This is a genomic window from Cupriavidus sp. UGS-1 (assembly GCF_021213615.1).
Taxonomy (GTDB): domain Bacteria; phylum Pseudomonadota; class Gammaproteobacteria; order Burkholderiales; family Burkholderiaceae; genus Cupriavidus.
The window spans coordinates 1-428,476 of sequence record NZ_JAJQJF010000004.1 but is presented as its reverse complement, the minus strand read 5'-3'; the positions used below and the strand labels follow the sequence as shown (position 1 = coordinate 428,476).

Below are 428,476 nucleotides of genomic sequence, written 5' to 3'. Positions count from 1 at the left end.
GTGCGGGCGGTACCAGCGGCGTGGGCAACGGTGCGACCGGCGGCGCCGGTGGCGCTGGCGGCGCGGCGCTGGCCGATGCAGGCACGTTCAACATGTCCAACGCGATGAGCAGCGTCGGGCAGTCGGCGGCCGGCATCATGATCGCCAACCAGAACAGCGGCCTCGGCTCGCTGGTGCAACAAGCCGTCACGGTCCAGGCCAACCTGGCTGTAGGCAGGTAAGACGCTGCGCGGGCGCGCATGCCGGCGCGTGGATGGCGCGCCGGCATCGCGCCTTGCGCGGTGTTGCTCTGCAGGAGTGGGCGTACCGGCCTGTGCCGGGACGCCCGTTCGACGGAACGTCCGGCCTCCCGCCATGCGGAGACGGGACACAAGGAGGCACCATCATGCGAGCGGTCCGCACCGCTGTCGGCGCTTTGACGACAGCATTCCTGCTCTGGCCCGGCCTGCCTGCCGCGGCGGAGCCGTCCGCCGCGCCAGACGCGGTGGGCCCGATGGCCGCGATGCCGCCTACCGCCGGCATGCCGGAAGAGAGCGGCAAGGACACCACGACAGCTACAGCACCGCAGTCAACCGTCGACAACTCGGCGCCAGGCCAGACGGGCACCGTGCTCGCCGGCTTCGGCAGGCCGGTCGACACAGCGGCGCTCAACGAGATCCGCGGCGGCGCCGAAGTGGTGGTCAACGATATGCGCCTGGCCGGCGTGGTCGCAGACAACACCGCCAACCGGGTGATTACCGGCAGCAACGCGATTTCGGATGGGGCGTTCGCCAATGCCAGCGGCTTGCCCACGGTGATACAGAACACCGGCGCCAACACGCTGATCCAGAACGCGACGATCCTGAACGTGCGATTTGGACCATGAAGCGGGCCATGAAGCTGCCACGGCTCGCCGCAGTGGCGGCGCTCGCCTGGGCGTCGGCCATGCTGCCGGCGCACGCCGCCGATACGGTGGTGCTTCAGCCGGCGGGCAGTGACTACAAGGTCCGGACGGTGAGCCTGAAGGAGGCACGCTTCAAGACCACCATCCGGCAGCAATACGACTTCAGCTGCGGCTCGGCCGCAGTGGCGACCCTGCTTACCTATCAGTACGGCCATCCGGTCACGGAAGCCGAAGTGTTCCAGCAGATGTACCTGACCGGCGATCGCGCCAAGATCCAGCGCGAGGGCTTCTCGCTGCTGGACATGAAGCGCTTCCTCGAATCGCGCGGCTTCATGGCCGATGGCTTCGAACTGCCGCTGTCCAAGCTCGAGGAGACCCAGGTCCCGGCGATCGTGCTGGTGGTCGAGAACGGCTACCACCATTTCGTCGTGGTCAAGGGGGTACGCGGCAATCGGGTGTTGGTTGGCGATCCCGCGCTCGGTACCCGAGCGTTGTCTCGCGAACACTTCGAACGGATCTGGGACAGTAGTCTTCTGTTCGTGATCCACAACCGCACCGATCTCGCGCGCTTCAACCAGCCTGCGGACTGGCGCGTCGCACCCAGTGGGCCGTACTGGATGGGGGTCAATCGGGACAGTCTGTTCTTTACCGTCATGCCTAAGCATGGCGTTGGAGACTTCTAGGGACCCGTCATCATGTATCGACAAGCTTTGACTACGCGGCCGGCACGCCGCGGCGCAGCCCGTGGCGCTGCCAGCTCGGCCGCGGCCGCGATGCTGCTCGGGGCGGGGCTGGCCTGCGCCGGCCAGGCCTGGGGCACGCAGGCCGCGCGCGATGGCGGACTGGACGCCGGCCTGGCGTCGCACCCCGCCGCGGATCCGCATCACGGCGCCATCGCTGCCGCGCGCAGCGGCATGGCCGGCTGGACACCGGTCGCATCGGCTCGACTGGAAGAACTGCGGGGCGGCTTCGAGACCGGCGGCCTGCAGGTCTCGTTCGGCATCGAACGCGCCGTCTATATCAACGGCAACCTGGTGGTATCGACCAGCCTCGTCATTCCGGACGTCAGCCGTATCACGTCCGAACAGGCAGGGCGGCTCGCGGCGGCGCTGCAGAGCGCCGCCAATGCAGGCTCGGTCGCGGCCAACGCGCTCGGCCAGGCGGGGCAGGGCACGTCGACGCCGGGTAGCGGCAGCGCCAGTTCGTCGGCCAGCGCTGGGCAGCCCGGCACGGCGACGTCAACGCCGGGCACCGCCACCGTGGCGGCGCCATCGCCCGCACCACCTTCCGGGGCGACCACGATGCCGGCGCCGGCGGTGATCGCCACCGCGACCGGTTCGGTCACCACCAACGGCCTGCTCAATCTGATCCAGAACGGGCCGGGCAACAGCTTCAACGCGGGGGCGCTGGCAGGTACGCCGGCGACCGTGATCCAGAACTCGCTCAACAACCAGTCGATCCAGAGCCTGTTGACCATCGATGCGGGCGTGAACACCTTGCAGGCGTTCCGCGCGGGGGTCGCCGGCGCGGCATTGAACAGCGCCCTGCAACGGGCGGCGAGCATGCGGTAGAGCCAGGTCGCATACGGGACCACACGGACCACTCGAGACCACACGAAGACCACATCGAAGCAGGCAGAGGCAACGGATGCACGCGGTCGCATCCGGAAACACAGGGGTGCATCGCAACAACGCAAAGCAGGCCGCGGACTCCTGAACCAGTCCGCCATCCGGGGGGAGGAGAGTCATGAGAAAAAGGTCGATGCAGGGCATCCGGCAGGCGGGATGCTCGACCTTGCTTTTGCTGGGGGGATTGGCGCACGCGCAGAACCTGCCCGACAACGGACCGACGGCTGCCCAGCTCGAGGCCCTGAAACGCGAGGTCGCCGAACAGGCCGCCGTGCTCGACGCGATGAAACGCTCGATGGCCCAGCAAGAGGCCACGATCCGCGAGCTGCGCAGCATCGTCGGCGTGGATGCGCTCGCCAACAAGCGCGGCGGACAGCGCGGCGGCGTGACCGGCGGTGACATTGCCACCGGGGCGGCGACGGCGCCCGCGGCGGCCAGCGGCAATACCGGCCTGCCGAATACGCGCAACGTGCCGGTCAATCAGGCACAGGCACAGGCCCCGGCACAGGCTCCCGCCAACGGCAGCACCACGGTCGCGCAGGCGCAGGAGCCGGTCGGCCGGCCACCGGAGCGCGACACGCGTCCGCCGGAAATCGCGCCGATCTTCGATCAGCCCGGCGTGCTGACGCCGCCCGGCCGGCTGGTGGTCGAGCCGGCGTTCCAGTACGGCTACTCGTCGAACAACCGGGTGGCGCTGGTCGGCTATACGGTGATTCCGGCGATCCTGATCGGCCTGATCGATGTGCGCGAGGTCAAGACCTCGACCTATGTCGCCTCGGTCGCGTTCCGCTACGGCATCACCAAGCGGCTCGAAATCGAAGCCAAGGTTCCGTACGTGCATAGCTCGGGTTCGACCATCAGCCGGGAAGTCTTTACCGGCACCGCGGTCGACAACGTCTTCAATTCGAGCGGCAGCGGGCTCGGCGATGTCGAGGCGACGCTGCGCTATCAGCTGAACTACGGCAACGACCGCATGCCGTATTTCGTCGGCTGGCTGCGCTACAAGTCCAATACCGGCAAGAGCCCGTTCGACGTGGTCACCGATTGCGTGCAGCGCTGCATCGGCAATACCACGGGTACCGGGCTGCCGCTGGGCATGCCGACCGGCACCGGCTTCCACGCGATCCAGCCGGGCATCACGTGGCTGCTGCCGACCGATCCGGCGGTGTTCTTCGGCACCTTCAGCTATCTGCACAACTTCGGCCGCGACAACGTCAGCCGTACCGTGCTGAACGGCCAGAAGGAGCCCTTGGGCAAGATCGAGCCGGGCGATATCTTCGGCTTCAACTTCGGCATGGGCCTGGCGCTGAACGAACGCGCGTCCTTCAGCATCGGCTACGACCAGAGCATCATCTGGCCGACCAAGCAGAACGGCCAGACCGTGCCCGGCTCGGTGCGGATCACGCAGGGCTCGTTGCTGGTCGGCTATTCGTACCGCTTCAGCGACCGCTATACGCTCAATATCTCGGTCGGCGCGGGGCTGACGCGCGATACGCCCGACCTGCAGGTCAACGTGCGGCTGCCGATCACGTTCTGAGCGGTTTCCATCCCGGCGTCATCGCCGTCACGTCGGACAGCCGCCCGCGTGACGGCTACGTGGCGCCGCGCCGGCACGGTGCGGTGCATCCCACGAGCGCGCTTGCGATTCCCTGCCTGGTGGCGTACAAAAGTAAAACCCGCCCAGCTGGCGGATTCTGCCGCCACCTGCCAGCCTCGGCAGCCCACGGACGGGACCTCGCTCGGAGGAATCCGTCATGCGCAAACGCATCTACTGGTTATTGCCCGACGTGGTCAGCGCTCGGCGCACCATGGACGATTTGCTGATCAATCGCGTCGAACACCGGCACATCCACTTCGTTGCCCGCGACGGCATGGACATGACCGGCCTGCATGAGGCCAATCTGTTCCAGACCTCCGATATCGTTCACGCCGCCGAGATGGGTTTGATGATCGGCGGCGCGGTCGGCGTGGTCGCCGGCGTGGTGGTGGCGATGTTCCCGATCGTCGGCGATACCCCGCAATGGGGTCTGGTTGGCGTGCTGGCCGTGCTCGGCGCGGTGTTCGGTGCCTGGGCCTCCAGCATGATCGGCAGCTCGGCGCCCAACAGCCGGCTCAAGCCCTTCGAGGCCGATATCGCCGAAGGCAAGATCCTGCTGATCGTCGATGTGCCGCGCGGCCGTTGCGAGGAAATCGAAACCCTGCTGCGCAGCTCGCATCCGGAAGCCCGCTTCGCGGGGATGGACCCGGCGGTGCCGGCGTTCCCCTGATTCCGGCGCGCTGCATCGCATCGACGATCTGACGGTACGTGGTGCACCGGGGGCGCTGGTGCACCACGTTCCCTCCGCGCGCCAGTCCGGCGCGATTCCCTGTGCATTGACCCCCCGCCGGGAAACCGGTAGCTTCCGTGCGACCCTTCCATCTCGCCTGAAGATCGATGAATCGCATGCTGCCGGGCACGCGCGCCCTCCGGACCTTTGAAGCGGCGGCGCGGCACCTGAATTTCACGCGCGCGGCCGACGAGGTCGGCCTGACCCCCGCGGCGGTCAGCTACCAGATCAAGGAAATCGAGGAACAGCTCGGCATCACGCTGTTCACGCGCACCAGCCGCAGCATCCAGCTGACGCCGGCCGGCGCGGTCCTTTACGAGGCGACCGCCGAGGCGCTCGACAACCTGCGCCGCGCCACCGCGCGCGCCCGGCGCATGGCGCGAGGCGCTGCGCATCTGCGGATATCGCTGGAGGCGCGCTTCGCTTCCAACTGGTTGCTGCCCCGGCTGCCGCAATTCCGCGCGGCCAATCCCGGCCTGGAGCTGACCTTCGATATCAGCGAGCAGGTCCGCGATTTCGAGGCCGACGACATCGACGTCGCGATCCGTTTCGGCGCCGGCCGATATGAAGGTGCACGCGCCGAGCGCCTGTTCGGCACAGTGGTGGTACCGATCTGCAGCCCGGGCCTGCTGGAATCGGGCCCGCCGCTGCGCGAGCCACGCGATCTGCTGCACCACACGCTGTGCCACGTCGACTGCCGCACCGATGGCATCGTCTGGCCCGACTGGCCGATGTGGATGGCGGCGGCCGGCATCGACGACTTCGACGACAGCCGCTGCATGGCCTTCGCCGATTCCACGCACGTCGTGCAGGCCGTGCTGGACAGCGGCGCGGTCGGCCTCGTCGAACTGCCGATGATCGCCAACGACCTCGCCGCGGGCCGGCTGGTCAGGCTGTTCGATATCGGGGTCAGCGTGGCGCAGGACTATGGCTACCACCTGGTCTATCCGGAAAGCAGCAGCGAAGATCCGCGGCTGGTAGCGTTTCGCGACTGGCTGATCGAACAAACCAGACAGGCGCCCCAGCGATAAGCCGGGCGCCCTGCGGTATATTCCCCCGCATGTCCGCGCATACCTCTTCCCATCCCTTCTCACACTCCTTCTCCCTGACCAGCCGCGTGGCGCTCGTCACCGGTGGCGCGCAGGGCCTTGGATTGGCCATTGCAAAAGGCCTGATCGATGCCGGTGCCACCGTGCTGGTCGTTGCGCGCAGTGCGCAGCGTGTCGAGCAGGCCGTGGCCGCGCTCGGAGCGGGCGCGCATCCGCTGGTGCTCGACATCACCGACGAGGCCTCGGTCGCGCAGGCGTTCGACCGCATCGACGCGCAATACGGCCGGCTCGACATCCTGGTAAACAACGCCGGCGCGCGCAATCGGCAGACCATGGCCGAGCTCGATACCGGCGACCTGCGCGCCATGATGGAGACCAACCTGGTCGCGCCGTACAACCTGTGCCGGCATGCCGCGATGCGCATGCGCCGCGGCGGTTATGGGCGCATCATCAATGTCAGCTCGATCGCGGGGCAGGTCGCGCGCGGCGACGACGTGCTGTACCCCGCGACCAAGGGCGCGCTCGATGCGCTGACGCGCTCGCTATCCGCGGACCTGGGGCGCGATGGCATCACCGTCAACGCGATTGCGCCGGGGTTCTTCGCTACCGAGCCGAACCAGCCGATGGTCGGCGATGCCGGCGTCAAGGACTGGCTGCAGCGCCGTACCTCGCTGGGCCGCTGGGGGCAGCCGGACGAAATCGCGGGCGCCGCGGTGTTCCTCGCCTCGCCGGCGGCGTCCTATATCACCGGCCACGTCCTTGCCGTCGACGGCGGCTATCTCGCTCACTTCTGACGCGTCCGCCGCTCGGCATCCTGGGCGCCGCGCCGCTTGCGGAAGTGCGCGTACACGTAGTCGAGCATCGCGCTGGCCGCGGCCGAATCGCCGCGATCGCGCAGCCGTACCAGGCAGATGTCGCGCACCAGCGATTCGAGCCGCAGCGGCCGGATCGCCAGATTGGGCAGCTGGAACTGGAACAGGGCGAGCGACGGCACCACGGTGACGCCCAGCCCGGCGGCCACCAGCCCTGCCACGGTGGCCAGGTGCTCGACCTCCATCACGCCATTGAGCCGCGTCGGATGCAGCGCGGCGTCCAGATGCTGCCGCACGCTGCTGGTCCGCGACAGATGGATGAACGGCAGGCCGGCCAGCGCCGAAGGCGCGATGCTCCGGCGCGACGCCAGCGGATGATCCGCCGGGCAGACTACGTGAAAGGAGTCCGCCACCAGCGGCTCGATCTTCAGATCGGCATCCTGGCCGGGCGCCGGCGCCAGCGCGAAGTCGACGCGGCCGCGCCGTACCAGATCGATGCAGCCGTCGGCCAGCACATCGTGCAGCGCCAGCGCGATGCCCGGATAGCGTGCGCGGAACGCGGCGAGCACCGGCGGCAGGTCGCCCGCGGCGATCGACGGCAACGCGGCGATTGCGACCCGTCCCTTGCGGCGTTCGGCATGGTCGCGCAGGTCGGCAAAGGCGTCCTCGAAATCCCCCAGCAGCCGCTCGGCCACCTCCTCGAAGCGGCGGCCCTCGGCACTGAGCTCGACAAACCGCGTGGTGCGCTCGAACAAGCGGGCGCCCGCCTGCTCCTCCAGCGTGCGGATCAGCGCGCTGAAGGCCGACTGCGACAGATGGCAGGCCTGCGCCGCGCGCGTGAAATTGCGCTGCTGGGCCAGCGCGACGAAGGCGCGCAGATGCTTGACGGACAGGTTCATGGCGGCGGGCGGGATCGGAAATGCGCGGGATGGCGACCTGGATTGATCGAACAGACCGCTAGATTAATCCAAATAATCCGTTTTTCCGAATTTGAGGTCATGCCTAGAATGCCGTGACGGCTGCGCGCAAGCGCTGTCCCCTTTATTGACTGTCGTCCTGCTGATATCGCGCCCGCCATGGTTTCTCCGCTCTCGATCGGCTCCGGTGCCGGCTTCTCCGGCGATCGCATCGACGCCGCGCTGCCCGTGGTGCGCACGCTGATCGCCGACGGCGGCCCCGCCGCGCTGATCTTCGAGACGCTGGCCGAGCGCACGCTGGCGCTGGCCCATCTGGCCCGGCGCGCCGACCCCGGGCGGGGTTACGAGCCGCTGCTCGACGCGCTGCTGAGCCCGGTACTGGGCCTGTGCGTGGCGCACGGCATTCCGATCATCGGCAATTTCGGTGCGGCCAATCCGCACGGCGCCGCGCGCCGCGTGCAGGCGCTGGCGGCCGAACTGGGACTGCCGAGGCCGCGCGTCGCCGTGGTCGAGGGCGACGATCTGTCGGGCGAAGCCGGCCGTACGCTGCTGTCCGGCATTCTTGGCGAGGCCTTTCCCGAGCGCCGCTTCGTCTGCGCCAACGCCTATATCGGCGCGCAAGGCATCGCCGATGCGCTGGCCGCCGGCGCGCAGGTGGTGGTGTGCGGCCGCGTCGCCGACCCGGCGCTGGCGGTCGGCCCGGCGATGGCGCATTTCAACTGGTCCTGGCAGGACTGGGACCGCCTCGCGCGCGCGACCATGGCCGGCCATCTGCTGGAATGCGGGGCGCAGGTGACCGGCGGCTACTTTGCCGATCCCGGCATCAAGGATGTGCCCGACGTCCATGCGCTGGGCTATCCGATCGTGCGGCTGGACAGCGATGGCGGCATCGAGGTAGGCAAGGCGGCCGGCACCGGCGGCTGCGTCGATCTGCGGACCGTCAAGGAGCAGCTGCTGTACGAGGTGCACGATCCCGCCGCCTATCTGACGCCCGACGTGGTCGCCGACATCGGCGCGGTTACCGTCGAGCAGCTGGGCCCTGACCGCGTGGCGGTGCGCAATATCCGCGGCCATGCGCGTCCCGAGCAACTGAAGGCCAACCTGTTCCACGAGGGCGGCTGGATCGCCGAAGGGGAGATCTCCTACGCCGGTCCGAACGCCGCGGCGCGCGCGCGGCTGGCCGGTGACATCGTGCGCAAGCGGATGGCGATGCTCGGCCACGCTGTGCCGGTGCGGCTCGACCTGATCGGCGTGCTCAGCGTGCTGGCCGACGATGGCGGCGCATGGCTCGCCGCATCGCAACCGAACGAAACGCATAGCCAGGACGTGCGGCTGCGCGCCGCGCTGGCGCACGAGGACAAGGCCGTTGCCGAGGCGCTGCTGCGCGAGGTCAACGCGCTGTACTGCTGCGGGCCTGCCGGCGGCGGCGGCGTGCGCACGGCGCTGCGTCCGCGGCTGAACGCGATGTCCTGCCTGGTGCCGCGCGAAGCGGTGTCGCCGCGCTACACGATGATCGAAGGCTGACCATGACCATGCCCGACACCATTGCGCTCTATCGACTGGCCCACGCCCGCACCGGCGACAAGGGCGACCGCTCGAACATCAGCGTGATCGCCTACGACGAGCGCGATTTCCCGCATCTGCTGCAGCACGTGACCGAGGACGCGGTGCGCGAGCTGTTTCGCCATCGCGATCCCGCCGCGGTGACGCGCTACGTCGTGCCATCGCTGCACGCGATGAACTTCGTGCTCGACGGCGTGCTGGACGGCGGCGTCAACGATGCGCTGAATCTGGACGCGCACGGCAAGGCGCTGTCCTTCCTGCTGCTGCAGCTGGAGATTCCGTTGCCGCCGCGCCTGCATGCCGGCGGCTGACCGGCGCCGCGCATCGGCGCATTCCAACCTCATAAAACACCCAGAGGAGACCACACCATGCCATTCCGATTCCGGCCCACCGCGGCGCGAACGCAGCCAATGCCGCGCCTGAAGACGCTGCTGCCGGCGCTGGCCGCACTGACGGCATTCGCCGCACTGGCGCTGCCGTCCGCACCGGCGCGCGCCGAATTCCCCGACAAGCCGGTCCGCTTCGTCGTGCCGTTCGCGGCCGGCAGCGCCACCGACCAACTGGCCCGCGCGATCGGCCAGGCCATGACCACCGACGCCAAGGTCACCGTGGTGGTCGACAACAAGCCCGGCGCCAACGGCTTCATCGCGGCCTCCGACGTCGCCAAGGCCGCGCCCGACGGCTATACGGTGCTGATCACGACCAACACCACGCACGCGGCCAACGAGCATCTGTTCAAGAAGCTGCCCTACGATCCGGTCAAGGACTTCACGCCGATCACCGCGCTGGGCAAGGGCGGGCAGATCATGGTCGTCAATCCGCAATTGCCGGTGAAGACCGTGGGCGAGTTCATCGCGCTGGCCAGGCAGCAGCCGGGCAAGCTGAGCTTCGGCAGCGGCAGCTCGTCGTCGCGCATCGCCGGCGAACTGTTCCAGCAGATGGCGAACGTCCAGCTGCTGCACGTGCCCTACAAGAGCAATCCGCTGGCGGTGACCGACCTGCTCGGCAACCAGATCCAGATGATGATCACCGATACCGCGACCGGCCTGCCGCAGGTCAAGAGCGGCAAGCTCCGGGCGCTCGGCGTGTCGGGCAAGACCCGCTCGCCGCTGGCCCCGGACGTGCCGACCATCGACGAAGCCGGCGTCAAGGGCTACGAGATGAGCTACTGGTTCGCGGCGTACACCCCGGCCGGCACCCCGCAGCCGGTGGTGGCGAAGCTGAACGACTTGCTGGTCAAGGCGGCGCGCAGCCAGACCGCGAGCAACTTCTATCGCAGCACCGGCACCGAGATCTTCACCAGCACGCCGGCCGAACTGGCGGCCTTCCAGCAGCAGGAATCCGCCAAATGGGGGCGCATCATTCGCGCCGCCAACATCCAGCCGGAGTGAGCACGGGTAGTCGTCCCCGCGCAAGCGGGGACCCAGCGTCTTGCAAAAGACGCTAAGATTCCCGCATTCGCGGGAACGACGTGGCGACCGTTTCCCGAGTAGCCAGTACGGTCGTGTGCCGGGCCCGTGCGGGCCGGAGTATGATCGTCGCCATGCAAGCCTCGATCTTCTCTTCCGCCCATCCGGCCGACCAGCTGGCCGAGTTTACGGACCCCGAAGCCGCGCTGGCGCGCATCGGCGAGATCTACGACAACGCGGTCGGCGCGGTACGCGCGCGATTCGATGCCTTCGCCCGCGGCGAGCCGCTGCCTTCGGCGGCCCATGCCTGTTATCCCTATCTGGGCATCTCGGTCAATATCGAGACGATGGTCACCGACAGCCGGCCGTCGTGGGGCACGGTGGCGTATCCCGGCGTTTATGGCACCACCGTGACACGGCCGGATCTGTTTGCGGACTACTACCGCGACCAGATCGAACGGCTGATGCGCTATCACCGCGTGCCGGTGGTGGTGGGCACCAGCCGGCGGCCGATTCCGCTGCCCTTCGTGATCGAGGCCTCGACCACCGACATCAGCTACACGCAGGCGCGCGAGCTCGAGGCCTCGTTCGTGCTGCCCGAGCTGAGCCGCATCGATGACGGGATTGCGAATGGCACCTACGAGCCGGTGCCCGGCGAGGCCTGGCCGCTGTCGCTGTTTCCCGCCGAGCGCGTCGATCTGGCGCTGCAGCGGCTGTACCACTACACCGGCACGGCGCCGCAGCACTTCCAGCGCTTCGTGCTGTTCACCAATTACCAGCGCTATGTCGACGAATTCGTCGCGCTCGGCCGCTCGCTGATGAGCGGCGCCGATGGCGACGAGTACGTCCGCTTCGTCGAGCCGGGCGACATCGTGCAGAACCACGGCGAGGCCGAGCCCGATCTCGCGCTGTATCCGCGCGCGCTGCCGCAGATGCCGGCCTATCACCTGGTGCGCGAGGACCGGCTTGGGGTCACGTTGGTCAATATCGGCGTCGGCCCGTCCAACGCCAAGACGATGACCGACCACCTGGCGGTGCTCCGCCCGCATTGCTGGCTGATGGTGGGGCATTGCGGTGGCCTGCGCCGCTCGCAGCAGCTTGGCGACTACGTGCTGGCGCACGCCTATGTGCGCGACGACCACGTGCTGGACCAGGACCTGCCGCCCTGGGTACCGGTGCCGCCGATCGCCGAGATCCAGGTCGCGCTGCAGGAAGCGGTGGCGCGCGTGACCGGGCTGTCCGGTAACGAGATGAAGACGCGGATGCGCACCGGCACCGTGGTCTCGACCGATGACCGTAACTGGGAGCTGAAATCCAAGACGCTGTACGCGCGCTTCAACCAGTCGCGCGCGATCGCGATCGACATGGAAAGCGCGACGGTGGCGGCCAACGGCTTTCGGCTGCGCGTGCCCTACGGCACGCTGCTGTGCGTCTCGGACAAGCCGCTGCATGGCGAACTGAAGCTGCGCGGCATGGCCAACGCCTTCTATCGCCAGCGCGTCAGCCAGCATATGACGATCGGTCTCGAAGCGATCCGCATCCTGCGCGAGAACGGCGTCGAGGCGTTGCACTCGCGCAAGCTGCGCAGCTTCGACGAGCCGGCGTTCCGGTAAACCGCGACAACACTGGTCAACCGAGTGTTTCCCCTCTCCCGCAAACGGGAGAGGGGCGCAGACCAACGGTGTCGCAAAGGCCAAAGCGTACGTCAAGCCGCCTGCTGCTGCGAACCCCGCTGCGCCGCCTCCGCCCGCAAATGCCGGTTGACACCGGACACCACCGCCTTCAGCGACGCCGTCACCAGGTTCGCATCGATGCCCGCACCGAAGCCGGTCGCCGATTCTCCCACCCGTACCTCGACATAGCAGGCCGCACGCGCATCGGCGCCGGACGATTGCGCATGCTCGTGATAGTCCATCACGCGCACCGGCATGCCGAGCGCGCGCACGAAGGCGTCGATCGGACCGTTGCCCTTGCCGCGCACCACGCGCGTGGCGCCATCCTGCACCAGCGTCGCCTCCACCTCGACCTGATCGTCCTGGCCCGACATCATTCGATGCGACACATAGCGCAGCGGCGCATCGGCCTCCAGATACTCGCGGCGGAACAGCGCGAACAGATCGTCGGCGCTGGCCTCGGCCCCGGTCTCGTCGGTCATGCGCTGCACCGCGCGGCTGAATTCGATCTGCAGCCGGCGCGGCAGATACAGCCCATGCACCTGTTCGAGCAGATACGCCATGCCCCCCTTGCCGGACTGGCTGTTGACGCGGATCACCGCGTCGTAGCTGCGGCCCAGGTCCGCGGGATCGATCGGCAGATACGGCACCTCCCAGATCGCGTCCGCTTTCTGCTGCGCGAAGCCCTTGCGGATCGCGTCCTGGTGCGATCCGGAGAACGCGGTGAATACCAGGTCGCCCGCATAGGGATGGCGCGGGTGCACCGGCAGCTGGTTGCAATGCTCGACGCACTGGCGCACCTCGTCGATATCGGAGAAGTCGAGCTGCGGATCGACGCCCTGCGTATAGAGGTTCAACGCCAGCGTGACCAGGTCGACGTTGCCGGTGCGCTCGCCGTTGCCGAACAGGCAGCCCTCGACGCGATCGGCGCCGGCCATCACCGCCAGTTCGGCCGCCGCCACCGCGGTGCCGCGATCGTTATGCGGATGGACCGACAGCACGATGTCGGCACGGCGCGCGAGATGGCGATGCATCCATTCGATCTGGTCGGCGAACACATTGGGCGTGCTGCACTCCACGGTGCTCGGCAGGTTCAGGATCATCGGCCGCGCCGCGCTCGGTTCCCAGATATCGGCGACCGCGTCGCTGACCTCGAGCGCGAAGTCGAGCTCGGTCATGCTGAAGGTCTCCGGCGAATACTCGTAGGTCCAGGCGGTGCCGGGAATCGCGTCGGTCAGTTCACGAATCAGCCGCGTGCCGGCCAACGCGATCTGCTTGACCTCGTCGCGGCTCGCACCGAACACGATGCGGCGAAACGCCGGCGCGATCGGGTTGTACAGATGCACGACCGCGCGCGGTGCGCCGCGCAGCGATTCGATCGTGCGGCGGATCAGGTCGTCGCGCGCCTGCGTCAGCACGACGATCGTCACATCATCGGGAATGCGGTCCTGCTCGATCAGCATGCGCACGAAGTCGAAATCGGTCTGCGATGCCGATGGGAACGCGACCTCGATCTGCTTCAGGCCGATCTTCACCAGCTGCTCGAAGAAGCGCAGCTTGCTCGCCACGCTCATCGGTTCGATCAGCGCCTGGTTGCCATCGCGCAGATCGGTGCTCATCCAGATCGGCGCGCGCGTGATGCGCTGGTTGGGCCAGCTGCGATCCGGCAGATCGACGGTGGCGGCGGGACGGTATTTGACGGCGGGGTTGCGCAGCATGAACGGGTCCTCCTCGCGAGGAATTCGCGATAGCAAGGGGAAAACGGGGCCGCATGGCGAGCGGACGGTCGGACGATCGGACGATCGGAGGGCCGAATACCGATCAGGACCGCAATCGGAATCGATAGCGGCGTGCCAATGCGAACGGAAAGGTGGCGACAGGCTGCCGAACTGCCACGGGGCGCTAGGCCCGGCAACCGATCGGTAGGTCTAGTTGTAGCGAGGAGAGCGCGCGGACGAGCGCGGGGACCGAGCCGAAGCCGTCGATGGCGATCGCACGACGCACGCGCGCCGACGCGGCGATGCACAGGGCATCGGCGGCTTGGCGGTGGACGGTCGGCGCAACGGACATCGTGCTGGCTGGTGTGAGAGTGTCGAGAGTCGACGGTGTGGAAACGCGTGTAGCAGCGACAAAGCGTAGTGCATCGAGCGTCGACTCGTCAAGCGTGCATCCGTGCTTCCGCCGTGCGTCGTCACGCGGTGGCCTCGGCCAAATGAATGAGATCGCCAGCGCGACCTCGTACCTGAACGCGTGCTGCCACACGCAAACCGCGGCGGTGGTCCACCGCCTGGCCGGTACAGCGTGAGTTGCGTCGCGCCTAGCCTGAAGGGGGACATTGTCCCAGCCAACGGGGAGACATCATGATCGGAACGGGAACGGGATCGAAGCCGCTCGCCTGGGTCGCGGCGGCGCTGACGGCAATGGTATTGGCCGCGTGCGGTGGAGGCGGGGGCGGCGATGGTGCGGGGGCGAATCCGAGTTCAGGCTCGGGCTCCGGCAGCTCGTCAGGTCCAGACTCCAACGGATCACCGACGACGGTCAGCTATACCGTGACACTCGGACAATCGGCGGGACAGGTCGGCGTGGGCCGCACGCTGACCCTTGCGGCCGTCGTCGTCGACAGCAACGGCAGGGACGTCACCGCCCAGGGCAGCTACGCGTGGACCTCGTCCGATCCCGCGGTCGCCACGGTGACACCAAGCGCCAACGTCGCCGGCGCCGCGGTCGTGACCGGCATCGCCGCGGGTACCGTCACCGTGCAGGTCGCCGCGACCATCAACGGTGCCGACGGCAAGGCGATCGCGCTGCCGGTGCAGACCGCCACGATCACGGTCGCGGCCAGCCACAACTACAGCCTCGCGGTGTCGCATCCGCTACTGACCTTGGCCAATGGCGAAACGCGGCAGATCCGCGCCACGCTGCTCGATGGCGACGGCATCGATGTGTCCGCCGCCGTGCACGACTGGGCCTGGGCGAGTTCGGCTGCCGGCATCCAGCTGAGTGCAGATCGCGAGCGCGCGACGCTGCACGGCGTCAATCCGTCGACCAGCAGCACGGTCGAGGGCACGGTCACGATCGGCGTGACGGCGCCTAATGGCGCCGCGTTGGCCGCCCGAATCGCGGTCGTCGTGCTGAAGAACGGCAGCTACGGCTACACGCTCGAGCTGCTGCGCAACGGCACGCCGATCGATGCGATCTCGATCCTGAACGGCTATCCGGCAACGCTGTCGGCGCGCGTGATGCGCAGCGACGGCACCGATGCGACCGCGCAGTTCGACGGCCAATGGTCGTACGCGAGCACCTCGCCGTCGCTGTCGGTCGTACCAACCGCAAGCGGGCGCGGCTTCACGTTGAATACCAGCCGTCCCAATGGCGCCGATCCGCTGCAGAGCCTGTTGAAAATCACCGCCACCAGCAAACAGCTCGATGCCACGCCGAGCGCCGGCCTGACGGTGACCGAGCAGCCGACCTGGGCGCTGGTCTACGATGGCCCGCAGCCGCTGCGTATCGCGACGATGCCGCCGCTGCCGATTCCGGTCACCGCGACCGTCAGGCATCGCGGCACCGCGCTGACCTTCGTCGAATGCGAGGCATGGGACTGGCAACAGTCAGGCAATATCGCCGTGACCCCGGCCACGCATCCGGGCCAGGTCGGCGTGACGCCGCTGACCCCTGGCGAGTTCTCGCTGACCGCGAGCTGCAGCGTCAGGCAAAGCGGGCAGCGATTGTCGGTGACGATCAACGGCAGCGCGATCTGAACACGTCGTTCCCGTGCAAGCGGCCCCAGCGCTTTTCAAAGCCACTGGGTCCCCGCCTGCGCGGGGACGACGTTGAGGTGTTCGGATACGCAGCGTACCCATTTCTGCGTGACCGCAGTCCGCCGCTCAGAACCGGTATCCGAGGCCAACGCTGAACAGCCACGGGTCGAGCTTGACCTCCGACACCTTGGCGCCGGCCGCCTTCACATCGCTGGACAGCCACACCTTCTTGATGTCCGCATTCAGGAACCAGTTGCGCGTCAGCCGGTAGTCCATGCCGATCTGCAGCGCGGGCGCGATGCTCCAGCGGTCCAGCGACAGCGTATTGCCGGCGATATCGGCGTCCCAGATCCGCGTGAAGTTCAACCCCGCGCCGACATAGGGCCGCAACGTGGCGTGCGGGCGGAAGTGATACTGCAGCAGCAGCGTCGGCGGCAGATGCTTGAACGATCCGATCCGGTTGCCGTCGAGATAGACGTCCTGCTTCTGCGGAACGGTCAGCACCAGTTCCGCGGCGAGGTGCGGCGTGAAGAAGTAGGTGACATCCAGCTCGGGGATCCACTTGTTGTTGACGCCGATCCGGTCCGAGGCACCGGCGCCGCCGACGGGGTCGGACTTCTGTGCAAAGTCGAGATAGGTGCCGCGCAGGCGGACCATCCAGTTGCCTTCGGGTTCGGTGCCGGATGGGTGGGCGGCGGCATCTGCCGCGCCGGCGTGCAGCGGGGTAAAGGCCATCATCGCGGCCGCCACGGCGGCCATTGCCAATCGGGTACGAGGAGATTGCATCGGGCTCATGTTGTTATCGACAGGACTGGGAAAGACCCCATGCCGAGTGTGCCGTTGCCGGCCTCTGACCCGTTTGACCTAAAGCAAAGGTCCATGCCGTCGTTCCCGCGCAGGCGGGAACCCAGCGTCTTTGAAAGCCACTGGGTCCCCGCATACGCGGGGACGACAAAGTGCCGGGCAAGAAAAAAGCCGGCAAAGCCGGCTTCGTCGAACTGCGGTGCCTGAGGCAGGATCGCGCCTAGCCCTTGCCCTGCGGTTTGCGCACGATGCGGATCGGTTTCTCCTGCGCGGCGGGCGCGGAGTTGGTCGTATTGCTCGACGTATTGCTGTCGCAGCTGTTGCAGCCGCCGCTGTCGCAGCCGGTGGCGCAACCCGATGCCACCGCCTGCGGCGCCAGCCGTGCCACCAGCCGCGCGCGCCATCCGCGTGCTTGCGCGCCGCCGAGGCTTGCCGCCAGCGCCGCCTTGACGCGCTCGCGCGTGCGCGGCATGTAGCGCGCCGCCACCGACAGCGCGCACACCAGCACGATCAGCGGCACCAGCACGGATTCGACGACGTGATAGAGCGACATGATGGCTTCCGAATGCCTCAGCTGAACAGCAGCGCCACGCGGTAGGTCACGAATGCCGCCAGATAGCCCAGGCCCGCCAGATACAGCGTGGAGGCCGCCATTACCTTCCACGAGTTCGTTTCACGGCGGATCACGGCCAGCGTCGAGATGCACTGCGGGGCGAACACGAACCACGCCAGCAGCGCGAGCGCGGTGGCCAGCGACCATTGCGCGGCGATCATCGGCGCGAGCTGCGCGGCCACGGTGTCCTCGCTGCCCGACAGCGCGTAGACGGTCGCCAGCGCGCCGACCGCGACCTCGCGCGCGGCCAGGCCCGGCACCAGCGCGATACAGATCTGCCAGTTGAAGCCGACCGGCGCGAACACCTTCTCCAGCGCATGGCCGATCATGCCGGCGAAGCTGTAGTCGATCGGCGGCAGCGTCGCGCCTTCGGGCGGGGACGGGAAGGTCGCCAGGAACCACAGCAGCACGGTGAGCGTCAGGATCACCTTGCCGACGCGCGACAGGAAGATGCGGGCGCGTTCCCACAAGCCGATCAGCACATCGCGCGGATTCGGAATGCGGTAGGCCGGCAGCTCCATCAGCAGCGGATGCTCGGTGCGGTCGCGGCGGAAGAACTTCAGCGCATAGGCGACCACCAGCGCGCTGACGATGCCGGCCACATAGAGCGCGAACAGCACCAGCCCCTGCAGGTTGAACACGCCCATCACCGTGTCCGCCGGAATGAAGGCGCCGATCAGCAGCGCATAGACCGGCAGCCGCGCCGAGCAGGTCATCAGCGGCGCGACCAGGATCGTGGTCAGCCGGTCGCGCGGGTCCTGGATCGTGCGGGTCGCCATGATGCCGGGAATCGCACAGGCGAAGCTCGACAGCAGCGGGATGAACGAGCGGCCCGACAGCCCCGCGCCCATCATCAGCCGATCGAGCAGGAAGGCCGCGCGCGGCAGATAGCCCGATTCTTCCAGCGTCAGGATGAACAGGAACAGGATCAGGATCTGCGGCAGGAACACCACCACGCTGCCCAGGCCGGCGATCAGGCCGTCGACGATCAGGCTGCGCAGCAGTCCATCGGGCAGCAGGCCGCCGACCAGTTCGCCGGCATAGGCCACGCCGCCCTCGATGCCTTCCATGATCGGCTCGGCCCACGAGAACACCGCCTGGAACATCAGGAACAGCAGCACGGCGAGGATCGCCAGGCCGAACACCGGATGCAGCACCACACGGTCGATACGGTCTTCGAGGCTGGCCGACGCGGTCGGCATCGCCACCGCGGCGTCGAGCAGCCGCTTGACCTCGGCATGGGTATCGAAATCGTCGGCCGGGGCCGGCGGAGGCGGCGGGGCCGACGGCAGCGCGCCGTCGAGCACCGACAGCAGCGCGGCGGCGCCGCCGCGCCGCACGGCAACCGTCTGCACCACCGGCACGCCCAACGCTGCCGCGAGCTTGTCGCGGTCGATGCGGATGCCGCGGCGTTCGGCCGCGTCGCTCATATTGAGCACCACCACCATCGGCAGGCCGAGGCGGCGCAGCTCCAGCACGAAGCGCAGGTGCAACCGCAGATTGGTGGCGTCGACGACGGACACCAGCAGATCGGGCCGTGCCTCGCCGGGGCGGTTGCCCATGCAGACGTCGCGCGTGATGGCTTCGTCCAGACTGGTCGCGTGCAGGCTGTACGCCCCGGGCAGATCGAGGATGCGCACCTGCCGGCCCGACGGCGCGACGAAATAGCCTTCCTTGCGCTCGACCGTGACACCGGCGTAGTTGGCCACCTTCTGGCGGCTGCCGGTCAGCCGGTTGAACAGCGCGGTCTTGCCGCAATTGGGGTTGCCGACCAGCGCGACGCGCAGCGGCGCCTGCGCGGTGGCGGCGGAAGCGGGAGTGGCGGGAGAAGTAGCGACGGACATGGCGTAATTCGAATCGGTCCGCTTCACGCGGTACTGGCTTGATTGACTGCGTCGGCCGTCTTGCCGGTGCGCGCGCCCTCGGGCTGCACCGTCACGCGGGCGGCTTCGGCGCGGCGCAGCGCGAAGCGCGTGCTGCCGACCTGGGCGACGAGCGGGTCCTTGCCGAACGGGCCGTAGGTGATGATCTGCACGGCCTCGCCGGGCACGAAGCCGAGCTCGCGCAGGCGTCGGGCGATGGGATCGTTCGGGGTGCTGTCGTCGACCGACAGTACGATGGCCGCGGTGCGCCGCGGCAAGTCTGACAAGCGCATGAGCTTTGGTCCCGCGGCGGGTTTGCCGGCGTGGCGCCGGTACTACCTGACCGCTTGCTTAGTGATGAATCAGCGAGCGTAGATGAGAATCGTTTGCATTGTACTGCATATGATCACGCTCGATGTGCCGTACTGGCGTGGGGTGCCGCCTGGCGTGCCGCAAGCAAAGCGGCCCGGCCACCACCGCCCGGGGCGGACGGCGGTGGCCGGGCCGGTGCGTCGCCGCCCTTGCTTTCGCCTCAGCCGCCCAGATACGCGTTGCGCACCTGGTCGTTGGCCAGCAGGTTCGCGCCGGTATCGGCCAGCACCACCTTGCCGGTTTCCAGCACATAGCCGCGGTCGGCCACCTGCAGCGCCTTGTTGGCGTTCTGCTCGACCAGGAACACCGTCACGCCTTCCTCGCGGATGGTGCGGATGATGTCGAAGATCTGCGCGATGATCATCGGCGCCAGGCCCAGGGTCGGCTCGTCGAGCAGCAGCAGGCGCGGGCGGCTCATCAGCGCGCGGCCGATCGCCAGCATCTGCTGCTCGCCGCCGGACATGGTGCCGGCGCGCTGCGAGGCGCGCTGCTCCAGCCGGGGGAACAGCTTGAACACATGCTCGATGCCCGCCTCGATTTCGTCTCGCTTCGCGAAGAAGGCGCCCATCTTCAGGTTCTCCAGCACGGTCAGGCTGGGAAACACGCGCCGGCCCTCGGGCGAGATCGCCATGCCCATGCGCATGATCTCGTGCGTCGAGCAGCCGGTGATGTCGCGGCCCTCGAACAGCACGCGGCCGCTGGAGGCGCGCGGGCTGCCGCAGATCGTCATCATCAGCGTGGTCTTGCCCGCGCCGTTGCTGCCGATCAGCGTGACGATCTCACCCTGGTTGACCTCGATCGATACGCCACACAACGCCTCGACGGCGCCGTAATGGGTATGGACCTGTTCCAGCTTCAGCATCAGTCCTCTCCCAGGTATGCCTTGATCACGCGCGGGTCGTTGCGCACGTCCTCGGGTTTGCCGATGGTGATCGGGCGGCCGTGCTCCATCACCAGGATGCGGTCGGACACGCCCATCACCAGGCTCATGTCATGCTCGATCAGCAGCACGGCGATGCCGAACTCGCGCCGCAGCTGGTCGATCAGCATCTTCAGTTCGACCTTTTCCTGCGGATTCAGGCCTGCGGCCGGCTCGTCCAGCATCAGCAGCCGCGGCTGCGTGATCATGCAGCGCGCGATCTCCAGCCGGCGCTGGTGGCCGTACGACAGTGTGCCGGCCTCGCGGTTGGCCACCGCGCGCAGCCCCATGCGATCGAGCCATTCGGCGGCGCGGCCCAGCGCCTCGCGCTCGGCGCGGCGGTAGGCGGGGGTGGCGAAGAGCCCGTGCAGCAGTCCCGATTTGACGCGGCGATGCTGGGCCACCATCAGGTTCTCGACCACCGTCAGGTTCTTGAACAGACGGATGTTCTGGAACGTGCGGACCAGGCCCTGGCGCGCGACCATATGGCTCGGCAGGCCGGCGATCGGGCGGTCGTCCAGCATCACCTCGCCGGCGGTCGGCTTGTAGAAACCGCCGACGCAGTTGAACACCGTGGTCTTGCCCGCGCCGTTCGGCCCGATGATCGCGAACACCTCGTCGTTGCGGACGCTGAAATCGATGCCGTCGACTGCCAGCAGGCCGCCGAAGCGCATCTGCAGGCCGGATACTTTCAACAGTTCTGCGCTCTGTGCACTCATTGCGGCAACTCCACGTGCGGGCGGCTGGCGGGCAACAGGCCCTGCGGGCGCCACATCATCATCAGCACCATCACCAGGCCGAACAGCAGCATCCGGTATTCGGCGAAGCCGCGCGCGACCTCGGGCAGCACCGTCAGCAGGATCGCGGCGATGATCACGCCCAGCTGCGAGCCCATGCCGCCCAGCACCACCACGGCCAGGATCAGCGCCGATTCGATGAAGGTGAACGATTCGGGATTGACCAGGCCCTGGCGCGCGGCGAAGAACGCGCCGGCCAGGCCCGCGAAGGTCGCGCCCAGCGTGAAGGCCGACAGCTTGATCCGCGTGGGATTCAGGCCCAGCGAGCGGCAGGCAATCTCGTCCTCGCGCAGCGCCTCCCAGGCGCGGCCCATCGGCATGCGGATCAGCCGGCTGGTGACGAACAGCGTCACGCCGACCAGCAGCAGCGCCAGCAGGTACAGGAAGATCACCATGTGCTCGCCGCTGTAGTCCAGGCCGATCAGGTCGTGGAAGGTGCGGGCACCGTCCTCGCCGGCGCTGCGGGTCATCGGGATGCCGAACACCGTGGGCTTCGGGATGCCGTAGATGCCGTCCGGCCCGCCGGTCAGGCTGGTCAGGTTGTTCAGCAGCTGTCGGATGATCTCGCCGAAGCCCAGCGTCACGATCGCCAGGTAGTCACCGCGCAGCCGCAGCACCGGGAAGCCCAGCAGGAAGCCGAACAGCGCCGCCATGCCGGCCGAGATCGGCAGGCACTCCCAGAACGACAGGCCGAAGGCCTGGTTCAGCAGCGCATAGGTGTAGCCGCCGACCGCGTAGAAGCCGACATAGCCGAGGTCGAGCAGGCCGGCGAAACCGACCACGATGTTCAGGCCCAGGCCCAGCATCACGTAGATCAGCGCCAGCGTGGCGACGTCGACCGCGCCGCGCGAGCCGAAGAACGGCCAGATCAGACCGACCGCCAGCAGCACCCAGACCGCGGCGCGCTGCTGCCCCGGCGCGAGCGTGGGCAGCGCCGGCAGCTTGACCGTGGAGGTCGTGCGGTGGATCAGCGGCTTGAACAGCTGGAACAGGAACACCGCCGCCACCGCGATCCACACCGGCCGCCAGTGCGGTTCGAGCACCACGCGATAGCCCTCGAGCTTGAGCTGCAGGCCGAGGATGGGGATCGTCAGGATGGCGGTCAGCACCGCCGCCGAGACGGCGTTCTTCAGCGATTGCGTCATCGAAATGGAGGAATTCATGGCGCGGTCCTCAGACTTTTTCCACGTCCGGCTTGCCGAGCAGGCCGGTGGGACGGAACAGCAGGATCAGCACCAGCAGGCCGAAGGCGACCACGTCCTTGTATTCGGCCGGCATGTAGCCCGAGGCGAACGTCTCGGCCAGCCCCAGCAGCACGCCGCCGAGCATCGCGCCCGGAATGCTGCCGATGCCGCCCAGCACCGCGGCCGTGAAGGCCTTGATGCCGGCGACGAAGCCGATGAAGGGGTTCAGCTTGCCGATCGTCAGCCCGATCAGCACGCCCCCCGCGGCGGCCAGCATCGCGCCCAGCACGAAGGTGAAGGAGATCACCCGGTTGGTATCGATGCCGAGCAGGTTGGCCATGCGCATGTCCTCGGCGCAGGCGCGGCAGGCGCGGCCCATGCGCGAGTGGCCGATGAACAGCGTCAGCGCGATCATCAGCACCAGCGTCACGCCGACGATCAGCAGGCGCGAATACGGCACGGTCACCGTGAAATCGCCGCCCATCTCGAGTTCAAGCGCGCCGCTGATCAGCACCGGCACCGACACGTCGCGCGCGCCCTGGCCGATCTGCACGTAGTTCTGCAGGAAGATCGACATGCCGATTGCGGAAATTAGCGGCACCAGCCGCGGCCCGCCGCGCAGCGGCCGGTAGGCGACCCGCTCGACCGCGAAGCCGTACAGGCCGGTGACGATCACCGACACCAGCAGCGCGGCGCCGAGCACCAGCGGCAGCGGATAGCCGGCCGCCACGCCGATCGCGGTCAGTGTCACCAGGCCGACATAGGCGCCGATCATGTAGATCTCGCCGTGGGCGAAATTGATCATGCCGATGATGCCGTAGACCATCGTGTAGCCGATGGCGATCAGCGCATAGATCGCACCCAGCGTCAGGCCGTTGACCAGCTGCTGGGTGAATTGAGGTAGGAATTCGTTCATGAGGTACGTCCCGTCTGTACTGCACGTCGGCCGGGGGGCGAGCCTGTCGGCGCCGCATCGGTGAAGCCGGCGTGCCTGTCGCGGCGGGCCCTTCCCGCGCGGGGAGGGGCGCGATCGAAGCGGCCCGGCATATCAAAACGCCCCGTTCGGTGACGAACGGGGCGTTGGCACGGACCGCGCCGGCGATCAGTTGGCGGCCGTCTTGGTGGCGTCCTTGTGCCAGGTGAAGACGACGAACTTGAACGACTTCAGGTCGCCTTGCGCGTCGTATTCCACCTTGCCGATCGGGGTCTGGAAGGCGTTCTTGTGCATGTACGCCGCGACCTTGGTCGGATCGGTGCTCTTGGCGCCTGCGATCGCGTCGGCGATGATCTTGACGCCCGCGTAGGCCGGCATCTGGAACGGACCGTTCGGATCGCGCTTCTTGTCGGCGAAGGCCTTGACCAGCGCCGCGTTGGCCGGGTCGGCCGAGAAGTCGGCCGGCAGCGTGACCAGCATGCCTTCCGAAGCCGGGCCCGCGATCGCGGTGACGTCCTTGTTGCCGACGCCTTCCGGTCCCATGAACGTCGCCTTGACGCCTTGCTCGCGCGCCTGGCGCAGCAGCAGGCCCATCTCGGGGTGATAGCCGCCGAAGTAGACGAAGTCCACGCCCTGCGACTTCAGCTTGGTGATCACGGCCGAGTAGTCCGAATCGCCGGCGTTGATGCCTTCGAACAGCACCACGGGGATCTTGGCCGCTTCGAGGTCCTTGCGCACCGAGGCGGCGATGCCCTGGCCGTACGACTGCTTGTCGTGCAGCACGGCGACCTTCTTGGGCTTGACCTTGCCGATGATGTACTGCGCGGCGGCCGGACCTTGCTGGTCGTCGCGGCCGATCGTGCGGAAGATCATCTTGCGCTTCTTGCCTTCGGTCAGCTGCGGCGCGGTGGCCGACGGCGTCACCATCACGACGCCTTCGTTCTCGTAGATGTCGGCGGCCGGAATGGTCGAGCCCGAGCAGACGTGGCCGATCACATAGCGGATGTTCTGGCTGACGATCTTGTTGGCGACGGCCACGGCCTGCTTCGGCTCGCAGGCATCGTCCATCAGCACGACTTCGAGCTTGTTGCCGCCGGCGCCGCCGGCAGCGTTGATCTGCTCGATGGCGGTCAGCGCGCCCGCCTTGACCATGTCGCCGTACTGCGCGACCGAGCCGCTCATCGGGCCGGCGATAGCGATCTTGACGGTTTCCGCTTGTGCGACGGCACCGAAGGTGACCAGCGCGGCGGCGAGAGAAAGGGAGGTAAGACGGGAATGCTTCATTGGGAGCTCCTCGATCGTGTTTGTTCGAATCATCCAGGCGCGGGCCTTGGACGTGCGCAAAATCGAAGAACTCCCCGGCGACTTTGACAGGCTGGTCGGGGCGCGCATGCACGACCGCGGCTCAGGCCTGAAAGGGCACTACATGACCACGTTCTTGTTATTGCGCAGGCCAATCGCCCGCCTGCCCTCCGCACCGGTGAGAACTGGGTAAGTCCGTTCGATGTCGGCCAGGTGGCGGCATTATAAGGTGAATCTTGGAGCGGCCTATGCGCGCTGCACCAATCGGGCGCGGTTGTGGCTTCCGCGGAACACTCGTTGCCGCCGACCGGCTCGCCGCGCCCCGCCGATGGGGGGTAAACCCCCGGGAAAACCCGTGTAAAGCCCCTGTAAAGCCCCGGTAAAGCCCTGTCGCGCGGCGCCTCAGTGGCCCGCCGCGACCATGCCCCGAGTGGCCAGCGCGAGCGCGCTGTGCCGGGTGCCGCCGCGCAGGCTCGATGAAATCTCGGCGGCCGCATGCTGGACCATTTCGGCAAAGGTGCGCACCTTCTGCGGCTTGAAGCGCTCCGCCGGCCCGGACAGGCCGACCGCGGCGAACACCTGGCCGTGTCCGTCGACGATCGGCGCGGCGACCCCATGGACCGACTCGCGCCATTCGCCGCGGTTGACCGCATAGCCTTGGCGGCGCACCTTGTCCATCTCCTGCAGGAAGCGCTCCGGTTCGACGATCGAATGGGCGGTGGCGCCCTCCAGCGTGGTCGACATCCGTTGCAGCACGGCCGGCGGCTGGAACGCCAGCATCGCCTTGCCGGTCGCCACGCAGTGCGCCAGCGCACGTCCGCCGATCTGGGTATAGGCGCGGACCGGGTTTGGGCTGTCGATCTTGTGCACGTAGACGACCTCGCCGCGATCGAGCACCGACAGGTGGACGCTTTCGCCGCTGTCTTGCATCAGCCGTTCCATCCAGCCCTCGGCATGGCGGCGCAGGTCGAGCCGGCCCAGCACCGCGGAGCCCAGCTCCCACAGCTTGATCGACGCGCTGTAGGTCGCGGTGCCCTCGTCGCGAATCACATAGCGCAACTCGGTGAGCGCCTGCAGCAGCCGATGGACATTGCTCTTGGCCATGCCGAGCCGGTTCGCGATCTCGGTCAGCCCGAGCGGCCGGTCACTATGGGCCAGCAGCTCGACGATGCCGAGGCCTTTGATCAGGGTGTTGTTCATGGGTTTGGTATTGCTCGGGCTTTCACGCGGGTTTGCCCTCTTCCCCACCCCTCTCCCACAAGTGGAGAGGGGAGCCGACTGCCAACGTCATCGCCCTTGGTTTTCGCGCCCCTCTCCCGCTCGCGGGAGAGGGGCGGGGGAGAGGCAGCGCCACGCCTCCGGTACGCTGTTCTCAAATACGGAACCATTGTCCCGTATTCCGGCACGTCCATATAATGCCCCGCATGCACCGGCGCCCGCAACCCGGCCGCCGGCGCGCCTTCCCGCCAACCGGCGCCATCCCACTGCTGCCATCGTCATGCCCGATCTGAACGAGAAGGATCTGCCGCTCGCCGGCGTCAAGGTATTGGAGTTCTGCACCGTCGCCGCCGGACCGTTCTGCGGCATGCTGCTGGCCGACATGGGCGCCGACGTCGTCAAGATCGAGCCACCCGATGGCGATACGCTGCGGCAATGGCCGCCGATCTCGGCCGGCTTCTCGGAAAACTTCGCCTCGCTGAACCGCAACAAGCGCTCGGTCGTGCTGAACCTGAAGCAGCCGGAAGACGTCGCGCTGGCGCGCAAGCTGATGCGCGAGGCCGACGTGGTCGTCGAGAACAACCGGCCCGGCGTGATGGACCGCCTGGGGCTGGGCTATGCGAGCCTGCGCGAGGACCATCCGCGCCTCGTCTACTGCTCGGTGTCGGCCTATGGCCAAAGCGGTCCGCGCGCCACCGAGGGCGGCTTCGACCTGACGATCCAGGCCGCCGCGGGCGTGATGAGCGTGACCGGCGAGCCCGACGGTGCGCCGGTCAAATGCGGCGTGCCGCTGGCCGATTTCGCTTCGGGCCTGTACGGGGCGTTCGCGATCGCCAGCGCGCTGGCTCGCGTGCGCGCCGGCGGCGCCGGCATGCATATCGATGTGCCGATGTATGGCTGCACACTGGGCATCGCCGCGCTGCAGACCAGCGAGTATTTCGGCACCGGCCGCAGCCCGGCCAAGCTCGGCTCGGCGCATCCGCGCAACGCGCCGTACCAGGCGTTCCGCGCCGCCGATGGCTACTTCGCGATCGCGGCCGGCAACCAGAAGCTGTGGCTCGAGGTCGTGCGCGTGGTGCAGATGCCGGAGCTGGCTGACGATCCCCGCTTTGCCACCACGCGCGATCGCGCCGCCAACCAGAGCGCGTTGAAGGAACTGCTGGAGCAGCGCTTTGCCGGCGCCGGCGTCGATCACTGGATCTCGGCCTTCCAGGCCGCCGGCGTGCCGCACGCGCGGATCAACGACTATGCCGCCGCGCTGCAGGACCCGCAGGTCGAACACATGGAATGGGTGCGCCCGCTGACGCTGCCAAGCGGCGTGGCGACGCGGACCTTTGTCTCGCCGCTGCGGCTCGATGGCATGGGTTTGCCGGTGCGCCGGCCTCCGCCGGCGCTCGGCGAGCATACCGAATCGATTCGCGACGCCGATGCCAAGGGCGTCGGGCAAGGGCGAACGCAGCAACAAACGCAGCAACAAACGCAGGAGCAAACGCAGGAGCAAACGCCATGACCCGTACCATCGAACCGCTGCGGACATTCGTTGCCGGCGTCACGTCGCTGATGGAAGGACCCAACCGCGACGAGGCCGCCTTGCTCGACGGCACCCGCCCCTTGTTGCAGGCGCTGGTCGCGCGCGACGACTGGCTTCCGGACGAACTGGCGCAGCCGCATCCGACCTATTACCAGCAATACCTGCTGTACGGCGATCCGCTGGATCGCTTCTCGGTGGTCAGCTTCGTCTGGGGCCCCGGACAGCAGACGCCGGTGCACGACCACACGGTGTGGGGCTGGATCGGCGTGCTGCGCGGCGCGGAAATCGACATCCGTTATCGGCGCGACGATCGGGGCATCCATCAGGATGGCGAGGAAACCCGGCTCGAGGCCGGCCAGGTCGCGGCGGTATCGCCGTCGCTCGGCGACATCCACCGCGTGCGCAACGCCTTCGACGACCGGGTCTCGGTCAGCGTCCACCTGTACGGCGGCAATATCGGCCGCATTCGCCGCCATGTCTTCGACCCGGCAACTGGCGCGCCGAAGGAATTCGTCTCGGGCTATGCCAACCGCTTCGCGCCGAATCTGTGGGCGGCCGCGGATGTCTGACGGCGCGCCGACCGTCGCCGGCACGGCCGAGCCGGTGCTGCTGATCGACCGGCAAGGCGATATCACGCGGCTGACGCTGAACCGCCCACAACGGGGCAATGCCTTGTCGGCCGAGCTGGTGCAGGCGTTGCACGACGCCGTGCTCGCCTGCCATCGCGACGGCACGCGGCTGCTGCTGATCGAAGGGGCGGGAAAACACTTCTGCACGGGTTTTGACCTCGGCGACCTCGACAGCGAAACCGACGACACGCTGCTGGCGCGCTTCATCCGCGTCGAGCTGATGCTGCAGGCCATCTACACGGCGCCGTTCACCACCGTCGCGCGGGTCCATGGCCGCGCCATGGGCGCCGGCGCCGATCTGGCTGCGGCGTGCGAACAATGCTGGGTGGCCGACGACGGCCGCTTCGCCTTCCCCGGCGCGGCCTTCGGGCTGGTCTTGGGCACCGCGCGGCTTGCCGGCCGCGTCGGCCCGGCGCTGGCGCGCCAATGGATCGGCGCCGGCGCAACGATCGATGCCGATACCGCGCTCGCTGCCGGACTCGCGACACGCTCCTTCTTGGCGGACGAGCACGGCAAGCCCGACACCGCACTGGAGGCGCTGGCCCGTCAGGCGCGCCGGCTCGACGGCGATACGCAGGCGGCCATCCATGCCGCGTCGCGTGCCGACGGCGGCGAACTTGCCAGGCAGCTCGCCGCGCTGGTCCACTCGGCCGCGCGGCCGGGGCTGCGCGAGCGCATCCGCGCGTATCGCGAGGCGTCGGCGCGCTAGGCCTGCGCCGAACGCTGCCGCGCGGCCGGCGCCGCAAAGATGCCGACGAAGCGATCGCGGGCGGGATGGTCCGGCGCCGCCTTCCACACGCAATAGACTTCCGACGGCACGGTGCTGTGCTTCAGCGGCCGGAACGCCGCGCCGGCGAGCGCCGAATGCCGCAAGGCCGCCGGCACCACCGCCACGCCCATCCCCTGCGACACGAGCGACACGACCGACAGCCAGTGCCGGACCTCGTGGCGGATCTGCGGATAGAAGCCCTCGGCCGCGCACATGTCGACGATCCGCGCGTAGTAGTCGGGCGATGCGTTGCGCGAGAACAGCACGAACGTCTCGCCGCGCAGCTCGGTCAGCGCGATGGTGCGTCGGCTCGCGAGCCGATGGGCGGACGGCATGCAGCAGACGAAGGGCTCGCTGTGGATCAGCCGGGTGGCCAGCTCGTCCGGCACGCGGCTCGTGTGGATGAAGCCGACGTCGAGCTGCCCGTGCAGCAGCGCCTCGATCTGTTCCTGCGAGTTGAGCTCGGTCAGCGCGATCTGGATGCCGGGCTGGTCGGCCTCGAACTGCTGCAGCTTCTGGGGCAGCCCGCGGTACAGCATCGACCCGACAAAGCCCACGCGCAGCCTGCCCACCGCACCGGCTTCGATCTGCCGCGCCAGCAACCGCGCCTCCTCTGCCTGCGCCAGCAGCGCGGTCGCCGATTCGCGAAAGGCCCGCCCGGCCGCGGTCAGGCGCACGCCCTTGCTGTCGCGCTCGAACAGCCGGGCGCCGACCGACGCCTCGAGCTGCTGGATATTCAGCGACAGCGGCGGCTGCGAGATCGACAGCCGGCGCGCGGCGCGGCCGAAATGCAGCTCGTCGGCCAGCACGAGGAAATAGCGCAGATGGCGAAACTCCATGACAGGGGCGGCGTTCGATGACGCTTCGATGAAGGTGGGAGGGGGCGCAAACGAGCCTCGGAAACGGGCCTCATTCTATGCCTACAGTTTCCGCCCGGCATGCCGTTATCCCTTCGATGTGCCGGCTGAACAGGTAGCGCGCCCGCTGCAATGCCGGTTGCGCCAACGGCGAACACAAGGCCCCCGTGACGCACCATGACCACTACCAGACCCTAGGCGTTGCCCCGACGGCCACGGCGGACGAGATCCGGCAGGCGTATCGGCGGCTGGCCATGCGCTGGCATCCGGACCGCAATCCGGACGATCCGCGGGCCGCGGAAGAGCGGTTCAAGCGATTGCAGCATGCGTTCGCGGTGCTCAAGGACGCCGGCCGCCGGATGGCCTACGACGCCGAGCGCGCGGCGCCGCGCGGCGGCTCCGGTCACGGCGGGGGCAATGGCGCAGGCAGTGGCGCCGCCAACGGCCGCGGCGCGCATGGCCCACGCCCGGCGCGCGAAGCCTGGCCGCATGGCGGCCCGCGGCGCAACGCGCCGGGCAAGGCCGGCGTCGACTATCTGTGCGAGACCAGCATCGCGCTGGAAACGGCGGTGCTCGGCGGCATGGCATCGACGCGGGTCAGGATGACGGTCGACTGCCTGCACTGCGATGCGCGCGGCATCCGCATGATGGCCTGCAAACCATGCGGGGGCACGGGCCAGGTGCGGCGCGGCCTGTTCAACGCGTATGGCGCCTGCGAGCGCTGCGCCGGGCGCGGCGTCGAGCCGGCGGCTTGCGATGCCTGCGGCGGCACCGGCAAGGTCCGCGTCGACAAGGCGCTGCGCGTGCAGATCAAGCCGGGCGTGATCGACGGCACCGTGCTGCGCGCCCGCGGCATGGGCGGCCCCGGCATCGACGGCGGCCCCAACGGCAACCTGATGTGCAAGGTGCGGGTGCGCAAGGACCGCGTGTTCGGCGTCGATGGGCTGGACCTGACGCGCGAGCTGAAGATCGACTTCGTGCTGGCCTGCCTCGGCGGCCGCGTGCCGGTGGTGCGCTTTCGCAAGACGGTAATGGCCGAGATTCCGGCGATGACGCGCAGCGGCACCGTGATCCGCGTGCGCGGCATGGGCCTGCACGATCGTGCCAGGCAAAAGACAGGCGACCTGCTGCTGACGGTCGCCATCGACCTGCCGTCGCGGCTGCGCACGCTGACCGAGCCGCAGCAGACGCTGCTGCGCGAACTCGGCCGCGGTGCGGGCGAATGAACCGCAATGAACCGCGAATGAACCGCCAATGAACCGGCAATGAACCTTATTGGTTCTTCATCGCCTCGGCCAACCGCTGGATGATCGCACCCTCGGTTTTGAAGGCCTTCTGCGCATAAGCGGTGTACTGCTCGGGGCCCATGTAGTTGGTCGACATGCCGTACTGCTGCGTCACCGCCAGCAGCTTCGGATCCTTCAGCGCATTGCGGAACGCGGTGTCGAGCTTCTTCACGACGTCGGGCTTCATGCCGGCGGGACCGACGATGCCGAACGGCGAATTGGACCAGACCGGATAGCCGATCTCCTTGAGCGTCGGCGCATCGGGGAAGTCCGGTGCCCGCTTTTCCGACAGCACCGCCAGCACGCGCAACTGGCCGTTCTTCACATACGGCAGCAGCGTGTTGGTCAGCATCGCCACGTCGCACTGGCCGCCGAGCAGCGAGGTGATGGCCTCGGCGTCGCCCTTGTAGGGAACATGCGTCCAGTTCGATTGCGTGATGCGCGCCAGTTCCGAGATCGTCAGATGCTGGCTGCCGTAGATGCCGGTGGTGCCGTAGGTGATGCCGCGGCTCGACGCCTTGGCCTCGGCCACCAGCTCCTGCATGGTCTTCCACTTGGCATCGGTGCGCACCGCGACCGCGAAGTTGTAGTCCGCGATCATCGAGATATAGGTCAGGTCCTTCAGCGGGTCATAGCGCATCTTCTGCACGTGCGGCAGACGGAAGATCACGACCGGCGCCATCGTCAGCGTGTAGCCGTCCGGCTCGCTGGTGGCCATCTGCGTCGCGCCCAGCGTGCCGCTGACCCCGGGCTTGTTCTCGACGATGATCGATTGGCCCAGCTCGCGCCCCGCCGCGTCGGCCAGCGCGCGCCCGATCTGGTCGGTGATGCCGCCGGCGCCATAGGGCACGATCAGCTTGAGGGGGCGGGTGGGAAATTCGTCGGCGCCGTAGGCGCGGAAAGCCAGGGCCGGACCGAGCGCGGCGACCGTGGAGGCGGCGGCGAGCCGCAGGATATCGCGTCGTTGCATCGTGTCTCCTTCGTATGAGCGCGGCGCACGGCCGGGTCTGTGCCGCCCGGCTTGGCTGTCGCCGCGGTCGGAAGTATGCGGTCAGTCGCGGCCGGTGTGGGCCTGGCCGCGGGTATTTCTCTACCGCGCGGCCCACGCATGCGCGCGCCGAAATGGTTTCAAACTTGGTACAACGCGCCGGGACGGCCCCAACGTGCTCACCCGCTAAACCTGCTGCATACCTGTCATGCATGCTTTTCATCGAGGCCGGCATGCGGCTCCTTTTCTTTGCCGATGCGATGACCTAGCCTTCACGCAGGCGGCAAATGCGGGCAAGCCGCGCACGCCGGACCGTACCGGCCAGACAACCAGATGCCCGCGGCTTCGCGATTCGAACACTGGCCGGGGGGAAAGAGGGTGTCCCCATGGCCGCCATTTCGCTGACCCCGTCGCTGCGCGCGGACTACGAGCGCTTGTTCGACACATGCATCACGCAGGCCGGCCGCCGGGCCGAGGTCGAGGCGCTGACGGCAGCGCTGCTCAGGAACAAGGGCCGCTATGCGGCGGCGTCGCAATTGTCCGGCGTGCCATGGCATTTCATCGCCGTCGTGCACAACATGGAATGCAGTCAGCGCATGGACGCCCATCTGCACAATGGCGATCCCTTGAGCCGGCGAACCTTCCACGTTCCGGCGGGCCGTCCCCGTACCGGATCTCCGCCATTCCGCTGGGAAGAGAGCGCGGCCGATGCGCTGGCGCTCAAGGGGCTGAACGATGGCACCGACTGGAGCCTGGCCGGCACGCTGTACCAGCTGGAGCGATACAACGGGTTTGGCTACCGGCGCTTCCACCCAGAGGTACTGAGCCCGTATCTGTGGAGCTTTTCCGGCCACTACGAGCGCGGCAAGTACGTCGCCGACGGAACCTGGTCCGATCGCGCGGTGTCGCGCCAGTGCGGCGCTGCCGTGCTGCTGCGGCGGCTGGCCGAAATCGGCGAGCTCGAGTTCGGCGCGCGCGCGACGGCGGCCGCCGACGATGGGCCGCTGATCGCCCGCTACGCCGCCCGTCCCCCAACCGAGCCCGCCGCGCGCCAAACCACCGAGACGTTGCAGCGCTGGCTCAACACCTTTGACGGAGTCTTCGTCCGGATCGACGGTCATCCGGGCAAACGGACGTCGGCCGCGTATCGCCGCGTCACGGGACACTACCTGCCGGGCGATCCGCGCGAGCCGCGCGAGTCGCGCCAGCCGCGCTAGGCCGACAGGCAATCCGACGAGCGCTCCAATGGCCCACCGCTACGCCGAACTCGAGATTCTGATCAGTGCCGGCTCGCGTGGGTACGAAGTCGAAGCCCGGCGCCGCATGCCGACCGGCGACGTGATCACGCCGCGCGTGGCGCTGGCCCTGGCGCCCGCCAACCCGGCATTTCGCGATGCCGACCCGGAGGTCTGCGGCCGCGCGCTGGCCGCCACGCTGTTCGCCCCGGCCGAGGTCCGCGATGCCTTTGTGGCGGCGCAGACGGCGGCGCAGGAGGCGGCGGTCGACCTGCGGCTGCGCCTGCGGGTCGGCGTCGATGCCACCGAACTTCACGTGCTGCCGTGGGAGACGTTGTACGATCCGGCCGGACAGGCCGCGTTGTGCGTTTCGCAGCGTTGCTTCTTTTCGCGCTACCTGTTCTCGCGGGAAATGCGGCTGCCGCGGCTGCGGCCGCGCAGCGGCGTGTCGGCGCTGGTGGCGGTGGCCAATCCGCCGGGCCTTGCCGACGACCTGGCCGCGATCGATGCGAAGGCCGAGGCGCAGCGCATCGGCGCCGCGCTCGCGCCGATTCCGGTCGCCACGCTGGCCGAGCCGGGCCAGGCCACCATGGAGCGGATCTTCGCGGCGCTGCGCGAGGGCGTCGAGGTGTTCTACCTGGTGTGCCACGGCGCGATGATCGATGACGAACCGATGCTGTGGCTCGAACGCGCCGATGGGTCGCGTGACCTGGTGGCCGGCCGGATGCTGGTGAACCGCATCGGCATGCTCGAGCGTCCCCCCAGCCTGGTGGTGCTGTGCTCGTGCCAGAGCGCGGGAACCGGCCCGGCGCGTGGCGGCGACATGATGAAGGCTCTCGGTCCGCTGCTGGCGCAGGCCGGCGTGCCGGCCGTGCTGGCGATGCAAGGCAATGTCGGCATGGACAGCATGGGCACGTTCATGCCGCTGTTTTTCGCCGAACTGCGCGAGCATGGCGAGGTGGACCGGGCCGCCGGCGTGGCGCGCGCGGCAATCGCCAGCCAGCCGGACTGGTGGATGCCCGCGGTGTTCACCCGGCTCGAAAGCGCGCGCATCTTCTACCCGCCTGGCTTCGGCGGCGGCGCCGTGCCGGAGTCGGGCGACGATCCGTGGCGCGCGGTGATCGACAATATCCGCCATGGCGAGACCACGCCGATCCTGGGCCCCGGCGTCGGCGAGCCGCTATTTGGCTCGCGGCTGCAGATGGCGCAGACCTGGGCCGAAACCTTCCATTTTCCGATGGCCGCCCACGAGCGCGATGAACTGCCGCAGGTCGCGCAGTATCTGTCCGCTTCGCAGCAGCCCGTCACGCCGCGGCGGCTGTTCTACCGCTTCCTGTACCAGCAGCTGTGCGAGCAATACCGCGAGGCGATCCCGCCGGGGCTGCTCGGACTGCCCGAGGAGGACATCGTCGCGCAACTCGGCGACGTGATTGCCGCCGTGGCGGGGGTCCGTCTTGCGGTGCCCGACGACCCGCATCGCGTGCTGGCCGAACTGCGCCTGCCGATCTATATCACCACCGACCCGAGCGACTTGCTGGTGCATGCGCTGCGGGCCCGCGATCCCGAAGTCCGGCCATTCGTGCGGCTGTGCCGCTGGAATGCGGCGGCCGAAGCGTGCGACGACGCGCTGACGGTCGATCATCGGGACGCCCGGCCCAGCGCGCGCACGCCGATCGTGTTCAAGATGTTCGGCGACCTGCGCGAGCCCCGCTCGCTGGTGCTGACCGAGGACCAGTATTTCGACTATCTGATCAGCGTGTCGAAGAACCTGGACGCGATCATTCCGCTGCAGATCCGCGCGCGCCTGAACGACAGCGCGTTGCTGATCATCGGCTTCGACGTGCAATCGTGGGACTTTCGCGTGCTGTTCCGCACCATCCTGAATCAGGAAGGCGCCGACCTGCGCAGCGAGTATCTGCATATGTCCGCCCAACTCGATCCCAACAGCATTCTCGACCCGGTCAGCGCGCGGCGTTATCTGGAGCGCTATTTTCAGGACAAGGCCAGGATGAAGCTGTACTGGGGCGATGTGGCGATGTTTGTGGCAGAACTGCAGCGGCGGCTGCGGCCCTAGCGAGGCACCATGGCATCCATCGCACCCGCGGCACCGGCGACCTCGACGTCCTCGACATCCTCGACGTCCCATTGCCCCTATATCGGACCGTCGCCGCTGACGGAACAGTCGCCGATCTTCGGGCGCGACCGCGAGATCGAGGAACTGGGCTACCGCCTCGTCGCGGATCGCATCGTGGTGCTGTATTCGCCGTCGGGTGCCGGCAAGAGTTCGCTGATCGAAGCGGGCTTGCGGCCGCGCTTGCGCGACCGCTTCGACGTGCTGCCGACCGCGCGGGTCGGCGGCGAAGCGCCGGGCGACGGCGAGCCCGTCAACCGCTATGTGTGGAGCGTGCTGCAGTGCTGGGCCGCGGCCGGCGCCGTGCCACCGAGCCCTGACGATACGCTGCTGTCGTACCTGTCGCGCGTGCGCGAGCCGGCCGGTGGACGGTCGCGCCGGATGCTGCTGATCTTCGACCAGTTCGAGGAGATCTTCACCGCCGACGCCAACGATACCGGGGACAAGCTGGCCTTTTTCACGCAGTTGGGCGATCTGCTGGGCCAGGGCGGCAGCCATGTCTGGGCGCTGTTCTCTATGCGCGAGGAGTTCTTTTCGTGGCTGGACCCCTATCGGGACCGGGTCCCCACGCGGCTGATCAACACGATGCGCATCGACCTGCTGTCGCGCGAGCAGGCGGTGCAGGCACTGATCGGGCCGGCGAACGCGGCCGGCGTGACCTTCGACGAGAACGCCGCCCGGCATCTGGCTCGCGATCTGGCGAAGGTCCGTGTGCCGGGTCCCAACCAGCCGGCCTACCGCGATGGCCGCTATGTCGAACCCGTGCAATTGCAGGTTATCGGCATGAATCTGTGGCTGGCCTGCTTTGGCGACAGCGCACCGCCAGCCGGCGCCCGTATCCGATTGGAGGACGTCGAGCATCTGGATGCCGGCGCGGCGCTCGAAGCCTATTACAACGCCACGCTGGAGCGCACGGCGGCGACTGCCCCGCGCGAGCGCGTGTTGCGCGACTGGATCGAGGACAAGCTGATCACGGCGTCGAACCTGCGCTCGCTGGTGATGTTCGACAGCGGTGCGAAATCCGCTCCCACCGCCGAAGAACTGGCGATGCTGCAGCGCCTGTATCTGGTCCGCGCCCAGAGCCGCCAGGACGCGCAGTGGTTCGAGTTGGCGCATGACCGGCTGGTGGGACCGGTGCGCGAGAGTAACGGGCGATGGCGCGAGCGGCATTTGCCGCATTGGAAGAACCTGGTGCGCGCGTGGACGATGGCCAACGAGAATCCGGCCTTGCTGCGCAACGCGGTACCCGAGGAAATCGAGGCGGCGTTGCACGAGCCGCCGCAGCAGCACAGCGATGCGGAGAACCGCTTCCTGTCCGACTACCGACGCGACGCGATCGAACGCAAGCGGGCGCGCCGGCTGCGGCAGATCGGCTACGGCGCCGCCCTGTCGATGGTCGTGCTGACCGTGGTGGCGCTGCTGCTGGCGTTCAAGCTCAATCGGCAGAACATGCTGTTGTCCGTCGTCAGCACCCGGCCCGCGCCGGACGTGGCGTTGCTGGCGGCCGTCGAAGGCATGGATGGGCACAGCCTGTTTCGGCCGCCCGGCGGCTTTGACTTTCGCCGGACGCTGGTCAGCGCGATGGAGCGCGCTCGGCATATCGAACGCTATCTGCTGCGGGCCGACGGCCGGACGCTGACGGTGCAGGCCAATGCGCACTACCGGGTGCTGGGGCGGCTCCATCCCGGACGGGCCGAGATCGAAGTCGTCCCACTGCAAGGCGGCCCGCCGGTGCGGCTGTCGACGGGCATGCTGGCAGCGTGGCACCCCGGCGGCGTGCGCGCGTTTGCGCTGGCCGGGCCGGCCATGCTGGCGATCGGCGGGCAGGATGGCAGCGTCACGCTGTGGGATCTGACCGGCGCCCCGGCGCCGGTCGCGCTGACGATGCCCGACACCGGCATGCAGCGCGGGCTGGGCGGCGTCGCCTCGCTGCACAGCGACGGCAACCGGCTTGCGGCCGGCTACGACAGCGGCCGCATCGCGGTATGGGATCTGAATCCTTCCCGCCCCCCGGCGGAGCGGGTGACGCCGATTGCTGCGATCCAAGGCCATCGCTCGCGGGTGACCGACGTCGCGCTGTTCGATCGGGGGACGCGTCTGGCGACATCCGGCTGGGATAGTGCCGCCTATCTTTGGCAGCTGCCGGAGTCGCCGGCACAGGGCAATGCGCGCGTGCGTCCGGAGAAGCCCGCCCAGGCATTGCTGGTTCCCCCTGATGCCAAAGACTGGTACCCGGGTCTGCACAGCATTGCCGTGAGTCCCGACGGCAAGCTGGCCGCGGCAGGCTCGCGCTCCGGCCGCATCACGGTCTGGCGCACGTCGGACGGCGGTCGGTGGCCCCGCCCGCTGCTGGGGCACGACGACGCGGTGGTGCGGATGCTGTTCCAGAACGATGGCGTGTTGCTGTCGGCGGGCTGGGACGGCCGCGTCATCAAGTGGCTACTGGACCCCGAAGGCATGGATGTCCGCCGCTCGGTGCTGGTGGACCTGCCGTTCCAGATCGCCGGCCTGGCGACCGGTCCCGCTGCGGACCTGGCGGTGGTGTCGTCCGAACAAGGCGAACTGCTGCAGCTGCGGACCGCCACACCGGTGCATCCGATGGCCCGCATCGTGGTACGGGGCCACGACGGTGCCCCGCCCCTGCTGCTCGCGCTGCCCGGCAGCCAACCCGCCACCGTGGCGGCGTCCGGCGAGGGCGGCATGATGTGGCTGCCCGCCGGACACCGCGACGCCGCGCCGCGTTCGTCCGACCCGTCCGCGACGCCGGTCCAGGCGATGGACTGGGCGCGGGTCGCACGGCGGCTGGCGCTGGTCGACGGCAACGGCGACGTGTATGTCGCCGGCACGGGCGGCGCGCGCGAACCGGTGCGCATGCCGGGCCTGCACGCCGGCTCGCTGGTCCGCGTCGCGCTGAGCGCGGACGGCACGCTGCTGGCCATCCGCTCGGTCGATCGCAATGCCAGCCGGCAGCTGCAGCTATGGCGCTTGCCCGCGGCCCCGACGCAGGCCGCGCTTGCCGAGGGCGGAGCGCCGTGTGCGATCGCGTTGCCGGCCGATCTGCGCAGGACATCCAATGCCGTGTTTCGACCGGGGGCGGCGCACGAGCTCGCCGTGGCCGACGACGACAAGGTGCGGCTGTGGACGATCACGCTGCCCAGGAGCGGCTGCATCGGCGCAACCGTCACGCGCAAGCGCGTGTTCGACCGTTTGCCGCGCGGGCAGATCACCAGCCTCGCCTTCGAGCCGCAAGGGCGCGCGCTGCTGGCAGGCAACTATCTGGGCAAGGTCTATCGCATTCCGGTCGAGGGCGGCCGCGACGATGCGGCCGCCGGCAAGCGCACGAGAGAACCGGCGGTGACGGTGCTCAAGCATGACGCCTCGGGCGTCATCACCGCGCTCGCGATGCCCGCCGATGCGCCGTTCGTGGTGGCCGGCGACGATCACGGCAATCTGTTCCTGCTGGCCTCGGATGGCCGTGGGCTTCTGCCGCTACCCCAGTCGGTCTATCGCGACGGCGACCGCCGCCAGCCCATCGCATTTCTTTCGTTGTCCGACGATGGCAGACGCCTCTACTCGGCCGGCACCGAACTGGCGGCGGAATGGAATCTTGATCCCGACGCGTGGCGCGGCACGGCATGCCGGATCGCCGGCGGCGGCTTCACCGATCGGCAGAAGGCCGCTCTGTTCAGCGGCGGCTTCATCGCCCCGGCGCCATGCGAGTCGTTCGACACGGGCGCCGACGCCTCGTAGCGCCGTCGTTCGGCGGCATCTCACCAGCCCATTGCCCAGGAGACACGCCATGCCCTTCGTGAACTTGCCGGATGACGGCGACCGCTATGCCCTGATCGCCTTCGACGAGGATGGCGACGAACGAGCGGACGACCCGGATGGCGAAGCCGGCTGCCTGTCGTTGCGGCTGCTCGAGCGCTGGCGCGCCGCGCCGCCGACCGATGTCTTCCTGTGGTGCCATGGCTGGAAGGGCGACATGCCGGCTGCGCTGGACCAGTACGGCAGATGGATCGGCGCCTTCGCGCGGCAGCGTGCCGATCGAGAGGCGGCGCAGGCCCAGCGGCCGGAGCTGCGGATCGAACATGTCGGACTGCATTGGCCCAGCCAGCCCTGGGGCGACGAGGAGATGGCCGAGGGCGCGGGCGATGCCAGCTTCGCCGCAGCCGCGGCGGTGGGGCCGCAGGCGTTGATCGACGCTTACGCCGAACGTCTGGGCGATACGCCGCGGGTGCGCGCCGCGCTGGCCACGATCGTCGAAGTGGCACGCACCGAGCCCGATGCGATGCGCCTGCCCGTCGAGGCGCAGGCCGCCTACCGCGATCTCGATTGGGCGCTGGGGCTACGGTCCGAAGGCATCGGCGGCGACTTGTCGTCCGACCGTCTGCCGTTCGACCCGGAGCAGGCCTTCGATGACGCGCTGCAGGTCGATGCCGCATTCGGCGGCCCTTCGCTGTCCGGCATCCTCGCGCCGCTGCGCCAGCTGTCGTTCTGGACCATGAAAAAGCGTGGGCAGCGGATCGGCGAGACCGCGCTGCATCCGCTGCTGAACCGGCTGCTCGAGGCTGCGCCGGCGGTCCGGCTGCATCTGGTTGGCCACAGCTTCGGCTGCGTGGTGATGTCCTCCGCGCTGGCCGGGCCGGGCGGCGATGCGCCGTTGCGCCGGCCCGTGGCCAGTTGCGTGCTGATCCAGGGCGCGATGTCGATCTGGTCCTATTCGCCCGACATCCCGTTGCAGCCCGGCACGGCGGGCTACTGCCACGGGATCCTGACGCACGGCAAGGTCAGCGGGCCCATCGTCGTCACCCGGTCGCGCCACGACAGCGCGGTTGGCGTGCTGTACCCCTGGGCCGCCGGCGTCGCGAGCCAGCTGACCCTGGCGGAAACCTCGGCGTTGCCCAAGTACGGCGCGATCGGCGCGTTCGGTCTGCAGGGCATCGATGGGGCCGCAGACGCGTCGATGCTCGGCGTGGACGGCGTCTACCCATGGGGGGAAGGCGACGTGTTCAATCTCGATGCGAGCCAGTTCATCCGCAAGGGCCAGGGCATCTCCGGGGCGCACAGCGATATCGACGGCCCGGAGGTCGCGCACCTGATCTGGCAGGCCGCGATGGCCGCCATCGCCGCGAACGGGAACACGCCATGAACGCGCACGCCGCGGAACCGGACGAGGGCGAGGCGCCGCTGCCGCTTGGGGTCGACGCCGACACCGGTCTGCCGCTGCCGCCGATCGACGCTCGCGCCTTCGATGCGTTCGGTCGGCGCGAGACCGAGCGTCGCCGCTCCCCCGAAGCGGCCGCGGAGAAATCGCGTCAGTCCCGCACATTCGCGTTGATGGGCGATGTCTCGGCCAACGAACTGGATCAGGCCGGCTGGGGGCTGGTGTTCGCCAGCGGCACCGATCCGGCGCCGTGGCTGGACGCGCTGGCGCCTCTGGTGGGAAGACGGCGGGAACAGGCCGGCGCCCGCTTTCGCGTCTTCGCCGGCGAGCAGGGTTGCCAGCCGGGCGAAACGGCGAGCGCCTGGCTGACCCGGCATGGCGCCTCGCTGAACCTGGTCGATCCGGAACTGGGCGTGCCGTACTACCTCGCGCTGGTCGGCTCGCCGCAGCAGATTCCCTACGCGTTCCAATACACGCTGGACCTGTACTGGGCGGTCGGCCGCCTGGATTTCGCCGCGCCCGATGAGCTGCGCCACTATGCGGACAGCGTCGCGGCATGGGAAGCGGCGAACCATGCCAGGGCTACCCTACCGGGCAGCGTGTTGTTCGCGACCTGCCACGATTTCGACCGTGCTACCCGCCTGCTGACGCGCCAACTGGTCGGCCCGCTGGCCGAGACGCTGGGGCGGCGCCCCGACATGGCCTTCCATCCGGTGCTTGCCGAAGCCGCCACCAAGGCGGCGCTGCGCGAGATCCTGCGCGGCAAGCTGACGGACGGCGCACCGGCGCTGCTGTTCACCGGCACGCACGGCGTCAGCCTGCGCGCGGATGATCCGCGCCAGGCCGGTACGCAAGGCGCCATCGTCTGCCAGGACTGGCAGGGCTACGGGGCGATCGGGCCCGATCACTGGTTTGGCGCCGACGATCTGCCAGAGGACATCCATTGCCACGGCATGATCTACTTCTGTTTCGCCTGCTACGGTGCGGGGGTACCCGAGTTCGACGACTTCGTGCAGGCGCAGGCCCCAGTGCGCATTGCGCAGGCTTGCCGTACCGCACGGCTGCCGCAGCGGCTGCTGGCGCATCCGGACGGTGGCGCGCTGGCGGTGCTTGGGCATGTCGACCGCGCTTGGGCATACAGCTTCCAGAACACACGGGCCGCGCCGCAGACCCAGGGCTTTCGCGACGTGATCGGCAGCCTGATGCGCGGCGATCGTATCGGTCATGCGACCGACCGCTTCAATCTGCGCTGGGCCGCGCTCAGTACCGAGTTGGCGGACCTGCTGCGCGAACGTCAGGCAGGCGCCATGGTGCCGGAGCGCGAGCTCGCGCAGCGCTGGGTGATGCGCGACGATGCGCGCAACTACGTGGTCCTCGGCGATCCGGCGGTACGTATGCAGCGATGAATGCAGCGATGGATGCCGAGAGGAATGCCGAGAGGAATGCCGTCTCGAGCCGTCATCTCGGCAGCCGCCGGACTGTCCCGGCATCGATATAAAAAACATATCGTCCAAGCCATTCTTGGTATTGGACGCAAATCGCGGTTTCCTCGAAGATTCCACCATCCGGCGGGCTCGTTCCCGGCCGCACATCGACAAGTGGGAAGAGGAGACAAGCATGCCGACCAGCGCCGTCCGTCAGGACGTTTCATCGCAACCCGACGTCGCGGCGACGCCGCCGCTGCATCCGGTGCCCGATCAGCATGGCGTCAATCTATTTGCCAGCGATCCCGATCTGCGCGCGCTGCTGCCGCTGTATCTGCCGGCGGACCTGTACCAGCATCTGTTGCCGCATCTGGATCGCATGGGCGCGCTGGCCGGCGGCGTGCTCGATGCACTGGCCAATACCGCCGACCACCATCCGCCCACGCTGACGCACCGCACGCGCACCGGCATCGATGCGCAGCGCATCGACAAGCATCCTGCCTATGTCGAGCTCGAACGCGTGGCCTTTGCCGAGTTCGGGCTGGCGGCGGTATCGCATCGCGGCGGCGTGCTGGGCTGGCCGCAGGCGATGCCGGCGGCGGCCAAGTACGCGCTGACCTATCTGTTCGTGCAGGCGGAGTTCGGCCTGTGCTGCCCGCTGTCGATGACCGATTCGCTGACGCGCACGCTGCGCAAGTTCGGCGATCCTGCGCTGGTCGAGCGCTTCCTGCCGAACCTGACCACGCAGGTGTTCGAGGACCTGTACCAGGGCGCGATGTTCATGACCGAACAGGGCGCGGGCTCCGATGTGGCGGCCACCGCCACGCGCGCGATCCCCGATCCGCAGGCGCAGGGCGGCTGGCGCCTGACCGGCGACAAGTGGTTCTGCTCGAATCCCGATGCCGAGCTGGCGATGGTGCTGGCGCGTCCGGACGGTGCGCCGGACGGCATCAAGGGCGTGTCGCTGTTCCTGCTGCCGCGCCGGCTCGCCGATGGCAGCCCGAACCACTATCGGATCATCCGCTTGAAGGACAAGCTCGGCACGCGCTCGATGGCGAGCGGCGAGATCCGCCTCGAAGGCGCGCACGCATGGCTGGTCGGCGAGCCGGGACGCGGCTTCGTGCAGATGGCGGACATGATCAACAATTCGCGGCTGTCCAACGGCGTGCGCGCCGCCGGACTGATGCGCCGGGCGTTGTCAGAAGGACTGTTCATCGCGCGGGAGCGCCGTGCGTTCGGCAAGCGGCTGATCGACATGCCCCTGATGCGCCGCCAGTTACTGAAGCTGACGCTGCCGACCGAGCAGGCCCGCACGATGGTGTTCCAGACTGCCGAGGCGCTGCGCCGGGCCGATGCGGGCGAGACCGAGGCCTATCCGCTGATGCGCATCCTGACGCCGCTGATCAAGTTTCGCGCCTGCCGCGACGCGCGCAAGGTCACCGGCGATGCGATGGAGATCCGCGGGGGCTGTGGCTACATCGAGGAATGGAGCGACCCACGGCTGGTGCGCGACGCCCACCTGGGCTCGATCTGGGAGGGCACCAGCAATATCGTCGCGCTCGACGTGCTGCGGGCGATCCGGCGCGAGGGTGCACTGCCAGTGCTGCGGGCCCATCTACAGCAGCTGTTGGCGCAGACGCCGCTGCACGCCAATGCCCGTGTGGCGTTCGAAGGCGCGCTGGAACGAGCCTGCACGCTGGCGGCCGACGCCGCCCAGGCCGATGCCGCGGGCGATGTGCTCGCGCGCCAGGCCGCATCCGCGCTGTACCACGTGACCAGCGCGGTGGCGATGGCCTGGGAAGCGGGACGCATCGGCTCGGTGCGCCGCATGCGTCTGGCCCAGCTGGTGCTGATCCACCGTGTGCTGCCGCGCGACCCACTGGCGGGCGGCGCCGAACCCGATTGGCTGGCCGACACCGTGGCACCCCCGGCCGAAGGCGCGGTGCAGCCTGCCGGCGAGGTCGATCAGGTCGACCTGTTCTGAAGACACGCGGACCTACCCGCGGCGAGGCGCATGCCGTCGCGGCCGGTCCTGCGCAATGAGCAACGCGACAAGCCACGCAACAAGCAACCGAACAAGCAACCCCACAAGCGCCCGGGACGATGAATCCCGACGGCGCATGGCCCGACAAGGAGACATGAGATGACCCCCTGGCAACGCATCGCGGCGATCGCCGCCGTTTCCACGCTGACGCTGTGCGCCGGCATCGCGCCCGCCTTCGCGCAGAAGGACTATCCGTCCAAGCCGATCATGATGGTGGTGACCTACCCGCCGGGCGGTCCGACCGACGCGATGGCGCGCACGCTGGCGGCCTCGCTGAAGAACACGCTCGGCCAGCCGGTGGTGGTCGAGAACCGCGCCGGCGCCGGCGGCAATATCGGCGCGGAAGCCGTCGCGCGCGCCGAGCCCGACGGCTACACGCTGATGTTCGGCACGTCGGCGCCGCTGGCGATCAACGTCAGCCTCTATCGCAAGATCAACTACGACCCGATCCAGAGCTTCACGCCGGTGATCCAGATCGGCCATCTGCCGAATGTGCTGGTCGTCAATCCGTCGGTGCCGGCGAAGAACGTCCGCGAGCTGATCGCCTATGCCAAGGCCAATCCCGGCAAGCTGACCTATGCGTCGTCGGGCAACGGCGCCTCATCGCACCTGGCCGGCGTGCTGTTCAACAACCTGGCGGGCACCGATTTCCAGCACATTCCGTACAAGGGCACCGGTCCGGCGCTGAACGATCTGCTGGGCGGCCAGGTCAGCATGACCTTTACCGACGTGCTGACCGCGCTGCCCTTCATCAAGAGCGGCAAGCTGCGCGCGCTCGGCGTGACGACCAGCGAGCGCTCGCAGGCGCTGCCGGATGTGCCGACGGTTGCCGAGCAGGGCGTCGCCGGCTTCGACGTATCGGTGTTCTTCGGCGTGGTCGCACCGGCCGGCACGCCGAAAGAGGTCATCGGCAAGCTGAATTCGGCCTTTGCCGACGCACTGAAGCAGCCGGAGGTGCGCAAGACGCTGCAGGGACAGGGGCTCGAGTTCGCACCGTCGACCAAGCCCGAGCAACTGGGCGGCTTTATCAAGGCCGAGGTCGGCAAGTGGCGCGCGGTGGTGCAGAAGTCCGGTGCGCAGCTCGACTGACCGGAATCGACGACGATGCCGACGATGGCAACGAGCCAGGGAAATTCGATGACGCAAGCAAGCACCGGCGCGCTCGCCGGCATCCGGGTGGTCGACCTGTCGCGCATCCTGGGCGGCCCTTACTGCGGGCAGATCCTCGGCGACCACGGCGCCGATGTGCTGAAGATCGAGCCGCCGCAGGGCGACGACACGCGGACCTGGGGCCCGCCGTTCAAGGACGGCGTGGCTTCCTACTACTTTGGCCTGAATCGCAACAAGCGCGTGATGCGGCTCGATCTGGCGGCGCCGTCCGAGCGCGAGGTATTGCTCGCGCTGCTGGCCGACGCCGATGTGCTGATCGAGAACTTCAAGACGGGCACCATGGAGAAATGGGGCCTGGGCTACGAGGCGCTGTCGGTGCGCTTCCCGCGCCTGGTGCACTGCCGTGTGTCGGGCTTCGGCGCCGACGGTCCGCTGGGCGGCCTGCCGGGCTACGATGCCGCGATCCAGGCGATGGCAGGCATCATGAGCATCAACGGCGAGGCGGACGGCGAGGCACTGCGCGTCGGCTTGCCCGTGGTCGACATGGTGACCGGGCTGAACGCCGCGCTGGGCGTGCTGCTGGCGTTGCAGGAACGGGAGCGCAGCGGCCGCGGCCAATTCGTCGAGGCCGCGCTGTATGACTCGGGCCTGTCGCTGCTGCATCCGCACGCGGCCAACTGGTTCATGAGCGGCAAGGCGCCGCAGCGCACGGGCAATGCCCATCCAAACATCTATCCGTACGACACGGTCGCCACCGCCACCGATCCGATCTTCCTGGCGGTCGGCAACGACCGGCAGTTCCGCATCCTGTGCGAGCAGCTTGGCGTGCCCGCGCTGGCCGACGACGCGCGCTATGCGACGGCCGGGGCACGCTCGGTCAATCGGTCCGCGCTGAAGGCCGAGCTGGAGGCGCAGTTGAGCACGCGCGACGGCAAGGCGCTGGCGGATACGCTGGTGCAGGCCGGCGTGCCCTGCGCTCCGGTGTTGTCGGTGCCCGATGCCTTGCAGCATCCGCACACCGCGCATCGCGAGATGGTGGTCGAGATGGAAGGCGGCTACCGGGGTTTGGGCGCGCCTGTGAAGCTGTCGCGCACGCCGGCGACCTATCGTTTCGCGCCGCTGGCCGAGGGAGACGCCTTCCTACCGCGGGAGGGGGAGGGCTAGCCTGCTGTCCACTTTGGACATGGCGGATCTTGGGCTATGGTAACGAGACGCATTCCGAGCGTGAGGCAGCGCCAGCTGGCGCAGACCCGACCGCCGGTGCCGATCGATTCCCAAGGAGACCACCATGTCCTATGTCGACGGTTTTGTCATTGCCGTGCCCACCGCCAACCGCGAGGCCTACCGCGAAATGGCGCAAAAGGCCGCGCACGTGTTCAAGGAGTACGGCGCCCTCCGGGTGTTCGAATGCTGGGGCGACGATGTGCCCGAGGGCAAGGTCACGTCGTTCACGATGGCGGTGCAGCGCAAGGACGACGAGTCCGTGGTGTTCTCGTGGATCGAGTGGCCGTCGCGCGAGAAGCGGGACGAAGGAATGAAGGCTGCAATGGCCGATCCGCGGCTGGCGAACGACATGCAGAACATGCCGTTCGACGGTCAGCGGATGATCTATGGCGGGTTCGAGCCGATCGTCCAGGCCTGAGCGGACAGGCCGGACCGTTCCGCTGGCTTGCGCGCTGGCGCACAGTGCCGGAATTTTGGCCGGTAGCGAGGCGGACCGCGGCTAGAATCGCGGTTCGCGACGCCCTCGCGTCGTTGTCCCGCATACCGACCGCCACCCATGCCGACCAAGAAGCCCGACGCCAGCGCACGCGCGAACAGCGAGCAAGCCCTTCAACTCCTCGACGCGGCCACCGAACACGTGCTGACCCATGGCCTTGGCGACCTGTCGCTGCGCAGCGTGGCCGAGGCCCTGGGCACCAGCCACCGCATGCTGATCTACTACTTCGGCTCGGCGGACGGCTTCTGGCAGGCGCTGCTGCATCGCATCCGCCATGCCGAACAGCAGGCGAGACATCATGCGCTGGCCGAAGGCACGGATCCGAAGTCAGCGCTGGTTGCCGCCTGGCAACGATACTCGGCATCGAACTACCTGCCGATCATGCAGCTGGTGTTCGAGATCTACGGCCGTGCCATTCGCGACCGCGAACGCTTCAGCGGCTTTCTCGAGGATGTCATCGGCAGCTGGACCGGCATGCTGGCCGAACGCTTCGAACGCAGCCTCGGCATGAGCCGAAGCGAAGCGAAGCTTCTGGCCCGCGTCGAAGTGGCGACGATCCGCGGGCTGCTGCTCGATCTGGTCACCACCGGCGATCGCAAGGGCACCACCGCCGCGATCGAATATTTCGCCGAAATGATGACGCGGCCGCGCCAGCGATGATCCGCCGACTACCCTTGCTTTCCCTGCATTCCAGCCGCTGAGTTCGCGCCGTAATCCGCGCTGGAATCCGCGCTGGAATCCGCGCTGGAATCCGCGCGATTCTTCGCGCGATTGTTCGCGTATACCCTCGCTACACCGATCCATGTACCACATGGTACATTGCGACTCGATTCGGCCGACGGCTGCGGCGGCCGAACGACATCCCGAGCGGGACGAATCGACGAAACGGTGAGTGCAGGAATGAAACGGCGAACACTTTTGGGCTGGACTGCGGGCGCAGTGCTGGCCGCCACGCTGCCCGGTATCGCGCAGGCGGAAAACTATCCCTCGAGGCCGGTCCGGCTGGTGGTGCCCCAGGCCGGCGGAACGGGCAACGACGTGCTGGCGCGGGCGCTGGCGGAACGGCTGGGACATGCCTGGAAGCAGGCGGTGGTGGTGGAAAACAAGCCGGGCGCCAACGGCGCGCTGGCAATCAACTACGTGCTGTCGCAGCCCGCCGACGGCTACACGCTGTTCTTTGCCGGCGTGTCGAACCTGAGCTTCAACCCGCATCTGTATCCGAAGCTGCCGTACAACCCGTCGAAGGATCTGGTGGGCGTTGCCATGCTGGCGAACTCGCCGTTCGTCTTCGTCGCGGCGCCGTCGCTGAAGGTCAAGACCTTGCAGGAGTTCGTGCAGATGGCGAAGGCGCGTCCGGGCGAGATCAGCTTCGCGTCGGGCGGCGTCGGCAATTCCACGCATCTGGCAATGGAACTGGTCGCCGAAAAGGCGGGAATCAAGCTGCAGCACGTTCCGTTCAATGGGCCGGGCGGCGCCACCAGCCTGATGAACGGCCAGACGCCGGTGATGATGAACGTGGTGGCCGGCGTGCACGCAAACATCGTCGGGCAGAAGCTGGTGCCGCTCGCCGTCACCGGCGACAAGCGTCTCGCCGCGTTGCCCAACGTGCCGACCTTCAAGGAGCTGGGCTATGACGTCGCGGTGCCGGGCTGGTACGCCATCGTCGCCAAGACCGGCACGCCGGCGGCGCTGGTGCAAAAGATCAACGCCGACATCAATCAGGCACTGGACGACCCGCAATTGAAGGAGAAGCTGGCGTTCCAGTTCCTCGAACCGATCAAGGGACCCTCAACGGAGGTCGAGCGCTACATGAAGCGCGACTCTGAAGCCTGGGGCCCGGTCATCCGCAAACTCGGCATTTCTCTCTGATCACGACGCCATGCCTCATCTGACAAAAGCCGTCCACGAATATCGCCTCGCGTCGATGCGCAAGCTGATGGACCGACTGCGCGTCGATGCGCTCGTCTTCGGCACGCCCGACTTCTTTCAATTCGCGACCAACTTCCAGCTGGACGTATGGCCATGGGAGCGGCCGGTCTTCGTGGTCGTTGCGCGCAATGGCGATACCTTCGCGGTGATGAACGAGCTGTCGACGAACCATATGCGCTTTGCCACCGAAAAGGGGAAGGTGTGGTTGTCGGATATCACCTATTACGCCGAGCACCCGCGTGTCTCCAATCGCCTGCCGCTTGCGCCGCAGCTGCCCGAGGTCGTGGCGGCGCTGCTGGCGCAGAAGGGCCTGGGCATGTCCCGCATCGCAGTGGACGTCGCCCACCCCATCCTCACGGCGGCGCAGCGCTATCTGCCAGAGATGACGCTGCGGCCCGCGATGGGTGAGATGCGCAGCCTGCGGTGGGTCAAGCATGCCGAGGAACAGCAGGTCATGCGCGAACTCGGCGCGTTGACGGACTGGGTGCAGGACCGCTACCGCGAGAACATCCGCGCGGGCCGGCTGGTCCAGGAACTTGATCACGCGATGGCGGCCCTGATGGTCGAGGAAGCCGCGCGCCGCTTCCCCGGCGAGGACTTCGACATCCTGAAGTGCTGGACGCTGACCGGCCCCGCCTCCGCCTCCCCGCATGGCGACGGCGCGGCCTGCGGCGCGCGCATTTCGGCGGGCGACACCATCGTCAACCTGGTGCTGCCGCGTTTGAATGGACTATACGTCGAGAACGAACGGACCTGGTTCTGCGGCAAGCCGACGGACCAGCAGGCGCGCCTGTATTCCGTCGCGGCCGAAGCCACCGATGCCGCGGTCGAGGCGGCGGTGCTGGGCAAACGCGTCTGCGACATGGATGCCGCGGCATTGCAGGTGATCGAGCGGGCCGACTGCGCGCAATACGTCTTTCACCGGACCGGCCATGCCGTTGGCCTGATGCTGCATGAGTATCCGGAAGACATGGCGTTCAATACGCGGCCGTTGCTGGCAGGGGAGGTGTATTCCGCCGAGCCGGGTCTTTATGTCTATGGACTCGGCGGCTTCCGCCTCGACGACACGGTAATCGTGGGCGAGCGGCCGGAGGTCATCGTCAAGACGCCGAAGACGTTGGCTTACGCGACGGTGGCGTAGCGCAACGCGGCAGGATTGGCCATCCGCCGTCATGCGAATGGCCCGAGGCAACTATTTGCTGAGCAGGCGGTCGAGCTTGGCGTCCACTTGTTGGAGGCGCATATCGATTGCGCCGACTCGAACCTCGAGCGCGCCCAGCCGGGCTTCCACTGCGTCAAGTCTGGCGCCGAAGCGATCCAGCCTCTTGTCGACTGCATCGAGCCGGCCCGTCAGCCGCTTGTCCATTTCGATAAGCTGGGCCTGCAACGGTGCGGTGTTCTTGTCGACCTTGTCTTGCATGTTGGAGCTTTGGAAGCTCATCACCGAGATGACGAGCGCGATCCCACTGCCGACGGACGAGAACACGCCCCACGGGGGAATGATTACCCCCACCTGCTTGCGGATCAGTTGAAGCGCGTCGTGTCGGGACAGCGCGTCGTCGCGGCGTCGATGGGGCTTGGGGCGAGGGGGGGCGGCTTGCATCGCATCGTGATCGGTAACGTTCGGGTCCGGGGTGGTGACCATGGTCTTCGTCCATCGAGATAAGAAGGGCGGCATCGGTCGGCGAGGCGTGGGACAAGGATCAACGTCCTTGCCGCCACACCACTCGACTGATGCCGCACTATCCCACCTCAGGATTTGCCCGGCTTTCGCTTTTTTCCGACGTCCATCGAAGAGCGTGCACACGATCCCGACACATTCCCTTCGCTGGCGCGACGCCCCGCGCTCGCCTGGCGATCAACCCGGAATCATCCCCGTCAGCCAATACGCCTGCACCATCGTGATGATCCCGACGATCACCGCGAACAGCAGGCTGTGCTTGACCGTGAAGCGGAACAGCTCCGACTCGCGGCCGACCAGTCCGGTTGCCGCACAGGCCACCGCGATCGACTGCGGCGAGATCATCTTGCCGGTCACGCCGCCGGTGGTATTGGCGGCCACCAGCAGCGTGTCCGAGACGCCGATCTGATGCGCGGTCGTGCTCTGCAGCGAGCAGAACAGCGCGTTCGACGAGGTGTCGGAGCCGGTCAGGAAGACGCCCAGCCAGCCCAGGAACGGCGAGAAGAACGGGAAGGCCGCACCGGTGCCGGCCAGCAGCAGCGCCAGCGTCGACGACATGCCCGAGTAGTTGGCGACGAAGGCGAAGGCCAGTACCAGTCCGATCGACAAGATGGGCCGGCGCAGCTCGAGCAGCGTCTCGCCGAAGGTCGCCAGCAGCGTGCGCGGCGACATGCGCAGCAACACGGCGGAGATCAGGGCGGTAAGCAGGATCGCGGTGCCGACGGCGGACAGCAGGTCGATCTTCAGCACCGCGTCGTAGGCCTTGGGCTCGGCGACGATCGGCGCGGTCTTGACGACCAGCTTGTCGAGCCAGGGCACCGGGAACTTCAGCACAGTGCCGGCCAGCGCGCCCCCGGAGCCGAACAGCGCCTTGAACGGCTGCAGGCTCCAGACCGTGACGATGGCGGTCAGGATGCCGAACGGCGCCCAGGCGCGCACCGTCTGGGCAAGCGTGTACGGCGAAGCCTTGCGCGCGTTGCGCTCGTTGGCCGTGCCGATCGCGGGAAAACCGCCCATATCGCCGAAGCCGCCGAGCGCAGCGGCGCCACCGTGGCCGGCTCGCAACGATGCGCCGGCGGCACGCGCCACGCTGCGCGGTTGCCAGACCTTCAGGAAGGCCGACAGCGACACCAGGCTGACCAGGGCCGAGGTGATGTCGGGCAGTTCGGGACCGATATGGTTGGCGGTGAAGTACTGCGTCACGGCAAAGCTGCCGCCGGTGACCAGCGCGGCCGGCCAGGTCTCGCGCACACCCTTGACGCCGTCCATCATGAACACCAGCCAGAACGGTACCGCCAGCGACAGCAGCGGCAATTGCCTGCCGGCCATCGCGCCGATATGGAAGGGGTCGATGCCGGTGACCTGTCCGGCCACGATGATCGGGATGCCCATCGCGCCGAAGGCCACCGGCGCGGTATTGGCGATCAGGCACAGACCCGCGGCGTAGAGCGGATTGAAGCCCAGGCCGACCAGCAGGGCGGCGGTGATCGCCACCGGCGCGCCAAAACCGGCCGCGCCTTCGAGGAAGGCGCCGAAGGCAAAGCCGATCAGCAGCACCTGCAGACGCTGGTCGTCGGTGATCGCCAGCACCGAAGCGCGGATCACGTCGAACTGGCCGGTCTTGACGACGATCTTGTACAGGAACACCGCGGTGACGATGATCCAGGCGATCGGCCACAGGCCGTACAGGAAGCCGTAGCCCGCCGAGGCGAGCGCCTGCGGCACGGGCATGCCATAGCCTGCAATGGCCACGGCCAGCGCGAGCGCCAGCGTGATCGCGGCTGCCACATGGCCCTTCATGCGCAGCAGCGCCAGCGCGACGAAGAAGAACAGGATGGGAATGGCGGCCGCCAGCGAGGACAGCCACAGGCTGCCAAGCGGCGTATAGACCTGTTGCCAGGTTTGCATATCGGTCTCCTCCGAGGGATGCGAGTCTAGAAAGGGAAAATGGACTTGGCGAAGTGGCCGAGCACGTCTCGGTCACCATCGCGTCGTTCCCGCGAACGCGGGAATCCTGCGTCTTCGGAAGCCGCTGGATCCCCGCCTGCGCGGGGACCACAGACGTTGGTGGGCAGGGCGCTTGCTATTCGGGTTGCCCGCGCTCGCGCAGCAGATCGGCGAGGCTGCGGGCCGCCGGCCGCAAGGGCTCTCGATGATCGGTCCACCCCATCTGCCGCGATGGCGTGAACGCGCGCAGCCGCGTCGCGGCCCAGCGGAACACCCGGTAGAGGCGCGGATGCGCAAATGCGCCGCGCCAGAAGCGCCAGATCAGCTGTTCGCCGCGGCTGTAGCGCGCGCCCTGGCCGCGCAGGGGATGCTGTACCGCCTCGTCGGGATTGCGGTTGGCCTCGGTGCGCAGCCGGATCAGCAGCTGGGGAATCGGAATCCGCACCGGGCAGACCTCGCCACAGGCGCCGCACAGGCTCGACGCGGTCGGCAGATCGGCGGTGGCGTCCAGTCCCAGCAGATGCGGCGAGATGATCTTGCCGATCGGGCCCGGATAGGTGGTGCCGTAGGCGTGCCCGCCGATGCGGGTATAGACCGGGCAGTGGTTCATGCAGGCGCCGCAGCGGATGCACTGCAGCGTCGCGCGCAATTGCGCGTCGGCATAGGCCTGGGTGCGTCCGTTGTCGAGCAGCACCACGTGCATCTCGCGCGGGCCGTCGAGCTCGCCGGCGCGGCGCGGACCGGTGATCAGGTTGAAGTAAGTGGTGATCGCCTGGCCGGTGGCCGAGCGCGTCAGCAGCGTGGCGAGCGGCACGATATGGTCCAGGCTCGCCACCACCTTCTCGATGCCCATGATCGCGATATGCACCGGCGGCACGGTGGTCGACAGCCGGCCGTTGCCCTCGTTCTCGACCAGCCACAGCGTGCCGGTGTCGGCGGCGGCGAAGTTGACGCCGGACAGGCCGATATCGGCCTCGACGAAGGCGTGCCGCAGCGCGCGGCGGCCGGTCTGGATCAGCGTGTCGACGTCCTCGGTGTAGGGCGTGTCGGGGATATGCTGCTCGAACAGCGCGGCGATATCGCCACGGGTCTTGTGGATCGCCGGCATCACGATATGCGAGGGCCCCTCGCCGGCCAGCTGGACGATGTACTCGCCCATATCCGATTCGAGGCTGCGGATGCCGCGCTCGGCCAGGTAATGGTTCAGCGCGATCTCCTCGCTGGCCATCGACTTGCCCTTGATCACGCTGCGCGCGCCGTGGCGCTCGGCAATGTCCGCGATGATCGCGTTGGCCTCGTCGGGCGTCTGCGCCCAATGGACCTGCACGCCGACCTCCGTCAGCTTTGCCTCCAGTTGCTCCAGCAGCTGCGGCAGATGCGCCAGCGCATGCTGGCGCACCGCCTCGCCGAGGTCGCGCAAGGCCTGCAGCTCGTCGCCGTCCGGAAACTGGACCGCGCGCTTGTTCTGCAGGAAGTCCATCGCGCCGCGGAAGCTGCTGCGCAGCTTGGCGTCGTCGAGCGCCGCCCGGGCCCGCGCCTTGAAGTCGGCGGACGGTACGAAATGCATCGGGGTCGCGCTCATACCGGTTCTCCCGATGTCGGTGCCGACGCTTGTATTGCCGGCGATGCCGTGCTGCCGCCGCGCTCGACGATCAGCACCCACAGCCGGCGCGGCCCATGCGCGCCATAGGCCAGCGTCTGCTGGATGTCGGAGGTTTTCGACGGGCCGGACACCAGCACCAGATTGGTCGGCATGCCGTCCTGCCAGCGTTCGGCGCGCATCGCGGCGTGCAAGTCCGCATGCAGCGTGTCGGCGTAGACCAGCGCCACATGCAGCGGCGGGACCAGCGAGACCGTGCGCGGCGCGCGCGCGTCCGGCAGCAGCACCAGCGTGCCGGTGCCTGCGATGCCCGAGCGCGCCACCGTGAAGCCGGCGTCGATGGTGTCGAACAGCTCGCCCTTCCACGCTTCGATGGGGCGTTGGTATGCGACGGCGTCGACGGCCGATGGCAGGCAGCGCGACAGCGCGATGCCTTCCGGACCTTGGGGATCGAACAGCAGGCGGCGCACGCCGTCTTCGGCGAGGCGCTGGGCCAGCAGTGCGGGCCAGCCGGCCTCGTCGGTGCGCCAGACTTCGGCGTGTGCCGCGTGAAGGGCGGCCTGCATCGCGTCCGCGAGCGTGGCGCCGTCCGCGGGCGCGTGCATCGCGCGCCGGCCGTCGAAATGCGCGTCGATGCGCCGGCTCAGCGTTGGCGCCGCGGCGGGGTCGTCGTTGGCGACCGGCGCGGCAGCGCGCAGCCGTTCGAGGATGCGCGTGCGGGCGTCGTCGGCGATCATCGCTGCGTCTCCGTTGCGGCCAGCGCCGCGTGCGGGCCGGCGCTTCCATCGCGGTCGCCATCCCCGCTTCCATCCGCATGACCAAGACGGCGCCACAGGAACGTGGCCATATGCTCGACCTTGAGGCCCAACGCCTGCCGGCGCGCCGCATGGCCGATATTGAGCAGGCAGCCGCAGTCGGCCGATACCAGCGTGTCGCAGCCGGTGGCACAAGCGGAAGCGACCTTGTCCTGCACCATCGCGCCCGAGATGTCCGGATGCTTCAGCGAGAAGGTGCCGCCGAAACCGCAGCACTCGGATTCGCGCTCGTGTTCCAGCCGTGTGACACCGGGCAATGCGTCGATCAGTTCGACGCCGTGAACGCGCGTGCCCATCTCGCGGCGGGCCGCGCAGGAGGTATGCAGTACCACGGTCTCCGGCCTGACAGATCCCGACGTCGACGCCTCCGCCGGCGCCGCACCCGGATAGCGGACCTTCAGCACGCGCAGCAGGAACTCGCTCAGTTCGAACACGCGCTCGGCCAGCGCGCGCGCCTTCGGGCCTGCCACGGCATCGTCCTCGAACAGCTTGGGCCAGTGATGGCGCATCATGCCGGCGCAGGAGCCGGAGGGCACGACGATCGGCCAGGGCTGGGCGAACAGATCGAGCTGCGCCCGCGCGACGGCGCGCGCCTGCTCGGGGTTGCCGCTGCTGTAGGCCGGCTGGCCGCAGCAGCTCTGCCCGCGCGGAAAATGCACGGTCAGCCCTTCCCGCTCCAGCAGACGGACCGCATCCAGGCCGGCTTGCGGCACGAACAGGTCGACCAGGCAGGTCGCGAACAGGTACACCTGCGCGGGGGCCTCGGGGTATTGCCTCGGAATCATGTCTCGCTCCGGAGATGGCCCGCCTGCAATGGCGGGCTCGATGCGTAGTAGTGGCGTAGTAGTGGGGTAGTCGTGCGTTTGGGACGTCGTTCTGCGTCCGAGTGTGGTCGCGGCGGAGCACGTCCGCTTCGGCGGCATAATTCCCGCTGCGGCGGCAAGGTTCAAATTGGTTGGACCAGTTGAACGCGCGACGAAGCGAGGGGAGAGGACGATGGCGGCAGGCATGCGCGAGCGCGGCCGGGTGGAGGAGGTAATGCGCAAGGTCGAGACCGCGCTGCTGGATGGCACGTGGCCGGCGGGCACGCGTCTGCCGGCGGAGCGTGTCCTGGCCGAGACCTACGGCGTGGCCCGCAACACGGTGCGCGAGGCCACGCAACGGCTGGCGGCGCGGGGGCTGCTGCAGAGCCGGCGTGGCGCCGGCGTGTTCGTCACCGAGCAGCTGCGCAGCGGCATCGCGTCGCCGTGGCGCCAACTGGTTGCCGACCATCCGGCGCTGCGCGAGGACATCCTGGAATTCCGCCGTGTACTGGAGGGCGCCACCGCGTATTTCGCCGCGCTGCGCGCCGACGGGCAGGACCTGCGGCGGATCCGAACCCTGTTGGACCAGTTGGAGCGCGCCCGCGAGCGCGACGACAAGCAGGCGGAGGCCGACGCCGACGCGCAACTGCACGAGGCGATTGCGCTGGCCTCGCACAACACGATGTTCCTGCACCTGCATACCAGCGTGATCGGCATGCTGCGCGAGCACATCACGACCAACGGTACCGGCCTGCGCGAGCAGGACGCCGAGGCCTCCGACCAGCTGCTGCTGCAGCATCGCACGCTGTGCGCGGCGATCCTGGCGCGGCGCCCGGAAGAGGCGCGCACGGCGATGCAGGCGCATATCGACTACGTGCGCAGCCGGGCGGAGTAGCCGGCCGTCGTCGAGCGACGCGCCTTCTTCGGAGCTCCGGAGTCTGGTTTCTTCCCGGCAGGCGCACGCAGAAACGGGTACGCTCCCGGCGCCGGCGTGGCACGACTGTCCGCTCGCCGACGCCGCAGCAGCCGTTCCCGCAACGGAAATCGGACCGGTTTTGGCGGCCGGTGAGCCGGCGGAATTGGCACGCAGAAACGGGTACGCTTCGCCCCCAAGTCCTTCGCCAGAGAGTCGCCATCGGGCTTCCATGACGTTTGCGCGCTATATTCCGGACCAGGGGCCCGGTGCCGCGCCAAGCCGCGTCATGACAGGGCCACCGCTCCTTGCCGGGGGAACAGATGGCGTTCACTGAAACGATCGGCGCGCGGCGCTACGCGTTCGCGGACATGAAGACGCTGCTGGCCAAGGCCAGCCCGGCCCGCTCGGGCGACCAGCTGGCGGGCCTGGCCGCCGACAGCGAAGAAGAGCGGATGGCTGCACGGATCGCGCTGGCCGACCTGCCGCTGTCGCGCTTCCTGAACGAGGCGCTGATCCCGTACGAAAGCGACGAAGTCACGCGCCTGATCGTCGACCGCCACGACGCCGGCGCCTTCGCGGAGATCGCCGCGCTGACGGTCGGCGAATTCCGCAACTGGCTGCTGCTGCACGAGACCGACGGCACGGTGCTGGCCCGCGTGGCGCCGGGCATCACGCCCGAAATGGCGGCCGCGGTCAGCAAGCTGATGCGCAACCAGGACCTGATTGCGGTGGCGCGCAAGTGCCGTGTGGTGACGCGCTTTCGCGACACGATCGGACTGCCGGGCCGGCTGTCGGTGCGCTTGCAGCCCAACCATCCCACCGACGACCCCAAGGGCATCGCCGCCTCGATCATCGACGGCCTGTTCTATGGCTGCGGCGACGCCACCATCGGCATCAATCCGGCTGGCGACAACCTGGCGTCGATCGTGGCGCTGCTGCGGCTGATCGACGAGCTGCGCGAGCGGCACGGCGTGCCGACGCAGTCGTGCGTGCTGACCCATGTCACCAATACGCTGCGCGCGATCGAGCAGGGCGCGCCGGTCGACCTGGTGTTCCAGTCGATCGCCGGCAGCGAGCAGGCCAACGCCGCCTTCGGCATCGATCTGGCGCTGCTGGCCGAAGCCCGCGCCGCCGCGCTGTCGCTGGGCCGCGGCACGGTCGGCGACAACCTGATGTATTTCGAGACCGGGCAGGGCAGCGCGCTGTCGGCCAACGCCCACCACGGCGTCGACCAGCAGACCATGGAGGCGCGGGCATATGCGGTGGCGCGCGCCTTTTCGCCGCTGCTGGTCAATACCGTGGTCGGCTTCATCGGGCCGGAGTACCTGTACGACGGCAAGCAGATCGTGCGCGCCGGGCTCGAGGACCATTTCTGCGGCAAGCTGCTCGGCGTGCCGATGGGCTGCGACATCTGCTACACCAACCACGCCGAGGCCGATCAGGACGACATGGACACGCTGCTGACGCTGTTCGGCGTGGCCGGCGTCAACTTCATCATGGGCGTGCCCGGCGCGGACGACATCATGCTGAACTACCAGAGCACCGCGTTTCACGACGCGCTGTACCTGCGCGAGACGCTGGGCCTGGCGCCGGCACCGGAGTTCGAGGCCTGGCTCAAGCGCACCGGCATCTTCCGCGACGATGGCAGGCTGGTCGAGCCGGCCGAGCGCCAGCCCTTGCTGCAACTGGCGCACGACCTGTAAGCGATTCAGGCCCATTCAGGATCATTCAGGATCATTCAGGCCCATTCAGGAGCGATCGATGCCTTCGACCCTCGCCCCGCCCCATCCCTGGCAACGGCTGCGCCAGTTCACCTCGGCGCGCATCGCGCTCGGCCGCGCCGGGCACAGCCAACCCACCGACGCGGTGCTCGCGTTCGGCCTGGCCCATGCGCAGGCGCGCGACGCGGTGCACCAGCCGTTGTCCTGCGAGATCGTCAAGGCGGCGCTGGACGAGGCAGGGTTTGCTCATCTAGGGGTCCATAGCGCCGCGGCGGACCGCGCGCAGTACCTGCGCCGCCCCGATCTGGGCCGCCGGCTGGACGAGCACAGCCGCGAGCGGTTGCGCCAGGCAGCGGGCGAGCCGTGCGACGTGGCCTTCGTGATCGCCGACGGCCTGTCGGCACAGGCGGCGCAGCGCCATGCGGTGCCGGTGCTGCGCGCGGTGCGCGAGCGGCTGCCCGACTGGCGGATCGGCCCGGTCGCGATCGCCGAGCAGTCACGCGTGGCCCTCGGCGACGAGATCGGCGAGCTGCTGCGCGCGCGGCAGGTCGTGATGCTGATCGGCGAGCGCCCCGGCCTCAGTTCGCCCGACAGCCTAGGCATCTATCTGACCTACGACCCCCATCCCGGCCGCACCGACGCGCAGCGCAACTGCATCTCGAACGTGCGCCCGGAAGGGCTGCCGTACGCGCAGGCGGCCGATCGGCTGGCGTGGCTGCTGCGCGGCGCGGTGGCGCTGGGCTGCAGCGGCGTGCGGCTCAAGGAGGACAGCGGCGCGCTCGGCGCCGGCGAGGCCGCCGCGCTCAGGTCACCGGCGCCGGATTGAACAGCACCAGCGCGTTCTGCAGCTTCCACTGCTCGGCATACGATTTTCTGCCGCTGGCAATCTCGAGCATCGTGTGGAACAGCTGCCAGCCGACCTCTTCGATGGTGGCCTCGCCGGTCGCGATCCTGCCGGCGTCGATATCCATCAGGTCGTGCCAGCGGCGCGCCAGGTCGCTGCGCGTGGCGACCTTGATCACCGGGACTTCGGCCAGTCCGTACGGCGTGCCGCGTCCGGTGGTGAACACATGCAGGTTGATGCCGGCGGCCAGTTGCAGCGTGCCGCAGATGAAGTCGCTGGCCGGCGTTGCCGCATAGAGCAGGCCCTTCTGCCTGGCCTTCTCGCCGGGGGGCACCACGCCGTGGATCGGCCCGCTGCCCGACTTGACGATCGAGCCCATCGCCTTCTCGACGATGTTCGACAGGCCGCCCTTCTTGTTGCCCGGCGTCGTGTTGGCGCTGCGGTCGACGCGGCCCTTGCTGAGGTAATCGTCGTACCACGCCATCTGCTCGATCATCGCCTGCGCGACCTCGGGCGTGGCCGCGCGCGCGGTCAGCTGGTCGATGCCGTCGCGCACCTCGGTGACCTCGGAGAACATCACGGTGGCGCCGGCGCGCACCAGCAGGTCGGTGGCAAAGCCGACCGCGGGATTGGCGGTGACGCCCGAAAACGCATCGCTGCCGCCGCACTGCACGCCGACCACGAGTTCGGAAGCCGGGCACGTCTCGCGCCGGCGCGCATTGAGCCGCTGCAGATGGCGCTCGGCCGTCTCCAGGATCGAATCGATCATCGAGCCGAAGCCCACATGGCGCTCGTCCTGCAGGCAAACCACGTCGGGTGCGCCGCCTTCGATCTGCAGCGGGATCGTGCCGGACTCGATCAGTCGCGTCGGCTGCAGCTTCTCGCAGCCGAGGCTGACGATCATCACCTCGCCGCCGAAGTTCGGATTGAGCGCCAGGTTGCGGATCGTTCGGATCGGGATCACCGCATCGGGCGCGTCGATGGCCACGCCGCAGCCATAGCTGTGTTCCAGCGCCACCACGTCGTCGACGTTCGGGTAGCGCGGCAGCAGCTCGGCCTTGATCCGGCGCACCGCGAAGTCGACCACGCCGGCCACGCACTGCACCGTCGTCGTGATCGCCAGGATGTTGCGCGTGCCGACCGAGCCGTCGGCATTGCGATAGCCCTCGAAGGTGTAGCCCTCGAGCGGCGGCAACTCGGCCGGCACGCGGCTGGCGATCGGCAGCGCGTCGAGTTCCGGTGCGGACGGCATCCGCAGCACGCGCTCGTTGACCCAGCTGCCGCGTGGCAGCGGCTTCACGGTGTAGCCGATGACGACGTTGTAGCGCAGCACCGGCGCGCCTTCGTCGAGATCGACCAGCGCGACCTTGTGGCCCTGCGGCACCGCCTCGACCAGTTGCAATCCGCACGGGAAGGTGGTGCCGGCCGGCAGGCCGCCATCGTTGGCGACGATGGCGACGTTGTCCGCGTCGTGCATGCGGATATAGAGCGGTTGGCCGGCGCTGCGGCTCGCCGTTTGCATCATGAGCGTATCTCCTGGGCCGCCGTCAGTCGGCGGTGATCTTTCCGGTTTCGATGACGTGCTTCCAGCGGGCCGATTCGGCGGCCTGGAAGCGGGTGAACTGTTCGGGTGTGTTGCCGACGATCTCGAAGCCGACCTCGAGCAGCCTGTTCCTGACCGCGGGGTCGTTCAGCCCGGCGACGATGCCCTTGTGCAGCCGCTCGCGGACATCGGCGGGCAGCCCCTTGGGCGCGGCCACTGCCTGCCACGAGTAGACGACCAGGTTCCTGATCCCGGCCTCGTCCATGGTCGGTACCGATGGCAGTACCGGCGAGCGTTGCGTGCTGGTGATCGCCAGCGCGCGGATCTTGCCGGCCCTGACCTGCGGCATCGCCGTGTTGATGTTCATGAAGGTCGCATCGACCTGCCCGCCGATCAGATCGTTCATCGCCGGCGCGCCGCCCTTGTACGGGACATGCGTGCCACTGGTGCCGGTCTGCTGCCAGAACAGCTCGGCGGTCAGGTGGTCGCTGGTGCCGTTGCCGGCCGAGGCGAAGGTCAGCTTGCCCGGATTGGCCTTCAGGAACGCGACCACCTCCTGCAGCGTCTGGAAGCGCGAGTTGGCCGGTACCGCCAGGATGTTCGGCGCCTGCACCGCCACCGAGATGTAGTCGAAATCGCGGGCCGGATCGTACGGCGTGCTCTTGATCAGATGCGGGGCGATGACCAGTGGACCGAGCGAGGACACGAGCAGCGTGTAGCCGTCCGGTGCCGCGCGCTTGACGAAGCTGGCGCCAATCGCGCCGGCCGCGCCGGGCTTGTTCTCGACCACGAAGCTGGCGCCGGTCTGTTCCTGCAGCTTGGCGCCGACGATGCGGGCGATCACGTCGGTCGAGCCGCCGGCGGGAAAGGGCACGACCATCGTGACCGGCTTGTCGGGCCAGGCGGCATGGGCGGACAGCGTGGTGGCGAGGCCGAAGGCCAGCGTGGCGATCAGGCGTTTCATCTGTGTCTCCTTGAGGGTGGGTCTCTCGCTTGTCATGCATCGGCCGGTCCTGGGCGCCGGCCTGTGTTCCGTTGGCGGGCCGCCCTTATGGGCGAGCGCCGAATTCCGTCTGTGCCCGCGTCCATGCGCGCGCCTGCTCGCTGATCGAGACACCCAGGCCGGGCCGCGTCGGCACGACGATGCGGCCATCGCGGATTTCCAGCCGCTCGTTGAACAGCGGCTCGAGCCAGTCGAAATGCTCGACCCACGGCTCGCGTGGATACGCCGCCGCCAGGTGAATGTGCAGCTCCATCGCGAAATGCGGGGCCAGCATCAGCCCGGCGTGCTCGGCCAGCGCGGCGACCTTCAGGAAGGGCGTGATGCCGCCCACGCGCGGGGCGTCGGGCATCAGGTAGTCGGCGGCGCGGTGGCGGATCAGGTCCCAGTGTTCGGCGGCGCTGGTCAGCATCTCGCCGGTGGCGATCGGGGTATCGAACTGCGCGGCCAGCGCGGCGTGGCCCTCGTGGTCGTAGGCGTCCAGCGGCTCCTCGATCCAGACCAGGTGGAACGGCTCCAGCGTCCGGCACATGCGCTGCGCGGTGGGGCGGTCCCATTGCTGGTTGGCGTCGACCATCAGCGGCACCGCGTCGCCCAGATGTTTGCGCACCGTGCCGACCCGTTCGAGGTCGCGCGCGCCGTCCGGCTGGCCGACCTTCAGCTTGATGCCGCCGATGCCGCGTTCCACCGAGGCCGCGGCGTTGATCAACAGCTGATCGAGCGGCGTATGCAGGAAGCCGCCCGAGGTGTTGTAGCAGCGCACCGCATCGCGCTGCGCGCCGAGCAGCTTGGCCAGCGACAGGCCCGCGCGGCGCGCCTTCAGGTCCCACAACGCGACGTCGAAGGCGCCGATCGCCTGCGTCGCCATGCCGCTGCGCCCGACCGAGGCGCCGGTCCAGCACAGCTTGTCCCACAGCCGCGCGATATCGCTAGGGTCTTCGCCGAGCAGCGTCGGCGCCAGCTCGCAGGCGTGGGCGTACTGGCCGGGACCGCCGGCGCGCTTCGAATAGCTGAAGCCCACTCCCTCGCGGCCGTCCGCCGTCGCGATTTCGGCGAACAGGATCGCGACCTCGGTCATCGGCTTCTGGCGGCCCGTCAGCACCTTGGCGTCGCTGATCGGGGTGGCCAGCGGCAGATAGCAACTGGACAGACGGATCCAGGCGATGCGGTCGGCGGTGGAGGTCATAAGCTGTCTTTCGTTCGGCGGCAGGGTATCGTTGTCGGATCGGAATGATAACGTTGTCATTCCGGTGCCAAATGAAGCCCGTTACAATGTCGGGCGCCGTGCACCGGGATTTTGCGATGCGGCGTGACAGGGACGGGCACGTTTCGGCGAAATGCTAACGTTGTCATATCGGCGCTGTCAACGCGCTTCGCCGCGATGCCGACTCATGGCTTTCCCGAACCCGGCCGTCCACCGGATCCGTTGCCATCCGTTGCCATCCGTTTGCCCCGACCCGAGACCTGACGTGGCCACCACCAAAGCGCAGAACAAGTCCGTCACCCTGCATGACGTCGCCCGCGCGGCCGGCGTGTCGCTGATCACCGCCTCCCGCGCACTGAGCAATCCCGGCATGGTGTCGGCCAAGACGATCGAACGCGTGCAGCAGGCGGCCGACGCGGTCGGCTATATCCCCAACCTGATCGCCGGCGGACTGAAGTCGCGGCGCAGCCTGATGGTGGCGGCCGTCGTGCCCGATATCGCCGTGACGCAATTCCTGCCGACCATCAAGGCATTGACCGAGACGCTGGAGGCGGCCGGCTACCACCTGATCCTCGGACAGAGCAGCTACGACGATTCGCGTGAAGAAGCGCTGCTCAACGCGATGATCGGCCGGCGCCCGGACGGCATCGTCGTCACCGGGCTGATCCAGTCCGAGGCGGCGCGCGAGCGGCTGCGGCAGTCGGGCATTCCGGTCGTCGAGACCTGGGAACTGAGCGACCGGCCGGTGGACATGGCGGTCGGTTTTTCGCACGTCAAGGTCGGCAGCGCGGTGGCCGGGTATTTCCTCGCCAAGGGCTGGCAGCGCGTGGGCATCGCTACCGGCGACGACCGGCGCGCGCGGATCCGCTCGGAGGCCTTCGTGTCGACCTTCGGCCGGCCGGTGCCGACCGCGGTCGTGCCGGCGCCGAGCAATCTGCCGTTGGGGCGGCGCGCGCTGGCCGAACTGCTGGACAAGGCCCCAGGCCTTCAGGCGATCTGCTGCAGTTCGGACCAGCTGGCGCAGGGCGTGCTGGTCGAAGCGCAGGCGCGGGGCTTGCGCGTTCCCGGGGATCTGGCGGTCTGCGGTTTTGGCGATGCCGAGGCGTCCGCCCACATGGCGCCGTCGCTGACCACGGTCCAGGTCGACGCCGCGCATATCGGCGCGATTGCGGCGCGGCTGATCCTGGACAAGTGCAAGGGGCTGCCGGTGGAGCCGCGCGTCGTCGACGTGGGGTTTCGCGTGATCGAGCGCGCGTCGACGGGCGGGCCGGACTGAAGGTTCGCCCAGCGCGCACGCTGCAACGCGCCGCTTCAGCGCGTCATCGCTGCGCCGCGCCCAGGCGCGGCCAGATCGCCTGCAGTTCGCCCTTCAGGAACGTCAGCAGGCATCGCGTCGCCATGGTCTGGTAGCGGTTCGGCAGCGTCAGCATATAGAGCCGGCTGCCGAACACGCTGATGCGATAGTCGCGCAATACCGGCGTCAGCAGGCCCGCGGCGAGCTCGCGGCCGATCGCATACAGCGGAAAGATGCCGATGCCGACGTCGCCCAGCACGGCCTCCTTCAGGAAGGCAAAATTCTCCGAACTGAGCGTCGGTTCCAGCGCGACCTGCTCGCGCTGGTCCTCGCCGGCGCGCGTGCCGAAGGCCTTCAGCTTCTGCCCGACCGGCGATGCGCAGACGATTGCATGGCGTTGCAGATCGGCCAGTGCTTGCGGGGCCGGCTGCGCGGCAAGGTAGGCCGGCGAGGCGCAAACCACCCAGTCGACCTCGCCGATCTCGGTGGCCACCACCGAATCGGGCGGCGTCGAGATGATCCGCAGCGCGACCTCGACGTCCTCGGAGACCAGGTTGTGGATGCGGTTGTCGAACACCACGTCGAGCGTGATGTCCGGGTAGCGGTGCTTGAACTGCACCAGCAGCGGCGACAGCAGCGCGTGCCCCAGGCCGGTCGGCACCGACAGCCGCACGTGGCCCTGCAGCGTCTTGCCCATATTGGTGATCAGCGCATCGGCCGCGGCGACCTCGGCCAGGATATTGCGCCCGTGTTCGTAGAGGCCGGCGCCCACCGGGGTCGGCTCGACATGGCGCGTGGTCCGGCGCAGCAACTGCACGCCGAGCTCTTCCTCGAGCGCCTTGAGCCGGTAGCTGACGTTGGCGCGCGTCATCTTCAGCTTGCGCGCGGCGGCGGACAGGTTGCCCGCGTCGACGATATCGACGAACAGGCGCAGGGCGTTCAGATCCATCATGGCGAAGCAGTGGGAGGGCGGAACGGACGAGGACGGTCAAGCTACGCGCCGCAACGGTGGCGCTTGCCGCAGGATTGTCAAATATGGCTGTCCATTCTGTCCAAGCCGGCGTGGATTGTCAAAATCCGGGGGCGGCGTACCATGACGGCCATCCGCCCGCATTGTCGGCTCGGCAGCCGCTCGCGCCGTTGCCGGCCGGGGCCGCCACCCTTCCTCCCTTCGCACTCCCACGGAGACCGCCATGACCCTGGACACCGAATCGTTTTCCCTGCTGCGCGCCTCGGTGCAGCGCTTCATCGAAGAGCGCCTGAAGCCCGCCGAGGACATCCTCGAGGAAACGGACGACGTGCCGGCCGACATCGTGGCCGACATGAAGGAGATGGGCCTGTTCGGCATCTCGATCCCCGAAAACTACGGCGGCATCGGGCTGTCGATGTCGCAGGAATGCGATGTCGTCTACGACCTCGGCCATACCGCGCTCGCCTTCCGCTCGGTGTTCGGCACCAACGTCGGCATCGGCTCGCAGGGCATCCTGATGGATGGCACCGAGGAGCAGAAGCAGAACTATCTGCCGCGCATCGCCAGCGGCGAGCTGGTCATCTCGTTCGCGCTGACCGAGCCGAATGCGGGCTCGGACGCGGCCTCGCTGCAGACCAAGGCCGAACTGGACGGCGATCACTATGTGATCAACGGCACCAAGCGCTTCATCACCAATGCGCCGCGCGCCGGCGCCTTCACGCTGATGGCGCGCACGGGGGGCCCGGGGGCATCGGGTATCTCGGCCTTCATCGTGCCGGCCGACACGCCGGGGATCTCGCTGGGCAAGCCCGACAAGAAGATGGGCCAGCGCGGCACCAAGACCTGCGACGTGGTGCTGGAGAACGTGCGCGTGCCGGCCGCCAACATCATCGGCGGCGTGCCGGGCGTGGGCTTCAAGACCGCGATGAAGGTGCTTGATCGCGGCCGCCTGCATATCTCGGCGCTGGCCTGCGGCATGGCGCACCGGCTGCTGACCGACGCGGTGGCCTATGCGAAGGACCGCAAGCAGTTCGGCCGCCCGATCGGCGAATTCCAGCTGATCCAGGGCATGCTGGCCGACAGCCAGGCCGAGCTCTACGCCGGCCTGTCGATGGTGCGCGATTGCGCCCAGCGCTACGACGCCAAGGAGCCGGGCAAGAGCGATCCCGAAGTCAGCATGCTGGCCTCGTGCGTCAAGATGTTCTGTACCGAGATGGTGGGCCGCGTGGCCGATCGCGCGGTGCAGATCCACGGCGGCGCCGGCTATATCGCCGAGTACAAGGCCGAACGCTTCTATCGCGACGTCCGTCTGCTGCGCCTGTATGAAGGCACCACGCAGATCCAGCAAATGATCATCGCCAAGCAGCTGCTGCGCGACTGAAGCCGGCCCGGGCGCGGAGGGTTCAAGCATGAAACAGCTTCAACGCGTCCGCCCTGCCGGCACGGCACCCGGGATCGCACTTCCCGGTGCCGGCGCGCACGGCTGGGCCCCGCATCTCGATCTCGCATTGGCCGGTGACGAGCCGGCTCGTCCGCCGTGCTTCCCGATCATCGCCGCGCTGCGGGCGGGCTGCGCCACGCCGCCGACCGCACCGCTCGACGTGGGAGCGCTGGCGCTTGGCGCGGCGGCAGTCCTCGGCCGCCGCGATCCGATCGTGTCGGTCCAGGCGGCGGAACTCGGCGATATCGATGGCGTGCTGTATCGCACCGGCGCCGGCGGCTGGACGCTGCTGCACCGTGCCGCGCTGGGCCCGTCCGAGGCCCGCTTCGTCCAGGCCTGGTTGCTCGCCTGCTACGCGATGCGAGGCGAGCATGCCGATACCGATGCGTTCGAATGCCGGCAAGGCGGCCTGTATTCGCTGGCCGATGACGACAGCCCGGCCGCGCGCGCCTACAGCTTTGCGGCGCGGCTGACGATGCCCGCCGCCGCCTGCCATCTCGGCCTGACCGGCCATGTCGATGGCGATGTGCTGATCGCCTTTGCCTCGCAACTGCAGGTGCCGCTGCTGCATGCCGCGCGGCGCTGGCTGGCGCGTACCGCGCAGAAGGCCGTGCTGGTGCTCGACGAGGCCGGGACGGTGCGCGCCAGCTGGCTCAGCGAGACGGCGTGCTCGGCCGGTTGGCGCATCGATGCGCAAGCGGTGCCGGCGCGAGAGGCGCGGGGCGCGATGGAAACGTCGAATGATGTTGTGCCGGCTGTCGTCGTCCAGGAACGCCGCGTGGCGATGTCGGACTGGTTTGCCCAGGCGCCGGCCGCCGGCCAGCTGATGGAAACGTCGTTGGGAGCGGTAGACGGCGGGGAGGGGCGGTTCGGATTGACCCTGCTGCAGTTGCCGCGCAATGCGGTTTGCCCTCAGCCGCGCGCGTTCTGGCCGCAATACCGAGCCTGCGTCAGCGCCAACACCGGCGTCAGCGCGTAGTGCGCAGCGGCCGGCGACTCAGCGGATCAGCACCCGCCGGTCCGCGGCGCCCCGCGTCGTGCCGCCGCGGTTTGCCGGGGTGCGGGCCGCCAGCCGCTCGAGCTGGCGTTGCATCTTGGTCAGATAGGTAATCATCATGCCGCGCTCTTCCAGGGTGAGCGGCGAGACCCAGACCGATTGCAGCGCCTTGATGGCCTGACCCAGCTTGTCCATCCGATGGCTGGCGCTCGAGCGGATGACCGGAATCGGCTGCGCCGCATGGGGGCCAGGCTGCGGTTCGAGCCATCCCTGGTCCGACAGGCTGCGGACCATCGCCTCGAATTCCTCGGCCTGGAGCCAGGGCAAGGCGCAGGGGGCGGTGACGTGGTGGGGTTCGACGCGCTGGCGGTGTGCCAGGTGTTGCAGCAGATGCCATTCCGCCGTCGAGATACCGGACTGCGACAGAACGTGGTCCAGGGCCGAATGCCAGCCGGCCAGATTCTCTTGCAGACAGCGCAGCAGCGGTTCCTTGGCGTCGTACAGGTTGGCTGACATGGTGTCGCGAGTCTCCTGTTGTGTTTTGGCCTGATCGTTACCGCTCGCGGGACTGACGCTGGACGAACCGTGCCTGCGATCGGGGGCACCATCGTGCGTTGCCCGGTTACCGCCTTCTTTCGAAAACCTGACGAAAGTATTTGGTGGATCTTCGGGTAAAGCGGCGGTTTTGGCGAGATTGCCGAGGCTGCGACACGGCGTCGCAGGAACCCGCTTGCGTCACGCCTGTGTCACGCCTCGATGGCGTCTCAATGCCGTTTCAATGCCGTCTCAATGCCAGAAGGCATCGACCTCGCGCAGCAGATGACCGGCCAGGATGTAGTCGCCGAGGCGGCTGGCGCGCGCTTCCAGCTCATGCAGCTGCTGGTCCGGAATGGCGCCGAGATCGAACAGGCAATAGAGATTGCGCTGACGGAAGGTGGTCTTGGGTTTGGCGAGCCCTTCGATCAGGGCGTCGTGCGAGCGCACCGCGATGCTTTCCTGGCCGCGGTACTGGACGCGGATGCCGCGTTTTTCCCCCAGCCGGCCCAGTTCGACGGCGTCCTGCCAACCCGTTTCATAGTCCAGCTCCAGCGCCAGAACCTCACGGGCGGCCAGCAGACGCAGGGCCTCGTTCTTGCTGCCGGCTCGTGCGATTGACATGCTTACCTCCGTGGCGATCAAGGACTGTACAAATATACAGTCCTTGGGGTCACCCGGCAAGCAGAAGGTGTCTCAACATCGGGGCCGCAACGCACGGTGCGTGGGCGTCGCGGCGAACGGTCTACGCCGCCCTGGCCGTGCTGCCGGCGAGCTCGCACAGGAACGCCTGCATCGACCTCGGCGGCCGCCCCAGGATCGCCCGCAGCACCAGCGTATTGGCGCGCAATCCATGGGATGCGTAGTGTTCGTGGATCTTGCGCAGCAGGTCCCATTGCGCCGCGCTGTAGTCGAGCGGCAGGCGCGCCGCCCATCGCTCGAAGTCGATCTCGCCGGCGGCGACGGGCCGTCCCAGCGCGTCGCCCATCATCGCGGCGATCTGCGCGCGCGTGAGCCCCGGCTCGCCGGTCAGTTCGAAGCAGCCATAAGCCAGCCGGTCGGTCGTCAGCGCCATTGCGGCAACCTCGGCGACATCGCGGTAGTCGACGCGGGCTACCGGCACGTCGACCGGATAGGGCTCGGCGAAGACGCCCCCGGCCAAGACGCCCGCCCATGCGCCGAGCAGGTTCTGGTAGAAATTCGCGGGCTGCAGCACGGTGAACTGCAGGCCCGAATCGAACAGCGCCTGTTCGACCGGAATCTTGCTGGCGTGGTTGGCCAGCGTGACGTCGGTCGGCTGGATCACCGACGAGAACACGAAGCGGCGCACACCGGCACGCCGCGCTGCGCGGACCATGTTGACGCCCAGTTGCGATTCGTCGGGCGCGAAGGCGGGGCCGATGTAGAACACGCCATCGACGCCGTCCAGCGCGGCCGCCAGCGTTTGTGGCGAGCGCAGGTCGCCGACCGCGACCTCGTCGGTGCCATTGGCCAGCGCGACGGCGGAGCGTCCCGCATCGCGGACCAATCCGCGTACGGTCACGCCCCTGTCCCGCAGCGCCTGCGGAACCAGGCCGGCAAATCGTCCGGCGGCGCCGACGACCAGCACGCGGCGCGCCGCGGCGGCCTCGGTCGAATGCGTTGCTGTCGCGATCGATGTCACGGTGTTTCTCCTCGTTCGTGATGAATGATCCGGACACGATAGGGAGTTCCGAATCGGAGGAGAATACGGGCTCCCGAAGATTCTCTCTTCCACAAATCGAGAGAATCCCGGGCGACGATCTTCCCATTCAGACGTGGAGCGCCGATGGACCGCGTGTCCGACATCCTGACCTTCCTGGCCATCGCCGAGCACGGCAGCCTGAGCAAGGCCGCCCGGCATCTGGGCCGCTCGCTGCAGTCGGTCAGCCGTTCGCTGTCGCTGCTCGAGCGCAGCCTCGGCGTGCAACTGGTGCAGCGAACCACCCGCAGCTGTCAGCTGACCGAGGCCGGCGAGGCGTTCCGCCATCGCGTCGCGCCGGCAATGGCCGAGCTGAGCGAGGCGTGGGATGTCGCGTCGAGCCTCAGTTCGTCCGCGTCCGGGACGCTGCGGGTCAGCGCGCCGGTGCTGTTTGCGCCGGCGTATGTGGTCCCGGTGATCGCGCGCTATATTGAGCGGCATCCGCGCGTGGAGGTGGAGTTGACGGTCAGCGACGCATTCACCGATCTGCGCGCGCAAGGGCTGGACCTGGCCGTGCGGATCGGCGAGGTGACCGACGACAGCTTGAAGGCGCGCCGGCTGGCGATGCTGCGGCGCGTGGCATTCTGCTCGCGCAGCTATGTGGCGCGCCACGGCGTGCCGGCGCACCCGCGCGAACTGGCCGCGCATCGCTGCGTCGTGCGCAGCGGCGAGGGCAACGATGCGCGCTGGCCGTTCCTGGTCGACGGCAAGCAGCGTCGTTATCCGGTCGAGGGCAGACTGCGTGCGGGCAGCACCGCGGCGGTCAACGAGGCGGTGGCGCTGGGCCTCGGTATCGGCTTCGGCCCGCTATGGCAGGTGCGGCATCTGCTCGAGCAGCGGCGCCTCGTGACCGTGCTAGACCGCTTCGAGGCGCCGCCGATCCCGGTGCAGGCGGTATGGCCCGCGGCGCGCGCGATTCCGGCCAAGACGCGGGCCTTCATCGATCTGCTGGCGGACCATCTGGGCGGCCTGTCGTTATAGCGTTGCAGCGCTATGGCTTGCAGTGCTGGCGGACGGCAGCGCAGGGCGGCAGTCCCTACTTCGCGAAGACCTGACCGATATCGCCGAAGGCCTTGAACTCGAGCGCGTTGCCCGACGGATCGAGGAAGAACATCGTGGCCTGTTCGCCAACCTGGCCCTTGAAGCGCACATGCGGTTCGATCACGAACTTGATGTTGGCCGCGCGCAGCTTGTCGGCCAGCGCTTCCCATTGCTCCATCGACAGGATCGCGCCGAAATGGCGCACCGGCACGTCGTCGCCATCGACCGCGCTGGTCGAGCGATGCCCGGTCTCCTCGGGCGCCAGGTGCGCGACCACCTGATGGCCGTAGAAATTGAAGTCCACCCAGCTGTCGGAGCTGCGGCCCTCAGGGCAGCCGAGCAGTTCGCCATAGAAACGCCGGGCCTCCGTCAGGTCGTGCACGGGGAACGCCAGGTGGAACAGGGGAATGGATTGCATATGGGGACCTTTGTGGAATGGGAGCGCGGTCTGCGGCGCCGCGCTGTCGTGGTATGGTCCCGGAAATTCTACCCAGCACAAGTCGCGATATGAAGCGAATCATTTTTGCGCTAAGTATCAGAGATTTCGATGGGCCTTCGATGATCCATTTGCGATGAGCCGCGTGCCATGATCCGCTACTTCCGCACCTTCCTGGTCGCCGCCGAGACCGCTTCGTTTTCCGCCGCCGCGGTGCGGCTGTCGCTGACGCAGTCGGCGGTCAGCACGCAGATACGGCGGCTGGAGGAGGACCTGGGTTGCGCGCTGTTCGACCGCACCGGCAAATCGGTGACGCTCAGCGAGCAGGGGCGCAAGCTGCTGCCCGAGGCGGTCCGCTTCGTCGAACTCTACGAGTCGATGAAGGGACAGGCGCATGCGGCCCCCGCGCTGACGCCGATCGACCTGGGCGCGGTATCGACGGTGCAATCCACGCTGCTGCCGAAGGCGATGCAGCGCTTTCGCGCCGATTACCCGAAGACCCACGTCAACATCGTGCCCGGCATGTCGACGCAACTGCTGACCCAGGTCGATGCGCGCGAACTCGAAGTGGCGGTGATGATCAAGCCGCGGCTCGGCATTCCGGCCGAGCTCAAATGGCTGCCGTTGTTGAGCGAGCCCTTCGTCGCGATCGCGCCGCGCGGTGCGCCACGCGAGCTGAAGGCGATGCTCGGCGCGCTGCCCTTCATCCGCTACAACCGGCATTCGGCTGGCGGACATCTGGTCGACCGGTACCTGAAGCGCCATCGGCTGCGCGTCGACGAGGGCATGGAGCTCGACGAGCCGGCGGTGATCCTGCAGATGGTCGATCAGGGGCTGGGCTGCGCGATCGTACCGGCCGATCTGCTGCCGCTGGCGCAATGCCCGAACGTCCAGGCCGAGCCGTTGCCGGGCCGGCCGATCCATCGCGAGGTCGGCGTGCTGGCGCGGCCCTCAGCGCTGTCGCGGGCGCCGACCGCGGCGCTGATCGACGCCTTCGTCCTCGCGGCGCGCCAGTGGCGCGGGCGGCGGGGCAAGCCGCGCTGAACACGCGCAGCGTCCATTTTGCGGGCCGAAGCCGGCCGGACTCGCATGTCCGAATCCGGCTGGTCGCCCGGCTGGAAAGCGGTAGCATGCAGCCATGGAACTCGATCCCGATACCTGCTACCGCGCCGTGGTTTCGCACGACCGCCGCTTCGACGGGCGCTTTTTCGTCGCCGTGTCGTCGACCGGCATCTACTGCCGGCCGGTCTGCGCGGTGCGCACGCCCAAGCGCGAGAACTGCAGTTTCTTCGCCACCGCGGCGGCCGCGGAGAAGCACGGCTATCGGCCCTGCCTGCGCTGCCGGCCGGAGCTGGCGCCCGGGCACGGGCTGGCGGATCTGTCGGGGCGGCTGGCGCAGGCGGCGGCGACGCTGATCGACGAGGGCTTCCTCGCCGATGCCGGCGTGCCCGAGCTGGCCGCGCGGATCGGCGTCACCGAGCGGCACCTGCGGCGGCTGTTCACCGCGCAGTTCGGCGTCTCGCTGGTCGAATACGCGCAGACGCAGCGTCTGCTGCTGGCCAAGCGGCTGCTGACCGATACCGCGCTGCCGGTTACCGAGGTGGCCCTGGCCGCCGGCTTCGGCAGCGTCCGCCGCTTCAACGACGTATTGAAGACCCGCTATGGCCTGGCGCCGACCGCGATGCGAAAGCGCGCCGCGGGCATGCCGGCCGACCGGCTGGTGTTCGAGCTCGGCTATCGGCCGCCGCTCGCGTGGCCCGCGCTGCTGCAGTTCCTCGGCGCGCGCGCGGTGCCGGGTGTCGAGCAGATCCGGCCCGATCCGCATGGCGGCGAATACGGGCGCACCGTGGCCATCGAGGTGGCCGGCCGCCTGCACAGCGGCTGGATGCGGCTGGCGCTGGTCCCGCAGCGCCACGTGCTGCGCGTGACGCTGTCCGGTTCGCTGGCGCATGCCATTCCGCAGGTGCTTGGCAAGGTCCGGCGCCTGTGCGATCTGGGCTGCCGGCCCGATGTGGTCGACCACCATCTGGGCGCGCTGGCCGCCGACATGCCGGGCATGCGGCTGCCGGGTACGGTCGACGGCTTCGAGATCGCGGTGCGCGCGGTGCTCGGCCAGGTCGTCTCGCTGGCGCAGGCCCGGTCGATGCTGGATCGGCTGGTGCAGGCCCATGGCGCGCCGCTGGCCGTGCCGACGGACGAGTTGCGGGCGTGCTTCCCGAGCGCCGCCACGCTGGCCGCGGTGCCGGTGACAGACCTCAATGCGCTCGGCGTGCCGCTGGCCAAGGCCCGCGCGATCCACGCCATTGCCACGGCCGTGGTCGAAGGCAGGCTGTCGCTGGAACCAGGCGTGGAGCCCGCGGAAACCATTGCAGCCTTGTGTGCCATCGACGGCGTGGGCGACTGGACCGCGCAATACATCGCGATGCGGGCGCTGGGCTGGCCCGATGCGTTTCCGGCGACCGACTACGCGCTGCGCAAGGTGCTGGGCATCGAGCGCACCGGCGAGATGCTGCGCCACGCCGCGCAGTGGGCGCCGTGGCGCGCCTACGCGGCCATGCATCTGTGGCGCCAGTACCAGGACATGCAGGACGGCCGCGAGCGCGAGCGTGCGACCGCGCGCGCCGCACCGGCGGGCGTCGGCGACGCCGGCGGCAAGCAAGCCGTACCGCGCCGCACCCGCCGTCCACAGTTACAGGAGCAGCCAACATGATTCACTACCGTTCGATGTCGGGCCCGCTCGGCGACGTGTTGTTGCGTGCCGAAGACGGCCATCTGACCGGAATGTTCTTCTCCGGCCAGAAATACCATCCGGCCGGACCGTTCGAAGGCGCTCCCGCCGATGCACGCCACGCGCGGCTGCTGGAGCAGGCGGCGCAGGAACTGACCGAGTACTTCGCCGGTGCGCGCCAGCACTTTACCGTGCCGCTGCGCCTGGCCGGCAGCGCGTTCCAGCAGCGGGTCTGGCAGGCGCTGTGCGAGATTCCGTTCGGCCAGACCGTCAGCTACGGCCAACTGGCGCTCGGCCTGGGCCTGCCTCCGAGCCATGCGCGCGCGGTCGGCAGCGCGGTGGGCCGCAACCCGATCTCGGTGATCGTGCCCTGCCATCGGGTGCTCGGCGCCAACGGCGCATTGACCGGTTATGCCGGCGGTACCGGGCGCAAGCAGGCACTGCTGCGGCTCGAAGGCACGGCCGCGGCGCCGCATCTGCCGCTGCTGCGCGATACGCTGGCCGCGGCGGCTTGACCTCGCACGCGTAGCGCTCCGGCCGGCATGCCGCGCCTGTTCGTCGCACTGGAAACCCCGCCCGCGCTTGCCGCGTCGCTGCTGGCGACGCTGCCGCGCGAGCGCGGCATCCGTCCGACGCCGGCCGCGCAGGTCCACCTGACGCTGCGCTTCATCGGCGAGGTCGACGAGGATCGGGCAGTGGCGATCGACAACGCGCTTGGCACCATCGACGCCATTGCCGTGCCGGTGCATGTCGCCGGCGTCGGCCGCTTCGGCCGGCGCGGCGGAATCCTGTGGGCCGGCGTCGCGCCTGCGCCACCGCTGCTGGCCTTGCATGCCGCGATCGATCTGGCGCTGCACGATGTTGGAATCGAGCCGGAGGCGCGTTCCTTCCACCCGCACCTGACGCTGGCGCGCTGCGCGCCGCAGGCGCCGGAGCCGCTGCTGCGCGAGTGGGTCGCCGCGCAACGGGAACTGGCCTGCCCGCCTTATCTGTCGCGGCGCTTCGTGCTGTTCGAGAGCCGCCTGCAGCGGCAGGGCGCCGAACATCGGTGCCGCCGGGCCTTCGCCTTGCACGAGCCGGACCCGGACAACCCCTCCTAAGTCGGGCTCAAGTTTTGCGCCGAGGATGCCGATTCTGTACTAGAGTCCCTTTCGCCCGCATCTGGATCCCCGCACCCGCCCGCGTGATTTCATGAGTTCCCACGAGTCCATCGACCGGCCCGAGGCCGCCGCCGCGTCCGACGCTGCTTCCGACGAACAGTACCGCCTGACCCACGCCTCGCAGATCGGCACGGTGCTGCGCGATCTGGCGTGGCAGAAATGCACGCTGAACGTGCGTTCCGGCCGCGGCCGGGAGACCGTTTCCTCGGTGCTGCATGTCGACCCCGCCAGCCGGACCTTCATCTTCGATTGGTGCCGGACCGAAGAGGAGGCACGCGCGGTGCTGGAGGCCGAGGAAAACACGATCTCCGCGTCGCTGCGCGGCGTGCCGGTGAACTTCGCCATCGGCCGGCCCGAGCCCGTGCAATACCAGGGCGGCCCGGCCTTCAAGGCGCCGTTCCCGGACAAGCTCTATCACTTCCAGCGCCGCCGGCATTTCCGCGCACGCACGCTGGTGACGCGGGGCTACGGCTGCGAGGGACGGCTCGACGACGGTACCGTGGTCAAGCTCGATATCTCGGATCTGTCGCTATCGGGAGTGGGGCTGCGCTCGCGCACGGTCGGCGATGCGCAGCTGCCGGTCGGTACGCGCATCGCGCGCGCCCGGCTCGATTTCCGTGAGCTCGGCAAGCTCGATCTGGATCTGCAGGTGGTGGGGCATTGGCTGGTGGGCCGCGACGACAGCGCGATTCATCATTTCGGCTGCGCGTTCGTCAATCCGGATGGGCGTCTGGAAAATACGCTGCAGCGGCTGGTATTCGCGCTGGAATTGGCCCATCGGGGCTAGCAATTCGCGACGCGCAACGGGCGCGCCGCAGATATCGGGATATCGGGATATCGGGATATCGATGACGCGCCGGCCCTGGATATGCGCGTGGCCGGCGCCAATCCTTATTGCGGCTTGCTCTGCGCCACCATCGTGAGGGCGAGCATCACATCGCCGGACAGGCGGCCACCGTTCGATGGCATGCCGGCGTCTTCCAGGATCGCCCACAAATTCTCGGAGCCGGCCGCAATCCGTTGGCGCAGTTCGGCGAGATAGGCCTGTTCGGCGGGCATCAGGGGTCTCTCTGCCATGCGCATATCCGCGACGATTGCGCCAAGCGAGATGTCATCAAAAGTCATATTGGTGTTGCGGTAGTCTCTTTTTTGGCAAGAGTCTTTCGGGTTCGGACTTGTGGACGGTGATTTTAGCAATGTATATCGCAACGCGATGCATTGAATATCGCCACGTTTCCGCGGTCTATTCCGAGGAGTGATGGCGGCGACGCGCATCGCGCTTTAAAGCGTCACGATTGTGAGCATTGCGACATGATCGGCTTCGAATAAGCGGCGCAATATTGGCGCTTGATGCCGATTGTCGTTGTGGCGAGGAGACAGCGGTGCAACAGCCGCACTCGCGTGCCGCCATCTCGCGCGCCATCTCACGCCGCCATCAATCGGCTCATTTCCATTGCCGCCTCACGCATGCGCGGCAGCATGCGGGCCAGCATCTCGGCTTCGCCGACCTGCGTGGGCCGCACGCTGACGCTGATGCCGGCCACGACCTCGCCCGACTCCGCGTGCACCGGCACCGCGAGCGCGCGCAGATCGAGCTCCAGTTCCTCGTCCACCACCACATAGCCAAGCGTGCGCGCCTGCTCGAAGCAGGCCTCCAGCTCGGTGCGCGATACCTTGGTCTGCAGCGTGCGCGGCCGCAGTTCGGCGCGCTCGAAGTACGCGTCGCGCGCCGGCTCGTCCAGATGGGCCAGCAGCATGCGACCGATCGACGTGCAGAAGGCCGGCAGGCGGCTGCCCATGCCGAGCGCGTGCGACAGCATGCGGCGCACCTCGCAGCGGGCCAGATACAGGATGTCGGTGTCCTCGAGGATCGCCAGCGCCGAGGTCTCGCCGACGGCCGCGCTGAGCCGGTCCAGGATCGGCTGCGCCTGGGCGACCAGGGCGGTCGAAGAAAAATAGGCGTGGCCCAGATGCAGCACGCGCGGACGCAGCGCGAAGCGGCCGTCCTCCTGGCTGACATAGCCGAGCCGCTGCAGCGTATAGAGACAACGCCGCACCGAAGCGCGCGACAGCTGGGTGCGCTGGGCGATCTGCGAAATGGTCAGCGGCCGCTTGCGCTCGGAGAAGGCTTCGAGCACATGGAGCCCGCGCGCCAGCGACAGCATGAAGTTCGGGTCGCCAGCGTACTGGTCCAGCTGATCGGGACGCGCGGGAGCGGGGCGCAGCGGGGCGGCATCGGCGGAGGGCGCGGCAGGGACGGCAGGGGCTGCGGCGGTGGTGGAGCGGGTGGCGTCCATACGGAAAAAGGCCGGATCCGGGGCGGCGGCGGTCGTTCGATAATCGCGCATCATAACCGGCGACGCGCCGTAGCGGGAGATACGCTGCCGGGTTCGCGAGTCGATGCCGGTCAGAACCGGCCGATTGCGGCCGCCGCCGTCTCCAATCCGCTGCGCTATTCCGCAAGCGCCGCCAGGATCTGCGCATGCAGGCGGCGATCCCCACAGGCCACCACACGGCCGCCATGCTGGGGATCGTCGCCGGTCCAGCTGGTGATGATGCCGCCCGAGCCTTCGACGATCGGAATCAGCGCCTGCACGTCGTACGGCTGCAACCCTGCCTCGATCACTGCGTCGACATGGCCGGCGGCGACCATGCAGTAGGCATAGCAGTCGCCGCCATAGCGCAGCAGCCGCGCGCGGTCAGCCACGCAGCGAAACGCCTTCCATTCGGGCTCGTCGGCGAACATCTCCGGCGTGGTGCACATCAGCTTGGCCTCGGCCAGGCTCGCGCAGGGCCGCGTGCGCAGCGGCGTCCTGCCGAGCCAGGCCGCGTCGCAGGTGCCGACGAAGCGCTCGCCGGTGAACGGCTGGTCCATCACGCCGAGCACGGGCCTGTCGCCGTCGTTCAGCGCGATCAGCGTGCCCCACAGCGGCAGGCCCGTGATGAAGGCGCGCGTGCCGTCGATCGGATCGAGCACCCAGGTCAGCGGCGACGTGCCTTCGATGCGCTCATGCTCCTCGCCATGGATGCCATGGTCGGGATAGGTGGCCGCGATCAGCTCGCGCATCGCGGTCTCGGCGGCCTGGTCGGCGGCGGTGACCGGGTCGAAGCGGCGGCCGCCCTTGTCCTGCACCTCGGCATGGGTACGGAACAGCGGCAGGCTCTGCGCCGCGGCCGCGTCGGCCAGGCGGTGGGCGAAGTCCAGATACTCGTTCAGGCGTTCAGCGGGCAGCGGCATGGCGGTGGCGACGATTGAGCGTAGGAAGGGGCGTAGGGAGGCGCGGCAAGGATCGGCCGATGCGGCGATGGTACGTCGGTCCCGGCGAGCATGCCAGCCGCAGCGCGCGGAAGCGCTGGCCCCGGCTGGCGCCTAGCGCCGGTTCGGCGCGACGATGCCGAAGCGCTCCATCTGCCGATAGACCGTCGCCCGCGAAATGCCGCAGGCCGCGGCGACCTCGGTCACGTTCCAGTGGTGCGCCTGCAGCGCGGCGAGCAACTGGCGCGCCTTCGGATCGTCGGGGACCGGAGGGCTCGCGGCATCGGAGGCGGGCAGCGCGCGCAACGGAGAGGCAATGCCGGCGTCGGTCACCTCCGGCGGCAGATCGCCCAGATCGATATGGCCGCCGTCGCTCATCGCCAGCGCGAAGCGCAGCACATTGCGCAGCTGGCGCACATTGCCGGGCCAGTCGTAGGCCAGCATCGCGCGCCGCGCGTCGGTCGACAGCGTCGCGTCGATCTGCAACTGAGCCGCTTCCTCGCGGCAGATCCGTTCGATCAGGTAGGCCTTGTCCTGCCGCTCACGCAAGGTCGGCAGATACAGCGTGGCGCCGCACAGCCGGTAATACAGGTCCTCGCGGAAGCGCCCCTCGGCGATCAGCTGCCGCAGGTCGCGGTGCGAGGCCGCGACCACGCGCAGGTCGACCGCGAGCGGACGCTGCGCGCCCAGCGGCGTGACCTCGCGCTCGGACAGCACGCGCAGCAGCCGGCTCTGCAGATGCAGCGGCATGTCGCCGATCTCGTCCAGAAAGAGTGTGCCGCCATCGCTCTGCGCGATCAGGCCGCGCATGCCCTTGCCGCGCGCGCCGGTGAAGGTGCCGGCGGTATAGCCGAACAGCTCGCTCTCGATCAGCGTCTCCGGAATCGCGGCGCAATTGACCGCGATGAACGCGTGCTCGCGCCGGTTGCTGCTCTGATGCAGCGCCTTGGCCAGGACCTCCTTGCCGGTGCCGGTCTCGCCGTGGATCAGCACATTGAGCGGCTTGTTGGCAAGGCGCTTTGCCTGCGTGATCAGCCGCTGCATCTGCGCATCGTCGGCGCCCAGCGCGTCGAGCGCGGCGGTGTCGCCGGGCTCGGGCGCGGCCGGCGTGGGGATGCGGTGCGGCATCACGCGCGGCGCGATCGCGCTGGCGTAGTAGACCTCGTCGCCATGCGTGCGCAGCGTCGCGCGGTCCGACGACATGCCGGCACGCGCGATGCGCCACAGGTCGCTCATGCTCTCGCGGAACAGCATCGTCAGCGGCCGTCCGATCACCGGGCCATGGTCCGCCGCGCGCAGCGCGCGGCGCGCGCCGCTGTTGATGCCGCAGACGATGCCGTCGGCGTCGAAGGCGACCATGATCTCGCCGCTGACGTCGACCAGGGACCAGGTTGCGCCCAGCCGCAGGATCCAGCGGTCGCGGAAGTAGCGCAGGAAATTGGCGTCCTCGATCATCTGCGCATACATCGCCGTCATCTGCAGCGCCAGATGCTGGCTCTCGCGCGGACCGGGCGAGGTCAGCGCCGAAACGTCCAGCACGCCGAGAAAGCCGCCGGTCGGGTCGAACAGCGGCGCGCTGTTGCAGGTCAGGCTGATATGCGAGACATCGAAATGGTCAGTCTGGTGGCAGGTGACCGCATGCTGCTCGACGATGCAGGTGCCCACCGCGCAGGTGCCGGCCTGGCGCTCGCTCCAGTCCGCGCCCAGATACAGGCCGGAGCTCTTGAGCTCGCGATCCCACTGGTCGTTGCCGATGAAGTCGACGGCGATGCCGTGTGAATCGGTCAGCAGCAGCACATAGCCGAGCGACGACATGCGCTTGTACAACTGCTCCATGCCGGTGCGCGCCACGCCGAGGAAGTCCTCGATCTGGTCCTTGTGCTCGCGCAGCCGTCCCGCCTCGACGATATGCGCGGGCATGCGTCGGCCGGGATCCATGCCGTACTCGTTGACGCAGCGGATCCACGAGCGCTCGATCTCGCTGAGCGGCGGCCGCTCCGGATCGGCCTGACTGGCAAGCGTCAGCACCTGCTCGACATGCGCGTGCCGTTGGGCGGCTTGCTTGGCACTGATCACGGGGTCTCCTTCGCTGCGCCTTGCCGTGGGGACGGACGACGCTTTTGTGCTGTTGTGTTCGTGGTGTTATCCAATATAGACCGGACGGCGAGCGGTGCCGGTACAGCGGAACGCCGTTGCCCTCTCCCCCGGCCCCTCTCCCGCGGGCGGGAGAGGGAGTGCTGTCGCGGTGCGGGAGCGACAACGCTTCCCAGGCGCGACGACCTTACACCAGCCCCGGGCCGGACTTCAATCCCGACAAGCCCGGGCTCAGACCTCGCCCTTGCGCAGCGCGCCGGCCAGGTATTCGGCCTGGCGGATGGCCAGCGCCACGATCGTCAGCGTCGGGTTGGCGGCGGAGCTGGAGGTGAACTGGCTGCCGTCCGAGATGAACAGGTTCTTGACGTCGTGCGCCTGGCCCCAGCGGTTGACCACGCCGTCGCGGGCGTTGGCGCTCATCCGGTTGGTGCCCATATTGTGACTGGCGGGATACGCCGGCATATCGATGACGCGCGTCGCGCCGACCGCCTCCGACAGCTTGCGGAACTGCTGCAGCCCATGCGCCGCGATGGCGTCGTCGTTGCGGTGGTAGGTCTTGGTCACGATCGGGATCGGCAGCCCGTACTGGTCCTTCTCGGTCGGATGCAGCGTGATGGTGTTCTGCTCGCGCGCCATGTCTTCGCCGCAGACCCAGATCGCCGTCATGTGGTCGTACTGCTCCAGCGCCGAGGTCACGTCGCGTCCCCAGCCGCCCGGCTTCATGAAGGCCGCCGTATAGGGCAGCCCGAGCGCCAGTCCCTCCAGGTAGTAGCCGCCGTTGAAGCCGCGCTTCGTATTGAGCGCGACCTCGTCGGCCACCACCGCGCCGATATCGAAGCCGCGGTACATATAGACCGGCTTGCGATGGATCGCCACCGCGGCCGCGGTCGCGTGGTTCATGTAGTTGCGGCCGACCTGCCCCGACGAGTTGGCCAGCCCGTTCGGGAACAGGCTGGACGCCGAGTTCAGCAGCAGCCGCGGCGATTCGATCGAATTGCCCGCCACGCAGACCACGCGCGCCTTCTGCAGGTGCTTGCGCCCCTTGCTGTCGGCGTACAGCACGCCATTGACCTTGCCGGACTTGTCGTGCTGGACCTGCAGCACCATGCTCTCGGGACGCAGCTCGACGCGGCCGGTCGCCAGTGCCTTCGGAATCTCGGTATAGAGCGCCGACCATTTGGCGCCGATCTTGCAGCCCTGCATGCAGAAGCCGGCCTGCTGGCAGGCCGGGCGGCCGTCGTAGGGTGTGGAATTGGACGCCACCGGCCGCACGATCTTGCGATAGCCGATCTTGCGCGCGCCGGCCGCGACCACCTTGTACTGGTTGCTCTCCGGCATCGGCGGCTGGCCGCTGGCGGCGCTGCCGGTCACGCCCATCTTCTTCTCGGCCTTGTCGTAGTAGGGCGCCAGTTCCTCGTAGGTGATCGGCCAGTCCAGCACGTTGGCGCCTTCGACCTGTCCGTAGATCTGCCGCGTGCGGAAGTCGTGCGGCTGGAAGCGCAGCGCGACGCCGGACCAGTGGATGGTCGAGCCGCCAACCGCCTTGACGATCCACGCCGGCAGGTTCGGATAGGTCTTGGTGTGATGCCAGCCGCCGGCCGAGATCCGCTTGTCGAGCCACGAGATCTTGCGGAACATCGCCCATTCGTCGTTTTCGAAGTCGGCCTGCGTATAGTGCTTGCCGGCCTCGAGAATCACGATCTTGCCGATGCCCCGCTGCGCCAGCTCGTTGGCCAGCGTGGCGCCGCCCGCGCCCGAGCCGATGATGACGACCGCGTCGCGGTCGTTCAGGTCGATCCGTGTTGCCATGTTTGTCTCCAGTGTCCTGCCTTGTATGGTTCGCGATGCTGTCTGCGCAGCCCTTCGCGCGGGGTACGGCTCAGATCCAGTCGATGTCGTTGAAGCCGCGGTTCGCGTAGCCGCCCTTTTCCCAGGACGAGCCCTCGTAGCCGAGCAGCGGCCAGACCGCCTTGTTGTCGTAGAGGCTGGTCACCATCTCGCCGCGCACCTTCTCGAAGAATGGCGTGGTCTCGATGGCCTTGAGCAGCGCGACGCGGTCGGCCTCGTCCTGCAACTGCGCATAGGGCTTGCCGTGCTTGCGCTGCGCAGCCGCATCGAGCTCGCGCACGCCCTGCTGCAGCAGCGTGCGTACCGCCTTGTCGCTGGCGGCGGCGCGGTCCAGCGGCGCGATCGCTTCGACGTAGTAGCGGTCGGCGAAGCGGTCGTGCGGAAAGATGTCGCGCGCCATCACCAGCAGCGTGCGGGCGGTCGGCGTGCCGAGCGCCGTCAGGTCGGTCACCAGCGCCTCGCGCGCCGGCTTGGCCAGCGCGCCGGGCGACACGACGGCGACGCCGATCGCGGCGAGACCGGTGCCTCGGAGGAAGCCGCGCCGCGTCACCGGCTGGGTCTTGGCCACGATGCGCATGCCGGCCGCGGGCGCGGCGGCATCCGCTTGCTGGATGTCGTCTTGCATTTGTCGTCTCCTTCGGTGGGATATCGGTATCGTTGTTTGGCGGGGTCCGCCCGCGCGGGCCACGCGGCGGGCGCCGCGCTAGCCAGGCGGCGCCGCGGCACCGCGCAGCGGCAGCACATGGCGGACGCAAGCGCGCGGCATGGCGTCGTGGTCGTTGGCCGCCACGCTGCCGAGCACGTCGGTCAGCATGTGGTGCAGCCGGTCGGCCAGCACCTCGGCGATCACCGGCGCGCCCAGCTCGGTCTCGCACGAGGTGGTGCGGTCGGCGAGCGCGTCGCCCAGACCGGCCGGCTGCCCCAGCGCCTCGCACAGCAGGCGCCAGTCAGGCGGCGCGATCAGCGTGCCCGAGGTCAGCAGCACGCCGGTGCGCCGGCGCAGTTGCGCGAGGCCGACGATCTTGCGCGACTCGACCACGACCTCCCACGGCGACAGACCGCCATAGCAGGCCCAGGTCAGTGCCGCATCGGCTCGATAACTGCGCGCCTGCTCGGGCGGCAGCGCGAACGCCGCGATGCCCATGTCGCGCAGCAGGCCGGCATGCAGCACGCCCAGCCACCGATAGCTGCCGATCGGCCCGCTGGAGAGCAGCGCGTGGTCGGGCGGCAGCACGATCGAGGCCGACAGCATCCACGGGCCGGTCAGCACCGCGCCGCCGCCGGAGCCGCGCACGACCGCACGGTCCGCCAGCGCGGTGCGCTGGTGCAGCGCCCGCTGCGAGCAGCCGAACACCACGCCGGGCGCGCGATAGGTCCACAGGCGCAGGCGCGGCTCGGTCACCGGCTCGGCCAGCTGCCGCGCGTTCCACGCCTGCTCGGCGTGCGGCGTCGCGGTGACGAGGGTTGGGGCGAGCGCGGCCATCACAGGTCTTCCGCGGACTCGAGGCGCCGCTTCAGGTCGCCGAGGAACGCCGCGGCCGGGTAGCCGTCGACGGCGCGATGGTCGAACACCAGATGCAGGCCCATCATCGGTGCGATGCTGATCCAGTCGTCCTTGACCACGGCGCGGCGGATCACACGGGTGACGCCGAGAATCGCGGCCTGTGGCGCGTGCAGGATCGGCGTGAAGCGCTCGACCTCGGTCATGCCCAGGTTGCTGATCGTGAAGGTGCCGCGCTGGTAGGCGCCCGCGCCCAGCGTGCCGCTCCGCGCGCCCTCGGCCAGCGTGCGGGCCTCGCGCGCGATCTGCTCGACCGACTTGCGGTCGACCTCCCGCAGCACCGGCACGACGAGGCCGTCGTCCAGGCTGACCGCGAGCCCGATGTTGACGTCGGGCATCAGCTCGATCTCCTTGTCGGTGACGCGCGCGTTCAGCCGCGGGTGGGCCCGCAGCGTCAGCGCGGCGGCGCGCAGCAGATAGGCGGTCAGCGTGACCTTGACGCTGTCGCCCAGCTCCGCCTGCAGCTGCGCGCGCCGCGCCTCGACCGCGCTGACGTCGACCTCCAGCGAATGTGCGACGCGGGGGATCTGCCAGCCGGCCGTCATGCCGCGCGCGATCGCGCCGCGCATGCCGGTCAGCGGTATGGTGTGCCGCGGCGGCGTGGCCGCGCCGGCCCCGTTGTCCGCCGCCAGCGTCAGTGAGGCTTCGGCCATGGTCTACTCCTCGATGCGCGCCAGCACGGCGCCGCGCGCGAAGGTGTCCTGCGACTGCACCAGGATCTCGGCGATGCGGCCGGCCACCGGCGCGACGATCTCGTGGGTTGTCTTCACCAGCTCGGCCACCACCAGCGTCTGCCCCTCGGCAACGCTGTCGCCGACATTGACCTGCCAGTCCTGCAACAGGGCCTCGGTGCCTTCCTCGACATCGGCCCACACGTCGTCTGCCATCGTTACGTCGGTCATGCTGCTTCTCTCTTGGCTTCTTGCTTCAGTTCGGGATTGGCTTGCATCAGCGTGCGGACGCTGGCGGCGATCGTGTCCACTTGCGGGATCACGAAGTTCTCGAGCGGGCGGCTGAACGGGATCGGCACGTCTGGCACGGCCAGCCGCCGCACCGGCGCCTTCATCTTCAGCGTGTCGAGATGCTCGGCCACGATCGCGGCGATCTCGCCGGACAGGCCGTAGCTCAGGTAGTCCTCGTCGGCGATCAGCAGCCGGCCGGTCCTGGCCACCGACTCCAGCACGGTCTGCTTGTCCAGCGGCACCAGCGTGCGCAGGTCGATCACCTCGACGTCGATGCCTTCCTCGGCCAGCCGCTCCGCGGCCAGCACGGACTTCTGCACCATCTGGCTCAGCGTGACGATGGTCACGTCGCGGCCCTCGCGCACCACGCGGGCCTTGCCGAACGGAATCGTGTAGGCCTCGGCGGGAACCGCCGTGGTGCTGCCTTCGAAGTACGACATCCACGACAGGCCCATGATGCCCTTGTGGTAGCAGAAGACCACCGGGTTGTCGTCGCGGATCGCCTCGATCATCAGGCCCTTGGCGTCGTAGGCGTTCGACGGCACCACGACCTTCATGCCTGGCATGTGGGCGAAGGTGCTGTACAGGCATTGCGAGTGCTGGGCGGCGTCGTTGTAGCCGCCGCCGATGCCGGTCATCACCACGGCCGGCAGCTTGACGCGGCCGCCGGACATATAGGTGTTCTTGGCCAGATGGTTGTAGATCTGGTCGAAGCAGACGCCGAAGAAGTCGACGAACATCAGTTCGGCGATCGGGCGCAGGCCCTCGGCGGCGGCGCCGATCGCCGCGCCCATGAAGGCGGTCTCCGAGATCGGCGTGTCCATGATGCGCTCGGGGCCGAAGCGATCGAGCAGCCCGGTGGTGGCGCTGAAAATGCCGCCGTACTTGCCGATGTCCTCGCCCATCACGAAGACGCTCGGGTCGCGCTCCATCTCCTGGCCGATGGCCTCGGCGATCGCCTGCGCCATGGTCAGCTTGCGGCCGGCCGGCGGGTTGTTGTCGTTGGGTTCCATCTGGTTGTCTCCTGTCATTGCGGGCAGCGTGCGGATTGCGCGCGAATTACGTGCGATTGCATGCGATTGCGTGCGACCGCGTGTCATCACGCGAACACGTGCTGCAGCGCTTCCTCGGGGGCGGGGTAGGGGCTTTCGCGGCCGAACGCATAGGCGGCGTCGACGCGCGTGACGATCTGCCGGCGCAGCGCGGCATCGGCTTCGTCGTCGAGCAGGCCCTGCTCGCGCAGCTGCTTGCCGAGCCGGTCGATCGGATCGTTCCGGCGCAGCGTCTGCGCCTCGTTCTTCGGCCGGTAGGTTTCCGGATCGCCCTGGAAGTGGCCCAGGTAGCGGTCGGTCTTGACCTCGATCAGCGTGGGCCCTTCGCCGCGCCGCGCGCGCGCGACCGCGACGCCGGCCGCGCGGAACACCGCCACCGCATCGTTGGTATCCACCAGTACGCCGGGCATGCCGTAGCCGGCGGCGCGGACCGCATTGCTGTCGACCGACGTCGAAGCCGACTTCTCGACCGAGATGCCATATTTGTTGTCCTCGCAGACGAACAGCACCGGCAGCTTCCACAGCGCGGCCAGATTCAGCGCCTCATGGAAGGCGCCCTGGTTGGCCGCCCCTTCGCCGAAGAAGGCGATCGCGACCCAGTCCTTGCCCAGCTTGCGCGCGGCTAGCGCGGCGCCGCAGGCCTGCGGCGCGCCCGCGCCGACGATGCCGCTGCAGGAGAACTTCGTCTCGGGATGGAACAGATGCATGTGGCCGCCCTTGCCGCGGCCGAGGCCCGTGACCTTGCCGAACATCTCGGCGGTCATCTCGTCGAGGGGAACGCCCTTGGCGATCGCGAAGTGGTGTGGGCGGTGGGCGCCGACCACGGTGTCCTCGGTACGCAGGTGCGCGCAGACGCCGACCGCCACCGGCTCCTGGCCCGCGGCCAGGTGCATTTCGCCGGGCACCGGGCCGGCACCGATATCGAAGGCCAGACCCTTCTGGATCTTCGGCGGCAGCTTCCCTTCGAGATACACCTTCGCCATCGTCTCCTCGTAATGGCGAATCTCGACCATCTTTTCGTACATCCACAGCAACTGGTCCGTGGTCGGTTCCATCGTCGTGTCTCCTGTTTCTTTCGCTTGGCGTGGCGCCCGCGTCCGCGTCGGGGAAGCGCGGGTGCGGCGAGCGCCGCGGCTGCGATGTCATTGCAAGCGCGATGCCAGTGCGGGGAAACAGGGCGATGGAAGTAGGGCGCCCCGATCGAGCGGCGGGCCGTAAAGCCTTGCGTGGCGCGGCTTTGCGGCGAATCGGGCAAGGGTGGATCAGGGGCCGCGTGGGGCGCTCGGAGGCGATGCGATGGCGCCCGGTGCGTCGCGGCGCCGTCGCGGCATGCGACAGGTGTCGCGTCCGGAATGCGACAGGTGTCGCAGCCAGAGAGGGCGCAGGGGGGCGGCGGAAGGCGGCGGAAGCCGGAGCGTCTAGCCCTGCAGCGCGCGTATCGCCGTCCGCAGCGGCATCGCGATGTCGGCCGCGCGCGATTCGACGCGGTGGATCGGGCCGGCCACCGACACGCCGTAGACCACCCCGGCCAGTGTCAGCGGCACCGCGACCGCGCCGAGGTCGGCCAGCGACTCGCCGAAGTTCTGCGCCCAGCCGCGTTCGCGCGATATGTCGAGTTCCGCCTCCAGCGCTTCGCGCGAGGCGAGCGTGCGCGCGGTCAGCGGCGCGAACGAGGCGCGCGCCAGCAGCGCGTCACGGTCGGCGGCGGGCAGTGCGGACAGGATCGCGCGGCCGATCGAGTTGGTATGGGCCTGCCGCAGTTCGCCGGCGGTGGCGATGTAGCGCACCGGATTGCTCGACTCGACCACATCGAGATAGACCACGCGGCCGTCGTCCTGCAGCTTGCCGAAGATCACGGTCTCGCCGGTCTCGTCGCGCAGCGATTCGAGCACCGGCTGCACCCGCTCGAGCAGCGGGTCGTTGGCGGCAATCCGTTGCGCGATCGCCAGCAACCGGCCGGTCGGGTAGTAGCCCTGGCGCCGTCCAGTCTCGTACAGATAGCCGAGCGCCGCCAGCGTGCGGATCAGGCCGAGGCAGCTCGACATCGGCGCGCCCAGCAGTTTGGCCAGCTCGGTCAGCGTCAGCGAGCGGCCTTCGCGCGCGTAGATCTCCATGATCTCGACCACGCGCAGCGCGGTCTTGACGTTCGCGCTTGCGGCCTTCTCGGCTGCTTTGTCCGCGGCTTTATCGGCGGGTTCCGGGGCGGGCTCCACGTCGGGCATCGGCTGGTTTCCTGTCGGCCTGTTGGTCGGGGGGCATGCTTCGCAAGGCCGACAGTGTAAGGCCTTGGCGGGCGCCGCCGCGGCTTGCGCCGAGGCTAGGCCGGATCGTTGGCCGCTTCGGCAGCGGCATCCGTGCCGCGCTTGGGCAGCGGCTCCGGCCAATGCCGGATATTGCCCGGCGTGCGCGAGAAGCGGGTCGGAATGCCGACGGCGCGCAGCTGCCCTTCGGTCGGATGCGCGTATTCGAACACCATGCCGGTCGCGCGCAGATGGGCGTCGTCGAGCACGCTGTCGAAGCGCGGCACCTCGCTGTGCGGAATGTCGGCGTCGCGCAGCAGGTCCAGCCATTGCGCGGTGGTCTTCGTCAGCACGATGTCGGCCAGCGTTTCATACAGCGCGTCGATATGCGCGCTGCGGCCCGCGGGTGTGGCGTAGCGCGGATCGGCCGCCAGCTCCGGACGTCCGGCCACCGCGAAGAAGCGCGCCCACTGGGCGCTGGTGTAGGGCAGCAGCGCCAGATAGCCGTCGGCGGTCCGGTAGGGCTTGCGATGGGGCGACATCACGCGCCCATAGCCCGCGTCGCCCAGCGGCGGCACGAAGGTGCGCCCGGCCAGCTGCTCGACCGCCAGGAAGGACACCAGCGTTTCGAACATCGGCACCTCGATCGCCTGGCCCTGGCCGGAGCGCTCGCGTTCATAGAGCGCCATCGGAATCGCGTAGGCAACCGTCAGGCCGGCCACCTTGTCGGCCAGGATCGTGTTGACGTAGCGCGGGCCCTGGTCGCCATTGGCCCCCTGGAACTGCGCCAGGCCGCTGCGCGCCTGGATGATGTCGTCGAATGCTGGCTGCCCCGCGTACGGGCCGTCCTCGGCATAGCCATAGGCGCCGCAATAGATCAGGCGCGGATGGTCTTCGCGCAGCGACGCGTAGTCGAGCCCGAGCTTGCGCAGGGAGGCGGGGCGAACGTTGGAGACGAACACGTCCGCCTCGGCGAGCAGGCATTTGAGCGCAGCGAGGTCTTCCACCCGCTTCAGGTCCAGCACGACGAAGCGCTTGTTGCGGTTCAGGTTCAGGAAGGCAGCGCCCATGTTCGGATGACGCGTCGGCTCTGCATGGCGGAAGACGTCCCCTTCCGGGGATTCGACCTTGATCACCTGCGCGCCCATGTCGCCCAGGATCTGCGTTGCATAGGGGCCCATGCCGACCGAGGTCATGTCGACCACGCGCACGCCGGCCAGCGGGCCGGTGGCGGCGGCGTCCGGGGCGTCCCAAGGCGAATTTGTCATGCCGTGACTGATCACGCGATGTCCTCCGGCGCTCAATACGATTTCGGCAGCCCGAGCACGCGCTCGGCAATGAAGCAATGGATCAGCTGGGGGCTGACCGGCGCGATGCGCGGGATATACGATTCGCGCAGCAGCCGCTCGACGCGGTACTCGCGCGAATAGCCCATGCCGCCGAGCGTCAGGATCGCGGTCTGGCAGGCATTGTGGCCGGCTTCGGCGGCCAGGTATTTCGCCGTGTTGGCCTCGGCGCCGCAGGGGAGGCCCGCGTCGTAGCGCGCCGCGGCCTTCATCACCATCAGGTTCGCTGCTTCCAGCTGCATCCACGCCTGGGCCAGCGGATGCTGCACGCCCTGGTTGGCGCCGATCGGCCGGCCGAACACCACGCGGTCCTTCGCGTACTGCGTGGCGATCGCCAGCGCCGCGCGGCCCAGCCCCACCGCTTCGGCGGCGATCAGGATGCGCTCGGGATTCAGTCCGTGCAGGATGTATTCGAAGCCGCGCCCCTCCTCGCCGATCAGGTCCTCGTCGGGAACGAACAGCTCGTCGATGAACAGCATGTTGGAGTCGACGGCGGCGCGGCCCATCTTGTCGATCTCGCGCACCTCGATGCGGTTGCGGTCCAGCGCGGTGTAGAACAGCGACAGGCCCTCGGTCGGCTTGCCGACCGACTCCAGGGTCTGCGTGCGGGCCAGCAGCAGCATGCGGTCGGCGACCTGCGCGGTGGAGATCCAGATCTTGCGGCCGCTGACCTGGTAGCCGCCGTCGACCTTGCGCGCGAACGTCTTCAGGCGCGTGGTGTCGAGTCCCGCATCGGGCTCGGTCACGGCAAAGCAGGCCTTCTCGCGGCCCGCGATCAGCGGCGGCAGGAAGCGGGCCTGCTGCTCGGGCGAGCCGAACACGACCACCGGGTTCAGGCCGAATACGTTCATATGGACCGCCGAGGCGCCGCTCATGCCGGCACCCGACTCCGAGATCGCCTGCATCACCAGCGCCGCCTCGAGGATGCCGAGACCGGCGCCGCCGAGCGCTTCCGGCATTGCCACGCCAAGCCAGCCGCCCTCGCACATCGCCGCGTGGAAATCGTGCGGGAAGGTGTGGTCGCGGTCGAGCCGGTCCCAATACTCCATGTCGAAGCGGGAGCAGACCGTGCGCACCGCTTCGACAATGGCGGTCTGCTGGTCCGAGAGTTCGAAATTCACGTCGCTGTCCTCGTGTTGCGGCGGTTGTTCATTGGCGGGCGCCGGGTCATTCGGGCTGGATGCCCGCGTCCTTGACCAGCTTGGACCATTTGCGCAGCTCCGCCGTGACGAAGTTGCCCAGCTCGGCCGGCGTGCTGCCGAACGGTTCGAAGCCGAAGGCGTAGTACTGCGCGGCGTGCTGCTTGTTGGAGACGATCGCCACCAGTTCGCGATTGAGCCGCTCGACCACAGGCGCGGGCGTGCCGGCCGGCGCGAACACGCCGTTCCACGACGTGATATCGAAACCCTTGAGCTCGGGCACGCTGGCCAGCGGCGGCACGTCCGGCAGCAGTTCGCTGCGCTGTGCGGTGGTCACGCCGAGCGCGCGCAGCTTGCCGGCCTTGACGTTGGCGATGCCGGCGGCGAAGTCGACGAACATCATCTGGATCTGGCCGCCGATCACGTCGGTCATCGCGGGCGGCGTGCTCTTGTAGGGCACGTGCAGCATCTTCAGGCCCGCCATCCGTGCCAGCGTCGCGCCGGCGACGATGCCTGTGCTGTTGCCGCTGCCATAGGACAGGCCCGGGTGCGACTTCGCGTAGGCGATGAACTCCGGCAGCGTCTTGACCGGCAGCGACGGGCTGACGACCAGCATGAACGGCAGGTTGCCCATGCGCGCGACCGGGGTGAAGTCCTTGACCGGGTCGTAGCGCAGCTGCTTCATCAGCGACGGATTGGCCGAATGCGTGGTGTTGGTCGTCATGAACAGCGTGTAGCCGTCCGGCGCGGCCTTGGCCACGTATTCGGCGGCAATGGTGCCGTTCGCGCCCGGCTTGTTCTCGACCACGACCGACTGGCCGAGCGCCTCGCCCAGGTATTTCGCGGTCAGCCGGGCCACCGCATCGGTGCCGCTGCCGGCGGCGAACGGCACGACCAGCTTGACCGGCTTCGAAGGAAAGGTGTCGGCCAGCGCCGCGGGGGCGGCCAGCGTCAGCGCCGCCGCGGCGCCCGTCAATAGTCGGCCCAAGCGTCGGCCCAGGCATCGGCCCAGGCCCTGCCTCGTCAGCATGTTCATCGTCTGTCTCCTCGTTATGGTGGGATGGCCCGACTGGCGCGGGCTCGGGGTTGGGTGCCGCTCAGTCGGGCCGCACCACGCGTTCGGGCGATTCCTCGTACGGCGGCGAATAGATGACCAGTACCTTGACCGGTTCGTCGCTGATCACCGTGAACACATGCATCTGGTCGGCGGGAAAGAAGCAGCAGTCGCCCGGACCGAGCTCGCGGCGCTGCCCGCCGACTTCCGCCAGCGCACGGCCCTCGAGCAGGTAGCAGACCTGCTCGATGCCCGGGTGCGCATGCGGCAGCGCGCCCTTGCCCTTTTCGATGGTGCCGTGCACCACCTCCAGATGGCGCGCGCCGACCGTTTCCGGGCCGATCAGGCGGCGGTTCAGCGTGCCGACATGGTTGGCAGGGTGATAACCGGGGACGTCGTCGAGCGACACGAAATAGGTGGGGTGGTCGGGCACGGGCAATGACTCAAATTCATTATGGTGAATTGGAGTTTATATTCATGAATTGATTGGTCAAGCGATTTGTCGATGGCCGCGGGTTTACGCCTACCGCGCCGAGCAGGCGCGCACGGCGATACGACGCCGCGCCGACCGACCGCAGGTCGGTGCGCAGGCGTCGAAGCGGGAAAGGAGAAGAGGAAAGGAAGAGGGAAGGGCGAAGAGAAGCGGAAAGCGCAGCCGGGAAGGACTATGCCGGCGGCGCATTGCCGGCAGGGCCGGTCCCGGCGACGGTGCCCTGCTCGACCATCGCCAGCAGCATCTGCAGCTTCGGCAACTCGACCGGCTTGACGATATGGAAATGAAAGCCGGCGGTCTTGGTTTCGGCCCGGTCGCTCGGCTGGCCGAAGCCGGTCATCGCGGCGAACACGGTGCCGGACCAGCCCCGCATGCTGTTTAATCCGCGCAGCAGCGCGAAGCCATCGACCACGGGCATCGCGATATCGATCAGCGCCAGTTGCGGCACGAAGCCGCCGGCGATCTCGATGGCGCCCTCGGCGTCATAGGCGATATGGACCTCGTGTCCCATCGCCTGCAGCAGCATGCCCAGGCTGTCCGCGGAATCGCGGTTGTCGTCGACCACCATCACGCGCAGCGCACCGGCCGGCAGCGGCACCGGCGCATCGCGTTTCTCGTCGGCGCTCTCCAGGGCCAGCGGCAGGCGCAGCGTAAAGGTGCTGCCCATGCCCTCGCCGGGGCTGCTGGCGCGAATCGAGCCGCCGTGCAGCTCCACCAGCGAGCGGCACAGCGACAGGCCGATGCCCAGGCCACCGTCGTCCGACACCTTGCCGTGCTTGTGCTGCACGAACAGGTCGAAGATGCTGTCGATCTCGCTGGCGGGGATGCCGATCCCCTCGTCGCTGACGCGCAGTTCCACCACCTGCGGCTGCGGCTCGGCCTGGATCGTGATCCGGCTGCCCGGGGGCGAGAACTTCGACGCGTTCAGCAGCAGATTCTGCAGCACCTGGATCAGGCGGGTCGGGTCCGCCCGCATCGCGACCCGCTCGGGCACCTGCAGGTCCAGCCGTTGCCGCCGGCGCTCCAGCGTCGGCCGGGCGGCCTCGGCAGCCCGCGCGACGATGTCCGACAGGTCCACGCGGCTGTATTGCAGCTCGACCTTGCCCGAGGTGATGCGGCCCATGTCGAGCAGGTCGTCGACCAGCCGCGTCATATGCGACAGCTGGCGGTCCAGCACGCTCTGGCACTGGCGCAGCGTCGCGCTGTCGCGCGGCGCGCGCTGGTCGCCCGAGCCCAGCGTCTCGAGCCGCATCAGGTTGACGGCGTTGCGCATCGGCGCGAGCGGATTGCGCAGCTCGTGCGACAGCGTGGCGAGGAACTCGCTCATGCGGCGGCTGGACTGTTCCAGCTCCTCCAGCCGCTTGCGTTCGGTCATGTCGCGCGTGACCTTGGCGAAACCCTGCAGCACGTTCTGCTCGTCGAACATCGCCGTGATGATCACGTTGGCCCAGAACAGCGTGCCGTCCTTGCGCACGCGCCAGCCTTCGTCCTCGAAACGGCCGTCCTGCGCGGCGCGGCCCAGTTCGTACGTCGGCCAGCCGCGGGCGACGGCATCCGGCGTGTAGAAGACCGAGAAATGCTTGCCGATGATCTCGTGGGCGGCGTAGCCCTTGATCTTGGCCACGCCGCGATTCCAGCTGGTGATATTGCCCGACACGTCGAGCGTGAAGATCGCGTAGTCCTGAATGGCTTCGACCAGGGCGCGATATTTGGCTTCCAGCTGCTTGGGCGTGCCTTCCGCGTTGGCCGCGGCCTCGGTACCGTGCACCGGTTCCGTGGGGTTCGTCATGTTGAAGCTCCGGGCTGGGATGACGCAAAGGATACCGCCAGCCCTGGGGCCGCGCCAAAAAAACCGCAGGCGGCAGCAGGCCGCCCGCGGTGATGGCATGCCCGCGCATCGGCGATACCGCGATACGCAGGCGCCTTGCGCGCGGGCTCAGGCAGCCCGCGCTGCCGGCGTGCGGGCGTCCGCCTCGGCGCTCTCCCGATACAGGGTCGAGGCGCGTTGCACCAGCGTGCTGAGGCTGGGCGTCATCGGCTTCAGTTCCATCCGCTCGGCCGCGAGCGCGCAGGCCAGGTTGGCCCGGCCGCCGCGCAAGGCCGCCTCGATCAGCGTCAGGTTCAGGATGTCGCGCTGCGCGTGGCTGCCGCCGAAGCGATGCGCGATCAGGCGCACCGGCATCAGCAGTTCGATTGCATGGTCGTAGTCGCAGGCCTCGAAGGCGTACAGCGCCTCGATCACCGGCAAGCCGACCTCGCGCGTCATCGCCGCGTTGGTACCCGATCCCGCCGCCGCTTGCCGCATGTTGGCCATCAGCCTGGCGAAGGACGCCGGGCGGTCGTCGCCCAGATAGGCGATGCCCGCGTGCACGTCGTTGAAGGCGTAGGTCCCTTCCGCGCCGCGCGCCTCGCAGGTATCGGCCAGTTCGGCCCAGCGCGAGCCCACGTCGATGCCGCGCAGCTGCAGCCGCCACAGCATCGCGGTGGCGTCGACCACCTCCAGCGCCACCGCGGAACGCGTGGCACGGATGTGCTGGTCGTACAGGGCGAGCACCTGGCCGGCATGGCCGAGCTCGAGGTGGAACAGCGCCAGATGCCACCAGTTATGGACGGCCATCATGTTGTCGATGGCCCAGTCCTGCTGGTGCGACTGCAGCCAGCCGATGCCCTGGTCCGGCCGACCCTGCATCTCCATCACGTGCGCGACCGCATGAATCGCCCAGGGATCGCGCGGATCGAGCTCCAGCGCGAAGCGCCCGCGCTCCTCGGCCTGTTCGTACAGATGGGTCTCCTCCAGGCCGAAGGCGTGCATGCCGAGCACATGGCTGAAGCCGGGCACGCGCGCATTCCAGTTCGGCAGTACTTGCGCGATGCGATCGCGCAGCATGCTCGACTGGCCGAGCAGGAAGTCGGTGATATGCGCGACCTGCAACGCCAGCGCATCGCGCGGGTAATCGATCACGATGTCGCCATACATTTGGTTCGCGCGGGCGAACTGGCCATCGAGCCAGGCGCGGGCGGCGGCGATGTGCCGGCGCTCGCGCTCGTTGGCGATGCCGTGCAGCGCCTCGGCGGCCTCGACGGTCTGGCGCAGCAGCGGCGCCACCGCGCCATCGCCCGCGGTGATCAGCATCCCCGCGCGTAGTGCGTGCCCCATCACGAATTCGGGGTCTTCGGCCAGGGTCTCGTCGATCATCGTCAGCGGATCGCCGTAGTAGCCCTGCAACAGTTCGAGGGCGGATTCGAAGCGCTCCATCGAACGGCTATTGCCCGACGAAACCTGCAGGTGCCGGGAATCGGTGTGTGCCATGGAAGTCATCCTTGTTTCTAATGCGCAATCCAGCAGCCCGGTGGTCATGTCGCTGTCTGCGCCGCATCATGCGGCCGGCGGGCGTCGCGGCTGGCCTCGCCATTGGAGTGTCTTGGAAAGCGGGGCAGTAGCGAGGTTAGGGGGCCGGCGTGATATGGCCGTGCGCGCCGGCGTGAAAGAAGCGTGAAAGTTCTCGGGCAGCAGTACCGCGCTGCGTCAATCCGTGGCCTATAAAAGAGCTTTCAGGGCAGCTTCACAAGCCGATGCCGCCGCGCCTGCCTCTGACATCGGCCACAGCAAGCACACCAAGCGATGGCGGCGGTCCACCTCGATCTGTTCGGCGGCTTCACGCTGAGTTCGCCGGACGGCACTCCCCTTCCCCTATCCGCGCGCAAGGCGCGTGCGGTGCTGGCCTATCTTGCGCTGGCCGACGGCAGGCCGCAGTCCCGCGACAAGCTGGCGGCGCTGCTCTGGCCCGACAGCCATGCCGAACAGGCGCGCACCAGCCTGCGTCAGGCGCTCAGCGCGGTGCGCCGGGCGGTCGAAGGCTATCCGGTGGTGCTGTCCGACGCCGACCGGGTGGCGCTGTGCGGTGTCGCGGTCGACGTGGTGGCCTTCGAAGAGCATCTGCGCACCGCCACCCCGGACGCGCTCGAGGCCGCGGTCGCGCTGTATCGCGGCGATCTGCTCGAAGGGTTCGACGCCGCCGCGCCGACCTTCGACCATTGGCTCGCGGTCGAACGCGAGCGGCTGCGCGGCCTGGCGCTGCAGGCGCTGGGGCGGCTGGTGGATCGGCACGAGCAAGCGGGCGAGCTGGACCGCGCAATCGCGTGTGCGACGCGCCTGCTGACGCTCGATGCCCTGCAGGAGTCGGTGCACCGGGCGCTGATGCGGCTGTATGACCGGCAGGGGCGGCAGGCGCTGGCGCTCAAGCAATACCGGCTGTGCCGGACTGCGCTGCAGCGCGAACTGGGCGTGTCGCCCGAGGCGGAAACCGAGGCGCTGCATCAGCGGATCCTGCGGGCGCGGCGGCAGTCGGCGACGGTACCGCCGACGGTGCCCACCGCGCCGGCAGCGCGGGACACGCCCGCCGATACCGGCCCCGTGACCCCACCGCCGCCAGATCCCGCCGGCGCCACCGCCGCGCCCACGACTAGGACACCGGAGCCTCGCCATGCCGTGGTCGTCGTCGCCAGCGTCGACGATATCGGTGCCGATGCCGCCGGCCTCGACGCCGAGCAGATCCACGGCCTGCTGATGCGCTGGCGCGAACGTGCGCGCGCCCTCGCGGCAGCCTGTGGCGGCGCCGTGACCGACGAGATCGGCGCGCGGCTGACCGTCGTGTTCGGCGTGCCGGTGGCCCATGGCAACGATGCCGAACGCGCGATGCACGTCGCCGTCGGCCTGCACGAGGGCGCGCGGCGCCTGTGCCCCGAGTGCGCGACGCCGCCGGTGGTGCGGGTTGGCGTCGCCAGCGGACAGGTGCTGTTCGCCGCTGCGTCCTCGAGCGCGGGCGCCATGACGCTGACCGGTCCGCCGGTCAACGTTGCGGCGCGCGTGATGGAGCACGCGCAGGCGGGGGAGACCGTGGTGTCGAATCGGGTCTTTCTGGCCTTGCCCGGGCGCCTGGAGGTCGAGCACCTGACCGATGTGTCGATGCCGGGCATCCCCGAGCCGATACCGCTATGGCGCGTGCACCGGTTTCTCGATGCCGCCGAGACGCCGCCGCAGCACGCCTTCGTCGGACGGCAGGCCGAGCTGGTGCAACTGGCCGGCGTCGCCGGCAATTGCCTGCGCTCCGGACAGGGGCGGGTGGTGGTGATCCGCGGCGAGGCCGGCATCGGCAAGAGCCGGCTCGCCGAGCGCTTCGTCGCGCTGGCACGCGAGCATGGCATGGAAGCGCTGCGCGCTCTGGTGCTCGACTTCGGCGTCGGTACGTCGGGGGACCCGCTGCGTGTGCTGGTGCGGGGAGTGTTCGGCATCGATGCGCGCGCCAGCGTCGATGCGCGTGCAGATGTCATTGCGCAAGCTATCGCTGGCGGCCGCATCGACGATGACGATGTGCCGTTCGCCTTCGATCTGCTCGACGTCCCCCAACCCGAGGCGCAGGCCGCGGCGCTGGCGGCGATGGATGCGGGCGCGCGCCAGCGCGGCGTGCAGCGCTTCGTGCTGGCGCAGGTGGCCCGCCGCAGCGCGCTCAAGCCGCTGCTGATCGTGGTCGAGGACGTGCATTGGGCCGAGCGCGCACTGCTCGATTGCCTGGCCCGGCTTGCGGCCGCCACGCGGACCTGCCGGCTGGTGCTGGCGATGACCGTACGGCCCGAGCAGGATCCGCTCGACAGCGGCTGGCGCGCAGCTGCCGGCAGCGCATCGCTGACCACGATCGACCTGGGGCCGCTGAACGATGCCGAGGCGCGCGAACTGGCCACGCGCTATCGCCATGTCGACGAGCAGCTGGCGGACTCCTGCATCCGCCGCGCCGAAGGCAATCCGCTGTTTCTCGACCAGTTGCTGCGCAACGCGGCGCCCGATACGGACGCCGACGCGCTGCCCGGCACGCTGCAGAGCATCGTGCTGGCGCGCATGGACCGTTTGCCCGAGCCGCATCGCCAGGCGCTGCAGGCGGCCGCGGTGCTGGGCCAGCGCTTCTCTCCTGCGGCGCTGCGCCACCTGCTCGGCACGGCCGACGACCCCTGCGATGCGCTGGTGCGGCATGCGCTGCTGCGGCCCGAGGGCGAAGACTTCCTGTTCATGCATGCGCTGATTCATCAGGCCGTCTACGCGTCGCTGCTCAAGTCGCGCCGGCTCGCGCTGCATCGGCGCGCCGCCGACTGGTATCAAAGCCGCGATCCGATGCTGCATGCCGAGCATCTGGACGCGGCCAGCGATGCCGGTGCTCCGGCGGCCTACGAAGCGGCGGCGCGGCACGAGGCGGGCCACTTCCGCAACGAGCGGGCGCTGCGGCTGGTCGAACGCGCGCAGCAGATCGTCGGCGATGGCGACATCCGGCAGTCGCTGGCCTGCTTGCGCGGCGAGCTGACGCTGAACCTCGGGCAGCCCGCCGAAGCATTGAAGGCCTTCGAGCACGCGGTCGCACTGGCCGACGACCACGGCCAGCGCGCCCATGCGTGGTTCGGCGTGGCCTCGGCGCTGCGGCTGCTGGACCGCTACGAGCGCGCGTTGATCGCGCTGCAGCACGCGCAGCGCGGCGCCGCGGCGATCGGCGACGAGGACATGCTGGCGCAGATCGAATCGCTGCGCGGCAACGTCCATTTTCCGATGGGGGACATCGAGGCCTGCCTGGGCGCGCACCAGCGCGCGCTGCGGCACGCCGGCGCGGCGGGTTCCGCGCTGGGCGAGGCGCGCGCGCTTGGCGGCCTCGGCGACGCCTACTACCAGCAGGGCCGCATGGTCACCGCCCGCGCGCACTTCGTCCGCTGCGTCGAGTTGGCCCGAGCCCGCGGCTTCGTGCGGATCGAAGGGGCGAACCTGCCGATGGTGGGTGCGGTCGACAGCCTGTGCCATGCGCTGTCGTCCGCGCTGGCGCGTTGCGAGGAGGCGCTGCGCATCGCTCGCCGCATCGGCGATGCGCGCATCGAACTGCTGGCCTACGACGTGATGGCGTCCAGCGAACAGCAGACCGGCGAATGGGCCAAATCGCAAGCGCATGCCGAACGGGCGCTGGCGCTGGCCCGGCGCCTGGGCGCGCGTCGCTTCGAGGCGGAACTGGCCGGACGGCGGGCGCTGGCCATCGGCAACCAGGGGCATCCCGAGGCCGCCGAACAGCTGCTCGACGAAGCGCTGGCGCTCAGCCGGGACACCGGCATGCGCTACTCCGGCCCGATGATCCTGGGCTTTATCGCCCGCACCTCGCGCGATCCGGACAAGCAGCGCCGTGCGTTGGCCCAAGGCGAGGCGATCCTCGCGCAAAGCTGTGTCAGCCATTGCCATCTCGATCTCTACGAAGCCGCGATGGAGGTCTCGCTGCGCAACGGCCGCTGGGACGATGCGGATCGCTATGCCGACGCGCTGCAGGCCTATACGCGCACGGAGCCGTTTCCGTGGGCGCAGTTCCAGATTCGCCGCGCCCGCGTGCTGGCGGCGCTGGGCCGCAGCGCGGGGGACGTCGGCCGGACCGGCCTGCAGGCCGAATTGATGGCGCTGCGCAAGGAGGCGATCGGTGCGGGCATGCTGGCCGCACTGGCGGGGATTGAAGAGGCGCTGCGGCGGATGGGAACGTCCTGCTAGCGTCGGCACTGTCGTGCGAACGCAGCGTACGGGGAGCAGCAGAGCGCGAGTCCGGCAGCGGGGCCGGGGCGCGAAAGAAGGATGGGAACGATGGAAAGATGGGCGGGGCCGCCGATGGCCCCGCCCGTTGGGCGGATGTCAGGCTCTGCGCCGCACCAGCCCGTAGATCACCAGCAGCACGATCGCGCCGATCACCGAGGCGATCCAGCCGGCCGGCTCCCCGGGGCGATACCAGCCGAGCGCCTGGCCGACATATCCGGCGATCAGCGAACCGCCTATGCCGAGCAATATGGTCAAGATCCAGCCCATCTTGTCGTCGCCAGGCTTGATGGCCCTGGCGATCAGCCCCACGATCAGGCCGACGATCACCGTACCGAGGAATGACAGCATACGCATCTCCCAGTTAGGAGCGGCCGGCGGGTCCGAGCCGCTTCGGCGCCATCTTGCCACGGCTTGGGGCTCAGGGCGAGCGCTCCAGGGCATCCGGCATTCAGAGATTTTGAAACGATCGTCCAGGCCAGGACCGGCCGCGCTGGCCGCGATGCTGGCAAACTTCGCCCATATCGCGAATCATCGCGCCTTCGATCATTGAACGGGAGACCGCCGTGGGGGAATTGCAGGTCCTGCTGGAACAGCATGGACTGACGCTGGTATTTCTGAACGTGCTGATCGAGCAGGCCGGCCTGCCGGTGCCCGCCTATCCGCTGCTGCTGGTGGCCGGGGCGCTGGGCATGCGCGAGACGGGCCCCTCGATCGGCGCGGTGCTGGGCGCCGTGGTGGTGGCCTGCCTGATTGCCGATTCGCTGTGGTACGTGGCGGGCCGGCGGCTGGGCCAGCCGATGCTGCGCACCATCTGCAAGGTGTCGCTGTCGCAGGACAGCTGCATCCGGCAGACGCAGTCGCTGTATCTGCGGCTGGGCCCGCGCTCGCTGATCTTCTCCAAGCTGCTGCCGGGCGCCGGCGCGCTGTCGACCGCGATGGCGGGCATGACCGCCACGCCGTTCGCGGTCTTCCTGTTCTACGACGCGATCGGCGCGGTGGTCTGGGCCGGCGGGGCGCTGATGATCGGCGCCGCGTTCAGCGATGCCATCGACGCCGTGCTGGACGCCTTCGGCACCTATGGCCATCTGGCGCTGATGCTGGCGCTGCTGGCGCTCGCGCTGTTCATCGTCTGGCGCTGGTGGAAGCGGGTCCGGCTGCTGCGCCGCACCCGGCTGATTCCGCGCATGAGCGTCGACGAACTGGAGGCGCGGCGCCAGGACGGCCGCCTGCCGCTGGTGCTGGACGTGCGCGCGCCGGGCAGCGCGGCGCTCGAGCGCATTCCCGGCGCGCTGCCGGTCGATCCCGATGCGCCGCTGGACCTGCTGGCCGAACATCCCCCGGCCGTGGAGATCGTCGTCTATTGCGCCTGCCCCAACGAGCTGTCCGCCGCGATGCTGGCCGAGCGCCTGCGCGCGGCCGGCTATGCCAATACCTGGGCGCTGCTGGGCGGCATCGATGCATGGAAGCAGCTGCATGGGGAGCCTGTACCGGAGGCCTGACGGGGCAGGCGCGGCACCGGTCGAGGCGGGAGACCCTTCCGACAACGCGGGAAGAGAACGGCTATAGTTGCCGTTCCAACTCGATCGCCGCCACGGCCCACGCCCTGGCGGGGCCGCGACGTACCGACGCATCGATGTGCCGACCGGCCTTCGATGGCGCCGCGTCCGGCCACAACCATTCCCGCATCGTCCCGCATCGCATTTCCGCATGACCGCTCCCACCACTGCCTATTCCCTGCTCGATCTTTCGCCGATTCCCGAGGGAAGCGACGCCGCACAGTCGATGCGCCATTCGCTGGACCTCGCGCAGCACGCCGAGCGCTGGGGCTATCGCCGCTTCTGGCTGGCCGAGCACCACAACATGCCCGGCATCGCCAGTGCCGCCACCGCGGTGCTGATCGGCTACGTTGCCAACGGCACCTCGACCATCCGGGTCGGCTCGGGCGGCATCATGCTGCCCAACCATTCGCCGCTGGTGGTCGCCGAGCAGTTCGGCACGCTGGCCTCGCTGTTTCCGGGCCGTATCGACCTGGGACTGGGCCGGGCGCCGGGCACTGACCAGCTGACGGCCCGCGCCCTGCGCCGCAGCGCGACCCACGACACCGCCGACACCTTCCCGCAGGACGTCGAGGAGCTGCAGGCCTATTTCGACGAGCCGCGGCCCGGCCAGCGGCTGCGCGCGGTACCCGGCGCGGGCCTGAAGGTGCCGTTGTGGCTGTTGGGCTCGAGCCTGTTCAGCGCGCAACTGGCGGCCTCGATGGGCCTGCCGTTCGCGTTTGCCTCGCATTTCGCGCCGGGCTTCATGCGCCAGGCGGTGGATCTGTATCGCCAGACCTTCCGGCCGTCCGAGGCGCTGTCCCGGCCGTACGTGATGCTGGGCCTGAACGTGTTCGCCGCCGACACCGACGCCGAGGCGACGCGGCTGTTCAGTTCGCTGCAGCAGCAGTTCCTGGCATTGGTGCGCGGCACGCCGGGGCGCATTCGTCCGCCGGTCGACGATATCGAATCGATGTGGAACGAGACCGAAGCCGCCCATATCCGCCGCTCGCTGTCCTGTTCGGTGGTCGGCGGCCTCGATACGGTGCGCGAGGGCATGCAGCGCTTCGTCGACGATCTGCGTCCGGACGAGCTGATGCTGACCGCGCAGATCTACGATCACCAGGCGCGGCTGCGTTCCTTCGAGCTGGCCGCGCAGGCCGCGCGCGACCTGCGGCCGGTCAGCGGCACGCAGACGCTGTAGCGGCCGGGGTATCCAGCGGTCCGCGGCCTATGCCGCCGCGGTAGTGGTCCCGGTGGTGGCCCCTGTCATCGCGCCGCTCTGCGCCTGCCGATGGCGGCGCACGTTCTCGATCAATTCGCGCCGCGCCGCGTCCAGCCAGGCGGTGCGATGCCTGACCGGATCCCTGGGCGAGAGCTTCGCCGCGCTGATCTCGCCAAGGAAATAGCGCACCATGCTGCCGGCGCGGGCCGGCACCGGCATCATGCCGAGCAGCTGGCCGGCCCCGATCACGCCCGTTTGCGCGGCGTGGCACAGCCCCGCCCACGCGGTGCGGCCCAGCGCCAGAAACAGGGCATCGTCGCGGACGCGCGTCAGCCGCTCGAGGAACTGCGCCTCGAACGCGCGGCGCAGCATCGGTATGGCCAGCAGCGCTTCCAGCGTGCCATCGAAGGCCAGTCCGCGGCGCATCGTCGCCTGCGGCAGCAGGGCCAGCGGCTGCAACAGGTGGAAGCCGTCTTCCCACAGCGCGGTCGCGCGTTCGGCGCCGACCAGCGCCGGGATGCCGTAATGATCGAGCATGCGGATCAGGTTGGGCCTGACCAGTGGCCCGCCCAGTTCGATCTGGCGCTTGTTTTCCAGCTGCACGATGCGGCCCGGCGCATGCGCGCGCAGCAGCGCCTCGGTCAGTTCGGCGGCGAGCCGAAGGTGCATGTGTCCCGGTGTCGTGCTGACCAGCACGAGGCGTGCCGTCGCGTTGACGTGCTCGAACGGCACGTAATGCATCACGTAGGTGCCGTCGTTGTCGACGACGACCGGATGCGCGATGACGGCGTTGGCGCCGCCCTGCCGGATGCGCGCGCAGTAGTCTTCGATATAGCTGCCCAAGGTGCCCCCGTTCCACAGCGACGTATTTTCTGACTGCGTCTCGGCGGGTGCCGATGCTCGTCGTTTGCTTGATGGTAAGCGCAGGGGCGGGGCGGGCAAAGTCGCGGCGCGACGTTTCGGGCGCGGGGCAGCGGGGAATTGGTGGGGCAGCGAACAGATCGCGTCAACCGCGCGCGAAGAGGGGGCCGAGCTCCGCGCCCTTGGCAAGGCGGGTCCGGGCCCGCGGCGTTCAACCGCCGGTGCAGGCGAGCATCGCCGGTCCGGCCTGCGGCTCCATCGCGACGATGGTCGGCGCCAGCCCGCGCAGCAGCTTGACCGACAACGCGCTGGTGAAGTTGTAGCGCGCCGCGTGCGGCCCACGCACATGCAGCGTGACCGTGCCGAAGTAGCGCTCGCCGATGGTGAACACGAAAGTCGCGGAGCGGCTGACGGCGCGCGATGCAATCACGTAGCCGCCGCGGCCGAACACCATGTGCCGGTGATCGCCGGTTCCGGTCTTGCCGCCGAGCGCCATGCCGCGCTCGGCCGGAAAGACGCCCTGCGCCGAGCGCGCGGTGCCGCCCTCGACCACGTCCAGCAGCGAGCGCCGCGCGAGTTCCGCGACGTCCTCCGGCAGCAGCCGCTTCAGTTGCCCCGGCTTCAGCACGAAGCGTGTCTCGTACGGCGTGCCGGCGGCAAAGTCGAGCCAGCGCACGGTCTCGGTGTACGGCTGCACGCCGCCGCTGAGCAGGATGCCGGCCAGTTCCGACAGCGCCGCGGGACGATCGCCGGAGGCACCCACCGCGCTGCCATAGGACGGCGTCAGCGTTTCGAACGGATAGCCCAGCCGGCGCCAGCGCTCGCCGATGCGTACGAACGCATCGCGCTCGAGCAGGATGCGGATGCGGTTGTCCTGCCCGGCCTTGCTGCGCGTGCGGAACAGCCAGGTGTAGACCTCCTGGCGAACGTCGGCGCTGGCCTCCAGCACCTGCTTCAGGTCGGCCTCGGAGTGGTGGTCCAGATAGTCGATCAGCCACAGTTCGAGCGGATGGATACGCGAGAGGTAGCCGCGGTCGTTCAGCGAGAATTTGTCCTTGCCGTACTTGTCGTAGAGCGCATACACATCCTCGTCGTCCAGCTTCGTGCCGAGCTTCGCGCGCAGATGCCGCGCGAAGGTGGCCTCGTCCATGGCCGGATCGGCGCTGCGCAAGGCAACCGCCACGCGCACCGCGACAGGCTTCACGCGTTGCAGCAGCAGCGCGATGCGGCCGTCCTTGTCGAGCGCGTTGTACTTGCGATAGAAGCCGCTCAGGTACTGGCTGCCTTCCTCGTCGGCGAAGCGCTCCAGCCATTTGCGCCGGCCGGGCGCATCGCGATCGGCCAGCAGCTCGCTGGCATCGGGATGCGCGCGGTGAACCTCGTAGCGGACGATGTCGCGCATCATGCGGATGAAGACCAGATTGACCGAGTGCTGGAAGGCCCGGCGCACCGTCAGGTTCTGCACGCTGGCCGAGCGCTCGAAGTTGGTGAAGGTCTGCAGCCCGCCGCCGGTGAAAAACGCTTCGCCGGCGCCGCCGGCGTACTTGCGTTCGAGCGCGGCCTCGAGCATCGCGCGGCGATCGCCGTTGGGGTTCTTCAGCAGCCAGTCGATCGTCCAGCGCGTCAGTCCATCCTGCGGCGAAACGGGGACGCGCTGCAGCTCGGCGCGCGTCATGCCGGCGTAGCGGTCGTGCAGTTCGGCCAGGATTTCCAGATAGGTGACCAGCGTGCGCAGCTTGGCGGTCGAGCCCAGATTGAGCCGCGCGCCGCTGTTCAGGTCGAACGGCTGGTCGATGTTGTCGGCCTGCACGCGCAGATAGCTGGCATTGCCGACCCGCTCGAACAGCGTGAAGCTGGCCACCAGCTTCGACGGATCGTCATGGTCGCGCAGCATGTTGTGGCCATAGAGGCCGAGCTCGCGCGCGCCCTGCTTGTCGCGCAGCTTCATCAGCGTCGCCGTGATCTGGCGCTGCGCTTCGGTATTGATCGTGCTGGCGACCGTCAGGTCGAGCCGGTCCAGATCGTAGCGGCTCCACACGCCGAGCAGGCGCGACAGGTCGGCACGTACCTGGTTGATGGCCTTGCGCGTGACGAACGGGTCGGCGGGCGGCAGCGAGGGAATCGGCGCCTTGTCCAGCCGCGCGGCGAGCGCCGCGTCGCGCAGCCGGGGCGAGATCACGCCGGCGCCGGCGAGCAGGCGCAGATAGCTGTCGGTCAGCGGCTCCAGGTTGGTGTCGTAGCGGCGCAGATGGTACGAGGGGCGGCGCTGCGCGATGATCAGCGACAGCGCCTGCTTGAAGACCTGCGCCTCGCGCGGCGTCGGCTGTTTTTGCTCGATCTCGTGCAGCATCCGGTTGGCTTCGTCGAAGTCCTCGCCGTACCAGTAGTACATGCCATCGCCGATGCCGTGGATTTCGCCGCGGCCATTGCGCGCCGACAGCGGTACGGTGTTCAGGTAGTCCACCACGATGCGCTCGCGCGCCCGCACGGTGTCGCGGCCGTCGAGATAGGCGCGCACCGAGGCTGAGCCCATCTGCCGCAGCTTCTCCGAGATCGAAGCCGTGCGTCCATTCGGCGAATGGCGATATTTCTCGATCTGCGTGGCCAGCGTGCTGCCGCCCGGCGTATCGCGCTCGCGGTCGACGATGGCGAACAGCTGGTCGACGCCCGCGCGCGACAACCGGCGCCAGTCGAGCGCCGGATTGCGGGTCGGATATTCGGGATTGAGCAGCCCCTGGTTCTCGACGAACAGCAGCGAGTTGGCCAGCACCTGCGGGACTTCGCGGTAGTCCTGGTACTGGCGTTCGGGAAAGCGCTGCACCGACACGCTGCGGTCGTTGCAATCGAGCAGCGCCAGCCCGGCGCGGGTCTTCTCGCGATAGGGCGCGTACAGGCCGAGATCGAGGTATTCGAGCATCGCCTGGGACATCCGCGCCTGATGCTCGCGCACGAAGCCTCGCGCTTCGAGCATCTCGGTGTAGTGCGGAATCCGGGCGTAACCGAGCCGCATGTCGTAGGGCCCGGCGTCGGGAAAGCGGATGCGGTCGCTGGCGCCCGGCGCGATCGTGTAGGTCAGGCGCTGGCCCCAATCGTGGAAATAGCGCGCCTGCCACCGCGAGGTGCGAACCTCGTCAGCGATCAGATGGGCGGCGAAATAGCAGGCGCCGCCAACCAGGACCAGCAGGACAACGATAGGCCAGACACGACGCGACACGGTTCGCTTCCGGTGCTATGGGTGGTCGATCGAAGCGTCATTGCGCACTACGGGCCGCGCGCCTCCGATCTCTAGTATTGGCGCTAGTCGGCGTTTGCACAGGGACAGCCGACAGAAAATTTTCTGGCCGGGTCGTCGAGATCGGCGCATGCAGGCAGGCGATCGGCTCGCAGGGCCAAGTATGCCTTGGCCGTCGCTTGTGGTGAAGCGCAGGGGGCGGCAGGCCGGGATGCGCTAACGCGGCGCCGCGCCGTGGCCCGCCCCGGCCCTTGGCATCTCCGGTGCGATGCCGAGCCGGCGCGCCAGCCGATGGAAGTTGCTGCGGTCCATGCCGGCCTCGCGCGCGGCGGCCGCATAGGCGCCGCCGTGCCGGGCCAGCGCGGCTTCGATCCAGCGGCGCTGGAAGTCGTCGGTGGCTTCGCGCAGCGTGCCGCCCGCCGGCATCGATGTCCCGGAGCGGGGGGCGGGGCGGTCGTCCCGCGGCACCGCTGGACCGCCGTGGTGGCCGGCCTCCTCCGTGCCATGCGCGAGCCGGCTGGTGCCGCCGTCGAGCCCCAGGTGGCGCGCTTCGATCGCGATCCAGCGCGCGCCGCGGCGCGATTCGGCCAGCGCGCGCAGGGCCGCCCGGCTGATCAGATGTTCGAGTTCGCGGACATTGCCCGGCCACGAATACGCCATCAGCGCCAGCGCCGCGTCCGGCGCCAGCCGCAGGTTGCGTGCACCGAGACGGTGCTGGTTTTCCTCGAGAAAGCCGCCGGCCAGCGCGAGCACGTCGCGGCCGCGCTCGCGCAGCGGCGGCACGCGCAACGGATAGACCGACAACCGGTGGTACAGGTCGGCGCGAAAGCGCCCCTCGGCCACCGCCTTGCCGAGGTCGCGGTTGGTCGCCGCGAGCACGCGGACATCGACGCGCAGCAGCCGGTCGCTGCCGGGCCGCTGCACTTCCCCGCTCTGCAGCACGCGCAGCAGCTTGGCCTGCACCGGCAACGGCAGCTCGCCAACCTCGTCCAGAAACAGCGTGCCGCCGTCGGCCAGCTCGAATTTGCCGACACGGTCCTGCACCGCGCCGGTGAAGGCGCCGCGCTTGTGGCCGAACAGCTCGCTGTCGGCCAGGGTCTCGGGCAACGCCGCGCAGTTGATCTGCACCAGCGGCCGCTCGCGGCGGGTGGAACGGTCGTGCAGCCGCTGCGCGACCAGCTCCTTGCCGACGCCGGTCTCGCCCAGGATCAGCACGCTCAGATCCGAGCCGGCCACGGTGTCGATTTCCTGCTTCAGCCGCTTCATTGCCGCGCTCTTGCCGAGCAGCTCGCGCGGCTGGCCGTGCGCCTGCAGCGCCCGGCTCATCTCGCGCTCGCGCGCGGCCCGTTCGGCCAGCGTCCGGATCGTCTCGTCGGCCTCGATGCCCGATTCGAGCATCGTCACCACGGCCTGCATCTGGGCCGCCGAGATGTCGGCGAATGCCCCGGGCTGCAGCGCGTCCAGCGTTACCAGGCCCCACAGCCGGCCGCCGCAATGCAGCGGCGCACCCATGCAGTCGTGGATCGGCAGGATGTCGGGCTGGCCCTCGATCAGGCCGTCGTACGGGTCCGGCAGGCCGCAATCGGCGGCGAAACGCACGCCGTCCTCGCTGTCGAGCAGCTGCGCCAGCCGCGGGTGGGCGGACACCGGGAAGCGGCGCCCCAGCGCATCGTCGCTCAGGCCGTGCACCGCGACCGGAACCAGCACCTCGCCTTGCAACCGCAGCAGCGCCGCGGCATCGCAATGGACGATGCCCCGGACGGCGGCCAGCAACTGACGAAAGCGGCCGTCGTCGGCGAGCGTGGGGAAATCGGAGTTTGTGGTCATGTGGACAACGTTGTGGTCTTTGTGACCTCGCGGTTAGTGTGGTCGTTTGGACAACCGCCCGCCATGGTGCCATAGAAATCAAGGGCTTGCGCCGGCCATCGTCGCTGGCACGCCGCTTGATATGGGTATGGCACCCATCGACGTCCAACCACAGGAGCGTTTTCATGCTGTCCCCGAATACCATCGCGCTGGTCAAGGCCACGGTGCCCGTGCTGACGCAGCACGGCGAAGCGATCACCCAACATTTCTATCGGCTGTTGCTGACCCAGCATCCGGAGCTGAAGGCCTTCTTCAACGAGGCCCACCAGGTCCACGGCACGCAGGCCCGGGCGCTGGCCGGCGCGGTGCTCGCCTTCGCCAGCCATGTCGATGAGCTCGAGGCGCTGGCCGGCGCGCTGCCGCGCATCGTGCAGAAGCACGCCGCGCTGGGCGTCCAGCCCGAGCACTATCCGATCGTCGGCGGCTGCCTGCTGCAGGCGATCCGCGACGTGCTGGGCGAAGCGGCGACCGACGAGATCATCGGCGCGTGGGGCGAGGCCTATGGCGTGCTGGCGAAGATCCTGATCGATGCCGAGGAGGCGGTCTACCGCGACAACGCGGCCCAGCCGGGGGGCTGGCGTGGCACGCGCGGCCTGCGCATTGCGCGCAAGGTGCAGGAGAGCGAAATCATTACCTCGTTCTATTTGGAGCCGGCCGACGGCGGCGTGCTGCCCGCCTTCCGGCCCGGACAGTACCTGACGCTGCTGCTGACCATCGATGGGGCGCCGACCCGTCGCCACTACTCGCTGTCCGATGCGCCGGGCAAGCCGTGGTACCGGATCAGCGTCAAGCGCGAGCCTGGCGGTCGCGCGTCGAACTGGCTGCACGACCATGCCGCGGTCGGCGATGTGCTGCAGGCGCTGCAGCCATGCGGCGACTTCGTGCTGGAGCCGGCGGCCGACGAGCGGCCGCTGGTGCTGGTGACCGGCGGGGTCGGCATCACGCCCGCGATCAGCATGCTCGAAGCCGCCGCGCCCGGCGGCCGCCCGATCCAGTTCATCCATGCCGCGCGGCACGGCGGCGTCCATGCGTTCCGCGAGCGCGTCGATGCAATCGCCGCCAATTACGACAATGTGAGCGTTTGCTACGTCTACGACACGCCACGGGACGGGGACAATCCGCACGCGGTCGGCTTCGTCACGCGCGAGCTGCTGGCGAGCCGGCTGCCCGCCGATCGCGACGTCGACTTCTATCTGCTGGGGCCGAAGGCCTTCATGCGCGCGGTCCATGCCGACGGACGGGCCTTGGGCATCGCGCCCGAGCGGCTGCGCTTCGAGTTCTTCGGACCGCTGGAGGACCTGCAGGCGGCCTGAGCCCCGCGGCGGCAAGGCTGTAGCGGGGCGGGCGCGGCGCGCGCTAGCGCCCGCTGTCCGGCATGCCGATCGCCGTGGTTTCGATGACCTGCTGCTGGTCGCCCTGGCGGATCTCGGTACGCAGCACGAAGGCTTCGCTGGGGCAGTACCAGTCGGTCACGGTCATGCTGTAGGGCTCGGGCCGCTCGATGTCGTCGCCGATATGCACCTCGCCCAGCGAGGCCTGCTTGTCGTAGCGGATCGGCAGGCATTCGCGCCGGCCGAGCGGCGTGTCGATGTGCTGGCGGCGGCCGACCCGCCGCTCGCCGATGTGGATCGATGCGCGCGGTACCCGGATCGTCGTCACCGCCTCGCCCGAATGCAGGCTGTTGATCTGCAGGCTGGCGCTTGAGTGCAGTGATTCGCCGGGCAGCGTGACGCCTTCGCGGATGTCGTGGCCGGCATAGGACAACAGGCCGGTGCCTTCGAACGACGCCTCGCCGAACAGCCGGGCATAGCGTGCCTGCGCATTGATGGTGGCGTGCTGGCTGCTGATCCGGCCATTGGCGGCGCCGGCATCGCCGAGCAGCGTCAGCCGGTGCATCTGGTCCATCACTACCGGCGGGCCCATCATCGCCGCCAGCGCGGACTTGGAATGGATGTCGAGCCAGGCCGCGCAGCCACCCGGCACTGGCCCGGGATGGCGCACCGTCATCGTGATCGACATCGGCATCTGGCCATCGGCCTCCAACTGCGCGCGGGCACCGCTGCGAAACCAGGGCGCCTGGCACACGGGCGGAGCCGTGCCGGCCTGCGCGGCCGGGGCGACCGCAGCGGCGGAGGGGGCCGCGGCGTCCGGCGTGCCGGCGGGCTGGGCGTGCGAGCCGAGCGTCCAGGCCGCGGCCAGGACTGCCGGCAGAAATCGCGGCCAGCCGCGTCGCCAGTGAATGCCGCGTCGGTCAGCCAGCGCGGCTGCTGTCATCTCCGCCCCCTTGGTTCATGCGCCGCATTATGCAGACGCGGGGGCGGACTTGCCTATGCGGGCCGATCCCGACACAGGCGGACGTCGGGCGGGAGGCGCGTGTCAGGCGTGCGCGGGCTCGGCCACGGGCGACGGCGCCAGCCCGGGCAGGGCGCCATGGCGCGCGGCGCGCCGCAGCTGCTGCAGGCGAGCCTGCAGGCGCGGGTCGGGCTGCGTCGGCGGGTACAAGCCGTTGGGGCAGGCAACGCCCAGCAGGTCCAGCGCCTGCTTGAAGTCGTCCAGCGTCAGGCCGTTGGCCGGATCGAGCGCGATCAGCCGCGACTGCAGCGACGGGTCGACGGAGGCCGAGTCGGCGGTGAGCACCACGAAGTTTTGCGGGGTCGGCTGGGCCGACGCCAGATAGGCGGCTACCTCGGCGCCGAAGCCGCCGGGGGCGGCCGGCGCGAACGCATGCACCTGCAGGTCCAGCTGCTGTACCAGGGTGGAGCGCGCGCCGACGCCCCAGGCATGCGGCAGCACCACGCGCGCGCCAGCCAGCCCGAACAGCCGCCGTACGAAGCCCAGTGCGACGGGATCGAACAGGCGCAGCTCGCGCACCGCGCCGGTCTCCGGTTTGCCGCCCAGCCGCGCGGCGGAGCGCTCGGAGAACAGCACCCCGGGCACGTCCAGCATGATCAATCGTTCAGACATGAGATTCCTCTGCATCCATCGGAGCGCTAGGGAGCGTTCAGGTTACGACGCACGATCGGGCCTGCGGCCGGCCTCGGCGGCGACAACATGAAACAGTTCTGTAACTTGTGGTTCGGTGACGTAAAAACCGCCTGCCACTGCCGACTTTTGTTTCCCGTCGACACAATTTCAGGCGCTTGCGGCCCCGCCGATCATGCCCGCTCGTGGTGCACGATCCTGCATCCCACAACGCGCCAGCCCCCGTTTCGGACGACGAATTCGGGTTGTCCCTAGGTGGGAAAACGTGCTGTTGCGGTATGGTTACGCCTTTTTCCAGGGGAGCGGTCTTGCCTCGACCCCGGGGCGACTCGACCGCCGACATGACGGGCACCATCTCGCCCGAACCCGACTCGGAGATTCGCCATGAACGAAATTGTCGATGCCATCAACGGCATCATCTGGAGCTCGGCACTGATCTACCTGTGCCTGGGCGTCGGCCTGTATTTCTCGATTCGCACCCGATTCGCCCAGGTGCGCCACTTCTTCGGCATGATCCGGCTGATGCTGGACGGCAAGTCGTCGGCGCAAGGCGTCAGCTCCTTCCAGGCGCTGGCGATGTCGTTGTCGGGCCGGGTCGGCACCGGCAATATCGCCGGCGTGGCGACCGCCATTACCTTCGGCGGTCCGGGCGCGGTGTTCTGGATGTGGGTGATGGCCTTCCTCGGCGCCAGCACGGCGTTCGTGGAATCGACGCTGGCGCAGATCTACAAGGAAGAGGTCGACGGCCAGTACCGCGGCGGTCCGGCGTACTACATCGAGAAGGGGCTGGGCACCAAGTGGTACGCGTGGATCTTCGCGCTGGCGACGATCCTGGCCTGCGGCGTGCTGATGCCCGGCGTGCAGTCGAACAGCATCGCGGCCGGCATGGCCAATTCGTTCGGCGTCGAACCCGCAGTGACCGGCGCGGTGCTGGTGATCCTGCTGGGGCTGATCATCCTTGGCGGCGTCAAGCGCATCGCCAAGTTCGCCGAGATCGTGGTGCCGTTCATGGCGCTGGGCTACATCCTCGTCGCCTGCGTGATCATCGCGCTCAATATCGGCAAGCTGCCCGACGTCATGAGCCTGATCCTGCGTAGCGCCTTCGGCCTGGAGTCGGCCTTCGGCGCAGTGCTTGGCCTGGCGATCCAGTGGGGCGTCAAGCGCGGCGTCTACTCGAACGAAGCCGGCCAGGGCACCGGTCCTCACCCTTCGGCCGCGGCAGAGGTTTCGCATCCGGCCAAGCAGGGTCTGGTGCAGGCGTTCTCGATCTATGTCGACACGCTGTTCGTCTGCTCGGCGACGGCCTTCATGATCCTGATCACCGGCGCCTACAACGTGGTCGGTCCCGCCAAGGAAGCGTTGCACACGGGCCTGGCAGGCGTGGAAGCGGGCCCGGGCTTCACCCAGCATGCGGTCGAAAGCGTGCTGCCGGGCTTCGGCGCCGCCTTCGTCGCGATCGCGCTGTTCTTCTTCGCGTTCACGACGATCGTCGCCTACTACTACATCGCCGAAACCAATGTCGCGTACATCAACCGGAAGATTCACCGCCCGTGGATGGTGTTCCTGCTGAAGATCGCGATCCTGGCCGCCACGTTGTACGGCTGCGTGCGCACCGCGACGCTGGCCTGGGCGCTGGGTGACATCGGCGTGGGCCTGATGGCGTGGCTCAACATCGTCGCGATCGTGATCCTGCAGAAGCCCGCGCTGAAGGCATTGCGCGACTACGAGGCGCAAAAGCGCCAGGGCATCGACCCGAACTTCGTGCCCGGACCGCTGGGCATCGATAACGCGGTCTTCTGGGAGCAGCGTGCGGCCGGCGCCAAGCAGCGCCGCCCGGGCGACGATCAGGATGGCGGCGAGGCCGCCGTGTCGCCGGTCATCGCGGCGCCGCGCTCCGCCGAATAAGCGCGCATCCCGGCCGTACGCCGTCGGCTAACCCGCCGACGGCTGCGGCAGCATCAAATCCTGGCGGGCGGCGAAGTCGAACAGTTCCCTGTCGTTGCTCGCCCCCAGCTTCTGCATTGCGCAGTTCTTCTGCCGGCTGATCGTCTTGACGCTGCGGCTCAGCGCGGTGGCGATCTGCGTCACCGACTTGCCGCTCAGATAGAGCCGCAGCACCTCCGTCTCTCGCACCGACAAGCTGCCGATGCCCGCCCGCTCCTCCGGGCAGGGATAGCGCGCGCTCGATTCCGCCAGGATCCGCGCCGCCGATCTGCCGATATAGGTCCGGCCGCGCTCGACCTGGACCAGCGTATGGACCAGCTCGTCGAGCGGCGAATCCTTCAGCAGGATGCCTTGCACCGGCACCTCCGCGATCGCGCGCAGGATCAGAGGATTGGTCATCATCGTCAACACCACCACGCGCATCTGCGGATGCTGCCGCCGCATCTGGCCGAGCATCCGCAATCCATCCTTGGCCTCGCCGCCGGGCATATGGTAGTCGGTGACCACGACGTCGGGCGTACACGCCGCAATGGCGCGAAACAACGCCTCGGGCGTCGTCACGTCAGCACAGACTTGCCAGCCGGCGTGCCCCTGCAGAACGCTACGGATCGCCAGGGAGATCGCGGGATGGTCGTCCGCGACGACGATGTTCAGTGCCATGCCATTGCTCCTGCGCCGCTTGCCGAGCAGCATCGCGCAGCGCGGCGGGTGCCTCGGGGCGTGCGGTCCGTCGGAAAAGAAGCGCCGCGCGGCAAATGCCGCGCGGCGCAAGGCGCGTCGGATCGGTATCGGGCGCCCGGTGGCACGTTGCAGGTGCGGACAGGACGACGCCTCGGCCCGATACAGCGACAGCGCGCATGCCTGCCTCCAGACCAAAAACGGGAAATGGCCGGAAGCGCTGCAATGCCCCGCCAGATTAGCGGGGAAGGGAGCGCGAAAGGATAAGACCAATCTCAAAACGCCAACCTCGAGCGCAATCGCTGGCGTAGCCGGGCGCGGCGGCGCGCCCGCGTCAACTCGACAGCGTCCTGGCCCACCGCGCCAGCGCCGGCACCAGGCGCGTCATCGCGGCCGCGACGCCGGCCGCATCGCCGTCGCGGCAGGCCGCCTCCAGGGCCTCGCAGGCTTGCGCGACGCCATCGGCCGATACCAGCCGGGCGGCGCCCTTGATACGGTGTGCGACCGCGTGGGCCGCCTGCCAGTCGGCACGCGCGACCGCCACGCGGAGCGCGGCCAGGTCCGCGGTGTTGCCGGCCAGCAAGGCCGCCCGTATGGCGGCATCGGAGGCGGCATCGGAGGCCGATGCGAGGGGCGCCGCGGTGAACGCTGCCGCCGCACGACGCCCATTCGGCGGATCGGCGAGCCACTGTTGCAAGGCGCGATCGAGCGTGTCGAGATCGATCGGCTTGAACAGGCAATCGTCCATGCCGGCCGCCAGTGCCTGCTGACGGTTATGCGGCCGCGCGTCGGCGCTGTAGCCGAACACGGGCACGCGCCGTCGCGCCAGGGCCCGCTCCTGTGCGCGCAGCCTGCGCGCCAGCGTGAAGCCGTCCATGCCCGGCATATTGCAGTCGAGGATCACCAGGTCGAACGCGGCGTCCGGCGCTGCGAACCGTACCAGCGCCTCGTGCGCGTTGCCGGTACCGACGGCTTCCACGCCCAGATGCCGCAACTGGCGGGCCAGCAGCATCCTGCCGGCAGGATGGTCATCGACGATCAGCGCGCAATAGTCCTTGCGCAGCGGCGCGATGGCGGGCTGGCCGCAAGGGGTCGGGCGGCCGTGGCCGTGCAGCGCGCGTCCGCCGCACGACTCCGCGGCCAGCGTCAGCGTCAGCAGCGCGGTGGTGCCGTGGCCCGGCCGGCTGATCAGTTCGAGCTCGCCCCCCATCTGCCGGGCGAGCTGCCGCGAGATCGACAGGCCCAGGCCGGTGCCACCGGGCCCGCCTGCCTCCGCAGCCCGGTAGAACGGTTCGAACAGCCGCGGCATCTGCTCCGCGGCGATGCCCGGGCCACGGTCGCGCACCACGATCCGCACGGTTTCCCGATCGACGTGCTCGCCCGCGCTCTCGAGCTTCACCGTGATGTCGCGATGACCGCCGAACTTGATCGCATTGCTGAGCAGATTGCCGACGACCTGCCGCAGCCGCTGCGGATCGGCGCGATGGCGCCGGGCCCGCAGCGCGTCCAGTTGCAGCCGGATGCGCAGGCCGCGCGATGACGCCAGCGGACGGAACGCATGGACCCATTGCTGCAGCAGCGTATCGAGCTGCACCGGCTCCGGCCGGATTTCCATCCGGCCCGCCTCCAGCCTGGCCATGTCGAGCAGATCGCCGACCAGCGCGACCAGCGACTTGGCGCAGTCGTGCGCGGTGTCGATGTAATGGCGGGCCTCGCCATGGATCGCGGCCTTGTGCTTCAGCAGGTCGAGGATGCCGATCACTGCGTGCATCGGCGTACGGATCTCATGGCAGATCGTTGCCAGGAAGCCCAGACGGTCCGCGCCCGACCATGCGCCGGACGATGCGGCCACGTCCGGCAACGTCGCGCGGCGGCCGGCCGGTCGCTCGCCGCCAAGGCTCCGGTGCAGCGTGGTGGCGGCACGAGCGATGCGCCGGCCGTGGCGATGCAGGGCGACCGCGCATGCCCCCATTGCGGTCATCCACAGCAGGGTGCCGAGCGAGCCGGTCAACAGCCATGGGCGATGCCGTTGCCGCGCCGACACGGGCACCGGCACCGCGGCCGGCATCGATGCCGACGCCCAGCCGGCCTGCAGCGTGTCCCAGTGCGTGGGCGGGATGGCGGCCAGCGCCTTGTTCAGGATCATGCGCAGCTGCGGCGCGGCGGGCGAGACGCCGAAGCCGATCGCCGCCGGCTGCGGGCCCAAAGGCGCGGCCACGCGCAGCCGTGGCGCGAACGCGTATCGGACCATGTAGTGCGCGCAGGTCAAGGTATCGATCGCGGCGTCGGCCTGGCCGTGCGCGACCATGCGATAGGCCTCGCTCGTGGAAGTGGTGTGGATGATGGTGGCGTTGGGCACCTGCGCAAGGCGCGCCGTCAGGCCGGGGTTGCTGCGACGCACCGCGATGCGCATGCCGGCCAGGGCGGTGGCGTCGCGGATCGCGACGTTCGTGGCGTGCGTGGTGATGACCCAAGGCGTGATCAGGTAGGGCAGCGATGGTTGCAGCCGGTGCGGCCGGCGTCCCGATTCGCGCATCGCGGCGGCTTCGGGCGGCGCGGATTGCGGTACGGACGGCGGTGCGGACGAGTCGGCCGCCACCGCGGGCACCAGCAGCACCGTGCCGTCGCGCAGCGCCGCTTCGCGGGCTGCCGGGTCCTGCTGCCAGACCGGCTCGAAACGCAGGCCGGTGATACGGCCGACCTGCTCCAGGGCCTGCACCGCGATGCCGGCCGCGTGTCCGCCGGCGCCGACGAAGGCCATCGGCCCACCGATCGGCGACGCGCTGTAGCGCACCACCGGATGGGCGGCGAGCCAGCGTCGTTCGGCGCCGGTCAGCGTGCCGGCGAGCCGCTCGCGCACGGCTCCGGTATCGTCGCGCGGCGTCTGCGTGCGGCCGAGCTCCGCTGCCACCAGCGCCGCCCACAGCAGGCAGCCGCACGACATCAGCCCGTACAGCCGGCGCTCAGAGCGCTGCATCGGCAGGCCGGCGCAGCGTCGCCGCCCTGCACGGCGTGCGATTGTCAAAGGGGGATGGCATCGAGGCGACCTCCGGACGGACACGGTGAAGCGGAGGAATCTAGCCAATGCGCCATGCTGCGACTATCGCAGTTCGACGCGGACGGTGTTCTATCGGACGCGTTGCCCGCAGTCCGATGCCGCGATCATTCCTGGTCGCAGCGGCCCGGCGCGATGGCGATTTCGCCGACCGGACGGTCACCGATGCCGGTGTAGCGAAACACCAGCGCGATGCCCAGGCGCCCCAGCACCGGGACATCGGGATTGCGGCAGATGCCGCGGACCAGAGCGGGCGTCGCGCTGGCCATGAAGGCGGCGGTACCCTCGCGGGACGCGTCGAAGCGAACCAGGTTCAGATGGAAGACGACGCGCTTGCCGGTTTCGCCGCGGCAGCCCTCCAGGCGCGTGGCGTTATCGAGCGGGATCGGGCCGAAGCGGGTCAGCTCGCGGCAGGCGGTGCCCAGCGCCACGTCGGTACTGCTGCCCGAACCGGTCAGCCGGGTGACGCCGTTCATGCCGGTGGGCCGGCCGTCGGCCACGCCGACCAGCAGCCGGGCCAGGGCCGACATGCTCGGCGCGGAGGTGGTCGAGGCTGCGGCGTTGCCATGCTGGGCCACGGCGGGCCACGATGCGCAGGCGATCAGCGCGGCGGCGCGCCACGGGTGGGGCAACGAAATCAAGAGCGAGTTCCGCATGAAGATACCGGTATCGAGTCGCCTCGAATGGCGGCTGCGGGGCGGGCTGCCCGTTCGCCATGGCGAAACCATAGCGAGCCGATTGCCGGTGTGCTGTCAGTCACTGTCCTACATTGGTAAGCGAATTGCGTTCAACACCATGTGCTATGCTGCAACGCAGCAAAAATGAACCGGAGCGTTCGCGCGCTCCGTACACGCGCATGGCAAGAAGCTTGATGGGTAATTGGCAGCGGCCGTGGCGGCAGATGGGCACGCTGCCCCGCCAGTCGGCCCGTCACCTTGGCAGCTGGTTCGACCGGCTGCATGGACGGGGCACCGCGGCACCGGCCGCGCGCCTGCGCGTGGCGCCGCCGCTGGCGCTGCCCGCCGGTCCGCTGCCGGGCCAGTGGTCGCAGCGTCGCCTGAAATTGCCGGCCATGCCGGGCGAACTGGTTTCGCAGCTGAACTACTGGCTTTACGAGCCGTCGCGCCGGCACGCCGGACCGCTGCCGCTGGTCGTGATGTTGCATGGGTGCCGGCAGACCGCCGAGGACTTCGCCGCCGGCACGCGCATGAATGCGCTGGCCGAGCGCGAGGGTTTCCTCGTTGCCTATGCCGAACAGCCGCTGCGCCGGCAATTGCAGCGGTGCTGGCAATGGTTCGACCTTGCCGCCAGCGAGGGCGCGCGCGAAGCGCAGGCGATCGCGGCGCTGATCGACGCGCTGGCGTTGCGGCGCGATGTCTGTCCGCAGCGGGTCTACCTGGCCGGCCTGTCCGCCGGAGCCGCGATGGGCGCCGTGGTGGCCCTGCGCTATCCGGACAAGGTCGCCGCGGTCGGGCTGCATTCCGGCGTGGTGGTCGGTGCCGCCGATTCGGCGCGCTCGGGTTTGCGGGCGATGCAGCACGGCTCGCGGGCCGAGCCGGCGACCCTGCTCGATGCGGCGGGCGTCGCGCTGGCCGGCAAGCCGATGCCGGCGCTGATCCTGCATGGCATGGACGACCAGGTGGTGCACCCCGTCAATGCGCGCTTGCTGGCGCGGCAATTCCTGGCCTACAACCGCTTGCCGGATCGCATCGACGGCGAGCGCCGCAACGGCGCGCCTCTGCCAGCGGCCGACGCGTCGGCGAGCCAGCAGCACGGCCGCGCCAATGGCGAAGTCGATGCCGCCGACGTTCCCGCCGGCCACTACCTCGAGTCCCGCTTCGGCCATGCGCGCCGGGAGCTGGTGCAGCTATGCGAGGTGGCCGGGCTCGGCCATGCGTGGAGCGGCGGCGATCCGGCCTATCGCTACCACAGCGATACCGGGCCGGCCGCCAGCATGCTGATGTGGGAGTTCTTCCGCGAGCATCGCCGCTAAGGGCCGGCCCGCCCGCGGCGACTGGCCGCTTCGCTTACAGCCTGGCGGACTTGCGCGCGAACAGCGCGGTCACCATGCCCAGCGCGCACAGCGCGACGACATAGTGCGCGGGCGCCAGCGGATCGTTCTTCAGCATCAGCGTCACCGCCATCGGCGTCAGCCCGCCGAAGATCGCGTACGACAGGTTGTACGAGAACGACAGCCCCGAGAAGCGGACATGCGCCGGGAAGGCGTTGACCAGCACGAACGGCACCGCGCCGATCGTGCCCACCGCGAAGCCGGCCAGCGCATAGAGCGGCAGCAGCAGGTCGGGGCGCTGGTGGATCACCGTGTAGAACAGATAGCTGCTGACCGCCAGGAACAGGCCGCCGAAGAACAGCGTGCGGCGCGCGCCGATGCGGTCGGCCAGCGCCCCGGCCACCACGCAGCCGATCGACAGGCACAGCGTGGCCACGCTGTTGGCGACCAGCGCCGTGCGCGCGTCGAAGCCATAGAGCTTCTGCAGGAAGGTCGGCGTCATCAGGATCACGACGACGATGCCGGCCGACAGCATCCACGTCAGCAGCATCGACACCGCGACCGCGCCGCGATGGTCGCGCACCACGGCCTTCAGCGGCATTTCCGCGGCCAGCGCCTTCTTGCGCTGCAGCTCGGCGAACACCGGCGTTTCATGCAGCCAGCGGCGCAGATACATCGAGGCGATGCCGAACACGCCGCCGAGCAGGAACGGCACGCGCCAGCCCCAGTCGGTCAGCTGCTCCGGCGTGAAGATCGTGTTGATGCCGGTCGCCACCAGCGAGCCGAGCAGGATGCCGGCGGTCAGGCCCGCCGTCAGCGTGCCGCAGGCATAGCCGACGTGGCGGGTCGGCACATGTTCCGAGACGAAGACCCAGGCGCCCGGCACCTCGCCGCCGACCGCCGCGCCCTGCAGCACCCGCAGCAGCAGCAGCGCGACCGGCGCCAGCAGGCCGATCGCGTGATAGGTCGGCAGCAGGCCCATCAGCAGCGTGGGCACCGACATCAGCAGGATCGACAGCGTGAACATCTTCTTGCGCCCGAGCAGGTCGCCGAAGTGGGCCATGATGATGCCGCCCAGCGGACGCGCCAGGTAGCCGGCCGCGAAGATGCCGAAGGTCTGCAGCTGCCGCAGCCAGTCCGGGATCGACGGCGGGAAGAACAGCTGCCCGATCACGGTGGCGAAGAAGACGAAGATGATGAAGTCGTAGAACTCGAGGGCGCCGCCGAGGGCGGCGAGGGACAGGGTCTTGTAATCCTGGCCGGTCAGCGGGCGCGCGGCGCGTTCGAGCGACGCGCCGCCGGCGCCAACAGTACTGCTGGTGGTGGACATTGAAGAGACTCGCATGGGAAGAGATCGCATGCGAAGCGCACGAACACGGGTAAGTGTGAGGGTACGGCCGGCGGGTACAGCGCGGGAGAGAGGCAGGGCCAGAGGCGGGTGGGCCTTTGGCATGCGACGGGACGCTTCGCAAAGGCGAAACGATACCAGATCGGATGCCCCGCCGCCGGCGGCCGGTCGCAATAATCCCCCGCGCACTGTCATGAAGCATTACCATAATGCCCAAAAAAGTGGGATCCAGAGCACAACTGGAGCCAAGGACGTGTATCGGGAGGGCGCGAGGCCGCGACGACGGCATGGCGAAACCGCCCGGCGCGTGCGGTTGTGGGGGTCAATTTCTTCGGGACGACATGGCATTCAAGATTTCGATGCAGGCCGCCACCGCGACGCCGCGCCGGCGTACGGGCCTGCGCGTGGCGGCCGGCATTGCGGCGGCAGTGGCGATTTTCGGTCTGGCCGGCTACTTCGGCGGACCGCCGCTGATTCGGTCGCTGGCCGCGAGCCAGGCCAGCGAGGCGCTGGGACGCAAGGTGACGATCGGCACGGCACACGTGCGGCCGTTCTCGCTGGCCGCGACGGTCGGCGATGTCACGATCTTCGAACCGGATGGCACCACGCCGATGCTGACGCTGGGGTCGGCCGACATCGACGCGTCGATCGCGTCGCTGTGGCGCCTGGCTCCGGTGGTCGACGCGGTCCATATCGACCGGCTCGCCGTCCATGTCGTCCGTGAAGCGGACGGCCGGCTCAGCTTCGACGATATCCGCGACCGGCTGGAAGCCAGGCCCAAGAGTCCGGACGATGGCGAACCGGCCCGCTTTTCGATCAACAACATCGCGCTGACCGAGAGTTCGCTGCGCTTCGACGACAAGATGCTGGGCGAAACGCAGCGCGTCGACCATCTGACGGTCACGCTGCCCTTCCTGTCGAACCTGCCGCACGACGTCAATATCGTCACGCAGCCGACCATCAGCGCCCATATCAACGGCTCGCCGCTGGCCGTCAGCGGCACCATGCTGCCGTTCGCCGATGCGCGCGAAGCGAAGCTGAACCTCGATCTGAATGGTCTCGATCTGGTCCGCTTCATGCCGTTCGCCCCGCGGCTGACCGACGCCGAGGTCAAGGCGGGCAAGCTCGATACGCGGCTGGTGGTGGGCTTTCGCCAGCAGCAGGACCAGCAGCAGATCGAGGTCTCCGGCACCGCCTCGCTGCGCGAGGCCGATGTGCGCAAGCGCGACGGCACGCCGCTGCTGCAGGCCGGCAATCTGACGGTCGATATCGCGCGGCTGGCGCCGGCCGACAACCTGATTCATCTGCGCGGCGTGACGCTCGAGGGCCTGGACCTGCGCGCGCTGCGGCGCGCCGATGGCACGCTCGACCTGGCGACGGCGTTCCTGCCGCGGGCAACGCCGGCGACTCCGGCAGCGGCGAAGCCCGCCGCGCCTGCCGCGGCCGCTCCGGCATCGGCCCCCGCGACCGCATCGGCAAACGCGACCGCATCGGCAGCCGCGACCGCATCGGCAACCGCGACCGCATCCGCTCCGCTGGCTTCCGCCTCCGCACCGGCCGCCTCGGCGCCGGTTGCAGCACAGGCGGCCCAGCCCGCCGCCGACGCCAAGCCCTGGCGCTACACCATCGATCGCGTCGCGCTGAAGCAGGCCCGCGTCGCGCTGCGCGACGAGGCGGCGTTCTCCGGCCCGGGCACGCTGGCGCTCGGGCCGATCGACGTGCAGATCGATGGGCTGTCCGGCGACAGCGACAAGCCGGCCAGGCTCGACGCCACGCTGGTGGTGGCCGACGGCCAGACCATCGCGCACCAGGGCGCACTGTCGCTGCGGGACGCCTCGCTGGCCGGCACGCTGCGTGCCAATGGATTGCAGCCGCAGACCTTCGCCGCCTGGTTCCCGGGCGAATTGCGCATCCAGTTGGGCCAGTCGGCGCTCGATGCCGAGCTGAACTACCGGATGTCGTGGGCCGCGCCGGCCTTCGCGCTGTCGCTGGAGAATTCGCGCGTCGCGATGAGCAACGTCCATGTGGCGCTGCGCGATCCGGCCGCCGCGCCGCGCGTTGCCGCTGCGCCGTCCGACGATGCCGCGGCAAAGCGGCGCGAGCAGCGTGCCCGCCAGCGCGGCGATCTGGTCGGCGACAAGCTGCCGCTGGTCAGCGCCGACAAGCTGACGCTGGACGGCCTGCGTTTCGACCTGGCCGCGCAGTCGCTGCAGGTCGCGCAGATCGGCCTGAGCCACCCGCAATTTGCCGCGGTGCGCGACCATCGCGGCGAGCTGGTCGAGGCCTCGCGCATCTGGGTGGCGCAGTCGCGCGCCGCCAGCGCGAAGCGCGCGCAGCCCGGGCCGAAGACGAGCACCCCCGCGGCACCCGCCAAACCGTGGCAGGTCGAAGTCGGCAGCCTCGCGATCGATGGCGGCAAGTTGCGCCTGACTGACTACCAGCCTGCCGCGGCCAACGGCAATCGCCCGGTGGTCCATCAGTTGCGCGGTATCGACGTCAAGACCGGCGCCGTTCGCTGGCCGCTGCCTGCCACGCCGATCGCGCTGAAGGCGAAGGTCGAGTCGGGCCGCCGCGGCGTGCTGTCGCTGGACGGCACCGTGCAGCCCACGCTGCCGGCGCTGCAGATGCGCGTCGATGCGAAGCAGCTGGACCTGACGCCGTTCCAGCCTTATCTCGCCGATCGTTTCAACGCGGCGCTGCGCGCCGGCAACGCCACCGTCAACGGCAATCTCGCGGTGGCCGTGCCGAGCGGCAAGCCGGTGGCCGCCACCTTCGCCGGCACCGCGCAGCTGAGCAATGTGCGTACGGTCGACCGCGTCAACGGCGAGGACTTCATCCGCTGGCGCTCGCTGGGACTCAGTGGCATCGACTTCCGCATGGACGACAGCAAGGGCCCGTTGCGGCTGGCGCTGGGCCAGATCGCGCTGAACGACTTCTATGCGCGCGTGATCCTGAACGCGAACGGCCGGCTGAATCTGCAGGACGTGGTCTCCGGCGGCGCCCAGCAGGGCCAGCCGGCGCCGACCACCAGCCTGACGCAGGCCAGCACCGCACCGGCACCGGCCAGCGCGCCGCAGGCCCAGTCCGCCTCGGCCACTGTTGCTGCCAGCGCCGCCGCGCCGGCCGCGCCTTCGACCAAGGGCACCGCGGCCGGTCCGCAGATCCGCATCGGCGGCGTCAAGATCGACAAGGGCAACATCAACTTCTCGGACTTCTTCGTCAAGCCGAACTACACCGCCAACCTGACCGGCATGCACGGCTCGATCTCGAAGGTGTCGACCGGCGATCCGGCACCGGCCGATCTGGTGCTCGAAGGCCGGCTCGACGACGATGCGCCCGTGACGATCGGCGGCAAGCTGAACCCGCTCGGCGAGCAGCTCTACCTCGATATCGCCGCGAAGGCTGCCGGCGTCGAGCTGACGCGCCTGACGCCGTACGCCACCAAGTACGCCGGCTATCCGATCACCAAGGGCAAGATGACGGTCGACGTCGCCTACAAGATCGAGAACGGCCAACTGAACGCCAGCAACCATCTGTTCCTGGACCAGCTGACGTTCGGCGACAAGGTCGACAGCCCGACCGCGACCAAGCTGCCTGTGCTGCTGGCGGTCTCGCTGCTGAAGGACCGCAATGGCGTGATCGACGTCAACCTGCCGGTATCGGGTTCGTTGTCGGACCCCGAGTTCAGCATCGGCGGCGTGATCATGCGCGTGATCGTCAACCTGCTGACCAAGGCCATCACCTCGCCGTTCTCGCTGATCGCCTCGGCCTTCGGCGGCGGCGACGAACTCGGCTATGTCGAGTTCGCACCCGGTTCGGCGAATCTGACCGACGCCGGGCGCAGGAAGGTCGAGACGCTGGGCAAGGCGCTGAACGATCGGCCGGGCCTGCGGCTGGAGATCACCGGCCGCATCGATCCGGCCACCGACGCTGCCGGCGCGCGCCGCGCCTGGCTCGACGAGCAGGTGGCCGAGCAGAAGGTGCGCGAACTGCGGCAATCGGCGCGCGAGCAGCGCGCGGCCGACGACGAGGACGGCGAGCAGGGCGCCAAGGTCACCGTCAGCCCGCAGGAGTACCCGAAGTACCTGGAAGCGGTCTACCGCCGCTCGTCGATCAAGAAGCCGCGCAACCTGATCGGCATGGCCAAGTCGCTGCCAACCGCGGAGATGGAAGCGCTGCTGCTGCAGAACGCGCCGGTCACCGACTCGGGCCTGCGGCAGCTGGCCGAGCGGCGAGCGCTGACGGTCAAGCAGGCGCTCGAGCGCGAGGGCAAGGTGCCCGAAGCGCGCCTGTTCCTGACCGCGCCGAAGCTCGATACCGACGGCATCAAGGACAAGGGCTCGCCGAATCGCGTGGACTTCACGATCCGGCAGTAGTGGCGCCGGCGCGCCGGTGCACCAGCCGCACGTCGCGAATCACCATGCGATCGCGCGGCAGCGCCGGCAGCCGGCCGAAGTCCAGCGTCAGGTCCTGCTCCGGCACGGTATAGCGCAGCCCGCGCAGCAGGAACAGGACCGCCTGCTTCATCAGCGCGACGGTGATGCCCTCGCCGGGACAGCGATGATGATCGGCGGCCTGCGCGCCGCCCTGCGGGATGAAGTCGAACGGCGTCGGCGCGCGGGCCAGGAAGCGCTCCGGCGCGAACGTCTCCGGGTCGTCCCAGCTGCGGGGATCGCGGTTGGTGCCATACAGGTCCAGCATTGCGCGCCGGCCGCGCGTAAAGCGATAGCCCTTCCATTCGAAATCGTCCCGCACCCGCGCCACCACCGCCGGAAAGAACGGATACCAGCGGCGCACCTCCTGCACGAAGGCATCGAGATAGGCCGGATCGCCCTGCTGCAGGCGCTCGCGGCATGCCGGATACAGGTGCAGCGCGTGCGCGACGAACACGATGAAGACCGAGACGGCCACGGTCGGCCGCAGCAGGTTCGCCAGTTCCACGGCGGCGATGCGCGGCGGCAGCAGCTGGCCGTCTGCATCGTGGTGCCACGCCACCGTATGCATCGGCGTGTGCTCGAGAATCTCGAACTGACCGGCCCGTGTCTGGTCGATCAGCCGCGACAGCCAGGCCTCGACCCGGTCGCGCGCGCGCCGCGAGCGGAAATGGCCAAGGCCCGGCGCGGCGGCCTGGTCGAACAGCGCGGTCAGCTGCCGGCAGCGCGGCTCGACCTCATGCTCGCGCAACGGCACGCTGGCCCAACTGCAGACAGCCCGGGTCAGCAGCGGATGCAGCGCGTCGTATAGCGCCACTGGCTGGCCATCGGACCACGACCGCGCGGACAGCAGCCATTGCTGCGCGACCGCGTCGCACAACGAGGCAATGCGCTCGGGCGCGGTCGCATGCATGAACAACGCCTTGCGCATCCGGTGCGCGTCGCCGTCGAGCGTCTGCACGCCGCCCTTGCCGAACAGCGTCGCGCGCACCGGCTCGGGCGCCGCCCCGCCACGCTGGAACCGCTGCGGATCGTAGAACAGTGCGGCCGCCTCGGGCCCGGTCATGCACAGCGTGCGGCGCAGCAGCACGCGGGTTTCGAAGACGTCGGATTGCAGCGCGCGGCAGCGTTTGGCGATGAAGCGATAGGGGTCGGCCAGCATGGCCAGGCTATGGTCCCCGGGTGCGTCGCGTGGAATGGCGGGCATCGGCGGTGCTCGGATCGGAAGCGGGATCGCCAATCCGCTGCAACCTGCATGCCAGCGCAACGCCCTGTGCGCCAAGTGAAGCGCAGCGGCATTCGACCGCGCGGCGCGCGGGAGCATCATCGTGGCGCCGCAGCAAAAACGCGTATGATTCGCTCCGGATTGAATAAAGGAGTGTGTTTTGCAGCAGGAAGCCGTCGCCTACAAGACCTGGGTGTGCCTGATTTGCGGTTGGGTCTATGAAGAGGAGCAGGGCTGGCCGGACGACGGCATCGCGCCCGGCACGCGCTGGGAAGAGATTCCCGAGGATTGGCGCTGCCCGGAATGCGATGTGGCGAAGGCCGATTTCGCGATGATCGAAATCTGACGCACGGCATCGGCACGCGACGCGAGCGTTCCTTTCGCGTTTGGAGTGATGCGCCGCGGGAAGCCTTGCTAGCCGTGGTGCAGGCGGTTTTGCTGGACCCCATGCGAGCCGGCGTGCGGCCGGTTGCGCGGCGTCGGCATGGCGCGCCGCCGCATCCGCCGGCAACGGCGCCAGCGCATCCGCGCGGGCCGCATGCTGCGCCACAGCGCGCGTCCGACCGTCAGCATGAGCGCCGCAGCTAGCAGGGCGGCGATCCAGAACAGCGACATGTCAGCCTCCCCGCCGGTCGCGATGCAGATCGCACCGGCAAGTGCCGAGCCGGCTGGGAAGCGGCTCGGAGCCCGTGGCCAGCTGATCCCTTCAGATCAGCAGCGGGATCGCCTCGAGAACGGCCAGGCCCAGCAGCGCGCCGGCGATTGCGCCGAGCGTGCGGCAACTGATCTGCAGTGGCCGCGCTGCAACGGGCACCATGCCCATCACGATAATCCCAACCAGCGCCATCGGAATCAGGAACACGAGGTCGTGCATGTCCAGGGTCGGCATGGCGGTCTCCTTTCCTCTCTCTCTGTGGGGAATGCTGTTATGCCTGCAGTATAGGCAGCGGGGCGCACTATCCAAGGGCTTTGCCGCTCGGGGTTGACCCGAGGCATGCGTACCGCCGCGCCGATCGCCGCCGCGTGTCCTATGCTGTGCAAATGAACGAGACCCGGTCTCGTCACAGCGTACGGAGGTGGCAATGGAACTTCACATGCATTCGCACCACTATGTGCGCCGCGTGCCTGACTGGAGCGCGGCCGCGGTGTCCGGCCTGGCTGCCGGCGCGTTGCTGCTGGTGCTCGAGCTGTTCTGGTCGACGATGATCGCGGACACCAACCCGTGGCCCACCACGCGGATGATCGCCGCCATCGTCATGGGGCCCGACGTGCTGCAGAGCGGCATGTTCAGCCTGGCGACGGTCACGGCCGCACTGGTGATCCACTTCGTGCTGGGCGCCGTGCTCGGCATGATCCTGGCGGCGATCATGGCACCGTTCCAGCTCGATTCCAGCCTCGGCATGGCGCTGCTGGTCGGCGCGGTGTTCGGCCTGGTGATCTACCTGATCAACTTCTATGGCATGACGCGTTTCTTCCCGTGGTTTGCGGATGCGCGCGGCTGGCACACGCTGTTTGGCAATATCGTGTTCGGCATGTGCGCGGCAGCGGCGTACTGGAAGCTGGAAAGCAAGGACGTCACGCACTGAGCCGCGACGGCCAATGCGCGGCGGTCGGCGGTTCGCCCCCGGCCGCCGTTTTTCATGGGCACGCCGGCGCCGGTGCGTCGCCCATGCATCGAGGGCGCATGGCTTGTGCGATGCGGCACGGCCCGCGCGCCGCCTCGCCTTGAATCGGGCTGATCGGATGCACTAGTCTTATCCTACCTGCGTGACTTGGGCAGCCCTCGTGCCGGCGGCACAGAAGGAGGGGTCGATATGGCGCTCGCCATCGCACTCGTGGTCATGGTTGTCGCTTCGGTGCTCTTCCACTTCCTGAGCCCGTGGTGGGCGACGCCGCTCGCGTCCAACTGGAAGCAGATGGACGACACGCTGACCATCACGATCGTCATCACCGGCGCCTTCTTCATCGGCATCAACCTGTTCGTCGGCTACATGGTCTGGCGTTATCGCCATCGCGACGGCAGCCGTGCCGCCTACCAGCCGGTCAATCACAAGCTCGAACTCTGGCTGATCGGCGGCACCACGCTGGGCATCATGGCGCTGCTGGCGCCGGGCCTGTTCGTCTATGCGGACTATGTGCGCCCGCCGCGCGATGCGATGCTGGTCGAGGTGGTCGGGCAGCAATGGTCGTGGGGCTTTCGCTTCCCGGGCGCGGGCGGGCAGTTCGGCACCACCGATCCGCGCTTTGTCGGACCGGGCAATCCGCTGGGGCTGAACCCCGACGATCCGAACGGGCAGGACGACATCATCGTCGCCGGCCCCGAACTGCATCTGCCGCTGGGGCGGCCCGTCAAGATCCTGGCGCGCTCCAAGGACGTGCTGCACGATTTCTATGTGCCGGAGTTCCGCGCCCGCATGAACATGGTGCCCGGCATGGTGACCTCGTTCTGGTTCACCCCGACGCGCGCCGGCACCTTCGACGTGCTGTGCGCGCAGCTGTGCGGCGTCGGCCATCACAACATGCGCGGCAAGGTGGTCGTCGACGAGCCCGCGGCCTTCACCGCCTGGCTGCAGAAGCAGCAGACCTTCGTCGCGATGCGCGCCGGCCAGCCGGCCGCCGCGGCGACGGTGCCGGCGCAGCCGATCGGCACACGTGGGCCCGGGCCCGCTGCCGCCGATCTCGCCGAACAGGGCAGGACGCTGGCGCAGAGCAAGGGCTGCGTCGCGTGCCACAGCACCGATGGCTCGCCGAGCGTCGGGCCGACCTGGAAAGGCCTGTACGGGCATACGACGACCTTCACCGACGGCAGCAGCGCCAAGGTCGACGACGACTATCTGCGTACCGAGATTCGCGAGCCGCAGCAGCGCGTGGTCAAGGGCTTCGCGCCGATCATGCCGAAGATGCCGCTCACCGAGGACGAGGTCAACGCGCTGATCGCCTATATCCGGTCCACCGCGGGCGCGCCGCGCGAGGCGGCGGGCAAATAGGCAAGGACGGCGCAACCGCACGCAACCGCAGCGCAACGAGTACAAGGGGCAGCGCCGCGTCCGCAGCCGGACGCGGCCCGCCACGACAGGTCACCGACCGCAGGAGAGATCACCATGGCCTACGCCGACGATGCCGTCCACCACGGGCCCACCAGCTTCTGGACGCGTTATGTCTGGAGCCAGGACCACAAGGTGATTGCGGTGCAGTACACGATCGTCGCCATCGTCGTGGGGCTGGTCGGCGTCGTGCTGTCGAACCTGATGCGGATGCAGCTGGGCTTTCCCGGCCGCTTCGATTTCATCGACGCGAACGCGTACTACCAGTACGTGACCATGCACGGCATGATCATGGTGATCTATCTGCTGACCGCGCTGTTTCTCGGCGGCTTCGGCAACTACCTGATCCCGCTGATGGTCGGCGCGCGCGACATGGTGTTCCCGTTCCTGAACATGCTGAGCTTCTGGGTCTACCTGCTGTCGGTGATCGTGCTGCTGGCCAGCTTCTTCGTGCCGGGCGGGCCGACCGGCGCGGGCTGGACGCTGTATCCGCCCCAGGCGATCCTGCCCGGCACGCCCGGCTACGACTGGGGCATCATCCTGATGCTGGTGTCGCTGCTGATCTTCATCGTCGCCGCCACGATGGGCGGTCTGAACTACGTGACCACGGTGCTGCAGGCGCGCACCGAGGGCATGACGCTGATGCGGATGCCGCTGGCCGTCTGGGGCATCTTCATGGCCACGATCCTCGCGCTGCTGGCGTTCCCCGCGCTGTTCGTCTCCGGCGTGATGATGCTGCTCGACAAGACCATCGGCACCAGCTTCTTCATGCCGTCGATGGTGTCGATGGGCCAGCAGCTGGACTACAAGGGCGGCAGTCCGCTGCTGTTCCAGCACCTGTTCTGGTTCTTCGGCCATCCCGAGGTCTATATCGTCGCGCTGCCGGCGTTCGGCATCGTGTCGGACCTGATCAGCGTGCATGCGCGCAAGAGCATCTTCGGCTATCGCACGATGGTGTGGGCGATCCTGGCGATCGGCGTGCTGTCGGTGGTGGTGTGGGCCCACCATATGTTCGTCAGCGGCATGAACCCGTATTTCGGCTTCTTCTTCGCGACCACCACGCTGATCATCGCGATTCCGACCGCGATCAAGGTCTACAACTGGGTGCTGACGTTGTGGCGCGGCGACATCCACTTCTCGGTGCCCATGCTGTTCGCGATCGGCTTCATCAGCACCTTCCTGATCGGCGGGCTGACCGGACTGTTCCTCGGCAACGTCAGCGTCGATATCCCGCTGTCGAATACCTATTTCGTCGTCGCGCACTTCCACATGGTGATGGGCGTGTCGCCGATCCTCGTCGTGTTCGGCGGCCTCTATCACTGGTACCCGAAGGTGACCGGGCGAATGCTGAACGACACGCTGGGCCGCGTGCACTTCTGGGTCACCTTCGTCGGTACCTACGCGATCTTCTTCCCGATGCATTACCTTGGCATCCTCGGCATGCCCCGCCGCTATTACGCCTTCGAGAACTACGCGTTCATCCCCGAGTCGGCGCATGTACTGAACGCCTATATCTCGGTGGCGGCTTTTGTGGTGGCCGCGGCGCAGTTGCTGTTTGTCTGGAACCTGATCTGGAGCGCGCGCCGCGGCGAGCCGGCCGGCGCCAATCCGTGGCGCGCTGCCTCGCTCGAATGGCAGACGCCGCAGACGCCGCCGGAACACGGCAACTGGGGACCGCATCTGCCCGTGGTGTATCGCTGGGCCTATGCCTACAGCGTGCCCGGCGCGCGCGAGGACTTCATCGCGCAGAACGCGCCGCCGGAGGCCGGCGGCGCCGAACCCGAACCGCACGCCAGCCAGGGAGCCGTCGCATGAATGCCGGAGCACTGTACCGAGTCTCGCGCGGCGACGACGGCCCGGCCCCGCGCGGCGGCGACGCAATGCGTCAGCACGCGTCCGGCGCGACGCCCGCCAGTGTCGCGCTGTGGGTCTTCATGGGCGTGATCACCTCGCTGTTCTCGCTGTTCGTCGTCGCGTTCGGCCTGCGCATGGACTCGGCGGACTGGCATCGGATCGCGTTACCGTGGCAGGTGTGGCTGTCGACGGCGCTGCTGGTCTTCGGCAGCGTGGCGATGTGGCGGGCCGCCCGTGCGGCGCGGGCCGGCGAGCAGCCGAACGCGCGGCGCGCACTGATGCTGGGCGGCATCGGCGCGCTCGGCTTCGTCGCCAGCCAGTTGTGGGCATGGCAGGCGCTGGGCGCCGCCGAGATCCTGCCGGCCAACAATCCGGCCGGCAGCTTCTTCTACATGCTGACCGGGATGCATGGCCTGCATATGGTCGGCGGCCTGGTGGCGTGGATTGCCGCCTGGCAGGGCATTCGCGCGGGTGCGCGAGCCGGGGCGGCGCTGCGCGTGCGGCTGCTGGCGCGCTACTGGCACTTCATGCTGGCGGTATGGCTGGTGCTGCTGGCCGCGCTCGGCTGGCTGACCCCGGAAATCGTGCGCTACATCTGCGGCACCGCCTGATTGCGTAACAAGCCCGCGTAACAAGTACGCGCAGCAAGTACGCGCAACAAGTAAGCGCAGCAAGTAAGCGCAACAAGCGGCCAGGCAAGCGAAGGAGGCGATATGGCGACCCAACTGCATCCCGGCGATCGCGTCACCGATTCCGTGGCGCACACCGCCTCGCATACCGCGGCCTCCGCGCACGGCGGCTGGCGCGGCATGCTGGCCGACTGGGGTTCGGACCGGCACGCCTTCCAGGTGTCGTGGGGCAAGGCCATGATGTGGATCTTCCTGTTGTCCGACACCTTCGTCTTCAGTTGCTTCCTGATCAGCTACATGACGGTGCGGATGACGACCACGGTGCCGTGGCCCAATCCCAGCGAGGTCTTCGCGCTGACGATCGGCGGCGAATCGATTCCGCTGATCCTGATCGCGATCATGACCTTCGTGCTGATCACCAGCAGCGGCACCATGGCGATGGCCGTCAACTTCGCCTACCGGCGCGACCGGGCACGCTGCGCGATGCTGATGTTCGGCACCGCCGCGCTGGGCGCCACCTTCGTCGGCATGCAGGCGTTCGAATGGACCAAGCTGATCGAGGAGGGCGTGCGTCCGTGGGGCAACCCGATGGGCGCGGCGCAGTTCGGTTCGTCGTTCTTCATGATCACCGGCTTCCACGGCCTGCACGTGTCGTGCGGCGTCATCTACCTGCTGGTCGTCGCCACGCGCGTGCTGCGCGGGCGCTACGAGCGCACCGGCAACTACCAGATCGTCGAAATCGCCGGCCTGTACTGGCACTTCGTCGACCTGGTCTGGGTCTTCATCTTCGCTTTCTTCTACCTGTGGTGAGGTCCGCCATGTCCGAGCCCATGCTGCACGATTCCCCGATGCCGCCGCACGGCGGCGCGCCCGCGGCCGACCAGGGGCACGGCGCCACCGGCCAGGCCCATCCGATCGGCCTCTACCTGAAGATCTGGGGACTGCTGTTCGTGCTGTCCGCGATGTCGTACGCGGTCGACTACTTCCACGTGCAGGGCGCGCTGCGCTGGACGCTGATCCTGATCTTCATGGTCGCCAAGGCCGGCCTGATCGTCGCCGTGTTCATGCACATGGCGTGGGAGCGCCTGGCGCTGGTCTACGCGATCCTGCTGCCGCCGCTGTGCCTGCTGGTGCTGGTGTGGCTGATGGCGGTCGAGGCCGACTACACGTTCGTGATGCGGGGCGAGTTCTTCCGATAGCCCTTCCGATAGCCCTGCCGATAGCCCTGCCGATAGCGGCCCGGCGTGCCTGGGTTGCCGCCGGCGCGCTTACACGGTTTCCGTCTCGCCCGCCGGCTTCAACGCATCCCCCGCCGGCTTCAACGCATCCTCCGCCGGCGTCCCCATGCTGGTATCCGGCGCCTGGCCGACCACTTCACAGGCGGGTGGCGCGGCTGGCAGTATCTGGCTGGCGCGCCAGTTGCCGAAGCGGTAGTACGCGGCCGCCAGCGCGATCGACACCACCGAGCCAAGCGGAAAGCTCCACCACACCGCGTCAGCGCCCATCGTGCGGCCGAGCCACCAGGCGAACGGCAGGCGCACCACCCACATCGACACGAACAGCACCGCCAGCGGCGCCATCACCGCGCCGGTAGCGCGGACCGTGCCGAACAGCACGATGGTGAAGCCGAACAGGATGAACGACCACAGCACGATCGCATTGATGTGCTGGGCAATCTCGATCGCGCCGCCGTCGTCCGGCAGGAACAGGCCCAGCGAATGCCGGTTGAACAGATAGACCAATCCCACCAACGCTCCCGTCATCGTCAGATTGAACGCCAGTCCCATGCCGGTGATGCGGGAGACGCGGTCCCAGCGGCCGGCGCCGACGTTCTGCGCGACCATCGACGAGACGCTGGCGCCCACGGCCAGCGCGGGCATCTGCACGTAGGTCCATAGCTGCGAGGCGACGCCATACGCGGCCGCGGTCTGCGAGCCGTACTGGTTGACCAGCGCCATCATCACGAGCGCGGACGACGAGATCACGACCATCTGCAGGCCCATCGGCAGTCCCTTGGCCACCAGCGCGCGCAGGATGCCGAGGTCGGGGCGTAGATAGCGCAACTGGCCCCGATGCAGCGTCAGGAAATGCTTGCGGCGATAGAGCAGCCACATCATTGCCGCCAGGCTGACCAGCTGCGCGATCAGCGTCGCCAGCGCGGAGCCGGCGATGTCCATGCGCGGGATCGGGCCCGGGCCGAAGATCAGCAGCGGGTTCAGCGCGACGTCGAGCACCACCGACAACAGCATGAAATAGAACGGCGTGCGCGAGTCGCCGGCCCCACGCAGCGTCATCATCACGAAGTTGTAGAAGTACATGAAGGGCAGCGCCAGGAAGATGATCCGCAGATAGCGGATCGCCAGCGGCCGCGCGTCCGCAGGCGTGCCCATCGCGCCGAGGATGCCCGGCGTGAACAGATAGCCCAGCGCCGCGGCGATGACCGACAGCAACACGAAGAACGTCGTGCTGGTGCCCACCACGCGCCGGGCCTCGTCGAGGTCGCGCGCGCCGACCGCCTGGCCGATCATGATGGTGTTGGCCATGCTGATGCCGAACACCACGCCGAGCAGGAAGAACAGCACGATGTTGGCGTTCGACGTCGCCGTCAGCGCCGCCTCGCCGAGATAGTGGCCGACCCAGATCGAATTGATCGAGGCGTTCAGCGATTGCAGGATGTTGCTGCCGAGCACCGGCAGCGAGAACAGCAGCAGGGTGCGGCCGATCGGGCCGGTCACGAGTCTGGCGTCGGGCTTCATTGTTATTGGTCGGTGAGCCGCAGGGGCGGGAGCCGGGGAGCGAGTTCGTATAGTATTCCCGCTGGACCGAAACGGTAGTCGGCGGCAGACCGACACCGGCCCGCCCTCGACCGACATCCCGTCCCTCCATGATCCCGCCGACCCGCTCCGCAAGCGCCGTCCCCGCATGGCTGAAGGCCGCGCCTGCGCTGTTCCTGCTGCTGTGGTCGAGCGGCTTCGTCTTCCTCAAGCTCGGCCTGGCCTACGCCGATCCGCTGACCTTCCTCGCCTTGCGCTACGCCTGCGTGGTCGCGCTGCTGGTGCTGCCGTGGCTGTGGGTGCGGCCCGCCCTGCCGGCCACGTGGGCGGCATGGGGCCATCTGGCGATGGTCGGCCTGCTGCTGCAGGCCGGCTATTTCTCGTTCACCTATCTGAGCCTGAAGTACGGCTTGTCTTCGGGCGCGGTGGCGCTGATCACCTCGCAGCAGCCCATTCTCGTCGGGCTGCTTGCCCCGGCGATTGCCGGCGAACGGGTCGGGCGTGTGCGGTGGATCGGCCTGCTGCTGGGCGCGAGCGGCGCCGCGATGGTGATTCTGGCGACCTCGTCGATCGACCTGTCGTCGCGGCTGGCGCTGCTGTTCGCCGTGCTGGCCTTGCTGGTGATGACCGCCGGCACGCTGTGGGAGAAGCGCTTCGGCCGGGACACCCATCCGCTGACGGCCAATCTGGTGCAATACGGCGTCGGGCTGGCGGTGACCGCGCCGCTGGCGTGGTGGCTCGAACCGATGCGGGTGCAATGGACGCCGGCGCTGTTCGGATCGCTGACCTATCTGGTCGTCGCCAACTCGATCGTCGCGATGACGCTGCTGCTGGCGATGGTCCGCCACGGCGAGGCTTCGCGCGTCTCGGCGCTGTTCTTCCTGGTGCCGCCCACCACCGCGCTGATCGCCTGGGCGGTGCTGGGCGAGACCATCCCGCTGGCGGCATGGCCCGGCATGGCGATCGCCGCCGCCGGGTTGTATCTGGTGATGCGGCGACGGAGCTGACGCGTCCGCGCCCACTGCAAGGAGTCCCCTTTGTCGAAGCCATCGATGCGTACCGTCCTTCCGCTGGCCACCATCACGGCGGCCAGCATGCTGACGATGGACCTGTACCTGCCCGCCGTGCCGGCGATGCAGCGCGACCTCGGCATCACGGTGGCGCAAGGGCAGTTGACCATCGCGATCTTCCTGCTGGGCCTGGCCGCCTCGCAATTGGTCTGGGGCGAGATGCTGCACCGGATCGGCCCACGGCGCTGCGTGCAAACGGGACTGCTGGTCCTGATCCTGACCAGCTTCGGTTGTGCGCTGGCGCCCGATCTGACGATGCTGCTCGGCTTGCGCCTGGTCCAGGGCATCGCCGCGGGGGCCGCGACGGTGGTCGTGCCGACCGTCGTTCGCGCGACGCTGCCTGAACAGGACGGCGTGCGCGGCATCGCCGCGATCGCGATGATCGAGGCGATCGTGCCCGCTGCCGGGCCGGTCCTCGGCACGGCGCTGCTGCTGATCGCGGATTGGCGCACGACCTTCGCCATCATCGGCGTCATCGCGCTGGTGACCGCTCCGTTCGCACTGCGGGCTACGCCCCTGGCGCTGCCGGGAACGGAGGAGAAGGCGGGACGAGTCGGCTATCGCGCGCTGCTGCGCAATTGGCATTTCGTCGGACTGGCGCTGGCCCATTCGCTGTCGTTCGGCGCGTTGATCGCCTTCGTCGCCAGCGCGCCGCAAGTCCTTCCCGCGATCGCCGGCACCAGCCAGAGCGGCTTTGCGCTGGCGCAGGTCTGCGGCGTGGCGGGGTTCATCGTCGCGGCCAGCCAGGCCGGCCGGATCAGCAGCCGGTTGGGCCCGCGCCATGCGATCCAGCTGGGCGCGCTGCTGCACGGGCTGCTTTGCACCGCGCTGTGTATCGCATGGTGGAGCGCAAGCCTGTCGTTCCCGTTGGTGCTGGGCTTCTGGGCCGCCTTCTGCGCCGTGCTCGGGGTGCGTGGCCCGACCGCATTCAGCGAGGCGCTGGCCGTCCCGCAGGCGCAGCTCGGCCGTGCCTCCGCCGTGATGGTGCTGGCGCTGCTGGCAGCCGGTGCCGTCGCGACGCAGGCAACGGCGCCGTTCCTGCCGACCGGCCAGCTTGGCGCCGTCGCGTTGACCATGACGGTGCTCAGCTGGGCCAGCTATGCGCTGGTGGCGCGCTATCCGGTGAAGCAGGCATCGGTTCGCCAGACCGCCGGCTAGAGGACGAGGTCGGCGTCAGCGGGGCGGGGCGACGCGCGGGCGCTGCAGCGCGACCACGCTCCAGTGCACGTCGGCGCGCCCTTGCGCGTCGTCGCGCCGGGCGCAGTGGCATTGGACCAGTCCATGCTCACGTCCCAGCGCAATGGTTTCTTCGGCGGACACCTCGAACATGCGGCGCCCCGCCGGCACCGGCCCGTGCCGCAACGACAGGATGGCGATGCCGCCTGGCGCAAGGAGCGCCGCCAACGCGGCCATGCCTTCGGCGCGCTCGGCTTCATCCAGATGCATCCATACCGCGCTGAGCAAAATCAGGTCATGGCGGCCGCCCTCGGCGCGCAGGATCCGCAGCGCCGGCAGCGAGTCGTCGACCCAGCGGATCGGCAGCCCGGCGTGCAGGCGCTCGCCCTCCTTGCGCAGCGCGTCGGTGGGCTCGACCGCGACCACGCGATAGCCCCGCCGTGCCAGCGCGGCGGCATCGCGCCCCGATCCCGCGCCGATATCGACGACGTTGGCTGGCACTGCCGGCAGCAGATGCAGCACGTCGTGATGGACCTGTTCGAATTGCAGGCGCTCGTACCGCTGCGCCAGCTCGCCGGCCTCCTCTTCGTAGCCGGCGCTTCCCGGCACGGCATTGGCCATCTCGTCTCCTTGTTGTCGAAGGCGCCGCGTTCGCCGCGGCGACACGGCGAACGATACCAAACCAGAACGAGGGAGGGCCAGGCATCGAGGCGGACCGGGCGGGCCCAGCGATCACGCGGATCGGAGCGTCATGCTGCCGGCACCCCGATCTCCAGCGCGACGCCGTCGCGGCCCGGATCGGCGCCGCCTTCCAGCCGCCCGTCGACGATCCGCACCGCATGCACCCAGCCGATCGTGTAGTTGTACGGGTTGCGGATCACTTGGTAGCCGTCCTGCTCCAGTTCGCGGGTGACGTAGCGCGGGATGCGGTTGCAGACGTCGATCGCATTGCTGGTCGAGGAGAAGCGCGGCGCGGACACGGCGGCCTGCATCGGCATGTCGAAGTCGACCACATTGACGATGCTCTGCAGCACGCCCATCGCGATCTGCGTGCCGCCCGGCGCGCCCAGCACGATCTCGGGCTTGTCGTCCTTGAAGACGATGGTTGGGCACGACGAGGTGAAGCGGCGCTTGCCGGGCGCGATGCTGCCCGCGCGTCCCGGGCGCGGGTCGAATACACCCATGCAGCCGTTGTACATGAAGCCCAGGCCCGGCGTGATCACCCCCGACGGCATCGCCAGCGAGTGTGTCAGAGACACGCAATTGCCCTCGCCGTCGACGACCGACAGATGCGTGGTGTCGCGCGGCACCGCATGGCCCGGATTGACGCGCGGCACTTCGGCGCGCTGGCCATCGCGGATGCGCTGGGCGACCTCGCGGGCGTAGTCGGGCGACAGCAGCCGGTCCAGCGGCACGTCGACAAAGGCGGGATCGCCGATGAAGCGGTCCTTGTCGATGGTCGCCTGCTTCATCGCCTCGCAGACCACGCGGATGTAGTCGGGGCTGTTGTGCCGCAGCGCGCGCAGATCGAACTGCTCGAGGATGGCCAGCATCTGCAGCAGCATCGCGCCGCCGCCGGGCGGCCGATTGGTGGTGACGCGGCGGCCGCGGTAGCCGCCGACCAGCGGCGCGGTACGTACGGCCCGGTAGCCGGCCAGGTCCTCGCGGGACAGCAGCGCGCCGTGTTCGCGCATGTCGGCGACGATCTGCTCCGCGATCTCGCCCAGATAGAACGCATCGACGCCGCCGGACGCGATCCGCTCCAGCGTATCGGCGTAGTCGCGATTCTTCAGCGGGGTGCCGATGGTATGCGGCGATCCGTCGGGCCGGCAATACAGTTGGCGGCCGCTTTCGCTGAAGGCCAGGCGCTCGCGGTTGCTGGCGCGGCCCAGCGTCGCCTCGTCGATCCAGAACGCGTACATGCCGGGGCGGACGAAGTAGCCGTCGCGCGCCCACTGGATCGCCGGCTGCACCACCTCTTTCCACGGCAGCCTGCCGTGGCTGCGATGCAGCGCCTCGAGGCCGCGCAGCGTGCCCGGCGTCGCGATCGACTGATAGCCGATGTCGTTCAGCCGGTCCTTGATGAAAAAGCCGAAGCCGTCGCGCGCTTCGCCTTCCAGCAGATCGGCCCACATGTCGGGGCGCGCCGCCGCCGGCGCGGTCGCATGAAAGTCGATGTACTCGTGCGCGCCGCTGCCGGGCATATAGACGGCAGCGGTGCCGAAACCCGCGATGCCGCACATCAGCGGGTCGACGACGGTTTGCGCCAGGGCGCAGGCGACCGCGGCATCGGCCGCATTGCCGCCGGCGCGCAGGATCTCGATGCCGGACTCCGCCGCCTCCGGCTGCGGGCAGGACACCATTCCACTACGGGTCATTGCTTGTCTCGATAGGTTTGCGCCGGGATGCGCCGGCGGCGATGCCGATGGCGCATCCCGGCGCGGGATTGCGTGGATGACGGGAGGGGCGAGGCTTACTTCGCGCTCAGGTCCAGGTCGCCGATCGCGCCCTGCCACTTGGCGGTGTCGCGCACGGTCAGTTCCATCAGCTGGTCCGACGGGCCCGGCATCGGCAGCACCTGCATCGACTTGAGCCTGTCGACCACGGCCGGCTCGGCCAGGAAGGTCTGCGTCGCGGCGTGCAGCCGCGCGATGACGTTGGCCGGCGTGCCAGCCTTCGCCGCGATGCCGCTCCAGCCGATGTTCTCGAAGCCCTTCAGGCCCAGCTCGGCGGCGGTCGGCACATCCGGCAGCTCGGGCACGCGTTTGGACGCGAACAGCATCAGCGGCGTCAGCTTGCCGGCCTTGATCTGCGGCAGCGCGGTGCTCAGCACCGGCGCCATCACCTGCGTCGCGCCGGACACAGTCGACACCACGCCATCCGGCTCGCCGCGATACGGCACGTGCAGCAGCTTGATGCCCTGCTGCTTCTGCATCAGCTCGACCACCAGATGGGTCGAGTTGCCGTTGCCCGACGAGGCGAAGCTGATGCTGCCGGGCTTGGCCTTGGCGGCATCGACCAGCTCGCGATAGTTGCGCAGGCCCGATTGCGGATTGGCGACCAGCACGAACGGCACGGTGGCCAGCATCGACACCGGCGCGAAATCGGATTCCGGCTTGTAGGCCAGCGGCGCATAGACGAACTTGTTCAGCACCATCTGCGAGACGCCCGCCAGGAACAGCGTGCAGCCGTCGGCTGGCTGGCTCAGCACGTACTTGGCGGCGATGATGCCGCCCGCGCCGGCGCGGTTCTCGACCACGATCGGCGTCTGCAGCGTCTTGCCGACGCGCTCGGCCCACATGCGGGCCAGGGTATCCGTGCTGCCACCGGCCTGCTGCGAAACGACCAGCCGGATCGGGCGCGACGACGCGCCAGGCTCACCGCAACCGTAGCTCGGTGCGGCTACGCCGAAGGCGAGCGCCAGGGGAACAGCGAAGTGGAAGAAGGCAGTTTTTCTCATAGATGGTGGCAGTGTCCAGGTCCGTCGAAGTCCAGGTCTGGCGCCTGGATGCCGGGAAATTATTGGGCCGATCGGCAAACACACCTAGTGAATTGTTTCGAACCATCTATTAGTATTCGCTCATGGATCCATCCGATCACAGCATCGCCTGGGCGCGCCGACTGCGGGTGCGGCACCTCGAGTCCTTCCTGATTCTTCACGAGGCGGGCACGCTGTCGGCCGCCGCGACGCGGCTGCATATGACGCAGTCCGCGGTGTCGCACTGGCTCAGCGAAATGGAGGATCTGGCCGGCGTCAGGCTGGCGATCCGCGGCCGCCGCCTGCAACTGACGCCGGCCGGCGAGGCCGTGCGCCGTCTCGCCGTGCGCGTGCTCGGCGAGGTATCGCGCGCCCACGACGAACTGGGCGCGATCGCCAAGGGCGCTGTCGCGCGCCTGCATGTGGGCAGCGTGCTGGCCGGCGTCGCGCACCTGATTCCGTGGGCCATCGTCGCGTTTCAGCGGACGCAGCCCAATGTGTCGATCCAGGTCACCGAGGGCGCGTTCAACACGCTGCTCGATCGCCTGGAAAAGCGCGAGTTCGATCTGGTGGTCGGCTCGATCGATGCGCGCGCCTACGGTCCGCATCTGGCGCACGAGGTGCTGTTCGAGGACGCGATGGCGGTGGTGGTCGGTCCGCACCATCCGCTGGCGCACGCCAGACGCCTGCGCTGGGACCAGCTGTTTTCGTATCCTTGGGCGATGCCGCAGCGCGAGACGCTGATGCGCACGCGGCTCGATACCGTGCTGCTCGAGCACGGCGCCGCCGGCCTGCGGCCGGCGGTCGAGACCGGCTCGATCGTCACCATGCAGGCGGTGCTGCGCGAGACGGACTATGTCGGCGTCTGCTCCGCGGCGATGGCCGAGCATCTGGCCTCGCTGGGGCTGCTGCATATCCTGCCGCTCGGGGACCGGGAATCGTTCGGCCCGGTCGGGGCGGTATGGCGCAAGGGCGGCGACGACGAGGTGCTGCACGCCTTCATGCAGGCGCTGCGCGAACAGGCGGACAGGATCCGCGCCGCCGAAGCGGGGACGGCCGCGCGCTGACGCACGCCGTCCCTGCTGCCTCGCCGAGCGCTGGCGCAGGTCGTGCCGTCAGCGCGGCACGCGGATATTGTTCCTGACCTCGTCGACGCCCATCACTTCCTCGGCGATATCCTCGACGCGGTACTTGGCGCGCCGGTCCGATACGGTGCCGCTCAGCGTGACGATGCCCGAGCCGACCTCCACGGTGACCTCGGACACGTCCAGTTCGCGCGCTTCGGCAAGCCGTTCGCAGACCTCGTCACAGATGCGCTCGTCGGTGCGCCGATAGCCCTTGGGCAAGGTGCGCGGGCGCCGCGTGCCCGTACTGCCGCCCATGCCCGCGCCGCTGCTCGTGCCACGCTCGCCGAATTCGTTGAAGCCGACGCTGCCGCCGCCGGAGCCCATCGCGCCGGTGTCGCCGCGCCGATAGTGGTAGGCGTCACGCATGCCGCGCGAGCCGCCATAGCCGCGATGGCGCCAGGTTTCCGCGACCTCGCCGGTGCGCGGATCCTCGGGGAACCACTCCATGCCGCCGGTCACGGTGCCGCGTCCCCGGCGGTCCTCGCCGGTTTCCCTGGGCGCCATCCGACGGGTATTGCCGTTGTCTCGGTTGCCGTTCATTTCGGTCTCCATCGATCATGGACGTACCGGGCAAAGGCCGCAAAAACCGTACCGCCGCCTGTTGCCGCCTGTTGCCGCCACGCGCGGCCGCCGCGGCCGCGTCACGCGCCGCGGGCCGCGAGGGTGCAATCTTTGCCGGGATGGCTTGTAAATAAGCACGGTGGAAGGCCTGCCGCTTACAGCAGCTTGTCGGGCGTGATCGGCAGGTGCCGTATCCGCTTGCCGGTCGCATGGAACACCGCATTGGCGATCGCCGCGCCGGCGCCGACGATCCCGATTTCGCCGATGCCCTTGGCGCCGAGCGGATTGATATGCGGGTCGAACTCGTCGACGACCATGACGCCGATCTTGCCGACATCGGCGTTCACCGGCACGTGGTACTCCGCCAGATTGCCGTTGGCGATGCGTCCGCTGCGCGGATCGAGCAACGAGGCCTCGTGCAGCGCCAGGCCGATGCCCCACACCATGCCGCCCATCAGCTGGCTGTGGCCGGTCTTGCGGTTCAGCAAGCGGCCGACGCCGAAGGTGCCGAGCATCCGGTGCACGCGCACTTCCCCGAGATCGGGGTCGACATGGACCTCCGCGAAGATCGCGCCGAACGAATGCATCGAATGGCGCTGCGTCTCGTCGCCCGGCTCGGCCGTGCGCGTGGCCTCGATCCGTTGACCGCCATTGCGCGCCATCGTCGCCGCGATGGATTCGCGGCAGGCGGGATCGGATGCCCGGGCCAGCCAGCCGTCGGCTACCGTGACATCCTCGGGCGGCGCGCCGAACAGCGGCGAGGCACGGTCGGCCACGGCGCGGTCGATCAGCACCTGCCGTGCCGCGCTGGCTGCCGCCTGCACGGCCGGCGCCACGCTGGCCACCGTCTGCGAGCCGCCGGCGATCGGCGCGTCGGGGAAGGCGGTGTCGCCAAGCTCGAAGCGGATCTGCGCAGGCGGCATTCCCAGCGCTTCGGCCGCGACCTGCGTCATCACGGTATAGGTGCCGGTGCCCAGGTCGTGCGTCGCGCAGCGGATGCAGGCGCTGCCGTCCGGCTCGATGATGGCGGTGGCGGTGGCCGCCTGCCGCATCGCCGGATAGGTCGCGGTGGCCACGCCCATGCCGGCCAGCTTGCCGTCGGCGCGCATGCTGCGCGGGGTCGGGTCGCGTTGCCACCAGCCAAATTCTTCCGCGCCGAGACGAAAGCACTCGCTCATCCGCCGGCTGGAGAATGGCAGGTTCTGGCTCAGGTCGGTCTCGGTATCATTGCGCAGCCGCAGCTCGACCGGATCCACCTTCAGCGCATGGGCCAGCTCGTCCAGCGCCGATTCGAGCGCGAAGCTGCCGCTGGCATCGCCGGGCGCGCGCATGAAGGTCGGCGTGCCGATATGCAGCTTGACGAGGCGATGGCTGGTATGGACGGTCGGGCAGCCATAGAGCAGCCGCGTCATCATCGCGGCGGGCTCGACCCAGTCTTCCAGATACGAGGTCGCCGTCACCACGTCGTGGCGCAGGCCGGTCAGTGTGCCGTCCTCGCGCGCGGCGGCCAGTACGCGCTGTTCGGTCGGCGGCCGCTCGCCGGCGAGGCCAAACAGCTGCGGGCGCTCGACCGCCAGCTTGACGGGACGGCCCACCGCGCGCGCCGCCATCGCGGCCAGCACCACATGCGACCAGACCGAGCCCTTGCCGCCGAAGCCGCCGCCGACGAAGGGGCAGATCACGCGGACCTTGCCGGCCGGGATGCCGAAGGTCTTGGCCACGGCCTTGCGCACGCCGGCCACGTACTGCGTCGCGTCGTACAGCGTCAGCGTGTCGCCGTCCCACGCGGCGATGGTGGCGTGCGGCTCCATCGCGTTGTGGTGCTGCATCGGCGTGGTGTAGGTCGCGTCGATCGTGGTCGTGGCCTCGCGCATCGCCGCATCGAGGTCGCCGCGCGCGGTGTCCGCCGACTCGTTCTTGACCTTGCGCGGTTCGTAGGCCCGCGCCTTGGCCTTGGCGAAGTCCAGCGTCGCCGGCTGCCGGCGATACGCGATGCGCAGATGGCGCGCCGCCTCGCGGGCCTGGTCCAGCGTATCGGCCACCACCAGCGCGATCGGCTGGTTGTTGTAGTGCACGCTGGTGTCCTGCAGCAGGTTCAGCACGCGGCCGGCAGGCATCTGGCCCGCGGCCGCCTTGCCGTTCATAGGCAGCCGCGGCGCGTTGAACGGCGTCATCACCAGGCGCACGCCGGGCATCCGCTCGGCCGTGCCGGTGTCGATCGATGCCACCTCGCCGGCGGCGATGGTGCTGGTGACGATGATGGCCTGCAGTACGTTCGGCAACCGGTGGTCGGCGGTGTAGTGCGCGCGGCCGGTGACCTTCAGCACACCGTCGATACGGTCGAGATGGTCGACACGGTCGAGATGGTCGTCGTGCGAGTTCATCGGATGTCTCCCGCGGTCGACAGCGCACGGATTACCGCGCGCTGGGCCAGTTCGACCTTGAACGCATTGCCCGGGTAGGGCCGCGCGCCTTGCACGGCCAGCGCGGCGGTCCGGCGCAGCGCGGCTTCGTCGAGCGGGCGATCGAGCAGCGCTTGCTCGGCCGCCTGCGCGCGCCACGGCTTGTGCGCGACCCCACCCAGCACGATGCGCGCCGCGCGCACGATGCCGCCATCCAGTTGCAGCGCGGCGGCGACCGAGACCAGCGCGAATGCATAGCTGGCGCGGTCGCGCACCTTCAGGTAGTGGCAATGGTCGCCCCAGCGCGATGGCGGCAATTCCACCGCAACGATCAGCTCGCCGGGTTCGAGGTTGGTATCGCGCTCGGGCGTGTCGCCGGGCAGCCGGTGAAAGTCCTGCAGCGGCATGCGGCGCTCGCCGTCAGCGCTGCGCACGACCACCGTTGCGTCCAGCGCCAGCAAGGCCACGCACATGTCCGACGGATGCGTGGCGATGCAATGCTCGCTGGCGCCGAGGATCGCATGCTGGCGCTGCACGCCGTCGCGCGCGGCGCAGCCCGAGCCGGGGTCGCGCTTGTTGCAGGCGTCGAAGCCGATGTCGTAGAAGTAATGGCAGCGCGTGCGCTGCATCAGATTGCCGCCGATCGTCGCCATATTGCGCAGCTGCGGCGAGGCGCCGGCCAGCAGGGCGGCCCGCAGCAGCGGATAGTGCGCGCGCACCAGCGGATGATCGGCGGCATCGGCATTGCCGACCATCGCGCCAATGCGGATGCCGCCATCGGGCGTTGCATCGATGCTTGCCAGCGGCAGCCGGCCGACATCGACCAGTCGCTGTGGCCGTTCGACGCCGGCCTTGATCAGATCGAGCAGATTGGTGCCGCCCGCGACGAAGCGCGCGCCGGGCTGCTTGCCCAGCTGCAGCGCCGTGTCGAGGCTGTCGGCGCGGTCGTAGTCGAATGAATGCATGGCGGCGGTCCCGGGCTCAGCGGGAATCGATATGCCCATCGCCGGCGCGCTGCGTGTCGCCGCGGCCGTCGTGCGCCGCGACCGACCGGATCGCTGCAACGATATTGGGATAGGCCCCGCAGCGGCACAGGTTGCCGCTCATCCGCTCGCGGATCTCGTCGTCGGTCAGCGCCGCCGCCGAGTGCGCCCCGTGCGCCGATTGCCCCGGCGGCGTTACCGCGCTGGCCCGGCCGTCGCGCGCCTCGGCCAGCATCGCCACCGCCGAGCAGATCTGGCCCGGCGTGCAGTAGCCGCATTGCAGCGCGTCATGCGCGACGAAGGCGGCCTGCATCGGATGCAGGCGGTCGCCATCGGCGAGCCCTTCTATCGTGGTGATGTCGCGGTCTACCTGCATCACGGCCAGCGTCAGGCAGGCATTGATGCGGCGGCCATCGACCAGCACCGTGCACGCCCCGCACTGGCCACGGTCGCATCCCTTCTTGGTGCCGGTCAGACCCAACTGCTCCCGCAGCGCGTCGAGCAGCGAGGTACGGGGTTCGACCGTCAGCACATGCAGCACGCCGTTGACGCGCAGTTCGATGGTCCGGGGCGGCGGTGCCGAGGCGGGGGCCGAGGGAGCGTTTGCGGCCGGCGGTGAGGATGGGGCCAGGGTCCTGGCCGGTTCCGAATGCGTCAGGGACATGGGGCGAATCCGCTTCGACGGGGTTTGCCGCGCCATGCGGCGGCAATACCGGGTTCCCGGCTTCGAGCAAATTCGGTGCCCAATGGGGAAGCGTGCGGCGCGATGCGCCTGGCGGGCGTAGCGAGCGTCAGTGTCGACGCTGGGGGAGGGGACGCTTGTAAGAATTGCGCGTCCGGCAACGCGGCGATGTCAATTGCCGCCAGCACGTCGTCCCCGCTTGTGCGGGGACGACGGTGCTACTGCGGCGTGGCCGTCTTCACACCTGGGTGATGAACTTGGTCACCAGGTAGCCGTCGAAGGTCTCCATGCCGCCTTCGCTGCCGATGCCGGAGTCCTTGATGCCGCCGAACGGCGTCTCGGCCAGTGCCATGCCGAAATGGTTGATATTGACCATGCCGGCCTCGAGCCCGTTGGAGACCAGCGTCGCGGTCTTCAGCGAGTTGGTGAACACATACGAGGCCAGGCCGTACGGCAGGCTGTTGGCGCGCCGCAGCGCTTCCTCGGCGTCCTTGAAGCGCGTCACCGGCGCCACCGGGCCGAACGGCTCGTCGACCATCAGCCTGGCGTCGTCGGGAAGGTCGGTGACCACGGTCGGCGCGAAGAAATAGCCCTTGCTGCCGATCCGAGCGCCGCCGGCGACGACCTTGCCGCCGCGATGGCTGGCATCGTCGAGGAACTGCTCCATCGAGGCGATGCGGCGCTCGTGCGCGAGCGGACCCATCTGCGTGCCGTCCTCCAGGCCGTCGCCGACCTTGATCGAACCCATCACCTCGGTGAAGCGGGCCAGGAAGCGGTCGTAGGCCTTTTCCTGGACGTAGAAACGGGTCGGCGATACGCAGACCTGGCCGGCATTGCGGATCTTGAAGCGGGCCAGCATCTCGGCGGCCGGTTCGATATCGGCGTCGTCGAACACCAGCACCGGCGAATGGCCGCCGAGCTCCATCGTCACGCGCTTCATGTGTGCGCCGGCCAGCGCGGCCAGCTGCTTGCCCACCGGCACCGAGCCGGTGAACGAGATCTTGCGCACGATCGGCGATTCGATCAGATAGGTCGAGACCTCGCTCGGCACGCCCCAGACGATGTTCAGCACGCCCGGCGGCAGGCCGGCGTCGTGGAACAGCTGGGCCAGCGCCACCACGGCGCTGGGCGAATCCTCCGGACCCTTCAGGATCAGCGTGCAGCCCGCGCCGAGCGCCGACACGATCTTGCGGATCGCCTGGTTGAAGGGGAAGTTCCACGGCGTGAAGGCGGCGCAGACGCCGATCGGCTCGCGCACGACGATCTGCCGCACGTTCGGATTGCGCGGCGGAATCACGCGGCCATAGATGCGGCGGCACTCCTCGGCATGCCAGTCGGCATGCTCGGCGCAGATCATCACCTCGGCGACCGCCTCGGCCAGCGGCTTGCCCTGGTCCAGCGTGATATTGCGGCCGATTTCCTTCGCGCGTTCGCGGGTCAACTCACCGACGCGGCGCAGGATCTTCGCGCGCTCCAGCGGCGAGGTCTTCTTCCAGCTGTCGAAGGCCCGCTGCGCGGCGGCCAGGGCGCGGTCCAGATCCGCGGTGCTGGCGTGCGGCAGTTTGCCCAGCACTTCCTGCGTGGCGGGATTGATCACGTCCTGCTCGCGGCGGCCGCCGCCTTTGACGAACTCCCCATCGATATAAAGGGCGAGGTCCTGGTACATGGCTTCTCCTGTGTCCTGTGTCGTGAGTCCTGGGTCCGCTGGCTGGAACCGGGGTTGGCCGTGCGGGCGCCCACAGCTCCGAACCCGTTAGCTTACCGCGTCGGGCCTGGCGGCGTGGCTGGCGCGGCGGATGCGTTCGATGGCCGTTCCTTTCAACGAGCCTACATCTCGCTTTCACGTCCCTTTCAAAAAGCATCACGTCATGATGCAAGCGTGGATTTGTTGCCGTGGTTAACCCTGAAACCAGACAACTGAAAGGGCGCTGAAAGCACGCTTCTCTAACGTTGCATCCGCTTTCGGCACAGGGCTTGTGCCGTGCGGCTTTGCATTTAACGAGGAGAATCATGTTGCGCATACGCAGCCAAAAGGACTTCGCCTCCGGCCTGATGTTCGTGCTGGTCGGCCTAGGCTTTTCCTTTGTCGCTCGCGGCTATTCGATGGGGACGGCCGCGAAGATGGGTCCCGGATATTTCCCCTTCCTGCTCGGCCTGGTATTGGCCGGACTCGGCGCGCTGGTGCTGCTGAGCTCGCTGTCGAGCAAGGGCGAGGAAGACCGGATGGAGCGCTGGGACATCAAGATCCTGCTGTGGATCCTGGGTTCGGTGGTGCTGTTCGGCCTGTTGCTCAAGCCGCTCGGCATGGTGCTGTCGGTGTTCGTACTGGTGGTCGTGTCCTCGATGGCCAGCCATGAATTCAGCTGGAAGGGCGCGCTGCTCAACAGCGTGGTGCTGGTGCTGATCAGCATGGGCGCCTTCGTCTACGGCATCAACCTGCAGATGCCGGTGTGGCCGGCGTTCATCACGGGCTAAGGAGCGCGCAGATGGAATTGCTTGAACATTTGACGCTCGGCTTCTCGACCGCGCTGTCGTTCCAGAACCTGGCCTACGCGTTTCTCGGCTGCCTGCTCGGCACGCTGATCGGCGTGCTGCCGGGCCTCGGCCCGCTCGCGACGATCGCGATGCTGCTGCCGATCACCTACACGCTGCCGCCGGTGGCCGCGCTGATCATGCTGGCCGGCATCTACTACGGCGCGCAGTACGGCGGCTCGACCACCGCGATCCTGGTCAACCTGCCGGGCGAATCGTCGTCGGTGGTGACCACGATCGACGGCTATCAGATGGCGCGGCGCGGACGTGCGGGCGTGGCGCTGGCCACCGCCGGCCTCGGCTCGTTCTTCGCCGGCTGCGTGGCCACGCTGATCCTGGCGGCCTTCGCCGGTCCGCTGTCGGAGCTGGCCTTCAAGTTCGGCCCGGCCGAATACTTCTCGCTGATGGTGCTGGGCCTGATCGGCGCCGTGGTGCTGGCTTCGGGCTCGCTGGTCAAGGCAATCTCGATGATCGTGCTGGGCCTGCTGCTGGGTCTGGTCGGTACCGACGTCAACTCCGGCGCGGCACGCTTCTCGTTCGACATCCCGGAGCTGACCGACGGCATCGACTTCGTTGCGCTGGCCATGGGCATGTTCGGCTTCGCCGAGATCATCGCCAACCTGGAGCAGAAGGAAAACCGCGAGACCTTCACCGATCGGGTGACCAACCTGTTCCCGACCAAGGCCGACTTCAAGCGGATGATCCCGGCGGTGCTGCGCGGTACCGCGCTGGGTTCGGCGCTGGGCATCCTGCCGGGCGGTGGCGCCTCGCTGGCTTCGTTCGCGGCGTACACGCTGGAGAAGAAGTCGTCGAAGTACTCGCACGAGTTCGGCAAAGGCGCGATCGAAGGCGTGGCGGGTCCGGAATCGGCCAACAACGCGGCGGCACAGACCTCGTTCATCCCGCTGCTGACGCTGGGCATTCCACCCAACGCGGTGATGGCGCTGATGGTCGGTGCGATGACGATCCACAACATCCAGCCGGGTCCGCAGGTGATGACCAGCAACCCGCAGCTGTTCTGGGGCCTGATCGCCTCGATGTGGATCGGCAACCTGATGCTGATCATCCTGAACCTGCCGCTGATCGGCATCTGGGTCAAGCTGCTGACGGTGCCGTATCGCTTCCTGTACCCGGCGATCCTGGTGTTCTGCGGTATCGGCGTCTACTCGGTCAACAACCAGACCTTCGACGTCTTCATGGCCGCGGGCTTCGGCGTGGTGGGCTATCTGTTCCTGAAGCTCAAGTGCGAACCCGCGCCGCTGCTGCTCGGCTTCGTGCTCGGACCGATGATGGAAGAGAACTTCCGCCGCACGCTGCTGCTGTCGCGTGGCGAGTTCTCGGTGTTCTTCACCCGTCCGCTGTCGATGGGCCTGCTGATTGCCGCCGCGGCGCTGGTGGCGGTGGTGGCGCTGCCCTCGATCAAGGCCAAGCGCGAAATCGCCTTCCAGGAGGAGTAGAGAAAAACCGGGCCGGCCGGCGCCGCGGAGCCATTCCGGGCGCCGACCGGTCCGGTCGTTTGCGCATGTCTATCGTTGCATGAAAAGACCAACCATCGATAGTCTCGTTTCCCGGCTCTATATCCTGAAGTTCGTGCAGTCCAGTCCGGCCACGGTGCTCGCTCTCGTCGAGCGGCTGCGCGAACATGGCATCGAGAAGAACATCCGCTCGCTGCGCCCGATCCTGCGCAGCCTGCTGATCGCACGGGCGATCACCGCGGAACTGGTCGAAGGCAACGGCCGGGTCTACTCGATCACCGACAGCGGCCGCGAAGAGCTGGACGCCTACCTGTCCCATCTCGATGTGCTGCAAAACGAAATCGGCGGCGACCGTTGAGGCCGCCGCCGATTGTCGTTTGGGCTACCGGTTTTCTTCTGCCCTCTCCCCCTGAGGGGAAGAGGGAGAGCACAGTCGGGTCGAGCTACCGTTGGATCGCCTGACTTACTGGCTGACCAGCTCGATCGCCGTCTGCGAGTCGTCGTTGGCCTTGGCCACCAGCACCTTGATGTTGTTCGGCACGGCGGATGCGATGCCATCGACCGGGATCGGCATGATCAGCCAGTCGGCGTTGTTGTCGATCGTGATCGCGCCCGAGCTGAAGATCACCTGCTTGGTACCCGCGGTGGTAATGCGGATCTGGTAGTTGTTGCCGCCGTCGAACTCGTTCGAGTCCTGGCCCGAGGCCGGCACCGCCGACTTGTAGGCCACGTTGGCAAACGTCGGGTTGACCGTATTCAGATCCACCGACGGGGCGGTCACGTAGATATCGACGTTCTGCGCATTGAACGCCGCGTTGACCGCGCGCACCCGGGCCTTGTTCGACAGCAGCCCCTTCTCGTACGGATCGTCGATCACCAGCGTATCGGCGCGGTCGTCGCCCGGCAGCGCCACGATCGTGTACTTGTGGCCCGTGGCTGCGTCGACCTGGGCGCGGCCCACTTCGGTCTGCGTGCCGGCGGCGTTGAACGTGAACAGGTGGTTGCCATCATCGACGTCCGAATAGCGGGCGACGAACTTGTACGGAATGTTCTGCAGGGACGTCCGGGCGCCGTTCTGATAGACGTCGAGATTGAGTTGGGTCGGGATCGGAGGCACGGCGTGGATTACGCGCGTCTGTGGTTCGTTCAGGCCGAGACGGTCGTCGATGCCATCATCGCCGCCGCCGCATGCCGCCAGCATGGCGCTGGCCGCCACCATCAGTCCCAGTGCAATCCCGGATTTCGAGAACAGCTTCATGGATTTCCCCTTGCAGGTGAAATGAAATCGAAGAAGTTACGGGGCCAACCGCGCAGTGCCACCTGATGGCCAAGGGCTGGCGAATCCGTTGGCATCGGGTGCCAACGGATCGCAGCAATCCTGGTGGTGGTCCGGGTCCGGCCGCGTGCCGTGATGGAACGATAGTGGGGGGGCCGATGAGCCGAAACGCTGCGCTCTCCGATATAGGTGTCGGAGAAATCCGACAGCCTGTTGCGTCACACCCGCCGCCCTAGACGTAGCAACGGATCGCCCGTGTTGTTCCGCATAGCGGAAGCGATTCACTCGTAAAGCGCTGGTTGTCTACCATCGTTTGCCATTGTTTTAACTAGCGAGGCCCCTCATCCTTCACCCCGCTTGCTTTTTTCCAATTTTTCGTCACACTTGCCGGGATAGCTGACCGAGCACGATGTCGACAATCACAAACGGGGCGGGGATAGTGGCCAGGTCGGAGGCGATGGCGGCTGGCGCGGTTCCGGCGGCGGACACCGATCCGTTGACCGGGGTAGCAAGCCGCCCATTCTTCTTGAGCAAGCTCGAGGCGCGCCTGCAGACCGAGGCCGTGCCGCGCTGCGCGCTGGTGCTGATCGGCATCGACGACTTCCGCGCCTTCAATGACATGCATGGCCATCGCGAGGGTGACCGCATCCTCCAGCAGATGGCCCGCCGCTTGCGCGACGCCTCGCCGCGCGATGCCGTGATCGGCCGCACCGGCGGCGACGAGTTCGCGGTGCTGCTTCCCTCGATCTACGACCCCACGCTGGTGCGCCACGTCAGCGCGGCGATCCTGTCGCTGCTGTCCGAGCCGTATGACTGCAATGGCCACCGCCACTATGTGCTGGCGAGCCTGGGCGCCTGCGTGATGCCGGCCGGCGGGGACAATGCCTCGGATGCGCTGGCGTCGGCCAGCCTCGCGCTGGCACGCGCCAAGCGCGACGGCGGCCGCACGATCCGTTTCTTCAAGGCGCAGATGCGCGCCGACGTGACCAGTCGGCTGTCGCTGGTGCAGGCCCTGCGCGAAGCCTATGCGCAGCGGCAATTCGAGCTGCTGTACCAGCCGCAGGTCGATCTGCGCGATGGCCGCATCGTCGGCGCCGAGGCGCTGATGCGCTGGCGCCATCCGACCCAGGGCCTGCTCGCTCCCGCCGCCTTTATCGATGCGCTGGCCGCGAGCAGCGTCGCGGTCGACGTGGGCATGTGGCTGCTGCAGACGGCGTGCGCGCAGGCGCGGGCCTGGTCGCTGCAGTTCGAGCAGGCGCCGCGCGTGGCGATCAATCTGTTCGCCGCGCAACTGGCCGAAAGCCGCCTGCTGACCGAGGTCCGGCACGTGCTGCGAGAACTCGCGCTGGAGCCCAACCGGCTGGAACTGGAAATCACCGAGACGATTGCGCTGCAACAGGGCGACGAGGTCTCCGGCCAGCTGCAGACGCTGCGCCGCGACGGCGTGACGCTGACCTGCGACGACTTTGGCACCGGCTATGCGTCGCTGAGCTTCCTGAAGACCTTTCCGGTCGACCGCATCAAGATCGACCAGTCGTTCATCCGCAACGTGACGCAGGACCCGGTCGACGCGGCCATCGTTCGCTCGGTGATCAACGTCGGTGCGAGCCTGCGCATCGGCGTGATCGCCGAAGGCGTCGAGACGGTGGAGCAGCGCGATTTCCTGCTGGCGAACGGCTGCCACGAGGTCCAGGGTTATCTGTATGGCAAGCCGATGCCGGCGGACCAATTGACCGATCGCTTGTACGAACAGCAGCGGCTGGCCAAGGACTGAAGAAAAAAGCGCCGATCGGTTCTTCCTGTCGTTCCCGCGCACGCGGGAACCCAGTGACTGCCCTGGCGGATTGAAGACACTGGGCCCCCGCTTTCGCGGGGGCGACCAGCACTACCGCACTTCCGATTCTCTTACTTCGCCAGCTCCGACAGCCGCACCTGGCTGATCTTGCCGCCCTGGACCCAGCCGACCACGGTATCGGCCATCGAGCCGCCCTTGGCGTCGATGCCATCGATCTCGTTCGGGTTCAGCTCCTTCGGCAGCGTCTTCATCGCGTCGGGCATCTTGGCGCGGATCGCCGTGGCGTCGGTAGTGGTGCCGGCCAGCTTCATCGCGTTGGCCAGCGTATGGACCATCGTGTAGTTCAGCGACATCTCGGTGGTCGCATCCTTGCCGTCGTGCAGCTTCTTGTACTTGTTGTTGAAGGCCTGCGTGGCCGGGCGGCTGTCGCTGTTCAGCGGCAGCACGCCGATGGCGCCTTCCAGCATGCCCAGGCCGTTGGTCACGCGCGCCATCTCGTCGAGCTTGGCCTGGTCCATCACGATGAAGCCGCCCTTGAAGCCGAGCTCGCGCGCCTGCTTGACGACCAGCGCGGTCGGCTCCGACGGACCGCCGACGAACAGCACGTCCGGCTTGTCGGCGATCACGCGCGAGACGCCGCTATAGAAGTCGGTCGCCTTGGTATAGGACATCGGGTTGTTGCCGACGACCTTGCCGCCCGCCTTCTCCCAGGCCGGCACGAAGGCCTGCACCCAGGCCTTGGCGTAGTCGTGGTCGGCCGGCACCAGCGCGACGTTCTTGCCGAAGCGCTTCATCTGCGCCTTGACGAACGGTTCGATATAGCCGGTGTACGCCGGCGGGATGCGGATCGTCAGCTTGTTGCCGGCGTCGGTGATGCGCGGCACGCTCGAGTACGCCATCACCATGAACTTCTCCTGTTCGTTGAAGGCCTGCAGCGCGAAGATGCCGCCCGAGTGCGGCACGAACACGGCCGGCGTCTTGTGCTGCTGCACCAGCCGGCGCGCGTTGATCGCCGATTCGGCCGGCGCGTACTTGTCATCGAGCGCGACCACTTCGAACTTGACCTTCTTGCCGCCGACCTCGACGCCGCTGGCATTGAGCTCGTCGACCGCCATCTGGATGCCCGACAGCACGTTCTTGCCGTACAGCGCGGCGCCGCCTGACAGCGGGCCGGTGTAGCCGAGCTTGACCACTTCCTGCGCGAAGGCCGCGCCGGAGGCCAGCAATGCGGCCAGCGCGGTGGCGGCCAGCGGCAACAGCTTGCGGCGGGGTTTGGTGGCGTTCTGCATGTTCCGTCTCCTTAAACGATGAAAGTGCCATCGGGTCGTGGCCCGGATGGTCTTGGTTGAATGCAAATTTCCGCTTGGGTCAATTGCGATCGCAGGACGAAGCCGCTGGGTCCCCGCTTTCGCGGGGACGACACCAGGAGGTCCGTCGTCCCCGCGCAGGCGGGGACCCAGCGTCTTTCAGCAAGCCATTACCCGCCGATATAAGCCCGCCGCACACCCTCGTCATTGAGCAGCGAATCGCGATCGCCCTCCATCACGATGCGTCCGCCCTCGATCACGTAGCCGCGATGGGCGATGCCCAGCGCCGCATAGGCGTTCTGTTCGGCCAGCAGCACGGTGGTGCCCGCGCGGTTGATCCGCTGGATCACCTCGAACATCTGCTTGACCACCAGCGGCGCCAGCCCCAGCGATGGTTCGTCGAGCAGCAGCGCGCGCGGCCGGCCCATCAGCGCGCGGCCGAGTGCGACCATCTGCTGCTGGCCGCCCGACAGCGAGCCGGCCGGATCGTCCTTCTTCTGCTGCAGGATCGGGAACAGCTCGTAGACCTCGTCGAGCGAGCGCTTGATGCCGGCGCTGTCGCGGCGATGCACATAGGCGCCCAGCGTCAGGTTCTTCTGCACGCTCATCGCCGGGAACAGCTTGCGGCCCTCGGGGCAGTGCACCAACCCGGCCTGCACGATCTGCGACGGCTTCATGCCGGACAGCTCGCGGCCGTCGAAGCGCATGCTGCCGCCGCTGGTCCGGTGGATGCCGCTCATCGCCAGGAAGATCGAACTCTTGCCGGCGCCGTTCGCGCCGAGCAGCACCACCAGTTCGCCCGCCTTGGCGTGCAGCGTGATGTTGTCGAGCGCGCGGAAGCTGCCGTAGGAAAGCGATACGCGTTCAAGCTGCAACATGGTCGGCTCCCAGATAGGCTTCGATGACCTGCGGATTGCGCTGGATTTCCGCCGGCGTGCCCTCGGCGATCTTCTCGCCGTAGTTCAGCACCATGATCTTGTCGGCGAGCCGCATGATCATGTCCATCTTGTGTTCGATCAGGCAGACCGTCTTGCCGTGCCGGACCATCTTGCGGATCAGCTCGGCCAGGCCAACGGTCTCCTCGGGATTGACGCCGCCGGCCGGCTCGTCGAGCAGCAGCAGCTCGGGCCCGGTGGCCAGCGCCAGCGCAAAGGCGACGCGCTTGCGCTCCTCCTGCGTGATGTCCGACGCCACCTCATGCGCGAGATGCGACAGCCCGACGAAGTCCAGCGCCTCCTCGGCCTTGTCGCGGCACAGCCGTTCTTCCTCGCGCAGCCGCTTCGTGTTGAACAGCACGTCGCGCAGGCCCGCATGGGTGCGCAGCCGATGCCCGACGATCAGGTTGTCGAGCACGGTGGCGCGATCGAACAGCGCGGTGGCCTGGAAGGTCCGCGCGATGCCCATCCGCGCGATGCGGTCGGCCCGCATGCCCGCCACGTTGCTGCCCTTGAACAGCACCTCGCCCGAGGTCGGCGCATGGGTGCCGGCGACCAGGTTGAAGAAGGTCGTCTTGCCGGCGCCGTTGGGGCCGATGATGGCGTTGATATGGCCGGCCTCGAAGGTCACCGAGACATCGTTGACCGCGGTCAGCCCGCCGAATTTCTTGGTCAGGTTGCGGATCTCAAGCATGGTCGGCTCCGGCGGAAGCGGGGGCGGGGGCAGCGGCCTTGCCGTCGGCCGCACCGGCGGCGGCATGACCACCATCGGCGCGGCGGGCCGGCTGACGCTGGCCGCGGCGCGCGGCGGCGGCACGGCGCGCCTGGCGCTTCAGGTAGGACCCGACGATGCCGTCGGGCAGGAAGATGATCAGCAGGATCAGCACCGGGCCGAACACCAGCATCCGGTAGTCCTGCAGGAACTGCAGCGTCTGCGTGACCCAGGGCACCAGCAGCGCACCGAGCAGCGGTCCGAGCAGCGTGCCGATGCCGCCGACCAGCATCGCCATCACCATGTCGAAGGTCAGGTCGGTGCGCGCGATGTCCGGGCCGAGGAAGCGCACGTGGCCCGCATACAGCGCGCCGGCGAAGCCCGCATAGGCGACCGACAGCACGAACGACAGCACCTTGGTGCGCATCAGGTCGATGCCCAGCGCCTCGGCCAGCGCGTCGCTGTTGCGTACGGCCATGAAGCTGCGGCCCAGCAGCGAGCTGACGATCCGGTGCATCAGGAAGGTGCCGATCACCAGGAAGAACAGCACCAGGTAGTACTGCGCCTGCACGCTGTCGAACGTGACCGGACCGATCGCCGCCGGCACCGGGATGCCGATCAGGCCCACCGTGCCGTGCGTCAAGCTTTCCCACTTCTCGATCAGCAGATAGATGATGTAGCCGATGCAAAGCGTGAAGATCGAGAAGTAATGGCCCTTGAGCCGCAGCGATACCACGCCGACCACATAGCCGACGATCATGCAGACCACGCCGGACAGCACGAAGGCGGCCCAGAACGGCATCTGGTGATCGACGGTCAGGATGCCCAGCGTATAGGCGCCGATGGCCATGAAGCCGCCGTGCGCGAGATTGAGCTGGCCGGTGTAGCCGGTGATCAGGTTCAGGCCCAGCGTCGCGATCGCGTAGATGAAGGCCAGCGTCATCACCGTCAGGTAATAGCTGTTGGTCGTCAGCAGCGGAAACGCGATGGCCAGCGCCAGCAGCAACGCCCAGCCGGTCTTGCCTTGCAATGCGTTCATGTCGAGATGTCTCCTACCTTGTGCCTGTCTTGTGCGCATGGATGGGGCGGGACCGTCAGGCGGCCTTGCTGGCGAACAGGCCCTGCGGCCGGATCGACAGGATGATCACCAGCAGCACGAAGGCGATGATGTCCTTGTAGTCGGTCGACACGTAGAAGCCGCCGAAGCTCTCGGCCATGCCGATGATCAGGCCGCCCAGGATCGCGCCGGGGATGCTGCCCATGCCGCCGAGGATGATGATGACGAAGGCCTTGGTGATGACCAGGTGCCCCATCGCCGGATAGACCAGGTTGATCGGCGCATACAGCGTCGCCGCGATCGCGGCCAGCGCGCCGGAGATCGCGAACACCAGCAGCGTGACGCGTGTCGCGTCGATGCCGACCAGCGCCGCGCCCTCGCGGTTCTGCGCCATCGCGACGATGGTCGAGCCGGTCACCGTGCGGGTCAGGAACAGATGCAGCACCACCATCAGCGTGAAGGCGGCGGCGATGATCAAGAGCCGCTGCAGCGGCGCGGTCAGGCCGAACACCTCGACCAGCTGGCCGTACGGCGTCGGCATCCGATGGAAGTCGGCGCCCCACAGCGCCTGCGCGCCGGCTTCGAGAAACAGCAGGATGCCGATCGCCGCGATCATGTCGTGCAGCTCCGGCGCGTTGCGCAGCGGATGGAAGACCAGCCGCTCGGCCAGCATCGACAGCACCGCCACGGCCAGCGCCGCGGCGACCATCGCCAGCCAGTAGTTCACGCCCAGCGACGTCATCATGTTGTACGAGACGTAGGCGCCCGCCATGTAGAAGGCGCCGTGGGCGAAGTTGGGTACGTGCAGGATGCCGTAGACCAGCGTCAGGCCCAGCGCGACGAGGCTGTAGACCCCGCCGAGCGTCAGCCCGTTCAGAAACTGTTGGAAGAACATTGACACCGACTCACCTCATGCAGATCGAAATCGCAAACGGGGACGCGCTCCGGTGACCGGCGCGCGTGGCAGGACAGCACCGCGAGGAACGCGGACTGTCGTTCAACCAATGTGGGGGTCAACTGCGCGGCGTGGCGCGCGTCGAAAAGGGTTGCATGGCGGTCTCCTGAAACGGTCGATCCGGGCCGCAAAATGCCCAGCTTTCATACCGGTTATTCGTGTCGTAATTGGCCGCCGCTTGTCTGTCGCGGCGTCTCCGCACGATCGTTCGTTTTCGTTGACTGTTGCATAGGGCTTGAGGCACAGTCAAGGAATACGGAATAGTCTTTCGCACAGCGAAATAGGGCTTTCCGGCCCGGTGCCGCCGCGGTTTTTACTGCCGCCGCCGGATCGAATTTCGCGCGGGTTTTCCCTGTTTTTTCGCCGCCGCCGCAGTTATCTCCGCTGCGCCGATGCCGCAGTCGTCGCCGCCTGACTCTCCGCCTGGACCGATCATGAAGCGTACCGCCACCGTGATTCCCGTTAGCGCCGAGCCGCCTTCGCCGGTGCCGGCAAGGGCATTGCGCGATGTCGACGACCTGGGTCCGGGAAATCCCGCGGAGGTAGAGGATCGCAGCTTCGTCACGGCGCTCGCGCGCGGCCTCGATCTGCTGCGCGCGTTCGGCCCGCACGATGATTACCTCGGCAATGCCGAGCTGTCGCGGCGCACCGGCATTCCGCGGCCGACGGTATCGCGGCTGACCTATACGCTGACGCGGCTCGGCTATCTGGTCTACGTCGAGTCGCTGGAGAAATACCGGCTGGGGCAGGGCGCCATGGTGCTGGGCCATCGCTACCTGGCGACCTCGGGCATTCGCGAAGTTGCGCAGCCGTTGATGCAATCGCTCGCCTTCGCCACCGGCTGCACCGTTGCCCTGGCCACGCCCGATCGCCACGAGATGGTCTATCTCGAAGTGTGCCAACCGCGCGGCGCGCTGGTGATGCGGCTGACGCCGGGTTCCCGGCTGCCGATCGCGACCTCGGCGATCGGCCGCGCGTGGCTCGCGGGTTTGCCGGCGGCGCGGCGCGCGAGCGTGATCGCCGATCTGGAGCGCCACTATCAGACCCGCTGGCCCACGGTCCGCAGCAAGCTCGAACGCGCATTGCGCGACTACGGGCGGCGCGGCTTCTGTGTCGCGCATGCCGAATGGGACCGCACCGTCAGCGGCGCTGCCGCGCCGGTCGTGCTGGAGGGCGGCACCGAGGTGCTGTCGATCAATATCGGCGGCGCGGCCTCGCGGCTGACGCCGGAGATTCTCGAAGCCAATCTCGGGCCGCGCGTGCGCCAGCTTGCCGAGGCGCTGCAGGGACGGCTGTGGCGCGTCCACGGTTGAGCGGACCTGGCCATCGGGACCATCACCAATACCCACGACATCTCGACCACCACAATCATCAAGACAAGGAGACAGGCATGGAGATCAGCAACAAGACCGTCGTCGTCACGGGCGGCGCCACCGGCATCGGCCGTGCGTTGGTACTGGCGTTTGCCAAGGCCGGCGCGCGCGGCATCGCGGTTGCCGATCTGGACGAGCGCGGCGCGCAGCAGGTCGCCGCGGAGGCGGCCGAACTCGCGCCGTCGTGCCAGACCTTCGGCTGCCGCACCGACGTCGCCGACGCGGCCGCGGTGCAGGCGCTGGCCGACGAGGCCACGCGCCGCTTCGGCCAGGTCGACGTGTTCTGCTCGAACGCCGGCATCATCCTGCGCAAGGGCCTCGATGCGACCGCCGACGAATGGCAGCGCATCTGGGAGATCAACGTGATGGCCCACATCCACGCCGCCAATGCGGTGCTGCCGCAGATGCTCGAGCGCGGCGACGGCTATTTCGTCAATACGGTGTCGGCGGCCGGCCTGCTGTCGCAGATCGGCTCGGCGCCGTATGCGGTGACCAAGCACGCGGCGATCGGCTTTGCCGAATGGCTGGAAATCACCTACGGCGATCGCGGCATCAAGGTCAGCTGCATCTGCCCTCAGGGCGTGCAGACGAAGATGCTGTTCGGCGAGAACGGCGAGCGCAAGGGCTTTCTGCAGGAAGGCTCGGTCACCGCCGAACATGTCGCAGCCGTGACGCTGGAAGGGATCCGCGACGAGCGCTTCCTGATCCTGCCGCATCCCGAAGTGCTCGAGTACTACCGCCGCAAGGGCCAGGACTACGATCGCTGGCTCAAGGGCATGCGGCGGCTGCAGGAGAAGGTGTTCAGCGAATTCGGCGCCATCGGCAAGCCATGATCTTCCCGTACGCGCCGATAACCGATGCTGATTGACCGATAGAGACCGAACAAGCGTCCAACACACAGGAGACAAAGACCATGCGGATTACCCGATTCACCGGCGCGCTGTCGGCGCTCGCCACGGTGCTTGCCACCGCGTTCGCCGCGCCGGCGGCGCAGGCCGAAACCTTCCCGGCCCGGCCGATCCGTATCGTGGTGGGCTTCCCGACCGGTGGGGCGCCCGACACGCTGGCCCGCATCGTCTCCGAGAAGATCTCGCCGTCGTGGGGCCAGCCGGTGGTGGTCGACAACAAGCCCGGCGCGGGCGGCAATATCGGCGCCGAAGCGGTGGCGCGCGCGCCGGGCGACGGCTACACGCTCGCGCTCGGCACGGTCGGCACCCACTCGATCAACGGGGCGGTCTACAGCAAGCTGCCGTACGACATGGTCAAGGACTTCGCGCCGGTGATCCTGCTGGCAACGACGCCCAATGTGCTGGTGGTCCATCCGGGCGTGCCGGCCAAGACCACCGCGGAACTGATCGCGCTGGCCAAGACGAAGCCAGGGGCGCTGACGTTCGGCACGCCGGGCATCGGCACCTCGCCGCACGTGGCCGGCGAGCTGTTCAATACGGTGGCCGGGGTCAAGATCACGCATGTGCCGTACAAGGGCCGGGCGATGGCGATTCCCGACCTGCTGGGCGGCCATATCACGATGATGTTCGACAACCTGCCGTCGGCGCTGCCGGTGATCAAGGAGGGCAAGCTGCGCGCGCTGGGCGTGACCAGCCTGAAGCGCTCCGCCTCGGCGCCGGATATTCCGACGCTGGCCGAGCAGGGCCTGAACGGCTTCCAGGCCGACTCGTGGTTCGCGATCTTCGTGCCGGCCACCACGCCGAAGGATGTCGTCGCCAAGCTCAACACCGAGCTGAACCGGATCTTCACGTTGCCGGACGTGCAGGCCAAGCTGAAGACGCTGGGCCTGGACCCGGTGCTCGGCACGCCTGAAGCGCTGGCCTCGTTCCAGAAGGCCGAGATCGCCAAGTGGGCGAAGGTGGTCAAGGATTCGGGGACGACGCCGCAGTAAGGAACGGGGCACGGGCGCGAGAAGGAATCTTCAGAACGCTCGAATCCACCTCATCGCGATGTCTTTCTCCCCTCTCCCGCCTGCGGGAGAGGGAGTATGCAGCGGTGAGGTGAGTGCCTCCCCTACTCCTCCAGCGGCGTCGTAGCCCGTTCCGCCAGCCGATCCGGCTCACCGCGCAGCCGCGCCAGACTGACTGCCGCACCGACCGCCGCGACGCAGGCTGCCACGCCCAGCGCCGTGCGCGATGCCGACGTTCCCACCAGCGCAAACAGCAGGGCCACCACCGCCGTGCCCGTGGTCTGCCCCAGCAGCCGCGTGGTCGCCTGCGCGCCGCTGGCGCCGCCGCTGCGATGCGGTGGCGTGGCGCCGATCATCGCGCGGTTGTTCGGCGACTGGAACAGGCCGAAGCCCAGCCCGCACATCGCCATGCGCCACAGCACGTCGATGCTGCTGCTGCCGCGATCGAGCATCGCCAGCAGGACCAGTCCGGTGCACAGCAGCGCGAGCCCCAGGCCGGCGAGCACGCTGGCGGGGAAACGATCCGACAGCCGGCCAGACAGCGGCGCCATCACGGCCACCATCAGCGGCCACGGCGTGATCAGCAGCCCGGTCTCCTGCAGCGATCGTCCGAGCTGGTATTCGAGATAGAAGGGCAGCGCGACGAAGGCCAGCATCTGCGTCATGAACGAGCAGAACGACGTGCCGACCGCCAGCGAGAAGGCGCGGCTCGCGAACAGGTCCACCGGCACCAGCGGCGCCGCCTTGCCGCGCTCCATCCGCGCCAGCCACCAGCCGAGCAGCAGCGCCGCGATCAGCCCGCCGACCGCGGTCTGGCGCAGGCTGTCATGGCCGAGGCCATCGACGCCGAGCACGAACAGGCCGATCACCACCGCCGACAGCAGCGCGCTCGGATAGTCGAACGCGCGCGGTTGCGGCGGCGTGACCGGCAGCGCCCAGCGGCTCAGGCTCAGCGCGATGATCGCCACCGGCACGTTGATCGCGAACAGCCATTGCCAACTGGCGAACGACAGGATCAGCGCGCCCACCGATGGCGCGATGCCGGTCGTGATGCCGACGACCAGCGCATTGAGGCCGATGCCGCGGCCGAGCTTGGTGGGCGGATAGATGTAGCGCACCAGCGCCGTGTTGACGCTCATGATGCCCGCGCCGCCGATGCCCTGCAGCACGCGCGCGGCCACCAGCATCGGCAGATTGACCGACAGCGCGCACAGCAGCGAGCCGGCCAGGAAGGTGGCCAGGCCGATCCGGTAGACACGCTTGTAGCCGAGGATGTCGCCAAGCGAGGACAACGGCAGCAGGCAGACGGTGACGGTCAGCTGATAGGCGTTGACGACCCAGATCGTGTGGCCGGGATCGGTGCCGAGCTGGCGGGAAATCGATGGCAGCGCGATATTGGCGATCGAGCCGTCGAGCACGGCCATGATCAGCCCGCAGAATACGGTCAGGATCGCCCACTGGCGTTGCGGATAGGGAAGACCTTGCTCTGAATGCATCGACGGTACGGCGGGGAAGGCGAGGGTGGCGGCTGGCCGGCCGGTGCGATCGCGCATCGACGACGCCGCGGCGAGCGGACCGACGGCCCGGCCCGATGCTGGCCGGCGCCGGGCGGCGACATTATCGGCGCAGCGCCGCGCGCCCGCAAATCGCCGCGTTGTGGTATATCGCGCGCGCCGGAATTGCGCGCGCATGCAGCGTTTGGGGCAAGACAATGCAGACATGGCGGCGCTAGTCGACGCCCCCGGCGCCGCAACCGGCGCCGTGGCGGTGTTCCCGATCAGCGCGCCAGCTGGCCGAGCACGCTCTCGAGCGACGACAGCCCCGTCTCGATCAGATGCGACATGTAGACGTTCATCTGCGGCATCACCAGCATCAGCAACAGCAGGCCACCGGCCAGCGTGACCGGGAAGCCGACCGCGAAGATCGACAGCTGCGGCGAGGCACGGTTCAGGATGCCCAGCAGCAGGTTCAGCGTCAGCAGCGCGGCCACCAGCGGCAGCGCCAGCAGCAGGCCCGACGAGAATACCGTGCCGCCGGCACGCGCCACCGCCGCCCAGCCATCGGCCGACAGCGGCGTGCCGCCGATCGGCAGCGCCGAGAAGCTGTCGACCAGCGTGGCCAGCATCAGCAGGTGGCCGTCCATCGCCAGGAACAGCAGCATGGCGACGATGCCGAGAAAGCGCCCCAGCACCATGGTCTGGCCGCCGGCGCTCGGATCGAAGAACGAGGCGAACGACAGGCCCATCTGCAGCCCGATGATTTCGCCGGCGTATTCGACCGCGGCGAACACCAGCCGCATCGTGAAGCCGAGCGCGATGCCGACGCCGATCTCGTTCAGGATCAGCAGGAAGCCGTCGAAGGAATAGACCGGCACCACCGGCAGGTTCTCGATGGTCGGCGAGACCGCGATCGCGATCAGTGCGGCCAGGCCAATCTTGGCCTGCCGCGGAATGGTGCCCTCGCCGAACAGCGGCGCGGTGGCAATCAACGCCAGCAGCCGGAACAGCGGCCACAGGAAGGCGGCGATCCATTCGTAGAGCTGGGCCGTCGTCACCGAAACCATCGCGTCGTCTCCGCCGTCGTCCTAGTCGTGGTCATGCGAATGCAGCGAATGCACTGGGCAGGCGCCTCAGCGCACCAGCCCAGGAATGCCCTCGAACACCTCGCGCATGTAGTCGACGAAGGTGTTGATCATCCACGGGCCCACCAGCACCAGCGTGATGAACAGCGCCAGCAGCTTCGGAATGAACGACAGCGTCATCTCGTTGATCTGCGTGGCGGCCTGGAACAGGCTGATCGCCAGGCCGGCAACCAGCGCGACCAGCAGCAGTGGACCAGCCAGCAGCAGCGTCATCTTCATCGCCTGGGTGGCGATGGTCATTACGGTTTCCGGCGTCATTTGGTCTCCGATGCGCTGGCAGGGTCGGCGAGGAACATCAGGGGAACATCAGGTCAGGAAGCTCTGCGCCAGCGAGCCCAGCAGCAGCTGCCAGCCATCGACCAGCACGAACAGCATCAGCTTGAATGGCAGCGAGATCGTCGCGGGCGGCACCATCATCATGCCCATCGCCATCAGCACGCTGGCCACCACCAGGTCGATGATCAGGAACGGAATGAAGATCGTGAAGCCGATCTGGAACGCGGTCTTCAGCTCGCTGGTGACGAAGGCCGGCACCAGCACGCGCAGCGGCACGTCCTCGGGGCCCTGCATCTCCGGCGTCTTGGCCATTTGCGCGAACAGCGCCAGGTCCTTCTCGCGGGTCTGCTTCAGCATGAACGCCTTCATCGGCGCGGCGGCGCGCTCGGCCGCCTGCTCCAGGCTGATGCGGTTTTCCGACAACGGCTTGTAGGCCTCGGTGTAGACACGGTCGAGCACCGGCGACATCACGAAGAACGTCAGGAACAGCGACAGGCCGATCAGCACCTGGTTCGGCGGCGAGGTGGCCGTGCCGAGCGCGGTGCGCAGCAGGCCGAGCACGATCACCACGCGGGTGAAGCCCGTCATCATCAGCAGCGCGGCCGGCAGGAACGACAGCGAGGTCAGCAGCACCAGCGTCTGGACCGACAGGGACCAGGTCTGGCTGCCGCCCGGCCCAGGGCGGCTGACGATGCCCGGCAAGGCCTGCGCGGCCGCGGAATCGGTACCGAGTGCGAGGGCGGCGGCCAGCAGCAGGCCGAGCGCCAGCGTCAGCGGCGCTCCGGACCGACGCCGGCTGGCGGCGTACATGGTGTTCATGACTTCAGGGTCTGTTGCAGGTTCTGTTGCATCGAGCGCAGCAGCTTCTGCGCGAAGGTGGTCTTGTCGCCGAACGGGGCCTGGGGCGACATGGGCGTCGAGCCCTTGCTGCTCATGCCACCCATGCCGGCGATTGCCTCGCCGGGCGCGGCGGAGCCGGCCGGCAGCGTATGCAGCGTGCGGATTTCGCCGGCGCTGACCCCGAGCACCAGCCAGGTATCGCCGACCTCGACCAGCAACAGGCGCTGGCGTGCGCCCAGGCTGGTGCTCCCGACGACTTTCATCACGCCGCCTTGTACATGCCGCACCAGGCCGGCGCGGCGCGCCAGCCAGGCAAGGCCGAGGATCAGCGCGATGATCGCGAACAGGCCGAGACCGGCCTGGGCCAGCGCGCCGGCGCCGGTCGCGCCGGTCACGGCATCGGCCGCGTGCGCGAGCACCGGCAGTCCGGCCGCCGCTGCGCAGAACGAGCGGGCCGCGTACGAGCGCGTGCCCGGCGCGGGCCGCAAGGCGCGGCCCCGAGCGGGTTTCATTTGTTCAGCTTCCGGATGCGTTCGGACGGCGTGATGATGTCGGTCAGGCGGATGCCGAACTTGTCGTTGACCACCACCACCTCGCCTTGCGCGATCAGATAGCCGTTGACCAGCACGTCCATCGGCTCGCCGGCCAGGCCGTCGAGCTCGACCACCGAACCTTGCGCCAGTTGCAGCAGGCTCTTGATCGGTACCTTGGTGCGGCCCAGTTCGACCGTCAGTTGCACCGGGATATCGAGAATCATCTCGATATCGTTGTGGAAGCCGCTCGACGCTTCGCGCTCCAGCGGCTGGAAGACCGTCGCGGCCGCGGGCGTGGCCGTCGCCACCGTGGCGGCGGGCTCAGGCGCAGCGGTCGCGCTGGTTTGCTCGGCCAGGGCGCTCGCCCAGTCGTCCATCGGATCGGCCGGCTTGTCCTCTTTGCCGTCAGTCATGGTCGGTTTCCTTGTTGGAATCGCTGTCTTGATGATTGAACATGCGCTGCACTCGCAGCGCGTACTGGCCGTTCATCGTGCCGTAGCTGCACTGCATGACCGGCACGCCGTCGACCTTGCCGATCACGTTCTCGGGCAGCTCGATCGGCAGCACGTCGCCGGCGCGCAGCGCCAGCACTTCTGCCACGGTGCTGCGCAGATGCGCGAATTCGGCCACCAGTTCCACCTCGGCGGCGCGCAGCTGTTGCGACAGCTGCTGCAGCCAGCGCTTGTCGACCTCGACTTCATCCTGCAGCGGATTCATCAGCAGATCGCGCACCGGCTCGATCATCGAGTACGGGAAGCAGACGTGCAGCTGCCCGCCGACCGCGCCCAGTTCGATATGGAAGGCGGTGGTCACCACGACCTCGTTGGGGATCGCGATGTTGGCGAACTTGGTGTGCATCTCCGAGCGGACGTATTCGAACTCGATCGGATGGACCGCCTGCCAGGCGTGGCCATAGCTGGCCAGCGCCAGATCCAGCATGCGGCGGATGATGCGTTGCTCGGTCTGCGTGAAGTCGCGGCCTTCGACGCGGGTATGGAAGCGTCCGTCGCCGCCGAACAGGTTGTCGACGACCAGGAACACCAGATTCGGGTCGAACACGAACAGCGCGGTGCCCCGCAGCGGCTTCATGTGGACCAGGTTCAGGTTGGTCGGCACCGGCAGGTTGCGGACGAACTCGCCGTACTTCTCGATGCGGATCGAACCGACCGAGATATCCGCGCCGCGGCGGATGAAGTTGAACAGCGCGGTGCGCAGCTGGCGCGCAAAACGCTCGTTGATGATCTCCAGCGTATGCAGCCGGCCGCGGACGATGCGCTCCTGGGTCGCCAGGTTGTAGGGCCGCACGCCATCTTCGGAGACCGGCGCGGCGGCCTCGGGCGTTTCGGCTTCGCCGGATACGCCCTTGAGGAGCTCGTCTACTTCATCCTGCGAGAGGAACTTGTCGTAAGCCATTTAGTGTCCTGCCCCAATGAACGACTGGATTAGAGAAGCGCCGCGCGCACGCCGGCCTGGGCGCGCGCGAGGTGCGCATCGGCGGGCGAGAGTCGGGTGGTCGGCTTCATATCGGGTTGGCAAGCGGGGCAGGGCACGGGCTTACTGCACCACGAAGGAAGTGAACAGGACATCCACGATCTGTTGGCTCGGCAGCGCCGGTGCGAATGGCTTTGCCAGCGCCTGCTTGATTTCTTCGGCTAGCTTCTGCTTGCCCTCGACGGTCGACAGCTCCGGCGGCTGCTTGGCCGACAGCAGCAGCAGAATGCGGCTGCGCGCCTCGGGCAGGTATTCGGCGATGCGCGCCTGCGTCTGCGTGTCAGCCACCTTGACGGACAGGCCGGTGTGCAGGAAGCGGTCGCCGTCCTCGCCCTTCAGATTGACGGTGAAGGCGTCGAGCGCGACGAAGATCGGCGCCGGAACCACGGGGGCGGCCGGCGCGGCGGGTGCGCGGTTGTTCAGCAGGCTGCCGAGGAAGAAACTTCCCGCGCCCAGCACGGCCGCGACCGCGACACCGGCGAGAATCAGCACCCCGCGCTTGCTGGAGCTGGGTGCCTGGGGAGTCGTGAGCGTTTTCGCCATGAGATGCCTGTATCGGAATGCCCCGCCATTCTGGGTGAATCGGTGGCGGGCAATGGGCCGAAAAAAAGGGGGAAACCCGCTCAGCTTGGCCGTTTGAGTCGAGCGGGAGCGACCGTCGGCGGCAGCGGACGGTCATCTCACGGGTTAACGTTGGCGGGCGGCGGAACTTGAGCGGGCGGCGGCCGGCTTGTCATCGGCGGGTCATTGCGAGGCGCCAGACTCGCGGGATTTCCTTCCCTGGAGAGCCTGCGCATGCGTCGTTCCGCTGTCCCTTCCGCCTTCCGTTCCTCCGCCGTGCCCGCTGCCCGTACCGGATTCCGCCTGTTGGGCCTGGCCGCGCTGGTGATGTCGACCGCGCTGCTCGCCGCCTGCGGAGGCGACGACGGCAATGACGACAGCCCGCGGCGCTCGGTCGGATCGGTCCGCCTGATCGGCGAGCAGACGCTTGCCAACGACCTGCAGGTCGGCGGCACCACGGTCGGCGGCCTGTCGGGCATCGACTACGATCCCGCGTCCCAGCTCTGGTATCTGGTCTCGGACGACCGCTCGGACAAGCAGGCGGCGCGCTTCTATACCGCGCGGCTCAGCTATGACCTGGCCCGCCTGCAGCCGGTGCAGATCGCCGGCGTCGTCACGCTGCGCCAAGCCGATGGCAGCGCCTTTCCCAATCGCACCGCCGGCGGCGTCGTGCCCGATCCCGAGGCGATCCGCTTCGATCCGTCGACCCGCAGCCTGTGGTGGACCAGCGAGGGCGACCGCGCGCTCGGCCTCGACCCATTCGTGGCCCGGGCCAACCTCGACGGTCTGCTGACCGGCACCCTGCCGCTGCCGGCGGCGTTCCGGATGTCGCCCACGCAGGAAACCGGCTCGCGCAATAACGCGACGTTCGAAGGCCTGTCGCTGTCCGCCGACGGCAAGTCGCTGTGGGTCAGCATGGAAGGCCCGCTGTACCAGGACGGTGCGCTGCCGACGCCGTCGTCCGGCTCGGTGTCCCGGCTGCTGCGCTACGACCGCAACGGCAATGTGCTGGCGCAGTATGTCTATCCGCTCGACGCCATTCCGGCGGCCCCGGCCCCCGGACGCAGCGCCGACAACGGCGTGACCGAGATCCTGGCGATCGACGACAACCGGCTGCTGACGCTGGAGCGCGCCGGCGTGCAGGGAGCCGACGGCACCTTCACGACCTATGTGCGGCTGTACCAGATCGATATCCGCGGCGCGACCGACGTGCGCGGCCTGGACCGGCTGGCAGGCGCCAGCTATGTGCCGGTGCAGAAACGGTTGGTGCAGAACCTGAACACGCTGGGACTGAAGACGGTCGACAACATCGAGGGCATGGCCTGGGGCCCGAAGCTGCCGAATGGCCGCGACAGCCTGGTGCTGGTGTCCGACAACAACTTCAACGCGACGCAGATCACCCAGGTGCTGGCGTTCGAGGTGTTGCCGGAGTAGGGCGGCGCCCGGGCGCTTCGGCGCGTACTGATTCACTTCGTCGTCCCCGCGAAGGCGGGGACCCAGCGGCTCTCAAAGATGCTGGATTCCCGCCTCCGCGGGAACGACGTGATGGGTGCTCAGGCGTTTTCAGCGCCCGTAGCCGTACCCGTCATAGCCCCGCCCGTCGTAGGGCTGGTCCGGATAGCCCTGCTGGTACGGCGGCGGATAACCGCGGCGGTCCTCGCCGTATTGGCGCTGCCGCGCCGGCCCGTCGGCACGGATCCGAGCGGCACGGATCGGCCCGGCGGCTTCCAGCGGCCCATTGACGATCAGGTCACCCTGGACGCGCAACGGCCCATGCACGGTCAGCGGACCGTTGAAGGTACGCTGGGGCGCCCCGCGCATCGACGGACCGTCGTCCGTTTCGAACCACTGCCCGGTCACCGGCCCGCGTACCCGTACGCGGCCGTCAACCTCGACCGGCCCCTGCACCGTCACCGGTCCGTTGACCACCAGCGTGCCGGCCACCGTCATCGGGCCGGATTCGACCGGCTGCGCCTGGACCTGGCCGGCCACCATCGTTACGCCGCACATCGCCATCACGGCCAGCCCTCGGCGCAGGGCAAAAATTCCTGCATTCACACCGTTCTCCCCATGATTCGGCAGCCTCCGTTGTACCGCGCGGCGGGGCCGCCGGGGCGCGCCGTTTCCCTTTGTTGCCAACGACTTACGGCGGTTACACCGGGTAACGGCGGCGCACCGTGGCACGGCGGTCAGTCCTAAGTCTTATATAAGATATAAGACGTTTGACCGAGGACCGACGTTGAGCGTACAATCGCAGCCACAACGGTGTTGTTTAATCCTCATTCCTCTATCACCCCGCAGGTTCCCATGCTCGAAAACTATCGCGCCCATGTCGCCGAACGCGCCGCGCTTGGCATCCCTCCGCTGCCGCTGTCCGCGCAGCAGACCGCCGAACTGATCGAACTGCTGAAGAACCCGCCCGCGGGTGAAGAACAGACGCTGCTGGAGCTGATCACCTACCGCGTGCCGGCCGGCGTCGACGATGCGGCCAAGGTCAAGGCCTCGTACCTGGCGGCCGTCGCCCTCGGCAAGGAAGCCTGCCCGCTGATCAACCGTGCCCGCGCCACCGAACTGCTCGGCACGATGCTCGGCGGCTACAACATCTCGCCGCTGATCGAACTGCTGGACGACGCCGAAGTCGGCACCGTCGCCGCCGACGCGCTGAAGAAGACGCTGCTGATGTTCGACGCCTTCCACGACGTCAAGGAAAAGGCCGACAAGGGCAACGCCAACGCGCGCGCGGTGCTGCAAAGCTGGGCCGACGCCGAATGGTTCACCAGCCGTCCGGAAGTCCCGCAAAGCCTGACCGTGACCGTGTTCAAGGTCCCGGGAGAAACCAACACCGACGACCTGTCGCCGGCGCCGGACGCCACCACCCGCCCCGACATCCCGCTGCACGCGCTCGCGATGCTGAAGAACAAGCGCGAAGGCGCCGCGTTCCAGCCCGAGGAAGACGGCAAGCGCGGTCCGGTCAAGTTCATCGAAACGCTGAAGGAAAAAGGCCACCTGGTCGCCTACGTCGGCGACGTGGTCGGTACCGGCTCGAGCCGCAAGTCCGCCACCAACTCGGTGCTGTGGTTCACCGGCGAAGATATCCCGTTCGTGCCGAACAAGCGCTTCGGCGGCGTGTGCCTGGGCGGCAAGATCGCCCCGATCTTCTACAACACGATGGAAGACGCCGGCGCGCTGCCGATCGAGCTCGACGTGTCGAAGATGGAAATGGGCGACGTGATCGAGCTGCGCCCGTATGAAGGCAAGGCACTGAAGAATGGCGAAGTCATCGCCGAATTCCAGGTCAAGTCCGACGTGCTGTTCGACGAAGTGCGCGCCGGCGGCCGCATTCCGCTGATCATCGGCCGCGGCCTGACCGCCAAGGCGCGCGAAGCGCTGGGCCTGGCCCCGTCGACGCTGTTCCGCCTGCCGCAGAACCCGGCCGACACCGGCAAGGGTTACACGCTGGCGCAGAAGATGGTCGGCCGCGCCTGCGGCCTGCCGGAAGGCAAGGGCATCCGCCCGGGCACCTACTGCGAACCGAAGATGACCTCGGTCGGCTCGCAGGACACCACCGGCCCGATGACCCGCGACGAGCTGAAGGACCTGGCATGCCTCGGCTTCTCGGCCGACCTGGTGATGCAGTCGTTCTGCCACACCGCCGCCTATCCGAAGCCGGTCGACGTCAAGACGCACCACACGCTGCCGCAATTCATCAGCACCCGCGGCGGCATCTCGCTGCGCCCGGGCGACGGCGTCATCCACTCGTGGCTGAACCGCATGCTGCTGCCCGACACCGTCGGCACCGGCGGCGACTCGCACACCCGCTTCCCGATCGGCATCAGCTTCCCGGCCGGCTCGGGTCTGGTGGCGTTTGCCGCCGCCACCGGCGTGATGCCGCTGGACATGCCAGAATCGGTGCTGGTCCGCTTCAAGGGCAAGATGCAGCCGGGCGTCACGCTGCGTGACCTGGTCAACGCGATTCCGCTGTACGCGATCAAGCAGGGCCTGCTGACCGTCGCCAAGCAGGGCAAGAAGAACATCTTCTCCGGCCGCATCCTGGAAATCGAAGGCCTGCCCGACCTGAAGGTCGAGCAAGCGTTCGAACTGTCCGACGCCTCGGCCGAGCGCTCGGCCGCCGGCTGCACGGTGCGCCTGAACAAGGAACCGATCATCGAATACATCAACAGCAACATCACGCTGCTGAAGTGGATGATCGCCGAGGGCTACCAGGATGCCCGCAGCCTGTCGCGCCGTATCAAGGCGATGGAAGCATGGCTGGCCGATCCGAAGCTGCTCGAGCCGGACGTCGACGCTGAGTACGCCGCCGTGATCGAAATCGATCTGGCCGACGTGCACGAGCCGATCGTCGCCTGCCCGAACGACCCGGATGACGTGAAGACGCTGTCGGATGTCGCCGGCGCCAAGATCGACGAAGTGTTCATCGGCAGCTGCATGACCAACATCGGCCACTTCCGTGCCGCGTCGAAGCTGCTGGAAGGCAAGCGCGACATCCCGGTCAAGCTGTGGGTCGCCCCGCCGACCAAGATGGACCAGAAGCAGCTGACCGAGGAAGGCCACTACGGCGTGTTCGGCACCGCTGGTGCCCGTACCGAAATGCCGGGCTGCTCGCTGTGCATGGGCAACCAGGCCCAGGTCCGCGAAGGCGCGACCGTGATGTCGACCTCGACCCGCAACTTCCCGAACCGCCTGGGCAAGAACACCAACGTGTATCTGGGCTCGGCGGAACTGGCCGCGATCTGCTCGCGCCTCGGTCGTATTCCTAACAAGGAGGAATACATGGCCGACATGGGCGTGCTCAACGCCAATGGCGACAAGATCTACCGCTACATGAACTTCGACCAGATCGAGGATTTCAAGGGGGTGGCGGATACGGTGACGATTTGATGGCGGGGTTGGATTCGGTCTTTGAGGTTTGAGCCCTGAAGACTGAGTTGAACTGCTTTTGAATTGGTTGCTGCTGGAAAAGCCTCGGAGGCGGAAGTCTCCGGGGCTTTTTGTTTTGCTGGCTTGCGACGAAGGCGGCGCCGCGCCATAGGCGTACCGATTTGTCCTTCCTTGACCCTCTTAGGTTTACAAACAATACTATACAACCGATAGTTGTAAACTTGCCGGCCGAGGAGATGCGATGATTGGCAACCGACTGAAGAGGGCACGTGACGCGCTGGGCCTGTCCTTGCGCGACCTCGAAGCGACCATCGAGGGCCTCGTTTCTGCGCAGGCCATCGGCAAATACGAACGAGACGAGATGATGCCAAGTTCCACCGTACTGCTGGCCATGGCGAAGGCGCTGCGGGTCACGCCCGAGTTCTTGCTCAGCGAGCGGAGGATCGAGCTGACCGGTGTCGACTTCAGAAAGGCGCCCCACACCGGTGCCAAAGAAGAGCGCTTGGTCCAGGCGTCCGTCCTCGATCAGGTCGAACGCTATCTGGAACTGGAAGAGCTGCTGGCCGAAGGCGACGCGGCATGGTCCGCTCCGGGTGGAGCGGCATTCGCTGTCGGCCGGATCGGAGATGCGGAACTGGCGGCCGATGCGTTACGCCGGCTGTGGTCGCTCGGCACGGACCCTATCCCGGCAATGACCGAGCTGCTGGAGGACATTGGCATCAAGGTCATCGCGCTCGACTTACCCCAGTGCGTCTCAGGATCGAAGGCCTTCGTTCAGCAAACCGGGCAGCGGGATATTCCTGTCATCGTCGTGAACAAGAACCACAACGGCGAACGCCAACGCTTTACGCTGGCCCATGAGCTCGCGCATTTGGTACTTCAATTCGTTGAGTTGAGCGACTCAGAACAGGAGAAGGCAGCTGACCGCTTCGCCGGAGCTTTCCTGATGCCGAAGGACATGATGACTCGGCTATTGGGAAGCCATCGGACGTCCATCGCCATCGGGGAGTTGGTCGAGTTGAAGAAGGTATTCCAGGTCAGCGTCGCATCCTTGGCGGTACGCTGCTCACAGCTCGGCCTGCTATCCAAGGCGGCCTACGGGCGTCTATGGGGGCAGATCCGCGGGCTTGGATGGAATGGTCCCGGCTCCACCGAACCGCACAAGCTTCCGCCTGAAATTCCTCAACGCATGGAGCGGATGTGCCTGCGCGCCGTGGCCGAACAAGCGATCTCGGAAGCGAAGGGCGCCGAGTTGCTCAATATCAGCGTCCGCGAACTGGATCGGCGTTTGATGGGGCAGGTCCACTGATTCGCAATGATCATCCTTGTTTCGGATACGTCCGTCTTGATCGATTTGGAACGGGGAGGATTGCTTGAGGCGGCGTTTTCGTGCGGCTTGACGATGGTGGTGCCGGATCTGCTGTATGAGCGGGAACTTGAAGCCGCAAATGGACCGTTACTGCGGAAGCTGGGGCTGGGAGTGGTGGCCCTCACGCCAGATGAAGTGGCATTCGCTCAGCGGGTGAGAACGGAACGCCGAAAGCTCTCACTGCCCGATTGCTTTGCGCTCAGCTGTGCCACACGGCCAAACCATGTCCTTGTTACTGGCGATGGCGAACTGCGAGCCGAAGCTATAGCGAGGCTCGGAAAGGTGTACGGGCTTCTTTGGCTGCTCGACCAGATGGCGTCTTCAGGCGCGCTCGCGAATTCTCAGCTTCATGAAGGGTTGTCTCGGATAGCTGCCCATCCGCGGTGTCGGTTGCCTCAAGTGGAGGTGAGGAGCCGATTGAGCGCCTGGGCGTCGGCGTAGCCTGGTCGATGTGAAGCCGAGCGATGCGATGACAGATCCGGCCAGCTTGATAGCGAGACAAGCACCCAACGATGGAGGGGTGCAGAAATGAGGGTCTGTGTTCGATACCCAGGGGGCGTTCCAGTTGCGCGTGCAACGCCCTCACGTCGGCATCGGGCTGCACAAAGCGAGCCGCGAACGTATTTCCTGCGGTTATTCCCGTTCTAGCGTCCCGCCTTCTCTGTTTCCACAATCCATCAAATGAAGATCAATCACAGCATTATTGCCATTCTCGCCGTCTCTACCTTGGTCTTGACCGGCTGCGCGTCCGTCGAGATGGCGAGCAAGGAGCAGTCCGACCAGGCTAAACAGTTCAGCGCCCCGAGCGCAGGCAACTCTGGTCTTTATGTCTACCGCAATAGCTTCGTCGGCAAGGCGCAGAAGAAGGACATCTGGGTTGACGGCAAGTGCCTGGGCGAAAGCGCTGCGGACGTGTTCTTCTACACGCAGGTCGAAGGCGGCAAGAAGCACAAGATCGAGACGGAATCGGAGTTCTCGCCTAACGCCCTCGAAGTGGCCATGGAAGCCGGCAAGAACTACTTTGTCCGCCAGTTCATCAAGCTCGGCGCTTTCGTTGGCGGGGCCGATCTCGAATTGATCCCCGAGGAGCAAGGCAAGGCCGACGTCGCCAAACTCGAAATGGCAAAGCCGGGCACCTGCAGCCAGTAAAGTCGTCTGTTTTGGCGGTCGGTCACGCGCCTCGATCGCGTGTTCCAATTGCTCTTCCAGAAGCAATCGCCCGACCGTTACCCGATCCGTTTTCCAGATACAACGGAAACCGTACACCTACGGTGGTTGGGTGCAAATACTCCCCCCGCGGAAAATACAATCCATACGCCTTCTCACAAGGCAATAAATACAAAACGAATAAAAACAGACCTCGGGGGGTCATCTATGCGTCTTCTTGTTCCATTGCTGTTGGCCACCACGGTCGGCTTTGCCGGATGCGCGCAAACGCCTGAAGACCAGTTGGCGCCGCGTTCGTCCACGGTGCGCCTGTGCGACGGCAACGTCTGTAGCGAACAAGATCGACGCGTAGCGACGGCGCAGCTCGCCTCCAACGAAGCCGATCCGCGTATGGAGGCATTGGCGAAAGTCGCCGAGAAGAATCCGGACGCCGCCTACGATCTGGGCCTGCGTCTGCTGCGTGGCGACGGTGTCGAGCGCAACAGCTATCAAGCGCTGGAATGGCTGCGCAAGGCCGGCGACAACGGTCATATGCAGGCGCAACTGGCGCTTGGCCGAATTTATCTGATGGGCTTTGAGGAAATGGGTTCGGACCCTGCCGAAGCCGAGGCTTGGCTGATGCGAGCCGCAGCCAAGGGCAGCAAGGAGGCCAAGGATTTGATTCCGCAGGCTCAGGCTGCCAAGAAAGACGAACAGAGCGCGTACCGGGTCCGCGAGGCCTATCGCACGTCGTGGTTTGCCTGGTACAGCAGCTATCCGTATTACTGGGTTTGGGGCCCTTCGGGCTGGTATCACCGCTAAGTCTTCCCACCCGGATTTTTTTCGTCAATTTCCTCGACAGGAACGCCCTATCATGCCCAAGAATATTTCTTTGCGCGTGGCCGCACTGGCTGCGTCCGTGGTTCTCGCTGGCTGCGCGACCGCTGGCGGCGGTCTGATCAGCACCGGCACCGCGCCTACCGCGGCCACCGGCGCCGCGGGTGGTGCCACCAGCGTCAACGCCAATGCTTCGCTGGAGCGCTGCGACGCGCCGCTCGGCACGCTGGCAGTGGATGATGGCCGCGGCAAGGAGTGGTTTGCGGGCTTTGGCGCAGCGACCAAGGTCACGACCATCGAACCGCTGATCCGCTTGGCCGTGCAGCAGTCGAACTGCTTCGTGATCACGTCGATCGGCAACAATCGCACCGAAAGCAAGCTGTCGAATATCACCGACAAGCAGCGCAATTCTGGTGAATTCCGCGCAGGCTCCCGTCAGCAGAAAGGGCAGCGCGTTGCGGCCGACTACTACATGGAGCCGGCCATCATCATCGACAACGACTCCACGGGTCAGCTGGCTGCCGGTGTCGGCAGTCTGTTCGGTGGTGTCGGCGCACTTGTCGGCGGTGCCATGCAAAGCAAGGCATCGGTCGTGACGCTGACCATGTTCGACATCCGCTCGGGCGTGCAAGTCTCCATCTCCGAAGGCAATTCCACGGCAACGAACTTTGGCGCGGCGCTCGGCGCCTTTGGCGGCAATACGGCAGGCGGCCTCGGCGGCTTCTCTCGCACGCCGGAAGGCAAGGCCACTGTCGCCGCATTCATGGACGCCTACAACAACATGGTGATCTCGCTGCGCAACTACAAGGCGCAAGAGGTCAAGGGTGGACTGGGTCGTGGCGGGCGGCTGAAGGTCGGGTCGTAAATTCTTTGGGCGATCTCCCGCATTTGCGGCCATCTACTATTCGCCAGAAGCCAGTGGATGGATAGAGCGCGGGAGCGGACCTTCATTACTGCCGAGAGGACGTTATCCCGGGAGAGTCGGTTAGACTTTATGCACCCGGGATAAAACCCAACTCGTTCTCTCACTCCAGCGGCAGGACACCACCATGAGCATTCGCGTCGGCATTGTCGGAATCAGCGGTTTTGGCGGCGGCGAGGCGATGCGCCTGATCGCGAGCCACCCGTCTTTTGAGCTTGTCTACGCTGCAGGCGAGGGCAGCGCCGGCAGCCGATTGGTGGATCGCTTTCCCGGTGTGCCGGCCAAGCTTGCCGAGTTGGTGATCGAGAAGTGGGACCCTGCGACCCTGCCGAAGCTCGACGTCCTCTTCGCGTCGCTGCCCACCGGGTCGTCGGCCGATGCGCTGGCGCGCGTTCCCAACGACGTCAAGATTGTCGACATCGGCGGCGATCACCGCTACGTCGACGGTTGGGCGTACGGTCTCGCCGACGTCTGGCCGGCTCAGATCGAGGGTCAGACGCGCGTTGCCAACCCCGGCTGCTTCCCCGCGGCGACGCTGACCGCGCTGGCGCCGCTGTTGGCCAACGGGCTGATCGAAGCCGGCAACATTGTGATTGACGCCAAGACCGGCATCTCCGGCGCCGGCCGGGGCGGGGCGGACAGCAAGTTCGGCTACGCGGAGAGCAACGAAAACGTCGTGCCCTACGGCTTGCTCAAGCACGTCCACATGCCCGAGATTGCCAAGACGATCGAGCGTCTGAGTGGTGGCAGTGCGGCAGGGCTGGTGTTCACGCCTCACCTGGTGCCGATGACTCGCGGTGTGCTCGTCACCATCTACTGCCGCGGCCGTGCTACCACGGACCAGTGCCTGGAGGCGGCCCGGCGCTTCTACACCGGACGCGCGTTCGTCCGCGTCAGCGACAAGCCGCCGCAGACCAAATGGGCCACCGGCTCGAATCTCGCGTTCGTCAGTTATGCGGCCGATCCGGAGCGCAACCTGGTGATCGCGATGGGCGTCGTCGACAATCTCGGCAAGGGAGCGGCGGGTCAGGCGGTGCAGAATGCGAACCTGATTTGCGGTCTGCCAGAAACGGCGGGGCTGGATGGGGGACCTGTTTGGCCGTGATGGCTTTTGAGTGGCCGATTCCGTAGTTACCTTTGCTGCAGCACTGTCGTGCGCGGAGCGACGCGGCCGCCATGGCGGAAGGCTCGGACCAACAGCCAAGCTGAGCCGCGCGGGACGCTTGTTTTCGATCTCGAGCATAGGCAGCGCAAGCTCGCGTCTCTTCGCGTACATCTCGAGGCTGGTCGGCTCCTGATCGTGAGACCGTCCCCTTGTTCCGGGGTGTTATGATCGAACCAGCGTCAAGTCAAAGCCTGGAAGTACTCAAAATGGTCGATTGGTTCCCTATAGTCTTTATCGTGTTCAAGGTTCTCGTGCTCGGCACGGGCATGTTCTTCGCCATCAAGTGGCATTACGACAAAGGCAGGAAGAAAGACGGAGCCAGGTGACCCTAGCCAGGGCGGTCGCCCTGCCTATTGGCAGCGGCCACAAGATTGCCGATATATTCCTCCAGCGCCGTCCCACCCTTCAGCGGCTCCTCCGGCAAATCGAATCCACTGTCGACACTGACCGCAGTCATCCGGGCATAGGAATCGGCCGCAGCATCCGAGAACCCCAATCCCAGGAACGTCTCCTTCCACTTGTCCCGCGGTACGACTTCAAGTGCGACGGGCCGGCCAAGCGCCTGTGAGAAGGCGGTCGCAACGTCCTTGGAAGAATACCGACGCGGCCCTTCGACGTAACGGACGCCAACATCGTCGAGCGGGGACATCAGGCGGGCCGCTGCCGCCTCTCCGAGATCGCGTGGCGCGGCCATGGGTATCGGTAGATCGGCAGGGAACATCGTCGGCAACTTGCCCGTGCTGCGCACCGTATCGAGCAGCCAATCCCAATTGCTCATGTAGTAAGCGGCGCGATTGATCGCCGCGGGGATCGACTGGCGGCGCAGGCCTTCCTCAAGTTCCCACAGGACGCTCAGGTCGCCGATGCGCTCGCCGGGCTGGGCGCCGCCGGTGGATTCAGCGACGACTTTTTCAAGGCCCGAGTCCTGGAGCGCGGCAAGGATGTTGGCGACCGTGTGCCGCTCGATCGCATCGGTGTCCTTGCTCGTGTCGGCGGGCGGGTTGAGCAAGAACGCCCGGCGTCCGCGTCGAAACGCGGCGCGCAATGACGCCACGTATTCCACATCGGCTTCGACGATATCGGCGCCCTTGTCGCGCCATTTGTCTGCGCGGGCCGCCGAGCGGGTCACGATGGTGACCGCCTGGCCGCGGGCGAGCAGCGTTTCCGCCGTCGCCGATCCAACATGTCCGGTACCGCCCATGATCACGTACATGTGCTTGCCTCCGGCGTCCCCTGACCGGTCATCAGGAATGGACGCATTAGTCATCGCTGATGGCGAAACCATACCAAAGACGGAGGCGGTGTGGGTATTTCACCGGAGGGGTCCATTACTGTGAGGCGTCCTTCGGCACGGATTTCCACATGACGACGCCTGCGGCAACCAGCAGCCCCGCCAGCAGATAGAGCGCGTTGTCCATGCTGCCGGTCTGCACCTTGACTTGCCCAATGACCCAGGGGCTGACGATGCCGCTGGTAATGCCAACGCTGCTGATGAACGCGAGTCCGGTTGCGGCGGTATGCCCGGGCAAATAGCTGCGCGGCAGCGACCAGAAGATCGGCAGCGCGGCGAAGATCAACACCGCTGCCACGGACAGGATCGCCAGCATCGCGCCAAAATGCGGCAGCCGCAGCGTCAGCAGCGCAAGGGCCAGTGCTCCGCCGCAGCAGCACAGCAGGAAATGGCGATGGCGCTCGCCAGTGCGGTCCGAGTTTCGCGCAATGAGGATCAGGCCGACGGCGCCGACCGCATTGGGAATCACGCTATACAAGCTGATCGACACGACATCCGTAATGCCGAAATCCCGAATCATCAGCGGCATCCAGAAATTGAGCGTCAGCGAGCCGCACGTCAGCGCAAAATAGATGAACGCGAAGACGTACAGCTTCGGATTGCGCAGCGCCTCGCGCAGGGCGCCGAGCGTATGCGCGGCGTGGCTGCCTTGTTCGCCTTCGAGTTGCCGTGCCAGCAGCGCCTTTTCACCAGCGGTCAGCCATTTGGCATCGGCGGGGCTGTCGACCAGATACCAGGCGGCAATCAGCCCGAGCAGCACGGCGGGCGCACCTTCGATCGCGAACATCCATTGCCAGCCGAACAGCCCCATCACGCCAGCCATATCGCGCATGATCCAGCCGGAGACCAGGCCGCCGAGCACGCCGGCGACGGCGACGCCAGCGAAGAAGATCGCCATCACGGCAGCGCGGCGGCGGGCCGGGAACCAGTAGGTCATATACAGCACGATGCCGGGGAAGAAGCCGGCTTCGAACACGCCAAGCAGGAAACGCAGCGTATAGAACTGCGCCGGCGTGGAGACGAAGGCCATTCCCACCGAGACGGCGCCCCACAGCAGCATGATGCGCGTGAACGTACGCCGCGCGCCGAAGCGGGCGAGCAGCATATTGCTTGGCACTTCGCACAGCACATAGCCGACGTAGAACACCGCGGCACCAAGGCCGTACATCGCATCGCTGAAGCCGAGGTCGTGCTTCATCTGCAATTGCGCGAAGCCGATATTGATGCGGTCGAGGAAGGAGATGACGTAGCAGACGAACAGGAAGGGGACGATCCGCATCCAGATCTTCTGATGCAGCGCGTCTTCTTCGTGTGCGAGGGCGAGCGGCGGCGTCGCGGTGCCCGCGTGAAGTTGGGACATGCTTTGTCTCCGTAAAGCAGGAAGGAGGAAAAAGACGGGCGGATCGCGCCGCCCTTAACGGGCCGGTGTCTTGTGCACCGTGGGCCCGGAGTGGTCTTCGTCGTGTGTCGGTTGAATTGCGCGGGGTGGGGCTCGACCTGCCCATTCAGGCAGAGGCGGTTTCCGCCTCGCGTGCCAATCGCAATGCCGACAGCAGCGTCTCGTGGTCGCCGATATGGTTGGCGAGCAGCAGGATCAGGCGGGCGTTGGCGGCCTGGCTTTGGGCGTCATCCAGATCGCGGTGCATGTCGATCAGCGCTTCGTAGAAATCGTCGGGCTGGGCCAGGTTGGGTTCGGTGGTCAGGGGCATGGGGTCTCCGGGGTTTTGTTGTTGCGCTTTGGCCTGGCGTTGTCGTTTGGCGGGAGTGGGTTGCCCTCTCCCCCGCCCCTCTCCCGCAGGCGGGAGAGGGGAGAGAACAAGCGTGAGGCGGGGCGCAGTGCCGGTTGCTGACGCGTCAGGCAGCGACTGCTTCGGCTGGTGCCGATGATGCGGGCCGGACCATCGCAGATTCCGCCAGGTGCTTGCCCTGAGCCCGCGCCATGGCCTCCATCACGCGGTCCGCCTCGACGGCACGCCAGCGCGCGCAGACATGCTGGTCCGGCCGAATCAAATACGCGGTGCCCGGCACGGCGTCGTAGCGCTTGGCTACCATGCCTTCGGCATCGACTAGCACAGCGGTGTCAGCTGTGGATGCAGCGGAGTCGGTGGCTGGCGACACGAACAGCAGGCGTGGCGACCCTGACAGGGCGCGCAATGTGGCGATCTGCTTTGTGGTTTCCGCATCGAGCGTTTGCGGATTGCCGTAGACCAGCAAACAGAATCCACGATCGAGCCGCGACAGCAGCCATTCCGGCGCACCATCGACAAGCACCGGCGCATCGGCGCTCGGTGCGCCAGGCACCATCGCACCCGCGAAGGCATCGATATCGGGCGTATTCAACGCAGACGAGGCCAACACGCTGGGCACCGACAGCCGCCCGCTATTGACCAGCGCCCGCGCAAACGGATGCCTGGCCGCCAGCGTCAGCACGGCGTCGCGAAACACACGGCTTACCTGGCTCTTCGGGGTGATGAAGTCGGTGGAGCGCGTCGAATTGCGGATGTTCTCGTCCGCCGCGTATTCCCGTTCGCTGGCGTAGGTGTCGAGCAGCGCCTCCGGCGCCTCGCCGCGCAAGACATGGGCGAGCTTCCACGCCAGGTTGTCGGCGTCCTGCACGCCGCTATTGGCGCCGCGTGCGCCGAACGGCGACACGCCGTGCGCGGAATCGCCGGCGAACAGCACGTTGCCATGCCGGAAGCTGTCCATGCGCAGGCACGAAAACGTATAGACGCTGACCCATTCGAGTTCGAACTTTGCATCCGGGCCGAGCAGCGCCTGCACGCGGGGGATCACGCGCTCCGGCGATTTCTCCAGCACGGGATCGGCGTCCCAGCCCAGCTGGAAATCGATGCGCCAGACGTTGTCGGGCTGCCGATGCAGCAGCACCGATTGATTGGGATGGAAGGGCGGGTCGAACCAGAACCAGCGCTCGCTCGGAAAGCCGGCTTCCATGCGGATATCCGCGATCAGGAAGCGGTCCTTGAAGGTGCGGCCCTTGCTGTCGAGGCCGAGCAGGTTGCGCATCGGGCTGCGCGCGCCGTCGGCGGCAACGACATAGCGCGCCGTCACAGCGTACGGGCCGTCTGGCGTTTCCACCGTCAGCGTGACGGTGCCGTCCGCGCCCGCGTCATCGCGACGCTCGATGCCCACTACCTTGTTCTTCCAGCGGATTTCGATGTTAGGCAGTTCGAGCGCGCGCTCGAGCAGGAAGCCTTCGACGTAGTACTGCTGCAGGTTGATGAAGGCGGGCCGCCGATGTCCGGTCTCCGGCAGCAGGTCGAACGCATAGACCATCTGGTCGCGCAGGAAGACCTTGCCGAGATTCCAGCGCACGCCCTTGTCGGCCATGCGGTCGCCGCAGCCAAGCCGGTCGAAGATTTCCAGCGTGCGCTTGGCGAAGCAGATCGCGCGCGAGCCGGTCGACAGCGTGCAATCGTCATCGAGCAGCACCACGCGGATGCCTTGCTGCGCCAGATCGATCGCGGTGGCCAGGCCCACCGGTCCGGCGCCCACCACCACGACGGGATGCACCGCGCCGGCAGCTGACTGCTCGGCGCACGGCCGGTATTCGAAGGTCAATCGTTGATAGTCGACCGTCATCGTGTTGTCTCCTTCCACCATCTCGGATGCCGATCCTGCCCCGTCAGTCCTGCAGCGCGGCCCACATTTCCTTGTCGCGCTGGGCGGTCCAGATGCGCGGATGCGTGATGCCGGACGCCTCGTCATAGGCACGCGTCACGTCGAACGGCAGGCAGTGCTCGTAGATGAAGACATGGCCGAACTTCGGGTCCATGCTCTTGCGCGTATGCGCCATCGCGGCCTTCAGGTCCATGTTCTGCGCCACCGCTTCCTGGCCGGCGCGGTACAGCGTGGTGACGAAGTCCTTGGTGTAGGCGATGCCCTCGCGTACCTGCTGCGGCGTGGTCAGCGCCGGGCCGCGGCCGGGGACGAGCTTTTCGGCACCGAGCGCCTGCAGCGCGTCCAGCGTCGCGGGCCATTCGGCCAGCTGCGCGTCGCCGCAATAGCAGGCGGCCTCGTATTCGACCAGGTCTCCGGAGAACAGCACCTTCTGCGACGGCAGCCAGACCACGGTGTCGCCCTTGGTGTGGCCCGAGCCGAGATGTGCGATGCGGACTTCGAGCTTGCCCAGGAACAGCGTGATTTCCTTGTCGAACACCAGCGTCGGCCAGGTCAGGCCCGGCACCGTTTCGACGCCGGCGAACAGCCGCGGAAAACGCTCGATTTCCGACTTCATGTCGGCCTCGCCGCGCTCGACGATCATTTCGTAGGTGCCGCGGCTGGCGATGATCTGCTGCGCGCCTTCGGCGAAATACGCCGATGCGCCGAGCACGCGCACCGCGTGATAGTGCGACAGCACCACGTACTTGATCGGCTTGTCGGTGACCGTGCGGATCCGGGCGATCAGGTCTTGCGCCATCGCGGGCGTCGCGGTGGTGTCGACGATCAGCACGCCGTCGTCACCGATGATCACGCCCGAATTCGGGTCGCCTTCGGCCGTATAGGCGTAGGCGTTCTCGGACAGCTGGGTGAAGGTGACCTTTTTGGCTTCCAGGTCGGCCTGCGATGCGAATGCTTTGGCCATGCTTGCCTCGTCGTGGGTGCGGGGCGCGGCAGCGGGCGGCATTGCAGATGACAACGCACGAATACTGTCTCGCCCCTTCGTTATTGGATTGGCCGGGCGCGAACTGCGCACGGTGTTGTCGGGGTAGACGGATGGTAGGAGACGTTCTTGTGTTAGTCAATATCCAAATGGTTTGCTAGAAAATAAAAAGAGCGCAGAGGCAGTCCGGGGGCGGCCGCGCCGCCACGGGCCGCGTGAGGCCCCAGCAGGCCGCCGCCGCGGTCTCCATGCGGCGTTGGATTAATATCCAGCCTTTCGGAGGGTGACGATGGGCGAGGAAGGGCAGGCGGGACAGGAGAAGACACAGCGCGGCGTGCAGAGCGTCGATGTGGCCGGCCGCTTCCTGCAGGCGCTAGCGGAAGCGCGCGCGCCGCTATCGGCCGCGGAGCTCGCCACGGCCGTCGGCATTGCACCGGCTCAGGCCCATCCTTATCTCGTTTCGCTGACGCGCCAGGGCTGGATCAAGCGCGACCATCTCGACGATCGCTTCGAGCCGGGCCCACTGGCGCTGCAACTGGCCCGGATGCGGCTGGAGCTGGATCCCGGCCTGCATGCGGCGGTGCCCCTCGTCGCCGAACTGACGGCACGGACCGGCTGCAGCGTGGCCGTCAGCGTACCCGGTCCTCAGGGTCCGACCATCGTCCGCTACGAGCGCGGCAATGCGCCGCTGCACGTCAATCTGCATGTCGGCACCGTGATGTCGCTGGCCACCACCGCGACCGGCCGCATGTATTGCGCCTGCGTGGACCAAGCGCAATGGGTGCCGCTGTTCGACGCGCTGCCGGCGCGTCCCCCACGCGCTGCGTTTCTTGCCGAGCTCGACGAGGTGCGCAGCCGCGGCATCGCACGCAGCATCGATATCCCGAGCCCCGGCGTCAGCAGCCTGTGCGTGCCCGTGCGGGACGCTAGGGGCGCCCTTCGTCTGCTGCTCACCGCGATTGGGCCGACGGCCAATATCGACACCACCTGGCGCGGCGAACTGGCCCGTGCCCTGCTGGCGACGGCTGCGCAAGCTGCAAATTCGCTGCGCGGAGAAGACTGACTCATGACGAACGCGATCGGAACCAGCGACGAGGCCGCAGGCAAGCCGCAGCGCGGCATTCAGGCGCTCGATGCCAGCGCCCAGCTGATCGGAGCGCTGCTGCGTGCGGGCAGCCCGCTCGCGCTCAGTGAACTGGCACGCGGCGCCGGCATGGTTGCCGCCAAGGCCTTTCCGCATCTGGTCAGCCTGGTGCGAGCCGGTGTACTCGAGCGCGATGCCGATGGGCGTTTCCTGCCTGGACCGCTGGCGCTGCAATTGGGGCTGATCGCGCTGCAGCGGCTGTCGCCGGTGCGCGAGGCCGAGCCGGAAGTGCGCGGCCTGGCAGTCGATACCGGGCTCAGTGTCGCGATGGCGGTGCTCGGTCCGCTCGGGCCTACCGTAGTACGGCTCGAAGAATCGGCGCGGCCGCAGCACGTCAGCCTGCGCGTCGGTACGGTGCTGTCGCTGGTCAATACCGCGATCGGGCGCGTGTTCGCCGCCCATCAGCCCGCAGACGTCCTCGACGGACTGCTTCAACACGAAGCGGTGCGGATGGCCGGCGCACCAGTAAAGGCGCTACGAGAGGAAAGGTCCGCCTATGCCGCGAGGCTCGCACGCATTCGCGAGCAACGCATGGACGATGCGCTCGACAAGCCGGTGCCCGGTATCCATACGTTGGCCGCGCCGGTCTTCGACCACACCGGGACGGCAGTGCTGGTATTGGCGACGATGGGAACCGCGGGCAGTTTCGACAGCGCGCTCGACGGTATTGTGGCGCGTCGATTGGCTGGGGCGGCGCAACGCCTGTCCTGGAGATTTGGGCAGCCGAATCACGGCTGGATATGACCGGTAATCCTGGCGTTCAGATTGGCACGCCATCCCTATAATCGCGTGCGGGTAATCAGAACGGCGTAGCAGCGAGCGCCGGCATTTCGACGGGAAGGCCACGGTATTCGCCGTGGCAAACAATAAAGAAGAACAATGCAGACAATACCGGTCAGCGACGCGGCTTGCCCGCGTCGGCACGCGATTGCGCTCGCCGTATCCATTCAAATGCTCGCGCCGTCGGCGGCCTGGGCTCTTGCCGTTGGCGGGAGCGGAGGAGAGGGAAGCTCATACTCTAATTCGATTCCGATACCGGGCGGCCTGGGCGGTATGACGGGGCCCGGCGGCAATGGTGTCGCCGACAACAGCCCCGGCACGGGTGGTGGTGGCGGCGGGCAAGGCCAGGCGGGTGGCCACGGCGGCCTGTCGGAGGAACATGCCAACGACTGGGTTGTCCCGGCCGGCGGCAGTGCCGGTACGGCGCTGAGTCCCAATGGCGGCTGGGGTATGAGCGGCCACATTACCAGTGACGTCGGGGTGTATTTGGGCGATGGGGGCGGCGGTGGCGGTGGCGGTGCCGCCGGGATCGTCTCCGGCGGCGACCTTACCGTTTTCCCCACGGGGCCCGTCAGCTGGCTGCGGGGAGGAGCGGGCGGCAACGGCGGCAAGGGCGGCGGCTATATCTCGGGCGGCGTCGTTTACTACACCGGCGGCGGCGGCGGCGGTGGGGCCGGCGGCATCGCAATCCAGCATTCGGGCGATCACGGCATTCTGGTCAGGGACCAGGTCAACATCGTGGGCGGCGATGGCGGCGCGGGTGGCGAAGGCGGTGGCTTTCAAGGGCAGCCTGGCGTCACGATCCGCGGTGGCGGCAATGGCGGCGGCGGAGGCAGCGGCATTTCGGCGAGCGGATTCGTTCGCATGCAAATCGAGCGTCAAGCGTCTGTGTCTGGCGGCAGTGGCGGTGCGGGCGGAAAAGGCGCCGATATGGATCCGGGCTCCTTCGATGGGCCGTCCAGCGGCGGGAACGGCGGCGACGGCGGGAATGCGGTCGAACTGTCGGGCGGTGGCGTCATTGTCAACGCCGGGACGCTTCGCGGTGGGGATGGCGGCACCGGGGGCGCCGGCGCGATCGTCGGCGCCCAAACCGGCGCTCAGGGACAGGCGGGGCGCGGCGGCATCGCGATTACCGGCAGCAACGTCAGCATCGTCAACAGCGGGGAAATCTCCGGTGGCATGGGGCGGCTGGGCCGCGAATACGCGATCTTTCTGAACTCGGGTACCAATCGGCTCGAACTGTGGAGCACCAGCGTAATCAACGGCAGAGTTGCCGTGTTCGGTGCCAACAATGTGCTGGCGCTGGGTGGCAGCGCCGATCAGTCGTTCGACGTCTCGCAAATCGGCACCAGCTACAACGGCTTCTCGCAATTCGAGAAGACCGGTACGTCGACCTGGACGCTGGCCGGCAGCACGTCCCGCACCACGCCATGGAGAATCCTCGATGGCACGCTGAGCATTGCGAGCGACGCCAATCTCGGTGCGAGCGCTGGCAACCTGATGCTGGATGGAGGAGCGCTGCGCACGACAGCGTCGCTGACGACCGCGCGCGCTACTTCGATCGGCAGCAGCGGCGGTACCTTCTCCGTCGACCCGGGCACTACATTGACGCACAACGGAACGATTTCCGGGGCTGGTCAGCTGACGAAGACCGGTGGCGGCACGCTGGCGCTGACCGGCGCCAACACCTATGCCGGCGGCACCGTCGTCAACGGCGGCGCGCTGGAATCGACCGGCAATGCGCTCGGTACCGGAACGATTATCGTGAACGGCGGGACGCTGTCTCTGATGCAGGGGTTCGACGCGGGCAATCGCGTCATTCGCAATGCCGGCGGTGCGATCCTGATGTATGACAACACTTCGCTCGGGCAGGCAACGGTCGAGAACCTCGGTGGCCTCACCTACCTGAACCGCAACAGTAGCGCCGCGGATGCCACCATCATCAACAGCGGCGGCACCATGTCGTTTCAGGAAGGGTCGACTGCGGGGAACAGCCGCGTCGTCACCAATGACGGCAGCCTGACCGAGTTCTGGGGTTGGAGTACGCCCGCCAATTCGACGCTGATTGCCAACGGCTCGGGCAGGGTCGACTTCTCGGGCACGTACGGCCCTGCTTTCGACCGGCAACTGACCGCAGCGTCGATCGAGGGCTCAGGCCGTTTCCTGCTCGGGCGGAACCGCCTCACGGTCGGTGGCGACAACCGATCCACCGAGGTATCCGGCACCATCGAAGATGGTGGCGCAGGCGGAGGCACCGGCGGTGGCCTGACCAAGATCGGCACCGGCACGCTGTTGCTCAATGGCACGAACACCTACACCGGCGCGACCGAGGTCAATGGCGGCAAGCTGGTGGTCGGAGATGCCGCGCATGCTGCCGCGCGCGTGGCCGGTCCGGTCAATGTGAACGCCGGCGCCTCGCTGGGCGGGTTCGGGACGGTTGGCAGCACGGTGGTCGCCAACGGGGGCACCATTGCGCCGGGCAATTCGATCGGTACGTTGACTGTCGACGGCGATCTGCGGCTGGATGCGGGATCGACGTATCTGGTCGAAGCCGATCCCGATTCGTCTGCCAGCGACCGTATCGCGGTGACGGGCGCCGCGACACTGGGCGGTGCCGTCGTCCATATCGGTCCTGAGGGCAATTTTGCGTCCACGCGCAGCTATACGATCCTGACGGCGGGCTCACTGCGGGGCAGCTTCGGCTCGGTTGCATCGAACTATGCGTTTCTCGATCCGACGCTGACGTATGGCCCCACCGCAGTCACGCTGCAATTGACGCGCAAGCAGGTCCCGGTCGACCCGCAACCGCCGGAGCAACCCGAGCCGCCCGTTCAACCGGAGCCGCCCGTGCAACCGCAGCCGCCCGTGCAACCGCAGCCGCCCGTGCAACCGGGACAGCCGGGACAGCCCGGTCCCACGAGGCCGATCCGTTTTGCCGACGCGGCAATCACCGGCAACCAGATCGCCGTGGCCAATGCGCTCGACAGCCTGCCTGACAGCAATGCGCTGCACGAAGCGGTGCTGACGCTGCCGCAAGGCGCGCCGCCGGCGGTATTCGACAGCCTGTCCGGCGAAGCCCATGCGAGCACCGCCACGGGCCTGATCACGCTGGCCGGCGCGGCGCGAAGCGTGCCGCTGAGCCGTCTGCGGGATAGCCTGTCGGCCGGGCTGATGCCAGGCGCCTTGATCGCGCAGGTCGGCGGGCCGCTGCCCGCTGCGGCGCTGCCGGTATCCGCCGCGCAGCCGATGTGGGTAGACGTGGTCGGCAACTGGCAGACGCTAAATGGCAATGGCAACGGCGCGCGCGTGCGGCAGCAGACGGGCGGTTTCCATGTCGGCGCCGATGGCGACGTGGGCGCAGGTTGGCGCGTTGGCGGCGCATTCGGCTATGCCAACAGCACGCTGCGCGTATCGGATCGTGCGTCCCGAGCGATCACCGATTCGTTCAGCGGCACGCTATACGGCGGGCGCGCGTTCGATGTGGGCGGCGGCAAGCTCAACCTGCTGCTGGGAACCGCATACAGCTGGCACGAGGTCGACACCGATCGGCAGGCCAGCATCGGCGGCAACGTGCAGGCATTGAGCGCCAGCTATGCGGCCAGCACCGCGCAGGTATTCACCGAGCTTGGCTATGCGCTGCCGCTGTCGCGCACCACGCGGATCGAACCCTATGCTGGCGTGGCATGGAGCGACACCCGCACGCGTGGATTCGGCGAGACCGGCGGATCGGCCGCGCTGCACAGCCCTGGCGACAGCAACACGCTGACGATGACAACCGTGGGCCTGCGTACGGGCGCCCGTTTCCAGTTCGGCAATGTCGAAGGCGCGGTGCACGCCGGCGCCGGCTGGCGACACGCGTTCGGCGATGTGCTGCCGACGACGACGCTGGCCTTCGCTGGTAGCCAAAGCTATACCGTCACGGGTGCGCCGATTGCACGCAATGCGGGAGTGGCGGAGTTGCGGGCCGATCTGGCGCTGTCGCGCACGGCGACCTTCAGCGTGCGCTACGCGGGCCAGTTCGGCGACGGCAACCGCGATCACACCGCTTCGGCGGGGCTGCGGTGGCGGTTCTGATTGGCATTGGGGGCGCGTCGTAAGTGTGCCTTTGGTCGAGGGAGACGAAAGCCCGGCCTGCAGCTGACATCTCGCTGCGGGGCGAATGGGCCGGTGGCGCTTTACGGCCGTCCCCACAATGTCGAGAGGGGCGCTGCCCACAAGCGCTCCCCCAACGGCAACGTTTCGACGCCGTCGTAGAGCACGACACCGAGCCTGAGCTGATCGCCCGCAAGACCGGCTAGCCGCTTCAATCCACGTAGATCGCTTTCCTTTACCGTTGCAGCGGCTTTCACTTCGACCGCCACCAACTCACCGGCCGAATTTTCGATGACGAAATCGACCTCAAATTGTGCGTGGTCTCGGTAGTACAGGAGCTGGCAATCCGTTTCTGCGGTCCCTGCATGTTTGAGCAGCTCACTGAATACGAAAGTCTCCAGTACATTTCCGTATCGACACCGATCCCGCTGTATCGCCGCGTCAGATAGACCGCACAGCATGGACAATAGTCCCGAATCGATGAACTGAAGCTTTGGAGTCTTGATAACCCGGTTCAGCCGATTCCGTGCCCAAACGTCGACCCTGCGCAGCAGATACAACTGCTCGAATACACCGATGTAGCGAGAGACTGTTTTATTGTCGAGTCCGACTTGAGCGCCGATCTGGCTGTAATTGCAGACTTGTCCTGAAACCTGGGCCAGCGCACGTAGAAATCGAGGAAGCAGGTCTAGTTTTGCAATCTCTGCGACGTCCCTGACATCGCGTTGCAGGATGGCATCGACATATTGTCTGGCCCACGCCGTCCTGCGCCGCGCGGTCGTACGGGAGATCGCTTCGGGATACCCACCACGCAAAACGGCTTCCACAAGGTGCTCCCCTGTGGTGGCGTCGGCGGCGGAGAGGAACCCGCCCCCAAACGCATAATCGATCCAGTTGCCCGTGCCGCCCCGTATCTCGCTTTGCGATAGGGGTAACAACGTCAGGGTTTCCATCCGGCCTGCCAGCGAATCCGCCACGTTGGGCACCGCCATCAGGTTCGCAGAACCAGTCAAAAGGAATCGACCGGGTCGGCGGTCCTCGTCGACCGTTTTCTTGATCGCCAGTAGCAGTTCAGGGGCGCGCTGGATTTCGTCGATGACGGCGCGGTCAAGGCTTCGGATCAATCCGCTCGGATCTTCCTTGGCAGCGAGCAGCGTGAGTTCGTCATCCAATGTCAGGTATCGCATCCCCTCTGTTGCGATATGACGAACCAAGGTGGTTTTCCCAGCCTGCCGCGGGCCGGCCACGAGGACCACGGGGGTATCCGTCATGGCCTCTGCCAGGCGGGTCTGGAGCAACCTCGGGTATAGGGATGGAGCGTCGGCCATGGAGCGATGGTAGGGAACGAGTGGCGGCCACGCAACGGAAATTTGGGAGCAAGCGTGACGAAAATTGGGATTGGCGCTGGCGAAATTTGGGAATGATACCGATAAAAATTGGGAATCGGTTGGTCTTTAAGTGACCAATAAGTATCTCAGATCGTATGTGCATGCGTCCTGCGGAGGAAGCCCGCCAGACGCAATGAACTAGACTTCAAGCCCCCCGCAAACCGATATCGACGATCCAAACCATGCCGCATCCCATCCTCAACATCGCCGACGCCCAATACCTGGACTTCGCCGACCTGTCCCGCCAATACGGCTCAGAACTGCCCGCCGAGCGCTACGGCGGCCGGATGGCGCCGATCGGCCGCATGCTCGGCGCGCAGAAGCTCGGCTACAACCTGACGGTGATCGAGCCCGGAAAGCGCGTGTTTCCCTTCCACAGCCATCGAGCCAACGAGGAAATGTTCTTTATCGTCGAAGGCGCGGGTGAAGTACGCATCGTCGCGGCCCGCCATCCAATCCGCGCCGGCGACGTGATTTCCTGCCCGGCGGGTGGTCCGGAAACCGCGCATCAGATCATCAATACCGGCGCGCAGGAATTGAAAGTGCTGGCCGTCAGCACGATGGCCGCACCGGAGCTTTGCCACTATCCCGACTCGGGAAAATTCGGCGTGCTCGATCAAGGCAATGGGTTTGCCTATATGGGCCGGGCGGACGGAAGTCTGGACTATTGGGAGGGGGAGTGAAGGCCGGTTCGCCAGCTTTCCAGGCTGGCGAACCGCCGAACCGTCGAACCGCGACGGTTATCCCGCCAGCTTGATCAGCGCCGGCACCGTCAGCACCGCCGTGTAATACCCCATGAACTGCACACCCGTGTTGAAGCCCAGCACGCGCGACAGCAGCCCGCCGATCGAACCCAGCGTCAGGATCACCAGCAGGCCGAGCAGCTGGCCTTCCCACACGCTGATCACCAGGATCAGCCCGACGAACGTCGCGACGATGGCTTCGTGCGAGATGCGGCGCGACACGAACAGCGCGGCGCGGCGCGCGTAGTTCATTGCGAACGGATACGACACGATCGCCGCCAGCAGCACCGCAAGCAGGCCGTAGCCGAGGAATTCCCAGTGGTTCAGCAGGTTATGCAGGTTGTGGGTCTGGCCATTGGCCGCATCGACGGTGAACACGGGCGGGGCGTTGAACAGCGGTGCGGCCGGGCCGGCAGCCACCGGGCTCAGCGGCAGGCCGAAGGCGATCAGCGGAATCAATGCCTCGGCGATATAGGTCGCTTCGGTAACGCCATTGCGGGCGCTGAGGACCGTGGTCAGCCGGTGATAGGCGTGCTTGATGCGCGAGCCGACGAGCTCGCCCAGCACCACCGTCATCGCGACCGGGCTGAACACGAAGGTCGCGCTCGAGATCGCCGCGGTCGCCACGGTCCAGCGGGTCTGGGTGCCGTCCATCACCTTCAGGGGATTCGGGAAATAGCCGCCCCAACCCTTGACGTCCGGCGCCAGCGTAAAGGTGCGTGCTTCCTTGCGCTGCATGCGTGGACGGTCGACCGGCGATAGCGTCGAGAACAGGTCCGCGATCAGCGGACCGATGGCGATGCCGAGGAAATAGCTGATGCTCAGCTTGACGCCGAATTTCGCGGTCAAGGTCTGCAGCGCGACGATCACCACGACGAAGGGCACCAGCGTTGCTACCGAGGCCCAGCGGCCCGGGGAGGCGTAGGCGATCACCAGCGCGGCGGCCACGAAGATCCACGGCGCGGCCTTGGTGATGGTGGCGCCGAACGGTGCCAGCAGCACGGCGAACAGCACCGCCAGCGGTACCGCGCAGAACGCAGCAACGATTGCGCCGGAAATCATCTTGCGCAGCGCGATATGCGGCACGCCGAGATTGCGCAGATGGTTGGCATCCTGCATCAGCGGCGTGGCCATGGTGTCGCCGGGGATGCCAAGCAAGGCAGTCGGCACCGCGTGCGTCATGTGCTTGGCGACCGCGCCGGCCAGGAAGAAGGTGAACACGCCGGCCGGCGGCACGCCGAGCAGCACGACAAGCAGCGTCAGTGGCGCCAGCGTGGTGGTCTCGTCGGTGCCGGACACGAGGCCGATGGCCGCGAACACGATGGCGCCGGCCAGGCCCATGCCCAGCGCGACGAGGATCTGCGTCAGCAGAGGAGTGGATTCGATCATGGTGCGCTCCAGACGGTGGCGGGTCAGGCGGCGTTGGGGCGCACCGGAGCAGCGGCGTCCGGTATCGCGGCTTCGGCTTGGCTTGCTGCGGCCGTCGCGCCGCGCTCGCGAGCAGCGAACAATTCGTAGAGCTGCAGTTCGCGCAGTTCCTGCACCGTGGCGGCGGGGAGGTCGGCCATGGTTCCCAGCCCACCGGATTCTTCGGCAAGGCGGTCGAGCGCCTGCTCGCGAGCGGCACCGGCGGTCACACTGCCCGTGGCGGAGATATCCTCGGTCACCACGCGCTTCGGCTTGAACAGGCAGGCGCAAATGAAGCCGGCCAGCACGCAGCCGGCCAGCCCGGCGAGCATCGCATAGGCGCGTGCGAGCTCGGGCGTGCGGACCAGTTCGGTCAGGATGCGGCTCGCGATGGCGAACGCGGCAAGGCTCAGCGCCCCGCCGATGACGATCGCGCAGGCGAGATGGCGCGGGTTGGCGGTGTCGCCCCAGACTTCGACCAGCGGGCTGCCGGCGGGCTTTGTTTCAGTTGGCATCGTTGTCTCCTGTGTGGCGCCTCCATTTGTCGGGCGCTTTTTGTTGGTGTGGCGAGCGTGGGGTTGGCGCGGGGCGCTTGCCCTCTCCCCCAACCCCTCTCCCGCAAGCGCGGGAGAGGGGAGAAAACCTTCGGCCTTGCGCATGCTGTTGGTCTGCTCCCTCTCCCGCTCGCGAGAGAGGGGAGAAAACCTCGGCGTTGGCACGCTGTTGGTCTGCTTTCCCTCTCACGAGCGGAGAGGGAAGAAGACCTCGGCCTTGTTCACGCTGTTGGTCCGTTTTCCCTCTCGCGCGGGAGCGGGAAGGGAACCACCGGCCTCGGGCACGCTGTTGGTCTGCTCCCTCTCCCGCTTGCGGGAGAGGGCTGGGGAGAGGGCAGCCTTTGCAGCCTGGTGTCCTTATCCCCGCCGCAACTGCGCCAGCAATTCAATCGCGCGATCGGTCCGCACGTCCTTTTCCTCGGCCATCTTCCGCGCCACCTGCTCGACCTCCTGACCGACGGCGCCGGCGACCAGCGCGATATTGCGGGCGTGCAGCGCCATATGGCCGCGCTGGATCCCCTCGGTCGCCAGCGCACGCAAGGCGCCGAGATTCTGCGCCAGTCCGACGGCAGCGGCGATTTCGCCGAGTTCCTGCGCGCTTTGCACGCCGAGAATCTTCAGCGCGAGCCGCGCCAGCGGATGGGTCTTGGTCGCGCCGCCCACCAGTCCCACCGGCATCGGCAACTCGATCGTGCCGACCAGCGCGCCGCTGGCGTCCTTCTCCCAATGGGTCAGCGATGTGTAACGGCCGGCGCGGCAGGCATAGGCATGCGCGCCGGCCTCGACCGCGCGCCAGTCGTTGCCGGTCGCGACGATGACCGGATCGATGCCGTTCATGATGCCCTTGTTGTGTGTCGCCGCGCGGTACGGGTCGATCGCCGCGAAGGTGTACGCGTCGAGCACGCCTTCGATGATCGCCTCGCCGCTGCGCTCGCCGGTGGCCAGCACCTCGGGCGTCAGACGCACGCGTGCGCGCGCGAGCCGCAGGTCGGCAAGGTTCGACAGGATACGCAGCCGGACCGGCGCGCCGGTGATGCGCTCGACCACCGGCGATACCGCCTCGGCCATCGTGTTGACGGTATTGGCCCCCATCGCGTCGCGCACGTCGACGATCAGATGCATCACCACCATCGCGCCGCGCGGCGTGTCGGGAAACACATGGACCTCGATGTCGCGGCAGCCGCCGCCCAGTCCGATCAGCACCTTGTCGCGCGCGTTGGCCACGGCGAGGATCTCGTCGCGATGGCGCAGCAGCGCCTGCCGCGCGCCATAGGGATCGGCGACGCCGACCACCTGCACCTGCGCGCGCATCAGCGGGCCGGAGCTCGAGGTCTCGAAACCGCCGCAGCCGCGCGCGAGCTTGGCCATATACGAGGCCGCGGCGACGACGGACGGCTCCTCGACCGCCATCGGCACCAGCACGTCCCTGCCATTGATCTGGAAATAGCCGGCCACGCCGAAAGGCAGCTCGAAGGTACCGATCACGTTTTCGATCATGCCGTCGGCACGGGCCGCACCCAATGCGCCCGGCTCGGCCAGCAGCGCGTGCTCGTCTTCGTCGAGACCGGCTGCATCGGCAATGGCGGCCAGACGCTGGGCCGGCGTCATCTCGCGAAAGCGCGGCAGGCGGGAGTCCACGGGTTTGCGGCGGGGCTCGGCGACGTTGGCGTCGGACGAGGGCAGGGAAGCGAGCATCGAGGTCTCCGTTCTGTGGTTCTCTGGTATGGAATGGAGACAGTCTAGGGTGACTGTACCAGTCAATAGGGGTACAGTTTGCGGGGACAGTGACCTCTCGCCTGGTTTTTACGCCCCTTCGATGACCTCCACAGCTCCCGGCACCGCCCGCAGATCTCCCTCGCTCGCCGCCACGCTGGCCGACTCGATCGCCCGCCAGATTGCGGAGGGCGCGTATCGCACCGGCGATCGCCTGCCGTCGCTGCGCGAACTAGCGCAGTTGCATGGCTACAGCAAGAACACCATCGTCGCCGCCTTCGAGCTGCTGGTCGCGCGCGGGCTGGTCGAGCCGCGGCGTGGTTCCGGCTTCTTCGTGCGCGAGGTGGCACCCAGGCCCGCGCCGGAGGAGGATGCCGGGACGCTTGGCCGCGCGATGGACATCGTCTGGCTGATGCGCGAACAGTTGAAGAGCCGGCCCGACGTGCTGGCCGTCGGCGACGGCTTTCCGCCGGTGTCCTGGCTCGCCGAGGCGCGGCTGGACCGGTATCACCACAAGGTCGTGCGTACCGGCCTGGGCGCGCTGTTCCGCTACGGCAACCGCTTCGGCTTTGGTCCGCTGCGCGACCATCTGGTGCGCAAGCTCGGCGATGTCGGCATCGGCGCGCAGGCAAGGCAGATCGTGCTGACCCACGGCGCCAACGAGGCGCTGGACCTCGTGATCCGCTATTTCGTGCCGGCCGGCGGGACGGTGCTGGTCGACGATCCGGGCTACTACCCGCTGTTCGGGAAGCTGAAGCTGGCCGGTGCCCGCATCGTCGGCGTGCCGCGGCTCGCGGATGGGCCCGACATCGAGGCGCTCGAACAGATCCTGACCCGCGAGCGGCCGCGGCTGTTCTTCACGCAATCGGTCGGCCACAACCCCACTGGCTCGGACCTTTCCGCGGCCAAGGCTTATCGCCTGCTGCAGCTGGCGGAGCGCTTCAATCTGCTGGTGGTCGAGAACGACGCGCTGGCCGACTTCAAGCCGACCACGCTGCCGCGGCTGTCCGCACTGGACCAGCTGCAACGGACCATCTATATCGGCAGCTTCTCGAAGTCCTTTTCGGCGGCGTTGCGGGTCGGCTATATCGCCTGCAACGATGCGCTCGCCAGCGACCTCGCCGACCTGAAGGCGCTGATCCATGTCAGCAGTTCGGAATACTGCGAGCGCACCGTCGACGTGATCCTCAGCGAAGGCCACTACCAGCGCTATCTCGCCAAATTGCGCGCGCGGCTCGCGGATGCCACCGAGCGGGCATTGGTCCTGTTCGATCGCCTCGGCGCCGACGTATGGGCGCGGCCGCCGCAGAGTCTGTACCTGTGGGCGGCATTCCCGGACGTACCCGACTCCCTGGCGCTCGCCGAGGTCCTGTTAGCGCAAAAGGTCATGATCGCCCCAGGCCGCGTGTTCCGGGTCGATCCGGAAGCGCGATCGCAATGGGCACGGTTCAACGTGGGCGCCGTCCTCGATCCGAGGTTTGAGGCGGCGTTGCGCAGGGTGTTGGGGGCGGGGAGCGGAAGCAAGCTGGTGCGCCGGCGGCCGTAGGGCGAATTTTCCCGAACGGGATAAATCCGTCCGATTACAATGTTTGGGAGCCTCAAATTTCCCGATCGGGAAATTTCATTGCCTATACTTTCGTGACGGCGTCTTATATCCCGAACGGGAAAACCGCATGACACTGATCCGCTCCGCGTCAGACCTCGGGCCGGCCTTGCGCGCCGCTCGAAAACGTCTGCATTTGACACAGTCAGAATTGGCGATGGCTGCCGGATGCGGCCTTCGTTTTATCGTCGAGGCCGAAGCCGGCAAGCCCACACTGAGGCTCGATACGTTATTGCGCGTGATCGACGCGGTGGGAGGGCGATTGGTACTCCAAGGCTTGAACACTGAAGAACACCATGATGACGCGTGAATTGGAGGTATGGCTGCAGCGCAGTCGGGTCGGCACCTTGTCGTTGTCGCACGGCCGTTTGCGCTTTGCCTACTCCACCGATTGGTTGCAACGACCCGATGCGCTCGCTCTGTCTTGCTCCTTGCCGCTGCAAGAAGAGCCGTTCGACGATTTTGTTGCCCGGGCCTTCTTCGCTGGTCTGCTGCCCGAGGGACGACTGCGCAGGCTGATCGCACAACAGTTTCACGTGTCGGTCCAGAACGACTTTGCCTTGCTCGACCACATCGGTGGTGAGTGCGCCGGTGCCGTGACATTCGTCGAGCCCGGCCAACCGTTGCCATCGCAGCATCAAGGTTCGGTGCAGTGGTTGGATGACGACGAATTGGCTGCGCTGCTCGATGAGCTGCCGCGCCGCCCCATGCTTGTCGGCAAGGACGATTTGAGGTTGTCGTTGGCCGGTGTACAAGACAAGCTTCCCGTGATAGTCGACGGTCAGCGCATAGGCTTGCCTTTAGGCGGGGCGCCAAGCACACACATCCTGAAGCCGGCTATCGAGGGAATCGAGGACAGCGTAAGCAATGAGGGCTTCTGCATGGCGCTGGCGGAAGCGATGGGCTTGGCAGTGGCGCCCGCGCGGATCAGCATGGTGGGTGCACGGCGCTATCTGCTTGTCGAGCGCTATGACCGCCTCCGGGACGGCTCTGGGCAGATTCATCGGATGCACCAGGAAGATTTTTGCCAGGCGCTGGGTGTGGTACCGGAATCCAAATATCAGAATGAAGGTGGTCCTGATATGGCGCAATGCTTTGCATTACTTCGCCGTGTCGTCCGTCCCTTTGCTCCGGCTGTACTCCGCCTGTTTCGCTATACCGTATTTCATGCGTTGATAGGCAATCACGACGCCCATGCGAAGAATTTTTCGCTGTTGTACCGCAGCAGCGGGCCAGAGCTGGCGCCGCTTTACGACACGTTGTCCACCGCAATCTATTCGGATCTGACACCGAAGATGGCGATGAAACTGGGCGGCAAGTACAAATTCACGGAGCTCTACGTCCAACATTGGGAACGGCTCGCACAAGATGGCGGACTGGCAGTGCCGCCATCTCTAAGGGCAGTGGTTCAGATGGCGGAACAATTGCCTGTGGTCGCCATGCGCTTGCTAGCTGAAAGGGCGGATATTTTCGGCGGGTCGGACGTCGTGGCAAGAATCGTTCGACTGATTGAACAGAGGGCGGCGCTCACCATTCGAAGGCTGTCCAGCGCCGAGTATTGATCCCGCTTTATCGAACTCCGGCCAGCACCCGACCGACCTCCGCCTTCAACGCCGGCAACACTGCCTCGCCAAACCAGCCATTGCGTTGAAACCAGGCGACGTTGCGCGGCGACGGGTGCGGTAACGGCACGACGCCCGGACCAAATTCCGCCCAGTCCCTGACCGTCTCGGTCAGCGATGCCTTGTTCGCCGCGCCGAGGAAATACCGCTGCGCGTGCAGGCCGACCAGCAACGTCAGTTCGATGTTCTTCAGCCTGGCCAGAATCCGGTCCATCCACAACGGCGCGCATTCCGGCCGCGGCGGCTTGTCTCCGCTCGCGGCGCGGCCGGGATAGCACAAGCCCATCGGCACGATGGCGAATCGGGTCGGGTCGTAGAACGTCTCGGCATCGACTCCGAGCCATTCGCGCAGCCGCTTGCCGCTGGCGTCGTTCCACGGGATGCCGGTCTCGTGGACCTTGATCCCGGGGGCCTGGCCGACGATCAGGATGCGGGATTGCGGTGAGGCCTGCAGGACGGGACGGGCACCGAGCGGCAGGTCCGGTTCGCAGGCTCGGCAGGCGCGGACTTCGGAAAGCAGTGTGTCGAGGGGGAGGATACGTTGCGGCTTCATGTCGGATTGTGCTGCGGGGACCGCTCTTGCGCATAGCCACGTTCTGCAGAGGCGCTGTTGCGCGACATGGGGGATGTCGTGATAATCGGCTTTCGCGACATTAGCGACGCAGATGATGTCGCAATTTTCGATATCGCGACACCAAGCGGGTGTTGAAGTGATGCCAAAAACCCTTGCCAACAAGCAATACGAGGTCTTGCTTGACCTTGTATCACACCACCCGGAAGGCGTCGGAATCGAGCAGATCGATGCCGGCCTGCGTGGAGTGGCCACACGTCGCACTGTTCAGCGATGGCTGAACGACCTGATTGCGCAAGGATACCTGCGCCGCGAGCGTGCCGGGCGCGCGACTCGGTATCGCGCGGCGACGATGGTCACTGCGGCGGGCAACGTCAAACTGGAACTCGGACTGACGAGGCGCGGCGAGATCCGCGTGCCCTTGACGGCCGAGGCCGAATCGATTCAGGCCCATGTCCTCCAGCCGTTGGGCCGGCGCCCTGCGGCGCGTTACAACCGCGCGTTTCTCGACGCTTATCGCCCGAACCGGACCTTCTATCTGCCCGAGACCATACGCACGGAGTTGAGGTCGCAGGGAAGCGTGGTGGGCTCGCAGGAGCCTGCCGGGACTTACGCACGCCAGATCGCGAGCCGCCTGTTGATCGACCTGTCGTGGAATTCCAGCCGCCTCGAGGGCAATACGTATTCGTTGCTGGAGACCGAGCATCTGCTGTCCGTCGGCGAAGCCGCGGAAGGCAAGGGCGCAATCGAAGCGCAGATGATCCTGAACCACAAGGAGGCCATCGAATTCCTGTTGGCCAGCGCCGAGGAAATTCAGTTCAACAGCTATACGATTCAGAACCTGCACGCGCTGCTTTCCGAAAATCTGCTGCCGGACCCTGCCGCCAGCGGGCGACTTCGCACCATCGCGGTCGGTATCGGGCAAACGTCGTTCACGCCGTTGGACGGGCCGCAGCGGATTGCAGAGTGCTTCCAGCGCGTGCTGGAGACGGCCGCTGCGATCGACGACCCGTTCGAGCAGGCATTTTTTGCGATGGTCCATTTGCCCTATCTGCAGCCGTTCGAGGACGTCAATAAACGCGTCTCGCGGTTGGCCGCCAATATTCCGCTGATCAAGCACAACCTCTGTCCGCTTTCTTTCGTCGATGTCCCGCAGCAGGTCTATATCAGCGCCATGCTGGCCATCTATGAATTGAATCGCGTCGAGTTGCTGCGCGACGTATTTGTATGGGCCTACCAGCGCTCGTGCGCGCGCTATTCCGCTGTCCGGCAGTCGGTCGGGGAGCCGGACCCTTTCCGCATGCGATATCGAATCCAGATTGGCGAGACCGTGGCCGAGGTGGTGCGCATGACAATGAACAGGATTCAGGCCGTATCGTTTATCCGAAGCCGTGCCGAGCAACTGGCGGAACAGGATCGCTCCCGTTTTGTCGAGGTCGTCGAAACGCAGTTGATGACCTTGCATCTCGGCAGCATTGCGCGGTTCCGGCTGCGTCCCAGCGAATTCGAGCAGTGGGCTGCAGCCTGGAAGTGAGATGACGCGCTAACAGGCATTTCCAGCAACCCGATATTGCAGGTTTTACAATCGACGACGCCTGCACACTCGCGATGATTCCCCGGTTGAAAGGCTTCCAGCCACGGCATGCTTCTTGCCCCGCCTCGGTCATCAGCGAACCACCAAAGGCCCGCATGAAGCCACGGCAAGACGGCCGCAAGGGAGGCAAGGCAATGAAACGCAGCGGCGAGCCCGCCCGGTTGCGCGAAGGACCGGATCCGGCCGACGACAAGACGGCGGCGGGCGGTGCGATATCCGCGCCGCCGGCTGAAGCGCTCACCGGCGAAATCTGGCGCAAGGGCGCCCGTGTCACGCTGCCGGTCCGGCAATTGCGGCCGACGCAGATGACGGTCGGCCTGTATCACGTACAGAGCAAGATGGACGTGACCCTGCGCCATCAGGGCCGCAAGCAGATCGAGCTGATGGAGCGGCATCGCATCCATGTCGTGATCGGGCCGGGGCCGGCGTTCTACGTGATCGACCACCACCATTGGGCGCGCGCCTGGTACGAGCTCGGCATGGAAAGCGTGCCGGCGGTGATCAAGCACAACTGGAGCGCGCTGCCGCCGGATCGCTTCTGGCTGGAGATGGAGGCGCGGCATCTGGTGCATCCGTACGATCAATACGGCGAACGGCAGGGACTGGCGGCGCTGCCCCATTCGCTGGCCGAGATGCGCGACGATCCGTACCGCAGTCTGGAGGCCTTCGCGCAGCTGGCCGGCGGCTACGACAAGGTCAAGCAGGCCTATCCCGATTTCCGCTGGGCGGACTTCTTCCGGCGCCATATCGACGGGCGCCTCGATACCGTGCCGGGGTTTGCGCTGGCGCTCGCGCATGCGGTCAAGCTGGCGCGCAGCAGCAAGGCGCGGGGCTTGCCGGGCCATCTCGATGACAGGGAGGGCGGCAAGCCAAACGCCGGCGCTGCCGGCAAGGGCAAAGGCAAGGGCGCGAAGTCGGGCAAGTCCGGCAAGTCCGACGGAAAGGCGTGATGACGGCACCCGCGCAGGCCCGCTCGATCGCCCCGGCGGCGGCGTTGCCTGAGCGGCTCGATGGCTTGCCCTGGTCCCGCTGGCACTGGCGCGTGGTGATCGCGCTCGGTGTGGCATGGGTGCTCGACGGCCTCGAGGTGACGCTGGTCGGATCGCTCGGCGGCGTGTTGCAGCGGCCCGATACGTTGGGCTTGTCGGCCTCGCAATTCGGCTGGTCGGGTTCGATCTATATCGCCGGCGCCGTGCTCGGTGCGCTGGTCTTCGGCCGCCTGACCGATCGCCTTGGCCGCAAGCGGCTGTTTCTGCTGACGCTGGCGGTCTATATGGGCGCGACGCTGGCGACCGCCTTTTCGCCGAATTTCGCGGTCTTTGCGCTATGCCGCTTCGTCACGGGTCTGGGTATCGGCGGCGAGTACGCGGCGATCAATTCCGCGATCGACGAACTGGTGCCGGCGCGTGTGCGCGGCCGCGTCAGCCTGGCGATCAACGGCAGCTTCTGGCTGGGCGCCGCGCTCGGCGCGGGGCTCAGTCTGGTGCTGCTGGACCCGCGGGTGCTCGGCCCCGAACTGGGCTGGCGCGCGGGCTTCGCGCTGGGTGCGATCCTTGCCATCGCGATCCTGCTGGTGCGGCGCGACGTGCCGGAGAGCCCGCGCTGGCTGCTGACGCATGGGCGGCCGGAGGAGGCGCTGCGCATCGTCGAGCGGATCGAGGCCGAGGTCTACGGTCATTCCGCGCATACCGCTCGCGACGATACGGTGCTCAGGCAAATGCCGCGCACCGCGGGCCAGGCGACGCCATGGCGCGAGGTCGCCCACGTGATGCTGCATCGCTATCGCAGACGCACGGTCGTGGCGCTCGCGCTGATGATCTCGCAGGCCTTCTTCTACAACGCGATCTTCTTCACCTATGCGCTGGTGCTGACGCGTTTCTATGTCGTGCCCGATGGGCGCGTGGCCCTCTATCTGTTCCCGTTCGCGCTGGGCAACGTGCTGGGTCCATTGATCCTGGGGCCGCTGTTCGACCAGGTGGGCCGGCGCAGGATGATCGGCCTGACTTATTGCCTGTCCGGCGTGGGGCTCGCGCTGACCGGCTGGGCCTTCGTGCAGGGCTGGGTCGATGCGCGCGGTCTGGCGCTGTGCTGGTCGGCCGTGTTCTTCCTGGCGTCGGCCGCGGCAAGTTCGGCCTATCTGACCGTCAGCGAAGTCTTTCCGCTGGAAATCCGCGCGCTGGCCATCTCGATCTTCTTCGCGATCGGCACCGGTGCCGGCGGCTTTGCCGCGCCGGCGCTGTTCGGCATGCTGGTCGAGACCGGCAGCCGAGAGGCGGTAGCGATCGGCTATGCGATCGGCGCGGCGCTGGTGATCGTCGCCGGGCTGCTGGCGTGGCGATACGCGGTCGATGCCGAACGCAAGCCGCTGGAGGCCGTGGCCGCGCCGCTGCGCCCATACCGCGAGTAAGCGCCGGCGCACCGCTGTCACGATCACCAGCCGTTGTGCGGCGCGCCGCTGTCGACGCGACGGTGGGCGGCAAAGCGTTGCAGCAGGAAGTCGACCAGCGCGCGGGTCTTCGCCGACAGATGGCTGCGCGTCGGGAACACGATGTAGATATCGGCGTTCGGCAGGCTCCACTCCTTCAGCACCGGCTGCAGCTCGCCGCTGCGCAGTAGCGGTGCCACGTCCCATTCCGAACGGACCAGGATGCCGTGCCCTTCGCGCGCCCAACCCAGCGCCGACTCGCCATCGTTGGTGCTCAGCGCACCGCGCACCTTGACGGTCTCCTGCCGCGCGCCACTGCGCAAATGCCAGGTGCCGAAGGTCTCGTCGCTCTCCCGAATGAAGATGCATTGATGCCGTGTCAGATCCTGCGGGGTGGCCGGTGTGCCGGCCGATTTCAGATATCCGGGCGTGGCGCACAGCAGGCGGCGATTGTTGGCGAGAAGCCGGGCGGTCAGCCGTGCGTCCGGCAACTCGCCGAAGCGAATCGATGCATCGAAACCCTGTTCGACCAGATTGACCGGGCGGTCGCTCAGATGCAGCTGCACCTCGACGCGCGGATGCAGCCGCGCGAACGCCGACAGTGCCGGCGCGATATACCGCCGGCCGAAGCCGAGCGTGGCGCTGATCCGCAGCAGGCCGTGCGGCGTCGCGCCGCTGCCCGCCACGGTGCGCTCCAGCGCCTCCAGTTCGGCCAGCACGCGGGCGCCTTCGACCAGATAGGTCTCGCCCTCCGGCGTCAGGCTGAGCCGCCGCGTGGTTCGTTGCAGCAGGCGCACGCCAAGCCGGCGTTCAAGCGCGGCCAGGCGCTTGCTGACCGCGGGCGGCGTGACGCCGAGTTGCTGCGCGGCGGCGGCCAGGCTGCCGTGCTTGTTGACGGTGGCGAAGAAGGCGAGATCGGAGAAGCCATCCATGAAGGTTTTTGAGACAAGGGGCGATTCATGACTCGCAGTTAATCAAGCATGATCTGCCCGGAAATTATGCTGGTTTGCAGCAATGATACGATGCCTTCCACAACGAGACCAATAACGAAACGAACAACTACTCAACCCCCGGGTGGATGGAGACAACGATGAAACCGCAATTCCTTTGCGCCAGCCTCGCGTTGGCTTTCGGCAGCACGTTTGGCGCCGCGGGCGCGTATGCGCAGGGCTATCCCGAGCGGCCGATCAAGCTGGTGGTGCCGTACGCCCCGGGCGGCAGCGCCGATATCGCGGCACGGCTGGTCGCCGACGAATGGGCCAAAGCGCTCGGCGGCACCATCGTGATCGAGAACAAGGGCGGCGCCGGCGGCAATATCGGCGTCGACGCGGTAGCCAAGGCGGCCGGCGACGGCTACACGATCGGCCTGCAGACCGTGTCGCTGGCGATCAATCCCTCGCTGTTCGCGAAGATGCCGTACGACACGCAAAAGGATCTGGCGCCGATCGGCATGGTGGCGAGCTCCCAGCACGTGCTCGTGGTCAACAACCAGCTGCCGGCCAAGGACCTGAAGGGGCTGCTGTCGATGCTGAAGGCCCAGCCCGGCAAGTACACCTATGGGTCGGCGGGCCCGGGCAGCACCTTCCATATGGCGGCGGAGCTGTTCAAGAGCGTGGCAAACGTACCGATCGAACACATCCCGTATCGCGGCGGCGGTCCGGCGCTGATGGACACCATCGCCGGTCAGGTCAACATGAGCTTCCCGGTGCTGTCGGCCGCACAACAGCAGGTGCAGGCCGGCAAGCTGCGCGCGATCGGCGTGACCGGCCCCAAGCGCTCGCCGCTGATGCCCGATGTGCCGACTATCGCCGAAGCGGGGCTGCCGGACTATGCCTTCGAGACCTGGTTCATGGTCTTCGCGCCGGCCGGAACGCCGCAGCCGGTGATCGCCAAGCTGAACGCCGCGCTCAATACTGCGTTGAACGCGCCGGCGCTGAAGGCCCGCATGGTGCGCGAGGGCTTCGATCCGATGCCGACCACGCCGGAGCAGGCGCGCGCACGCCTCGCCAAGGAAATGCCGCTGTGGGCCAAGCTGATCAAGGAGCGCGGCATCTCGGCGGATTGAACTCGAAATTGCCCGCGACAGAAGCCGCAGAACGTCGCGGCATGACATATCGTCTCACTCGGAACCCTGCATGATTCCCCGCACGCTATATCGCAAGCTGGTCGACTCCCATACGGTCGCCAGGCTGGACGACGACAACGTCCTGCTGTTCTGCGATCTGCATCTGATGAACGAGTACACCAGCCCGCAGGCCTTCGCCGGCCTGCACGAGCAAGGCCGGCCGGTATTGATGCCGGGGCAGAACGTTGCCGTCGTCAGCCATATCATCCCGACGCATCCGTCGACCCAGCCCGGCGCGATCCGCGTGATTGCCGATCCCGCGTCGGCGCTGCAGGCGAGCAATCTGAAGGCCAATTGCGATCGGCACGGGATTGCGCTATTCGATACCAACGACCGGCTGCAGGGCATCGAGCACGTGGTCGCGCCCGAGCACGGCATGATCCGGCCCGGCATGGTGGTCATCTGCGGCGACAGCCATACCACCACCTATGGCGCGCTGGGTGCGCTGGGCTTCGGCATCGGCACTTCGGAGGTCGAGCACGTGCTGGCCACGCAGACGCTGGTCTACCGGCTGGCGAAGGACATGCGGATCCGCGTTGACGGCACACTGCCGGCCGGCACCACGGCCAAGGATCTGGTGTTGATGATCATCGGCCGGATCGGTGCCCAGGGTGCGCGCGGCTATGTGGTCGAGTTCTGCGGCAGCGCGATCGAAGCGCTCAGCGTCGAGGCGCGCTTCACGCTGTGCAATATGGCGGTCGAGGCCGGCGCGCGCGGCGCGCTGATCGCGCCGGACGCGACGGCGATCGACTACGTGCTGCAACGCGCGCCGGATATCGACGAAGCATTGCGGCCGCAGGCGCTGGACGCCTGGGGCGCGCTGCGAACCGATGCCGGCGCGGTGTTCGACGCCGAGCACCGCTTCGATGCCAGCGACGTCGCCCCGCATGTCACCTGGGGCACCAGCCCCGACCAGGTGGTGCCGGTGGGCGGACGCATTCCCGATCCGATCGAGCAGCCCGAAGGTCCCGCACGCCGCAGCACCGAACAGGCCTTGGCCTATACGCGCCTGGAAGCGCGCGCGCCGATCGCCGGCACGCCGATCCAGCACGTGTTCATCGGTTCCTGCACCAATGCCCGCATCGAGGATCTGCGTGCGGTCGCGCAAGTCGTGCGCGGCCGCCGCGTGGCCGACGGTGTGCGCGCAATGGTGGTGCCCGGCTCGGGCGCGGTCAAAGCGCAGGCCGAGGCCGAGGGCATTGCCGCGCTGCTGATGGAGGCCGGCTTCGAATGGCGGCAGCCGGGCTGTTCGATGTGCCTGGCGATGAACGACGATGTGCTCGAGGAAGGCGTGCGTTGCGCGTCGACCACCAACCGCAATTTCGAAGGCCGGCAGGGCAGGGGGGCGATCACCCATCTGATGAGTCCGGCGATGGCGGCCGCCGCCGCCGTGACCGGCCGGATCACCGACGTACGCGCACTGGAGCGCCACCATGACTGAACCGCTTCGCATCGACGGCAAGGCCGCGGCGATCCGCATCGAGAACCTGGACACCGACCAGATCATGCCGAAGCAGTTCCTGCGCGGCATCGATAAATCCGGGCTGGCGCAGGGCCTGCTGTACGACCTGCGCTTCGATGCGCAGGGCCAGCCGCGTCTGCAGTTCGTGCTGAACCGCCCGGAATACGCCGGCACCTCTATCCTGATCGGCGGCTCGAACTTCGGATGCGGCTCGAGCCGCGAGCACGCGGTCTGGGGGTTGCAGCAGTACGGCATCCGCGCCGTGATCGCGCCCAGCTTCGGCGAGATCTTCTATTCGAACGCGATGAACAACCGGCTGCTGCTGGTGATGCTGCCGCCGGAGCAGGTCGCCGCGCTGATGGAGATTGCCGAAGGCAGCGACGGCGGTCCCGTGAGCATCGATATCGATGCGATGCGAGTGCGCGCCGATGGATTCGATGCGGGCTTTACGCTGTCAGGTCGCCATCGCGAGATGTTCCTGCAAGGGCTCGACATCATCGGACTGTCGCTGGCGTATCGGCAGCAGATCGAGGCGTTCGCCGAGCGCCGCTGGGCCGCCGAGCCGTGGACGCGAGACATCGCCGCGGCGACGCGCAGGCGGCTCAGCGGCAGCGCCGGGTAAGCATCGATTGCCTGCCGCCTGCCTATACTCAATGCAGCCCGCCGGCCTTGACCGGTGTCGCGCCGGCGGTGCCAGCGCGGAATTCGTTCCGCCATTTCATGCAGGCAGCGTCAGGAGGCAGCAATGGGACGCAAATATATCGATTGCCGGGAAATTCCCAGCGACACCAAGTGCACTGTGGCGATCAGCGCCGACAGCGAAGACGAATTGCTGGAGGCCGCTGTGCAGCATGCGGTGACGGTCCACCAGCATCAGGATTCGCCGCAATTGCGCGAGCAGATCAGGGCGGCCTTCAAGGAGGGCTCGCCGCCGCAGTGAATCGGGGACGACGCCGCTGAGGGCGTCGCTGCGCCATGACATTTCGCCGGCCCTTGGCCGGCGGTGTCGTTTCTACAGGGCGGCGGCGAGCGCGGCGTTCTCGCGCTTGAGCGTCTCACGTGCGCTGGCGACGGCGCCGCGCCGCGCCTCAAGATTCGCGCCGGCCGCCTCGAGCTCCGCGCGCATCGCGACGAGCCGCGTACGCACCAGCGCGGGCGATGGCCCGCCGGATGCCATGCGGGCGCTGACGCCCTGCACCGGGTCCAGGCAGCGTTGCACCGCCTCGTCGCTCAGGCCGATCGCGCGGCCGATCTGCTCGCGCGCGGCGATATCGACCATTTCGGTGGTGATGCCGTCGGCGGGAAGCCGCGCGTCCAGCGCCTGGCGTACCACGGCGCCGACGATGTGGTGCGCCTCGCGGAACGACAGATCGGCCTCGCGCACCAGCGCATCGGCCAGATCGGTCGCCGCCGAAAAATCGCGGCGCGCACGCAGCAGCATGTTGTCGCGCAGCGGCGTGGCCGAACCGATCACCAGCGTCAGCAGTTTGGCGCTGCGCAGGCATTCGTCGGCGCATTCCCAGAAGCCGCGCATGCTCTCGCGGTTGCCGTCACCGGTGTGCGAGAAGTTCGTGCCCTTGATGGTCGACAGCGCGGCGGTCAGCAGGCCGGTCAGATGGGCGCCCTTGCCCTTCAGGTATTCGAGCACGACCGGGTTCTTCTTCTGCGGCATGATGCTCGACGTGCCGGCCACGCTGTCGGGGAAATCGATCAACCCGAACTCCGGCGTGCACCAGACGAAGTAGTCCTGGGCCACGCGGCTCCAGCCGACCGCCGCGATCGTCATTGCGGACATCATTTCCCAGGCGAAATCGCGCGACGCCACCGCGTCGAGCCCATTGGCGACGCAGCGCGAGAAGCCGAGCAGCCGTGCGGTTTCCTCCCGCCGGATCGGGAAAGCGGTGCCTGCCAACGCACCGGCACCGAGCGGGCAGGCGTCCAGCGTATCGAGCGCACGTAGCAGTCGTTCGGCATCGCGGGCAAACGCATCGGCCAGACCCACCAGGTAATAGCCGTAGGTGATCGGCTGCGCCGCCTGCAGATGGGTATAGCCGGGCATCACGGTGTCGACGTGCTGCTGCGCCATGTTGAGCGTGGTCGTGCGCAGGTCCTGGATCGCCTCCAGTAGAGCCAGCCCTGCGTCGCGCGCGCGCAGCCGGTCAAGGGTCGCGAGGATGTCGTTGCGGCTGCGCGCGACATGCAGGCGCCCGCCGGCGTCGGCGCCTGCGGTTTGCATCAGCTGGGCTTCGTAGTTGAAGTAGGCGTCCTCGCGCGCCGGGTCGAGTGGTACCGCGTCGGGGCCTGCGTGTTCCATCTGCTCCAGCGCCCGTGCAATCCGCGCCGCCATCGGACGCGGCACCAACCCCGCGGCATGCAGCATCAGCAGATGCGCCTGGTTGATGTCGCTCAGGTAGCGGAAGCCGCTGCCGAAGTCGCGGTTGAGCCGCGGCAGGTAGATCAGCTCGCAGACTTCGGGAGCGGTCGCCTGCTGCAGGCGGCGGCTGACTTTGGAAGGCGCGTTGCCGGTGGCATCGGTTGTCGTCGTGTCCATATGGCCGGAAATTCGGTGAGGGATGTTGTGGCTGAGGCCAGTATGGAAATGCACGCCGCATATCGTCAAATCACAATATCAGGTCGGTGCATACGGTTTTGATATACCATCGTCGCGCGCTTTTTCTTCGCCAACGACACGATGAACTTCAAGCAGATCGAAACCTTCCGCGCAGTGATGCTGTCCCGCTCGATGACCGTCGCCGCCGAGCAACTGCACACCTCGCAACCGAACGTCAGCCGCGTGATCGCGCAGCTCGAACGCGAGGCGGGCTTCCGGCTGTTCGAGCGCATCGCGGGCCGGCTGGTGCCGACGGGCGAGGGGGAGGCCCTGTTTCGCGACGTCGAACGCGCCTTCGTCGGGCTGGACACCTTGCGCGATTCCGCTCGGTCGATTCGCCAGGTGGGCACCGGCACGCTGCGCATCGGCGCGGTGCCGTCGATTGCAATGAGCGTGATGTCGCCCGCCATCCGAGAATTCCGCAAACGACATCCGGACGTGCCGATCTCGGTCCATACCAGCGACTCGCCGACCGTCGCGAAATGGACAGCCACGCAGTTCTGCGACTTCGGCGTGGTTTCGTACGCAGCGGATACGCCCGGCGTGGAGGCCAACTCCTTGCGCGAGGTGCAGGGCGTCTGCATCGTGCCGGCCGACCACCGTCTCGCGCGCAAGCGACGCGTCGTCGCCCGCGATCTCGATGGCGAGACCTTCATCTCACTGACGCACGGCGACGGCACGCGCGCCGCGATCGACGCGGCATTCGCCCCCGATGGCCGCAAGCTGACGCTGGAAACGCCATACGCGGCGACCATCTGCACGATGGTCAGCATGGGCCTGGGCGTCAGCGTGGTGAATCCGCTGGTGATCCGCAGCCTGCGCATTGCCGGCGTCAAGGCGCTGCCATTTGAACCGGCGATCGTGTTCAACAGCTATGTGCTGCGCGCGCGGCAGCATCCGGAGCCGGCGCTGGCGGGGGTGTTTCTCGATTGCCTGCGGCGGGCGATTGCGCAATCCAGCTAGACCGGACAAGGTACATCATGCCTAACAAATCGCAGGACGAGTTTATGCATGATTTGCCCCCTCGGTGTACTGCTAACACTGCTCGGAGTCAGGGTGGCGTAACAAATGTCACCTGGTGCGTGGGATCCTAATCCAAGAAGTTCAACTTGGCCTCGTGGACAAGCCTCTCTATTTCGGGCCAGTTTTGATCTTTTGGTATCCAAAGCGAGTGAGTCAGATCGGAGGCTGGCTCCCAGATTAGGTTAAAGGCTGAGAAGTAAACTGGGTAACCGCTAAGCTCACGTATCACATTGGCACCTAATGATAGAACATCATGTAGAGATTCCATTTCGAACACTCTATCCTTGATGCCGTATGTTTTTCCAGTAACAGCAAAGCGGACCCAGAGACAAAGAAGCCTATTCTCGGCAACGAAATACTCCGATAGAGAATTGTTATTGGCAGCCAGTTTGTAAAATATAAAATTACAAGAATCTGCCTCTGAGTTGCTAAGGAAACGATCGAAAAAGGACATTCTCCTGCGTTTGAAGCAATCCGATGGATCGAAATCTGGATTCAGCTTAATAGTGTTTCCTAATGATGTGAGTGCCATATTATTTGCTATTTCCTCATTTTGGCGGTTTGGCTGCCATTCCGATCGAGTCATCACATCATGCAAGCACGTTTCACTCTTACATTGTGGTGCATGCCCTGACAACGGCTCATACCGTTTAAGCGGGCCTGCAGCCCGAGATCAGGCCGCAGGTTGACGAACTCATCGCCGCACCAAGCGCCATTGGGTGGGCCAAATTAGGCTCGGCCATCGCGTTCGAGCATTACACAGATGGACCTCATAGCGCTCGAAGGACCGATTGCCTTGGGGGCCCAGCGCAAAAAGGGTTCCGCAACCTTAGTGTGACGCTGCATCCGGGCTTACAGGGTCGGCTCCGCTAAGCAGCAGCGCTTTTGCACAATTCAAGGCATCCTTAGACCAATCCAGTTCAACACTACGAGTAATTGCAGCTTCATTTGCTTGGGGGCCGGGGAACACTACCTCAAGATGGTCTGGCCCCTTATCTCGACTTAGTAACGCAACAAAACGTCCATCACAATAGATCTCAGCTATCAATTGTTCGTAGTCGACATCACTAGCAATGAGGACTTCAGATTTCTGATGAGAGATCATCTTTGAGGAGGCTCCAAGAATCCGCGTAGACCACCATTTGCGTCGAGTCGCGCACCACGAGCGTCCGGTGCAATCACGGCGCAAGCTGACGGCGGAGACGCCATACACAGCGACGATTTGCGCGATGGTCAGCATGGGCCTCGGCGTCAGCGTGGTGAATCCGCTCGTGATCCGCAGTCTGCGAATTGCCGGCGCCAACGCGCTGCCGTTCCAACAGGCGATCGCGTTTGATAGCTATGTGTTGCGCGCGCGGCAGCATCCGCAGCCGGCGCTCGCGAGGGCGTTTCTAGAGTGCTTGCGGAGGGCGATCGCGTAGTCCTTCACTTGGGGCGCCAAGCTTCGACCATTTTCTCCGCTTGCCGCAATTCCTCTTCCTTCAGCGACCGTCGGAGTTGCATTAACTCTAGTGGTTCCTCCGAGTGCAGTGATTGCAGCGAGTAGAGCCTTAACCATTGATACGCCTTAACGTCGCTCTTCTCGAAGCCGGGCGCACCACGGAAGTACATCTGGCCAATTTCTTGCTGAGCCATAGCATGTCCGTGTTCCGCCGCCGAGATAAACAGCTCCGCTGCGGAGTGGATATCGGCGTCCCCGCCGGGCTCCCTTACCGCCTCCAGCATTTTCACGCCGGCAACAAAGTGTTGCGCTTCAGGTAGGCCGAGCTCGGATGCCTTGTGGCAGGCCGCAATAGCTCTTCTCTGTTCTTGATCTAATTCGGCGATCCCGAGCAATAGGCCGTCGCGCTCTACGCGGTTCACACAATACGCAAACAATGGGGATGCGCAGCTTACATTGTCACAGCTTAGCAATCCCAACGGCTCTCTTGCCTGACAGGGAGCACTAAGGATTGCAAAGCAGGCGAAGAGAACTAACCCTGACCTTCTCATCTTCAATAATACCTTTGTCTATAAGTCAGTATGATCGCGTGATGATTCTATTGAGGACTGAGGTCGAATAGACGAGCCCCACCTCTTGTTTCGGATCCAGAGGAAACCGCCAGTGAGTCGCTCAATGTGAATTTCATTGTCCAAAACTAGGTACGACCTTTCTGCACCCATTGTCACATTGCCAGCAATCTCGCCTGCTTCGATCTGGCCCAAGCAATGGCGTCGGGCGCGGCGATGGGCTCACCAACCTGCGGATCTTCTATAGTCCCGTCAGACATTGCGGCGAGGGCACTCGAAGCTGCGAGGGCTGCGATTATCTCGAAAGGACGCGATCTGGCACAAAACAGGATCGAGAAATCAATTTCCCGCCCCAAATCTAACTGTTTTAGTTCTTCCGCTGAAACGGCGGATGCGTAGTATTCGAAGCCAGAAATTTCATCGTTGATCGAGCAAGGCAGAAAACCCGAGAAGGACTGCACATCAAAGTCCGTATATAGTTTTGCGTGAAATCCAGCTCCGGCGATGGAAGAACCTCATGCTGCAGGTGACGGCATGTCACGCCGCTTCAGGTAAACGACGAAATCCGGGGACATATATCCTTATCACTGCAATGAGGGTGCATTGAAACAACAAACTCTTCGCCCTCCAAACATTCCCGCTGGGCTCGGCAACTTTGTAGTCTAGAAGTCGACAAGAAAATGAAGCCCGGCAGAATCCCGGATCGCATAAACGCTATCGTACTGAAACGACAGAATAAACTCTGCTTGCGTGCGGGCTGCCATGTGCTCCACAAAGGAGCGCGCTGCACGCATTGCGGATTCATAGCCGGCACTACGATATTGAAATGAGACTCTCATACCAACCAGCCAGTCTTTTTGTTGGGGTAAGCCTTCCGTAACAACCTCGCTCGGCGGATTCTCCACATAGGCCAAAATAGATACTAAACCATTCGAGATTGTGGCGTGAACTCTATCATCTTCATTATCGATGTAAGTCGGATCAAGGGGCTCGAGGCATCCGAGCACGTCGGCGAAGCGACAATCTGTAGACAACTCAATATTCATTGCAAGTGACATCATTACCTCGCGTTTAGCACCGTAATTACACCATTTTTGATGATAAAAAGGTCCCGAAGGCCGGGGACTGGATTTGTCTGAATATATCTTGCAACCTGATCTGCACTCAAGGGAGAATCCGCTAAGTTCAGTACCACTGTATCGGCTTGCCTTGCAACTTTATCCTTTACTGTTAGTCTGACCGACGCTGGACTGCTTGACCTCGGCGAGGCTATATCTGCAACTTGACCATTGATTCTTATGTCCGGATTTGCCTGATTCCTACCATTGTTGGGCAGCATCTTAATATCTAGCCCGTGCTCTGACAGCAAGACACTTGCCTCATTTTGCCGAATAATCGAACGAACTTGTTCTGCGTTCGCGTTTCTTGGAGGTACCTCTGGGCTTCCTGCCAACGAGCCCGGCGATGGTTTCAGCTGGCTCTCTGTAAGATTGAAAGTAGAGTCATCTGGGCCTGGCAACGGTCGATTATTTGTTTGGCTCGGCTGGGACTTGGGCGCGCCATTCTGACCGAATTTCCCCATGCCCCCTTCAGCATAGTCAAGGCTCGCCGCCAGCATCGTTGCATTGCGGAGCACCACGCCGGCTTCCTTGTTCTGCTGCTGGATAAAGCTGTAGCACCGAGTGTCTCCCGCAGCACAGAAGTCCGCAGGATTTGCGTTCACTGCGGCTGCCGCCCAGCCGATCTGTTTTCCCCATTCCGCTGCGCCCGCGTCCCTGTCCGCGTTCATCGCCTCGGCCTGGTTCTGCCTTGAGACCGCAGACCATTTCGCGTACACGTCATCAACGTTGCATTCGGTCTTCGCCTTGCACTCGTGGAGCTCTTGCGCGAACGCTTGCAGTTCCGAGTATCTCGGGTCGGTTGTGTGCTTCAGGTAGTTGTTCTCAGTCGCAACCTGGCCAACCGTGACACCCGCAGCCGCATCCGATAACGACCCACCCGCCGCAGCACCTGCCGCACCGCCCACGATGGCGCCAGCAAGCTGCACCAACGCCTTGCGATCGGCTTCGCTAAGGTCTTTCTGCTCAAGCAACGTCTGCCCAAAAGCTTCCATGGCCAGCGACGCCGCCGCGCCACCGGCCGCACCCGCCGCGAAGCTGCCGCCCAGTGCTTGCGACATCAGCCCGCCCACAAGCGCGTGTACAGCTGCCTTGGTTTCGGGCGACGCTCCGACCAGCACGTCACCAACTTGCTGATAGACCATCGGCGCCAGCTGCTGCGCCACCTCACTCTTGAGCCGGTTCAGCTCCTGCTGGTCCTTTACCTTCTGCGCGTCGAAGATCTTGTCGATGCTCTGATTGGCATTCGCCGTGTCGCGGTTCAGCTCTGCGACGGTCTCGTCCGCCGACTTGCCGGTCTTCGCCTGTTGGCCAGTGTCATCAGTAACAACGACGGTGCCAGATGCGATCGCACTCTTGGTGATACCGGCTGCATTGCCGTCGATCGACCTTTGGGCGTTGCCCGCTGCTGTAGCCGCTAGGCTGTTGGCCGCGCCTTGCAGCAGGTTGGTGTTGCCCGCCCATTCCACGTGGGCTGGCTGCACGGGTCCGAGGTTGGGATCGCTGGCCGCCACGCTCTTGCCGCCGCTGTAGCTGCCGACGATGGTCGACGTGCTGCTGCTGTACTCGGCCTTGTTCTCGATGTCGCTGCTCGTCAGCGTGCCCGTGGTCAGGCGGTTCTTGTTGAACTCGGCCGTACTGGCGACGATGCCGCCCTTCAGGTCGGTGTTGCCCTTGACGTTGACGTCGAACCCGCCTTGCCCGGCGTAGATGCCGCTCTGTTCCTGCACGGAGCGGTAGGTGCTGTCGGTATTTCCCTGCGTGACACTGCCGCTGGCATGGACGGCCGTGCCATAGCAGAACGGCGGCACGCAGACGCTGGCCTGCATGCCCGAGGATGATTCGCGGGAGTGATAGGTCTCGGTGTCCTGCCGGCTCTCGATGTTCAGATCTCGGCCGATCGTGCCTTCGACGGTATCGCCGATCAGCTGTGCACCCTTCAGGTTGGTATCGCGGCCGCTGGTCACGCTGACCTTGTCGGTACCGACCACGTGCGAATTCTGGTGCGTCACCGACTCGCCGTTGGCCTTTGCCTTGTTCTGGCTGGCTGCCAGTTCAAGGGTGAAGCCATTCTGGTCGCCGCCAATGCCGACGCCCACGCCGATGCTGGCATTGCTGCCTCGGCTGCGGCTATCCAGGCTGCTGTGGTCTTGTGCGCTTTCCAGATTGACGTCGCGGGCGGCGCTCAGGTTGACGGTCTTGCCTTCGATCTGCGCGCCATGACCGGTGATGTCGCCGTCCACGGCGTAGCCGTCGGCATCCTTGCCGCCCGAGCCGGTGGCCACGATGGTGACGGCGTTGCCTGCCTTCACGGTGCTGCCTTGATGACTGCTGGACTGGCTGTGCGATTCGCTGCTCTGGCTGCCGCCGCCGATGCTGGCGGTGACCTTGATCGCCGCGGTGGAGCTGACCCCGCCGCTTGTCACCGCCTGGATCCCGGCGATGCCGTTGGCGATCGCCAGTCCCGCCTGTACGCCGTAGAGCGTGGCGACGCGGCTGTCCTTGTTTTCCTCGACAGCACGGGCAGCGTTCTCCAGCGCCTGAGCTGCCGTCACCGTGTAGCCGGAGAGGGCGAGCGTCGTGCCGTACTGGCTGACGCGGTGGCTTTCGTTCTGGCTCGCGGCATCGACACCGGGGTCCAGCACGACGTTCTTGCCGATCATCGTTACATCGTTGCCTGCGGCAATGTCTGCACCGCGGGCGGTGATGTCGTCCTTCGCGACGATGGTCACGTTGCCGCCGTTGCTGACGACCTGGCTGCGAATGGTGTTTTGCGTGGCCTGGTTGGTGTCGATATGGTGCGACTCGCTCCGTACGCCGATCGTGCCCGAGTAGCCGCTGCCGCCAAGGTCGCCGATCTGCCGGCTCGAACTGTCTGAGCGCTGCGAGAGGGTATCCTGGCCAGACAGAATATCGATCTTGCCCTTAGCGGCCGACAGCGCGGCATCGCCTTCCGACGCGATCCCGCTGCCGGCGATCGTGATGTCGCCGGTGCGGGCGGTCACGGCGACGGTGTTGCCCGTCACCACGCTGGCGTTCTGCTTGCTGCTGGCAATGTCGCCGCTGGCGTTCGCCTTCTGGCTGCCGTAAGGCACCATGCCCACACCGCTGTTGTTCGGTCCGCCGCCGAGATGGCGGGCGACATCGCCAAGGCTAGGCACGGCGTTGTTGAACTTCCAGCCGCTGCTGCTGGCGCTGTTGGCCTCCGTATAACTGTCGGTGGAGGCGCGCAGTGTCACGTCGCGAGCCGCGTCAAGGATGGCTGCACCGCCTGCATTGATATTGCTGCCGGAAACCAGGATGTTGCCATCCAACGCCTTGCCATCGGCATCGGTTTGGCCATTGCCCTTGGCCCGGACGCGGATGACGCCGGCACCGGTCAGGCTGCTGCCGCTGCTGACCGTGGCCTCGCTTGACGACTGGCTGCTGCTCTTGTTGCTGCCGATCGACACGGCGATCTGAGGCACCGTCAGTGCAGACGCGCCGAGTTCGCGCACGGTCTGCATGGTCCGCGAGACGCCGCTGGAGTTCTCCTGTGCGGCCTTCAGATTCCTCGCTGTGTCGTAAGGCGTGCCGACCAGCGCGACAGTAATACCGCTCGACTTGCTGCTGGCGCTCGACGACTGGGAGATGCGATCGATGCCTTCGGCGATCGTGACGTTCTCCGCGAGGATGTCGATGTTGCCGGCGGCGGCGTTCGCACTGTCGGCTGTGCGTCCAGCCACCACGTCGCTACCGATGATGGTGGCGTCCTTGCCCGCGGTAATGGTCACGTTGCCATCGCTGGCTCCGATCACGCTGCGTGCGTCGCTTTGCGTGATCGCCAGCGTGTGGCTGGCGCCGTTGGCGCTGCTGCTGCCCACCGTCAGACCGATGCCGCCCTGGCCTGCGAAGGCCGAGATGCCGGACTTCTTCTGTTGCCGGGACGCGCTGTCTTCGCGCATGTTCTGACCGGCGGTGATCAACACATTGCCTTCCGTCGCGGTCAACGCCACGCCCTCGGTCCCTGCGATAGCGCTCTGGCGCACAGTGAGGTCGTTGCCGGCCTTTACCGTGACCGAATCGCCGGAAAGCGTACTGCCCACGCCAAGGTCTGCATGGCTGCTGGTCTGCAGGCTGCTGGACGAGCGCGACACGAAGCTGCCGCCCTTGCGCTGGATATCGAGGCTGCTGTCGTGCAGCTCGCGAGCCTCGCCAATGGTCACGTCGCGGTCCGCTACGACCGTCAATGCCCCGTTGCCTTTGCCGTCGGAGCCGGCCGTAATCGTTGCCCCGGTCACGGTGACATTGCCCTTGCCATCGGCGCGATCGATGCCGCCGCCTTGATCGGCCGCCTTGACCGCGGCCAGCGTTGCATTGCCGCCCGCGGTCAGGCTCGCGCCAACGGTGGTCTGATCCCGGCTGTGTTCCTCAAGCTGGCGCCGCTTGGTCTGGCGGGCCACGTTGTCATGCGTCGTTTCGTTGGTGACCGCGGCGATCGCCAGGTCGCCGCCGGCGACCATGGTCAGGTCCGTTCCGCTCTGGACATCGGTGCCCTTCAGGATCGTGTCGCCACCGCTGGTGGTGGTCAGGCTGCCGCCGGTCTTCACTGTGCTGACCGCATGTTCGGTTCGGCTGTCCGCGCTGTGGTGTTTGTCGCTGTTGTACACCGACTGCTGCGTCTTGCCTGCCAGGGTGTCGAAAGTCAGATCCCGCCCGGCGATGACGATGGCGTTGCCACCGGCCGCGATGTTCGACCCCGACGCCGTGACGTCTCGGCCGGCCGAAATCAACATGTCACCACTGGACTGGATGCTGGCCTGCTGACCGTAGAGGCTGGTGGAGGCCTTCGAATTGCCAGCGGCGGACTGGATGCCCTGCTGATCGAACAGCGTGACATTCTGAACGTCGCGGCCGGCCACCAATCCGACCTTGTCTCCGCTGATCTGACCCGATTGGTTGACGATGTCGCGGCCGGCAGAGATGGCGGTCACTCCTTGACTGCGGATGGCACCGCCGCGATTGACCACGTCCTCCTTGGCGGCAATGGACAGGCGACTGCCGGCATCGATGACGCCGCTGTTCTTCATCGTGCCCGCACTGTGCAGCTCGATGTCGTCGGCGGCGATCAGCGTACCGTTGGGCTGCAGGTCGGCCGCATGAGCGCGGCTCAGGTAGATGCGCGGCACCAGTACTTCCTGGGTGCTGCCATCGGGCAGCGTCACCGTTTCGGACACCAGCCAGACGATGTCGGTGGTCAGGGCGTCCATCTGCGCGGCGGTTAGCGCCATGCCAGGCAAGATATTGAACTCCTTGGCCGCATTGACGCCGGCGGCCATCAACGCCTTGTACTCTTCCTCCGCGCTGTCATAACCCGCAAGGTGAACGCGGCCGGTCAGTTGCGTTACCTGGTCGCGAATGAGCTTCTGTTCAAAGAATCCGTCGCCAAGGCGCTTCTGCGTGATGGCCGGATCGATGCCGAGCAAGCCGAGCATGTAGTCCGACGATACGAAGTTGCCGTAGTTGGTAAAGCGAGAGTCGGTCTCGATCAGGTACGTGTAGCCGGGTTCGCTATGGTAGGTGTACAGGCCGTTGCTGGGCAGGCTGATGGGGGCATTGGCCAGCGTCCCACGCGCGATGGCGGTTGGTGCCTCGGCGGTTGCCCCGGTGATGCTGCCTTCGGTCCGGCCACCAGTGCCGCCTTTGACAGAGGGCGCCGTCGTGCCCGATGCGCCGGTCACGGTCGTGCTGCCCGTGCCCGCCATGGGGTCCGCACGGCCGACATCCTCGTTGTGGATGTCGCCGCCATAGACGGTCAGCCGCGTGCCAGCGGTGATCGTGCCGCCGATTTTTCCTACTGCGACCGGCGTTTTCACGACGGTGGGTTGCGCCACGGGACCGACTGCCTGGTTGGTGTCCTTGTTCCAGGCGTAAGTCGAGACAATCTCCTGCGTGGCACGTTGGTACAAGGTCTGGCCGATATTGGTCAGCGTGGTGGTCCCATACTGGCCGGTGGCCACCTCACCGTTCTGCGCCTGATCGCCGATCAGCATGTTGCCGCCGGCCGCCACCGTGCTGTAGCGGTTCTCGAGGCTGCCGACATTTGCCAGGATCATGTCGCCGCCCGAGATCAGGTTGGCGTTGGGCTGGCCTGGGTTCGCATCGCGCTCGGTCGTTGTTGTCGTGGTCGTGTCGCGTGCGATCTCGACGCGCTGCCAGCCGCGCGGTCCGTCGTTGCGCGTCTCGTACTCGGTGCCAGGATCGTAGTGAATGTCGCGGTTGTAGCCGTCCCAGTAGTTCAGCGAGATGGCACCGCCGCTGTCCGTCAGCGTGTTGTAGTCGATCTGTGTCGCGACGCCGTTGATCTCCACGACGACACGCTTCTTCTCATCGTCGCGCGAGACGATCTGGCTGGCGCTGAACGTGGCATCGATCGGCTTCTTGTAGGGGCCTTCCCAAACCTCTTGGGTACAGCCCATCTGCGGATAGGCATTGCCTGTCGCGCAATGAATGTACTTCTCGCGCTTGAGCTCGTGCTTGGTCTCGACCGTGGTATCGCTGATGACGGTGGGTGCCGGACGCTGATTGAGCACGTTTTGCGCGGCGATCTCGACCACGCTGTAGCTGCTGCCACCCTCGATCGTGCTGCTGTCGTTCAGAACCTGGCCGGACCGGTTCCTGAGCAGGCCGCGGTCATCGCGTTCGCCATCGGCGGCGATATTGAGGTCGCCCAGCGTATACAGCGTTGCGCCGCCAGTATTGCTGAACTGATCACGCCCGAAGACATTGAGCGTATCGGTGGCCGCCATGATGGCGGCTGCACCGACGTTGTTCACTTCCCGCGCCTTCGCGGTGACGACGCCGCCGATCATCGTCGCGGTGTTGGTCAGCACGTCGCCGTGCATCTCCAAGTGATCGCCTTCGATGCGGCCGGAATTGGCGATGTTGGCGGCCGCATTCAGCGTGGTGTTCGATGCGTTCACCACCGCGCCAGCCTCATTGAAGATGCGGTTGGCGGTCAGCGTCAATGCATTCACGGCCTCGAGGCGGGTCCGGTTCTCGAAGGTCCCACCCGCGCGAAACTCCAGATTGCGTTCCGCCTTCAGCTGGTTGCCCGCAGCATTGGTGTAGTCCGACTGGACGCTCACACGCAGATCCTGCCCGGCATGTACGGTGCCCACGCCGGTCATTGCCCCGGTATCGAGTGCAATATCGCGATCGGCGATCAGCTTGCCGGCCTGGTTGTCCAGCGATCCCACTTGCACGGTGCTGCTGCCGCCCGAAGCGAGCGTGCCGCCGGCGTTGGCCAGCAGGGCCTGCGAGCCGGTAATGCCAAGGCCGGTGCCGCCGAACACCTTGCCTCCGGCATTGTTGAAGCCCTGGCCGATATCGGCCTGCAATGCCCGGCCGGATACGAGTTGCGCGCCGGCCGTATTGGCTAGATGTTGCACCCGCAGCGCGACGTCGCCATTGCCGCCCAGCATTGCGCCGTTGGTGTTGTTCACCGAAGCCGCGGCCACGCTTGTATTGCCGGTGCCCGTGCTGATCACCTGCCCGGCATCATTGGCAAGATGGCCGGCGGCGTTGACTGCGAGCGTCTTGCCGGCTTGCACTGTGCCGTTGCCATTGTCGACATCGCCGCCGACGGTGGCATCGAGGTCGTCCTCCGCCAGCAACCTGCCATGGCGGTTCGACAGGGAGCGGCTTGCGAAGTCGAGCGACTTTCCCGACAGGGAACCTGCGTCGTTGCGCCACGCGGCCTGGTTGGCCTCGATCGACAGGTGCTGGCCGGCATAGATATTTCCCTCCGAGTTGTCCGCGGCGCGGCCGATTCGCAAGCTGACGTCTTTGCCGCCGACAAGCTGTGCGGCGCCGGTATTGAACAGCTCATCGGTCGTGACGGCCAATGCGCCGTTGCCACCAAGCAGGGCGCCGTTCGTATTGGCCACGGTTGCCGCGGTGATGGCTGTGTCGCCCGTACCGCTGTTGGTGATTTCGCCCGCATCGTTCGCAACGACGCCGCTTGCCGCCACGGTCAGCGACTGACCGGCCTGGATGGTGCCGCCGTTGTTGTCGAGGTTGCCCAGAAGCGTCAGGTTGAGCGCTTCGTCCGCCAACACCGATCCCTGCCGATTCGATAGCGATGCGCCGGTGAGCTGAACTGTCTTGGCGGAGATTGTGCCGCCATCGTTGCGCCATGCGGCTCCGCTGCCCTCGCTGCTCAGTTGGCGCCCGGCATGGATGCGTCCGCCGGCGTTGTCCACAGATTGCCCGAGATGCAGGGCCACGTCCGTGCCGCCAACGATGCGCGCCGCCTGTGTGTTCGCCAGCGATTGCGCGGTCAGACTCACGCTGCCGTTTCCGCCCAGCGTCGCGCCGTTGAGGTTGCGAATCGCGGTGGCTCGAATATCGGTCGAACCGGTGCCGGTATTGGCGATTTGCCCGGCATCGTTGGTGACCGTCCCGTTGCTGTTCAACTCCAGCGTGTCTCCCGCTTGCAGGGTGCCGCCGGTGTTGTCGACGTCGCCGGTAAAGCGCGCATGCAACGCGCCGTTGGCCAGCACGCTGCCCTGCCGGTTTGACAGCGTCGCCCCGTCAAAATCGATGGCGCTGGCGGACAGCGTGCCGCCGTCGTTGCGCCACGCCGCTTGGTCGCCGCGGAGGGAAAGCTGCGTGCCCGCCTGAATCCGGCCGCCAGAGTTGTTCCCTGCCTGGGCCAGTTGCAGCGTCAGGTCTGTGCCGGCCACCAACTGGCCGCCATCGATATTGGTCAGCACGTCGGCGCTCAACGTCAGCGTGCCGTTGCCGCCGATGGTTCCTGCACCGGCAGCTTGACCGCGGTTGCTGTTTTCGACGCGCGCCGCGCGAAGCATGGTCTCACCAGTGCCGGCGTTGACGATGCGGCCGTTCGCATTGACCAGCGCGCCCTGGGCCGATACATCGAGAATTCCGGCATCGGTCAGGATATCGCCGCCGGTATTGTCCGCGTCGCCGCGTACGGCAACGCGCGCGCCATCCTTTGCGTAAAGCGCGCCGCCACGGTTCGACAGGCTCTGCGCCGATGCCGACAGGCGTGCGGCGCTCGCCTTGACGCCATCCGTGCGCAACATGCCTGCGGCATCCGCCTTGATCGCCTGACCTGCACCCAAGGTGCTGTTCGACAAATCGAGGTCGCCGGAGTGGGCCTCGAGCGCGATATCGCCGTTGGCTCGCGTCTGGCTCCCCGCAAGGCTGACAGTGCCGCCGCTGGCGTCGAGGCGCGTCCCGGCCAGGTTCTGGCCGTTGGCGGCGACCGATTGCGCCGCGCGCAGTGTCAGATTGCCGGCTTGGGTCATGTTGCCGCCGGCGTCGATGCCGGCCGCGAGTGTGCCGGTGGACTGCACCGATTGGCCTGCAAGGGCCAGATCGTTGCCGGCTACCAGTGCGCCAGAATTGACGATCGTTCCCTGGCTGGTTGCCGTCAGCGTCGTGCGGGCCGCGGTGGATCCGCGGTTGTCGACCCCTTGCGCGCCGCGGATCAGCAGCGAACCGGTGGAGGACGTGGTGCCGGCCAGCGATATCTGTCCGGCACTGTCGATCGTAAAATCGCCGGCCTGCGCGGCCAGCGTGCCCGCGCTGCGCACGCCTACCCCGCCCTCGGTGCCCAGCAGGCGGATGCGGTTCGCATACATGCCGCCCAGACTCGCAACATCGATACCGACGGTGGGGCGGTTGCCATCGCCCTGAATCACTTGTACGCCGAGCGAGGCATAGTCGACCTGGTTGGCCCCGGCGATCACGTTCGCCGTATTGGCCCATAGCGCACCGTTGAACGTCACCGACCGCGCAATCAGGTCGACCTGGTCCAGGCTGGTGCCGTTGAAGCCCTGTCCTTCCAGCTGAATTCCGCCGCGCGTCACGCGAAAGCCAGCGAGGCTGCCATCGCCGCCAAACACGGGCGTGCCGGTGGTAATCGTTGCGCGATTGGCATTGATGAAGCCGCCGCCGTTGATCGAGATGCCATTGCCGTTCGAGATCACGACGTCGGCGCGCTGGCCGGCGACCTCGACATAGCCGTTCAGCCGGCTGGGGTGGGCACCGATGACTTCGTTCAGGATCACGCGCGCCGGTCCGCTCGCGCCCAGGTTTGCATTGCCGGGAATGTAGCCGCCCAGTTGGGTCTGCGTGGTTCCGGTGGCGTTATTCAGGATTGCGCCTCGCCCGTCCACCGAGAACTGCTGGTATTGGTTGTGTGATACGCCTGCGCCGGATGGGGCGTTGATGTTCACCAGAGGGGTGCCGTTTGGTGCCGCGCCGACACCGGGGCCACGTCCGCCGGCATGGTCGGGCACGATCTGCGCGCCGGCAATCTGTACCGCACCAAGGGCGAGTAGGATGGTCCAGGCGACGGGGCGCAGGGTGACCACGACGCTCTGCGCTCCCGCAGCGGCCGATCCCGCCGTTTCACCGGATGCGGATTTGCGCATGCTGTTGGCGCATTCCGCGACGGCCATCAGCATGCCGCGGGTCTTGTTGAATACCAGACGATAGCGATTGTTATTCATGACTTGGGACGGGTATCGAGGTAGCGGCAGACCATGCTGCAAGGCAGCGTTTGCTGGTTCGGTTCGCGCGGCCAGCGTGATTTAGTACTGGTAGGAAAGTGCGAATCCGCCGGCCGGGGAGCGGGTAGGAAAGTTCGCCGGCTTTACCAGCGCCCAACCAAGGAAGACGTCGTAGTACAGGCCCTTCGCCGGGCTTCCCCGCAGGCCCACCGCCGTGCCAACCAGGGTTCGGCCTGCCAGATGGCTGGCGCTGCGGCCACCGACCGTGCCGGCATCGAGACCGAGGTAGACGGCCTGACCGCTCGCACCCAGCGGCACCTCGAGTTCATTGCGCCAGTACGCGCCACGCTCGGCGGCAAGCGTCGCGTCTCCGTCGAAGCCGCGCACGGTCCAGCGGTTGCCGATGGAAATGAACTCGCTGGCGAAAAGCGACGGGCCGGTGTATTGGCCGTGGAGCGTGGTGACGTAGCGCATCGGTATGCGCGCGTCGCCCACCAGAGCCGGCACGGAGAAAGGCACGACCAGCGTCGCGTCGAGAATGGCAAGGTGGTACAGAAACTTGCCGCGTTGGCTGGGAAAGTCCGGTTCAATCGTCCGAATCTCGGTTTGACCATTCAGCCAAGGCACGCCGAAGCGGTAGGCGAGGGCGACATCCAATTGGGATGAACCGAGGTGACGACGATGCAGCCAGGCGATTTCCGCGAACGTCGTGCTGCGTTGCTGATTCAGAATCTCGGTATCTTCGATATACGCGTGGCTCCAGCGGTGACCGAGGCGGAATTGCAGTGTGTTCTTCTGAAACTGGTCGCGATGGAACATGTACTGCGCCCTGAACTCGGCGGTCCTGGATTCCCCACTGGTCTCGAAGACGTGGTTCACGCCGGCAATGCGCTGAAAGTAGCGATAGGCGCTGGCCGACGCACCGAGCGTCCAATTGCCCCATGGCAAGGAATAAGACGCATTGGCGCCCCGTGTACCGCGATCGTCCTGGTTGAAATTGGCATCATGGCTGACGCCGATGTTGAGCAGGTCGTTGAGCCCGAGCGGGTTGTCGATACCTAGCGACGCATTGGCCTGCAGGCGTCCTGTGCCGGTGCTGCCGCTGTCGTCCAGCGAGACCATCAATCTCCAGGGCTTGGTCCGCTTGACCGCGATGAGGATATCGGATTCGCCTGGCAACTCGCCCGGCAGAATTTGCATGTCGACGTCCTGGCTCGGTACGCGCTTCAATTGCTCCAGGCCCTGTTCCAGGGCGCGGATGTTCAGCAAATCGCCGGGGCGCGCCGGAAAAGCCGATTTCCATGACCCTCGCAAAGAACCGTCGGCAAACCGGATCTGCCGGATCACGCCGGGGATCAACGCGAGCCGAAGAGTGCCAGTGGACAGATCCTGTTGTGGCACCGCGATACGCGTGGTGGTGTAGCCCTTTGCGAGTATCTGTGCGCCAAGACGCCGTACGAGCGTGTTGATGCCGTCCCTGCCGATGCACCTGCCGGCAAAGTGATCCAGGTAGTCCTGGGCGAACCGAAATGGGTCCTGTGGCAACGTGCTCGCGCCCTGCGACCGAATTGATTCCGGCAAAGAGTCCGGGACCTCCACCACCACTTGATTGACGGTGAAGCACGGTGTCTCTTGCGGCAGCGTAGTCGAGAAGGCGTCTGCCGCCGTCGTGCTGCCGTCAATCGAAGCACTGCGCACGTTCAATTGACGCGCCCGCTCTTGCGCCTGCTCGATGGTGCGTTCGCGCTGAAGCTGCTGGTTTTGTTCGAGTTGGGAGCGGCGCACTGCCTCATCCACGCCATTGGAACTTTGGGCGAATGCAATACGCGCGAACATCAGACCGGCCGCAGCGACAATTGCCGTCCAGGACAACAGAGAAAAGCGACAACCCATGGGTCAACACGTCTTGGCGCACGGCGGCCTCCTGCCGTGGCGCGAGCGACAACGTGCAAGTTCAGGGCGGCTCCGGACTTTGCGCCGGTTGATAAAAGGCGAATGAATTGGGGTAATGCGAGGTCCGAGTCGTGGCTTGGACTTTGCATTACCCGCGCCGGATTTAACGGCGCGCGACATGGGACCCTCAACCCGACTAAAGAGGGGATGAAGAGTCGCGGATGGTGGCACAGCCGCCGGTCCTGATCGGCAGTCCTCGATGATGCCGATTGGGATCCGCGCCAGACAGGGTCGTTCTGGCAATCAATCGTATGACCGGGCGGCCGCTACAATTCTTTACAGTTACCTAACCAATCAAACGGAAATCACGCCATGCCAAAACACATCGGCATCGTCGGCTGCTCCGCCGAGGGCGCTGCGCTGTGCTACCGGACCATTTGCGCGGAAGGCGCGCAGTCTCTCGGGCCGCACGGGCATCCCGAGATCTCGATGCATACGCCTTCGCTCGCCGAGTATGTCGACTGCCTGGATCGAGGCGATCTGCGCGGCGTGGGCGATCTGATGCTCGATTCCGCCAACAAGCTGGCGCGGGCTGGGGCCGATTTTCTGATCTGTCCGGACAACACGATCCATCAGGCGTTCGACCATGTGGTGCCCCGCTCTCCGCTGCCCTGGTTGCATATCGCCGAGGTCGTTGCCGACGAAGCGGTACGGCGCGGCTATCGCAAGGTGGGCGTGACGGGTACCCGATGGCTTGTCGACAGCGAGGTCTATCCGGAAAAGCTGACCGCGCGCGGTATCGAGGCGGTGCGCCCGGGCTTGGAGGAGCGCGCCGAAATCGGCCGGCTGATCATGGACGAACTGGTATGCGGCATTTTCCGAACCGAGACCGTCGCGTACTTCCAGCGTGTGATCGCCGGCCTGAAGACGCAGGGATGCGATGCGGTGGTGCTGGGGTGCACCGAGATTCCGCTGATCATCAGCGATGCCAATTCGCCGCTGCCGACGCTCGACTCGACGCGGTTGCTGGCTCGCGCCGCCTTGCGGCGGGCGGTGGAGCCAGACCGGTGAAGGAATATTGTGGCGTCGATGCCACAAATCCCGTATCGTCGCGTCGGGTAATCATGGCTAACTTGTTGCGTCGCAGCAGATGGTATATAGTCGAGTCTGTCTCCTCCACCACCTCGGTGGATTCCAGCCGCGCGAAACTTCGCGCGGTTTTTTTTCGCCCGTACCGAACGTAGCGCGGCACGTGGCATAGGCAGTTTTTCTCGGCGAATTCCGCATATCGAAAAAAGCGCCGCGACAATGCCGGCTTTGGGCCTTCATGCTGCACCACGCCGGCGAAGCGTTCGCACCATCCCGCGGCAAGCCCGCACCAGAGCGGCGAAGAACTCGTCTCCAGCGTCGTTTTATTGCATCGCAACATCGAATCCCCTAGAGTGGCTGGAACATTGCTTTTTCCAGCCCGATGCGCGCCGTCTCCGCCCTGAATCGTCTCGTCACCAACGTCGTTGCCGCGGTCTCGGCCAATGTCCGCGCGACGGTCGCCGAAGCGCGCAATGCCGGTCGATGCCGTCGCGGCGCCATCTATGGGGCCTCGTTCCTCGCGCTCGCCACGATGGGTTGGCTCGGGGCGGACCACGGCCTGCTGTGGTCGGCCACCGCTTCGATCTGGACGTGTCTCGCCGATCCCGGCGGCACCGCGCGCGATCGCCTGCCTCCGCTTGCCGCGGTCGGCGTGGGCGGGGCGCTTGCCAGTGCGTTGGGCGGTGCGATGGCCGGCAGTCCGATCGTGGCGGTGGTCGTGGTGCTGTTCGCGGGTCTCGCGGCCGGCATGGTCGAACTGCGCGGGACCGCGGCCGCGCTGTCGGCCAAGCTGCTGTATGTGGTGCTGATTGCCGCCTGCCTGCAGCCGGTGGTTGATGTAGGCACGGATATCAGCGCCGCGGCGTGGGCGCTGCAGATGGGACGCGACTATCTGCTCGGCGGCGCCTTCGCCTGCGTGGTGTCGCTGGCGCTGCTGCCTTCGGCACGCGACACGCGGCCGCGTCCACAGATGGTGGCGATCTTCGCGGCGCTGGAAGCGCTGGCGCGCACGCTGGCCGAAACCGCTACGGTGCACGACGACCGGACTGCTAACACGTCCGAGGACGGGCAGACCGATCTCGCCAAGCGCCGCGTGCGCGAGCGGATCGAGCAGGCGCGCGAACTGATCGCCGCGCAGCGCAGCTGGTTCGATGCGGCCACGCTGCTGCATTACCGCTACCTGATCGCGATGGCCGAGGCGGTGTTCGCTTTGCTGATCGTCGCGTCCGATCTGCGCGGCAGGCGTGGGCACGAACAACTGCCGCTGCGCCACCTGCATCGCTGCGTCGACGATCTGCGCGAGCAGATCGAGCAGGGCCTGGCACGTCATGCGGCCGATCTGCCGGCGCTGACGCGGTCGATGTATCTGCAACTCAAGCGGGTACATGGCCAGGTCGCCAATGCCAGCGCACCCCCGCTTTATCACGCCGCGCTCGCCTCGCTGGCGCGCTTCCCCGACTTCGCTGCATGGCGCGCTGCCTTCCACTGGCCGCGCCGCTCGCTGTGGATCGGCTTGCGAGAGTGGCGCACTACGCTGGCGGAGCTTGGCGCCCGCGATGCCCGTGTGACGCGCCACGCGGTGCGCCTCGCACTGGCGGGCGGATTGAGCCTGATGCCGGGTCTGATCTGGCAGCTCGATCATGGCTACTGGGTCGCGGTGACCGTGATCATGGTGCTGAGCCCGCAGTTGCAAACCACGCGGAGCATCTCGCTGCAGCGCTTCGCCGGCTCGCTGGGCGGCGCGCTGCTGGCCTGCCTGGTGGGGCTGCTGCATCCCGCCGCGCCGGTCGCGCTGGCGATCAGCGCGGTGTCGCTGTCCGCTGCCTACGTCGCTCGTCTTGCCGGGAGCCCCGGCCTGTTCGCGCTGATGCTGACGCCGGCGGTGATCCTGTTTTCGTGGATCGGCGAACCCGCGTCCGACAGCAGCCATGTGGCGATGCTGCGCGGCGCCGATACCGCATTCGGTTGCCTGATCGCGCTGGCCAGCTACCTGGTGCTGGCGCCGCGCGCGGAGCTGTCGCGCGCGCGCCGGCGCGCACGGGAAGCGGTCGCGATCCACGCGATCTATCTGCGCGCCGCCTTTGCGCAGGCAATGTCCGATGCCGCGCTCGACGAATCCGAGATGCGGCTGGAGGCGCTGCGCATGGCCGCCGGCCGAGCGTCGGCGCGCGCGGAACAGGCGCTGGAGCAGGCCGGCCCTGAACTGGGACCGGCCATCGTCACGGAATTCGCGCGGTTGCATGTGACCGTGCGCAGGATGGCGGCATTGGCAGGCGTGATTCGAGCGGAAGCGGTCGGCAGCGAAGCACCGGTGCCCGCCAGCGCAGGCACGCGGCGGCGTCTTGCCGAGGTGCAGGACGAGCTCGCGACGCTGGCCGCGCGGCCGGGCGAGGGCGCAACGGCCGATGTCGCCGCGAAGGGCGCCGTGAAGGGCGCGGTGAACGGAGACACCACGCCGGTCGACCGCACCGAGGAGGCCGCGACGCAGGTAGCCGCGACGCAATGGCGCGACCGCTTCCTGCTGGAGCAGGCGCTGCTCGCGCGCCGCCATGCCGCGCAGGCGCATGCCGGGGTGGCAGCGATCGCGACGCTGGCTCCTGCGCGCCGCCGCTGGCGCCGCTTGCCGGCGGCCGGTTGACGGCAAGCGATTGCGCCTTAGCAAAGCCCACCGCTTTCGCGGCAACAAGCAAAAAGCCCGACGGCAGGTCGCCGTCGGGCTTCTGGGAGTGCCGGCGCGGGGGCCGGCATCGAACGCCGAGACTTACGCGCCGATCGGCTTGCCGTCCTTGTGGCGAACCACGATGGTCGACGAGCGCGCCGGCAGGCTGGCGCTAGGCCATGCGCCGTTCGGGTGCTGGATGTTGATGAAGAACGTCGTCAGGTCCGGCGTGTAGGCGATGCCGGTGATTTCGCAGCCGTGCGGGCCCACCAGGAAGCGCTTGCACTCGCGGGTCTGCTGGTCGACGTAGTGCATCGAGTTGGCGCCGAAGATGTCGGTCGTGCTGCTGCCGGTGCCGGCATCGGTCTGCACCCACAAGCGGCCCTTCGGATCGACGCGGATGCCGTCCGGGCTCGAGAACGTGTCGCCGACGATATTGCCCTTCAGGTTCTCCGCGGACAGCGACGGGTCGCCGGCCAGCAGGAAGATTTCCCAGGTGAAGGTGGTAGCCAGCGGCGAGTCGCCCTGTTCCTTCCAGCGGATGATGTGGCCATGCGGGTTGGTCGCACGCGGGTTCGCCGGGTCGGTGACGCGGCGGCTGCCGTTGTTGGTCAGCGTGCAGTAGACGGTCTTGTCCAGCGCAACCGTGATCCACTCCGGACGGTCCATCAGCGTGCCACCGGCAACGCGGGCAGCGGCCTTGGTCTTGATCAGCACGTCGGCCTGCGAGTTGAAGTCGACGATGGTCGGCGCCGGCGGGGTGGTCGATTGGGTGTAGTTGCCCGGATCGCTGGCACCGGTCACCAGGCCGTTCTTGCCGTGCGTCAACTCAATCCACTGGCCCGTGCCGTCGCCGTTGAACTTGGCGACGTACAGCGTGCCCTGGTCCAGCAGGTTGGCGTTGGCGGCGCGGTTGTTCGGATCGAAGGCATTGCTCGGGATGAACTTGTAGATGCAGCCCGGGGTGCCGTCGTCGCCCATGTAGAACGCCACGCGGTTGTTGGCGTCGGTCATGAAGGCGGTGTTCTCGTGGTCGAAGCGGCCCATCGCGGTGCGCTTGGTCGGCGCGCCCAGCTGGTTCAGCGGGTCGATTTCGACGACCCAGCCGTAGCCCTCTTCCGGGTTCGACTGGTCGAGGTAGTTGTCGGTCGTTTCCTCGCAGGTCAGGTACGTACCCCACGGCGTGTTGCCGCTCGAGCAGTTGTTCAGCGTGCCGACCACGCTGCCGCCGATCGCGCTGGCCGCCGGGCCGCCGACCTTGTAGATGGTGTTGCCGGTATAGCGCTTGTTGTAGCGCGAGTCACGCTTGACGCGCCACTTGCCGTCGACGAATTCGACCTCGATGATCGACACGCCGACCGACGACAGTGCCAGGCGCTTCTGCTCGGCCGTCGCGGTGGCTTCGTTGTAGCTGCCCGGGAACAGGATGGCCGAATCCATCGCTTCGTGATTGATCGCCAGCAGGCCGCCCTTCTGCGGGTCGACGCCGGGGATCTCGAAGAAGTGCATGCCGTCGTGGTTGCCGCCGGCCTGGCGCTCGGTTTCGGCCGAGCTCTGGAACGAACCGCTATAGCCGACCGAACCGATCTCGACCGGATCGCCGGCGGAGAACAGGACCTCGTACGAGTAGTTCTCCGGCAGCGTCACGGTGTCTGCGGTGACCTTGTCCGCCACCGGGTTGAAGCCGATGCTGTAGTCCAGCGGCTGGCTCGGGGTCGGGCCGGGCGCCGGAGCCGGGGCCGGCGCGGGATCGTCGTCGCCACCGCAGGCGGCCAGCAGGCTGGTCGAACCGAAGACCGACAGCAGCGACAGGCTCAGGCCGCCGCGCAGGACCTTGCGACGGGCCGGGTTGGCGGCGACGATCTCTTCGAGCGTCTGGCCAGGAACGGTAATGTAGCCTTCAGCCGCACGGCGCGGCTCGCGCGCCTTATCGGTGATGTAAGACATGACGGGGGGACCTCCCTTTGTTGGATTGAATGCCGGGCATCGCATCGCGGCCATGTCGAAGCCTTTTTTTCGAAGGCATGTCGTGGACATTGCGCGGCCGCATCGTGCCAATGCGATGAATGCAGCGGCAAGTGCAAATTGACGGCGAGGTGGATGCTAGGGGCGGTCCGTGACGTCGCGATGAAAAGATGTCTGATGCAATGGCATCAAGTGCATGGGAAGCCGCGGCCGGTGTGCTTGGCGACGAATCTTCATCGACGCTTCATCGATGTGTCATCGCGCCGTCATGACGACGTGTTTTAGCCAGCCTTGCGAAAGGTCAGGTTCAGGCGAAGCGCCCCGGTCAACGGGTGATCGCCATCGGCGAGCGGCGCGATGCCGTGATAGAACAGCCGGCTCGGCCCGCCCCAGACGGCGATATCGCCGTGGGCGAGCCGCACGCGCGCCGGACGGTCGGCGCGTTTTGCTCCGCCGAACAGGAAGACTGCGGGCAGGCCCAGCGACACGGAGACGATCGGCGCGCGCAGATCGCGTTCGTTGCGGTCCTGATGCAGCGACAGCCGCGTGCCGGGCGTATAGCGGTTGATCAGACAGGCATCCGGCGCGAAGCCGGGATAGCCGGCTGCGGCGGCGGCCTCGCGTGCCAGCTCGGTGAAGACATCCGGCATCGCGGGCCAGCGCCGGCCGCTGTCCGGGTCGATGGGGTCGTAGCGATAGCCGCTCTCGTCCGAGACCCATCCGAGCGTGCCGCAATTGGTCATTGCCACCGACATGCGAAAGCCGCCGGGCGTGATCAGATGACGGAAGGGGGCATCGGCCTGAACCTGCTCGATCGCCTCGCGCAGCGCGGTCGCGCGGGACAGCGCAAAGCCGCGCAGCACAACGGCACCCGGGCCGATCGCTTCGCTGTGTTCCCCGCCGCGGCTATCCGGCTCCGGCAGGTTGTCGAACAGGTCGAAGGTCATGGGGGTACCGCGCGTATCGATTCATGGGGAGGGGGAATGATACGCCGGTGAGCGGGCTACCAGCGGGTTGGCTGCCCTCTCTCGCCTGCGGGAGAGCGAGAACACCGTGGGTCTTTCTTGCGGGTCGGGCGAGCGTATCAACTACCGCTGGTTTGCTCCCCTCTCCCGCTTGCGGGAGAGGGAGAACACCGAGAGCCCGTAATGCGTCCGCTCAGGCGAACGTATCGACCTCACCCAGCGCCACGCGGCGCGGCGTGGCCGGGGCCGTCGCGGTCTGGGTCGCGGCAGGCTGCTGGAACTCGGTCACGCCCTGCGCGAAGCCCTGTCCGCGGTGTTGCGGGGCCTGCTGCTGGCCCTGTCCCGGCTGGCCGGCGAACTGCTCGGCGCCGACCGAGGTCTGGCCCAGCTGGATGCCGCTGTCGGCCATCGCATGGCGCAGTTGGGGCAGGGCGGCCTCGACCGCCGCGCGCACGCTGGCGTGCGGCGAGACGAACTGGGCCTGGGCCTGATCGTTGACCACATTGAGCACGACCTTCAGCGGGCCGAGGTCGGGCGGATTCAGTTGCAGCTCGGCGGTGTGGTTGCCTTGCGTGGTCAGGCGGACCATCTGCTGGCCGAGGGCCTGCGGCCACTGCGGATCGCCGACGCGCGGGGCGAGCGGCAGCGTGACCGGGCCCTGCGCACCGGTTTGCGCGCCGAGCGTGGTGGCGGTGCCATGCGCCAGCGGTGTGGCGCCTTCGACCGGCGCGGCCACCGCGCCGCTGTCTTCGCCCGGTGCCTTGGCGGCGGCCGATGCGGCCTGCAGCGCGGCCTGCAACGCGGCCGTCGGCGATACGGCCGTGCTGCTTGCCGCCGCAGCGGGCTGCTGCGCGGGGGCGGCGAACTGGCCGGTGCTGCCGTCGCGGCCGCCGGCTGCGCCGTCATGCGCGCCACCGTTGCCGGTGGACGCCTGCATTTGCGCGGCGCTCAGCGCGGCCTTGGCGGTCGCGTCGAACGACATGGCCGGCTTGCCGGCATCCGCTTGCGCATCGGTCGGCGTGGTCGGCTTGGCCACGGCCGCTTCCGGCGCCGCCGTGGTGGCCGCCAGCGCCGCCCGTTGCGACGCGATGGTGTTCAGCGTGTCCTCTGCCAGCGAAGGGGCAGCGTCGGGTGCGGCTGCCGTGGGCGGCAGCTGGCCGGCGATCGCGGCCGTCGACGCCGCGGGCATGGCTGCACCATCCGCCGCGCCCGTGCTGGCAGTTCCGGCAGCGACCGCAGCGGCGGCTGCGGCAGCGGGCGCGGCCGGCAGCATCGCCGCCAGCAGTGCCGCGGCGGCGGCCGCGCCGGCGTTGTCGTTGGTGCCCGTGTCGCCGTCCGCCAGGTCGGTATCGTCCTGCCGATCTTCGGTCGTGCCGCCGACCTTGCCCGAATTCGCCAGTGTTTTGCCGGTATCGCTTTCGGTATTGGCGTGAGTAGAGTCCGCCTTCTTGCCGGTTTCGGCCGCGCTCTTGCCGGCGCCGTCGGCGGCCTTGCCGCTATTGGCCGCCGGTCGCTGCTGGCTCGGCGCGCCGGCTTCGCCGGCCTGCGTCTGGCGCGCACGCGCCAGTGCATCGCCGAACTCGCTGGCGCCCGAGGCGGGCTGCGGGTTGCGCGGGGCGGTGGCGGCCGCGGTGCCGCCGCTGACGATTTGGCTGATATCGATCATCTGTGCTTCTGGCTTATTGGTTGTGTCCACTGCCGACCTGCTGCCGCGCCAGGCGCGCGGCGTATTCGTCGGTGGCGCGTTGCTCGCGGCGCGCGGCGATCTGCTGCTCGCGCGACTCGGCGCGTGCGATCAGCGTGTCGAAGGAGTTCAGCCGCTGCTTCTGTTTCTGCCAGTTGGCGCGGCCGGCCAGCAGTTGCGATTCGGCCTTGGCCAGCGCCTCGGTCTGATGCCGGATCGCCGCGTCGAGCGAATCGAGGAATTGCGAGAAGTCGTGCCAGCGCGCCGACGGCATGCCGTTCTGCATCAGCGCCTGCATGCGCGCGCGGTATTCCTGCCGGTATTGGGTCAGCGCGGCGAGCTGCTGTTCGGCCTGCGTGCGCTGGCCCTGCAGCCGTCCGAGCTCGCGCGCGGCGGTGTCGGTGTCGTTCTGGGCCAGGTCGGCCAGCGTGTTCAACGGGGAGGTCTTAGCCATTTGCGCTCCTGTCGAAGAGCAGATGCAGTTGGTCGATCGATTCGCCGTAGCCCGCGCGCTCGTGAATGTCCTGCTGCAGGAACGCTTCCATGCGCGGATGCAGGCGGATCGCCAGATCGAGTTCGGGATCGGCGCCCGGCACGTAGGCGCCCACGCTGATCAGGTCGCGGTTGCGCTGGTAACGCGACATCAATTGCTTGAAGCGGCGCACCGAGCCGAATTGCTCCGGCGAGATCAAGGCGGTCATCGCGCGGCTGATCGAGGCCTCGACGTCGATCGCCGGATAGTGGCCGGCCTCGGCCAGGCTGCGCGACAGCACGATATGGCCGTCGAGGATCGCGCGCGCCGAATCGGCGATCGGATCCTGCTGGTCGTCGCCCTCGGCCAGCACGGTATAGAAGGCGGTGATCGAGCCGCCGCCCTCGGCGCCGTTACCGGCGCGCTCGACCAGGGTCGGCAGCTTGGCGAACACCGAAGGGGGGTAGCCCTTGGTCGCCGGCGGCTCGCCGATGGCCAGCGCGATCTCGCGCTGGGCCATCGCATAGCGCGTCAGCGAATCCATGATCAGCAGCACATGGCGGCCCTGATCGCGGAAATATTCGGCAAGGCGCGTCGCATAGGCGGCGCCCTGCATGCGCAGCAGCGGCGAGGTGTCGGCTGGCGCGGCGACCACCACCGAGCGGGCACGGCCTTCCTCGCCAAGGATGTTCTCGATGAAGTCCTTGACCTCGCGCCCGCGTTCGCCGATCAGGCCGACCACGATCACTTCCGCGCTGGTATAGCGCGCCATCATGCCCAGCAGCACGCTCTTGCCGACGCCCGAGCCCGCGAACAGGCCCATGCGCTGGCCGCGGCCGACGGTCAGCATGCCGTTGATCGCGCGCACCCCGACATCGAGTACGGTATCGATCGGCGCGCGCGACAGCGGATTGATCTGCGAGCCGGCCAGCGGCACCTCGCGCGCGGCCTGCAACGGGCCGAGGCCGTCCAGCGGCCGGCCCGCCGCGTCGAGCACGCGGCCGAGCAGCCCTTCGCCGACCGGCAACCGCTTCGAGCCGGGCTCGCGCGGCGCGCTGTCGCCGCTGGGCAGTGGCGACGGTTCCAGCGGATAGACGCGCGCGCCGGGCACCAGGCCCAGCACGTCGGACTGCGGCATCAAATAAAGACGGTCGGCGCCGAAGCCGACCACTTCGGCCTCAGCCATGCGCGGGCCTTGACCCGGCGCGCCGGCATGGCCAGGGATCTCGATCAGGCAGTCGCTGCCAACCGGCATGCGCAGGCCGACCGCTTCCAGCACCAGCCCGGCGGCGCGCGTCAGCCGGCCGCAGCTGCGCTTGCTGTCGAGCTCGGCGACATTGGCGGCGGCGCCGGCCAGCGCATCGCGCCAGCGCTGGCCATGCAGCTCGGGCACGCCGGCTGCGGCATCGGTCGAGGCGGCGGCGATCGCTTCACGCATCGGGCGCTTCCCACGGATCGTTGCGGCCAAGGGCTTTCACCACGCGGCTCCAGCGCGTCGCCAGCGTCGCGTCCAGCTCGCCGCTGGCGGCGCTGGCGATGCACCCGCCGCGTGCGACGGTCGCGTCGGCGCGCACCGACCAGCCGGCCGCTTCCAGCTCGCCGGACAGATGCGTCTGCACCAGCTCGATATCGTCAGGGTTCAGCAGCAGGCACGGCGCGCCGGACAGCGCCGGCTCGTTGGCCAGCAGCTCGCGCACCGCGGGCAACAGCACGGCAGGGTTGTGCGCGACGGTGTCGTGCACCAGCTTGCGGGCGACATCGAGCGCCAGCGCGATCAGCGTCTGGCCGACCTCGTCGTCGATGCGGCGCAGCGCGCCGGCGAAGGTGCCGGCCAGTTCCTGCAGGCGGGCGGCCTCCTGGCGCGCGGTCTCGAGGCCGCGTGCGTAGCCTTCGCGATGGCCGTCGCCGTAACCCTGGGTCTGGCCCTGCGTGTAGCCCTGGGCATAGCCTTCCTTGCGGGCGCCCTCGCGCATCGCGTCCAGCGCGGCGAAGTCGATCGGCGGCGGCGCCGGTTCTTCCGGTTCGGCTTCGAACGCCGGCGGCGGAGGCGGCGGCGCGTCGAAGGCAGACATCTTCCAGCGGCGCCAGCCGTTGCCGTCGCTGCCGCGGTCGCCGCGCTTGCTGCCAGGCTGGCGTTCATCGGCGCCCAACGCATCGAAGCTTTCGAAGGCGGCGCCGTCGCGGCCACCACGCAGGTTCAGCCCAGCGGAGGAGGAAGGCGATGCGGCGGGCGCGGACTGCGCGGCGGCGCTGGCTTGTGCACGCGGCTCGTAGCGTGCGCCGAAACCGTCGTCACGCTCATCGTCGCGCTCGTTGCCGAGCGGGCCGCCCAGATGGTGGCCCAGCGCCTGCCGCGCGTAGGGATTAGACATAGGCATCGTCGCCGGCTCCGATCTGGATCTCGCCGGCGTCGGCCAGGCGTCTTACCACCTGCAGGATGCTCTTCTGCTCGGCCTCGACCTGCGACACGCGCACCGGGCCCAGCGCTTCCAGATCCTCGCGCAGCATCTCGCCCGCACGGGTCGACATGTTGCGGATGAACTTGTCGCGCAGTTCCTGCGGCGCGCCCTTGAGCGCGACGATCAGCGACTCGGTGGCGATTTCCTTCAGCACGCGCTGGATGCCGCGATCGTCCACTTCCAGCAGGTTCTCGAACAGGAACATCTCGTCGATGATCTTCTGCGCGAGGTCGCTGTCGTGCTGGCGCACGCCGGCGATCACCGCTTCCTCGTGCGTGGTGTTCATCAGGTTGATGATCTCGGCCGCGGTGCGGATGCCGCCCATGCGGCTGCGCTTCAGGCTCTGGCCGGCCAGCAGCTTGGTCAGCACGTCGGTCAGCTCCTGCAGGGCGCCCGGCTGCACGCCGCCGAAGGTCGCGATCCGCAGCACCACGTCGTTGCGCAGCCGGTCGGTGAACAGCGCCAGCACTTCCGAGGACTTCTGGCGGTCCAGGTGGATCAGGATGGTGGCGATGATCTGCGGATGCTCGTCGCGGATCAGCTCGGCCACCGAGGTCGCATCCATCCAGTTCAGCGAGTCGATGCCGCTGCCCGGGTCGCGCGATTCCAGGATGTCCTCGATCACCGACAGCGCGCGTTCCTCGCCCAGCGCCTTGTTCAGGACGCTCTTGATGAACGTGCTCGAGTCGACCGACAGCGCCAGGAACTGCTCGGTCTCGCTGCGGAACTCGGCCAGCACGGCCGCCATTTCTTCCCGCGTGACGGCGTTCAGCGACGCCATGGCGGAGCCCAACGTCTGTACTTCGCGCGGCGACAGGTGCTTGAACACCTCGGCCGCTGCATCCTCACCGAGCGACATCATCAGGATGGCGCTCTTCTGCAAGCCCTCACCGTTCATCGCTTGACATCCAGTTCTTGATCACACTGGCGACCAGACGCGGGTCGCGTTGCGCGGCGTCGCGCACCAGGGCGAGATCGCTTTCGTATTTGGCGGTCAGGCGCAGCACTTCCGGATCCGGCTGCTGCTCCTCGGCCGGCAGCAGCACCGACTCGGCCGCGTTGGTCTCGGCGGGCGGCGGCAACGGCGGCGCGGTGTACTTGCGCAGGATCGGCCGTGCCACCTTGAACCACACAAACAGGGCCAGCAGTGCCAGCAGCAGATACTGCGCGGCGGTCTTGGCCAGCTCGATCATCTCGGGTTGCTTCCACAGCGGCAGTTCGGGCTTGATCTCGTCGCCGGAGGTGAACGGGCTGTTGACCACATTGAGCGAGTCGCCGCGCGCCGGCGAGAAGCCCATCGCCTCCTTGGCCAGGTTCTCGATCTGCGCCAGTTGCGCGGCGGTCAGCGGCTCGCTGGTGACCTTGCCGTTCGCGCCCGCCACCTGGCGATGGTTGACCACCACCGCGACCGACAGGCGGCGGATGCCGCCCGGTGCCTGCTGCACGTGGCGCACGGTGCGGTCGAGCTCGTAGTTGGTGGTCGAATCGCGGCGGTTGCTGCTTGGGCCGGACTGGGCGCCGGCGAGCGCGGCCTGCGCGGTGCCGGCCTGCTGACCCTGGGCCTGCTGGCCGGCCTGTCCTTGCTGACCCTGCTGTCCTTGTTGTCCTTGCTGTCCCGGTTGCTGCGTGACCACCGGTGCGGCGGCCTGCAGCGGCGGCTGGTTCGACAGCGCGCCCGGCACGCCGCCGACGGGCGAGCCGCCTTGCTGGTTCGATTCGCTGGTCTGCTGGCTGCGGATCGCCGCGCGGGTCGGATCCTGGTTCGGCTTGAACGACTCGTCGGTGTGCTCGACGATACTGAAGTCGACGTCGGCGGTGACCTGGGCCTTCACATTGCCCTGGCCGACGATCGGAGCGAGGATCGACTCGACGCGCTGCACGTAGGTGCGCTCGAGCGTCTGCACATACTTGAGTTGCGTGGCATCGAGCATGCGCTCGTTGCTGCCGTTGCCCGACAGCAGGTTGCCATGCTGGTCGACGATCGAGATCGACTTGGGGGTCAGCTCCGGCACGCTGGACGACACCAGATGGCTGATCGCCGCGACCTGGCCTTCGTCGATGGCGCGGCCCGGATGCAGCGTCAGCACGATCGACGCGGTCGGCTTCTGGCGCTCGCGCACGAACAGCGTCGGCTTCGGAATGGCCAGATGCACTCGGGCGGACTGCACCGCGGCGATCGATTCGATCGAGCGCGCGAGTTCGCCTTCGAGCCCGCGCTGGTAATTGACCTGTTCGGCGAACTGGCTGATGCCGAACTTCTGGTTGTCCATCAACTCCATGCCGGCGTTGCCGCTCTTGGGCAGGCCCTGCGACGCCAGCCGCAGCCGCATCTCATGGACCTTGTCGGCCGGCACCATCACCGCACCGCCGCCCTCGGCGAACTTGTACGGCACGTTCATCTGCTGCAGCGACGCGATCACCGCGCCGCCGTCGCGCTCGGACAGGTTGCTGTACAGCACCTTGTAGTCGGGGCTGCGCGACCACAGCACGCCGACTGCAATCGCGGCGGCCAGCGCGGCGCCGCCCAGCATCAGCGGCAGGCGCGGATTGCCCTTGAAGCGCTCGATCAATTCCGAGCGGTTGCCCAGCACGGCCGCGGCATTCATGCGCGGGCCTCCGTGTTGGCCGACCCGCCGAGCTGGCCGGGCAGGGGCGAACCTTGCCGGGGGCGCAATGCGCCGCCTTGGCGGTGGCCGATGTCGGCATGGCTCAGATCACGCAGCAGACAAAACACGCGTACTCTCCGCGATAGTTAAACAAAGGGGCGCCGGTGTCGTTAATGCATTCGCTGGCACCAAACCAGGAAAGCGGGTGGGAGCGGCAAGGCGACAACCCGCCAGACCCGGCACGGTAGCGATGATCGGTTACCGCGCGCACAGACAATCGGGGGAATAGGACGGCTTTTCGGTCCGATTTCGGCCTATGCCGGGCCAGGCGCGACGGGTACGCTTCGGCTGCTGGATGGGAAGGAGCGCCCGCGCGGCACCCGTTCCCGTCCGACCGACCCAATCCGGGGGCCCGCCGACCTTGTCTCGGCGCCTCGCCAACTACGGAATAGATAGACCGATGAGTTCGATTGCTTCCATCGAAGGCATGCTGCAGCAGCTGCGCGGCCTGGCGCAGAGCGCGTCGGGCACGACGTCCCAGACCGCGCCGGCCGCCGCTTCCGGCTTTGCCGGCGAGCTGCAGCGTTCGCTGCAGAAGATCAGCGGCGCCCAGGAACGCGCCTACGGCCTGGCCGAGGCGTTCGAGTTGGGCAAGCCGGGAATCGCGCTGAACGACGTGATGATCGAAATGCAGAAGGCCAGCATTTCGTTCCAGACCGGCGTGCAGGTGCGCAACCGGCTGGCGATGGCGTATCAGGAAGTGATGAATATGGCGGTGTAAGCGTCGCGGATCGCGCGCTACCTACCGTATGCCATCTCGTCATTCCCGCGAACGCGGGAATCCAGCGTCTTTTGACGTCACTGGGTCCCCGCCTCCGCGGGGACAATGATGTGAGTGGAAACATGAAGGCGGCCCTTGCGGCCGCCTTATTCGTTTATTGCTGCGCCCGGGGTACCCTCACTCGATCCGCACGATCCCCGTATCCGCCTCTAGCCGATGCAGCCAGGCCAGCAGCTCTGCCACGGCCGTATAGAGCTGCGGCGGGATCTGGCTGTCAAGGTCGACCTGCATCAGCAGGTTGACCAGCGTGGGCGAGTCGTGGACATAGACGCCGGCTTCGCGTGCCTGCGCGATGATCGATTCGGCGATCAGGCCGTAGCCCTTGGCGACCACGCGCGGGGCCGCGTCGTTCTTCTGGTACGACAGCGCGACGGCGGCGCCGCGGGGCGAGTCCTGCTGGCTCATGCGGCGCCCTCCGCGTCGGTGTCGCGGCGAATCGAGAAATGCAGCAGGTCGATGCCGCGCGCGCCGAGGTTGGTGCGAAGGCGATCCTGCGCGTCGTTCAGCATCCGTGCGATGCGGTCTTCCTGCACGGCCAGCCGGGTTTCCAGACCCGTAGGCGTCAGTGTCAGCCGGGCCTCCACCGTTCCCAACTGCGGCAACTCGAGCACCAGCCGGCTCGACCACGCGCGTTCGTCGGCGTCGTCGCCGTGTTCCGCCGACCCGCCGCGCTGGTGCTGTTCGGCGATGTCCCATTGCATCGGCGTGCCGGGCCACGCTTCGCCGGCCCAGCGGAACTGCTGGGTCGCTAACAGCTCGAGCTGCTGGCGCACGATGCCTTCGGTATTCGGATGGATGGCCGGTGCGGCTTCGGTCTTGGCCATATTGGCTGTCGCATCCGGCCGTGCCTGGGCGTCGTCGCTGGCGCTGAGCAGCGTCTGGGAGCCGGCCTGGCGGGCGGCGTCGTTGGCGGCGGCCTGGTAGGCCTGTGCTGCCGCCTGCAACGAGCGCGGCGTTTCGTTGCCGCGTGGGGCGTCGCTGGTGCGTGCAGCGGCGTCGCCCAGCGTCGCGGCCGGGTCTTCGGCGCCTGCCTCCAGGCCGGTGGTGGCGGAGCGCGCGGCATTCAACGCGGCGTCGAGCACCGCCTGCGAGGGATCGGCGGCTGCCAGTGCCTGGATCGCGCTGCTCAGGGCCTGGGCGTCGGTGGGCGAGGCGGGGAGCAGAGTCGGCAGCGGCGCCGTGCCCGAACGTTGCATCGGCGCGCCCGGTTGCTGCCCGTAGGTGCCCGTCGCGGCCCCGTGACCGGACGCGGCACCGCCGGCGCCGGTTCTGGCGCTGTTACCGGCGCTGTTGCCTGCGCTATTACCCGGATACGGATGCCGGCCGATTCCCGCCTGCGGCTCGCGCGCCAGACTAGCCAGCCCGCGTTCGCCGGCGATCCACTGCGCAAGATGCGATTCATAGAACAGCCCGCTGTCCTGCACCAGATGCATCAGCGCCTGCCGTACCTGCGCGGTTCCCTCGGGCAGGCGCGTGGGCGGCACGGCCAGCAGCGGACCGGCGCTGCGCAGCGGCGCGGCCGAACCCTGCGCCAGCAGGGTCAGGATGGTACGGGCGGCGAAGCTGAGGGTTTCGCGGGTGGAGCCGACCGGCGGGGTGGCCGTAGGCTGGCCCTGTGGGCCGGGTCGCACCGGCAGTTCGACCGCGCCGGGAGCGGTTCCGTCGGATTGCCGGACCGTGGCGCCGCCGGGGCTGGTGGTTGGAATCAGCGCGGCAAGCTTGTTCGCCGACACCTGCGCGCGCAGCGTGTTGGTATCGAGACCTTGCCCTGACGGCGAGCCGGGCGGCAGATGGATCGCGGTCATGGGGTGGCTTCCGGGTGGTCCGCTGGGTCACCGGCTTGCCGGCGACGGCCAGCGGGACCCGGTGCGGGGTCAGGCAAGGCTGCCGTAGGCGTGCGAAAGATTCTGGCGGCGGCGCGAATCGCCCAGCAGTTGGCCCAGACGTGCCAGGTGCGGCAGCATCAGGTCGCGGATGCGGGCGTCGTACGCCAGGATCCGGTCGAGCAGCGCGTGGCGTCGCATCCGTTCTTCGGCCGAGACCGGCACGTTGTGCTCGAGCTCGCGCAGGCGGTCCACCACGGCCAGGTAGACCGTCTGCACATCGTTGAATGCGGTCCAGTTTTCCGCCTCGGCGGCTTCGAGCATCTGCTCGGACAGCAGCAGCAGTTCCTCGTAGTTCAGCACGGTGGGAGACACGGTATGCATCATCAGTTCTCCTGCGCCACGGCAACGGCTTCCGGCTGAGCGGCGGCCGCCGATTGCGCGGCGTGGTCGCCGGCTTCCGGCTCGCCGATCTGCGCCCATGCGGTGGCGAGGTTTTCCAGCAGCGCGTCGACCTCGTTGAGCAGCGTGACATCGCTGCGCACATTGGCCAGCAGCAGGCGGCGGGTCATGTAGTCGTACAGCGCTTCGAGGTTGGCGGCGATCTCGCCGCCGGTGTCGTGATCCAGCACCGCGCGCAGGCCGTTGTCGACGATGTCGATCGCCTTCGAGATGGCCTGGCCGCGCGCCTGCACGTCGCCCGCATCGAGATGGAACTTGGCCCGTGCGATGGCCGAGCGCGCGCCGTCGTACAGCATGGCGATCAGCTTGTGCGGGCTCGCGCTCATGGCCCCGGTCTGCACGCCGACCCGGGCATAAGCGTTGATTGCTTGGCGCGCGTACATGATGGCGGTCCTTGCCGTTGGTTACTTCTTGGTCTGGTTGGCCAGCGCGGCGAATTGCTCGGTCAGATAGCTGCGGGTCTGATTGAGCTTGCTGACCAGCAGGTCCAGCTGGGTGAACTGCGCGCGGTAGCGTTCGATGGTCGTGTTGACGCGGTCCTCGACCTGCGCGTAGCGGTCTTCCAGGTCCTTCAGGCTCTCGGTCAGGCCATCGGTGGCAACCTTGATCGCCCCGTTGGTTTCGTTCAGGTCGTCGATGGCGTCGGTGATCTGCTTGCCGTAGCCGCCGGTGCCCGTGGTGTGCGAGAACATCGAGGTCACGCCGCCGAGGTTCTCGCTGATCGCCTTGGTCAGCTTCTTGTCGTCGACCTGCAGCGTGCCGTCCTTGGTGAACGAGACGCCGATCTCCGACAGCGTGATGGTGCCGCCCTTGCCGTCCGGCTGCGGCACGTTCAGCATGCTGCGCAGGCTGGTCTGGATCGAGCGCAGCGTGCTGTCGCCGTTCAGTGCGGCGCTGCTGCCGGTGGTCGTGTCGAACGCGGTCAGCGACTTGGCCGTGCTCTGGATGTTGTTGTACGCGGTGACGAAGCCCTGGATCGCGGCCTTGATCGCGTCGGTGTCGCGCGTCACGGTCAGGCTGCTGGTGCCGGTCTTGTTCAGCGTCAGCGTGACGCCCTGGGCCGCATCGGTGACGGTATTGCTCTGGCTGACCACGTCGATGCCGTTGATCTTCAGCTTGGCGTTGGTCGCGCGCACCGTCTCCTGCATGCCGCTCGGCTGCACCGCCTGGGTCGGATCGAAGCCGACCAGATTGCTCAGTTCGGGACTGTCCGCGGTAATCCGCATGCTGGACTGTTCGCCGGTGGTGTTCGAGGTCAGCACCAGGCGATAGGGCGTGCCGCTGCCGTCGTTGACGATGCTGGCGGTCACGCCGACGCTGGCTTGATTGATCGCGTCGCGAATGCCCTGCAGCGAGTTCTGGCCGGGCTTGATCTCGACGGTCTTGGTGCGCGCGGCGTCGGCGGTGAAGCCCAGCGGATCGGTGTAGCCGCCGGTGCCTTCGTTGTAGCCCTGGCGCGTGCCGAATTCGAAGGTGATCTTGCCGGTGCCGATCGCGGTGGTCTGGCTGGCGACGTTGGTGCCCACCAGCGATTGCGCCTGCGCGAGGCTGGTGACGTTGACCGAGTAGGTGCCCGGCACGGCGTTGGAGCCTGCCGCGGCGGTCATGATGTCGGTGGAACCGGCCACCGCCTTGGCGGCGCCGAAGGTGGCCGCATCGGCGAGCTTCTTGGCGGCGCTCTGGTAGGCGGACAGCACGCTGCTGAGCGTGCCGTAGGCGGAAAGCTTGGCTTGGTAGCTGGACGCCTGGGTCTCGAGCAGCTTCAGCGGCGTCTTTTCCGCGGCCTCGAGTTTCTCGAGCAGCGCGCCAAGTTCAAGTCCGGAGCCGACACCGATGTTGGAGATGGTAGCCATAGTCTTTTGCCTTTGTTGTTCAGCCTGTCTACGTCAACGCGTCCCAAGAAACGCTTTGCAGGCAGCGAACTGCCTGCGAAGCATTCCCAGCGGAAAACCGGGCCTTGCGGGCCCGGCTTTCCGCGCCGTTGCGAATTAACGCAGCAGCGACAGCACGTTTTGCGTGGTCTGGTTGGCTTGCGCCAGCACCGAGGTACCAGCTTGCTGCAGGATCTGCGCGCGGGTCATGTTCGACACTTCCGTTGCGTAGTCAGCGTCCTGGATGCGCGAACGCGAAGCCGACAGGTTGGTCACGGTGGTACCCAGGTTCGAGATCACCGAGTCGAAACGGTTTTGCACCGCACCCAGCGAGCTGCGCAGGGTGTCGACGTTCGCCAGCGCTGCGTCCAGCTTGGCCAGCGGGTTCGAGCTGGCGCCCGAGGTGATGCTGGACAGTTGGATGTTGGCGGTGTCGATCGCGAAAGCGGCGGTACCGGCGGTCGTGGTCACGTCGGCCGATTGCGGATCCAGAGCGATGTAGAACTCCTTCGCAACGGTCGCTTCGACTTCGAAGCCCTTGGCCTTCAGCGTGCTGACTTCGGTCGCGTCGGCGGCGGTGATCGTCACGGTGGCGTACCAGTTGCCGTTGTCGTCCTTCTCGGCCGTACCGGCCAGGACCACGCTACCGGCGGCGACGCCCAGGCGCGAAGCCAGGTCACCAGCGTTCGATTCCGTCACGGCCGTGGTCGTCACGTTCGTCGTCGTGCCGTAGGCGGTTTGGTAGTCGGCGGCGACCAGAGCGGCCGGCGTGCCCTTCGGGCCCGACACGTTGAAGCCGTCCAGACCCAGGGTCTTGGCGGTGATTTCCTTCAGGTCGATGGCGATGATTTCGCCGTCGTTCGCGCCGACCTGGATGTTCATCTTGGTGTCCTTGGCCAGAACCTTGACGCCGTTGAACTGGGTCTGTTCCGAGACACGGTTGATTTCTTCCAGACGCTGCTTGATTTCGTCCTGGATCGATTGCAGGTCCGAAGCCGAGTTCGAGCCGGTCGCGGCTTGCACCGACAGTTCACGGATACGCTGCAGGTTGTTGTTGACTTCCGTCAGCGCGCCTTCGGTCGTCTGAGCCAGCGAGATGCCGTCGTTGGCGTTGCGCTGCGCTTGCGTCAGGCCGCGGATGTTGGCGGTGAAGCGGTTGGCAATCGCCTGACCGGCCGCGTCGTCCTTGGCGCTGTTGATACGCAGGCCCGAGGACAGGCGCTGGATCGCGGTGTTCAGCGCCGATTGCGACGTGTTCAGGTTGTTCTGAGTCATCAGAGACAACGAGTTGGTATTAATGACTTGCGCCATGGTACGACTCCTATTTGCAATGTTTTACGCATTCCGGCGGGTGCCGTAACGTTGGCTGCCTGCACTGCAGGGCGTGAAGTGCCTCCGTTGCCAAGGTTATCGACCGGGCTGCCGAAAGGTTTAGAGTGACTTTCAGTCGGTGGCGCGGAAAGCTGTCATTGCAATGCTGCGGGCGGCTCCTGGCCTGGCTCAGGCGCGCCGGCGGGACCGCGTGCGGGGGGTGAACAGCCGCACGAACTCGGGCGGCACCTCGTCGCGGGGCAGCTCGATCGGCTGCCCGTCGACGTTGTCCGGGGTGATCGCCGCGATCGCATGCTTGTAGACGATCTGCGGCGCCGGGTCGCCGTGGGCCAGGGCCAGCAACACCATATAGGCGTCGGCGCCAACCACGACCCCGTGCAGGCGCACGCCGCTGGTCAGATGCAGCACCACCGGATGCCGGCTGGCGCGATGAAAGGCCAGTTGTCGGTCCTGGAGCTGGCGGCCCGGACGAATACTTCTGATTTCCTGATACTTCACGACTTCTCCGGTCGAGCCCGATAGGGTTCTGTCGGCAGACAACGGTACGGGGATCAGGCACGAGCCGGCGCGGATGCGGCACGACGGTATCCGTATTGGCGAGAGCCCGATCTTGGCGAGGGATGAAACATTCGCTCTCGGTACCGGCGCGGGGGAAGTCATCGCGTGTCCTTGCGGCCGTGGCGCTTGTGGTTCGCGGATGTGTTGCCTCGACGGTCGGACTGGCGTGCCGCCAGAAGAGAAGGGGAATACTTCGGCCCGGAGGGTAACAAATTTTTACAACTCGGGGATCGAAGGAGCCGTGACATGCGTCTAGAGGTAAACCTCTAATTAAGTGCTTGCATACATGTGCCGATAACCACAGCTGTTCTCGGCGTAAAGTGCTTCGGTCGGCGCAGCCTTTAAAGCGAACTGCGAGCCGAAGCGGGTTCCCATCCGAGTGTGTACTCACCTCGACGCTTCTCTGCAGCAATCGCGACGGTCTTTTCTTGTTTTATTTGTAAAACAAAGTAAGTGTCACTATCGGCATTTACCCTGATGGAAACTGTATTTACACCTCATCTAAGCACCGCTATAGTCGGCCGCGAGCCAATCGGCTCTAGCAGTCCTGGAAAGCCTACGAGCACCCCGCGCGTGGGCTTCTTTTTTTTGCCCGCGTCCTGTGCAATGCCGGACGTCTTCGCCCGCCTGGGGCGGAATACCGGATGCTCGGCGTCAATTGGACACCCGTCCTGTCTCGGGCAATCGATGGAGCTGACGGGGTTTTTGCCTCTTGTTCGCCATTTGGCCATGGGGTCCCCGCTCACCACTCGTTCTGCTGACCTCAGTCGACCTCTGCCGCCGATAGCGATACCCCGCCGTATCGGCTGCCATCAAGAAAGCGCTCCTTCCTGCCGTTAGCGAAGCACCGCCGCGCACACGCGCGCGGCGTCGACTACCAGAGAAGAGGGGGCGGTATGGGAGGGTGGAAGCATTTCGGCATTGGCGCGCGCCTGGCGGGAGCCTTTGCCGCGATGGTGGCGTTGCTCGCCGTGGTGGCGGGTTTCGGCCTGATCGCGCTGGGCGATATGAACGCTTCGATGCGGACGACCGTCGAGCAGCGTCTGCTGAAGGTCATGGAACTGGACGGCGTCAAGGAGGGTGCGCAGGCCATCGGCATCATGGTGCGCGACGCGGTGCTGACCGAGGATCCGGCCGTGGTCCAGCAGAACGTCGGCCGCGTCAACGAGCGCCGCAAGCAGATGAGCGCCACGCTCGACGATCTCTCCAGGCTGATTGCCGCCTCCGACAATCCCGGCCTCAAGCAGGTGTTCGACGAACTGGGCAAGCATCGCGCCGCCTATAACGCCCAGCTCGACCAGTTGCTGACGCAGCTGCAGGCAGGCGAGTTCGTCGCCGCGCGTGCCGGTCTGATTGTCACGCTGCCGGCCGCGCAGGCAGCGTACTTCGAGCGCCTGGACACGCTGATCGCCTCGGGCCGCAAGATGGCCACCGAGGCTGTGCAGCAGGCCCAGGCCGACTATCTGTTCACGCGCAATCTGCTGCTCGCGCTCGGCGCGGTATCCGCGCTGCTGGCAGTCGGCCTGGCAGTGGCGATCACCCGCTCGATCGCCGGGCCGGCGCGGCAGGCGTTGGCCGCGGCCGAGGCGCTGGCGCAGGGCGATCTGGCATTCGCCATCCGCGCCAAGGGCGACGACGAGATGGGCCGGATGCTGAAGGCGATGCAGCGCGCTTTCGCGGAACTGTCGGTACTGGTGCGCGGCATCCAGAGCGCCTCGGGCGCGATCGACGGCGCCACGCGCGAGATTGCCAAGGGCAACACCGACCTGTCGCAACGGACCGAGGAGCAGGCCGCCTCGCTGGAGCAGACCGCCGCCTCGATGGAGCAGCTGACCTCGACCGTGCGCCAGAACGCCGACAACGCCCGCCAGGCCAACCAGCTCGCCGTCAACGCCTCGGCGGTGGCCGCCGAGGGCGGACGTACGGTGCGCAGCGTGGTCGAGACGATGCAGGGCATCTCGCAATCGTCGGCCAAGGTCGCCGAAATCATCGGCGTGATCGAAGGCATTGCCTTCCAGACCAATATCCTTGCGCTGAACGCCGCGGTCGAGGCCGCGCGCGCCGGCGAACAGGGGCGCGGTTTCAGCGTGGTGGCGGCCGAGGTGCGCAGCCTCGCGCAGCGCAGCGCGGCGGCGGCCAAGGAGATCGGCGAGCTGATCAACCGTTCGGTCGAGCAGGTCGAAGTCGGCGCCCGCCAGGTCGAGCAGGCCGGCGGCACCATGGACGGCATCGTGGAAGCCGTTCGCCGCGTGACCGACATCATGGGCGAGATCTCCGCCGCCAGCGCGGAGCAGTCGACCGGCATCGAGCAGGTCAACCGCGCGATCGCGCAGATGGAAAGCGTGACCCAGCAGAACGCCGCGCTGGTCGAACAGGCCGCGGCCGCCGCCGAAAGCCTGCAGCAGCAGGCTGCGGGGCTGGTGCAGGACGCGGCGAAGTTCCGTGTCGAGGAGGCGACGGTGGCGTTGTCGCGAGCCACGGCCCCGGCTCGGGAACCGATGCTCGCCGTGGCGGCGCCGATTGCCAAAGCTGCGCCGGGTGCCAAGGTTGCATCGGCCGCAAGCCCCGCCTCGCTGCGTGCGGCCACGACCGCACCCACTCCCAAGACACCGGCGGTCTCTCGCGCCGACGGTGCTGCCGCAGCAGGCGCGAAGTCCCGTGGCACGCCGGTGCGGCCCGCCGCTCTGGCCGCTGCGGGAGCGCCGGCTGCTGGCGCAGATGACTGGCAGAGTTTCTGAAACGTAGTTGGGACGTAGACCGCGTCCCAATTTGCGTGGTCGACCGGAGCCAGGAAGGCCGATTTGGCGCTCCGTTTTTGTCGTCTGTAATTGACAAAAACTGGAGGCGCCAAATGAACGTCGCTCTACTTGGCAACGCCCTTCGCCGCAAACGAATCCAACTAGGCCTGACCCAGCAGCAATTGGCAGATATGGCGGTGCTGTCGCGGCAAACCTTGAACGGCATCGAGCACGGCCATGTCAACGTCACCGTAGACACGCTTGGCCGTCTTCTGGACGTTCTGGGGCTGACGTTGGAAGTTGCGGACCCTGAACAGAAGCGGGGTCGCCCCGCGCGGGCGGTATGGATGGCGGCGAAGGGTGCCAATACCAGCTATTCCGGTGAGCTGACGCCAATGGCACTGGAGCAGGCGCTGATCAGCGGACAAGTTCCCGACGAACTGCAGCCCCAAGTCGCCCAAATCCTGGATGAGGCGCCGCTGCAGTTGGTGACGAAGATGGTGGCGGAAGTGGCCACGCGCCACGATCGGAAGCCCACCGAAATCTGGAAGAACCTGCGCCGGATGGCGCGTGAGCTGACGGCGACGCGGGGTGGCCTATGGGCATGACGGTGAAACTCCGCGGCGACCCTTGGGAGGCCCTATTTCCGCATGCGCTAACGCTGATGGAGGAAGTGAAGACGCATGGAGGCATCGAGCCGCTCTGGACGTTTGGCGGTGGCACGGTATTGATGCTGCGTTACGACCATCGCATGTCGAAGGACATCGATATCTTCGTCCCTGATCCGCAGTACCTCGGCTGAGTAAGAGCGCGCCGAAAGGCACACTTTTAAGCAAGCGCCTACAATAGCCGTCTGTCCTTCATTAGAAAAGCCGGTCCGGCCAGCGCGGTCGTGCACCGGCTATGTTGTTTCTCCTTGCCCGCCCGATGATCGCTCCCCTTCGTTCTGGCCTGCGCCTTGCCGGCGCGGTTGCTTCCGTTGCGGCTTCCGCTGGTTCGTCGGCGTCGCCCGCCGCGTCATCCGTCCCGCCAAAGCCTGTTCGATCGGGCGAGCCGACCGGGTCGCCGCCGGTCCCGGTGATGCAAGTGATATTCGGCCTGATGCTGGCAATCCTGCTCGGTGCGCTCGAGCAGTCGATCGTGGCCGTGGTCTTGCCCGAGATCGCCCTGCGCCTGAACGGCTTCGATGTGATGGCCTGGGTCGTGTCGGCCTACCTGATCGCGTCGACGGTGGCCACGCCGATCTACGGCAAGCTGTCCGACGTACTGGGCCGGCGCTCGGTGCTGTCGTTCGCGATCGTGCTGTTCCTGCTCGCGTCGATCGCGTGCGCACTCGCGCAGACGATGCCGCAGCTGATCGTCGCGCGCATCCTGCAGGGGCTCGGCGGCGGGGGGCTGATCTCGGTGTCGCAGGCGGCGATTGCCGACGTGGTGCCGCTGCGCGAGCGCGGCCGCTATCAGGGCTATGTCAGCGGCGTGTGGGCGGTCGCCAGCATGGCGGGACCGGTGATCGGCGGCTACCTGGCCCACTATCTGTCCTGGCGCTGGATCTTCTGGATCAACCTGCCGCTGGCCCTGCTGGCGCTGTTCACGGTGCGCCGGGCGCTGCGCCATCTGCCGGCCGGCGGCGGCCGCAAGCATCGGATCGACTATCTGGGCGCGCTGCTGTTCGGCGGTGGACTGACCGGGGTGCTGGTGTTCCTGACGCGGCTGGGCCAGGGCCACGATGTCTGGCGCGCCGATTCGCTGAGCCTGCTGGGCGGCGGCGTGGCCGCGCTGCTGCTGTTCGTCTGGCAGGAGCGCCGCGCTGCCGATCCGGTGATTCCATTGGCGATGCTGCGCGTGCCGACGGTGGCGATCTGCTGCATCACGCTGTTCCTGTGCTTCTTCCAGTTGATCGCGATGTCGGTGCTGCTGCCGCTGCGTTTCCAGGTGGTCGGCGGCGCGCAGGCGGACAGCGCGGCGTTGCGGCTGGTCCCGCTGACGCTGGCGATTCCGTTCGGCGCGTTCATCGCGGGCCGGCTGATGACATGGAGCGGGCGCTACAAGCCATTGCAATTGATCGGCGCCGCGGCCGCGCCGCTGGCGATCGCGGCGCTGGCCTTCGTGGATCCTCGTGCCGTGGTGCTGACCGGCGTCGTGATGGTGGCCCTCGGTCTGGCGATCGGCCTGCAATTGCCGAGCGCGCTGGTCGCGACGCAGAACGCGGTGCCCCCGCAGCAGGTCGGTATCGCCACCGCGCTGACGGCGTTCTCGCGGATGCTCGGCGGTGCGGTCGGGGTCGCGGTGCTGACCACGGTGCTGATCGCGCTGCTGCGCCATAGCGGCATGGCGGTCAGCCCGCTGCCCGGTGGCGAGGACGTGCTGATGCATCTGTTCCGCGAGGTGCTGTCGCTGGGCGATGGCGCCGAGGCGGCGGCGGTGCGGCAGACCGCGGAACGCTCGTTCCGCGCGCTGTTCCTCGCCAGCGCCGCGGTCTCGCTGCTGGCGCCGCTGCTGGTCGTGCGGCTGCGCGAGGCGACGCTGCGCGGCAGTCCCGTGAAGGCCGCGGCGAGCGTCGAATAGCGATTGCACGATCGGGCAGCGCCATGTCGTTTGACATGGCGCGCCCCCGGACCATTCACTCGAGATCGACGACCCGGCCCGGGCACAGGATATGGTGCGGGTCGAGCGTCCGCTTCAGCAGGCGCATGACCGCCAGTTCCTCAGGCGTACGCGAACATCCAAGGAACGGCTTCTTGTGCGTGCCGATGCCGTGCTCGGCCGAAATGCTGCCGCCGAAGTCCTGCACGACGCGATAGACCACTTCGCTGATCTCGTGCTCCGGAAAGTCGGGCAGCGCAACGTTGGGCAGATAGACGCTGACATGCAGATTGCTGTCGCCGACGTGGCCGAAGTTCACGAGCTCGGCCTCGGACCATCGGTCCAGCACGGCGGCGCGCAAGGCCTGCGCAAACTCGCCGATGCGGCCGATCGGCAGGCTGACGTCGAACGCGGCGTTGGGCGCCCACATCACCGGAAACTCGGCGACGGCGTCGCGTAACTGCCAGAAGCTCTGCGCCTCCTTGTCGCTGGTCGCGACCGCGGCGTCCTGGATCAGCCCCGCGTCCATCGCGGTCTCCAGCATCGACTCGAAGGCGGGCGCATCCTGGCCGGCGTCGTCGCCCTGCAGGTCGAGCAGCACGTAGAACGGGTGGCCGGCCGGCAGCGGCGCACGCACGCCCGACACGCGCGTCGTCACCAGCTCGTAGAAGTCGGCCCACATCACCTCGAATGCGGACAACCGGCCAGCCAGCTTGCGCTGCGCATGGCGCAGCAGTTGCACGACGTCTTCGTAGCGGGACAAGGCGCACAGCGCGGTCTGCGTACTGGCGGGCAGCGGCGCGAGCTTCAGCACGGCGCGCGTGATCACGCCGAGCGTCCCTTCGCTGCCGATGAACAGCTGGCGCAGGTCGTAGCCGGCGTTGTTCTTCAGCATCTTGTTCAGCGACGTCAGCACGGTGCCGTCGGCCAGCACCGCTTCGAGTCCCAGCACCTGGTCGCGCATCATGCCGTAGCGGATCACGCGATTGCCGCCGGCGTTGGTCGCGATATTGCCGCCGATCTGGCAGCTGCCGCGCGCGCCCAGGTCCACCGGCAGCAGCCAGTCCGCCGCGCGCGCCGCCTCCTGCGCGGCGTGCAGCGTGGTGCCGGCCATCACGGTCATCGTGCCGGCCTGGCCGTCGATCTCCTCGACACCGCGCATCCGCTCGAGCGACAGCACCAGTTCGCCGCCTGCCGGCGTCGCGGCGCCGGCCAGTCCCGTCAGGCCGCCCTGCGGCACGACAGCTTGCCGGTGGCGATGGCAGATCGCCAGCACCGCGGACACCTCGGCCGTATTGCGCGGCCGCGCCACCGCGATCGGCGGCACCGGATCGAGCGGGGCGTACCAGTCCTTGCGAAAGCGCGTCTCGATGGCATCGCCGGTCTGCAGGCCGGCGGGATCGAGCGCGGCGGCCAGTTCGGACAGCAGGGCGTCGCGGTTCACCGCCGCGGATCGGGTTTGGGTGCTGGAGCTTGCCATGAACGAGTCCTGTAGCGGGTTCGAAGGGGTAGGAAAAAAGGGCGAGACAATCCGGGGCGCGATCAGGCGCCGCTCCACGCCTCGCGGTTGATCTTCACCGCCGACTCGCGTCGCGGTTCCTGCTTGCGGGCCAGATGCTCCATCGCCGGTTCGATGACCTCGGCGAGCTTGCGGAACGCCGGCCCGATCTCTTCCTCGGGCACGCAGGCATAGCCCATCAGCAGTCCCTGCCGCGCCTGCGTCTCGTCGCAGTAATAGCGCGACAGCGGCCGCGCGCTCAGCCCCTGCGTGCGTGCCGCCATGCTGATGCCGAGATCGTCCGCGCCGGGCGGCAGATGCATGACCAGGTGCAGCCCGGCCTCGTGCGTCGACGTGGGCCAGTCAGCGCCGAAGCGTTCTGCGATCGCCTCGCGCAGCAGGCTTTGCCGCTGCGCATAGCGCAGGCGCATGCGCCGGATGTGGGTGGCGTAGTGCCCCTCCTCGATGAAGTCGGCCAGCACCGCCTGCTGGATCAGCTGGCCTTCGCGGAACAGCTCGGACAACCCTGTCGCGAAATGCGGGGCCAGCGGTTTGGGCAACACCATGAATCCCATGCGGATGCCGGGAAACAGCGTCTTGGAGAACGTGCCCATGTAGATCACGCGATCGTGCTCGTCGAGCCCTTGCAGCGAAGCGAGCGGGCGGCCCTCGAAGCGGAATTCGCTGTCGTAGTCGTCCTCGACGATCCAGACGCCACGCTGGCGCGCGTATTCGAGCAGCATGCGCCGGCGCGACAGGCTCATCACGGTGCCGAGCGGGTACTGATGCGACGGCGTCGCGAAGATGAAGCGCGGCGGATTCTGCAGCGTGGCCGCGTCCGGCGCGATGCCCTCGCCATCGACCGGCACCGGGATCGGCTCCACGCCCGAGTTCGACAGCAGGCTGCGCGTGCCCCAGTAGCCCGGGTCTTCCATCCACGCCTTGTCGCCGGGGTCGGCCAGCAGGCGCGCGATCAGGTCGATCGCCTGATGGATGCCGGTCGTCATGATGATCTGTTCGGCATCGCACCGTACACCGCGCGCCAGGCGCAGATGCTCCGCGAGGACGCGGCGCAGCGGCAAATAGCCGCCGTTATGCGCATAGGTCAGCAGTTCGGGACGCGGCTCGCGCCAATGCTTGTTCAGTAGCCGCGTCCACACCGCGCGCGGAAACAGCGAGACGTCAGGCACCCCCGCCATGAACGCACCCCATTGGCGATCGGACGCACCGGCATGCGACACCAGATGCTGGCCGCGGCGCGACAGCGCAAAGCGGTTCGGGTTTTGCTGCGCTGCGGGCACGGTGATGGTGCCATTGGCGGCGCCAACCTTGTGCAATGCACTATGGTCGGGAAATGTGTGCGACACAAAGGTGCCACTTCCAGTCGACGCCGTGACATAGCCCTCGGCCAACAACTGCTCGTAGGCGTACAGCACGGTGTTGCGCGACACCCCAACCTCTTTCGCCAGCATTCGCGAGGCGGGCAGCTTGCAGCCCGCGGGGATCGTACCGGCAAGGATTTCCTGCCGAATGATCTGATAGACCTGCCGGTTCATGTGCGTACCGGCCTTGTCGGCGCTGCCGTCCGTCGGCCGTTCCAGCCGTTGCAGCAGCAGCTCGGACAGAATGGACTCTTTCAAAATGGCTCCAGCAAAAGCGGCAAATATGGACCTATCTATGGTGCCAACTGTGCGCTAATTTCCCACCCATCGCGCGCCGGTGCAAGCAGTTTTCACATCGGCGAGCCTCGCAGCCCGGTGTTCCAAGGAGCCCTCATGCAAGATTCGGCAAGCCAACTCAGTACCACCGACATCGCCGGCGCCGTGCGCTCGCTGTTGCCCTATATGGTCGAGACGCTGTCGGGCTTCGTCGCGGCCGCCAGCCCCTCCGGGCAGGAGCAGCCCGCGGCGGAATTCATCGAGGCGGCCTTGCGCGATCTGGGACTCGCATCGGAGCGCATCGAGCTGCGCGCCGATGCCATCAGGCATCTGCCGCTGTTCTCGCCGCCGTGCTGTCCGGACGGCGGCCGCTACAACCTGCTGGCCACGCATCGGCCTGCCGCGAAGGGCGGCCGCTCGGTATTGTTCAACGGCCATCTCGACGTGGTGCCCACCGGCCCCGAATCGATGTGGCGCAATCCGCCGTACACGCCGGTGGTCGAGGACGGCTGGCTCTATGGCCGCGGCTCGGGCGACATGAAGGCGGGCATCGTCTGTGCGCTGGCCGCGTTCAAGGCGCTGCGCGCGCTGGGCGTGCAGCCGGCCGGTGCGGTCGGATTCAACGCGGTGCTCGAGGAAGAGAACACTGGCAACGGCGCGCTGGCCACCGTGGCGGCGCTGCGCAGCGCGGTGGGCGCCGGCAAGCTGGCCGCCTTCGATACCGTGATCATTCCCGAGCCGCTCGGCGAGGGGCTGATGAGCGCGCAGGTCGGCGTCTACTGGATGTTCATCGAACTGACCGGAAAGCCGGCCCACGCGGCCTACATGACCTCGGGCGTCAATCCGGTCGAGGCGGGCGTCGCGGTGATGGAAGACCTGCGCGAGCTCGAGGCCGAATGGAACCAGCCGGAGAACCGCCCGCCGGTGTACCGAGAACATGCCCACCCGATCAACTTCAACCTCGGGCAGATCCACGGCGGCGAATGGAATTCGTCGGTGCCGTGCACCTGCACGCTGGGCGTGCGCATCGGCTTCTATCCGCATATGGACATCGACGAGACCAAGGCCATCGTCGAGGCGCGCATCCGCGCCACCGTCGCGCGGCTGGAGAGCAATCTCGAACTGAATATCCGCTACGAGGGCTTTCATGCGCCGGGCTGCGAGTTCGATCTCGACGTGCCCAGCATGCAGGCGCTGGCCGAGGCCCATCGCAAGGTCCACGGCGAGCCGGTCAAGCGCGAGGCCACCACCGCGACCACCGATGCGCGCCATTTCCGCCTGATGCTCGATACCCCGGTGACATGCTATGGGCCCATCGCCCGCAACATCCACGGCATCGACGAATCCGTGTCGCTCGACAGCATGGTGCGGGTGACCACCACGTTGGCGCAGTTCCTGCACGACTGGTGCGGTGTGGAGCCGATTGCCAGGGCATGACGCCGGCCATGCGCCCTGTCACGGCGTGACGGGACGCGATCCATGCAAAGCAGTGCCTCAGTTTGCGCTTCAGTTTGCGCCTCAGTTTGCGACTCCGTAGGTGCCATCAGTACCCGCTGTTCACAACGACAAGGAAACGAGCCGATGAAACGAGTTACGACGCGCTTTCAACAGCGCCTGGCTTCGCTGGCGATCGCGGCGGCAGGCCTGTCCCTGTTGCCCCTGGCGCTGCCGGCCGGCAACGCCGCCGCCCAGACCACCGGCGGCACGCTGTCCGGCATCGTGCAGCCCGAGCCGCCGATCCTGGTCAGCGCCCTCAATTCGCAGGCGCCGACGCAGTACATCGCCGGCAAGATCTATCAGGGCCTGCTGACCTACACGCCAGATCTGAAGCCGCAGCCCGAGCTGGCCAAGTCGTGGAAGATCTCGCCCGACGGCCTGACCTATACCTTCGAGCTGCAGAGCGGCGTCAAGTGGCACGACGGCAAGCCGTTCACCTCGGCCGACGTGGTGTTCTCGATCGACAAGCTGCTGCGCGAGGTCCATGTGCGCACGCGTGCCGTGCTGAACAAGTACATGGCGTCGATCCGCGCGGTCAACGACACCACGGTCGAAATCAAGCTGAAGGAACCGTTCCCGCCGTTCATCTCGATGTTCGAGACCGGCACCATGCCGATGATGCCCAGGCATCTGTACGAGGGCACCGACTACCGCAACAACCCGGCCAACCAGAAACCGGTCGGCACCGGCCCCTTCATGTTCAAGGAGTGGAAGAAGGGCGCCTATATCAAGCTGGCCAGGAACCCGAACTACTGGAAGAAGGGCAAGCCATATCTGGACGAGCTCGTCTTCTACGTGATTCCCGATTCGGCCTCCCGCGCGGTGGCGTTCGAGAAGGGCGACGTACAGGTGCTGCGCGGCGGCGATGTCGACAACGTCGACGTCAAGCGCCTGCGCGCGCTGCCCAACGTGGAATACACCACCAAGGGCTGGGAGCTGTTCTCGCCGATGGCCAGCATGCTGATGAACCAGCGCAAGCCGCCGTTCGACAACGTCAAGGTCCGCCAGGCGGTGATGCATGCGCTGAACCGCAAGATGATCGTCAACAACATCTTCTTCGGCATGGGCAAGCCGGCGGTCAGCCCGTTCGCGTCGACCACGCTGTTCTTCGACAAGAACATGCCGAGCATGGACTTCAACCTGAAGAAGGCGCGCGACCTGATCAAGGAGTCGGGCGTCAATGTCGGCCAGTACCCGATCAAGATCCTGGCGACCTCGTACGGGGCCAACTGGGATCGGCTGGACGAGTACACCAAGCAGATGCTCGAGCAGCTGGGCTTCAAGGTCAGCATCGAATCGGCCGACGCCGGCACCTGGGCCGCGCGGGTCAGCAACTGGGATTTCGACCTGACCACGACCTACACCTACCAGTACGGCGATCCGGCGCTGGGCGTGGAGCGGCTGTACGTGGCGCGCAATATCGTCAAGGGCACGCCGTTCGCCAACGTGCAGGGCTACAACAATCCGAAGGCCGACGAGCTGTGGGCCAAGGCGGGCGCGACCATGGACCCGGCCGAGCGCCAGAAGCTCTACAGCGAGGTGCAGCGGATCCTGGTCAACGACGTCGCCAACGCCAACCTGTTCGAGCTGGAGTTCCCGACGCTCTACCGCAAGAACGTGAAGAACCTGGTGACCACGGCGATCGGCCTGAACGAGTCGTTCGACAACGTCTCGATCGAGAAGAACTGAGCCACCGGCCCTGTCTTCCCCCCTCTCCCGCCTGCGGGAGAGGGGCGGGGGAGAGGGTGACCGCCACCACGAAGTCGTGGAGCCTGCCGTGAATTTCCTTTCCTTCCTGATTTCCCGTCTTGGCAAGGCCGTCGTGGTCGTGCTCGGCGTGGTCATCATCAACTTCTTCCTGATCCGCCTGGCGCCCGGCGATCCCGCCACCGTGATGGCGGGCGAGGCCGGCGCCGGCGATGCCGCGTTCGTCGGCCAGCTGCGCGAGCAGTTCGGCCTCGACAAGCCGCTGCTGACGCAGCTTGGCATCTATCTGAAGGGCGTGGCCCAGCTCGACCTGGGCTACTCGTACCGCAACCATCTGCCGGTGCTGGACCTGATCCTCGACCGCCTGCCGGCCACCTTCCTGCTGATGAGCGGTGCCTTCGTCTTCTCGATCGTGCTGGGCGTGCTGCTCGGCGTGATCGCCGCGCGCACTCGCTACGAGAACCGCCGCCGCTGGATCGACAGCGCGGTGATGTCGGGCGCGCTGCTGCTGTATGCGACGCCGCTGTTCTGGCTGTCGCTGATGGCGATCATCCTGTTCTCGGTGGTGCTGGGCTGGCTGCCGGCCTTCGGCATGGAGACCATCGGTGCAGGCTACACCGGCATGGCGCGCGTCAAGGACGTGGCGTTGCACATGATCCTGCCGACGATCTCGCTGGGCTGCTTCTTCATGGCGGTCTATGTGCGCCTGACCCGCGCCTCGATGCTGGAGGTGATGGGCATGGACTACGTCAAGACCGCGCGCGCCAAGGGTGTGCCGGCCAGCCGGGTGATCCGCGTGCACGTGCTGCGCAACGCGCTGCTGCCGGTGATCACCTTCGCCGGCATCCAGCTCGGCCAGATGGCCGGCGGCGCGGTGCTGACCGAGACGGTGTTCTCGTGGCCCGGCATCGGACGCCTGATGTTCGACGCGCTGCTGCAGCGCGACTACCAGCTGCTGCTGGGCATCTTCTTCGTGACGTCGGCCCTCGTCGTCTTCTTCAACCTGCTGACCGACGTGCTCTATCGCTTCATCGATCCGCGCATCTCGGTCGGCGGCAAGGGAGCCACCGCATGAAAGCCTTCCTGCAACGCTATTGCCGCAACTACGGCGCAGTGATCGGTGCGCTGGTGCTGCTCGCCGTGATCGCCTTCGCGCTGTTCGCTCCGGTGCTGTACGAAGATTCGCCGTGGCTGATGGTGGCCGATCCGCTGGTGCAGCCGTTCGCCGATCCGGCCTATCCGTTCGGCACCGACTTGCTGGGCCGCGACATCACCGCGGGGATGCTGTACGGCGCGCGCGTGTCGCTGCTGGTCGGCGTGATCTCCACCGCGGTGGCGCTGCTGTTCGGCATCCTGATCGGCGCGGTGGCCGGCTACTGCGGCGGCCGCATCGACGACGCGCTGATGCGCTTTACCGAGTTCTTCCAGACCATTCCGCAGCTGGCGATGGCGGTGGTGATCGTCGCGATCTTCAATCCGTCGATCTATTCGATCGTCGGCGCCATTTCGGTGGTGTCCTGGCCGCCGGTCGCGCGCCTGGTGCGCAGCGAATTCCTGTCGCTGAAGCAGCGCGAATTCGTGCAGGCCGCCGTGGTCATCGGCCAGAAGCCGCTGCGCATCATCGCCACGCAGATCCTGCCCAATGCGATGTCGCCGATCATCGTGTCGGCCTCCTTCATGGTCGCCACCGCCATCCTGACCGAGTCGGCGCTGTCCTTCCTTGGCCTGGGCGACCGCAACATGATGAGCTGGGGCTTCATGATCGGCGCCGCCCGCACGATGATCCGCGAAGCCTGGTGGATGAGCGTGTGGCCCGGCGTGGCGATCCTGCTGACGGTGCTGTCCATCAACCTGATCGGAGAAGGCTTGAACGACGCCATGAATCCGCAGCTGCGCCGCCGCGGCGAATGAGGGAGCGAGCCATGTCCGTTCAATCGATGCCGCACTCCAATAGCCAGTCAGCCGCGGCGCCGCTGCTGTCGATCCGCGACCTGACCATTGCCTTGCCCAGCGGAAGCGACCGGCCCTACGCGGTGCGCGACGTTTCCTACGACCTGCACGCCGGCGAGATCCTCTGCATCGTCGGCGAATCCGGCTCGGGCAAGTCGATGAGCGCGAACGCCATCATGGGTTTGCTGCCGCCGTACCTGAAGCCGCAGAGCGGCCGCATCCTGTTCCGCGGCAAGGACCTGCTCGCGCAGGACGAAGCCACCTTGCTGGCGATGCGCGGCAAGGACATGGCGATGGTGTTCCAGGAGCCGCTGTCCGCGCTCAATCCGGTGATGACGGTCGGCGACCAGATCGCCGAGGTCATGCGCGTGCACCACGCCTATCCCGGCGAGGCGCGCATGCGCCGCGTGCTGGACCTGCTCGACTTCGTCGGCTTGCCCGATCCCGCGACGCTGGTGCACAGCTACCCGTTCCGGCTGTCGGGCGGGCAGCGGCAGCGCGTGGTGATCGCGATGGCGCTGGCGCTCGAGCCCGCGCTGCTGATCGCGGACGAGCCGACCACCGCGCTCGACGTCACCACGCAGGCGCAGATCCTGGCGCTGATCAAGCGGATCCAGGCCGGAAAGGGCATGGGCGTGATGTTCGTGACCCACGACTTCGGCGTAGTGGCGGAGATTGCCGACCGGGTCGCCGTGATGGAGAAGGGCGTGCTGGTCGAGATGGGCAGCGCGCAGCAGGTGCTGAACCACCCGCAGCATCCCTATACGCGCCGGCTGATCGGCGCGGTGCCGCACGGCCGCTGCGGCGAAGCCGACGGCCAGGCGGCGGAGACGGTGCTGGACGTGCGCGACTTGCGCAAGACCTATGTGTCCGGCGGCGGCCTGTTCTCGCGCAAGCGCGTGGTGCATGCGGTCGACGGCGTCAGCTTTACCGTGCGGCGCGGCGAGACGCTGGGCATCGTCGGCGAGTCGGGCTCGGGCAAGTCGACCATCGGCAAATGCCTGCTGCGGCTGACCGACATCGACGGCGGCACCTTGCTGTTCCAGGGCCAGGACATCGCGCGGATGCCCGAACGACGCTTCCGCCCGCTGCGCAAGGATGTGCAGATGATCTTCCAGGACCCGTTCGCCTCGCTCAATCCGCGCCATACCGTGGGCCGGATCGTCAGCGACGGTCCGATCGCCAACGGCGTGCCGCGCCAGCAGGCGGAGGCCCGCGCGCGTGAACTGCTGCAGCTGGTCGGGTTGGAGGACTCGGCGTTCGACCGCTATCCGAACCAGTTCTCCGGCGGGCAGCGCCAGCGCATCGGCATTGCTCGCGCGCTGGCGCTCGAGCCGAAGCTGCTGGTGGCCGACGAATCCGTGTCCGCGCTCGACGTCTCGGTGCAGGCGCAGGTGCTGGAGCTGCTGGCCACGCTGCAGAAGCGGCTCGACATCGGCCTGATCTTCATCACGCACGACCTGCGCGTGGCGGCGCAGATCTGCCACCACGTGATCGTGATGCACAAGGGCAAGGTGGTCGAGTCGGGGCCCCCGGCCCAGATCTTCGACGCGCCGCGCCACGACTACACGCAGCGCCTGATCGCGGCGATCCCCGGCAAGGAGTGGGATCCGAAGGCGATCCGCGCCGCCGCCTGACAACGCATTGGCCCGGCCGGCAAGCCCCTATTTCCGGATGCCGTCCGTGCGCCCAACCCGAAGCCCCATGGAGAACACGATGAAGAACGCCGAACTGGTCCGCCGCAAGGATGCCGCCACGCCCCGTGGCGTGGGTGTGATGTGCAATTTCTACGCCGAACGGGCCGAGAATTCGGAGATCTGGGATGTCGAAGGCCGCCGCTTCATCGACTTCGCGGCAGGCATCGCGGTGCTGAACACCGGCCATCGGCACCCGCGCCTGGTCGCCGCGGTGCAGAAGCAGCTGGAACGCTTCACGCATACCGCTTACCAGATCGTGCCCTATGCCAGCTATATCGAGCTGGCCGAGAAGATCAACCAGCGCGCGCCGGGCCAGTGGGCCAAGAAGACCGCGTTCTTCACCACCGGCGCCGAGGCGGTCGAGAACGCGATCAAGATCGCGCGTGCCGCTACCGGGCGCCCCGCGGTGATCGCGTTCTCGGGCGGCTTTCACGGCCGCACGATGATGGGCATGGCGCTGACCGGCAAGGTCGTGCCGTACAAGGTCGGCTTCGGCCCGTTCCCGGGCGAGGTCTATCACGCGCCGTATCCGTGCGAGCTGCACGGCGTGTCGGTCGACGACTCGCTGAAGGCGCTGCAGGTCCTGTTCAAGGCGGACGTCGATCCGAAGCGTGTGGCCGCCATCATCTTCGAGCCGGTGCAGGGCGAGGGCGGCTTCAATGTCGCGCCCGCCGCCTTCGTCAAGGCGCTGCGCGCGCTCTGCGACGAGCACGGCATCCTGCTGATCGCCGACGAAGTGCAGACCGGTTTCGGCCGCACCGGCAAGCTGTTTGCGATGGAGCATTACGGCGTGGCCCCGGATCTCACCACGATGGCCAAGAGCCTGGCCGGCGGCATGCCGCTGTCGGCGGTGTGCGGCCGCGCCGAGATCATGGATGCGCCGGCGCCGGGCGGGCTCGGCGGCACCTATGCCGGCAATCCGCTGGCCGTCGCGTCCGCACTCGCGGTGCTCGAGGTGCTGGAAGAGGAAAACCTGATCGCGCGCGGCGCCGCGCTCGGCGAACGGCTGATGGACCGGCTGCACAGCCTGCGTCCGAGCGTGCCGCAGATCGCGCAGGTGCGCGGGCTCGGCGCGATGGTCGCGGTCGAGTTCCAGCAGGCCGACGGCAGCCCCGATGCGGAGTTCACGCGCGAGGTGCAGAACCGCGCGCTGCAGAAGGGCCTGCTGCTGCTGTCCTGCGGCGTGCACGGCAACGTGATCCGCTTCCTGTTCCCGCTGACGATCCCGGATGCGGTGATGGACGAGGGGCTGGACATCCTGGCCGACGTGCTGGTCCGCTGATCGACATCCGCCGCCCATTTTCCCGGAGCCTTTGATGCAATTGAACGATACCGGCCTGCTGCGTGCGCAGGCCCTGGTTGGCGGCGCCTGGATCGACGCCGACCGCGGCGAGTCCTTCGTCGTCACGAATCCCGCCACCGGTGCGCCGATCGGCAAGGTGCCGATGATGGGCGCCGCCGAGACGCGGCGCGCCATCGAGGCCGCGCGCGTCGCGCAGATCGACTGGCGGCGCCGTACCGCGCGCGAGCGCAGCCAGATCCTGCGCAAGTGGCATGAGCTGATGCTGGCGCACGCCGACGATCTCGCGCTGCTGATGACCACCGAGCAGGGCAAGCCGCTGGCCGAGGCCAGGGGCGAGGTGGCCTACGCCGCCTCGTTCCTCGAGTGGTTTGCCGAGGAAGGCAAGCGCGTCTGCGGCGACGTGCTGGCCTCGCCAATGGCGGACCGCCGGCTGGTCGTGGTCAAGGAACCGGTCGGCGTCTGCGCGGCCATCACGCCATGGAATTTCCCGCTGGCGATGATCACGCGCAAGGTCGGCCCTGCGCTGGCGGCCGGCTGCACGATGGTGCTCAAGCCGGCCGAGGACACGCCGCTGTCGGCGCTGGCCCTCGCGGTGCTGGCCGAGCGCGCCGGCGTGCCGGCGGGCGTGTTCAGCGTGGTGACCGGCGACGCGGTCGCGATCGGCGGCGAGCTCACCGCCAATCCGGTGGTGCGCAAGCTGACCTTCACCGGCTCGACCGAGGTCGGCCGCATCCTGATGCGCCAGTCCGCCGACACCATCAAGAAGCTGTCGCTCGAGCTCGGCGGCAACGCCCCGTTCATCGTGTTCGACGACGCGGACCTCGACGCGGCGGTGGAGGGCGCCATTGCCTCGAAGTATCGCAACGCCGGACAAACGTGCGTCTGCGCGAACCGGCTCTACGTCCACGACAAGGTCTATGACGCCTTCGCCCGCAAGCTGGTGGCCGCGGTCGCGCAGCTCAAGGTCGGCAATGGCGTCGAACCGGGCGTGCTGCAGGGGCCGCTGATCAACGAGGACGCGGTCGCCAAGGTCGAATCGCATATTGCCGATGCGCTGGACAAGGGCGCGCGCGTGCTGGCCGGCGGCAAGCGCCATCCGATCGGCGGCACCTTCTTCGAGCCGACCGTGCTGGCCGACGTGACACCGGCGATGCGCGTGGCGAAGGAGGAAACGTTCGGCCCGCTGGCGCCGCTGTTCCGCTTCCATACCGACGACGAGGTGGTCGGCATGGCCAACGACACCGAATTTGGCCTGGCCTCGTACTTCTACAGCCGCGATATCGGCCGGATCTGGCGCGTTGCCGAAGCGCTGGAGTACGGCATGGTCGGCATCAACACCGGCCTGATCTCGAACGAGGTCGCGCCGTTCGGCGGGGTCAAGCAATCGGGCCTCGGCCGCGAGGGTTCGCGATACGGCATCGAGGACTATCTCGAGATCAAGTACCTGTGCATGGGCGGCATCGACCGCTGAGAGCCGACAGCCGACAGCCGATAGCCGACAGCCGCCGCACCACCGAACCCCAATGCGAGCCCCAACATGAGCAGACCTCAGGCAGTGCCGACCGTGCAGGTCGACAACGAGCGCGTGACCGTTACCGAATGGCGCTTCGCGCCCGGCGCCGAAACGGGCTTTCACCGGCACGGCTACGACTACGTGGTGGTGCCGATGACGACCGGCCCGCTGCTGTTGCAGACGCCGCAGGGCGAGGTCACCAGCCAGCTGGTGGCGGGATGCGCGTACGCGCGGCCCGCGGGCGTCGAACACAACGTGATCAACGCGCACGACGGCGAATGCGTGTTCGTCGAGATCGAAATCAAGGCGACCGCGGGCGCGGGATCGCCGTCGTGCACGGCAGCGCACGGAGCCAATCCATGACCAAAGCATCCACGCACAACCGTGCAGTAGACGGCCAATCGCTGCGCGAGCGCAATGGCGGCCAGATCCTGGTGCAGCAACTGCGCATCCACGGCGCCAAGCGCGTGTTCCTGGTGCCCGGCGAAAGCTACCTGCCGTGCATCGACGCGCTCTACGACCATCAGGACGCGATCGACCCGGTGGTCTGCCGACAGGAGAGCGGCGCGGGCTATATGGCCGAGGCCTACGGCAAGCTGACCGGCGAGCCGGGCATCTGCTTCGTGACCCGCGGCCCCGGCGCGACCAATGCCAGCATCGCGGTGCACACCGCCTATCAGGACTCGACGCCGATGATCCTGTTCGTCGGCCAGGTCGGCAACGACTTCATCGAGCGGGAGGCGTTCCAGGAGATCGACTATCGCCGCATGTTCGGCGAGATGGCAAAGTGGGTCGCGCAGATCGACCGCACCGATCGTATCCCGGAGTTCATCGCGCGCGCCTTTGCGGTGGCGACCAGCGGCCGGCCCGGGCCTGTGGTGCTGGCGTTGCCGGAGGATACGCTGTGGGGCAAGGCCACGGTGGCCGATCTGCCGCGCTACCAGCGCGCGTATGCGGCGCCGACGCCGGCCGCAGTGGCGTCGCTGGGCACGCTGCTGGCGCAGGCGCAGCGGCCGTTCCTGCTGGTCGGCGGCTCCGGCTGGACGCCGCAAGCGATGCGCCAGCTCGAAGGCTTCGCCGAGCGCTTCGCCTTGCCGGTCGGCGCGGCCTGGCGCCGGCTCGAATCCTTCGACAACCATCATCCGAATTTCGCCGGCCATGTCGGCTGGGGCATGGGCGAGGCGCTGCGCGCGCGCATTCGCGATGCCGACCTGCTGATCGCGGTCGGCACGCGGATGGGCGAGGCGACCACCGAGGGCTACACGCTGGTGGAGAGTCCGCTGCCGCGCCAGCGGCTGGTCCATGTCTATCCCGACGCCAACGAGCTCGGGCGCGTATTCCAGCCCGCGCTGCCGATCGTCGCCGACGTCGTGTCGTTCGCGCAGGCCGTCGACACGCTGGAGCCGGCGGCCGAACCGGCGTGGGCCGGCCAGACCCGTGCGGCGCGCGGCGACTACCTGCGGCAGCAGGAGCCGGCATCCGCGCCCGGTCCGCTGAACCTGAATGCCGTCGCCTGCCATGTGCGCGACCACGTGCCCCCTGACGCCTGCATCACGGCCGGCGCCGGCAACTACGCGCTGTTTGCGCATGCCTACCACCGTTTCCAGGGCGTCGGCACCAGCCTCGCGCCGACCGTGGGATCGATGGGGTACGGGCTGCCGGCCGCGATCTCGGCCAAGCTCGAATATCCGGACCGCACCGTGGTCTGCTACGCCGGCGACGGCTGCTTCCAGATGAACCTGCAGGAACTGGGCGTGGCGATGCAATACCGGCTCGGCATCGTCGTGCTGGTTTTCAACAACGGCATGTGGGGGACCATCCGCGCGCACCAGGAACGCGAATTCCCCGGCCGCACCATCGCGCTCGGCTTCGACAACCCGGATTTCAGCGAGCTGGTGCGCGCCTATCGCGGCCACGGCGAAGTGGTGCAAAGTGACGCCGAATTCGGCCCGGCGTTTGCGCGAGCGCTCGAATTCGCCAATACGCAGCGTCTGCCCGCGCTTCTCGAACTGCGCTACGACCCCGACGGCATCGCGCCCGGCATGACGTTGTCGCAAATTCGGGCGGCAGCGCTGGCGCGGCAGGCGGACGCCGCCGCCTGAACGCGTCGCGCCGCGCGCGCCACTCACGACCGCTGCTCGACAACCCACACCTACGATATGCGTGCTTTCTTCTCGGATGACCAGTTGCTCCATCAGCCCCGCCAGTTCATGCGCGCGGGCCGGCTGTGCGAGCCGACCGACGTGCCCGCACGCGCGGCCGCGCTGCAGGCCACGCTCGCCGCGCGCGGCATCGATCTGGCGGCCGCGCCGGACTACGGCCGCGCGCCGCTGGAAACGGTGCACAGCGCCGCCTATCTCGATTTCCTGTGCGAAGCCTACGACCGCTGGCAGGCGCTGGCGCGCCCCGGCTTCGAACCGGGCATCGAGGTGCTGCCCAATCTGTCCCCGTACCACAACGGCAAGCTCGACCAGAACCGCCGGCCCGATTGCCCGACCGACTCGGTGATCGCGCAGGCGGGCTATTACCTGGGCGACCTGAGCTGCCCGCTCGGCCCGCAAAGCTGGCGGTCGATCCTGCGCTCGGCACACAGCGCGGTGGCGGCGGCGGACTATGTCTGCGAACAGCCCGATGGCGGCATGGCGTACGCGCTGTGCCGGCCCTCCGGCCATCACGCGCACAGCGACCGAGCCGGCGGCTTCTGCTACGTCAACAACGCCGCGATCGCCGCGCAGGGGCTGCTCAAGCGCTTCGGCAAGGTCGCGGTGCTCGATGTCGACGCGCATCACGGCGACGGCACGCAGCAGATCTTCTACCAGCGCTCGGACGTGATGACGATCTCGCTGCATGCCGACCCGGCCGGCTACTACCCGTTCTATACCGGCTATGCCAACGAACGCGGCTACGGCGCGGGCTATGGCTACAACCTGAACTTCCCGCTGCCGCACGGCACCGGCGACGCCGGCTTCCTGGCCGCGCTCGACAGCTCGCTCGACGCGCTGCGCGACTACCGGCCGCAGGCACTGGTGCTGTCGCTCGGCTTCGATACCTATGTGGACGACCCCATCAGCGTGCTGGCCGTCGGCATGGACGGCTACCGCGGCATCGGCGAGCGCATCCATGCGCTGGGCGTGCCGACGGTCGTGGTGCAGGAGGGCGGCTACGAGGTCGAGGCCATCGGCCCCGCGCTGGACGCCTTCCTGTCGGGCTTCGCCCCGGCGATGGCCTGAGTACCGCTTCCCGAGGAGAACAGAATGACGACACTGAAGATCGACGGCCAGCGCCTGTGGGATTCGCTGATGGCGCTGGCGCGCATCGGCGCGACGCCGAAGGGCGGCAACGCGCGGCTGGCGCTGACCGAGCTGGATGGTCAGGGGCGCGACCTGGTGACCGGCTGGATGCGCGAGGCAGGCCTGACCGTGACGGTCGACAAGGTCGGCAATATCTTCGGCCGCCGTGCCGGCCGCAATGACGCGCTGCCGCCGGTGATGACCGGCAGCCATATCGATACGCAGCCGACCGGCGGCAAGTTCGACGGCTGTTTCGGGGTGCTGGCCGGGCTGGAGGTGATACGCACGCTGAACGATCGCGGCATCCAGACCGAGGCGCCGCTCGAGGTTGCGATCTGGACCAATGAGGAGGGCACGCGCTTCGTGCCGGTGATGATGGGCTCCGGCGTGTTCGCGGGGATCTTCCCGCTGCGGACGGCGCTGGACGCGACGGACCGCGACGGCAAGCGCGTCGAAGACGAGCTGCGGGCGATCGGCTATGCCGGCAGCGCGGAGGTCGGAGGCCGTCAGGTCGGCGCCTATTTCGAGGCCCATATCGAACAGGGCCCGATCCTCGAGGCCGCGGACAACGTGATCGGCGTGGTGACCGGCTCGCTGGGCCTGCGCTGGTACGACGTGACGGTGACCGGCATGGAGGCGCATGCGGGCCCGACGCCGATGCCGCTGCGGCGCGATGCGTTGTATGGCGCCACCTTCCTGATGCAGGAAGTGGTGCGCATCGCCAACGATTTCGCGCCGCATGGCCGCGGCACCGTCGGCGTGGTCAATGTCCATCCGGCCTCGCGCAACGTGATTCCCGGCGCCGTGACGTTCACGGTGGACCTGCGCCACGAGGATGCGGCGCGGCTGGCCGAGATGGATGCGCGCTTTCGCGCGGCCTGCGCAGCGCTGGCCGCCGGTACCATCCCTGGCGCCAGCGCCGGCACGCCGCTGGAAGTCGATGTGCGCGACGTGCAGTATTTCCCGCCGACGCCGTTCGCCGCCGAGCTGGTCGCCGACGTGCGCAACGAAGCCGAAGCGCGCGGCTACCGGCATCAGGACATCGTGACCGGCGCCGGTCATGACGCGGTCTACATGGCCAGCGTCGCGCCGACGGCGATGATCTTCGTGCCGTGCAAGGACGGCATCAGCCACAACGAGATCGAGGACGCCAGGCCCGAGCATCTGGAGGCGGGCGCCAACGTGCTGCTCGGCGCGATGGTGGCGCGGGCGGGCGCGTGAACGCCGGCCTGGGCCGCGAAAGCGGCTGGTGGCGCGGCGGGCTGCTGTTCCTGTGCGTGGTGATGTTGTTCGCCACCGTCGATGCGACCGCCAAGCACCTGGTGGGGCGCTATCCTGCGCCCTTCCTCAATGCGGTACGTTATGCGGCCACCTGCACCGTTGCCATCGCGATGCTGGCGAATGCGGGCCGCCTGCGCTTCTGGCGCACGCCCCATCGCGGCTTGCTGGTGTTGCGGGGCCTGATGCTGGCGGTCATGGGTACTTGCTTCATGACCGCGCTGCTGTGGATGCCGCTCGCCGAAGCGACCGCGATCTATTTCATGGCGCCGCTGGTCGTGGTGGCGCTGTCGCCGTGGTTGCTGGCCGAGCGCGTCGGCGCGCGTCAGTGGCTGGCGGTGGCAACGGGATTCGCCGGCATGCTGTTGATCGTGCGCCCCGGCGGCCAGTTGTCGTGGATCGGCACGGCGCTGATGGTGGCGGCCATGCTCGGCTACGCGCTGCTGCAACTGCTGACCCGGCGCATGGCCGGCAAGGTCGATGCGACGGTGCAGTACGGCTTCGCGGCGATCATCTGCATGATCGCCACCGGCTTGCCGGCGCCGTTCTTCCTGCCCGCGGTGTGGCCGGATCTCGTCGACTGGCTGACGATCCTCGCCATGGGCTTCATGAGCGCGCTGGCCCAGGTGCTGCTGATCCTGGCGCTGCAGCGCGCGCCGGCTTCCACGCTGGCGCCGCTGAACTATTGCCATCTGCTGCTGGCGCTGGTCTACAGCGCCTGGTGGTTCGGCCGCTGGCCCGACGGGCTTGCCATGGGCGGCATCGCGCTGATCGTCGGCGCCGGGTTGTCGCTGACGCTGCCCGCGCGCGCCGCGGCACCGGTTTCTCCTTCCTCCCTTGATTCGAGGCAACCCTCATGAGCGAGCTTCACGACCTGGCCTACTGGCGGCAACGCGCGCAGTCGATCGTCCCGAACCTGCGCGGACAGGCCTATATCGACGGCCGATGGACCGACGCCGCCGATGGCGCCACCTTCGACAGCATCGATCCGGCCACCGGCAACGTGCTGGCGAAGGTGGCGGCATGCGCCGAGGCCGATGTGGACCGCGCGGTCGCCGCGGCCCGCAGGGCCTTCGAGCAGGGCCTCTGGGCGGCCATGCCGCGCCGCGAGCGCAAGGCCACGCTGCTGCGGCTGGCGGCGCTGATCGATGCGCATCGCGAGGAACTGGCGATGCTCGAAACGCTGGACATGGGCAAGCCGATCGCCGACACGCTGTTGTACGACATTCCCGAATCGGCGCGCACCTACGCGTGGTATGCGGAGGCGATCGACAAGATCTACGACGAGATCGCGCCGACCGATGCCAACGTGCTGGCCACGATCACGCGCGAGCCGCTGGGGGTAGTCGCGGCGGTGGTGCCGTGGAACTATCCGCTGCTGATGGCAAGCTGGAAGGTCGCGCCAGCGCTGGCCGCCGGCAACAGCGTGGTGCTCAAGCCCGCCGAGCAGTCGCCCCTGAGCGCGCTGCGCCTGGCCGCACTGGCCGAGGAGGCCGGCATTCCGGCCGGCGTGTTCAATGTGGTGCCGGGACTTGGCGCCCAGGCGGGGCAGGCGCTGGGCCGGCATGCCGACGTGGATTGCATCGCGTTCACCGGCTCGACCGCCACCGGCAAGCGCTTCCTGGAATATGCGGGCCAATCGAACCTGAAGCGGGTCTGGCTCGAATGCGGCGGCAAGTCGCCGCATATCGTCTTCGACGACTGCCCGGACCTGGACCGCGCGGCGCAGGCCGCGGCGATCGGCATCTTCAACAACCAGGGCGAGATCTGCATCGCCGGCTCGCGTCTCTACGTGCAGCGCGGCATCTACGATGCGTTCATGACGAAGCTCGAGGCCTGCGCCGCCAACATGCAGCCCGGCGATCCGCTGGACCCGGCGTCCGCGATGGGCGCGATCGTCGATGCGCGCCAGCTCGATCGCGTGATGTCGTATGTGGCGGCGGGCCAGCGCGAAGGGGCACGGTTGAGGCTGGGCGGCCAACGCGTACGGGCGGAAACCGGCGGCTACTTCCTGCAGCCGACGATCTTCGAGTGTCCGGCGCAATCGCTGTCGATCGTGCGCGAGGAAATTTTCGGGCCGGTGCTGGCGGTCACCGTGTTCGACACCGAGGAAGAGGCGCTGCGCATGGCCAACGACTCGCCCTATGGTCTCGGCTCCGGGCTGTGGACGGCCAACCTGGCACGCGCGCATCGCGTGTCGCGGCAGCTGCGGGCCGGGCTGGTATGGGTCAACTGCTATATGGACGGCGATATCACGGTGCCGTTCGGCGGCGTCAAGCAGTCCGGCTCGGGGCGAGACAAGTCGCTGCATGCGCTGGACAAATACACCGATCTGAAGACGACCTGGATCAGCCTGGTGTAGCGGCGTTTGCCCCCGGACGGTGAGCCCGAACCGACCGGATTGGTGCGCCGTGGTGCAACGAGGGGACTGGCGTCATGCCGATGGCGCCGGCGGGAGACATGCGTCCACATCGCCGTGGTTTTTGGCGTATTTCGCGCGCTTTCTCGTGGCACGGCAGTTGCGATGAACTGCGCGTCGCCCGCCGCCGAGCGGGTGCATTCCCTTCGCTCAAAGAGGTCTGTCGATGCCACTACGTTCCCGTCTTCTTCGCGCCTGCCTTGCCGTCACCGCGCCTGCCATCCTTGCCGCATCGTCGTGGAGTCATGCCGATTCCGCATGGCCCCGTCAGCCGGTCAGGATCGTGGTGCCGTTCAACCCCGGCGCCGCTACCGACCTGATCACGCGCCAGCTGGGCCAGGCCCTGGCCAAAGAATATGGCCAGAGCTTCGTGATCGAAAACAAGCCCGGCGCCGCCGCGATGATCGGCAGCGAGGCGGTGGCCCGCGCACCGGGCGACGGCTATACGCTGCTGATGTCGGGACCCGCCTCGATGGTGACCAACCGCTTTCTCTACAAGAAGTTGAGCTACGACCCGGATGCCTTCGAGAAGGTGGCGGTGGTGGCCTATACGCCGAATATCCTGCTGTCGCATCCGTCGCTGCCGTTCAGGACGCTGCCCGAAATGGTGGCCTACGCCAAGGCCAATCCAGGCAAGCTGACCTATGCGTCGTTCGGTGCCGGCACCACCTCGCACATGGCCGGGGAAATGCTCAAGGCGATGGCGGGCATCGACATCGTGCACGTGCCGTACAAGGGCGCGGGGGAAGCGATTCCGGCCCTGCTGTCGGGCCAGGTGTCGATGTACTTCGACACCATCATGACGGGGTTGCCCTACGTCAAGGCCGGGAAACTGAGGGCGCTCGGCGTGTCGAACGCCAAACGCTCGGCGATGGCGCCCGATGTGCCGACCATCGCGGAGCAGGGCTATCCCGGCTATGACATCGCGCCGTGGTACGGCATCGTCGCGCCCAAGGGAACGCCGGCGGACATCGTGGGCAAGCTCAATGCCTCGATCAACCGGCATCTGCTGGACGCTGCCTTCCGCGACAAGCTGGCCGCGACGGGCGCCGAGCCGCGCGGCGGCAGCGTGGCCGATTTCCGTGCGATGGTCGAGGCGGAGATCCCGCGTACCGAAAAGCTGGTCAGGCAGTCGGGGCTGACGCTGCAGTAAGGCATCGCGTTGCCGCCAGCGGAGTCAGGCCCGTCGGGCCACCCAGGCTCCCCAGAACAGGCTCGAGAAGAACGGCTCGGGCTTCTCGAAGCCAGCGTCGGACAGCAGCGTGGCGACGGCCTCGTCAGATTGCGGCGGATCCGCACCCTGCAGGATCTTGCCTTGCTTGATGCGAACCTCTTCCTCGCTGGCGCCGTTCATGCGCCAGCGCTGCCCCCACGCGGCCATCAGCAGCGGCCGCGAGGCATAGGCGTAGCGGTTGCCGGCAAGGACCAGCGGCGTGCCCGGCTTCAGGCGCTGGGCAATGTCGCGAAGAATCGCCTGCTTGGCTTCGTCGCCCGGCAGGTGGTGCAGCACGCCGATCAGCGTCGCGGCGTCGAAGCGGACCTCGGCCGGCAGATCGGCGACCACGCCGAGCACGGGCTCGGTACGCCCCAGCAGGCCGGCCTCGCGGACTCGGGCCAGCGCGAGCTCCAGCATCGGCTGCGAGGGATCGACCGCGACGAAGCGCCAGTTCGGCTGGAGCGCGCCGGCGACCACGATCTCGTTGCCGGTACCGCCGGCGCCCGCGACCAGCACGGTGGCGCTCGACCCGGGGCCAAGCGCGGCGGTCAGCATGCAGGCGGCCAGTTCATGGCAGGCGTCGTAGCCGGCGAGCGCGATCCGGCTCTGTCTCTCGTATTCGGCAGCGCGCAAGGGATCGAATTTGGCGGCGGTGTCGGCAGTCATCGTTCTTGTTCCTGTATTGCGATCGGCCAAGTCTGGCATAAGATCGATCATTCTTTCGGGCAAAGAGATGATCGAAATGCCGGTGCGCGAAGCAAAACATGATCGATTGGCTGCCTTCCTGCGGGCGTTCGGCCTGCGGGCTGTTGCGGGCGCCGATGCGGGGAGAGGTGGGGCGCTCGCCAGGCTGTATGTCATGGGCGATGCGGACGATGCCGACGGCGGTATCGGCGTTCCCACGCATCTCGTCTTCCGTGCCTCGGGCGGAACGCCTTGCCATACCGACGGCGCGGTTCTGGCCGCCGCGGCCGTGGATTTCGGCGGCGCGACCAATCCTCTGGTCGGTGCCCTGCCCGACGAACTGGTGTTCCCGCTGGCCGAGCGGCCGGAGATGCGGGGCCTGGCGGAATTGTTCGTCGCCGAAGTCGAGGACTGCAGGTGCGGCAGTCCGACCGTCAAGGACCGGCTTTGCGAAATCATCGTGGTGCTCGCGGTGCGCCGCGCGATCGCGATGGGCACCGTCAATGCGGGCCTGCTGGCTGGCCTGGCCCACCCGAGGCTCCATCCGTGCCTGGTCGCCATGCATGACGAGCCGGCGCGACAGTGGCGCACCGACGATCTGGCCCGTATCGCCGGCATGTCGCGCAGCCATTTCGTTGCACAGTTCGCCCGGACCGTCGGCACCACGCCGGCCGATTACCTGACTTCGTGGCGCCTGGCTTTCGGCCGGGCCCAGCTTGCCCTGGGACATAGCGTCAAGGCGGTCGCCAGCCGCGCCGGATTCGGCAGCGCCGCTGCGTTCTCGCGCGCCTTTTCCCGTCAGTACGGGTATGCGCCGGTCACCGTCAAGGCTAGCGCGCAGGCCGATTGAACATGGCTCGGTTCCGATGCCGCGCCGTGATTCGTCAATGCCAGAGGAACCATGTCCCCTCTGACCCCCATGCGCTCTCTTCTCGTCCGGCTGCACCGCTGGTTCGGCCTTGCCGCCGCCATCTTCCTGTTCATCTCGGGCCTGACCGGCGCCATCATCTCGTGGGATCACGAGCTCGACGAATGGCTCAATCCGCAGCTGTTCCAGGCGCGCACCGAAGGCGTGCCGATGCCGGCGCTGGAGCTGGCGCGCCATATCGAGCAGGCCGATCCCCGGCTGCGCATCAGCTATACGCCGCTGGAGATCGAGCCGGGCCATGCATTGACGATGTTCGTCGAGGGGCGGATCGATCCGGCCACCGGCAAGCCCTTCGACCTCGGCTTCAACCAGATCGCGGTCGACCCGGTCACCGGTGAGATCCAGGCGCGCCGGATGTGGGGCGCGATCTCGCTGTCACGCGAAAACCTGCTGCCCTTCCTCTACAAGCTTCACTACACGATGCATATTCCCGACGGCTGGGGCATCGAGCTGGGCAAATGGTTCATGGGGCTGATCGCGATGGCGTGGGCGCTGGATTGCCTGATCGCGCTGTGGCTGTCGTTCCCGAATCGTGCCGCATGGCGCAAGTCGTTCGCCTTCCGCTGGCGCAAGGGCGGCTATGCGCTGAACTTCGACCTGCATCGATCGGGCGCGGTCTGGTTGTGGGGCCTGCTGTTGCTGCTGGCCGTGACGTCGATCTCGATGAACCTGGAGACGCAGGTGATGCGGCCGCTGGTGGCCAAGCTGTCGCCGCTGAGTCCCAACGAATTCGACAAGCGCACGCCGCGCCCGCTGGACCAGCCGCACGAGCCGGCGGTCACGCGCGAGCAGGTGCTCGCCGCGGCGCGGGCTGAAGGGACGCGCCGCGGCTGGCCAGAACCGGCCGGCGGCATCTTCTACTCGTCGCCGTACGGCCTCTATGGCGTCGGCTTCTTCGAGGCCGGCAACGACCATGGCGACGGCGGCCTGGGCAACAACTGGCTGTACTTCGACGGCAGGACGCTGGCGCCGGCGGGCGGCAGCATCCCGGGCACCGGCAGCGCCGGCGACCTGTTCCTGCAGGCGCAATTCCCGCTGCATTCCGGCCGCATCCTCGGCCTGCCGGGGCGCGTGCTGATTTCGCTGATGGGGCTGGTGGTGGCGATGCTGTGCGTGACCGGCGTGGTGATCTGGGTGCGCAAGCGGGCCGGGCGTCGCGCGGCGGCGGGTTTGCGGCAGACGGGCTCGACGCCTGCCGTGGAGCTGGGCGCCTGAGCCGATCGCGGCTTGCCTAGCGCGGAGCCGCAGTGGCCCGTCGGCGGGCACGCGCTGCCAGCCCGCCGCCGAGCGACCAGCGCAGCGTCGGCGCCAGCACGCGCATGCCGGCCAGCGACAGCGGCCGCCGCAGTGCACTGATGCTGGCGCCGGCCAGTCCCAGTTCGCGCCGGACCCAGTCCGGCAGCAGCGCGATGCCGGCATCGGCCATGATGCGTACCGCCGGCACCAGCAGCGGATTGGCCACCGGCATCTGCATCACCAGCCGCACCACCTCATGGGTGCGTTCGGTCACCAGCAATTGCGGTCGCATCTTCTGCAGGTACGCCGCGATCTGGTCGCGAGAGCGCGGCACTTCGGTGGCGCCCAGCAGTTCGGCGATCAGCGCCACCTCGTCATAGTAGCGATCCTGCTCGGCGGCGGACAGCGGACGGACATAGCGCAGGTAGGCGGCGAGGAAGCTGGAGACCTCGGCCACGTGGACCCAGGTCAGCAGGGCGGGATCGCTGGCCGCATAGGGGCGGCCGTCGGGCGCGGTGCCGGTCACGCCGGTGTGGATGCGGCGCACCCGTTCGATCAGGCGCATCGCGTCGGCGCGGTTGCCATAGGTGGTGCCGGCAATGAACTGTGCGGTGCGGCCCAGCCGCCCCTGCATGTCGGTACGAAAGCTGGAGTGGTCCCAGACCCCGGCCAGCGCCAGCGGGTGCATCGTCTGCATCAGCAGCGCGCTGACACCACCGGCGAGCATCGCGGGAAAGTCGCCATGCACGCGCCAGCAGACCGCATCGGGCCCGAACAGGCCCGGATCGCCCGGGGGATTGTCGTAGTCGAGCGTCAGGCCGGAGTTGCTGCGGGTCAGCGCGCGGACGTGCGCGCCGGCCTGTTCGCGCACCCGGCGGACCACACCGCCCGGGCGCGATGCCGCAGCGTTCAGCCCTTGCCTGCTTCCTTCACTGCCCTTCATGCCTGCCTGATCTCGTACCGCCTTCGGTGAAAGGCCAAATCGCCTTGATCGGCCTGAATCAGCCTGAAACAGCCTCCTGAATCAGCCTAATAGTAACGAAGGTCGGTGGCCTTGCCCCAGAACACGCGATACGCGTAGATCGTGTAGCCGAGGATGGTGGGCAGCACGATGACCGCGCCGATCAGGATCACGGCCAGCGATTCCGGCGCGCTGGCGGCCTGCCAGATGTCGAGCTGGTCGACCACCAGGTAGGGGAACAGGCTGTAAGCCAGGCCGTTGAATGCCATCAGGAAGATCACCGCGGTGCCGACGAAGGGCACCCAGGCCAGGCGGTCGTTCCCCGCCCTCTGCAGCGGGCCCATGCGCCGCAGCAGCCGGTCGATCACCACGAACAGCGCGATCGTGATCAGCGGGATCGGCGCCAGCAGGATGATGTTCGGCAGCGAGAACCACTTGTCGAAGATCCGCTCGCTGACCAGCGGCGTCACCACCGAGATGGCGGCCACGCCCACGCCGGTCAGCCACAGGCTGCGCCGGGCCCAGTAAATGGCCCGCGCCTGCAGGCTGCCGGTGGTCTTCATGATCAGCCAGCTGGCGCCGAGCAGGCAGTAGCCCGCGACCAGGCACAGGCCCACCACCACCGCGAACAGCAGGTCGAGCCAGCCGTATTCGAAGCCGGTGATATAGAGGCCCAGCATCAGGCCCTGCGAGAACGAGGCCAGCAGCGAGCCGCCGTAGAAGGCCCAGTTCCACCACGGCTTGTGGTGGGCGCGCGCCTTGACGCGGAAATCGAAGGCCACGCCGCGCAGGATCAGCCCGGCCAGCATCAGCGCGACCGGCAGGTACAGATTGGTCAGGATCACGCCGTGCGCCATCGGGAAGGCCGTCAGCAGCAGGCCGACGCCGAGCACCAGCCACGTTTCGTTGGCATCCCAGAAGGGTCCGATCGACGCGATCATCGTGTCCTTGTCGGCATCGTTGGCGCGCCGCAGCAGCACGCCGACCCCGAGGTCGTAGCCGTCCAGGATCACGTAGATCAGCATCGACAGCCCCATCAGGGCCAGGAAGACCAGCGGCATCCAGCCGGCGGGTTGGGTCAGGTCGGTCATTGCGCGCTCCGTGGCTTGCCGCCGATGACGGGTTGAGGGGTTTCGATTTCCGGTTCGTCGATGGCCGGATCGGTGCCGGCGCGGCGGGCCAGATAGAACACCACCGAGATATAGGCCGCGATCAGCAGCAGGTACAGCGACAGGTACATCAGCAGGGTCGAACCGACCATCGTCGCCGGCACCTTCGAGGCGGCCTCCGCGGTGGTCAGCACGCCGTAGACCAGGTAGGGCTGGCGGCCGATCTCGGTGACATACCAGCCGGCGACCAGCGCGACCCAGCCCGAGAAGGTCATCGCCAGCAGCATGCGGGCCACGCCCCTGGACGGCTCGCCGCGCCGCTTGAACTGCCAGGCCGCCAGCCAGGAGACCAGCAGCATCAGCATGCCGACGCCGACCATGATGCGGAAGGCGAAGAACACCGGCGCCACGGGCGGATGCTTGCCGGGGAACGCGTCGATGCCCTTGACCTCGCCATCGAAGGTGTGGGTCAGGTAGAAGGACGCCAGCTTCGGGATCGAGATTTCCCAGTCGGTGCTCTGGGTCACCGCATTGGGCCAGCCGAACAGCACGGCCGGGACGCTGGTGCCCGTGGTCCAGATGCCTTCCATCGCCGCGATCTTGGCCGGCTGGTGTTCCAGCGTATTGAGGCCATGCAGGTCGCCGACGACGATCTGCAGCGGGATCAGCACCGCCGCCACCATCACGCCGGTGCGCATGGTCGAGCGGACCTCCGGCGAGCGGTCGTTGCGCAGCCAGCGGTAGGCCGAGATGCCCGCCAGCAGGAACGACACCGTCAGGCCCGAGGCGATCAGCATATGGGTCAGGCGGAACGGGAACGACGGGTTGAAGATGACCTGCAGCCAGCTGACCACATGGGCCTTGCCGTCGATCATCTCGAACCCGGCGGGCGTCTGCATCCACGAGTTCAGCGCCAGGATCCAGAACGCCGACAGCGTGGTGCCGCCGGCAACCAGCAGCGTGGCGATGGTATGGGTGCGATTGCTGACCCGGCGCATGCCGAACAGCATGATGCCGAGGAAGGTCGCCTCCAGGAAGAACGCGGTCAGCACCTCGTAGGCCAGCAGCGGGCCGGCGATATTGCCGACCGTCTCCATATAGCCCGGCCAGTTGGTGCCGAACTGGAAGCTCATCGTGATGCCGCTGACCACACCCAGCGCGAAGGTCAGCGCGAACACCTTGACCCAGAAGCGATAGGCCGCCATCCATCGTTCGTCGCCGGACTTGCCGTAGCGCAGCTTGAAGAACAGCAGCACCCAGCCGAGCGCGATGCTGATGGTGGGGAACAGGATGTGGAAGGTGATATTGGCGGCGAACTGGATCCGCGCCAGCAGGATCGGGTCGAGCGACGACAACATGGGGCACTACTCCTTCTTGGTGCGAGCCGGCTTGCGCTTGCCTTCGGCGGGTTTGCCGCCGACGGCCCCGGATAGCTTGTCCTTCACTTCCAGCAGCTTAGTCACGCGGGAGCCCAGTCGCATTAATTTTTCCAAAGTGGCGATATCAAGCTTTTGCATATCGTTGAACCAGCCCGTCACCAGCAGGATCAGCTCGTACATCTCCTGCATGCGCCGCTGGGCATGCTTGTCGTCGGGATCGGACGGCGTTTCGAGCTGAACTTCCCGCAACATTGACAAAGTCGGGTCGATCTCCCGGCGGCGGCGTTCTTCGGCCAGGGTCCGGAAAATGGCCCAGACATCGTCCGGCGCCGAGAAATACTCGCGCCGGTCGCCCGGCTGGTGCGAAAGCCGTACCAGGTTCCACGACTCCAGTTCCTTCAGCCCGATGCTGACGTTGGAGCGCGAGAAGCCCAGCGACTCGGCGATCTCATCGGCATTGAGCGGGCGGGCCGCGGTAAACAGCAGCGCGTAGATCTGGCCGACGGTGCGGTTGATGCCCCAGCGGCTTCCCATTTCGCCGAAATGAAGGACGAAGCGCTGGATCAGGGGCGACAGTTGCATGTTTGTCTGTTTTGAATTTTCAGTAATTTTTGAAAGTTTAGAACGGAACGTCGATGCTGGGCAAGCGAGGGCGCCGGAGTGCGACCGGGTGTCGCACTCGTTGCCGAACCGAGTGCCGCAGCCGGGGTGCCGCAGCCCGTTGCCGAGCCGCCAGGCCGCCTCACGGTAAAATACGATAACGATTCTCGTTTATTGATAGCAGTGTGAGCACAATGGACCCCCGTCCCAGCATCCTGATCGTCGACGATCACAAGGACATACGTGATCCCTTGTCGACTTACATCAGGCGCTTCGATTTCGATGTAGAGGCCGTGGCCGACGGCAAGGCGATGCGCCAGCGCCTGGAAGCGCGCCGCTACAGCCTGATCATCCTGGACATCATGCTGCCGGGCGAGGACGGGCTGTCGCTGTGCCGTTACGTGTCCGAGCATGTGGGAACGCCGGTGATCCTGTTGACCGCGATGACCGAGCAGGCCGACCGGATCGCCGGTCTGGAGATCGGCGCGGCGGATTATGTGGTCAAGCCCTTCGACCCTCGCGAGCTGGTGGCCCGCATCCGCAGCGTGCTGCGACGCAACCGCGTGCCGGAGGCGCGCGAGCCGGCGGACGTGCCGGCGCCCAGGGAATACCGCTTTACGTTCTGCGGCTGGACCTTCGATACCAGGACGCGGGCGCTGCGCAATCCGCGCGACGAGGAGGTGCCGCTGAGCACCGCCGAGTTTCATCTGCTGCGCGCGTTGGTCGAGAACGCCAACCGCGTGCTGAGCCGCAGCCAGCTGCTCGACATGACGCAGCGCTCCGGCACGATGACGTTCGACCGCAGCATCGACAGCCAGGTCAGCCGCCTGCGCAAGAAACTGGAACCCGATCCGCGCCATCCCGGCATGCTGAAGACCGTTCGCGGCGACGGCTATCTGTTGGCGACCAAGGTCTCGGTGCTGCCGTCATGAAATGGCTCCCGCGCAGCCTGTCGGGCCAGCTGGTGGCCCTGTGGCTGCTGGCGATGCTCGCCGCGCATGTGTTCGCCGTGGTCGCGCTGTCGTGGTGGCGCGCGGACAATGCCACGCTCCATCCGCTGTCGGTGCGGACCATCGAGACGCGCATCCTTTCCGCCTACCGGCTGGCCGGCCGGCCTGCCGATGCGGATGCGCTGCTGCAAGACATCAGCCTGCCCGATTCGACGTTCCGCCTCGCGGCGCACGCCTTGCCGGACCCGTACGGGATGGGCGAGCAGGAGCGGGCCATCGCGCAGCGGCTGCGCAGCCAGCTGGACCTTGCGGATAACGTGCCGATCCACGTGCGCCTGCAGCAGGCCGAACCGGAGCGGGGCGGCCAACGCGGCGGCAACTGGCTGGAGCGCGCGTTCAGCGGCACCCATGCGCTGGCGCTGGACATCGAGGTCCAGTTGCCGAATGGACGCTGGCTGCGCAGCCGGCACTGGCCGACGATGGTCCCGGCGCACTGGTCCCGTGTCCTGAGCTTTTCGCTGCTGGTCGGCATGCTGCCGACGGCGTTGATCGCGCTGTTGTTCGGGCGTCGGATCATGCGGCCGCTGCGGCGGCTGACCGAGGCGTCCAGGCGCGTCAGCCGCGGCGAGCGCGTCATCCTGCCCGCGCCCGGCGGGCTCAGCGGCGTGCGCGAGATCACCCGGGCGTTCAACGACATGCAGGAAAGCCTGACCCGCTTCGTCAACGGGAGGACGCAGATGTTCGCCGCCATCGGACACGATCTGCGCACGCCGCTGACCTCGCTGCGGATCCGGGCCGAGCTGATCGACGACGGCGAGCTGCGCGACGCGATGGTCAAGACGCTGGACGACATGAGCGTGATGGTCGAGGGCGCGCTGCAGTTCGCGCGCGACGATGCGTTGCAGGAGCCGACCCAGGACGTCAGGCTCGACGAGTTGATCCAGGAAATCGTCGATCAGCAGACGATCCAGGGGCGCGCGGTGCGCTGGGAGCTGCGCTGCGACATGCGGCCCGATCCGGGCCTGTTCTATCGTTGCCGCCCCGTCCATCTGAAGCGCGGGCTGAGCAATATCATCGACAATGCCGCGCGCTACGGCGAGGTCGGCATCCGCGTCGTGGCCGACAGGATCCGGCATAGGCTGCGGATCGAAGTCGACGACAAGGGCCCGGGCATCGACCCCGACCATCTCGAACGGGTATTCGAGCCGTTCACGCGCCTTGATGCCGCGCGCAGCGCCGACACCGGCGGTCTCGGTCTTGGGCTGGCGATCGCCCGTTCGTGCATCCGCGCCCACGGCGGCGATGTCACGCTGCACAACCGGGCGGAGGGCGGCCTGCGGGCCGTCATCGAGCTGCCGAACTAGGCGGTGGGGTCCAGGCGTCGGCGGCGGGCGCGAGCCGCGCGACTGGCGCGGACCCGATTGTGGCGAAATGTGTCAACGAATGCGCATTGCAATAGTCCGCCACACATCAACAAACGCCGGCAACATCAAATAGTAATCATTCGCATTTTGACGGGTGCCGATGCCTGCCGTTCCATGGCGAGCGTCGAAATGCGGTGTTCACCTCTTTGACGGGGAGGGTGCTTCCTGTTTCCAGCGAAGGCTCGGCAGCACGTCAGGTCCGTTGTCCTTCTCTGGAGTCCTCCGTGCAGCAAAGAAAAATAGCGAACGCCATCCGCCTGCTGGTGTCAGGCGCTTCCGCGGGTCTGGTGATCTCTGTCTCGACGATCCCGCTCGCCGCCCATGCCCAGGCAGCCGCCGGCGAGGGCACGGGGAGCGGACGCGCCAGCACGGGCGGCAACGTGCTGCCCCAGGTAACCGTCTCCGGCGACGCGATCCAGAACACCAATGACGCCCCGCTTGGCATTTCACGGCTGCCGGACACGGTCCGCGAAACGCCGAAGACGATCAACGTGGTGCCGCAGGAGGTCATCGAGCAGCAGCACGCCACCTCGCTCGAGCAGATCCTGAAGAACGTGCCGGGCATCACGATCTCGACCGGCGAGGGCAACGGCGGCCAGAGCGGCGACCAGTTCCGCATCCGTGGCCTGTCCGCCAAGGGCGACATCTATGTCGACGGCCTGCGCGATTTCGGCGCCTACAAGCGCGATGCGTTCAACACGGAAAGCGTCGAGGTCATCAAGGGACCTTCCGGCGAGAGCTTCGGCGTGGGCAATGTCGGTGGCCTGATCAACCAGACCACCAAGAAGGCGAACCTGCATACCAGCACCAGCATCGACCAGGGTTTCGCCACCGAAGACACCTATCGCACCACGGTCGACAGCAACTTCCGCCTGAACGACACCTCGGCGCTGCGCATCAACGGCATGTTCCAGAACGGCCGCGTGGCCGACCGCGCCCACGTCGGCGACGATCGCCGCGGCCTGGCGATCGATTTCGGCACCGGCCTGGGCACCAGCACCGAGTGGCACCTGAACTATTCGTACCTGCGCCGCACCGGCGCGCCGGACTTCGGCGTGCCGGTCGCGCAGGGCGCCGATGGCATCTACCGTCCGCTGACCGAGTACGGCGTGCCGGGCATCTCGTCGTCGACCTCGTACGTGCGCAATACCGACCGCGACAGGACCGACGCGCACGTGGTGTCGTCGAACTTCAAGACGAAGCTCGACAACGGCATCACGATCAGCAACGACACCCGCTTCAGCTACTACGAGCGCGACTTCTCGGCGACCAATCCGGCCGCGGTCAGCTATGCCAATCTCCAGCGTCTGCTGGCCGGGGGCAACGTTCCCGTGTCGTACGGCGCCGGCGGCGGCATGACCTATCTGCAGCGCGGCTGGGGCATCCAGAACGTGCTGAGCGCCAAGGGCGAGTTCATGACCGGCAGCCTGCGCCACAAGGCGATGGTGGGGCTCGATACGATCTACCAGCGCGACCATCGCAGCATGGGCAGCTGGACCGGCCGCAACAACACCCAGACCGTCGTCAATCCGGTCTTCGACAACAGCCCGAACGCGACGGTGGCGTACGCCAACACGCGCGACGCCAATGCGACCAATGTCGGCGTGTTCATCAACGACCGCGTCTGGTTCAACGACAAGTTCTCGCTGCTCGGCAGCCTGCGCTGGGACTACTTCCAGAGCGAGTTCTCGACCAGTGCCTCGACGCTGGGCGGCAAGGCGGACTCGAAGAAGCTGAGCCCGTCGATCAGCGCGATCTGGGAGCCGACCAGGGACACGATGTTCTACACGTCGTTCTCGCGTACCTACCGGCCGGTGGGCACCGATATCGCAGTGGCGGTCGGCGGCGTGGCATCGGAAGTGCCGCAGAACGGCGTCGGCAACGAGCCCGAGCGTTCGGACACCATCGAGGTCGGTGCCAAGGTGGACTTCCTCGACAAGCGTCTGGGCCTCACAGGTGCGATCTTCCAGACGAAGAAGGCCAACGCCTACACGGTCGATCCGGTGACCGGCGACATCACCAACGGCTTCTCTGATTCGGGCGAGGGCCGCAAGATCCGCGGCGTCGAGGTGGGCTTGAGCGGCCGCATCGTCGGCGGCTGGACCGCCAATGTCGCCTATGCCTACCTGAGCGGCGAGGTGACTTCGGCCACCAATGGCGCCATCGTCGGCAATGCGGCGCCGGGCGTATCGCGCCACAACGTCACGCTGTGGACCGCCTATGACATCCCGCACACGCTGCTGCCGGTGCCGGGCAAGCTGACCATCGGCGGCGGCCTGCAGTACTCCACCGGCTACTGGGCCGATTCGGCGAACACGGCCAAGATGCCGGACAACTTCTCGCTGGACGCGATGATCGCGTACAAGGTCGGCAAGTACCGGATCTCGCTGAACGGCTACAACCTGACGGACCATCTGAACTACCAGTCCTCGTTCGGCGCCGTGCGTGCGGTGCCGACCTCGCGCAGGACGTTCCTGCTGAACGTCGGCATGACGTTCTAAGCGGAGACGAAGGGGCGGTGCCCCCGAACACCCGTCACGTCGTTCCCCGCACGCGGGAACCCAGCGTCTTTCAAAGCCACTGGGTCCCCGCCTGCGCGGGGACGACGTGTTGGCTGGCGAAGCGGAGCCGCTAGAATTGCGAAATTCCGCTGCCTTTGCGCCGCTCCTTGCGCCGCTTTTTGCGCCACTCCCGCCAACCTTGCCATGCTGGTCCAGATCCCCGACGTCCTGACCCCCGAAGAAATCCGGTACTGCCGCGAACGCGTCGAGCGCTCGCAATGGGTCGACGGGCGCGTGACCGCCGGCGACCTGGCGGCGCAATCGAAGTACAACCTGCAGATTCCGGTCGACAGCGCCGAGGCGCGCGAGCTGGGCGAGCTGGTGTTGACCGCGTTGGGCCGCAACCCCACCTATCATTCGGCCGCGCTGCCGCTGCGCGTGATGCCGCCGATGTTCAATCGCTACGACAGCGCGATGAATTTCGGCACGCACGTGGACAACGCGATCCGCACCGTGCCGGGCACGGGCGGCATGCGCCTTCGCGCCGATGTCTCCAGCACGCTGTTCCTGTCCGATCCCGATGAGTACGAAGGCGGCGAGCTGGTGATCCAGGACCTCTACGGTTCGCACACCGTCAAGCTGCCGGCCGGCCATCTGGTGGTCTATCCCGCGTCGTCGTTGCACAGGGTGACCCCGGTGACCAAGGGCTCGCGCTGGGCCTCGTTCTTCTGGGCGCAGTCGATGGTCAAGGACGACGGCCATCGGCGCATGCTGTACGAGCTTGATCTCGCGATCATCGAGATCCGCAAGCAGCTGGGCGACGACAAGGACGCCGTGCTGGCCCTGGTCAATCACTATCACAACCTGCTGCGTCGCTGGGCCGAGCTGTGACGCGCTGGCAGATCCCCGCGGATACCGTCTCGCTGCGCGATTACGAGCGCCGCTTCCACGAACGGGTGGAGCCGGGCGTGCGCGCCTATGTCGGGGGCGCCGCCGCGGACGGCATCACGCAGCGCGAGAACGGCGCCGCGTTCGAGCGGCTGCGGCTGATGCCGAGCGCGCTGGTCGACATGTCGCACGCCTCGGCACGGCGAACGCTGTTCGGCGAGGTGCTCGACTACCCGATCCTGATCGCGCCGACGGCCTTCCATCGGCTGGTGCATCCGGACGGCGAACTGGCGACGGTGCACGCCGCATCGCTGACGCGCACGTGGATGACGGTCAGCACGCAGGCCAGCGTGACGCTCGAGGCGATCGCGCGGGCCTCGACGGTGCCGCTGTGGTTCCAGCTGTATCTCCAGCCGCGGCCGCAGGATACGGCCGACCTGGTGCGCCGCGCCGAGCAGACCGGATACAGGGCCATTGTCGTGACCATCGACGCCGCCGTCAGCGGCGTCCGCAATATCGAGCAGCGCGCGGGCTTCCGGCTGCCGGACGATGTCGGGGCGGTCAATCTGGCGGGCTATCCGCCGGTCGAGCCGGTCAGCGCCAGCCACGGCAGCCCGGTCTTCCGCGGCATGCTGAAGAACGCGCCGACATGGCGCGATATCGAGACGCTGTGTGGTCAGACGTCGCTGCCGGTGCTGGTCAAGGGCCTGCTCAATCCGAACGATGTCGAGCCGGCCCTGAACGCCGGGGTCGCCGGCATCGTCGTCTCCAACCATGGCGGACGCACGCTGGACACCGTACCGGCGACGATCGATTGCCTGCCCGCCATCGCGGCGCAAGTCGGTGGCAGGGTGCCGGTCTTGCTGGATGGCGGCATCCGGCGCGGAACGGATATCGTCAAGGCGATCGCGCTGGGCGCGACCGCCGTGATGCTCGGGCAACCGGTGCTTCATGCGCTGGCGGTGGGCGGCATGCCTGGCGTCGCGCATATGCTGACGCTGCTGCAGACCGAGCTGGAAATCGCGATGGCGCTGGCCGGCTGCCCCACGTTGGACGCGATCGATGGGTCCGTTCTGGCGCGCTCGCGATAGCCGTGCCGGCCGGCGCGGTGCGCAGGGCCTCTACTGATAATAAGTTATCATTTGCCGATCCCGGCGCGCCGCCCGGTGTGTTGTCTTTGATCCTGTCCGTTGAGCGGGCAGCCTTCGCAGAAGGACGATCGACTCATGTATTCGCGACTCTCCCCACTGTTTGCCATCGCCGTCTTCGCTGCCTGCATCGCCGGTCGGGCGCAGGCCGCCGAGCCGCATGTCCATGGGCAAGCGACGCTCGATGTCGCGGTGGAAGGCCAGGTGCTGTCCATCGCGCTCGCATCGCCGCTCGACAATGTATTCGGCTTCGAGCGCCTGCCGCGCACCGACGCCGAACGGGCGAAGGTCCGTCAGGCCATTGCCGGCCTGCGCGACGGTGCGGCGTTGTTCCGGCCTTCCCCGGAGGCCGACTGCCGGCTCGAAGCCGCGCAGGTGCAATTCGGCGCGCTGCACCACGGCCTGACCGGCGAGGGAGAAGCGCCGCGCGGCCAGCCGCAGGCAGAGCATCAGCACGCGGATCTCGATGCGGACTACCGCTTCCGCTGCGCCCGGCCCGAGGCGTTGCGTTCTGTCGACGTACGCGTGTTCCGCCTGTTTCCGGGCGTCAGCCGGATTGCCGTCCAGCTTGCCACCGACACGCGCCAGTCTGGCGCGACGCTGACGCCGGCACAGCCGCGCCTGCGCTGGTGAGGGCGATGGCGCAGGCGATGGCGGAGGCGATGGCACACGTGCCGCACGAAGAGCCGCTGGTCGTGGCGAGGAATGTCGACTTTCGCTGGCCCGGTCGCGACGGCGGCGCGCTGTCGCTGCCTGCCTTCGAACTGGCCCGCGGCGAGCATCTGTTTGTCTCGGGCCCCAGCGGCAGCGGCAAGACCACGCTGCTGTCGCTGCTGGCCGGCGTGGTGGCGCCGCGTCAGGGCTCGATCCGGATCGCCGGTACCGATCTGACGATGCTGCCATCCGCCGGACGCGACCGCTTTCGCGCCGACCACATCGGCATCATCTTCCAGCAGCTGAATCTGCTGCCCTATCTGTCCGTGCTCGACAACGTGCTGTTGCCGTGCCGCTTCTCCGCGAGCCGCAAGACGCGCGCCCGCGAGCAGGCCGGTGGAGCGGTCCAAGCGGCCGGCATGCTGCTGGAACGGCTCGATATGCCGGCCAGCCTGTGGCGACGCCCCGCGGCGCAGCTGTCGGTGGGGCAGCAGCAGCGGGTCGCCGCGGCGCGCGCGCTGCTGGGGCGGCCCGAACTGATCCTGGCGGACGAGCCCACGTCCTCGCTCGATGCCGCCCGGCAGGCCGCGTTCATGACGCTGCTGCAGCGGGAGTGCCGCGGGTCGGGCGCCGGGCTGGTGATGGTCAGCCACGATGAGCGGCTGGCGTCCGGCTTCGACCGGCGCTTCACGATGCCGGCCGCGCGCGAAGAGGAGCCGGCATGATCGCGCTGATGTCGATTGCCGCGCGCAGCGCGTGGAACCGCCGCTTCAACCTGGTCTGGATGGTGATTGCGATCGCGCTGTCGACGGCGCTGCTGCTCGGCATCGAGCGGGTCCGGCATCAGGTGCGCGCCAGCTTCGCGCAGTCGGTGTCGGGCACGGATCTGATCGTCGGCGCCCGCACCAGCCCGATCCAGCTGGTGCTGTACGCGGTCTTCCGGCTCGGCGGCGCGACCAACAACATCGGTTGGGGCAGCGTGCAACGCCTTGCCGCCCACCCGCAGGTCGCATGGACGATCCCGCTTTCGCTGGGCGATTCGCATCGCGGCTTTCCGGTGCTGGCGACCACGGCCGGGTATTTCGAGCATTTCCGCCATGGCGATGGCCGCGCGCTGCGGCTCGCGCAGGGACGCCCCTTCGACGACAGGATCGATGGCATGTTCGACGCGGTGCTCGGCGCCGAGGTCGCCCGCCGCCTGGACTATCGCATCGGAGACAGAATCGTGCTGGCCCATGGCGATGCGGCGGCCCCGGGCGCGCTGCGTCTCGAGCACGGGGACAAGCCGTTTACCGTGGTCGGTATCCTGGCGCCGACCGGAACGCCGGTCGATCGCACCATCCATATCGGCCTGGAGGCGATGCAGGCGATCCATCTCGATTTCCAGGGCGGTACACGCGTGCCCGGCGCGTCGATCGCGCCCGAGCACCTGCGCCGCTTCGATCTGACGCCCGACAGCGTCACCGCGGTGCTGGTCGGCCTGAAGCTGCGCTCGCGCGTCTTCGCGCTGCAGCGGGAGATCGCCCAGGACACGCGCGAGCCGTTGATGGCGGTGCTGCCGGGCGTGGCGCTCGACGCGCTGTGGGACCTCGTCGATATCGCCGGCAATGCGCTGCGCGCCGTGTCGGCGCTGGTCGCGGTGATCGGGCTGGCCGGACTGGCGTCGTCGATCCTGGCCGCGCTCGGCGAGCGGCGGCGCGAACTGGCGATCCTGCGGGCGGCCGGGGCGCGGCCGCGCGATATCCTGGCCCTGCTGGCGATCGAAGGCATGATGCTGATGCTGACCGGCGTCGCCGCGGGCGTGGCGCTGCTGTCGCTGAGCAGCGCGCTGCTGGCGGGCTGGCTGGAGGCGCGCCTTGGCGTGGCGCTGCCGGTATCGTGGCCCAGTCTCGCGGAACTGCCGCTGCTGGCCGCGCTGGTCGTGGCCGGGTTTGCAGCAAGCCTGCTGCCGGCATGGCGGGCCTACCGCCTGAGCCTGGCGGACGGGCTCAATCCGAGGACATGAAAGATGACTAGGCAAACGCCAGGCAATCCGCGGCGCCGCAAGTGGCTGCTCGCGGCAGGCGGCGCGTTGGGGGTGGCGGGCCTGAGCGCGGCGGGGCTCTGGTGGATCCGCGGCCGCGGCGACTCGGCCGGATCGTCGTCGACCGCGCGGCGCAAATACGCGATCGGCGAAACGCTGGAGCGCGAGACGCCGCCCACGGCTCCCGCGCCCACGACCTATCGCGAGATCGAATGGGACGCGCTGCTGCCGAAAGGATGGGATCCGCTCGCGCCGCTGAAGGGCCTGGACCTGGCACAGATGGAAGATGGCGATCCCCGGGCGCAGGCAGCGCTGGAGAAGGCCAAACAATACTGGCAGGAAGCGCCGGTCGAACCTTCCCTCGATGGTTCGCCGGTACGGCTGCCGGGCTTCGTCGTCTCGTTGGGCGGCGAGGGCGAGGCGATCCGCGAATTCCTGCTGGTGCCGTATTTCGGCGCCTGCATCCACGTGCCGCCGCCGCCCGCCAATCAGGTCGTCCACGTCCAGGCGAAGGCGCCGCTGCAGGGTACCCGCACGATGGATACCGTGTGGATCGAGGGCGTGCTGCGCGTCGAGCGTGCCGAGACGGCGATGGGCGACAGCGGCTATGCGATGCGCGACGCGCGCGTCGAGCCTTATGTGGAGCCGCGGCGCGAGCGTCCGTGATCCGACGCTGATCGCCCAATGCGCGCGCCGCGGTTCGGGGTCAAGGCCCTAGTGCGCGCGAGTCGGCAGTCCCACCGCATCGACCAGCACCTGTTCGAGCCATGCCGGGCCGTTGGTCGACAGGCGGGCGAGCAGCCCCGTATCCGCCCCGGTACCGATCGCCAGCACGCCGCCCAGCACGGCCAGGCCCAGCGCGCGGCGCAGCCATTCGGTCGCACCCATCGAACGCTTCATGGCGGACAGCACGCGGCCGCCGATGCCCAGCGCAGCCGCCAGCGAGGTCGCCGCCCCCGCGGCGTAGGCCAGCAGCGCCAGCGACGTCGACACGCTCGCGCCGTTCAGCGCCGCACCGGTCAGCACCAGTCCAAGGATCGGGCCGGCGCACGGGGCCCACAGCATGCCGGTGGCGGCGCCAAGGCCCAGCGAGCCCCATATGGTGCCGGCGCTGCCACCACCACCCCTGCCGCTGCCATTGCCGCTACCGTCGGCCAGGCGGTTGCCGAGCGCCACCAGCGGACGGGCCAGCGCATCGGCCAGGCGGGGCAGCAGCAGCGACAGGCCGAACACCGCAAGCAGCACCAGGGCCGCGATGCGTCCGTACTCGTTGGCCTGAACAACCCAGGCACCGCCGGCGGAGGCCAGCGTCACCACGGCGGCAAAGGTCAGCGCCATGCCGGCGAGCATCGGCAGCGTGCCGCGCAGGAACGGCTGTCCGGACCGGCTCAGTACAAAGGGCAGCACCGGCAGGATGCAGGGGCTCAGGATGGTCAGGGCGCCGCCAAGGTAGGCGAGAATCAGCAGGGTCATGATCGTGTCTCCAGACAAAAGGGTTGGCTTGCCCTCGATCAGACCCGGCCGGCGTCGCTGCGATGTGTCATCGAGCGGCGAGTTTGTACCGCAGTGTGGGGTCTCGCCGGCCAGATACATTGCGATACACGCGGATTTGCCGTCCCCATACAATGCCGGGGCGGCAGGCATGGCGGTACGCCTGTCGCGCGCACAGCTCGCTCTCCTTCAACCTGCCGGTGACAACAATGGACGCACACGTCGACCATATCCTCATCGTCGATGACGACCGGGAAATCCGGGAACTGGTCTCGACCTATCTGACCAAGAACGGTCTGCGCGTGACGGTGGCGCCCGACGGCCGCCATATGCGCGCCTTCCTGGACGCCAATACCGTCGACCTGATCGTGCTCGACGTGATGTTGCCCGGCGACGATGGCCTGGTGCTGTGCCGCGAGCTGCGCGCCGGCAAGCACAAGTCCACGCCGGTGCTGATGCTGACCGCGCGCGACGACGAGACCGACCGCATCATCGGCCTTGAAATGGGCGCCGACGACTACCTTGCCAAGCCGTTTGCCGCGCGCGAACTGCTGGCCCGTATCAAGGCGGTGCTGCGCCGTACCCGCATGCTGCCGCCCAATCTGCAGATCACCGAGGCAGGGCAGATCCTCGCCTTCGGCACGTGGCAGCTCGATACCACCGCGCGCCATCTGATCGACGCCGAGGGCACCATCGTCGCGTTGAGCGGCGCGGAATACCGGCTGCTGCGCGTGTTCGTCGACCACCCGCAGCGCGTGCTCAATCGCGACCAGCTGCTGAACCTGACGCAGGGGCGGGAGGCCGAGATGTTCGAGCGCTCGATCGACTTGCTGGTCAGCCGCCTGCGCCAGCGCCTGAACGACGATGCGCGCGAGCCGAGCTATATCAAGACCGTGCGTAGCGAGGGCTATGTCTTTGCCTCGCCGGTGGAAATCCGCGAGGCCCGGCAGTGAACGCGCCCCGCTGGGCGTGGCCGCGCACGCTGCGATCGCGCCTGTTCCTGATCCTGCTGACCGGCCTGGTCGTCGCCCACGGCCTGTCGTTCGCGGTGCTGTTCTCCGAGCGGTATATGTCGGCCCGGCAGGTGATGCTTGGCACGCTGGAGACCGACGTGGCCACGTCGATTGCCATCCTCGACCGCCTGCCGGCGGCGGAGCGGCCGCAGTGGCTGCCGCGCGTCAATCGCGGCAACTATCAGTACATCCTCGGCGAGGGTCTCCCCGGCGTACCCGAGATGACGGCCCGCGGCAGGGATATCGCCGAACGGATCACCGAAGCGAGCGGAGGCCGCTTTCCGGTGCGGGTGGAATCGATCCCCGGCGACGGCAAGCGCGTGCAGGCCCATCTGACGCTGAGCGACGGCAGTCCGCTGACCATCGACGTGCATCCGCGCATGACGCCGATCGCGCAATGGTTGCCCTATGTGCTGATCCTGCAGCTGCTGTTGCTGATCCTGTGTTGCTGGTTCGCCGTTCGGCTGGCCATACGGCCCCTGGTCGCGCTCGGCGATGCCGCGGACGCACTCGATCCCAACACGCAATCGGCGCCGCTCGACGAGAGCGGCCCCACCGAACTGGCCCGCGCCGCGCGCGCATTCAATGCGATGCGGGGCCGCATCGCGCGCTTTGTCGAAGAACGGGTGCAGATCCTCGCCGCGATCTCGCACGATCTGCAGACGCCGATCACACGGATGAAGCTGCGTGCCGAAATGGCCGACGACTCGGACGACAAGCGCAAGATGCTGAACGACCTGTCCGAGATCCAGACGCTGGTCCAGGAAGGGCTGGCGTACGCCCGCAGTGCGCATGGCGATGGCGAGAAGCCGTCGCGGATCGACCTTGGCTCCTTTGTCGAGAGCCTGGCCTACGACTATCAGGACACCGGCAAGGCCGTCACGATGCTGCAGAACGCCGGCGGAGCCATCGTCACGCGGCCGCATGCATTGCGGCGCGTGCTGACCAACCTGATCGACAACGCGCTGAAGTTCGGTGGGTCGGCGGAACTGAGCGTGCGCCGGGACGGGGACACGGTGGCCATCGAGGTGCTCGATCGCGGCACCGGTATTCCGGACGACCAGCTGGAGGCCGTGCTCAAGCCCTTCGTGCGCCTGGAGCAGTCGCGCAGCCGGGAAACCGGCGGTACCGGCCTGGGCCTGGCGATCGCCCACGAGCTGACGGCGGCCATCGGCGGCACGCTGACGCTGCGCAATCGGGAGGGGGGCGGCCTGGCGGCCGAAGTCAGGCTGGGCTGACGTAACGGTCCCTTGTTCCTGCGGCATCGGCTCCTCGGAGCCGATTTTTTTTGCCCGCTTTGTATGCCTTTGTATCTCGCGTCCGCGGCGATACGCACCCAGACAAAAACGGCCCTTGCCCGCTACGGGCGCGATACGTCGGTCGCCTTAAATGGCATCCGTGGCCCGGCGCTGAACGACAACGAAGCGATCCGGACCGCGCGATACCAACCCGCAACGCAATCTCTTTCAAAGGAAACCATCATGACCGCCCAATTCGCCAAGCGCTTTGTTTTTGCCCTGTCGCTCGCCGCCGCTGCCGCCGGCGCGCAAGCCGCCAGCTTCGCCCAGCCCGGTGCGCGGGACCCCTACACCGAGGGCGCCCGCTCGGTGGCCGATGCTCGCGACCCGTACAGCAGCGGCGCCCGCTCGGCGCAGGAGCCGCGCAGCGTCTACAGCGACGGCGCGCGCCAGACCGATCCGTACAGCGACGGTGCCCGCCAGTTCGACCCGTACAGCGACGGCGCCCGTACGCTGGCCGGACAGGACCGTACCGGCGTCTCGGCCGAACCTGCGCGCAGCGCCGACCCGTATCTGGACGGCGCCTACGCCTGACCGCCCGGCCCGCGAAATCACCATCATCGAACGCAACCCATTGATCGAATCAGCGAGGGAACCCGAATGACCCAAACGTCCCAAACAACCCAGATGGCCCGGATCGACAAGGTGCTGTACACCGGCAAGACCCGCACCACCGGCGGACGCGACGGCGAGGCGCACAGCGACGACGGCCGGTTGAACATCAAGCTGTCACCGCCGGGAAGCAAGGGCGCCGGCACCAACCCGGAGCAGCTGTTCGCCGCGGGCTGGTCGGCCTGCTTCATCGGCGCGCTGGGCAAGGCCGCCAGCAAGCTGAACGTCGCGCTGCCGTCCGCCCCGTCGGTCGACGCCGAGGTCGACCTGGCGATGGCCGGCCAGGCCTTCCAGCTGCAGGCCCGACTGCATGTGCATATCCCCGGGGTGGACAGCGAAGTGGGGCGGGCCCTGGTCGAGACCGCGCACGGCATTTGCCCGTACTCGAAGGCAACGCGCGGAAACATCCACGTGGAGACCGTGCTGGTCTGAGCGTGCGAGGGCCCGCTGCCGGTCGATCGATCGGCAAGCGTGGCCGCTTCCCCGGTCCGCAAGCCGCCTCCTCTTATCCATTTCGACCTGTCCGACATCATGCGCACGCTTCTCGCTTCCACATTGGCCGCCGCCGGCATCGCCGCGGTCTGTTTCGTCGGCAATGGCGCCAACGCCGTTGGTTCCGGCGTTGGTTCCGGCGTTGGTTCCGCATTTGGGTTCACGATCCCGAACCAAACCAAAGCCCCCGAATTCGTCGGCATCGACCGCTGGCTGAACTCACAGCCGCTGTCGATGCAGGGCCTGCGCGGCAAGGTCGTGCTGGTCGACTTCTGGACCTATTCCTGCATCAATTGCATCAACACGCTGCCCTACGTCAAGCAGTGGCACGACAAGTACAAGGACCAGGGGCTGGTCGTGGTCGGCGTGCATACACCCGAGTTTCCGTTCGAAAAGTCGACCGCCAACGTGCAGGCCGCGATCAAGCGTTTCGATATCCGCTATCCGGTCGCGCAGGACAATGGCTACGCGACATGGTCGGCCTATCACAATCGATACTGGCCCGCGCTCTATCTCGTCGATGCGGAAGGCAAGATCGTCTACCAGCATTTCGGCGAGGGACAGTACGCGGAAACGGAGGCAGCAATCCGCAATGCGCTGGCACAGCGCAAGCAATAAGGGGCATGTGTGCGCCGGGGCGTCGCGCAGCGCCCCGGGAAATATGGGGAATACGGGGAATCGCCCGGATGGCGCGCGGTGCCAGGATGTGGCCCAATGCCTGCGAACCCGCCGGTCCCGACGCAGGGGCCGAGCCGGAATCCGATCATCACATCACAGGAGACTTCGAATGAAGCCACGCCGCGCCCTGCTCAGCATGCTGTTGTTTGCATCCGCCACCGCCTTTGCGCAAGGCAAGCCCGTGGTGCAGTTCATCGCCACGGGCGGCACCATCGCGATGAAGATCGACCCCGTCAAGAATGCGCCGGTGCCGGCGATCTCCGGCGACGACTTGCTGGCCACGGTGCCCGACATCGGCAAGTACGCCACCATCCAGGTCAATAATCTGTCCAACGTGCCGTCGGACTATATGGACCCGCCGCGCTGGGTCGCGCTGACCCGGGCCGTGCAGGCTTCGCTGGACCGGCCCGACGTGGCCGGCGTCATCGTGTCGCACGGCACCGATACGCTGGAAGAAACCGCATACTGGCTCGACCTGACGGTGCGCTCCGACAAGCCGGTCGTGCTGATCGGCGCGCAGCGCAACGCGTCCTCGCCGGACTTCGACGGCCACCGCAATCTGCTGAACGCCGCGCGCATCGCCGTCGACGAGCAATCGAAGGGCAAGGGCGTGATGCTGGCGATGAACAATCAGATCAATGCCGCCCGCTACGTCACCAAGACCCACACCGCGAACGTCGAGACGTTCAATTCGGGTGATTTCGGCTTTATCGGCGAGGTCTATCCGGATCGGGTGATTTACTCGAGCACGCCATCGCGCCGTCAGCATATTCCGATCCAGACCGACAAGATGCCCGAGGTCGAAATCGTCGCGATGTACGGCGGCGCCGACGGCGCTGCGCTGCGCAACGCCGTCGATCGCGGCGTCAAGGGCATCGTGGTGCAGGCGCTGGGCATGGGCAACATGAATCAGCCGATGTTCGAGGCCGTCAAATATGCGCTGTCCAGGCAGGTGCCGGTCGTGATCTCGACGCGGGTGCACAACGGACGCGTTCTGCCGAACTATGGCTTCGTCGGCGGCGGCAAGACCACGTTCGACGCCGGCGCGGTGATGGCCGACGATCTGAAGCCGGCCAAGGCGCGCATCCTGCTGATGCTGCTGTTGCAGCGAGGCGTGACCAGCCAGGCCGACCTGCAGGCGGCGTTCAGCCGCTAAGGCTTGGCGAGAAGATAGAGGCTATGCGGCCGGTGGCCAGATCCAGCCCGGCCACCGCCGCTTCAGCCGGTCGGCGACGATGCCGACCTCCACCATGGCCTGCGCCGCGATTTCCGACGGCGGCGACGTCTTGCGGCTGACCAGGCCAACGGACCGCACCGGCCCATCGACGATCTCGGCCACCCGCATGCCCTTCAGCGACAGCAGCGGCATGATGCCGAGATAGGGCAGCACCGCGATGCCAAGCCCTTCCTTGACGAAGCCTGCAATGGTGCCGATCTGGTCCAGCTGGAGCTTCGGGCGGAACTGCACGCCGCGCTGCAGGAACGCGGCGCTCATGTATTTCATCGCGGTGCTGCGGTCGGTCATGCTGATGAGCGGCAGGCCGGCGAGTTCGTCCATATGCATGCGCTTGCGCAAGGGCTTGCGCCACTGCGCCGGAGCGAGCAGCACAAAGCGATCGCGCAGGATCTCCCGGAACAGCAGGTCAGGGTTGGAGGGCGACGCGGAGGCCAGCGCGAAGTCGACCTGATAGTCGATCACGCGCTGTACCGCGGCTTGATCCGCGCAGTCGTGCACCGCGATCTGCGCATGCGGATAGCGCCGTTCCAGCGCCGCACAGACGCCGGGCAACAGCACGTTGGCAAGGGATGGCAGCGCCGCGATCGACAGCCGCTGCGCCTCCTGTTCCGCGCGGCTCTGCAGATGCCGCAGGCCGGAATCGAACTCGCCGACGATGCGGCGGGCCATCGGCACCAGCTGCTCGCCGGCCGGCGTCAGCCGGACGCTGCGCGTCGATCGTTCGAACAGCGCGATGCCCAGTTCCTCCTCCATCTCCTTGACCGCCTTGCTCAACGACGGCTGCGTGACGAAAAACTGCTCGGCGGTGCGGCTGAAATTCAGCGATTGCGCCAGTGCCAGGAAGATCCGCAGTTGGCGGGGTGTGATATTCATTCTTCGGGTCTATCAATCTATAGACAAAGGGAATTTCCGCAATAAATGTAGTCTCCCTAGAATGGGCCGCGCAAGCGATTGCGGGATTTCCTTGCGGACCTGGACAACGGAGACGAGATGCTGGATCTGAACGGCAAGGTGGCGCTGATCATGGGATGCGGCGCCGTCGCCGAAGGGTGGGGGAACGGGCGCGCCACGGCGATGCTGATGGCGCGGCAGGGGGCGCGGGTGTTCGGCACGGACCTGCATCTGGGCCATGCGGTGCGCACGCGCGAACTGATCGTCGCCGAAGGCTACGAGGCCGATGTGGTCGCGTGCGACAGCACCAGCGCGGAGCAGGTCGAGGACGCGGTGCGGGCCTGCCTGTCGCGCCATGGCCGTATCGATATCCTGGTCAACAACGTTGGCCTGTCGCAGCCCGGCGGTCCCGTCGACATGGACGAAGCCGTCTGGGATGCGCAGATGCAGGTGAACCTGAAGGGCGCGTTCCTGGCGTGCAAGCACGTGCTGCCGATCATGAAGCAGCAGGGCGGCGGTGCGGTCGTCAATATCGCCTCGGTGGCCGGGCTGCGGTATGTCGGCAAGCCGCAGGTTGCCTATGCCGCGGCCAAGGCGGGCCTGATGCATTTCACGCGGACGACCGCGGTGATTCACGCGCCGGACAACATCCGGCTGAACTGCGTGGTGCCCGGACTGATGCATACCCCGTTGATCGAAGGGCTGGCCGCCAAGTATGCCGGCGGCAATACGCAGGCGTTCATCGCGCACCGGCATGGCCAGGTTCCCATGCAGCGGATGGGCGATGGCTGGGACACCGCGCACGCGGTGCTGTTTCTGGCAGCCGACGAGAGCCGCTATATCACCGGCACCGAGATCGTCGTCGACGGCGGGCTCGTTGCCGCGACGCGATAGCGGCCGCGCGGCCGCGTGCATTGCAGTGGCATGCCGTCAGGCATGCGGCAAGGCTCTCGCCAGCCTTGCCATCGATAACGACAGGAGACCACGATGACATTCCTTTCCCGGCGCCTGCTTGGCGCCGCGGCGCTGGCCGCCGCTGCCCTCTTTTCCGCCGCTACCACCTGGAGCCAGACGTATCCGAGCCAGCCGATCCGGCTGATCGTGCCGTTCGCGCCGGGCGGCGCGGTGGACCAGACCGCGCGCACGATTTCCGGCGCGCTGGGCAAGGAGCTGGGCCAGCCGATCGTCATCGAGAACAAGCCCGGTGCCAGCGGCTCGCTGGGCGCGGCCGATCTGGCACGGGCGAAGCCAGATGGCTATACGCTGATGCTGGCGCTGGATTCGCATGCGGTGAACCACTACACGGTCAAGAACCTGCGCTTCGATACGTTCAAGTCGTTCGACTACCTGAGCCTGCTGGTCACGACGCCGCAGGTGCTGGTCGTCAACAACGCGTTGCCCGCCAACAATCTGGATCAGCTGGTGGCCTACCTGAAGGCCAATCCCAATACCTCGTATGGATCCGCGGGCACGGCGTCGGCCGGGCACGTCAACAGCGCGCAGCTGTCCATTGCCAGGCAGCTGGCGACGACTCATATCCCGTACAAGGGCGCGGCGCCGTTGCTGACCGACCTGCTGGGCGGCCATGTCCAGTACGCGTTCGCCGGCCTGTCGGTGATGCTGCCGCATATCAAGGCGGGCAAGGTCCGCGCGCTGGCGGTCAGCTCGCCGAAGCGCTCCGCGATGCTGCCCGACGTGCCGACGATGAGCGAGGCGATTCCGGGCTTCGAGTATCCGACCTGGATCGGCCTGGTCGCGCCGCAGGGCTTGCCGCCCGACGTTCGCGCGAAGCTGCTGGCCGCGACGCACAAGGTCATGCAAGATCCCGAGGTATCGAAGCGATTCGCAGAGAATGCGTTCGATATCGTCAACAGCAGTCCCGAGGCCTTTGCCGCCCGGGTCAACAAGGACGCGGGCGCCATGGGCGATCTCGTGCGCCGCAAGGTGATCGTCGCGGAATAGACCACGCCGATTCCATTTACCCCACTACGGACCCAGACATGGCCGCCATTCCCTACGCCGATCTTTCGGCTCCCGACATCCAGCCGCTGGCCGAACGGATCGCCGCCGAGCGCGGCAGCGTGCTGCATCTCTATCAGATGCTGCTGCACGCGCCGCCCGTGGCGGAAGGCTGGCTGACCTATCTGACCACCATCCGACAGAAGTCGAGCCTGCCGGGCGCACTGCGCGAGATGGTGATCATGCGCGTGGCGATTCTGAACGGTGCGTCGTACGAGGCCGACCAGCATGCGCCGATCGCGCTGAAGGAAGGCATGACGCAAGCCCAGCTCGATGCCTTGCCCGACTGGCGCGACAGCGCGCTGTTCGTCGATGTCGAGCGCGCGGTGCTTGCCTACACCGACGCGATGACGCGCGACATCCGCGTGGAGCCCGCCGTGTTTGCCGGGATCGCGCGGCACTTCTCGCATCGGCATGTGGTCGAACTGACCGCTACCATTGCCGCGTACAACATGGTGTCGCGCTTCCTGGAGGCGCTGCAGGTGCATTCGCACGACGCGAGGTAGTGTTGTGCTCGGGGGGGCCTTTCCCCCGGCCCCTCTCCCGCCAGCGGGAGAGGGGAGCCAACCACCGGCATTGCGGTCAACCATAGTGACTCGCCTCTCGCTGCGCAATCTCCCTCTCCCGCTTGCGGGAGAAGGTTGGGGGAGAGGGCAGCGTGGATCCACCCCTCCGGGCCGTCAGCGCCCCGAGGGAACCTCCGAAGGCGATACCGGATCGGCCTCGAAATCCATCGTATCCATATCGACATCGGACGCCACCGGCTTGCCGAACAGCTTCAGCCAGGCAAAGCCCAGCACACCCGCGCTCAGCGATGCCAGCAGGATCGCCATCTTCGATGCATTGATCACGGCCGGCGCATCGGTAAAGGCCAGGTTGGTGATGAAGATCGACATCGTGAAGCCGATGCCGCCGAGCAGGCCCGCGCCAAGGATATGCCGCCAACGCAGGTCGAGCGGCAGCTTGCAGAGACCGATGGCGACCGCGACGAAGCTGACGAGCGTGATGCCCAGCGGTTTGCCGACCACCAGCCCGGCCAGGATGCCAAGGCTGTTCGACGAGGCCAGCTCCTGCGCCCAGTCGCTGCCGATGACGATGCCGGTATTGGCCAGTGCGAAGATCGGCAGGATCACGAAGGCGACCGGCCGATGCAGCAAGTGCTCGAGCCGATGCGACGGCGAAGCGGCGTCGTCCTGCCTGGCGGAGAAGGGGATCGCGAAAGCCAGCAGCACGCCGGCAATCGTCGCGTGCACGCCGGACTTCAGCATCAGGAACCACATCAGCACGCCGCCCAGCAGGTAGGGGATCAGCGACATCACGCGCAGCACGCGGTTCATCACCAGCAGCGCGGCGAATACCGCGAGCGCGCCGGCCAGATAGATGAACGCCAGTTCGGCCGTGTAGAACAGCGCGATCACGATGATGGCGCCGAGGTCGTCCATCACGGCAAGCGCGGTCAGGAAGACCTTCAGCGAGGCCGGCACGCGGCTGCCGAGCAGCGCCAGCACGCCGAGCGCGAACGCGATGTCGGTCGCCATCGGAATGCCGATGCCGGCCTGCGTCGGCGTGCCGCCGTTGAATCCGAAGTGGATCAGTGCGGGAACCGCTATGCCGCCGGCCGCCGCGACGATGGGCAGCAGGGCATTCCGGAGGCTGGACAGTTCGCCGTTGTACAGCTCGCGTTCGAGTTCGAGGCCAATCAGCAGGAAGAATATGGCCATCAGCGCGTCATTGATCCAGTGCTCGACGCTGAGGCCCGCGACTTTCACATGCCACAGGTGGAGGTACTGATCGCCGACCGGCGAATTGGCCAGTATCAGCGAAACGACGGTGCAGGCGATCAGCAGGATGCCGCCCGCCTTCTCGGACTCGAAAAAGCGCTGGAACGTATTGGAGAGTCGTCTTTGTACGATTGCCATGGGACCTCTCTTGGGGAGCTATACCGGGATGGAAGCGAATGGAATTGCGCGCGCGCAGGCGCCGCGGCTTCCGTTGCCGGGAGGCGCGGAAGGGGGCGTTGCGTGACAGCGCGTGGGAGCGGAGAGTCGACCAGGGGAATGGTCTGGATGAGGGTGGTGCATGCATCGGTCGCGGAAAAGCCGCGTGGCGGCCCGACCGACGCTAATCCTGCCACCCCGTGGGGTGAGCACCCGGGCCGAAGTATACCGGAACGGGGTGGCAGGAGGGCGGAGACGTCGTTAAGCGGATCCGCTCTTGGCGGCGGCGCCGTGCTTGCGCGCAAGCGGCAGCCGCCATCCCAGCGTCATGCCGGCGGCCGCGATCAGGATCGCCGCGGCACCGGTCCATTGCGCCCAATCGAGGCGCAGGCCGAAGGCCACCATATCGACGACGATCGCGACCACGGGATAGACGAAGGACAGCGCCGCCGTCATCGCGGTCGACAGCTTCTGGATCGCGCCATACAGCAGGATGTAGACCAGCCCGGTATGGACCACGCCGATCGTCACCAGCATCGGCCACGACCCGTCGTAGGCCGCCAGGTCCGACAAATTGGCGAACGGGGCCAGCATCGCCATGCCGACGCAGGCCTGGATCAGCGCGATCAGATGCGGCGGCACGCCCGACAACCGCTTGGTGATGATGGCCGCGACCGCATAGAAGAACGCGGCACCCAGCGCCAGCGCGATACCGCCCAGATAGTCGGTGGCGCCATGGCCGTGATCGGGCTTTGCCTGCACGATCATCAGCACGCCGGTGAAGGCGATCAGCAGCCAGGCCAGCTTGGTCAGCGTGATGCGTTCGGAAAACAGCAGCGCGCCCAATGCCACCAGCATGAATGGCTGCGTGTTGTAGACCGCCGTCGCGATCGAAATCGAGGCGCGCGGATAGGCCGCAAACAGCAGCAGCCAGTTCATCACGATCGCGACGCCGCCCAGTGCCGCCAGGCCCAGCGTGCGCCAGGTCAGCTGCCGCAGCATGCCCAGCGCGGCGCAGACCGCCAGCAGCGTCAGCGCGCCGAACAGGCAGCGCCAGAACACGACGTCGCGGATCGGCTGTCCGGACTCGACCACGAACCAGCCGATGGTGCCGGACAACACCATCGAGGCCGTCATTTCGGCAGTGCCGCGTAGGGAATTCACCGTCTTTCTCCTGAGGGCTGAATGGTGTTTAGAATCGCATGACGAGGGCCGCGATTCTATATGGTTTGTTAGGCAGGATGGCGGCAGTTCCTGTATTTCTAAGGTATATCGCCTGATCCCCTAAGGAAATAAAAAATGCTCGACGATGTCGATCGGCGCATCCTCGCCGTGCTGGCGGAGGACGCCCGGATTTCACTGAAGGAGTTGGCGGCGCGGGTCGGGCTGTCTTCGCCGAGCACTTCGGAACGGCTCAAACGCCTGGAAGAACGCAAGGTCATCCGCGCCTTCACCATCGATATCGATCCGGCCGCGCTCGGTTATCCGCTGCAGGCCATCGTTCGTATCCGCCCGCTGCCCGGCAAGCTCCATATCGTGCAAAAGCTGATTGCCGATATTCCGGAGATCGGGGAATGCGACAAGGTGACCGGCGAGGATTGCTTCATTGCCCGCCTTTATGTGCGTTCGATCGAGGAGCTCGATGGCCTGCTGGATCGCGTGGCCCAGATGGCGGAAACCAATACGTCGGTGGTCAAGGCCAAGGTGGTGCCCAAGCGCGGCGCGCCGATCGGAGAGAGCCGCGGCTAATGCCCGCACGGCTTGTCCGCCCGGACTGCATGGTGGAACAAGCGCGGAAAGCCTTGCCAAACAGGCGCACGACGGTACATTGTTGGCGGAGAACAAGCCGGCGAACTCGTTCGGCAACCATCCACACCCGGAGATGGAGACAAGCGATGCGTACCGTCAACGCGCAGTTCCTGTTCGATTTCGGCAGTCCCAACGCCTACCTGGCACACAAGGTCATTCCGGCCATCGAAGCGCGCACCGGCGCGACATTCGAATACGTTCCGATCCTGCTTGGCGGCCTGTTTCGGCTGACCGGCAATCGATCGCCGATGGAGGCGTTCGCCGGTATCAAGAACAAGCCGGAATACGGGCGGCTGGAAATGCAGCGCTTTATCCGGCGGCACGGCCTGACCGCGTTTCGAATGAATCCCCACTTTCCGGTCAATACGCTGCAGATCATGCGAGGGGCGATCGCGGCGAGCCACGATGGCAGTTTTGCGCGATATGTCGACGCGGTCTTCGGCGCGATGTGGGAGCGCGGATTGAAGATGGACGATCCGGCCGTGATCGCGTCCGTGCTGGACGAAGCCGGGCTGGATAGGTCTCGGCTGCTGGAGGCGATCAATCAGCCGGCCGTCAAGGAAACGCTGCTCGGCAATACGCAGCGCGCATTCGAGCGTGGGGCATTTGGCGCGCCGACCTTCTTCGTCGACGACGAGATCTTCTTCGGCAAGGACAGCCTGCGCGATGTCGAAGAGGAAATCATCCGCGTGCGCGCCGCCTGATTCGCGTCCTGCCTTTCCACCCGTTCGGAGGCTTCCTGCCCATGAAAACACGCATCACTGAACTGTTCGCGATCCGCTATCCGATCATCCAGGGCGGCATGCATTTCGTCGGCCTTGCCGATCTGGCGGCGGCCGTTTCCAATGCCGGCGGCCTGGGCATCATCACTGCGCTGACGCAGCGCACGCCCGAGCTGCTGGCCAGGGAGATCGCGCGCTGCCGCGAGATGACGGACCAGCCGTTCGGCGTCAACCTGACCTTCCTGCCGACGTTCTCCGAGCCGCCCTACGCGGAATACATCGCCGCCATCGCCGAAGGGGGCGTGCGTATCGTCGAGACCGCGGGCCGCAGTCCCGAACAGTACATGCCGGCGTTGAAGGCGGCCGGCATCAAGGTGATTCACAAATGCACGTCGGTGCGCCACGCGCTGAAGGCCGAGAAGATCGGCTGCGATGCGGCCAGCGTCGACGGCTTCGAATGCGGCGGCCATCCGGGCGAGGACGACGTGCCCAACATGATCCTGCTGCCGCGGGCCGCCGAAACGCTGAAGATTCCGTTCGTCGCGTCCGGGGGCATGGCGGACGGCCGCAGCCTGGTGGCCGCGCTGGCGCTGGGCGCGGACGGCATCAATATGGGTACCCGCTTCCTGGCCACCGAGGAAGCGCCGGTGCATGCGAACGTCAAGCAGGCGATCGTCGAGGCCAGCGAGCTCGACACGCGGCTGATCATGCGGGCGCTGCGCAATACCGAGCGGGTGCTGAACAATGGCGGCGTCGAGCGGCTGCTGCAGATCGAGCGCGAGAAGGGCGCCGACCTGAAGATCGCGGATATCTACGATCAGGTCGCCGGCATCTATCCGAAGGTGATGGTGGAGGGCGATGTCGAGGCGGGCGCGTGGAGCTGCGGCATGGTCGCCGGCCTGATCCACGACATTCCGAGCGTCAAGACGCTGATCGACCGGATCGTCATGGAGGCCGAACAGTTGACGTTCCAGCGGCTGGCCGGGATGTTCGACGCGCGGCGCTGAGGGGCAATGCATGGGCGAGGCACGGTGCCTCGTCCATGCGGGAAGCTGGAAAGCCGGTAGCCGGTAGCCGGTAGCCGGTAGCCGGAAGCGGGAAGCCCGACACCCTGAGTAGGGGCCGAGGCCCCCCGGCAGCCCGATCACCAGGCCTCGATCCACGGCCGCAGATCGAGCTCATGCGTCCACGCGTCGCGCGGCTGCTGGTGCAGCATCCAGTAGGCGTCGGCGATGTGCTCGGGATTCAGGATGCCGTCGCGATCCTTCAGCGCATAGCGCTCGGGGAAGTTCTCGCGGATAAAGGCGGTGTCGATGGCGCCGTCGATGATCGGGTGGGCCACGTGGATGCCCTGCGGCCCCAGCTCCTTCGCCATCGATTGCGCCAGCGCGCGCAGGCCGTGCTTGGCCCCGGCAAACGCCGAGAATCCGGCGCGGCCGCGCAGGCTGGCGGTCGCTCCTGTAAAGAAGATCGAACCGCGGCCGCGCGGCACCATCACGCGGGCCGTCTCGCGTCCCATCAGGAAGCCCGCGAAGCAGGCCATCTCCCAGACCTTGAAGTAGACGCGGGCCGTCGTGTCCAGCACGTCGAAGCGGACGTTCGCGCCGATGTTGAACACCGCCACCTCGATCGGCGCGATGTCGGCCTCGATCCGCTGGACCAGGCTCGTCATTTCCTCTTCCTTGCGCGCGTCCGAGCCGAAGGCATGCGCGATGCCGCCCTCGGCTTCGATCTGCTGAACCAGCGGCGCCAGCTTGTCGGCATGGCGCCGGGTCACGCAGGCGATATAGCCCTCGCGGGCGAAGCGCCGCGCAATGGTACCGCCGGTCGCATCGCCGGCACCGATGACAAGGATGGCCTTCTTTTGGGTCATGGTGTCTCCTTCGGGGCGGCCTGGCACCGCCGGCCATTCCGGCGGCAAGCCGATCGAGTTGTGTTTGCAACGCCGGATAGTGTCCGCGATTTTGCCGAAGGCTGCTGGCGGCCAGGTCGGCCTGATGGGCCACGGCGCACCTATCGCTAAGACGATTCTCAATGTCGGCCGACGGCGGCATGAAACGCAAAATGCGTGTCCTTCTGTGAAGCATCGAAAGCCCGCGCGCAGGATGCTGTCGGCCTCGACACTCCTCGGTTCCAACCATGGTTCAAATCGAAGACGCCAGCTACAAGCAGCTGTATTCATCGCCCGCGATGGTCCGCAATCTTGTCTCGGGCTTTATCCCCGACGGATGGTTACAGGGGCTGGATTTCAGCACGCTGGAATGCGTCCCTGGCCACTATGTCTCCGACGATCTGCGGCAGCGGGCCAACGACATGGTGTGGCGGGTCCGCGCCGATGACGAATGGCTGTATCTCTATTTGATGATGGAGTTTCAGAGCACAGTCGATCACGGCATGCCGGTGCGCATCATGTCCTATCTGGGACTGCTCTATCAAAGCCTGATCCGCAAGGAGTACGTCAAGCCCCGACGAGGCATCCCGCCGGTGCTGCCCATCGTCCTGTACAACGGTGAAGGGCCATGGGATGCACCCACCGATATCGCGGCGATGCTGCCGGACGTGCCCGGGCTTGTCGGTGAGTACCTGCCCAAGCTTAAATATCTGTTGTTGGACAGCGGACGCATCGGCAAGGAAAAGCTGCGCGCGATGCGCAATCCGGTTGCCGTGCTGATGCAGCTGGAAGAGGCGGAAACCCAGCAGGAGGTCGGCGAGTTGATCGACAAGCTCGCGGACATCGTCAAAGGCGACGAAGGACTGAAGCGAATCTTCCTCAACGTGTTGCCGGGACTGATCGGCAGGCGCAGCGGCAACACCTTGGACGTACCGGTGGTCAATGATCTTGTGGAGATGAAGATGAAGCTAAGTCAGAGTTTCAAGGTGTGGGCGCATGAGTACATTCAACAAGGACGAATCGAGGGGGAGCAGAAGGGGCGAGCGGACGCCGCGACGGCGTACCTCCAACGGCAGCTGACCGCCCGCTTCGGAGCCTTGCCTGAATATGCCGTGACCAAGATTGAGGGCGCAACCGAAAAGGAACTCGAGCGATGGGCGCTGCGCCTGCTTCGCGCGGAGACGCTGGACGACGTGTTCAAGGATCCGCTGGCAGACGACACGCCAGGCACTCACTGAGGCCAACACCGACGTCGCGGAAGAATTGATGGGCTGGGCATTGCGAGCGGTCCATGCAAAATCGCTTGCTGAAGTCTTCGAAGACACGCCCAGATAACCTGTGAGCTTCACCCCCGCCGCATGAGATTGGCGCCGTCGTGCACCTGACCTGAACGACGGCGCCAATAACGTCACCGCATATCAATCCGCCTGAATCCCAAACTCCTTGACGATCCGCGCGTAGCGGTTCGCATCCGCCGCAATCAGCTTGCCCAGATGGGTGGCGTCCCCTCCGACCGGGCTGATGCCGAAGGTCGCCATCTTCTCGACGATGTCCGGCATCTTCAGGATCTCGTTGATATGCCCGTTCAGCGTTCGCACCACGTCAGCCGGCATGCCCTTCGGACCGAGGATCGCCTGCCACGCACCCACTTCGACGTCCTTGTAGCCGAGCTCGGCCAGCGTCGGCACGTTGGGCGCGAACGGCGAGCGCTTCGGATCTGCCACGGCGATCGGCAGCAGGCGGCCGTTGGTCACGTACTGGAACACGGCGCCATAGGTGGAATAGGTCATCGGCACCTGGCCGCCCAGCACGTCCACCACCGCCGGCGCGGTGCCGCGATACGGAACCTGCGCGATCCGCACGCCCGCCGCCTTGTTGAACAGCTCGCCGAGGATATGCATCGGCGAGCCGTTGCCCGGCGACGCATAGGTCTGCACCGTGCCGGCCTTGGCGCGCGCCACCAGATCGCTCATCTTGCTGATGCCGGTCGACTTGTTGACGACCACGAACAGCGACTGGCTGCCGGTCTGTATCACCGGCGTGAAGTCGCGCTGCACGTCGTAGGCCGCTCCGGAGCCGGGCTTGAGTACGAGGGGGGCGAGCGCCACGGTGTTCGGCGCGGCCAGCAGCGTGTAGCCGTCCGGCTGCGCCTTGGCGACGTAGGCGCTGCCGATCGTGCCGGCGGCGCCGGTGCGGTTCTCGACGACGACCGACTGGTTCAGCCGGATCGCCAATTTCTCCGCGATCATCCGCGCCAGCACGTCGGTGTCCCCGCCGGCCGGATAGGCGACCACGATCGTGATGGGTTTGCTCGGATAGCCCTGCGCATGCGCGGCGCCCGTGCCGAGCAGCGCGCCGGCCGCCGTAACGGCCGCCGTAACGGCCGCGAACAGTTTGCGGGTGGTGGACTGCTTCATGATTCCTCCAGTTGTCTGCGTTCAGCGATGCCGGCGATCAGAACACGTGCTTGATGCCCAGCATCGCGCCGAGCTGCGAGCCGCCGGGGCGCGTGTTCGAGCCCGGCGATCCACCGCTGACTGAAGTCGTCAGCGTGCCGTCGTTGTCGATGAAGCCCGCGGTCGCATAGACCATCGTCCGCTTCGAGAACGCATACGAGCCGCGCAGCGCGTACAGCATCTGGTCGTTGTCGCTGTGGCGGTATTTCAGGTAGTAGACCTGCCCGGCCAACTGGAAGGCGGGCGTGATGTCGTAGGCCAGGCCGGCGTACCACATGTCGCTGCGCGGAGTGGGGCTGGCCTCGTTGTCGCGGCGGATCAGGCCGGCGCCGGCCTTGACGCGATCAAGCAGGACATAGCCGCCGACCGACACGCGATCGTCGGTCAGGCTGCTGCTCGTCAGGCCGGCAAACGCGCCGGGGCCGCCGCGCAGCGAGTCGTAGGCCGCATGCACGCCCCACGTCTTGGTCGCGTACTGGACCAGCGCCGACCAGGCGCGGCAGGCGCGCGCATCGGCGGGGTTCTCGCCCGCGCAATTGGTGCCGGACGGGCTCGGACCGGCATTGGCGGCATCGCGGCCGAAGCTGTACGAGGCGCCCACCGTCAGCCCGCCGAAGGTGCCCTTGTAGACCACGGCATTGTCATGCCGCGTGTTGGGGATGTAGCTGTCCAGGGAACCCGAACCGTAGACGTTGGGCCCGAGGATGTCCGAATCGAGGATCGCCCAGAACAGCATCGTGTACTGCCGGCCGAGCGAGATCTGGCCCCACGGACCGGAAACGCCGACCCAGGCCTGGCGGCCGAACAGCCGCCCGCCCTGGTTGGCATTGCCGGTATCCGGGCCAAAGCCGGACTCCAGCACGAACAGGCCCTTGAGCCCGCCGCCCAGGTCCTCGGTGCCGCGGATGCCCCAGCGCGACGGCACCGTCGCCGTCAGGTTCGGCATGCGGACGACACTGTCCTTGTTGGGGCCGACGTTGTTCACATACTCGACGCCGGTATCGACCACGCCATACAGCGTGACCGATTGCGCGGCCGCCATCACCGGCGCGGCGGCAAGCGCGGCCAGTGCGATCCGTCCTAATTTCATTGCGATTCCTTCCCGATTCCGTCTTGTGGTGGTTCCGGCGGCCGCGTCGTCTCTGTGGCCGATCGCGTCCGTTCCTCGTTGTACTGGCAGTCCTGATGGTCTTTTGCGTTTCATATATAAAACAGTGAACTACATAGGAAACGACAAGCGCAATATAGCGGGCGTTTTGGCCTCGGGCGGGCAGGGAATTCCCTAGCGGGCCGGTAGGTGTTTACGCGGATCTTCAGCGGAATTTCCGGGCGATATAGTCGAGAAGTTTTTACCTAAGGACGTAGGTTTCATATATGGAACAAAACTCCGACCGGCGCCAACCGGCCATGCTTACCCGGCTCGCCGACACGTTCGCGGAAGCGCTGTCGACCGTGGATGCCAGCGGAGCGCAGGTGGCCTACCGCGTTGGCGGCGGCCAGGGACCTGTGGTGCTGCTGTTGCACGGGATCAGTTCGGGAGCGGCGTCATGGCTGCCATGCGCGAGCCTGCTGGCTGCCCATGCACGCGTGATCGCCTGGGACGCACCCGGCTATGGCGCATCGACGCCGCTGGCCGAGCGCGCGCCGCGCGCATCGGATTACGCCGTGCGCCTGCAGGCGCTGCTGCGGACGCTGGATCTGCGGCCGGCGCTGATCGTCGGCCATTCGCTCGGCGCGCTGATGGCAGCGGCGTATCTGGCGCAAGCCGAACCGGACTGGCGTCCCGCGCGGGTGCTGCTGGCAAGTCCCGCGCAAGGCTATGGCGCCCCCGGCAAAGAACAGAAGGCGGCTGACGTTGCGCGGCAACGGCTCGAGGCATTGGCCACGCTCGGTGTATCCGGGCTGGCCGAACGCGGCCCGGCGCGGCTGTTGAGTCCCGACGCCGACGCCGGGGCGCGCGAATGGGTGCGATGGAACATGAACCGCCTGAATCCGGACGGCTACCGCCAGGCGGTGGCGATGCTGTGCGGCGACGACATCGGCGCCTACCTGGCGCGCCGGCATGACGACGTACCGGTCGAGATCGGCTGTGGCACTCGGGACGTCGTGACGCCACCGATCGGCGCCGAAGCGCTGGCGCAGCGGTTCGGCCTGCCCTTCACGCCGATCCCCGATGCCGGCCATGCCTGCTACATCGAGCAGGCGGCCACCGTCGCGCGGTGGATTCGCGCGGCGTTGGACCAACGTTCCGCCCGCTAGACAGTGTCGTTCCCGCGGACGCGGGGACGACAACATCACCTGTTTCCAGTCCGACACCCGGTTCCCGGGTAAACCCCAGTCCAATCCCGCAACGCCGAGGTCTATAGTTCAGTCGTGTTCAATACATGGATCGCTGTTCCATATATAAAACATACAGCGAGACACCGGCCGATCGGAAAAAGGAGCAAGCGCAATGGAAATCCTCGACTACAACCCGCAGCTCGCGCCCTGGGACAAGCCCGCGCCGAACAACGTGGCGGGTAAGGGCTATATCGAGCGGCCGGGCAAGGTGCCCAACATCGTCTGGCAGACACGCTCGGCACTGCCGACCGCTTACGAGAACGCGCTCGGCGATGCGCTCGAGTCCGCCTTCGAAGCAGGCGCGACGACGCCCGAAGACGTGGTGCGCGCCTTCAACCGCGCCGGCTTCCTGACCGCCGATGGCCAGCCCTGGACCGAGGCGCGCTTCCTGGCCGAGATGCAGCGTCTGGGCGCCTGACCCAGACGACCCCCGACGACACCCAGCGGTCCCGCAAGAGAGAACAACGATGGAATCGAACAAGCAAGCCCGCATCGAAGAACGGCTGAACACCGGCCTGCGCAACTACTGGTACCCGGTGGCCGCGTCGTGGTCGGTGACCCATGCGCCGATCGGCATCACCCGGCTGAGCCAGAACATCGTGCTGTGGCGCGACGGCGCCGGCCAGGTCCATGCGCTGGAGGACCGCTGCCCGCACCGCGGCGCACGCCTGTCGATGGGCTGGAACCTGGGCGACCGCGTCGCCTGCTGGTATCACGGCGTCGAGGTCGGCGGCGACGGACAGGTCAAGAGCGTGCCGGCGGTCGAGAGCTGCCCGCTCGAAGGCAAGACCTGCGTGCGCAGCTATCCGGTCCAGGAGAAGGCCGGCGCGATCTTCCTGTGGTTCGGCGAGCGCGCGCCGCTCGACGGTGCCGACAGCGCCGACACGCTGCGCTTGCCCGAAGAGCTGGAGAACCCGGAGCACAGCCACTTCCTGTGCGTCGCGCACTGGGACTGCAACTACCGCTACGCGATCGACAACGTCATGGACCCGATGCACGGCGCCTACCTGCATGCGGTCTCGCATTCGATGGCCAGCGGCGAGAAGCAGGCGGTGATGGCCGTGCGCGAGACCGAGCACGGCCTGATGTTCGAGAAGACCGGCCAGCGCGGCGTCAATTTCGACTGGGTCGAGTTCGGCGAGACGGGCACGATGTGGCTGCGCCTGGCGATCCCGTATCGCCCGAAGGTCGGCCCCGGCGGTCCGTTCGGCATCGTCGGTGTGGCCACGCCGGTCGACGAGGAACACTGCATGGTGTTCTTCTGGCGCACCCGCCATGTCCAGGGCTGGGAGCGCGATGTCTGGCGCTTCCTCTACCGCAACCGGCTGGAGAAGCTGCACTGGGACGTGCTGGAGCAGGACCGCGTGGTGCTCGAATCGATGGCGCCCAACGCCCGCGAGCACGAAATGCTCTACCAGCACGATGTCGGCATCACGCGCGTGCGCCGTCTGCTGCGCCGCCGCGCCGAGCAGGAACTCGCCGATGCGCCGATCGCGATGCTGCAGCCGGCGGCCTCGGGGGTCGCCAGCCATGCCTGAGTTCCAGCATCCCGGCGACACGTCGTCGATGCTCGCCGGCCGCAAGGTGCTCGTTACCGGCGCCGCCCGCGGCCTGGGCCTGGCCTTTGCCACCGCGATCGCCGAGGCCGGCGCCTCGGTGGCGATGGCCGACATCCTGGCCGATCGCCTGCATCAGGAAGCCGAAGCGCTGGCCTCGCGCGGCCTGCGCGCGGTGGCGCTGCCGCTCGATCTGTCCGATCCCATCTCGGTGCAGGCCTGCGCCGCCGAGGCGGTGCGCACGCTGGGCGGCCTCGACGGGCTGGTCAACAACGCCGCGGTGACCGACTCCGGCGGGCGCGACGCCAGCGCGATCGATATCGACACCTGGGACCGCGTGATGAACGTGAACGTGCGCGGCACCTGGCTGATGACCACGGCCTGCCTGCCCGCGCTGCGCGACAGCGGCCGCGGCGCCATCGTCAACCTGGCCTCCGACACGCCGCTGTGGGGCGCGCCGAACCTGCTGGCTTATGTGGCCAGCAAGAGCGCCATCATCGGCATGACCCGTTCGCTGGCACGCGAACTGGGCCCGGACAACATCACGGTCAATGCCGTGGCGCCGGGCCTGACGCTGGTCGAGGCCACCGAGTACGTCCCGCAGAAACGGCACGAGCTCTATCGCGAGCAGCGTGCGATCTCGCGCGAGCAACTGCCCGCCGATGTCTGCGGCGCCGTGCTGTTCGCGCTGTCCGATCTTTCCCGCTTCGTGACCGGCCAGACCCTGGCGGTGAACGGCGGTTTTGTCATGCACTGACGTCACCGACGTCACTGAAGACCCCGAAGACCCTGAAGACCTGAAGACACCGAAGACCGAAGGAAATCCAAATGAGCGATCTCTCCGAACAACAAGACCTCAAGCGCAGCTGGGACCGTCCCGAGGGCGCCTCGTTCGAGCAGTGGATGGAGGGCCGGGTCGCGCGCTTTGCGACGCGCCGCTACGACTGGAACGCGCTGAAGTTCCAGGCCGACTACGACCCGAAGTACCGCCGCGCGCAGATGCGCTATCTCGGCACCGGCGGCACCGGCGTGGCAGCGGACAGCAACACCGTGCCGTCGGAGCACTTCACCTTCTCGACGATGATCATTCCGGCCGGCCATGAAGGCCCGTCGCACCTGCACACCGATGTCGAGGAGGTGTTCTTCATCCTGCGCGGCAAGATCAAGCTGGTGCTGGAGAAGGACGGCGAGCGCTACGAGACCATCCTGACCGATCGCGACCTGGTGTCGGTGCCGCCGGGCGTCTATCGCGAGGAAATCAATATCGGCGAGGAAGACGCGCTGATGTGCGTGATGCTCGGTGCGAAGAAGCCGATCACGCCGACCTATCCGCCCGAACACCCGCTGTCGAAGATCAAGCGCTGACAGCAGCGGCCACCCGCCCCGACCCCGGATTCCCATGACCGACCCTCTGCCGCCGGACACCGTCCAGGACAAGTACATCGTGCCCGGCCTCGAACGCGGCCTGCGGCTGCTCGGCGAATTCAGCCGCGCGGAACGCACGCTGAGCGCGGCCGAACTGGCGCGCCGCCTGCAGGCGCCGCGTTCGACCGTGTTCCGCCTGCTCGCCACGCTGGAGATGCTGGGCTTTGTCGAACGCAGCGACAACGGCCGCGAATACCGGCTTGGCATGGCCGTGCTGCGGCTGGGCTTCGAATACCTGGCGTCGCTGGAGCTGACCGAGCTCGGTGCGCCGCTGCTCGACCGGCTGCGCGACGAGACCGGCTATCCATGCAACCTGGTCGTGCGCGACGGCCGTTCGATCGTCTACGTCGCCAAGTCGGTGGCGCCGCGGCCGTTCGCCAGCAGCGTCAACGTCGGCACGCGGCTGCCCGCGCATGCAACGGTGCTGGGCCGCGTGCTGCTCGAGGACCTGACGCTGGCCGAGCTGCGCGAGCTCTATCCCGAGCCGCGACTGGAAGCCTTCTCCGAGGGCACGCCGCGCACGGTCGACGCGCTGTTCGAGATGGTGCAGACCGACCGCGAGCGCGGCTACGTGCTGCAGGAGGGCTTCTACGAGGCCAGCATCTCGACGATCGCCGCGCCGGTGCGCGACCGCAGCGCCCGCGTGGTGGCCGCGATGGGCGTGACGATCCCGGCCTCGCATATCGATCCCGGGGAACTGGGCGGCATGGTCGAGAAAGTCAGGAACACCGCGGGCGAACTGTCGCGCCTGCTCGACTACCGGCCGACGCTCGGCCGCAAGGTGGTCAACCTGTGAACGGAGCAAAGCAAGATGTCCATGATTGAACTCGGCGGCAAGGTTGCCGTCGTGACCGGCGGCTCCTCCGGCATCGGCCTGGCCACGGTCGAGCTGCTGCTGGAGGCCGGCGCCGCGGTGGCGCTGTGCGGCCGCGACGCCGACCGGCTGGCCACCGCCGAGGCGCAGCTGCGCGACGCGCATCCGGGCTGCCGCCTGCACGCCGCGACCTGCGACGTGCTGCAGCCCGAGCAGGTCCGCGCCTTCGCCGCCGAGGTCGAGACCACGCTCGGCCCTGCCGACATGCTGATCAACAACGCGGGGCAGGGCCGCGTCTCGACCTTCGCCGATACCGAGGACCAGGCCTGGCTCGACGAACTGCAGCTGAAGTTCTTTTCGGTGATCCACGCCACCCGTGCCTTCCTGCCGCAGCTCGAACGATCGCCCAACGCGTCGATCGTCTGCGTGAACTCGCTGCTCGCGGTCCAGCCCGAGCCGCATATGGTCGCCACCTCCGCCGCGCGCGCCGGCGTGCACAACCTGGTGCGCTCGCTCGCCACGGAGTTCGCGCCGAAGGGCATCCGCGTCAACGGCATCCTGCTCGGCCTGGTCGAGTCGGGCCAATGGCGCCGCCGCTTCGAGGCGCGTCCCGAAGCCGACCGCCATCTGGACTGGGCCGCGTGGACCGCACGCCTGGCGCAGCACAAGCATATTCAACTCGGCCGTCTCGGCCTGCCGCAGGAGGCCGCGCGCGCCATCCTGTTCCTTGCCTCGCCGTTGTCTTCGTACACCACGGGCAGCCACATCGATGTTTCCGGAGGACTCTCCCGTCATGCGTAACGAACAACCCCAACAAGATCAACAAGCCGTGCGCGAGCAGCAGGTCACCGTCGGCTGGGCCATCGCGGCCTTCCTCGAGCAGTGCGGCGTCAAGGCGGCGTTCGGCGTGATCTCGATTCACAACATGCCGATCCTCGACGCGATCGGCGAGCGCGGCAAGATCCGCTTCGTGCCGGCGCGCGGCGAGGCGGGCGGCGCCAATATGGCCGACGCCTGCGCGCGCACCACCGGCGGCCTGGGCGTCTGCCTGACCAGCACCGGCACCGCCGCCGGCAATGCGGCCGGCGCGATGGTCGAGGCGCTGACCGCCGGCACGCCGCTGCTGCATATCACCGGCCAGATCGAGACGCCGTACCTGGACCAGAGCCTGGCCTACATCCACGAAGCGCCGGACCAGCTGACGATGCTCAAGGCCGTGTCCAAGGCCGCCTTCCGCGTGCGCAGCGCCGATACCGCGATCAGCACCATCAAGCTGGCGGTGCAGACCGCGCTGACCGCGCCGACGGGCCCCGTCAGCGTCGAGATTCCGATCGACATCCAGGCCGCGCTGATTCCGCTGCCGACCGATCTGCGCCCGCTGCCGGTGCCGACCCACGTGCCTTCGGACCATGCGCTGGACGCGCTGGCCGAGCGCCTGGTCCAGGCGCGCCGTCCGCTGCTGTGGCTGGGCGGCGGCGCCCGCCATGCCGGCGCGCAGGTCAAGCGGCTGCTGGACCTGGGCTTCGGCGTGGTGACCAGCACGCAGGGCCGCGGCATCGTGCCCGAGGACGATCCGCGCTCGCTGGGCGCGTTCAACCTGCACAAGCCGGTCGAGCAGTTCTATCAGACCTGCGACGCGATGGTCGTGGTCGGCTCGCGGCTGCGCGGCAACGAGACGCTGAAGTACGAGCTGAAGCTGCCGCGTCCGCTGTTCCGCGTCGATGCCGATCCGGCCGCCGAGGGCCGCTGCTACCAAAGCGACTACTTCGTCAGCGGCGACGCCGCGCTGGTGCTCGACGGCCTGGCCGACCGGCTGCAGGCCCGCATGCGGATCGACCCGGCGTTTGCCGGCGACCTGCGCCGCGCCCACGAGATCGCGGTCAAGGGGCTGGTCGACGGCCTTGGCCCGTACTCGGCGCTGGTCGAGGCGCTGCAGGGCGCCGTGGGCCGCCACTTCAACTGGGTGCGCGACGTCACCGTGTCGAACAGCACCTGGGGCAACCGCCAGCTGCGCATCTTCGATTCGCGCGCCGGCGTGCATGCGCTCGGCGGCGGCATCGGCCAGGGCCTGGCGATGGGCATCGGCGCCGCGGTCGGCGCCGCGGCGACCGGCTCGGGCAAGAAGACCTTCTGCCTGGCCGGCGACGGCGGCTTCATCCTGAACCTGGGCGAGCTTGCCACGGCGGTGCAGGAGCGTGCCGACCTCGTGATCGTGCTGATGAACGACAAGGGCTACGGCGTCATCAAGAACATCCAGGACGCGCAGTACGGCGGGCGCCGCCACTACGTCGACCTGCATACGCCGGACTACGCCGCGCTGTCGAAGGCGCTGGCGCTGCGCCATCGCCGCGTTAGCCGCCTCGACGAGATCGGTGCCGCGCTCGATCAGGCTACCGTCGAGCCGGGCCCGTTCCTGCTGGAGATCGACATGCTGTCGATCGGCAGCTTCAAGACCGCGTTCGCCGGCCCGCCGGTCAATGCCGCGGAGTCCACGCAAGAGCCGGCACAAGGTGCGGCCGAACGTGCGGCCGAGCGCGCCACGCTGACTGCCTGAAGGAGAACGGCAATGCTGCATGTGTCGATGGTGGGCTGCGGCGCGATCGGGCGCGGCGTGCTGGAGCTGCTGAAGTCCGATCCCGACGTGGTGTTCGATCTGGTCATCGTGCCGGAAGGCACGATGGACGAGGCGCGCAGCGCGGTGTCCGAGCTGGCGCCCCATGCCCGCGTCGCCACGCATCTGAGCGAAGCCGACCGCCGTCCCGACCTGCTGGTCGAATGCGCCGGCCATCGCGCGCTGGAGGAACACATCGTGCCGGCGCTCGAGCGCGGCATTGCCTGCATGGTGGTGTCGGTCGGTGCGCTGTCCGAGCCCGGCCTGGCCGAACGGCTGGAAGCGGCGGCGCGGCGTGGCGGCACCCAGGTGCAGCTGCTGTCGGGGGCGATCGGCGCGATCGACGCGCTGGCGGCCGCGCGCGTCGGCGGACTCGACGAAGTGGTCTATACCGGCCGCAAGCCGCCGCGCGCGTGGAAGGACACGCCGGCCGAGCAGCGTGTCGACCTCGATGCGCTGGACGGACCGACGGTGATCTTCGAGGGCAGCGCGCGCGATGCGGCGCGGCTCTATCCGAAGAACGCCAACGTCGCCGCGACGCTGTCGCTGGCCGGCCTGGGCCTGGACCGCACCGCGGTCAGGCTGCTGGCCGACCCGGGCGTCGAGGAGAACGTCCATCACGTGGAAGCGCGCGGCGCCTTCGGCGGCTTCGAGCTGACCATGCGCGGCAAGCCGCTTGCGGCCAACCCCAAGACCTCGGCGCTGACCGTGTTCAGCGTGGTGCGCGCGCTGGGAAACCGCGCGCATGCGGTATCGATCTGAACAGCCGAATCCAACGCGAACCCGAAGACGCGAACATGAAGACGCAAGACCTTCTCCCCATCTGTATCGCCGGCCAATGGCGTCTCGGCGGCGGCGACCGCTATGCCACGCGCTATCCCGCCACCGGCGAGGTCGTCGCGGAACTGCGCGCGGCCAGCCTCGCCGACGTCGAGGAGGCGGTGCAGGGCGCGCAGCGCGCCTTCGAGACCAGCGGCTGGGCACAACGCAAGCCGCATGAGCGCGCCGCGGTGCTGTATCGGGTCGCCGAGCTGATCCGTGCCCGCGCCGAGCCGCTGGCGCAGCGCCAGCGGCTCGACAACGGCAAGCCGATCAGCGAGACCCGCGCGCTGGTCGCCAGCGCCGCCGGCACCTTCCAGTTCTTTGCCGCCGCCTGCGAGACGCTGGAGGAAACGCTGACGCCGCCGCGTGGCGACTTCCTGACGATGAGCGTGCACGAGCCGATGGGCGTGGTCGCGGCGATCACGCCGTGGAACTCGCCCATCGCCAGCGAGGCACAGAAGCTGGCGCCGGCGCTCGCCGCCGGCAACGCCGTGGTGGTCAAGCCGGCCGAGGTCACGCCGCTGATGGCACTGGAACTGGCCGCGATCTGCGAGGAAGCCGGCGTGCCGAAGGGCCTGATCAGCGTGCTGCCGGGCAAGGGCTCGGTGATCGGCGATGCGATCACGCAGCACCCGCTGGTGCGGCGCGTGTCGTTCACCGGCGGCACCACCACCGGCAAGCACATCGCGCATATCGCCGCCGACAAGATGATGCCGGTGTCGCTGGAACTGGGCGGCAAGTCGCCGACCATGGTGTTCGACGATGCCGATCTCGACCACGCGGTCAACGGCGTGCTGTACGGCATCTTCAGCTCGTCGGGCGAGTCGTGCATCGCCGGTTCGCGGCTGTTCGTCGCGCGCTCGCTGTATGAGCCGTTCATGGACCGCCTCGCCGCCGGTGCCGCGCGGCTGCGCGTCGGCGACCCGGCCGACGAGCGCACCCAGATGGGACCGCTGATCACCGACCGCCATCGCGATTCGATCGAGTCGTTCGTCGCGATGGGCGTCGAGGAGGGCGGCCAGCTGCGCACCGGGGGCATGCGGCCAAGCGTGCCCGGCCTGGACAACGGCTACTTCTATACGCCGACCATCATCGAAGGGCTCGATAACCGCGCCCGCATCTGCCAGCAGGAGATCTTCGGACCGGTGCTGGTGGCGATGCCGTTCGACGACGAGGACGACCTGATCGCGCAGGCCAACGACAGCGTCTATGCGCTGGCGGCCGGCGTCTGGACGCGGGACTACAAGCGCGCCTGGCGCGTGGCGCGCGCGGTGCAGGCGGGCAACGTCTGGATCAACACCTACAAGCAGTTCTCGATCTCGACGCCGTTCGGCGGCTGGCGCGACAGCGGCCTGGGGCGCGAGAAGGGACGACTGGGAATCCTGCAGTACATGGAGCAGAAGAGCGTGTACTGGGGCCTGCATCAACAACCGCTGCCGTGGGCGAACTGAGCCGGCGGCCGCTGGAGACCGACATGAATCAAGTACTGGGCATCGACGAGATCGTCTATGGCGCCGACGATTTCGACGCCTGCCGCGGCTTCTTCAACGATTGGGGTTTGATCCTGAAGCGCGACGACGCGCAGGGGCTGGACTTCGAGACGCTGAACGGCTGCCGCGTGCTGGTGCGCCGCATCGACGATCCGGCGCTGCCGCCGGCGATCGAGGCCGGCCCCACGCTGCGCGAGGTGGTCTGGGGCGTCGATACGCCCGCCGCGCTGGACCGCATTGCCGCGGCGATCGCCGGCGAAGCCAGCTTCGTCCACCAGGGCGGCGGACAGGGGGACGAAAGCGTGCGCATCGGCTGCACCGATCCCAACGGCCTGGCCGTGCGCTTTCAACTGACCCGCAAGCGCGACGTCGAAGTCGAATGCGCGGCGATGAACACCTGGAGCGCGAAGCCGCGCGTCAACCAGCGCGGTCCGATTTACGAGCGCGCCACGCCGATCGAGGTCGGCCACGTGGTGTTCTTCGTCAAGGACGTCGACGCCACCGAGCGCTTCTACACGGACAAGTTCGGCTTTGTCGCGTCGGACCGCTATCCGGGCCGTGGCGCCTTCCTGCGCTGCGCCGACGAGGGCGGCCATCACGACCTGTTCCTGCTGCAGCTGCCGCAGCCCAAGAGCGGGCTGAACCATGTCGCGTTCACCGTGCGCGATATCCACGAGGTGTTCGGCGGCGGCATGCACATGTCGCGCACCGGCTGGGAGACGCAGCTCGGCCCGGGCCGCCATCCGATCTCGTCGGCTTACTTCTGGTACTTCAGGAACCCGGCCGGCGGGCTGATCGAGTACTACGCGGACGAGGACCACTGCGACGCCCACTGGGAGCCGCGCGAATTCGAGCCGGGGCCGACGATGTTTGCCGAATGGGCGATCGAAGGCGGCATCGACGGCAATACCCGCCGCCAGAAGAACGCCGGCGGCCCGGAAGGGAAGTTCCTGACCGAGAAACGCTGAAGACGACGCCCCCGGCGCAAATGGAATCAGAAGGAAGTGTGATGAGTGCCAGCCCCACCCTGACGATGCGCGTGCAGGCCATGCGCTACGAAGCCCGCGGCGTCGTCAGCATCGAACTGCAGGACCCCGCGGGGGCCGCCTTGCCGGAATTCAGCCCCGGCGCCCATATCGACCTGCATCTGGGCAACGGCCTGGTGCGCAGCTATTCCCTGTGCGGCGCGCCAGAGGCGCGGCACAGCTACACCGTTGGCGTGCTGCTCGACCGCGGCAGCCGGGGCGGCTCGCGCTATGTCCATGAGCAGTTGCGCGTCGGCGCGACGCTGCCAGTCGGCGCGCCGCGCAACAACTTCGAACTCGACGAGAGCGCCTCGCACACGGTGCTGGTCGCCGGGGGCATCGGCGTAACGCCGATCGTCTGCATGGCCCGCCGGCTGCATCAGCTGGGCCGCGCCTTCACGCTGTTCTACTGCGCGCGTTCCCGCGAGGAGGCGGCCTTCGTGGCCGAACTGCAGGCCTATGGCGATGCGGTGCGCCTGCATTTCGACGCCGAGGCCGGCGGTCCGCCGGATCTGGCCGCCATGCTGGCCGGACTGGATCGGGGAACCCACTTCTATTGCTGCGGCCCGGGCCCGATGCTGCAGGCCTTCGAGTCGGCCTGCGAGGCGCATGGCTACCCGAACGTCCATATCGAGCGCTTCGCCGCCGACCCGTCGGTCGAGGCGGTGCAGGACGGGGAGTACGCGGTGTCGCTGGCGCAGACCGGCATGGAGGTCAAGGTGCCCGCCGGCAAGTCGCTGCTCGACGCGCTGCTCGAAGCCGGTATTGCGGTCGACTACAGCTGCCGCGAAGGCGTATGCGGTTCCTGCGAGACGCGTGTGCTCGGGGGCGAGCCCGACCATCGCGACGGTGTGCTCAGCAAGGCCGAACGCGCTGCCAACCAGTCGATGATGGTGTGCGTGTCGGGCTGCAAGGGCAAGCGGCTGGTGCTGGATCTGTAGCCGGGCCGGCAGCCCATCCCTTCCACGGCGCGCCGTGTCGGCGGCGGCGCCGTTTCCTCCCCACGCAGTCCGTTCCCACGACAGGTCCGCGCCGTGGCCATGCCCACCGCCGCGGACCGGCCACGGCAATTTCAGGAAGCAAGCATCGTGTTGACAGAAAGACAAGAGCTGGCGCCCGCCAGTGTTCCGGGGCCAGCCACGGCCATGTTTCGTGGTGGCGCGGATGGCGCAACCGCTGGCGCCGGTGCCGGTGCTTCCGCCACGGCCTCGGACGCCGCGGGCGGCGTGACGCGCGGCCAGATCGTCGCCCGCATCGAGCGCCTGCCCAACAACCTGATGCATGTGAAGGCGCGGCTGCTGATCGGGCTGGCGACCTTCTTCGACGGCTTCGACGTGATCGCGATTGCCGCGACGCTGCCGCTGCTGATCGCTCAGTGGTCGCTGACGCCGGGCCAGATCGGTTTCCTGATCGCCGCGCCCTCGGTCGGACAACTGGTGGGCGCGCTGTTCTTCCCGTGGCTGGCCGAGCGCTACGGCCGGCTGCACTCCATCGCCTGGAGCGCCGGCATCATCGGCCTGATGAGCATCGCCTGCGGCTTCGCGCCTTCGTTCGAGCTGTTCGCGTTGCTGCGGATCGTCCAGGGTCTGGGCCTTGGCGGCGAGCTGCCGGTCGCCGCGACCTATATCAACGAGGTCACGCGCGCGCATGGCCGCGGCCGCTTCGTGCTGCTGTACGAGGTGGTGTTCCCGATCGGCCTGCTGGTATCGAACGGGGCCGGTGCCTGGCTGGTGCCACGCTACGGCTGGGAGGTGATGTACTTCATCGGCGGCGTGCCGATCGTGCTGTTCTTCGTGCTGCGCAAGATCCTGCCGGAGTCGCCGCGCTGGCTGGCCGAGAAGAACCGCATGGCCGAGGCCGACCGCGCGGTGCGCGCCTTCGAATCGCATGCGCGCACGCCGCTGCCGCCGGTCGGCGATGCCGCGGCGTTCGACGCGATGGCGGCCCGGCACCCGCGGCGCCGCGTGCGCGATCTGCTCAGCGGCCCCTACCTGGGCCGCACGCTGGCGGTGTGGATGCTGTGGGCCACCTGCGGCTTCATCCAGTACGGGCTGTCGACGTGGCTGCCGACGATCTACAAGACGGTCTACCACGCGCCGCTGCAACTGGCGCTGAACCTGGCGGCCGGCGCCTCGGTGCTGGGCGTGGTCGGTTCGCTGGTCTGTGCGATGGTGGTCGACAAGGTCGGCCGCAAGCCGGTGATCAACGTGTCGTTCGTGCTGTGCGCGCTGTCGCTGGCGCTGGCGGGACTGCTGCACGAGCAGTCCGTCTATGTGGTCGCCACGCTGTGCGCGTTCGCGATGGGCTTTCTGGCCAGCGGCTTCATCACCGCCTATGTCTATACCCCGGAGCTGTATCCGACCAGCGTGCGAGCGATGGGCTGCGGGTTCGGCGGCGCCTGGCTGAAGATCGCCGCCATCTTCGCGCCGACGCTGATCGCCGGCACCATCGGCAGCGGCGACCTCAGCGGCGCGTTCTATGCGCTCGCGCTGGTGCCGTTCGCGGCGGCGCTGACGGTGCACTGGCTCGGCATCGAGACCAAGGGCAAGGTGCTCGAGCAGCTCGAGGCGTGAGAGCGCATGCCACGCGGTGACTTACTGTTCTTCCGGGATACCGGGGTCGACCCCCGGGCCCATCACGCATCGCGCATGCAATTTCCGCAGCGCGCGATACAGGGCCTCGCGTTCGCCGGAATCCAGCAGATGCAGCACCGCGGCCTGATGGCGCCGCGCCAGCGGGATCACCTGATCGTGCAGCGCCATGCCTGCGGCGGAGATTCGGCAAAACAGCTTTTTACGCGGCGTATTGCCCGCGTTGGACAGCTTCACCAGCCCGCGCTGTTCCAGCAGCCGCAGCGTGCGGCTGACCAGCGCCTTGTCCGAGGTCGACTGCACCACCAGTTCGGCGAAGGGCAGTTCCCCCCAGTGAGCGAGCAGCGCCAGCAGCCGCCATTCCGGCACCGTCAGGCCGAACTGCTCGGCGTAGGGCTGGGTCACCGTTCGCCGCAGCGCGTTGACGAGCTGACCCAGCATCGTGGTCAGGAAGTCGTCGACCGTCAGGCCGGTTCCCTGTTCATCGAGGCCGCTCCACGGCGTGCGCGCCTTGCGCGTTGCGGCGGCGTCCTTGCGGTTGACCTCAGCGGATGTCTTCATCGTATCGGCATGGATCCAAGGGGAAGATGGGCGGCGATTGTCGCACGGGGATCGGCGACGGCAGATTGGAAGCGGCGCCGGGACGGAAGCGATTCTGAAGTCGTGCGCCAATCCATAAAGGAAGACCGCGCCAGCCGGTCCTTTCCGTTCCCGGCGCGCCCGTGTTATATGAGTGTCGATCATCTGGATGGAATGCCAAATTCCAAGAATTCGAGAACCGACCATGAACAACGCTTCCCTGCCCGACGATTCCCAGGAACGGTACATCGTGCCCGGCCTGGAGCGCGGCCTGCGCCTGCTTGGCGAGTTCAACCGCACCGACCGCACGCTGTCGGCGGCCGAACTGGCGCGGCGCCTGCAGATTCCGCGCTCGACCGTGTTCCGCCTGCTTGCCACGCTGGAGATGATGGGCTTCGTCGAGCGCACCGACGGCGGGCGCGAATTCAAGCTCGGCATGGCCGTGCTGCGGCTGGGCTTCGAATACCTTGCCTCGCTGGAGTTGACCGAACTGGGCCGGCCGCTGCTGGAGCGGCTGCGCGACGACATCCAGCTGCCGTGCAATCTGGTGGTGCGCGACGGCCGCTCGATCGTCTACGTCGCCAAGTCGGTGGCGCCGACGCCGTTCGCCAGCACCGTCAATGTCGGCACGCGGCTGCCGGCGCACGCCACCGTGCTCGGGCGCGTGCTGCTGGAGGATCTGACGATGCCCGAATTGCGGCAGCTCTATCCGGAGCCGCAGCTCGAAGTATTCTCCGACAGCACGCCACGGACCGTCGAGGAACTGTTCGACATGGTCCAGCGCGACCGCGAGCGCGGCTATGTGCTGCAGGAGGGCTTCTTCGAGGCCAGCATTTCCAGCATTGCCGCGCCGGTGCGCGACCGCAGCGGCAAGGTCGTCGCGGCGATGGGCGTGACCATTCCGGCGGCGAAGATCGATCCGACCAGGCTCGATTCGCTGGTCGAGAAGGTCCGCGGCGCGGCCCTCGAGCTGTCGCGCCTGCTCGACTATCGGCCTCAGGACGAGGGCAAGGTGGTGCCGCTGCATCGCGGCTAGCCGCCCACGGCAAAGCGCGGCCCGACGGCCGCGGAAACGGGAGAGAACGATGAAGCGGGGCATGCCCGGGGCGGGACCGATGGTGGCGGCGAACGACGGGATGCCGTGGCGGCGCCGGACACTTGCGGCGGCGACTTTTGCCCTGGCGGTCGCCGGTGCGGCCGGCACGCCGGCGGCACAGGCCGCCACTGCATGCGCGACGACCCGCATCGTGGTGCCGTTCCCCGCGGGCGGCCCGGCCGATCTGCTGGCCCGCACGCTTGCCCACGGCATGCAGCGCGGCCAGGGCCGCACCGTGATCGTCGACAACAAGCCCGGTGCGAACGGCAATATCGGCATCGACGCGGTGCGGCGCGCGGCCGGGGACGGTTGTACGGTGTTGATCGCGCCGGCCGGCAATCTGACGATCTATCCGACGCTGATGCCCCAATTGCCCTACCGCGTCGAGCGCGATTTCCGTCCGGTGTCGCTGCTGGCCAGTTCGCCGAATGTGCTGGCGGTCCATCCGTCGGTCAAGGCGAAGTCGGTGGCCGAATTGGTCGCGCTGGCCCGCACCGCCGAGCGCGGCGGCACGCCGCTCGGCTATGCCAGTCCGGGTGTCGGCAGCGGCCTGCATCTGGCCGGCGAGCTGTTTCGCCAGAGGGCCGGCGTGGCGCTGCTGCATGTGCCGTACAAGGGCACGACCCAGGCGCTGAATGACGTGGTTGGCGGCCAGGTACCGATCCTGCTCGGCACGCTGCCGACGCTGGCGCCGTTCATCCAGTCGGGCGCGTTGCGCGCGATCGCCGTGACGCAGGGCAAGCGCTCGCCGGCCGCGCCGAATATTGCGTCGATGGCGGAGCAGGGCATGGCCGGCATCGAGGTCAGTTCGTGGTACGCGATGCTGGCGCCGGGCGCGACGCCGGACGAGACCGTCGCGCAACTGCACGAGGCAGTGCGCACGGTGCTGGCCACCCCGGCGGTGCGCGCCGACCTGCAGCGCCAGGGCATGGAGCCGCAGGCCAGCACGCCCGAAGCGCTGGCGACGCGGATCCGGGAAGAAACCGCGAGCTGGGCCGAGCTGATCCGCGCAAACGGCATCAAGGCCGAATAGCACTGCGGCGCGCGGCGCGCCCGAGCGTTCAACTTGCCTGCTCTGGCTCGCGAACGCGCGGCCGCACCACCAGCGAACGGCGCGGCAATTCCGAGTCGAGCACCAGCCGGCCGTGCACGCGGCCGTTCATCCGCGTGATATGGCGCGTGCAGTCCTGCATATGCGCGGCCATCAGCTTGCGCACCTGCTCGGCATCGCGCGCGCGGGCCGCCGCGACGATCTTCTTGTGGAAGCGGACATTGGACGCGCCGAACTTCTCGTGCTCGCAGGCGGGCGTGTCGTTGCCGAACACCACCAGCTGCCGCAGCATCTCGTTGATCAGTTCGCAGCAGAAGCGCAGCATCGGATTCGGATTGGCCGCGGCCAGGATGTCGTGGAAGCTCAGATCCTCCTGGCGCTGGTCCAGCGGCGCGGCCGCCGAGGCCGAGGTGGGGTCGCACAGGTCGATCGTATGCTCGAGCGCGCGGAAGTCGTCCTCGGTCAGGTGCGGCACCGCGCCGGCGGCCAGCTCCGGCTCGAGCAGCCGGCGCACCGTGTACACGTCGGCGATGCCGACGTCCTTGAAGAACAGATAGTTCTGCATCAGCTGGAAGGTGCGGTCCAGCGGCACCTCGACGATGGTGCCGCCGCCGGCCGGACCGGTGCTGACGCTGATCAGCCCTTGCACCTCCAGCGACTTCAGCGCTTCGCGGATCGTGCTCTTGCTGACGCCGAAGGTCTGCTGCAGCTTGATCTCCTGCGGCAGCTTGTCGCCGGGCTTCAGGTCGCGCTCGGTGATCAGGCGCTTCAGTTCCTCCGCCACCAGGTCGGCGCGCTTCTGCTTGCGGATCGCCAGAGCCGGCGCCTTCGCGCCGCGGAACGTCACCATGGATTGTCCTTCCTTTCGTTTGATCGCCATGCCGGCGCGGCATGCGCCTTGCCGGGTCGCGGCGGTGCCGCAGTGGTCCATGCAGCGGTCCGGCGCGGTCCATCGCGGTGCACCGGGCACCGCCTTCGCGCATGACCGGCGCCTGCACGGGCGCAGGTAAACCCTGACCGGCGCTTCATTGACAGTCGCGCAAACCGGCTCCTATGATGCCTTCAACCAGTTTATACGTATAAATAGAATAAACGGGTTCGATTCTTGCTGTAGCGCTGTTGCGATCCTGTCGCGTGCCGGACCTTCCCTTTCGATGGACCCCACAGATCCAAGGAGTGAGCTTTGAATCGTCGTGACGTGCTCAAACTCGGCGCGCTGGCCGCCGTCCCCGCCTCCCTGCTGCGCGCCGGTGCCGTGCTGGCCGCCGACGATGCGATCGAACTCGGTTGTCCGGTGCCGATGTCCGGCCCGTTCGCCGCCAACGGCAAGTTCGCCGACCTTGGGATGAAGCTGATCGTCGAGCAATACGGCAAGGTGCTCGGCAAGCCGTTGCGCTACAGCGTGCTCGATACCGAAGGCAAGCCCGCCACCGCGGTGCGCAAGGTGCAGGAGCTGGCGCAGCAGAAGAACGCGCGCTACTTCGCCGGCGGCATCCTGTCGTCCGAATCGTTGGCGATGGGCAAGGAGGCCGAGAAATTCGGCGGGGTCTTCGTCACCACCGCCGGCGCCGACGAGATCACCGGCAAGGACTGCAACCGCGCGACCTTCCGCTGGTCGGTGCCGACCTATGGCGCGATCGAGCGCACGGTGCGGCCGCTGATCGAATCGATGCCCAAGGCGAAGCGCTGGTACACGATCACGCCGCAATACGTGTTCGGCGAGGGCCTGCTGTCGGCGGCGAAGAATATCTTCAAGGAGAAGGGCATTGAGCACGTGGGCAACAGCTACCACGCGCTCAACGAGAAGGAGTTCAGCGGCTATCTGACCAATGCGATCGCTGCCAAGCCCGACGTGCTGCTGATCCTGAACTTCGGCTCGCAATCGGCCGACACGCTGCGCCAGGCGGTCAGCTTCGGCATGAAGAAGAACACGACGATCCTGCTGGCCTGGGCCTCCGGGCTCGAGCAGTTCGAATCGTTGGGTGCGGACCTGTGCGACGGCGTCTATTTCGGCGCGCAGTACTGGCACGGCGTCGACACGCCGCTGAACCGCGATCTGGTGCAGCGCTGCAAGACGGCCTTCAAGTCCAATCCAAACTACAGCCTGGCTGGTTCCTATATCTGTACCAAGCTGATGCTCGACGCGATGGTCAAGGCCGGCAGCGCCGACCCGAAGGCCGTGATCGCGGCGATGGAAGGGCTCAAGTACGAAGGGCTGACCGGCCCCGAGGAAATCCGCGCCGCTGACCACCAGGTGCTGAAGAACTACTACCTGCTCAAGGGCAAGGCCAAGGGCAAGATGAAGGACAAGGACGACTACGCCGACGTGATCAGCGTCGGCAAGGCCTTCCTGCCGCCCGAACAGACCCAGTGCAAGATGGCCTGAGCAACCCTGCTGGTTTTCTCCCCTCTCCCGCTTGCGGGAGAGGGGTGGGGGAGAGGGCAAGGGGCGGTCGTCACGCTACCGCGCGTTGAAACCACCCCCTCTCGCCAACCCTCTCCCCCTGAAGGGGAGCGGGAGAACGCTGCGCCTTCGATGATCAGAGGGCGCTATCCAACGCGACAGCCATAGCGAAAACCGCTTCATGAACGTCTACCTGTTGCAGGTCATCAACGGCATTGGCATCGGCATGTTGTATTTCCTGCTGGCCGTCGGCCTGTCGATCGTCTTCGGCCTGTTGCGCTTCGTCAATTTCGCGCACGGCGCCTTCTATGCGCTCGGCGCGTATTTGTGCTTCCAGGCGCTGCAGCTGGGCATGAACTTCTGGGCCGCGCTGGTGCTGGCGCCCCTGGTGATCGGTGCGCTGGCCTGGCTGGTCGAGCGCGTGATGCTGCGCCACGTCTATGCCCAGCCCCATGAGTTCCACATCCTGGTGACGGTGGGCCTCGCGCTCGCCGTGCAGGAGCTGATCATCGTCGGCTGGGGGCCGCTCGGCGTCGACGTGCCGCCGCCCGACGCGCTGCAGGGCGTGGTGATGTGGGGCGACTTCATCTATCCGAAGTATCGGCTGTTCGTGATCGCGTTCACCGCGCTGCTGGCGGTGGCGCTGTGGTGGCTGCTGGAGGGCACGCGGCTCGGCAGCGCGGTGCGTGCCGGCAGCGAGTCGACGGAGATGGTGTCGCTGCTCGGCATCAACGTGTTCCGGTTGTTCAGCCTGATGTTCGCGCTCGGGGCGGCCACCGCCGCGATCGCAGGCGTGCTGGCCGCACCGATCCGCGGCGCCGAACCGTTCATGGGCGTCGAGGCGCTGGGCGTCGCCTTCATCGTCGTGGTGGTCGGCGGCATGGGCAGCTTCACCGGCGCGCTGATCGGCGGGCTGCTGGTCGGCGTGGTGCAAAGCCTGATGAGCACGCTGTGGCCCGAGGGCGCCAGGCTGATGATCTATGTCGCGATGGCCGCGGTGCTGCTGCTGCGTCCGCACGGCCTGCTGGGGAGGGGATGATGGCGTATCGATTCTGGTGGCTCGCGCTGGCCGTCACCCTGCTGCTGCCGTTGACGCTGCGCTCCGGCACGCTGGCGACCGAGGTGCTGATCTACGCGATGGCCGTGATGGCCTGTAACCTGCTGCTCGGCTACACCGGCCTGCTGTCGTTCGGCCAGGGCATCTTCTTCGGCCTGGGCAGCTATTCGCTGGGCCTGGCGCTGACCCGCATCGCGCTGCCGGTGCCGATTTCGCTGGCGCTGGCGATCGCCATCGGCGCGGGGGCGGCGGCGCTGGTCGGCTGGTTCTCGATCCGGCAGCGCGGCACCTACTTCGTGATGCTGACGCTGGCGTTCTCGCAGATGTTCTATTTCCTGGCCTATTCGGTGCCGTCGCTGACCGGCGGCGACAACGGCCTGCTCGACATCCCGAGACCCGCCCTGTCGATCGCCGGGCGCGAGCTGGTCTCGCTGGCCTCGCCGTGGCAGTTCTACGGCTTCGTCGCGGTGCTGTTCCTGGTGGTGTTCTTCCTGGTGCTGCGCGTCACCGATTCGGTGTTCGGCCGCACGCTGCTGGCAATCCGCGACAACGAGGAGCGGGCGCTGGCGGTTGGCTACAACATCAAGGCGTTCAAGCTGCTGGCCTTCGTGATTTCCGGCGCGGTGACCGGGCTCGCCGGCGGCCTGCATGCGATGCTGACCGGCATCGCGCCGCTGGCCAATATCGACTACCACGTCAGCGAGATGATCCTGATCATGACGGTGATCGGCGGCACCGCCAACGTGTTTGCGTCGGTGCTGGGCGCGGCGTTCTATGTGCTGCTGGCCGACTGGCTGTCGACACTGTGGCCGCGCTGGCTGATGCTGCTGGGCTTCCTGCTGATCGCGGTCAGCCTGTTCATGCAGCGCGGCCTGTGGGGGCTGGGCACGACGATCTGGCTGCGGCTGCGCGGCATCCGCCGCGAGCCGGCCGCGATCGGCCCCGACACGGAAGCCGCCGCAGGAGTCGCCACGGATGTCGTCACCACGCGGGAGGAACGCGCATGACCGCCCCGATTCTGGAGGCCACCGGCGTGGTCAAGCAGTACGGCAAGTTCATGGCGCTGGGCGGCGTGGATCTTCGCGTGATGCCGGGCACCGTGCATTCGGTGATCGGTCCGAACGGCGCCGGCAAGACCACGCTGTTCCATATGCTGACCGGCACGCGCAGCGTGACCAGCGGGCGCATCGTCTTCGACGGGCACGACGTCACCGGCGAGACCGACTACCAGCGCGTGCAGCGCGGCATCGCGCGCTCGTTCCAGGTCACCAGCCTGTTTCCCAGCCTGCCGGTGCGCGAGAACCTGCGGCTGGCCGCGCTCGGCACGCAGCCGCGGCGCGCGATGAACTGCTGGCGCCGTCCGGTCGGCGAGCTGGCCTGTATGGAGACGGTCGAGCGTGTGCTCGAGCGGCTCGAGCTGACCCGCGTCGCCGGCGCGGTCGCCGGTGCGCTGTCGCACGGCCAGCAGCGCCGGCTCGAAGTCGGCATGGCGCTGGCCGCGCGGCCGCGCGCGATCTTCCTCGACGAGCCGACCTCGGGCATGGGCGTCGACGATCTCGGCGCGATGAAGCGGCTGATCCGCGGGCTGGCCGAGGACCATACCGTCGTGCTGATCGAGCACAACATGGACATCGTGATGGACATCTCCGACACCATCACCGTGATGCAACAGGGCAAGGTGCTGATGGAAGGCCCGCCCGACACCGTGCGCGGCGATCCGCGCGTGCGCGCGGCCTATCTCGGCAACATGATCACCGGAGGCGAGCGATGACGATGCTCGATGTGCAGGCCATCCATGGCTACTACGGCAAGAGCCATGTGCTGCAGGGCGTCTCGCTCGCGGTGGGCGAGGGCGAACTGGTGACGCTGCTGGGCCGCAACGGCGCCGGCAAGTCGACCACGCTGAAGGCGATCGCCGGCGTGGTGCCGCCACGCGGCGGCCGCGTGCTGTTTCGCGGCAACGATATCGCGGGGCTGCCGCCGCACCGGATCGCCGCCCAGGGGCTGTGTTTCGTGCCCGAGCATCGCGGCATCTTCAAGCTGCTGACCGTCGAGGAGAACCTGAAGCTCGGGGCCCGGCGCGATTCTCCGTGGCAGCTCGACGACGTCTACCGGATCTTCCCGCGGCTGCGCGAGCGGCGCCGCAACAGCGGCGCAAATCTCTCCGGCGGCGAGCAGCAGATGCTGGCCATTGCCCGCGCGCTGATGAACCATCCGCGCCTGCTGATGCTCGACGAGCCGGTCGAAGGCCTGGCGCCGGTGATCGTCGAGGAAATCGTTGCGCAGCTGAAGTTGATCAAGGCGGCCGGCGTGCCGATCCTGCTGGTCGAGCAGAACCTGGAGGTCTGCACGCAGCTGGCCGAGCGGCACGTGATCATCGAGCAGGGCGCGGTCGTCTATACCGGTACCAATGCGCAATTCGTCGCCGACGAGGCGGTCAAGGACCGCTATCTCGGCGTGGGCCTGGCGGCGTGACGATCGCGCCGTCACCGTTTCCATTCCGTCGTCCCCGCGCAGGCGGGGACCCAGTGACTTCAAGCCGCTGGGCCCCCGCCTGCGCAGGGGCGACAAAGAGCTAGCTTCGGAAAATCGACATGTCAGTTGACCTCACCATGCATCCCCAGGCCAACGCCGTTCCAGCGCCTGATATCGACGCGCTGCGCATCGACGGCGCCCGCCTGTGGCACGCACTGATGCGGCTCGCACAGATCGGTTCGACGTCCAAGGGCGGCGTCTGCCGGCTCGCGCTGACCGATCTCGATCGCCAGGGCCGCGACTTCTTCGTCGCCGAGGCCAAGGCGATGGGCTGCACGGTACGCGTCGATGCGATCGGCAACATCTTTGCACGCCGGGCCGGACGCGACGACACGCTGCCGCCGGTGATGACCGGCAGCCATATCGATACGCAGCCGACCGGCGGCAAGTTCGACGGCAACTATGGCGTGCTGGCCGGGCTGGAAGTGTTGCGCACGCTGGCCGACGCCGGCATCGTCACCGACGCGCCGCTCGAGGTCGCGGTGTGGACCAACGAAGAGGGCTCGCGCTTCGTGCCGGTGATGATGGGCTCGGGGGCTTTCATCGGCGAGTTCGCACTCGACCATGTGCTGGCGCAAACAGACCGCGACGGCGTGCGCGTCGGCGACGCGCTGAACGAGATCGGCTATGCCGGCGCCGAGCCGGTCGGCGGCCGCGCCGTCGGCGCTTATTTCGAGGCCCATATCGAACAGGGTCCGGTGCTCGAGGGGAACGACACGGTGATCGGCGTGGTCACCGGCGCGCTTGGACAACGCTGGTACGACGTGGTGCTGACTGGCATGGAGGCGCACGCCGGACCCACGCCGATGGCGCTGCGGCGCGACGCGCTGCTGGCCGCGTCCGAACTGGTCGGCATCGTCAACCGCATCGCGCTGGACCATCCGCCCCACGGACGCGGCACGGTCGGCTGTCTGTCGGTCCATCCCGATTCGCGCAACGTCATCCCGGGCCGCGTGACGATGACGGTCGACCTGCGCGCCGCCGATGACACCGTGCTGTCGGCGATGGACGCGGCCCTGCATCGGGCCTGCACTGCGCTGTCCGAACGTTCGGGCATCGACATCGAGGTCCGGCAGGTGGTCTATTTCCCGCCGCAGCCCTTCGAGCCACGGCTGGTGCAGGCCGTGCGCGACGGCGCCGCGCAGCTGGGGTTGTCGGCGATGGAAGTGGTCAGCGGCGCCGGCCACGATGCCGTCTATCTGGCCCGGGTCGCACCGACCGCAATGATCTTCGTGCCGTGCAAGGACGGCATCAGCCATAACGAGATCGAGGACGCCCGCCCCGAGCATCTGGAGGCCGGCGCCAACGTGCTGCTGCACGCGATGCTCGACGCCGCGCGCGGGCGCTGAGCCCGCTGTCTGACCCGGCCTCCGACCCACACCGCACCGACCCGGACCCAAGCGATGAAAATCCTGATCGCCCGCCTCAATCACGAGACCAATACCTTCTCGCCGGTGCCCACACCGCTGGCCTCGTTCGACCCGCGCTATGGCGAGGACGGCTATCGCGCCGCGCGCGGCACGCGCACCGCGGCCGGCGCCTTCATCGAGCTGGCCGAAGCGGCCGGCGCCGAGATCGTCGTGCCGGTGATCGCCGGCGCCAATCCCAGCGGCCGCGTCGCGGCGCAGGCCTATACCGCGCTGTGCGACGCGATCGTCGAGGCCGCGCCGGGCTGCGATGCGGTGATGCTGGACCTGCACGGCGCGATGGTGGCCGAGAACAGCGACGACGGCGAGGGCGACCTGCTCGAACGCCTGCGCGCGGTACTGCCCGACAAGCCGATCGCGGTCGCGCTGGACCTGCATGGCAATATCACGCAGAAGCTGATCGACCACGTCGACGTGGCGGTCAGCTTCAAGACCTATCCGCACGTCGACATGTACGAGACCGGCGAGCACGCGGGCCGGCTGCTGCTCGACCATATCGCGGGCCGCACGAAACCGGTGGTGGCCTGGCGCCGCCTGCCGCTGCTGACGCATACGCTGTGCAGCCGCACCGATCAGGGCGCGATGCAGCGCGCGGTGGCGCTCGCCAGGGAGGCGGAAGTGCAAGGCATGCTGGCGGTTTCGGTGCTGGCCGGCTTCGGCCTGGCCGATATCGCGGCGCCTTGCCTGAGCGTGATCGTCGTCGGCGACGGCGATGCCGCCGCCGCAGACGCGGTCGCGCAACGCATTGCCCAGCAGATCTGGGACGACCGCGCCGGCTTCGTCTACGACAGCGAGCCGCTGGCGCAATCGATCGCACGCGCGGCCGAACTTGCCGACGCGCCGGGCGAGGGCCCCCTGCTATTGCTCGACCACGGCGACAACTGCATGTCCGGCGGCACTTGCGACAACATGGCCGTGCTGCACGAAGCGCTGGCACAGGGCTTGACCGGCATCGCGGTCGGGCCGGTCTGCGATCCAGAGGCGGTGGCCGCGCTGATCGCCGCCGGCGTCGGCGCCACGGTGACGCTGCCGGTCGGCGACAAGGTGGCGCTGACCCAGCTCGGCGTCTATCCGCAGTCGAAGCCCCTGACCGGCAAGGTGGCCGCGCTCGGCGACGGCGAATACGTGATCAGCGGCCCCACCTATACCGGCCAGCGCATCCGCATGGGACGCAGCGCGCTGCTTGATATCGGCGCCGCGCAGATCGTGATCGTCGAGACGCCGCAGGAGCATTGGGACCTCGGCATCTTCACGCATATCGGCGTGGATCCGCATCGCGCGCGCTTCCTGCTGCTGAAATCGCGGATGTACTGCCGGCCGGTGTTCGTGCCGATCGCCCGTGCCGTGGTCGAGTGCGATGGGGAGGGCGTGACCAGCTCGCGCTACGAGCGCTTTCCGTTCCAGCGCGTGGCGCGGCCCGTCTATCCGCTCGATCCGCAGACGAACTGGCGGTAGAGGCCGCAGCGTATCCCGTCGTCCCCGCGAACGCGGGGACCAGGCGTCTTTGCTCTCTGCTGATGCAAGCCGCTAGACCCCCGGCCTTCGCGGGGGCGACGAGGAGAGAAGAAGGAGGGGATCGCGCTCCCTCGCTTTCACGCGAAACGTCAGTCCCGCAATTCCGGCGGCAGCTTGCCGCCGTTCCGCGCCAGTTCCTGCATCACGCGCTTGTGCAGCCACGTGTTCATCGCGGCCGAGTCGTTCATGTCGCCGTTGTATTGCAGCTCGCGCGCAAGCTCCTTGCGATGCTCGAGGCTGCTGTCCAGCCCCAGCGCCTTCATCGTGTCGACGATCGACGTGCGCCAGTTCAGCTTCTGGCCGCTATGCTGTGCGAGGTCGTCGAGAATCTTCTCGACGTCGACCTCCGACAGCGGCGCCTGCGCGGCACCGGTTGCGGTGCCGCCGGCCGTTGCGCCGGCAGTGGTATTGCCGCCGCCGACGCCCGCCGTCACCGGCGCCGTGGCCGGCGGCGCAGCGCCCTGCGCCTGCCCGGCAGCGCCGGTCTGAGGCTGGCCCGCGGTGCCGGTCTGCGGCTGCTGGGCCTGTGTCGACGCCTGCGTGGAGGGCTCGGGCCGCGCCTTGCCGCGCAGCCTGTTCAGGATTTCGCCAAAGATGCTCATTGCAGATCCTCCGGTTGGGATGTACTGCCAGGTGCTGGGATGTGCCGAGATGTGCTGCGGTATGCAGCCTGATGTTCGGGCTGCACCGCGCAGCCACGCAGGATCCGCGCCACGGTGCGATAGCCGATGCGTCCGGGATGGCATGTCCGTCAGGCAGGTACTTTTGACAAGGATTGGTGCATTTATTGAGTCCAGCAAAGCAAAACGGGCCGCATTTCGCGGCCCGTTTCATCGGTCGTTCCGGCGAATCACGCTGCCAGTTGCGCCGTACCGAGGCGGAACGTCGACACCGCCTGCTTCAGGCGCTTGGCCTGTTCTTCCAGCGAGCCGGCCGCGGCGGCGGCCTGCTCGACCAGCGCGGCGTTCTGCTGCGTCACGGTGTCCATCTGCGTGACGGCCTGGTTCACCTGCTCGATGCCGGCGCTCTGCTCGGCCGACGCCGCGCTGATCTCGCCCATGATGTCGGTGACGCGCTTGACCGCGCCGACGATCTCTTCCATGGTCTGACCGGCCTCCGACACCAGCTGCGAACCCTTCTCGACGCGCTCGGCCGAATCGTCGATCAGCGACTTGATCTCCTTGGCGGCGGTGGCGCTGCGCTGCGCGAGGCTGCGCACTTCGCCGGCGACGACCGCGAAGCCGCGGCCCTGTTCGCCGGCGCGCGCGGCTTCCACCGCGGCGTTCAGCGCCAGGATATTGGTCTGGAAGGCGATGCTCTCGATCACCGCGATGATGTCGGTGACCTTCTTCGACGCGCCGTGGATCTCGTCCATGGTGTTGACCACCTGGCCGACCACATCGCCGCCCTTGACGGCGATGTCGGAGGCGTCGACCGCGAGGCGGCTGGCCTGCTTGGCGTTGTCGGCGTTCTGCCGGACGATGCTGGTCAGCTGCTCCATGCTCGACGCGGTCTCCTGCAGCGAAGCGGCCTGTTCCTCGGTGCGCTGCGACAGGTCGGTATTGCCGACGGCGATCTGGCTGGTGCCGGTGGCGATGGCCTCGGTGCCGAGGCGAACCTCGTTGACGATGCGCAGCAGGTTGCCGTTCATCTCGGCCAGCGCCTGCAGCAGCTGGCCGGTTTCGTCCTTGCTGTCGACGTCGATGCGGGCGCTCAGATCGCCGGCGGCGACGGTTCGCGCGATGCTGACAGCGCGATGCAGCGGACGGGTGATGCCGCGGGTCAGCCAGACCGCGAACGCGATGCCGATACCCAGCACCAGCACGCCCAGTCCGATCAGGCGGTTGCGCGCGGTCTGGTAGACCGCGTTGATGTCGCGCGCGGTGGCGTCGATGCTGGCGCGCTGGATGTCGAGCAGCTTCTGGATCTCGCCCAGATAGGCGTCGCCGGCCGGCACGAATTCCTTCTCCAGCACGGTGTTGGCCTCGTCGGTCAACCCTTCCTGCTTGAGCTTGGTGATCTTGTCGCGCGAGGCGTTGTACGGTTCGCGCACGCGCAGGATGGTCTGGAACGCCTGCTTCTCGGCGTCGGTGCTCAGCAGCGGCTCGATCTTGTCGCGCAGATCGGCAATCGCCTTGACCGAGTTCTTGGTCTCGTTCGCGAAGAACGCGCCGAGCGTCGGATCGGAGCTCTTGGCCACCGCGGTGGTCCGGCGCACGCTGGTATGCATGTAGCGGTACCAGTCGCTGACCAGCCGTTCCTTGGCCAGCGGCTGCTGCATCATGTCATGCGTGCGCTCCGCGACCTGCTGCAACCGCAGGATGCCAAGTCCGGTCATCAGCGTGGACAGCAGCAATACCACGCCAAAGCCGATGCCAAGGCGTGCACCTATTCCCAAGTTTTTCATTTCTTCTACCTGATGGACATTGAATCGCGGCGAACAACGCCACGCCCGCGGACGTCCCGCGCGCGTGCTGCGTATTCGCTCTTCGCTCTTGTGTTGCCGCCCGTTCGCTGACGATTGCTTCGGGGGTCGATGTCAGACAACGGCAGTTGGTAGAAAAACTTGAGGGGAGAGGCTGGGAGGCGGGGACAGCAGGCAGCGCCAAACGTAACATCACGGTCCGCTATCGGCTCCCCTCTCCCACGCCGTGGGAGAGGCTGGGAGGCAGGCAGCGCCGAACGTCACGCCACGGCCCGCCATCGGCTCCCCTCTCCCACGCGTGGGAGAGGGGTGGGGGAGAGGGCAAGGCACTCGCGCAAGCGAGCACCTTCGTATCGCCACCGCCCTTTCCCTCTCCCCCAACCCCTCTCCCGCATGGCGGGAGAGGGGAGAAGACCGCGGGCCTGCTCCGGGGGGGAGGGAGAAGATCGCGGGCCTGCTCCGGGGGAGAGGGAAGCCCGCTGCGGCGGCAGAGGGCACACGGGAGATCCAGTTCAATCCGCCCGAATCCCCCGCGTGCGAATCAGCTTGCCCCATTTGTCGGTTTCTTTCGCCAGATGCTGCTTCAGCTCGGCCGGCGTGCTGCCGATGGGCTCGGCGCCGATCGCCGCGAGGCGCTTCTGCACTGCGGGCTTGCGCAGCGCCTCGACCATCGCGCGGTTCAGCGACTCGACCACCGCGGGCGGCGTGCCGGCCGGCACGAAGGCGGCGAACCATGGCGACAACTCGTAGCCCGGCAGCCCGGCCTCTGCCACGGTCGGCACATTGGGCAGCGTGGCCGAGCGCTTGCTGGTCGTCACCGCGATCGCCGTCAGCTTGCCCGCATCGATATGCGGCTTGGCGGACGTGATGCTGTCGAACATGTAGTCGACCTGGCCGCCGAGCAGGTCGGTGACCGCGGGGCCGCTGCCCTTGTAGGGCACGTGCAGCAGCTCGACGCCTGCCATCGACGTAAAGAGTTCGCCAGCCAGATGGATCGAGGTGCCGTTGCCCGCCGACGCGTAGGTGTACTTGCCCGGCTGGCTCTTCGCGCTGGCGATCACCTCCGGCACGGTCTTGGCGCTGGTCTTGGCCTTGTTGGCGACCAGCACGTTCGGCACCACGGCCAGCAGCGATACCGGCGCGAAATCCTTGATCGGGTCGTAGCTCAGCTTGCGGTACAGCGCCGGATTGACCGCCATGCCGTTGGCGACGATCAGCATCGTGTAGCCGTCGGCGGGCGAGCGCGCGACCAGCTCGGCGCCAATATTGCCGCCGGCCCCGGGGCGGTTTTCCACCACGATCGATTGCCCCAGCGTTTGCGACATCTCCTCGCCGAGCGTGCGGGCGATATTGTCCATCGCGCCGGCGGCCGGGAAGGGGACGATCCAGCGGATCGGACGTTCGGGGTAGGCGGCCTGCGCGGCCGGCGTGGCGAGGGCCGCGGCGAGGCCGAGGACCACGGTGGCGAGAGTGAGCGACTTCATTGTCTCCGTTCCTTCGTGAAGTTCGAAACCAGGGTGCCCGGCGCGCGTTCGGCGCATCTCGGTGGCGTTATCCAGCGGTGATGCGGCTGTGGTGCGGCGCTTACACGGGCGTGGTGCGGCCGTTACGTGGCCATCATGTCGTTGTTGTCGGTGCTATGCGCGATCGCGCCGGTAATGCGCGAGCTTGTCCTCGTCGAGCGCGAGACCCAGGCCGGGGCCGTCGGGCAGCCGCAGCGCGAAGTCCCGATAGCCTGGACGTTCGACCACCACGTCGTCCTTGAGCAGCAGCGGCCCGAACAGCTCGGTGCCCCAGGCCAGTTGCGGCAGCGTGCAGAAGCCGTGCGCCGCGGCGATGGTGCCGACGCTGCCTTCGAGCATGGTGCCGCCATAGAGCGCGATGCCGGCCGCATCGCCGACCGCGGCGGTGCGCAGCATGCCAAAGATGCCGCCCGACTTGGCGATCTTCAGCGCGAACACATCGGCCGCGCCCAGGCGTGCCAGTTCCATCGCGTCCTCCGGCCCGGTCACTGCTTCGTCGGCCATGATCGGCACGACGAAGCGCGCCGCCAGCCGCGCCAGCCCGACGCGGTTCTCCCGTGCGATCGGCTGCTCGATCAGGTCGATGCCGGCCGCCTCCAGCATCGCGACGCCGGTGGCCGCGTCGGCCTCGTTCCAGGCCTGGTTGACGTCGACCGTCACGCGGGCGCGGTCACCCAGCGCGCGCTTGATCGCCGCGACATGGGCGACGTCGTCGCGCACCGCGCGGCGGCCGATCTTCAACTTGAAGGTGTCGTGGCGGCGCTCGGCCAGCAGGCGCTCGGCCTCCTCGATATCGCGGGCGGTATCGCCGCTGGCCAGCGTCCACAGCACCGGCAGCGCGTCGCGCACCGTACCGCCGAGCAGCGTGGCGAGCGGCACGCCGAGCCGCTTGCCCTGCGCGTCGAGCAGCGCGGTTTCCAGCGCCGACTTGGAGAAGCGGTTGCCGCGCGCGACCTTGTTCAGCCGCGCCATCGCGCCATGGATATTGGCGGCGTCCTGACCGATCAGTGCGGGCGCCAGATAGGTATCGATGGTCAGCTTGATGCCTTCGGGACTTTCCTCGCCATAGGACAGGCCGCCGATCGTGGTGGCCTCGCCGATGCCTTCGATGCCGTCGCTGGCGCGCAGCCGCACGATGACCAGCGTCTGCTGCTGCATGGTCGCCATGGCCAGCTGATGCGCGCGGATGGTGGGCAGGTCGACCAGGATCGCGTCGACGGATGTGATGGTGGTTGCCATACCTGAGGGATTGGATTGAGGGTTCGTGGCCCAGTATGCGGCTTGACCAATGCGCTGTCCAAGACCGATGATGTCTGATTCCATACCTGTGAGGTATGGATTCCGGTTCAAGGAGGCCACCATGGAACTGCGCCATCTGCGCTATTTCCAGACCGTCGCGCGCGAGCTCAACGTGACGCGCGCGGCCGCGCTGCTGCATATCGCGCAGCCGCCGCTGTCGCGCCAGATCCGCCAGTTCGAGGATGAACTGGGCGTGCCGCTGTTCGAGCGCGTCGGCCGCGGCCTGCGGCTGACCGAGGCCGGACGCTTCCTGCTCGAGCAATCGCTGCAGCTGACGCAGCGGCTTGACGAGATGATCGAGGGCACCCGGCGCATCGGCCGCAACGAGAAGCGCTGGTTCGGCATCGGCTTCGTGCCGTCGGTGCTCTATGGCGTGCTGCCGGACCTGATCCGCGAACTGCGCGCGGACCAGAGCGAGGTCGAGGTGGGCCTGACGGAAATGATCTCGGTGCAGCAGCTCGAGGCGCTGAAGTCCGGCCGCATCGACCTGGGCTTCGGCCGGCTGGCGCTGAGCGACCCCGCCATCGTGCAGCAGGTCGTGATGGCGGAGCCGCTGGTCGCGGCGCTGCCGGCGCGGGCCGCCCCGCGTGAAGGTGAAGGCGGCAATGGCGGTGGCCGTGGCCGCGTCGGAGGCGATGGCGATAGTCCGATGGCGCCGGCCGAACTGGCGCGGCGCGGGCTGATCCTCTATCCCGCGCGTCCGCGGCCCAGCTATGCGGACCACGTGCTGTCGTTGTTCCGCGCCCAGGGACTGCAGCCGCGCGTGGTGCAGGAAGCCAACGAGCTGCAGACCGCGCTCGGCCTGGTCGCCGCGGGGCTGGGCATCACGCTGGTGCCATCGTCGGTCCAGCGGCTGCACCGGGACGACGTCCGCTATTGTCCGATCGATGCGCCGGGCTTCGTGTCGCCGGTGATCATGAGCTATCGGGCAGGGGACGCGTCGCCGTTCCTGGGCAGGGCGGTGGCGTGGGTGCGCAGGCAGGCGGAGGTCTCGGGCTGAAACGAGCGCCTGGCCGACCGTTCATTCCTCGGCAAAACACTTGGCCAGGAATTCAACGACCGCCCGTACCGCCGGAAGCTGACCGCGCCGATGCGGCATCACGACCGACGTCATCACGTGGCCGGCGGTCCAGTCGGGCAGTACCCGCACGATGTCGCCGCTTTGCAGGGCCGAGCGGCATACCGACAGCGGCAGGCACGCGACGCCCAGACCGGCCGTGACCGCGCCCAGCAGCGCGGTCGATTCGTTGGCGGTCATGCGGGGGCGCGGGGTGACGGTCAGGGTTCGGTCATCGCGATGCAGCCGCCAGCTGGTGGCCATCGGCCGCGTCAGCAGCCCGTCATGGCCGGCCAGCGCCTCCGGTGTCTGCAGCGGATCGGCCGCGGCGAGATAGCGCGGCGACGCGACCAGGACGATCGGCTCGGTCGACAGCAGCCGCTGCACGAGCTCGGAGTCGGGCAGCGGCGCGAAGTGGCTGCGGATCGCGAGGTCATAGCCTTCCTGCGCGACATCGACGAAGCGGTCCGACACGTCCAGCTGGATATGCAGCTTCGGGTAGGCGAGGGCCAGTTCCGGCAGGCGCGGCGCCAACGTCTGCTGCGCGACCGGCACCGAGGTGGTCAGCCTGACCGTGCCGCTCGGTTCCGCGGCGCGCTGGCGCACCACGTCGTGCGCGGCCTCGGCCTCGATCAGCGCCGCGCGGGCGTGCTCGTGAAAGGCGCGGCCGACGTCGGTCAGCGTGAAGCTGCGCGAGCTGCGATGGATCAACCGCGCACCGAGCCGCTGCTCGAGCTCGGCGACGCGCTTGCTCAGCGTCGACTTCGGAATGCCGAGCTGGCGCGAGGCCGCGGCGAAGCCGCCATGTTCGACGGCGGCGGCGAACAGCGAGAGGTCGTTCAGGTTCAGCATGGGAGCGGCAGTGGCGCAATAAAGTCCATCCGTATGGACATTGCGTTGAATTTTTGCCGACTACCGCTTCAATGTCCACAAATCTATAGTCTCTCCATCGACCCGATGCCCGGGTCCTTCAACTGGAGAAACAACATGACCCCCATCCTCTTCTATGGCGTGCCGTCGGGATGCTCGTTCGGTTCGATCGTCGCGCTCGAATGGCTCGGCCAGCCGTATCGGCTATCCCGCATCGAGATGCCGGAGGTCGTCACCAGCGACGCCTTCCGCCGGATCAACCCGGTGGGCGAAACGCCGGCGTTGGCTACCGATGGCGGGGCAATCGTGACGGAAAGCATGGCGATCCTGAACTGGATCGGCGCGCGCGGCATCGATGGCTCGCTCGGTTTTGCCCAGGGGACGCCGGAATTCGACCGGCTCAACCAGATGCTGGCCTACCTGAATACGACCTTCTTCAACGCCTTCGTGCCGCTGTGGCATCTGTACGAGCACGCCAGCGACGACACCACCAAGGCGGTGCTGCGCGAATTCGGCACGATCAAGGTCAAGAAGGCGCATGCGCAGCTGGAGGCGATGCTCGGCGATCGTCCGTGGCTGCTGGGCGATCGGCGCACGCTGGCCGATGCCTACTTCGCCGGCATCGCGCGCTGGACGGACTATCACGGCGTGGTGAACCGGGCGGACTATCCGAACCTGGATCGGCTCTATCGGAAGCTGCAACAGGATCCGGCGGTGCGTTTCGCCAACGCGATCGAGGCGGAAGGGGAGGCGAAGTCGGCCGGTGGCTTCGTGGGTCATGTCGGCCTGGAGCAGGCCTGGGCCGAGATCGTCGCCAAGCGCGAGCAGCGCCTGGCAGCCTGACGATCCCGCGGCGACCGGCGGCGTGCGCTGCCGGTCGCGTGTTGCGGCTCGAGAGTCGCGACTGGAGCGTAGGGACTCGAGTGTCGCGACTCGAGTGTCGCGACTTATTCGTCGTCGCTATACAGGATGCGGCCAACCACGCCGGCCAGGATGGCGCCGACGATCGGCGCGATCCAGAACAGCCACAGCTGATGCAGCGCCATGCCGCCCACCATCAGCGCCGGTCCGGTCGAGCGGGCCGGATTGACCGAGGTGTTCGACACCGGAATCGTCACCAGGTGGATCAGCGTCAGGCACAGGCCGATCGCCAGCGGCGCCAGCGCGCCGTGCGCGCGTTTTGCTGTCGCGCCCAGGATGATCAGCACGAAGAAGAAGGTCGCCAGGACCTCGGTCGCGAACACCGGCATCATGCCGAAGCCCGACGGCGAGCCGGCGTCGAAGCCGTTGGCGGCCAGGCCGCTGACGGTCACGTCGAAGCCCGGCTTGGCATCCATCAGCTGCAGCAGTACCAGCGCGGCCAGCGCGCCGCCGATTACCTGCGCCACGATATAGACCGGTGCTTCCTTCCACGGGAAGCGACCCGCGGTGGCCAGGCCGACCGTCACGGCCGGATTCAGATGGCATCCCGATACCGGTCCTACTGCATAGGCCATCGTCAGCACGGTCAGGCCGAAGGCCAGCGAGACGCCGGCGAAGCCGATGCCCAGGTGCGGAAAGGCGGCCGCCAGGACGGCCGAGCCGCAGCCGCCGAATACCAGCCAGAACGTGCCGAAGGCTTCGGCAAGGGGGCGCTTGAAGTGCATGGTTCCTTCTCCCGATTGAATATGGCGCGCCGCACGGACACGCGGGGGCGACGTCCGACAGGTCGCAGCGTGCGGGAGGATTCTAGGTGCCGCTTACGGCAATGTCATGACTCAAAGCGCACTCTTTGCAGTCGTTCACAATTGGAGCCGCCTGAGTAGCGCTCGACGCGTTGCAACGTGACAGATCGATTGTCGACGACCAAGATGGCGACAGGTGTGGCGCAACGATGGCGCCGCCGCTGCATTCACAACAGATGTACAAAGTCTATTGGACCACCTACGACGCCGAAGGCGTGCCGACGGCGCATGCCGAGGACTACGGCTCGGACCAGCTCGCCGCGGTGCTGGCGCGTTGCGAGGCGCTGCGGGCGCGGCAGCGGGCCGGTGAGCCGGTCGGTTTCGTGACGATGGTGTCGGAGAATCCGTATAGCGTCGGACATCCCGGGGCGGCCGATGTCGAGCCCGGCTATGCCTGGTACAAGCGGCGGCCGCCGCCGCGCTAGATCGCGGGAGGATGTCGATGCGGAGGATATCGACGGCACCGACGGTACTGACGATGACGCCCGGACTACTGCACCGCCTCGATGTCCCCCATCCACGGGCCGAGCTCCCGCCGCAACGTCGATAGATCGATCGGCTTGCCCAGCACGCGCGCCCCGGCGATCGGCTCCTGCAGGTCCGCGCCCGCGCCATAGCCGGTCATCAGCACCACGTCGATATGCGGCTGTTGCGCGCGCAGCGCCACGGCCAGCGCGTCGCCGGCCATGCCGGGCAGCGTGATATCGGTCAGCAGCACGTCGAAGCGCCGGCCATCGGCCAGCAGCAGCGCTTCCTCCGCCGATCCCGCCGCGGCGCAGTCGAGCCCGAAACCCAGCAGCACCTCTTGCAGCGCCTCGCGCGAGGGGACGTCATCTTCGACCAGCAATACGGCGGCGGCCATGCCATCGCGCCGGACCTGCGGCGACTGCGCAGGCGCCGGGCCGCTCGTGCGCCGATGGGCGTCCAGCACGGTCCGCACCGCCCGCGCCAGATCGTCGCGCCGATAGGGTTTGTTCAGCAGCGTCACGCCGTCGTCGAGCTTGCCGAGGTGGAAGATCTCGTCGCGCGTATAACCGGAGGCGAACAGCACCGGAATCGGCGGCCGCCGCTGCGCCGCGCGCCGCGCCAGTTCGCCGCCCTTGATGGTGCCGGGCATGATCACGTCGGTAAACAGCAGGTCGATGCCGATCCCGCTGTCGATCAGCGACCAGGCGGCATCGCCGTTCGGCGCGATGCGCACGCGATAGCCGAGCTGCGCCAGCATCTCGACCGCGGTGATCCGCACATCGGGGTCGTCTTCGACCACCAGGACGGTCTCGCCGCCGCCGACGGGCGCCGGCTCCTGCTCCGCCGTCTCGGGCGCTTCGGCCTCGAGGCAGCGGGGGAAGAACATCTGCACCGTGGTGCCGCGGCCGACTGTGCTCTGGATCGCGATATGGCCGCCGCTCTGCTTGACGAAGCCGAACACCATGCTCAGGCCGAGGCCGGTACCGTGGCCATCGGCCTTGGTCGTGAAGAAGGGCTCGAAGGCGTGCTCCAGCACGTCGGCGGTCATGCCGGTGCCGGTGTCGGCCACGCGGAAGACGACATAATCACCCTCCGGCCGCTCCGGCGCATTGCCGGTCCAGGTATCGGCATCCGGGTCGGGCGATGACGCGCCGTCGAGCACGACATTGGCGGCCGAGATCGTCAGTGTGCCGCCGCCGCGCATCGCGTCACGGCCGTTGATGGCCAGATTGAGCAGCGCGTTCTCGAGCTGGTTGCGGTCCGCCTTCACGTTCCACAGATCGTCGGGCGTCCGCGTTTCGACCTTCAGCGATTCGCCCAGCGCGCGGTGCAGGATTTCGGCCATGCCGCCGATCAACCGGCCGGGGTGGATCACCGCCGGCGACAACGGCTGGCGCCGCGCGAAGGCCAGCAGGTGCGAGGCCAGCTTGGCGCCGCGCCGCACCGCGTTGGCGGCGGTGGCGATGCGGCCCTGCGCGATCGGGTTGTCGCCGGCCTCGGCGGCGAGCATCTGCAGATTGCCGCTGATGACCTGCAGCACGTTGTTGAAGTCGTGGGCGATGCCGCCGGTCAGGTTGCCGATCGCCTCCATCTTCTGCGCCTGCCGCAGCTGGCCCTCGGCAAGCGCGCGCGCGGCGATCGCATCGGCAACACGCTTTTCCAGCGTCTCGGTCAGCTGCCGCAGCGCCTGCTCCGCCAGCTTGCGCTCGTCGATGTCGATCAGCACGCCGGGGAAGCGGTAGGGCTCGCCATGCGAGTCGAACTCGCACTGGCCGTTGGCCTGAACCCACAGATAGCTGTCGTGAGCCCGCCGGATCCGGTATTCGGCGCGGAAGGGCGCGCCGGTGCGGATCGCTTCATCCGTCAGCCTGGCCAGTTCCTCGATGTCGTCCGGGTGGATCACCGCGTTGATGATCGTGCGGGGCACGCCCTGGATCGCCTGTGCCAGTCCGACCGAGAAGGTGCGGGCGAAGCGTTCGTCGCCGGTCAGCGTATCGGAGGCGATGTCCCAGACCCAGGTACCGAGCACCGCGCCGGTATTGAGCGCCAGCTGCAGCCGTTCGTTGGCCTGCTGCAGCGCGCTCTCGGCTTCCTGCCGCCAGCGCTCGGTCAGCACGCGCTCGGTGGTTTCGACCACCACTGCCAGCACGCCGGCGGGGGCGCCATCGTCGTTGGACACCGGGCTGTAGTACAGGTCCATCCAGACGTCCTCGGGACGTCCATTGCGCAGCAGCACCAGTTCCTTGTCGCGGAAGGACAGCGTGCCGCCGGCCAGGCAGGTCTGCATCACGTGCCGGTTGAAGTCGGCCACTTCGGGCCAGCCCAGTTCGACCGGACAGCCGAGCAGATAGGGATGCCGGCCGCCGGCGAACACGGCGTAGGCATCGTTGTAGATCATGTAGCCCGGTCGGCCCCACAACAACACCATTGGCACCGGCGAGGCCAGCAGCAGCCGAACCGCGGCGCCGAGGCTGGGCTGCCAGCGGTCGATCGGGCCCAGCTCGGTGGTGGACCAGTCGAACGCCCGGATGCGCTCGGCCATTTCGCCGTGCCAGCCGGAACAGTCGTGATGTTCTGCCAGGAATGGCATGGTGTGAAGCGAGAGTGGCGACAGGGAGATTGTGCTGGCGGCGAGGGCGTTTGCCAATGCCGGCGCCCGGGAGGGCGGTCCTTCGGCCCACCGCTATATATATAGGGAGAGGGGCGCGGAAGGCGGAATGTCGCAGCAGCGGATTGCGGCGCCCCGCCACGGACGGCCGGTCGCGGCGGGGGCGGAACGATGAAGCGCGGCGGCTGGAGCCGCCGCGCCGGTTTCAACGCGCGGCGTTCAACCGTGCGTCAGTCGCGTGTTTCCAGCGCGCGGTTGATGCGCAGGGCCAGCACCGTGCACGCGACGCCCGACAGCAGGTAGATGCTGACCGCGACCAGGCCGAACTTGACCGACAGGCCCAGCGCGACCAGTGGGGCGAAGGCCGCGCCGAACAGCCAGGCGAAGTCCGAGGTCAGCGCCGCGCCGGTATAGCGGAAGCGCCGCTCGAAGTTCGAGGTCACGGTGCCCGAAGCCTGGCCATACGACAGGCCGAGCAGCAGGAAGCCGATCAGGATGAACAGGTCCTGCCCCGCCTCCTCGCCGCCGAGCAGCATCGGCGTGAACAGGCTGAACACGCCGATCAGCGTCGCCAGCAGGCCCAGCGTGGTGCGCCGGCCGATGCGGTCGGCGATCCAGCCCGACAGGATGGTGCCGACGATGCCGACCAGCGCGCCGGCGATCTGCACTTTCAGCACGCTGTTGACGCTTTGGGTCGCCTGCAGCGCCAGCCAGGACAGCGGGAACACCGTCACCAGGTGGAACAGGGCATAGCTGGCCAGCGCGGCAAACGCGCCAATGAAGATGTTGTAGCCCTGGCCGCGCACCATCTCGCGCGTGCTGATCGGCTCGAGCTCGCCTTCCTCCAGCAGCCGCGTGTATTCCTCGGTCACCACCAGGCGCAACCGGGCGAACAGCGCGACCACGTTGATGGCGAAGGCCACGTAGAACGGATAGCGCCAGCCCCAGGCCAGGAAGTCGTCGGCCGCCAGGTTGGCGTGCAGGTACAGGAACAGTCCGCTGGCGACCAGGAAGCCGATCGGCGCGCCGAGCTGGCCCAGCATTGCGTACCAGCCACGGCGGTCGGGCGGCGCGTTCAGCGCCAGCAGCGACGGCAGGCCGTCCCAGGAGCCGCCGAAGGCCACGCCCTGCAGGAAGCGGAACACCGCCAGCATCACGATCGCGTTCTCGCCGAGCGAGGCATAGCCCGGCAGGAAGGCGATGCCGACCGTCGAGCAGCCCAGCAGGAACAGCGCGGCGGTCAGTTTGACGCCGCGGCCCCAGCGCCGCTGGATCGCCATGAACAGCGCGGTACCGAGTGGCCGCCCGAAAAAGGCGATCGCGAAGATGGTAAAGGCGTACAGCGTCCCTTCCAGCCGCCCGACGAACGGGAAGAATACCGACGGGAAGACCAGCACCGAGGCGATGCCGTAGACAAAGAAGTCGAAGTACTCGGAGGCCCGTCCGATGACGACGCCGGTGGCGATTTCGCCCGGGGCGACCGGCGAATGCGGTCGATCGTCGCTGGAGCTGAGTGAAGGGAAAGGCGCTTGCGAATCGTGCGTGATACTCGACATGCTTCCTCGCTAAATCAGGATAGCGCTACGCCGGACGGACGCGCCCGCCAGGCGCCGCGACCATTGGGACAAAATGTCCAATTCTCCGCGCTTGCCGAATAGAGTACATTCCGCCTCGGTTGTAACAGCTGCGCCCGTCGCACCCGAAGCATTCGTAGTACCAGTCTCCCCCAAGACGGCTACGCTATTTCCTCTGCCGGCAATGCCCCTCATTAATACCATTCGCGGGTTGATTTTGCTGCCCGCCATTACCCTATTGACAGGTTGTAATGCTGTGTTGTTGTCTCCTTCGGGTGACATTGCGGTACAGCAACGTAACCTAATATACATCTCCACGGCGCTGATGCTGCTGATCATCGTCCCGGTGATCGCGCTGACGCTGTTCTTCGCCTGGAAGTATCGGGCCTCGAACAAGAACGCCACCTACTCGCCCGACTGGGACCATTCCACGGTGCTGGAACTGGTGATCTGGTCGGCGCCGCTGCTGATCATCATCGCGCTGGGCGCGATCACCTGGGTCAGCACCCATGCGCTGGACCCGTACCGGCCGCTGGAGCGGATCGACGCCAAGCGCTCGCTGCCGACCAACGTCAAGCCGTTGACGGTGGAAGTCGTGGCGCTGGACTGGAAGTGGCTGTTCTTCTATCCGGAGCATGGCATCGCCACCGTCAATGAAATGGCGGCGCCGGTCGACCGTCCGATCCAGTTCAAGATCACCGCTTCGACGGTCATGAACTCGTTCTTCGTGCCGGCACTGGCAGGGCAGATCTACGCGATGCCGGGCATGGAGACCAAGCTGCACGCGGTGATCAACCAGCCGGGCGAATACGAGGGCCTGTCGGCCAACTACAGCGGCGCCGGCTTCTCGGGCATGCGCTTCAAGTTCCATGGTCTGGACGAGCAGGGCTTCGAGCAGTGGATCGCCAAGGCCAAGGCCAGCGGCCAGACGCTGACCCGCGAGGACTACCTGAAGCTGGAGCAGCCGAGCGAACGCGAACCGGTGCGCTACTACGCCAGCGTCGACAAGGGTCTGTACGACAAGATCCTGAACCGCTGCGTCGAAGCGAACCGCATGTGCATGAACGAAATGATGGCGATCGACGAGCAGGGCGGCCAGGGCAAGCCCGGCGCCTTCAACGTCGCCACGCTCGACCCCGCGACGCGCGCGCGCCTCGGCCTGCAGGATGCGCCGGTGCGCAGCTATGTCGGCGGCATGTGCACGGTCGCCGATCCGGACGGTTCCGGTGCCTTTGGCCCGGCCGCGTCCACCTTTGCGCCGGCCGGCGAATCCGCCGCCGTGACGCTTCCCCAGCTTCCTCTTACACAACGCGCTGTAGCCGGCGTTGACCAGCATGCTTGACAGTTTCGACCTCACCAAGCTCATTTTCGGCCGTCTCTCGTGGGAGGCGATCCCGCTGCACGAGCCCATCCTGATCGCCACCTTCGCGGCGGTCGTGCTCGGCGGGCTGACGCTCGTCGGCGCGCTGACCTACTTCCGCGCCTGGGGCTACCTGTGGCATGAGTGGTTCACCAGCATCGACCACAAGAAGATCGGCATCATGTACATGGTGCTCGGCCTGGTGATGCTGCTGCGCGGCTTCGCCGACGCGATCATGATGCGTCTGCAGCAGGCAATCGCCTTCGGCGACAACATGGGCTATCTGCCGCCGCATCACTACGACCAGATCTTCACCGCCCACGGCGTGATCATGATCTTCTTCGTGGCGATGCCGCTGGTCACCGGCCTGATGAACTACGTGGTGCCGCTGCAGATCGGCGCGCGCGACGTGGCCTTCCCGTTCCTGAACAACTTCAGCTTCTGGATGACCACCGCCGGCGCCGTGCTGGTGATGGTGTCGCTGTTCGTCGGCGAATTCGCCAAGACCGGCTGGCTGGCCTATCCGCCGCTGTCGGGCATCCTGCAGAGTCCGGACGTGGGGGTGGATTACTACATCTGGGCCTTGCAGATAGCGGGGATCGGCACATTGCTCTCTGGCGTCAACCTGCTGGTGACCATCGTCAAGATGCGCGCCCCGGGCATGACGATGATGAAGATGCCGGTCTTCACCTGGACCTCGCTGTGCACCAACGTGCTGATCGTCGCCGCCTTCCCGGTGCTGACGGCCGTGCTCGCGCTGCTGTCGCTGGACCGCTACGTCGGCACCAACTTCTTCACGAACGACTTCGGCGGCAACCCGATGATGTACGTGAACCTGATCTGGATCTGGGGCCACCCCGAGGTGTACATCCTGATCCTGCCGGCGTTCGGTATCTTCTCGGAAGTGGTATCGACCTTCTGCCGCAAGCGCCTGTTCGGCTATGCGTCGATGGTCTACGCGACGGTCGTGATCACGGTGCTGTCGTATCTGGTCTGGCTGCACCACTTCTTCACGATGGGTTCGGGTGCCAGCGTCAACTCGTTCTTCGGCATCACGACGATGATCATCTCGATCCCGACCGGGGCGAAGATCTTCAACTGGCTGTTCACGATGTACCGCGGCCGCATCCGCTTCGAAGTGCCGATGCTGTGGACCGTGGGCTTCATGGTCACCTTCGTGATCGGTGGCATGACCGGCGTGCTGCTCGCCGTGCCGCCCGCCGACTTCGTGCTGCATAACAGCCTGTTCCTGATCGCCCACTTCCACAACGTGATCATCGGTGGCGTGCTGTTCGGCCTGTTCGCCGGCATCAACTACTGGTTCCCGAAGGCGTTCGGCTTCAAGCTCGACGAGTTCTGGGGCAAGGTCTCGTTCTGGTTCTGGCTGATCGGTTTCTATGCCGCGTTCATGCCGTTGTACGTGCTGGGCCTGATGGGCGTGACCCGCCGCGTCAGCCACTTCACCGATCCGTCGCTGCAGATCTGGTTCCAGGTCGCCGCCGTCGGTGCGTTCCTGATCGCGATCGGCATCGCCGCCTTCGTGATCCAGCTGGCGGTCAGCTTCAAGCGCCGTGCCCAGCTGCGCGACGTGACCGGCGATCCGTGGGATGGCCGCACGCTGGAATGGTCGACCTCGTCGCCGCCGCCTGCGTACAACTTCGCGTTCACGCCGGTGGTGCACGACAACGACGCCTGGTGGCAGATGAAGGACCGCGGCTACGAGCGTCCGCAGAAGGGTTTCCTGCCGATCCACATGCCGAAGAACACCGGTGCGGGCATCATCCTCGCCGGCCTGTCGACGGTGCTGGGCTTCGCGCTGATCTGGCACATGTGGCTGCCGGCCGCCGTCGCGTTCGTCGCCCTGCTGGCGGTCGCGATCGGCCACACCTTCAATTACCAGCGTGATTACTACATCCCGGCGGAGCACGTCGTCCGCACCGAGGAAGAACGCACCCGCCTGCTTGCACAACATGCTTGACACCATCGCAACCCAACCGGCCGGCGCCAGCGGCGCGCCGGTCCGTGGCGGCTCCAACGAGCTGCGCTTCTACCTGCCGACCGAGCATCATCCGCAGAACGGGACGATGCTGGGCTTCTGGCTGTACCTGATGAGCGACTGCCTCATCTTCGCCTGCCTGTTCGCCGTGCACGGCGTGCTCGGCCGCAGCTATGCGGCCGGCCCGTCGGGCGCCGACCTGTTCGACCTGCCGCTGGTCGCGCTGAACACGTCGATGCTGCTGCTGTCGTCGATCACCTACGGCTTCGCGATGCTGGAGATGCAGCGCAACAAGCTGAAGGGCACGATGGTGTGGCTGGCCATCACCGGCCTGCTGGGCGCGGCCTTCGTCGGCCTCGAGCTGTACGAGTTCTCGCACCTGATCCACGAAGGCGCGGTGCCGCAGCGCAGCGCGTTCCTGTCGTCGTTCTTCACGCTGGTGGGCACCCACGGCCTGCACGTGACCTTCGGCATCATCTGGCTGATCACGCTGATGTTCCAGCTGAACAAGCACGGCCTGATCGCGGCGAACAAGCGCCGGCTGATGTGCCTGTCGCTGTTCTGGCACTTTCTGGATGTGGTCTGGATCGGCGTGTTTACCTTCGTCTATCTGATGGGAGTGATGGTATGAGCGCCCAAGACTATTCGTTCTCGAATCTGGCCGACAAGGGCCACGGTCATCACGGCGATCATGGCCATGGCCACGACGATCACCACGATCACGACGATGGCGCCGCGCATGGCACCCTCAAGAGCTATGTGATTGGCTTCGTGCTGTCGGTGATCCTGACGGCGATTCCGTTCTGGCTGGTGATGGGCAAGGTCATCGAGAATCAGAGCACTACCGCGCTGGTGATCCTGGGCTTTGGCGCCGTGCAGATCGTGGTCCACATGATCTACTTCCTGCACATGAACACCAAGTCGGAAGGTGGCTGGAACATGCTGGCGCTGATCTTCACGATCATCCTGGTTGTCATCACGCTGGTCGGCTCGCTTTGGGTCATGTATCACATGAACACGAATATGATGCCGACGATGACGCACGACATGAAATCGATGCCTTGACCTCGCCTCGACCTGTAAAACACAGCCCGGATCGCAAGCCCGTTCCCCGCAGCCCGGCCACCCTCGCGGTGCTGGCGCTGCTGGCGGTACTGGCTTTCGCCGGGCTGTTTGCCTTGGGCACCTGGCAGGTCGAACGCCGCGCCTGGAAGCTCGACCTGATCGAACGCGTCGAGGCGCGCGTCCATGCGCCGCCGGTCGACGCGCCGGCGCCCGAGCGCTGGCCCCTGGTCAGCGCCGCGGCCGACGAATACCGGCATGTGCGCGTGACCGGCACCTTCCTGCACGACCGGGAGACGCTGGTGCAGGCGACCACCGCGCTGGGCGGCGGTTTCTGGGTGATGACGCCGATGCGGATGCGCGACGGCACCGTGGTGCTGATCAATCGCGGCTTCGTGCCGCAGGAATTCCGCGCACGCGAGAGCCGCGCCGACAACGAGCCGAGCGGGGAGACCACGGTCACCGGCCTGCTGCGGATCACCCAGACCGGCGGCGGCTTCCTGCGCAGCAACGATCCGGGCGCCGACCTCTGGTATTCCCGCGACGTGCAGGCGATTGCCGCCGCACGTGGACTGGAACGGGTCGCGCCTTATTTCATCGATGCCGATGGCGATGCCGATGCGCAGCAGGCGCCCGGTGCGCCGGGCGCGCCGCGCCGCTGGCCGGTTGGCGGGCTGACCGTGGTGACCTTCCACAACAGCCATCTGGTCTATGCGCTGACCTGGTACGGGCTGGCGCTGATGGTGCTGGGCGCCGCCTGGTACGTCGGCCGCGACGAACTCCGGCTGCGCCGGGGCCATTGAGGGACAATGCGGGGCATGCCGGTTCGCACGGCATGCACTGACCCGCGGCGCCGCGGCGGTACGCTGCGGCACGTGGCAAACGCCGGCGCCATCCTGCTTCGACCCTGACGATGCCTCTTTCCACCGATTCCCCGCCCAAACCTGCCGGCGCCACGCTGGCGGCGCCCAACAGTGCGCCGGCCCCGGCGCGCCGCGGCGAGCGCGCGCTCGACGCCACCGCCCGCAAGAACATGGAGCAGCTGATCGAGCTGCGCTGGATTGCGGTGCTGGGGCAGGTCGCCACCATCAGCGTCGTGCATTTTGGCCTCGACGTGCCGCTGCCGGTCAACCAGATGCTGGCGGTGCTGCTGGGCCTGATTGCCTTCAACGCGCTGAGCCTGCTGCGGCTGCGCTTCGTCGTCGCCGAGGTCTCGCAGACCCAGCTGTTCGTCTCGCTGCTGGTCGATATCGGCACGCTGACCGCGCTGCTGTACCTGAGCGGCGGGGCCTCCAACCCCTTTGTCTTTCTCTATCTGCTACAGGTGATCCTCGGCGCGGTGTTGCTGCAGGCGTGGTCGATATGGGTCATCGTGGTGGTCACCGCCTCGTGCTTCGCCGGCCTGGCGCTGGTCGGCAAGCCGCTGGCGCTGCCGCCGGACCACGAGCAGGGGCTCGGCAGCCTCTATATCCAGGGCATGCTGATCTGCTTCGTGCTGAACGCCGCGCTGCTGGTGGTCTTCATCACGCGGATCATGCGCAATCTGCGCGCCCGCGACGAGCATCTGGCCGATCTGCGCCAGCGCGCCGCCGAGGAAGAACACATCGTCCGCATGGGCCTGCTGGCCTCGGGCGCCGCGCATGAACTGGGCACGCCGCTGGCCACGCTGGCGGTGATCCTGTCCGACTGGCGCCGCATGGAGCCGTTCTCGAAGGACCCGGAACTGCTGCAGGAACTCGGCGAGATGCAGACGCAGGTGCAGCGCTGCAAGTCGATCGTCAGCGGCATCCTGCTGTCTGCGGGCGAGGCGCGCGGCGAAGCGCTGACCGAAACCACGGTACGACGCTTCGTCGACGATCTGGTCGCCGAATGGCGCGCGACCCGGCCGGTCGCCGAGTTTTCCTACGACTACCGCTTCGGCCAGGACCTGCCGATCCTGTCGGACTCGGCCATCAAGCAGATGGTCTGCAACGTGCTCGACAACGCGCTGGAGGCCTCGCCGCGCTGGGTCGGCTTCGACGTGCGGCGCGAGGATGATACGCTGGTGCTGTCCGTGCTCGACGAGGGCCCCGGTTTCGCGCCGCAGATGCTCGAGCGCCTGGGCAAGCCGTACCAGTCGAGCAAGGGCCGGCCGGGCGGCGGACTGGGGCTGTTCCTGGTCGTCAATGTCGCCCGCACGCTGGGCGGCAGCGTCGCCGCGCACAACCGTCCGCAGGGCGGCGCGATGGTGACGATGAAGCTGCCGCTGGCGGCAATCACGCTGGAAGAGGAGGCCGAAGATGCTGCCCAATGATCCCGAGCGCGACCCCGCGGTGGCCGACCCACAGCCCCAGGCCGATCCCGAAGCCGGCCGCGTGCTGATGATCGTCGAGGACGACGCCGCCTTCGCCCGCACGCTGCGCCGCTCGTTCGAGAGGCGCGGCTATCAGGTCCTGCATGCGACCAGCCTCGAAGGGATGAACGAACTGCTGAAGGAACATTCGCCGGGCTATGCGGTGGTGGACCTGAAGTTGAAGGGCGAGGCCTCGGGCCTGGCCTGCGTGCAGGCGCTGCACGCGCACGATGCCGACATGCTGATCGTCGTGCTGACCGGCTACGCGAGCATCGCTACCGCGGTCGAGGCGGTCAAGCTCGGCGCCTGCCACTATCTGGCCAAGCCTTCGACCACCGACGACATCGAGGCCGCCTTCGAGCGCGCCACCGGCGACGTGGACGTCGAGGTCACCGGCCGCCCCACCTCGATCAAGACGCTCGAGTGGGAGCACATCCACGAGACGCTGGCCGCGACCGGCTTCAATATCTCCGAAGCCGCGCGCCGGCTCGGCATGCATCGCCGCACGCTGGCGCGCAAGCTCGAGAAGCAGCGGATCAAGTAAGGCTGCGCGGCGGTTTTGCCCGGCCTTCGTGGCGCAGGCCGCCGAGGCTGCCAGCAAACCGCTCCGCCAACCGCTCGCGGCGAAAGACCTCCACCACGTAGTCGACAAACACACGCGTCTTGGCCGGCAGCAGCGTGCGCGTCGGGTAGTACAGCGAGATCGCCCCCGCATCGGCGTACCACTGTGGCAGGACGCGGACCAGTTCGCCGCGCTCCAGCCACGGCAGCACATCGGGCACTGCCAGCAGCGTCACGCCAAGTCCTTGCAACGCGGCTTCGCGCATCGCGGCCGGATCGTTGAGGACGATGCGCTCCTGCATGGCGATTGCCTGTTCGTCGCCGGCGGCGTCGCGCATGACCCACTGGCGGGTACGCCCGGTATGTCCCGATCGCATGGCGATGCCATCCAGCGATTGCAGCATCGATGGATGGGTCGGCAACGTGCGCCCCCGCAAGTACGCCGGCGATGCGACCGCGATCACATGCGCGGGCGCCAGCGTGCGGGACACCATCCCCGCCGCCAGTTCGAAGCCTCCGCCGATGGCGGCGTCGAACCCTTCGGCAATCAGGTCGACCGCACGATTCTCGAAGTGCCATTCGGGCCGGATTGCGGGATAGCGGGCAAGAAATTCGGGCAACAGCGGCATTACCCACATCACGCCAAAGGAAGGCGCCAGGCTCAGCTTGAGCACGCCGGCGGGTTCGCCTCGATCGCTGGAGGCGGTGGCAATCGCCGCCTGCAGCGCCTCGAGATTGCCCCCGATGGCCGCGAGGAAGCGCTCGCCCGCCTCCGTCAAGGTCAGCTTGCGCGTCGAGCGCTGGAACAGCCTGACGCCCAGATTGCGCTCCAGCATGGCCACATTGCGGCTGACCGCGGCCGGTGTCAGCGCCAGGCGTCGGCCGGCAGCAGAAAAGCTGCCCGTTTCCGCGCTGCGGACGAACGATTCGAGGTTGGCCAGGGTCTCCATGCCGCTCATCTTATATGAACACTTGAAAATTATTCCAGTCATTGATGGCTAATCATCGGGCAATCGGCCGCCCATACTCCGTTCACACCTTCTTGACCAACGGAGAAACAGCCATGACGCAACAGATTCTTCCCCTGGCCGGCAAGACGGCCCTCGTGACCGGCGGCTCGCGCTCGATCGGCGCCGCCATCGCTCGCCGGCTCGCCGCCGACGGCGCAGCCGTCGCGCTGACCTATAGTGCATCCCCTGACAAGGCCGCCGCTGTCGTGGATGACATCGTGGCGGCCGGAGGCCGCGCCATCGCCATTGCCGCCGACGCGGGCGACCCTTCCGCCGTGCGCCGGGCGGTTGCCGGGACGGTCGAAGCCTTCGGCGGCATCGACATCCTCGTCAACAACGCCGGCCTGGGCCTGGGCGGCGCCATCGAAGACATCCCCTTCGAGACCTATGAACGGATGATCGCGGTCAACGTGACCGGCGTGTTCGTCGCCACCCAGGAAGCCGTACGGCAGATGAAGCCCGGTGGGCGCGTGATCCATATCGGCTCGTCGATGACGCGGTACGCAGCCTTTCCGACCGCGTCGCTCTATACCTTGACCAAGGGCGCCATTGCCGGCTTCAACCGCAGCCTGGTACGCGACCTCGGCCCGAAGGGCATCACCGTCAATACGGTCCATCCCGGCCCGACCGATACCGACATGAATCCCGATGGCGGCCCGGTCAGCGAGATCGTCGGCCCCGGCATTGCGCTGGGCCGATACGGGCAGCCGCGGGAGATCGCCGGCGTGGTCGCCTTCCTCGCGGGGCCCGACGCAGCTTTCGTGACCGGTGCCGACATCGTCGCGGACGGCGGCTTCACGGCCTGAGCCAGAGACAGTCATGCATAACGACATCGGCAAGACCATCGGCATCATCGGTGCCGGCGCGATCGGCACCGCGTTTGCGAAGGCGCTGGCCCGCCACGGCATCGAAGCGGTGATCGCAAACAGCCGGGGCCCGGACACGCTGCAGGACGCCGTACGGGCGATGGGCCCATCGATTCGCGCTGGCACGCGCGAGCAGGCCGCGGCGCAGGACATCGTGCTGGTTGCCGTCAATTGGTCGAAGCTGCCGGCGGCACTGGCGGGACTGCCCGATTTCGGCGGCCGCATTGTGATCGATGCCAACAATCCGATCGAAGCGCCGCTGTTTCGCCCCGTCGACCTGCATGGCATGTCGTCGAGCGCGGTGTTTGCCGGCCTTGTGCCCGGCGCGCGCGTCGTCAAGGCGTTCAATCACCTGCAGCCCGCACTGGTGTCGGGCGATCCGCAGGCCGACGGTGGTCGCCGCGTGCTGTTCCTGTCGGGCGACGATGCCGGCGCCAAGGCAGAGGCAGCCACGCTGATCGCGCGGCTGGGCTTTCTCGGCATCGATCTCGGTTCGCTCGACACCGGCGGACGCCAACACCAGTTTCCCGGCGGGCCGTTGGCGGCGCTGAACCTCGTCGCGATCGGTGCGCGGTAACAGGCGCTCGCGCGCGCCTCCCGGAGCGTCACGGCTTGTCTGATTCGTTGTTTCGGTATGGTCGCGATACTCCGTGGAAGCGATAGCTGCAGCGCAATAGCGTAGCGCTTACAATGACCGGCAGCGATTTAGAAAAGAGGGTCGGCCGCGTTCGGCGCGACGGCAAATCTGCCTGGCCGGTCCACGATCAAGGAGACCTTGCGCCCATGCCAATCGAAGCCCTGCTGGACCAGCCGCTCGGCAATCTCGCCGACTGCGTCCGCGCCCACGCCAACACCCGCCCCGAGCATCCCGCCGTCATCGACGACTGCGCCAGCCTGTCGTATCGCGAGTTCGACGCGCTGGTCGACCGCGTCGCGGCGGCGTTGCAGCGCGATGGCTTGCAGCCGGGCGATGCGCTGGCGATCTGCGCGGCCGCGTCGAGCGAGTACGCGGCGGTGTTCCTCGGCGGGCTGCGCGCGGGCGTGGCCATCGCGCCGCTGGCGCCATCATCGACGCCGCAGGCGCTGGCCGGCATGATCGCCGACTCCGATGCGAAGCTGCTGTTCGTCGACGCCCCGGTGCTTGGCGCATTGCAGGGCGCAGGCATCGGGGCCACGGTGCCGCGGATCGGGCTGGGGGACGCGCAGACCGGCAGGGCCTTCGCCGACTGGCTGGCGCCGGCCGGCAGCCGGCCGCGCGAGACGCCGCTGCGAGACGGCCAGGTCTTCAACATCATCTATTCGTCCGGCACCACGGGCGCGCCCAAGGGCATCGTGCACGACCACGCGCTGCGCTGGAACCAGATCCGCCGCGTCAACGAGACTGGTGGCTACGGACCCGATGCGGTGACGCTGATCGCCACGCCGCTGTATTCGAACACCACGCTGGTCAGCTTCATCCCGACGCTGGCGCTCGGCGGCACCGTGGTGCTGATGCCGAAATTCGATGCGCAGCGCTATCTCGAGCTCGCCCAGCGGCACCGCGTCACGCATGCGATGCTGGTGCCGGTGCAATACCAGCGGCTGCTGGCGCGCGACGATTTCGATCGCTACGACCTGTCGTCGTTCCGGATGAAGTTCTCGACCAGCGCGCCGCTGTCCGCGGCGCTGAAGGCGGATATCCTGCGCCGCTGGCCGGGCGGATTGGTCGAGTACTACGGCATGACCGAAGGCGGCGGCAGCTGCGTGCTGGCCGCGCACGAATTCCCGGACAAGCTGCATACGGTCGGCAAGCCGATGGAAGGGCACGACATCCGGCTGATCGACGACGACGGCAACGAGGTGCCGGTGGGCCAGATCGGCGAGGTCGTGGGGCATTCGAACACCATCATGGCTGGCTATCACAAGCAGCCCGACAAGACGGCCGCCGCGGAGTGGTACGACGCGACCGGCAAGCGCTTCATCCGGACGGGCGACGTCGGCCGCTTCGACGAGGACGGTTTCCTGACGCTGATGGACCGCAAGAAGGACATGATCATCAGCGGCGGCTTCAATATCTATCCGAGCGACCTTGAAGCGGTACTGCAGCAGCATGCCGACGTGGTCGAGTGCGCGGTGGTCGGCGTGCCGTCGCAAAGCTGGGGCGAGACGCCGGTGGCCTTCGCGGTGTTGCGCGAAGGTGCGGCCGTCGAAGCCGAGGCGCTGCGCGAATGGGTCAACGCGCAGGTCGGCAAGACGCAGCGTCTCGCCGCGCTGGAACTGTGCGCGCAGCTGCCGCGCAGCGCGATCGGCAAGGTGCTCAAGCGCGAGTTGCGCGATGGGTTTCGTGGGGGCAGGGCGCTCGATTGAGCGCTGTCGTGTGGGGAGCGCGGTTGCCCTCTCCCCCGGCCCCTCTCCCGCAAGCGGGAGAGGGGAGAAAACCGACGGTCTCACACCCGCTCCCGAACGGTATTCTTCCTCTCCCCCAGCCCCCTGCCCCGCGAGCGGGAGAGGCGAGTAAACCGCCGGTACCACGATGGCTTGCGCACTGTGTTCACCCTCTCCCCCTCAGGGGGAGAGGGCCGGGGAGAGGGGGTGGTCTTCATCGCCCCATGAGCCCACTGCCCGCCCGCTATAATCCGCCGACCGATCGACCGCCCACGCACTCCTCCATGCTCAAGGACCCTGTCGAAGCCCGCCCGACGCGCCGCTATGTCGAGAAGCGCGAGACCATTCTCGATGCGGCCGCGATGCGCTTCAATCGCAAGGGCGTGCGCGGCACCACGCTGTCGGACGTTGCGCAGGACGTCGGCCTGAGCACCAACAGCATCACCTACTACTACCGCAAGAAGGAAGACCTGGTGGTCGCCTGCCTGCTGCGGACCATCGACGAGATGGTCGGCATCGCGGCGCAGGCCAGCGCGCAGGCCACCCCTGGCGAGCGGGTCGCGGCATTCATCCGGCTGTTCTTCGCGCGGCTCGCGCTGACGGCCACCGGCGAGCGTCCGGAGCTGATGAGCTTTCGCGAGATTCGCACGCTGCCCGACAGCCATGCCGAGGTCGCGTTCAGCGCGTACAACGACATGTTCCGCCGCATCCGCCAGCTGCTGCGCGAGCGCACGCCGGTCGACGCCGCCGAGCGCAGCGTGCTGAGCGCGCGCGCCCACCTGCTGTTGTCGCTGGCAACGGGCGCGATGGTCTGGATCGAGCGCTACGAGCCCGAGGACTATCCGAAGGTCGCCGAGTCGGTGATCGACCTGCTGCTGCATGGCATCGGCTCGCGCGCGGCGCGCTGGAAGGAGGCGGTCGATACGGCCGCGCTACTACCTTGCCTCGACCAGCCGGAGACCACGCAGCAGGCCTTCCTGCGTGCCGCCACCGACCTGCTGAACGAGCAAGGCTATCGCGGCGCCTCTGCCGACCGAATCTCGGCCCGGCTCAATCTGACCAAGGGTTCGTTCTATCACCACAACGAAAACAAGGACGACCTGATCGCCGCCTGCTTCGACCGGATGTTCGACGTGATACGCAGCACGCAGACGCTGGTCGAGAACGGGCCCGGTACCGGCTGGGACAAGCTGTGCGCGGTCACGCGCGCGCTGGTCCACTACCAGTTCTCCAGCCAGGGACCGCTGCTGCGGCTGACGATCTATGGCGCCTTGCCCGAGGAAATGCGCAAGGAAAAGATGCTGACGATGAACCGGCTGTCGGCGCGCTTCGTGCGATTCCTGGTGCAGGGCATGCAGGACGGCTCGATCCGGCCGCTCGACCAATCGATCGCGGCGCTGCAGATCAACGGCATGATCAACGCCGCGGTCGAGCTGCGCCGCTGGGTGCGCGATGCCTCGTCGGACAACGCGGCCGATCTGTTCGTGCGGCCGCTGCTGATGGGGATCCTGTCGCCGGCGTAGCGGCGTTCGGCGTGGTCGGCACGGCAGTACCGTCCAGTCGTACTGCCGCTCGTATCGCTGATTCGTACCCGCTGATTCGTACCGCTTATTCGTAAAGATGGCAGGCCACCATCTGCCCGTCGCCGCTGTCGCGCAGCGCCGGCTCCTGTGACTTGCAGCGCTCCATCGCCACCGGGCAACGCGTATGGAAGCGGCAGCCCGATGGCGGATGCATCGGGCTGGGGACCTCGCCGCGCAGCACGATCCGCTTGCGCTGGCGCTCGGCCTCGACGTTCGCCACCGGCACCGCCGACAGCAGCGCCTGCGTGTACGGATGGCGCGGCTGCGCATAGAGCGCATCCCGATCGGCGATCTCGACGATGCGGCCCAGGTACATCACCGCGATGCGGTCGCTGATATGGCGTACCACGGCCAGATCGTGCGCGATGAACAGATACGACAGCCCGAGCCGCCGCTGCAGGTCCATGAAGACGTTGACCACCTGCGCCTGGATCGAGACGTCCAGCGCCGATACCGGTTCGTCGCAGACGATCACGCCGGGCTTGAGGGCCAGCGCACGCGCGATGCCGATGCGCTGGCGCTGCCCACCGGAGAACTCGTGCGGATAGCGGTCCGCCATATAGGGCAGCAGTCCCACCATCTCCAGCAGCTCGCCCACACGCGCCCGCGTGGCCGCGCGATCGCCGGCCATGCCATGGATCTCCAGCGGCTCGGCCACGATATCGCGCACCTTCATGCGAGGGTTCAACGAACCGAACGGATCCTGGTAGACCATCTGCACGCTGCGGCGGAAGTGCTTCTCCTGGGCGCGCGTCATCTGCGCGAGATCGGTGCCGTCGTAGTCGATGCGTCCGCCGCTGGCCGCCAGCATCTTCAGGATCGCCAGTCCGGTGGTCGACTTGCCGCAGCCGCTCTCGCCGACCAGGCCCAAGGTCTCGCCCTGTCGCAGCGTGAACGACACGCCGTCGACCGCCTTGACCGAGCCGACCTGGCGCTTGAGCACCACGCCGCGCATGACGGGGAAATGCACCTTCAGGTCTTGCACCCGCAGGATCTCGCGGCCGATGGTGCGAGGGCGGGGCGCCGGGGTTGGCACGGCCAGCGGCATGCCATCGGCAGCGAAGGCGGCATCGTTGATGGCGGGCGTATCGAGCGCGGCGGTGGCGGTCATGGCGTCTCCTGCAGATGGCAGGCATTCAGATGAATCGGAAGCCCGCGGCCATCGGCGGTGGTCTTCAGCATCGGGCGCGTGACGCGGCATTGCGCCTGGGCCAGCGCGCAGCGCGGTTGAAAGGCGCAGCCGGGACCGAGCGCGGTCAGGTCCGGCGGCTGGCCCTCGATCGGCACCAGCGCCTGGCTGGTGTCGCCATCGAGCCGCGGCACGCAGGCCATCAGCCCGCGCGTGTAGGGATGGCGCGGGTCGCGGTACAGCTCGTCGGCCGAGGCCATCTCGACCAGGCGGCCGCCATACATCACCGCGACGCGATCGGCGTAGCGCGCCACCACGCCGAGGTCATGCGTGATCAGGATCAGCGCGGTGCCCAGCCGCTGCGCCAGATCCTTCAGCAGATCGAGGATCTGCGCCTGTACCGTGACGTCGAGCGCGGTGGTCGGCTCGTCGGCGATGATCAGCTGCGGCTTGCAGGCCAGAGCCATCGCGATCATCGCGCGCTGCCGCATGCCGCCGGAGAACTGATGCGGATAGGCGTTCAGGCGGCTGGCCGGCTCGGGAATCTGCACCTGGCCGAGCAGCTCGGCGGCCATGCCCAGCGCGGTCTTCCACGGCAGCTTCTGATGCAGCTGGATCGGCTCGGCGATCTGCTTGCCGATCGTCAGCGCCGGGTTCATCGACGACATCGGCTCCTGGAAGATCATCGCGATGCGATTGCCGCGGATCGCGCGCATCGCGTCGGCATCGAGCTTGAGCAGGTCCTGGCCGTCGAACAGGATCTCGCCGCCATCGATCGAACCGGGCGGGCGCGGAATCAGGCCGAGGATCGACAGCGCGGTCACGCTCTTGCCGGAACCCGATTCGCCGACGATGGCGAGCGTCTCGCCGGGCGCCACGTCGAAGGAGACCTGATCGACCGCGGTCACCACGCCGCGATCGGTACGAAAGCGGGTGGTCAGATTGCGGACCTGCAGGATCGGCTGCGTCATTGGCTTCCTCCTGGTATGGCATCCACGTCGTTCCCGTCTGCTTGAGGCCACAGGAACGTTTCGCAACTCCGTCGTCCCCGCGAATGCGGGGACCCAGTGACTTCAACGAGCTCATCAAGCCGCTGGGCCCCCGCTTTCGCGGGGGCGACAGGGATGATCTGCTCCTCTGTTCCCGTCGTCCCCGCGAATGCGGGGACCCAGTGACTTCCATGAGTCCATCAAGCCGCTGGGCCCCCGCCTGCGCGGGGGCGACAGGGATGTTCTGCTCCTCTGTCCCCGTCGTCCCCGCGAATGCGGGGACCCAGTGACTTCCATGAGTCCATCAAGCCGCTGGGCCCCCGCCTGCGCGGGGGCGACAATCATCGGGCCGTCAGAAGCCCATCTTTTTCTTCATCTCCTGATCGATCCACACCCGCGCGTAGATCGGTCCGGGCCGCACCGCGCCGGCGCGCAGCTCGCCGCCGTAGTTCTTGACCCACGGCCACCAGGCCGTATAGACGTACTGCGTCGGCAGCCAGATATACGGGGCCTGCGCGACGATCTCGCGCGTCAGCGCGCGCAGCGCCTCCTGCCGCTTGCCGACGTCTCGCAGCTCGAAGGCCTCCTCGACCTTCTTGTCGAACTTCGGGTCGTTCCATTGCGAGGCGTTCCACACCTGGCCGCTGACGAAGCTCTTGCGGATCGTCGTGGTCGGATTGGTATGGCCGTTGTTCATCATGTAGCCGGGCGCATTGGTCTTGGTCGTCATCGCCGACAGGAAGGCGCCGTACTCCATCGGCTGGATCTGGATGCGCACGCCTACCTGTTCGAGATAGGCGGCGATCAGCGGCAGCAGCTCCATATGGTCCGGGCTGCAGGCGCAGACCTGCACCTTGAAGGTAAATCCCTTCGGATAGCCGGCCTCGGCGAGCAGCTTGCGCGCCTTGTCGGGGTTGTAGGTGAACAGCTCCTTGACGTTGTCCGGCATCGCGCTCAGGGGCTCGTAGTAGCCGCCGTAGTCGGGATGCTGCGGATAGGCGAACAGCTCCGCATTGCCGCCGTAGTACTGCTTGACGATCTCCTGCTTGTTGACCGCCATGTTCAGCGCGCGCCGGACCCGGATGTCGTTGAACGGCTTGGTATCGACCCGCATCGCCAGATACTGGCCGGTGTACGACAGCCAGCGCGACCACTGCAGCTGCGGGGCGCTGCGCTTGAGCTCGTCGACCGCGGTCCAGCGCAGTCCCTCCATGATGTCGATCTTGCCGGTGCGCAGCATCGTGTTGCGCGTGGCCTCGTCCTTGATCGTGCGCAGCACCACCTTGTCGACGAAGGGCAGCTTGTAGTCCTTGTTGCCGATGCGCTCGCTGTCCCAGTACTGCGGGTTCTTCGTGTAGGTGCTGGCGTTGCCCTGCACGAACTGGGTCAGCGTGAACGGGCCGGTGCCGTTGACGTTCTTCCAGTTGGCGGCGCCGGCAGTAGCAACCTCCTTGGGCATGATCCCCGAGTAGTAGCCCCAGCCGAAGCGGTAGTCCCACTCGGCGTTGAATTCCTTGAAGCGGAACAGCACCGTGTGCTTGTCGCGCGCCTCGACCTTGCTCAGGTGATCGAAGTACGTCGGGATCTTCTTGGCGCTGGCCTCCTGCCGGCCGTAGCTGAACACCACGTCCTCGGCGACCAGCTCGCGCTCCTCCATCACGCCCGGTTTGGCCGGGAACTTGACGCCCTTGCGCAGCTTGACCTCGAGCGTCAGCGGATCGGTCCATTTCCACGACTCGGCCAGCTCGCCGCGGATCGCGTCCTCCGGCAGCCAGGCATCGGCCTGGAACGCGTACTTGCCGCCGTTGCGCTTGGACTTGCTCAGGTCGGCGACGAACAGCTGCTCGTAGACCTGGCCGGTGTCGTAGTTCTGCTTCCAGTTCCAGTCGGCCAGATCCCACGACAGGGCCGAGATGGTCGGATAGACCGAGCCGATCTCCACGGTGCCGCCGTACTTCGGCGCCTCGGGCTGCGCGAGGGCGCTGCCGGCAGTCACGGCCAGCGCGATCGCCGCGGCGATCGCCGTTCCCCCTTTTGCCGAGCGGCGGAACGCGTTGTCGTTGCTCTTCATCTCCGTCTCCTGTTTCCGGATTTCCGGCAGTGCCACCGTGTCGCTCCCGCGCATGCGGGAACCCAGCGTCTCTGGAAGCCACTGGGTCCCCGCCTTCGCGGGGACGACAAGGCTTGTCGGCAGTCTGGTTTCTTCTGGTTTGTCGGATGCGTCGTGTTGCCGCTACCGGCTGCCCCGCATGCGCGGATCGAGCAGGTCGCGCAGCGCGTCGCCGTAGACGTTGATCGCGTAGACCACCACGGTCAGGCAGGCGCCGGGCGCCAGCGCGAGCCACGGGCCCTGGAACATGAAGGTGCGGCCGTCGCCGGACAGCATGCCGCCCCAGGTCGGCGCCGGCGGCGGCACGCCCAGGCCCAGGAAGGACAGGCCGGACTCGGCGAGGATCGCGGTGCCGACGCGCGTGGTGAACAGCACGATCACTGGCGGCAGCACGTTCGGCAGGATGTGGCGCCACAGGATGCGCGGCGTCGACGCGCCCATCGACTGCGCGGCGTGCACATACATGTTCTCGCGCACCGACACCACGGCGCTGCGCACGATGCGCGAGCCGCCGATGCCGAGCAGCAGGCCCAGCGTCACCACGATCTGCCAACTGCCCGGGCCGAGCACCGACACCACGACGATCAGGATCACCAGATCGGGAAAGCTCATCCATGCATCGACGAAGCGCTGCACCACCAGGTCGAACTTGCCGCCGAGATAGCCGGTCAGGATGCCGAGCAGCACCGAGACCGCGGTGGCAAGCGTCGCGGCCGACAGCCCGATCACTACCGACAGCTGCGCGCCGTACAGGCAGCGCGACAGCATGTCGCGGCCCAGATTGTCGGTGCCGAATGGATGCGCCCACGACGGCGGCTGCAGCCGATGCAACATGTTGATCTCGTTGACGCCGTAGGGCGCCAGCACGTCGGCGAAGACGCCGCAGAACAGGAAGATCGCGCAGATCACCGCGCCCGCCGCACCCAGCGGCTTGTCGCGGAACAGGCGGCGCAGCAGGCCGAAGCCGGGCCAGTGGCGGGTGGCGGTCGACGTCGCCGCCGTTGTCGTTGTCGTTGCCGCTGCCACGGCCGCGTCGGCAGCGGACGGTGCGACGGAGGGCAGGGGAGTCACGGAACGTGCCATCAGCGATGCCTCACTTTCGGATCGAACAATCCGTAGCTCAGGTCCACCAGCAGATTGATCAGCATCACCGCGACGCCGACCACCAGGAACACACCGGTGATCACCGGATAGTCGCGCTGATGCACCGCGTCGAGCAGCAGCAGGCCCATGCCGGGCAGCGCGAAGATCTGCTCGATGATCACCGCGCCGCCGATCAACAGCGGCGCCTGCAGGCCCACCAGCGTGACCACCGGGATCAGCGCATTGCGCAGTGCATGCCGCAGGATCACCATCCGCTCGTTCAGTCCCTTGGCCCAGGCGGTACGGATATAGTCCTGGCGCAGCACCTCGAGCATCATCGTGCGCGTCATCCGCATCGTGATCGCCGACAGCGCCATGCCGAGCACGATCGCCGGCACCAGCATCTGCTGCAGGTGCTGCAGCGGGTTCTCGCGGAACGGCACGTAGCGGACCTCCGGCGACCATCCCCACCAGACCGACGGAAAGACCATCACCATCGTGCCCAGCCAGAAGCTCGGCACCGCCAGCATCAGGATCGAGAACGAGCGCGCCACGTAGTCGGCTGCGCTGTCCTGCCGGATCGCCGACAGCACCCCGATCGGCAGCGCCACCGACAGCGCCACCACCAGCGCGATGACGCCGAGCGACAGCGTCACCGGGATGCGCGCCATTACCATCTTCAGCACCGGCTCGCCCTGCCACAGCGACACGCCAAGGTCGCCGTGCAGCACGATGTTGCCGACCCAGTGCAGGTATTGCTGCCACATCGGCCGATCGAGGCCGAGCAGCTGCATCAGTTCCTCGCGGCTGCGCACATCGGCACTGATGTCGTTCTGGCTCAGCATCAGGTCGACCACGTCGCCCGGCACCAGCCGCACGATCGAGAACACGATGATGCTGGCGAACAGCAGCGTGGGCAGCAGCGCCAGCAGCCGGCGCATCAAGTAGGCGCTCATGGGCGCCTCGCATGGCGGGCGGCGCGGCTGACCGCGCGCGCCAATGCCGGCGGGGATACCGGCAACACGATTTCTGCTGATGCTCCGGCCATGCTGTCTCCTGTTTCCGCCTACAGGTCATTGCCTGTGGCGGTATTTCGGCACGCGGAATGCAGTTTTTGTGCGGGGCAATGCAGCGATCAGCCTTGCGCCGATCGCGATCCCAGCATACTCATCGTTCGAAGCGATGACAACCCGAAGGCACGCCCCTTGGTCTAGTGAATTTCCCGGGGGCGGGCCGCCGTGCGGCCCAAGCTGTCTCCCCGGTACCGGCTAGTAGCCGCGCAGCCGTGCCCAGCGATCGGCGTGGAAGTTGGCGTCGCCCAGCCACTCCTGCGCGGTGCGCGCCCGCTTCATGAAGAAGCCGATTTCGAACTCGTCGGTCATGCCGATGCCGCCGTGCATCTGCACGCCTTCCTGCACCGCGAGCGTCGCGGTCTCGCCCGCCTTGGCCTTGGCGGCCGATACCAGCGCCTCGGGGCCGTCCGGCACCGACTCGTCCAGCCGTTGCTGGCAGCGCAGCACGATGGCGCGCGTCAGCTCGAGTTCGGTGAACAGATGGGCGGCGCGATGCTGCAGCGCCTGGAATTCGCCGATGATCTTGCCGAACTGTCGGCGCTCCTTCAGATAGGCCAGCGTGCGGGCGAAGGCCTCGTCCGCGATGCCCAGCAGCTCGGACGACAGCACCGCGCGGCCGATGTCGAGCGCGCGCTCGAGGATCGCACCACCGCCATCGACGTCGCCGAGTACCGCATCGGCGGGCACCTGCACCCCTTCGAAGACGATGCGCGCGGCCTGCGTGGCGTCGGCCAATACCACCCGTTCGATTCGCACGCCAGCACTGGTGCGGGGTACCAGCAGCAGCGTGATGCCGTGCGTGTCCTCGCTCTGTCCCGCCTGGGGATCGGCGGTGCGCGCCGCCACGATTAGCGTGTCCGCCACGTGGCCGTCGACGACCAGCTGCTTGCTGCCGTCGAGCCGATAGCCGCCGGCATCGGGCGTCGCGCGGGTGGACAGGCGGAACGGCCGATGCTTGCCGGCCTCGTCCAGCGCCAGTGCGGTCAGGTGCCGGCCGGCCGCGATCGCGGGCAGCAGCGCGTCGCGTTGTGCGTCGGTGCCGAAGTGGGTCAGCAGCGAGGCGCCGAGCACCGAGGTGGAGAGGAAGGGCGACGGCGCCAGCGTGCGGCCGATCGCCTCCATGATGACGCCCGCTTCCACCACGCCGAGCCCGCTGCCGCCGTACGCCTCCGGCACGAGCACGCCGGCGAGGCCGAGATCGGCGAAGCGTTGCCACAGCTCGCGCGAGAAGCCGGTCGGGTCGCCGCTGTCGCGCATCGCGCGCAGCGCCGCGATCGGTGCGTTCTCGCGCAGGAAGGTCAGCGCGCTGTCGCGCAGCATGTCCTGGGTGTCGTTCAGTACGATGGCCATGTCGATGTCCGCGAAGGTAGCCGCCGAGCCGCGCGATCGCGCGGTCCCGGCACGGTGAAGGGAGGGAAGGGCCGTCAGGCCCCGGGCAGGCCCAGGATCCGCTTGGCGACGATGTTCAGCTGGACCTCGCTGGTGCCGCCTTCGATCGAGTTGGCCTTGGTGCGCAGCCAGGCGCGCGCGGTGGCGCCCTGCTGGCTGCGTTCGCTTTCCCATTCGAGCGCGTCGCTGCCGCCGACCGACATCAGCAGTTCGTAGCGCCGCTTGTTCAGCTCGGCGCCGTAGTACTTCAACACCGAGGAAAACGCGGCAATCCCCTCGCCTTGCCTGGCGAGGTCGCGCACCCGTTCGCCCGCGAAGCCGAACGCGGCCTCGTCGATCTCGAAGCGGGCCAGTTGCGCGCGCAGCATCGGCTCGTCGAGCCGGCCGGCCGCATCGGTGCCGATCGCCTTGGCGGCATGGCGTCCCAGCGGCTGCCGGAAGCCGCGGCTGCCGATCGCGCTGATCATGTCGCGCTCATGGGTCAGCAGATACTTGGCGATCTCCCAGCCGCCGTTCAGCTCACCGACCAACTGGTCGCGCGGCACCACGACATCGTCGAAGAAGGTCTCGCAGAACGGCGACTTGCCGGAGATCAGCACGATCGGCCGTGTCGTCACCCCGGGCGTCTCCATGTCGAACAGCAGGAAGCTGATGCCGGTGTGCTTCTGCGCGGAGAAGTCGGTGCGCACCAGGCAGAAGATCCAGTCGGCCTTGTCGGCATACGAGGTCCAGATCTTCTGGCCGTTGACGACGAAGTGGTCGCCACGGTCCTCGGCGCGCGTCTGCAGCGCCGCCAGGTCGGAGCCGGCGTTCGGCTCGGAATAGCCCTGGCACCAGCGGATCTCGCCGCGCGCGATCTTCGGCAGGTGCTCGCGCTTCTGCGCCTCGCTGCCGTACTTCAGCAGGGCCGGCCCCAGCATCGAGATGCCGAAGCTCTGCAGCGGCACCCGGCAGCCGAGCCGCTGCATTTCCTCGCGTAGGATCTTGGCCTGTTCGCGGCTCAGGCCGCCGCCACCGTATTCGCGCGGCCATTCGGGCACGGTCCAGCCGCGCTCGGCCATCCGTTCGAGCCACTGGCGCTGCGCCTCGGAGCGGAAGCGGAACTTGCGTCCGCCCCAGCAGATGTCCTCGTCGTCCTGCACCGGCTGCCGCATCTCGGGCGGGCAATTGTCCTGCAGCCAGGCGTGCGTCTGCTGCCGGAACGTCTCCAGGTCTTCCACGGTGGTCTCCTGTCGCGGTGGGCGGCCTCTGCGGGCCGTCGTCTCTTGCTCGAACCGTGCGCCGCGTGATGCCGAATGCGGCGATCAAGGGCGTGCAGGGCCGTTATACAAGCGTGCGCCGGACATCGTCAATACGCCATTTACGAAAACGGTATCGACCATGCAAACGGCGCATACCGGCTATGCCGCACACGGCGCGGATAAAAAGGCAATATGGCGGAGGGACGGCCTTGTGCTAGCATCGCCGGAAACATACCAACATCACGAAACAGGCCGGCGGCGCCAGCTGACGCCCAGCTCGGCCCAAGGTGGAGACATGCAGACCAGCGAGCCTTCGACGGACGATGCGGTGTGGACCTTCCCGGGCGCGCGGGCGCCCGACCGCCGCCGCTGGGTCGATGCCAGCGGCTTGCGGCTCGCCGTCTACGAATGGGGCGAGCCGGACGCCACGCCGCTGCTGCTGGTCCATGGCGCGCTCGACTTCGCCCGGACCTTCGATGCGTTTGCGCCGCTGCTGGCCGATGCGGGATACCGCGTGGTGTCGTACGACCATCGCGGCCATGGCGATTCCGATCACGCCGATCTGTACAACTGGGTTGCCGACGTGCGCGACATGCTGGCGGTGGCGGACTCGATCACGCGGGAGCCGTGCCTGGCGGTCGGCCACAGCAAGGGCGGCTCGCTGCTGGTGCAGGCGATCCAGGCGCTGCCGCACCGGTTCACCCGGTTCGCCGCGATCGACGGCCTGCCGTTCCGCAGCCCGCATGCCGACAGCGCGGTACGCGAACGCAAGTCCTCGCTGACCGGGCCCGTCATTACCCGCTGGCTCGATGCGCGGCGGCGCAGCGGCGAGCTCGAGCGGCGTCCCGGCACGCTGGAGGAACTGGCGCAGCGCCGCGCCAGGATGAACCCGCGCCTGAGCCACGAGTGGCTGTGCTACATCGCCTCGCACGGCGCACGCCGGGACGAACAGGGCTGGCGCTGGAAGCTGGACCCCGCGATCGGCGTGGGCGGCTTCGGACCGATGCGTGTGCGCTGGATGACCGACAGGCTGCCCGGCTTTCCGATTCCGATGCTGGCGATCTTCGGCTCCGAGAAGGAGCCGATGGGCTGGGACGCGACAGCCGACGACCTGATGCCGTTCTTCCCCGCCAGCACGGAAGTCCATCGGATGCAGGACGTCGGCCATTTCATCCATATCGAACGGCCGCAGGAAACGGCGCGCCGCATCCTGCAGTTCTTCGGGGCATGACCATGTCCTTGACCTCATCCCAGCGCCAATCGCCGGGCCAATCCCCGGGCCAATCGCCGCGCCAATCGCCGCGACAATATCTGCCTCACCATCGTCTGCGGCTCGCGCTGCATCGGCTCAAGGATGGCGGCGGTCATCCGCTGCTGTTGCTGCACGGCCTGGGCGAGCGCTCGCCGGCCACGCTGCCGGCCGAATATTCAAGTTGGCCCGGCCCCGTCCATGCGCTCGACTTCACCGGCCACGGTGAATCGGACCTGCCGCGCGGCGGCGGCTACAGCTGCGAGTTCCTGATGGCCGACGCCGACATCGCGTTGGCGCACCTGGGCCCGTGCACGCTTTCCGGACGCGGCATCGGCGGTTATGTCGCGCTGCTGCTGGCGGGCGCGCGTCCCGGCGAGGTACGTGGCGCCATCGTCCGCGATGGGCCCGGACTGTGCGGCGGCGGCAGCGCGGCGCGCAGCCCCTATATCCCCGTGCCCGACCTGAGCCAACTGGCGCCGCCCGATCCCTTTGCGATTGCCGAGCTCGCCAATGACGTCCGTCCGCCCAGCTACGCGTCGAGCTTCGCGATGCTGGCGTCGCAGCATTCCGACCTCGACACGCCGATCTCGGTCTGCTGCTGCGAGCGTCCGCCGTGGCTTTCCGCGGTGATGGAGCTGCTGTCGCTGGAGCCGGTTGCGCTGGAGCAGGCCCTGCGGCAGTACGCGGCGATGCCGGCGCCCGGCATGCGTTCGGGGCCGGAGTCGGCATGAGCTCCGCACTGTCGCCGGCCCGCGAGTCCACCGATGTGGACGACGCCGATGCGGACGACGACGGCGAGCGCGGCTATCTGGACCATGTGTCGCGGCATTACCGCCGCAACGCGATGGCGTTCCTGGCGCACGGCATGCTCGGCATGACGGGCTTCCGGCTGGTCACCGCGCCGACCTTCGTGCCGGCCTATCTGTATCTGCTGTCCGGCTCCAAGCTGACCGTCGGGCTGGTGTTGTCGGCCCAGTACGCCGGCATGGCCGCGTCGTCGATGTGGGGCGCGACGCTGATCGAGCATCGGCAACAGGTGATGCCGATGCTGTACCGCGTCGGCTGGCTGGTGAGGCTGCAAGTGCTGGGGCTCGCATTGTCGGCGCTGTGGCTGTCGGGCGCGGCGGCACTGACGGCTGCCGCGGTCTTCCTGCTGCTGTTCGGCCTGCTCAACGGCGTGCAGAACGTCGCCTTTCAATACCTGACCTCGAAGATCATTCCGCTGCATCGCCGCGGCGGCCTCAGCGCGCTGCGCAACTTCTTCGGCGGGCTGACCGCGGCGGCGGTGGCCTGGCTTGGCGGACGCTATCTGGTCGGTCACGACGTGCTGGGCAACGGCTATGCCGCGACCTTCCTGGCCGCCTTCGTGCTGACCAGCCTCGGCATTTCGGCACTGGCCGGCATGCGCGAGCCCGCGTTGCAGGATGTGCGCCTGCCGGTCGGCTTCCGGCGCCGCATCCGCGAAGTGCCGGCGCTGCTGCGGGCGCAGCCCGACTTCGTGCGCTTCTTCGTCGCCCGCGCGCTGGTGGCGCTGGGCATGATGGCGATGCCGTTCTATGCGATCTATGCGGGCCAGCATATCGACCTGTCCGGTGCCACGCTCGGTTATCTGAGCCTGGCCTATCTGCTTGCGCAGACCGCGAGCAATCTGCTGTGGGGCCGGCTGGCCGACCGCCATGGCTACCGGCTCGTGTTCCTCGCCAGCATCGCGTTATGGATCGCCGCTACCGCGCTGTTGCTGGGCTGCGGCTCGCTGGGCTGGTTCGTGCTGGCCTTCTGCGGACTCGGTGCGGGCTTCGGCGGCTTCTTTATTTCCGCCGACAACCTGGTGATGGAATTCGGCGCGCGCAAGGACCGGCCGATGCTGCTGGCCGTCGCGGGTACCGGCACCTACGCGATGATGGCGATCGGCCCGGTGCTCGGCGGCATGCTGGCCCAGGGCGTCCGCTTCTGGCTGGTGTTCGCACTGGCCATCGCGGTCAAGTGCCTGGCGTTCGCGATGGCTCTGGCGATGAAAGATCCGCGACGGCGGCCCGGCCCGTTGCCGCCGAACCAGGGCGATCCGATGACGTCTTGACGGGCGGCTGCGATGCGAGAACGCCGACGCCCACGCTGACGCTTGCGCGAGTGTTTGCTCCCCTCTCCCGCCTGCGGGAGAGGGGCTGGGGGAGAGGGAAAAGGGCGGCTGTCGTGCCACCGATGCATGCCATGGCGAACGCCGTATGCCCTCTCCCCCGACCCCTCTCCCGCTTGCGGGAGAGGGGAGAAAGACAGCGATCGATCCATCGGCGCGCCGCAGCATGCGTGCGCCACGGGCTGCTTCCTCTCCGGCTTGCGGGAGAGGGGAGCCGGACAAGAAGGACAAAGGGCAAGAACCACGATCCAGGAGACGAGATGGAAGCGAGAACCTATCCCGAGTTCAGCACCCACTATCCGCTGCTGTTGACCACGATCATGCGGCGGCCCGTGCGGATGTATCCCGACCAGATCGGTGTCGTCTACCGCAATCACATCAGCGGCGAGTATTTCCGCTTTACGTGGGACCAGTGGTATCGGCGCGTCTGCCGGCTGGCCAACGCGCTGTCGTCGGAGCTGGGCGTGGTGGCCGGCACACCGGGCGAACCCGGCGACCGCATCGCCACCATGGCGCTGAACACCCATCGCCACCTGGAACTGTACTTCGGCGTACCGGGCGTCGGCGCGACGCTGCACCCGGTCAATGTCCGTCTGTCGCCGGAACATATCGTCTACACGATCCGCCATGCGCAGGACCGCGTGCTGTTCTTCGACGACACGCTGCTGCCGCTGGTCGAGGGTATCTACGACCATATCAAGGACGTGGTGCAGCGTTTCGTCTATCTGTCGAACAAGCCCGGCCTGCCCGAAACGCGCATCGCGAACCTGATCCACTACGAGGATCTGTTGGCAAGGCAGCCGGAGCAGTTCGACTGGCCGGCGCTGCACGAGGACGTCAACGCAACGCTGTGCTACACCACCGGCACCACCGGGCAACCCAAGGGCGCGACCTTCACGCACCGCCAGCTGTATCTGATGACGGTGCACGTGATGGCGCAGATGGCGATCGCCAACACGCCGTCGATCGATATCGAGGACGGCCTGGGCGTGCGGCTCGGCGAGTCCGCGGTGCCGCTGCTGAACACGCCGATGTTCCATATCCATGCCTGGGGCGCGCCGTTCATCGCGGTCTACAGCGCGCAGAAGATCGTGCTGCATGGCACCTTCACCGTGCAGGGGTTCTGTGAGCTGGTCGAGCGCGAGAAGGTGACCTCGGTCGGCATCGTCGCCACCATTGCGGCGATGCTGCTCGAATACCCGGACCTGCACAAATACGACCTGAGCAGCCTGGTGCGCGTCAACGTCGGCGGCGGGGCGCTGCCGCTGGGCCTGAAGAAGAAACTCGAAGCGCTGATCCCGTCGTTCCGGATGAGCTCCGGCTACGGCATGACGGAAACCGCGCCGACGATCGTCACCTCGTTCATCAAGAAGGATCTGGTCGACCTGGATCGGGAGCAGACCGATGCGCTGCTGGTCAAGGCGGGCCTGCCGATCCTTGGCGTCGACGTCGAGGTGGTCGACGACGATGGCCGGCCGGTTCCCAAAGACGACCAGACCGTTGGCGAGATCGTCGTGCGCGCGCCGTGGACCACCGAACGCTATTTCCGCGACCCTGAAAAGAGCGCGGACCTGTGGCGGGGCGGCTGGCTGCATACCGGCGACCTGGCCAAGGTCGACGCGCACGGCTATATCACGATCGCCGACCGCATCAAGGACGTGATCCGCAGCGGCGCCGAGATGGTGCCGACCGTGCTGCTCGAGAACCTGATCGCGATGGCCGACTTCGTGCAGGAGGCGACGGTGGTCGGCGTGCCCGATCCGGTCTGGGGCGAACGGCCGATGGCGCTGGTCAGCGTGCGCACCGGCTTCGAGGCCGACGAATATGCGGTGATCGACTTCCTGAAGACCCATGGCGTCGACACCGGCCGCATCACCAAGTGGATGCTGCCCAAGCTGGTGGCGATCACGCGGGACATCCCGAAGACCAGCGTTGGCAAATACAACAAGAAGCGCATCCGCGACGAGCTGGACCGCTTCCTGGCGATCGCGCGCGATGTCAGCGATCGTGCGGGCTGAGTTGGCCGTGGGCTGCGTGGCTTTTATCCCGTGCCCAATCCGATCCGAGGCCCGAGGCCGGTCCTGAATCCAATTCCGATTTCAATCCAATTCCAATGGAGACACATCGATGACGACCATCAATCCGGTCACCGACCTTACCGTGGACGCCGGCATCGCCGTGCTGACGATCGACTCGCCGCCTGTCAACGCGCTGTCGGCCAATGTCCGTGCCGGCATCCTGGCGGGGGTCAAGCAGGCCGTCGCCGACGACGCGGTCAAGGCCATCGTGCTGACCTGCGCCGGCAAGACGTTCATCGCCGGCGCCGACATCACCGAGTTCGGCAAGCCGCCGACTGGGCCGTCGCTGCCCGAGGTGCAGGCCGCGATCGAGGATGCGCCCAAGGCGGTGATCGCGGCCATTCACGGCACCGCGCTCGGCGGCGGGCTGGAAGTCGCGCTGGTCTGCCACTATCGTGTCGCCGCGCGTTCGGCCAAATGCGGCCTGCCCGAGGTCAATCTCGGCCTGCTGCCGGGCGCTGGCGGCACCCAGCGGCTGCCGCGCATCGTCGGCGTCGAGAAGGCGCTGGAGATGGTCACCTCGGGCACCCATGTACCCGCGCCGGCCGCGGCCGAGATGGGCCTGGTCGATCTGCTGACCGATGACGCCAGCCTGCGCGCCGACGCCATCGCATTCGCCCGCCAGGTGGTGGGGGAAGGGCGGCCGCTGCGCAAGGTGCGCGACCTCGACGACAAGATCGCCGCGGCGCGCGGCAAGCCGGAGATCTTCGCTGAATTCCGCCGGGCCAACGCCCGCCGTTTTCGCGGCTTCGATGCGCCCGAATACAACATCCGCTGCATCGAGGCAGCGGTTGAACTGCCGTTCGACGAGGGACTCAAGCGCGAACGCGCGATGTTCGTCGAGCTGCTGAACGGCACGCAGTCGGCGGCGCAGCGCTACTACTTCTTCGCCTCGCGGCAGGTCTGGCAGCTGCCCGATATCGATGCCGATACGCCGCTGCTGCCGGTCAGGCAGGTCGGCATCATCGGCGCCGGCACGATGGGCGGCGGCATTGCGATGAACTTCCTGAACGCCGGCTATCCGGTCACCATCGTCGAGACATCGCAGCAGGCGCTGGACCGCGGCGTCCGCACGATCCGGACCAACTACGAGAACACGGCCAAGAAGGGCCGCATCAGCGCCACCGACATCGAGCACCGCATGGCGCTGCTGACGCCGACGCTGGAGATGGAAAAGCTGGCCGACGCCGATCTGGTGATAGAGGCCGTGTTCGAGAACATGGACGTCAAGAAGGACGTGTTCGGCCGGCTCGACCGCATCGCCAAGCCCGGCGCGATCCTCGCGACCAATACCTCGGCGCTGGACGTCGACGAGATCGCCGCCGCCACGTCGCGGCCTGAGGCGGTCATCGGCCTGCATTTCTTCTCGCCGGCCAATGTGATGAAGCTGCTGGAAGTCGTGCGCGGCGCCAGGACCGCCAAGCCGGTGATCCGCACGTCGATGGAACTGGCCCGCAAGATCGGCAAGATCGCCGCGCTGGTCGGCGTCTGCCCGGGCTTCGTCGGCAACCGGATGCTGGCGCAACGCCAGCGTGAGGCGCAGAAGCTCGTGCTGGAAGGCGCGCTGCCGTGGGACGTCGACCGCGCGCTGTACGAATTCGGCTTTCCGATGGGACCGTTCGCGATGAGCGACCTGGCCGGCCTCGACCTCGGCTGGGTCCGGGAGAAATCGAGCAGCTCGACGCTGCGCGAAATCCTCTGCGAAATGGACCGGCGCGGCCAGAAGACCGGTGCCGGTTACTACGACTACGACGAGAAACGCAACGCCAAACCGTCGCCGGTGGTCGAGCAGGTGATCCGCGACTTCGCGGCGAAGCAGGGCCGGACCAGCCGTGTGGTCTCGGAGCAGGAGATCCTGGAGCGCTGCATTTACCCGATGATCAACGAGGGCGCGAAGATCCTGGAGGAGGGCAAGGCGATCCGCGCGTCGGACATCGACGTGATCTGGGTCAACGGCTATGGCTGGCCGGTCTACCGCGGCGGTCCGATGTTCTACGCGGACACGATCGGGCTGGACAAGGTGCTGGAGACGCTGCGGCGCTACGAGGAGAGCTTCGGTCCCGACTTCAAGCCAGCCAGGCTGCTGGAGGAACTGGTGGCACAGGGGCGCAAGTTCGGCGACCTGAAGTAGGTCACCTGCTCGTCGTCCCCGCGAAAGCGGGGACCCAGCGGCTTTGAACGACAGAACGACGCTGGATTCCCGCTTTCGCGGGAATGACGAGACTTGGCGGTGCGCCCCGACATTGCTACGCCGGCGCGCCGTGCGGCTCCGCCATCGCCACCACGACCTTGCGCGGACCGCTGAACGGCTCCCGCGCGTGGGCGGTCAGCATATTGTCCAGCATCAGCACATCGCCCTCGCGCCACGGAAACACGATCTTGTGCGCGTCCAGCACCGCGCGGACCGCGTCCAGCTCGGCATCGGGAATCGGCGCGCCGTCGCCGTAGTAGACGTTGCGCGGCAGGTCCTCTTCGCCGACGGTATCGAGCAGCACCTCGCGCATCTCGGGCGCCAGCGCCGACAGATGGAACAGATGGGCCTGATTGAACCACACCGGATCGCCGGTATGCGGATGATGGGCGATGCCCTGTACCCGCTGCCGCGTGCGCAGTTCGCCGTCGTCCTTCCATTCACAGACGATGCCATGTCGCGCGCAGTAGGCCTCGACCTCGGTCCGGTCCCCGGTGTTGAACACCTGCTGCCAGGGCACATCCATGCCGTTGCCGAAGTTGCGTACATAGCAAAGCCCGCGCGTGGCAAAGCGTTCCCGTGTGCCGGCATCGACCGCGCGGTAGATCGCGCGGCTGTCGGCAATCGGCGTTTCGCCGCCCTGCGGTGCCGCGCGTTCGCAATAGAACCAGATCTTCATCGGCCATTCGCGCGTATAGGCCTGTTCGTTGTGCAACGGAATCGATTGGTGCGCCGGGTATTCGGTCGAGGTATAGACGCCGCCAGTCACCTTGCTGCGCGGCGTGGAACCGAACTCGTAGCTCAGCAGCGGATGGCCGAAGGCGGCGGCAAAGGCCCGAAATCCCTGGGCGCCGCCGACGGCGAACGAGCGGAACAGCACGCCGCCGGTGGTGCGCAGGTGCGCGTCGATGTCCGCGCGCAGACGGGGCAGCGCTTCGATCAGCGGTTCGCCCGCGCTGGCGGCCTCGATCGTGAAGGGCAACGCCGCCGCGCGCGGCGAAGACGCGGCGGTCAGCGACTCGACGGTAGGCGTAGACAGATCGGTCATGCGGTCCTCATCGGGATGGCTTCGGCAGAGTTTCTCCCCTCTCCCGCTCGCGGGAGAGGGGCGGGGGAGAGGGAAGGGCGTTCGCCAGAGCGAAGGTCGTCGATATGCCAGGGCTCTTCCCTCTCTCCCAACCCCTCTACCGCGTGGCGGGAGAGGGGAGCAGAGAGCGGTCGAGCAAGTAGCGCCACGGCGGCGCGATATGGCAGGTCAGCACAGCTCACTGGGCACGGCAGCGAGACAACGAGGCTGGCCTCTGCCGGGTGCCACGACCCGAGCGACGTCGGCAGCTTTTCGCTCGGCCCACGGGGGCGCCAACATCCATCCCCGGATCCCTGCAGCGCAACCTGCTGCCAGCGCGCATCGGCGATGCCGGTGCCCGCCGCCTTGGTCAGGGCTTCGCGGGCGGTCCACAACGCATAGAAGCGGTCCAGCCGCAGCGCGGGATGGCAACCGTGCAGCATCGTCTGTTCGTCCGGCGAGAACGCCGATGCGGCCAGCGCAAGCGGCTCCACCGGGCGGCACTGCTCGACGTCGACACCGACCGCCGCGATCGCGGGATCGGTTGCGATGGCGATCAATCCGATCCGGCCGCTGTGCGAGACGTTGAATCTCGGCGCGTCGTGGATCGCCGGCGGCAATATCGGTTTGCCCTGGAGGCCGGCCTGCAGCGGCAGTTCCCACGGCGCAAGGTCGAGATACGCGCCGAGCAAGCGCCGCAGCGCACCGCGTACCGCGGCAAAGCGGGCCCGATCGGCGACGCGGCGATAGGCGCGCAGCCGTGCCGTTTCCGGCGGCGACAGGACTGCCAGGTCGCCGGGCACAGGGTCGGCCCGGATGTCGATGTCCAGTCGCCAGACACGTATGTCGTAGCGGGCGAGCGGCGAGGGAAGGGGGACAGGAACCGGCACGGGCACGAGCGTCGGCGCTAGCATGCGCTGGCCTCCGCGGGATTGCTCACCGGGGCAGCCGGGGCCGATACGCCGAGCTGCATGCCGATTCGCGCCAGCATCGAGCCAGTGTGCTCGCGCAGGAAGAAGTGGCCGCCGTCGTACCAGTCCAGCGTAAAGGCACCCGCCGTTTCATGCCCCCAGCCGGCGATCGCACCGCCGACGCTGCGATCACCACGTCCGCCGAATGCATGCAGCGAACAGCGCAGCAACGGCCGCTCGCGATGCCGATAGCTGGCACAGACACGAAAGTCCGCGCGCAGCACTGGCAATGTCAGCGCCATCATTTCTTCGTGTTCCAGCAGCTCCGGCGGCGTGCCGTCGAGCTCGCGCAGATGATCCATCAGGGCGGCATCGTCGAGCGGTCCGGCGAAACGGTCTGGCTCGCGCAGCCGGGGGGCCGGACAACCCGAGACCAGCAGCGCGCAAGCGGGTTCCCCCCCGGCCTGCCAGCGGTGTGCCAGCTCGTAGGCGAGCAGCCCGCCCATGCTGTGGCCGAACAACGCGTGGCGGCTGCGTGCCGACTGTGCCAACAGCCGTTGCTGGCGCAATTCATGTTCGAGCTGGTCGCACAGCGCATCGAACGACTCGCACAGGGGCTGGCCGATCCTGGTGCCACGGCCGGGCAGTTCGATCGGCCGGATCGTCAGCCCGGCCGGCGCCGCGCGATGCCATCCGGCATAGGCCGCGGCGCCCGCGCCCGCATTGGGCAGGCACCACAGCGTGACCGGCCCCTGCGTAGTCATCGCGCCGTGGACTCGCCTTGCGCTTCCATCGCGGCGCGCAGGCTCGCGGGCCGCATATCGGTCCAGTGGGTCTCGATGTACTCCAGGCATTGCTGCCGCTGGCCGCTGAAGCCGACGGCTCGCCAGCCGGCCGGGATCGGACGGTAATCGGGCCAGATCGAATACTGCTCTTCCGGATTGATGACGACCTGGAAGAGCAGCGTGTCGCTGTCAAAGCTCATGGTGTGTCCCTTGTCTGACTGGATGCGTGGCGGTGGCGACGCAGATGCGAGCGCCTGTGACAACAAGACGGACCGCGACGGGGCGAATTTAGTCGGGCTGGCCGGCTTGCGTTCGGGATAGCCAGATCGAGTCTGAAAATCTAAATATCGCCGGCCCCGGATCGTCACATCGGATATCCCCGCACGAGACGCGGGGTCGGCCGGTGCGTCGGTCGCCGAACTCCCACCGCAAGGGGCATCAGATGACAAGCAGTGCTTTGGAATACGATCTACTCGGCATTGGCTTCGGGCCATCGAATCTGGCGTTGGCCATTGCGATGGAAGAGCGCGCAGGTGCCGCGGCCGCTGCCCGGGCCGTGCGCCCACCGCGCTATGCCTTTATCGAACGCAAGCCCGATTTCGTCTGGCACGGCGGCATGCTGCTGGACGACACCGATATGCAGATCTCCTTCCTGAAGGATCTGGCCACCCTGCGCAATCCGCGCAGCCCTTATACCTTCATCAACTATCTGCACAGCCGCGGCCGGCTCGAATCGTTCATCAATCTGAAGACCTTCTTCCCAAGCCGGATCGAGTTCAACGATTACCTGGCTTGGGTCGCGTCGCACTTCGGCGAGCGTTGCCACTATGGCGAGGAAGCGATCGACGTGGTGCCGGAGCCGGCCGACGGCGTGGTGCAACGCCTGCGTGTCCGTTCGCGTGGAGCGGACGGGCGCATTCACGAACGGCTGACGCGCAATCTGGTGATGGGCGTGGGCGGCGAGCCGCAGGTGCCCGCGGCCTTCCGTGGCTGGCGCGATGCGCGCGTGGTGCATTCGTCGGGCTATCTGGACCGGATCGCCCAATATCGCGGCGACAACGCGCCGCGGCGGATTGCGGTGGTCGGGGGCGGGCAGAGCGCGGCCGAGGTCTTCATGGACCTGGTCAAGCGCTTCCCGGCCGCGGAGGTCGCGATGGTGATGCGCGGCGGTGCGCTGAAGCCGTCGGACGACAGCCCGTTCGTCAACGAGATCTTCAGCCCGGGCTTCACCGACTTCATCTATCGGCAGCCGGGCGATCGCCGCCAGCAGATGCTGCAGGAATACCGCAATACCAATTACTCGGTGGTCGACCTCGACCTGATCGAGCGTATCTATCAGCTTCTCTATCAGCAAAAGGTGGTCGGCAATCCGCAGCACCAGTTGCTTCCCGGCAAGGACATCGAGGCGGCCGCGTCCCAACCCGACGGCATCGCCTGCGTGCTGCGCGACCGCGCGAATGGCGCCGTGCAGCGCCAGCAGTTCGATCTGGTGGTGCTGGCCACCGGCTATCGGCGCCAGGCCCATGAGCGCATGCTGGCGCCGCTGGCCTCGGTGATCGGCGAAGGCTTCCGCGTCGACCGGCAATATCGGCTGCAGACCTCGACGCGCTGCCTGCCGCAGATCTTCCTGCAGGGATGCTGCGAGGACAGCCACGGCCTCAGCGATACGCTGCTGTCGGTGCTGGCGGTGCGCTCGCACGAGATCGCCGAGGCGGTGTTGGCGAACGAGACGCAAGCGGGCCGTGAGGCGGTGCCTCTGGCGCCGGAGACGATCGAGTCCCGGCCGCTGGTCGGCACGGCGTAGGCATATCGCTGACTATGTCGTCGTCCCCGCGCACGCGGGGACCCAGTGACTTCAGCGCTCTCACAAGACGCTGGCCCCCGCGTCCGCGGGCGCGACAATCTTCTACCGTGTTCTCGGGAGTGACACATCAGGACGCCGTGTATAACCCGTCCCGGTCCGCGGGCAGGTACAGATGCTCGCCAAAGAAGCGCTCGCGCAGCAGCATCACCAGCATGGCCTGCTTGTGCGGGAAGTCGAACAGCTTGACCTTCGAGAAGCCGGCCCGATCAAGATTGGCGATCTGGCGGTGATGGTCGGAGCGCGGTTCGCCGACGATGCGCTGCGTGCGCGGATCGTCGAGGAACTGGAAGTGCTGGATGGCGGGGAACCATGCGGTCAGGAAGGGCTTGCCCCGAAATGCCGGCTCGCCGATCAGCACATGCCAGCCGCGGTCGTAGTCGTTGGCGTCGTAGAACGGCGCGATGCGGTTCTCCTTGGCCCAATAGACCTCGAAGTAACCGAACGGCGTGCCATCGATCGATGCGATCAGCGGCAGCATGTGCGGATCGTCGATCAGCCCTTGCAGATAGCGCCGGTGCTTTTCCGCGTCGCCTTCCTCCTGCCAGAAGTGAGCGACATCGGGATCGTTCATCCAGCGGTGCAGGCTGGCAAGGTCGTGCTCGACGGTGGCGGCGTGCAGCGTGAACGTGCGCCGCAGCCACGGGATATAGCGGGCATAGACCGTGCCCGCCGGCTTCGGCGGACGCACCGGATGGCGTTTCTCGCCGGTCATCGCATAGCGCAGCGGATAGGCCGTCTCGAGGCGGCCGCCCAGCCATAGCGGGGCGTATTGCCACAGCATCGCCGCCTCGCAACGGTCGCCATCGGCGTGCGGACGGACCACGCCGCGCCGATGCAGCAACGCCCGCGTCGGCTGGTGTTCGATATCGACGTCGACGACGGTCGCGCTCCACTGCGTCGTGATCGCTTCGAGCGCGGCGATCGCGGCATCGGCGGACGCTTCCGTCTCGGCAAACGACTCCGCGAGTCGCAGCACCGGGCGCGGGCCGTGGGTGACGGCGAAGGCCGCCAGCGCTTCATTGCGGCGAGCGTCTCGCACCTCCAGGCGTCCGGCTTGCCACGACGATTCCAGCGCGTCGCCACGCGCCTCGAAGGAGCGGAATCCGTGGAACGAGGCCGCGCTGCCCGTCTCGCTGCCCGTCTGTTCGATCGGCATGATGTTCTCCATGGTGATGGCCGGAAAAGGCGTTCGGCCGGTGTTGGAGAGACGGTGGGGGAGGCGGGAAATTTACGCAGGCGCGAGATTGTCGCCCCCGCGAAGGCGGGGCCCAGCGTCTTTGCTGGCGCGCTGAAGTCGGCGGGTCCCCGCATGCGCGGGGACGACCGGTGACCGGACTATCTCCCCGCATCAGACCCATATAGAATGCGAATCATTCGCAAATAGGAAAAGGCCGCCGCCCGCGCCAGCCACCATGCATATCCGAACGTTCCGCATCTGGTACCTGATCCACAAATGGACCAGCCTGATCTGCACCGTCTTCCTGCTGCTGCTGTGCCTGACCGGCCTGCCGCTGATCTTCGGGCATGAGATCGACCACTGGCTGGGCAATGGCGTCGAGGCGCCGGAGCTGCCGGCCGACGCGGGCCGGGTGCCGGTCGACCGCATCGTCGCCGACGCGCTGGAACGGCGCCCCGGCACGGCCGTCCGCTTCGTCACCGCAGACGACGAGGAGCCGGTCTGGTTCGTCTCGCTGTCCTCGCGCGAGGCGCCGCGCCAGGGCGGAGCGCTGCTGACCTACGACGCGCGTACCGGCGACCTGCTGCGCGATACGCCGCTGCGGTCCGGCTTCATGCTCGTCATGGTCAAGCTGCATACGGACCTGTTCGCGGGTCTGGCCGGCACGCTGTTCCTTGGCTTCATGGGACTGCTGTTCGTCATCTCGATCGTCTCGGGCATCGTCGTCTATGGCCCGCTGATGAAGAAGCTGCCGTTCGGCACCGTGCGCCGTGAACGCTCGACACGGCTCAAATGGCTGGACCTGCATAACGTGCTGGGCATGGCCACACTGTCGTGGGCCTTCGTGGTCGGGCTGACCGGCGTGCTGCTGACGCTGGCCAAGCCGACATACAGCTTCTGGCAGGCCACCGAGTTGAAGGCCATGGTCGCGCCCTTTGCGGCCAAGGACGGCGCGTCGCCCGCTGCTGCCGCGCCGCCCGAGAAGCTGGCCTCGCTCGATGCGGCGATCGCGCTGGCCAAGGCCGAGGAGCCGGATATGACCACGGCTTTCGTCGCCTTCCCCGGCACGCCGCTCGCCGGCAACCATCACTACGCGGTCTTCATGCGCGGCGACGCGCATATCACCTCGCGCCTGATCAAGCCGGTGCTGGTCGACGCGCAGACCGGTGCCTTCGCGGCAAAGCGCGAGATGCCCTGGTACGTCGCCGCGCTGCGGATTTCCGGCCCGCTGCATTTCGGCGACTACGGCGCGATGCCGCTGAAGATCCTGTGGGCCGTGCTGGACCTCATCACGATCGTGTTGCTCGGCAGCGGCATCTATCTGTGGGTCGGCCGCACGCGCACGACCAATGCGCGCCTGCGCAAGCTCGAAGACGAGCAGCGTACCGCGGAGCGCGCCGCGCCCGCGGTCGCCGCCGTGACCCAAAGCGGAGCCAGCCAATGAAAACGCCCGGGACGTTTCTGTGGATCTACGGCATGCCGATCGTGCTGGCCATCGCCGGCTGCGTCGGCCTGGCCGCCGCGCTGTTCGCGGACGGGGTTTGGGACTGGGTCTCGTGGCTGGCGCTGGGTGCGATGACGGCGGCCGGGCTCTGGTACGCGCTGATCCCGGCCCCCTCGTCCACCGAGCGCGGCATCAACCGTTCGCCGGCACGGCCTCCAGCCGATCGCGCAGCCCGTCAATAAAGGCCGGCGCCCGCACGATTCCCAGGTGGGTCGCCGCGACCCGCTGGGCATAGGCTGGCTGCCGTTCCAGCATGGTGGCCAGCCGTTCGATATCCTCCTCGGCCCGGTCGCCCGCCCACCAGCAGGTCGGTGCCACGCGCAGCGGCTGCAGCGACATGTCGTGACTGAGCTCGCGCAGTCGCTCGGCGGTGGCGAACATCCGTGACAGCTCGTCCGGGTCCGCGTGCCCGACGCCGCCGGCCAGCGTGAAGGCCCGCCGGACCAGATGCTCGACCAGCGCGGCGCCTTGCCGCTCCGCCCGCGCCTTGGCCAATTCCTCTGCAAAGCCGCTGTCCGCCAACTGCGGAAACAGCTGCAGCAGATACTGGTGGAGCTCGTCGAGGGAACCACGCTGGCGGACCGGCGCCGTCCCCTGGCGCGGCACCAGGGTGTCCACCAGCCCAAGGAACGCCACCGTTTCGCCGGCGTCTTCGAGGATCGCCGCCATTCGCGCGGCCAGTGCGCCGCCGAGCGACCATCCCAGCAGCCGATAGGGACCCGTGGGTTGCACGGCGCGAATCGCCATCACGTGCAGATGCGCAAGATGTTCCAGGGAGTCGATCGTGTCCAGCGGCGGACAGGCCAGCCCATGGACCGTGCAGGCGCCCTCCAGCGATCGGGCCAGCGGCGTGTAGTCGAACACATTGCCAAACGACGCGTGCAGGCAGAATAGCGGCGTTGCATCGCCGGAAGGCCGATTCAAGGGCACGGGCCGATGCTGCGCAGCGTCGGCGCCGCCGAGCACCTGGCACAGCGACGCGATCGTCTGGTGTTCCATCAGATGGCGCAACTCGATCGCCAGACCCGCGCCTGTCGCGGCGCGCAGCCGAGTCAGCACTTGCAGGCAGAGCAGCGAATGACCCCCAAGCTCGAAGAAGTTGTCGTGGATGCCGACCTGCTCGGCGCCGAGCACGTCCTGCCAGATTTGCGCAAGCAGCGCCTCGGTCTCGTTGCGCGGGGCGATATAGCCTTGCGTCTCCCAGACCGGGGCGGGCAGGGCGCGGCGGTCGAGCTTGCCGTTGGGCGTGACCGGGAGCCGCTCGAGCGCGGTGATTTGAGCCGGCACCATATGGTCGGGCAGTTTGGCCTTCAATTGGGTCCTTAGCACGGCGGTATCCGTGCCGTCCAACACGCAGTAGGCCACCAGCCTGTCCTCATGGACGATCACCGCGGCATCCTTGACGCCTGAATGCGACCGCAGCAGATGGGCAATCTCGCCAAGTTCGACGCGGTAGCCGCGGATCTTGACCTGTTCGTCCTGGCGGCCCAGATATTGAATCCGGCCGTCCGCATCCTGCTTGACGCGATCGCCGGTGCGGTACATCCGTGCGCCGGAGGTGAAGGGATCGGGCAAGAAGCGTTCGGCAGTGAGCCCGGGCCGTCCAAGGTAGCCGCGGGCCAGCTGCGGTCCGGCGATATAGAGCTCACCAACAATGCCGCTTGGTACCGGGTTCAGGTCGGCATCCAGCACGTAGACGCGCGAGCCGGGCAGCGGGGTGCCGGTAGGTAGCTGCCGCTCGGGCAGGGACACAGCTTCATGCGTCAGTACGCCGACGGTGGTTTCCGTCGGTCCGTAGTGGTTGAACAGCCGGCAGTGAGGTTTCAGGTCGCGGACCGTGCGGGCCAAATCGGCGGACGTCGCTTCGCCACCAAGAATCAGTGCCTGCTCGGGCAGCACGTCGGCAGGCTGCCGAGCCTGCAACAGACCGCGCAGATGACTCGGCACGATCTTGAGCACCCCGACGCGGTGCCGTGCCATATATTCCGCAAACCGATCGGGATCGAAGCCGCGCTCGCGCGAAATCAAATGCAAGGTGCGGCCGCTGCAAAGGGCACCGAACAGCACGGTATGGCCCAAGTCGGCGGCCGTGGTCGAGACCATCGCCATCGAGGCATCGGCCGGCAGTTGCAGCCGGTGCAGCACGCCGGAGACGTAGTGCGCCAACGCGTCATGACTGACGACCACGCCTTTCGGGGCGCCGGTCGAGCCGGAGGTGTAGATCAGATAAGCGGCCTGGCCCGGAAGCAGCGAGACAGCAGGGGCTTCGTCCACTGGCGCCACCGAAGCCGGATCGACGCAATCGACGCCGGGCACGGAGCCAACGACAACGGGTGCCCCGGCATCGTCCAGCAGCTGCCGCAAGCGCTCGGCAGGCTGTGCCGGATCGAGCGGCACACAGACGGATCCGGCCTTCAGGATGCCGAGCAGGCCGGTAACGAATGCAGGCGAGCGTTCGACACAGAGCCCAACCCGCGCCTCGCGCCCAACGCCGCGCGCGATCAACGCCGCGGCAATACCATTGGCCAACCGATCGGTCTCACCGCGCGTCAGCGTGCGATCCTCATACTGCAATGCAATGGATAAGGGGTCCCGCTCCACGTTGCATCGCCATGCCGAAAGCACGTCCGCCGGCGCGGAGCTCATGGCGTCTCCGACGAGCCTTCCGTCGTCCCGGCTGCTCAGCATCAACTCACTGACACGAGGGTCAGACACTGTCGCCATCTGATCCAGAATACCGAGGTAGTGCCGCAGCATCCGTTCGACGGTATGGTGGTCGAATAGATCGCAGGCATATCCCATGGCCCCAAACACCGCGCCGGTCTGGTCCTCCTGGGTGTCCAGGGACAAGTCCACCTTGGTCGATCGGACGGATCGCTCCACCGGTTCCAATTGCAGTCCCGGCAGACGTTGCGCAATGCTGCGGTCGCGCCGCTGATGGTTCAGCATGACCTGGAACAGCGGGTTACGCGACGGGTCCCGCTCCGGTTGCAGCGCCTCGACCAGTTGCTCGAACGGCAGCTCCTGATGGGCCTGAGCCTGCAGCACCGACTCGCGGGCACGGGCCAGCACGGATTCGAACGCCATGCTGCCGTCGATTTCGGTACGCAGGACCTGCGTGTTGACGAAGAGGCCGACCACGCCCTCCGTTTCGACGCGGTTGCGGTTGGCCACCGGCACGCCGACGCGCAGGTCGCGCTGTCCTGTGTAGCGGTAGAGCAGGACCTGGAAGGCGGCCAGCAGCACGGTAAAGAGGGTGGTGTCGGCACGACGCGCCAAGGCCCTGAGCTTGGCTGTGAGGTCCGCATCGAGCGAGAACGGAACCGCGCCGCCGCGATGGCTCGGCACCGCCGGGCGTGGCCGGTCCGTCGGCAGTTCCAGCACGACCGTGCCATCGTCTGCCAGATGCGACTTCCAGTAGCGCAGCTGCCGCTCCAGTTCGCCGGCCTCGAGCCACTGCTTCTGCCAGGCCGCGTAGTCGGCGTACTGGATCGGCAGCGGAGCCAATTGCGCGGGCTGGCCGCTGACGAAGCCGGCATAGAGCCGCGCGAACTCGTCGATCACTACGTTCATCGACCAGCCGTCGGAGACGATATGGTGCATCGTGACCAGCAGGATATGGTCGTCGTCGGCCAGGCGCAGCAGTCGTACGCGCAGCAGCGGGCCCTGTTCGAGGTCGAATGGGGCCTGGGCTTCGGCATCGACCATCGATTGCACGGAAGCGTCGCGCTCGGCGGACCCGATGTCGCGCAGATCGTTGATGGCGATCGGCAGTGAGGCGGGCGGATGGATGCGCTGCACCGCCTGCTCGCCTTCCTGATGGAAGGTGGTGCGCAGGCTTTCGTGCCGTTCCACCAACGCATCGAAGGTCCGCTGCATCGCTGCCTGAACAAGATTGCCGCGCAACCGCACCGCCCGGGGAATGTTGTACGCGGCGCTGTTGCGGTTCCATTGCCACAGGAACCATAGCCGTTGCTGGGCCCACGACAACGGGATTGGACCGCTTCGATTGGCCCGTGCCGGGCCGGGATTGATCGTCGCCGTGGACGGCAATGCGCCATCCTGGTTTGCCGCTATCGCCTGCGCAAGGTCGCTCAGTACCGGATTGGAAAAGACCTGCTTGGGCAACAGCTTGTGGCCGGCCTTCTTCAGCCGGGCGATCACCTTCAACGACAGGATCGAATCGCCCCCAAGCTCGAAGAAATTGTCAGTGGCACCGACGCGTTCGACACCGAGGACGTCTTGCCAGACCTGCGCGAGCAGCGTCTCGATGTCGTTGCGCGGGGCGACGTAGCCTTGCGTCTCCCAGACCGGTGCGGGCAGCGCACGGCGGTCCAGCTTGCCGTTTGGCGTGATCGGCAGCCGGTCGAGTGCAATCAGCTGCGCCGGGACCATATGGTCCGGTAGTTGCGCCTTGAGGCGGGACCTGAGCGTCGCGGTATCGGCCTCGTCCAGCACGCAGTAGGCGACCAGCCGGTCGTCGTGGACGATCACCGCGGCGTCCTTGACCCCGGGCTGTGACCGCAGCAGATGGGCGACTTCGCCGAGTTCGACACGGTAGCCGCGGATCTTGACCTGTTCGTCCTGGCGGCCGAGGTATTCAATCCGGCCCTCCGCATCCTGCTTGACGCGATCGCCGGTGCGGTACATCCGTGCGCCGGAGGTGAAGGGATCGGGCACGAAGCGTTCGGCAGTGAGCCCGGGCCGTCCGAGGTAGCCGCGGGCCAGCTGCGGTCCGGCGATATAGAGCTCACCGACAATGCCGCTTGGTACCGGGTTCAGGTCGGCATCCAGCACGTAGACGCGCGAGTCGGGCAGCGGGGTGCCGGTAGGTAGCTGCCGGTCGGGCAGGGACACAGCTTCATGCGTCAGTACGCCGACGGTGGTCTCCGTCGGTCCGTAGTGGTTGAACAGCCGGCAGTGCGGCTTCAGGTCACGGACCGTGCGGGCCAATTCGGCCGAGGTCGCTTCCCCACCGAGAATGAGTGCCTGTTCGGGCAGCACGTCGGCAGGCTGCCGAGCCTGCAGCAACCCGCGCAGATGACTCGGCACGATCTTGAGCACGCCGACACGGCGCTGCGCCATGTACTCAGCAAACCGATCGGGATCGAAGCCGCGCTCGCGCGAGATTAGGTGCAGGGTCCGGCCGCTGCAGAGGGCGCCGAATAGCACGGTATGGCCGAGGTCTGCGGCTGTGGTCGAGACCATTGCCATCGAGGCATCGGCCGGCAGCTCGAGCCGGTGCAGCACGCCCGAGACGTATTGCGCGAGCGCATCGTGGCTGACGACCACGCCCTTCGGGGTGCCGGTCGAGCCGGAGGTGTAGATCAGATAAGCGGCCTGGCCTGGAAGCAGCGAGACGGCAAGGGCGTCGTCCACCGGCGCCACAGATGCCGGATCGATGCAATCGAAGCCGGGCACGGAGCCAACGACGACCGGTGCCCCGGCATCGTCCAGCAGCTGCCGCAAGCGCTCGGCAGGCTGTGCCGGATCGAGCGGCACACAGACGGCTCCGGCCTTCAGGATGCCGAGCAGGCCGGTAACGAATGCCGGCGAGCGTTCGACGCAGAGTCCAACCCGCATCTCCCGCCCGACACCACGCTCGATCAGCGCCGCGGCAATACCATTGGCCAACCGATCGGTCTCACCGCGCGTCAGCGTCTGGTCCTCATATCGCAACGCAATGGCCGAAGGGTCGGCCTCGACGCTGCGCCGCCAGGCAGCCAGGACGTCCGGCAACGCTCCGCCAACCGGTTCGGCGACCAGCACGCCCCCGTCACCCGGAAGTCCGATCTGCCCGAGGCATTGGTCGGGATCGGCCAGCATGCGTTGCAGCGCCTGTTCCATCCGGCCCAGCAATGCCGTGATGTCCCGGTCGGCGAAGCGATCGCGCTGATAAGCGAGCGTCAGGTGCAGGCACTCGTCCATCGCCGCGATCAGGCTCAGCGGATAGTTGTTGCGGCCGCTGATGACAAAGTCGCCGCCATCTTCCATGGCGCCAGCGCCCAGCAGGCGGATGTCGATATCGCCCTGCCTTTGCTTCAGCGCCGCGTCGACGGGATAGTTCTCGAACACCAGGATGCTGTCGAACAACGCGCCGCCTTCGCCCGGGCGCGCCAGCCGCTGGATGTCCGGCAGCGGCATATGCTCGTGCTGCTGATTCTCTATCGCCTGCTGCTGAATGGTGCGCCACCATTGCCCCACCGGCAGATCGCTGGGTAGACGGACGCGCAGCGGAATCGTGTTGATGAACAGGCCGACCATCGTCTCGATGCCTGGAAAGTCCCCGGATCGCCCGGACACCGTGGTCCCGAACACCACGTCGTCGCTGCCGCTGTGCCGGGCCAGCACCCAGGCCCACAAGGCTTGCACCAGCGTATTGACGGTGATGCCCGCCCGTCGCGCCAGCGTGCGCGCGGTGTCGCTGAGAGCCGGCGATAGCGACAGCTTCTGTTCCGCATAGCCGGAGCGGCCGGTCTCAGGCACGCTCGCCGGCAGCGGCGTCGGCATCTCGACGTCGGCCAGTGCCTGCTGCCAATAGCTCGCGGACGCCGCCTTGTCGCGCTGGCCCAGCCATTGCAGATAGGCGCTGAACGGACGCGGCGCCGTGGCGTGCAGCGGCTGGCCGCGGCGCAACGTCAGATAGGACTGCAACACGTCGCTGAGCACCATGCCGACGCTCCAGCCATCCATCGCGACATGGTGGAAGGACCACGCCAGCCACCAGCGCCGGGCCTCCACGTGGAACAGACTGAGCCGAAGATCGGCGGCCCTGCGAAAAGGGAAGCCCTCCAGCCGCTGTGCCTTCAGTCGGGCTTCGAGCTGCCGGCGCTGCTCGTCCGCCGGCAAGTTGCGCCAATCGACCTGCTCGAGTTGAACGGGCCGCCGTTTGTACGCGATCTGCAGCGGCACATCGCTCTGGCCCCAGATAAAGTCGCTGCGCAGCGCCTGATGCCGGTCGGCCGTCCATTGCCAGGCGCGGATGAAGTCGTCGATTGCCAGTTCGCCGCGAATGTCGAACACGCGCTGATAGTGATAGGGGTCGCCGTCGCCGCGTTCCAGTGCGTGGAACAGGACGCCCTGCTGCAAGGCGGTCAATGCCGCAATGCTCTCGATGTCCTGTTTGCGTCGTTCGGTGGCAATCGTCATGGTTGGATTCAAAAGTCGGAAGGCGGCTTAGAGCACGTTATCGAGCAGCGCGTCGAGCGCTGCCTGGTCGATCTGGACGTTGACCAGGTCGGATGGCGTCATGCCGTGGTTGTCGAGACAGAGGCAGTGCTCGATCACGGCTTCCAGTTCGCGGCGGAGCGCATCGCCCAGCAGCTCGATCGTGGCGGGGTCGAACTGCTTGCAGCTGTAGCCCAGTTTCAGCACCAGCTCGGCGCCGAATACCTGGCCATTGATGGTCAGCGCGTTGCCGAGCGGGGCGTGCGCATCACGGCTCGCGCCGCTCGGTTCGTCGGCCAGCGCAAAGTCGGCACCCTCTCCGGCGGCCTGGTCGAACTGGCCCAGGTAGTTGAAGGTGATGCGCGGCTCTGCGCGACGCGCCAGCTCGGAGCGGACTTCCGCGGGGCCAAGATGGCGAAGGAGCCCATAGCCGATGCCGTTGCCGGGGATCGCACGCAAGGTTTCCTTGACCTGCTTGATGGTGTCGCCGATGCCAGGGGCGACGGGTAGCACCACGGGGAACACCGTGGTGAACCAGCCCACCGTGCGGCTGATGTCGACCGATTGGTGGAACGATTCGTCGAACGTTTCCCGTCCATGCCCTTCCAGCTGGACCGCGACGCGCGGCCGTTGCGTCCATGTGCCGACTGCACGCGCGACCGCGGTCAGCAGCAGGTCGTTGATGCGGGTGCGATAGGCGCGGTGGGCCTGTTGCAGCAGTTGCGTGGTGCGCGCCGCGTCCAGGCGGATCGTGTGCTGCCGCCCATCGACAGCCAGCGCCGGCGTGTCGTGATCGGTTGTCAACGCGGGCACGTCCGGTTGCGACAACCAGTAGTCCGCCTGCCGCCGCATCGCGTCGCCGTGGGCCTGTTCCGCCAGGGTCTCGGCCCACGTCTTGTACGACGCCGTCTTCGGCGGAAGCGCGATCGATTGTCCTTGCCGTGCGAGGCGATACGCTTGTTGCAGGTCCTCCATCAGGATCCGCCATGACACGCCATCGACGACCAGATGGTGGACCGCCAGCAGCAGCCGCTCGCTGCCATCGGGCAGTCGAACATGCAGTGCCCGCAGAAGCGGTCCTTGTTCAAGGTTCAGGCTTCGTTGGGCCTCGCCGCAACGGTCCGCGATGGCGTCGGTGTTTGCCACCTCTTCGTGCCACAACAGTTCGTGATCGTCGACTTCGGCGTAATGCTGTTGCCATTGCCCATCGGACTGCCGATAGCGCAGGCGCAATGCATCGTGATGCGAGACGAGGGCCCGGAGCGCCTTGCGCAGCGCTGCCTGCTCGATCGGCGCAGCGGGTCTGAGCAATACCGACTGGTTCCAATGATGGCGATTGGGTATCGGCGTGTCGAAGAACCATCGCTGAATCGGCAGCAGCGGTACTTCACCGGTGGGTTTGTCTTCGGCGGGCCGTTCGGCATCTTCACGCGTCGCGGCGCGGGCCAGTGCCTGCACGGTCTGATGCAGGAACAAGTCCTTGGGCGTGAAGCGCAGGCCCACGTGGCGCGCCTTGCTGACCGCCTGGATCGACAGGATCGAGTCTCCGCCGAGCTCGAAGAAGTTGTCGGTGACGCCGACACGCTCGACGCCTAACACCTCCTGCCAGACCTGGGCCAGCCGGGCCTCGACCTCGTTGCTCGCGGCGACGTAGCCCTGGACTTCCCACACCGGCTCGGGGAGCGCGCGGTGATCGAGCTTGCCGTTCGAGGTGACCGGAAGCCGGGTCAGAGGAAGGATCTGCGCCGGCACCATATAGGGCGGCAGGACGTTCTCCAGATACGCCTTCAGCGCCGCTGCAACTTCCGCCTCGCCGGGCGCCGGCACGACGTAGCCAATCAACTGCTTGCCGCTTGGTCCATCGTGGGCGACGACCACCGCTTCCCGCACGCTTGCATGCGCACGCAGCCGCGCCTCGATCTCGCCCAGTTCGATACGATAGCCGCGGATCTTGACCTGATGGTCAATGCGGCCGACGTATTCGATGCTGCCGTCGCGGCAACGCCGGACCAGATCGCCGGTGCGGTACATCCGTGCGCCAGAGGCGAACGGATCCGGCACGAATCGTTCGGCGGTCAGCCCCGGCCGGCCGACATAGCCCCGCGCCAGGCCAAGCCCGCCGATATACAGCTCACCGGCCACGCCAACCGGCACCGGGTTCAGGTCGGCGTCGAGCACGTGGGCGGTGCGGTCGCCCACCGGCTTGCCGATCGGCACGTAGGCGCTGGAGCAGTCGGTGTCGTGCTGTCCGACCCAGGCCAACGGGGTGACCACGGCCTCGGTCGGCCCATAACCATTGATCAGCGTACCGGCCTGGAACTTCTGCTTGATGCGGGCGAAGGCCTCGCGCGACATCGCTTCGCCGCCGAAGGACAGCAGACGCAACGGCACCGGCTCGGTGGCCGCCTCCGCGAGCCGTTGCAAGTAGGCAGGCGGGAAGCCGGCATTGGTCACGCCGTCGCGTGCTATCACTTCGAGCGTCTGCTCGGCGCTCCACAGGGTATCGTCACGTAGCACCAGTTGGGCGCCGGCGATCAGCGGCACCAGCCAGCGTTCGTGGGCGCCGTCGAAGTTGAACGACAGGAAGTGCAGCTCCCGATCGTCCGGCCCCATGCCGTACTGCTCGACGGTGGCGTGGCAGTGCATCGCCAGGGGGCCGTGTTCGACGGCCACGCCCTTGGGGGTGCCGGTGGAGCCGGAGGTGTAGATCAGGTAGGCCAGTTGGCGGGAATCGACTGCGGGCAACTGCACCACTTCCGGCTCGCCAACGTCATCCATGACGATGAGCGGCAGGGTAGTGTCGATGCGGCCGGTCAGCGCGCGAGAGGTCAGCACGAGCTTGACGCCAGCGTCCCGCAGCAACTGTTCGATACGCGCAGGCGGCAGCTCCGGGTCCAAGGGCAGGTAGGCGGCGCCGGCCTTCAGCGTGGCGAGCAGCCGCACGATCAGGTCGGGACTGCGGTCAAGCACCACGCCGACGACGGTCTCCGGGCGGACGCCCGTTCCATGCAAGGCGTAGGCCAGACGGGTGGCGGCAGCATTGAGTTCACCGTAGCTGACGACGCGCTGCCCGCAGCGAATCGCAATGGCCTCGGGACGCTGGGCCGCTTGGCGCGCGATGGCGGCGTGAACCGGATCGGCGGCCGAAAAGCGGCGATCCGCAATATTCCAACCGATCAACTGCTGCTGCTCGTCCGCAAGCAGCAGCGGGATCGCGGCGATCGAGATGGCTGGTTCGTCCGCCACCGAATGCAGCACGCCGACATAGTGCCGCTGCAAACGATCGACCGTATCGTGGTCGAACAGATCCGCGGCATAGCCGAAGACGCCGTTGAGGATGCCCTGTTCGTCCTCCTGCGTATCGAGTGCGAGATCGACCTTGGCCGCGTTGGCGGTCCGCTCGACCTTTTCCAGCACGAGGCCGGGCAGGCGATCCAGCACACGCAGATCGCGCCGCTGGTGGTTCAGCATGACCTGGAACAACGGGTTGTGCGACAGGTTGCGCTCGGGCTGCAGCGCCTCGACCAGTTGCTCGAACGGCAGCTCCTGATGCGACTGCGCTTGCAGTACAGACTCTCGGGCACGGGCAAGCACGGCGTCAAACGCCATGCTGCCGTCGATCTCGGTGCGCAGGACCTGCGTGTTGACGAAGAAGCCGACGACGCCTTCGGTCTCGACGCGGTTGCGGTTGGCCACCGGCACGCCGACGCGCAGGTCGCGCTGTCCTGTGTAGCGATAGAGCAGGACCTGGAAGGCGGCCAGCAGCACGGTGAAGAGCGTGGTGTCGGTTCGACGCGCCAACGCCCTTAGCTTGGCGGAAAGGTCGGCGTCAAGCGAGAACGAGACCGCGCCGCCGCGATGGCTCGGCACCGCCGGGCGTGGCCGGTCGGTCGGCAGCTCCAGCACGACGGTGCCATCGTCTGCCAGATGCGACTTCCAGTAGCGCAGTTGCCGCTCCAGTTCTCCGGCCTCGAGCCACTGCTTCTGCCAGGCCGCGTAGTCGGCGTACTGGATCGGCAGCGGAGCCAATTGCGCGGGCTGGCCGCTGACGAAGCCGGCATAGAGCCGCGCGAACTCGTCGATCACTACGTTCATCGACCAGCCGTCGGAGACGATATGGTGCATCGTGACCAGCAGGATGTGGTCGTCGTCGGCCAGGCGCAGCAGGCGCACGCGCAGCAGCGGGCCCTGTTCGAGGTCGAATGGGGCCTGGGCTTCGGCATCGACCATCGATTGCACGGAAGCGTCGCGCTCGGCGGACCCGATGTCGCGCAGATCGCTGATGGCGATCGGCAGTGAGGCGGGCGGATGGATGCGTTGCACCGCCTGTTCGCCCTCTTGATGGAAGGTGGTGCGCAGGCTCTCGTGCCGCTCCACCAGCGCATCGAAGGTCTTCTGCAAGGCAGGCTGATCGAGAGTGCCACGCAGCCGCACGGCACGCGGAATGTTGTACAGGCCGCTGTTTCGTTCGAGTTGCCACAGGAACCATAGCCGCTGCTGCGCATACGACAGCGCGGCCTCACTGCACCCACGTGCCGCGATCGGCAGGCGCCCGAAATCCATGCCCCGGGCGTTCAGTTCGTCAATGAATCGCTGCTGTCCCTCGGGTGACAGGCTGGCGAACCGTTGTGCGAGGCGGAGTTTGTCCACGCTCATGCTTCTGTCTCCAGGGTATCGAGCCACGCGTCCATGTCGGTCCAGTCTTCCGCTTCGGTGGCCTTCTCGCCGGCGTTCTGATTGCCATTCGTCTGCCCGATGCGGGCTGCCATCTCGGCGAGGCTCGACGACTCGAAGTAAACGCGTAGCGGAACTGGCACAGGCAGGCTGGCGTTGAGCAAAGCGGCGAGACGCGTGACCAGCAGCGAATGTCCACCGAGCTCGAAGAAGTTGTCGTGGATGCCCACACGCTCGACGCCAAGGACGTCTTCCCAGACCTGCGCGAGCAGCGTCTCGATGTCGTTGCGTGGGGCGACGTAGCCTTGCGTCTGCCAGACCGGTGCGGGCAGGGCGCGGTGGTCCAACTTGCCGTTTGGCGTGATCGGCAGCCGGTCCAGCACAATGATCTGAGCCGGCACCATATGGTCGGGCAGCTGTGCCTTGAGCCGGTCCTTGATCGTCGCGGTGTCGACGACGTCCAGCACGCAGTAGGCGACCAGCCTCTCCTCGTGGACGATCACCGCGGCGTCCTTGATCCCCGGCTGAGACCGCAGCAGATGGGCAACTTCGCCGAGTTCGACACGGTAGCCGCGGATCTTGACCTGTTCGTCCTGGCGGCCGAGGTATTCAATCCGGCCGTCCGCATCCTGCTTGACGCGGTCGCCGGTGCGGTACATCCGTGCCCCGGGGGTGAATGGATCGGGCACGAAGCGCTCCGCAGTCAGTCCGGGGCGACCGAGATAGCCGCGGGCCAGCTGCGGTCCGGCGATATAGAGCTCACCGACAATGCCGCTTGGTACCGGGTTCAGGTCGGCGTCGAGCACATAGACGCGGGAGCCGGGCAGCGGCATGCCGGTGGGCAGCTGCCGTTCGGGCAAAGTCACCGCTTCATGTGTCAGCACGCCGACGGTGGTTTCCGTCGGGCCATAGTGGTTGAACAGCCGGCAGTGAGGTTTCAGGTCGCGGACCGTGCGGGCCAAATCGGCGGACGTCGCTTCGCCACCAAGAATCAGTGCCTGCTCGGGCAGCACGTCGGCAGGCTGCCGAGCCTGCAACAACCCGCGCAGATGGCTCGGTACGATCTTCAGCACGCCAACGCGGTGCTGCGTCATGTAGTCGGCAAAGCGATCGGGATCGAAGCCACGCTCGCGCGAGATCAGATGCAAGGTTCGGCCGCTGCAAAGGGCGCCGAACAGCACGGTATGGCCGAGGTCTGCGGCTGTGGTCGAGACCATTGCCATCGAGGCATCGGCCGGCAGCTCGAGCCGGTGCAGCACGCCCGAGACGTAATGCGCGAGCGCATCGTGGCTGACGACCACGCCCTTCGGGGTGCCGGTCGAGCCGGAGGTGTAGATCAGGTAAGCGGCCTGATCCGGGAGCAACGAGACGGAAGGGGCCGCGTCCACTGGTGCCACGGAGGCCGGATCGAGGCAATCGAAGCCCGGCACGGAGCCGACGACAACGCTTGCGCCAGCATCGTCCAGCAGCTGGCGCAAGCGTTCGGCCGGCTGTGTCGGATCGAGCGGTACACAGACAGCCCCGGCCTTCAGGATGCCGAGCAGGCCGGTAACGAATGCCGGCGAGCGTTCGACACAGAGCCCAACCCGCGTCTCACGGCCAACGCCGCGTTCGATCAGCGCCGCGGCAATCCCATTGGCCAACCGATCTGTCTCGCCGCGAGTCAGCGTCTGTTCCTCGTATCGCAGCGCAATGGCAGAAGGATCCGCCACGACACTGCGCCGCCAGGCGGTCAGTACATCGGCTGCGGCGGTCTGCACAACGGCTGCTCCAGTGCCCGGCGACTCGCCCACCAGCATTCCGTCGTCTCCGCTGGCAAACCGCAGTTCGCCGACGCGAGCGTGCGGCGCCGAGACAATCTGCTCCAGCACAGCCAGATAGTGCCGCTGCAATTGCTGGACGGTCGCTTGCGAGAAGAGATCGCATTGATAGCTGCAACCGATATCCAGCGTCGCGCCAGCTGAGACCACCAGCGTCAGCGGATAGTTGGTGGTCGCGGCATGGCTGACTTCGCCGAGCTTCAGGCCGTTCTGCTCGCGCTGACGCAGCGCCGCATCGACCGGGTAGTTCTCGAACACCAGGATCGAGTCGAACAGCGCCTGTCCGCCTTGGCCGGCCCAGCGCTGGATCTCGTACAGCGGCACGTGTTCGTGCTCGCGCAGCGCCAGGTTCTCCGCTTGCAGCGCCTGCAACCAGTCGGCGACGGTCTGGTCCGGTGCAGGTGCCTGGATCACCGGCAGCGTATTGATGAACAGGCCCAGCATCGCCTCGGCGCCGGGCAATGCTGCCGGCCGGCCGGCAACGGTGGCGCCGAAGGCGACGGCCCGCCGTCCGGTATAGCGCTGCAGCACGATGACCCAGGCCGCTTGCAGCAGGGTATTGAGGGTCAGATGCTGGCTGGCGGCACTGCGTTGGAGGTGGGCGAGGGCATCGGCATCGAGCGTGGTGCGGCAGGTGGCGTGACCGGTGCCAGCGTCAGGCGCAGGAAGGGCGGACGCCAGCCGCGTCGGCTCGTCGAGCGCTTGCAGCCGCTCGCGCCAGAACGATTCGCTGGCGGCGACGTCGTGCGTCTGCAACCAGCCGATGTGGTCGCGATAGCGGGATGCGGGGACCTCGACCGGCTGGCCATGGTAGCGCTGCAGGACTTCGCCGATCAATCGGGCCGTGCTCCAGCCATCGAGCAGCAGATGGTGGCTGGTCCAGATCATGCGGTAGCGGTTCGCTCCAAGATAGAGAAGGCGCACGCGCATCAGCGGAGGCGTATCGAGCGAGAAGGCCTGTTTCCGTTCCGCGAGCGCGACGTCCTCGCACTCGGATTCGTTCCACTGCTGCTGCGCATCGATGCGCACCGGCGAAAGCACCTGCCGATAGACCGCCTGCATCGCCTGCCCATCGATCCAGACAAAGCCGGTACGCAGGATCTCGTGGCGCGCCACCGTCTCGTCCCAGGCCGAGCGGAAGCGATCGGCGTCGAGGCCGTCGAGCGCGATGGCTAGTTGGTTGACGTAAAGCCCGGCCTCGGGCGCGTATAGCGAGTGGAACAGCATGCCGTGCTGCATCGGCGTCAGCGGATACAGGTCCTCGATCTGGCGGCCGTCGAGGCGATCGAGCTGATCCTGGGTCAGGCCGGCGAGCGGGACGTCGGACGGCGTCAGCGCACCGGGCGGCACGCTGACGCAATGGTCGATGGTAGCCTCCAGCGCCTGCCGATAGGCCTCTACGAGCGAAGCGATGGTGTCGTGCCGGTAGCGCGCGGTGCTGAAGCTGACCGCCAGCGACAGCGCGCCGCCGGACACCTGGCCGTTGATCGTGATCCAGTTACCAAGCGGGGCTTCGGGCGAGACGGACTGACCTGCAGACTCGGCGGCGCGATCGAACAGGGCCGCGTCGCCTGCGCTGGCATCGAGCTGGCCCAGGTAGTTGAACGTAATGCGAGGCAAGCGGAGCGCAGCGAGTTCATCGCGGATCGACTGCGGCCCCAGATGCCACAGCAAGCCATAGCCGATACCGTGATGCGGGATGCCGCGCAGCGTCTCCTTGACCGCCTTGATGCTGTTGCCGGTGTCGTCGAGCACCGGCAGAACGACGGGGAACAGGCTGGTAAACCAGCCGATCGTGCGGCCGATATCGACGTTGTCGAACAACGCCTCGCGGCCATGTCCCTCCAGGAAGAGGGCGGCTCTGTCCACGCCGGCCCAATGTCCGACGGCTCGCGCGAGCGCGCTCAGCAGCAGGTCGTTGATCTGCGTGCGATACGCCGATGGGGCTCGCTTGAGCAGCCGCTGCGTCTGCGCAGCAGACAACTGCAGCGTCAGCGTGGCGGCGTCGGCGATCCGATCCTCGTCGACGGCGTGATCGCACGGCAATTCGGGCCCTTGCTGGGCACGCCAGTAGTCGGCCTGCTGGATCAACTCGTCCGAACTCGCGTGCCGCACCAACGCCTGTGCCCAGGCCTTGTACGACGCGGTCTTGGGCGGCAGGGCGATCGGCTGCCCGTCCCTCGCGAGGCGGTACGCCTGCTGCAGGTCCTCCAGCAGAATCCGCCAGGAGACGCCATCGACCACCAGGTGGTGGACGACCAGCAACAGCCGCTCACCGCCGTCCGGCAGCCGAAGGTGAAGTGCGCGGAGCAGCGGACCGTGTTGCAGATCCAGGCTTTGTTGTGCGCGGTCGCAGTGTTCGCTGATTGCATCGATGCCGGCGATCTCTTGCTGCCACAGGACCTCGTCTTCGATGGGTTCCGCGTAGTGCTGGCGCCACTGCCCATCGGTCTGCAGGTACCGAAGCCGCAGCCCATCGTGATGGCGGATCACGGCATGGAGCGCCTGCCGCAATGCGTCGCGGTCCAGGGGAGTCCGAGGGTGCAACAGCACCGATTGGTTCCAGTGGTGGCGTTGCGGTATCGCGGTCTCGAAGAACGCCTGCTGGATCGGCAGCAGCGGCACCTCGCCGGTGGGGGTGTCCTCGACGGCATGGTGTGCTTCGTCGCGCGTGGCGACCTGCGCCAGCGCCTGCACGGTCTGATGCAGGAACAGGTCTTTGGGCGTGAAGCGCAGGCCTACTCGACGGGCTCGGCTGACCGCCTGGATCGACAGGATCGAATCGCCGCCGAGCTCGAAGAAGTTGTCGGTGATACCGACTCGCTCGACCCCGAGGACGTCCTGCCAGACCTCGGCGAGCAAGGTTTGGATATCGTCGCGCGGCGGGACGTAGCCTTTGGCTTCCCACACCGGCTCGGGAAGCGCGCGGCGGTCCAGCTTGCCATTGGTCGTCACGGGCAGCCGATCCAGCACGAGGATGTGCGCCGGGACCATATAGGCGGGCAGGCAGCCTTCCAGATAGGCGCGGAGCGCGGCGGAGATATCGCCTGCATCCTGGCCGGCAACTACGTAGGCGACCAGCTGCTTCCCAACCGGACCGTCGTGCGCCAGCACAACGGCTTCCCGCACGCTTGCATGTGCGCGCAGCCGCGCCTCGATCTCGCCCAGTTCGATGCGATAGCCGCGGATCTTGACCTGGTGGTCGAGCCGGCCGATGTATTCGATGTTGCCGTCGCGGCAACGCCGGACCAGGTCGCCGGTGCGGTACATGCGGGCGCCTGGCGCGAAGGGGTCGGGGACGAAACGTTCCGCGGTCAGGCCCGGTTTGCCGACATAGCCGCGGGCCAAACCGAGGCCGCCGATATACAGCTCGCCGGCCACGCCAACCGGTACCGGATTGAGGTCCGCGTCCAGCACGTAGGCGGTGCGGTCGCCCACCGGTCTGCCGATCGGCACATAGGCGCTGGGACAATCGTTGTTGTGCTGTCCGACCCAGGCCAATGGGGTGACGACGGCCTCGGTCGGCCCATAGCCATTGATCAGCGTGCCGGCCTGGAACTTCTGCTTGATGCGGGCAAAGGCCTCGCGCGACATCGCTTCGCCGCCGAAGGACAGCAAGCGCAGCGGTACCGGTTCGGTGGCCGCTTCAGCCAGCCGAAGCAGATAGGCGGGCGGGAAGCCGGCATTGGTCACGCCGTCGCGTGCCATCACTTCGAGCGTCTGCTCGGCGCTCCACAGGGTGTCGTCACGTAGCACCAGTTGGGCGCCGGCGATCAGCGGCACCAGCCAGCGTTCGTGGGCGCCGTCGAAGTTGAACGACAGGAAGTGCAATTCCCGGTCGTCCGGTCCCATGCCGTACTGCTCGACGGTGGCGTGGCAGTGCATCGCCAAGGGGCCGTGTTCGACGGCGACGCCCTTGGGGGTGCCGGTGGAACCCGACGTGTAGATCAGGTATGCCAGTTGGCGGGAATCGACTGCGGGCAACTGCACCGCTTCCGGCTCGCCAACGTCATCCATGACGATGAGCGGCAGGCTGGTGTCGATGCGGCCGCTCAGCGCGCGAGAGGTCAGCACGAGCTTGACGCCAGCGTCCCGCAGCAACTGTTCGATACGCGCAGGCGGCAGCTCGGGGTCCAGCGGCAGATAGGCGGCGCCGGCCTTCAGCGTGGCGAGCAGCCGCACGATCAGGTCAGGGCTGCGGTCGAGCACCACGCCGACCACGGTTTCCGGGCCCGCTCCGGCCGCATGCAACGCATAGGCCAGACGCGTGGCGGCGGCATCGAGTTCGCCGTAGCCGACGGCGCGATCGCCGCAACGCACGGCAATGGCGCCGGGGCGCCGGGCTGCTTGGCGGGCGATGGCGACGTGTACCGGCTCCGCAGTAGAGAACCGCCTGTTGGGCGTGTTCCAGTCACGCCATTGACCTTGCTCGTCGATATCGAGAAGGGTCAGCTCGCCAACACGGGCCTGAGGCCGTACGGCGACTTGCTTCAACACACCGACGAAATGCCGCTGTAGACGCTCAACCGTATCGTGCTCGAACAGATCGGCCGCATAGCCGAATACGCCATGGAGGAGGCCCTGTTCGTCCTCCTGCGTATCGAGTGCGAGATCGACCTTGGCCGCGTTGGCGGTTCGCTCGACCTTCTTCAGCACCAGACCTGGCAGGCGATCCAGCGCACGCAGATCGCGCCGCTGGTGGTTCAGCATGACCTGGAACAACGGGTTGTGCGCCAGGTTGCGCTCGGGCTGCAAGGCCTCGACCAGTTGCTCGAACGGCAGCTCCTGATGCGCCTGCGCTTGCAGTACCGATTCGCGAGCGTGGGCCAATACCGCGTCGAACGCCATGCTGCCGTCGATTTCGGTGCGCAGCACCTGCGTATTGACGAAGAAGCCGACCACACCCTCGGTCTCGATCCGGTTTCGATTGGCCACCGGCACGCCGATGCGCAGGTCGCGCTGTCCGGTGTAGCGGTAGAGCAGCACCTGGAAGGCGGCCAGCAGCACGGTAAAGAGGGTGGTATCCGCGTTGCGGGCGACGGTACGGAGCTTCGCCGAGAGCTCGGCATCGAGCGAGAACGAAACGGCGCCACCACGATGGGTTGGGACCGCCGGGCGCGGCCGATCTGTCGGCAGCTCCAGCATGACCGTGCCATCGTCTGCCAGATGCGACTTCCAGTAGCGCAGTTGCCGCTCCAGCTCGCCGGCCTCGAGCCACTGCTTCTGCCAGGCCGCATAGTCCGCGTACTGGATCGGCAGTGGCGCCAAGGGCGCCGGCCGGCCGCTGACGAAGCCTGCATAGAGCCGGGCGAACTCGTCGATGATCACGTTCATGGACCAGCCGTCGGAGACAATATGGTGCATCGTGACCAGCAGGATGTGGTTGTCGTCGGCCAATTGCAGCAGACGGACGCGCAGCAGCGGTCCCTGTTCGAGGTCGAACGGGGCCTGGGCTTCGGCGTCGACCATCGATTGCACAGCAGCGTCACGCTGCGCCGGATCGATGTCGCGTAGATCGCTGACGGCGATCGGCAGGGAAGCGGGCGGATGGATGCGCTGTACCGCCTGCTCCCCATCCTGATGGAAGGTGGTGCGCAGGCTCTCATGCCGCTCCACCAGTGCATCGAAGGTCCGCTGCAGGGCGCCATCATCCACCTGGCCACGCAGACGCAGCATGCCGGCGAGGTGATAGGCGCTGCCGGCAGGGTCCAGCTTCCACAGGAACCACATCCGCTGTTGTGCAGCGGACAGCGGCAGATCGCTGGTGGCCGGTCGCCAGTCCGGCGTGATCGGCAGCACCGACAGCGAAATGCCTTGCTGGCCCAGCCGCTCAAGCAGAATCTTCCGCTTCTCCGGCGGAAGGCCGACGAAACGCCGGATCAGTTCCCGGCTCGCTTGCTGATCGTTCATTGGATTAGGAAGTCTCGAGGTCGGCCATCAGGTCGTCGATGGTCTGCAATTGGCTGGCGACGTTGACCGTAGCGCCGGTCGCTTGTTGCTGGGCGATGTAGTCGGCCAGGTCGGCCACGGTGGGCAGCGCCATCGCCTGACGCAGCGTCAGCGTGTTGCCGAACTCGCGATGCAGCCGGGATACGAGTTGCGTCAGCAGCAGGGAGTGGCCGCCGAGCTCAAAGAAGTCATCGTGTATGCCGACGCGCTCGACGCCGAGTACTTCCTGCCAGATCGTTGCCAACAAGCCCTCGATGGAGTTGCGCGGCGCCACGTAGACCTGGGTTTCCCATACCGGCTCGGGTAGCGCGCGGCGGTCGAGCTTGCCGTTGGACGTGACCGGCAACTGGTTCAGCGGCACGATCTGCGCCGGCACCATATAGGGCGGCAGGCAGCCTTCCAGATAGGTTCTCAACTTGGCCCCGATGCCGGGCTGGTCTTCGACCGGAACGGCATAAGCCACCAGCTGCTTTCCACTCGGGCCATCGTGGGCGACGACCACCGCTTCCCGCACGCTTGCATGCGCGCGCAGCCGCGCCTCGATCTCGCCCAGTTCGATGCGATAGCCCCGGATCTTGACCTGATGGTCGAGCCGGCCGACGTATTCGATGCTGCCGTCGCGACCGCGCCGCACCAGATCGCCGGTGCGGTACATTCGGGCGCCGGCGGTGAAGGGGTCGGGGACGAAACGTTCCGCGGTCAGGCCCGGTTTGCCGACATAGCCGCGCGCCAAACCGAGGCCGCCGATATACAGCTCGCCGGCCACGCCAACTGGCACCGGGTTGAGGTCGGCGTCGAGCACATAGGCGGTGCGGTCGCCCACCGGCTTGCCGATCGGCACGTAGGCGCTGGAGCAGTCGGTGTCGTGCTGCCCAACCCAAGCCAGCGGCGTGACGACGGCCTCGGTTGGCCCGTAGCCATTGATCAGCGTGCCGGCGCGGAACTTCTGCTTGATGCGGGCAAAGGCCTCCCGGGACATCGCCTCGCCGCCAAACGACAGCAGGCGCAGCGGTACCGGTTCGGTGGCCGCCTCCGCGAGCCGTTGCAAGTAGGCAGGCGGGAAGCCGGCATTGGTCACGCCGTCGCGTGCCATCACTTCGAGCGTCTGCTCGGCGCTCCACAGGGTGTCGTCACGCAGCACCAGTTGGGCGCCGGCGATCAGCGGCACCAGCCAGCGCTCGTGGGCACCGTCGAAGTTGAACGACAGGAAGTGCAATTCCCGATCGTCCGGCCCCATGCCGTACTGCTCGACGGTGGCGTGGCAGTGCATCGCCAGGGGGCCGTGTTCGACAGCGACGCCCTTGGGCGTGCCGGTCGAGCCGGAGGTGTAGATCAGGTAGGCCAGCTGGCGCGGATCGACGTCGGGCAATCGCACCGCCTGCGGTTCACCAATGTCCTCCATGACGATAGTTGGCAGGCTGGTATCGATCCGGCCGCTCAGGGCTCGGGATGTAACAACGAGCTTGACGCCGGCGTCCCGCAGCAACTGCTCGATACGCGCAGCCGGCAGCTCAGGGTCCAAGGGCAGGTAAGCGGCGCCGGCCTTCAGCGTGGCGAGCAGCCGCACGATCAGGTCAGGGCTGCGGTCGAGCACCACGCCGACCACGGTTTCCGGGCCCGCTCCGGCCGCATGCAACGCATAGGCCAGACGCGTGGCGGCGGCATCGAGTTCGCCGTAGCCGACGGCGCGATCGCCGCGACGCACGGCAATGGCGTCGGGGCGCCGGGCTGCTTGGCGGGCGATGGCGACGTGGACGGCCTCGGCGTTCGAGAAGCGCTGGTCCGGTGCATCCGCATCTTGCGATCGGGCGTGAAGGTCGGTATCGAGCAACTTCAACTCGGCGATTCGCGTGGCCGGGGCGGCGGCGATTTGTTCCAGCACGCCAATGTATTGCCGTTGCAGCTGCTCGACGGCAGCGTGCGAGAACGCTTCGCACTGATAGCTGCAGACAATATCCAGGTTCGCGCCGGCCGAGATCACCAGCGTCAACGGATAGTTGGTGGTTGCCGCATGGGTGACGTCGCCGAGCTTCAGGCTGTTCTGCTCGCGCTGGCGCAGGGCGGCATCGACCGGGTAGTTCTCGAACACCAGGATCGAGTCGAACAGCGCCTGGCCGCCCTGGCCGGCCCAACGCTGGATCTCGTACAGCGGCACGTGTTCGTGCTCGCGCAGCGCCAGGTTTTCGGCTTGCAGCGCCTGCAGCCAGTCGGCGACGGGCTGGTCCGGCGACGGCGCCTGGATCACGGGCAAGGTATTGATGAATAGGCCGAGCATAGCCTCGGCGCCGGGCAATGCTGCCGGCCGGCCGGCAACGGTGGCGCCGAAGGCGACGGCCCGCCGTCCGGTATAGCGCTGCAGCACGATGACCCAGGCCGCCTGCAGCAGGGTATTGAGGGTCAGATGCTGGCTGGCGGCACTGCGTTGGAGGTGGGCGAGGGCATCGGCATCGAGCGTGGTGCGGCAGGTGGCGTGACCGGTGCCAGCGTCAGGCGCAGGAAGGGCGGACGCCAGCCGCGTCGGCTCGTCGAGCGCTTGCAGCCGCTCGCGCCAGAACGATTCGCTGGCGGCGACGTCGTGCGTCTGCAACCAGCCGATGTGGTCGCGATAGCGGGATGCGGGGACCTCGACCGGCTGGCCATGGTAGCGCTGCAGGACTTCGCCGATCAATCGGGCCGTGCTCCAGCCATCGAGCAGCAGATGGTGGCTGGTCCAGATCATGCGGTAGCGGTTCGCTCCAAGATAGAGAAGGCGCACGCGCATCAGCGGGGGCGTGTCGAGCGAGAAGGCCTGTTTCCGTTCCGCGAGCGCGACGTCCTCGCACTCGGATTCGTTCCACTGCCGCTGCGCATCGATGCGCACCGGCGAAGGCACCTGCCGATAGACCGCCTGCATCGCCTGCCCGTCGATCCAGACAAAGCCGGTACGCAGGATCTCGTGGCGCGCCACCGTCTCGTCCCAGGCCGCGCCGAAGCGATCGGCGTCGAGGCCGTCGAGCGTAATGGCTAGCTGGTTGACGTAAAGCCCGGCCTCGGGCGCGTATAGCGAGTGGAACAGCATGCCGTGCTGCATCGGCGTCAGCGGATACAGGTCCTCGATCTGGCGGCCGTCGAGGCGATCGAGCTGATCCTGAGTCAGGCCGGCGAGCGGGACGTCGGACGGCGTCAGCGCACCGGCCGGCACGCTGACGCAATGGTCGATGGTAGCCTCCAGCGCCTGCCGATAGGCCTCTACCAGCGAAGCGATGGTGTCATGCCGGTAGCGCGCGGTGCTGAAGCTGACCGCCAGCGACAGCGCGCCGCCGGACACCTGGCCGTTGATCGTGATCCAGTTGCCGAGCGGGGCCTGCGGGTCGCGGCTGGCTCCGCACGGTTCTTCGGCGAAGTCGAACAGCGCGTCAGCACCGAGGCTTTGGTCGAACTGGCCGAGATAGTTGAACGTGATGCGGGGCAGGGCGTAAGACGCGAGTCGGTCGCGGATGGCCTGCGGCCCGAGATGCCGCAGCAGGCCGTAGCCGATGCCATGGTCGGGAACGCCCCGCAGCGTCTCCTTGACAGACTTGATGCTCGCCGCGGTGTCCGCGGCCGAGGGCAGCACTACCGGAAACATCGTCGTGAACCAGCCAACGGTGCGGCCAATATCCGGCGTCGCGCGCAAGGCCTCCCGGCCATGCCCTTCAAGCAGCACGGCAGCGCGATCGAGGCCGGCCCATTGGCCAACCGCCTGCGCAAGCGCGCTCAGCAGCAGGTCGTTGATCTGCGTTCGGTAGGCGGCCGGTGCCTGCTTCAGCAGCCGTTGTGTCTGCTCGGCCGACAGCTGAAGCGTCAGCGTCGCGGCATCGCCAATGCGATCGTTCCCCACGGCGTGATCGCACGGCAGCTCAGGTCCTTGCTGGGCATGCCAGTAGTCGGCCTGCCGGATGAACTCGTCCGAGTTCGCGTGCTGCGCTAACGCCTGTGACCAGGCCTTGTACGACGCAGTCCTGGCCGGCAGCGCGATCGGCTGGCGCTGCTGCGCGAGCCGGTACGCTTGCTGAAGGTCCTCCAGCAGGATGCGCCACGAGACGCCATCGACCACAAGGTGGTGGATGGCGAGGAGCAGGCGCTCGCTGCCATCCGGCAATTGAAGATGCAGCGCGCGCAGCAATGGCCCCTGTGCCAGATCCAGGCTCCGTTGAGCACGATCGCAGTGTGCGGCGATGGAGTCTGCCTCGTCCACTTGCTGCTGCCACAGCAGTTCGCTATCGCCTGGCGCGGTGTAGTGTTGCCGCCATTGCCCGTCCTGCTCGCGGTAGCGCAGCCGCAATGCATCGTGATGGCCGACCAGTGCCGTCAGCGCGCTGCGCAGGGCGTCCGGATCGAGCGGCGCCGTGGGACGCAGCAGGATCGATTGATTCCAATGGTTTCGATTCGGGATCGGCGCCTCGAAGAACGCCCGCTGAATCGGCAGCAGTGGGGCGTCGCCGGTCGGCTTGTCGTCGACGCGCCGATTCGCCTCATCGCGCTTGGTCACCTGTGCCAGCGCCTGCACGGTCTGATGCAGGAACAGGTCTTTTGGCGTGAAACGCAGGCCGAGGCGGCGTGCGCGACTGACCGATTGGATCGACAGGATCGAGTCGCCGCCAAGCTCGAAGAAGTTGTCGGTCGCGCCGACGCGCTCGACGCCGAGGACGTCTTGCCAGACTTGCGCAAGCAGGGCCTCGGTATCGTTGCGCGGGGCGACGTAGCCCTCGGCTTCCCATACCGGGGCGGGCAGGGCGCGGCGGTCGAGCTTGCCGTTGGGCGTGACCGGGAGCCGCTCGAGCGCGATGATCTGAGCTGGCACCATATGGTCGGGCAGTTGTGCCTTGAGCCGGTTCTTGATCGTCGCGGTGTCGACGGCGTCCAGCACGCAGTAGGCGACCAGCCTCTCCTCGTGAACGATCACCGCGGCGTCCTTGACCCCCGGCTGGGACCGCAGCAGATGGGCGACTTCGCCGAGTTCGACGCGGTAGCCGCGGATCTTGACCTGTTCGTCCTGACGGCCCAGGTATTCAATCCGGCCGTCCGCATCCTGCTTGACGCGATCGCCGGTGCGGTACATCCGTGCGCCGGAGGTGAAGGGATCGGGCACGAAGCGTTCGGCGGTGAGCCCGGGCCGTCCAAGGTAGCCGCGGGCCAGCTGCGGTCCGGCGATATAGAGCTCACCGACAATGCCGCTTGGTACCGGGTTCAGGTCGGCGTCGAGCACATAGACGCGCGAGCCGGGCAGCGGGGTGCCGGCAGGTAGCTGCCGCTCGGGCAGGGTCACGGCTTCATGCGTGAGCACGCCGACGGTCGTCTCCGTCGGACCGTAGTGGTTGAACAGCCGGCAGTGCGGCTTCAGGTCACGGACCATGCGAGCCAGCTCGGCTGAGGTCGCTTCGCCACCAAGAATGAGGGCCTGTTCGGGTAGCACGTCGGCAGGCTGCCGAGCCTGCAACAACCCGCGCAGATGACTCGGCACGATCTTGAGCACGCCGACACGGTGCCGGGCCATGTACTGAGCAAACCGATCGGGATCGAAGCCGCGCTCGCGCGAAATCAAATGCAAGGTACGGCCGCTGCAAAGGGCGCCGAACAGCACGGTATGGCCGAGGTCTGCGGCCGTGGTCGAGACCATTGCCATCGAGGCATCGGCCGGCAGTTGCAGCCGGTGCAGCACGCCGGAGGCGTAGTGCGCCAACGCGTCATGACTGACGACCACGCCTTTCGGGGTACCGGTCGAGCCAGAGGTGTAGATCAGATAAGCGGCCTGGCCCGGAAGCAGCGAGACGGCAGGGGCGTCGTCCACCGGCGCCACAGACGCCGGATCGATGCAATCGACGCCGGGCACGAAGCCAACGACAACGTGAGCTCCGGCATCGTCGAGCAGCTGCCGCAAGCGCTCGGCAGGCTGTGCCGGATCGAGCGGCACACAGACGGCGCCGGCCTTCAGGATGCCGAGCAGGCCGGTAACGAATGCCGGCGAGCGTTCGACACAGAGCCCAACCCGCGTCTCGCGCCCAACGCCGCGCTCGACCAGCGCCGCGGCTATCCCATTGGCCATCCGATCGGTCTCGCCCCGGGACAGCACCTGATCCTCATATTGCAGTGCGACGGCGGAAGGATCAGCGTCAGCGTTCCGCCGCCATGCCGCCAGCACATCGGCCGGAGCCGATGTCACCGCCTCGCCAATGAGCTGCCCGTCCTCATTGTCGAGCGCCAGCTCACCAACGCGAACGGTCGGTGTCGAAGCAATCTGTTCGAGGATGCCGACATAGTGCTGACGCATCCGCTCGATGGTGCCGCGATCGAACAGATCGGTGGCGTAGCCGAACCGGCCCGCGATGCCGTCTTCGCTCTCTACCAGATCCAACGCGATATCGAAGCGCGTGACATCGCCTTCGATCTGTTCGGCCGTGACGACGTGGCCGGCCAACTGTTTGGGAACCGCAATCGGCAGCGCCAGGTTGAACTTGACCTGGAACAGCGGGTTGTGGGCGAGGCTGCGTTCCGGCTGCAGCGCCTCGACCAGCTGTTCGAAGGGCAGGTCCTGGTATCCCTGCGACTCGATCACTGTCTGATGCAACCGGCGCAGCAGCGCGTTCCACGGCATGCTGCCGTCGATGTCCGCGCGCACGACCAGCGTATTGACGCAGCAGCCGATCAGGGCCTCGGTCTCGACGCTGCCGCGATTGGCGACCGGCACGCCGACCCGGACATCGCGCTGCCCCGTGTAGCGGTACAGCAGCGTCTGGAAGGCGGCCAACAGCACCGCAAACATCGTCGTCTTTGCTTCCAGCGCGATGCCGCGCAAGCTCGCCATCAACGCGTCGTCCAGCATGAACGGCACCGCGGCGCCGCGATGGCTCTGCACCGCGGGGCGCGGCCGATCGCTCGGAATTTCCAGTACAACGGACGGGTCGCCGAGGCGATCCTTCCAGTAGGCGAGTTGACGCTCACGCTCGCCGGCCTCCAGGCGATCCGCATGCCAGGCGGCATAGTCGGCGTAGCGGATCGCGAGCGGCGGCAACTCGACGGGACGATCTGCCGCGAAACCCTCGTACAGCCGGCAAAACTCGTCGATCGCCACATTCATCGACCAGCCATCCGACACGATGTGGTGGACCGTGATCGACAGCCATTCCTGGTCTTCCGCGACTCGCAGTTGCGCGACGCGCAATGGTGCCGCGGCCAGCAGGTCGAACGGCTCGGCGCTGAGCTCGCGGGCTTTTGCTTGCGCCCGGGCCGCGGCGTCGGGCCCGTGCTCGCGCAGATCCAGTACCGCAATCGGGCAGGGGCCGGCGGGCAGTACCCGTTGCCGCGGTTCCTCATGCGGGTCCAGTTCGAAGCGCGTGCGCAGCCCCTCGTGCCGAGCGACCAGTGCGTCGACCGCGCGTTGCAGCGCGATCCGGTCGAAACGCCCGTGCAGCTTCAGCACACCGGAGACGTTGTAGGCGCCGCTGTCCGGCTGCATCGACCACAGCACCCACAGGCCCCGTTGCACCGGGGACAGCGGCGCCAGTTCGCTGTCTGGCCGGCGCGCAATGGACCCTTCCTTCGCCGAGTCCTGACCCTCGTCGCGAGCCAGCAACCCGTCGATGACCGCCGCGTTGGCCCGCAGCGACCCATCGGCGAACAGGTGCGCCAACGCGTAGCCACGATGCAACCGCTCCCGGATTCTCGACACCAGTTGGGTTGCGCGCACCGAATTGCCGCCCATCGCGAAGAAGTTGTCGTCGGCCGATGCCGGCCGGATGGCGAGCACTTCCTGCCAGAGCTCCGCCAGTGTCGCCTCCGTGCCCTGCAGCGCCACGGCGTTGGCGTTCGCGGTGGCGACCGACGATGGACCCGATGCGAGCCGCCGCCCCGATTCGAATGCCGCCCACAGCGCCAGATCGCCGCTGCGCCAGGCCGGCAGGCAGCGCGAGCGTTGCAGCTTGCCGCTGGTGGTCTTCGGAAGTTCGCCGGGCTGCAGCAGCAGCACCAGGCCCGGCGGCTCGCCGCAGCATTGGGCTACCGCCTCGCGAATGGCCGCCTCCACCGCCTCCGGAGAGCCGAACTTCTGGATGCTGCGCGCAATCTCGGCCGCGATGCCGATCGTTTCGACCTGCCCGTCTGGCGATGGGAACGCGAAGGCGGCGACCCGGCCCTTGCGCACGACCTCGGCCGCGGCTTCGACCGCGATTTCGATGTCCTGCGGATACAGGTTGTGTCCGCGGACGATGATCAGGTCCTTCAACCGTCCGGCGACATAGAGCCTGCCGTCGTGCAGGAAGCCGAGGTCGCCCGTGCGCAGATGGCGAGATGCGGCATCGTCGTGATGGGCAAATGTGTTCGCAGTGGCCTCGGGGTGCTGCCAGTAGCCCGAGGCCACGCTCGGCCCGCTGATGCAGATCTCGCCGACTTCGCCGTCCGGAACCGGCTGTCCATGTTCGACATGGCGGATCTCGATGCGGTGGTCCGGGGCCGCATCGCCGCAGGCCACGAGCCGAGTACCGTCGCCATCGTGCGATGCCACGGCACATCCCGCGGCCAGCGCCGCCTCGTCGAAACCGACCATCGTGGCACCTTCGCCGGGACGCCCGCCGGTGGCAAGCAGCGTTGCCTCCGCCAGTCCATAGCAGGGATAGAGCGCGCTGGCGTCGAGGCCGGCATCGGCGAAGTGGCTGGCGAACCGTTCCAGTGTCTCGGCGCGGATCGGCTCGGCGCCGCAGAAGGCGACACGCCAGCTGCGCAGCGAAAGCGTCGGCACCTGTGCCGGACGCACGCGCTCCACGCACAGCCGATAGGCGAAGTCGGGACCGCCGCTGACGGTGCCGCCGAATCGGTCGATTGCCTCCAGCCAGCGGCGCGGCCGCTGCAGGAAATACGTCGGCGACATCAGCACCAGCGGCATGCCGCCATAGAGCGGATGCAACAGTCCACCGATCAGGCCCATGTCGTGATAGAGCGGCAGCCAGCTGACCATCACGTCGCCGGCCGTGGTGCCGAACTGGTGGGCGATGGCCGCCTCGTTGGCGACGATATTGGCGTGCGTCACCATCACCCCCTTCGGGGTCGCGGTCGAACCGGAGGTGTACTGCAGGAAGGCAACGGCGTCGGGGCTGACCGATGCGGCCCAGGCCTTTGCGTACGAAAGGGTCGTCTCCGGGGGCGATTGCCGGACCGACGATACGGTGACGACGCGCGTCTGCAGGCTGGCGGAGCGTCCGCTCGCCCATTCGCCGGCAAGTCCGTCGTCGACCACGACGACAGCGGGCTGCGCATCGGCGGCGATGGCGTTGAGCCGGGCCAGATGCTGCGGCCGCATCGATTCGGGCGGGAAAGCCGGCACCGCGATCACGCGCGCCAGCAGACAGCCGAGAAACGCGCTGACATAGTCGATGCCGGTATCGAGCACGATCATCGCGCGCTCGCCGGGCTGGGCGACCTCGCTCAGCCGGGCAGCGTAGGCCGCCGCTCGCGCGAGCAGGTCGCGATAGCGGTAGGGCGTGCCTTCGGGGTGGTCCTCGTCCAGCACCGTCAGTGCCGTCGCATCGGCGCGGCTTGTCGCGTGTTGGATCAAATGGTCGAGCAGCGTCTCGCCTTGCATTGCTGTCCTTTTGCGAATCGATGGACCGGTGCTGCACCAGCACGTCCGACAGAAGGAAGACGAAGGGAGAGGCGGGGAATTTAGCGCGGCGTGACTTCGATCAGCACAATGCCGCGCACTCGGCGCGCAGCGGACAGGTGCCGCAGTAATCGTCGCCGTCGAGCCGGTACTTCAGGCAGCAGACGCGGCGCACGCGACGTTCGCCGCCGTCCGCCTGCGGGCGTTCCAGATAGGCGGCGCGATAGGGATGCGGCCGGCCGTCGGCGCCCCGGTCCTGGCGCAGCCACTGCGCCAGCGAGTCGCGGCGTCGCCCATCCAGTGCCGGATGGGCGAGCAGGTTCATGCCGACGTATTGGACGAACTCGGCGGCGTGGCTCCACAGCACGCGCGGCGAGGCACGGGTCAGCGCCGACAGCGTGGCGAACACCGGCGCCAGATGGTGGTGCGTCATGGCGCCCAGCGTTTCGTCCAGCGTTGCCGCGCCCTGGCCGAGCGCCGGCGAACGCAGGTGGATGCGTGACACCAGACCGTCCGGACCGAAGGCGATATCGACCTCGTCCAGCGTTACCGGCACCGTTCGGCCGAGCGCTGCCGCCGCGACCAGCACCGGCGGCACCAGCACCACGCAGTAGTGCCGGGCCCACCACGACGCCAGCGCGGGCGGGGCGCGCTCGTGTTCGGCCCCGATGGTGTCGCGGTATTCGGCCAGCCGTTGCCGTAATGCCGCCGGCTCTGCGAACAGGCTTCCCGGCACCGCATTGACGCCGGCCGGCGCCGTGGTGACCCCTTCGCCGAAGCGCCGCAGCGGGCCGGGAAAGAAGGGTGCGAGTTCGGCAATCAACAGGATCTCCAGGCCAGGGCGGGGCCGTACCGATGCGTATCGAAGCAAGCGTCGTCGCTGGAACGCCGCCTTCAACGAGAGACGAACCGCCCACCGCCGAAATTAGCGTCGCCCCCTTTCTGTGCCGATCAGCCGCCAATTCCCCGTTTCACGCTCCCTATTGCTGTTTTTCCGTCACTCACGTAATAATTACGAATCATTATCATTCGCAGACGCATTACGGCGAGCCTTTTTGCGTGCCGGGCGAACGCGATCCAAAAAGAAGGGGAGTCTCATGCAACGGGTGTTCGATTGCCGGCGGACGGAGGTTCGGCGGGCGGTAGTGATGTTGTTTGCGCTGGCGGGCAGCGCGCATGCACAGGAGCAGGCCGCGCCGGCGGGCCAGCCCGTGACGGGCCAATTGCCCGAGGTCACCGTCAGGGCCACCGGGTCGGAGACGGGAACCGGCCCGGTGGGCGGCTATGTCGCCCGGCGCAGCGTCACCGCGACCAAGACCGATACGCCGTTGGCGGAGACGCCGCAGTCGATTTCGGTGATCACCCGCGAGCAGATGGAAGACCGCGGCGTGCAGAACGTGTCCGAGGCCTTCGCCTATTCGGCCGGCGTGGTCGGCGACAACGTGGTCGAGTCGCGCTATGACAAGCCGGTGATCCGCGGCTTCCCCGCGCGGCAGTATCTCGACGGCCTGTACATCAACTACTACACGAGCGGCTACCTGATGCCGCGTGTCGACACCTATGGGCTCGAGCGCGTCGAGCTGCTGCGCGGCCCGAGTTCGGTGCTGTACGGCGCCAACGCGCCGGGCGGCCTCATCAACCTGGTCAGCAAGCGGCCGACCGCCGAGACGCTGCGCGAGGTCAATCTGCAATATGGTTCGCACAATCGGAAGCAGGCCAGCTTCGACCTGTCCGGCGCGGTGGACAGCAACCAGACCGTGCTCTATCGGCTGACCGGCCTGTTCCGCAAGAGCGATACGCAGACCGAGCATGCCAAGGACGACCGCATCTTCATTGCGCCCGCCTTGACGTTCCGCCCCTCCGCCGATACCACCTTCACGCTGCTGACGCACTACCAACGCGACAAGCAGGGCACCGCGATCAACTTCCTGCCGCGCGAGGGCACGGTCATTCCGACGGTGAACGGCCGCAGGATCCCGGTCGGGTTCTTCACCGGCGAGCCGGGCTTCAATACCTTCGACCGCGAGGAATACGCGATCGGCTACGCCTTCGAGCATCGCTTCAACGACACCTTCCGCGTACGGCAGAACGTGCGCTACATGCACAGCGACCTGACCTATACCGGGGTCTATGCGGTGGGCTGGAACTCGGCGGCGCAGCAGCAACTGCGGCGCGGTTCGCTCGATGCCGGCGGCAAGCTCGATACGATCGGCGTCGATACCCAGCTGCAGGCGGACTTCAGTACCGGGCCGGTCCGGCACAAAGTGCTGGTCGGCGTGGATTACCAGCATGGCAAGTTCGACGACAAGCAGGGCTTCGGCACGGTAGGCACGCCGCCGCTGGGCCTGATCGATCCGTGGAATCCGGTCTACGGCGCCAGGATCAACCCGATCGCCTCGTACACCAATGCGGAGCAGACCCAGCGCCAGCTCGGCATCTATTTCCAGGATCAGATGAAGCTGACCGAGCGGCTGACCTTCGTCGCCGGCGGCCGCAAGGACTGGGCGAGCTCCGATACGACGTCGACCCGCATCGTCACCGCGACCAACGCCCGCACCGTCACGACGACGCCGATCGACCAGGACGACTTCACCTATCGCCTCGGCCTGCTGTACCAGGCGCCGTACGGCATCACGCCGTACGTCAGCTATTCGACCTCGTTCCAGCCGCAGGCCGGCACCGACCGCCAGGGCTCGCCGTTCAAGCCGACCACCGGCAAGCAGACGGAGCTGGGGGTCAAGTTCCAGCCGCCGGGCAGCAACAGCTTCATTACCGCGGCGGTCTACGACCTGCGGCAGCAGGACGTGCTGACGCCGGACCCGGGCCGTCCGGCCGGCACCAATTTCCAGATCCAGACCGGCGAGATCCGCTCGCGCGGCTTCGAGCTGGAAGGCACGATGGACTTCCAGAACGGCTTCAAGGCGATCGGCTCGTACACCTTGATGAATATGGAGACGACCAAGAGCAACGGTCCGGACCTCGGCAAGACGCCGACCAACCGGCCGCGCCATACGGCCGCGCTGTGGGTCGACTACACGATGCGCGGCGGCATGCTGCGCGGTCTCGGCATGGGGGCCGGCGCGCGCTACATCGGCTCGACCTGGGGCGATGCGGCCAATACCTTCAAGGTGTCGTCGGTGTGGCTGGCCGATGCCGCGATCCACTACACGCTCGACCAGCACTGGCGTTTTGCGTTGACCGCGACCAATCTGCTCGACAAGGAATACGTCGGGCAGTGCGGCAGCGCGACGACCTGCTATTACGGCTACCGCCGCAACATCCTGGCCACCGCGACGTATCGCTGGTGAGGGTGCACGCCGCAAGGCGCGCCGCGCCCATATGTCATTCCCGCGCATGCGGGAATCCAGCGGCGTAGAGAGCCGCTGGGTCCCCGCGTGCGCGGGGACGACAGGCGTGTCGCAAGCTGAGGTGGCAATCGCGCCGGTTGCCTCCAGCGAGCCCCTGCGTCACGGTAGCTAATTCGCGGACATCGTCGTTCGTCACAGGAAGGAGACCTCTTCCTCGTGGAGCCGCCGACCGTGTCCGCCTTTCCCTCGCTGCGCAATGTGTTGTTCCGGGCCTCGGGCCATCTGCTGGCGTTCGCCATCGTGGCCAGCCTGGCTGGCGGCGCGGCCTCGGTGGGGCTGATCGCCACCATCAACCGCGCGTTGTCGACGCCTGCGGACCAGTTGGCCGCGTTGGGGCTACGGTTCGCGGCGCTGGCCGTGGCCGTGCTGCTGTGCCGTACCGCCGCGCTGATGCTGTTCGTGCGGCTGAACCAGACGGTGCTCGCCAGCCTGCGCGAGCATATCGCCGGCCGGCTGCTGGCCTCGCCCTATGCCGAACTCGAACGGGTTGGCCCGGGACGCGGGCTCGCGCTGCTGGGCGAAGACACCAATCAGGTCGCCACGCTGCTGGTCGCGCTGCCGTTCGTGGTGATGAACGGCACCATCGTGCTCGGCTGCCTGGCGTATCTGGCCTATCTGTCCTGGCAGGTGTTCCTGTTCGCGCTCGTTGCCGTGCTGACCGGCTCGATTTGCTACCGGCTCAGCCGCAAGCGTTCGCAGCGCTATCTGCGCGACGCCGGCAGATGGCACGACGTGCTGATCGAACGCTTCGGCGCGATTTTCGCGGGCGCCAAGGAGCTGAAGCTGCATCGCGAGCGCCGCGAGGCGTTCGCCAGCGGGCCGCTGGCCGAGGCGATCGATGCGGTCAGGACCAACCGCACGCAAGGCCTGTCGCTGCTGTATCTGTCGCTGACGATCGGCAGCACGCTGTTCTTCGCGGTGATCGGCATCATCCTGTTCGTCGTGCAGCGGCCGCTGGGTGCGGATGCGGCCGTCGCCAGCGGCTATACGCTGGTGTTCCTCTACATGATGGCGCCGCTGGAGGGCCTGCTGAACAGCCTGCCGCAGCTCAATCTGGCGCGTATCGCCTATCAACGGATCGCCGATACCACCGGACCGCTGGCGGTGGAGCCGGGCCTGGGCGATGCGGCCGATGCGGCCGATGCGGCCGATGCGGCCGATGCGGCCGGTGAGCACCGGCCGTTCGTCGGACTCGCCTTGCGGGGCGTCACGCACCGCTATTTCCGCGACGGCGAAGATGGCGCCTTCACGCTGGGACCGATCGATCTGTCGCTGCGCGCCGGCGAAGTGGTGTTTCTTGTTGGCGGTAATGGCAGCGGCAAGACCACGCTGGCCAAGCTGCTGGTCGGCCTGTATGCGCCCGAACAAGGCAGCGTGCTGCTCAATGGCGAGCCCATTACCGACGCCGTGGGCCACGAGCGTCATCGCCAGCAGTGCACGGCGGTCTTTGCGGACTTTCATCTGTTCGACAGCCTGTTGGGCGCCGCGGCCGGCGAGGGCGGCGAGGGTGCCAACGCGGTCGGCTACACGGCGCTGGATGCGCGCGCCAACGAACTGCTGGCGCGCCTGCAGCTGCAGCACAAGGTGACCGTGCGCGACGGCGCGTTCTCGACGCGCGCGCTGTCGCAGGGTCAGCGCAAACGCCTGGCGCTGGTCGCGGCCTGCCTGGAGGACCGGCCTGTCATCGTGCTCGACGAATGGGCCGCCGATCAGGACCCCGCCTTCAAGGCGGTGTTCTATCGCGAGATCGTGCCGGCGCTGCGCGCGCAGGGCAAGGCAGTGCTGGTGATCTCGCACGACGACCGCTACTTCGATGCGGGCGATCGCGTCGTGCGGCTCGAACAGGGCCGCATCCGCGGGCAGGAGGGCGAACACCGGAGCGAAGACCAGCGCGAATACCGGGGCGAATACCGGAGCGAATCCCAACCGGCCGCAGAGCCGGAGGGCGTGGCGATCGCCACCGAGCGGCAGCGCGCGGCATGAAACACGGGGCCGTTGCGCCGGTGCCCAGGCAGCGACTCCGCTACAATCGCGTCACACGACGCCGGTGCATGACATCGGCGCACAAGAACGCATCAAGGGGAGCTGTACGTGGTCCAGAACCGAACGCCGGGCAACGACATCGCCTGGCAACAAGCGCTCGACTGGGTGATGCTGATGCGGGACGGCATGCTCGACGCCAGCGCCGAACAACGCCTGCTCGAATGGCTCGACCAGTCGCCCGAGCACATCGAATCGTTTCGCCAGGCCTGCGCCGTGTGGCAGGCCACCGGTGCCGTGACCCCGTCGATCCAGGCGGCCCTCGAAGCCCGCATGCCGCGCACAACCGGGCAGCGCCCTTCGCGTCTCGGCTGACAGGGTCCGCGCTCGCGATGGCTGACTCCCTCTCCCGCTTGCGGGAGAGGGTTGGGGAGAGGGCAGAGGGCCGTTGCGCTCCGCGGTGGCGATTGCGAATGTCGATGCCCTTTCCCCCGTCCCGTCTCCCGCAAGCGGGAGAGGGGAGAAAGATTGGCTCTGGCGATAGTCGTCCGCAGCCACCAACCTTGTCCGCCGCCACCAACCTTTACACATTGCCTCTTCGAATCGCACGGGCATGTCGCTATAATTGCGAATGAGTCGCATTTGCGTTAGCATGTCCGTCGGTTTCTTCTGGGAGGGGGCACGAAATGACCGAGCAACCGATCAACGAGGTCCGGACGCCTGTCGAGGCGCACCAGCCGCGCCATATGAGCCAGGAACTGTTCGGTACCTTCCTCAGCTATCGCCGGGCCCTGATCGACGCCGCGGCGCGCATCCTGGGATGTCGTGCCGGCGCCGAGGACGTGGTCCAGGACACCTTCCTCAAGCTGATGGACCAGGAGAGCGCCATCGTGGTCCGGCAGCCGGTCGGCTATCTGTTCCAGACGGTGCGCAATCTGGCCATCGACCGGCACCGGCGCGCGGCGCTCGAGCAACGGCACGCGGCCTGCGAGGAAGACGGACTGCTGGTGGCCAGCGATGCGTTGTCGCCGGAGTCGATCACGCTGGGCCGCGAAGCGCTTGGCACGGTCGCCGGCGCGCTGGCCGAACTTCCCGAGCGTACCCAGAAAGCCTTTGAGATGTATCGCATTCGCGGGATGACGCAGAAGGAGATTGCAGCCATCCTTGGCGTATCCCCGACCCTGGTCAATTTCATGATCCGCGACGCGATGACCCATTGCCGCGACGCGCTGTTCGGCGCCGCGTAAGCGCGACCATCGCGCCTTCCTACGCCACTTCGAGCCCGCTACCGGCCCCGCTACCAGCCCAGCCCCCAGCCTTCCATCGCCCGGCTTCCCCGGAATGCAACTTGCGTCCTGCCGTGACGTTGCGGTCCGGCGGGTCGGACCGCGTCAACCCACGATTGCGGAGTTGCGCGATGAAAGCTGTCGTATTCCACGGAGTCGGCGATATACGCCTGGACGATGTGTCCGATCCGGTGCTGCAGGCGCCGACCGACGCATTGATCGAACTGACCGCCAGCGCCATATGCGGCACCGACCTGCACATGGTTCGCGGCACCATGCCCGGCATGCGGCCGGGCACCATCCTCGGCCATGAGGGCGTCGGCGTGGTCACCGAGGTCGGACAGGACGTCAACAATCTGCGGCCCGGCGATCGGGTCGTGATTCCCTCCACGATCGCCTGCGGCTACTGCAGCTACTGCCGCAGCGGCTATCACGCGCAGTGCGACAACGCGAATCCCAACGGCATGCGCGCGGGCACGGCCTTCTTCGGCGGACCGCAGACCACCGGTCCCTTCCACGGCCTGCAGGCCGAATATGCGCGGATTCCCTTTGCCAATATCGGCGCGATCAAGCTGCCCGACGAGATCAGCGACGACCAGGCCATCCTGATGTCGGACATTTTTCCGACCGGCTATTTCGGCGCGCAACTGGCCGAGATCCGGCGCGGCGATACCGTGGTCGTGTTCGGCTGCGGACCGGTCGGGCAGTTCGCGATCGTATCGGCGCATCTGCTCGGCGCATCGCGCATTCTCGCCGTCGACCATATTCCGTCGCGGCTCGAGGCGGCCCAGGCGCAGGGCGCCGAGGCCATCGACTTCAATCGCGAGGACCCGGTGCAGGCGATCCTGCGGCTGACCGGCGGCATCGGCGCCGACCGCGCCATCGATGCGGTCGGCATCGACGCGCAGCGCCGGCATGCCGATGGAGACGGTGCTACCGCGCAGCCCTCGTTATGGCAGCCCGGCGACGGTCCCTCCGAGGTGCTGAAGTGGTCGGTCGAGGCGCTTGCCAAGGCCGGCACGCTGTCGATCATCGGCGTCTATCCCGAGGCGCACGAGACCTTTCCGATCGGCAAGGCAATGAACAAGAACCTGACGCTGAAGATGGGGAACTGCAATCACCGCGCGATCCTGCCCGAACTGGTGGACCTGGTGCGCGCCGGCGTGATCGACCCCGCCGAGGTGTTGACGCAGACCGAGCCGCTGACCGGCGCGCTGCAGGCCTACGAGGCGTTCGACCTGCGCCAGCCGGGCTGGATGAAGGTCAAGCTGGAGCCGTAAGGAAGCGTCGGTGCGGGACGAAAAAAAGCCGGCACGCAATGCTGTTGCGTGCCGGCTTGCCGGGCCAGCGTGCGCCCGGTCAGCGCCGGGCTTACTGCTTCGTCGCCGGGCTGGGGGAGTCGCCCTTCGGCGCGGACGGCGAGTCCGGCGTTACCGCGTCGGGCATGCCCTGCTGGCGCGGCTTCTTGCTGCGATGCGTGGTGCCGCTCTTCTTCTTGTCGCGGGTCTCGCTGCCGGTCATGGTCGAACCGGTCGAGCTGGTCGAGCCGCTTTGCATCGTGGAGTCGCTGCCGCTCATGCTGCCGCCGGTCGCCGACGGCGTCGTGCTGCGGCTCGCGGGCGGGTTGCCTTCGGTCGGCGGCGCGCTCGGGTTCGGCGCGTTGTTGCTGGGGGGCGCCTGCTGGGCGACCGCAGGCAGGCTCAGCGCCGCGCACAGCGCAAGCGCGGTAGTGGTGACGATTCGCTTCATCGTTGGCTCCATCCATTGAACGTGAGAACGGGCAGGCCCGTCCGGACAGACACCGGCTGGTGGCACACGATGCCCGTTACCTAACGATACGTGCCGCGTTATGCCCGCTCAGGAAGGCGATGCCTGAATCGACTGTAGGAATTGGACGACGGCTGCGAGCGCGCTACTGCAATCCTTACGAGCCGATGTAGAAATTCCGAGGCGATACCTGAGACGTCCCCGCCAACGAGCCACCCGCATGCCTCGCGCCATACACCGCGCGTGCCGCGCCGGCCTCGGCACGGAAGTTGCGCCGCGGCCGTTGTCACTGATCCGGCTGATGGAGGCCATCTTGAAAACGATGCAATGGATTCGTCCCGCGCTGCTGGTCGCCGCCGCAGCTGCGATGAACCTGGCGTTCGCCGACGTCGGCAAGACCGACACCAACTTCATGAAGAAGGCGGCCGAGAGCGGCATGCTGGAAATCGAGGCCAGCACGCTGGCTGAAAGCAAGGCATCGAGCGACACGGTGAAGTCCTTTGCCTCGCAGATGCTGAAGGACCACAAGGCCGCGGACAGCGAACTGAAGGCGTTGGCGTCCAGCAAGGGCGTTGAATTGCCGACCGAGCTGCCCTCGGCGGACAAGAAGCGGCTGGAGGCGCTGGGCGCGCTCGAGGGCGCGACCTTCGATCGCGAGTATGCGAAGGAGGTCGGCGTCAAGGCGCACAACAAGGCGGTGTCCCTGTTCCGCGAGGCCTCGACCAAGTCCCGCGATCCGGACGTCAAGGCGTTCGCCGGCAAGACGCTGCCGACACTGCAACATCATCTCGAGATGGCCAACAAGATGGCCAACGAGGTGGGAAAGTCTCCGGCCAAGTCGGCGAAACGCTAGGCAGCGCGAACCGCGATGCGCCGGCGGCGCCCGCCGCCACAACTACGCAGGAGACAGAGATGAAACGTTTCGCCACTTTCGCCATGCTGGCGCTGATGTCCGGCGCCGCGATGTCGCAATCGACCGCCACGCCCGCGACCGGAACGCCGCCGGGCAGCGACAAGGCGCCCGGTACGGCCGCCTCGGACGTCATGCCGACTCGGCCGGTCCAGGCCCCAAGCGGTGGCTCCACTTCGGACCATGGCGCGCATGGCGGCACCCGTCAGCACGACGCGACCAAGGGCACCAGCACCAGCAAGCGCGGCGAGGCAAGCCAGTCCAATCGCAGCGACCGCCGCAGTGCTTCGGCGGCGGAGAGCTACGGCTATCCCGCGTCGCCGGCGAAGGCGCGCTAGCGGTGCCGCCGCGGCAAGCCATTCCCTGGCTGCTCCATTTCCCGTGCCTGAGCGCGGCGCCCGATGCGGGCGCCGCGTTTTTTTACGCACGCGCAATTGGCCGCATGGAGGGAAACGTTGGCTCGCGCACATAGGCAAACAATTTTTTATTTGCGAGCGCAGCAAACGCTAACTAGATTGCCTTCGTGGGTTTGTCAACGCTGACATGCTGGCGATCTCTGCATGTCGCGGCCCTGGCAACCCACCGTGGCGGTACACCGGCATGCCAAGGCAATCGCGTTCGAGCCGTGGGGGAGGGCGGACGCGAGGCAGCGCCAGTCCACGGGGTCTGGGGCTGGCTCGCCGAAGCGTAATGGCGATCGGCCACGTCGATGTCATACCCAGGAGGCCAGGCACACCGACCGGCACGCACCGGCCGGGTCCGGCCTGCCAATACGCAGCGCATTGGAAAGGAACGGCATCGCGCCCGCGACGGCGTGCGGCCGGCCGGCCCTTCGCGTCTTTCGTCTGGTGTCGGCCGTGGTCGCGGCCGCGCCGGCGCTTCTACCCCGGGATCCAACATGAACGACGCCCTGCTCTCCGACCCCTGCGTTCCAACGCGCGCCGAGTCACTCGATCCACCTGTTCAGCGCCGCGATCACGAGCGCGCCGATGCTACCTTGGCCATGCACGCGCAGGCCGGCGCGGAGGACAGCTATCTGCAGCGATTGCAGCCCTTCCTGAAGCCGGGTGCCGCGGTACGCGGTGGGGCGTTCCCTGAGGCTCGCATCAATACGTTCACCACCGGCATGCGCGCCAACGCGCATTACTTCAGCCATCCCAAGTGGATGGACGACTGGCTGATCAGCGTGCATCGATATCCGGAACTGCGAGAGCGGTGGCTGTCCGTGGTGGGCTCGCTGGACGACAAGGTGCTGGTCGATGTCGGCTGCGGCCCCGGCAATCTGCTGGCAGCACTGGGGGGCAAGCCGAAGATTGCGATCGGCGTCGACATCGCGCCAGGCAGCCTGGAGAGAGCGGCCGGTGTCGGCTACCTGCCGTTGCGGGCCGACGCCCACGATATGCCTTTGCGCTCCGGCATCGCCGACGTCGTCGCCATCAATGGGTCGCTGCATCATCTGGACGATATGCGGCGCGCGCTGGTGGAGGCCTCGCGCCTGGTGCGGCCCGGCGGCTTGCTGATCCTTGATCATGACCCGCAGCGTTCGGCTTGGAATTTCCGCGGCATCGCCTTGCTGCTGTGGCGCCTGCGTTTGCCGATCTATCGCTGGCTTCGGCGCGGCGGCCATACCGCGGCCGACGACGAACAGGTCTGGGCCCTGGCCACCGAACTGCATCACCGGCCCGGTGATGGGCTGACGCGCGAGCTGGTGCACACGACGCTGCGGCCGCTGGGCTTCGATATCGCGATCTATCCGCACAGCCACTATGTCGGCAAGGACGTGCTGGACGGCGTGATGGGCCGCCCGCCGCTGAAGATCCGGCTGGCGCAGCGGCTGTCCGGCATCGATCCCAGGTCGGCGGAAGCCGCGCTGAGCCTGTTCGTCGTCGCGCGTCGGCGCACGCTGTAGCCGTCCTGCAGTAGTCCCCTGCGCTTGCCTCGCCGCCGCCGCCGATTCCGGTGGCGGCGTCCCCGCTTTTCTCTTTCCCTTGCGCTCGATCCACCGATGGCTCGATTCCCTGTCGGTCCGACCCGCCCATCGCAGCGCGCGGCCCCATGCCCACGCAGGAACGCTAATTGCCTGATGGCAGCGTGATGGCCCCGTGATGGCCGCGTGATGGCCAACCCGGCCAGCGTCCGCCCCGACGAAAAAACTCCGGACGAGAAAGGGCGCCTCTCCACCGGGGACGGGAGAGGCGCCAAGCGCGGGCGAGCGGTCAGTCTATCCCGCGTTGCCACAGGCTATCCGCCGTCACACGGCGCGAAAGTCGCCTAGCGCACACAGTCTTCGGCGACGGAATGGAAATTGCGTCACCGGCGATATCCCCACTGATTGATGCCGGATCTGACGCGGGATTCGCGCCGGGTCCACGTCACAGCATTTGCAACTCTTACCAACGGAGGCACAGATGAACGAACGCAGCACCAGCCGCCGCGTATGGGATTACCGCCAGCCGTATAGCGCCGAAGACCGGCTCGACCAGCGCGGCTCGCGCCAGGGCGGCCGTTATGCGGAATACGCCGAGGAAGAGATCCGCCGCGGCCGAGGCGTCGGGCAACCGGGCATGCCGCGCTACGGCGGCGGCCGCGACGATCCGTTCGGGGAGCCCCGTCATGCCGAGCACGGCTATGGCGCCGGCCACTTCGGCGAGGGCCGCTACGGCCGCAGTTACGAAGAGCCCCTTGGCGACAACCCCTATGGCACCTACCCGTCGACAGGCGAGGTGATGCGCAGCGACCGCGGACTGTCCGGAAGGAGCGAACGAGGTGAACGCCGCAGCGGCGATCTGACCGACAACCGGCTGTCGCGCGGGCAGCGCGGCGGCCCCTGGCCCGATCAATCGCGTACGCCGTGGCGCGATCGCTACGAGCCCGACGATCCGCAGACGCGTGCCAACCTCGCGCAGGCCTATGGCATCTCGGATTCGGACCGCCTCGATGCGCCGTCCTGGCCGGACCAACGTGGCAGCGGCGATGCCGGCCGGCGCGAGGCGAGCGCGCGCTGGATGGACGAGGGCGGACGCTTTCCCGAAAGCGAACGCCCGGGCCGCGGCGGACGCCCGTCGGGCTGGCCGGGCGACGACTGGAGCGCCGGCGGCCAACGGCAATCGCATGGCCGCGACGAAGCCTACGAGCGCTTCAGCGGCGCGCCGCAGCGCGTGAACTGGGGGCAGGGCTCGGGCAGCGGCGCCGGTCCCGACCGCCGGGTTTCGCCGAAGGGCTACCAGCGCAGCGACGAACGGATTCGCGAGGACCTTTGCGAACGCCTTGCACACGATGACCGGCTCGAAGTGCAGGACGTCGAGGTCCAGGTCAGCGAAGGCGTGGTCACGCTGACTGGCGCCGTGCGCGACCGCCGTCAGAAATACTGCGTCGAGGACATCGCCGACGACATCTTCGGCGTGCGCGAGGTTCACAACCGCATTCGCGTGCAGCGGGAGGGCGGGCAGGTCGGACACGGCGCCGCAGGATCGAGCTCCGAGGACCGGCGCGTGAGCGGCATCAGCACATCCGGCAGTGCCACCGGCAGCACAGCCAGCAGCTATGTCGGCGGCATGGAGGTCGGCGCGGGCGAAGTGCCCAAGGGCACCGACCCGTACGGCGGCACCACGACGCCGGGCAAGCACGCTACCTGATGGGGAGAAAACGATGAACCGGAACACCGACCGAAATACCGATCGAAATACCGACCGAAATGGCAACGGTCGGAGCGGCGACCAGGACGATGCCCGCGACAAGCTTCGCGCCCGCGACGATGGCGCCAACGACAATACGACGTCGAGCGCCGAAGCGCAGCGCGAGCAGGAGGTCAGGGAGGAAGCGCGGGCGATTCCCAGCTCGCTCGATCCCGATACGGACATCGAGCCGATCGACTCGGACATGAACCTCGAAGGCCTGCCCGAACAGGAACAGGACTATCCGCACGACAACCGGACCGAGGCGCTGTTGCCCGAGGAACAGATCGGCGAGCGCATCGAGGATGCGGCCGAAGGTATTGCGCCGGATACGCCGGCGGATCGCGCCGACCAGACCGACCGGCGCGAGGAACGCCCGCCACGGCGCGACACCGAGTAGACCACACCGTCGTCCCCGCGAACGCGGGGGACCCAGCGACTTCACCGCACCACAGCAACGCCACTGGGTCCCCGCCTGCGCGGGGACGACGGGATACGTTCCGCTTAAATCGAACTGATAGAGGTGTTGCCGCGTGAGCAGCAGATTGGCGAGCGTATCGCACACTGTCGTCCCCGCGAACGCGGGGACCCAGCGACTCACCGCACCACAGCAACGCCACTGGGTCCCCGCCTGCGCGGGGACGACGGGATACGTTCCGCTTAAATCGAACTGATAGAGGTGTTGCCGCGTGAGCAGCAGATTGGCGAGCGTATCGCACACTGT

General features: G+C 67.4%; 343 protein-coding genes and 3 pseudogenes. 188 read left to right on the top strand and 158 right to left on the bottom strand.

All coding sequences use genetic code 11. The features are described from left to right. The 8 genes and pseudogenes from LRR16_RS08515 to LRR16_RS08480 all read left to right on the top strand — a co-directional run. Positions 1 to 221 (top strand): annotated as a pseudogene (locus LRR16_RS08515) (hypothetical protein); the annotation flags it as partial. Between the two features lie 164 nt (positions 222 to 385). Next, the gene (locus LRR16_RS08510; RefSeq protein WP_232205583.1) at positions 386 to 865 is read left to right on the top strand and encodes a hypothetical protein; all 480 of its coding nucleotides are present in this window, start codon (positions 386 to 388) and stop codon (positions 863 to 865) included. A gap of 8 nt (positions 866 to 873) precedes the next feature. Then, on the top strand, positions 874 to 1,566 hold the full coding sequence (locus LRR16_RS08505; RefSeq protein ID WP_006579047.1) for a C39 family peptidase: 693 nt from the start codon (positions 874 to 876) through the stop codon (positions 1,564 to 1,566). A 12-nt stretch (positions 1,567 to 1,578) separates the two neighbouring features. Further along, complete coding sequence (locus LRR16_RS08500) at positions 1,579 to 2,454, top strand: flagellin (protein ID WP_232205582.1); 876 nt, start codon at positions 1,579 to 1,581, stop codon at positions 2,452 to 2,454. A gap of 175 nt (positions 2,455 to 2,629) precedes the next feature. Beyond that, positions 2,630 to 4,048 carry a hypothetical protein gene (locus tag LRR16_RS08495; protein WP_064574497.1) on the top strand — a complete coding sequence of 473 codons (1,419 nt, stop codon included), beginning with the start codon at positions 2,630 to 2,632 and terminating at the stop codon, positions 4,046 to 4,048. Positions 4,049 to 4,265: 217 nt separating this feature from the next. Beyond that, positions 4,266 to 4,778 carry a hypothetical protein gene (locus LRR16_RS08490; RefSeq protein ID WP_064574495.1) on the top strand — a complete coding sequence of 171 codons (513 nt, stop codon included), beginning with the start codon at positions 4,266 to 4,268 and terminating at the stop codon, positions 4,776 to 4,778. Positions 4,779 to 4,945: 167 nt separating this feature from the next. Beyond that, positions 4,946 to 5,869, top strand: a complete 924-nt coding sequence (gene gcvA, locus LRR16_RS08485) for a transcriptional regulator GcvA (protein WP_232205581.1) — start codon at positions 4,946 to 4,948, stop codon at positions 5,867 to 5,869. 29 nt (positions 5,870 to 5,898) lie between these two features. After that, complete coding sequence (locus tag LRR16_RS08480; protein ID WP_232205580.1) at positions 5,899 to 6,681, top strand: SDR family oxidoreductase; 783 nt, start codon at positions 5,899 to 5,901, stop codon at positions 6,679 to 6,681. Here the strand turns inward: LRR16_RS08480 and LRR16_RS08475 are convergent. Beyond that, positions 6,672 to 7,598 carry a LysR family transcriptional regulator gene (locus LRR16_RS08475; RefSeq protein ID WP_064574489.1) on the bottom strand — a complete coding sequence of 309 codons (927 nt, stop codon included), beginning with the start codon at positions 7,596 to 7,598 and terminating at the stop codon, positions 6,672 to 6,674. The genes LRR16_RS08480 and LRR16_RS08475 overlap by 10 nt on opposite strands. A 177-nt stretch (positions 7,599 to 7,775) precedes the next feature. Between LRR16_RS08475 and LRR16_RS08470 the strand changes: the two genes are divergently transcribed. From LRR16_RS08470 to LRR16_RS08455, 4 genes are all read left to right on the top strand, one after another. Beyond that, positions 7,776 to 9,140 carry an acyclic terpene utilization AtuA family protein gene (locus LRR16_RS08470; protein ID WP_232205579.1) on the top strand — a complete coding sequence of 455 codons (1,365 nt, stop codon included), beginning with the start codon at positions 7,776 to 7,778 and terminating at the stop codon, positions 9,138 to 9,140. A gap of 8 nt (positions 9,141 to 9,148) precedes the next feature. Then, positions 9,149 to 9,490, top strand: coding sequence for a hypothetical protein (locus tag LRR16_RS08465; protein WP_064574601.1), 342 nt, complete (start codon positions 9,149 to 9,151; stop codon positions 9,488 to 9,490). A 99-nt stretch (positions 9,491 to 9,589) separates the two neighbouring features. Then, complete coding sequence (locus tag LRR16_RS08460) at positions 9,590 to 10,570, top strand: tripartite tricarboxylate transporter substrate binding protein (protein WP_064574487.1); 981 nt, start codon at positions 9,590 to 9,592, stop codon at positions 10,568 to 10,570. A 140-nt stretch (positions 10,571 to 10,710) separates the two neighbouring features. After that, positions 10,711 to 12,201 (top strand): AMP nucleosidase, encoded by a 1,491-nt coding sequence (locus LRR16_RS08455; RefSeq protein ID WP_006578750.1) that lies wholly within the window; start codon positions 10,711 to 10,713, stop codon positions 12,199 to 12,201. Positions 12,202 to 12,293: 92 nt separating this feature from the next. Here LRR16_RS08455 and leuA read toward each other — a convergent pair whose 3' ends face one another. Then, complete coding sequence (leuA, locus tag LRR16_RS08450) at positions 12,294 to 13,979, bottom strand: 2-isopropylmalate synthase (protein WP_064574485.1); 1,686 nt, start codon at positions 13,977 to 13,979, stop codon at positions 12,294 to 12,296. Between the two features lie 831 nt (positions 13,980 to 14,810). Between leuA and LRR16_RS08445 the strand changes: the two genes are divergently transcribed. Beyond that, entirely contained in the window at positions 14,811 to 16,019 is a 1,209-nt protein-coding gene (locus tag LRR16_RS08445; RefSeq protein WP_232205578.1) for a hypothetical protein, read from the top strand. 126 nt (positions 16,020 to 16,145) lie between these two features. Here LRR16_RS08445 and LRR16_RS08440 read toward each other — a convergent pair whose 3' ends face one another. From LRR16_RS08440 to LRR16_RS08395, 10 genes are all read right to left on the bottom strand, one after another. Beyond that, positions 16,146 to 16,814 carry an OmpW family protein gene (locus LRR16_RS08440; protein ID WP_370646768.1) on the bottom strand — a complete coding sequence of 223 codons (669 nt, stop codon included), beginning with the start codon at positions 16,812 to 16,814 and terminating at the stop codon, positions 16,146 to 16,148. Positions 16,815 to 17,043: 229 nt separating this feature from the next. Then, on the bottom strand, positions 17,044 to 17,376 hold the full coding sequence (locus LRR16_RS08435; RefSeq protein ID WP_006578754.1) for a DUF6587 family protein: 333 nt from the start codon (positions 17,374 to 17,376) through the stop codon (positions 17,044 to 17,046). Positions 17,377 to 17,393: 17 nt separating this feature from the next. After that, a complete protein-coding gene (locus LRR16_RS08430; RefSeq protein ID WP_232205577.1) occupies positions 17,394 to 19,280 on the bottom strand; it encodes a ferrous iron transporter B in 1,887 nt (628 codons plus the stop codon). A gap of 23 nt (positions 19,281 to 19,303) precedes the next feature. Then, positions 19,304 to 19,591: a FeoA family protein gene (locus tag LRR16_RS08425; protein ID WP_023263727.1), complete on the bottom strand. Its 288-nt coding sequence runs from the start codon at positions 19,589 to 19,591 to the stop codon at positions 19,304 to 19,306. Between the two features lie 239 nt (positions 19,592 to 19,830). Next, complete coding sequence (locus tag LRR16_RS08420; RefSeq protein ID WP_006576578.1) at positions 19,831 to 20,532, bottom strand: ABC transporter ATP-binding protein; 702 nt, start codon at positions 20,530 to 20,532, stop codon at positions 19,831 to 19,833. After that, positions 20,532 to 21,308 carry a high-affinity branched-chain amino acid ABC transporter ATP-binding protein LivG gene (gene livG / locus LRR16_RS08415; protein ID WP_064574476.1) on the bottom strand — a complete coding sequence of 259 codons (777 nt, stop codon included), beginning with the start codon at positions 21,306 to 21,308 and terminating at the stop codon, positions 20,532 to 20,534. The genes LRR16_RS08420 and livG overlap by 1 nt, the downstream gene beginning before the upstream one ends. Beyond that, on the bottom strand, positions 21,305 to 22,549 hold the full coding sequence (locus LRR16_RS08410) for a high-affinity branched-chain amino acid ABC transporter permease LivM (RefSeq protein ID WP_064574473.1): 1,245 nt from the start codon (positions 22,547 to 22,549) through the stop codon (positions 21,305 to 21,307). Before LRR16_RS08410 ends, livG begins: the two co-directional genes overlap by 4 nt. 10 nt (positions 22,550 to 22,559) lie before the next feature. Further along, positions 22,560 to 23,486, bottom strand: coding sequence for a high-affinity branched-chain amino acid ABC transporter permease LivH (gene livH, locus LRR16_RS08405; RefSeq protein WP_006576581.1), 927 nt, complete (start codon positions 23,484 to 23,486; stop codon positions 22,560 to 22,562). A 186-nt stretch (positions 23,487 to 23,672) separates the two neighbouring features. Further along, positions 23,673 to 24,788 (bottom strand): branched-chain amino acid ABC transporter substrate-binding protein, encoded by a 1,116-nt coding sequence (locus LRR16_RS08400; protein WP_006576582.1) that lies wholly within the window; start codon positions 24,786 to 24,788, stop codon positions 23,673 to 23,675. A gap of 420 nt (positions 24,789 to 25,208) precedes the next feature. After that, positions 25,209 to 26,006, bottom strand: a complete 798-nt coding sequence (locus LRR16_RS08395) for an IclR family transcriptional regulator (RefSeq protein ID WP_232205576.1) — start codon at positions 26,004 to 26,006, stop codon at positions 25,209 to 25,211. A 298-nt stretch (positions 26,007 to 26,304) separates the two neighbouring features. Between LRR16_RS08395 and LRR16_RS08390 the strand changes: the two genes are divergently transcribed. The 3 genes from LRR16_RS08390 to LRR16_RS08380 are packed head-to-tail and all read left to right on the top strand — an operon-like array spanning position 26,305 to position 28,893. Continuing rightward, positions 26,305 to 27,534 (top strand): CaiB/BaiF CoA-transferase family protein, encoded by a 1,230-nt coding sequence (locus LRR16_RS08390; protein WP_232205575.1) that lies wholly within the window; start codon positions 26,305 to 26,307, stop codon positions 27,532 to 27,534. Further along, the gene (locus tag LRR16_RS08385; RefSeq protein ID WP_370646767.1) at positions 27,531 to 28,124 is read left to right on the top strand and encodes a cysteine dioxygenase; all 594 of its coding nucleotides are present in this window, start codon (positions 27,531 to 27,533) and stop codon (positions 28,122 to 28,124) included. The genes LRR16_RS08390 and LRR16_RS08385 overlap by 4 nt, the downstream gene beginning before the upstream one ends. Further along, entirely contained in the window at positions 28,117 to 28,893 is a 777-nt protein-coding gene (locus tag LRR16_RS08380; RefSeq protein WP_232205574.1) for an enoyl-CoA hydratase/isomerase family protein, read from the top strand. Before LRR16_RS08385 ends, LRR16_RS08380 begins: the two co-directional genes overlap by 8 nt. Here LRR16_RS08380 and LRR16_RS08375 read toward each other — a convergent pair. Then, positions 28,890 to 29,792: a LysR substrate-binding domain-containing protein gene (locus LRR16_RS08375; protein WP_232205573.1), complete on the bottom strand. Its 903-nt coding sequence runs from the start codon at positions 29,790 to 29,792 to the stop codon at positions 28,890 to 28,892. The two genes, LRR16_RS08380 and LRR16_RS08375, sit on opposite strands and share 4 nt — an antisense overlap. Positions 29,793 to 29,977: 185 nt before the next feature. Here LRR16_RS08375 and LRR16_RS08370 point away from each other — a divergent pair, with 185 nt between their 5' ends. Beyond that, positions 29,978 to 31,036: a DnaJ C-terminal domain-containing protein gene (locus LRR16_RS08370; protein WP_232205572.1), complete on the top strand. Its 1,059-nt coding sequence runs from the start codon at positions 29,978 to 29,980 to the stop codon at positions 31,034 to 31,036. A gap of 46 nt (positions 31,037 to 31,082) precedes the next feature. Here LRR16_RS08370 and LRR16_RS08365 read toward each other — a convergent pair whose 3' ends face one another. Continuing rightward, on the bottom strand, positions 31,083 to 32,066 hold the full coding sequence (locus LRR16_RS08365; protein WP_023264019.1) for a tripartite tricarboxylate transporter substrate binding protein: 984 nt from the start codon (positions 32,064 to 32,066) through the stop codon (positions 31,083 to 31,085). Positions 32,067 to 32,470: 404 nt separating this feature from the next. Here LRR16_RS08365 and LRR16_RS08360 point away from each other — a divergent pair, with 404 nt between their 5' ends. From LRR16_RS08360 to LRR16_RS08305, 12 genes are all read left to right on the top strand, one after another. After that, complete coding sequence (locus LRR16_RS08360; RefSeq protein ID WP_232205571.1) at positions 32,471 to 33,301, top strand: hypothetical protein; 831 nt, start codon at positions 32,471 to 32,473, stop codon at positions 33,299 to 33,301. Positions 33,302 to 33,329: 28 nt separating this feature from the next. After that, the gene (locus LRR16_RS08355; RefSeq protein WP_232205570.1) at positions 33,330 to 35,393 is read left to right on the top strand and encodes a CHAT domain-containing protein; all 2,064 of its coding nucleotides are present in this window, start codon (positions 33,330 to 33,332) and stop codon (positions 35,391 to 35,393) included. 9 nt (positions 35,394 to 35,402) lie between these two features. Next, complete coding sequence (locus LRR16_RS08350) at positions 35,403 to 39,200, top strand: WD40 repeat domain-containing protein (RefSeq protein ID WP_232205569.1); 3,798 nt, start codon at positions 35,403 to 35,405, stop codon at positions 39,198 to 39,200. Positions 39,201 to 39,249: 49 nt separating this feature from the next. Then, positions 39,250 to 40,602 (top strand): hypothetical protein, encoded by a 1,353-nt coding sequence (locus LRR16_RS08345; protein ID WP_232205561.1) that lies wholly within the window; start codon positions 39,250 to 39,252, stop codon positions 40,600 to 40,602. Further along, positions 40,599 to 42,023, top strand: a complete 1,425-nt coding sequence (locus tag LRR16_RS08340; RefSeq protein WP_232205560.1) for a C25 family cysteine peptidase — start codon at positions 40,599 to 40,601, stop codon at positions 42,021 to 42,023. The genes LRR16_RS08345 and LRR16_RS08340 overlap by 4 nt, the downstream gene beginning before the upstream one ends. A gap of 211 nt (positions 42,024 to 42,234) precedes the next feature. Next, positions 42,235 to 44,025: an acyl-CoA dehydrogenase family protein gene (locus tag LRR16_RS08335; protein WP_232205555.1), complete on the top strand. Its 1,791-nt coding sequence runs from the start codon at positions 42,235 to 42,237 to the stop codon at positions 44,023 to 44,025. A gap of 159 nt (positions 44,026 to 44,184) precedes the next feature. Continuing rightward, on the top strand, positions 44,185 to 45,174 hold the full coding sequence (locus LRR16_RS08330) for a tripartite tricarboxylate transporter substrate binding protein (protein WP_232205549.1): 990 nt from the start codon (positions 44,185 to 44,187) through the stop codon (positions 45,172 to 45,174). Positions 45,175 to 45,222: 48 nt separating this feature from the next. Next, the gene (locus LRR16_RS08325; protein WP_232205548.1) at positions 45,223 to 46,359 is read left to right on the top strand and encodes a CaiB/BaiF CoA-transferase family protein; all 1,137 of its coding nucleotides are present in this window, start codon (positions 45,223 to 45,225) and stop codon (positions 46,357 to 46,359) included. Positions 46,360 to 46,483: 124 nt separating this feature from the next. Then, positions 46,484 to 46,837, top strand: a complete 354-nt coding sequence (locus LRR16_RS08320; protein WP_006576123.1) for a DUF1428 domain-containing protein — start codon at positions 46,484 to 46,486, stop codon at positions 46,835 to 46,837. A gap of 138 nt (positions 46,838 to 46,975) precedes the next feature. Then, positions 46,976 to 47,575: a TetR/AcrR family transcriptional regulator gene (locus LRR16_RS08315; RefSeq protein WP_006576122.1), complete on the top strand. Its 600-nt coding sequence runs from the start codon at positions 46,976 to 46,978 to the stop codon at positions 47,573 to 47,575. A 240-nt stretch (positions 47,576 to 47,815) separates the two neighbouring features. Continuing rightward, positions 47,816 to 48,784, top strand: a complete 969-nt coding sequence (locus tag LRR16_RS08310; RefSeq protein ID WP_232205547.1) for a tripartite tricarboxylate transporter substrate binding protein — start codon at positions 47,816 to 47,818, stop codon at positions 48,782 to 48,784. 10 nt (positions 48,785 to 48,794) lie between these two features. Then, entirely contained in the window at positions 48,795 to 49,985 is a 1,191-nt protein-coding gene (locus LRR16_RS08305) for a Xaa-Pro peptidase family protein (RefSeq protein ID WP_232205545.1), read from the top strand. A 51-nt stretch (positions 49,986 to 50,036) separates the two neighbouring features. On the opposite strand, the gene LRR16_RS08300 is transcribed toward LRR16_RS08305, so the two are convergent. The 5 genes from LRR16_RS08300 to LRR16_RS08280 form a co-directional block, all read right to left on the bottom strand. Next, entirely contained in the window at positions 50,037 to 50,489 is a 453-nt protein-coding gene (locus LRR16_RS08300) for a hypothetical protein (protein WP_232205543.1), read from the bottom strand. A 213-nt stretch (positions 50,490 to 50,702) separates the two neighbouring features. After that, on the bottom strand, positions 50,703 to 52,433 hold the full coding sequence (locus LRR16_RS08295) for a lactate permease LctP family transporter (protein ID WP_232205542.1): 1,731 nt from the start codon (positions 52,431 to 52,433) through the stop codon (positions 50,703 to 50,705). Positions 52,434 to 52,608: 175 nt separating this feature from the next. Next, entirely contained in the window at positions 52,609 to 54,054 is a 1,446-nt protein-coding gene (locus LRR16_RS08290) for a LutB/LldF family L-lactate oxidation iron-sulfur protein (RefSeq protein ID WP_232205541.1), read from the bottom strand. Beyond that, on the bottom strand, positions 54,051 to 54,809 hold the full coding sequence (locus tag LRR16_RS08285) for a lactate utilization protein C (RefSeq protein ID WP_064574446.1): 759 nt from the start codon (positions 54,807 to 54,809) through the stop codon (positions 54,051 to 54,053). Before LRR16_RS08285 ends, LRR16_RS08290 begins: the two co-directional genes overlap by 4 nt. Continuing rightward, on the bottom strand, positions 54,806 to 55,672 hold the full coding sequence (locus LRR16_RS08280) for a (Fe-S)-binding protein (protein WP_232205534.1): 867 nt from the start codon (positions 55,670 to 55,672) through the stop codon (positions 54,806 to 54,808). The genes LRR16_RS08285 and LRR16_RS08280 overlap by 4 nt, the downstream gene beginning before the upstream one ends. Positions 55,673 to 55,883: 211 nt before the next feature. Between LRR16_RS08280 and LRR16_RS08275 the strand changes: the two genes are divergently transcribed. The 3 genes from LRR16_RS08275 to eutC all read left to right on the top strand — a co-directional run bounded on the left by LRR16_RS08275 (position 55,884) and on the right by eutC (position 59,153). Continuing rightward, complete coding sequence (locus LRR16_RS08275) at positions 55,884 to 56,585, top strand: FadR/GntR family transcriptional regulator (protein WP_006579947.1); 702 nt, start codon at positions 55,884 to 55,886, stop codon at positions 56,583 to 56,585. A gap of 341 nt (positions 56,586 to 56,926) precedes the next feature. Further along, on the top strand, positions 56,927 to 58,309 hold the full coding sequence (locus LRR16_RS08270) for an ethanolamine ammonia-lyase subunit EutB (RefSeq protein WP_232205532.1): 1,383 nt from the start codon (positions 56,927 to 56,929) through the stop codon (positions 58,307 to 58,309). Positions 58,310 to 58,367: 58 nt separating this feature from the next. Then, a complete protein-coding gene (gene eutC, locus LRR16_RS08265; RefSeq protein WP_232205531.1) occupies positions 58,368 to 59,153 on the top strand; it encodes an ethanolamine ammonia-lyase subunit EutC in 786 nt (261 codons plus the stop codon). Here the strand turns inward: eutC and garD are convergent. From garD to LRR16_RS08250, 3 genes are all read right to left on the bottom strand, one after another. Next, positions 59,131 to 60,693 carry a galactarate dehydratase gene (gene garD, locus LRR16_RS08260; RefSeq protein ID WP_370646770.1) on the bottom strand — a complete coding sequence of 521 codons (1,563 nt, stop codon included), beginning with the start codon at positions 60,691 to 60,693 and terminating at the stop codon, positions 59,131 to 59,133. The two genes, eutC and garD, sit on opposite strands and share 23 nt — an antisense overlap. A 25-nt stretch (positions 60,694 to 60,718) precedes the next feature. Next, positions 60,719 to 61,678: a tripartite tricarboxylate transporter substrate binding protein gene (locus LRR16_RS08255; protein WP_006577947.1), complete on the bottom strand. Its 960-nt coding sequence runs from the start codon at positions 61,676 to 61,678 to the stop codon at positions 60,719 to 60,721. Between the two features lie 85 nt (positions 61,679 to 61,763). After that, the gene (locus LRR16_RS08250) at positions 61,764 to 62,900 is read right to left on the bottom strand and encodes a mandelate racemase/muconate lactonizing enzyme family protein (protein ID WP_232205528.1); all 1,137 of its coding nucleotides are present in this window, start codon (positions 62,898 to 62,900) and stop codon (positions 61,764 to 61,766) included. Between the two features lie 283 nt (positions 62,901 to 63,183). Here LRR16_RS08250 and LRR16_RS08245 point away from each other — a divergent pair, with 283 nt between their 5' ends. After that, positions 63,184 to 64,194, top strand: a complete 1,011-nt coding sequence (locus LRR16_RS08245) for a LacI family DNA-binding transcriptional regulator (protein WP_232205521.1) — start codon at positions 63,184 to 63,186, stop codon at positions 64,192 to 64,194. Between the two features lie 43 nt (positions 64,195 to 64,237). Here the strand turns inward: LRR16_RS08245 and LRR16_RS08240 are convergent, their stop codons facing one another. Continuing rightward, entirely contained in the window at positions 64,238 to 65,161 is a 924-nt protein-coding gene (locus tag LRR16_RS08240; protein ID WP_232205592.1) for a LysR family transcriptional regulator, read from the bottom strand. Between the two features lie 244 nt (positions 65,162 to 65,405). On the opposite strand from LRR16_RS08240, the gene LRR16_RS08235 reads away from it, so the two are divergent. Continuing rightward, on the top strand, positions 65,406 to 66,563 hold the full coding sequence (locus tag LRR16_RS08235; protein WP_006577944.1) for an acyl-CoA dehydrogenase family protein: 1,158 nt from the start codon (positions 65,406 to 65,408) through the stop codon (positions 66,561 to 66,563). A gap of 28 nt (positions 66,564 to 66,591) precedes the next feature. Then, entirely contained in the window at positions 66,592 to 67,602 is a 1,011-nt protein-coding gene (locus LRR16_RS08230) for a hypothetical protein (protein ID WP_232205519.1), read from the top strand. Between the two features lie 18 nt (positions 67,603 to 67,620). Here LRR16_RS08230 and LRR16_RS08225 read toward each other — a convergent pair whose 3' ends face one another. The 3 genes from LRR16_RS08225 to LRR16_RS08215 all read right to left on the bottom strand — a co-directional run bounded on the left by LRR16_RS08225 (position 67,621) and on the right by LRR16_RS08215 (position 69,817). After that, complete coding sequence (locus tag LRR16_RS08225) at positions 67,621 to 68,136, bottom strand: hypothetical protein (RefSeq protein ID WP_232205517.1); 516 nt, start codon at positions 68,134 to 68,136, stop codon at positions 67,621 to 67,623. 270 nt (positions 68,137 to 68,406) lie between these two features. Continuing rightward, positions 68,407 to 68,778: a hypothetical protein gene (locus tag LRR16_RS08220; protein WP_006577941.1), complete on the bottom strand. Its 372-nt coding sequence runs from the start codon at positions 68,776 to 68,778 to the stop codon at positions 68,407 to 68,409. 121 nt (positions 68,779 to 68,899) lie between these two features. Beyond that, positions 68,900 to 69,817, bottom strand: a complete 918-nt coding sequence (locus LRR16_RS08215; protein WP_232205515.1) for an NmrA family NAD(P)-binding protein — start codon at positions 69,815 to 69,817, stop codon at positions 68,900 to 68,902. Positions 69,818 to 69,961: 144 nt separating this feature from the next. On the opposite strand from LRR16_RS08215, the gene LRR16_RS08210 reads away from it, so the two are divergent. Then, a complete protein-coding gene (locus LRR16_RS08210) occupies positions 69,962 to 70,855 on the top strand; it encodes a LysR family transcriptional regulator (RefSeq protein WP_232205514.1) in 894 nt (297 codons plus the stop codon). A gap of 55 nt (positions 70,856 to 70,910) precedes the next feature. On the opposite strand, the gene LRR16_RS08205 is transcribed toward LRR16_RS08210, so the two are convergent. After that, positions 70,911 to 71,333, bottom strand: a complete 423-nt coding sequence (locus LRR16_RS08205; protein ID WP_232205513.1) for a VOC family protein — start codon at positions 71,331 to 71,333, stop codon at positions 70,911 to 70,913. 168 nt (positions 71,334 to 71,501) lie between these two features. Between LRR16_RS08205 and LRR16_RS08200 the strand changes: the two genes are divergently transcribed. From LRR16_RS08200 to LRR16_RS08180, 5 genes are all read left to right on the top strand, one after another. Next, positions 71,502 to 72,395 carry a LysR family transcriptional regulator gene (locus LRR16_RS08200; protein ID WP_232205512.1) on the top strand — a complete coding sequence of 298 codons (894 nt, stop codon included), beginning with the start codon at positions 71,502 to 71,504 and terminating at the stop codon, positions 72,393 to 72,395. 94 nt (positions 72,396 to 72,489) lie between these two features. Continuing rightward, positions 72,490 to 74,061 carry a DNA-3-methyladenine glycosylase 2 family protein gene (locus tag LRR16_RS08195; protein WP_232205510.1) on the top strand — a complete coding sequence of 524 codons (1,572 nt, stop codon included), beginning with the start codon at positions 72,490 to 72,492 and terminating at the stop codon, positions 74,059 to 74,061. After that, positions 74,058 to 74,594: a methylated-DNA--[protein]-cysteine S-methyltransferase gene (locus LRR16_RS08190; protein ID WP_232205509.1), complete on the top strand. Its 537-nt coding sequence runs from the start codon at positions 74,058 to 74,060 to the stop codon at positions 74,592 to 74,594. The genes LRR16_RS08195 and LRR16_RS08190 overlap by 4 nt, the downstream gene beginning before the upstream one ends. 27 nt (positions 74,595 to 74,621) lie before the next feature. Next, a complete protein-coding gene (gene thpR, locus LRR16_RS08185) occupies positions 74,622 to 75,179 on the top strand; it encodes an RNA 2',3'-cyclic phosphodiesterase (protein WP_232205506.1) in 558 nt (185 codons plus the stop codon). Positions 75,180 to 75,270: 91 nt separating this feature from the next. Further along, positions 75,271 to 76,026, top strand: a complete 756-nt coding sequence (locus LRR16_RS08180; RefSeq protein WP_006576880.1) for a flagellar brake protein — start codon at positions 75,271 to 75,273, stop codon at positions 76,024 to 76,026. A 104-nt stretch (positions 76,027 to 76,130) separates the two neighbouring features. Here LRR16_RS08180 and LRR16_RS08175 read toward each other — a convergent pair whose 3' ends face one another. The 18 genes from LRR16_RS08175 to LRR16_RS08090 all read right to left on the bottom strand — a co-directional run bounded on the left by LRR16_RS08175 (position 76,131) and on the right by LRR16_RS08090 (position 95,594). Next, positions 76,131 to 76,364 (bottom strand): hypothetical protein, encoded by a 234-nt coding sequence (locus tag LRR16_RS08175; protein WP_006576881.1) that lies wholly within the window; start codon positions 76,362 to 76,364, stop codon positions 76,131 to 76,133. A gap of 299 nt (positions 76,365 to 76,663) precedes the next feature. Next, the gene (locus LRR16_RS08170) at positions 76,664 to 77,536 is read right to left on the bottom strand and encodes an IclR family transcriptional regulator C-terminal domain-containing protein (protein ID WP_232205498.1); all 873 of its coding nucleotides are present in this window, start codon (positions 77,534 to 77,536) and stop codon (positions 76,664 to 76,666) included. Between the two features lie 155 nt (positions 77,537 to 77,691). Continuing rightward, positions 77,692 to 78,477, bottom strand: coding sequence for a histidinol-phosphatase (hisN, locus tag LRR16_RS08165; RefSeq protein ID WP_232205497.1), 786 nt, complete (start codon positions 78,475 to 78,477; stop codon positions 77,692 to 77,694). A gap of 132 nt (positions 78,478 to 78,609) precedes the next feature. After that, entirely contained in the window at positions 78,610 to 80,571 is a 1,962-nt protein-coding gene (locus LRR16_RS08160; RefSeq protein WP_232205491.1) for a sigma-54-dependent Fis family transcriptional regulator, read from the bottom strand. 249 nt (positions 80,572 to 80,820) lie between these two features. Then, positions 80,821 to 82,398, bottom strand: a complete 1,578-nt coding sequence (locus tag LRR16_RS08155; protein ID WP_232205490.1) for a GMC family oxidoreductase — start codon at positions 82,396 to 82,398, stop codon at positions 80,821 to 80,823. A gap of 70 nt (positions 82,399 to 82,468) precedes the next feature. Further along, entirely contained in the window at positions 82,469 to 83,062 is a 594-nt protein-coding gene (locus LRR16_RS08150; protein ID WP_232205489.1) for a gluconate 2-dehydrogenase subunit 3 family protein, read from the bottom strand. 78 nt (positions 83,063 to 83,140) lie between these two features. Further along, on the bottom strand, positions 83,141 to 83,920 hold the full coding sequence (locus LRR16_RS08145) for a ligase (protein ID WP_023264781.1): 780 nt from the start codon (positions 83,918 to 83,920) through the stop codon (positions 83,141 to 83,143). Then, positions 83,920 to 84,651, bottom strand: coding sequence for a dihydrolipoamide acetyltransferase family protein (locus tag LRR16_RS08140; RefSeq protein WP_006578479.1), 732 nt, complete (start codon positions 84,649 to 84,651; stop codon positions 83,920 to 83,922). Before LRR16_RS08140 ends, LRR16_RS08145 begins: the two co-directional genes overlap by 1 nt. Positions 84,652 to 84,654: 3 nt before the next feature. Then, on the bottom strand, positions 84,655 to 84,900 hold the full coding sequence (locus LRR16_RS08135; RefSeq protein ID WP_006578478.1) for a lipoyl domain-containing protein: 246 nt from the start codon (positions 84,898 to 84,900) through the stop codon (positions 84,655 to 84,657). Next, a complete protein-coding gene (locus tag LRR16_RS08130; protein ID WP_006578477.1) occupies positions 84,897 to 85,973 on the bottom strand; it encodes an alpha-ketoacid dehydrogenase subunit beta in 1,077 nt (358 codons plus the stop codon). Before LRR16_RS08130 ends, LRR16_RS08135 begins: the two co-directional genes overlap by 4 nt. Before the next feature lie 86 nt (positions 85,974 to 86,059). After that, entirely contained in the window at positions 86,060 to 87,067 is a 1,008-nt protein-coding gene (locus LRR16_RS08125; RefSeq protein WP_006578476.1) for a thiamine pyrophosphate-dependent dehydrogenase E1 component subunit alpha, read from the bottom strand. 363 nt (positions 87,068 to 87,430) lie between these two features. Then, positions 87,431 to 88,234 carry an IclR family transcriptional regulator gene (locus LRR16_RS08120; RefSeq protein WP_232205488.1) on the bottom strand — a complete coding sequence of 268 codons (804 nt, stop codon included), beginning with the start codon at positions 88,232 to 88,234 and terminating at the stop codon, positions 87,431 to 87,433. A 95-nt stretch (positions 88,235 to 88,329) separates the two neighbouring features. Next, a complete protein-coding gene (locus LRR16_RS08115) occupies positions 88,330 to 89,520 on the bottom strand; it encodes a CaiB/BaiF CoA-transferase family protein (protein WP_232205487.1) in 1,191 nt (396 codons plus the stop codon). A gap of 32 nt (positions 89,521 to 89,552) precedes the next feature. Beyond that, a complete protein-coding gene (locus LRR16_RS08110; protein ID WP_064574411.1) occupies positions 89,553 to 90,719 on the bottom strand; it encodes an acyl-CoA dehydrogenase family protein in 1,167 nt (388 codons plus the stop codon). Between the two features lie 46 nt (positions 90,720 to 90,765). Then, on the bottom strand, positions 90,766 to 91,767 hold the full coding sequence (locus LRR16_RS08105; RefSeq protein ID WP_232205591.1) for a tripartite tricarboxylate transporter substrate binding protein: 1,002 nt from the start codon (positions 91,765 to 91,767) through the stop codon (positions 90,766 to 90,768). 67 nt (positions 91,768 to 91,834) lie between these two features. After that, complete coding sequence (locus LRR16_RS08100; protein WP_064574585.1) at positions 91,835 to 92,224, bottom strand: cupin domain-containing protein; 390 nt, start codon at positions 92,222 to 92,224, stop codon at positions 91,835 to 91,837. Positions 92,225 to 92,456: 232 nt separating this feature from the next. Then, entirely contained in the window at positions 92,457 to 94,073 is a 1,617-nt protein-coding gene (locus tag LRR16_RS08095) for a hybrid sensor histidine kinase/response regulator (RefSeq protein ID WP_064574409.1), read from the bottom strand. 147 nt (positions 94,074 to 94,220) lie between these two features. After that, positions 94,221 to 95,594 carry a tetratricopeptide repeat protein gene (locus LRR16_RS08090; RefSeq protein ID WP_023264783.1) on the bottom strand — a complete coding sequence of 458 codons (1,374 nt, stop codon included), beginning with the start codon at positions 95,592 to 95,594 and terminating at the stop codon, positions 94,221 to 94,223. A gap of 312 nt (positions 95,595 to 95,906) precedes the next feature. On the opposite strand from LRR16_RS08090, the gene LRR16_RS08085 reads away from it, so the two are divergent. Further along, entirely contained in the window at positions 95,907 to 99,842 is a 3,936-nt protein-coding gene (locus LRR16_RS08085; protein ID WP_232205486.1) for a BTAD domain-containing putative transcriptional regulator, read from the top strand. A gap of 138 nt (positions 99,843 to 99,980) precedes the next feature. Here the strand turns inward: LRR16_RS08085 and LRR16_RS08080 are convergent, their stop codons facing one another. Continuing rightward, positions 99,981 to 100,232 carry a GlsB/YeaQ/YmgE family stress response membrane protein gene (locus LRR16_RS08080; RefSeq protein ID WP_006577258.1) on the bottom strand — a complete coding sequence of 84 codons (252 nt, stop codon included), beginning with the start codon at positions 100,230 to 100,232 and terminating at the stop codon, positions 99,981 to 99,983. A gap of 215 nt (positions 100,233 to 100,447) precedes the next feature. Here LRR16_RS08080 and LRR16_RS08075 point away from each other — a divergent pair, with 215 nt between their 5' ends. Next, positions 100,448 to 101,383: a DedA family protein/thiosulfate sulfurtransferase GlpE gene (locus LRR16_RS08075; RefSeq protein ID WP_064574406.1), complete on the top strand. Its 936-nt coding sequence runs from the start codon at positions 100,448 to 100,450 to the stop codon at positions 101,381 to 101,383. Positions 101,384 to 101,591: 208 nt separating this feature from the next. After that, the gene (locus LRR16_RS08070; protein WP_006577256.1) at positions 101,592 to 102,623 is read left to right on the top strand and encodes an LLM class flavin-dependent oxidoreductase; all 1,032 of its coding nucleotides are present in this window, start codon (positions 101,592 to 101,594) and stop codon (positions 102,621 to 102,623) included. A 27-nt stretch (positions 102,624 to 102,650) separates the two neighbouring features. Here the strand turns inward: LRR16_RS08070 and LRR16_RS08065 are convergent, their stop codons facing one another. The 3 genes from LRR16_RS08065 to norR all read right to left on the bottom strand — a co-directional run bounded on the left by LRR16_RS08065 (position 102,651) and on the right by norR (position 108,564). Continuing rightward, on the bottom strand, positions 102,651 to 103,487 hold the full coding sequence (locus LRR16_RS08065) for a hypothetical protein (RefSeq protein WP_232205485.1): 837 nt from the start codon (positions 103,485 to 103,487) through the stop codon (positions 102,651 to 102,653). Positions 103,488 to 103,716: 229 nt separating this feature from the next. Beyond that, positions 103,717 to 106,719, bottom strand: a complete 3,003-nt coding sequence (locus LRR16_RS08060; RefSeq protein ID WP_082928359.1) for a transglycosylase domain-containing protein — start codon at positions 106,717 to 106,719, stop codon at positions 103,717 to 103,719. 234 nt (positions 106,720 to 106,953) lie between these two features. After that, a complete protein-coding gene (gene norR, locus LRR16_RS08055) occupies positions 106,954 to 108,564 on the bottom strand; it encodes a nitric oxide reductase transcriptional regulator NorR (protein WP_232205484.1) in 1,611 nt (536 codons plus the stop codon). A 164-nt stretch (positions 108,565 to 108,728) separates the two neighbouring features. Between norR and hmpA the strand changes: the two genes are divergently transcribed. Continuing rightward, positions 108,729 to 109,916, top strand: coding sequence for an NO-inducible flavohemoprotein (gene hmpA, locus LRR16_RS08050; RefSeq protein WP_232205483.1), 1,188 nt, complete (start codon positions 108,729 to 108,731; stop codon positions 109,914 to 109,916). A 43-nt stretch (positions 109,917 to 109,959) separates the two neighbouring features. On the opposite strand, the gene LRR16_RS08045 is transcribed toward hmpA, so the two are convergent. Beyond that, positions 109,960 to 110,877: a hypothetical protein gene (locus LRR16_RS08045; RefSeq protein ID WP_232205482.1), complete on the bottom strand. Its 918-nt coding sequence runs from the start codon at positions 110,875 to 110,877 to the stop codon at positions 109,960 to 109,962. A gap of 102 nt (positions 110,878 to 110,979) precedes the next feature. Then, positions 110,980 to 111,567 carry an HAD domain-containing protein gene (locus tag LRR16_RS08040; protein ID WP_232205481.1) on the bottom strand — a complete coding sequence of 196 codons (588 nt, stop codon included), beginning with the start codon at positions 111,565 to 111,567 and terminating at the stop codon, positions 110,980 to 110,982. A gap of 402 nt (positions 111,568 to 111,969) precedes the next feature. Here LRR16_RS08040 and LRR16_RS08035 point away from each other — a divergent pair, with 402 nt between their 5' ends. Beyond that, on the top strand, positions 111,970 to 113,490 hold the full coding sequence (locus LRR16_RS08035) for a sodium:alanine symporter family protein (protein WP_006579661.1): 1,521 nt from the start codon (positions 111,970 to 111,972) through the stop codon (positions 113,488 to 113,490). Between the two features lie 27 nt (positions 113,491 to 113,517). Here LRR16_RS08035 and LRR16_RS08030 read toward each other — a convergent pair whose 3' ends face one another. From LRR16_RS08030 to LRR16_RS08020, 3 genes are all read right to left on the bottom strand, one after another. Further along, entirely contained in the window at positions 113,518 to 114,189 is a 672-nt protein-coding gene (locus tag LRR16_RS08030) for a response regulator (RefSeq protein WP_043440063.1), read from the bottom strand. A gap of 352 nt (positions 114,190 to 114,541) precedes the next feature. Continuing rightward, positions 114,542 to 117,184 carry an ATP-binding protein gene (locus tag LRR16_RS08025; RefSeq protein WP_232205480.1) on the bottom strand — a complete coding sequence of 881 codons (2,643 nt, stop codon included), beginning with the start codon at positions 117,182 to 117,184 and terminating at the stop codon, positions 114,542 to 114,544. Between the two features lie 185 nt (positions 117,185 to 117,369). Next, a complete protein-coding gene (locus LRR16_RS08020; protein WP_232205479.1) occupies positions 117,370 to 117,792 on the bottom strand; it encodes a hypothetical protein in 423 nt (140 codons plus the stop codon). On the opposite strand from LRR16_RS08020, the gene LRR16_RS08015 reads away from it, so the two are divergent. Further along, complete coding sequence (locus tag LRR16_RS08015; protein ID WP_231906312.1) at positions 117,791 to 118,087, top strand: hypothetical protein; 297 nt, start codon at positions 117,791 to 117,793, stop codon at positions 118,085 to 118,087. The genes LRR16_RS08020 and LRR16_RS08015 overlap by 2 nt on opposite strands. A 46-nt stretch (positions 118,088 to 118,133) precedes the next feature. After that, entirely contained in the window at positions 118,134 to 119,255 is a 1,122-nt protein-coding gene (locus LRR16_RS08010) for a PHB depolymerase family esterase (protein ID WP_232205478.1), read from the top strand. A gap of 34 nt (positions 119,256 to 119,289) precedes the next feature. Here LRR16_RS08010 and LRR16_RS08005 read toward each other — a convergent pair whose 3' ends face one another. Beyond that, positions 119,290 to 120,603, bottom strand: a complete 1,314-nt coding sequence (locus tag LRR16_RS08005; protein WP_006578499.1) for an MFS transporter — start codon at positions 120,601 to 120,603, stop codon at positions 119,290 to 119,292. A gap of 359 nt (positions 120,604 to 120,962) precedes the next feature. Here LRR16_RS08005 and LRR16_RS08000 point away from each other — a divergent pair, with 359 nt between their 5' ends. Continuing rightward, the gene (locus tag LRR16_RS08000; protein WP_232205477.1) at positions 120,963 to 124,997 is read left to right on the top strand and encodes a DUF748 domain-containing protein; all 4,035 of its coding nucleotides are present in this window, start codon (positions 120,963 to 120,965) and stop codon (positions 124,995 to 124,997) included. Here the strand turns inward: LRR16_RS08000 and LRR16_RS07995 are convergent. Then, positions 124,981 to 126,261, bottom strand: a complete 1,281-nt coding sequence (locus LRR16_RS07995; protein ID WP_232205476.1) for a cytochrome P450 — start codon at positions 126,259 to 126,261, stop codon at positions 124,981 to 124,983. The two genes, LRR16_RS08000 and LRR16_RS07995, sit on opposite strands and share 17 nt — an antisense overlap. 178 nt (positions 126,262 to 126,439) lie before the next feature. Between LRR16_RS07995 and LRR16_RS07990 the strand changes: the two genes are divergently transcribed. After that, a complete protein-coding gene (locus tag LRR16_RS07990; RefSeq protein ID WP_232205475.1) occupies positions 126,440 to 126,625 on the top strand; it encodes a rubredoxin in 186 nt (61 codons plus the stop codon). Between the two features lie 68 nt (positions 126,626 to 126,693). On the opposite strand, the gene LRR16_RS07985 is transcribed toward LRR16_RS07990, so the two are convergent. Both LRR16_RS07985 and LRR16_RS07980 read right to left on the bottom strand, forming a co-directional pair. Beyond that, positions 126,694 to 126,894 (bottom strand): hypothetical protein, encoded by a 201-nt coding sequence (locus LRR16_RS07985; protein WP_232205474.1) that lies wholly within the window; start codon positions 126,892 to 126,894, stop codon positions 126,694 to 126,696. Between the two features lie 91 nt (positions 126,895 to 126,985). Next, positions 126,986 to 127,168 carry a hypothetical protein gene (locus tag LRR16_RS07980; protein WP_006578697.1) on the bottom strand — a complete coding sequence of 61 codons (183 nt, stop codon included), beginning with the start codon at positions 127,166 to 127,168 and terminating at the stop codon, positions 126,986 to 126,988. Positions 127,169 to 127,361: 193 nt separating this feature from the next. Here LRR16_RS07980 and LRR16_RS07975 point away from each other — a divergent pair, with 193 nt between their 5' ends. The 6 genes from LRR16_RS07975 (at position 127,362) to LRR16_RS07950 (ending at position 133,005) form a co-directional block, all read left to right on the top strand. Beyond that, complete coding sequence (locus LRR16_RS07975) at positions 127,362 to 127,865, top strand: hypothetical protein (protein WP_006578696.1); 504 nt, start codon at positions 127,362 to 127,364, stop codon at positions 127,863 to 127,865. A 228-nt stretch (positions 127,866 to 128,093) separates the two neighbouring features. Then, positions 128,094 to 129,266: a c-type cytochrome gene (locus LRR16_RS07970; protein WP_006578695.1), complete on the top strand. Its 1,173-nt coding sequence runs from the start codon at positions 128,094 to 128,096 to the stop codon at positions 129,264 to 129,266. A gap of 114 nt (positions 129,267 to 129,380) precedes the next feature. Next, a complete protein-coding gene (gene ctaD / locus LRR16_RS07965; RefSeq protein WP_006578694.1) occupies positions 129,381 to 131,138 on the top strand; it encodes a cytochrome c oxidase subunit I in 1,758 nt (585 codons plus the stop codon). Next, positions 131,135 to 131,788 (top strand): cytochrome c oxidase subunit 3, encoded by a 654-nt coding sequence (locus LRR16_RS07960; protein WP_064574388.1) that lies wholly within the window; start codon positions 131,135 to 131,137, stop codon positions 131,786 to 131,788. Before ctaD ends, LRR16_RS07960 begins: the two co-directional genes overlap by 4 nt. 102 nt (positions 131,789 to 131,890) lie before the next feature. Next, positions 131,891 to 132,616 (top strand): heme-copper oxidase subunit III family protein, encoded by a 726-nt coding sequence (locus tag LRR16_RS07955; RefSeq protein ID WP_006578692.1) that lies wholly within the window; start codon positions 131,891 to 131,893, stop codon positions 132,614 to 132,616. Positions 132,617 to 132,654: 38 nt separating this feature from the next. After that, entirely contained in the window at positions 132,655 to 133,005 is a 351-nt protein-coding gene (locus tag LRR16_RS07950) for a cytochrome C oxidase subunit IV family protein (RefSeq protein ID WP_052511350.1), read from the top strand. Between the two features lie 69 nt (positions 133,006 to 133,074). On the opposite strand, the gene LRR16_RS07945 is transcribed toward LRR16_RS07950, so the two are convergent. Further along, on the bottom strand, positions 133,075 to 134,562 hold the full coding sequence (locus LRR16_RS07945; RefSeq protein WP_232205473.1) for an MATE family efflux transporter: 1,488 nt from the start codon (positions 134,560 to 134,562) through the stop codon (positions 133,075 to 133,077). A gap of 128 nt (positions 134,563 to 134,690) precedes the next feature. Between LRR16_RS07945 and LRR16_RS07940 the strand changes: the two genes are divergently transcribed. Both LRR16_RS07940 and LRR16_RS07935 read left to right on the top strand, forming a co-directional pair. Further along, entirely contained in the window at positions 134,691 to 135,587 is an 897-nt protein-coding gene (locus tag LRR16_RS07940; protein ID WP_232205472.1) for a DMT family transporter, read from the top strand. Between the two features lie 45 nt (positions 135,588 to 135,632). Next, positions 135,633 to 136,808, top strand: coding sequence for an MFS transporter (locus tag LRR16_RS07935; RefSeq protein ID WP_232205471.1), 1,176 nt, complete (start codon positions 135,633 to 135,635; stop codon positions 136,806 to 136,808). A 15-nt stretch (positions 136,809 to 136,823) separates the two neighbouring features. Here the strand turns inward: LRR16_RS07935 and LRR16_RS07930 are convergent, their stop codons facing one another. From LRR16_RS07930 to LRR16_RS07920, 3 genes are all read right to left on the bottom strand, one after another. Beyond that, positions 136,824 to 137,447, bottom strand: coding sequence for a bifunctional 2-polyprenyl-6-hydroxyphenol methylase/3-demethylubiquinol 3-O-methyltransferase UbiG (locus LRR16_RS07930; RefSeq protein ID WP_232205470.1), 624 nt, complete (start codon positions 137,445 to 137,447; stop codon positions 136,824 to 136,826). A 128-nt stretch (positions 137,448 to 137,575) separates the two neighbouring features. Next, a complete protein-coding gene (ggt, locus tag LRR16_RS07925) occupies positions 137,576 to 139,204 on the bottom strand; it encodes a gamma-glutamyltransferase (RefSeq protein WP_232205469.1) in 1,629 nt (542 codons plus the stop codon). A 95-nt stretch (positions 139,205 to 139,299) separates the two neighbouring features. Then, positions 139,300 to 140,286 (bottom strand): tripartite tricarboxylate transporter substrate binding protein, encoded by a 987-nt coding sequence (locus LRR16_RS07920; RefSeq protein ID WP_232205468.1) that lies wholly within the window; start codon positions 140,284 to 140,286, stop codon positions 139,300 to 139,302. A gap of 122 nt (positions 140,287 to 140,408) precedes the next feature. Between LRR16_RS07920 and LRR16_RS07915 the strand changes: the two genes are divergently transcribed. Further along, positions 140,409 to 141,371 carry a LysR family transcriptional regulator gene (locus tag LRR16_RS07915; RefSeq protein ID WP_064574360.1) on the top strand — a complete coding sequence of 321 codons (963 nt, stop codon included), beginning with the start codon at positions 140,409 to 140,411 and terminating at the stop codon, positions 141,369 to 141,371. A 48-nt stretch (positions 141,372 to 141,419) separates the two neighbouring features. On the opposite strand, the gene LRR16_RS07910 is transcribed toward LRR16_RS07915, so the two are convergent. From LRR16_RS07910 to LRR16_RS07890, 5 genes are all read right to left on the bottom strand, one after another. Then, positions 141,420 to 141,971: a BON domain-containing protein gene (locus LRR16_RS07910; RefSeq protein WP_064574359.1), complete on the bottom strand. Its 552-nt coding sequence runs from the start codon at positions 141,969 to 141,971 to the stop codon at positions 141,420 to 141,422. Positions 141,972 to 142,147: 176 nt separating this feature from the next. Next, positions 142,148 to 144,376, bottom strand: coding sequence for a xanthine dehydrogenase family protein molybdopterin-binding subunit (locus tag LRR16_RS07905; protein WP_232205467.1), 2,229 nt, complete (start codon positions 144,374 to 144,376; stop codon positions 142,148 to 142,150). Next, positions 144,373 to 145,359 carry a xanthine dehydrogenase family protein subunit M gene (locus LRR16_RS07900; RefSeq protein ID WP_232205466.1) on the bottom strand — a complete coding sequence of 329 codons (987 nt, stop codon included), beginning with the start codon at positions 145,357 to 145,359 and terminating at the stop codon, positions 144,373 to 144,375. The genes LRR16_RS07905 and LRR16_RS07900 overlap by 4 nt, the downstream gene beginning before the upstream one ends. Before the next feature lie 16 nt (positions 145,360 to 145,375). Then, complete coding sequence (locus LRR16_RS07895) at positions 145,376 to 146,077, bottom strand: 2Fe-2S iron-sulfur cluster-binding protein (RefSeq protein WP_083492588.1); 702 nt, start codon at positions 146,075 to 146,077, stop codon at positions 145,376 to 145,378. Positions 146,078 to 146,297: 220 nt separating this feature from the next. Then, positions 146,298 to 147,725: an NAD-dependent succinate-semialdehyde dehydrogenase gene (locus LRR16_RS07890; protein WP_053823420.1), complete on the bottom strand. Its 1,428-nt coding sequence runs from the start codon at positions 147,723 to 147,725 to the stop codon at positions 146,298 to 146,300. Between the two features lie 347 nt (positions 147,726 to 148,072). On the opposite strand from LRR16_RS07890, the gene LRR16_RS07885 reads away from it, so the two are divergent. From LRR16_RS07885 to LRR16_RS07875, 3 genes are all read left to right on the top strand, one after another. After that, on the top strand, positions 148,073 to 148,534 hold the full coding sequence (locus tag LRR16_RS07885) for a tripartite tricarboxylate transporter TctB family protein (RefSeq protein ID WP_006579511.1): 462 nt from the start codon (positions 148,073 to 148,075) through the stop codon (positions 148,532 to 148,534). Between the two features lie 11 nt (positions 148,535 to 148,545). Then, complete coding sequence (locus LRR16_RS07880) at positions 148,546 to 150,048, top strand: tripartite tricarboxylate transporter permease (RefSeq protein WP_006579510.1); 1,503 nt, start codon at positions 148,546 to 148,548, stop codon at positions 150,046 to 150,048. Between the two features lie 79 nt (positions 150,049 to 150,127). Beyond that, on the top strand, positions 150,128 to 150,424 hold the full coding sequence (locus LRR16_RS07875) for a helix-turn-helix transcriptional regulator (protein WP_023264200.1): 297 nt from the start codon (positions 150,128 to 150,130) through the stop codon (positions 150,422 to 150,424). Positions 150,425 to 150,529: 105 nt separating this feature from the next. Here LRR16_RS07875 and LRR16_RS07870 read toward each other — a convergent pair whose 3' ends face one another. Next, positions 150,530 to 151,324 carry a DUF4397 domain-containing protein gene (locus tag LRR16_RS07870; protein WP_006579508.1) on the bottom strand — a complete coding sequence of 265 codons (795 nt, stop codon included), beginning with the start codon at positions 151,322 to 151,324 and terminating at the stop codon, positions 150,530 to 150,532. Positions 151,325 to 151,778: 454 nt separating this feature from the next. Between LRR16_RS07870 and LRR16_RS07865 the strand changes: the two genes are divergently transcribed. Continuing rightward, positions 151,779 to 153,116 carry a bifunctional diguanylate cyclase/phosphodiesterase gene (locus LRR16_RS07865; protein WP_043439229.1) on the top strand — a complete coding sequence of 446 codons (1,338 nt, stop codon included), beginning with the start codon at positions 151,779 to 151,781 and terminating at the stop codon, positions 153,114 to 153,116. A gap of 131 nt (positions 153,117 to 153,247) precedes the next feature. Here the strand turns inward: LRR16_RS07865 and LRR16_RS07860 are convergent, their stop codons facing one another. From LRR16_RS07860 to LRR16_RS07840, 5 genes are all read right to left on the bottom strand, one after another. Next, a complete protein-coding gene (locus tag LRR16_RS07860; protein WP_006579506.1) occupies positions 153,248 to 154,426 on the bottom strand; it encodes an ABC transporter substrate-binding protein in 1,179 nt (392 codons plus the stop codon). A 188-nt stretch (positions 154,427 to 154,614) separates the two neighbouring features. Beyond that, positions 154,615 to 155,322 carry an ABC transporter ATP-binding protein gene (locus tag LRR16_RS07855; protein ID WP_006579505.1) on the bottom strand — a complete coding sequence of 236 codons (708 nt, stop codon included), beginning with the start codon at positions 155,320 to 155,322 and terminating at the stop codon, positions 154,615 to 154,617. Continuing rightward, positions 155,309 to 156,073 carry an ABC transporter ATP-binding protein gene (locus LRR16_RS07850; protein WP_006579504.1) on the bottom strand — a complete coding sequence of 255 codons (765 nt, stop codon included), beginning with the start codon at positions 156,071 to 156,073 and terminating at the stop codon, positions 155,309 to 155,311. The genes LRR16_RS07855 and LRR16_RS07850 overlap by 14 nt, the downstream gene beginning before the upstream one ends. Beyond that, positions 156,066 to 157,130, bottom strand: coding sequence for a branched-chain amino acid ABC transporter permease (locus LRR16_RS07845; RefSeq protein WP_064574349.1), 1,065 nt, complete (start codon positions 157,128 to 157,130; stop codon positions 156,066 to 156,068). Before LRR16_RS07845 ends, LRR16_RS07850 begins: the two co-directional genes overlap by 8 nt. Before the next feature lie 55 nt (positions 157,131 to 157,185). Further along, on the bottom strand, positions 157,186 to 158,049 hold the full coding sequence (locus LRR16_RS07840) for a branched-chain amino acid ABC transporter permease (protein ID WP_232205465.1): 864 nt from the start codon (positions 158,047 to 158,049) through the stop codon (positions 157,186 to 157,188). Between the two features lie 488 nt (positions 158,050 to 158,537). Between LRR16_RS07840 and LRR16_RS07835 the strand changes: the two genes are divergently transcribed. From LRR16_RS07835 to LRR16_RS07825, 3 genes are all read left to right on the top strand, one after another. After that, positions 158,538 to 159,416: an IclR family transcriptional regulator gene (locus LRR16_RS07835; RefSeq protein ID WP_232205464.1), complete on the top strand. Its 879-nt coding sequence runs from the start codon at positions 158,538 to 158,540 to the stop codon at positions 159,414 to 159,416. A 77-nt stretch (positions 159,417 to 159,493) separates the two neighbouring features. Then, positions 159,494 to 160,309, top strand: a complete 816-nt coding sequence (locus tag LRR16_RS07830) for an SDR family oxidoreductase (RefSeq protein WP_023264110.1) — start codon at positions 159,494 to 159,496, stop codon at positions 160,307 to 160,309. Positions 160,310 to 160,389: 80 nt separating this feature from the next. Continuing rightward, entirely contained in the window at positions 160,390 to 161,376 is a 987-nt protein-coding gene (locus LRR16_RS07825; RefSeq protein ID WP_006579817.1) for a tripartite tricarboxylate transporter substrate binding protein, read from the top strand. A 122-nt stretch (positions 161,377 to 161,498) separates the two neighbouring features. Here LRR16_RS07825 and LRR16_RS07820 read toward each other — a convergent pair whose 3' ends face one another. From LRR16_RS07820 to fliL, 8 genes are all read right to left on the bottom strand, one after another. Next, on the bottom strand, positions 161,499 to 162,890 hold the full coding sequence (locus LRR16_RS07820; protein WP_232205590.1) for an MFS transporter: 1,392 nt from the start codon (positions 162,888 to 162,890) through the stop codon (positions 161,499 to 161,501). A 281-nt stretch (positions 162,891 to 163,171) separates the two neighbouring features. After that, positions 163,172 to 163,957 carry a flagellar biosynthetic protein FliR gene (gene fliR / locus LRR16_RS07815; RefSeq protein WP_006580046.1) on the bottom strand — a complete coding sequence of 262 codons (786 nt, stop codon included), beginning with the start codon at positions 163,955 to 163,957 and terminating at the stop codon, positions 163,172 to 163,174. A gap of 66 nt (positions 163,958 to 164,023) precedes the next feature. Then, on the bottom strand, positions 164,024 to 164,293 hold the full coding sequence (fliQ, locus tag LRR16_RS07810) for a flagellar biosynthesis protein FliQ (RefSeq protein WP_023264555.1): 270 nt from the start codon (positions 164,291 to 164,293) through the stop codon (positions 164,024 to 164,026). A gap of 48 nt (positions 164,294 to 164,341) precedes the next feature. Further along, on the bottom strand, positions 164,342 to 165,130 hold the full coding sequence (fliP, locus tag LRR16_RS07805; RefSeq protein ID WP_232205463.1) for a flagellar type III secretion system pore protein FliP: 789 nt from the start codon (positions 165,128 to 165,130) through the stop codon (positions 164,342 to 164,344). Next, complete coding sequence (fliO, locus tag LRR16_RS07800; RefSeq protein ID WP_232205461.1) at positions 165,127 to 165,663, bottom strand: flagellar biosynthetic protein FliO; 537 nt, start codon at positions 165,661 to 165,663, stop codon at positions 165,127 to 165,129. The genes fliP and fliO overlap by 4 nt, the downstream gene beginning before the upstream one ends. Beyond that, the gene (gene fliN / locus LRR16_RS07795) at positions 165,660 to 166,097 is read right to left on the bottom strand and encodes a flagellar motor switch protein FliN (protein WP_006576009.1); all 438 of its coding nucleotides are present in this window, start codon (positions 166,095 to 166,097) and stop codon (positions 165,660 to 165,662) included. The genes fliO and fliN overlap by 4 nt, the downstream gene beginning before the upstream one ends. Continuing rightward, the gene (gene fliM, locus LRR16_RS07790) at positions 166,090 to 167,097 is read right to left on the bottom strand and encodes a flagellar motor switch protein FliM (protein WP_006576008.1); all 1,008 of its coding nucleotides are present in this window, start codon (positions 167,095 to 167,097) and stop codon (positions 166,090 to 166,092) included. Before fliM ends, fliN begins: the two co-directional genes overlap by 8 nt. Before the next feature lie 141 nt (positions 167,098 to 167,238). Beyond that, positions 167,239 to 167,718: a flagellar basal body-associated protein FliL gene (fliL, locus tag LRR16_RS07785; protein WP_023265181.1), complete on the bottom strand. Its 480-nt coding sequence runs from the start codon at positions 167,716 to 167,718 to the stop codon at positions 167,239 to 167,241. A gap of 252 nt (positions 167,719 to 167,970) precedes the next feature. On the opposite strand from fliL, the gene LRR16_RS07780 reads away from it, so the two are divergent. Continuing rightward, positions 167,971 to 169,170, top strand: a complete 1,200-nt coding sequence (locus LRR16_RS07780; RefSeq protein ID WP_232205460.1) for an esterase-like activity of phytase family protein — start codon at positions 167,971 to 167,973, stop codon at positions 169,168 to 169,170. 129 nt (positions 169,171 to 169,299) lie between these two features. Here LRR16_RS07780 and LRR16_RS07775 read toward each other — a convergent pair whose 3' ends face one another. After that, entirely contained in the window at positions 169,300 to 169,794 is a 495-nt protein-coding gene (locus LRR16_RS07775; RefSeq protein ID WP_232205456.1) for a hypothetical protein, read from the bottom strand. Between the two features lie 249 nt (positions 169,795 to 170,043). Here LRR16_RS07775 and acnB point away from each other — a divergent pair, with 249 nt between their 5' ends. The 6 genes from acnB (at position 170,044) to argC (ending at position 178,014) form a co-directional block, all read left to right on the top strand. Next, entirely contained in the window at positions 170,044 to 172,635 is a 2,592-nt protein-coding gene (acnB, locus tag LRR16_RS07770) for a bifunctional aconitate hydratase 2/2-methylisocitrate dehydratase (protein WP_232205455.1), read from the top strand. Positions 172,636 to 172,876: 241 nt separating this feature from the next. After that, a complete protein-coding gene (locus tag LRR16_RS07765; protein ID WP_232205453.1) occupies positions 172,877 to 173,944 on the top strand; it encodes an ImmA/IrrE family metallo-endopeptidase in 1,068 nt (355 codons plus the stop codon). A 741-nt stretch (positions 173,945 to 174,685) separates the two neighbouring features. Then, the gene (locus tag LRR16_RS07760) at positions 174,686 to 175,153 is read left to right on the top strand and encodes a DUF2846 domain-containing protein (protein ID WP_232205452.1); all 468 of its coding nucleotides are present in this window, start codon (positions 174,686 to 174,688) and stop codon (positions 175,151 to 175,153) included. Positions 175,154 to 175,378: 225 nt separating this feature from the next. Next, entirely contained in the window at positions 175,379 to 175,972 is a 594-nt protein-coding gene (locus LRR16_RS07755; protein ID WP_232205450.1) for a tetratricopeptide repeat protein, read from the top strand. A 52-nt stretch (positions 175,973 to 176,024) separates the two neighbouring features. Continuing rightward, positions 176,025 to 176,852, top strand: a complete 828-nt coding sequence (locus LRR16_RS07750; RefSeq protein WP_232205448.1) for a penicillin-binding protein activator LpoB — start codon at positions 176,025 to 176,027, stop codon at positions 176,850 to 176,852. A 184-nt stretch (positions 176,853 to 177,036) separates the two neighbouring features. After that, on the top strand, positions 177,037 to 178,014 hold the full coding sequence (gene argC / locus LRR16_RS07745) for an N-acetyl-gamma-glutamyl-phosphate reductase (RefSeq protein WP_232205446.1): 978 nt from the start codon (positions 177,037 to 177,039) through the stop codon (positions 178,012 to 178,014). Between the two features lie 388 nt (positions 178,015 to 178,402). Here the strand turns inward: argC and LRR16_RS07740 are convergent, their stop codons facing one another. From LRR16_RS07740 to LRR16_RS07720, 5 genes are all read right to left on the bottom strand, one after another. Further along, positions 178,403 to 179,287 carry an NmrA family NAD(P)-binding protein gene (locus LRR16_RS07740; protein ID WP_232205445.1) on the bottom strand — a complete coding sequence of 295 codons (885 nt, stop codon included), beginning with the start codon at positions 179,285 to 179,287 and terminating at the stop codon, positions 178,403 to 178,405. A gap of 115 nt (positions 179,288 to 179,402) precedes the next feature. Further along, complete coding sequence (locus tag LRR16_RS07735) at positions 179,403 to 180,725, bottom strand: MFS transporter (RefSeq protein WP_232205442.1); 1,323 nt, start codon at positions 180,723 to 180,725, stop codon at positions 179,403 to 179,405. Between the two features lie 145 nt (positions 180,726 to 180,870). Then, positions 180,871 to 181,074, bottom strand: coding sequence for a DUF2783 domain-containing protein (locus LRR16_RS07730; RefSeq protein ID WP_232205440.1), 204 nt, complete (start codon positions 181,072 to 181,074; stop codon positions 180,871 to 180,873). A gap of 145 nt (positions 181,075 to 181,219) precedes the next feature. After that, entirely contained in the window at positions 181,220 to 182,965 is a 1,746-nt protein-coding gene (locus LRR16_RS07725) for an FAD-dependent oxidoreductase (protein ID WP_232205437.1), read from the bottom strand. Between the two features lie 43 nt (positions 182,966 to 183,008). Further along, complete coding sequence (locus tag LRR16_RS07720) at positions 183,009 to 183,968, bottom strand: MBL fold metallo-hydrolase (protein ID WP_064574568.1); 960 nt, start codon at positions 183,966 to 183,968, stop codon at positions 183,009 to 183,011. A gap of 307 nt (positions 183,969 to 184,275) precedes the next feature. On the opposite strand from LRR16_RS07720, the gene LRR16_RS07715 reads away from it, so the two are divergent. The 3 genes from LRR16_RS07715 to LRR16_RS07705 all read left to right on the top strand — a co-directional run bounded on the left by LRR16_RS07715 (position 184,276) and on the right by LRR16_RS07705 (position 189,984). After that, positions 184,276 to 185,049, top strand: a complete 774-nt coding sequence (locus tag LRR16_RS07715; protein ID WP_232205436.1) for an IclR family transcriptional regulator — start codon at positions 184,276 to 184,278, stop codon at positions 185,047 to 185,049. A 3-nt stretch (positions 185,050 to 185,052) separates the two neighbouring features. Further along, positions 185,053 to 185,874: an IclR family transcriptional regulator gene (locus tag LRR16_RS07710; RefSeq protein ID WP_232205431.1), complete on the top strand. Its 822-nt coding sequence runs from the start codon at positions 185,053 to 185,055 to the stop codon at positions 185,872 to 185,874. 309 nt (positions 185,875 to 186,183) lie between these two features. Continuing rightward, entirely contained in the window at positions 186,184 to 189,984 is a 3,801-nt protein-coding gene (locus LRR16_RS07705) for an autotransporter domain-containing protein (RefSeq protein WP_255674052.1), read from the top strand. A gap of 101 nt (positions 189,985 to 190,085) precedes the next feature. On the opposite strand, the gene LRR16_RS07700 is transcribed toward LRR16_RS07705, so the two are convergent. Beyond that, positions 190,086 to 191,273, bottom strand: a complete 1,188-nt coding sequence (locus tag LRR16_RS07700; RefSeq protein ID WP_232205430.1) for an ATP-binding protein — start codon at positions 191,271 to 191,273, stop codon at positions 190,086 to 190,088. Between the two features lie 299 nt (positions 191,274 to 191,572). Between LRR16_RS07700 and LRR16_RS07695 the strand changes: the two genes are divergently transcribed. After that, a complete protein-coding gene (locus LRR16_RS07695) occupies positions 191,573 to 192,073 on the top strand; it encodes a cupin domain-containing protein (RefSeq protein WP_232205427.1) in 501 nt (166 codons plus the stop codon). A gap of 57 nt (positions 192,074 to 192,130) precedes the next feature. Here LRR16_RS07695 and LRR16_RS07690 read toward each other — a convergent pair whose 3' ends face one another. From LRR16_RS07690 to LRR16_RS07680, 3 genes are all read right to left on the bottom strand, one after another. Then, positions 192,131 to 193,522 carry a tripartite tricarboxylate transporter permease gene (locus LRR16_RS07690; RefSeq protein WP_006575984.1) on the bottom strand — a complete coding sequence of 464 codons (1,392 nt, stop codon included), beginning with the start codon at positions 193,520 to 193,522 and terminating at the stop codon, positions 192,131 to 192,133. Positions 193,523 to 193,545: 23 nt separating this feature from the next. After that, complete coding sequence (locus LRR16_RS07685) at positions 193,546 to 194,055, bottom strand: hypothetical protein (RefSeq protein ID WP_006575983.1); 510 nt, start codon at positions 194,053 to 194,055, stop codon at positions 193,546 to 193,548. Positions 194,056 to 194,451: 396 nt separating this feature from the next. Next, the gene (locus tag LRR16_RS07680; protein WP_232205423.1) at positions 194,452 to 195,789 is read right to left on the bottom strand and encodes a hydroxymethylglutaryl-CoA reductase, degradative; all 1,338 of its coding nucleotides are present in this window, start codon (positions 195,787 to 195,789) and stop codon (positions 194,452 to 194,454) included. Positions 195,790 to 195,910: 121 nt separating this feature from the next. Here LRR16_RS07680 and LRR16_RS07675 point away from each other — a divergent pair, with 121 nt between their 5' ends. The 3 genes from LRR16_RS07675 (at position 195,911) to LRR16_RS07665 (ending at position 198,972) form a co-directional block, all read left to right on the top strand. Then, positions 195,911 to 197,353 (top strand): PLP-dependent aminotransferase family protein, encoded by a 1,443-nt coding sequence (locus tag LRR16_RS07675; RefSeq protein ID WP_232205421.1) that lies wholly within the window; start codon positions 195,911 to 195,913, stop codon positions 197,351 to 197,353. Between the two features lie 127 nt (positions 197,354 to 197,480). Further along, positions 197,481 to 197,720 (top strand): type II toxin-antitoxin system Y4mF family antitoxin, encoded by a 240-nt coding sequence (locus LRR16_RS07670; protein WP_006575980.1) that lies wholly within the window; start codon positions 197,481 to 197,483, stop codon positions 197,718 to 197,720. Beyond that, entirely contained in the window at positions 197,707 to 198,972 is a 1,266-nt protein-coding gene (locus LRR16_RS07665) for a type II toxin-antitoxin system HipA family toxin (RefSeq protein WP_232205420.1), read from the top strand. Before LRR16_RS07670 ends, LRR16_RS07665 begins: the two co-directional genes overlap by 14 nt. Before the next feature lie 7 nt (positions 198,973 to 198,979). On the opposite strand, the gene LRR16_RS07660 is transcribed toward LRR16_RS07665, so the two are convergent. Then, complete coding sequence (locus LRR16_RS07660; RefSeq protein ID WP_232205414.1) at positions 198,980 to 199,585, bottom strand: uracil-DNA glycosylase family protein; 606 nt, start codon at positions 199,583 to 199,585, stop codon at positions 198,980 to 198,982. A 112-nt stretch (positions 199,586 to 199,697) separates the two neighbouring features. Between LRR16_RS07660 and LRR16_RS07655 the strand changes: the two genes are divergently transcribed. The 3 genes from LRR16_RS07655 to LRR16_RS07645 all read left to right on the top strand — a co-directional run bounded on the left by LRR16_RS07655 (position 199,698) and on the right by LRR16_RS07645 (position 203,604). Then, positions 199,698 to 201,137, top strand: coding sequence for a Fic family protein (locus LRR16_RS07655; protein ID WP_232205412.1), 1,440 nt, complete (start codon positions 199,698 to 199,700; stop codon positions 201,135 to 201,137). A gap of 155 nt (positions 201,138 to 201,292) precedes the next feature. After that, positions 201,293 to 202,147, top strand: coding sequence for a ParB/Srx family N-terminal domain-containing protein (locus LRR16_RS07650; RefSeq protein WP_232205410.1), 855 nt, complete (start codon positions 201,293 to 201,295; stop codon positions 202,145 to 202,147). Next, a complete protein-coding gene (locus LRR16_RS07645; RefSeq protein ID WP_232205408.1) occupies positions 202,147 to 203,604 on the top strand; it encodes an MFS transporter in 1,458 nt (485 codons plus the stop codon). Before LRR16_RS07650 ends, LRR16_RS07645 begins: the two co-directional genes overlap by 1 nt. Positions 203,605 to 203,627: 23 nt before the next feature. On the opposite strand, the gene LRR16_RS07640 is transcribed toward LRR16_RS07645, so the two are convergent. Next, positions 203,628 to 204,554, bottom strand: coding sequence for a LysR substrate-binding domain-containing protein (locus tag LRR16_RS07640; RefSeq protein WP_232205406.1), 927 nt, complete (start codon positions 204,552 to 204,554; stop codon positions 203,628 to 203,630). A 158-nt stretch (positions 204,555 to 204,712) separates the two neighbouring features. Between LRR16_RS07640 and LRR16_RS07635 the strand changes: the two genes are divergently transcribed. The 4 genes from LRR16_RS07635 (at position 204,713) to LRR16_RS07620 (ending at position 208,149) form a co-directional block, all read left to right on the top strand. Next, positions 204,713 to 205,687 (top strand): tripartite tricarboxylate transporter substrate binding protein, encoded by a 975-nt coding sequence (locus LRR16_RS07635; protein ID WP_232205401.1) that lies wholly within the window; start codon positions 204,713 to 204,715, stop codon positions 205,685 to 205,687. 70 nt (positions 205,688 to 205,757) lie between these two features. Next, positions 205,758 to 207,188: a 3-isopropylmalate dehydratase large subunit gene (gene leuC, locus LRR16_RS07630; RefSeq protein ID WP_232205400.1), complete on the top strand. Its 1,431-nt coding sequence runs from the start codon at positions 205,758 to 205,760 to the stop codon at positions 207,186 to 207,188. Continuing rightward, a complete protein-coding gene (gene leuD, locus LRR16_RS07625; protein ID WP_232205399.1) occupies positions 207,181 to 207,831 on the top strand; it encodes a 3-isopropylmalate dehydratase small subunit in 651 nt (216 codons plus the stop codon). Before leuC ends, leuD begins: the two co-directional genes overlap by 8 nt. Before the next feature lie 123 nt (positions 207,832 to 207,954). Further along, positions 207,955 to 208,149 carry a DUF1059 domain-containing protein gene (locus LRR16_RS07620; protein ID WP_006575970.1) on the top strand — a complete coding sequence of 65 codons (195 nt, stop codon included), beginning with the start codon at positions 207,955 to 207,957 and terminating at the stop codon, positions 208,147 to 208,149. Between the two features lie 72 nt (positions 208,150 to 208,221). On the opposite strand, the gene argH is transcribed toward LRR16_RS07620, so the two are convergent. Next, positions 208,222 to 209,760 (bottom strand): argininosuccinate lyase, encoded by a 1,539-nt coding sequence (gene argH / locus LRR16_RS07615; protein WP_232205398.1) that lies wholly within the window; start codon positions 209,758 to 209,760, stop codon positions 208,222 to 208,224. Positions 209,761 to 209,901: 141 nt separating this feature from the next. On the opposite strand from argH, the gene LRR16_RS07610 reads away from it, so the two are divergent. Next, positions 209,902 to 210,783 (top strand): LysR family transcriptional regulator, encoded by an 882-nt coding sequence (locus LRR16_RS07610; protein ID WP_232205397.1) that lies wholly within the window; start codon positions 209,902 to 209,904, stop codon positions 210,781 to 210,783. A gap of 889 nt (positions 210,784 to 211,672) precedes the next feature. Here LRR16_RS07610 and LRR16_RS07605 read toward each other — a convergent pair. Continuing rightward, entirely contained in the window at positions 211,673 to 212,083 is a 411-nt protein-coding gene (locus tag LRR16_RS07605; protein ID WP_232205595.1) for a hypothetical protein, read from the bottom strand. On the opposite strand from LRR16_RS07605, the gene LRR16_RS07600 reads away from it, so the two are divergent. Then, positions 212,073 to 212,264 (top strand): LysR substrate-binding domain-containing protein, encoded by a 192-nt coding sequence (locus LRR16_RS07600; RefSeq protein ID WP_370646766.1) that lies wholly within the window; start codon positions 212,073 to 212,075, stop codon positions 212,262 to 212,264. The genes LRR16_RS07605 and LRR16_RS07600 overlap by 11 nt on opposite strands. A gap of 4 nt (positions 212,265 to 212,268) precedes the next feature. Here LRR16_RS07600 and LRR16_RS07595 read toward each other — a convergent pair whose 3' ends face one another. The 5 genes from LRR16_RS07595 to LRR16_RS07575 all read right to left on the bottom strand — a co-directional run bounded on the left by LRR16_RS07595 (position 212,269) and on the right by LRR16_RS07575 (position 226,387). Then, a complete protein-coding gene (locus LRR16_RS07595) occupies positions 212,269 to 212,706 on the bottom strand; it encodes a hypothetical protein (RefSeq protein WP_232205395.1) in 438 nt (145 codons plus the stop codon). Positions 212,707 to 213,008: 302 nt separating this feature from the next. Further along, positions 213,009 to 213,314 carry a hypothetical protein gene (locus LRR16_RS07590; protein WP_232205394.1) on the bottom strand — a complete coding sequence of 102 codons (306 nt, stop codon included), beginning with the start codon at positions 213,312 to 213,314 and terminating at the stop codon, positions 213,009 to 213,011. 201 nt (positions 213,315 to 213,515) lie between these two features. Next, positions 213,516 to 213,914 (bottom strand): hypothetical protein, encoded by a 399-nt coding sequence (locus tag LRR16_RS07585; RefSeq protein WP_232205393.1) that lies wholly within the window; start codon positions 213,912 to 213,914, stop codon positions 213,516 to 213,518. Continuing rightward, on the bottom strand, positions 213,914 to 224,494 hold the full coding sequence (locus tag LRR16_RS07580; RefSeq protein WP_232205392.1) for a hemagglutinin repeat-containing protein: 10,581 nt from the start codon (positions 224,492 to 224,494) through the stop codon (positions 213,914 to 213,916). The genes LRR16_RS07585 and LRR16_RS07580 overlap by 1 nt, the downstream gene beginning before the upstream one ends. An 81-nt stretch (positions 224,495 to 224,575) precedes the next feature. Further along, positions 224,576 to 226,387, bottom strand: a complete 1,812-nt coding sequence (locus LRR16_RS07575; protein ID WP_232205391.1) for a ShlB/FhaC/HecB family hemolysin secretion/activation protein — start codon at positions 226,385 to 226,387, stop codon at positions 224,576 to 224,578. Between the two features lie 372 nt (positions 226,388 to 226,759). Between LRR16_RS07575 and LRR16_RS07570 the strand changes: the two genes are divergently transcribed. Next, positions 226,760 to 227,458, top strand: coding sequence for an aspartate/glutamate racemase family protein (locus tag LRR16_RS07570; RefSeq protein WP_232205390.1), 699 nt, complete (start codon positions 226,760 to 226,762; stop codon positions 227,456 to 227,458). A gap of 400 nt (positions 227,459 to 227,858) precedes the next feature. Then, the gene (locus LRR16_RS07565) at positions 227,859 to 230,114 is read left to right on the top strand and encodes an FUSC family protein (RefSeq protein ID WP_232205389.1); all 2,256 of its coding nucleotides are present in this window, start codon (positions 227,859 to 227,861) and stop codon (positions 230,112 to 230,114) included. Between the two features lie 123 nt (positions 230,115 to 230,237). Here LRR16_RS07565 and LRR16_RS07560 read toward each other — a convergent pair whose 3' ends face one another. The 8 genes from LRR16_RS07560 to fliF all read right to left on the bottom strand — a co-directional run bounded on the left by LRR16_RS07560 (position 230,238) and on the right by fliF (position 240,286). Then, entirely contained in the window at positions 230,238 to 232,082 is a 1,845-nt protein-coding gene (locus tag LRR16_RS07560; protein WP_232205388.1) for a PhoX family phosphatase, read from the bottom strand. A gap of 299 nt (positions 232,083 to 232,381) precedes the next feature. Continuing rightward, complete coding sequence (gene alkB / locus LRR16_RS07555; protein ID WP_232205387.1) at positions 232,382 to 233,047, bottom strand: DNA oxidative demethylase AlkB; 666 nt, start codon at positions 233,045 to 233,047, stop codon at positions 232,382 to 232,384. Between the two features lie 211 nt (positions 233,048 to 233,258). Then, a complete protein-coding gene (locus LRR16_RS07550) occupies positions 233,259 to 234,731 on the bottom strand; it encodes a flagellar hook-length control protein FliK (RefSeq protein ID WP_232205386.1) in 1,473 nt (490 codons plus the stop codon). 13 nt (positions 234,732 to 234,744) lie between these two features. Further along, complete coding sequence (gene fliJ / locus LRR16_RS07545) at positions 234,745 to 235,203, bottom strand: flagellar export protein FliJ (RefSeq protein ID WP_232205385.1); 459 nt, start codon at positions 235,201 to 235,203, stop codon at positions 234,745 to 234,747. Next, positions 235,196 to 236,659 (bottom strand): flagellar protein export ATPase FliI, encoded by a 1,464-nt coding sequence (fliI, locus tag LRR16_RS07540; protein WP_232205384.1) that lies wholly within the window; start codon positions 236,657 to 236,659, stop codon positions 235,196 to 235,198. The genes fliJ and fliI overlap by 8 nt, the downstream gene beginning before the upstream one ends. After that, a complete protein-coding gene (gene fliH, locus LRR16_RS07535) occupies positions 236,652 to 237,593 on the bottom strand; it encodes a flagellar assembly protein FliH (protein WP_232205383.1) in 942 nt (313 codons plus the stop codon). Before fliH ends, fliI begins: the two co-directional genes overlap by 8 nt. Next, complete coding sequence (gene fliG / locus LRR16_RS07530) at positions 237,586 to 238,578, bottom strand: flagellar motor switch protein FliG (RefSeq protein WP_023264265.1); 993 nt, start codon at positions 238,576 to 238,578, stop codon at positions 237,586 to 237,588. Before fliG ends, fliH begins: the two co-directional genes overlap by 8 nt. Continuing rightward, positions 238,568 to 240,286: a flagellar basal-body MS-ring/collar protein FliF gene (gene fliF, locus LRR16_RS07525; protein WP_232205382.1), complete on the bottom strand. Its 1,719-nt coding sequence runs from the start codon at positions 240,284 to 240,286 to the stop codon at positions 238,568 to 238,570. The genes fliG and fliF overlap by 11 nt, the downstream gene beginning before the upstream one ends. A gap of 460 nt (positions 240,287 to 240,746) precedes the next feature. On the opposite strand from fliF, the gene fliE reads away from it, so the two are divergent. Continuing rightward, on the top strand, positions 240,747 to 241,067 hold the full coding sequence (gene fliE / locus LRR16_RS07520; protein ID WP_198753044.1) for a flagellar hook-basal body complex protein FliE: 321 nt from the start codon (positions 240,747 to 240,749) through the stop codon (positions 241,065 to 241,067). A 177-nt stretch (positions 241,068 to 241,244) separates the two neighbouring features. Here fliE and LRR16_RS07515 read toward each other — a convergent pair whose 3' ends face one another. From LRR16_RS07515 to LRR16_RS07485, 7 genes are all read right to left on the bottom strand, one after another. After that, positions 241,245 to 241,532 (bottom strand): EscU/YscU/HrcU family type III secretion system export apparatus switch protein, encoded by a 288-nt coding sequence (locus LRR16_RS07515; RefSeq protein ID WP_053823468.1) that lies wholly within the window; start codon positions 241,530 to 241,532, stop codon positions 241,245 to 241,247. After that, positions 241,529 to 242,932, bottom strand: a complete 1,404-nt coding sequence (locus LRR16_RS07510; protein ID WP_232205381.1) for a flagellar hook-length control protein FliK — start codon at positions 242,930 to 242,932, stop codon at positions 241,529 to 241,531. The genes LRR16_RS07515 and LRR16_RS07510 overlap by 4 nt, the downstream gene beginning before the upstream one ends. 69 nt (positions 242,933 to 243,001) lie before the next feature. Further along, complete coding sequence (locus LRR16_RS07505; RefSeq protein ID WP_006577182.1) at positions 243,002 to 243,337, bottom strand: flagellar protein FliT; 336 nt, start codon at positions 243,335 to 243,337, stop codon at positions 243,002 to 243,004. Continuing rightward, positions 243,337 to 243,795, bottom strand: coding sequence for a flagellar export chaperone FliS (gene fliS / locus LRR16_RS07500; RefSeq protein WP_006577181.1), 459 nt, complete (start codon positions 243,793 to 243,795; stop codon positions 243,337 to 243,339). The genes LRR16_RS07505 and fliS overlap by 1 nt, the downstream gene beginning before the upstream one ends. Before the next feature lie 21 nt (positions 243,796 to 243,816). Further along, positions 243,817 to 245,265 carry a flagellar filament capping protein FliD gene (gene fliD, locus LRR16_RS07495; protein ID WP_064574259.1) on the bottom strand — a complete coding sequence of 483 codons (1,449 nt, stop codon included), beginning with the start codon at positions 245,263 to 245,265 and terminating at the stop codon, positions 243,817 to 243,819. 135 nt (positions 245,266 to 245,400) lie between these two features. Beyond that, positions 245,401 to 246,594, bottom strand: a complete 1,194-nt coding sequence (locus tag LRR16_RS07490; RefSeq protein ID WP_023264267.1) for a flagellin FliC — start codon at positions 246,592 to 246,594, stop codon at positions 245,401 to 245,403. Between the two features lie 189 nt (positions 246,595 to 246,783). Next, complete coding sequence (locus LRR16_RS07485; protein WP_064574258.1) at positions 246,784 to 247,113, bottom strand: RNA chaperone Hfq; 330 nt, start codon at positions 247,111 to 247,113, stop codon at positions 246,784 to 246,786. 956 nt (positions 247,114 to 248,069) lie between these two features. On the opposite strand from LRR16_RS07485, the gene LRR16_RS07480 reads away from it, so the two are divergent. From LRR16_RS07480 to LRR16_RS07465, 4 genes and pseudogenes are all read left to right on the top strand, one after another. Next, entirely contained in the window at positions 248,070 to 249,911 is a 1,842-nt protein-coding gene (locus tag LRR16_RS07480) for a methyl-accepting chemotaxis protein (RefSeq protein ID WP_232205380.1), read from the top strand. A 113-nt stretch (positions 249,912 to 250,024) separates the two neighbouring features. Beyond that, on the top strand, positions 250,025 to 250,519 hold the full coding sequence (locus LRR16_RS07475) for a helix-turn-helix transcriptional regulator (protein ID WP_232205379.1): 495 nt from the start codon (positions 250,025 to 250,027) through the stop codon (positions 250,517 to 250,519). Next, positions 250,516 to 250,710: pseudogene (locus LRR16_RS07470) on the top strand (nucleotidyl transferase AbiEii/AbiGii toxin family protein); the annotation flags it as partial. The gene LRR16_RS07475 and the pseudogene LRR16_RS07470, both read left to right, overlap by 4 nt. A gap of 281 nt (positions 250,711 to 250,991) precedes the next feature. Further along, positions 250,992 to 252,476, top strand: coding sequence for an MDR family MFS transporter (locus LRR16_RS07465; RefSeq protein ID WP_006577175.1), 1,485 nt, complete (start codon positions 250,992 to 250,994; stop codon positions 252,474 to 252,476). 55 nt (positions 252,477 to 252,531) lie between these two features. On the opposite strand, the gene LRR16_RS07460 is transcribed toward LRR16_RS07465, so the two are convergent. Further along, positions 252,532 to 253,974: an FAD-binding oxidoreductase gene (locus LRR16_RS07460; RefSeq protein WP_232205378.1), complete on the bottom strand. Its 1,443-nt coding sequence runs from the start codon at positions 253,972 to 253,974 to the stop codon at positions 252,532 to 252,534. 62 nt (positions 253,975 to 254,036) lie between these two features. After that, positions 254,037 to 255,632 carry a PLP-dependent aminotransferase family protein gene (locus LRR16_RS07455; RefSeq protein ID WP_232205377.1) on the bottom strand — a complete coding sequence of 532 codons (1,596 nt, stop codon included), beginning with the start codon at positions 255,630 to 255,632 and terminating at the stop codon, positions 254,037 to 254,039. Positions 255,633 to 255,767: 135 nt separating this feature from the next. Here LRR16_RS07455 and LRR16_RS07450 point away from each other — a divergent pair, with 135 nt between their 5' ends. From LRR16_RS07450 to LRR16_RS07380, 14 genes are all read left to right on the top strand, one after another. After that, positions 255,768 to 257,087 (top strand): ArgE/DapE family deacylase, encoded by a 1,320-nt coding sequence (locus tag LRR16_RS07450; protein WP_232205376.1) that lies wholly within the window; start codon positions 255,768 to 255,770, stop codon positions 257,085 to 257,087. 144 nt (positions 257,088 to 257,231) lie between these two features. Continuing rightward, complete coding sequence (locus LRR16_RS07445) at positions 257,232 to 258,836, top strand: ABC transporter substrate-binding protein (RefSeq protein WP_232205375.1); 1,605 nt, start codon at positions 257,232 to 257,234, stop codon at positions 258,834 to 258,836. An 88-nt stretch (positions 258,837 to 258,924) separates the two neighbouring features. Further along, positions 258,925 to 259,929 (top strand): ABC transporter permease, encoded by a 1,005-nt coding sequence (locus LRR16_RS07440; RefSeq protein WP_232205374.1) that lies wholly within the window; start codon positions 258,925 to 258,927, stop codon positions 259,927 to 259,929. After that, on the top strand, positions 259,926 to 260,765 hold the full coding sequence (locus LRR16_RS07435) for an ABC transporter permease (RefSeq protein ID WP_232205373.1): 840 nt from the start codon (positions 259,926 to 259,928) through the stop codon (positions 260,763 to 260,765). The genes LRR16_RS07440 and LRR16_RS07435 overlap by 4 nt, the downstream gene beginning before the upstream one ends. Positions 260,766 to 260,776: 11 nt before the next feature. Further along, positions 260,777 to 262,441 carry an ABC transporter ATP-binding protein gene (locus LRR16_RS07430; protein ID WP_255674050.1) on the top strand — a complete coding sequence of 555 codons (1,665 nt, stop codon included), beginning with the start codon at positions 260,777 to 260,779 and terminating at the stop codon, positions 262,439 to 262,441. Positions 262,442 to 262,520: 79 nt separating this feature from the next. Further along, on the top strand, positions 262,521 to 263,783 hold the full coding sequence (locus tag LRR16_RS07420; RefSeq protein WP_232205372.1) for a 4-aminobutyrate--2-oxoglutarate transaminase: 1,263 nt from the start codon (positions 262,521 to 262,523) through the stop codon (positions 263,781 to 263,783). Between the two features lie 34 nt (positions 263,784 to 263,817). Next, positions 263,818 to 265,275, top strand: a complete 1,458-nt coding sequence (gene gabD / locus LRR16_RS07415; protein WP_006577167.1) for an NADP-dependent succinate-semialdehyde dehydrogenase — start codon at positions 263,818 to 263,820, stop codon at positions 265,273 to 265,275. A 66-nt stretch (positions 265,276 to 265,341) separates the two neighbouring features. Next, the gene (locus tag LRR16_RS07410; RefSeq protein ID WP_232205371.1) at positions 265,342 to 265,680 is read left to right on the top strand and encodes a cupin domain-containing protein; all 339 of its coding nucleotides are present in this window, start codon (positions 265,342 to 265,344) and stop codon (positions 265,678 to 265,680) included. Continuing rightward, the gene (locus LRR16_RS07405; protein ID WP_232205370.1) at positions 265,677 to 267,419 is read left to right on the top strand and encodes a thiamine pyrophosphate-binding protein; all 1,743 of its coding nucleotides are present in this window, start codon (positions 265,677 to 265,679) and stop codon (positions 267,417 to 267,419) included. The genes LRR16_RS07410 and LRR16_RS07405 overlap by 4 nt, the downstream gene beginning before the upstream one ends. Positions 267,420 to 267,476: 57 nt before the next feature. Beyond that, positions 267,477 to 268,547, top strand: coding sequence for a histone deacetylase family protein (locus LRR16_RS07400; RefSeq protein WP_232205369.1), 1,071 nt, complete (start codon positions 267,477 to 267,479; stop codon positions 268,545 to 268,547). A gap of 24 nt (positions 268,548 to 268,571) precedes the next feature. Beyond that, entirely contained in the window at positions 268,572 to 269,828 is a 1,257-nt protein-coding gene (locus LRR16_RS07395; RefSeq protein ID WP_232205368.1) for a Zn-dependent hydrolase, read from the top strand. After that, positions 269,825 to 270,745, top strand: coding sequence for a DMT family transporter (locus LRR16_RS07390; protein ID WP_232205367.1), 921 nt, complete (start codon positions 269,825 to 269,827; stop codon positions 270,743 to 270,745). The genes LRR16_RS07395 and LRR16_RS07390 overlap by 4 nt, the downstream gene beginning before the upstream one ends. Next, positions 270,742 to 272,247, top strand: a complete 1,506-nt coding sequence (locus LRR16_RS07385) for an aldehyde dehydrogenase (protein WP_232205366.1) — start codon at positions 270,742 to 270,744, stop codon at positions 272,245 to 272,247. Before LRR16_RS07390 ends, LRR16_RS07385 begins: the two co-directional genes overlap by 4 nt. Positions 272,248 to 272,470: 223 nt before the next feature. Beyond that, a complete protein-coding gene (locus LRR16_RS07380) occupies positions 272,471 to 273,457 on the top strand; it encodes a tripartite tricarboxylate transporter substrate binding protein (RefSeq protein ID WP_232205365.1) in 987 nt (328 codons plus the stop codon). A gap of 24 nt (positions 273,458 to 273,481) precedes the next feature. On the opposite strand, the gene LRR16_RS07375 is transcribed toward LRR16_RS07380, so the two are convergent. Then, complete coding sequence (locus tag LRR16_RS07375; protein ID WP_232205364.1) at positions 273,482 to 274,186, bottom strand: class I SAM-dependent methyltransferase; 705 nt, start codon at positions 274,184 to 274,186, stop codon at positions 273,482 to 273,484. On the opposite strand from LRR16_RS07375, the gene LRR16_RS07370 reads away from it, so the two are divergent. Next, positions 274,173 to 275,054 carry an AraC family transcriptional regulator gene (locus LRR16_RS07370; RefSeq protein WP_232205363.1) on the top strand — a complete coding sequence of 294 codons (882 nt, stop codon included), beginning with the start codon at positions 274,173 to 274,175 and terminating at the stop codon, positions 275,052 to 275,054. The two genes, LRR16_RS07375 and LRR16_RS07370, sit on opposite strands and share 14 nt — an antisense overlap. Before the next feature lie 69 nt (positions 275,055 to 275,123). After that, on the top strand, positions 275,124 to 276,347 hold the full coding sequence (locus LRR16_RS07365) for a PepSY domain-containing protein (protein WP_006577800.1): 1,224 nt from the start codon (positions 275,124 to 275,126) through the stop codon (positions 276,345 to 276,347). A 16-nt stretch (positions 276,348 to 276,363) separates the two neighbouring features. Here the strand turns inward: LRR16_RS07365 and LRR16_RS07360 are convergent, their stop codons facing one another. The 4 genes from LRR16_RS07360 to LRR16_RS07345 form a co-directional block, all read right to left on the bottom strand. Then, positions 276,364 to 277,311, bottom strand: a complete 948-nt coding sequence (locus tag LRR16_RS07360; protein WP_232205362.1) for an oxygenase MpaB family protein — start codon at positions 277,309 to 277,311, stop codon at positions 276,364 to 276,366. A gap of 86 nt (positions 277,312 to 277,397) precedes the next feature. After that, positions 277,398 to 278,420, bottom strand: a complete 1,023-nt coding sequence (locus LRR16_RS07355; protein WP_232205361.1) for a cytochrome d ubiquinol oxidase subunit II — start codon at positions 278,418 to 278,420, stop codon at positions 277,398 to 277,400. Then, the gene (locus tag LRR16_RS07350) at positions 278,417 to 279,796 is read right to left on the bottom strand and encodes a cytochrome ubiquinol oxidase subunit I (RefSeq protein WP_232205360.1); all 1,380 of its coding nucleotides are present in this window, start codon (positions 279,794 to 279,796) and stop codon (positions 278,417 to 278,419) included. Before LRR16_RS07350 ends, LRR16_RS07355 begins: the two co-directional genes overlap by 4 nt. Positions 279,797 to 279,802: 6 nt before the next feature. Next, positions 279,803 to 280,399 (bottom strand): GbsR/MarR family transcriptional regulator, encoded by a 597-nt coding sequence (locus LRR16_RS07345; protein ID WP_023263990.1) that lies wholly within the window; start codon positions 280,397 to 280,399, stop codon positions 279,803 to 279,805. Positions 280,400 to 280,611: 212 nt separating this feature from the next. On the opposite strand from LRR16_RS07345, the gene LRR16_RS07340 reads away from it, so the two are divergent. The 9 genes from LRR16_RS07340 (at position 280,612) to LRR16_RS07300 (ending at position 290,671) form a co-directional block, all read left to right on the top strand. Further along, positions 280,612 to 281,349, top strand: a complete 738-nt coding sequence (locus LRR16_RS07340; protein ID WP_006577291.1) for a response regulator — start codon at positions 280,612 to 280,614, stop codon at positions 281,347 to 281,349. Continuing rightward, positions 281,346 to 282,731: an ATP-binding protein gene (locus LRR16_RS07335; protein WP_232205359.1), complete on the top strand. Its 1,386-nt coding sequence runs from the start codon at positions 281,346 to 281,348 to the stop codon at positions 282,729 to 282,731. Before LRR16_RS07340 ends, LRR16_RS07335 begins: the two co-directional genes overlap by 4 nt. Before the next feature lie 284 nt (positions 282,732 to 283,015). Then, on the top strand, positions 283,016 to 285,292 hold the full coding sequence (locus tag LRR16_RS07330; RefSeq protein ID WP_232205358.1) for a TonB-dependent siderophore receptor: 2,277 nt from the start codon (positions 283,016 to 283,018) through the stop codon (positions 285,290 to 285,292). A gap of 204 nt (positions 285,293 to 285,496) precedes the next feature. After that, entirely contained in the window at positions 285,497 to 286,183 is a 687-nt protein-coding gene (locus LRR16_RS07325) for a Fe2+-dependent dioxygenase (RefSeq protein WP_232205357.1), read from the top strand. Continuing rightward, on the top strand, positions 286,180 to 287,271 hold the full coding sequence (locus LRR16_RS07320) for an alpha-hydroxy acid oxidase (RefSeq protein WP_232205356.1): 1,092 nt from the start codon (positions 286,180 to 286,182) through the stop codon (positions 287,269 to 287,271). Before LRR16_RS07325 ends, LRR16_RS07320 begins: the two co-directional genes overlap by 4 nt. 135 nt (positions 287,272 to 287,406) lie before the next feature. Further along, positions 287,407 to 287,961 (top strand): DUF2796 domain-containing protein, encoded by a 555-nt coding sequence (locus LRR16_RS07315; protein WP_006577285.1) that lies wholly within the window; start codon positions 287,407 to 287,409, stop codon positions 287,959 to 287,961. Positions 287,962 to 287,966: 5 nt separating this feature from the next. Next, positions 287,967 to 288,707 carry an ABC transporter ATP-binding protein gene (locus tag LRR16_RS07310; protein ID WP_232205355.1) on the top strand — a complete coding sequence of 247 codons (741 nt, stop codon included), beginning with the start codon at positions 287,967 to 287,969 and terminating at the stop codon, positions 288,705 to 288,707. Further along, positions 288,704 to 289,987, top strand: coding sequence for an FtsX-like permease family protein (locus tag LRR16_RS07305; RefSeq protein WP_232205354.1), 1,284 nt, complete (start codon positions 288,704 to 288,706; stop codon positions 289,985 to 289,987). The genes LRR16_RS07310 and LRR16_RS07305 overlap by 4 nt, the downstream gene beginning before the upstream one ends. Before the next feature lie 3 nt (positions 289,988 to 289,990). Next, positions 289,991 to 290,671, top strand: a complete 681-nt coding sequence (locus tag LRR16_RS07300; protein WP_232205353.1) for a DUF3299 domain-containing protein — start codon at positions 289,991 to 289,993, stop codon at positions 290,669 to 290,671. Between the two features lie 72 nt (positions 290,672 to 290,743). On the opposite strand, the pseudogene LRR16_RS07295 reads toward LRR16_RS07300, so the two are convergent. Continuing rightward, a pseudogene (locus LRR16_RS07295) lies at positions 290,744 to 291,478 on the bottom strand (cytochrome c biogenesis CcdA family protein); the annotation flags it as partial. Between the two features lie 227 nt (positions 291,479 to 291,705). Between LRR16_RS07295 and LRR16_RS07290 the strand changes: the two are divergent. From LRR16_RS07290 to LRR16_RS07265, 6 genes are all read left to right on the top strand, one after another. Then, positions 291,706 to 292,449 (top strand): response regulator, encoded by a 744-nt coding sequence (locus LRR16_RS07290; RefSeq protein WP_006576750.1) that lies wholly within the window; start codon positions 291,706 to 291,708, stop codon positions 292,447 to 292,449. Beyond that, positions 292,446 to 293,747 carry an ATP-binding protein gene (locus tag LRR16_RS07285; RefSeq protein ID WP_064574218.1) on the top strand — a complete coding sequence of 434 codons (1,302 nt, stop codon included), beginning with the start codon at positions 292,446 to 292,448 and terminating at the stop codon, positions 293,745 to 293,747. Before LRR16_RS07290 ends, LRR16_RS07285 begins: the two co-directional genes overlap by 4 nt. Before the next feature lie 243 nt (positions 293,748 to 293,990). Then, a complete protein-coding gene (locus tag LRR16_RS07280) occupies positions 293,991 to 294,341 on the top strand; it encodes a hypothetical protein (RefSeq protein WP_006576752.1) in 351 nt (116 codons plus the stop codon). 93 nt (positions 294,342 to 294,434) lie between these two features. Further along, positions 294,435 to 294,851, top strand: a complete 417-nt coding sequence (locus LRR16_RS07275; RefSeq protein WP_232205352.1) for an organic hydroperoxide resistance protein — start codon at positions 294,435 to 294,437, stop codon at positions 294,849 to 294,851. A gap of 99 nt (positions 294,852 to 294,950) precedes the next feature. Beyond that, on the top strand, positions 294,951 to 295,529 hold the full coding sequence (locus LRR16_RS07270; RefSeq protein ID WP_232205587.1) for a thioredoxin family protein: 579 nt from the start codon (positions 294,951 to 294,953) through the stop codon (positions 295,527 to 295,529). A gap of 169 nt (positions 295,530 to 295,698) precedes the next feature. Then, complete coding sequence (locus tag LRR16_RS07265; protein ID WP_232205351.1) at positions 295,699 to 296,745, top strand: asparaginase; 1,047 nt, start codon at positions 295,699 to 295,701, stop codon at positions 296,743 to 296,745. Between the two features lie 21 nt (positions 296,746 to 296,766). Here the strand turns inward: LRR16_RS07265 and LRR16_RS07260 are convergent, their stop codons facing one another. Then, complete coding sequence (locus tag LRR16_RS07260; RefSeq protein WP_006576756.1) at positions 296,767 to 297,699, bottom strand: LysR family transcriptional regulator; 933 nt, start codon at positions 297,697 to 297,699, stop codon at positions 296,767 to 296,769. 117 nt (positions 297,700 to 297,816) lie between these two features. Between LRR16_RS07260 and LRR16_RS07255 the strand changes: the two genes are divergently transcribed. The 3 genes from LRR16_RS07255 (at position 297,817) to LRR16_RS07245 (ending at position 300,242) form a co-directional block, all read left to right on the top strand. Next, positions 297,817 to 298,611 carry an SDR family NAD(P)-dependent oxidoreductase gene (locus LRR16_RS07255; protein WP_232205350.1) on the top strand — a complete coding sequence of 265 codons (795 nt, stop codon included), beginning with the start codon at positions 297,817 to 297,819 and terminating at the stop codon, positions 298,609 to 298,611. 93 nt (positions 298,612 to 298,704) lie between these two features. Next, a complete protein-coding gene (locus LRR16_RS07250; protein WP_232205349.1) occupies positions 298,705 to 299,679 on the top strand; it encodes a tripartite tricarboxylate transporter substrate binding protein in 975 nt (324 codons plus the stop codon). Positions 299,680 to 299,717: 38 nt separating this feature from the next. Beyond that, positions 299,718 to 300,242 (top strand): carboxymuconolactone decarboxylase family protein, encoded by a 525-nt coding sequence (locus LRR16_RS07245; RefSeq protein WP_232205348.1) that lies wholly within the window; start codon positions 299,718 to 299,720, stop codon positions 300,240 to 300,242. 174 nt (positions 300,243 to 300,416) lie between these two features. Here LRR16_RS07245 and nhaA read toward each other — a convergent pair whose 3' ends face one another. Together nhaA and LRR16_RS07235 are read right to left on the bottom strand one after the other, a co-directional pair. Continuing rightward, positions 300,417 to 301,655 (bottom strand): Na+/H+ antiporter NhaA, encoded by a 1,239-nt coding sequence (gene nhaA / locus LRR16_RS07240; RefSeq protein ID WP_232205347.1) that lies wholly within the window; start codon positions 301,653 to 301,655, stop codon positions 300,417 to 300,419. A gap of 279 nt (positions 301,656 to 301,934) precedes the next feature. Further along, a complete protein-coding gene (locus LRR16_RS07235; RefSeq protein ID WP_043438555.1) occupies positions 301,935 to 302,810 on the bottom strand; it encodes a DMT family transporter in 876 nt (291 codons plus the stop codon). Between the two features lie 162 nt (positions 302,811 to 302,972). On the opposite strand from LRR16_RS07235, the gene LRR16_RS07230 reads away from it, so the two are divergent. The 3 genes from LRR16_RS07230 (at position 302,973) to LRR16_RS07220 (ending at position 305,211) form a co-directional block, all read left to right on the top strand. Continuing rightward, the gene (locus LRR16_RS07230; RefSeq protein WP_006576762.1) at positions 302,973 to 303,422 is read left to right on the top strand and encodes an Lrp/AsnC family transcriptional regulator; all 450 of its coding nucleotides are present in this window, start codon (positions 302,973 to 302,975) and stop codon (positions 303,420 to 303,422) included. A 146-nt stretch (positions 303,423 to 303,568) separates the two neighbouring features. Further along, positions 303,569 to 304,186 (top strand): 2-hydroxychromene-2-carboxylate isomerase, encoded by a 618-nt coding sequence (locus tag LRR16_RS07225; RefSeq protein ID WP_232205346.1) that lies wholly within the window; start codon positions 303,569 to 303,571, stop codon positions 304,184 to 304,186. A 41-nt stretch (positions 304,187 to 304,227) separates the two neighbouring features. Next, positions 304,228 to 305,211 (top strand): nitronate monooxygenase family protein, encoded by a 984-nt coding sequence (locus LRR16_RS07220; RefSeq protein ID WP_006576764.1) that lies wholly within the window; start codon positions 304,228 to 304,230, stop codon positions 305,209 to 305,211. A 137-nt stretch (positions 305,212 to 305,348) separates the two neighbouring features. Here the strand turns inward: LRR16_RS07220 and LRR16_RS07215 are convergent, their stop codons facing one another. After that, positions 305,349 to 306,077: an SDR family oxidoreductase gene (locus LRR16_RS07215; protein WP_232205345.1), complete on the bottom strand. Its 729-nt coding sequence runs from the start codon at positions 306,075 to 306,077 to the stop codon at positions 305,349 to 305,351. 266 nt (positions 306,078 to 306,343) lie between these two features. Between LRR16_RS07215 and LRR16_RS07210 the strand changes: the two genes are divergently transcribed. Then, positions 306,344 to 307,333 carry an Rpn family recombination-promoting nuclease/putative transposase gene (locus LRR16_RS07210; protein ID WP_232205344.1) on the top strand — a complete coding sequence of 330 codons (990 nt, stop codon included), beginning with the start codon at positions 306,344 to 306,346 and terminating at the stop codon, positions 307,331 to 307,333. Positions 307,334 to 307,513: 180 nt separating this feature from the next. On the opposite strand, the gene LRR16_RS07205 is transcribed toward LRR16_RS07210, so the two are convergent. Together LRR16_RS07205 and LRR16_RS07200 are read right to left on the bottom strand one after the other, a co-directional pair. Beyond that, positions 307,514 to 308,512 (bottom strand): tripartite tricarboxylate transporter substrate binding protein, encoded by a 999-nt coding sequence (locus tag LRR16_RS07205; protein WP_232205343.1) that lies wholly within the window; start codon positions 308,510 to 308,512, stop codon positions 307,514 to 307,516. A 37-nt stretch (positions 308,513 to 308,549) separates the two neighbouring features. Next, positions 308,550 to 309,641 (bottom strand): porin, encoded by a 1,092-nt coding sequence (locus LRR16_RS07200; protein WP_232205342.1) that lies wholly within the window; start codon positions 309,639 to 309,641, stop codon positions 308,550 to 308,552. 284 nt (positions 309,642 to 309,925) lie between these two features. Here LRR16_RS07200 and LRR16_RS07195 point away from each other — a divergent pair, with 284 nt between their 5' ends. The 13 genes from LRR16_RS07195 to LRR16_RS07135 all read left to right on the top strand — a co-directional run bounded on the left by LRR16_RS07195 (position 309,926) and on the right by LRR16_RS07135 (position 323,207). Further along, on the top strand, positions 309,926 to 310,810 hold the full coding sequence (locus LRR16_RS07195; protein ID WP_232205341.1) for an alpha/beta fold hydrolase: 885 nt from the start codon (positions 309,926 to 309,928) through the stop codon (positions 310,808 to 310,810). A gap of 193 nt (positions 310,811 to 311,003) precedes the next feature. Then, complete coding sequence (locus LRR16_RS07190) at positions 311,004 to 311,309, top strand: recombinase-like helix-turn-helix domain-containing protein (protein WP_006576770.1); 306 nt, start codon at positions 311,004 to 311,006, stop codon at positions 311,307 to 311,309. A 49-nt stretch (positions 311,310 to 311,358) separates the two neighbouring features. Then, positions 311,359 to 312,429 (top strand): aromatic ring-hydroxylating dioxygenase subunit alpha, encoded by a 1,071-nt coding sequence (locus LRR16_RS07185; RefSeq protein WP_232205340.1) that lies wholly within the window; start codon positions 311,359 to 311,361, stop codon positions 312,427 to 312,429. Further along, on the top strand, positions 312,422 to 313,204 hold the full coding sequence (locus tag LRR16_RS07180; RefSeq protein WP_232205339.1) for an SDR family oxidoreductase: 783 nt from the start codon (positions 312,422 to 312,424) through the stop codon (positions 313,202 to 313,204). Before LRR16_RS07185 ends, LRR16_RS07180 begins: the two co-directional genes overlap by 8 nt. 71 nt (positions 313,205 to 313,275) lie before the next feature. Then, positions 313,276 to 313,812 (top strand): cupin domain-containing protein, encoded by a 537-nt coding sequence (locus LRR16_RS07175; protein WP_006576773.1) that lies wholly within the window; start codon positions 313,276 to 313,278, stop codon positions 313,810 to 313,812. A 34-nt stretch (positions 313,813 to 313,846) separates the two neighbouring features. Beyond that, positions 313,847 to 314,668, top strand: coding sequence for an IclR family transcriptional regulator (locus LRR16_RS07170; RefSeq protein ID WP_006576774.1), 822 nt, complete (start codon positions 313,847 to 313,849; stop codon positions 314,666 to 314,668). Between the two features lie 15 nt (positions 314,669 to 314,683). After that, positions 314,684 to 315,487: an SDR family oxidoreductase gene (locus LRR16_RS07165; RefSeq protein WP_232205338.1), complete on the top strand. Its 804-nt coding sequence runs from the start codon at positions 314,684 to 314,686 to the stop codon at positions 315,485 to 315,487. Continuing rightward, the gene (locus LRR16_RS07160; protein ID WP_023264025.1) at positions 315,480 to 317,240 is read left to right on the top strand and encodes a thiamine pyrophosphate-binding protein; all 1,761 of its coding nucleotides are present in this window, start codon (positions 315,480 to 315,482) and stop codon (positions 317,238 to 317,240) included. Before LRR16_RS07165 ends, LRR16_RS07160 begins: the two co-directional genes overlap by 8 nt. Before the next feature lie 12 nt (positions 317,241 to 317,252). After that, entirely contained in the window at positions 317,253 to 318,059 is an 807-nt protein-coding gene (locus LRR16_RS07155; protein WP_006577555.1) for an aspartate dehydrogenase, read from the top strand. A 35-nt stretch (positions 318,060 to 318,094) separates the two neighbouring features. Then, entirely contained in the window at positions 318,095 to 319,570 is a 1,476-nt protein-coding gene (locus LRR16_RS07150) for an aldehyde dehydrogenase (RefSeq protein ID WP_232205337.1), read from the top strand. A gap of 23 nt (positions 319,571 to 319,593) precedes the next feature. Continuing rightward, positions 319,594 to 320,577: a VOC family protein gene (locus tag LRR16_RS07145; protein WP_006577553.1), complete on the top strand. Its 984-nt coding sequence runs from the start codon at positions 319,594 to 319,596 to the stop codon at positions 320,575 to 320,577. A gap of 41 nt (positions 320,578 to 320,618) precedes the next feature. After that, the gene (locus LRR16_RS07140; protein ID WP_023264027.1) at positions 320,619 to 321,575 is read left to right on the top strand and encodes a PDR/VanB family oxidoreductase; all 957 of its coding nucleotides are present in this window, start codon (positions 320,619 to 320,621) and stop codon (positions 321,573 to 321,575) included. Between the two features lie 336 nt (positions 321,576 to 321,911). After that, positions 321,912 to 323,207, top strand: a complete 1,296-nt coding sequence (locus LRR16_RS07135) for an MFS transporter (protein ID WP_370646769.1) — start codon at positions 321,912 to 321,914, stop codon at positions 323,205 to 323,207. 21 nt (positions 323,208 to 323,228) lie between these two features. Here LRR16_RS07135 and LRR16_RS07130 read toward each other — a convergent pair whose 3' ends face one another. Then, a complete protein-coding gene (locus LRR16_RS07130; RefSeq protein ID WP_232205335.1) occupies positions 323,229 to 323,786 on the bottom strand; it encodes a MarR family winged helix-turn-helix transcriptional regulator in 558 nt (185 codons plus the stop codon). A 223-nt stretch (positions 323,787 to 324,009) separates the two neighbouring features. Between LRR16_RS07130 and LRR16_RS07125 the strand changes: the two genes are divergently transcribed. Then, positions 324,010 to 324,840, top strand: a complete 831-nt coding sequence (locus LRR16_RS07125) for an IclR family transcriptional regulator (RefSeq protein WP_006579284.1) — start codon at positions 324,010 to 324,012, stop codon at positions 324,838 to 324,840. 49 nt (positions 324,841 to 324,889) lie between these two features. After that, positions 324,890 to 325,933 carry a tripartite tricarboxylate transporter substrate binding protein gene (locus tag LRR16_RS07120; protein ID WP_232205334.1) on the top strand — a complete coding sequence of 348 codons (1,044 nt, stop codon included), beginning with the start codon at positions 324,890 to 324,892 and terminating at the stop codon, positions 325,931 to 325,933. Positions 325,934 to 325,961: 28 nt separating this feature from the next. Here the strand turns inward: LRR16_RS07120 and LRR16_RS07115 are convergent, their stop codons facing one another. After that, positions 325,962 to 326,801, bottom strand: coding sequence for a FadR/GntR family transcriptional regulator (locus LRR16_RS07115; protein WP_043437156.1), 840 nt, complete (start codon positions 326,799 to 326,801; stop codon positions 325,962 to 325,964). A 333-nt stretch (positions 326,802 to 327,134) separates the two neighbouring features. Here LRR16_RS07115 and LRR16_RS07110 point away from each other — a divergent pair, with 333 nt between their 5' ends. From LRR16_RS07110 to LRR16_RS07080, 7 genes are all read left to right on the top strand, one after another. Continuing rightward, positions 327,135 to 328,337: an ABC transporter substrate-binding protein gene (locus LRR16_RS07110; protein WP_064574198.1), complete on the top strand. Its 1,203-nt coding sequence runs from the start codon at positions 327,135 to 327,137 to the stop codon at positions 328,335 to 328,337. A gap of 199 nt (positions 328,338 to 328,536) precedes the next feature. Continuing rightward, entirely contained in the window at positions 328,537 to 329,394 is an 858-nt protein-coding gene (locus LRR16_RS07105; protein ID WP_006579287.1) for a branched-chain amino acid ABC transporter permease, read from the top strand. Beyond that, positions 329,394 to 330,419, top strand: a complete 1,026-nt coding sequence (locus LRR16_RS07100; RefSeq protein WP_232205586.1) for a branched-chain amino acid ABC transporter permease — start codon at positions 329,394 to 329,396, stop codon at positions 330,417 to 330,419. The genes LRR16_RS07105 and LRR16_RS07100 overlap by 1 nt, the downstream gene beginning before the upstream one ends. Then, positions 330,416 to 331,183: an ABC transporter ATP-binding protein gene (locus LRR16_RS07095; protein ID WP_232205333.1), complete on the top strand. Its 768-nt coding sequence runs from the start codon at positions 330,416 to 330,418 to the stop codon at positions 331,181 to 331,183. The genes LRR16_RS07100 and LRR16_RS07095 overlap by 4 nt, the downstream gene beginning before the upstream one ends. 2 nt (positions 331,184 to 331,185) lie before the next feature. Next, positions 331,186 to 331,887: an ABC transporter ATP-binding protein gene (locus LRR16_RS07090; RefSeq protein WP_232205585.1), complete on the top strand. Its 702-nt coding sequence runs from the start codon at positions 331,186 to 331,188 to the stop codon at positions 331,885 to 331,887. A gap of 137 nt (positions 331,888 to 332,024) precedes the next feature. Next, complete coding sequence (locus tag LRR16_RS07085; protein ID WP_232205584.1) at positions 332,025 to 333,296, top strand: Zn-dependent hydrolase; 1,272 nt, start codon at positions 332,025 to 332,027, stop codon at positions 333,294 to 333,296. A gap of 54 nt (positions 333,297 to 333,350) precedes the next feature. Further along, positions 333,351 to 334,829: a M81 family metallopeptidase gene (locus LRR16_RS07080; RefSeq protein WP_232205332.1), complete on the top strand. Its 1,479-nt coding sequence runs from the start codon at positions 333,351 to 333,353 to the stop codon at positions 334,827 to 334,829. Between the two features lie 149 nt (positions 334,830 to 334,978). Here LRR16_RS07080 and LRR16_RS07075 read toward each other — a convergent pair whose 3' ends face one another. From LRR16_RS07075 to LRR16_RS07060, 4 genes are all read right to left on the bottom strand, one after another. Next, entirely contained in the window at positions 334,979 to 335,491 is a 513-nt protein-coding gene (locus LRR16_RS07075) for a DUF3597 domain-containing protein (RefSeq protein ID WP_232205331.1), read from the bottom strand. Between the two features lie 248 nt (positions 335,492 to 335,739). Continuing rightward, the gene (locus LRR16_RS07070) at positions 335,740 to 337,296 is read right to left on the bottom strand and encodes a methyl-accepting chemotaxis protein (RefSeq protein ID WP_064574190.1); all 1,557 of its coding nucleotides are present in this window, start codon (positions 337,294 to 337,296) and stop codon (positions 335,740 to 335,742) included. Between the two features lie 530 nt (positions 337,297 to 337,826). After that, complete coding sequence (locus LRR16_RS07065; RefSeq protein ID WP_232205330.1) at positions 337,827 to 338,798, bottom strand: tripartite tricarboxylate transporter substrate binding protein; 972 nt, start codon at positions 338,796 to 338,798, stop codon at positions 337,827 to 337,829. Between the two features lie 153 nt (positions 338,799 to 338,951). After that, a complete protein-coding gene (locus tag LRR16_RS07060) occupies positions 338,952 to 340,076 on the bottom strand; it encodes a muconate/chloromuconate family cycloisomerase (RefSeq protein ID WP_232205329.1) in 1,125 nt (374 codons plus the stop codon). Between the two features lie 121 nt (positions 340,077 to 340,197). Here LRR16_RS07060 and LRR16_RS07055 point away from each other — a divergent pair, with 121 nt between their 5' ends. Then, entirely contained in the window at positions 340,198 to 341,136 is a 939-nt protein-coding gene (locus LRR16_RS07055) for a LysR family transcriptional regulator (RefSeq protein WP_064574183.1), read from the top strand. A gap of 21 nt (positions 341,137 to 341,157) precedes the next feature. On the opposite strand, the gene LRR16_RS07050 is transcribed toward LRR16_RS07055, so the two are convergent. After that, positions 341,158 to 342,045 carry a LysR substrate-binding domain-containing protein gene (locus tag LRR16_RS07050; RefSeq protein ID WP_232205328.1) on the bottom strand — a complete coding sequence of 296 codons (888 nt, stop codon included), beginning with the start codon at positions 342,043 to 342,045 and terminating at the stop codon, positions 341,158 to 341,160. Positions 342,046 to 342,180: 135 nt separating this feature from the next. Here LRR16_RS07050 and LRR16_RS07045 point away from each other — a divergent pair, with 135 nt between their 5' ends. After that, positions 342,181 to 342,906, top strand: a complete 726-nt coding sequence (locus LRR16_RS07045; RefSeq protein WP_232205327.1) for a glutathione S-transferase family protein — start codon at positions 342,181 to 342,183, stop codon at positions 342,904 to 342,906. Positions 342,907 to 343,010: 104 nt separating this feature from the next. Here LRR16_RS07045 and aqpZ read toward each other — a convergent pair whose 3' ends face one another. Continuing rightward, complete coding sequence (aqpZ, locus tag LRR16_RS07040; RefSeq protein ID WP_006576070.1) at positions 343,011 to 343,709, bottom strand: aquaporin Z; 699 nt, start codon at positions 343,707 to 343,709, stop codon at positions 343,011 to 343,013. 254 nt (positions 343,710 to 343,963) lie between these two features. Between aqpZ and LRR16_RS07035 the strand changes: the two genes are divergently transcribed. Next, positions 343,964 to 344,212, top strand: a complete 249-nt coding sequence (locus LRR16_RS07035) for a hypothetical protein (protein WP_043442297.1) — start codon at positions 343,964 to 343,966, stop codon at positions 344,210 to 344,212. A gap of 65 nt (positions 344,213 to 344,277) precedes the next feature. Here the strand turns inward: LRR16_RS07035 and LRR16_RS07030 are convergent, their stop codons facing one another. Beyond that, entirely contained in the window at positions 344,278 to 346,845 is a 2,568-nt protein-coding gene (locus LRR16_RS07030; protein WP_232205326.1) for a response regulator, read from the bottom strand. A 248-nt stretch (positions 346,846 to 347,093) separates the two neighbouring features. After that, positions 347,094 to 348,419 carry an MFS transporter gene (locus LRR16_RS07025; RefSeq protein WP_006576073.1) on the bottom strand — a complete coding sequence of 442 codons (1,326 nt, stop codon included), beginning with the start codon at positions 348,417 to 348,419 and terminating at the stop codon, positions 347,094 to 347,096. 202 nt (positions 348,420 to 348,621) lie between these two features. Here LRR16_RS07025 and cyoA point away from each other — a divergent pair, with 202 nt between their 5' ends. The 7 genes from cyoA (at position 348,622) to LRR16_RS06990 (ending at position 355,731) form a co-directional block, all read left to right on the top strand. Next, positions 348,622 to 349,779, top strand: a complete 1,158-nt coding sequence (cyoA, locus tag LRR16_RS07020; protein ID WP_082371684.1) for a ubiquinol oxidase subunit II — start codon at positions 348,622 to 348,624, stop codon at positions 349,777 to 349,779. Then, positions 349,772 to 351,775, top strand: a complete 2,004-nt coding sequence (gene cyoB, locus LRR16_RS07015) for a cytochrome o ubiquinol oxidase subunit I (RefSeq protein WP_232205325.1) — start codon at positions 349,772 to 349,774, stop codon at positions 351,773 to 351,775. The genes cyoA and cyoB overlap by 8 nt, the downstream gene beginning before the upstream one ends. Continuing rightward, positions 351,768 to 352,424: a cytochrome o ubiquinol oxidase subunit III gene (cyoC, locus tag LRR16_RS07010; RefSeq protein ID WP_006577860.1), complete on the top strand. Its 657-nt coding sequence runs from the start codon at positions 351,768 to 351,770 to the stop codon at positions 352,422 to 352,424. The genes cyoB and cyoC overlap by 8 nt, the downstream gene beginning before the upstream one ends. Next, positions 352,421 to 352,858: a cytochrome o ubiquinol oxidase subunit IV gene (gene cyoD, locus LRR16_RS07005; RefSeq protein ID WP_006577859.1), complete on the top strand. Its 438-nt coding sequence runs from the start codon at positions 352,421 to 352,423 to the stop codon at positions 352,856 to 352,858. The genes cyoC and cyoD overlap by 4 nt, the downstream gene beginning before the upstream one ends. Further along, positions 352,855 to 353,658 carry an SURF1 family protein gene (locus tag LRR16_RS07000; protein WP_083492714.1) on the top strand — a complete coding sequence of 268 codons (804 nt, stop codon included), beginning with the start codon at positions 352,855 to 352,857 and terminating at the stop codon, positions 353,656 to 353,658. Before cyoD ends, LRR16_RS07000 begins: the two co-directional genes overlap by 4 nt. 110 nt (positions 353,659 to 353,768) lie before the next feature. After that, complete coding sequence (locus LRR16_RS06995; protein ID WP_232205324.1) at positions 353,769 to 355,148, top strand: ATP-binding protein; 1,380 nt, start codon at positions 353,769 to 353,771, stop codon at positions 355,146 to 355,148. 67 nt (positions 355,149 to 355,215) lie between these two features. Continuing rightward, positions 355,216 to 355,731, top strand: a complete 516-nt coding sequence (locus tag LRR16_RS06990; RefSeq protein WP_043440636.1) for a response regulator transcription factor — start codon at positions 355,216 to 355,218, stop codon at positions 355,729 to 355,731. On the opposite strand, the gene LRR16_RS06985 is transcribed toward LRR16_RS06990, so the two are convergent. Further along, entirely contained in the window at positions 355,724 to 356,698 is a 975-nt protein-coding gene (locus tag LRR16_RS06985; RefSeq protein ID WP_232205323.1) for a LysR family transcriptional regulator, read from the bottom strand. The genes LRR16_RS06990 and LRR16_RS06985 overlap by 8 nt on opposite strands. 113 nt (positions 356,699 to 356,811) lie before the next feature. On the opposite strand from LRR16_RS06985, the gene LRR16_RS06980 reads away from it, so the two are divergent. The 4 genes from LRR16_RS06980 to LRR16_RS06965 all read left to right on the top strand — a co-directional run bounded on the left by LRR16_RS06980 (position 356,812) and on the right by LRR16_RS06965 (position 361,511). Next, entirely contained in the window at positions 356,812 to 357,564 is a 753-nt protein-coding gene (locus tag LRR16_RS06980) for an SDR family oxidoreductase (RefSeq protein ID WP_232205322.1), read from the top strand. 13 nt (positions 357,565 to 357,577) lie between these two features. After that, a complete protein-coding gene (locus LRR16_RS06975) occupies positions 357,578 to 358,201 on the top strand; it encodes an NADPH-dependent F420 reductase (protein ID WP_232205321.1) in 624 nt (207 codons plus the stop codon). A gap of 206 nt (positions 358,202 to 358,407) precedes the next feature. After that, positions 358,408 to 359,970: a class I adenylate-forming enzyme family protein gene (locus tag LRR16_RS06970; protein ID WP_232205320.1), complete on the top strand. Its 1,563-nt coding sequence runs from the start codon at positions 358,408 to 358,410 to the stop codon at positions 359,968 to 359,970. A 302-nt stretch (positions 359,971 to 360,272) separates the two neighbouring features. Continuing rightward, entirely contained in the window at positions 360,273 to 361,511 is a 1,239-nt protein-coding gene (locus LRR16_RS06965; protein WP_232205319.1) for a TetR/AcrR family transcriptional regulator, read from the top strand. Between the two features lie 85 nt (positions 361,512 to 361,596). Here LRR16_RS06965 and LRR16_RS06960 read toward each other — a convergent pair whose 3' ends face one another. From LRR16_RS06960 to LRR16_RS06930, 7 genes are all read right to left on the bottom strand, one after another. Beyond that, positions 361,597 to 362,619 (bottom strand): ABC transporter ATP-binding protein, encoded by a 1,023-nt coding sequence (locus LRR16_RS06960; RefSeq protein WP_156526458.1) that lies wholly within the window; start codon positions 362,617 to 362,619, stop codon positions 361,597 to 361,599. Between the two features lie 59 nt (positions 362,620 to 362,678). Beyond that, positions 362,679 to 363,671, bottom strand: coding sequence for an ABC transporter ATP-binding protein (locus LRR16_RS06955; RefSeq protein ID WP_232205318.1), 993 nt, complete (start codon positions 363,669 to 363,671; stop codon positions 362,679 to 362,681). Positions 363,672 to 364,041: 370 nt separating this feature from the next. Further along, on the bottom strand, positions 364,042 to 365,760 hold the full coding sequence (locus LRR16_RS06950; protein ID WP_232205317.1) for an ABC transporter substrate-binding protein: 1,719 nt from the start codon (positions 365,758 to 365,760) through the stop codon (positions 364,042 to 364,044). Between the two features lie 162 nt (positions 365,761 to 365,922). Beyond that, positions 365,923 to 366,882, bottom strand: a complete 960-nt coding sequence (locus LRR16_RS06945; protein ID WP_232205316.1) for an ABC transporter permease — start codon at positions 366,880 to 366,882, stop codon at positions 365,923 to 365,925. Continuing rightward, positions 366,882 to 367,838 (bottom strand): ABC transporter permease, encoded by a 957-nt coding sequence (locus tag LRR16_RS06940; RefSeq protein WP_006577151.1) that lies wholly within the window; start codon positions 367,836 to 367,838, stop codon positions 366,882 to 366,884. The genes LRR16_RS06945 and LRR16_RS06940 overlap by 1 nt, the downstream gene beginning before the upstream one ends. Before the next feature lie 312 nt (positions 367,839 to 368,150). Beyond that, positions 368,151 to 369,305, bottom strand: coding sequence for an acyl-CoA dehydrogenase family protein (locus LRR16_RS06935; protein WP_232205315.1), 1,155 nt, complete (start codon positions 369,303 to 369,305; stop codon positions 368,151 to 368,153). A gap of 74 nt (positions 369,306 to 369,379) precedes the next feature. Continuing rightward, positions 369,380 to 370,564 carry an acyl-CoA dehydrogenase family protein gene (locus LRR16_RS06930; protein ID WP_232205314.1) on the bottom strand — a complete coding sequence of 395 codons (1,185 nt, stop codon included), beginning with the start codon at positions 370,562 to 370,564 and terminating at the stop codon, positions 369,380 to 369,382. 316 nt (positions 370,565 to 370,880) lie between these two features. On the opposite strand from LRR16_RS06930, the gene LRR16_RS06925 reads away from it, so the two are divergent. The 5 genes from LRR16_RS06925 (at position 370,881) to LRR16_RS06905 (ending at position 378,180) form a co-directional block, all read left to right on the top strand. Next, positions 370,881 to 371,816 carry an alpha/beta fold hydrolase gene (locus tag LRR16_RS06925; protein ID WP_232205313.1) on the top strand — a complete coding sequence of 312 codons (936 nt, stop codon included), beginning with the start codon at positions 370,881 to 370,883 and terminating at the stop codon, positions 371,814 to 371,816. After that, on the top strand, positions 371,813 to 372,568 hold the full coding sequence (locus tag LRR16_RS24450; protein WP_304524535.1) for an alpha/beta hydrolase: 756 nt from the start codon (positions 371,813 to 371,815) through the stop codon (positions 372,566 to 372,568). Before LRR16_RS06925 ends, LRR16_RS24450 begins: the two co-directional genes overlap by 4 nt. After that, a complete protein-coding gene (locus tag LRR16_RS06915; protein ID WP_232205312.1) occupies positions 372,565 to 373,914 on the top strand; it encodes an MFS transporter in 1,350 nt (449 codons plus the stop codon). Before LRR16_RS24450 ends, LRR16_RS06915 begins: the two co-directional genes overlap by 4 nt. 317 nt (positions 373,915 to 374,231) lie before the next feature. Next, the gene (locus tag LRR16_RS06910; protein ID WP_232205311.1) at positions 374,232 to 375,989 is read left to right on the top strand and encodes a long-chain-fatty-acid--CoA ligase; all 1,758 of its coding nucleotides are present in this window, start codon (positions 374,232 to 374,234) and stop codon (positions 375,987 to 375,989) included. A gap of 109 nt (positions 375,990 to 376,098) precedes the next feature. Continuing rightward, positions 376,099 to 378,180 (top strand): 3-hydroxyacyl-CoA dehydrogenase NAD-binding domain-containing protein, encoded by a 2,082-nt coding sequence (locus LRR16_RS06905; protein ID WP_232205310.1) that lies wholly within the window; start codon positions 376,099 to 376,101, stop codon positions 378,178 to 378,180. Between the two features lie 115 nt (positions 378,181 to 378,295). Here LRR16_RS06905 and LRR16_RS06900 read toward each other — a convergent pair whose 3' ends face one another. The 4 genes from LRR16_RS06900 to LRR16_RS06885 are packed head-to-tail and all read right to left on the bottom strand — an operon-like array spanning position 378,296 to position 381,202. Beyond that, entirely contained in the window at positions 378,296 to 379,288 is a 993-nt protein-coding gene (locus LRR16_RS06900; protein ID WP_232205309.1) for a TauD/TfdA family dioxygenase, read from the bottom strand. Further along, a complete protein-coding gene (locus tag LRR16_RS06895; RefSeq protein WP_232205308.1) occupies positions 379,285 to 380,220 on the bottom strand; it encodes a 4'-phosphopantetheinyl transferase superfamily protein in 936 nt (311 codons plus the stop codon). Before LRR16_RS06895 ends, LRR16_RS06900 begins: the two co-directional genes overlap by 4 nt. Further along, positions 380,214 to 380,981 (bottom strand): thioesterase II family protein, encoded by a 768-nt coding sequence (locus tag LRR16_RS06890; RefSeq protein WP_232205307.1) that lies wholly within the window; start codon positions 380,979 to 380,981, stop codon positions 380,214 to 380,216. Before LRR16_RS06890 ends, LRR16_RS06895 begins: the two co-directional genes overlap by 7 nt. Next, a complete protein-coding gene (locus tag LRR16_RS06885) occupies positions 380,978 to 381,202 on the bottom strand; it encodes an MbtH family protein (protein ID WP_006577824.1) in 225 nt (74 codons plus the stop codon). The genes LRR16_RS06890 and LRR16_RS06885 overlap by 4 nt, the downstream gene beginning before the upstream one ends. A 242-nt stretch (positions 381,203 to 381,444) precedes the next feature. On the opposite strand from LRR16_RS06885, the gene LRR16_RS06880 reads away from it, so the two are divergent. Next, complete coding sequence (locus LRR16_RS06880; protein WP_255674049.1) at positions 381,445 to 382,806, top strand: lysine N(6)-hydroxylase/L-ornithine N(5)-oxygenase family protein; 1,362 nt, start codon at positions 381,445 to 381,447, stop codon at positions 382,804 to 382,806. Between the two features lie 127 nt (positions 382,807 to 382,933). Here the strand turns inward: LRR16_RS06880 and LRR16_RS06875 are convergent, their stop codons facing one another. After that, entirely contained in the window at positions 382,934 to 384,022 is a 1,089-nt protein-coding gene (locus LRR16_RS06875; RefSeq protein ID WP_232205305.1) for a GNAT family N-acetyltransferase, read from the bottom strand. Positions 384,023 to 384,278: 256 nt separating this feature from the next. Here LRR16_RS06875 and LRR16_RS06870 point away from each other — a divergent pair, with 256 nt between their 5' ends. Both LRR16_RS06870 and LRR16_RS06865 read left to right on the top strand, forming a co-directional pair. Continuing rightward, complete coding sequence (locus LRR16_RS06870; protein ID WP_232205304.1) at positions 384,279 to 385,487, top strand: PepSY domain-containing protein; 1,209 nt, start codon at positions 384,279 to 384,281, stop codon at positions 385,485 to 385,487. After that, positions 385,484 to 385,729 (top strand): hypothetical protein, encoded by a 246-nt coding sequence (locus LRR16_RS06865; RefSeq protein WP_082928344.1) that lies wholly within the window; start codon positions 385,484 to 385,486, stop codon positions 385,727 to 385,729. Before LRR16_RS06870 ends, LRR16_RS06865 begins: the two co-directional genes overlap by 4 nt. On the opposite strand, the gene LRR16_RS06860 is transcribed toward LRR16_RS06865, so the two are convergent. From LRR16_RS06860 to fhuF, 5 genes are all read right to left on the bottom strand, one after another. Further along, entirely contained in the window at positions 385,680 to 392,696 is a 7,017-nt protein-coding gene (locus tag LRR16_RS06860; protein WP_232205303.1) for a non-ribosomal peptide synthetase, read from the bottom strand. The two genes, LRR16_RS06865 and LRR16_RS06860, sit on opposite strands and share 50 nt — an antisense overlap. A 27-nt stretch (positions 392,697 to 392,723) precedes the next feature. Beyond that, positions 392,724 to 397,370 (bottom strand): non-ribosomal peptide synthetase, encoded by a 4,647-nt coding sequence (locus LRR16_RS06855; protein ID WP_232205302.1) that lies wholly within the window; start codon positions 397,368 to 397,370, stop codon positions 392,724 to 392,726. Next, on the bottom strand, positions 397,367 to 405,118 hold the full coding sequence (locus tag LRR16_RS06850) for a non-ribosomal peptide synthetase (protein ID WP_232205301.1): 7,752 nt from the start codon (positions 405,116 to 405,118) through the stop codon (positions 397,367 to 397,369). The genes LRR16_RS06855 and LRR16_RS06850 overlap by 4 nt, the downstream gene beginning before the upstream one ends. Positions 405,119 to 405,122: 4 nt before the next feature. Continuing rightward, the gene (locus LRR16_RS06845) at positions 405,123 to 414,749 is read right to left on the bottom strand and encodes a non-ribosomal peptide synthetase (RefSeq protein ID WP_232205300.1); all 9,627 of its coding nucleotides are present in this window, start codon (positions 414,747 to 414,749) and stop codon (positions 405,123 to 405,125) included. A gap of 100 nt (positions 414,750 to 414,849) precedes the next feature. After that, positions 414,850 to 415,590 (bottom strand): siderophore-iron reductase FhuF, encoded by a 741-nt coding sequence (gene fhuF, locus LRR16_RS06840; protein ID WP_232205299.1) that lies wholly within the window; start codon positions 415,588 to 415,590, stop codon positions 414,850 to 414,852. A gap of 325 nt (positions 415,591 to 415,915) precedes the next feature. Between fhuF and LRR16_RS06835 the strand changes: the two genes are divergently transcribed. The 5 genes from LRR16_RS06835 to LRR16_RS06815 all read left to right on the top strand — a co-directional run bounded on the left by LRR16_RS06835 (position 415,916) and on the right by LRR16_RS06815 (position 422,681). Continuing rightward, positions 415,916 to 418,075 carry a TonB-dependent siderophore receptor gene (locus LRR16_RS06835; protein ID WP_023264557.1) on the top strand — a complete coding sequence of 720 codons (2,160 nt, stop codon included), beginning with the start codon at positions 415,916 to 415,918 and terminating at the stop codon, positions 418,073 to 418,075. 231 nt (positions 418,076 to 418,306) lie between these two features. Next, on the top strand, positions 418,307 to 420,118 hold the full coding sequence (locus tag LRR16_RS06830; RefSeq protein ID WP_232205298.1) for a cyclic peptide export ABC transporter: 1,812 nt from the start codon (positions 418,307 to 418,309) through the stop codon (positions 420,116 to 420,118). Between the two features lie 108 nt (positions 420,119 to 420,226). After that, a complete protein-coding gene (locus tag LRR16_RS06825) occupies positions 420,227 to 420,490 on the top strand; it encodes a DUF4880 domain-containing protein (protein ID WP_232205297.1) in 264 nt (87 codons plus the stop codon). A gap of 311 nt (positions 420,491 to 420,801) precedes the next feature. Further along, the gene (locus LRR16_RS06820; RefSeq protein WP_006575921.1) at positions 420,802 to 421,362 is read left to right on the top strand and encodes an RNA polymerase factor sigma-70; all 561 of its coding nucleotides are present in this window, start codon (positions 420,802 to 420,804) and stop codon (positions 421,360 to 421,362) included. Between the two features lie 170 nt (positions 421,363 to 421,532). Then, positions 421,533 to 422,681 (top strand): zinc-dependent alcohol dehydrogenase, encoded by a 1,149-nt coding sequence (locus LRR16_RS06815; RefSeq protein ID WP_232205296.1) that lies wholly within the window; start codon positions 421,533 to 421,535, stop codon positions 422,679 to 422,681. A gap of 91 nt (positions 422,682 to 422,772) precedes the next feature. On the opposite strand, the gene LRR16_RS06810 is transcribed toward LRR16_RS06815, so the two are convergent. Continuing rightward, a complete protein-coding gene (locus tag LRR16_RS06810; protein ID WP_006575923.1) occupies positions 422,773 to 423,150 on the bottom strand; it encodes a hypothetical protein in 378 nt (125 codons plus the stop codon). Between the two features lie 340 nt (positions 423,151 to 423,490). Between LRR16_RS06810 and LRR16_RS06805 the strand changes: the two genes are divergently transcribed. The 5 genes from LRR16_RS06805 to LRR16_RS06785 all read left to right on the top strand — a co-directional run bounded on the left by LRR16_RS06805 (position 423,491) and on the right by LRR16_RS06785 (position 428,152). Then, positions 423,491 to 424,021, top strand: coding sequence for a DUF4142 domain-containing protein (locus LRR16_RS06805; RefSeq protein ID WP_043440306.1), 531 nt, complete (start codon positions 423,491 to 423,493; stop codon positions 424,019 to 424,021). Positions 424,022 to 424,080: 59 nt separating this feature from the next. After that, a complete protein-coding gene (locus LRR16_RS06800; RefSeq protein WP_006575925.1) occupies positions 424,081 to 424,416 on the top strand; it encodes a hypothetical protein in 336 nt (111 codons plus the stop codon). 560 nt (positions 424,417 to 424,976) lie between these two features. Continuing rightward, positions 424,977 to 425,987 carry a class I SAM-dependent methyltransferase gene (locus tag LRR16_RS06795; protein ID WP_232205295.1) on the top strand — a complete coding sequence of 337 codons (1,011 nt, stop codon included), beginning with the start codon at positions 424,977 to 424,979 and terminating at the stop codon, positions 425,985 to 425,987. Positions 425,988 to 426,486: 499 nt separating this feature from the next. Then, positions 426,487 to 427,713, top strand: a complete 1,227-nt coding sequence (locus LRR16_RS06790) for a BON domain-containing protein (protein WP_023264559.1) — start codon at positions 426,487 to 426,489, stop codon at positions 427,711 to 427,713. Between the two features lie 13 nt (positions 427,714 to 427,726). Beyond that, positions 427,727 to 428,152 carry a hypothetical protein gene (locus tag LRR16_RS06785; protein ID WP_232205294.1) on the top strand — a complete coding sequence of 142 codons (426 nt, stop codon included), beginning with the start codon at positions 427,727 to 427,729 and terminating at the stop codon, positions 428,150 to 428,152. The last annotated feature ends 324 nt before the right edge of the window (positions 428,153 to 428,476 follow it).

Coding starts and splice junctions, on each gene's coding strand:
- LRR16_RS08510 (WP_232205583.1), top strand. CDS start 386: ATGCGAGCGGTCCGCACCGCTGTCGGCGCTTTGACGACAGCATTCCTG.
- LRR16_RS08505 (WP_006579047.1), top strand. CDS start 874: ATGAAGCTGCCACGGCTCGCCGCAGTGGCGGCGCTCGCCTGGGCGTCG.
- LRR16_RS08500 (WP_232205582.1), top strand. CDS start 1,579: ATGTATCGACAAGCTTTGACTACGCGGCCGGCACGCCGCGGCGCAGCC.
- LRR16_RS08495 (WP_064574497.1), top strand. CDS start 2,630: ATGAGAAAAAGGTCGATGCAGGGCATCCGGCAGGCGGGATGCTCGACC.
- LRR16_RS08490 (WP_064574495.1), top strand. CDS start 4,266: ATGCGCAAACGCATCTACTGGTTATTGCCCGACGTGGTCAGCGCTCGG.
- gcvA (WP_232205581.1), top strand. CDS start 4,946: ATGAATCGCATGCTGCCGGGCACGCGCGCCCTCCGGACCTTTGAAGCG.
- LRR16_RS08480 (WP_232205580.1), top strand. CDS start 5,899: ATGTCCGCGCATACCTCTTCCCATCCCTTCTCACACTCCTTCTCCCTG.
- LRR16_RS08475 (WP_064574489.1), bottom strand. CDS start 7,598: ATGAACCTGTCCGTCAAGCATCTGCGCGCCTTCGTCGCGCTGGCCCAG.
- LRR16_RS08470 (WP_232205579.1), top strand. CDS start 7,776: ATGGTTTCTCCGCTCTCGATCGGCTCCGGTGCCGGCTTCTCCGGCGAT.
- LRR16_RS08465 (WP_064574601.1), top strand. CDS start 9,149: ATGCCCGACACCATTGCGCTCTATCGACTGGCCCACGCCCGCACCGGC.
- LRR16_RS08460 (WP_064574487.1), top strand. CDS start 9,590: ATGCCGCGCCTGAAGACGCTGCTGCCGGCGCTGGCCGCACTGACGGCA.
- LRR16_RS08455 (WP_006578750.1), top strand. CDS start 10,711: ATGATCGTCGCCATGCAAGCCTCGATCTTCTCTTCCGCCCATCCGGCC.
- leuA (WP_064574485.1), bottom strand. CDS start 13,979: ATGCTGCGCAACCCCGCCGTCAAATACCGTCCCGCCGCCACCGTCGAT.
- LRR16_RS08440 (WP_370646768.1), bottom strand. CDS start 16,814: ATGAGCCCGATGCAATCTCCTCGTACCCGATTGGCAATGGCCGCCGTG.
- LRR16_RS08435 (WP_006578754.1), bottom strand. CDS start 17,376: ATGTCGCTCTATCACGTCGTCGAATCCGTGCTGGTGCCGCTGATCGTG.
- LRR16_RS08430 (WP_232205577.1), bottom strand. CDS start 19,280: ATGTCCGTCGCTACTTCTCCCGCCACTCCCGCTTCCGCCGCCACCGCG.
- LRR16_RS08425 (WP_023263727.1), bottom strand. CDS start 19,591: ATGCGCTTGTCAGACTTGCCGCGGCGCACCGCGGCCATCGTACTGTCG.
- LRR16_RS08420 (WP_006576578.1), bottom strand. CDS start 20,532: ATGCTGAAGCTGGAACAGGTCCATACCCATTACGGCGCCGTCGAGGCG.
- livG (WP_064574476.1), bottom strand. CDS start 21,308: ATGAGTGCACAGAGCGCAGAACTGTTGAAAGTATCCGGCCTGCAGATG.
- LRR16_RS08410 (WP_064574473.1), bottom strand. CDS start 22,549: ATGAATTCCTCCATTTCGATGACGCAATCGCTGAAGAACGCCGTCTCG.
- livH (WP_006576581.1), bottom strand. CDS start 23,486: ATGAACGAATTCCTACCTCAATTCACCCAGCAGCTGGTCAACGGCCTG.
- LRR16_RS08400 (WP_006576582.1), bottom strand. CDS start 24,788: ATGAAGCATTCCCGTCTTACCTCCCTTTCTCTCGCCGCCGCGCTGGTC.
- LRR16_RS08395 (WP_232205576.1), bottom strand. CDS start 26,006: ATGAACAACACCCTGATCAAAGGCCTCGGCATCGTCGAGCTGCTGGCC.
- LRR16_RS08390 (WP_232205575.1), top strand. CDS start 26,305: ATGCCCGATCTGAACGAGAAGGATCTGCCGCTCGCCGGCGTCAAGGTA.
- LRR16_RS08385 (WP_370646767.1), top strand. CDS start 27,531: ATGACCCGTACCATCGAACCGCTGCGGACATTCGTTGCCGGCGTCACG.
- LRR16_RS08380 (WP_232205574.1), top strand. CDS start 28,117: ATGTCTGACGGCGCGCCGACCGTCGCCGGCACGGCCGAGCCGGTGCTG.
- LRR16_RS08375 (WP_232205573.1), bottom strand. CDS start 29,792: ATGGAGTTTCGCCATCTGCGCTATTTCCTCGTGCTGGCCGACGAGCTG.
- LRR16_RS08365 (WP_023264019.1), bottom strand. CDS start 32,066: ATGCAACGACGCGATATCCTGCGGCTCGCCGCCGCCTCCACGGTCGCC.
- LRR16_RS08360 (WP_232205571.1), top strand. CDS start 32,471: ATGGCCGCCATTTCGCTGACCCCGTCGCTGCGCGCGGACTACGAGCGC.
- LRR16_RS08355 (WP_232205570.1), top strand. CDS start 33,330: ATGGCCCACCGCTACGCCGAACTCGAGATTCTGATCAGTGCCGGCTCG.
- LRR16_RS08350 (WP_232205569.1), top strand. CDS start 35,403: ATGGCATCCATCGCACCCGCGGCACCGGCGACCTCGACGTCCTCGACA.
- LRR16_RS08345 (WP_232205561.1), top strand. CDS start 39,250: ATGCCCTTCGTGAACTTGCCGGATGACGGCGACCGCTATGCCCTGATC.
- LRR16_RS08340 (WP_232205560.1), top strand. CDS start 40,599: ATGAACGCGCACGCCGCGGAACCGGACGAGGGCGAGGCGCCGCTGCCG.
- LRR16_RS08335 (WP_232205555.1), top strand. CDS start 42,235: ATGCCGACCAGCGCCGTCCGTCAGGACGTTTCATCGCAACCCGACGTC.
- LRR16_RS08330 (WP_232205549.1), top strand. CDS start 44,185: ATGACCCCCTGGCAACGCATCGCGGCGATCGCCGCCGTTTCCACGCTG.
- LRR16_RS08325 (WP_232205548.1), top strand. CDS start 45,223: ATGACGCAAGCAAGCACCGGCGCGCTCGCCGGCATCCGGGTGGTCGAC.
- LRR16_RS08320 (WP_006576123.1), top strand. CDS start 46,484: ATGTCCTATGTCGACGGTTTTGTCATTGCCGTGCCCACCGCCAACCGC.
- LRR16_RS08315 (WP_006576122.1), top strand. CDS start 46,976: ATGCCGACCAAGAAGCCCGACGCCAGCGCACGCGCGAACAGCGAGCAA.
- LRR16_RS08310 (WP_232205547.1), top strand. CDS start 47,816: ATGAAACGGCGAACACTTTTGGGCTGGACTGCGGGCGCAGTGCTGGCC.
- LRR16_RS08305 (WP_232205545.1), top strand. CDS start 48,795: ATGCCTCATCTGACAAAAGCCGTCCACGAATATCGCCTCGCGTCGATG.
- LRR16_RS08300 (WP_232205543.1), bottom strand. CDS start 50,489: ATGGTCACCACCCCGGACCCGAACGTTACCGATCACGATGCGATGCAA.
- LRR16_RS08295 (WP_232205542.1), bottom strand. CDS start 52,433: ATGCAAACCTGGCAACAGGTCTATACGCCGCTTGGCAGCCTGTGGCTG.
- LRR16_RS08290 (WP_232205541.1), bottom strand. CDS start 54,054: ATGAGCGCGACCCCGATGCATTTCGTACCGTCCGCCGACTTCAAGGCG.
- LRR16_RS08285 (WP_064574446.1), bottom strand. CDS start 54,809: ATGATCGCCGACGACGCCCGCACGCGCATCCTCGAACGGCTGCGCGCT.
- LRR16_RS08280 (WP_232205534.1), bottom strand. CDS start 55,672: ATGATTCCGAGGCAATACCCCGAGGCCCCCGCGCAGGTGTACCTGTTC.
- LRR16_RS08275 (WP_006579947.1), top strand. CDS start 55,884: ATGGCGGCAGGCATGCGCGAGCGCGGCCGGGTGGAGGAGGTAATGCGC.
- LRR16_RS08270 (WP_232205532.1), top strand. CDS start 56,927: ATGGCGTTCACTGAAACGATCGGCGCGCGGCGCTACGCGTTCGCGGAC.
- eutC (WP_232205531.1), top strand. CDS start 58,368: ATGCCTTCGACCCTCGCCCCGCCCCATCCCTGGCAACGGCTGCGCCAG.
- garD (WP_370646770.1), bottom strand. CDS start 60,693: ATGCAAACGGCGAGCCGCAGCGCCGGCCAACCGCTCTATATCCGCATG.
- LRR16_RS08255 (WP_006577947.1), bottom strand. CDS start 61,678: ATGAAACGCCTGATCGCCACGCTGGCCTTCGGCCTCGCCACCACGCTG.
- LRR16_RS08250 (WP_232205528.1), bottom strand. CDS start 62,900: ATGACCTCCACCGCCGACCGCATCGCCTGGATCCGTCTGTCCAGTTGC.
- LRR16_RS08240 (WP_232205592.1), bottom strand. CDS start 65,161: ATGGATCTGAACGCCCTGCGCCTGTTCGTCGATATCGTCGACGCGGGC.
- LRR16_RS08235 (WP_006577944.1), top strand. CDS start 65,406: ATGACCCTGGACACCGAATCGTTTTCCCTGCTGCGCGCCTCGGTGCAG.
- LRR16_RS08230 (WP_232205519.1), top strand. CDS start 66,592: ATGAAACAGCTTCAACGCGTCCGCCCTGCCGGCACGGCACCCGGGATC.
- LRR16_RS08225 (WP_232205517.1), bottom strand. CDS start 68,136: ATGTCAGCCAACCTGTACGACGCCAAGGAACCGCTGCTGCGCTGTCTG.
- LRR16_RS08220 (WP_006577941.1), bottom strand. CDS start 68,778: ATGTCAATCGCACGAGCCGGCAGCAAGAACGAGGCCCTGCGTCTGCTG.
- LRR16_RS08210 (WP_232205514.1), top strand. CDS start 69,962: ATGGACCGCGTGTCCGACATCCTGACCTTCCTGGCCATCGCCGAGCAC.
- LRR16_RS08205 (WP_232205513.1), bottom strand. CDS start 71,333: ATGCAATCCATTCCCCTGTTCCACCTGGCGTTCCCCGTGCACGACCTG.
- LRR16_RS08200 (WP_232205512.1), top strand. CDS start 71,502: ATGATCCGCTACTTCCGCACCTTCCTGGTCGCCGCCGAGACCGCTTCG.
- LRR16_RS08195 (WP_232205510.1), top strand. CDS start 72,490: ATGGAACTCGATCCCGATACCTGCTACCGCGCCGTGGTTTCGCACGAC.
- LRR16_RS08190 (WP_232205509.1), top strand. CDS start 74,058: ATGATTCACTACCGTTCGATGTCGGGCCCGCTCGGCGACGTGTTGTTG.
- thpR (WP_232205506.1), top strand. CDS start 74,622: ATGCCGCGCCTGTTCGTCGCACTGGAAACCCCGCCCGCGCTTGCCGCG.
- LRR16_RS08180 (WP_006576880.1), top strand. CDS start 75,271: ATGAGTTCCCACGAGTCCATCGACCGGCCCGAGGCCGCCGCCGCGTCC.
- LRR16_RS08175 (WP_006576881.1), bottom strand. CDS start 76,364: ATGACTTTTGATGACATCTCGCTTGGCGCAATCGTCGCGGATATGCGC.
- LRR16_RS08170 (WP_232205498.1), bottom strand. CDS start 77,536: ATGGACGCCACCCGCTCCACCACCGCCGCAGCCCCTGCCGTCCCTGCC.
- hisN (WP_232205497.1), bottom strand. CDS start 78,477: ATGCCGCTGCCCGCTGAACGCCTGAACGAGTATCTGGACTTCGCCCAC.
- LRR16_RS08155 (WP_232205490.1), bottom strand. CDS start 82,398: ATGGCAACACGGATCGACCTGAACGACCGCGACGCGGTCGTCATCATC.
- LRR16_RS08150 (WP_232205489.1), bottom strand. CDS start 83,062: ATGCAAGACGACATCCAGCAAGCGGATGCCGCCGCGCCCGCGGCCGGC.
- LRR16_RS08145 (WP_023264781.1), bottom strand. CDS start 83,920: ATGGCCGCGCTCGCCCCAACCCTCGTCACCGCGACGCCGCACGCCGAG.
- LRR16_RS08140 (WP_006578479.1), bottom strand. CDS start 84,651: ATGGCCGAAGCCTCACTGACGCTGGCGGCGGACAACGGGGCCGGCGCG.
- LRR16_RS08135 (WP_006578478.1), bottom strand. CDS start 84,900: ATGACCGACGTAACGATGGCAGACGACGTGTGGGCCGATGTCGAGGAA.
- LRR16_RS08130 (WP_006578477.1), bottom strand. CDS start 85,973: ATGGAACCCAACGACAACAACCCGCCGGCCGGCCGCAAGCTGACCATG.
- LRR16_RS08125 (WP_006578476.1), bottom strand. CDS start 87,067: ATGGAACCGACCACGGACCAGTTGCTGTGGATGTACGAAAAGATGGTC.
- LRR16_RS08120 (WP_232205488.1), bottom strand. CDS start 88,234: ATGCCCGACGTGGAGCCCGCCCCGGAACCCGCCGATAAAGCCGCGGAC.
- LRR16_RS08115 (WP_232205487.1), bottom strand. CDS start 89,520: ATGACAAATTCGCCTTGGGACGCCCCGGACGCCGCCGCCACCGGCCCG.
- LRR16_RS08105 (WP_232205591.1), bottom strand. CDS start 91,767: ATGCTGACGAGGCAGGGCCTGGGCCGATGCCTGGGCCGACGCTTGGGC.
- LRR16_RS08095 (WP_064574409.1), bottom strand. CDS start 94,073: ATGACGAACCCCACGGAACCGGTGCACGGTACCGAGGCCGCGGCCAAC.
- LRR16_RS08090 (WP_023264783.1), bottom strand. CDS start 95,594: ATGGCACACACCGATTCCCGGCACCTGCAGGTTTCGTCGGGCAATAGC.
- LRR16_RS08085 (WP_232205486.1), top strand. CDS start 95,907: ATGGCGGCGGTCCACCTCGATCTGTTCGGCGGCTTCACGCTGAGTTCG.
- LRR16_RS08080 (WP_006577258.1), bottom strand. CDS start 100,232: ATGCTGTCATTCCTCGGTACGGTGATCGTCGGCCTGATCGTGGGGCTG.
- LRR16_RS08070 (WP_006577256.1), top strand. CDS start 101,592: ATGACCGCTCCCACCACTGCCTATTCCCTGCTCGATCTTTCGCCGATT.
- norR (WP_232205484.1), bottom strand. CDS start 108,564: ATGACCACAAACTCCGATTTCCCCACGCTCGCCGACGACGGCCGCTTT.
- hmpA (WP_232205483.1), top strand. CDS start 108,729: ATGCTGTCCCCGAATACCATCGCGCTGGTCAAGGCCACGGTGCCCGTG.
- LRR16_RS08045 (WP_232205482.1), bottom strand. CDS start 110,877: ATGACAGCAGCCGCGCTGGCTGACCGACGCGGCATTCACTGGCGACGC.
- LRR16_RS08040 (WP_232205481.1), bottom strand. CDS start 111,567: ATGTCTGAACGATTGATCATGCTGGACGTGCCCGGGGTGCTGTTCTCC.
- LRR16_RS08035 (WP_006579661.1), top strand. CDS start 111,970: ATGAACGAAATTGTCGATGCCATCAACGGCATCATCTGGAGCTCGGCA.
- LRR16_RS08030 (WP_043440063.1), bottom strand. CDS start 114,189: ATGGCACTGAACATCGTCGTCGCGGACGACCATCCCGCGATCTCCCTG.
- LRR16_RS08025 (WP_232205480.1), bottom strand. CDS start 117,184: ATGCAGCGCTCTGAGCGCCGGCTGTACGGGCTGATGTCGTGCGGCTGC.
- LRR16_RS08015 (WP_231906312.1), top strand. CDS start 117,791: ATGCTCGGCGCGGAGGTGGTCGAGGCTGCGGCGTTGCCATGCTGGGCC.
- LRR16_RS08020 (WP_232205479.1), bottom strand. CDS start 117,792: ATGTCGGCCCTGGCCCGGCTGCTGGTCGGCGTGGCCGACGGCCGGCCC.
- LRR16_RS08010 (WP_232205478.1), top strand. CDS start 118,134: ATGGGTAATTGGCAGCGGCCGTGGCGGCAGATGGGCACGCTGCCCCGC.
- LRR16_RS08005 (WP_006578499.1), bottom strand. CDS start 120,603: ATGTCCACCACCAGCAGTACTGTTGGCGCCGGCGGCGCGTCGCTCGAA.
- LRR16_RS08000 (WP_232205477.1), top strand. CDS start 120,963: ATGGCATTCAAGATTTCGATGCAGGCCGCCACCGCGACGCCGCGCCGG.
- LRR16_RS07995 (WP_232205476.1), bottom strand. CDS start 126,261: ATGCCCGCCATTCCACGCGACGCACCCGGGGACCATAGCCTGGCCATG.
- LRR16_RS07985 (WP_232205474.1), bottom strand. CDS start 126,894: ATGTCGCTGTTCTGGATCGCCGCCCTGCTAGCTGCGGCGCTCATGCTG.
- LRR16_RS07980 (WP_006578697.1), bottom strand. CDS start 127,168: ATGCCGACCCTGGACATGCACGACCTCGTGTTCCTGATTCCGATGGCG.
- LRR16_RS07975 (WP_006578696.1), top strand. CDS start 127,362: ATGGAACTTCACATGCATTCGCACCACTATGTGCGCCGCGTGCCTGAC.
- LRR16_RS07970 (WP_006578695.1), top strand. CDS start 128,094: ATGGCGCTCGCCATCGCACTCGTGGTCATGGTTGTCGCTTCGGTGCTC.
- ctaD (WP_006578694.1), top strand. CDS start 129,381: ATGGCCTACGCCGACGATGCCGTCCACCACGGGCCCACCAGCTTCTGG.
- LRR16_RS07960 (WP_064574388.1), top strand. CDS start 131,135: ATGAATGCCGGAGCACTGTACCGAGTCTCGCGCGGCGACGACGGCCCG.
- LRR16_RS07955 (WP_006578692.1), top strand. CDS start 131,891: ATGGCGACCCAACTGCATCCCGGCGATCGCGTCACCGATTCCGTGGCG.
- LRR16_RS07950 (WP_052511350.1), top strand. CDS start 132,655: ATGCCGCCGCACGGCGGCGCGCCCGCGGCCGACCAGGGGCACGGCGCC.
- LRR16_RS07945 (WP_232205473.1), bottom strand. CDS start 134,562: ATGAAGCCCGACGCCAGACTCGTGACCGGCCCGATCGGCCGCACCCTG.
- LRR16_RS07940 (WP_232205472.1), top strand. CDS start 134,691: ATGATCCCGCCGACCCGCTCCGCAAGCGCCGTCCCCGCATGGCTGAAG.
- LRR16_RS07935 (WP_232205471.1), top strand. CDS start 135,633: ATGCGTACCGTCCTTCCGCTGGCCACCATCACGGCGGCCAGCATGCTG.
- LRR16_RS07930 (WP_232205470.1), bottom strand. CDS start 137,447: ATGGCCAATGCCGTGCCGGGAAGCGCCGGCTACGAAGAGGAGGCCGGC.
- ggt (WP_232205469.1), bottom strand. CDS start 139,204: ATGACCCGTAGTGGAATGGTGTCCTGCCCGCAGCCGGAGGCGGCGGAG.
- LRR16_RS07920 (WP_232205468.1), bottom strand. CDS start 140,286: ATGAGAAAAACTGCCTTCTTCCACTTCGCTGTTCCCCTGGCGCTCGCC.
- LRR16_RS07915 (WP_064574360.1), top strand. CDS start 140,409: ATGGATCCATCCGATCACAGCATCGCCTGGGCGCGCCGACTGCGGGTG.
- LRR16_RS07910 (WP_064574359.1), bottom strand. CDS start 141,971: ATGAACGGCAACCGAGACAACGGCAATACCCGTCGGATGGCGCCCAGG.
- LRR16_RS07905 (WP_232205467.1), bottom strand. CDS start 144,376: ATGAACTCGCACGACGACCATCTCGACCGTGTCGACCATCTCGACCGT.
- LRR16_RS07900 (WP_232205466.1), bottom strand. CDS start 145,359: ATGCATTCATTCGACTACGACCGCGCCGACAGCCTCGACACGGCGCTG.
- LRR16_RS07895 (WP_083492588.1), bottom strand. CDS start 146,077: ATGGCGCGGCAAACCCCGTCGAAGCGGATTCGCCCCATGTCCCTGACG.
- LRR16_RS07890 (WP_053823420.1), bottom strand. CDS start 147,725: ATGTACCAGGACCTCGCCCTTTATATCGATGGGGAGTTCGTCAAAGGC.
- LRR16_RS07880 (WP_006579510.1), top strand. CDS start 148,546: ATGGAATTGCTTGAACATTTGACGCTCGGCTTCTCGACCGCGCTGTCG.
- LRR16_RS07875 (WP_023264200.1), top strand. CDS start 150,128: ATGAAAAGACCAACCATCGATAGTCTCGTTTCCCGGCTCTATATCCTG.
- LRR16_RS07870 (WP_006579508.1), bottom strand. CDS start 151,324: ATGAAGCTGTTCTCGAAATCCGGGATTGCACTGGGACTGATGGTGGCG.
- LRR16_RS07860 (WP_006579506.1), bottom strand. CDS start 154,426: ATGCAGAACGCCACCAAACCCCGCCGCAAGCTGTTGCCGCTGGCCGCC.
- LRR16_RS07855 (WP_006579505.1), bottom strand. CDS start 155,322: ATGTTGCAGCTTGAACGCGTATCGCTTTCCTACGGCAGCTTCCGCGCG.
- LRR16_RS07850 (WP_006579504.1), bottom strand. CDS start 156,073: ATGCTTGAGATCCGCAACCTGACCAAGAAATTCGGCGGGCTGACCGCG.
- LRR16_RS07845 (WP_064574349.1), bottom strand. CDS start 157,130: ATGAACGCATTGCAAGGCAAGACCGGCTGGGCGTTGCTGCTGGCGCTG.
- LRR16_RS07835 (WP_232205464.1), top strand. CDS start 158,538: ATGAAGCGTACCGCCACCGTGATTCCCGTTAGCGCCGAGCCGCCTTCG.
- LRR16_RS07830 (WP_023264110.1), top strand. CDS start 159,494: ATGGAGATCAGCAACAAGACCGTCGTCGTCACGGGCGGCGCCACCGGC.
- LRR16_RS07825 (WP_006579817.1), top strand. CDS start 160,390: ATGCGGATTACCCGATTCACCGGCGCGCTGTCGGCGCTCGCCACGGTG.
- LRR16_RS07820 (WP_232205590.1), bottom strand. CDS start 162,890: ATGCATTCAGAGCAAGGTCTTCCCTATCCGCAACGCCAGTGGGCGATC.
- fliR (WP_006580046.1), bottom strand. CDS start 163,957: ATGGTTTCGGTGACGACGGCCCAGCTCTACGAATGGATCGCCGCCTTC.
- fliQ (WP_023264555.1), bottom strand. CDS start 164,293: ATGACGCCGGAAACCGTAATGACCATCGCCACCCAGGCGATGAAGATG.
- fliP (WP_232205463.1), bottom strand. CDS start 165,130: ATGAACACCATGTACGCCGCCAGCCGGCGTCGGTCCGGAGCGCCGCTG.
- fliO (WP_232205461.1), bottom strand. CDS start 165,663: ATGAAACCCGCTCGGGGCCGCGCCTTGCGGCCCGCGCCGGGCACGCGC.
- fliN (WP_006576009.1), bottom strand. CDS start 166,097: ATGACTGACGGCAAAGAGGACAAGCCGGCCGATCCGATGGACGACTGG.
- fliM (WP_006576008.1), bottom strand. CDS start 167,097: ATGGCTTACGACAAGTTCCTCTCGCAGGATGAAGTAGACGAGCTCCTC.
- fliL (WP_023265181.1), bottom strand. CDS start 167,718: ATGGCGAAAACGCTCACGACTCCCCAGGCACCCAGCTCCAGCAAGCGC.
- LRR16_RS07780 (WP_232205460.1), top strand. CDS start 167,971: ATGCGTCGTTCCGCTGTCCCTTCCGCCTTCCGTTCCTCCGCCGTGCCC.
- acnB (WP_232205455.1), top strand. CDS start 170,044: ATGCTCGAAAACTATCGCGCCCATGTCGCCGAACGCGCCGCGCTTGGC.
- LRR16_RS07765 (WP_232205453.1), top strand. CDS start 172,877: ATGATTGGCAACCGACTGAAGAGGGCACGTGACGCGCTGGGCCTGTCC.
- LRR16_RS07760 (WP_232205452.1), top strand. CDS start 174,686: ATGAAGATCAATCACAGCATTATTGCCATTCTCGCCGTCTCTACCTTG.
- LRR16_RS07755 (WP_232205450.1), top strand. CDS start 175,379: ATGCGTCTTCTTGTTCCATTGCTGTTGGCCACCACGGTCGGCTTTGCC.
- LRR16_RS07750 (WP_232205448.1), top strand. CDS start 176,025: ATGCCCAAGAATATTTCTTTGCGCGTGGCCGCACTGGCTGCGTCCGTG.
- argC (WP_232205446.1), top strand. CDS start 177,037: ATGAGCATTCGCGTCGGCATTGTCGGAATCAGCGGTTTTGGCGGCGGC.
- LRR16_RS07740 (WP_232205445.1), bottom strand. CDS start 179,287: ATGTACGTGATCATGGGCGGTACCGGACATGTTGGATCGGCGACGGCG.
- LRR16_RS07735 (WP_232205442.1), bottom strand. CDS start 180,725: ATGTCCCAACTTCACGCGGGCACCGCGACGCCGCCGCTCGCCCTCGCA.
- LRR16_RS07730 (WP_232205440.1), bottom strand. CDS start 181,074: ATGCCCCTGACCACCGAACCCAACCTGGCCCAGCCCGACGATTTCTAC.
- LRR16_RS07725 (WP_232205437.1), bottom strand. CDS start 182,965: ATGACGGTCGACTATCAACGATTGACCTTCGAATACCGGCCGTGCGCC.
- LRR16_RS07720 (WP_064574568.1), bottom strand. CDS start 183,968: ATGGCCAAAGCATTCGCATCGCAGGCCGACCTGGAAGCCAAAAAGGTC.
- LRR16_RS07715 (WP_232205436.1), top strand. CDS start 184,276: ATGGGCGAGGAAGGGCAGGCGGGACAGGAGAAGACACAGCGCGGCGTG.
- LRR16_RS07710 (WP_232205431.1), top strand. CDS start 185,053: ATGACGAACGCGATCGGAACCAGCGACGAGGCCGCAGGCAAGCCGCAG.
- LRR16_RS07705 (WP_255674052.1), top strand. CDS start 186,184: ATGACGGGGCCCGGCGGCAATGGTGTCGCCGACAACAGCCCCGGCACG.
- LRR16_RS07700 (WP_232205430.1), bottom strand. CDS start 191,273: ATGACGGATACCCCCGTGGTCCTCGTGGCCGGCCCGCGGCAGGCTGGG.
- LRR16_RS07695 (WP_232205427.1), top strand. CDS start 191,573: ATGCCGCATCCCATCCTCAACATCGCCGACGCCCAATACCTGGACTTC.
- LRR16_RS07690 (WP_006575984.1), bottom strand. CDS start 193,522: ATGATCGAATCCACTCCTCTGCTGACGCAGATCCTCGTCGCGCTGGGC.
- LRR16_RS07685 (WP_006575983.1), bottom strand. CDS start 194,055: ATGCCAACTGAAACAAAGCCCGCCGGCAGCCCGCTGGTCGAAGTCTGG.
- LRR16_RS07680 (WP_232205423.1), bottom strand. CDS start 195,789: ATGCTCGCTTCCCTGCCCTCGTCCGACGCCAACGTCGCCGAGCCCCGC.
- LRR16_RS07675 (WP_232205421.1), top strand. CDS start 195,911: ATGACCTCCACAGCTCCCGGCACCGCCCGCAGATCTCCCTCGCTCGCC.
- LRR16_RS07670 (WP_006575980.1), top strand. CDS start 197,481: ATGACACTGATCCGCTCCGCGTCAGACCTCGGGCCGGCCTTGCGCGCC.
- LRR16_RS07665 (WP_232205420.1), top strand. CDS start 197,707: ATGATGACGCGTGAATTGGAGGTATGGCTGCAGCGCAGTCGGGTCGGC.
- LRR16_RS07660 (WP_232205414.1), bottom strand. CDS start 199,585: ATGAAGCCGCAACGTATCCTCCCCCTCGACACACTGCTTTCCGAAGTC.
- LRR16_RS07655 (WP_232205412.1), top strand. CDS start 199,698: ATGATGTCGCAATTTTCGATATCGCGACACCAAGCGGGTGTTGAAGTG.
- LRR16_RS07650 (WP_232205410.1), top strand. CDS start 201,293: ATGAAGCCACGGCAAGACGGCCGCAAGGGAGGCAAGGCAATGAAACGC.
- LRR16_RS07645 (WP_232205408.1), top strand. CDS start 202,147: ATGACGGCACCCGCGCAGGCCCGCTCGATCGCCCCGGCGGCGGCGTTG.
- LRR16_RS07640 (WP_232205406.1), bottom strand. CDS start 204,554: ATGGATGGCTTCTCCGATCTCGCCTTCTTCGCCACCGTCAACAAGCAC.
- LRR16_RS07635 (WP_232205401.1), top strand. CDS start 204,713: ATGAAACCGCAATTCCTTTGCGCCAGCCTCGCGTTGGCTTTCGGCAGC.
- leuC (WP_232205400.1), top strand. CDS start 205,758: ATGATTCCCCGCACGCTATATCGCAAGCTGGTCGACTCCCATACGGTC.
- leuD (WP_232205399.1), top strand. CDS start 207,181: ATGACTGAACCGCTTCGCATCGACGGCAAGGCCGCGGCGATCCGCATC.
- LRR16_RS07620 (WP_006575970.1), top strand. CDS start 207,955: ATGGGACGCAAATATATCGATTGCCGGGAAATTCCCAGCGACACCAAG.
- argH (WP_232205398.1), bottom strand. CDS start 209,760: ATGGACACGACGACAACCGATGCCACCGGCAACGCGCCTTCCAAAGTC.
- LRR16_RS07610 (WP_232205397.1), top strand. CDS start 209,902: ATGAACTTCAAGCAGATCGAAACCTTCCGCGCAGTGATGCTGTCCCGC.
- LRR16_RS07600 (WP_370646766.1), top strand. CDS start 212,073: ATGGTCAGCATGGGCCTCGGCGTCAGCGTGGTGAATCCGCTCGTGATC.
- LRR16_RS07605 (WP_232205595.1), bottom strand. CDS start 212,083: ATGCTGACCATCGCGCAAATCGTCGCTGTGTATGGCGTCTCCGCCGTC.
- LRR16_RS07585 (WP_232205393.1), bottom strand. CDS start 213,914: ATGATGTCACTTGCAATGAATATTGAGTTGTCTACAGATTGTCGCTTC.
- LRR16_RS07580 (WP_232205392.1), bottom strand. CDS start 224,494: ATGAATAACAATCGCTATCGTCTGGTATTCAACAAGACCCGCGGCATG.
- LRR16_RS07575 (WP_232205391.1), bottom strand. CDS start 226,387: ATGGGTTGTCGCTTTTCTCTGTTGTCCTGGACGGCAATTGTCGCTGCG.
- LRR16_RS07570 (WP_232205390.1), top strand. CDS start 226,760: ATGCCAAAACACATCGGCATCGTCGGCTGCTCCGCCGAGGGCGCTGCG.
- LRR16_RS07565 (WP_232205389.1), top strand. CDS start 227,859: ATGCGCGCCGTCTCCGCCCTGAATCGTCTCGTCACCAACGTCGTTGCC.
- LRR16_RS07560 (WP_232205388.1), bottom strand. CDS start 232,082: ATGTCTTACATCACCGATAAGGCGCGCGAGCCGCGCCGTGCGGCTGAA.
- alkB (WP_232205387.1), bottom strand. CDS start 233,047: ATGACCTTCGACCTGTTCGACAACCTGCCGGAGCCGGATAGCCGCGGC.
- LRR16_RS07550 (WP_232205386.1), bottom strand. CDS start 234,731: ATGATCGATATCAGCCAAATCGTCAGCGGCGGCACCGCGGCCGCCACC.
- fliJ (WP_232205385.1), bottom strand. CDS start 235,203: ATGGCTAAGACCTCCCCGTTGAACACGCTGGCCGACCTGGCCCAGAAC.
- fliI (WP_232205384.1), bottom strand. CDS start 236,659: ATGCGTGAAGCGATCGCCGCCGCCTCGACCGATGCCGCAGCCGGCGTG.
- fliH (WP_232205383.1), bottom strand. CDS start 237,593: ATGTCTAATCCCTACGCGCGGCAGGCGCTGGGCCACCATCTGGGCGGC.
- fliG (WP_023264265.1), bottom strand. CDS start 238,578: ATGAACGGTGAGGGCTTGCAGAAGAGCGCCATCCTGATGATGTCGCTC.
- fliF (WP_232205382.1), bottom strand. CDS start 240,286: ATGAATGCCGCGGCCGTGCTGGGCAACCGCTCGGAATTGATCGAGCGC.
- fliE (WP_198753044.1), top strand. CDS start 240,747: ATGAGTTCGATTGCTTCCATCGAAGGCATGCTGCAGCAGCTGCGCGGC.
- LRR16_RS07515 (WP_053823468.1), bottom strand. CDS start 241,532: ATGAGCCAGCAGGACTCGCCCCGCGGCGCCGCCGTCGCGCTGTCGTAC.
- LRR16_RS07510 (WP_232205381.1), bottom strand. CDS start 242,932: ATGACCGCGATCCATCTGCCGCCCGGCTCGCCGTCAGGGCAAGGTCTC.
- LRR16_RS07505 (WP_006577182.1), bottom strand. CDS start 243,337: ATGATGCATACCGTGTCTCCCACCGTGCTGAACTACGAGGAACTGCTG.
- fliS (WP_006577181.1), bottom strand. CDS start 243,795: ATGTACGCGCGCCAAGCAATCAACGCTTATGCCCGGGTCGGCGTGCAG.
- fliD (WP_064574259.1), bottom strand. CDS start 245,265: ATGGCTACCATCTCCAACATCGGTGTCGGCTCCGGACTTGAACTTGGC.
- LRR16_RS07490 (WP_023264267.1), bottom strand. CDS start 246,594: ATGGCGCAAGTCATTAATACCAACTCGTTGTCTCTGATGACTCAGAAC.
- LRR16_RS07480 (WP_232205380.1), top strand. CDS start 248,070: ATGGGAGGGTGGAAGCATTTCGGCATTGGCGCGCGCCTGGCGGGAGCC.
- LRR16_RS07475 (WP_232205379.1), top strand. CDS start 250,025: ATGAACGTCGCTCTACTTGGCAACGCCCTTCGCCGCAAACGAATCCAA.
- LRR16_RS07465 (WP_006577175.1), top strand. CDS start 250,992: ATGCAAGTGATATTCGGCCTGATGCTGGCAATCCTGCTCGGTGCGCTC.
- LRR16_RS07460 (WP_232205378.1), bottom strand. CDS start 253,974: ATGGCAAGCTCCAGCACCCAAACCCGATCCGCGGCGGTGAACCGCGAC.
- LRR16_RS07450 (WP_232205376.1), top strand. CDS start 255,768: ATGCAAGATTCGGCAAGCCAACTCAGTACCACCGACATCGCCGGCGCC.
- LRR16_RS07445 (WP_232205375.1), top strand. CDS start 257,232: ATGAAACGAGTTACGACGCGCTTTCAACAGCGCCTGGCTTCGCTGGCG.
- LRR16_RS07435 (WP_232205373.1), top strand. CDS start 259,926: ATGAAAGCCTTCCTGCAACGCTATTGCCGCAACTACGGCGCAGTGATC.
- LRR16_RS07430 (WP_255674050.1), top strand. CDS start 260,777: ATGTCCGTTCAATCGATGCCGCACTCCAATAGCCAGTCAGCCGCGGCG.
- LRR16_RS07420 (WP_232205372.1), top strand. CDS start 262,521: ATGAAGAACGCCGAACTGGTCCGCCGCAAGGATGCCGCCACGCCCCGT.
- gabD (WP_006577167.1), top strand. CDS start 263,818: ATGCAATTGAACGATACCGGCCTGCTGCGTGCGCAGGCCCTGGTTGGC.
- LRR16_RS07410 (WP_232205371.1), top strand. CDS start 265,342: ATGAGCAGACCTCAGGCAGTGCCGACCGTGCAGGTCGACAACGAGCGC.
- LRR16_RS07405 (WP_232205370.1), top strand. CDS start 265,677: ATGACCAAAGCATCCACGCACAACCGTGCAGTAGACGGCCAATCGCTG.
- LRR16_RS07400 (WP_232205369.1), top strand. CDS start 267,477: ATGCGTGCTTTCTTCTCGGATGACCAGTTGCTCCATCAGCCCCGCCAG.
- LRR16_RS07395 (WP_232205368.1), top strand. CDS start 268,572: ATGACGACACTGAAGATCGACGGCCAGCGCCTGTGGGATTCGCTGATG.
- LRR16_RS07385 (WP_232205366.1), top strand. CDS start 270,742: ATGAGCGAGCTTCACGACCTGGCCTACTGGCGGCAACGCGCGCAGTCG.
- LRR16_RS07380 (WP_232205365.1), top strand. CDS start 272,471: ATGCCACTACGTTCCCGTCTTCTTCGCGCCTGCCTTGCCGTCACCGCG.
- LRR16_RS07375 (WP_232205364.1), bottom strand. CDS start 274,186: ATGACTGCCGACACCGCCGCCAAATTCGATCCCTTGCGCGCTGCCGAA.
- LRR16_RS07365 (WP_006577800.1), top strand. CDS start 275,124: ATGCGCTCTCTTCTCGTCCGGCTGCACCGCTGGTTCGGCCTTGCCGCC.
- LRR16_RS07360 (WP_232205362.1), bottom strand. CDS start 277,311: ATGAAGGGCAGTGAAGGAAGCAGGCAAGGGCTGAACGCTGCGGCATCG.
- LRR16_RS07355 (WP_232205361.1), bottom strand. CDS start 278,420: ATGACCGACCTGACCCAACCCGCCGGCTGGATGCCGCTGGTCTTCCTG.
- LRR16_RS07350 (WP_232205360.1), bottom strand. CDS start 279,796: ATGTTGTCGTCGCTCGACCCGATCCTGCTGGCGCGGATCCAGTTCGCC.
- LRR16_RS07345 (WP_023263990.1), bottom strand. CDS start 280,399: ATGCAACTGTCGCCCCTGATCCAGCGCTTCGTCCTTCATTTCGGCGAA.
- LRR16_RS07340 (WP_006577291.1), top strand. CDS start 280,612: ATGGACCCCCGTCCCAGCATCCTGATCGTCGACGATCACAAGGACATA.
- LRR16_RS07335 (WP_232205359.1), top strand. CDS start 281,346: ATGAAATGGCTCCCGCGCAGCCTGTCGGGCCAGCTGGTGGCCCTGTGG.
- LRR16_RS07325 (WP_232205357.1), top strand. CDS start 285,497: ATGCTGGTCCAGATCCCCGACGTCCTGACCCCCGAAGAAATCCGGTAC.
- LRR16_RS07315 (WP_006577285.1), top strand. CDS start 287,407: ATGTATTCGCGACTCTCCCCACTGTTTGCCATCGCCGTCTTCGCTGCC.
- LRR16_RS07310 (WP_232205355.1), top strand. CDS start 287,967: ATGGCGCAGGCGATGGCGGAGGCGATGGCACACGTGCCGCACGAAGAG.
- LRR16_RS07305 (WP_232205354.1), top strand. CDS start 288,704: ATGATCGCGCTGATGTCGATTGCCGCGCGCAGCGCGTGGAACCGCCGC.
- LRR16_RS07300 (WP_232205353.1), top strand. CDS start 289,991: ATGACTAGGCAAACGCCAGGCAATCCGCGGCGCCGCAAGTGGCTGCTC.
- LRR16_RS07290 (WP_006576750.1), top strand. CDS start 291,706: ATGGACGCACACGTCGACCATATCCTCATCGTCGATGACGACCGGGAA.
- LRR16_RS07280 (WP_006576752.1), top strand. CDS start 293,991: ATGACCGCCCAATTCGCCAAGCGCTTTGTTTTTGCCCTGTCGCTCGCC.
- LRR16_RS07275 (WP_232205352.1), top strand. CDS start 294,435: ATGGCCCGGATCGACAAGGTGCTGTACACCGGCAAGACCCGCACCACC.
- LRR16_RS07270 (WP_232205587.1), top strand. CDS start 294,951: ATGCGCACGCTTCTCGCTTCCACATTGGCCGCCGCCGGCATCGCCGCG.
- LRR16_RS07265 (WP_232205351.1), top strand. CDS start 295,699: ATGAAGCCACGCCGCGCCCTGCTCAGCATGCTGTTGTTTGCATCCGCC.
- LRR16_RS07260 (WP_006576756.1), bottom strand. CDS start 297,699: ATGAATATCACACCCCGCCAACTGCGGATCTTCCTGGCACTGGCGCAA.
- LRR16_RS07255 (WP_232205350.1), top strand. CDS start 297,817: ATGCTGGATCTGAACGGCAAGGTGGCGCTGATCATGGGATGCGGCGCC.
- LRR16_RS07250 (WP_232205349.1), top strand. CDS start 298,705: ATGACATTCCTTTCCCGGCGCCTGCTTGGCGCCGCGGCGCTGGCCGCC.
- LRR16_RS07245 (WP_232205348.1), top strand. CDS start 299,718: ATGGCCGCCATTCCCTACGCCGATCTTTCGGCTCCCGACATCCAGCCG.
- nhaA (WP_232205347.1), bottom strand. CDS start 301,655: ATGGCAATCGTACAAAGACGACTCTCCAATACGTTCCAGCGCTTTTTC.
- LRR16_RS07235 (WP_043438555.1), bottom strand. CDS start 302,810: ATGACGGCCTCGATGGTGTTGTCCGGCACCATCGGCTGGTTCGTGGTC.
- LRR16_RS07230 (WP_006576762.1), top strand. CDS start 302,973: ATGCTCGACGATGTCGATCGGCGCATCCTCGCCGTGCTGGCGGAGGAC.
- LRR16_RS07225 (WP_232205346.1), top strand. CDS start 303,569: ATGCGTACCGTCAACGCGCAGTTCCTGTTCGATTTCGGCAGTCCCAAC.
- LRR16_RS07220 (WP_006576764.1), top strand. CDS start 304,228: ATGAAAACACGCATCACTGAACTGTTCGCGATCCGCTATCCGATCATC.
- LRR16_RS07215 (WP_232205345.1), bottom strand. CDS start 306,077: ATGACCCAAAAGAAGGCCATCCTTGTCATCGGTGCCGGCGATGCGACC.
- LRR16_RS07210 (WP_232205344.1), top strand. CDS start 306,344: ATGGTTCAAATCGAAGACGCCAGCTACAAGCAGCTGTATTCATCGCCC.
- LRR16_RS07205 (WP_232205343.1), bottom strand. CDS start 308,512: ATGAAGCAGTCCACCACCCGCAAACTGTTCGCGGCCGTTACGGCGGCC.
- LRR16_RS07200 (WP_232205342.1), bottom strand. CDS start 309,641: ATGAAATTAGGACGGATCGCACTGGCCGCGCTTGCCGCCGCGCCGGTG.
- LRR16_RS07195 (WP_232205341.1), top strand. CDS start 309,926: ATGGAACAAAACTCCGACCGGCGCCAACCGGCCATGCTTACCCGGCTC.
- LRR16_RS07190 (WP_006576770.1), top strand. CDS start 311,004: ATGGAAATCCTCGACTACAACCCGCAGCTCGCGCCCTGGGACAAGCCC.
- LRR16_RS07185 (WP_232205340.1), top strand. CDS start 311,359: ATGGAATCGAACAAGCAAGCCCGCATCGAAGAACGGCTGAACACCGGC.
- LRR16_RS07180 (WP_232205339.1), top strand. CDS start 312,422: ATGCCTGAGTTCCAGCATCCCGGCGACACGTCGTCGATGCTCGCCGGC.
- LRR16_RS07175 (WP_006576773.1), top strand. CDS start 313,276: ATGAGCGATCTCTCCGAACAACAAGACCTCAAGCGCAGCTGGGACCGT.
- LRR16_RS07170 (WP_006576774.1), top strand. CDS start 313,847: ATGACCGACCCTCTGCCGCCGGACACCGTCCAGGACAAGTACATCGTG.
- LRR16_RS07165 (WP_232205338.1), top strand. CDS start 314,684: ATGTCCATGATTGAACTCGGCGGCAAGGTTGCCGTCGTGACCGGCGGC.
- LRR16_RS07160 (WP_023264025.1), top strand. CDS start 315,480: ATGCGTAACGAACAACCCCAACAAGATCAACAAGCCGTGCGCGAGCAG.
- LRR16_RS07155 (WP_006577555.1), top strand. CDS start 317,253: ATGCTGCATGTGTCGATGGTGGGCTGCGGCGCGATCGGGCGCGGCGTG.
- LRR16_RS07150 (WP_232205337.1), top strand. CDS start 318,095: ATGAAGACGCAAGACCTTCTCCCCATCTGTATCGCCGGCCAATGGCGT.
- LRR16_RS07145 (WP_006577553.1), top strand. CDS start 319,594: ATGAATCAAGTACTGGGCATCGACGAGATCGTCTATGGCGCCGACGAT.
- LRR16_RS07140 (WP_023264027.1), top strand. CDS start 320,619: ATGAGTGCCAGCCCCACCCTGACGATGCGCGTGCAGGCCATGCGCTAC.
- LRR16_RS07135 (WP_370646769.1), top strand. CDS start 321,912: ATGCATGTGAAGGCGCGGCTGCTGATCGGGCTGGCGACCTTCTTCGAC.
- LRR16_RS07130 (WP_232205335.1), bottom strand. CDS start 323,786: ATGAAGACATCCGCTGAGGTCAACCGCAAGGACGCCGCCGCAACGCGC.
- LRR16_RS07125 (WP_006579284.1), top strand. CDS start 324,010: ATGAACAACGCTTCCCTGCCCGACGATTCCCAGGAACGGTACATCGTG.
- LRR16_RS07120 (WP_232205334.1), top strand. CDS start 324,890: ATGAAGCGGGGCATGCCCGGGGCGGGACCGATGGTGGCGGCGAACGAC.
- LRR16_RS07115 (WP_043437156.1), bottom strand. CDS start 326,801: ATGGTGACGTTCCGCGGCGCGAAGGCGCCGGCTCTGGCGATCCGCAAG.
- LRR16_RS07105 (WP_006579287.1), top strand. CDS start 328,537: ATGAACGTCTACCTGTTGCAGGTCATCAACGGCATTGGCATCGGCATG.
- LRR16_RS07100 (WP_232205586.1), top strand. CDS start 329,394: ATGGCGTATCGATTCTGGTGGCTCGCGCTGGCCGTCACCCTGCTGCTG.
- LRR16_RS07095 (WP_232205333.1), top strand. CDS start 330,416: ATGACCGCCCCGATTCTGGAGGCCACCGGCGTGGTCAAGCAGTACGGC.
- LRR16_RS07090 (WP_232205585.1), top strand. CDS start 331,186: ATGCTCGATGTGCAGGCCATCCATGGCTACTACGGCAAGAGCCATGTG.
- LRR16_RS07085 (WP_232205584.1), top strand. CDS start 332,025: ATGCATCCCCAGGCCAACGCCGTTCCAGCGCCTGATATCGACGCGCTG.
- LRR16_RS07080 (WP_232205332.1), top strand. CDS start 333,351: ATGAAAATCCTGATCGCCCGCCTCAATCACGAGACCAATACCTTCTCG.
- LRR16_RS07075 (WP_232205331.1), bottom strand. CDS start 335,491: ATGAGCATCTTTGGCGAAATCCTGAACAGGCTGCGCGGCAAGGCGCGG.
- LRR16_RS07070 (WP_064574190.1), bottom strand. CDS start 337,296: ATGAAAAACTTGGGAATAGGTGCACGCCTTGGCATCGGCTTTGGCGTG.
- LRR16_RS07065 (WP_232205330.1), bottom strand. CDS start 338,798: ATGAAGTCGCTCACTCTCGCCACCGTGGTCCTCGGCCTCGCCGCGGCC.
- LRR16_RS07060 (WP_232205329.1), bottom strand. CDS start 340,076: ATGGCAACCACCATCACATCCGTCGACGCGATCCTGGTCGACCTGCCC.
- LRR16_RS07055 (WP_064574183.1), top strand. CDS start 340,198: ATGGAACTGCGCCATCTGCGCTATTTCCAGACCGTCGCGCGCGAGCTC.
- LRR16_RS07050 (WP_232205328.1), bottom strand. CDS start 342,045: ATGCTGAACCTGAACGACCTCTCGCTGTTCGCCGCCGCCGTCGAACAT.
- LRR16_RS07045 (WP_232205327.1), top strand. CDS start 342,181: ATGACCCCCATCCTCTTCTATGGCGTGCCGTCGGGATGCTCGTTCGGT.
- aqpZ (WP_006576070.1), bottom strand. CDS start 343,709: ATGCACTTCAAGCGCCCCCTTGCCGAAGCCTTCGGCACGTTCTGGCTG.
- LRR16_RS07035 (WP_043442297.1), top strand. CDS start 343,964: ATGTACAAAGTCTATTGGACCACCTACGACGCCGAAGGCGTGCCGACG.
- LRR16_RS07030 (WP_232205326.1), bottom strand. CDS start 346,845: ATGCCATTCCTGGCAGAACATCACGACTGTTCCGGCTGGCACGGCGAA.
- LRR16_RS07025 (WP_006576073.1), bottom strand. CDS start 348,419: ATGTCGAGTATCACGCACGATTCGCAAGCGCCTTTCCCTTCACTCAGC.
- cyoA (WP_082371684.1), top strand. CDS start 348,622: ATGCCCCTCATTAATACCATTCGCGGGTTGATTTTGCTGCCCGCCATT.
- cyoB (WP_232205325.1), top strand. CDS start 349,772: ATGCTTGACAGTTTCGACCTCACCAAGCTCATTTTCGGCCGTCTCTCG.
- cyoC (WP_006577860.1), top strand. CDS start 351,768: ATGCTTGACACCATCGCAACCCAACCGGCCGGCGCCAGCGGCGCGCCG.
- cyoD (WP_006577859.1), top strand. CDS start 352,421: ATGAGCGCCCAAGACTATTCGTTCTCGAATCTGGCCGACAAGGGCCAC.
- LRR16_RS06995 (WP_232205324.1), top strand. CDS start 353,769: ATGCCTCTTTCCACCGATTCCCCGCCCAAACCTGCCGGCGCCACGCTG.
- LRR16_RS06990 (WP_043440636.1), top strand. CDS start 355,216: ATGATCGTCGAGGACGACGCCGCCTTCGCCCGCACGCTGCGCCGCTCG.
- LRR16_RS06985 (WP_232205323.1), bottom strand. CDS start 356,698: ATGGAGACCCTGGCCAACCTCGAATCGTTCGTCCGCAGCGCGGAAACG.
- LRR16_RS06980 (WP_232205322.1), top strand. CDS start 356,812: ATGACGCAACAGATTCTTCCCCTGGCCGGCAAGACGGCCCTCGTGACC.
- LRR16_RS06975 (WP_232205321.1), top strand. CDS start 357,578: ATGCATAACGACATCGGCAAGACCATCGGCATCATCGGTGCCGGCGCG.
- LRR16_RS06970 (WP_232205320.1), top strand. CDS start 358,408: ATGCCAATCGAAGCCCTGCTGGACCAGCCGCTCGGCAATCTCGCCGAC.
- LRR16_RS06965 (WP_232205319.1), top strand. CDS start 360,273: ATGCTCAAGGACCCTGTCGAAGCCCGCCCGACGCGCCGCTATGTCGAG.
- LRR16_RS06960 (WP_156526458.1), bottom strand. CDS start 362,619: ATGCCGCTGGCCGTGCCAACCCCGGCGCCCCGCCCTCGCACCATCGGC.
- LRR16_RS06955 (WP_232205318.1), bottom strand. CDS start 363,671: ATGACGCAGCCGATCCTGCAGGTCCGCAATCTGACCACCCGCTTTCGT.
- LRR16_RS06950 (WP_232205317.1), bottom strand. CDS start 365,760: ATGAAGAGCAACGACAACGCGTTCCGCCGCTCGGCAAAAGGGGGAACG.
- LRR16_RS06945 (WP_232205316.1), bottom strand. CDS start 366,882: ATGGCACGTTCCGTGACTCCCCTGCCCTCCGTCGCACCGTCCGCTGCC.
- LRR16_RS06940 (WP_006577151.1), bottom strand. CDS start 367,838: ATGAGCGCCTACTTGATGCGCCGGCTGCTGGCGCTGCTGCCCACGCTG.
- LRR16_RS06935 (WP_232205315.1), bottom strand. CDS start 369,305: ATGGCCATCGTACTGAACGACACCCAGGACATGCTGCGCGACAGCGCG.
- LRR16_RS06925 (WP_232205313.1), top strand. CDS start 370,881: ATGCAGACCAGCGAGCCTTCGACGGACGATGCGGTGTGGACCTTCCCG.
- LRR16_RS24450 (WP_304524535.1), top strand. CDS start 371,813: ATGACCATGTCCTTGACCTCATCCCAGCGCCAATCGCCGGGCCAATCC.
- LRR16_RS06915 (WP_232205312.1), top strand. CDS start 372,565: ATGAGCTCCGCACTGTCGCCGGCCCGCGAGTCCACCGATGTGGACGAC.
- LRR16_RS06910 (WP_232205311.1), top strand. CDS start 374,232: ATGGAAGCGAGAACCTATCCCGAGTTCAGCACCCACTATCCGCTGCTG.
- LRR16_RS06905 (WP_232205310.1), top strand. CDS start 376,099: ATGACGACCATCAATCCGGTCACCGACCTTACCGTGGACGCCGGCATC.
- LRR16_RS06900 (WP_232205309.1), bottom strand. CDS start 379,288: ATGACCGATCTGTCTACGCCTACCGTCGAGTCGCTGACCGCCGCGTCT.
- LRR16_RS06895 (WP_232205308.1), bottom strand. CDS start 380,220: ATGCTAGCGCCGACGCTCGTGCCCGTGCCGGTTCCTGTCCCCCTTCCC.
- LRR16_RS06890 (WP_232205307.1), bottom strand. CDS start 380,981: ATGACTACGCAGGGGCCGGTCACGCTGTGGTGCCTGCCCAATGCGGGC.
- LRR16_RS06885 (WP_006577824.1), bottom strand. CDS start 381,202: ATGAGCTTTGACAGCGACACGCTGCTCTTCCAGGTCGTCATCAATCCG.
- LRR16_RS06880 (WP_255674049.1), top strand. CDS start 381,445: ATGACAAGCAGTGCTTTGGAATACGATCTACTCGGCATTGGCTTCGGG.
- LRR16_RS06875 (WP_232205305.1), bottom strand. CDS start 384,022: ATGCCGATCGAACAGACGGGCAGCGAGACGGGCAGCGCGGCCTCGTTC.
- LRR16_RS06870 (WP_232205304.1), top strand. CDS start 384,279: ATGCATATCCGAACGTTCCGCATCTGGTACCTGATCCACAAATGGACC.
- LRR16_RS06865 (WP_082928344.1), top strand. CDS start 385,484: ATGAAAACGCCCGGGACGTTTCTGTGGATCTACGGCATGCCGATCGTG.
- LRR16_RS06860 (WP_232205303.1), bottom strand. CDS start 392,696: ATGACGATTGCCACCGAACGACGCAAACAGGACATCGAGAGCATTGCG.
- LRR16_RS06855 (WP_232205302.1), bottom strand. CDS start 397,370: ATGAGCGTGGACAAACTCCGCCTCGCACAACGGTTCGCCAGCCTGTCA.
- LRR16_RS06850 (WP_232205301.1), bottom strand. CDS start 405,118: ATGAACGATCAGCAAGCGAGCCGGGAACTGATCCGGCGTTTCGTCGGC.
- LRR16_RS06845 (WP_232205300.1), bottom strand. CDS start 414,749: ATGCAAGGCGAGACGCTGCTCGACCATTTGATCCAACACGCGACAAGC.
- LRR16_RS06835 (WP_023264557.1), top strand. CDS start 415,916: ATGTTGTTTGCGCTGGCGGGCAGCGCGCATGCACAGGAGCAGGCCGCG.
- LRR16_RS06820 (WP_006575921.1), top strand. CDS start 420,802: ATGACCGAGCAACCGATCAACGAGGTCCGGACGCCTGTCGAGGCGCAC.
- LRR16_RS06815 (WP_232205296.1), top strand. CDS start 421,533: ATGAAAGCTGTCGTATTCCACGGAGTCGGCGATATACGCCTGGACGAT.
- LRR16_RS06810 (WP_006575923.1), bottom strand. CDS start 423,150: ATGAAGCGAATCGTCACCACTACCGCGCTTGCGCTGTGCGCGGCGCTG.
- LRR16_RS06805 (WP_043440306.1), top strand. CDS start 423,491: ATGCAATGGATTCGTCCCGCGCTGCTGGTCGCCGCCGCAGCTGCGATG.
- LRR16_RS06800 (WP_006575925.1), top strand. CDS start 424,081: ATGAAACGTTTCGCCACTTTCGCCATGCTGGCGCTGATGTCCGGCGCC.
- LRR16_RS06795 (WP_232205295.1), top strand. CDS start 424,977: ATGAACGACGCCCTGCTCTCCGACCCCTGCGTTCCAACGCGCGCCGAG.
- LRR16_RS06790 (WP_023264559.1), top strand. CDS start 426,487: ATGAACGAACGCAGCACCAGCCGCCGCGTATGGGATTACCGCCAGCCG.
- LRR16_RS06785 (WP_232205294.1), top strand. CDS start 427,727: ATGAACCGGAACACCGACCGAAATACCGATCGAAATACCGACCGAAAT.